377 protein-coding genes, 4 tRNA genes and 5 pseudogenes (1 of these 386 running past the window's edge) are annotated in these 461373 nt (G+C 69.9%); 160 read left to right on the top strand and 226 right to left on the bottom strand.

Annotated elements, in window-relative coordinates; genetic code table 11:
- Positions 1-1029, top strand: partial view of a hypothetical protein gene (locus KYK13_RS12915; RefSeq protein ID WP_223644509.1) — the 3' portion only. It extends 159 nt beyond the left edge of the window; the window shows 1029 of its 1188 coding nt (coding positions 160-1188); its start codon lies beyond the left edge, outside the window; the stop codon is at positions 1027-1029.
- A gap of 85 nt (positions 1030-1114) precedes the next feature.
- Here the strand turns inward: KYK13_RS12915 and KYK13_RS12910 are convergent, their stop codons facing one another.
- Positions 1115-1381 carry a hypothetical protein gene (locus KYK13_RS12910; protein WP_223644507.1) on the bottom strand — a complete coding sequence of 89 codons (267 nt, stop codon included), beginning with the start codon at positions 1379-1381 and terminating at the stop codon, positions 1115-1117.
- Positions 1382-1554: 173 nt separating this feature from the next.
- Positions 1555-4404 carry a fused MFS/spermidine synthase gene (locus KYK13_RS12905; protein WP_223644505.1) on the bottom strand — a complete coding sequence of 950 codons (2850 nt, stop codon included), beginning with the start codon at positions 4402-4404 and terminating at the stop codon, positions 1555-1557.
- Between the two features lie 160 nt (positions 4405-4564).
- On the opposite strand from KYK13_RS12905, the gene KYK13_RS12900 reads away from it, so the two are divergent.
- From KYK13_RS12900 to mrpC, 3 genes are all read left to right on the top strand, one after another.
- Positions 4565-5467, top strand: coding sequence for a sensor histidine kinase KdpD (locus tag KYK13_RS12900; protein WP_223644503.1), 903 nt, complete (start codon positions 4565-4567; stop codon positions 5465-5467).
- Between the two features lie 7 nt (positions 5468-5474).
- The gene (locus tag KYK13_RS12895) at positions 5475-6935 is read left to right on the top strand and encodes a sigma-54 dependent transcriptional regulator (protein ID WP_223644502.1); all 1461 of its coding nucleotides are present in this window, start codon (positions 5475-5477) and stop codon (positions 6933-6935) included.
- Between the two features lie 265 nt (positions 6936-7200).
- Positions 7201-7947: a Crp/Fnr family transcriptional regulator MrpC gene (gene mrpC / locus KYK13_RS12890; RefSeq protein WP_014395195.1), complete on the top strand. Its 747-nt coding sequence runs from the start codon at positions 7201-7203 to the stop codon at positions 7945-7947.
- Between the two features lie 95 nt (positions 7948-8042).
- On the opposite strand, the gene KYK13_RS12885 is transcribed toward mrpC, so the two are convergent.
- The gene (locus KYK13_RS12885; RefSeq protein ID WP_223644500.1) at positions 8043-8945 is read right to left on the bottom strand and encodes a hypothetical protein; all 903 of its coding nucleotides are present in this window, start codon (positions 8943-8945) and stop codon (positions 8043-8045) included.
- 225 nt (positions 8946-9170) lie between these two features.
- Here KYK13_RS12885 and KYK13_RS12880 point away from each other — a divergent pair, with 225 nt between their 5' ends.
- A complete protein-coding gene (locus KYK13_RS12880) occupies positions 9171-11009 on the top strand; it encodes a DNA mismatch repair protein MutS (protein WP_223644498.1) in 1839 nt (612 codons plus the stop codon).
- Positions 11010-11062: 53 nt separating this feature from the next.
- On the opposite strand, the gene KYK13_RS12875 is transcribed toward KYK13_RS12880, so the two are convergent.
- Both KYK13_RS12875 and KYK13_RS12870 read right to left on the bottom strand, forming a co-directional pair.
- Positions 11063-12235 (bottom strand): thiolase family protein, encoded by a 1173-nt coding sequence (locus tag KYK13_RS12875; RefSeq protein WP_223644496.1) that lies wholly within the window; start codon positions 12233-12235, stop codon positions 11063-11065.
- Positions 12236-12316: 81 nt separating this feature from the next.
- Positions 12317-14707, bottom strand: coding sequence for a 3-hydroxyacyl-CoA dehydrogenase/enoyl-CoA hydratase family protein (locus tag KYK13_RS12870; RefSeq protein WP_223644494.1), 2391 nt, complete (start codon positions 14705-14707; stop codon positions 12317-12319).
- Positions 14708-14835: 128 nt separating this feature from the next.
- Between KYK13_RS12870 and KYK13_RS12865 the strand changes: the two genes are divergently transcribed.
- The gene (locus KYK13_RS12865) at positions 14836-16590 is read left to right on the top strand and encodes a M1 family metallopeptidase (protein WP_223644492.1); all 1755 of its coding nucleotides are present in this window, start codon (positions 14836-14838) and stop codon (positions 16588-16590) included.
- A gap of 7 nt (positions 16591-16597) precedes the next feature.
- On the opposite strand, the gene KYK13_RS12860 is transcribed toward KYK13_RS12865, so the two are convergent.
- The 15 genes from KYK13_RS12860 to KYK13_RS12795 all read right to left on the bottom strand — a co-directional run bounded on the left by KYK13_RS12860 (position 16598) and on the right by KYK13_RS12795 (position 60373).
- The gene (locus KYK13_RS12860; RefSeq protein ID WP_223644490.1) at positions 16598-17476 is read right to left on the bottom strand and encodes a site-specific DNA-methyltransferase; all 879 of its coding nucleotides are present in this window, start codon (positions 17474-17476) and stop codon (positions 16598-16600) included.
- 230 nt (positions 17477-17706) lie between these two features.
- Positions 17707-17955 (bottom strand): 50S ribosomal protein L31, encoded by a 249-nt coding sequence (gene rpmE / locus KYK13_RS12855; protein ID WP_223644488.1) that lies wholly within the window; start codon positions 17953-17955, stop codon positions 17707-17709.
- A 187-nt stretch (positions 17956-18142) separates the two neighbouring features.
- Complete coding sequence (locus tag KYK13_RS12850) at positions 18143-18601, bottom strand: hypothetical protein (RefSeq protein WP_223644486.1); 459 nt, start codon at positions 18599-18601, stop codon at positions 18143-18145.
- Positions 18598-47853: a non-ribosomal peptide synthetase gene (locus tag KYK13_RS12845; RefSeq protein WP_223644484.1), complete on the bottom strand. Its 29256-nt coding sequence runs from the start codon at positions 47851-47853 to the stop codon at positions 18598-18600. The genes KYK13_RS12850 and KYK13_RS12845 overlap by 4 nt, the downstream gene beginning before the upstream one ends.
- A gap of 321 nt (positions 47854-48174) precedes the next feature.
- Positions 48175-49116, bottom strand: coding sequence for a 5'-nucleotidase (locus KYK13_RS12840; protein ID WP_223644482.1), 942 nt, complete (start codon positions 49114-49116; stop codon positions 48175-48177).
- 66 nt (positions 49117-49182) lie between these two features.
- On the bottom strand, positions 49183-49317 hold the full coding sequence (locus KYK13_RS38855; protein ID WP_255417389.1) for a hypothetical protein: 135 nt from the start codon (positions 49315-49317) through the stop codon (positions 49183-49185).
- Positions 49317-50192 carry a tetratricopeptide repeat protein gene (locus tag KYK13_RS12835; protein WP_223644481.1) on the bottom strand — a complete coding sequence of 292 codons (876 nt, stop codon included), beginning with the start codon at positions 50190-50192 and terminating at the stop codon, positions 49317-49319. The genes KYK13_RS38855 and KYK13_RS12835 overlap by 1 nt, the downstream gene beginning before the upstream one ends.
- Before the next feature lie 111 nt (positions 50193-50303).
- Positions 50304-51557 carry a protein-glutamate O-methyltransferase CheR gene (locus KYK13_RS12830; RefSeq protein WP_223644480.1) on the bottom strand — a complete coding sequence of 418 codons (1254 nt, stop codon included), beginning with the start codon at positions 51555-51557 and terminating at the stop codon, positions 50304-50306.
- Between the two features lie 9 nt (positions 51558-51566).
- Positions 51567-52625: a chemotaxis-specific protein-glutamate methyltransferase CheB gene (gene cheB / locus KYK13_RS12825; RefSeq protein ID WP_223644479.1), complete on the bottom strand. Its 1059-nt coding sequence runs from the start codon at positions 52623-52625 to the stop codon at positions 51567-51569.
- A gap of 80 nt (positions 52626-52705) precedes the next feature.
- Complete coding sequence (locus KYK13_RS12820) at positions 52706-55123, bottom strand: response regulator (RefSeq protein ID WP_223644476.1); 2418 nt, start codon at positions 55121-55123, stop codon at positions 52706-52708.
- Positions 55120-56946, bottom strand: coding sequence for a methyl-accepting chemotaxis protein (locus KYK13_RS12815; protein WP_223644474.1), 1827 nt, complete (start codon positions 56944-56946; stop codon positions 55120-55122). Before KYK13_RS12815 ends, KYK13_RS12820 begins: the two co-directional genes overlap by 4 nt.
- 1 nt (position 56947) lies before the next feature.
- Positions 56948-58792 (bottom strand): methyl-accepting chemotaxis protein, encoded by a 1845-nt coding sequence (locus KYK13_RS12810; RefSeq protein WP_223644472.1) that lies wholly within the window; start codon positions 58790-58792, stop codon positions 56948-56950.
- Complete coding sequence (locus tag KYK13_RS12805) at positions 58789-59157, bottom strand: protein CrdC (RefSeq protein ID WP_223644470.1); 369 nt, start codon at positions 59155-59157, stop codon at positions 58789-58791. The genes KYK13_RS12810 and KYK13_RS12805 overlap by 4 nt, the downstream gene beginning before the upstream one ends.
- Before the next feature lie 5 nt (positions 59158-59162).
- Entirely contained in the window at positions 59163-59600 is a 438-nt protein-coding gene (locus KYK13_RS12800; protein ID WP_223644468.1) for a chemotaxis protein CheW, read from the bottom strand.
- 23 nt (positions 59601-59623) lie between these two features.
- The gene (locus KYK13_RS12795; RefSeq protein WP_370645414.1) at positions 59624-60373 is read right to left on the bottom strand and encodes an OmpA family protein; all 750 of its coding nucleotides are present in this window, start codon (positions 60371-60373) and stop codon (positions 59624-59626) included.
- A gap of 177 nt (positions 60374-60550) precedes the next feature.
- Between KYK13_RS12795 and KYK13_RS12790 the strand changes: the two genes are divergently transcribed.
- Positions 60551-62014 (top strand): sigma-54 dependent transcriptional regulator, encoded by a 1464-nt coding sequence (locus tag KYK13_RS12790; protein ID WP_223644464.1) that lies wholly within the window; start codon positions 60551-60553, stop codon positions 62012-62014.
- Positions 62015-62165: 151 nt separating this feature from the next.
- Here the strand turns inward: KYK13_RS12790 and KYK13_RS12785 are convergent.
- From KYK13_RS12785 to KYK13_RS12770, 4 genes and pseudogenes are all read right to left on the bottom strand, one after another.
- A pseudogene (locus KYK13_RS12785) lies at positions 62166-62789 on the bottom strand (tyrosine-type recombinase/integrase); the annotation flags it as partial.
- 437 nt (positions 62790-63226) lie between these two features.
- The gene (locus KYK13_RS12780) at positions 63227-63427 is read right to left on the bottom strand and encodes an AlpA family transcriptional regulator (RefSeq protein ID WP_223644462.1); all 201 of its coding nucleotides are present in this window, start codon (positions 63425-63427) and stop codon (positions 63227-63229) included.
- A 527-nt stretch (positions 63428-63954) separates the two neighbouring features.
- Positions 63955-64755: a hypothetical protein gene (locus KYK13_RS12775; protein ID WP_223644460.1), complete on the bottom strand. Its 801-nt coding sequence runs from the start codon at positions 64753-64755 to the stop codon at positions 63955-63957.
- A 244-nt stretch (positions 64756-64999) separates the two neighbouring features.
- Positions 65000-65320, bottom strand: a complete 321-nt coding sequence (locus KYK13_RS12770) for a hypothetical protein (RefSeq protein ID WP_223644458.1) — start codon at positions 65318-65320, stop codon at positions 65000-65002.
- Between the two features lie 181 nt (positions 65321-65501).
- Between KYK13_RS12770 and KYK13_RS12765 the strand changes: the two genes are divergently transcribed.
- The 19 genes from KYK13_RS12765 to KYK13_RS12670 all read left to right on the top strand — a co-directional run bounded on the left by KYK13_RS12765 (position 65502) and on the right by KYK13_RS12670 (position 79620).
- Positions 65502-65798, top strand: a complete 297-nt coding sequence (locus KYK13_RS12765) for a hypothetical protein (protein WP_223644456.1) — start codon at positions 65502-65504, stop codon at positions 65796-65798.
- A 57-nt stretch (positions 65799-65855) separates the two neighbouring features.
- Entirely contained in the window at positions 65856-66116 is a 261-nt protein-coding gene (locus KYK13_RS12760; protein WP_223644454.1) for a hypothetical protein, read from the top strand.
- A complete protein-coding gene (locus KYK13_RS12755; protein ID WP_223643990.1) occupies positions 66109-66279 on the top strand; it encodes a hypothetical protein in 171 nt (56 codons plus the stop codon). The genes KYK13_RS12760 and KYK13_RS12755 overlap by 8 nt, the downstream gene beginning before the upstream one ends.
- Positions 66276-66632, top strand: coding sequence for a hypothetical protein (locus KYK13_RS12750; protein ID WP_223643989.1), 357 nt, complete (start codon positions 66276-66278; stop codon positions 66630-66632). The genes KYK13_RS12755 and KYK13_RS12750 overlap by 4 nt, the downstream gene beginning before the upstream one ends.
- Positions 66633-66902: 270 nt before the next feature.
- Positions 66903-67886 (top strand): phage recombination protein Bet, encoded by a 984-nt coding sequence (bet, locus tag KYK13_RS12745; protein ID WP_223644451.1) that lies wholly within the window; start codon positions 66903-66905, stop codon positions 67884-67886.
- 2 nt (positions 67887-67888) lie between these two features.
- Entirely contained in the window at positions 67889-68140 is a 252-nt protein-coding gene (locus KYK13_RS12740; RefSeq protein WP_223644449.1) for a hypothetical protein, read from the top strand.
- Between the two features lie 387 nt (positions 68141-68527).
- Positions 68528-70339 (top strand): amidohydrolase family protein, encoded by a 1812-nt coding sequence (locus KYK13_RS12735; protein WP_223644447.1) that lies wholly within the window; start codon positions 68528-68530, stop codon positions 70337-70339.
- A 127-nt stretch (positions 70340-70466) separates the two neighbouring features.
- Positions 70467-71144, top strand: coding sequence for a hypothetical protein (locus tag KYK13_RS12730; RefSeq protein ID WP_223644445.1), 678 nt, complete (start codon positions 70467-70469; stop codon positions 71142-71144).
- Positions 71145-71255: 111 nt separating this feature from the next.
- The gene (locus KYK13_RS12725) at positions 71256-71843 is read left to right on the top strand and encodes a hypothetical protein (RefSeq protein ID WP_223644443.1); all 588 of its coding nucleotides are present in this window, start codon (positions 71256-71258) and stop codon (positions 71841-71843) included.
- A gap of 108 nt (positions 71844-71951) precedes the next feature.
- Positions 71952-72353, top strand: coding sequence for a cell wall protein (locus KYK13_RS39310; protein WP_370645344.1), 402 nt, complete (start codon positions 71952-71954; stop codon positions 72351-72353).
- Positions 72350-74680 carry a hypothetical protein gene (locus KYK13_RS39060; RefSeq protein WP_304504107.1) on the top strand — a complete coding sequence of 777 codons (2331 nt, stop codon included), beginning with the start codon at positions 72350-72352 and terminating at the stop codon, positions 74678-74680. The genes KYK13_RS39310 and KYK13_RS39060 overlap by 4 nt, the downstream gene beginning before the upstream one ends.
- On the top strand, positions 74673-75098 hold the full coding sequence (locus KYK13_RS12705; RefSeq protein ID WP_223644441.1) for a hypothetical protein: 426 nt from the start codon (positions 74673-74675) through the stop codon (positions 75096-75098). The genes KYK13_RS39060 and KYK13_RS12705 overlap by 8 nt, the downstream gene beginning before the upstream one ends.
- A gap of 89 nt (positions 75099-75187) precedes the next feature.
- Positions 75188-75898, top strand: coding sequence for a hypothetical protein (locus KYK13_RS12700; RefSeq protein WP_223644439.1), 711 nt, complete (start codon positions 75188-75190; stop codon positions 75896-75898).
- 97 nt (positions 75899-75995) lie between these two features.
- Positions 75996-76325, top strand: coding sequence for a hypothetical protein (locus KYK13_RS12695; RefSeq protein WP_223644437.1), 330 nt, complete (start codon positions 75996-75998; stop codon positions 76323-76325).
- A gap of 381 nt (positions 76326-76706) precedes the next feature.
- Complete coding sequence (locus tag KYK13_RS12690) at positions 76707-76949, top strand: hypothetical protein (protein ID WP_223644436.1); 243 nt, start codon at positions 76707-76709, stop codon at positions 76947-76949.
- 318 nt (positions 76950-77267) lie between these two features.
- The gene (locus KYK13_RS12685; protein WP_223644434.1) at positions 77268-78095 is read left to right on the top strand and encodes a hypothetical protein; all 828 of its coding nucleotides are present in this window, start codon (positions 77268-77270) and stop codon (positions 78093-78095) included.
- On the top strand, positions 78086-78922 hold the full coding sequence (locus tag KYK13_RS12680) for a hypothetical protein (RefSeq protein ID WP_223644432.1): 837 nt from the start codon (positions 78086-78088) through the stop codon (positions 78920-78922). The genes KYK13_RS12685 and KYK13_RS12680 overlap by 10 nt, the downstream gene beginning before the upstream one ends.
- A 61-nt stretch (positions 78923-78983) precedes the next feature.
- Positions 78984-79181, top strand: coding sequence for a hypothetical protein (locus KYK13_RS12675; RefSeq protein WP_223644430.1), 198 nt, complete (start codon positions 78984-78986; stop codon positions 79179-79181).
- A 223-nt stretch (positions 79182-79404) separates the two neighbouring features.
- The gene (locus KYK13_RS12670) at positions 79405-79620 is read left to right on the top strand and encodes a hypothetical protein (RefSeq protein WP_223644428.1); all 216 of its coding nucleotides are present in this window, start codon (positions 79405-79407) and stop codon (positions 79618-79620) included.
- A 7-nt stretch (positions 79621-79627) separates the two neighbouring features.
- On the opposite strand, the gene KYK13_RS12665 is transcribed toward KYK13_RS12670, so the two are convergent.
- The 3 genes from KYK13_RS12665 to KYK13_RS38850 all read right to left on the bottom strand — a co-directional run bounded on the left by KYK13_RS12665 (position 79628) and on the right by KYK13_RS38850 (position 81245).
- Positions 79628-79990: a hypothetical protein gene (locus KYK13_RS12665; protein ID WP_223644426.1), complete on the bottom strand. Its 363-nt coding sequence runs from the start codon at positions 79988-79990 to the stop codon at positions 79628-79630.
- A 51-nt stretch (positions 79991-80041) separates the two neighbouring features.
- Positions 80042-80746 carry a DNA methyltransferase gene (locus tag KYK13_RS12660; protein ID WP_223644424.1) on the bottom strand — a complete coding sequence of 235 codons (705 nt, stop codon included), beginning with the start codon at positions 80744-80746 and terminating at the stop codon, positions 80042-80044.
- 370 nt (positions 80747-81116) lie between these two features.
- Complete coding sequence (locus KYK13_RS38850; protein WP_255654233.1) at positions 81117-81245, bottom strand: hypothetical protein; 129 nt, start codon at positions 81243-81245, stop codon at positions 81117-81119.
- Positions 81246-81363: 118 nt separating this feature from the next.
- Here KYK13_RS38850 and KYK13_RS12655 point away from each other — a divergent pair, with 118 nt between their 5' ends.
- From KYK13_RS12655 to KYK13_RS12630, 6 genes are all read left to right on the top strand, one after another.
- Positions 81364-81849 (top strand): hypothetical protein, encoded by a 486-nt coding sequence (locus KYK13_RS12655; RefSeq protein WP_223644422.1) that lies wholly within the window; start codon positions 81364-81366, stop codon positions 81847-81849.
- A 121-nt stretch (positions 81850-81970) separates the two neighbouring features.
- Positions 81971-83011, top strand: coding sequence for a hypothetical protein (locus KYK13_RS12650; protein WP_223644421.1), 1041 nt, complete (start codon positions 81971-81973; stop codon positions 83009-83011).
- A 2-nt stretch (positions 83012-83013) separates the two neighbouring features.
- Positions 83014-83424 (top strand): hypothetical protein, encoded by a 411-nt coding sequence (locus tag KYK13_RS12645; protein WP_223644419.1) that lies wholly within the window; start codon positions 83014-83016, stop codon positions 83422-83424.
- A gap of 91 nt (positions 83425-83515) precedes the next feature.
- Positions 83516-84157, top strand: a complete 642-nt coding sequence (locus KYK13_RS12640; RefSeq protein ID WP_223644417.1) for a hypothetical protein — start codon at positions 83516-83518, stop codon at positions 84155-84157.
- Between the two features lie 11 nt (positions 84158-84168).
- On the top strand, positions 84169-84636 hold the full coding sequence (locus KYK13_RS12635) for an SMI1/KNR4 family protein (RefSeq protein ID WP_370645343.1): 468 nt from the start codon (positions 84169-84171) through the stop codon (positions 84634-84636).
- Between the two features lie 660 nt (positions 84637-85296).
- Positions 85297-85878, top strand: coding sequence for a sce7726 family protein (locus tag KYK13_RS12630; RefSeq protein ID WP_223644413.1), 582 nt, complete (start codon positions 85297-85299; stop codon positions 85876-85878).
- Here the strand turns inward: KYK13_RS12630 and KYK13_RS12625 are convergent.
- From KYK13_RS12625 to KYK13_RS12600, 6 genes are all read right to left on the bottom strand, one after another.
- Positions 85784-86950, bottom strand: a complete 1167-nt coding sequence (locus tag KYK13_RS12625) for a beta family protein (protein WP_223644412.1) — start codon at positions 86948-86950, stop codon at positions 85784-85786. The genes KYK13_RS12630 and KYK13_RS12625 overlap by 95 nt on opposite strands.
- A 190-nt stretch (positions 86951-87140) precedes the next feature.
- Positions 87141-87320 (bottom strand): hypothetical protein, encoded by a 180-nt coding sequence (locus tag KYK13_RS12620; protein ID WP_223644410.1) that lies wholly within the window; start codon positions 87318-87320, stop codon positions 87141-87143.
- 35 nt (positions 87321-87355) lie between these two features.
- A complete protein-coding gene (locus tag KYK13_RS12615) occupies positions 87356-87880 on the bottom strand; it encodes a hypothetical protein (RefSeq protein WP_223644409.1) in 525 nt (174 codons plus the stop codon).
- Between the two features lie 77 nt (positions 87881-87957).
- Entirely contained in the window at positions 87958-88170 is a 213-nt protein-coding gene (locus tag KYK13_RS12610) for a hypothetical protein (protein ID WP_223644407.1), read from the bottom strand.
- 126 nt (positions 88171-88296) lie between these two features.
- Positions 88297-88785, bottom strand: coding sequence for an NlpC/P60 family protein (locus KYK13_RS12605; RefSeq protein WP_223644405.1), 489 nt, complete (start codon positions 88783-88785; stop codon positions 88297-88299).
- 106 nt (positions 88786-88891) lie between these two features.
- Positions 88892-89449, bottom strand: coding sequence for a hypothetical protein (locus tag KYK13_RS12600; protein WP_223644403.1), 558 nt, complete (start codon positions 89447-89449; stop codon positions 88892-88894).
- A gap of 84 nt (positions 89450-89533) precedes the next feature.
- On the opposite strand from KYK13_RS12600, the gene KYK13_RS12595 reads away from it, so the two are divergent.
- A complete protein-coding gene (locus KYK13_RS12595; protein WP_223644401.1) occupies positions 89534-90451 on the top strand; it encodes a hypothetical protein in 918 nt (305 codons plus the stop codon).
- 36 nt (positions 90452-90487) lie between these two features.
- Here the strand turns inward: KYK13_RS12595 and KYK13_RS12590 are convergent, their stop codons facing one another.
- The 8 genes from KYK13_RS12590 to KYK13_RS12555 form a co-directional block, all read right to left on the bottom strand.
- Positions 90488-91030: a hypothetical protein gene (locus KYK13_RS12590; RefSeq protein WP_223644399.1), complete on the bottom strand. Its 543-nt coding sequence runs from the start codon at positions 91028-91030 to the stop codon at positions 90488-90490.
- A gap of 9 nt (positions 91031-91039) precedes the next feature.
- Positions 91040-93169: a Hint domain-containing protein gene (locus KYK13_RS12585; RefSeq protein ID WP_223644397.1), complete on the bottom strand. Its 2130-nt coding sequence runs from the start codon at positions 93167-93169 to the stop codon at positions 91040-91042.
- A 10-nt stretch (positions 93170-93179) separates the two neighbouring features.
- Complete coding sequence (locus KYK13_RS12580; RefSeq protein WP_223644395.1) at positions 93180-95849, bottom strand: host specificity protein J; 2670 nt, start codon at positions 95847-95849, stop codon at positions 93180-93182.
- A 70-nt stretch (positions 95850-95919) separates the two neighbouring features.
- Positions 95920-96981, bottom strand: a complete 1062-nt coding sequence (locus KYK13_RS12575; RefSeq protein WP_223644394.1) for a hypothetical protein — start codon at positions 96979-96981, stop codon at positions 95920-95922.
- Positions 96975-97706 carry a C40 family peptidase gene (locus tag KYK13_RS12570; RefSeq protein ID WP_223644392.1) on the bottom strand — a complete coding sequence of 244 codons (732 nt, stop codon included), beginning with the start codon at positions 97704-97706 and terminating at the stop codon, positions 96975-96977. Before KYK13_RS12570 ends, KYK13_RS12575 begins: the two co-directional genes overlap by 7 nt.
- A 380-nt stretch (positions 97707-98086) precedes the next feature.
- On the bottom strand, positions 98087-100117 hold the full coding sequence (locus KYK13_RS12565; protein WP_223644390.1) for a hypothetical protein: 2031 nt from the start codon (positions 100115-100117) through the stop codon (positions 98087-98089).
- A gap of 245 nt (positions 100118-100362) precedes the next feature.
- Positions 100363-102003 (bottom strand): trypsin-like serine protease, encoded by a 1641-nt coding sequence (locus KYK13_RS12560; RefSeq protein ID WP_223644388.1) that lies wholly within the window; start codon positions 102001-102003, stop codon positions 100363-100365.
- A 164-nt stretch (positions 102004-102167) separates the two neighbouring features.
- On the bottom strand, positions 102168-102671 hold the full coding sequence (locus KYK13_RS12555) for a hypothetical protein (protein ID WP_223644386.1): 504 nt from the start codon (positions 102669-102671) through the stop codon (positions 102168-102170).
- A gap of 248 nt (positions 102672-102919) precedes the next feature.
- On the opposite strand from KYK13_RS12555, the gene KYK13_RS39305 reads away from it, so the two are divergent.
- The gene (locus KYK13_RS39305; protein WP_223644384.1) at positions 102920-103303 is read left to right on the top strand and encodes a helix-turn-helix domain-containing protein; all 384 of its coding nucleotides are present in this window, start codon (positions 102920-102922) and stop codon (positions 103301-103303) included.
- Positions 103304-103467: 164 nt separating this feature from the next.
- Complete coding sequence (locus tag KYK13_RS39300) at positions 103468-103965, top strand: transposase (RefSeq protein WP_370645342.1); 498 nt, start codon at positions 103468-103470, stop codon at positions 103963-103965.
- A 2-nt stretch (positions 103966-103967) separates the two neighbouring features.
- Here the strand turns inward: KYK13_RS39300 and KYK13_RS12540 are convergent, their stop codons facing one another.
- Together KYK13_RS12540 and KYK13_RS12535 are read right to left on the bottom strand one after the other, a co-directional pair.
- Positions 103968-104663 carry a phage minor tail protein L gene (locus KYK13_RS12540; RefSeq protein WP_223644382.1) on the bottom strand — a complete coding sequence of 232 codons (696 nt, stop codon included), beginning with the start codon at positions 104661-104663 and terminating at the stop codon, positions 103968-103970.
- On the bottom strand, positions 104660-105247 hold the full coding sequence (locus KYK13_RS12535) for a phage tail protein (protein ID WP_223644380.1): 588 nt from the start codon (positions 105245-105247) through the stop codon (positions 104660-104662). The genes KYK13_RS12540 and KYK13_RS12535 overlap by 4 nt, the downstream gene beginning before the upstream one ends.
- Positions 105248-105644: 397 nt before the next feature.
- On the opposite strand from KYK13_RS12535, the gene KYK13_RS12530 reads away from it, so the two are divergent.
- Both KYK13_RS12530 and KYK13_RS12525 read left to right on the top strand, forming a co-directional pair.
- On the top strand, positions 105645-106088 hold the full coding sequence (locus KYK13_RS12530; RefSeq protein WP_223644378.1) for a hypothetical protein: 444 nt from the start codon (positions 105645-105647) through the stop codon (positions 106086-106088).
- Positions 106085-106597, top strand: coding sequence for a hypothetical protein (locus KYK13_RS12525; protein WP_223644377.1), 513 nt, complete (start codon positions 106085-106087; stop codon positions 106595-106597). The genes KYK13_RS12530 and KYK13_RS12525 overlap by 4 nt, the downstream gene beginning before the upstream one ends.
- A gap of 82 nt (positions 106598-106679) precedes the next feature.
- Here the strand turns inward: KYK13_RS12525 and KYK13_RS12520 are convergent, their stop codons facing one another.
- Positions 106680-110402, bottom strand: a complete 3723-nt coding sequence (locus tag KYK13_RS12520) for a phage tail tape measure protein (RefSeq protein ID WP_223644375.1) — start codon at positions 110400-110402, stop codon at positions 106680-106682.
- Between the two features lie 107 nt (positions 110403-110509).
- Here KYK13_RS12520 and KYK13_RS12515 point away from each other — a divergent pair, with 107 nt between their 5' ends.
- Complete coding sequence (locus tag KYK13_RS12515) at positions 110510-111088, top strand: hypothetical protein (protein ID WP_223644373.1); 579 nt, start codon at positions 110510-110512, stop codon at positions 111086-111088.
- Positions 111089-111117: 29 nt separating this feature from the next.
- Here KYK13_RS12515 and KYK13_RS12510 read toward each other — a convergent pair whose 3' ends face one another.
- The 17 genes from KYK13_RS12510 to KYK13_RS12430 form a co-directional block, all read right to left on the bottom strand.
- Positions 111118-111393 carry a hypothetical protein gene (locus tag KYK13_RS12510; protein ID WP_223644372.1) on the bottom strand — a complete coding sequence of 92 codons (276 nt, stop codon included), beginning with the start codon at positions 111391-111393 and terminating at the stop codon, positions 111118-111120.
- Between the two features lie 26 nt (positions 111394-111419).
- Entirely contained in the window at positions 111420-111872 is a 453-nt protein-coding gene (locus tag KYK13_RS12505; RefSeq protein ID WP_223644370.1) for a hypothetical protein, read from the bottom strand.
- 43 nt (positions 111873-111915) lie between these two features.
- Positions 111916-113064 (bottom strand): phage tail tube protein, encoded by a 1149-nt coding sequence (locus KYK13_RS12500; RefSeq protein WP_223644368.1) that lies wholly within the window; start codon positions 113062-113064, stop codon positions 111916-111918.
- A 30-nt stretch (positions 113065-113094) separates the two neighbouring features.
- Positions 113095-113514 carry a phage tail terminator-like protein gene (locus KYK13_RS12495; protein WP_223644366.1) on the bottom strand — a complete coding sequence of 140 codons (420 nt, stop codon included), beginning with the start codon at positions 113512-113514 and terminating at the stop codon, positions 113095-113097.
- Positions 113511-113930, bottom strand: coding sequence for an HK97 gp10 family phage protein (locus tag KYK13_RS12490; RefSeq protein ID WP_223644364.1), 420 nt, complete (start codon positions 113928-113930; stop codon positions 113511-113513). Before KYK13_RS12490 ends, KYK13_RS12495 begins: the two co-directional genes overlap by 4 nt.
- Positions 113927-114313 (bottom strand): hypothetical protein, encoded by a 387-nt coding sequence (locus tag KYK13_RS12485; RefSeq protein ID WP_223644362.1) that lies wholly within the window; start codon positions 114311-114313, stop codon positions 113927-113929. The genes KYK13_RS12490 and KYK13_RS12485 overlap by 4 nt, the downstream gene beginning before the upstream one ends.
- Complete coding sequence (locus tag KYK13_RS12480; RefSeq protein ID WP_223644360.1) at positions 114310-114801, bottom strand: DnaT-like ssDNA-binding protein; 492 nt, start codon at positions 114799-114801, stop codon at positions 114310-114312. The genes KYK13_RS12485 and KYK13_RS12480 overlap by 4 nt, the downstream gene beginning before the upstream one ends.
- Before the next feature lie 21 nt (positions 114802-114822).
- The gene (locus KYK13_RS12475; RefSeq protein WP_223644358.1) at positions 114823-115266 is read right to left on the bottom strand and encodes a hypothetical protein; all 444 of its coding nucleotides are present in this window, start codon (positions 115264-115266) and stop codon (positions 114823-114825) included.
- Positions 115267-115388: 122 nt separating this feature from the next.
- On the bottom strand, positions 115389-116306 hold the full coding sequence (locus tag KYK13_RS12470) for a major capsid protein (protein ID WP_223644356.1): 918 nt from the start codon (positions 116304-116306) through the stop codon (positions 115389-115391).
- 168 nt (positions 116307-116474) lie between these two features.
- Complete coding sequence (locus KYK13_RS12465) at positions 116475-117227, bottom strand: hypothetical protein (protein ID WP_223644354.1); 753 nt, start codon at positions 117225-117227, stop codon at positions 116475-116477.
- Positions 117228-117257: 30 nt separating this feature from the next.
- Positions 117258-118457 (bottom strand): minor capsid protein, encoded by a 1200-nt coding sequence (locus KYK13_RS12460; RefSeq protein WP_223644351.1) that lies wholly within the window; start codon positions 118455-118457, stop codon positions 117258-117260.
- A complete protein-coding gene (locus tag KYK13_RS12455) occupies positions 118454-119920 on the bottom strand; it encodes a DUF4055 domain-containing protein (protein ID WP_223644349.1) in 1467 nt (488 codons plus the stop codon). The genes KYK13_RS12460 and KYK13_RS12455 overlap by 4 nt, the downstream gene beginning before the upstream one ends.
- On the bottom strand, positions 119917-120384 hold the full coding sequence (locus tag KYK13_RS12450) for a Mov34/MPN/PAD-1 family protein (RefSeq protein WP_223644347.1): 468 nt from the start codon (positions 120382-120384) through the stop codon (positions 119917-119919). Before KYK13_RS12450 ends, KYK13_RS12455 begins: the two co-directional genes overlap by 4 nt.
- Complete coding sequence (locus KYK13_RS12445) at positions 120381-121880, bottom strand: DUF2829 domain-containing protein (protein WP_223644345.1); 1500 nt, start codon at positions 121878-121880, stop codon at positions 120381-120383. The genes KYK13_RS12450 and KYK13_RS12445 overlap by 4 nt, the downstream gene beginning before the upstream one ends.
- 65 nt (positions 121881-121945) lie before the next feature.
- Positions 121946-123505 (bottom strand): hypothetical protein, encoded by a 1560-nt coding sequence (locus KYK13_RS12440; protein WP_223644343.1) that lies wholly within the window; start codon positions 123503-123505, stop codon positions 121946-121948.
- Entirely contained in the window at positions 123502-124071 is a 570-nt protein-coding gene (locus tag KYK13_RS12435; RefSeq protein ID WP_223644341.1) for a terminase small subunit, read from the bottom strand. The genes KYK13_RS12440 and KYK13_RS12435 overlap by 4 nt, the downstream gene beginning before the upstream one ends.
- A 334-nt stretch (positions 124072-124405) precedes the next feature.
- On the bottom strand, positions 124406-124783 hold the full coding sequence (locus tag KYK13_RS12430) for a hypothetical protein (RefSeq protein ID WP_223644338.1): 378 nt from the start codon (positions 124781-124783) through the stop codon (positions 124406-124408).
- A gap of 150 nt (positions 124784-124933) precedes the next feature.
- Here KYK13_RS12430 and KYK13_RS12425 point away from each other — a divergent pair, with 150 nt between their 5' ends.
- Positions 124934-125554, top strand: coding sequence for a hypothetical protein (locus KYK13_RS12425; RefSeq protein WP_223644336.1), 621 nt, complete (start codon positions 124934-124936; stop codon positions 125552-125554).
- Between the two features lie 392 nt (positions 125555-125946).
- Positions 125947-126465: a hypothetical protein gene (locus tag KYK13_RS12420; RefSeq protein ID WP_223644334.1), complete on the top strand. Its 519-nt coding sequence runs from the start codon at positions 125947-125949 to the stop codon at positions 126463-126465.
- A 2-nt stretch (positions 126466-126467) separates the two neighbouring features.
- Here KYK13_RS12420 and KYK13_RS12415 read toward each other — a convergent pair whose 3' ends face one another.
- From KYK13_RS12415 to KYK13_RS12405, 3 genes are all read right to left on the bottom strand, one after another.
- Positions 126468-126815, bottom strand: coding sequence for a hypothetical protein (locus KYK13_RS12415; protein WP_223644332.1), 348 nt, complete (start codon positions 126813-126815; stop codon positions 126468-126470).
- A gap of 1410 nt (positions 126816-128225) precedes the next feature.
- On the bottom strand, positions 128226-128444 hold the full coding sequence (locus KYK13_RS12410; protein ID WP_223644330.1) for a hypothetical protein: 219 nt from the start codon (positions 128442-128444) through the stop codon (positions 128226-128228).
- The gene (locus KYK13_RS12405; RefSeq protein ID WP_223644329.1) at positions 128441-128593 is read right to left on the bottom strand and encodes a hypothetical protein; all 153 of its coding nucleotides are present in this window, start codon (positions 128591-128593) and stop codon (positions 128441-128443) included. The genes KYK13_RS12410 and KYK13_RS12405 overlap by 4 nt, the downstream gene beginning before the upstream one ends.
- Positions 128594-128939: 346 nt before the next feature.
- Here KYK13_RS12405 and KYK13_RS12400 point away from each other — a divergent pair, with 346 nt between their 5' ends.
- Entirely contained in the window at positions 128940-129362 is a 423-nt protein-coding gene (locus KYK13_RS12400) for a hypothetical protein (protein ID WP_223644327.1), read from the top strand.
- Positions 129363-129618: 256 nt separating this feature from the next.
- On the opposite strand, the gene KYK13_RS12395 is transcribed toward KYK13_RS12400, so the two are convergent.
- From KYK13_RS12395 to KYK13_RS12350, 10 genes are all read right to left on the bottom strand, one after another.
- Positions 129619-129816 carry a hypothetical protein gene (locus tag KYK13_RS12395; protein WP_223644325.1) on the bottom strand — a complete coding sequence of 66 codons (198 nt, stop codon included), beginning with the start codon at positions 129814-129816 and terminating at the stop codon, positions 129619-129621.
- Positions 129813-130343, bottom strand: a complete 531-nt coding sequence (locus KYK13_RS12390; RefSeq protein ID WP_223644323.1) for a hypothetical protein — start codon at positions 130341-130343, stop codon at positions 129813-129815. The genes KYK13_RS12395 and KYK13_RS12390 overlap by 4 nt, the downstream gene beginning before the upstream one ends.
- A 208-nt stretch (positions 130344-130551) precedes the next feature.
- Entirely contained in the window at positions 130552-130971 is a 420-nt protein-coding gene (locus tag KYK13_RS12385; protein ID WP_223644321.1) for a hypothetical protein, read from the bottom strand.
- Positions 130972-131012: 41 nt separating this feature from the next.
- The gene (locus KYK13_RS12380) at positions 131013-131492 is read right to left on the bottom strand and encodes a hypothetical protein (protein WP_223644319.1); all 480 of its coding nucleotides are present in this window, start codon (positions 131490-131492) and stop codon (positions 131013-131015) included.
- Positions 131489-132802, bottom strand: a complete 1314-nt coding sequence (locus KYK13_RS12375; protein WP_223644317.1) for a hypothetical protein — start codon at positions 132800-132802, stop codon at positions 131489-131491. The genes KYK13_RS12380 and KYK13_RS12375 overlap by 4 nt, the downstream gene beginning before the upstream one ends.
- Positions 132799-133044, bottom strand: coding sequence for a hypothetical protein (locus KYK13_RS12370; RefSeq protein WP_223644315.1), 246 nt, complete (start codon positions 133042-133044; stop codon positions 132799-132801). The genes KYK13_RS12375 and KYK13_RS12370 overlap by 4 nt, the downstream gene beginning before the upstream one ends.
- On the bottom strand, positions 133041-133700 hold the full coding sequence (locus KYK13_RS12365) for a hypothetical protein (protein ID WP_223644313.1): 660 nt from the start codon (positions 133698-133700) through the stop codon (positions 133041-133043). Before KYK13_RS12365 ends, KYK13_RS12370 begins: the two co-directional genes overlap by 4 nt.
- On the bottom strand, positions 133697-134542 hold the full coding sequence (locus tag KYK13_RS12360) for a phosphoadenosine phosphosulfate reductase family protein (RefSeq protein WP_223644311.1): 846 nt from the start codon (positions 134540-134542) through the stop codon (positions 133697-133699). Before KYK13_RS12360 ends, KYK13_RS12365 begins: the two co-directional genes overlap by 4 nt.
- Positions 134539-136263, bottom strand: coding sequence for a DEAD/DEAH box helicase (locus tag KYK13_RS12355; RefSeq protein WP_223644309.1), 1725 nt, complete (start codon positions 136261-136263; stop codon positions 134539-134541). The genes KYK13_RS12360 and KYK13_RS12355 overlap by 4 nt, the downstream gene beginning before the upstream one ends.
- On the bottom strand, positions 136260-136643 hold the full coding sequence (locus KYK13_RS12350) for a hypothetical protein (RefSeq protein WP_223644307.1): 384 nt from the start codon (positions 136641-136643) through the stop codon (positions 136260-136262). The genes KYK13_RS12355 and KYK13_RS12350 overlap by 4 nt, the downstream gene beginning before the upstream one ends.
- Before the next feature lie 107 nt (positions 136644-136750).
- On the opposite strand from KYK13_RS12350, the gene KYK13_RS12345 reads away from it, so the two are divergent.
- Positions 136751-138022, top strand: a complete 1272-nt coding sequence (locus KYK13_RS12345) for a hypothetical protein (protein ID WP_223644305.1) — start codon at positions 136751-136753, stop codon at positions 138020-138022.
- A 140-nt stretch (positions 138023-138162) separates the two neighbouring features.
- Here the strand turns inward: KYK13_RS12345 and KYK13_RS12340 are convergent, their stop codons facing one another.
- The 6 genes from KYK13_RS12340 to KYK13_RS12315 are packed head-to-tail and all read right to left on the bottom strand — an operon-like array spanning position 138163 to position 141252.
- Positions 138163-138669, bottom strand: coding sequence for a DUF1643 domain-containing protein (locus KYK13_RS12340; RefSeq protein ID WP_223644303.1), 507 nt, complete (start codon positions 138667-138669; stop codon positions 138163-138165).
- Positions 138666-139334: a hypothetical protein gene (locus KYK13_RS12335; protein ID WP_223644301.1), complete on the bottom strand. Its 669-nt coding sequence runs from the start codon at positions 139332-139334 to the stop codon at positions 138666-138668. The genes KYK13_RS12340 and KYK13_RS12335 overlap by 4 nt, the downstream gene beginning before the upstream one ends.
- Positions 139327-140421, bottom strand: coding sequence for a DUF5131 family protein (locus KYK13_RS12330; protein ID WP_223644299.1), 1095 nt, complete (start codon positions 140419-140421; stop codon positions 139327-139329). The genes KYK13_RS12335 and KYK13_RS12330 overlap by 8 nt, the downstream gene beginning before the upstream one ends.
- Entirely contained in the window at positions 140414-140605 is a 192-nt protein-coding gene (locus KYK13_RS12325; protein WP_223644296.1) for a hypothetical protein, read from the bottom strand. Before KYK13_RS12325 ends, KYK13_RS12330 begins: the two co-directional genes overlap by 8 nt.
- Complete coding sequence (locus KYK13_RS12320; protein ID WP_223644295.1) at positions 140598-140954, bottom strand: hypothetical protein; 357 nt, start codon at positions 140952-140954, stop codon at positions 140598-140600. Before KYK13_RS12320 ends, KYK13_RS12325 begins: the two co-directional genes overlap by 8 nt.
- A complete protein-coding gene (locus tag KYK13_RS12315; protein WP_223644293.1) occupies positions 140947-141252 on the bottom strand; it encodes a LexA family transcriptional regulator in 306 nt (101 codons plus the stop codon). The genes KYK13_RS12320 and KYK13_RS12315 overlap by 8 nt, the downstream gene beginning before the upstream one ends.
- A gap of 48 nt (positions 141253-141300) precedes the next feature.
- Here KYK13_RS12315 and KYK13_RS12310 point away from each other — a divergent pair, with 48 nt between their 5' ends.
- Positions 141301-141474 (top strand): hypothetical protein, encoded by a 174-nt coding sequence (locus tag KYK13_RS12310; RefSeq protein ID WP_223644291.1) that lies wholly within the window; start codon positions 141301-141303, stop codon positions 141472-141474.
- A gap of 13 nt (positions 141475-141487) precedes the next feature.
- On the opposite strand, the gene KYK13_RS12305 is transcribed toward KYK13_RS12310, so the two are convergent.
- The 3 genes from KYK13_RS12305 to KYK13_RS12295 form a co-directional block, all read right to left on the bottom strand.
- Positions 141488-142201 (bottom strand): PP2C family serine/threonine-protein phosphatase, encoded by a 714-nt coding sequence (locus tag KYK13_RS12305; RefSeq protein ID WP_223644289.1) that lies wholly within the window; start codon positions 142199-142201, stop codon positions 141488-141490.
- On the bottom strand, positions 142198-142446 hold the full coding sequence (locus KYK13_RS12300) for a hypothetical protein (RefSeq protein WP_223644287.1): 249 nt from the start codon (positions 142444-142446) through the stop codon (positions 142198-142200). The genes KYK13_RS12305 and KYK13_RS12300 overlap by 4 nt, the downstream gene beginning before the upstream one ends.
- A 409-nt stretch (positions 142447-142855) precedes the next feature.
- Positions 142856-144193 (bottom strand): hypothetical protein, encoded by a 1338-nt coding sequence (locus KYK13_RS12295; RefSeq protein WP_223644285.1) that lies wholly within the window; start codon positions 144191-144193, stop codon positions 142856-142858.
- Between the two features lie 231 nt (positions 144194-144424).
- On the opposite strand from KYK13_RS12295, the gene KYK13_RS12290 reads away from it, so the two are divergent.
- From KYK13_RS12290 to KYK13_RS12280, 3 genes are all read left to right on the top strand, one after another.
- Positions 144425-144997: a hypothetical protein gene (locus tag KYK13_RS12290; RefSeq protein ID WP_223644283.1), complete on the top strand. Its 573-nt coding sequence runs from the start codon at positions 144425-144427 to the stop codon at positions 144995-144997.
- The gene (locus KYK13_RS12285; protein ID WP_223644280.1) at positions 144984-145367 is read left to right on the top strand and encodes a GIY-YIG nuclease family protein; all 384 of its coding nucleotides are present in this window, start codon (positions 144984-144986) and stop codon (positions 145365-145367) included. The genes KYK13_RS12290 and KYK13_RS12285 overlap by 14 nt, the downstream gene beginning before the upstream one ends.
- A 124-nt stretch (positions 145368-145491) precedes the next feature.
- Positions 145492-147009 (top strand): Hsp70 family protein, encoded by a 1518-nt coding sequence (locus KYK13_RS12280; RefSeq protein WP_223644278.1) that lies wholly within the window; start codon positions 145492-145494, stop codon positions 147007-147009.
- Positions 147010-147016: 7 nt separating this feature from the next.
- Here the strand turns inward: KYK13_RS12280 and KYK13_RS12275 are convergent, their stop codons facing one another.
- Positions 147017-149746, bottom strand: coding sequence for a PAS domain-containing hybrid sensor histidine kinase/response regulator (locus tag KYK13_RS12275; RefSeq protein ID WP_223644276.1), 2730 nt, complete (start codon positions 149744-149746; stop codon positions 147017-147019).
- A gap of 583 nt (positions 149747-150329) precedes the next feature.
- Between KYK13_RS12275 and KYK13_RS12270 the strand changes: the two genes are divergently transcribed.
- Positions 150330-150722, top strand: coding sequence for a two-component system response regulator (locus KYK13_RS12270; RefSeq protein WP_223644275.1), 393 nt, complete (start codon positions 150330-150332; stop codon positions 150720-150722).
- Positions 150723-150734: 12 nt separating this feature from the next.
- On the opposite strand, the gene KYK13_RS12265 is transcribed toward KYK13_RS12270, so the two are convergent.
- From KYK13_RS12265 to KYK13_RS12235, 7 genes are all read right to left on the bottom strand, one after another.
- Positions 150735-151409, bottom strand: a complete 675-nt coding sequence (locus KYK13_RS12265) for an SOS response-associated peptidase (protein WP_223644273.1) — start codon at positions 151407-151409, stop codon at positions 150735-150737.
- 80 nt (positions 151410-151489) lie between these two features.
- On the bottom strand, positions 151490-152944 hold the full coding sequence (dgt, locus tag KYK13_RS12260) for a dGTP triphosphohydrolase (protein ID WP_223644271.1): 1455 nt from the start codon (positions 152942-152944) through the stop codon (positions 151490-151492).
- Positions 152945-153083: 139 nt separating this feature from the next.
- Entirely contained in the window at positions 153084-153755 is a 672-nt protein-coding gene (locus KYK13_RS12255; protein ID WP_223644269.1) for a DUF2378 family protein, read from the bottom strand.
- Between the two features lie 66 nt (positions 153756-153821).
- Positions 153822-155264, bottom strand: a complete 1443-nt coding sequence (locus KYK13_RS12250) for a sensor histidine kinase (RefSeq protein ID WP_223644267.1) — start codon at positions 155262-155264, stop codon at positions 153822-153824.
- Between the two features lie 354 nt (positions 155265-155618).
- Entirely contained in the window at positions 155619-157259 is a 1641-nt protein-coding gene (locus KYK13_RS12245) for a GMC family oxidoreductase (protein WP_223646595.1), read from the bottom strand.
- A gap of 95 nt (positions 157260-157354) precedes the next feature.
- Positions 157355-157876: a hypothetical protein gene (locus KYK13_RS12240; protein ID WP_223644265.1), complete on the bottom strand. Its 522-nt coding sequence runs from the start codon at positions 157874-157876 to the stop codon at positions 157355-157357.
- A gap of 92 nt (positions 157877-157968) precedes the next feature.
- Positions 157969-158169 carry a hypothetical protein gene (locus tag KYK13_RS12235; protein WP_223644262.1) on the bottom strand — a complete coding sequence of 67 codons (201 nt, stop codon included), beginning with the start codon at positions 158167-158169 and terminating at the stop codon, positions 157969-157971.
- A gap of 59 nt (positions 158170-158228) precedes the next feature.
- On the opposite strand from KYK13_RS12235, the pseudogene KYK13_RS39295 reads away from it, so the two are divergent.
- Positions 158229-158804, top strand: a pseudogene (locus tag KYK13_RS39295) (alpha-glucosidase); the annotation flags it as partial.
- A 69-nt stretch (positions 158805-158873) separates the two neighbouring features.
- On the opposite strand, the pseudogene KYK13_RS12225 reads toward KYK13_RS39295, so the two are convergent.
- Positions 158874-159155 (bottom strand): annotated as a pseudogene (locus KYK13_RS12225) (pyridoxal-phosphate dependent enzyme); the annotation flags it as partial.
- A gap of 92 nt (positions 159156-159247) precedes the next feature.
- A complete protein-coding gene (xth, locus tag KYK13_RS12220) occupies positions 159248-160018 on the bottom strand; it encodes an exodeoxyribonuclease III (RefSeq protein WP_223644260.1) in 771 nt (256 codons plus the stop codon).
- A gap of 204 nt (positions 160019-160222) precedes the next feature.
- Here xth and KYK13_RS12215 point away from each other — a divergent pair, with 204 nt between their 5' ends.
- The 5 genes from KYK13_RS12215 (at position 160223) to KYK13_RS12195 (ending at position 168631) form a co-directional block, all read left to right on the top strand.
- Positions 160223-161284, top strand: coding sequence for a lipopolysaccharide assembly protein LapB (locus KYK13_RS12215; RefSeq protein WP_223644258.1), 1062 nt, complete (start codon positions 160223-160225; stop codon positions 161282-161284).
- 127 nt (positions 161285-161411) lie between these two features.
- The gene (locus tag KYK13_RS12210) at positions 161412-164024 is read left to right on the top strand and encodes a penicillin-binding protein 1A (protein ID WP_223644256.1); all 2613 of its coding nucleotides are present in this window, start codon (positions 161412-161414) and stop codon (positions 164022-164024) included.
- Positions 164021-165373, top strand: coding sequence for a VCBS repeat-containing protein (locus tag KYK13_RS12205; protein ID WP_223644254.1), 1353 nt, complete (start codon positions 164021-164023; stop codon positions 165371-165373). The genes KYK13_RS12210 and KYK13_RS12205 overlap by 4 nt, the downstream gene beginning before the upstream one ends.
- A 185-nt stretch (positions 165374-165558) precedes the next feature.
- Positions 165559-166926: an ABC transporter substrate-binding protein gene (locus tag KYK13_RS12200; protein ID WP_370645413.1), complete on the top strand. Its 1368-nt coding sequence runs from the start codon at positions 165559-165561 to the stop codon at positions 166924-166926.
- A 55-nt stretch (positions 166927-166981) separates the two neighbouring features.
- A complete protein-coding gene (locus KYK13_RS12195; protein WP_223644250.1) occupies positions 166982-168631 on the top strand; it encodes an ATP-binding protein in 1650 nt (549 codons plus the stop codon).
- A 91-nt stretch (positions 168632-168722) separates the two neighbouring features.
- Here the strand turns inward: KYK13_RS12195 and KYK13_RS12190 are convergent, their stop codons facing one another.
- Complete coding sequence (locus KYK13_RS12190; RefSeq protein WP_223644248.1) at positions 168723-170819, bottom strand: MXAN_5187 family protein; 2097 nt, start codon at positions 170817-170819, stop codon at positions 168723-168725.
- 156 nt (positions 170820-170975) lie between these two features.
- Positions 170976-171335 carry a ribosome hibernation-promoting factor, HPF/YfiA family gene (gene hpf, locus KYK13_RS12185; protein ID WP_223644246.1) on the bottom strand — a complete coding sequence of 120 codons (360 nt, stop codon included), beginning with the start codon at positions 171333-171335 and terminating at the stop codon, positions 170976-170978.
- A 159-nt stretch (positions 171336-171494) separates the two neighbouring features.
- Here hpf and KYK13_RS12180 point away from each other — a divergent pair, with 159 nt between their 5' ends.
- The gene (locus KYK13_RS12180; protein ID WP_223644244.1) at positions 171495-171857 is read left to right on the top strand and encodes a response regulator; all 363 of its coding nucleotides are present in this window, start codon (positions 171495-171497) and stop codon (positions 171855-171857) included.
- 76 nt (positions 171858-171933) lie between these two features.
- Positions 171934-172395: a DUF2007 domain-containing protein gene (locus KYK13_RS12175; RefSeq protein ID WP_223644242.1), complete on the top strand. Its 462-nt coding sequence runs from the start codon at positions 171934-171936 to the stop codon at positions 172393-172395.
- A 10-nt stretch (positions 172396-172405) separates the two neighbouring features.
- On the opposite strand, the gene KYK13_RS12170 is transcribed toward KYK13_RS12175, so the two are convergent.
- Both KYK13_RS12170 and KYK13_RS12165 read right to left on the bottom strand, forming a co-directional pair.
- Positions 172406-173371, bottom strand: a complete 966-nt coding sequence (locus KYK13_RS12170) for an N-acetylmuramoyl-L-alanine amidase-like domain-containing protein (protein ID WP_223644240.1) — start codon at positions 173369-173371, stop codon at positions 172406-172408.
- Positions 173368-174351, bottom strand: coding sequence for a HEAT repeat domain-containing protein (locus KYK13_RS12165; RefSeq protein ID WP_223644238.1), 984 nt, complete (start codon positions 174349-174351; stop codon positions 173368-173370). Before KYK13_RS12165 ends, KYK13_RS12170 begins: the two co-directional genes overlap by 4 nt.
- 156 nt (positions 174352-174507) lie before the next feature.
- Here KYK13_RS12165 and KYK13_RS12160 point away from each other — a divergent pair, with 156 nt between their 5' ends.
- Both KYK13_RS12160 and KYK13_RS12155 read left to right on the top strand, forming a co-directional pair.
- Complete coding sequence (locus KYK13_RS12160; protein WP_043321207.1) at positions 174508-174825, top strand: DUF4398 domain-containing protein; 318 nt, start codon at positions 174508-174510, stop codon at positions 174823-174825.
- 17 nt (positions 174826-174842) lie between these two features.
- On the top strand, positions 174843-176270 hold the full coding sequence (locus tag KYK13_RS12155; RefSeq protein WP_223644236.1) for an OmpA family protein: 1428 nt from the start codon (positions 174843-174845) through the stop codon (positions 176268-176270).
- A 206-nt stretch (positions 176271-176476) separates the two neighbouring features.
- Here the strand turns inward: KYK13_RS12155 and truD are convergent, their stop codons facing one another.
- From truD to KYK13_RS12140, 3 genes are read right to left on the bottom strand one after another with little or no spacing between them, the layout of a single operon-like run.
- Complete coding sequence (gene truD / locus KYK13_RS12150; RefSeq protein ID WP_223644234.1) at positions 176477-177499, bottom strand: tRNA pseudouridine(13) synthase TruD; 1023 nt, start codon at positions 177497-177499, stop codon at positions 176477-176479.
- On the bottom strand, positions 177496-178815 hold the full coding sequence (locus KYK13_RS12145) for a DUF4388 domain-containing protein (RefSeq protein ID WP_223644232.1): 1320 nt from the start codon (positions 178813-178815) through the stop codon (positions 177496-177498). Before KYK13_RS12145 ends, truD begins: the two co-directional genes overlap by 4 nt.
- A 7-nt stretch (positions 178816-178822) precedes the next feature.
- A complete protein-coding gene (locus tag KYK13_RS12140) occupies positions 178823-179785 on the bottom strand; it encodes a thioredoxin domain-containing protein (protein WP_223644230.1) in 963 nt (320 codons plus the stop codon).
- A 145-nt stretch (positions 179786-179930) separates the two neighbouring features.
- On the opposite strand from KYK13_RS12140, the gene KYK13_RS12135 reads away from it, so the two are divergent.
- Together KYK13_RS12135 and KYK13_RS12130 are read left to right on the top strand one after the other, a co-directional pair.
- Complete coding sequence (locus tag KYK13_RS12135; RefSeq protein ID WP_255654352.1) at positions 179931-180950, top strand: asparaginase; 1020 nt, start codon at positions 179931-179933, stop codon at positions 180948-180950.
- Positions 180951-181021: 71 nt separating this feature from the next.
- Positions 181022-181933, top strand: coding sequence for a GGDEF domain-containing protein (locus KYK13_RS12130; protein WP_014395138.1), 912 nt, complete (start codon positions 181022-181024; stop codon positions 181931-181933).
- Between the two features lie 69 nt (positions 181934-182002).
- Here the strand turns inward: KYK13_RS12130 and KYK13_RS12125 are convergent, their stop codons facing one another.
- Positions 182003-183595: a HEAT repeat domain-containing protein gene (locus KYK13_RS12125; protein WP_223644228.1), complete on the bottom strand. Its 1593-nt coding sequence runs from the start codon at positions 183593-183595 to the stop codon at positions 182003-182005.
- 136 nt (positions 183596-183731) lie between these two features.
- On the opposite strand from KYK13_RS12125, the gene rpsU reads away from it, so the two are divergent.
- The 6 genes from rpsU to KYK13_RS12095 all read left to right on the top strand — a co-directional run bounded on the left by rpsU (position 183732) and on the right by KYK13_RS12095 (position 189462).
- Positions 183732-183926: a 30S ribosomal protein S21 gene (gene rpsU / locus KYK13_RS12120; RefSeq protein ID WP_014395136.1), complete on the top strand. Its 195-nt coding sequence runs from the start codon at positions 183732-183734 to the stop codon at positions 183924-183926.
- Between the two features lie 114 nt (positions 183927-184040).
- Entirely contained in the window at positions 184041-184499 is a 459-nt protein-coding gene (locus tag KYK13_RS12115) for a GatB/YqeY domain-containing protein (protein ID WP_223644227.1), read from the top strand.
- 339 nt (positions 184500-184838) lie between these two features.
- Entirely contained in the window at positions 184839-186680 is a 1842-nt protein-coding gene (gene dnaG, locus KYK13_RS12110; protein WP_223644226.1) for a DNA primase, read from the top strand.
- Between the two features lie 90 nt (positions 186681-186770).
- Positions 186771-188891: an RNA polymerase sigma factor RpoD gene (rpoD, locus tag KYK13_RS12105; protein WP_223644225.1), complete on the top strand. Its 2121-nt coding sequence runs from the start codon at positions 186771-186773 to the stop codon at positions 188889-188891.
- A gap of 92 nt (positions 188892-188983) precedes the next feature.
- On the top strand, positions 188984-189316 hold the full coding sequence (locus KYK13_RS12100; protein ID WP_223644224.1) for an MGMT family protein: 333 nt from the start codon (positions 188984-188986) through the stop codon (positions 189314-189316).
- Between the two features lie 73 nt (positions 189317-189389).
- Positions 189390-189462 (top strand) — tRNA-Ile (locus tag KYK13_RS12095).
- A 36-nt stretch (positions 189463-189498) separates the two neighbouring features.
- On the opposite strand, the gene KYK13_RS12090 is transcribed toward KYK13_RS12095, so the two are convergent.
- Positions 189499-190569, bottom strand: coding sequence for a hypothetical protein (locus KYK13_RS12090; RefSeq protein ID WP_223644223.1), 1071 nt, complete (start codon positions 190567-190569; stop codon positions 189499-189501).
- Positions 190570-190699: 130 nt separating this feature from the next.
- The gene (locus tag KYK13_RS12085; RefSeq protein ID WP_223644222.1) at positions 190700-191407 is read right to left on the bottom strand and encodes a hypothetical protein; all 708 of its coding nucleotides are present in this window, start codon (positions 191405-191407) and stop codon (positions 190700-190702) included.
- Between the two features lie 395 nt (positions 191408-191802).
- On the opposite strand from KYK13_RS12085, the gene KYK13_RS12080 reads away from it, so the two are divergent.
- From KYK13_RS12080 to KYK13_RS39055, 7 genes are all read left to right on the top strand, one after another.
- Positions 191803-192240, top strand: coding sequence for a hypothetical protein (locus KYK13_RS12080; protein ID WP_223644221.1), 438 nt, complete (start codon positions 191803-191805; stop codon positions 192238-192240).
- Between the two features lie 155 nt (positions 192241-192395).
- The gene (locus KYK13_RS12075; protein WP_223644220.1) at positions 192396-196475 is read left to right on the top strand and encodes a DUF3857 domain-containing protein; all 4080 of its coding nucleotides are present in this window, start codon (positions 192396-192398) and stop codon (positions 196473-196475) included.
- Positions 196476-196596: 121 nt separating this feature from the next.
- Positions 196597-198201: a serine hydrolase gene (locus KYK13_RS12070; RefSeq protein ID WP_223644219.1), complete on the top strand. Its 1605-nt coding sequence runs from the start codon at positions 196597-196599 to the stop codon at positions 198199-198201.
- A gap of 96 nt (positions 198202-198297) precedes the next feature.
- On the top strand, positions 198298-200406 hold the full coding sequence (locus tag KYK13_RS12065) for a hypothetical protein (protein WP_223644218.1): 2109 nt from the start codon (positions 198298-198300) through the stop codon (positions 200404-200406).
- A gap of 10 nt (positions 200407-200416) precedes the next feature.
- Positions 200417-201622 (top strand): methyltransferase, encoded by a 1206-nt coding sequence (locus tag KYK13_RS12060; protein WP_223644217.1) that lies wholly within the window; start codon positions 200417-200419, stop codon positions 201620-201622.
- A 394-nt stretch (positions 201623-202016) separates the two neighbouring features.
- Positions 202017-203144, top strand: coding sequence for a CotH kinase family protein (locus KYK13_RS12055; RefSeq protein ID WP_223644216.1), 1128 nt, complete (start codon positions 202017-202019; stop codon positions 203142-203144).
- 133 nt (positions 203145-203277) lie between these two features.
- Positions 203278-204159, top strand: coding sequence for a hypothetical protein (locus KYK13_RS39055; protein ID WP_304504106.1), 882 nt, complete (start codon positions 203278-203280; stop codon positions 204157-204159).
- 363 nt (positions 204160-204522) lie between these two features.
- Here the strand turns inward: KYK13_RS39055 and KYK13_RS12045 are convergent, their stop codons facing one another.
- Together KYK13_RS12045 and KYK13_RS12040 are read right to left on the bottom strand one after the other, a co-directional pair.
- Complete coding sequence (locus tag KYK13_RS12045) at positions 204523-204858, bottom strand: hypothetical protein (protein ID WP_223644215.1); 336 nt, start codon at positions 204856-204858, stop codon at positions 204523-204525.
- A gap of 169 nt (positions 204859-205027) precedes the next feature.
- Positions 205028-205360: a J domain-containing protein gene (locus KYK13_RS12040; protein WP_223644214.1), complete on the bottom strand. Its 333-nt coding sequence runs from the start codon at positions 205358-205360 to the stop codon at positions 205028-205030.
- Positions 205361-205606: 246 nt separating this feature from the next.
- On the opposite strand from KYK13_RS12040, the gene KYK13_RS12035 reads away from it, so the two are divergent.
- Positions 205607-207184 carry a hypothetical protein gene (locus KYK13_RS12035; RefSeq protein WP_223644213.1) on the top strand — a complete coding sequence of 526 codons (1578 nt, stop codon included), beginning with the start codon at positions 205607-205609 and terminating at the stop codon, positions 207182-207184.
- Positions 207185-207248: 64 nt separating this feature from the next.
- Here KYK13_RS12035 and KYK13_RS12030 read toward each other — a convergent pair whose 3' ends face one another.
- The 6 genes from KYK13_RS12030 to KYK13_RS12005 form a co-directional block, all read right to left on the bottom strand.
- Positions 207249-207794 carry an ester cyclase gene (locus KYK13_RS12030; protein ID WP_223644212.1) on the bottom strand — a complete coding sequence of 182 codons (546 nt, stop codon included), beginning with the start codon at positions 207792-207794 and terminating at the stop codon, positions 207249-207251.
- A gap of 59 nt (positions 207795-207853) precedes the next feature.
- Complete coding sequence (locus tag KYK13_RS12025; protein ID WP_223644211.1) at positions 207854-208786, bottom strand: Xaa-Pro aminopeptidase; 933 nt, start codon at positions 208784-208786, stop codon at positions 207854-207856.
- A gap of 103 nt (positions 208787-208889) precedes the next feature.
- The gene (locus KYK13_RS12020; RefSeq protein WP_223644210.1) at positions 208890-209675 is read right to left on the bottom strand and encodes a LytTR family DNA-binding domain-containing protein; all 786 of its coding nucleotides are present in this window, start codon (positions 209673-209675) and stop codon (positions 208890-208892) included.
- Positions 209672-210724 carry a sensor histidine kinase gene (locus KYK13_RS12015; protein WP_223644209.1) on the bottom strand — a complete coding sequence of 351 codons (1053 nt, stop codon included), beginning with the start codon at positions 210722-210724 and terminating at the stop codon, positions 209672-209674. The genes KYK13_RS12020 and KYK13_RS12015 overlap by 4 nt, the downstream gene beginning before the upstream one ends.
- A gap of 84 nt (positions 210725-210808) precedes the next feature.
- The gene (locus tag KYK13_RS12010) at positions 210809-212239 is read right to left on the bottom strand and encodes an aldehyde dehydrogenase family protein (protein ID WP_223646593.1); all 1431 of its coding nucleotides are present in this window, start codon (positions 212237-212239) and stop codon (positions 210809-210811) included.
- A gap of 33 nt (positions 212240-212272) precedes the next feature.
- Positions 212273-213904 carry an acetolactate synthase large subunit gene (locus KYK13_RS12005; RefSeq protein WP_223644208.1) on the bottom strand — a complete coding sequence of 544 codons (1632 nt, stop codon included), beginning with the start codon at positions 213902-213904 and terminating at the stop codon, positions 212273-212275.
- Between the two features lie 101 nt (positions 213905-214005).
- On the opposite strand from KYK13_RS12005, the gene KYK13_RS12000 reads away from it, so the two are divergent.
- Complete coding sequence (locus KYK13_RS12000; protein WP_223644207.1) at positions 214006-214890, top strand: LysR substrate-binding domain-containing protein; 885 nt, start codon at positions 214006-214008, stop codon at positions 214888-214890.
- 3 nt (positions 214891-214893) lie between these two features.
- On the opposite strand, the gene KYK13_RS11995 is transcribed toward KYK13_RS12000, so the two are convergent.
- On the bottom strand, positions 214894-215304 hold the full coding sequence (locus KYK13_RS11995; RefSeq protein WP_223644206.1) for an MAPEG family protein: 411 nt from the start codon (positions 215302-215304) through the stop codon (positions 214894-214896).
- 128 nt (positions 215305-215432) lie between these two features.
- Here KYK13_RS11995 and KYK13_RS11990 point away from each other — a divergent pair, with 128 nt between their 5' ends.
- Positions 215433-216026 (top strand): biotin transporter BioY, encoded by a 594-nt coding sequence (locus tag KYK13_RS11990; RefSeq protein WP_223644205.1) that lies wholly within the window; start codon positions 215433-215435, stop codon positions 216024-216026.
- Positions 216027-216310: 284 nt separating this feature from the next.
- Complete coding sequence (locus KYK13_RS11985) at positions 216311-218665, top strand: DNRLRE domain-containing protein (protein ID WP_223644204.1); 2355 nt, start codon at positions 216311-216313, stop codon at positions 218663-218665.
- Here the strand turns inward: KYK13_RS11985 and KYK13_RS11980 are convergent.
- Together KYK13_RS11980 and KYK13_RS39290 are read right to left on the bottom strand one after the other, a co-directional pair.
- Complete coding sequence (locus KYK13_RS11980; protein WP_223644203.1) at positions 218655-219128, bottom strand: hypothetical protein; 474 nt, start codon at positions 219126-219128, stop codon at positions 218655-218657. The genes KYK13_RS11985 and KYK13_RS11980 overlap by 11 nt on opposite strands.
- A gap of 126 nt (positions 219129-219254) precedes the next feature.
- Positions 219255-219560, bottom strand: coding sequence for a hypothetical protein (locus KYK13_RS39290; RefSeq protein ID WP_370645412.1), 306 nt, complete (start codon positions 219558-219560; stop codon positions 219255-219257).
- A 329-nt stretch (positions 219561-219889) separates the two neighbouring features.
- Between KYK13_RS39290 and KYK13_RS11975 the strand changes: the two genes are divergently transcribed.
- On the top strand, positions 219890-221383 hold the full coding sequence (locus tag KYK13_RS11975; RefSeq protein ID WP_223644202.1) for a hypothetical protein: 1494 nt from the start codon (positions 219890-219892) through the stop codon (positions 221381-221383).
- 400 nt (positions 221384-221783) lie between these two features.
- Here the strand turns inward: KYK13_RS11975 and KYK13_RS11970 are convergent, their stop codons facing one another.
- The 4 genes from KYK13_RS11970 to KYK13_RS11955 all read right to left on the bottom strand — a co-directional run bounded on the left by KYK13_RS11970 (position 221784) and on the right by KYK13_RS11955 (position 226281).
- On the bottom strand, positions 221784-222746 hold the full coding sequence (locus KYK13_RS11970) for a hypothetical protein (RefSeq protein WP_223644201.1): 963 nt from the start codon (positions 222744-222746) through the stop codon (positions 221784-221786).
- A gap of 316 nt (positions 222747-223062) precedes the next feature.
- Positions 223063-223968: a GNAT family N-acetyltransferase gene (locus KYK13_RS11965; protein WP_223644200.1), complete on the bottom strand. Its 906-nt coding sequence runs from the start codon at positions 223966-223968 to the stop codon at positions 223063-223065.
- A gap of 152 nt (positions 223969-224120) precedes the next feature.
- Positions 224121-225167, bottom strand: a complete 1047-nt coding sequence (locus tag KYK13_RS11960; RefSeq protein ID WP_223644199.1) for an acyltransferase — start codon at positions 225165-225167, stop codon at positions 224121-224123.
- Between the two features lie 163 nt (positions 225168-225330).
- Complete coding sequence (locus KYK13_RS11955; protein WP_223644198.1) at positions 225331-226281, bottom strand: GNAT family N-acetyltransferase; 951 nt, start codon at positions 226279-226281, stop codon at positions 225331-225333.
- 291 nt (positions 226282-226572) lie between these two features.
- Between KYK13_RS11955 and KYK13_RS11950 the strand changes: the two genes are divergently transcribed.
- A complete protein-coding gene (locus KYK13_RS11950; protein ID WP_223644197.1) occupies positions 226573-228021 on the top strand; it encodes a M20 family peptidase in 1449 nt (482 codons plus the stop codon).
- 6 nt (positions 228022-228027) lie between these two features.
- Here the strand turns inward: KYK13_RS11950 and KYK13_RS11945 are convergent, their stop codons facing one another.
- The 5 genes from KYK13_RS11945 to KYK13_RS11925 form a co-directional block, all read right to left on the bottom strand.
- The gene (locus tag KYK13_RS11945; RefSeq protein WP_223644196.1) at positions 228028-228657 is read right to left on the bottom strand and encodes an HAD hydrolase-like protein; all 630 of its coding nucleotides are present in this window, start codon (positions 228655-228657) and stop codon (positions 228028-228030) included.
- 22 nt (positions 228658-228679) lie between these two features.
- On the bottom strand, positions 228680-229252 hold the full coding sequence (locus KYK13_RS11940) for a tRNA-uridine aminocarboxypropyltransferase (protein ID WP_223644195.1): 573 nt from the start codon (positions 229250-229252) through the stop codon (positions 228680-228682).
- Between the two features lie 7 nt (positions 229253-229259).
- Positions 229260-229979, bottom strand: a complete 720-nt coding sequence (locus KYK13_RS11935; protein WP_223644194.1) for a hypothetical protein — start codon at positions 229977-229979, stop codon at positions 229260-229262.
- 20 nt (positions 229980-229999) lie between these two features.
- Positions 230000-230212, bottom strand: coding sequence for a hypothetical protein (locus KYK13_RS11930; protein WP_223644193.1), 213 nt, complete (start codon positions 230210-230212; stop codon positions 230000-230002).
- Positions 230213-230442: 230 nt separating this feature from the next.
- A complete protein-coding gene (locus KYK13_RS11925; RefSeq protein ID WP_223644192.1) occupies positions 230443-230832 on the bottom strand; it encodes a helix-turn-helix domain-containing protein in 390 nt (129 codons plus the stop codon).
- A 90-nt stretch (positions 230833-230922) separates the two neighbouring features.
- On the opposite strand from KYK13_RS11925, the gene KYK13_RS11920 reads away from it, so the two are divergent.
- Positions 230923-231360 (top strand): DoxX family protein, encoded by a 438-nt coding sequence (locus KYK13_RS11920; protein ID WP_223644191.1) that lies wholly within the window; start codon positions 230923-230925, stop codon positions 231358-231360.
- Here KYK13_RS11920 and KYK13_RS11915 read toward each other — a convergent pair.
- The 3 genes from KYK13_RS11915 to KYK13_RS11905 all read right to left on the bottom strand — a co-directional run bounded on the left by KYK13_RS11915 (position 231341) and on the right by KYK13_RS11905 (position 232990).
- On the bottom strand, positions 231341-232156 hold the full coding sequence (locus KYK13_RS11915; RefSeq protein ID WP_223644190.1) for a metallophosphoesterase: 816 nt from the start codon (positions 232154-232156) through the stop codon (positions 231341-231343). The two genes, KYK13_RS11920 and KYK13_RS11915, sit on opposite strands and share 20 nt — an antisense overlap.
- A gap of 70 nt (positions 232157-232226) precedes the next feature.
- Positions 232227-232592, bottom strand: coding sequence for a cupin domain-containing protein (locus KYK13_RS11910; RefSeq protein WP_223644189.1), 366 nt, complete (start codon positions 232590-232592; stop codon positions 232227-232229).
- A 197-nt stretch (positions 232593-232789) separates the two neighbouring features.
- Positions 232790-232990 (bottom strand): cold-shock protein, encoded by a 201-nt coding sequence (locus tag KYK13_RS11905; protein WP_223644188.1) that lies wholly within the window; start codon positions 232988-232990, stop codon positions 232790-232792.
- A 354-nt stretch (positions 232991-233344) separates the two neighbouring features.
- Between KYK13_RS11905 and KYK13_RS11900 the strand changes: the two genes are divergently transcribed.
- From KYK13_RS11900 to KYK13_RS11885, 4 genes are read left to right on the top strand one after another with little or no spacing between them, the layout of a single operon-like run.
- On the top strand, positions 233345-233878 hold the full coding sequence (locus KYK13_RS11900) for a periplasmic heavy metal sensor (RefSeq protein WP_223644187.1): 534 nt from the start codon (positions 233345-233347) through the stop codon (positions 233876-233878).
- Between the two features lie 30 nt (positions 233879-233908).
- Positions 233909-234121 carry a hypothetical protein gene (locus KYK13_RS11895; RefSeq protein WP_223644186.1) on the top strand — a complete coding sequence of 71 codons (213 nt, stop codon included), beginning with the start codon at positions 233909-233911 and terminating at the stop codon, positions 234119-234121.
- A 15-nt stretch (positions 234122-234136) separates the two neighbouring features.
- Positions 234137-234817 (top strand): response regulator transcription factor, encoded by a 681-nt coding sequence (locus KYK13_RS11890; protein WP_223644185.1) that lies wholly within the window; start codon positions 234137-234139, stop codon positions 234815-234817.
- Entirely contained in the window at positions 234817-236208 is a 1392-nt protein-coding gene (locus KYK13_RS11885; RefSeq protein WP_223644184.1) for an ATP-binding protein, read from the top strand. The genes KYK13_RS11890 and KYK13_RS11885 overlap by 1 nt, the downstream gene beginning before the upstream one ends.
- A gap of 39 nt (positions 236209-236247) precedes the next feature.
- Here KYK13_RS11885 and KYK13_RS11880 read toward each other — a convergent pair whose 3' ends face one another.
- From KYK13_RS11880 to KYK13_RS11860, 5 genes are all read right to left on the bottom strand, one after another.
- The gene (locus KYK13_RS11880; RefSeq protein ID WP_223644183.1) at positions 236248-237072 is read right to left on the bottom strand and encodes a carboxypeptidase regulatory-like domain-containing protein; all 825 of its coding nucleotides are present in this window, start codon (positions 237070-237072) and stop codon (positions 236248-236250) included.
- A gap of 92 nt (positions 237073-237164) precedes the next feature.
- Positions 237165-238028: an ABC transporter permease gene (locus tag KYK13_RS11875; RefSeq protein ID WP_223644182.1), complete on the bottom strand. Its 864-nt coding sequence runs from the start codon at positions 238026-238028 to the stop codon at positions 237165-237167.
- Complete coding sequence (locus KYK13_RS11870; RefSeq protein WP_223644181.1) at positions 238025-239014, bottom strand: ABC transporter ATP-binding protein; 990 nt, start codon at positions 239012-239014, stop codon at positions 238025-238027. Before KYK13_RS11870 ends, KYK13_RS11875 begins: the two co-directional genes overlap by 4 nt.
- A gap of 39 nt (positions 239015-239053) precedes the next feature.
- Positions 239054-239938 carry a heme o synthase gene (gene cyoE / locus KYK13_RS11865; protein ID WP_223644180.1) on the bottom strand — a complete coding sequence of 295 codons (885 nt, stop codon included), beginning with the start codon at positions 239936-239938 and terminating at the stop codon, positions 239054-239056.
- A 209-nt stretch (positions 239939-240147) separates the two neighbouring features.
- Positions 240148-242514, bottom strand: a complete 2367-nt coding sequence (locus tag KYK13_RS11860) for a tetratricopeptide repeat protein (RefSeq protein WP_223644179.1) — start codon at positions 242512-242514, stop codon at positions 240148-240150.
- A 202-nt stretch (positions 242515-242716) separates the two neighbouring features.
- Between KYK13_RS11860 and KYK13_RS11855 the strand changes: the two genes are divergently transcribed.
- The 4 genes from KYK13_RS11855 (at position 242717) to KYK13_RS11840 (ending at position 248259) form a co-directional block, all read left to right on the top strand.
- A tRNA-Ala gene (locus KYK13_RS11855) sits at positions 242717-242792 on the top strand.
- A gap of 96 nt (positions 242793-242888) precedes the next feature.
- Positions 242889-243503 carry a DUF2760 domain-containing protein gene (locus tag KYK13_RS11850; RefSeq protein ID WP_223644178.1) on the top strand — a complete coding sequence of 205 codons (615 nt, stop codon included), beginning with the start codon at positions 242889-242891 and terminating at the stop codon, positions 243501-243503.
- Positions 243504-243590: 87 nt separating this feature from the next.
- Positions 243591-245453 carry an Hsp70 family protein gene (locus KYK13_RS11845; RefSeq protein WP_223644177.1) on the top strand — a complete coding sequence of 621 codons (1863 nt, stop codon included), beginning with the start codon at positions 243591-243593 and terminating at the stop codon, positions 245451-245453.
- Positions 245454-245478: 25 nt separating this feature from the next.
- Complete coding sequence (locus tag KYK13_RS11840; protein WP_223644176.1) at positions 245479-248259, top strand: Hsp70 family protein; 2781 nt, start codon at positions 245479-245481, stop codon at positions 248257-248259.
- Positions 248260-248394: 135 nt separating this feature from the next.
- Here the strand turns inward: KYK13_RS11840 and KYK13_RS11835 are convergent, their stop codons facing one another.
- The 3 genes from KYK13_RS11835 to KYK13_RS11825 form a co-directional block, all read right to left on the bottom strand.
- Positions 248395-248826: a hypothetical protein gene (locus tag KYK13_RS11835; protein ID WP_223644175.1), complete on the bottom strand. Its 432-nt coding sequence runs from the start codon at positions 248824-248826 to the stop codon at positions 248395-248397.
- A gap of 234 nt (positions 248827-249060) precedes the next feature.
- Complete coding sequence (locus tag KYK13_RS11830; protein WP_223644174.1) at positions 249061-250857, bottom strand: bifunctional UDP-sugar hydrolase/5'-nucleotidase; 1797 nt, start codon at positions 250855-250857, stop codon at positions 249061-249063.
- A gap of 66 nt (positions 250858-250923) precedes the next feature.
- Entirely contained in the window at positions 250924-252186 is a 1263-nt protein-coding gene (locus tag KYK13_RS11825) for a myxosortase-dependent phytase-like phosphatase (RefSeq protein ID WP_223644173.1), read from the bottom strand.
- Between the two features lie 139 nt (positions 252187-252325).
- Here KYK13_RS11825 and gmd point away from each other — a divergent pair, with 139 nt between their 5' ends.
- Both gmd and KYK13_RS11815 read left to right on the top strand, forming a co-directional pair.
- A complete protein-coding gene (gmd, locus tag KYK13_RS11820) occupies positions 252326-253297 on the top strand; it encodes a GDP-mannose 4,6-dehydratase (protein WP_223644172.1) in 972 nt (323 codons plus the stop codon).
- Between the two features lies 1 nt (position 253298).
- The gene (locus KYK13_RS11815) at positions 253299-254225 is read left to right on the top strand and encodes a GDP-mannose 4,6-dehydratase (protein WP_223644171.1); all 927 of its coding nucleotides are present in this window, start codon (positions 253299-253301) and stop codon (positions 254223-254225) included.
- Between the two features lie 20 nt (positions 254226-254245).
- Here KYK13_RS11815 and KYK13_RS11810 read toward each other — a convergent pair whose 3' ends face one another.
- Positions 254246-254980 (bottom strand): hypothetical protein, encoded by a 735-nt coding sequence (locus tag KYK13_RS11810; protein WP_223644170.1) that lies wholly within the window; start codon positions 254978-254980, stop codon positions 254246-254248.
- A 95-nt stretch (positions 254981-255075) separates the two neighbouring features.
- On the opposite strand from KYK13_RS11810, the gene KYK13_RS11805 reads away from it, so the two are divergent.
- Positions 255076-255582 carry an NADAR family protein gene (locus KYK13_RS11805; protein WP_223644169.1) on the top strand — a complete coding sequence of 169 codons (507 nt, stop codon included), beginning with the start codon at positions 255076-255078 and terminating at the stop codon, positions 255580-255582.
- Here KYK13_RS11805 and KYK13_RS11800 read toward each other — a convergent pair.
- Both KYK13_RS11800 and KYK13_RS11795 read right to left on the bottom strand, forming a co-directional pair.
- Positions 255579-256136 carry a NigD-like C-terminal domain-containing protein gene (locus KYK13_RS11800; RefSeq protein ID WP_223644168.1) on the bottom strand — a complete coding sequence of 186 codons (558 nt, stop codon included), beginning with the start codon at positions 256134-256136 and terminating at the stop codon, positions 255579-255581. The genes KYK13_RS11805 and KYK13_RS11800 overlap by 4 nt on opposite strands.
- Before the next feature lie 36 nt (positions 256137-256172).
- Positions 256173-257282, bottom strand: a complete 1110-nt coding sequence (locus KYK13_RS11795) for a glycosyltransferase family 1 protein (RefSeq protein WP_223644167.1) — start codon at positions 257280-257282, stop codon at positions 256173-256175.
- A gap of 30 nt (positions 257283-257312) precedes the next feature.
- Between KYK13_RS11795 and KYK13_RS11790 the strand changes: the two genes are divergently transcribed.
- Positions 257313-259550: a glycosyltransferase family 4 protein gene (locus KYK13_RS11790; protein ID WP_223644166.1), complete on the top strand. Its 2238-nt coding sequence runs from the start codon at positions 257313-257315 to the stop codon at positions 259548-259550.
- On the top strand, positions 259547-260386 hold the full coding sequence (locus KYK13_RS11785; RefSeq protein WP_223644165.1) for a hypothetical protein: 840 nt from the start codon (positions 259547-259549) through the stop codon (positions 260384-260386). Before KYK13_RS11790 ends, KYK13_RS11785 begins: the two co-directional genes overlap by 4 nt.
- Positions 260387-260459: 73 nt before the next feature.
- Here the strand turns inward: KYK13_RS11785 and KYK13_RS11780 are convergent, their stop codons facing one another.
- Together KYK13_RS11780 and KYK13_RS11775 are read right to left on the bottom strand one after the other, a co-directional pair.
- On the bottom strand, positions 260460-262364 hold the full coding sequence (locus KYK13_RS11780; RefSeq protein ID WP_223644164.1) for a hypothetical protein: 1905 nt from the start codon (positions 262362-262364) through the stop codon (positions 260460-260462).
- A gap of 17 nt (positions 262365-262381) precedes the next feature.
- Positions 262382-263317: a class I SAM-dependent methyltransferase gene (locus tag KYK13_RS11775; protein WP_223644163.1), complete on the bottom strand. Its 936-nt coding sequence runs from the start codon at positions 263315-263317 to the stop codon at positions 262382-262384.
- Positions 263318-263503: 186 nt separating this feature from the next.
- Between KYK13_RS11775 and KYK13_RS11770 the strand changes: the two genes are divergently transcribed.
- Entirely contained in the window at positions 263504-267277 is a 3774-nt protein-coding gene (locus tag KYK13_RS11770; RefSeq protein WP_223644162.1) for an FAD-dependent oxidoreductase, read from the top strand.
- On the opposite strand, the gene KYK13_RS11765 is transcribed toward KYK13_RS11770, so the two are convergent.
- Positions 267278-267958 (bottom strand): hypothetical protein, encoded by a 681-nt coding sequence (locus tag KYK13_RS11765; protein WP_223644161.1) that lies wholly within the window; start codon positions 267956-267958, stop codon positions 267278-267280.
- Positions 267959-268144: 186 nt separating this feature from the next.
- Between KYK13_RS11765 and KYK13_RS11760 the strand changes: the two genes are divergently transcribed.
- Entirely contained in the window at positions 268145-268687 is a 543-nt protein-coding gene (locus KYK13_RS11760; RefSeq protein ID WP_223644160.1) for a histidine phosphatase family protein, read from the top strand.
- A gap of 17 nt (positions 268688-268704) precedes the next feature.
- Entirely contained in the window at positions 268705-269037 is a 333-nt protein-coding gene (cyaY, locus tag KYK13_RS11755) for an iron donor protein CyaY (protein WP_223644159.1), read from the top strand.
- A gap of 90 nt (positions 269038-269127) precedes the next feature.
- Here cyaY and frr read toward each other — a convergent pair whose 3' ends face one another.
- From frr to secA, 5 genes are all read right to left on the bottom strand, one after another.
- Positions 269128-269682, bottom strand: a complete 555-nt coding sequence (frr, locus tag KYK13_RS11750; protein ID WP_223644158.1) for a ribosome recycling factor — start codon at positions 269680-269682, stop codon at positions 269128-269130.
- 54 nt (positions 269683-269736) lie between these two features.
- On the bottom strand, positions 269737-270480 hold the full coding sequence (gene pyrH, locus KYK13_RS11745) for a UMP kinase (protein WP_223644157.1): 744 nt from the start codon (positions 270478-270480) through the stop codon (positions 269737-269739).
- A 201-nt stretch (positions 270481-270681) separates the two neighbouring features.
- Positions 270682-271335, bottom strand: coding sequence for a translation elongation factor Ts (gene tsf, locus KYK13_RS11740; protein ID WP_223644156.1), 654 nt, complete (start codon positions 271333-271335; stop codon positions 270682-270684).
- 178 nt (positions 271336-271513) lie between these two features.
- Positions 271514-272449 carry a 30S ribosomal protein S2 gene (rpsB, locus tag KYK13_RS11735; RefSeq protein WP_370645411.1) on the bottom strand — a complete coding sequence of 312 codons (936 nt, stop codon included), beginning with the start codon at positions 272447-272449 and terminating at the stop codon, positions 271514-271516.
- A 376-nt stretch (positions 272450-272825) separates the two neighbouring features.
- On the bottom strand, positions 272826-275648 hold the full coding sequence (gene secA / locus KYK13_RS11730; protein WP_223644154.1) for a preprotein translocase subunit SecA: 2823 nt from the start codon (positions 275646-275648) through the stop codon (positions 272826-272828).
- Between the two features lie 437 nt (positions 275649-276085).
- On the opposite strand from secA, the gene rlmM reads away from it, so the two are divergent.
- The gene (gene rlmM / locus KYK13_RS11725; RefSeq protein ID WP_223644153.1) at positions 276086-277111 is read left to right on the top strand and encodes a 23S rRNA (cytidine(2498)-2'-O)-methyltransferase RlmM; all 1026 of its coding nucleotides are present in this window, start codon (positions 276086-276088) and stop codon (positions 277109-277111) included.
- A 75-nt stretch (positions 277112-277186) separates the two neighbouring features.
- Positions 277187-277891 carry a GGDEF domain-containing protein gene (locus KYK13_RS11720; RefSeq protein ID WP_223644152.1) on the top strand — a complete coding sequence of 235 codons (705 nt, stop codon included), beginning with the start codon at positions 277187-277189 and terminating at the stop codon, positions 277889-277891.
- A 34-nt stretch (positions 277892-277925) separates the two neighbouring features.
- On the opposite strand, the gene KYK13_RS11715 is transcribed toward KYK13_RS11720, so the two are convergent.
- The 4 genes from KYK13_RS11715 to KYK13_RS11700 all read right to left on the bottom strand — a co-directional run bounded on the left by KYK13_RS11715 (position 277926) and on the right by KYK13_RS11700 (position 285132).
- A complete protein-coding gene (locus tag KYK13_RS11715; protein ID WP_223644151.1) occupies positions 277926-278843 on the bottom strand; it encodes a M23 family metallopeptidase in 918 nt (305 codons plus the stop codon).
- A 225-nt stretch (positions 278844-279068) separates the two neighbouring features.
- Positions 279069-279869 (bottom strand): Stp1/IreP family PP2C-type Ser/Thr phosphatase, encoded by an 801-nt coding sequence (locus KYK13_RS11710; RefSeq protein WP_223644150.1) that lies wholly within the window; start codon positions 279867-279869, stop codon positions 279069-279071.
- A 107-nt stretch (positions 279870-279976) separates the two neighbouring features.
- A complete protein-coding gene (recN, locus tag KYK13_RS11705) occupies positions 279977-281713 on the bottom strand; it encodes a DNA repair protein RecN (RefSeq protein ID WP_223644149.1) in 1737 nt (578 codons plus the stop codon).
- A gap of 158 nt (positions 281714-281871) precedes the next feature.
- Positions 281872-285132 carry an SNF2-related protein gene (locus tag KYK13_RS11700; RefSeq protein ID WP_370645339.1) on the bottom strand — a complete coding sequence of 1087 codons (3261 nt, stop codon included), beginning with the start codon at positions 285130-285132 and terminating at the stop codon, positions 281872-281874.
- A 305-nt stretch (positions 285133-285437) separates the two neighbouring features.
- Between KYK13_RS11700 and KYK13_RS11695 the strand changes: the two genes are divergently transcribed.
- From KYK13_RS11695 to KYK13_RS11675, 5 genes are all read left to right on the top strand, one after another.
- The gene (locus KYK13_RS11695) at positions 285438-285974 is read left to right on the top strand and encodes an adenine phosphoribosyltransferase (RefSeq protein ID WP_223644148.1); all 537 of its coding nucleotides are present in this window, start codon (positions 285438-285440) and stop codon (positions 285972-285974) included.
- Positions 285975-286071: 97 nt separating this feature from the next.
- Positions 286072-286689: a TetR/AcrR family transcriptional regulator gene (locus KYK13_RS11690; RefSeq protein WP_223644147.1), complete on the top strand. Its 618-nt coding sequence runs from the start codon at positions 286072-286074 to the stop codon at positions 286687-286689.
- A complete protein-coding gene (gene coaD, locus KYK13_RS11685) occupies positions 286689-287186 on the top strand; it encodes a pantetheine-phosphate adenylyltransferase (protein WP_223644146.1) in 498 nt (165 codons plus the stop codon). The genes KYK13_RS11690 and coaD overlap by 1 nt, the downstream gene beginning before the upstream one ends.
- The gene (locus KYK13_RS11680) at positions 287183-287929 is read left to right on the top strand and encodes an MBL fold metallo-hydrolase (protein WP_223644145.1); all 747 of its coding nucleotides are present in this window, start codon (positions 287183-287185) and stop codon (positions 287927-287929) included. The genes coaD and KYK13_RS11680 overlap by 4 nt, the downstream gene beginning before the upstream one ends.
- A gap of 166 nt (positions 287930-288095) precedes the next feature.
- Positions 288096-289688: a bifunctional UDP-sugar hydrolase/5'-nucleotidase gene (locus KYK13_RS11675; RefSeq protein ID WP_223644144.1), complete on the top strand. Its 1593-nt coding sequence runs from the start codon at positions 288096-288098 to the stop codon at positions 289686-289688.
- An 8-nt stretch (positions 289689-289696) separates the two neighbouring features.
- Here the strand turns inward: KYK13_RS11675 and KYK13_RS11670 are convergent, their stop codons facing one another.
- The 3 genes from KYK13_RS11670 to KYK13_RS11660 are packed head-to-tail and all read right to left on the bottom strand — an operon-like array spanning position 289697 to position 293245.
- Positions 289697-290476 (bottom strand): YdcF family protein, encoded by a 780-nt coding sequence (locus KYK13_RS11670; RefSeq protein WP_223644143.1) that lies wholly within the window; start codon positions 290474-290476, stop codon positions 289697-289699.
- Between the two features lie 15 nt (positions 290477-290491).
- Positions 290492-292339 carry a serine/threonine-protein kinase gene (locus KYK13_RS11665; protein WP_223644142.1) on the bottom strand — a complete coding sequence of 616 codons (1848 nt, stop codon included), beginning with the start codon at positions 292337-292339 and terminating at the stop codon, positions 290492-290494.
- A gap of 60 nt (positions 292340-292399) precedes the next feature.
- Positions 292400-293245 (bottom strand): NAD(+)/NADH kinase, encoded by an 846-nt coding sequence (locus KYK13_RS11660; protein WP_223644141.1) that lies wholly within the window; start codon positions 293243-293245, stop codon positions 292400-292402.
- Between the two features lie 121 nt (positions 293246-293366).
- Between KYK13_RS11660 and KYK13_RS11655 the strand changes: the two genes are divergently transcribed.
- Positions 293367-294704: a replication-associated recombination protein A gene (locus KYK13_RS11655; protein WP_223644140.1), complete on the top strand. Its 1338-nt coding sequence runs from the start codon at positions 293367-293369 to the stop codon at positions 294702-294704.
- A 22-nt stretch (positions 294705-294726) separates the two neighbouring features.
- Here KYK13_RS11655 and KYK13_RS11650 read toward each other — a convergent pair whose 3' ends face one another.
- From KYK13_RS11650 to KYK13_RS11640, 3 genes are all read right to left on the bottom strand, one after another.
- Positions 294727-296202, bottom strand: a complete 1476-nt coding sequence (locus KYK13_RS11650; RefSeq protein WP_223644139.1) for a sigma-54 dependent transcriptional regulator — start codon at positions 296200-296202, stop codon at positions 294727-294729.
- Positions 296199-297779: an ATP-binding protein gene (locus tag KYK13_RS11645; protein ID WP_223644138.1), complete on the bottom strand. Its 1581-nt coding sequence runs from the start codon at positions 297777-297779 to the stop codon at positions 296199-296201. The genes KYK13_RS11650 and KYK13_RS11645 overlap by 4 nt, the downstream gene beginning before the upstream one ends.
- Before the next feature lie 167 nt (positions 297780-297946).
- Positions 297947-298897 (bottom strand): diguanylate cyclase, encoded by a 951-nt coding sequence (locus KYK13_RS11640; RefSeq protein ID WP_223644137.1) that lies wholly within the window; start codon positions 298895-298897, stop codon positions 297947-297949.
- A 127-nt stretch (positions 298898-299024) separates the two neighbouring features.
- On the opposite strand from KYK13_RS11640, the gene KYK13_RS11635 reads away from it, so the two are divergent.
- Both KYK13_RS11635 and KYK13_RS11630 read left to right on the top strand, forming a co-directional pair.
- On the top strand, positions 299025-299822 hold the full coding sequence (locus KYK13_RS11635) for a glycosyltransferase family 2 protein (protein ID WP_223644136.1): 798 nt from the start codon (positions 299025-299027) through the stop codon (positions 299820-299822).
- A 6-nt stretch (positions 299823-299828) separates the two neighbouring features.
- Positions 299829-300680, top strand: coding sequence for a ChbG/HpnK family deacetylase (locus KYK13_RS11630; protein ID WP_223644135.1), 852 nt, complete (start codon positions 299829-299831; stop codon positions 300678-300680).
- Here the strand turns inward: KYK13_RS11630 and KYK13_RS11625 are convergent.
- From KYK13_RS11625 to hemE, 5 genes are all read right to left on the bottom strand, one after another.
- Positions 300659-301318: a class I SAM-dependent methyltransferase gene (locus tag KYK13_RS11625; RefSeq protein ID WP_223644134.1), complete on the bottom strand. Its 660-nt coding sequence runs from the start codon at positions 301316-301318 to the stop codon at positions 300659-300661. The two genes, KYK13_RS11630 and KYK13_RS11625, sit on opposite strands and share 22 nt — an antisense overlap.
- Positions 301315-302454 carry a mannosyltransferase family protein gene (locus KYK13_RS11620; RefSeq protein WP_223644133.1) on the bottom strand — a complete coding sequence of 380 codons (1140 nt, stop codon included), beginning with the start codon at positions 302452-302454 and terminating at the stop codon, positions 301315-301317. Before KYK13_RS11620 ends, KYK13_RS11625 begins: the two co-directional genes overlap by 4 nt.
- A 95-nt stretch (positions 302455-302549) precedes the next feature.
- Positions 302550-304787 carry a fatty acid oxidation complex subunit alpha FadJ gene (gene fadJ, locus KYK13_RS11615; protein ID WP_223644132.1) on the bottom strand — a complete coding sequence of 746 codons (2238 nt, stop codon included), beginning with the start codon at positions 304785-304787 and terminating at the stop codon, positions 302550-302552.
- On the bottom strand, positions 304787-306088 hold the full coding sequence (fadI, locus tag KYK13_RS11610; RefSeq protein WP_223644131.1) for an acetyl-CoA C-acyltransferase FadI: 1302 nt from the start codon (positions 306086-306088) through the stop codon (positions 304787-304789). The genes fadJ and fadI overlap by 1 nt, the downstream gene beginning before the upstream one ends.
- A gap of 117 nt (positions 306089-306205) precedes the next feature.
- The gene (hemE, locus tag KYK13_RS11605) at positions 306206-307249 is read right to left on the bottom strand and encodes a uroporphyrinogen decarboxylase (RefSeq protein ID WP_223644130.1); all 1044 of its coding nucleotides are present in this window, start codon (positions 307247-307249) and stop codon (positions 306206-306208) included.
- Positions 307250-307559: 310 nt separating this feature from the next.
- Here hemE and KYK13_RS11600 point away from each other — a divergent pair, with 310 nt between their 5' ends.
- On the top strand, positions 307560-307907 hold the full coding sequence (locus KYK13_RS11600; protein ID WP_223644129.1) for a hypothetical protein: 348 nt from the start codon (positions 307560-307562) through the stop codon (positions 307905-307907).
- Between the two features lie 4 nt (positions 307908-307911).
- On the opposite strand, the gene KYK13_RS11595 is transcribed toward KYK13_RS11600, so the two are convergent.
- From KYK13_RS11595 to KYK13_RS11580, 4 genes are read right to left on the bottom strand one after another with little or no spacing between them, the layout of a single operon-like run.
- A complete protein-coding gene (locus tag KYK13_RS11595; RefSeq protein ID WP_223644128.1) occupies positions 307912-308550 on the bottom strand; it encodes a carboxypeptidase-like regulatory domain-containing protein in 639 nt (212 codons plus the stop codon).
- Positions 308550-310235, bottom strand: a complete 1686-nt coding sequence (locus KYK13_RS11590; protein WP_223644127.1) for a caspase family protein — start codon at positions 310233-310235, stop codon at positions 308550-308552. The genes KYK13_RS11595 and KYK13_RS11590 overlap by 1 nt, the downstream gene beginning before the upstream one ends.
- Positions 310222-311019 carry a hypothetical protein gene (locus tag KYK13_RS11585; RefSeq protein WP_223644126.1) on the bottom strand — a complete coding sequence of 266 codons (798 nt, stop codon included), beginning with the start codon at positions 311017-311019 and terminating at the stop codon, positions 310222-310224. The genes KYK13_RS11590 and KYK13_RS11585 overlap by 14 nt, the downstream gene beginning before the upstream one ends.
- 3 nt (positions 311020-311022) lie before the next feature.
- A complete protein-coding gene (locus KYK13_RS11580) occupies positions 311023-311694 on the bottom strand; it encodes an RNA polymerase sigma factor (protein ID WP_223644125.1) in 672 nt (223 codons plus the stop codon).
- A gap of 231 nt (positions 311695-311925) precedes the next feature.
- Between KYK13_RS11580 and KYK13_RS11575 the strand changes: the two genes are divergently transcribed.
- A complete protein-coding gene (locus tag KYK13_RS11575) occupies positions 311926-312696 on the top strand; it encodes a hypothetical protein (RefSeq protein ID WP_223644124.1) in 771 nt (256 codons plus the stop codon).
- 27 nt (positions 312697-312723) lie between these two features.
- Here the strand turns inward: KYK13_RS11575 and uvrA are convergent, their stop codons facing one another.
- The 3 genes from uvrA to KYK13_RS11560 form a co-directional block, all read right to left on the bottom strand.
- Positions 312724-315270 carry an excinuclease ABC subunit UvrA gene (uvrA, locus tag KYK13_RS11570; RefSeq protein ID WP_223644123.1) on the bottom strand — a complete coding sequence of 849 codons (2547 nt, stop codon included), beginning with the start codon at positions 315268-315270 and terminating at the stop codon, positions 312724-312726.
- A 119-nt stretch (positions 315271-315389) separates the two neighbouring features.
- A complete protein-coding gene (locus KYK13_RS11565) occupies positions 315390-315575 on the bottom strand; it encodes a hypothetical protein (protein ID WP_223644122.1) in 186 nt (61 codons plus the stop codon).
- 63 nt (positions 315576-315638) lie between these two features.
- The gene (locus KYK13_RS11560; RefSeq protein WP_223644121.1) at positions 315639-316067 is read right to left on the bottom strand and encodes a YciI family protein; all 429 of its coding nucleotides are present in this window, start codon (positions 316065-316067) and stop codon (positions 315639-315641) included.
- A 214-nt stretch (positions 316068-316281) separates the two neighbouring features.
- Between KYK13_RS11560 and KYK13_RS11555 the strand changes: the two genes are divergently transcribed.
- The 6 genes from KYK13_RS11555 to KYK13_RS11530 all read left to right on the top strand — a co-directional run bounded on the left by KYK13_RS11555 (position 316282) and on the right by KYK13_RS11530 (position 328499).
- Positions 316282-316803: a hypothetical protein gene (locus KYK13_RS11555; protein WP_223644120.1), complete on the top strand. Its 522-nt coding sequence runs from the start codon at positions 316282-316284 to the stop codon at positions 316801-316803.
- 102 nt (positions 316804-316905) lie between these two features.
- Positions 316906-318354 carry an SDR family oxidoreductase gene (locus tag KYK13_RS11550; protein WP_223644119.1) on the top strand — a complete coding sequence of 483 codons (1449 nt, stop codon included), beginning with the start codon at positions 316906-316908 and terminating at the stop codon, positions 318352-318354.
- A 26-nt stretch (positions 318355-318380) separates the two neighbouring features.
- Positions 318381-325142, top strand: a complete 6762-nt coding sequence (locus tag KYK13_RS11545) for a type I polyketide synthase (RefSeq protein ID WP_223644118.1) — start codon at positions 318381-318383, stop codon at positions 325140-325142.
- 27 nt (positions 325143-325169) lie between these two features.
- Positions 325170-326243: a fatty acid desaturase gene (locus KYK13_RS11540; RefSeq protein WP_223644117.1), complete on the top strand. Its 1074-nt coding sequence runs from the start codon at positions 325170-325172 to the stop codon at positions 326241-326243.
- A gap of 132 nt (positions 326244-326375) precedes the next feature.
- A complete protein-coding gene (locus KYK13_RS11535) occupies positions 326376-327737 on the top strand; it encodes an FAD-binding oxidoreductase (protein ID WP_223644116.1) in 1362 nt (453 codons plus the stop codon).
- A gap of 189 nt (positions 327738-327926) precedes the next feature.
- Positions 327927-328499: a hypothetical protein gene (locus KYK13_RS11530; RefSeq protein ID WP_223644115.1), complete on the top strand. Its 573-nt coding sequence runs from the start codon at positions 327927-327929 to the stop codon at positions 328497-328499.
- A 164-nt stretch (positions 328500-328663) separates the two neighbouring features.
- Here the strand turns inward: KYK13_RS11530 and KYK13_RS11525 are convergent, their stop codons facing one another.
- A complete protein-coding gene (locus KYK13_RS11525) occupies positions 328664-329683 on the bottom strand; it encodes a hypothetical protein (protein ID WP_223644114.1) in 1020 nt (339 codons plus the stop codon).
- Between the two features lie 322 nt (positions 329684-330005).
- Between KYK13_RS11525 and KYK13_RS11520 the strand changes: the two genes are divergently transcribed.
- From KYK13_RS11520 to KYK13_RS39285, 13 genes and pseudogenes are all read left to right on the top strand, one after another.
- Positions 330006-331217 carry an acetyl-CoA C-acetyltransferase gene (locus KYK13_RS11520; protein ID WP_223644113.1) on the top strand — a complete coding sequence of 404 codons (1212 nt, stop codon included), beginning with the start codon at positions 330006-330008 and terminating at the stop codon, positions 331215-331217.
- 40 nt (positions 331218-331257) lie between these two features.
- Complete coding sequence (locus tag KYK13_RS11515; RefSeq protein ID WP_223644112.1) at positions 331258-333435, top strand: 3-hydroxyacyl-CoA dehydrogenase NAD-binding domain-containing protein; 2178 nt, start codon at positions 331258-331260, stop codon at positions 333433-333435.
- A gap of 359 nt (positions 333436-333794) precedes the next feature.
- Complete coding sequence (locus KYK13_RS11510) at positions 333795-335702, top strand: DUF4091 domain-containing protein (RefSeq protein WP_223644111.1); 1908 nt, start codon at positions 333795-333797, stop codon at positions 335700-335702.
- Positions 335703-335711: 9 nt separating this feature from the next.
- On the top strand, positions 335712-335972 hold the full coding sequence (locus KYK13_RS11505; RefSeq protein ID WP_223644110.1) for a hypothetical protein: 261 nt from the start codon (positions 335712-335714) through the stop codon (positions 335970-335972).
- Between the two features lie 5 nt (positions 335973-335977).
- Positions 335978-336754, top strand: coding sequence for a hypothetical protein (locus KYK13_RS11500; RefSeq protein ID WP_223644109.1), 777 nt, complete (start codon positions 335978-335980; stop codon positions 336752-336754).
- Between the two features lie 99 nt (positions 336755-336853).
- Positions 336854-340537: a hypothetical protein gene (locus tag KYK13_RS11495; protein WP_223644108.1), complete on the top strand. Its 3684-nt coding sequence runs from the start codon at positions 336854-336856 to the stop codon at positions 340535-340537.
- Positions 340534-341073 (top strand): DUF1318 domain-containing protein, encoded by a 540-nt coding sequence (locus KYK13_RS11490; protein WP_223644107.1) that lies wholly within the window; start codon positions 340534-340536, stop codon positions 341071-341073. Before KYK13_RS11495 ends, KYK13_RS11490 begins: the two co-directional genes overlap by 4 nt.
- On the top strand, positions 341067-344546 hold the full coding sequence (locus tag KYK13_RS11485; protein WP_223644106.1) for a hypothetical protein: 3480 nt from the start codon (positions 341067-341069) through the stop codon (positions 344544-344546). Before KYK13_RS11490 ends, KYK13_RS11485 begins: the two co-directional genes overlap by 7 nt.
- Positions 344547-344749: 203 nt before the next feature.
- Positions 344750-345244, top strand: coding sequence for a Spy/CpxP family protein refolding chaperone (locus tag KYK13_RS11480; protein ID WP_223644105.1), 495 nt, complete (start codon positions 344750-344752; stop codon positions 345242-345244).
- A gap of 114 nt (positions 345245-345358) precedes the next feature.
- A complete protein-coding gene (locus KYK13_RS38845) occupies positions 345359-345490 on the top strand; it encodes a hypothetical protein (protein WP_255654232.1) in 132 nt (43 codons plus the stop codon).
- 135 nt (positions 345491-345625) lie between these two features.
- Positions 345626-345697 (top strand) — tRNA-Val (locus KYK13_RS11475).
- Between the two features lie 12 nt (positions 345698-345709).
- Positions 345710-345786 (top strand) — tRNA-Asp (locus KYK13_RS11470).
- A gap of 181 nt (positions 345787-345967) precedes the next feature.
- Positions 345968-346201, top strand: a pseudogene (locus tag KYK13_RS39285) (TRIC cation channel family protein); the annotation flags it as partial.
- Here KYK13_RS39285 and KYK13_RS38840 read toward each other — a convergent pair.
- Positions 346102-346578, bottom strand: a complete 477-nt coding sequence (locus tag KYK13_RS38840; protein WP_370645410.1) for a M20/M25/M40 family metallo-hydrolase — start codon at positions 346576-346578, stop codon at positions 346102-346104. The pseudogene KYK13_RS39285 and the gene KYK13_RS38840 sit on opposite strands and share 100 nt — an antisense overlap.
- Positions 346579-346917: 339 nt before the next feature.
- Between KYK13_RS38840 and KYK13_RS11455 the strand changes: the two genes are divergently transcribed.
- The 3 genes from KYK13_RS11455 (at position 346918) to KYK13_RS11445 (ending at position 351186) form a co-directional block, all read left to right on the top strand.
- Positions 346918-347376, top strand: coding sequence for an Ig-like domain-containing protein (locus KYK13_RS11455; protein ID WP_223644104.1), 459 nt, complete (start codon positions 346918-346920; stop codon positions 347374-347376).
- 66 nt (positions 347377-347442) lie between these two features.
- Entirely contained in the window at positions 347443-349791 is a 2349-nt protein-coding gene (locus KYK13_RS11450) for a hypothetical protein (protein ID WP_223644103.1), read from the top strand.
- A 6-nt stretch (positions 349792-349797) separates the two neighbouring features.
- Positions 349798-351186 (top strand): lipopolysaccharide assembly protein LapB, encoded by a 1389-nt coding sequence (locus KYK13_RS11445; protein ID WP_223644102.1) that lies wholly within the window; start codon positions 349798-349800, stop codon positions 351184-351186.
- Positions 351187-351775: 589 nt separating this feature from the next.
- Here the strand turns inward: KYK13_RS11445 and KYK13_RS11440 are convergent.
- The 7 genes and pseudogenes from KYK13_RS11440 to KYK13_RS11410 form a co-directional block, all read right to left on the bottom strand.
- Positions 351776-352330: pseudogene (locus KYK13_RS11440) on the bottom strand (transposase); the annotation flags it as partial.
- A 118-nt stretch (positions 352331-352448) separates the two neighbouring features.
- A complete protein-coding gene (locus KYK13_RS11435) occupies positions 352449-353969 on the bottom strand; it encodes an IS66 family transposase (RefSeq protein ID WP_223644097.1) in 1521 nt (506 codons plus the stop codon).
- Positions 353970-354015: 46 nt separating this feature from the next.
- Entirely contained in the window at positions 354016-354381 is a 366-nt protein-coding gene (gene tnpB, locus KYK13_RS11430; RefSeq protein WP_223644096.1) for an IS66 family insertion sequence element accessory protein TnpB, read from the bottom strand.
- A 4-nt stretch (positions 354382-354385) separates the two neighbouring features.
- Positions 354386-354700: an IS66 family insertion sequence element accessory protein TnpB gene (locus KYK13_RS11425; protein ID WP_223644095.1), complete on the bottom strand. Its 315-nt coding sequence runs from the start codon at positions 354698-354700 to the stop codon at positions 354386-354388.
- 174 nt (positions 354701-354874) lie between these two features.
- Positions 354875-355657, bottom strand: a complete 783-nt coding sequence (gene istB, locus KYK13_RS11420; protein WP_223634900.1) for an IS21-like element helper ATPase IstB — start codon at positions 355655-355657, stop codon at positions 354875-354877.
- Between the two features lie 55 nt (positions 355658-355712).
- Entirely contained in the window at positions 355713-357305 is a 1593-nt protein-coding gene (gene istA, locus KYK13_RS11415; protein WP_223644101.1) for an IS21 family transposase, read from the bottom strand.
- A gap of 95 nt (positions 357306-357400) precedes the next feature.
- Entirely contained in the window at positions 357401-357679 is a 279-nt protein-coding gene (locus KYK13_RS11410; RefSeq protein WP_223646587.1) for a M20/M25/M40 family metallo-hydrolase, read from the bottom strand.
- Between the two features lie 348 nt (positions 357680-358027).
- Here KYK13_RS11410 and KYK13_RS11405 point away from each other — a divergent pair, with 348 nt between their 5' ends.
- The 3 genes from KYK13_RS11405 to KYK13_RS11395 all read left to right on the top strand — a co-directional run bounded on the left by KYK13_RS11405 (position 358028) and on the right by KYK13_RS11395 (position 362482).
- Positions 358028-358552 carry an Ig-like domain-containing protein gene (locus KYK13_RS11405; RefSeq protein WP_223644100.1) on the top strand — a complete coding sequence of 175 codons (525 nt, stop codon included), beginning with the start codon at positions 358028-358030 and terminating at the stop codon, positions 358550-358552.
- A 201-nt stretch (positions 358553-358753) separates the two neighbouring features.
- Positions 358754-361087, top strand: a complete 2334-nt coding sequence (locus tag KYK13_RS11400; RefSeq protein WP_223644099.1) for a hypothetical protein — start codon at positions 358754-358756, stop codon at positions 361085-361087.
- A gap of 6 nt (positions 361088-361093) precedes the next feature.
- Complete coding sequence (locus tag KYK13_RS11395) at positions 361094-362482, top strand: lipopolysaccharide assembly protein LapB (RefSeq protein ID WP_223644098.1); 1389 nt, start codon at positions 361094-361096, stop codon at positions 362480-362482.
- Between the two features lie 588 nt (positions 362483-363070).
- Here the strand turns inward: KYK13_RS11395 and KYK13_RS11390 are convergent.
- The 7 genes from KYK13_RS11390 to KYK13_RS11360 form a co-directional block, all read right to left on the bottom strand.
- Positions 363071-364591, bottom strand: a complete 1521-nt coding sequence (locus tag KYK13_RS11390; protein ID WP_223644097.1) for an IS66 family transposase — start codon at positions 364589-364591, stop codon at positions 363071-363073.
- A 46-nt stretch (positions 364592-364637) separates the two neighbouring features.
- The gene (gene tnpB / locus KYK13_RS11385; RefSeq protein WP_223644096.1) at positions 364638-365003 is read right to left on the bottom strand and encodes an IS66 family insertion sequence element accessory protein TnpB; all 366 of its coding nucleotides are present in this window, start codon (positions 365001-365003) and stop codon (positions 364638-364640) included.
- 4 nt (positions 365004-365007) lie between these two features.
- Positions 365008-365322 carry an IS66 family insertion sequence element accessory protein TnpB gene (locus KYK13_RS11380; RefSeq protein WP_223644095.1) on the bottom strand — a complete coding sequence of 105 codons (315 nt, stop codon included), beginning with the start codon at positions 365320-365322 and terminating at the stop codon, positions 365008-365010.
- A gap of 41 nt (positions 365323-365363) precedes the next feature.
- The gene (locus KYK13_RS39280; RefSeq protein ID WP_370645336.1) at positions 365364-365714 is read right to left on the bottom strand and encodes a hypothetical protein; all 351 of its coding nucleotides are present in this window, start codon (positions 365712-365714) and stop codon (positions 365364-365366) included.
- Between the two features lie 201 nt (positions 365715-365915).
- On the bottom strand, positions 365916-366062 hold the full coding sequence (locus KYK13_RS11370) for a hypothetical protein (protein WP_223644094.1): 147 nt from the start codon (positions 366060-366062) through the stop codon (positions 365916-365918).
- 194 nt (positions 366063-366256) lie between these two features.
- Positions 366257-366883 carry a hypothetical protein gene (locus KYK13_RS11365; protein WP_223644093.1) on the bottom strand — a complete coding sequence of 209 codons (627 nt, stop codon included), beginning with the start codon at positions 366881-366883 and terminating at the stop codon, positions 366257-366259.
- A 14-nt stretch (positions 366884-366897) separates the two neighbouring features.
- Positions 366898-368568 (bottom strand): hypothetical protein, encoded by a 1671-nt coding sequence (locus KYK13_RS11360; RefSeq protein WP_223644092.1) that lies wholly within the window; start codon positions 368566-368568, stop codon positions 366898-366900.
- A 434-nt stretch (positions 368569-369002) separates the two neighbouring features.
- Between KYK13_RS11360 and KYK13_RS11355 the strand changes: the two genes are divergently transcribed.
- Positions 369003-370358 (top strand): amidohydrolase family protein, encoded by a 1356-nt coding sequence (locus tag KYK13_RS11355; RefSeq protein ID WP_223644091.1) that lies wholly within the window; start codon positions 369003-369005, stop codon positions 370356-370358.
- Here the strand turns inward: KYK13_RS11355 and KYK13_RS11350 are convergent.
- Positions 370355-371782, bottom strand: a complete 1428-nt coding sequence (locus KYK13_RS11350; RefSeq protein WP_223644090.1) for a sigma-54 dependent transcriptional regulator — start codon at positions 371780-371782, stop codon at positions 370355-370357. The two genes, KYK13_RS11355 and KYK13_RS11350, sit on opposite strands and share 4 nt — an antisense overlap.
- Positions 371772-373268 carry a HAMP domain-containing sensor histidine kinase gene (locus KYK13_RS11345; RefSeq protein ID WP_223644089.1) on the bottom strand — a complete coding sequence of 499 codons (1497 nt, stop codon included), beginning with the start codon at positions 373266-373268 and terminating at the stop codon, positions 371772-371774. The genes KYK13_RS11350 and KYK13_RS11345 overlap by 11 nt, the downstream gene beginning before the upstream one ends.
- A gap of 143 nt (positions 373269-373411) precedes the next feature.
- Between KYK13_RS11345 and KYK13_RS11340 the strand changes: the two genes are divergently transcribed.
- Complete coding sequence (locus tag KYK13_RS11340) at positions 373412-375205, top strand: SulP family inorganic anion transporter (protein WP_370645335.1); 1794 nt, start codon at positions 373412-373414, stop codon at positions 375203-375205.
- Between the two features lie 31 nt (positions 375206-375236).
- Here KYK13_RS11340 and KYK13_RS11335 read toward each other — a convergent pair whose 3' ends face one another.
- Together KYK13_RS11335 and KYK13_RS11330 are read right to left on the bottom strand one after the other, a co-directional pair.
- Positions 375237-377522 carry a carboxypeptidase-like regulatory domain-containing protein gene (locus tag KYK13_RS11335; protein WP_223644087.1) on the bottom strand — a complete coding sequence of 762 codons (2286 nt, stop codon included), beginning with the start codon at positions 377520-377522 and terminating at the stop codon, positions 375237-375239.
- Positions 377523-377567: 45 nt separating this feature from the next.
- On the bottom strand, positions 377568-379046 hold the full coding sequence (locus KYK13_RS11330; RefSeq protein WP_223644086.1) for a hypothetical protein: 1479 nt from the start codon (positions 379044-379046) through the stop codon (positions 377568-377570).
- A 116-nt stretch (positions 379047-379162) separates the two neighbouring features.
- On the opposite strand from KYK13_RS11330, the gene KYK13_RS11325 reads away from it, so the two are divergent.
- Positions 379163-379771 (top strand): hypothetical protein, encoded by a 609-nt coding sequence (locus KYK13_RS11325; RefSeq protein WP_223644085.1) that lies wholly within the window; start codon positions 379163-379165, stop codon positions 379769-379771.
- A gap of 22 nt (positions 379772-379793) precedes the next feature.
- Here the strand turns inward: KYK13_RS11325 and KYK13_RS11320 are convergent, their stop codons facing one another.
- Complete coding sequence (locus tag KYK13_RS11320) at positions 379794-381452, bottom strand: amidase (protein ID WP_223644084.1); 1659 nt, start codon at positions 381450-381452, stop codon at positions 379794-379796.
- A gap of 171 nt (positions 381453-381623) precedes the next feature.
- On the opposite strand from KYK13_RS11320, the gene KYK13_RS11315 reads away from it, so the two are divergent.
- The 3 genes from KYK13_RS11315 to KYK13_RS11305 all read left to right on the top strand — a co-directional run bounded on the left by KYK13_RS11315 (position 381624) and on the right by KYK13_RS11305 (position 386553).
- A complete protein-coding gene (locus KYK13_RS11315; RefSeq protein ID WP_223644083.1) occupies positions 381624-381983 on the top strand; it encodes a GatB/YqeY domain-containing protein in 360 nt (119 codons plus the stop codon).
- 568 nt (positions 381984-382551) lie between these two features.
- Positions 382552-385950, top strand: a complete 3399-nt coding sequence (locus KYK13_RS11310; protein WP_223644082.1) for an FG-GAP-like repeat-containing protein — start codon at positions 382552-382554, stop codon at positions 385948-385950.
- A gap of 210 nt (positions 385951-386160) precedes the next feature.
- Positions 386161-386553, top strand: coding sequence for a RidA family protein (locus KYK13_RS11305; RefSeq protein ID WP_223644081.1), 393 nt, complete (start codon positions 386161-386163; stop codon positions 386551-386553).
- 23 nt (positions 386554-386576) lie between these two features.
- On the opposite strand, the gene KYK13_RS11300 is transcribed toward KYK13_RS11305, so the two are convergent.
- From KYK13_RS11300 to KYK13_RS11285, 4 genes are all read right to left on the bottom strand, one after another.
- On the bottom strand, positions 386577-386789 hold the full coding sequence (locus KYK13_RS11300) for a hypothetical protein (RefSeq protein WP_223644080.1): 213 nt from the start codon (positions 386787-386789) through the stop codon (positions 386577-386579).
- A 246-nt stretch (positions 386790-387035) separates the two neighbouring features.
- Positions 387036-387236 carry a hypothetical protein gene (locus KYK13_RS11295; RefSeq protein ID WP_223644079.1) on the bottom strand — a complete coding sequence of 67 codons (201 nt, stop codon included), beginning with the start codon at positions 387234-387236 and terminating at the stop codon, positions 387036-387038.
- Positions 387237-387365: 129 nt separating this feature from the next.
- Positions 387366-389423, bottom strand: coding sequence for a M6 family metalloprotease domain-containing protein (locus KYK13_RS11290; protein WP_223644078.1), 2058 nt, complete (start codon positions 389421-389423; stop codon positions 387366-387368).
- A 90-nt stretch (positions 389424-389513) separates the two neighbouring features.
- Positions 389514-389774 carry a hypothetical protein gene (locus tag KYK13_RS11285; RefSeq protein WP_223644077.1) on the bottom strand — a complete coding sequence of 87 codons (261 nt, stop codon included), beginning with the start codon at positions 389772-389774 and terminating at the stop codon, positions 389514-389516.
- A 345-nt stretch (positions 389775-390119) separates the two neighbouring features.
- On the opposite strand from KYK13_RS11285, the gene KYK13_RS11280 reads away from it, so the two are divergent.
- Positions 390120-390788: a DUF4476 domain-containing protein gene (locus KYK13_RS11280; RefSeq protein ID WP_223644076.1), complete on the top strand. Its 669-nt coding sequence runs from the start codon at positions 390120-390122 to the stop codon at positions 390786-390788.
- 63 nt (positions 390789-390851) lie between these two features.
- Here KYK13_RS11280 and KYK13_RS11275 read toward each other — a convergent pair whose 3' ends face one another.
- The 4 genes from KYK13_RS11275 to KYK13_RS11260 form a co-directional block, all read right to left on the bottom strand.
- Positions 390852-392165 carry a Dyp-type peroxidase gene (locus KYK13_RS11275; protein WP_223644075.1) on the bottom strand — a complete coding sequence of 438 codons (1314 nt, stop codon included), beginning with the start codon at positions 392163-392165 and terminating at the stop codon, positions 390852-390854.
- Between the two features lies 1 nt (position 392166).
- Positions 392167-393183 carry a hypothetical protein gene (locus tag KYK13_RS11270; protein ID WP_223644074.1) on the bottom strand — a complete coding sequence of 339 codons (1017 nt, stop codon included), beginning with the start codon at positions 393181-393183 and terminating at the stop codon, positions 392167-392169.
- 23 nt (positions 393184-393206) lie between these two features.
- The gene (locus tag KYK13_RS11265) at positions 393207-393740 is read right to left on the bottom strand and encodes a hypothetical protein (protein WP_223644073.1); all 534 of its coding nucleotides are present in this window, start codon (positions 393738-393740) and stop codon (positions 393207-393209) included.
- A 337-nt stretch (positions 393741-394077) separates the two neighbouring features.
- Positions 394078-394488 (bottom strand): hypothetical protein, encoded by a 411-nt coding sequence (locus tag KYK13_RS11260; protein WP_223644072.1) that lies wholly within the window; start codon positions 394486-394488, stop codon positions 394078-394080.
- 429 nt (positions 394489-394917) lie between these two features.
- On the opposite strand from KYK13_RS11260, the gene KYK13_RS11255 reads away from it, so the two are divergent.
- The 3 genes from KYK13_RS11255 to KYK13_RS11245 are packed head-to-tail and all read left to right on the top strand — an operon-like array spanning position 394918 to position 397655.
- Positions 394918-396474 carry a glycosyltransferase family 39 protein gene (locus KYK13_RS11255; protein ID WP_223644071.1) on the top strand — a complete coding sequence of 519 codons (1557 nt, stop codon included), beginning with the start codon at positions 394918-394920 and terminating at the stop codon, positions 396472-396474.
- 51 nt (positions 396475-396525) lie between these two features.
- On the top strand, positions 396526-397014 hold the full coding sequence (locus KYK13_RS11250; RefSeq protein WP_223644070.1) for an 8-oxo-dGTP diphosphatase: 489 nt from the start codon (positions 396526-396528) through the stop codon (positions 397012-397014).
- Positions 396897-397655 (top strand): DUF2780 domain-containing protein, encoded by a 759-nt coding sequence (locus tag KYK13_RS11245; RefSeq protein ID WP_223644069.1) that lies wholly within the window; start codon positions 396897-396899, stop codon positions 397653-397655. The genes KYK13_RS11250 and KYK13_RS11245 overlap by 118 nt, the downstream gene beginning before the upstream one ends.
- 27 nt (positions 397656-397682) lie before the next feature.
- On the opposite strand, the gene KYK13_RS11240 is transcribed toward KYK13_RS11245, so the two are convergent.
- The gene (locus KYK13_RS11240) at positions 397683-398828 is read right to left on the bottom strand and encodes an acyl-CoA dehydrogenase family protein (protein ID WP_223644068.1); all 1146 of its coding nucleotides are present in this window, start codon (positions 398826-398828) and stop codon (positions 397683-397685) included.
- Positions 398829-398958: 130 nt separating this feature from the next.
- On the bottom strand, positions 398959-399813 hold the full coding sequence (locus KYK13_RS11235) for a hypothetical protein (protein ID WP_223644067.1): 855 nt from the start codon (positions 399811-399813) through the stop codon (positions 398959-398961).
- Positions 399814-400144: 331 nt separating this feature from the next.
- Between KYK13_RS11235 and KYK13_RS11230 the strand changes: the two genes are divergently transcribed.
- Complete coding sequence (locus tag KYK13_RS11230) at positions 400145-402280, top strand: ATP-binding domain-containing protein (RefSeq protein ID WP_223644066.1); 2136 nt, start codon at positions 400145-400147, stop codon at positions 402278-402280.
- A gap of 4 nt (positions 402281-402284) precedes the next feature.
- Here KYK13_RS11230 and KYK13_RS11225 read toward each other — a convergent pair whose 3' ends face one another.
- Positions 402285-402959, bottom strand: a complete 675-nt coding sequence (locus KYK13_RS11225; protein WP_223644065.1) for a hypothetical protein — start codon at positions 402957-402959, stop codon at positions 402285-402287.
- 299 nt (positions 402960-403258) lie between these two features.
- Between KYK13_RS11225 and KYK13_RS11220 the strand changes: the two genes are divergently transcribed.
- Positions 403259-404545 (top strand): pectin acetylesterase-family hydrolase, encoded by a 1287-nt coding sequence (locus KYK13_RS11220; protein WP_304504104.1) that lies wholly within the window; start codon positions 403259-403261, stop codon positions 404543-404545.
- A gap of 86 nt (positions 404546-404631) precedes the next feature.
- Here KYK13_RS11220 and KYK13_RS11215 read toward each other — a convergent pair whose 3' ends face one another.
- The 4 genes from KYK13_RS11215 to KYK13_RS11200 all read right to left on the bottom strand — a co-directional run bounded on the left by KYK13_RS11215 (position 404632) and on the right by KYK13_RS11200 (position 409412).
- Positions 404632-406014, bottom strand: coding sequence for a DUF1552 domain-containing protein (locus KYK13_RS11215; RefSeq protein ID WP_223644063.1), 1383 nt, complete (start codon positions 406012-406014; stop codon positions 404632-404634).
- Positions 406015-406026: 12 nt separating this feature from the next.
- On the bottom strand, positions 406027-407649 hold the full coding sequence (locus KYK13_RS11210; protein ID WP_223644062.1) for a DUF1592 domain-containing protein: 1623 nt from the start codon (positions 407647-407649) through the stop codon (positions 406027-406029).
- A gap of 199 nt (positions 407650-407848) precedes the next feature.
- Positions 407849-408259, bottom strand: a complete 411-nt coding sequence (locus KYK13_RS11205; RefSeq protein WP_223644061.1) for an SET domain-containing protein-lysine N-methyltransferase — start codon at positions 408257-408259, stop codon at positions 407849-407851.
- Between the two features lie 115 nt (positions 408260-408374).
- Positions 408375-409412, bottom strand: coding sequence for a lysylphosphatidylglycerol synthase transmembrane domain-containing protein (locus KYK13_RS11200; RefSeq protein WP_223644060.1), 1038 nt, complete (start codon positions 409410-409412; stop codon positions 408375-408377).
- 216 nt (positions 409413-409628) lie between these two features.
- On the opposite strand from KYK13_RS11200, the gene KYK13_RS11195 reads away from it, so the two are divergent.
- Together KYK13_RS11195 and KYK13_RS11190 are read left to right on the top strand one after the other, a co-directional pair.
- The gene (locus tag KYK13_RS11195) at positions 409629-409997 is read left to right on the top strand and encodes a Spx/MgsR family RNA polymerase-binding regulatory protein (protein ID WP_223644059.1); all 369 of its coding nucleotides are present in this window, start codon (positions 409629-409631) and stop codon (positions 409995-409997) included.
- 108 nt (positions 409998-410105) lie between these two features.
- Positions 410106-410963 carry a general secretion pathway protein GspE gene (locus tag KYK13_RS11190; RefSeq protein WP_223644058.1) on the top strand — a complete coding sequence of 286 codons (858 nt, stop codon included), beginning with the start codon at positions 410106-410108 and terminating at the stop codon, positions 410961-410963.
- A 15-nt stretch (positions 410964-410978) separates the two neighbouring features.
- Here KYK13_RS11190 and KYK13_RS11185 read toward each other — a convergent pair whose 3' ends face one another.
- Together KYK13_RS11185 and KYK13_RS11180 are read right to left on the bottom strand one after the other, a co-directional pair.
- Positions 410979-411836 (bottom strand): DUF459 domain-containing protein, encoded by an 858-nt coding sequence (locus KYK13_RS11185; RefSeq protein WP_223644057.1) that lies wholly within the window; start codon positions 411834-411836, stop codon positions 410979-410981.
- Between the two features lie 102 nt (positions 411837-411938).
- Complete coding sequence (locus tag KYK13_RS11180) at positions 411939-412739, bottom strand: alpha/beta fold hydrolase (RefSeq protein ID WP_223644056.1); 801 nt, start codon at positions 412737-412739, stop codon at positions 411939-411941.
- A gap of 250 nt (positions 412740-412989) precedes the next feature.
- Between KYK13_RS11180 and KYK13_RS11175 the strand changes: the two genes are divergently transcribed.
- Positions 412990-413349 carry a hypothetical protein gene (locus tag KYK13_RS11175; protein WP_223644055.1) on the top strand — a complete coding sequence of 120 codons (360 nt, stop codon included), beginning with the start codon at positions 412990-412992 and terminating at the stop codon, positions 413347-413349.
- A gap of 19 nt (positions 413350-413368) precedes the next feature.
- On the opposite strand, the gene KYK13_RS11170 is transcribed toward KYK13_RS11175, so the two are convergent.
- A complete protein-coding gene (locus KYK13_RS11170; protein WP_223644054.1) occupies positions 413369-417247 on the bottom strand; it encodes an AAA family ATPase in 3879 nt (1292 codons plus the stop codon).
- A gap of 280 nt (positions 417248-417527) precedes the next feature.
- Complete coding sequence (locus tag KYK13_RS11165; protein ID WP_223644053.1) at positions 417528-418673, bottom strand: hypothetical protein; 1146 nt, start codon at positions 418671-418673, stop codon at positions 417528-417530.
- A gap of 509 nt (positions 418674-419182) precedes the next feature.
- On the opposite strand from KYK13_RS11165, the gene KYK13_RS11160 reads away from it, so the two are divergent.
- On the top strand, positions 419183-421210 hold the full coding sequence (locus KYK13_RS11160; protein WP_223644052.1) for a YgiQ family radical SAM protein: 2028 nt from the start codon (positions 419183-419185) through the stop codon (positions 421208-421210).
- A gap of 88 nt (positions 421211-421298) precedes the next feature.
- A complete protein-coding gene (locus KYK13_RS11155; RefSeq protein WP_223644051.1) occupies positions 421299-421799 on the top strand; it encodes a hypothetical protein in 501 nt (166 codons plus the stop codon).
- A gap of 50 nt (positions 421800-421849) precedes the next feature.
- Here the strand turns inward: KYK13_RS11155 and KYK13_RS11150 are convergent, their stop codons facing one another.
- On the bottom strand, positions 421850-424864 hold the full coding sequence (locus tag KYK13_RS11150; RefSeq protein WP_223644050.1) for an ATP-binding protein: 3015 nt from the start codon (positions 424862-424864) through the stop codon (positions 421850-421852).
- A gap of 295 nt (positions 424865-425159) precedes the next feature.
- Here KYK13_RS11150 and KYK13_RS11145 point away from each other — a divergent pair, with 295 nt between their 5' ends.
- The 6 genes from KYK13_RS11145 to KYK13_RS11120 all read left to right on the top strand — a co-directional run bounded on the left by KYK13_RS11145 (position 425160) and on the right by KYK13_RS11120 (position 434974).
- Positions 425160-426143 (top strand): ChaN family lipoprotein, encoded by a 984-nt coding sequence (locus tag KYK13_RS11145; RefSeq protein ID WP_223644049.1) that lies wholly within the window; start codon positions 425160-425162, stop codon positions 426141-426143.
- Positions 426144-426305: 162 nt separating this feature from the next.
- Positions 426306-426689 (top strand): hypothetical protein, encoded by a 384-nt coding sequence (locus KYK13_RS11140; protein WP_223644048.1) that lies wholly within the window; start codon positions 426306-426308, stop codon positions 426687-426689.
- 19 nt (positions 426690-426708) lie between these two features.
- On the top strand, positions 426709-427248 hold the full coding sequence (locus KYK13_RS39050) for a hypothetical protein (RefSeq protein WP_304504103.1): 540 nt from the start codon (positions 426709-426711) through the stop codon (positions 427246-427248).
- A 230-nt stretch (positions 427249-427478) separates the two neighbouring features.
- Positions 427479-428660 carry a hypothetical protein gene (locus tag KYK13_RS11130; RefSeq protein ID WP_223644047.1) on the top strand — a complete coding sequence of 394 codons (1182 nt, stop codon included), beginning with the start codon at positions 427479-427481 and terminating at the stop codon, positions 428658-428660.
- 94 nt (positions 428661-428754) lie between these two features.
- A complete protein-coding gene (locus KYK13_RS11125) occupies positions 428755-433812 on the top strand; it encodes a hypothetical protein (RefSeq protein ID WP_223644046.1) in 5058 nt (1685 codons plus the stop codon).
- A gap of 64 nt (positions 433813-433876) precedes the next feature.
- Positions 433877-434974 carry an ADYC domain-containing protein gene (locus KYK13_RS11120; RefSeq protein ID WP_223644045.1) on the top strand — a complete coding sequence of 366 codons (1098 nt, stop codon included), beginning with the start codon at positions 433877-433879 and terminating at the stop codon, positions 434972-434974.
- 1 nt (position 434975) lies between these two features.
- On the opposite strand, the gene KYK13_RS11115 is transcribed toward KYK13_RS11120, so the two are convergent.
- Entirely contained in the window at positions 434976-435920 is a 945-nt protein-coding gene (locus KYK13_RS11115) for a sigma-70 family RNA polymerase sigma factor (protein ID WP_223644044.1), read from the bottom strand.
- 118 nt (positions 435921-436038) lie between these two features.
- Here KYK13_RS11115 and KYK13_RS11110 point away from each other — a divergent pair, with 118 nt between their 5' ends.
- Positions 436039-439971, top strand: coding sequence for a bifunctional serine/threonine-protein kinase/formylglycine-generating enzyme family protein (locus KYK13_RS11110; protein ID WP_223644043.1), 3933 nt, complete (start codon positions 436039-436041; stop codon positions 439969-439971).
- Positions 439972-439977: 6 nt separating this feature from the next.
- On the opposite strand, the gene KYK13_RS11105 is transcribed toward KYK13_RS11110, so the two are convergent.
- The gene (locus tag KYK13_RS11105; RefSeq protein ID WP_223644042.1) at positions 439978-440496 is read right to left on the bottom strand and encodes a GNAT family N-acetyltransferase; all 519 of its coding nucleotides are present in this window, start codon (positions 440494-440496) and stop codon (positions 439978-439980) included.
- A 266-nt stretch (positions 440497-440762) separates the two neighbouring features.
- On the opposite strand from KYK13_RS11105, the gene KYK13_RS11100 reads away from it, so the two are divergent.
- The gene (locus KYK13_RS11100; RefSeq protein ID WP_223644041.1) at positions 440763-441059 is read left to right on the top strand and encodes a hypothetical protein; all 297 of its coding nucleotides are present in this window, start codon (positions 440763-440765) and stop codon (positions 441057-441059) included.
- A gap of 6 nt (positions 441060-441065) precedes the next feature.
- Here KYK13_RS11100 and KYK13_RS11095 read toward each other — a convergent pair whose 3' ends face one another.
- Positions 441066-442061: an alpha/beta fold hydrolase gene (locus KYK13_RS11095; protein WP_223644040.1), complete on the bottom strand. Its 996-nt coding sequence runs from the start codon at positions 442059-442061 to the stop codon at positions 441066-441068.
- Between the two features lie 72 nt (positions 442062-442133).
- On the opposite strand from KYK13_RS11095, the gene KYK13_RS11090 reads away from it, so the two are divergent.
- Positions 442134-443021 (top strand): AraC family transcriptional regulator, encoded by an 888-nt coding sequence (locus tag KYK13_RS11090; RefSeq protein ID WP_223644039.1) that lies wholly within the window; start codon positions 442134-442136, stop codon positions 443019-443021.
- Here KYK13_RS11090 and KYK13_RS11085 read toward each other — a convergent pair.
- The 3 genes from KYK13_RS11085 to KYK13_RS11075 all read right to left on the bottom strand — a co-directional run bounded on the left by KYK13_RS11085 (position 443006) and on the right by KYK13_RS11075 (position 447020).
- Positions 443006-444514, bottom strand: coding sequence for a putative metal-binding motif-containing protein (locus tag KYK13_RS11085; protein WP_223644038.1), 1509 nt, complete (start codon positions 444512-444514; stop codon positions 443006-443008). The two genes, KYK13_RS11090 and KYK13_RS11085, sit on opposite strands and share 16 nt — an antisense overlap.
- An 11-nt stretch (positions 444515-444525) precedes the next feature.
- Complete coding sequence (locus tag KYK13_RS11080; RefSeq protein WP_223644037.1) at positions 444526-446004, bottom strand: putative metal-binding motif-containing protein; 1479 nt, start codon at positions 446002-446004, stop codon at positions 444526-444528.
- Positions 446005-446099: 95 nt separating this feature from the next.
- Positions 446100-447020, bottom strand: coding sequence for an RluA family pseudouridine synthase (locus tag KYK13_RS11075; RefSeq protein ID WP_223644036.1), 921 nt, complete (start codon positions 447018-447020; stop codon positions 446100-446102).
- Between the two features lie 100 nt (positions 447021-447120).
- Here KYK13_RS11075 and KYK13_RS11070 point away from each other — a divergent pair, with 100 nt between their 5' ends.
- Positions 447121-448356, top strand: coding sequence for an MFS transporter (locus KYK13_RS11070; protein ID WP_223644035.1), 1236 nt, complete (start codon positions 447121-447123; stop codon positions 448354-448356).
- Positions 448357-448369: 13 nt separating this feature from the next.
- Here the strand turns inward: KYK13_RS11070 and KYK13_RS11065 are convergent, their stop codons facing one another.
- From KYK13_RS11065 to KYK13_RS11020, 10 genes are all read right to left on the bottom strand, one after another.
- Complete coding sequence (locus KYK13_RS11065) at positions 448370-449437, bottom strand: M20/M25/M40 family metallo-hydrolase (RefSeq protein WP_223644034.1); 1068 nt, start codon at positions 449435-449437, stop codon at positions 448370-448372.
- Positions 449424-450293: a [LysW]-aminoadipate kinase gene (locus KYK13_RS11060; protein WP_223644033.1), complete on the bottom strand. Its 870-nt coding sequence runs from the start codon at positions 450291-450293 to the stop codon at positions 449424-449426. Before KYK13_RS11060 ends, KYK13_RS11065 begins: the two co-directional genes overlap by 14 nt.
- A complete protein-coding gene (locus tag KYK13_RS11055) occupies positions 450290-451066 on the bottom strand; it encodes an SDR family oxidoreductase (protein WP_223644032.1) in 777 nt (258 codons plus the stop codon). The genes KYK13_RS11060 and KYK13_RS11055 overlap by 4 nt, the downstream gene beginning before the upstream one ends.
- Before the next feature lie 1668 nt (positions 451067-452734).
- Positions 452735-453730, bottom strand: coding sequence for a sulfotransferase (locus KYK13_RS11050; protein WP_223644031.1), 996 nt, complete (start codon positions 453728-453730; stop codon positions 452735-452737).
- Positions 453730-454599 carry a family 3 encapsulin nanocompartment shell protein gene (locus tag KYK13_RS11045; RefSeq protein WP_223644030.1) on the bottom strand — a complete coding sequence of 290 codons (870 nt, stop codon included), beginning with the start codon at positions 454597-454599 and terminating at the stop codon, positions 453730-453732. Before KYK13_RS11045 ends, KYK13_RS11050 begins: the two co-directional genes overlap by 1 nt.
- 45 nt (positions 454600-454644) lie before the next feature.
- The gene (gene argC / locus KYK13_RS11040) at positions 454645-455688 is read right to left on the bottom strand and encodes an N-acetyl-gamma-glutamyl-phosphate reductase (RefSeq protein WP_223644029.1); all 1044 of its coding nucleotides are present in this window, start codon (positions 455686-455688) and stop codon (positions 454645-454647) included.
- Positions 455685-456530: a RimK family alpha-L-glutamate ligase gene (locus KYK13_RS11035; RefSeq protein ID WP_223644028.1), complete on the bottom strand. Its 846-nt coding sequence runs from the start codon at positions 456528-456530 to the stop codon at positions 455685-455687. Before KYK13_RS11035 ends, argC begins: the two co-directional genes overlap by 4 nt.
- Before the next feature lie 9 nt (positions 456531-456539).
- Positions 456540-456743, bottom strand: coding sequence for a lysine biosynthesis protein LysW (gene lysW, locus KYK13_RS11030; RefSeq protein ID WP_223644027.1), 204 nt, complete (start codon positions 456741-456743; stop codon positions 456540-456542).
- Between the two features lies 1 nt (position 456744).
- Positions 456745-457782 (bottom strand): transketolase family protein, encoded by a 1038-nt coding sequence (locus tag KYK13_RS11025; RefSeq protein ID WP_223644026.1) that lies wholly within the window; start codon positions 457780-457782, stop codon positions 456745-456747.
- The gene (locus KYK13_RS11020; protein WP_223644025.1) at positions 457782-458726 is read right to left on the bottom strand and encodes a thiamine pyrophosphate-dependent enzyme; all 945 of its coding nucleotides are present in this window, start codon (positions 458724-458726) and stop codon (positions 457782-457784) included. The genes KYK13_RS11025 and KYK13_RS11020 overlap by 1 nt, the downstream gene beginning before the upstream one ends.
- 279 nt (positions 458727-459005) lie before the next feature.
- Between KYK13_RS11020 and KYK13_RS11015 the strand changes: the two genes are divergently transcribed.
- Positions 459006-460592: an AMP-binding protein gene (locus tag KYK13_RS11015; RefSeq protein WP_223644024.1), complete on the top strand. Its 1587-nt coding sequence runs from the start codon at positions 459006-459008 to the stop codon at positions 460590-460592.
- A 240-nt stretch (positions 460593-460832) separates the two neighbouring features.
- Here KYK13_RS11015 and KYK13_RS11010 read toward each other — a convergent pair whose 3' ends face one another.
- Together KYK13_RS11010 and KYK13_RS11005 are read right to left on the bottom strand one after the other, a co-directional pair.
- On the bottom strand, positions 460833-461108 hold the full coding sequence (locus tag KYK13_RS11010) for a hypothetical protein (RefSeq protein WP_223644023.1): 276 nt from the start codon (positions 461106-461108) through the stop codon (positions 460833-460835).
- Positions 461109-461119: 11 nt separating this feature from the next.
- Positions 461120-461260 carry a hypothetical protein gene (locus KYK13_RS11005; RefSeq protein ID WP_223644022.1) on the bottom strand — a complete coding sequence of 47 codons (141 nt, stop codon included), beginning with the start codon at positions 461258-461260 and terminating at the stop codon, positions 461120-461122.
- Between the last annotated feature and the right edge of the window lie 113 nt (positions 461261-461373).

The raw sequence follows: 461373 nt of genomic DNA, 5'->3' as shown, positions 1-461373 counted from the left end.
AGCGCGTTCCTCGCCCCGGCCTCTGAGAACACCGCCCACAAACTCCTGGGCTGGACGGCCCAGAACATCCTGGGCAACTCCACGCACGTCATCCTCACGTTCCTGCTCTTCGGCGTGCACCGCGACGTGCTCACCGCCACCCCCAGGCAGCCTCACACCATCCTCGCCGGTGTGCTGGCCATGCTCGGCGTGGGCGCGGCGCTGTTCTTCACCTTCTACGCCAACCGCTCCATCCACACCTTCGCCGTCGCCGTCATCTTCAACGTCTTCGGCATGCACCACACCCTGTCGCAGCACCGGGGCCTGTGGTCCCTGCACGGCCTTCGCGGCGGACAGGAAGGCCTCGCGCCGCCCTCCGCTCTGGAACGCAAGCTCCAGCAGCTCTACGTCCCGCTGCTGCTCACCGTCCTCCTCATCCGCATCTTCTTCGTCGCCGAGTCCGCCGCTCCCGGCGCCCCCGCCTATCTCGACGTGGGCCAGGGCACCGTCCTGCCGTGGCAGACACTGCCCCTGCTCATCGCCGTCTGGCTGGGCTACTTCCTCCTGCTCTTCCGCGCGGTGCTCCGCTCTGGCATCGCCAGCGGCCCCAAGGTGCTCTATCTCTTGGGGATGGCCACCGCGACGGGCCTCGCGCTCGTGGCGCCGTCCTGGGGCTACGTGATGCTCCCGGGCATGCACGGGTTGGAGTACTACCTCCTCAGCGCCCGCATGCTGGAGCCTCGCGAGGGCGACCGTCCCCGGCTGAGCCAGAAGCTCATCTGGCCCGCCATGGTCGCGTCCATGGTTCCGCTGTTCGCCCTGGGCGTGGTGCATGGATTCCTGCTGGATGGCCCCATGCGCGGCTCGCTGGGCATCGGCGGCGGCGCGCAGGCACATCCCTTGCTCCGTGCACTGACTTCGCTGGGTTTCGCGTGCGTGCTCGCGCACTACTTCGCGGACGCCTTCATCTTCCGCTTCCGCATCCCCTCCATCCGGCAGGTGATGCTGCGCCGCCTGGGCTTCACTTCCGCCGCTCGCCCGGCCCCCTGAGCCGCGGGAGTCACACACCCCGCAAAGAAAAATGGCAGGCCCTTCCAGGTGGAGGGACCTGCCATTTCCACACAACTGGGGTGGCTCAGTTGTAGGTGTTGTTCTGGCCGAAGTTCTTCATCGTCTTCTTCTTCAGCTCGTCGCCGGCCTGCTGACCGTCGTTCTTCACGTTGTCCTCACCGGCCAGCGCCGCGGCGGAGGCGCCGAACAGCTTGCGGATGTTGTCACCGAACAGGGTGATCACGCCGATGGCGGCGATCGCGATGAGGGCCACGATGATGATGTACTCGGTCATGCCCTGACCACGGTTCTTGCGGAACTGCTTCTTGGGTGCCTTCGCGATCGCGTTCATGGAAAACTCCGGGGGTCGTTGCAGCGGTGGAGAGACACACCCTGCGGGAAGTCAGGGTCGATACAGACGGTACAACGGGCGGGCAAGCGCCTCCATCCGTCATCGGGAGGATGGGGGGTTGGATCAAGGAATATCGCGGGTCTGGAACCTCTCAAGGCATCATCCCCCTGTTTTCAGGGCCCGCCTGGCGCCGCGGTCGGCGTTTTGGGCGTGGATCCACAGGCGTCCGGTTCCAGGGCCTCGCAGAAGGCCTTGAACGCATTCTGGAGCTTCGTGTCCTGGCTGTGACGTGCCGTCACCTCCCGCCCCACCGCCAGCGCGCCCTCCGCGGTCAGCGGTGTCCATACCGTGCGCGAGGACCACAGCCGGGCCGTCACCAGCTTCAGGTACTCCGTCACCAACTCAGGTGAACGCCCGCCCCGCGCCACCTCCGGTTCCAGAAGCGACGCCGCCAAGCTCAGGTCCCCCTGCGCCAGCACGGCCCGCCCCAGCGCGAGTGCCGAGGCGGGGTCCTCTGGCGCCAGCGAACGCCACAGCGTCGCCACCCCCCGGACCATCGGATCCTTCTCCGAGTGGTAGCGCTGCACGTTGCGGTATAGCCCCGCGACCTGCTCGGCAGTGGGCGGATGATCGCGCAGGTACTCGTGTAGCAACAGCCTCGGCCCGCTGTCCGGCGACCGGCGCTCGTCCTTCACGCGCACGTCCAGGTTCGCGAGGAAGAAGGCCACCGGCGACGCGTACTCCAGCAGGTTGTGGTCATCCGTGTTGATGGGCCCCTCGCCCGCGAAGTCCTTCTGGCCCGCCTCGGTGTGCACCTGCTTGGACAGCAGACCGAACAGGTCGTGGATGTCCACCCGGGCCAGATCCGCCTTCACGTCCGGCCGAGCCATGCGCGCGGCCACCATCGCCGCGTCGAACGACAGCGGCTTGCGGCTTGCCACCAGCACCAGATCCTCGGGCCCCAGCCACGTCGTGGCGTGCGGGAAGGTGTCCTGCAGTGTGCGGATCACCAGCCGCACCAGCTCGCGGTTGCTCTCGTAGGTGTGGATCCACTGCACCATCACGCCGTCGTCCGTCAGGTGCTTGTCCACCAACTGGAAGAAGTCGCGCGTGAAGAGGCCGGACACGCCCGTCACCCAGGGGTTGGACGGCACGCTGACAATGAGGTCGTAGCGGATGGGCGCCAACGCCATGAACGTCTTCGCGTCGTCGATGTGCACATGCGTGCGCGGATCATCCACCGCGTTGCGGTTGTCCGCCTTGAACAGGCGCGCCGCCTCGATGACCGCCGGGGAGATCTCCACCATGTCCAGGCGCTCCACCGGGTGCGCCAGCAGGCTGCCCGCGGTGATGGCCGCGCCGGCACCGATGACCAGCACGTTCTTCGGGTCGCGCGGGTGCAACAGCATGCCCAGGTGGGCCGCCATCACCTGCGTCTCGATGTCCCCCCCGTTCGACGCGTCCGTCTTGCCGTTGATCTTCATGAAGCGGAGGTTCTCGCTCGGCAGGTCGCCCACCATCACCGTCGCGAAGGTGTCGTCCGCGTAGAAGTGGGGGACGATGGACTTCTCCGTGTTCTCCACAAGCTTCGCGTAGCTCTCCGGCGGCTTCTTGTAGGCGCGCATCGCCGCGATGCTGGACAGCCGCTGCGGCCAGCCCTGCAGGCTGCCCAGCACCACCACCGCCAGCACCGCCGCCCCCCCCACCGGCGCGAACACCCGCCATGCGGGGACCTCACTCGCGCCCTCCCCTTCCTTCGGCGTGGACAGCGCGTGGAACGCCAGGCCCGCAGCCACCAGGTTCGCCACCGCCCCCGCGATGAAGTTGCCCTGCATGCCCCAGAAGGGCATCAGCACCAGCCCGCCCAGCACGGAGCCGGACAGCGTGCCCGCCGTGTTCCACAGGTAGACGCCGCCCAACTCGCGCCCCACCTCGGATACCTTCGCCGTGGCCACGCGCGCCGCCGCCGGGAACGCCGCGCCCATGATGAAGGTGGGCACCAGCAGCACCGCGCAGCAGAAGGCGAAGGTGATGCCCTGGAAGATGGGCCACGTCTCCACCGCGCGCGTGAGCATCCACTCGGACCAGCGGAACAGGTGCGGCAGCCGCACGTACAGGGGCAGCGCCACGCAGAGGCTCACCACCAGCCCCACCTGCGTCCAGCCATACAGCTTCAGCGAGTCCCCGCCCTCCTTGCGCGTCATCAGCCAGAAGCTGCCCAGACCGATGCCCAGGATGAACGCCGTCAGGATCAGCGTGAAGGCATACGTGGACGCCCCCAGCACGATGGACAGCAGGCGGATCCACGTCACCTGGTACAGCATGGACGTGAAGCCGGACAGCATCACGCCGATGAGCGCCGCCCGCACCGCCCGCCGGGGATAGGCCACGTCCTCCGCCGCTGGCGCCGCCCCCACCACCACCGCCGGTGGATGCTGCCGGGCCAGCGCCAGCGCCGCCAGTGCGAGGAACACATTCAGCCCGGCGGCGATCTGCGCGGACGCGGACAGGCCCACCAGCGGCACCAGCCGCGTGCCCGCCACATACACGCCCACCGCCGCCCCCAGGCTGTTGATGGCATACAGCCGCGCCAGCTCCTTGCGCACCCCCGCGAGGCTCGCCGCGAAGTGGCGCACCAACGCCGGCAGCGTGCCGCCCATGAGCAGCGTGGGCACCACCAGCGACAGCGACGACACGAGCAGGCGCGGGGCCACCCGCAGGCCCTCCGGCACGTGCGGCGCCAGGGCCAGCCACAGGTGCTCCAGCGCGCCCAGGACGTAGGGGAACGCCAGCGCGTACAACCCCACGCCCAGTTCCAGCACGCCGTAGAGCGCCAACGGACTCTTCACCCGGTCCGCTGTCCGCCCGAAGACAAACGCCCCCAGCGCCAGGCCCCCCATGAACGTAGCCAGCACGACGGCGTGCGCCTGACCGCTGTTGCCCAGCACGTTCCCCAGGTATTTGGACCAGACCAGCTCGTAGACGAGCGCGGTCGCCCCGGACAGGAACAGAAGGGCGGCCACAAGGTTCTTCGGAGGACGTGGAGTGAGGGTCATAGGGACAGCACTCGACGTTAGCCGGTATGTTTCAGGTCCACCAATGAACGCCCATCTCCTGCAAGCCGCTCAGCTCGCCTGGTCCCCCCACCTGCGTGTGACACGCGCGGAAGGTGATTGCGCCCCGGTGCTGCGCCGCGATGCCAAGGCGCTCGTGGGCATGTCCCTGCACACCGCGCTGGGGATTCCGCAGGAGCGCGCGCGGGAGCTGGATGCCCGCGCACGCGAGGATCGCCGCGCGGTGGAGTTCGTCACCCTCCCGCCACATGGCTCCACCGGCAACCCGCCCCCCACGCACCTGCGGCTCGTGCTGGGCATGGACGGGGAAGAGGCCTCCGCGGGCGTGCTCGACCTGGGCGCCGTGCTGGAGGGCGCCCCGCCGGTGCAGATCTCCAAGCTGTCCTCGTCACTGAGCCACGAAATCCGCAACCCGCTGTCGTCGGTGAAGATGGCCGTGCAGACGCTGGCCCGGAACACCGGCCTCTCGGACCGGGACAAGCGGCGGCTCACCATCGCCAACCGCGAAATCCGGACCATGGAGCGCATGCTGTGGCTCCTGTCCGAGTACGGCCGCGAGAGCGCCGCGAACCTGGACGCCCACCCCCTGCGCTCGGTCGTCCAGGAGGCGACCGCCATGGTGGCCCCGGAACTGGCCGAGCGCCGCATCGAGGTGGATGTGAAGGAAGAGGCGGACCTGCCCCGCGTGCGGGTGGATCCCAACCGGTTGAGACCCGTGCTCGCTCAAGTCCTGCTCAACGTGGCCATGGGCCTGCCAGAGGAGGGCCGCGTCCAGGTGACGCTGCGCCAGGCGGCCCCCGGCCACGTCAGCCTCATCCTGGATGATCCCGCCGCGGCCCTGCCCCCGGAGGAGCGGGGCACGCTGTTCGACCCCTTCGGCTCGCGCCTGGCGCGGGGCGCGGGGCTGTCCCTGGCCGCCCTGCGGCGGGTGATGACGGGCGTGGGGGGCGACGTGGCGGCCCAGGGGAGCGCCGAACCGGGGATGGTGTTCACGCTGACGTTCGCCGCCTGAGGACCCCATGGAGACCCTCCTCATCGTCGACGATGACGTGTCGCTGCTCGAAACCCTCACGATGCACTTCGAGGAGATCGAGCAGGACGGGCAGCCGCGCTACCAGGTCGTCACGGCCACCAGCGCCGCCGCGGGCCTCAAGGCCGCCCAGGAGAACATGCCCAGCGTCGTCATCCTGGACATGATGCTCCCGGACCGCACCGGCCTGGAGATCATCGAGGAGATGAAGGGGCTGTGCGGCGACGCGCGCATCATCCTCGTCACCGCCTACCACGACATGGAGACGACCATCCGGGCCATGAAGGCCGGTGCGTTCGACTACATCCACAAGCCCTTCCCGGATCCCGCCGCCCTGGACCTGGTCGTGGAGCGCGCGCTGGAGTACCGCCAGCTGTCGCGCCGCGCGGACGAGGTCCACCGCGAGAACGCCGTCGTCCGCCTGGGCGACATCGTGGGCACCAGCCCCTCCATGCAGCAGCTGGTGAAGGAGATTGGCAAGGTGACGGGCAGCACCGCGACGGTGCTGATCAACGGCGAGAGCGGCACCGGCAAGGAGCTCATCGCCCGCGTCATCCACAACTACTCCTACGACGAGCCCCGGCCCTTCATCGGCATCAACTGCTCCGCCATCGTGGACACGCTCCTGGAGAGCGAGCTGTTCGGCCACGAGAAGGGCGCCTTCACCGGCGCCGTGTCCGGCAAGCCCGGCAAGTTCGAGCTGGCCGAGGACGGCACCGTGTTCCTGGATGAGATTGGCGACATGTCGCTGATGCTCCAGGCGAAGCTCCTGCGCGTGCTGCAGGAGCGCGAGTTCGAGCGCGTGGGCGGCGTCAAGCGCGTGAAGCTGCGAGCGCGCGTCATCGCCGCCACCCACCGCAACCTCGCGGACGAGGTGGCGCAAGGGCGCTTCCGCGAGGACCTCTACCAGCGCCTCAAGGTCATCACCCTCGTCATCCCGCCTCTGCGGGAACGGCGCGAGGACATCTCCCTGCTGGTGAAGCACCTCCTGGAGCGCATCAACGAGAAGGTGCACAAGCGCGTCACCCGCGTGCCCCACGAGGTGATGGAGCGCCTCACCCTGCTGCCCTGGCGCGGCAACGTGCGCGAGTTGGAGAACGTCCTCACCCGCGCCGTCGTGCTCGCCCCCGGCGACGTGCTGCGCGGCGACGACCTGCCCCCGCTGGAGGCGAACCCCTCAGGGCCCCTGGACGCCCCGCGCGTCCCGGGCGCCGCGAACTCCATGTTCGCCGCCCCAGCGGTAGACGATGTGAGCCTCATCCCCACCCTGGAAGAGGCCGAACGGCAGCTCATTGCCCGGGCCATGGCCGTCACCAAGGGCCACAAGGGGCGCACGTGTCAGATCCTGGGCATCAGCCGTCCGACCCTTGAACGAAAGCTTCAAAAGTTCGGTCTCACACAGGGGCATGGTCCACAGGTTCACCCTTATCCGGTGAAGGATGCTTCCTGACAGTGTCCCAGCCCCGACAAACCGGTGTGGCTGTTGAACGTTTCGTTCAAACTGATCAGACTGTTTGAACGTTCTGTTTCAGGTTTTGGACACAGTTCGGGGTGTGGAATGAAGGTGTAGCGCTAAGTACCCGTCATTCCTCGAACTGTTCCCCCGGGAATACTTCAAGTGCCCGTGGCACGCCTCTTGGAAAGGGCAAGGTCCGTCCGCAGCAGCAGCAGCGACCGACCTTCCCCATCCCTTTCTGTCTTTCCAGGAGACTCCCATGCACGGCTTCAACCGCCCCCTCGGCCCCATCGGTTCCAACGTCGTGGCGCCCCTGCAGGCGACGTCGTCCGGGATGATGGTGACCGCGAACAAGCTGGTCCCCGGCCAGGAGGCCATCGACTTCAAGGGGTACTTCAAGGTCGAGTCCTTCCCGCACAACTCGACCATCTACCGCCCCGGTGACACGTCGGACCGCGTGTACCTGCTGAAGTCCGGCCGCGTGCGCCTGATGCGCATTGGGAAGAACAGCACCCGCTCGGTGGTGTCCATCCTCCGCCCGGGCGACCTGTTCGGCGAGCTGTTCCGCCCCGAGGGCACGCCCATCGAGGAGATGGCCGTGGCGGCGGGCGAGGCCGAGGTGTGGAGCATCGAGGGCCGCGACTTCCGCGCGCAGCTGGAGGCCCGTCCGGCCCTGGCGGTGGACGTGGTGCGCGCCTACGCGGACCGCGTGCGCTCGCTGCGCAAGCGCGTCCTGGGCCTGACCTTCAAGGAGGTGCCGGCGCGGCTGGCGGACACCCTGCTCACGCTGGTGGAGGCGCACGGCGAGCGCTGCCCGCACGGCGGTGAGACGGACCTGCGCGGCATCACCCAGCAGGACCTGGCGGACCTGGTGGGCGCCTCGCGCTCCTTCGTGTCCACGCTCATCAACGAGATGAAGCGCGAGGGCGTGCTCGGCAACGTCGGCCGCATCCTCTGCGTGCGCGACCAGAAGGCCCTGCGCAAGCTGGCCTCCAAGGAGAAGTAGTCGCCCACGTCCCTCTTGAAGGGACCGTGACGTCCAACGGGCCTGTCCGCGAGAGCATCCGCGGCCGGGCCCGTGGTGTCTTCAGGGCCTGGCGTTCAGAACACGAAGCCCAGGCCGAACTCGGGGGCGAAGCCGAGGGCCAGCCCCAGCGGCGCCACCTCGGAGTCCAGGCGGAGGTAGCGCACGCCGCCGCGCAGCATGAGCCCGCCCAGGTGCAGGGCGAGCCCCGCGCGCGCGTCCACCTGCTGGTAGGGGCCGGGCGTCATCTGCAGGCGCCCCTCCACATCCAGGGGGCCCAGGAGGCACGCATCCACGGACACGCCCAGGCTGGGGGCCACGTAGAGGCGCCCGGGCGCGTCCAGGGTGGTGACGCCTGCTTCCAGGCGCAGGCGGACCTCCTCCCGGACGAGGGGGGAGTACGTCGCGTGCATCTCCGCCAGGGTGCGGGTGTCGGGGGACGCCGGGACGTCTCTCTTCCCCACCAGCCGCGACATCCGCAGGTCCATGCCAAAGCTCCGGGCGTCCCAGCCGAGGTCGAAGTCCAGGCCCGTGCCGCCCTCGATGGGGGACACCAGCAGGCCCAGGCGGACGGAGAGCGGCACGGCGTGCCGGAGTGAGTTGCGTTCGGGCGGCGCGTCCGCGGCGTTGATGTCGTGGCCATGGTGGGTGCCCATGCTGCCGATGGCCTCACCCATTCCCCGGAACATCAGCTCGAAGAGCGCGCCCAGGATGACAGCCGCGACATCGTCGGAGGCGCTCGAGTTGAATTCGAAGTCGTCGTCCGTGGAGGACACGGTCGTCGTCTTGGACGAACGGTTCTTGTTCTCGTCGTCCTTCTTCGAATCGCCGTTCCGGTCCGAGCCGATGGCGGTCGCCTCGTGGACGGGCTTCGATGTTTCGCGGGAGTCCGAGCGCTTGCCGAAGCGCGCGTCGGCGGGGGGCGCGGCGAGCAGGCCCAACACGAGCCCTCCGCCCAGCACGACCTTGGGTAACGACATGGGGTGAAGCCCCCTCGGTGAGACACGGCCGGCCCGACCGTCCCTCACGGGCCGCATTCAAATCGCGGGGGCCCACGGAAAGTCAATCGCGAGCCCTCGCGACGCCGGATGACGGGTGCCTCGCAATGTCCGTCCCCCGGTTGTCGTCGACAGGCACCTGACGCGTGACGGGGTGCGTTGGGTGCTTGCCCTCGGGCGGGGGGCCGCACAGCATGCGCGGCCATCTTGCCCGTCCCGACCGAGTCCCAGAGCCCCCATCGCACGTACACCGACCGCCGCGCCGCCGCCCAGGCGGACCTGGCGGAGCTGGACCGCGTCAGCGCGAGGTACGCCAACCTGCGCACCGTGGCCTTCGTGGCGGCGCTGGTGGTGGCCGCGCTGACGTTGATGGGGCGGCTGCCCAAGCCCTGGTGGTGGGCCGCGGCGGGGGCGCTCGCGGTGTATGGCCTCCTGGCGGTGCTGCACCACCAGGTGTTCCTCAAGGAGCAGCGCGCGCGCCTCTTCGTCCTCCTCAATGAGCGCGGCCTGGCGCGGCTGGAGGGCGGCTGGCACTCCTTCACGGACACGGGTGAGCGGTTCCTCTCCCCCAACCACCTCTACGCCACGGACCTGGATGTCTTTGGCCAGGGCAGCCTCTTCCAGCTCATCAACGAGACTGCGACGCGCGCGGGCGAGGAGCGGCTGGCGGCCTGGCTGTCCGCGCCCGCGACGGCGGAGACGGTGGTGACCCGGCAAGGCGCCGCGCGCGAACTGGCCCCGCAGGTGGGCTTCCGCCAGGAGCTCTGCGTGGACGCCCGTGTGGTGGCGAAGGACAAGGCGGACCCTGCCCTCTTCATCCAGTGGGCGGAGGCCGGCCCCTCCCTGGACGCCATCCGCTGGTCGCGCCCCCTGGCCATCCTGCTGCCGCTGGTGACGCTCACGCTCTTCATCCTGGGCACTGTCGGCGTGATTCCCGAAAGCTTCGTCTGGGTGGGGTTGCTCGCGCAGCTGGGCATCGCGATGGCCACGCGGCGCACGCTGCGCCAGATGGACGAAGCCGTGGAGCGCGGTGAGCGCGGCTTCGTGCGCTACGCGTCCCTCTTCGAGCGCGTGGAGAAGCAGACCTTCCAGCATCCTCGCCTGAAGGAGATTCAGTCCGGCCTGCAGGCGAAGGGCGGGCCTCCTGTATCCGTGCTGTTCCAGCGCTTCAGCCGGCTGTACTCGCTCATCGAGTTCAAGCGGCACCAGTTCCACCCCCTGGTGCACTGGCTCACGCTCTGGGACATCCACGCCCTCTTCGCGCTGGAGAACTGGCGCGCCGCGCACGGCCGCGACGTGCGCCAGTGGTTCGAAGGCCTGGCGGAGCTGGAGGCCCTCTGCTGCCTGGGAGGCCTGGCCCATGACCGGCCCGCCTTCACGTGGCCCGAGCTGCAGCCCGAGGGCCCGAGCGTGATGGCCACGGCGCTGGGACATCCGCTGCTGGACGCGCCCGTGCCCAACGACGTGTCGCTGCCCGGCCCGCGTCACGCGCTCCTCATCACCGGCTCCAACATGAGCGGCAAGACGACGCTGATGCGCGCCCTGGGCGCGAACGTGGTGCTGGCGCTGGCGGGCGCGCCGGTGTCCGCGGCGTCGTTCCGCCTGTCCCCGGTGCAGGTGCTCACCAGCATGCGCGTGAAGGACTCGCTGGAGCGCGGCGTGTCGTACTTCCACGCGGAGGTGCTGCGGCTGAAGTTGGTGCTGGACGCGGCGGCGGCCGCGAAGGGCCAGGCCCTCTTCCTCCTGGACGAAATCCTGCTGGGCACCAACACCCGCGAGCGCCAGATTGCGTCGCGTGAGGTGCTGCGGCTGCTGCTCGCCTCCGGCGCGTGCGGCGCGGTGACGACGCATGACTTGTCGCTGGCGGTGCTCGCGGACGAGCCGGGCTCGCGCGTGGTGAACGTCCACTTCCGCGACCACCTGGAGGACGGGAAGATGGTGTTCGACTACCGGCTCCGGCAGGGGGTGGTGGACACCACCAACGCGCTGCGGGTCCTGCGCCTGGCGGGCGTCCCGGTGAACGACCCGGACGCCCCGGCCTCCTGACAGTCCCCCAACGCGCCCCCTTCATCCAACAGGGGGCGCGAGCGGGAAGCGGATTACTTCGCCAGCTCCACCAGCGCCGCGGCACCCATGCCGCCGCCGATGCACATGCTCACCACGCCGTAGCGGCCGTCCCGGCGCTTCAGCTCGCGCAGGATGGTGGCCACCATGCGCGCGCCGGACACGCCCAGCGGGTGCCCCAGGGCGATGGCGCCGCCGTTCGGGTTCACCTTGTCCTGGGGGATGCCCAGCTCACGGATGCAGTGCAGCGCCTGCGCCGCGAAGGCCTCGTTGATCTCGAAGACGCTGATGTCTTCGATCTTCAGCTTGTTGCGCTCCAGCAGCTTGCGGATGGCGGGCACCGGGCCCACGCCCATGATTTCGGGCGGCACGCCGGCGACCACGTAGTCCACGAAGTAGCCCAGCGGCTTGACGTTGAGCTCCTTCGCCTTCTCCTCGCTCATCACCACCGCGGCCGCCGCGCCGTCCGTCAGCGGCGACGCGTTGCCCGCCGTCACCACGCCCTTGGCGTTGAAGGCCGGGCGCAGCTTGGCCAGGCCGTCCACCGTCGTCTCCGGGCGCAGGATGGTGTCCACCGTGACGGTCACCTGCTTCTGGGTGCCGTCCTCGTCGTACATCGTGGTGGTGACCGGGAAGATCTCCTCCTTGAACTTCCCCTGCTCGCGGGCGGTGGCCGCGCGGCGCTGGGACTCGGCGGCGAACTTGTCCGCGTCCTCACGGGTGACGTTGTAGCGGGAGGCGATGTTCTCCGCCGTCGCGCCCATGGAGGTGTAGACCTCCGGCAGCTTCTGCATGATCTCCGGGTTGGCGGAGACCTTGTTGCCGCCCATGGGCACCATGGTCATGGACTCGGTGCCACCGGCCACGGCCACCTGGAGCATGCCGGACTTGATGCCCTGCGCCGCCTGCGCCACGGACTGCACGCCGGAGGAGCAGAAGCGGTTGATGGTCAGCCCCGGAACGGTGTCCGGCAGGCCGGCCAGCAGGCTCGCGTTGCGGGCCACGTTCATGCCCTGCTCCGCCTCCGGCATGGCACAGCCCATGATGACGTCCTCCACGTCCGCCGGCTTCAAGCCAGGGACCTGGGCGACCGCCTCCTTGATGGCAAGGGCCGCGAGCGTATCCGGCCGCGTGTCCTTGAACTCTCCCTTGTGGGCGCGGGTGAAGGGGGTGCGCACCGCGCTGGCAATCACGACTCGACCGGACATTTTAGATGTCTCCCTGCCCGGACAGCGTCCGGGCGTGCTTCGGAATTCGCGTCTGGAAAACCATTGGGTAAACGCCTCGCGCTAGTTGCGCAGCGGCTTGCCCTTCTCGAGCATGAACATCATGCGGTCCTGGGTCTTCTCCTCGCCGATGAGGCTCAGGAACGCCTCCATCTCCAGCTCCAGCAGCTTCTCCTCGGTCACCAGCACGGAGGGGCTGGTGTCACCGCCGGACAGCACGCGCGCCAGCTTCTGGGCGATCTTCCGGTCGTGGGCGCTGATCTGATTGTTGAGCTGCATGTCGTACAGCATCATGTCGATGGTGGCCGCGCCGTTGGGGCCCGGCAGCCGGAAGCGCGTGGGACGCGGCGGGCGGAAGCCGCCGTTCGCCAGGCCCAGCACGCGCGACTTCGCGTCCGACAGGAGGAAGTCGCGGTTGCCCGTGATGCCGTCCTGCAGGGACAGGAAGCCCATCTCGCGGGCCTCCTCCGCGCTCGTCGCCACCTTGGCCATGCCGATGGCGAGGAACACCTTCTTGAGGAAGGGCAGCGCGTCGAAGTCCTTGTCCGCCGCGTAGGCGCCGAACACGTTGCGCAGCAGCATCATGGTGCCGCCGCCGCCCGGGATGAGGCCCACGCCCACTTCCACGAGGCCCATGTACAGCTCCGCGCTGGCCTGCACCGCGTTGCCCCCCATGGTGACCTCCGCGCCGCCGCCCAGCGTGAGGTTGAAGGGCGCCGTCACCACGGGCACGGGGCTGTAGCGCATGCGCTGGTTGGCCGCCTGGAACGCGGACGCCATCTTGCGGATGGAGTCGAAGTCCTCGCTCTTGGCCGCCATCAGCATGGCCATGATGTTCGCGCCGGCGGAGAAGTTGGAGCCGTCGTTGCCAATCACGAGGCCCTTGAAGTTCTTCTCCGTCTCATCCAGCGCGGTGTTCATCATCGCGATGATTTCATCGTCGATGGAGTTCATCTTGGAGTGGAACTCCAGGAGCGTGACGCCGTCTCCCATGTCCCACAGCGACGCGCTGTCGTTGCCGGTGATCTTCTTGTTGCCGCGCTTCAGGTACTCCACGCGGAAGGTGCGCGCGTTCTCCTGCACCGGCTTCACGGACTTGGACGGGATGTCCCAGTAGGTGTCGCGGCCATCCTGCACGCCGTAGAAGGACGTGCGGCCCTTGGCCAGCATCTCCTCCACCCAGGCGGCGGGCTTGAGGCCCAGCGCCTTCATGCGCTCCACGCCCTTCTGGACACCGTAGGCGTCCCAGACCTCGAAGGGCCCCAGGTCCCAGCCGAAGCCCCAGCGCACGCCGCGGTCCACGTTGACCAGGTCGTCGGCGATCTCCGGGATGCGGCGGCTGGAGTACGCCAGCACGTCCAGGGTGACGCGCTCGGCGAACTTGCCGGCCTTGTCGTCCGCGTTCATCACGGACGCCACGCGCTCCTTGACGTTCTCGATCTCCTTCGCGGCGCCCAGCGAGTCGAAGCGCACCTTCGCCTGCGGCCGGTACTCCAGCGTCTTCAGGTCCAGCGCGAGGATGTCCTTGCCACCGGAGGAGCGGTCCTTCTTGTAGAAGCCGCCGCCGCTCTTGTCGCCCAGCATCTTCTTCTCCACCATCTTCTGGAGGAAGTCCGGGGCGGCGAAGACGCTGCGCTCCTCGTCGTGGGTCAGCGTGTCGTAACAGTTCTTCGCCACGTGGGTGAACGTGTCCAGGCCCACGATGTCCGCGGTGCGGAACACGGCGGACTTGGGACGGCCCATGGCCGGGCCAAAGATCTTGTCCACCTCTTCGATGGTCATCTCCGACTTCTGCATCTCGGAGATGGTCCGCATCATCCCGTACACGCCGATGCGGTTCGCGATGAAGTTGGTGGTGTCCTTGCCGTAGACGATGCCCTTGCCCAGGACCTCCTCACCGAACTTGTGGACGGTCTTCACGACCTCCGGGTTCGTCTCCTGGCCGGCGACCAGCTCCAGCAGCTTCATGTAGCGCACGGGGTTGAAGAAGTGCGTGACGAGGAAGTTCTTCTTGAACTCCGCGCCCCGCCCTTCCGTCATGCCCACGATGGAGAGGCCGGAGGTGTTGGAGGAGATGATCGCGTCCTTGCGGGCGTGCTTCTCCACCTTGGCGAACAGGGCCTGCTTGACGGCCAGGTCCTCCTTCACCACCTCGATGATCCAATCGCACTCGGCCAGCCGCTGGAGGTCGTCCTCCAGGTTGCCCACCTCGATGAAGCCGAGCACCTGCTCGGACACGATGGGGCTGGGCTTCGCCTTGCGCAGGTTGGCGATGGCGCCCTGCGCGAACTTGTTGCGGAACGCCTTGGAAGCGGTGTCCTCGCCCGGTGCAGCCTGGGGCGGAACGATGTCCAGCAGCAGGGCGCGCACGCCGGAGTTGGCCAGATGCGCGGCAATGCCGCTGCCCATCACGCCAGCGCCAAGCACCGCCACTTTTCGGATCCGGGTCGTCATCGGAAATCGGCTCCCTTGAATGGAAGTAGGGGACTGCACAAATGTAGGCGATTGACCCGGAAGTCAACCGGCATTGCCGTCGGGTGTGCTCGCCAGGAGGTCGGCTCCCCGACTACAAGTCGGCCCCCATGGCTCGCCTCGACCCGCACTCGTACAACGACAGCACGCAGCCTGAGACCGAAACGCTGGACTGGAAGGCCCGCGTCGATTTCCGGACGCGGCGCCTGCACGCGGAGGCCACGCTGACGCTCAAGGAGGCGTCAGCGGGCCCCCTTGACCTGGACACCCGCGACCTGGACATCCGCGGCGTGGTGGATGCCCAGGGTCGCCCCTTGCCCTACATCCTCTCGCCGCCCGAGCCCATCCTCGGCAGCCGGCTGCGCATCGAGCTTCCGGCGGGCGTGAAGCAGCTCACGGTGCGCTACCGGACGTCACCGGAGGCGAGCGCGCTGCAGTGGCTGACGCCGTCCCAGACGGCGGGCGGGCAGCAGCCGTTCCTGTTCAGCCAGTGCCAGGCCATCCACGCGCGCAGCGTGGTGCCGCTGCAGGACACGCCTCGGATCCGGATCCGCTACCGCGCGTCCCTCCGCGTTCCCAAGCAGCTGAAGTCCGTGATGGCGGCGTCCTTCGTGGGGCGTGAAGAGCACGGCGTGGAGGCGGAGGAGCACTACGAGATGCCGCAGCCGGTGCCCCCGTACCTGCTGGCGTTCGCGGTGGGCAGCCTCACGTCCAAGGAGCTGGGGCCGCGCTCGCGCGTGTGGGCGGAGCCGGAGGCGCTGGAGGACGCGGCGGACGAGTTCGCGGGCGTGGACGACATGCTCAAGGCCGCGGAGTCGCTCTTCGGGCCGTACGACTGGGAGCGCTTCGACCTGTTGCTGATGCCGCCGTCGTTCCCCTATGGCGGCATGGAGAACCCGCGCCTGACGTTCCTCACGCCCACGCTCATCGCGGGGGACAAGAGCCTGGTGAACGTGGTGGCGCATGAGCTGGCGCACTCGTGGACGGGCAACCTGGTGACGAACGCGTCCGCGGAGCACTTCTGGCTGAACGAGGGCTTCACCGTCTTCGCGGAGCGCCGCATCCTGGAGGCGCTGGCGGGGCAGGAGGTCGCGGCGCTGCACGCGGCCCTGGGGCGCCGCTCGCTGGACGAGGCGATGCACCACTTCCGCGCGCACCCGCAGCTCACCGCGCTGCGCACGCACCTGACGGGCGTGGACCCGGACGAGGCCTTCTCCCAGATTCCCTACGAGAAGGGCTACCTGCTGCTGCGGGCGCTGGAGGACGCGGTGGGCCGGCCCGCCTTCGACGGCTTCCTGCGCCGCTACCTGGCGAAGTACCGCTTCCAGGCGCTCACCACGGAGGAGTTCGTCCGCTTCACGGAAGCGGAGCTGCCCGGCGCGCTGGAGAAGGTGGACGCGGACGGGTACCTGAACCGGCCCGGCGTGCCGGACAGCGCGCCGAGGCCCTCGTCCGCGCGGCTGGAGGCGCTGGGGAAGCTGCGCGGGAAGGTGCCCTCGCAGGCGGACACGAGGGACTGGACGCCCACCGAGTGGCAGCTGTTCCTGGAGTCCATTCCGACGGACACGTCCCAGGACGTCTTCCGCGAGCTGGACGCGAAGTACTCGCTCACCGCGAGCCGCAACTCGGAGGTGCTGGTGGCGTGGCTGGTGGCGGCGCTGCGCGCGGGCTACGACGCGCCGCTGCACCGGGCCGAGGAGTTCCTCGGCGAGGTGGGGCGCATGAAGTACCTGAAGCCGCTCTACAGCGTGCTCGCCTCGTCGCGCGAACACCGCAAGGTGGCGCGCGCGGCGTTCGAGCGGAACGGGGCGAGGTACCACCCCATCGCGCGGCAGGGAGTCGAGCTCATCCTCAGCCGCGCTTGAGGCGGGGCTACTTGAGGGCCGCGTCCAGGCGCTTCTTGGACAGGGCCAGGTACTCCGGGTTCATGTCGATGCCCACGTAGCGGTGGCCGTGCTTCAGGGCGGCCACGCCGGTGGTGCCGCTGCCGTTGAAGGGGTCCAGGATGAGCGAGTTCTCCGGGCAGCTCGCCTCCAGGATGCGCTCCAGCAGCGCCACCGGCTTCTGCGTGGGGTGGCTGCCGAAGGCCTTCTCCTCGCCGCGCGGGGCGGTCTGCGTCCACATGCGGCCGGCGCCGTCGGCGGTGAGCTCCTCGTCACCGTTGCGCGGCAGGTTCCACACGTCGCGCATCTGCTTGCCGCCGTTCTCCGCCTTCATGCGCTGGTAGTTGAAGACGTGCTTCAGCTTGCCGCCGGAGGACGGCGAGGCCCAGATGAGCAGCTCCGTGGAGTGCGTGAAGTAGCGGCACGCCAGGTTGGGGCTCGCGTTGGGCTTGTACCAGGTGACGGTGTTGAGCAGCTTGTAGCCCAGCTTCTGCATGGCGAAGCCGGCGTTGAAGATGACGTGCTGGGTGCCGCTCACCCAGAGCGTGCCCGTGGGGCGCAGGAGGCGCTGGCAGGCGGCGAGCCACTTCGTGGTGAAGGCGTGGTCCTCCTCCACCCCGCGCGAGACATCCCACTGGCCCTTCGCCACGGAGACGCGCTTGCCGCCCTTGCAGGTGGTGCCGCCGTTGGACAGGAAGTACGGCGGGTCCGCGAAGATGAGGTCGAAGGACTGCTCGGGCAGCTGGGCCATCAGCTCCAGGCTGTCGCCCTGCAGCAGCGTGTAGGCCTCCCCGCGCTTCGCGAAGACGCTGTCGTTCTGGGAGCGTCGAACAACCTTCAGGGCAGGGGCAGCAGCTTCCGCGAACATCACGCCTCCGTCTTTGGGACAGACGTCTCTGGGACGCGGCGGACTGTGCAGTCAGTTGGCTGCTACGTCGAATTTCTGGCCTGTAATTGGCTGTAGCACCGAAAACGCGCGCGGAAACTTGACGCGCGCGGAGGCTTGAAACACCGCGAGCAGGGCGGGAGCGCCTCTGTCTTTCGAGGCCCTCCACGACCCTGCTCGTGGGGTGCTGCGGATGCTGTAGAGCCGAAGGACTACGCCTTCTCGGGCTCGGCGGCCTTCGCGCCCTTCTTGGCGGCCGGCGCGGTGTTCGCGTACTTCTTCTTGAAGCGGTCGATGCGGCCGGCCGTGTCCAGCAGCTTGTACTTGCCGGTGAAGAACGGGTGGCAGTTCGAGCAGACTTCAACGCTGAACGAGCCGCGGGTGGACTTGGTCTCGACGACGTTGCCGCACGCGCAGGTGATGCGGGAGGGCGGGTAGACCGGGTGCAGTTCGGGCTTCATGGCTTCTCTCCAGTGCGCCTTGCCCCCACCCAGGATGGGAGGGAGGTCCAGCGTTGTAGTGGGTCGGGGCTTATAGCGACCGCTCCGACCTTTCTCAAGGATGCGCGTCCACCCTGGGGGTTTCTCCTCGGGGACCCCTCCCCGGGGCCGGCTGGCGGCCAGCCGGGGGGCCGGGGGCCCGGTGAGGCTAGGTGGGGCTCGGGGTGGTGGCGGGTGGGAGGGTCTTCGCCTCGGGGGCGGCCCGCCACAGGCGCTTCGCGGTCAGCGCCATGAACACGCCCATGGAGCCGTTGAGGTACAGCCAGGCGACATAGAGCTGCTGCTTCGCGGTCCAGAACCACACCATCAGCGCCAGGTTGAGGACGTAGACGAGCGCCACCACGCCCAGCGCGGAGAGGATGCCCGCGCGCCGCTTGAAGATGAGCAGGACGATGGTGAGCGGGTTGAGCACCGTGAAGAGCTCGTTCACGACGACGAACGGCATGGGCAGCGGGTTGTCCGGATCGTTCGCGAAGAGGCCGTACTTCGTCGCGACGAGGATGTGGACCAGGGAGCCCACGGAGAAGCACACGAACCAGATGGCCAGGATGATGCGGTTGGGCCAGGGTGAGCCGCCGCTGGATGTCTCGGATGTTTCAACGGTCATGACTTGTCCTCCAGGGCCTCGCGCAACAGCGTGGCCACGTGCCGCACGTACGGCTCCTGCATGAGTTGATGGTGTCCCCCAGGGACGTCCCTCACGTCCAGTCCCCCCCGGACGAAGGGCTCCCAGCCGCGGTGGCGCGGCACCCCGGGCGAGGGGGGCGCCTCCGTGGCGGCGAGCAGCAGGGCCGGGCCGTCGTAGGGGCTGGGGAGGTAGCGGTCCATGGCGCGCAGGTTGGCCTGGTAGACGCGGAACAGGGCGCGCAATTGCTCGCGGCCCGTTGCTTCCTCCAGGAGGCCGGCCTCGGTGCCCACGGAGAGGAGCGTCGCGAGCATGGCGTCGTCGTCCATCCGCTCCAGGGCCTCGTCGGGCACGGGCAGGGCCAGGGAGAAGGCCTGGGCCACCGTCTGGGCGAAGGCGACGCGCACGCTGGCGTCAGGATCCTTCTTCGGCCCGTCACCGGGAGGCGTCCCCACGCCGGGGACGTAGGCGTCCACGAGCCCGAGCAGCCCCACGGCCTGGCCCTGCGCGCGCAGCTGGCGGGCCATCTCGAAGGCGATGACGCCGCCGAGCGACCAGCCGGCGAGGAGGTAGGGCCCTTCCGGCTGCTCCTCGCGGATGGCGGACAGGTACAGGGCGGCCATCTCCTCCACGGTCTCCACGACGGCATGGCCGGCCTGGAGGCCGCGAGCCTGGAGGCCGAAGACGGGCTGATGGGGCCCCAGAAGCCGTGCCAGCTCCGGGTACGCGAGCACGTTGCCGCCACCCGGGTGGACGAGGAACAAGGGCCGGCGGCCCGCGTCGCCCTTCTCCAACGGGACGAGCGGCGACCACGTGTCCGCCTCCGCGCGCAGCAGCTTCGCCAGGTCCTCCACGGTGGGGTGCTGGAAGAGCGCGGCCAGGGGGACGTTGTGGCCCAGCTGTTCACGCAGCGCGGCCACCAGGCGGACCGCGAGCAGTGAGTGGCCCCCCAGCGCGAAGAAGCTGGTGCGCACTCCGACGGGGTGAACGCCCAGGACCTCTTCCCACACCTTCGCGAGCTGGGACTCGAGCGCGTCACGGGGCGCGAGGAAGTCCTCGGCCTGGGACGTGGAAACGTCCAGGTCCGGCAGGGCCTTGCGATCCACCTTGCCGTTGGCCGTGAGCGGCAGCGCGTCCAGCATGCCCATCGCCGAAGGCACCATGTACTCGGGCAGGTGCTTGCGGAGTTCACCCTCCACGGCCTTCGGGTCGACGGGCTGGCCCGGCTTCACGACGATGTACGCGACCAGCCGCTTGTCTCCGCCCACGTCCCGCACCACCACCGTCGCTTCCGCCACGCCCTCCTGCTTCAGCAGCGCCGCTTCGATTTCTCCCAGCTCGATTCGGAACCCTCTCACCTTCACCTGGAAGTCCGTGCGGCCCAGGAACTCCAGCGTGCCGTCCTCCTTCCAGCGCGCCTTGTCTCCCGTGCGGTACAGCCGTGCGCCCGGCTTCGGGCTGAAGGCGTTGGGGATGAACCGCTCCCCCGTCAGGTCCGCCCGGTTCAGGTAGCCCCACGCGAGGCCCTCTCCCCCCACGTAGAGCTCTCCCGGCACCCCCACGCCCACCACGTCGCCGTGCGCGTCCAGCACGTAGGCCGTCGAGTTCCCCAGCGGCCTGCCAATGGGCACCGACGACGTGAGCGCTGTGTCACGCGTCAGTGTGTGCGTGGCGGAGAACGTGGTGTTCTCCGTCGGGCCGTAGCCGTTCACCAGCACCGCCCCTTCGGGCAGGTGCTTGAGGTGTTCACGCACGCGCTGCGCCGGCAGCACGTCGCCACCCGCGAGCACCTGCGACACGCCCGCCAGGGCTTCCACCTGATGCAGCGCCATCTGCTCGTACAGCGCCGCCGTCAGCCACAGGGCGCTGATGCGCTCCTGCTTCAGCAGCGTGCCCAACTCCTCCAGCGTCAGTGCGTGCGGCGGCGCCAGCACCAGCTTCGCCCCGTGCAGCAGCGCGCCCCACAACTCCAGCGTCGACGCGTCGAAGGCCACGGGGGCCAGCTGCAGCCACACCTCCTCGGGCCCGAAGCGCATGAAGTCATTGCCCACCACCAACCGCGTGATTCCCCGGTGCGGGATGCACACGCCCTTCGGGCGGCCCGTGCTGCCGGACGTGAACATCACGTACGCCAGGTCTTCCGCGCTGACTTCCACATGCGGCGCTGTCGCCGGCTGACCGGTGACTTCGTTCCAGACCGTGTCCAGCAGCAGCGGCGTGCCCGCGCTCGCAGGCAGCTTCTGCACCAGCGAGTGCTGCGTCAGCGTCACCGCGACGCCCGCATCCTCCAGCATCAGCGCGATGCGCTCCGCCGGGTAGTTGCGGTCCACCGGTACGTACGCGCCTCCGGCCTTGAGGATGGCCAGCAGCCCCACCACCATCTCGAACGAGCGCTCCACATACACGCCCACTCGCGTGCCGCGCTTCACGCCCAGCCCGCGCAAGTGGTGCGCCAGCTGGTTCGACTTTGCCTCCAGCTCGCCGTACGTCAGGGTGCCCTCCCCTGCCCCGAGCTTCAGCGCCACCGCGCCCGGCGTCTTCCGGGCCTGCTCCGAGAAGCGTGCGTGCACCGGCAGCTCGCGGGCGTACTGCGTGGCCGTCTGGTTCCGGGCCTCCAGGACCTGCCGACGCTCGGTCCCGTCGAGCATGGGGAGGCGTGTCACCTGCGATTCAGGCTGTTCCAGCGCGCCCTCCAACAACACGCGCAGGTGCTCCACCATCCGGCGCGCTGTCGCGGCTTCGAACAGGTCAGTGCTGTACTCCAGGGTTCCGCTCAGGCCCTCCGGGGTCTCCACGAAGAAGATGCTCAGGTCGAACTTCGACGTGCGGCCCTCGAGTTCCACGGGCTTGAGCGTCATGCCGGGCAGCCGGGCTTCACCAACGGGCACGTTCTGGAGTGCGAGCAGTGTCTGGAACAGCGGCGTGTGACTGCGGCTGCGCTCGGGCTGGAGCGCTTCGACCAGCTTCTCGAAGGGCACGTCCTGGTGCTCCTGCGCCTCCAGGACCGTCTCGCGCACCTGCTGGAGCAGGCCCCGGAAGCTGGGGGCTCCGGCCAGGTTCGTCCGCAGCACCAGCGTGTTGACGAAGAAGCCGATGAGGCCCTCCACCTCCGCGCGCGTGCGGCCCGCGATGGGTGACCCGACGCTGATGTCATCCTGGCCGCTGTAGCGCGACAGCAGCACCTGCCACCCGGCGAGCAGCACCATGTACAGCGAGGCGCCTTCGCGCTGCGCGAGCCCCCGCAGGCCCTGGGTCAGCGCTTGCGGCCAGAGGAAGCCGTGGTTCGCGCCCGCGTTCCCGCGCACGGCCGGGCGCGGACGATCCGTGGGCAGCTCCAACACCGGCGGCGCGCCGGCGAGCTTCTGCCTCCAGTAGTCCACCTCCCGCTGGAGCGTCGCGCCCTGCAACCAGCCGCGCTGCCACGCCGCGTAGTCCGCGTACTGCACCGGCAGCTCCCGCAGCGGCGAGGGCTGTCCCTGCACGAACGCCGCGTAGAGCGCACCGACCTCCCGGACCAACACCCCGAGCGACCAGCCGTCCGACACGATGTGGTGCATCGTGATGACGAGCACATGCTCGCGGGCATCGAGCTTCAGCAGGCGCGCGCGGAGGAGCGGACCCTGTGCCAGCTCGAAGGGCTTCGAGACCTCCTGCTCCACGCGCTTCCGGAGCATGTCGGGGTGCGACGTCAGGTCATCCACCGTCAGCGAGAAGGCGCTGTCCGCCCTTGCCCGCTGCTCCGGCTCGGGGTTGCCCACGACGAACGTCGTCCGCAGGGCTTCGTGACGGCGCATGACCTCACGCAGGGCCCGCTCCAGGGCCACCACGTCCAGGTCGCCCTCCAGCCGCACCGCCACGGGTACGTTGTAGAGCGCCGAGCCCGGCTCCAGCTGATCAATGAACCACAGCCGCTGCTGCGCGAACGACAACGGCAGCGGTGCGTCCCTCGACACGGGCACCAGAGCCGGGGCCTTCGCGCGCCCGGCCTTCTCCAGCCGACGCGCGAGGGATTCCACCGTGGGCGCTTCGAACAACGCGCGCAGAGGTAGCTCCGCGCCTGTCTCAGCACGCACGCGCGACACTACCTGCGTGGCCAGGAGTGAGTGACCGCCCAGCGCGAAGAAGTCGTCCTTCACGCCCACCTGAGGCACTCGCAGCACCTCCGCCCAGATGGCCGCCAGCTTCGCTTCCACTTCCGTGCGGGGGGCCACGTACTGGTGGGTGGATGCGGAGGCTTCCGGCTCCGGCAGGGCCTTGCGGTCCACCTTGCCGTTGGAGTTGAGCGGTAGGGCCTCCAGCACCACCACCGCTCCGGGCACCATGTACTCCGGCAACCGCTGCCGCAGGCTCGCCTTCAGCGTCTCCGCGTCCAGCGTCGCTCCTGCCTTCGGTGCCACGTACGCGACGAGCCGCTTCTCCGCGCCCTCCCCCTTCGCCACCACCACCGCTTCCTTCACCGTCTCCTGCTGGCGCAGCGCGGACTCCACTTCGCCCAGCTCGATGCGGAAGCCTCGCACCTTCACCTGGAAGTCCACCCGCCCCAGGTACTCCAGCACTCCGTCCGCCCGGTACCTCACCCGGTCTCCCGTGCGGTACATGCGGCTGCCCTCGGGGCCGTACACCTCCGGAAGGAACTTCTCCGCCGTCAGCTCTGGCCTCAGCAGGTACCCGCGCGCCTGGCCTTCTCCCGCCAGGAACAACTCACCCGCTACTCCCACCGGCACCGGCTGTAGGTACTTGTCCAGCACGTACGCTCGGGTGTTGGTGAGAGGCCGGCCGATGTTCGGCACCTCCTCGCGCCCCACCAGCGACCATGTCGAGTACGTCGTGTCCTCCGACGGGCCGTACAGGTTGTAGAGCTTGCGCACCGTGGGGATGCCGTAGACCTGCTTCGCCAGCGTCTCTGGCAGCGCTTCACCTGCGAGGTTGATGACTTGCACGGACGGCGGCACCGCGTTCAGCCGCACCAGTTGCGCCATCGCCGACGGCACCGTGTTGATGAGCGTGACGTCCGCCTCCGGCTTCTCCTCCGCAAGGTGCAGCGCGTTGCGTACCACCACCACGCTGCCTCCCCTCACCAGCGGCGCGAAGAGCTCGAACACCGAGAGGTCGAAGTTGAGGCTCGTCGCCGCGAGCACCGCCTTCGTCTCCTCCTCCGTGAATGTCTCCGTCGCCCACGCAAGGAAGGCCGCCGCGTTCCGGTGCGTCACCGCCACGCCCTTCGGACGGCCCGTGCTTCCAGACGTGTAGATGAGATACGCCACGTTCTCTGGACGCAGCTCCGCTTCCGGCACCTCCGTCGGCTCCGTGGCCAGCGTCGCGTCCGTGTCCAGGCAGACCGCTCGAGCTGCGAACGTGGGCAGCGACTCCAGCAGGTGCGAATGCGCCACCAGCGCGGGGCCCTGCGCGTCCTCCAGCAGCCAGCCCAAACGCTCCTTCGGGTAGCTCGGATCCAGTGGCACGTACGCACCACCTGCTTTCAGGATGCCCAGCGTCCCCACCACCACGTCCGCCGTGCGCTCCACGCACAGGCCCACTCGTGACTCCGGGCCGACCCCCAGCTTGCGCAGCCGATGCGCCAGCTGGTTCGCCCTCGCCTCCACCTCCCGGTACGTCAGCCGCTGCTTTCCGCTCACCACCGCCACAGCGTCGGGCGTGCGCTTCGCTTGCGCTTCGACGAGCCGGGGAATCGTCGCGTCGCGGTCGTACTCCGCCTGCTGCTGGTTCCACGTCACCAACACCTGCTGACGCTCCGAGGGCGTGAGCAGGGACAGTCGGCCTACCGCTGCTTCCGGCTTCGCCACCACGCCTTCCAACAGCATGCGCAGGTGCTCCACCATCCGGCGCACCGTCGCGGCCTCGAACAGGTCGGTGCTGTACTCCACTGCGCCCGCCAGGCCCTGCGGCGTCTCCGTGAAGAAGAGGCTCACGTCGAACTTCGACGTGCGGCCCTCCAGGCTCATCGGCTTGAGCACCAGACCGGGGAGCTTGGACTCCTCGATCGGCACGTTCTGGAGCGACATCAACGTCTGGAACAACGGCGTGTGGCTCAGGCTGCGCTCGGGCTGCAGCGCTTCCACCAGCTTCTCGAACGGCACGTCCTGATGCTCATACGCCCCCAGCACCGTTCCCCTCACGCGTGAGAGCAGCGCACGGAAGGACTCCCCTCCGTCCACCTGGGTGCGCAGCACCAGCGTATTGACGAAGAAGCCGATGAGTCCTTCCACCTCCGCGCGCGTGCGGCCCGCGATGGGCGAACCCACACTGATATCCTCCTGCCCGGAGTAGCGCGACAGCAACACCTGCCACCCGGCCAGCAACACCATGAACAGCGACGCGCCCTCCCTCTGGGCCAGCGCGCTCAGTCTCTGAGACAGCTCCACCGGCAGCGTGAAGCCCAGCGTCGTGCCGGCGTTGGTGCGCACCGCCGGACGCGGACGGTCCGTGGGCAGCTCCAGCACCGGTGGCGCTCCCACCAACGACTGCTTCCAGTAGTCCACCTCCCGCTGGAGCGTCTCGTCCCGCAGCCAGTCGCGCTGCCAGGCCGCGTAGTCCGCGTACTGCACCGGCAGCGGCGGCAGCGTCCACGGCAGCCCCTTCGCCAGCGCGGTGTACAGCATGCCCAGCTCGCGGAGCAGGACTCCCACGGACCAGCCGTCGGACACGGCGTGATGCATCGTGATCACGAGCACGTGGTCGCGCGCGGCCAGACGCAACAACCGCGCGCGCAGGAGCGGCCCCCGCATCAGGTCGAAGGGCTTCCCAATCTCCTCCAACACCCGGCGACGGGCCTCCTCCTCCCGCGTGGACTCGGGACCCGTCAGGTCCACGGTGATCAACGGCACGTCCACGGACGCGTGGATGCGCTGGACGGGTTGGCCGGCCTCCTCCTCGAACGTCGTGCGCAGGGCTTCGTGCCGCTGCACCACCTGCCTCAGGGCCTGCTCCAACGCCGCGGCATCCAGCTCGCCCTCCAGGCGCGCCACGGTGGGCACGTTGTAGAGCGGGCTGCCCGGCTCCAGCTGGTCGATGAACCAGAGCCGCTGCTGCGCGAAGGACAGCGGCAGCGAAGCCGGACGCACCCCGGCGCTCAGCATGGGCACGCCCGAACGTTCGAGCCGAGCGATCCGCTGCGCCAGCGACTCCACCGTGGGCGCCTCGAACAACAGACGCAACGGCATCTCCACGCCCAACGACGTGCGGATGCGTGACACCACCTGCGTCGCCAGCAGCGAGTGGCCCCCCAGCGCGAAGAAGTGGTCCTTCACGCCCACGCGCTCCAGGCGCAGCACCTCCGCCCAGATGGCCGCGAGCTTCGCCTCCGTCACGGTGCGTGGGGCCACGTAGACGTCGCCCAAGCGGGCGGCCTCCGGCTCCGGCAGCGCCTTGCGGTCCACCTTGCCATTCGCGTTGAGCGGCAGGCCGTCCAGCACCATCAGCGCCGAGGGGATCATGTACTCCGGCATCCCCTGACGCAGACCCGCGCGCAGCGTGTCCATGTCCAGCGCGTGGCCCGCCTTCGCCACCACGTAGCCCACGAGGCGCTTGTCCGTACCGTCTCCCCACACCCGCACCACGGCCTCGCTCACGCCCGGCTGGCGCGCCAGCGCGGTCTCGACCTCGCCCAGCTCGATGCGGAAGCCGCGCACCTTCACCTGGAAGTCCACCCGGCCGACGAAGTCCAGCTTGCCGTCCGCGCGCCAGCGCACCACGTCGCCCGTGCGGTAGAGGCGGGCCCCCTCTTCACCGGAGAAGGCGTCCGGAATGAAGCGCTCGGCGGTGAGCCCTGGACGTCCCGCGTACCCTCGCGCGACGCCCACACCACCGATGTGCAGCTCACCACGCACGCCCACGGGCACCGGCTGCCCATGCGGGTCGAGGACGTAGACGCGCACGTTCGCCAGCGGCTTGCCGATGGACGGCACGTTTCCATCCGGCACGACCTCGCCCAGTGTGGCGATGACGGTGGCTTCGGTGGGACCATACGTATTGAGCAGGCGCCGTCCCGGAGCCCACCGCGCGACGACGTCCGCGGGAAGGGCATCTCCGCCGGAGATGACGGTGCGCACCTGGGGCAGCCCTTCGGAGGACGTCGCAGCCAGCGCGGCGGGGGTGAGGCTGACGACGCTCAGCTCCTGGTCTCGCAGCAGCACAGGCAGCGGCGCGCCCGGCATCAACTTGTCCAGCGGCGCGAGCACCAACGTGGCGCCGTTGCAGAGCGTGGTGAAGATCTCCTCCACCGACAGGTCGAAGCTAAGGCTGGCGAACTGCAATACGCGGCTGCCCGGACCGATGCCGTACGCCGCCGCTTCGTGGGTGACCAGGTTGGCCACCCCGCGGTGCTCCACCGCCGTGCCCTTGGGAGTCCCCGTGCTGCCGGACGTGTAGAGCAGGTACGCCATGTTCGCGGGCGTCACGCCCGTCACGGGCGCATCCGTCGGCTCCTTCGTCAGCGACTCGCGCTCCGTATCCAGGCAGAGCGCGCGGACATGCAGCGCCTCCGGGAAACGTTTCACCAGGGGCTGCTGGGTGACGAGCACCTGCGCCGCGCTGTCCTCCAGCATGAAGGCCAGGCGCTCGCGCGGCAGGAGCGGATCCACGGGCACCCAGGCACCACCGGCCTTCAGGATGCCGAGGAGACCGATGACGATGTCGAGGGAACGGTCGACACTGAGGGCGACGCGGACCTCCGGGCCCACGCCACGTCGGAGCAGGGCATGGGCGAGCTGATTGGCTCGTGCATCCAGCTGCGCGTACGTGAGCTGCGTCCCCTCGAAGACAGCCGCCACGGCGTCTGGCGCGCGACGGACCTGCGCCTCGAAGAGCGAGTGCATGCACGCCTCGGGGAACGGCGCCCGCGTGGCGTTCCACGTCCCCAGCATTTCGCGGCGCTCGGCGGCGGTCAGCAGGGGCAGGCGGGACACGTGCGTTTCCGGTCGCTCCACCGCGCCTTCGAGGAGCGTGAGCCAATGCGTGACCATCCGCTGGACGGTGCCCGCATCGAACAGCTCCGTGCTGTACTCCAGGAGCCCCGTGAACCCGCGAGGCCCCTCCATGAGCGTCACGCTCAGGTCGAACTTCGCGATGGGGCTCTCGACGTCCACCGGCTTGAGGGCCAGGTCCGGCAGCCGCAGCTCGCTCACCGGCATGTTCTGGAGGGAGAGCATCGTCTGGAAGAGCGGCGTGTGGCTTCGGCTGCGCTCGGGCTGGAGGGCCTCCACCAGCTTCTCGAACGGGACCTCCTGGTGCTCGTACGCATCCAGCACCGTCGCGCGCACCTGGTCGAGCAGCTCGCGGAAGGACAGGTGACCCTCCACGTTCGCGCGAAGCACCAGCGTGTTGACGAAGAAGCCGATGAGGCCTTCCAGCTCCGTACGCGTGCGGCCTGCGATGGGCGAGCCCACGCTGATGTCCTGCTGGCCGCTGTAGCGCGCCATCAGCACCTGCCACCCGGCGAGCAGCACCATGTACAGCGAGGCGCCTTCGCGCTGCGCCAGGGCCTTGAGCGCGTCGATCAGCGACCGGGACAGGGAGAAGGGGTACGTCGCGCCCGCGATGCCACGCTCGGGCGGGCGCGGGCGGTCGGTGGGCAGCTCCAGCACGGGCGGCGCGCCGGCGAGCTTCCGCTTCCAGTAGTCCACCTGCCGCGCCAGGACGTCGCCCTGGAGCCGGCTCCGCTGCCAGGAGGCGTAGCGCGTGTACTGCACGGGCAGCGGGGGCAACGGCGACGGCTGCCCCGAGGAGAACGCCGCGTACAGCGCGCCCACCTCGCGGATCAACACGCCCAGCGACCAGCCGTCCGACACGATGTGGTGCAGGGTCACCACCAGGACGTGCTCGCGATCCCCGAGCGTGAACAACCGCGCGCGGATCAACGGCCCGCGGCCCAGGTCGAAGGGACGCAGCGTCTCCTCCTCCATCTGCCTGCGGGCCTCCGCCTCGCGGCGGGCTTCGTCGACGGTCCGCAGATCCACCCGTCCCAGTTCCAGCGGCAGGCTGGGATGGATGACCTGGATGGGCTGCCCACCGCGCTCCTCGAAGGTGGTCCGCAGGGAGTCGTGCCGGAGCAAGACCTCGTGCAGCGCCCGCTCCAGGGCCCCCACGTCCAGCGTCCCCTCCAGCCGCACCGCGGCGGGCAGGTTGTAGAGCGCCGTGCCCGGCTCCAGCTGATCAATGAACCAGAGTCGCTGCTGCGCGAACGACAGGGGCGCCAGCGTGCCCACGTCGCCCATCGCGGAATCCTGAGAGCGGTTCGCCGTCTCCAGCCGTCGGGCCAGGGCCTCGAGGGTAGGAGCCTCGAACAGTGCGCGCAGCGGTAGCTCCGCGCCTGTCTCAGCACGCACGCGCGACACTACCTGCGTGGCCAGGAGTGAGTGACCGCCCAGCGCGAAGAAGTCGTCCTTCACGCCCACCCGAGGCACTCGCAGCACCTCCGCCCAGATGGCCGCCAGCTTCGCTTCCACTTCCGTGCGCGGGGCCACGTAATGGTGGGTGGATGCGGGGGCTTCCGGCTCCGGCAGGGCCTTGCGGTCCACCTTGCCGTTGGAGTTGAGCGGCAGGGCCTCCAGTACCACCACCGCTCCGGGCACCATGTACTCCGGCAACCGCTGCCGCAGGCTCGCCTTCAGCGTCTCCGCGTCCAGCGTCGCTCCTGCCTTCGGTGCCACGTACGCGACGAGGCGCTTCTCCGCGCCCTCCCCCTTCGCCACCACCACCGCTTCCTTCACCGTCTCCTGCTGGCGCAGCGCGGACTCCACTTCGCCCAGCTCGATGCGGAAGCCTCGCACCTTCACCTGGAAGTCCACCCGCCCCAGGTACTCCAGCACTCCGTCCGCCCGGTACCTCACCCGGTCTCCCGTGCGGTACATGCGGCTGCCCTCGGGGCCGTACACCTCCGGAAGGAACTTCTCCGCCGTCAGCTCCGGCCTCAGCAGGTACCCGCGCGCCTGGCCTTCTCCCGCTAGGAAGAGTTCTCCCGCCACGCCTACCGGCACCGGCTGCAGGTACTTGTCCAGCACGTAAGCTCGGGTGTTGGTGAGAGGCCGGCCGATGTTCGGCACCTCCTCGCGCCCCACCAGCGACCACGTCGAGTACGTCGTGTCCTCCGACGGGCCGTACAGGTTGTAGAGCTTGCGCACCGTGGGGATGCCGTAGACCTGCTTCGCCAGCGTCTCTGGCAGCGCTTCACCTGCGAGGTTGATGACTTGCACGGACGGCGGCACCGCGTTCAGCCGCACCAGTTGCGCCATTGCCGATGGCACCGTGTTGATGAGTGTGACGTCCGCCTCCGGCTTCTCCTCCGCAAGGTGCAGCGCGTTGCGTACCACCACCACGCTGCCTCCCCTCACCAGCGGCGCGAAGAGCTCGAACACTGAGAGGTCGAAGTTGAGCGAGGTCGCGGCCACTACGGCCTTCATCTCCTCCTCCGTGAACGTCTCCGTCGCCCACGCAAGGAAGGCCGCCGCGTTCCGGTGCGTCACCGCCACGCCCTTCGGACGGCCCGTACTTCCAGACGTGTAGATGAGGTACGCCACGTTCTCTGGACGCAGCTCCGCTTCCGGCACCTCCTTCGGCTCCGTGGCCAGCGTCGCGTCCGTGTCCAGGCACACGGCCTGCGCACTGAAGGCGGGGAGCGACTCCAGCAGGTGTGAATGCGCCACCAGCGCGGGGCCTTGCGCGTCCTCCAGCAGCCAGCCCAGCCGCTCCTTCGGATAGCTCGGGTCCAACGGCACGTAGGCGCCGCCCGCCTTGAGGATTCCCAGCGTCCCCACCACCACGTCCGCTGTGCGCTCCACGCACAGGCCTACTCGGGACTCCGGACCCACTCCCAGCTTGCGCAGCCGGTGCGCCAGCTGGTTCGCCCTCGCTTCGACCTCCCGGTACGTCAGTCGCTGCTTGCCACTCACCACCGCCACAGCGTCGGGAGTGCGCTTCGCTTGCACTTCGAAGAGGCGAGGAATTGTCGCGTCGCGGTCGTACTCCGCCTGCTGCTGATTCCACGTCACCAGCACCTGCTGACGCTCCGCCTCCGTCAACAATGGCAACCGCCCCACCGCGACTTCCGGATCCGCCACCACGCCTTCGAGCAGCACACGCAGGTGCTCTACCATCCGGCGCACCGTCGCGGCCTCGAACAGGTCGGTGCTGTATTCGACGCCTCCGCTCAAGCCTTGCGGCGTCTCCGTGAGGAAGAGGCTCACGTCGAACTTCGACGTGCGGCCCTCGAACTCCACGGGCTTGAGCGTCAATCCCGGCAGCCGCGTTTCGCTCGCAGGCAGGTTCTGGAGTGCCAGGAACGCCTGGAACAGCGGCGAATGACTCAGGCTGCGCTCGGGTTGCAGCGCTTCCACCAGCTTCTCGAACGGCACGTCCTGGTGCTCATACGCGCCCAGCACCGTGCCTCGCACCTGCGAGAGCAACGCGCGGAAGGACAGGTCTCCCTCCACCTGCGTCCGCAGTACCAACGTGTTGACGAAGAGGCCGATGAGTCCTTCCACTTCCGTGCGCGTACGGCCCGCGATGGGCGAACCCACACTGATATCCTCCTGCCCGGAGTAGCGCGACAGCAACACCTGCCACCCGGCCAGCAACACCATGAACAGCGACGCGCCCTCCCTCTGGGCCAGCGCGCTCAGTCTCTGAGACAGCTCCACCGGCAGCGTGAAGCCCAACGTCGTGCCGGCGTTGGTACGCACCGCCGGACGCGGACGGTCCGTGGGCAGCTCCAGCACCGGTGGCGCTCCCACCAACGACTGCTTCCAGTAGTCCACCTCCCGCTGAAGCGTCGCGCCCTGCAACCAGCCGCGCTGCCAGGCTGCGAAGTCGCCGTACTGCACGGGCAACTCCGGCAGCGGCGACGGACGGCCTTGCACAAAGGCGGCGTACAGTGCGCTCACCTCGTTCACGAACACGCCCAACGACCAGCCGTCCGACACGATGTGGTGCATCGTGACGACCAGAACGTGCTCCGAATCCCCCAGCTTCAACAGGAGCGCCCGGAGCATCGGCCCACGCGACAGGTCGAACGGCGTGAGCATCTCCTGCTCGATCCGCTGACGCGCCTGCGCCTCTGACACCTCCACCCGCTCCAGGTGCAGTGTCATGTCCTCGTGGATGGCCTGGAGGGGCTGCCCGCCCTGGACCGAGAAGGTGGTCCGCAGCGTTTCATGGCGCCGCACCACTTCGTGCAGCGCTCGCTCCAGGACGTCCTGGCGCAGCGCGCCCTCCAGACGCACCGCCACGGGCATGTTGTAGAGCGCCGTGCCCGGCTCCAACTGATCGATGAACCACAGCCGCTGCTGCGCGAACGACAGGGGCCGGGCGGCACTTCCCTGTATCCGCCCCAAGTCCGCCATGCTCGAGGACGCAGTCGTCTCCAACTGACGGGCGAGCGATTCCACCGTGCGCGATTCAAACAGCGCGCGCAGTGGCAGCTCCGCGCCTGTCTCCGCGCGCACGCGCGACACCACCTGCGTGGCCAGGAGTGAGTGGCCGCCCAGCGCGAAGAAGTCGTCCTTCACGCCCACCTGGGGCACTCGCAGCACCTCCGCCCAGATGGCCGCCAGCTTCTTTTCGGCCTCCGTGCGCGGGGCCACGTACTGGTGGGTGGATGCGGGGGCTTCCGGCTCCGGCAGGGCCTTGCGGTCCACCTTGCCGTTGGAGTTGAGCGGCAGGGCCTCCAGCACCACCACCGCTCCGGGCACCATGTACTCCGGCAACCGCTGCCGCAGAGTTGTCTTCAGCGCCTCCGCGTCCAGCGTCACTCCTGCCTTCGGTGCCACGTACGCGACGAGCCGCTTCTCCGCGCCCTCCCCCTTCGCCACCACCACCGCTTCCTTCACCGTCTCCTGCTGGCGCAGGGCCGCTTCCACTTCGCCCAGCTCGATGCGGAAGCCCCGCACCTTCACCTGGAAGTCCACCCGCCCCAGGTACTCCAGCACTCCGTCCGCCCGGTACCTCACCCGGTCTCCCGTGCGGTACATGCGGCTGCCCTCGGGGCCGTACACCTCCGGAAGGAACTTCTCCGCCGTCAGCTCCGGCCTCAGCAGGTACCCGCGCGCCTGGCCTTCTCCCGCTAGGAAGAGTTCTCCCGCCACGCCTACCGGCACCGGCTGCAGGTACTTGTCCAGCACATACGCTCGGGTGTTGGTGAGAGGCCGGCCGATGTTCGGCACCTCCTCGCGCCCCACCAGCGACCATGTCGAGTACGTCGTGTCCTCCGACGGGCCGTACAGGTTGTAGAGCTTCTTCACCGTCGGCACCGCGTACACGGCCTTCGCCAACGTCTCTGGCAGCGCTTCACCTGCGAGATTCACCACGCGCACGGACGGCGGCACCGCGTTCAGCCGCACCAGTTGCGCCATTGCCGATGGCACCGTGTTGATGAGTGTGACGTCCGCCTCCGGCCTCTCCTCCGCAAGGTGCAGCGCGTTGCGCACCACCACCACGCTGCCTCCCCTCACCAGCGGCGCGAAGAGCTCGAACACCGAGAGGTCGAAGTTCAGGCTCGTCGCCGCGAGCACCGCCTTCGTCTCCTCCTCCGTGAACGTCTCCGTTGCCCACGCAAGGAAGGCCGCCGCGTTCCGGTGCGTCACCGCCACGCCCTTCGGACGGCCCGTGCTTCCAGACGTGTAGATGAGGTACGCCACGTTCTCTGGGCGCACTTCCGACGTCACCGGGCAGCAGGTCTCCTCTGCCCACTCCTCTTCACGGTCCAGGCAGACCGCTTGAGCCGTGAACGTAGGCAGCGACTCCAGCAGGTGCGAATGCGCCACCAGCGCGGGGCCCTGCGCGTCCTCCAGCAGCCAGCCCAGGCGCTCCTTCGGGTAGCTCGGATCCAACGGCACGTAGGCGCCGCCTGCCTTGAGGATGCCCAGCGTCCCCACCACCACGTCCGCCGTGCGCTCCACGCACAGGCCCACTCGTGACTCCGGGCCCACTCCCAGCTTGCGCAGCCGGTGCGCCAGCTGGTTCGCCCTCGCCTCCACCTCCCGGTACGTCAGCCGCTGCTTTCCGCTCACCACCGCCACGGCATCCGGCGTGCGCCTTACCTGTGCTTCGAAGAGCCGGGGAATCGTCGCGTCGCGGTCGTACTCCGCCTGCTGCTGGTTCCACGTCACCAGCACCTGGTGGCGCTCCGCCTCCGTCAGCAGGGGCAGTTGGCCCACGGCCGTTTCCGGCTTCGCCACCACGCCTTCGAGCAGCACGCGCAGGTGCTCCACCATCCGGCGCACCGTCGCGGCTTCGAACAGCTCGGTGCTGTACTCCACCGCGCCGCTCAAGCCTTGCGGCGTCTCCACGAAGAAGAGGCTCAGGTCGAACTTCGACGTGCGGCCCTCGAACGCCACGGGCTTGAGCGTCAGTCCTGGCAGTCGCGTTTCGCTCACAGGCAGGTTCTGGAGTGCCAGGAACACCTGGAACAACGGCGTGTGACGCCGGTCACGCTCGGGCTGCAGCGCTTCGACCAGCTTCTCGAACGGCACCTGCTGGTGATCCTGTGCCTCCAGGACCGTCTCGCGGACCTGCTTCAGGAGCGCTCCGAAGGAGGCACCGCCCGACACCTGCGTCCGCAACACCAGCGTGTTGACGAAGAAGCCGATGAGCCTCTCCACCTCCGCGCGCGTACGGCCCGCGATGGGCGAGCCCACGCTGATGTCGTCCTGTCCCGAGTACCTCGAAAGCAGGACCTGCCAGCCCGCCATCAGCACCATGTACAGCGACGCGCCCTCGCGCTTCCCCAGATCTCGGAGCGACTGGGCCAGGTGCTGGGGCCAGAGGAAGTTCAGCGTCGTGCCCGCACTGCCACGCACCGGCGGACGAGGATGATCCGTGGGCAGCTCGAGCACCGGCGGCGCGCCCGCAAGCTTCCGCTTCCAGTAGCCCACCTCTCGCTGGAGCGTCGCGCCCTGCAACCAGTCTCGCTGCCAGGCCGCGAAGTCGCCGTACTGCACGGGCAACTCCGGCAACGGCGACGGACGGCCTTGCGCGAAGGCAGCGTACAGTTCGCTCACCTCGTTCACGAACACGCCCAACGACCAGCCGTCCGACACGATGTGGTGCATCGTGACGACCAGAACGTGCTCCGAATCCCCCAGCTTCAACAGGAGCGCCCGGAGCAGTGGTCCACGCGACAGGTCGAATGGCGTGAGCATTTCCTGCTCGATCCGCTGACGCGCCTGCGCCTCTGACACCTCCACCCGCTCCAGGTGCAGTGCCACGTCCGCGTGGATGACCAGGAGGGGTTGACCCTCCTGGGCCGCGAAGGTCGTCCTCAGCGTTTCGTGGCGCCGCACCACTTCGTACAGCGCTCGCTCCAGGATGTCCTGGCGCAGCGCGCCCTCCAGACGCACCGCCACGGGCATGTTGTAGAGCGCCGTGCCCGGCTCCAGTTGCTCAAGGAACCACAGCCGCTGCTGCGCGAACGACAGGGGCCGCTCGGAACTCCCCTGCTTCCGGTCCAACGCCGTCATGTTCGAGGACGCGGTCCTCTCCAATTGGAGAGCGAGCAACTCCACCGTGCGCGATTCAAACAGCGCGCGCAGCGGCAGCTCCGCGCCCATCTCCGAGCGCACCCTCGACACCACCTGCGTGGCCAGGAGTGAGTGACCGCCCAGCGCGAAGAAGTCGTCCTTCACGCCTACCTGGGGCACTCGCAGCACCTCCGCCCAGATGGCCGCCAGCTTCTTTTCGGCCTCCGTGCGCGGCGCTTCGTAGGTGCTTCCCGCCGTCAGCGCTTCCGGCTCCGGCAGGGCCTTGCGGTCCACCTTGCCGTTGGAGTTGAGCGGCAGGGCCTCCAGTACCACCACCGCTCCGGGCACCATGTACTCCGGCAACCGCTGCCGCAGGCTCGCCTTCAGCGTCTCCGCGTCCAGCGTCGCTCCTGCCTTCGGTGCCACGTACGCGACGAGCCGCTTCTCCGCGCCCTCCCCCTTCGCCACCACCACCGCTTCCTTCACCGTCTCCTGCTGGCGCAGCGCGGACTCCACTTCGCCCAGCTCGATGCGGAAGCCCCGCACCTTCACCTGGAAGTCCACCCGCCCCAGGTACTCCAGCACTCCGTCCGCCCGGTACCTCACCCGGTCTCCCGTGCGGTACATGCGGCTGCCTTCGGGGCCGTACACCTCCGGAAGGAACTTCTCCGCCGTCAGCTCCGGCCTCAGCAGGTACCCGCGCGCCTGGCCTTCTCCCGCCAGGAACAACTCACCCGCCACGCCCACCGGCACCGGCTGCAGGTACTTGTCCAGCACGTACGCGCGGGTGTTGGTGAGGGGACGGCCGATGTTCGGCACCTCCTCGCGCCCCACCAGCGACCACGTCGAGTACGTCGTGTCCTCTGACGGGCCGTACAGGTTGTAGAGCTTGCGCACCGTGGGGATGCCGTAGACCTGCTTCGCCAGCGTCTCCGGAAGCGCTTCACCTGCGAGGTTGATGACTTGCACGGACGGCGGCACCGCGTTCAGCCGCACCAGTTGCGCCATTGCCGACGGCACCGTGTTGATGAGCGTGACGTCCGCCCCCGGCTTCTCCTCCGCAAGGTGCAGCGCGTTGCGTACCACCACCACGCTGCCTCCCCTCACCAGCGGCGCGAAGAGCTCGAACACTGAGAGGTCGAAGTTGAGCGAGGTCGCGGCCACTACGGCCTTCATCTCCTCCTCCGTGAACGTCTCCGTCGCCCACGCAAGGAAGGCCGCCGCGTTCCGGTGCGTCACCGCCACGCCCTTCGGACGGCCCGTGCTCCCAGACGTGTAGATGAGATACGCCACGTTCTCTGGACGCACTTCCGACGTCACCGGGCAGCAGGTCTCCTCTGCCCACTCCTCTTCGCGGTCCAGGCACACGGCCTGCGCACTGAAGGCGGGCAGCGCCTCCAGCAGGTGCGAATGCGCCACCAGCGCGGGGCCCTGCGCGTCCTCCAGCAGCCAGCCCAGCCGCTCCTTCGGGTAGCTCGGATCCAACGGCACGTAGGCGCCGCCTGCCTTGAGGATTCCCAGCGTCCCCACCACCACGTCCGCCGTGCGCTCCACGCACAGGCCTACTCGGGACTCCGGGCCCACTCCCAGCTTGCGCAGCCGATGCGCCAACTGGTTCGCCCTCGCCTCCACCTCCCGGTACGTCAGCCGCTGCTTTCCGCTCACCACCGCCACGGCATTGGGCGTGCGCCTTACCTGCGCTTCGAAGAGCTGAGGAATCGTCGCGTCGCGGTCGTACTCCGCCTGCTGCTGGTTCCACGTCACCAGCACCTGCTGCTGTTCGGCGGGCGTCAGCAGGGGCAGTTGGCCCACGGCCGTTTCCGGCTTCGCCACCACGCCTTCGAGCAGCACGCGCAGGTGTTCCGCCATCCGGCGCACCGTCGCGGCTTCGAACAACTCGGTGCTGTACTCCACCGCGCTGCTCAGGCCTTGCGGCGTCTCCGTGAAGTAGACGCTTACATCGAACTTCGACGTACGAAGATCCAACTCCAGCGGCTTCATCGTCAGCCCGGGCAGCCGTGCTTCACCTTCGGGCGTGTTCTGCAACGCCAGCATCGTCTGGAACAGCGGCGTGTGGCTCAGGCTGCGCTCGGGCTGGAGTGCCTCCACCAGCTTCTCGAATGGCACGTCCTGGTGCTCGTAGGCCTCCAGCACCGTGCCTCGCACCTGCTTCAGCAGCTCTCGGAAGGACGCCTCCCCATCCACCCGGGCGCGCAGCACCAACGTGTTCACGAAGAAGCCGATCAGCCCTTCCAGGTCCGCGCGCGTACGGCCCGCGATGGGCGAACCCACGCTGATGTCCGTCTGCCCCGAGTAGCGCGACAGCAACACCTGCCACCCGGCCAGCAGGACCATGTACAGCGATGCGCCCTCATCCCGAGCCAAAGCCTTCAACTGCTGCTCCAGCGACGACGGCAGCAGGAAGGAATGCACCGCTCCGGCGTTGCCTCGCACCGCCGGGCGCGGACGATCCGTGGGCAGCTCCAGCACCGGCGGCGCTCCGGCCAGCTTGCCTCTCCAGAACTCCACTTCCTTCTGGAGTGTCTCCCCCTGCAACCAGCCACGCTGCCACGCCGCGTAGCCCGCGTACTGCAGCGTCAACTCCGGCAGCGGCGACGGATGACCTTGCGTGAAGGCTGCATACAGCGTCCCCACTTCACGGATCAGCACCCCCAGCGACCAGCCGTCCGACACGATGTGATGCATCGTGATGAGGAGCACGTGGTCGGTGCTTCCCAACCGCAACAAGCTCGCCCGGATGAGCGGCCCCTTGTTCAGGTCGAAGGGCTCCTCCAGCTCCGCAGCCAGCCTGCGCCGGACCTCTTGCTCCCGCTGCTCGCTGTCGAGCGTTCCCAGGTCGATCCGCGCCATCGGGAGGCGTGCATCGGCGTGAATGCGCTGCACGGGCTGCCCTTCGAGCAGTTCGAACGTCGTGCGCAGGGACTCGTGGCGACGGACGACTTCGCCCAGGGCCCATTCCACGGCGCCCTCGTCCAGTTCGCCTTCCAGGCGCACCGCGACGGGGACGTTGTAGAGCGGGCTCCCCGGCTCCAACTGGTCGATGAACCACAGGCGCTGCTGCGCGAACGACAGCGGCGCGGGCCCCGTGCTCGCGCTGACACCCAATGCCGCGGGCAACGGACGCACGGCCGTCCCCAACCGCTCGGCCAGGACTTCCAGAACCGGCGCCTCGAAGAGGACTCGCAACGCGAGCTCCACTCCCAGCTCCGAGCGGATCCGCGACACCACCTGCGTCGCCAGCAACGAGTGCCCGCCCAGCGCGAAGAAGTGGTCCTTCACGCCCACCCTCGGCACCCGCAGGACCTCCGCCCAGATGGCCGCGAGCTTCCGCTCCACCTCTGTGCGGGGCGCTTCGTACTCGTGTTCCGAACGGGCCGTATCAAGCTCCGGCAGGGCCTTGCGATCCACCTTGCCGTTGGCCGTGAGCGGCAGCGCGTCCAGCATGCCCATCGCCGAAGGCACCATGTACTCGGGCAGGTGCTTGCGGAGTTCACCCTCCACGGCCTTCGGGTCGACGGGCTGGCCCGGCTTCACGACGATGTACGCGACCAGCCGCTTGTCTCCGCCCACGTCCCGCACCACCACCGTCGCTTCCGCCACGCCCTCCTGCTTCAGCAGCGCCGCTTCGATTTCTCCCAGCTCGATTCGGAACCCTCTCACCTTCACCTGGAAGTCCGTGCGGCCCAGGAACTCCAGCGTGCCGTCCTCCTTCCAGCGCGCCTTGTCTCCCGTGCGGTACAGCCGTGCGCCCGGCTTCGGGCTGAAGGCGTTGGGGATGAACCGCTCCGCCGTCAGGTCCGCCCGGTTCAGGTAGCCCCACGCGAGGCCCTCTCCCCCCACGTAGAGCTCTCCCGGCACCCCCACGCCCACCACGTCGCCGTGCGCGTCCAGCACGTAGGCCGTCGAGTTCCCCAGCGGCCTGCCAATGGGCACCGACGACGTGAGCGCTGTGTCACGCGTCAGTGTGTGCGTGGCGGAGAACGTGGTGTTCTCCGTCGGGCCGTAGCCGTTCACCAGCACCGCCCCTTCGGGCAGGTGCTTGAGGTGTTCACGCACGCGCTGCGCCGGCAGCACGTCGCCACCCGCGAGCACCTGCGACACGCCCGCCAGGGCTTCCACCTGATGCAGCGCCATCTGCTCGTACAGCGCCGCCGTCAGCCACAGGGCGCTGATGCGCTCCTGCTTCAGCAGCGCGCCCAACTCCTCCAGCGTCAGTGCGTGCGGCGGCGCCAGCACCAGCTTCGCCCCGTGCAGCAGTGCGCCCCACAACTCCAGCGTCGACGCGTCGAAGGCCACGGGGGCCAGCTGCAGCCACACCTCCTCGGGCCCGAAGCGCATGAAGTCATTGCCCACCACCAACCGCGTGATTCCCCGGTGCGGGATGCACACGCCCTTCGGGCGGCCCGTGCTGCCCGACGTGAACATCACGTACGCCAGGTCTTCCGCGCTGACTTCCACCTGCGGCGCTGTCGCCGGATGACTGGCGACTTCGTTCCAGGCCGTGTCCAGCAGCAGCGGCGCGCCCGCGCTCGCAGGCAGCTTCTGCACCAATGCCTGCTGCGTCAGCGTCACCGCGACGCCCGCATCCTCCAGCATCAGCGCGATGCGCTCCGCCGGGTAGTTGCGGTCCACCGGTACGTACGCGCCTCCGGCCTTGAGGATGGCCAGCAGCCCCACCACCATCTCGAACGAGCGCTCCACATACACGCCCACTCGCGTGCCGCGCTTCACGCCCAGCCCGCGCAAGTGGTGCGCCAGCTGGTTCGACTTTGCCTCCAGCTCGCCGTACGTCAGGGTGCCCTCCCCTGCCCCGAGCTTCAGCGCCACCGCGCCCGGCGTCTTCCGGGCCTGCTCCGAGAAGCGTGCGTGCACCGGCAGCTCGCGGGCGTACTGCGTGGCCGTCTGGTTCCACGTCAGCAGCAACTGCTCGCGCTCCGCGGGCGTGAGCATCGGCAACTGCCCCACGGCCGTCTCAGGCTCCGACACCACGCCTTCGAACAGCACGCGCAGGTGTTCCGCTATCCGGCGCACCGTCGCGGCTTCGAACAACTCGGTGCTGTACTCCACCGCGCCGCTCAGGCCTTGCGGCGTCTCCGTGAAGAAGAGGCTCACGTCGAACTTCGACGTGCGGATCTCCAACTCCAGCGGCTTCATCGTCAGCCCGGGCAGCCGTGCTTCACCCTCGGGCATGTTTTGCAATGCCAACAACGTCTGGAAGAGCGGGGTGTGGCTCAAGCTGCGCTCGGGCTGGAGTGCCTCCACCAGCTTCTCGAACGGCACGTCCTGGTGCTCATAGGCCTCCAGCACCGTGCCTCGCACCTGCTTCAGCAGCTCTCGGAAGGACACCTCCCCATCCACCCGGGCGCGCAGCACCAACGTGTTCACGAAGAAGCCGATCAGCCCTTCCAGCTCCGCGCGCGTGCGGCCCGCGATGGGCGAACCCACGCTGATGTCCGTCTGCCCCGAGTAGCGCGACAGCAACACCTGCCACCCGGCCAGCAGGACCATGTACAGCGACGCGCCCTCCCGCTGCGCCAGCGCACGCAGACGCTGTTCCAGCGATGACGGCAGGAGGAAGGAATGCACCGCTCCGGCGTTGCCTCGCACCGCCGGGCGCGGACGGTCCGTCGGCAGCTCCAGCACCGGCGGCGCTCCGGCCAGCTTGCCTCTCCAGAACTCCACTTCCTTCTGGAGCGTCTCCCCCTGCAACCAGCCGCGCTGCCACGCCGCGTAGCCTGCATACTGCAATGTCAACTCCGGCAGCGGCGACGGTCGGCCTTGCGTGAAGGCCGCGTACAGCGCCCCCACTTCACGGATCAGCACCCCCAGCGACCAGCCGTCCGACACGATGTGATGCATCGTGATGAGGAGCACGTGGTCGGTGCTTCCCAACCGCAACAAGCTCGCCCGGATGAGCGGCCCCTTGTTCAGGTCGAAGGGCTCCTCCAGCTCCGCAGCCAGCCTGCGCCGGACCTCCTGCTCCTGCTCCGCTCGAGCGAGCCCCTCCAGGTCCACGTCCGCCAATGGCAGACGTGCATGCGGGTGGATGCGCTGCACCGGCTGCCCTTCGAGCAGCTCGAACGTCGTGCGCAGGGATTCGTGGCGCCGGACGATTTCGTTCAGCGCCCGCACCAACGCGCCCCTCTGCAAGGTGCCTTGCAACCGGACCGCGACGGGGACGTTGTAGAGCGGGCTCCCCGGCTCCAACTGGTCGATGAACCACAGGCGCTGCTGCGCGAACGACAGCGGCGGTGCTTCGTCCTTCGCGACGGGCTCCAGCGCCTCGGACGCCGGACGCCTGGCCGTCCCCAATCGCTCGGCCAGGGCTTCCAGAACCGGCGCCTCGAAGAGGACTCGCAGCGAGAGTTCCACTCCCAGCTCCGAGCGGATCCGCGACACCACCTGCGTCGCCAGCAGCGAATGCCCACCGAGGGAGAAGAAGTGGTCCTTCACGCCCACCCTCGGCACCCGCAGGACCTCCGCCCAGATGGCCGCCAGCTTCCGTTCCGCTTCCGTGCGAGGAGGCTCGTAAGCCGTGTCCGCCTCGTGCGCGTCCAGCGCCGTGAGGGCCTTGCGATCCACCTTGCCGTTGGCCGTGAGCGGCAGCGCGTCCAGCACGCCCATTGCCGAAGGCACCATGTACTCGGGCAGCCGCTGGCGCAGGTCCATCTCCACGGCCTTCGGATCCAGGTTCTGGCCCGGCTTCGCCACCAGCCACGCGACGAGCCTCTTGTCTCCACCTACGTCCCGCACCACCACCGTCGCTTCCGCCACGCCCTCCTGCTTCAGCAGCGCCGCTTCGATTTCTCCCAGCTCGATTCGGAACCCTCTCACCTTCACCTGGAAGTCCGTGCGGCCCAGGAACTCCAGCGTGCCATCCTCCTTCCAGCGCGCCTTGTCTCCCGTGCGGTACAGCCGTGCGCCCGGCTTCGGGCTGAAGGCGTTGGGGATGAACCGCTCCGCCGTCAGGTCCGCCCGGTTCAGGTAGCCCCACGCGAGGCCCTCTCCCCCCACGTAGAGCTCTCCCGGCACCCCCATGCCGGCTACTTCTCCGCGCGCGTCCAGCACGTAGGCCGTCGAGTTCCCCAACGGCCTGCCGATGGGCACCGATGACGTGAGCGCTGTGTCACGCGTCAGCGTGTACGTGGTGGAGAACGTGGTGTTCTCCGTCGGGCCGTAGCCGTTCACCAGCACCGCTCCTTCGCGCAGGTGCTTGAGGTGCTCACGCACGCGCTGCGCCGGCAGCACGTCGCCACCCGCGAGCACCTGCGACACGCCCGCCAGGGCCTCCACGTGGTGCAACGCCATCTGCTCGTACAACGCCGCCGTCAGCCACAAGGTGCTGATGCGCTCGTTCCGCAGGAGTGCTCCCAACTCCTCCAACGTCAGCGCGTGCGGCGGCGCCAGCACCAGCTTCGCTCCGTGCAGCAGTGCGCCCCACAACTCCAGCGTCGACGCGTCGAAGGCCACGGGGGCCAACTGCAGCCACACCTCCTCCGGCCCGAAGCGCATGAAGTCGTTGCCCACCACCAACCGCGTGATGCCCCGGTGCGGGACGCTCACGCCCTTCGGGCGGCCCGTGCTGCCCGACGTGAACATCACGTACGCCAGGTCCTCCCCGCTGACCTCCACATGCGGGGCCGTCTCCGGCTGGTGGACCACCTCACGCCAGGCCGCGTCCAGCAGCAGCGGCGCACCCGCGTTCGCAGGCAGCTTCTGCACCAATGCCTGCTGCGTCAGCGTCACCGCGACGCCCGCCTCCTCCAGCATCAGCGCGATGCGCTCCGCCGGGTAGTTGCGGTCCATCGGCACGTACGCGCCGCCAGCCTTCAGAATGGCCAGCAGCCCCACCACCATCTCGAACGAGCGCTCCACATACACGCCCACCCGCGTGCCGCGCGTCACGCCCAGCCCTCGCAGGTGGTGCGCGAGCTGGTTCGACTTCACCTCCAGCTCGCTGTACGTCAGGGCCCGCCCGTCTTGCGCCTGCAGCGCCACCGCGCCCGGCGTCTTCCGAGCCTGCTCCGAGTAGAGCGAATGGACCGGGATGACGACCGGGGCCCCCGCCACCGTGCGGTTGCCTCCGTCGAGGATCCGCTGCCGCTCCCCAGCGTCCACCATCGACAGCCGGGACACCTCGGTCTCCGGACGCGACAGCGCCGCATCCAGGAGGGCTCGCAGGTGCTCCACCATCTGGCGCACCGTCGTGGCGTCGAACAGCTCGGTGCTGTATTCGACCGAGCCCCTCAGCCCTTCGCCCTCCTCCACGAAGAAAAGGCTCACGTCGAACTTCGACGTGCGGCTCTCCATCATCACCGGCTTGAGCGACATGCCCGGAAGTCCCAGGTCGCCCTGCGGCACGTTCTGGAGCGCCAGCAACGTCTGGAAGAGCGGCGTGTGGCTCAGGCTGCGGTCCGGCTGGAGCGCCTCCACCAGCTTCTCGAATGGCACGTCCTGGTGCTCATAGGCCTCCAGCACCGTGCCTCGCACCTGCTTCAGCAGCTCTCGGAAGGACGCCTCCCCATCTACCCGGGCGCGCAGCACCAGCGTGTTCACGAAGAAGCCGATGAGCCCCTCCAGCTCCGCGCGCGTACGGCCCGCGATGGGCGAACCCACGCTGATGTCCGTCTGCCCCGAATAGCGCGACAGCAGCACCTGCCACCCGGCCAGCAGAACCATGTAGAGCGACGCGCCCTCCCGCTGCGCCAGCGCTCGCAGGCGCCGCGTCATCTCGGGGGACCACTGGAAGAAGTGCATCGCGCCCGCGTTGCCACGCACCGCTGGACGCGGCCGGTCCGTGGGGAGCTCCAGGGCGGCAGGCGCCCCTTCGAGGCGGCCCTTCCAGAAGGCCACCTCACGGTCGAGCGCCTCTCCCTGAAGCCAGCCGCGCTGCCAGGCCGCATAGTCCGCGTACTGGAGCGGCAGCCGCGGCAGAGAGGACGGCTGCCCTTGCACGAACGCCGCGTACAAAGCGCCGATCTCCCGCACGAGCACGCCCAGCGACCAGCCATCCGAGATGGCGTGGTGCATCGTGAGCGCGAGCAGGTGGTCCTCCGCGCCCAGCCGCACCAGTTGCGCGCGAACCAGCGGCCCACGCGCCAGGTCGAAGGGCCTCAGCCCCTGCGCCGTCACCCGGCGGCGGGCCTCGTCCTCCCGTTCGCCCACGCCGAGCCCGCGCAGGTCCTCCACCTCCAGCGGCATCGCCGAGGGCGGATGCACCACCTGCACCGGCGTGCCCTCATGCGCCGCGAACGTCGTGCGGAGCGCTTCGTGGCGGCACACCAGCTCATCCAGCGCCCGCTGGAGCACCGCGACGTCCAATGCGCCTTCCAGGCGGACCGCCAGCGGGACGTTGTAGAGCGGGCTCCCCGGCTCCAGCTGGTCGATGAACCACAGGCGCTGCTGCGCGAACGACAATGGCAGGGGCTGCTCGCGCGACACGGGCACCAGCGGCGGGGCGACGGAGCGCGTGGCTCGCTCCAACCGGAGCGCCAGGGCCTCCAGGGTGGCGGACTCGAACAGCTCCCGCAGCGGCAGCTCCACGCCGAATCCGGCGCGGATCCGCGAGGCCACCTGCGTGGCCAGCAGCGAGTGACCGCCCAATTCGAAGAAGTTGTCCGTCACGCCCACCCGGGGCACGCGCAGCACCTGCGCCCAGATGGCCGCCAGCTTCGCTTCGGTCTCCGTGCGGGGCGCGACGAAGACCTTCTCCGAGCGCGGGGCCTCCGGCTCCGGCAGCGCCTTGCGATCCACCTTGCCATTGGCGCTGAGGGGCAGCGCGTCCAGCGCCATCAGGACGGCGGGCACCATGTACTCGGGCAGCCGCTGCCGCAGGTGCGCCTTGAGCTCCGCCGCGTCGAGCGTCCGCCCCGGCTTCGGAACCGCGTACCCCACCAACTGCTTGTCCGCGTCCTGGCCGCGCGCCACCACCGTGGCCTCGGCCACGTCCGGATGCTGGAGGAGACCCGCTTCGATTTCGCCCAGCTCGATGCGGAAGCCTCGCACCTTCACCTGGAAGTCCGTGCGGCCCAGGAACTCCAGCGTGCCGTCCTCCTTCCAGCGCGCCTTGTCTCCCGTGCGGTACAGCCGCGCACCGGGCTCCGTGCTGAAGGCGTTGGGGACGAAGCGCTCCGCCGTCAGGTCCGCCCGGTGCAGGTAGCCCCACGCGAGGCCCTCGCCTCCCACGAACAGCTCCCCTGGGACGCCCACGCCCGCCATGTCGCCATGCGCGTCCAGCACATACGCCGTCGAGTTCCCGATCGGCTTGCCGATGGGCACCGGCGCGTCGAGGGCCGTCCGCGCCGTCATCGCGTGCGTCGTGGAGAAGGTGGTGTTCTCCGTGGGGCCGTAGGCGTTCACCAGCACCGCACCCTCTGGCAGACGCGCCAGGTGCTCCCTCGCGCGCTGGGCCGGCATCACGTCACCGCCCGTCAGCACCTGCGACACCCCGGCCAACGCCTCCGCCTGATGCAACGCCATCTGGTCGTACAGCGCCGTGGTCAGCCACAACGTGCTGACGCGCTCCCGCTTCACCAGCGCGCCCAGCTCCTCCAGCGTCAGCGCTTGCGGCGGCGCCAGCACCAGCTTCGCCCCGTGCAACAGCGCGCCCCACAGCTCCAGCGTCGACGCGTCGAAGGCCACCGGCCCCGTCTGCGACCAGACCGCGTCCGCTTCGAAGCGCATGAAGGCGTTGCCCACCACCAACCGGGTGATGCCCCGGTGCGGAACGCACACGCCCTTCGGGCGGCCCGTGCTGCCCGACGTGAAGATGACGTACGCGAGGTCCTCGCCCTCCACCGTCACGTCCGGGGCACTCTCCGGTTCCCGGCGGATGGCGTCCCACGCCGTGTCCACGCAGAGCGGCGTCCCCGCTCCGGCCGGAAGCTTCTCCACCAGCGACCGCTGCGTCAGCGTCACGCCCACGCCCGCATCCCCCAGCAGCAGCGCGATGCGCTCCGCCGGGTAGTTGCGGTCCACGGGCACGTACGCACCACCGGCCTTCAGGATGGCCAGCAGCCCCACCACCATCTCCCACGAGCGCTCCACGTACACGCCCACCCGCGTGCCGCGCTTCACGCCCAGCCCGCGCAGGTGGTGCGCCAGCTGGTTCGCCTTCGCCTCCAGCTCGCCGTACGTCAGCGTCTGGCCATCCGCGCCCTGCACCAGCGCCACCCGGTCCGGTGCCTTGCGCGCCTGCTCCGAGAAGAGCGCGTGCACCGGCCGCTCCCGCGGATACGCCGCCTGCGTCCGGTTCCAGTCCACGGACAGCAATCGCCGCTCGGCGGCCTTCACCATGGACAACCGGGCCACGGGCAGCGCCGGGTGGGCCACGGCGGACTCCAGCAGGCCGCGCAGGTGCTCCACCATCCGCGCGACCGTGGCGGCGTGGAACAGGTCGGTGTCGTACTCCACGTAGCCGCTCAGGCTCCCATCCGCCTCCGTGAGCTGGAGGAGCAGGTCGAACTTGGCCGTCCGCGTGTCCACCTCCATCGCGTCCAGCTTCAGGCCCTGCACGGCGACCGGGCCGCGCGGCGCGTTCTGCAACGCGAACATCGCCTGGAAGAACGGCGTGCGCCCCGAGTCGCGCTCCGGCTGGAGCGCCTCCACCAGCCGCTCGAAGGGCAGGTCCTGGTGGTCCGTCGCGCCCACCATCGTCTCGCGCAGCTGGCGCACCAGCCCCTGGAAGGACAGCTCCGGCGTGAAGCGCGCGCGCAGCACCAGCGTGTTGACGAACATGCCGATGAGGCCTTCAAGCTCCGAGCGGGTCCGGCCCGCCATGGGCGAGCCCACGCACACGTCGTCCTGCCCGGAGTAGCGCGACAAGAGCGACTGCCACCCCGCCAGCAGCACCATGAACAGCGTCGCGCCTTCGTGCTGCGCCAGCGCCCGGAGCGCGTCCGTCAGCTCTCGCGGCCACTGGATGGGCGCCCGAGCGCCCCGAAATCCGCGCGTCGCGGGCCGGGGCTTGTCCGTGGTCAGCTCCAGCGCGGGCGGCGCGCCCGACAACTGCTCGCGCCAGTACGACAGCTGCCGCTCCAGCGCCGCGCCCTGCAACAGCTCCCGCTGCCAGGCCGCGTAGTCCGCGTACTGCACGGCCAGCTCGGGCAGCGGCGACGGCTGGCCTTGCAGGAAGCTGGCGTAGAGCACCGCCACCTCGCGCACCAGCACCCCCAATGACCACCCGTCCGACACGATGTGGTGCATCACCACCAGCATCAGGTGATCCGCCTCCCCCAGCCGCACGAGCAGCGCGCGCATCAACGGGCCCGTGGCCAGGTCGAAGGGACGCAGCGCCCCTTCGCGCACCCGCCGCCAGGCCTCCGCCTCCCGCGCGTCCGCCGCGAGCGCGCTCACGTCCGTCCGCTCCAGCTCCAGCACGGGCGCGTCCGCGAAGCGCTGCACCGGCCCGTCCTCGCCGCCCTGGAAGGTCGTACGCAGTGATTCGTGCCGCCGCACCACCTCGCGCAGCGAGCGCTCCAGCACGGCCACGTCCAGCGCGCCCTCCAGCCGCACCGCGACCGGGACGTTGTAGAGCGGGCTGCCTGGCGCCAGCTGATCCATGAACCACAGCCGCTGCTGGGCGGAGGACAGCGCCGCGGGCCGGGATGGGTCCCTGCGCGGGAACGCCGCGCGCGCGGGGACGTTGCCCGCCGCCTGCTTCTGGGCGGCCATCTTCTTCAGCAGCTCCGCGCGCTTCTCCGGCGACAGGTTCGCGATCCGCTTCGACACATCACTGCTGCTCATTGAATTGACTCCGCACCTTGGACGCGACACGGCCCAGAGGGGCGCCCGGAACGCTGGACGCAGGTGCCTCGGGTCGATGCCGGTCGATGTCGATCACGCGCGGCCTGCCGCTCGTCGTGCGAGCAGCGTGGGGGGAGGCCATGAAAACTCGCGAATCACATTATTCGGTCGAACACCGACCTGCCATGCGTTCCACGAAGCAGGGCCTGCCAGCCCCCCAGAGGGGCTGGAACGGGCGTGACACATGCCGCGACAGGCGGATGAAACCGGTGTTTCATCCCCCATCCCAGGATGGATGGGGTTGGCTCCGGGCCAGGAAGCTCAGTGACCCGCGGAGCCGGGCGGCTCGACGCGCTCCACCTGCTTCTGGACGGCGGCATCCGACGCCACGTCCGCCCCCAGCTGCAGGTACGTCAGCAGGTACGTGCGCCCCGTCGCCGGGCCCTGGGCCGCCGCCGTGCGGGCCAGCGCGTCGCGCCGGGACTCGAAGGAGGCCAGCGTCTCCTGGAGCGAGCGGCGCGCGTCCTCGCCCTGCTCCGCCTTCAGGCGCTCCTTCACGCGCTCGATGTTCGCCTCCACCATGCGCTGGCTCTCCCGCGCGCGGTTCGCCTCGGACAGGTCGGTGAAGGGGCCATCGCCCTCCACGGACAGCTCCAGCTTCGCCACCTGGCGGCCCCGCTCCCCGGGCGGCACCAGCGTGGACACGCCCTGGCGCTGCGCCATGCCCACGCCCCGGCTGTCGTGCGACTGCACCACGAAGTCCACGCCCTCGGCGCCCTGGGCCAGCTTCACGGCCTCCACGTAGGGCACCGCCGCGAGCAGCACCACCAGCTGCACCTGCTCCTTCTGGCGCAGGCGCTTGACCTCCGCGCCCACCGCCGGCGCCACCGGCAGGCCCCGCACGCCCGCGGGCAGGAAGGCCGCGCCGCCCGCCGGAGCCTGGGGGTCCGCCGACGCCGGGGACACGCCGACGATGCCTACTTTCAGCCCGCCCACCGTCGTCACCACCGACGCGGGGAAGAGCGCCTGCCCCTTCGCGTCCACGAGGTTCGCGGACACGAGCTTCAGCTTCGCGCCCTTCGTCTTCTTCTTCAGGAAGTCCACGCCGAGCACGAGGTCGCGCTGGCCCACGGCCATGGCCGTGTAGCCCTGCGCGTCCAGCTGCTCCAGGAGGAGCTCCGCGCGAGGCTTCGCCGACGCATCCTGGCCATCCGCCAGGGTCTTGAAGAGCGCGTTGCCAGCGTCCAGCGCGAGCACCGGCACGCCCCTGGCGCGCTCCTGCGTCAGGACCGTCTTTCGTCTGGCCAGACCGCCAGACGGGTTGTGGCGTCAACCACAGGGAGCGACTTCGCCCCCGTTGTCTCCGGTGAAGAGCAGCACGAGCTTCTTCGGCGCGGCCCCCGCCACGAGCGGCAGGAGCAACAGCAGCGCCAGGGCGGCGAGCTTCGGGGCGCGGAGGCGCATCACTTCTTCGCCTTCTTCGGCGCGGGAGCGGGGGCCGGCGCGGGCTTCTTCTCCAGCTCCGCCAGCTTCGTCTTCGCCGTCCTGGCCGCGTCCGACTTGGGGTAGCTCTTCACCAGCTCCTCCAGCGCCAGCTTCGACTCCTCCTTCATCTTCAACTTCTGGAAGCAGTCGGAGGAGCGCAGGTACGCGTCCGGCGCGGAGGGCGTCTTCGTGTAGTCCTGCACCACCTTGCCGTACTCGAAGAGGGCCTCGCGGCACTTGGACTCGGTGAAGTACGTCTCGCCGAGGCCGAAGTGGGCCTCGCCCACGAGCGCGTCCTTGGGCCACTTCTTCACGAACTCGCTGTAGAGCTGGCGCGCGACCAGCGCGTCGCCGGCCTTCGCCTTGTCCTGCGCGAGCGCGAAGAAGTCCTTCGCGGTCGTGGGGCGCTGGAGCTCCTCGGCCTTCTTCCTGGCCTCGGCCTCCTTCACCGCCTCCGTGCCCTGGAGCGCCAGCAGCCGCTGGTTGGTCTCCTCCGTGCTCTTGCCGAGCGCGGCCTCCAGCTCACCAATCTTGTAGAGGTAGGTCTCCACCTGGCCGCGCAGCTGCGCCAGGTCCTCCACCGTCTTCTGGAACTGCACGCCGATGTCCGCGTCCTTGCGGCGCGCCGCGGTGTCCAGGCTCTGCAGGGCCTGGGTCACCTGGGCGATCTTCTCATCGAGCTTCGGCTGGGTGACGGCGAGCTGGTCGCGCGCCTCCTTCAGCTCCGCGGCCATCTTCGCGTTGTCCGCGCCCAGCCGGTCCACCTTGGCTTCCAGGGCACGACCACGGTCGGCGGGGTAGAAACAGCCGGGAACGGCGGCGGTCAACAGGGCGAAGAGGACGAGCCTGCGCATGGGCCGAGCATCCTAGGTCCAAAGCGCCCCGCGCGCCGCTTCTGTTTCCATCGCCCGCGACCACCTCCAGGGCGGCAGGTGGACCGGGCGAGCAGGCCACCCCTGCCCTGCTCAAGGCCCCCCTTCCGCCTCCAGCCGCTCCACGGCCCGGGCGCAGGCCACCCGGAGCCGGGGCAGGTTGAGGAAGAAGGGCACCGGCCGCGCCCGCCCGGACTCCACCGCCCGCAGGGCCCTGCGGTACGCCTCCAGCGCCGCGCCGGGCTGGCCGCACTGCTCCAGCAGGAGCCCCAGCAGGTAGCGGGCGGCGACGTGGTCCGGATCCAGCTCCAGACACCGGCGCAGGTCGCGCTCGGACCGCTCGTCCGGGACGCCCTTGGAGGCCCCGTCGAGCACGCACGAGAAGAGCCAGTCCGCCTGCGCCATCGCGGCCTCGTCCGCAGGCGCGGGCGGGTCCGGCACCGGCGCCGGTGCGCCCGGCTTCGGCGCGGCGGGCCCGGGCCGGGTGATGGTCGGGAACCGGCCGGAGTTGCGCTTCGGCCGGGGCGCGCTCGCGGGCGCGGCGTCCTCGCGGACGTAGAAGAAGGCGTGCTCGCTGGCCAGGAGCCGCAGCTCCGGGGGCACCTGGAGCAGGGGCTCCGCGGCGGACAGCACCAGCACCCCGCCGGGCGCGAGCCGCTCGCTCAGGCTCCGCACCGTGCGCTGGAAGGCGTCCGGCGTGAAGTAGATGAGGACGTTGCGGCAGAAGATGATGTCGAACCCGTTGCCCCCGGCGGCCTCCGGGTACGGGGACTCCATCAGGTTGTGGCGCCGGAAGTCGGCCTGCGCGCGCAGCGACTCCACCAGCGCGTGACGCCGGCCCTTCGGCTCGAAGAAGCGCGTGCGAAGCGCCTCCGGCACGCGCAGGAGCGCCTCCGCCGTGAAGCTCAGCTCCCGAGCCCGGGTGAGCACCGGGTCGGAGATGTCCGTGCCCAGCACGCGGCTGGCGGGATCCGCTCCCTCCTGCGCCATCAGGAGGAGCAGCGTGGCGACCTCCTCGCCCGACGCGCAGCCCGCGCTCCACACGCGCAGGGGCTGCTTCGAGCGCTGCACCCGGGGCGACAGCACGTGCTCCCGGAAGGCGGACAGCTGCACCTCGTCCCGGAACACCTCCGACGTGTGCACCGCCACCGCGTCCACCATCCGCGCCAGGTCCGCGGCGCCCGCCGGGGTGCCCAGGTGCGCCAGCAGCTGCGCCGCGCTCCGTCCGTTCCCCAGCGCCTCCAGCCGCGCGTCCAGCCGCCGCCGCTGGGCGGCGCTCAGCGCCATGCCCGTGTGCGCCTGGAGCCAGGCGTGGACGGGGGTCCAGCGCTCGGGGGAGGACGTCATCGCGCGCGATCAGCGGCTGGCGGCCAGGGACTCTCCGCGCGCCAGCCGCGCCAGGGTGGCCGCGACGTCATCGCCGTGGATGAGGTGGTCCACCGCCCTGCGCTCCACCGCCGCGCCCGGCATGCCGAACACCACGCAGGACTCCTCGTTCTGCGCCAGCGCCAGCCCACCGCCCTGCTTGATGGCCAGGAGCCCGTCCGCCCCGTCCGCGCCCATCCCGGTGAGCACCACGCCCACCGCGCGCCGGCCGTAGGCCTTGGCCACGCTCTCCAACAGCACGGTGCCGCTGGGCATGTGCCCGTCGCGCTCCACGCCGGCCTTGAGCGCCACGCGGCCCCGCACGGGCACCATCATGTGCTGCTCCGGCGGCGCCACCAGCACCAGCCCCGGCTGGAGCGTGTCCCCGTCCACCGCCAGGCGCACCTTCAGCTTGCTCGCGTTGGCGAGCCAGCTGGCCAGCGACTCCGAGAAGGCGGCGTTGATGTGCTGGACGATGACGATGGGCGCCGGGAAGTCCGCCGGCAGCTCCGACAGCATCCGGTAGAGCACCTGCGGGCCGCCCGTGCTGGCCGCCACCGCGACGATGCCCATGGAGGCCGCGGGCAGCGCCGGGACGGGCGTGTGCGGCATCCCCGGCGCGCCGCGCTTCTGGCCCCGCACGTGGCGGATGACGCGCACGGAGGAGATGAGCTTCACCTCCTTGGTGAGGTTCCACGCGTCCGGCCCCGCGTCGATGGCGGGCTTGATCTGCAACGCCAGCGCGCCCAGCTCCAGCGCGCGGTAGGTCAGCGCGGGGGCCTGCGAGCGCGGGTCGCCCGTCAGCACCAGGATGGGCGTGGGGCACTCGGCCATGATGTGCTCCACGGCCGTGAGCCCGTCCATGACGGGCATGTCCACGTCCATGGTGATGACGTGGGGGCGCAACTCCTTCGTGAGGGCGACGGCCTCCTGGCCGTTCGCGGCGGTGCCGATGACCTGGATGTCCGGGTCGTCGCTCAACGCCGCGCTGATGAGCTGGCGGCAGATGACCGAGTCATCGACCACCAGCACCGTCACTTTCTTACCCATGTCCGTTCAATACCCCGGTCGCGCCGCGGGAGTATAGCAATGCGAATGGCGCCCGGGGCTTCCGCGAGCCTCCGGGGGCTTCAGCCCAGGAGCCGCCCCACGACGTCCACGAGGTCCTGCCGGACGAGGTCGCCCTTGGTGATGTAGCCGTCCGCTCCGGCCGCCAGCCCACGCGCCCGGTCCGCCTCCCCTCCCCGGGTGGTGAGGATGACGACGGGCAGGCGGCTTCGGGCCGGATCCGCCTTCAGGTGCCGGGTGAGCTCCACGCCGTCCATCTCCGGCATCTCCAGGTCGGTGACGACCAGCTCCACCGGGGGGCCCTCCCGCGCCAGCTGCTCCAGCGCGGCGGGCCCGTCCGCCGCCCGCAGGGTGTCGTACCCCACGGCCTCCAGCAGGTTGGCCACCAGCTCTCGGGTGAGGGGCGAGTCATCCACCACGAGGATGCGGCGGCGGCGCGGCGCGGGCGCGCGCGCGGGGGGGCGGGCGAGCCGCAGGGGCGCGGTGCCGTGCACGCCCGCCGCCAGCGCGGCAGCGGACAGCACCATGGCCAGCCGTCCGTCCGCGAGCGACGTGGCCCCGGTGAGGTGTGTGTAGCGCGCGAGGATGCCCTTCAGCGGGAGGATCGCCTGGACGCGCTCCTTCAGCACCCGATCCACCGCCAGTGCGGCCTCCATGCCCTGGCCCTTCACCACCAGCACCAGCTCCCCTTCACGGGCGGGGCGCTCGGCGTTGATGCCGAGGAGCGACGCCAGCGAGGCGAAGGGCAGCACGCGCCCCTCCACGCGGAGGGTGGGACGGCCGGCGACCTCGCCGATGTCGGAGGCGTCCACCTTCAGGGCGCGGGAGACGTGGACGGCGCTCAGGGCGAGCGTCTCGTCGAGGACCTGGACGAAGAGCAGGGGCGCCACGGTGAGGGACACCGGGACGCGCAGGGTGAAGATGGTGCCCCAGCCGGGCGCGGACTCCACGCCCACGTCGCCGCCCAGGGCCTGGAGGGACGTACGCACCGCATCCAGCCCCACGCCGCGACCTGACAGGTCGGTGACCACGTCGCGCGAGGTGAAGCCGGGCAGGAAGACGAGGTCGCGCGCGGCGGCGTCGGACAGGGCGTGGGCGGCGGGCTCATCCAGGATGCCCCGGCGCACGGCCACGCGCCGCAGGAGCGACGGGTCCATGCCCGCGCCGTCGTCCTCCACGCGCAGGATGATGCGGCTGCCCTCGCGGGCGGCGCGCAGGGTGAGACAGCCCCGGGGGTGCTTGCCGGACGCGACGCGGTCCACGCGCGACTCCAGGCCGTGGTCCAGGGCGTTGCGGACCAGGTGCATGAGCGGCTCGCGCAGGGCCTCCACGACGGAGCGGTCCGCGCGGGTGTCCTCGCCGTCCACGACGAGCTCCACCTCCTTGCCCAATTCCCGCGCCAGGTCGCGGACCATGCGGGGATAGGGCTCGAAGAGGACGGAGAGGGGCAGCATGCGCAGGCCCTGGATCTCCTCCGACACCTGATCCAGGTCGCGCAGCTCCGCGTTGGCCAGCAGCTTGGCCTCGCGGTGCAGGGTGGCGGCCAGCTCCTTGGCGCGGCCCAGGCGCTCCGCGAGCGCGATGCCGGCGGGGCCCAAGTCCTCCGCCGCGCGGGCCAGCTCGCTCAATTCGCGCACGAGCTCCAGGCGGCGCGCGTTGGCCAGCTCGCGGCGGCGGGCCACCTGGCCCAGGTTGGTGACCGCGCTGGTGAGCATGTCCAGGCTGGCCACGCCGATGCGCACGGCCGTGTCCATGCGAACGTCGCCGGTGCGCACCGTGCCGGCCCCGGGCTTCTGCGCGGAGCCGGGACGCGAGCGCGCGCTGTCGACCATCCGCGCGCCCGGCAGGGGGCCCGGGAACGCCGCGGGGTTCGCGGCCGACTCCGAGCGAAGGGCCGCCGCGATGAACTGCGACGCGGCGGCTGCCGGGGATGCACCTCCCGCCTGGGCATCCGTGCGCGCCGGTGCCGTTCCCCAGTGCGCGGGGACCACCACGGCGGCGGAAGGCTCCCGGCGGTCCGCCACGATGAGGGGCGAGGTCCCGTCCCCCTTCGCGGGCCGGTGGCCCTCCTCCAGACGGGGGGCACCCGCCGGACGGGTGGACTCCGCGATGACGCGCTGCTGGAGCGTCGCCACCAGCGTCTCCACCGCCAGCATCGGCTCGCCGGCCTGCAGCGCGCCCGACAGCGTGAGCACCGTGTCCGCCGTGGCGAGCAGCGCGTCGGTGGACTCCGACGACAGGCGGTAGCGCTGCGGCTCCGCGGAGCGGACCAGCTCCTCCATCTCGTGGGCGAGCGTGTTGATGTCGTTGAAGCCCATCATCCGGGCCTCGCCCTTGAGCCCGTGCAGCTCGCGCAGCACCCGCTGCCCCGCCTCCAGGTTGCCCCCGGACTCCAGCTCCATCAGGGAGCGGTTGATGCGCTCCAGACGGACCGTGACCAGGTCGCGGAACTGCTTGAGGAGCCGTTCGCTGGGGTTCACCCGCCGCCCCCCCTTCGCAGGGTCGCCTGGTGGATCTGGAAGCGCTCCACCACCCCGCGCAGGTCCTGCGCCAGGCCCAGCAGGTCCCCGTTCGCCGCGCCCACCTGCTTCGTCGCGTTGAGGTTCTGCTGGGTGATGCGCAGGATGTCCGCCATCGTCTCCGCGAGCTGATCCGTGCCCGCCTGCTGCTGCTGCGTGGACCGGGAGATGATGCGCACCGAGTCCGACGTCTGCCCCGCCAGGCGGACGATCTGGCTGAGGGACTGGGACACCTGCTCCGCGAGCCCCGTCCCCGTCTCCACCGCGCGCACCCCGCCACCCGTCACCCTCACCGCCGCGGCGGAGGCCTCGCGCACCTCCTCGATGAGCCCCTCAATCTCCTTGGTGGACTCCAGCACGTTCTCCGCCAGCCGGCGCATCTCCGCCGCCACCAGCGAGAAGCCCCGCCCCACCTCGCCCGCCTTGGTGCCCTCCAGCTCCGCGTTGAGCGCCAGCAGGTCGGACTTGTCCGCGACGCCGTTGATGAACTCGACGATCTTGCCGATCTGCTGCACCCGCTTGTCGAGCCGCCCCACCGCCGCGCCAATGGCCTGGTTGTCCTGCCGCATGCGCGCCATGGCCCCCAGGAAGGACTCCGCGCTGCGCTGTCCGCCCTGGGCCGCCGCCAGCGTGCGCTGGGCGATCTCCGCCACCGAGCTCGCGTTCTCGGCGATCTGCTTCGCGGACCGGGCCAGCTCCTCCGTGGTGGCGCTCGTCTCGTCCAGACTGCTGGCCTGCTCGGCGGCGCCCGCCTCGTAGCGTCCGGAGGTGCTGAGGATCTCCTCCGTGGTGGCGGAGATCTGCGAGCCCGCGCGCTGCAACTCCGCGAGCACGTCCGCCAGGTGCGTGCGCATCGTGGTGAAGGCCGCGGACACCGCCCACACCTCGTCCTCCGCGGGCACGAGCCGGTGGCTGGCCAGGTCGCCCGCGGCGATGCGGCGCGCCTCGCCGGACAGCTCCCGCATGGGGCGCCCCAGCAGCGTTCCGCCCAGGTACGCCGTGGCCAGCGCCAGGCTGAACACCCCCGCGAACAGGAGCGCGCTGGACGTCAACGCATCCAGCCGCAGCGCGTCCACCAGCACGCCCTGCGCGTCCGGACTGCCCGCCTCCAGCAGCTGATGGAAGAGCCGGTCCGACAGCGCCGTGACGACCTGCGCGCACATCACCGCGGGGGTGACCACGCAGATGGCGGTGAAGGCCACCAGCCGCGCGCGGATGCGTGCGCGCCGGGGCAGCGCGGCGATGACCTGCGCGTGCGTCAGCCCCTGCCCCGCCAACCACAGCACGCCGCGCCGGGCCCTCAACGTGACGAGCCCGTACACGAGCAGCGACGTGAGCGGGCCGAACAGCGCGCCCAGCCCGGCGGCCCGCAGGGTGACGTCCCCCGGCAGCTCCATCACCGACCAGAGCGCCAGCGCCACCACGCCCGTGGTCAATCCCCACAGGCCCAGCGAGCGGAAGAACGCCTCACCCGGCGCGCGCACCACCTCGCCCACCGCCTTCGCCAGGTGCTCGGGCGTGGGTGGCAGCGCTCCACGCTCCAGGGCCCGCAGGCGGGGGAAGCGGCGCAGGGACACGCCCACGCCCAGGAGCATGTGCAGCGCGCTCAGGCCCACCACCAGGACGACGAGCGCGCCCAGCCGCCGGATCAACGGTTCACCCACCACGAGCGACGCGAAGTGCAGCCCCAGCGTGGAGCCCACCAGGTTCGCCAGCGGAATGGGGACCATCAGCTGCCGGCTGAAGGCGGCCCGCCGGGGCGCCTGGCGCGAAGCGGGGGCCATGTCACGCACCTCCCGTCGCGGCGGGCGAGCCGGGCGCCGGAGGGGGCTCACTTCCGGGCGCAGGCTCGACGTGGAAGCGCTGCACCACGTCCTGCAGGTCCGCCGCCAGGGCGGACAGGTCCGCGTTGGCCGCCACCATCTGCTTGGTGGCCGCGGCGTTCTGCTCGGTGACGCGCAGGATGTCCCCCATGGCCGCCGCGAGCTGATCCGTGCCCGTCTGCTGCTGGAGCGTGGCCAGCGAGATGCTGCGCACCGCGTGCGACGTCTGCCGCGCCAGCTCCAGGATGAGCCCCAGGCTGTCGTCCACCTGCGCCGCCAGCAGCGTGCCCAGCTCCGTCGTCTTCAGGCCCGCTTCCGTGGCCATCACCGCGCCGTTCGTCGCGTCGCGGATCTCCCCGATGAGGCCTTCAATCTCCTTCGTGGAGCGGATGACGTTCTCCGCCAGCCTCCGCATCTCCGCCGCCACCAGCGAGAAGCCCCGCCCCACCTCGCCCGCCTTGGTGCCCTCCAGCTCCGCGTTGAGCGCCAGCAGGTCGGACTTGTCGGCGATCTCGTTGATGAACTCGACGACCTTGCCGATCTGCTGCACGCGCTTGTTGAGGCGCACCACCGCGTCCGCGATGGCCTCGTTGTCCTCCTTCATGCGCTGCATGGCGCCCAGGAAGGCGGTGGCGCCGCGCTGGCCGGACTGCGCCGCGCCGAAGGTCGTCTCCGCGATGGCGGACACGGACTCCGCGTTGTCGGCGATCTGCTGCGCGGACCGGGCCAGCTCCTCCGTGGTGGCGCTGGTGGCGTTGAGCGCCCCGGCCTGCTCGTCCGCGCCCGCCTCCTGCTCCGTGCTGGTGGCCACCAGCTGCTCGGTGGTGGACGCGATCTGCAGGCCCGCGCGCCGCAGCTGCGACAGGGCCTGCACCAGCTGCACCTGCATCTGGGTGAAGGCCGCGGAGGTGGCCCACACCTCGTCCTCCGCGTGGATGACGCGCGGGGGCCGCACCTCGCCGCGAGCGATGCGCGTCGCGTCCTCGGTGATGGCGCGCAGGGGCTCCGACAGCGCCGTGCCCCCGAGCGCCGCGGTGCCCAGGATGAGCAGCGTGACGACCCCGGCGATGAGGCCCAGGGGCGGCCCGCCTCCTTCGCGCGCCCGCGCCATCACCGCCGCCCGCTCCGAGGGCGTGGTGGCCTGGGCCCAGGCGTCCACCACCGCCACCGTGCGCGTGAAGGCCACGTCCAGGATGAAGAGGGAGGGGCTCAGCACCGCGATGGCGGTGAACATCACCAGCCGGCGGCGGATGTGCATGCGCAGGGGCGGCAGCGCGGCCAGCACCTCCAGCGGCGCCAGCCCCAGCGACACCAGCCGGTCCAGCGTGGCCCGCGCGCGGCGCACCACCATCAGGTACACGAGCATCGCGCTCAGCGGGCCAATGGACAGCCCCAGCGCGGTCAGCCGCAGGGACTCCGTCCACGGCACGTGCGCCAGGGAGGGAAAGGACAGCGCCACCAGCAGCGTGCCGCCCAGCCAGCCCTGCATCACGAACCAGAAGCTGCGGCCAGGGATGGCCGCCACCTCCTGGACCGCCACCAGCAGGTGCTGCGGCGTGGCGGGCAGGCGGCCCTCCCCCAGCGCGAAGAGCGTGCGCAGGGCGCGTGAGTCGCGCGCGTACCCCACGCCGATGAACAGCGCGAGCGCGCACAGCATCAGCCCCGACAGCGGCGTGCGCCCCGTCTCCGGAATCGTGTGGGACAGGTGGACATGCAGGAACGCGACCGCCACGCCCAGACAGCTTCCGGGAATGCGAGGCCGCGTCGTCCAGCGCCCGAGGGCGCGCAGCTCCGGCGGCGGCGTCATGCGCCCTCCCCGTCCAGGCCGCGCAGGTAGCGCTGGAAGGCCTCCAGGCGCAGGAGCGGCCAGAGCACGCCTCGCGTGAGGACGAAGCCGCGCAGGCTGCCACCAGAGGACCCCGCCACCACCGGCGACGGCGGCAGCAGGGACAGCACCTCCGAGTCGATCTCCAGCCCGTCCACGCCCACCGTCCCGCCGGCGGCCGTCACGAGCACGCGCTGGGCGTCGCCGGTGCCGTGGAAGGCCCGGTGGGCGGACACGGTGCCCGCGTCCGGCGCGGCGATGGAGGCCACCTCGCCCGCCTCGAAGGCGATGCGGTGCGGCCCCACGTGGCACAGGAGCGTGCCCTCGACCCGGCCCGCGGGAGGCATGGGGCTCAGCCGCCCTGGCTCAGGTGGTCGAAGAGGCCCTCTGGGTCAATCACGGCCACGTCGCGCGAGCCGCTCTTCACGGGGCCGCGCAGATGGACATGCACGCCCGAGGGGCCCAGGGGCTCCAGCGGCCCCATCAGCGCGGACACGCCAGCCACGTTGCTGGCCGTGAGGGCGAGGGTGCCGCGGGAAAGCCGGACGAGCACAGCGCGCCGGGACCCGGCGGAAACCCCGCCCACCAGCAGGCTCATGTCCACGACGGGGATGACTTCACCCCGGTGCGCGAACACCCCCAGAAGGTGGGGCGGGGAACCCGGTACCCGCGTCAGCTCGGGGAAGGTGACGACCTCCGCCGCCGCTTCCGCGGGTACCGCGTACCAACTGCTTCCACACGCGAAGACGAGGTAGGACTGACGCGTCGTTTCCGACTCTAGGGCGGCCATGCGCGCCAGAGCCTACCCCAGAACTAGCGCTGGAACTCCACGCGGCGGTTCTCCGCCCAGGCTTCCTCGGTGGAGGCGTTGTTGACCGGGCGGGTCTCACCATAGCCCACCGTGGTCAGCCGGTTGGACGGCACGCCCAGGTCGACCAGGTAGCGCTTCACGGCCGCGGCGCGGCGGTTGGACAGCTGGAGGTTGTACTCCTCCGTGCCGCGCTCGTCCGCGTGGCCGCCCAGGGTGATCTTGCCCTGGCTGGACTTGATGCAGGCGGCCAGGTCGCTCAGGCGCGACTGGGCGCTGGAGTCCAGCGTGGACTCGTTGAAGCCGAAGCGCACCGGCGAGTAGTCGCAGCGCGAGGAGGCGTCAGACGTCACGCAGCGGCCGGCCTGGCACTCCTGGCCCTCACCGCAGTCGGTGTTGGTGGAGCAGGTGTTCTGGGGAGCCTGGCAGCGGCCGGCCTGGCACTTGCCACCGTGGCACGCGGAGTCGTCCTTGCACTGGGCCTCGGCGCACTTGCCGGCCTCGCAGATGCGGCCGGCGCCACAGGCCGTGTCCGTCGTGCACTCAGGGGGCTTCGGGGCGCACTTGTTCGCCTGGCAGGTGAAGCCTTCGCGGCAGTTCGCGTCCGTCGCGCACTCCTGGCACTGGCCCTGGACGCAGACCTCGCCCTTCTCCTGGCACTGCTCGTCGTTGTTGCACTTGGGGTAGGTGGGCGGGCACCCGGTCATCACGGCCACGGCGAGGGCCAACCCGGCCCAAAGCGAAATCCGACGCATCATTCCTCCGACAGCAACCACGGGAAAAGAGAGGGCCCACAGGGGATGGACCCAGGCCGTCGCGTGTAGTCGGACCCACCGGGAAGAGTCAAAAGATTTGTCTTTTCATCAGCCCTTCGGGCAGCACGAGACCCTTGATGCCCCGATTATTTCCGTGAGAGTGTGAGCGGTTTGCCCATGCCCGCTGCGGTCCTGATCGTTGATGACGAAAAGAACATCCTCCTCACCCTGAGCCAGTCGTTGCAGCTGGCTGGCTACCGCACCGAGCTGGCCAGCAGCGGCCAGGTGGCGCTGGACGTGGTGAGCGCACGGCCAGTGGACGCGGTGTTGATGGACGTGAAGATGCCGGACATGGACGGCCTCACGGTGCTGGCGCGTCTTACGGAGCTCAAGCCGGACCTGCCCGTCATCATGATGTCGGGCCACGGCACGATTGACACCGCGGTGAAGGCCACGCAGCTGGGCGCGCGAGACTTCCTGGAGAAGCCGCTGGCGCGGGACCGGCTGCTGGTGGCCTTGCGGAACGCGCTGAAACACCAGGCGGCGATGGAGGAGTTGCAGGAGCTGCGCGCGCAGCTGGGCCGCTTCGACATGGTGGGCGGCGGTCCCGCGATGCAGCGCATCTTCTCCCTCATCCAGCGCGCGGCGCCCAGCGAGGGGCGCGTGTTGATCACCGGTGAGAACGGCACCGGCAAGGAGCTCATCGCGCGGGCGCTGCACCAGAACTCCAAGCGCAAGGGCGGCCCGTTCGTGAAGCTCAACTGCGCCGCCGTGCCGCACGACCTGATTGAGAGCGAGCTGTTCGGCCACGAGAAGGGCGCCTTCACGGGCGCGGTGAGCGTGCGGCGCGGCAAGTTCGAACTGGCGCACGAGGGCACGCTCTTCCTGGACGAGATTGGCGACATGCCGGCCGCCATGCAGTCGAAGCTCTTGCGCGTGCTGCAGGAAGGCGAGCTGGAGCGCGTGGGCGGCGCGGAGACGCTCAAGGTGGACGTGCGCGTCATCGCCGCGACGAACAAGAACCTGGAGAAGGAGATCGCCGCGGGGCGCTTCCGCGAGGACCTCTACTACCGGATCAACGTCGTGCAGATCCACTCCCCGCCGCTGCGCGAGCGCCGCGAGGACCTGCCGGACCTCATCGACACCTTCCTGCGAGAGGCGTGCGCGAAGAACGGGCGGCGGCCGCTGGCATTGTCGCCGGACGCGCTCGCGGTGATGAGCGCGTATGACTATCCGGGCAACGTGCGCGAGCTGCGCAACCTGGTGGAGCGGCTGGCCATCCTGTGCGAGGGCCCGGTCGTCTCGCGCACGGACGCGCTGGAGCTGTTGCCCCGGGGCCGTCCCCTGCCCCCGATGCCCGAGCCCACCGCGGGCGGAGATGTGCCTGCATCACCGCCCACGGTGGTGACGGCGCCTCCCGCCGCCGAGCCCGCCACCGCGAACACCGGCGGTTGGAAGCCGCGCGTGGATCAGACCTTCCGCGAGCAGGTGGAGGACGCGGAGCGGGAGATCATCCAGCGGGTGCTCGCCCACACGCATGACAACGTGACGGAGGCCGCGCGGATCCTCGACCTGGAGCGCGGGCACTTCTACAAGAAGATGAAGGCCCTGGGCCTGCGCCGCGGACAGTCTGACTCGTAAGTGCCTGCATTTGCTGCTCCTTTTTAGAGGTACTGCCGTCGCGGACCGCCCCATGGTCGGTCCGTGTGCTCGCCGTGTGCTCGTCCGCCATCCCTGAAACCACCCGGAACCGGCCGACCTGCCGCGCCAGGTGCGCCACGTCGTCCGCCAAGTAGATGGCGGCCGTCACCTGGGGGGACGCGTGCCCCAACAGGCGCTGGGTGGCGACGAGGTCCCCGGTGGCCTGGTGGACGAAGCTGCCGAACTGCTTCCGGAGGCCGTGGAAGGTGAAGCCCGCCGGCAGCGTCACGCCAGCCCGGCTGGCGATGGAGCGCAGAAGCTTCGTCACGTGCCAGCTCGTGTGGCGCATGCCGCCTTTCCGCGGTGCCGGGAAGACGAGCCCATCCCCTCCCCCGACGCGGTGCCTGTAGGCGTCCAGCTCTGGGCGGAGCTGCGGGTGGATGGGCACGAGCCGCTCCTTCGAGCCCTTCGTCGTGCTCCGGGACCAGCTGCGCCGGACGTGGATGACGCCGTGCTCCCCGGCGTCCCAGTCGATGTCCGACCACTTCAGCGCGGCCAGCTCACCGCGGCGGAGGCCCGTCAGCAGGGCCACGACCAGGAGGATGCGCCACGGCCCGGCCGCACCGAGCAACGTCGCAATCTGCTCCGGCTGCAGCACCGTCACGGCACGCCGTTCCAGAGTTGGGCGGTCCACCGCGTTCCAGGGGTTCTCCGCGATGAGCCCCAGTTTCCGACGCGCGTACTCGAAGACGAGCCGCGAGCGGATGTGGAGCATCCGGGTGGTCGCCGGGGCTTGGCCCGCGTCACGGGACTTCTGGAGGAGCGCCTCGCAATCCGCCGGCGTGACGCGGTTGACGAGCTTCTTTCCGAAGTGAGGAGCGATCCACAAGCGGATCTGGCTCCGCATGGGCCCGAGGCTGGACTGGTGCTGGTTTGCCGCTTCGTAGCGCCGCAGGAGCTCATCGCACGGGATGGGCGTCACCATGCGCTTCTCGACGCCCGCCTTCACCCGCTCCGCGAAGATGGCCTTCTCGTGGACGAGGCGCTCGGCCTCCGCCTGCATGCGCGCGGTGCTCCGCTCGCGCACCATCCGCCCGCTCTCGTCGCGGTAGCGCAGCCACCACGTCCCGTAGGTTGGTGCCTCGCGACGGAGCCGCTTGCCTGCCTCAATGAGCGCCTGTCCGGCGCTGTTCGGGCGGAAGTACGTGCTCGTCACGGCTGTCCCTCCGACGACTGCCGGTCCACCCACGCACGTACCTTGACGGGGTCGAAGCGGTAGTTGCGCGTTCCCAGCTTCACGAACGGGAATCCCGTGTTGGAGCGCACCTGCTTCCACACCCAGGCGGAAGACACCTTCAGGTAGGCCGCCACATCATCCGCTGTCCAAAAGCCGCTCGCGGGGACTGCGGCCATCTGCTGGGAGGAATCCTCCCTTGAGCTGCCGGCACTTCCGCTGTCGTCACAGTTGACCATGGTGTCCCCCGTCACGACTGAACAATCTATCAGGTTTGATACATGCCAACGACCGCACGGGTAGGCCACCTCCAGGCCTGACGTGCGCTAGAGCAACCTGCGCGCCAACGCGCTTCGGCCGCACATCCGCCCAACCCGCACGCAACGTCCGTCCGCACGCAGAGACGTCCGTCCTGCCCGCGTACGATGCGGCGACACGATGAAGCGGCAGAGGCTGTCTGATCTGCGAATGACCCACGGCGACCCCAAAACAGGCCCCGCTGGTGCTTGGTGGTCACCAGCGGGAACCCGCGGACACACCTGCAGCACCACGACGTGGTTGCAGGGCCCTATCGCCGACCAGACCATCACGTCCAACCGGCGAATTCTGTGGCGAAGCTTTGGGATGCCCACTGCCACCAAGTCAGTGGGTACTTCGAAACGACTGCATCAATCGTTACTGCGGGTACGACTGAAAAGCAAGCCGGCTACTTCGAAATCGAGCGCGAAGCGCCGTCGTCCGGCTCCGACTTCACCGGCGCATAGCAGCCGCCCTTGTATTCGTAGAGGTCATCAGGACAGGGCGGAGCGTCTTCGACATCCGCCTTCACCCAGCACCCCCCGTTGATCTCTTTCTGGCTCCCGCGGCACGGCGGCCGACGCTGCACCTTGAAGGGCCGGGACGGCATGTCGCGAGCGATGAAGGGCGACACCTCGCTGACGAGGAGCACAGGAGCTTCGATCTCTTCCACCGCAGCCTGCCCAACGCCGGTCGTCAGGACGACTGACTCAGGCTCGTGGCGCTCCGCAACAACCGTTCGCGGAAGCTCAGCGAGCGGCACTTGCTGGCGCTGCGGCCAAATGAGGTTGCCGAGGAACGCGGCAACGAGGATGCCGAGCGCGGCATCCTTCCAGCGCTGGGCGACGAGTTCCTTCCCTCGGTTCGCCTGGCGCCGAACAAGGCCGCGCCACCGCTGCCGGCGCGTCAGCGGCGGCGCCAGCAGATGCTCGCGCAGCTCCGGCGCCTTCATCGCGCGGTCCAAGATTTTCGGGAGGTCATCACCCACAGCGGCCAGTTCCTCGTGCACTTTGGCCGGAGCTGCCGCACGCGGCAGGCGCACCTGAAGGGCACGGAACGGGGGAGCATCGGAGGACGTCCAGGTGACTTCCAGTGAAGCACTGGGGAACTGCTCCAGTACCTCCTCGGGCGTTGTCTCGAGGAGCATCGACTCCTCGAGCTCGGGCCGCACGACAAGCGCGGGCTGCCCCGTCCGCACGTCGCGCGCCAAGTAAATGTCACCCTGCGCCGTCCGGCGATCCACGCACCGGCTCAGGTGGTACTGCCCCACACGGCCGGTCTGCCGGCCCTCGTTGGCGCGCGGCTCTCCCGGACTCCCACCACCGCCTCCGCGCGCCCGCTGAGACGTACCACCGCTCCGGCTATTCACACCGCTGCCCATCGCGCACTCCTGCTCGTCCGCCTGGAGAGGACTCCTGCAACCTCAATCTACGGCGCTTTCCTGACTCTCCGAGCTACTTCCGGGGCTTCGCGGAAGGCTCTTCCGTTCTGACGCTTGCCAGGAGAGGCCGGACGAGCTCCGCCACGATGAGCCCCTCGGTGACGCCCTGCACACGCGCGCGCTTCTCCACTTCGGCCCAGTCCTCAATGCCCAAGGAGGTGGCCAAGTCGCGAACGATCCGAAGGCTCTTCTCGATGACATCCGTTTGGCGCATCCCGGTGGCCACCACTCCATCGACGTACTCGGAGATGTCGTCATCAGGCTTGAATGTGATGACCCTCTTCTTTGCGCCGGTCCGCTCCGGCTTCTTCGTCGCAGGTTTCGTCGGAATCACGTTGCGCCTCTTCTGGTGAGTCTCCGCCATTGCTCCCACGGTCGCTCCTTACCCGCTTAGTGCGCGGTATCACAGGGTCAAGCCCAGCCCGCCAAAGTATTGCCACGTCAAGCGACGTATTCAATCGATTGACTGGGTATTACCAAGTCGCTATGTTGCGTCTCGTTGAGGCGGACGGACGTTGCCCCTCGGGGGAATGGTCGCGGAGCGGGAGTTCGGTGGTCGCCACCGGAGACGCCTGCAGGAGCAGCACCGCAACACGGACATGAGCGAGTGGGGGCAGACGATGCGAGCAACGGATGCGGCGAAGGCCCGGGAGGGCCAGTGGTTCCGGCGGAAGGACGACGGGCCGGCAGTGGATGACCGGCAGATCCGCGAGGTGAAGGCGACGCGGCAGCAGGGCAAGCCGCTCGTCACCTTCACGGACACCAAGGGCGAACTGCACCGGCACACAGACGTGCTGGAAGTGCGCCGGTAGTACCCCCGGGCGGGCGCCACCACGGCGCCCGCCCACCCCATCCACCACGAGGACGAAATGGCCAACGACATGGCGACGGGAGAGGTGCGCCCGCAGACGGACGCGGCGGCGTTGCTGGAAGAGGTGGCGGAGCTGGAGGCACGCGCGGCGCGCAAGGAGAAGCAGGCCGGGGCGGCCTGGTGCTCCGCGGAGGGCGCCATCTACCTCGAGCGTGACGCGGCCGACTTCCGCGAGCGGGCCGCCGTGAAGCGCGCCAAGGCGCAGCAGCTGTGCAACCCGGGGCACGCGGTGCCCCAGAAGGAGGAGTGCCATGCCTGAGAAGAAGACGAAGACGCCGCGCGAGGTGCTGCGCGCCTACTTCGACGAGCAGGAGGTTGAGCGGGAGGTGTTGCGGGCGTGGAAGGAGCTGGACACCACCATCGAGGGCGTGACGCTCCGCATGGCGGACGACCTGGCCCGGCTGAAGGGCGGCGCGAAGTGAAGCCCCTGCACCAGCTGGCCGAGGCGCTCGTCGTCCTCGCCCGCGAGGGGTGGACGAGCGACACCTGTGACGTGGCGGACCTCCAGCGGCAGGTGCGCGAGATGGAAGCGCTGCAGGCTCAGGTGCAGGAGAAGCTGCGCGCGGCTCAGGACGCCATGGACGCGTGCACGCCGGACGGCACCCTGCCCGTCTTCGAGCGGTGGCTCCGCCTCCAGCGGCGGCAGGTGGACGCGGGCCTGTCGCTCGGCCGCATCGCGGAGGCGGAGGCGCTGCTCCGCGCGGAAGTGGAGCGGCAGCTGTGGCTCGCGCTGCACCGGCGCGCGGGCGCGGAAGTGCTCCGGGCCGCCGCATAGGCGCGTCAGACTCAAGAGGTAAGAAGCTGGCATTCAACCTGAGAGGTTGCATTGCCGGAAGCACGCCGCGCCCCTTGCCCCGCCTACGCAGAGCACCCGGACAGATGCTGGGTGCTGTGCGAGCGGGAGTACGGACACGAGGGACGGCACCGCTGTCGGGACATGGAGTGGGACTGCCTCACCCCGGAAGACGAGGTGGAGGCCGAGTTGAGGGAACTGCTGCGCCAGGCCGAGCAGGCCGCAGGCGAGCGCTACGAGTAGGAGTGGACGATGGCTGACGAGAGCGCGCCGGTGTCGGACAGGGGCTGGAGCCAGGACCGAGTGGACCTGGTGAAGCGGACCATCTGCCCCCGGGGCATCAGTGAAGACGAGTTCCTGCTCTTCATGGAGCAGTGCAAGCGCAGCGGGCTGGACCCGCTCCTCAAGGAGGCCTTCTGTGTGGCGCGGCGCCTCAATATCGGCAACCGCGAGCGGCCCAACTGGGTGACGAAGCACGAGTTCCAGCCGTCCGAGGCCGGCATGCTCGCCCGCGCGGAGCGCTTCCCGGACTACGAGGGCATCCAGGCTGCGGAGGTGTACGGGGAGGACCCCATCAGCATCGACTACGGCTCCGGCACCGTCGAGCACCGGGTCAATCCCGCCCAGCGTAAGGGGGCGCTCGTGGGTGCCTGGGCACGGGTGCAGCGCCGCGGGAAGGTGGCCGTCGTCGTCTGGGTGGACTTCGCCGGCGTCGTCCAGCAGACGCCCCTCTGGGGGAAGATGCCGGGGACGATGGTGCGCAAGTGCGCTCGCGTCGCGGCGCTGCGCACGGCGTACCCCGAAGCCTTCGGCGGACTGTACGTCCGAGAGGAGATGCCGGAGGAGGAGGACGACGATACCGCGCCGCAGTCGCGTGAGCGCGCCCTGCCCTCGAAGTCCGCATCGACGGAGGCGGCCGAGGTCGCTCAGGCCAGTATGGCGCAGGCCCCTCGGGCCGAGGTGGTGGAGCATCACGGCCAGCGCCGGGTCTCAGCCCCTGCTTCGGCGCGCACGGCGCGGCAGGTCGGCGGGCCCGAGGACGAGTCCACCGCTATCGTCGCGGAGGCGGAGCAGGCGGCGACGGAGTCCGAACTGAAAGCGCTCGGTGCTCGCGCGCGGAGGCTGCCTGACGGACCGTTGAGGGCGAGCGCAGCGGAGGCACTGAAGGCGGCGGGGAAGCGCCTGGGCCTGCCCGGCAAGCCGCAGCCCGCGCCCGAGCCGGGGTCGGGTGGCTGACGGTGCGTCGCTGCCGCACGCGCAAGCCCTCCACGGAAACCCTCCGGCACCGAGCCAACCGCGCCGAGTACTTCGCGGAGTTGCGGGCGCTCCGAAGCGAGGGCGCGGAAAGCGCTCCGCTGGCGACGCGACAGCTTGCGCCGCAGGTGGAGTGCTGCGCGAAGGCGACCTTCCGGGACTGCGCGTGTGGTGGCGCGCGCGTCTGCCCGGAGCACGGCGGTCCGGTGTGCTTCGGGAAGTTCAGCCACGACTGACGTTTCGCAGCACCGCGCGTTCCGAAGCCGCCTCACACGGCCCGGGTCGATCTCTCAACGCGCGGGGTTGCAACCCGGTGGCATTGGGCCACCGGGCCTTGTCGGTGGAGTGGCCAGCGCCTCACCTGGCTGGACGGAGCGCTCCACCTCACCCCGCGCGGCATAGGGCCGCGCGGGGCCTCTCACGGCGCTGATGTTGAGCGCTGCCCGGCGGGGGCGGTCCCACTCCCGCTCCCGCCGGGACCTTCCGTCCGCCGCAGCACCTGCAGCACCTGCAGCACCTGCCGATGACGGGGCGTGGGCCCCAACTGGATGTCTCAGCGCTCCCGGTTCGACTCCGGCACCGGCACTCCGTCCAGCCGTACCCCCAATCCCCATGGAGTCTGTATGTCTTTAAGGCGTTTCCTCGCCGCGGCACTCGTGTGCCTCACGGCACCCCCGGCGCTCGCCGGCAGCGACACACCGCCGGAGTCCGCCAGCGGCATCCCGCGCGGCTACGCGGACCACGTCATCCACAACGCCAACATCTACACCGGCCAGGACGGGGACGCGTTGGGCCGCTGGGCCACCGCCATCGCCTGGCGCGGCGAGGACATCCTCTGGGTGGGCCGTGGCAGCACCTGGCAGTCCTTCGTCGGGCCGCGCACCGTCGTGGAGGACGGCCACGGTGCCACATACACGGCCGGCATCGTGGACGCGCACGAGCACAAGGTGCCGCCCTTCGACTCGTTCCCGGATGCAGCGCACGGCCGTCCCTTCGGCGACCTTTGCCCCGTCCTCGCCTTCGCGCCGGACGGCACGCCCTACCCCAACTTCGACCCGACGTTCGACGAGGTGGTGGGTGCGCTCCGGGGCTGCAACGGCGAGGCCTCCCGGCGCCGCAGCGTCATCCTCTTCGGCGGGAAGTTCTACGCCACCTCGAAGGGCCACAACCTCCTCCAGGAGCTGTCCGCCGCGTCGCCGAACAAGGTGGCGGTGGGCTTCGACGCCACCGAGGGCCACGGCTTGTGGGGCAACCGGCTGGCGTTCGCCGCGGCCGGCATCCTCAACCCGTCGACGGACCCCAACGGCATCGGCGTGGTGGACCCGTGGAGCGGCTTCTACGGCCGCGTCTACAACCCGTACACGGGCTTGATGGAGCTCGACGGCTGGGCGCAGGAGCTGGCCCAGGTGCCCTTCTTCGCGGCGCTCGTCAGCGACCTCTCCGACGCGCAGCTCGCGGCGGTGTACCAGGCCGGCCTGGACGTGGCGCTCTCCCAGGGCGTCACCTCGGTGACGGACATCTTCTTCGCGGGTGGGCCGCAGAAGGCCGCTGCGGTGCGCGCCCTCGTCAACCACCCGGTGGACCTGACGGTGGCGTGCCTCCCGCTGGCGCCGGGCGACGTCTGCCCGAACAGCCTGCGCAGCCGAAGCGGCGTGCTCCTCCAGAAGTACTTCGCATCGGGCGCCATCAAGTCCTGCCGTGGCTGGAGCAAGCAGCCGTACATCACGCCTGACCTCCAGTGCCCGTCCGTGTCCACGCCCACGTGGTACGGCGGCCCCAACCTGAGCAACTTCGACCTGGAATGGGCCATCTTGTCGGCTGGCTACGACACCCAGGAGTACACCACCTGCACGATGATCCACACCTTCGGCGCCGCGTCGGTGGAACAGGTGGTGACGGCGGCCGAGAAGGTGGAGCGCCTGTATGGGACGGGGCAGCGACTGCCGCGTCGCTGCGTCACCCTCGAACACGCGGACATGGCCAACAGCTCGCTGCGCTTCCGTGTCGCGCTGCTCGGGTACGCCATCATCCAGAACCCGCCGCACCTGGCGCTGCGTGGCGACATCAACTCGCACTACCAGCCCTCGGAGGCTGCGGACGCGCTGCGCTTCGACAGCCTTCGGAAGGAGAGTCTGCGGTTCGCGTTCGGCGGTGACGAGTTCGGGCCCAACAGCACCCCGCCCAACGTGCAAATCGCCGCGCTGATGGACTCCGTCCCCGCCTATGAGCGGATGACGGCGGAGGACGCCTTCGTCCGGTACACCCGCGAGTCAGCCATCGCCCGGCATGAAAAGGCGGGACTGCTCGGCATGGGCTACCCGGCCACGCTCGTGCGGTGGGACCGCAACCTCCTCAGCGGCCAGGCGGAGGACATGCGCGCCGCGAAGCCCGTGCAGGTCATCGTCCGCGGCCGGCTGGCCTTCACCGCGCAGTAGCCCAACACCGCAGCGCCTGACGTCGCGGGCCGCGCAGTGACTGCGGCCCGCTGCCTCTCTGCGCACGCCGGTGAGTTCTCCCGGCGTGTCCCTCTCTCATCCACCCTCCACTCAGTTGAGGCATTCCATGAATGTCATGTTGAAGCTCGTGGTGTTGCTTTCGTTGTTGCTGTCCACCCTTGTCTACGCCGCCCCTGCGCCGCTGCCCGCGGACTTCGGTTCGGCCGCGCACGTCGCCGAAGTCGCGAAGTTCCTCCCCCAGCACGCGAGAGTCTTCATCGACAATTGCCGAGCCATGACGCAGCTGGCCCTGACGAAGGTTGGTGCGAAGTTCGGCTGGAGAGCACCCAATCAGGTGCCGTCGATGACGCTGGAGTGCATGGCCTATCAAGTCCAGCTGGGCTACCTCCTGAAGCAGGCGTCCAAGGAGAGCGTCCCCCCAAGCCTGATTGCCTGGGTGCAATTCCAGGCGCGCCGCGCGTGCGGCGACGATGATGGCAAGGGCGGAGACCCAACGAACGGGAAGGCGGTGTTGTTGGAGGCCGCGAAGGTCCTCCCAGGCCTTCCCCTTGGGCCCGCCAATAACCCGAACCGTGGGTACCAGCCGGAACACAGCAAGCCCGTTCCGCAGAAGGAAGCTCCGCGCGGGCATCGTGGGCCGCTGCCGGAGAAAGAGCGCCAGACGATTGCCTCCATCAAACCGAACGAAGCGTGGACGGCGGCCCAGTCCGCCGCCGTCGCCTTCGCCGTCTTCTGGGCGGTGGCCAGTGAGATGTCCGACGTCCTGACACTCGGCCTGCCGTAGCGCCTGCTCTTCCCTGAATCCTCCGGGCGGTGCAGTGCGGGCCGCCCGCGCCCCTTCCTTGCACGCCGGTGAGTCCCTCGGCGCGCGCCCCATCAATTCGACAGGTACCCCATGAAGAAGACGCTGAAGTCGCTGCTCGTCGCCCTGCTGTGCTGGTCGCTGCCCGCGTTCGCCAGCCCGTACCCGCCCCTCACTCCCACCACCGAGATTCCCGGGCTGCCGCAACTCACCGCCCGCATCACCTACAACAACGCCCGGAGCGTGCTGAACAACCTGGTTCGGGCCTTCGGACAACGCGTCGGACTGAAGCCCGGCCAGTCCCTCACCGAGGCGGACGTGGAGTGCGCCATGGCCAAGCTGGCCGCGGGCTTCATCCAGAGCCTGGTGCTCGACCCACTACCGGAGATGTCGGCGGACGACGTGAAGGGGGCGCGCGATGCGCTGGCCCACTACCGCGCGAGGGAAGAGCAGTGGTGCCGTCCGCCGCCGGGCGGTCCGAACAAGGGCGCGGAGCTCGTGAAGCTCTTCATTATTCGGAACACCGAGGGCACCTCTCAGGCGCGAGCCCTGACCGAGACGTACTCCTCGCGTGCAGCTCAACTGAAGGCCCCCAACATCACCGCGGGTGACGTCGCCCTGGCGGTGGCCGTCGCGATTGCCATCCTCGCGAAGGAAGCGGTGCCGCTGCCCATCCCGTAGCGCAGCACCGTTGAGTCGCACCGCGGGCAGCACGACACGCGCTGCCCGCCTCTTCTCCGCGCGCCGCCACGGTGGCGCGCTCAACCCCAACAACGAAACGAGACGGACGTGACGAAGACGAAGAGCAGTGGCGGCCTGCTGGAGCTGGCGGACCGGCTGGAGGACGTCGCGCGGATGCTGCGTGACACCGTGGCGAAGCTGGGCGGAGTGGTGACGCCCCCGCTTCCGACGAAGGTGGCCCCTGCGAGCGCGGCCAGGGCGACGAAGTTCGGCAAGGCGAAGGTGGTCAAGGCCGGCGGCGCGCGCGTGTGTGCCATCAAGGGCTGCGGCAAGCCCAGCCGGACGAAGGGCTACTGCGCCGCGCACTACCAGAAGCTCCGCATGCTGAAGAAGACGAACCGCCTTCCGGCTGCGTGGGCGGACAACGCCGCCCCCAACAGCGTCGAGGACGTCCATCTGGCGCGCGGGCGCGCCGCCTCGAAGGCGCTGGCGGAGGCGACCACCCGATGAAGACAGCGGACGTCAGCGGCATGCCGAAGGAGCTGGAGGAGGTCCGTCGCATCGCCCTAGGCGAGTTTCCCGCCGATGAGGCTCAGGTCCGGGCCGCGCTGGCGCAGGCATGGGCCTGGCTCGCGCCGCTGACGTCCGCCCTGCCGTCGGCTGAGCCGTCTTCGGGCATGCCGACGTACACGACCGAGGATGTCAGGCTGGCTTATCGCAAGCTGACCCTGGCGATTAACGGGACGAAGGACATACGGGCGCCCGACTGGCAGATGTCGCTGTCGCTGATGCTGACCGCCGCGCTGGAAGGGGCGAAGGCGCCGGGGCTGGAGCAGGCACTGAAGGACGCGCACCGAGCGCTTACGAACGCCAAGGTCTCGACGCACGACACACCGGGCAATCCGAGGTCCGAACTGTCGCTCACGGGCCGCATCCTCCGCCTGGAAGCGCGGTGTGCTGCGTCCGAAGGCCGGGAGGTGGAGCTGACGCGCGAGGTGTCTACCCTCCAAGCGAGGGTGGAGGAGTTGGAGGACCACGGCCGTGATCAGCTCCAGCGGATTGAAGAGCTGGTGTCCGAGCGCGACGCCCTCCGCGCGCAGGTGGAGGCGGTGCGCGAGATGGTGAAGCGTGGGTTGAAGGAGCAGGAGGCTGGAGCCGAGCGGCTGGGCAGGACCAACCTCTACATGGCGGGCACGAAGGACGCGCTGGAGTCCGTGCTCGCCGCCCTCTCCGCCCCGCCCGCCGAGACGACGCTTGTGCTGTGCCCGAAGTGCGAACAGCGCCATCCGGGCCCGACGAATCCGTGTGTCCTGTGCGAGGCCCAGGCGGCCTACAGTGCGGAGCAGTCAACGAAGGCGGACGCGGAGATGGCTGCGGACGCCGAGACGACGCCCGAAGACGTCACGTGGCTGGAGCCCTTCTGCGCGTGTGGCCGTCGTCTATCGCAGTGCGATGGAAGTCGGCGTGGATGCAAGACGCCACGCGTGAGCGCCACCCCGCCCGCCGAGACGACGCCCGCGCCAGAGCGCCAGGAGGGCGCGCCTGCGCAGCCGCACCGGATGCTCTCCGCGCTCGACGTCCGCCCTGCGGTGCCGCCGGTGCTGGAGCAACTGCCGGAGGCCGACCCCTACGTGTCCCGGGTGACGGAGTTCCACGAGGCGATGGGACTCCCGGTGCGCCACGGTCCGGACGTCGGCACCGTCGAGGAGCGCGTGCTCGCTGGGAAGCTCATCCTCGAGGAAGCGTTCGAGTTCCTCCGCGGAGCCGGGGTGCGCGTGCTGCTGGACGCCCTGGTGCTGGACGTGGCCGACGTCGTCATCGAAGAAGACACAGACGGCCCCGGACCGGACCTGGTCCAGATGCTCCACGAGCTCGCCGACCTGCAGTACGTGGTGAGCGGGCGCGCGGTACAGTTCGGCCTGCCGGTGTTCGCCGCCATCGACGAGGAGATTCACCCGGCGAACCTCCGGAAGCGCGGGCCGGACGGAAAGGTGCTCCGCCGCGCCGACGGCAAGGTCATCAAGCCCGAGGGCTGGGTTTCGGCGAACGTGGCTCGCGTCCTCCGGCGCGCGCAGGAGGGCCGCCCCAGCCTGCCCGAGCGCATCGACTCCAGCCTCGCGAAGCTGGGCCACGAGCTGACACCCACCGGGCGTCTCGTGGCCTCCGAGGTGGACGCGATGCTGCACCCCTCCGGCCGCTGCACCTGCGCGGGCGAGGGCCAGTGCGAGTGGTGCCGGGCCCGGTGTGACGCGTGCGGCAGCCCCTACGTGCCGGAGAGCGTCCGCCGTGCCGTGGTGCGCGTGTGGAGTGCGCTCCGCGTCACCACGCCTGAGCAGGGCGCGGCCGTGGCCGTCCTCCGCGCCGTCTACCCGGAGTTGCCGGTGCCAGACGGTGACGAAGGGCACGAGGCGGTGAAGCTGCTCACCAACCGGCAGGCAGCCCGCGTCCAGGGCGCGCTGGGGATGCGCAAGCCGCCGGACGCCCTCGGCTACCAGGACGTCGTGCTCATGGCCCAGGCCTGCAAGGCGGCGCTCGCGGACGTGCTGGACCGGCACGACCTGCCGGAGCCCGCCCACCAGCGCGTCGCCCTCGTACACAACAACCTCGTGGACGTGTGGCAGGGCGTGGCCGGCCTACAGGACCTGGCCGGGTCGGCGATGGCGAGGGCGGTCCTGGACGCCGCGCGCCTCGGGGCGACGGACATGCGCGAGCGGGCGGCCCGTGAGGCGCAAGCGTCTGGAGACATCGCCGACCTCGCCGAAACCAATGGCTACCGCGAGTTGGAGGGCTTGCTCCGCGACCTCCCGCTGCCCGGGGAGGAGGTGCCCCGTGGGTGATCACTTCCAGCCCCAGCCGCCCCCGGCGGCCAACGACAAGCCCGCCGTCTGGGACCTCGTGGTGCAGGACTTGGAGCGCGACGAGGCGCCCCTCAGCACGTTGAAGGCTCCATTCCCGTGGTCCACGCGGGACCTCATGGCGCTCGTGCGTGCCGACGCGAGGGCGCGGGATGCGCAGGGACGCAAGCGGTACGGCGTGCCCCTCCAGGCGGGCAACGGCCGCGATGCGCCGGTGGACGCCTACCAGGAGGCGCTCGACCTCGCCGTCTACCTCCGGCAGGCGCTGGAGGAACACGCGAGCCGCTTCGTACCGGATGCCGAACTGTACGTCCGGGAGCACCTGAGCGGGCTCTACAACATCGCGCTCCACTCGGTTTGGCGCCTGCGCTGGCTGCTCTTCAGCCGCGACGGCCGGTAGCCGCCCCACCACCTCACCCCTTTCACCACCTGCCGGCCCGGGCGCCGGACGGCAGGGCTCTACCCGCGCGCCCGCTCCCCGAGGTCCCCGTGTTGAACCACTCCGCCATCCTGCTGTCCCTCGTCCTGTCCACCACCGCCCTCGCCCAGGAGGAAGCATCCGCCGGCGGTGCCGCCTTCCCGGTGTGGAGCTCGCTCACCGCCACCGCCACCGCGCAGGGCGTCCTCAACCCGGCCGCACCCGGGGGCAACCCGCGCCCCCTGGCCCTGGGCGTCGGGTACAGCCGCTGGAGCGAGCGCGGCGCCCTCCACGTCCTCGCGCACCTGGCGCCCAGCGTCGCGGCGGACGGACAGGACGCGGCCGGCGGGCTGCTGCTGCGTCCCGGTGGACGCCTGGGCGTGAGCGCGGCCGCGCGCCTCCACCGGCTGGGCGAGCGCGGCGCGCTGCCGCTGACGGTGGGCGGCTACCTCGCGGCGGGCGCGTCCCTCGACTCCGCATCCGGCGCCTCCTGGACGTCGCTGCGCGCGGACGCGGGCGTGGCCGCGCACTGGTGGCAGGTGCACACGCCCACGCAGCTGGTGCTGGGGACGCTGGAGGCCGGGCCCGTGCTGCGCCGCCGCACCGGGGACGCCAGCGGCACCTGGCTGGGCCTGTCCCTGGGCGCCTCCGTCACGGTGCAGCGGGTGACGGCGGGCCTGACGCTGACGCACGTGCCCGCCGGAGGCACGTCGGTGCCGGGCCTGACGGGCACCCACGTCACCGCGGGCGTCGCGCTGCAGGCGGACCTGCTGCCGCTGTAGCGGGACCGAGATAAGGACTCCCTATTCCCTTGACGGCACGGGGAATAGGGAATATCTATTCCATTGTTCGTGGCATGGAGCCGCCCAGGAGACACGCATGACCGCCATCGTCCTCGACTCGACCAACAGCCAGCAGTACGTGGAGTCCCGCGTCGCGGCCTTGGGCCGTGCCGACCTCGAAGTTTCCGTGGGGCGCGGCAGCCACGGCCTTGAGGTGCGCTTCGGCCCCCGCCGTAGCGTCCGTGGCCTGTCCTACAGCCCCACCGTGGAGCAGGTGGACGCACTCATGGCCGAGCTGGCGGCCGTGCCCGTCTACGTGGAGCCCAAGCCCGCTCCTGCCCGCTCCTCGCGCGGGGACTACTCCAAGGCTCGTCGGTACGACCGCCTCTTCAACGAGGGTGGTGAGGGCTACAACCCGTACCGCTGACCATGGCGCCGCGGACACAAGCCGCTGGCGGCCTGACGGACGCGGCCCCACGCGCTGGGGCCACGTGGTCATGCTGTGAGGGGAGGACGTATGCGCGTGAGAAGCGAGTTGGACGGTAGGGAGTGGGATCCAAAGGGTCAACCACTGTGGTGGGTGCCAGAGGGGTGGTTGCCGCGGACTGGGCGTGTCCACCCGGAGACAGTGAGGGCTATCCACGCACGCGTGGCACCTGCGCCGGGCCAGCAGGCGTGGGCCCGCGTGCCGGGGCCTCACACCCATCCCCTCGCCAACGACGAGTGGATGTGCGAGCCGGTGACTCTCCTGGACGATGGAAAGGGCGTGGACGCCTCACGTGACCCTCACCGGTACGCAACGCCTCAGATGCTGCGAATCGCGGCGCTGCCCACCGATTTGGAACGCCAATGGGCCTTGGACGCACTGAGTGAGAAGAATATGGGGGAATGGCTGGATGTGAGTGGAGGCGTCGGAAACATCCTCTCGTGGCGGCGCGACCCGACCGTCTATTGCACCGAGCGACGCGAGAACGACGCCGAGATTGAGGAGGCGGAGAGCGTCCACTTTCGCGTCAGGCCGCGCCCCTCGTCGCCGGACGAGAAGAAGTAGTGGCACGTCACCACGACAAATCGCTGACGCCCCCGGCGCAGCGCCGCGCGCCCAAGGGCAGCGTCGTGGCGAAGCTGCCCGTCCCACTGGGCAAGGAGGAGGCCGAGGACGTAGGCCTCCTCCTTGCGCACCTGGTGGCCCACCCTCAGCCCAACCCCATGCACGAAGCCACCTCCGCGGGTGCCATCCGCTGGGGCGTCAGCGTGGCCGTGGAGTCCCTGGGCCTGCGGCCGCCGCGTCCACGGCTAACGTCTCCCCCGGACGGGGGATTGCCCCCGCCCGCCCCCTCAGCACCTACTGCGGACGGAGGAGTGCCCCATGCGGATGAGGCTGACGCACGAGGTGGAGCAGGAGGACGACGGCGAGCGGGCACTGAAGGTGGAGGTGTCCGTCCACCAGCGCCGGGGCGGCGTCGCCGAGCTCCAGCCCGCGGGCGCTGAGTGGCACGTGCGGTGGCTGCGGGAGGAGGCGGACCTCAACCGCCAGGGCAACGGCACGGCCACGGTGCAGGTGGCGGCGCCCGGCCTGTACCGCGTGCGCAGCGTCGCGAGCGCTCGGCGGGCCCGGAACGCCTACGTCGAGGTGACGGAGGTGGACGGGGCCCTCCGCGCCACCGTCCTCGGCGTAGACGAGGAGGAGCCGCGCACGGTGGGTGCCACACTCCAGGCCCTGGAGGCCCGCCTGGGCATCACCGAGGCCCGGGCCGCGCGAGCCGCGGAGGCGTCGCGGCGCGGCGAGGCACTGGCGGACGCGCTGGAGGCCGGCAGCGTCCGCGTCTCCGTACCCCTCGTGGCGCTCACGCTGGAGGGACTGGACGTGCCACCCCTCCAGGCCGCCAGCGACAAGCAGCTGGCATACGCGCGGGTGGTACGCGCCCGGGCCGTCCACGACTTCCTGGGCCGCTTGCTGGAGCGCGCGGGCAAGCTGCCGCGCGCCACCGTCGAGGAGCAGCTGCCGCTGGTGGCTGGCTGGCTGCACGGGCACCTGCGTGCGCACTCCACCAGCCGCTACTGGCTGGACGAGACGGTCCGCGCGGACCCGGAATTGGGCGTGCTGGGCGAGGCCTACCGCAAGCACCGCGCGGCCAAAGCCCCGTTAGCTGAGGACACCTCGCTGCACATGGATTTGGAGTGGACATGCGACTGACGATGATTTCGGACCTCCTCGCCAAGGTGGCACCCCACCTGGACAGGGTGCCCTCTCGCCCCGCGGATGACCTCCAGTCGGTCGCCGCCGAGCTGGCGGCCAGCACCTGGAGCCGGAGGATGGTGGAGGACGCGCCCATCCTCATCGACGTCGCGATGCTGGGACTGCTGGGACGGCGCCAGCTCGCCGTGCACCAGCTGCGTGGCGCGGCGGCCCGCCATGCCTCATTGACGGACCTGCACTCCCTCCCCGACGCGCCCCCGGCGCTGCTGCGCCAGCCCTGGCTGCTCGAGGCACGGCACCCGGACGAGGGGGACCGGCTCTTCGGCGACACGTTCGCGTTGGCCGGGTACTCGCTGGACGGCACCTCGTACCTGCTGGGACTGCTGGGCAACGGGGCTGCCGCCTTCGCGCCCTGGCGGCCTCGATGGACGGGAGAGGACCTGGACGAGGGCACCCACCAGGAGCGCTCTCCCCTCATCGACGAGGGCCACGCGTTCGGGCATGCCGCTTGGGCGCGGGAGGCCGCGCGCTACGCGGTCGTCTTCGGGCTGCTGGCGGAGGCGGAGGGCACGCCCCTTCGCATCGGGGAGGGCCGCCAGCGTGACGCCCGCGCGGGCCTGCCGGTGCGCAACGTCTACCTGGACGGCGCCGTGGCGCCCCCGCTGGAGTCCCTACCTGGGGCAGGCCCTGCCGAGCGCGACGCGGTGGCGCGCCAGGTGCGCGGGCATCTCAAGCGCCAGCGCCACGGGCCCGGCATGTCCCTCACCCGGTGGATCTACGTCTCGCAGTACGCCGCTTGGCGCTGGGTGCGGCCGGAGTCGTAGGCGCGGCCCTTGTCGTTGCGGCCCCGCGTGCGCATGGCCACCTTCCGCGGCGGAGGTGGCCATGCCCCTGTCCCGGATGCCCGTCGTACGGCAGTACCTGACCGCGGCCGCAGCGAGCCTGCACGCAGAGGCGATGGAGTCCGGCGGGCAGCTCCCGGCCAACGCGGAGCGCGTGGCCCACCTGGTGGATGACGCGCTCCGGGAGGCCAACCGCGAGGCGCCCGTGGACGTGCGTGAGCCGCCACCGGAGGACTGGTAGGAGCACCTCAGTCATCCAGGTGAGGCGGGGGCGTTTCGCCGTGGTCGTCACATGCCCAGGCTTGGCGGCAGTCGCACGCAACCGCCTCCGCGCGTCCGCAGCACGGTGCGCTCGCACGGACGTGAGTACGCGGGCACGGACGGTGACGTGCGGCCAGGTGATGTCGGTTCGGGCGCACGCAGTCTCCTCGCGGGCGGCACGTCTCCTGCTCTCTGCCCCCGCCATGACGATAGCGGAGCGGGAGGCGCTGGCGCAGCGCCTGGGGGAGGCTGAGAAGGAGTTGCAGCGAGCGCAGTGGGAATCGGACGGCAGTCCACGGGCGCGGATGCGGCTGGCCCGGGCGCGAATGGAGTACCGCGCGGCCGAGCACCTGACCATGCAGGTGCTCGGCGCGCGCCAGGCGCTGGACCTGGTGGAGCAGCTCGCGGCCTATCCGTGACGGGGGCTCACCGCTTCCGGGGCTCCAGCACCAACCACTCACTGCGGCATGCGTCGCACGTCATGCGGTAGCCGTCCGGGAACACGGTGAGGGTCCGGCTCGTCCCGTATCCCGGGAGGCAGCGTCCGCAGCCTTCGCCGTGCCGTCGGACGGTGAGGGCGTGCTCGTGCGGCGGGAGGCGGAGCAACTTGAACCAGTCCACCACCCAGTCCGCGGTGGCGTGGACCTGGAGGCTCAGGTCCGGCTCCACCAGGTCGTGCTTGAGCGCGAGCCAGTAGAGGCGCAGCGAGCGGACGTGCGCGGTCATGCCCCGCGCCTCGAACTCGTGCCCGAGCTTCTCAACTTGCTGGAGCAGCTCCTCCTTCGTCACGTCCCCAGCCTGCCACGTCGGCAGGAGGCACGTCCCGCCACACCTGGTGCGTCACGCCGCGTGCGCCAAGGCGGTCCCGGCCTCCAGTCGGCGGGCGGCGGCCTCGCAGTAGCGCTCCTCGAGTTCCACGCCCACGGCACGCAGCCCGAGCTGCTGCGCGGCCAGTAGTGTCGCGCCGCTGCCGGCGAACGGGTCCAGGACGAGGCCGCCCTTGGGGCACGCGCGCTCGAGCAGGTAGGCCAGCAGGTTGACCGGCTTCTCCGTGGGGTGCGTGCGAGCCTTCGCGGGCACCGGCGGGTAGCCAGAGAGGACCGCCCCGTGCCGCTTCCCGAACAGGGCACGCCGCGACGGTCCGGTGCCGTGCAGCACGACCTCGTAGTCCGGCGCGAAGCTGGCGGCGCAGTCGCCCATGCCGCCCCGCGCCTTCCACCACATCAACGCGCCCTTGATCTTCAGGTGCGCTGAGGCGGCGTCGAAGAAGTCGGGCCAGCTCTCCCAGTGGCAGAAGACGAACGCGTGCAGGTCCGGCTTCAGCGCGGGTCCAGCCGCAGTGAGTGCCTGGCGGAAGACGCGCATGCCCTGACGTGAGCCGTCGGCGCGGATGGCCGCGCCGCTCCTCCCCTTTGCCTCGTAGGCCATCCCGTAGGGCGGGTCGGTGAGCAGCACGTCCACGGATCCGGACTGGAGTCCGGGCAGGGCGTCGCGGCAGTCGGCGTGGAACAGGGTGATGGTGTCGGTCTGGAAGTAGGGCTTCACTCTGGGGCCTCGTGAGGACGTAGCGCGGGGGTCGCACCACGCGCGCGCGTTGTGCACGAGAGATGCCGGACGGCTCCGCGCAGCGTTTAGAGCTCTCGGCATGCGTCCTGCTCTCCGCGGACGCTCTCGCGCCGAATGACCTCGTTCGGACGCACTCCCCTGGACACATCGTGAGCCCGCGTCTCCCCTCCTCCCTGCCTCAACTCGTGCTCGTACTCCTGATTTCCCTGGCGGCTCTTCGCTGCGGCCCATCCGAGGACGTGGACGAGGGTCCGCCGTCATCACCGCCTGCGGCGCACGACGGCGGCAGCGTCAACGGCGGGAGCCCGGCGGACGGAGGGAGCACCTCGAGGGATGGCGGTGCCCCACCTCAGGACGGCGGCGCCACCTGCCGCTCAAACTGCACCGGCCGGTCCTGCGGCCCCGACGGCTGTGGCGGCAGCTGCGGGACGTGCGGAAGCAACGCCACGTGCAGCGCCGCCGGGGCGTGCGTCTGCATCCCCCAGTGCAACGGCAAGATGTGCGGACCGGACGGCTGCGGTGGCGTCTGCGGCACCTGCCCGGCGAACGCAACGTGCAGCGCTGCGGGCAACTCTTGCGCGTGCGCGCCGGGCTACGTGCCCAACCAGGCGCACGACGGCTGCGTCCGCGTCGGCGGTGCCTGCGAGGGCGTCAGCCAGTACGGCTACTGCTCCGGGGACACCTGGGTGCGGTGCGATGCGCAGGAGGGCATCGTCACCATGGAGTGCGGCCCGGGCCGGTGTAAGCGGCTCGACGCCGCCGGCAACGGGGCCTGCACGTGCGGCAGCATCGACTCCAACGGAGTCTGCGCCACGGCCTCTGGCGCCAGCGCTGCGACGCCCCGTGTTCACTTCACCTGTGCCACGAGCGCCGGGGTCCTCATCGCCAACAACTGCACCGCGGCGACAGGCTCTTCCGCGGGCTTCTGCTCAACCTTCGTCACATCGTTCGGCAACCAGACGACGTGCTTCTGCGGCACGTGCTCCGTGCCCGGGCGCAACAACCAGTGCGGCTCGCTGTGCAGCAACCCCGCGCAGTGCCAGTACTCGGCGTCCGGCAACTTCCACACCTGCGGCTTCTGACGCCCGCCCGTTCGTGGACGGCCGTCCCTGCCGCGAGATGGGACTGTAGGGCGGCCTCAGAGGGAAGACGGAGGGCACAGGCGCTGCACTGCTCCTGGGGGACACGCAGCACGGAGCCAGCATGGACCCCATCTCACGCAGCCGCACCACCCTCCTCCCCACCACCTACCGCGAGCCCGCGGAGCAGCCCCAGCGCACCGCGCCGAAGCCCCAGGTGCTGGAGAGAGCCGTCAACACCGTCGACGTCTTCACCCCGCACACGCCCAGCCAGAAGGCGCTCGTCGACCAAGCCCGCCGCGCGGCTACGCCCAAGGCCATCACCATCCGCCCGCCCACCGAAGGCCTGGCGAAGGCGACGGAGGGCGAGCCGCGAGTCGCCGCCAAGGGCATCGGGAGCGCCATCGGCGGCGCTCTGAAGGACTTCGGCGGGCGCGTGGTGGACGGCATCGCGGGCATCGGCAAGGGCATCTACGACAGCGTCAAGGGCACCCTGAAGAACACCTGGGAGATGGCGGAGACGTTCGGAAAGGGCATCGGCAACATCTTCACGGGCCGCTTCAAAGAGGGCTTCGCGCAGCTCGGGCTCAGCGTGCTGAAGGCCATCCAGACGCCGACGGACGGGCTCCTGCGCCTGGGCGGGAGCATCCTCAGCGCCATCCAGACGATGCTCTTCATCGAACCTGCGAGCCGCAAGCTGACGGGCGACGAACTGAAGGCGCTGCATGACGTGTACGGGGACTCCATCGACTACACGCGCATCGAAATCAAGGAGGGCAACGGGGGCTTGCTGACGGTGGGCGGGCGCCCTTTTACGCACGGCGACACCATCTACATCCCCCCGGGCTCGCTGCCCCTGCAGCCGGAAGTGCTCGTGCACGAGGCGGCCCACGTGTGGCAACACCAGCACGGAGGCAACGACTACATGAGCGAGGCGCTGGTGGCGCAGTTCTTCGGCGACGGCTACAACTTCGGCAAGGCGCTCCGGGAAGGCAAATCGTGGGAGCAAATGAACCCTGAGCAGCAGGCGGAGCTCATCGAGCAGGCCTTCGCCCAGGGCTGCTTTGAAGATCCTCCGGCGCCGTTCAAGGTCGACGGCAAGGACTTCACCAAGCAGTTCGAGGCTGCGAAGGAGTCCCTCCGCGCCGGCAAAGGAGCACCGTGACCATGCGCCTCCACCGAGTCCTGCCGCTCGCGCTCGTCTTCCTCCAGGTGGCGTTCCTCGCCGCCTGCCAGCCCCCCTTGGACGTGACGCTCGCGTCGAAGAGCGAGCACCTGCCAAACCCTGCCTTCCTGGTCGATGAGCCTTCCCAGGATGGCGGCCCTCCGCGGTACGACGTCATCCGCGTAGTGACCGAAGAGGGGAAAACGGTGTGGCACGTGCGCGCGCTCTCGTTTGGAGGGACGCGCGGACGCCGCATCGTCTACGGAGAGGCGCCGGACGGCTTCGAGACGGTGGAGCCCGCCCAACCGCTGCAATCGGGACGGCTCTACAGCATCGGCGTCACGGGCGAGGGATCAGGCGCGTTTCGCTTCGTCACGGGGCCGGACGGCAGTGTGCGGCCAGAGAAGGAGTAGCGCCCAGGTCGTCCCGCGCATCCTACCCAACAGGACGCGCGCCTCCGTGCTGACTTAACTCGCCGTTTTGGCCGTGCTGTCATGGATTACCATGACTGCCGGTTTCCCCCTCCGCTGTGTCGCGAGCGCAACCACGCTCCTCGCCCTCGTCGGGTGCGGCTCGGCGACTGTCGGCGGGGGTGGCAGTCCGGCGCGCGCGACGTGGGTCGGGGGCATCGTCAGGACGCCGGACGGCGGGCAGGTCCGGACGACCATCTACTACGGCCCCTGGCAGTGCAGCGCCGCGTTCCTGTCTCGCTGCGAGTCGAAGTGCGCGGCGCAGGGCTACCCGCTCATGGGCTGCATGTGGCTCGCCGACATCAAGGGCGACTGGCAGGGCCGCTTCCTGCTCATGCCTGCGGAGGCAGGCGGCCGCCTCGCGATCACCCACTGCTGCTGCGACTACCCCAAGGTGACGGACCTGCAGCGGCGTCGGGATACCTGGAAGAATTCGCGGACCTCGTTCCGCGACGAGTGGGCCCGCGAGTTCGGCGGTTGGCCCACGACGAACGGCGCGAATTGGCAGGGGCACCACATCTTCGACCTGGGCCACGGCGGTGCGCCGCTGGCCCGGGACAATGTCATCCCGGTGCCTGACGACGTGCACGGTGTTTTCAACCGCGAGTACCCGGCCTGCTACGCGCCAGGTGGCCAGTGGCTGAAGCCGGGTCCCGACCGGCCCTACGCGGACTGACGGCCATGACCATGGACCCACTTCTCGCCGAAGTCTCCCGGCTCCACTTCCCCAACCCGCCCGCGACGCCCGCGCAGCTCGCCGCTTTCGAAGCGCGCGTGGGCTGGGAGCTGGACAAAGACCTGCGCGCCTTCTACCTGCACTGCGACGGGTGCACGCTCTTCAAGCCCCAGGCTGATGCGCTCTACCGCGTCTTGCCGCTCGCGGAGATCCGCCGCGCACGCCAGGCCATCCGAGCCAGCGACGAGGACCGCGACGGGGCGCCGTCCGTCTTCACACTGGTGGACATGCAGGACTCCGACTACGTCGTCCTCGACGCCATCCAGCGTGAGGCGGGCCGCTACCTCCTGTTCGACGCCTTCCACGAGACGTTCCCGGAGATGGAGCGCATCGCCTCCAGCTTCGCGGAGTTTTTGGAGCGAGCACTGCGCAGCGGCAACCGAGTGTTCTGGTTGAACAGCGAGCCGCCAAATCGCTGAGCAACCCCGGAGGTGGCTCGGTGAGCAGCACGCACACGGATCCGGATTGGATCCCGGGCAGAGCGCCGCAGCAGTCGGAGTGGAACAGAGCGATGGTGTCGGCCTGGAAGCAGGGCGTCACCCAGGAGCCTCGGGGGGACGTGGCGTGGGGGTGCACCACACGCACGCGTGGTGCACGGGGATGCCGATACTCCAACGCTCCCGAGGTGGACCCTACCCAGTAGGGCAAACCCCAAGCCTGGGACTTAACTTGTCGCGAGGACAGCGCTATCACTTTCTGCTGTGCTGCCCCTGCGCCACCTGCTCTCCTGGAGCTCATCCACCACCACAGCAGGCAGCGACTCAGCCATCAGTGGTACCGGTGGAAAGAGCTCAGCTGCAGGTGAGCTCGTCCTGTTCGTCACCGTGCCGAACGCCTCCAATAGGATGGCTGCACGACTACTTACCGAGCGGCCTGATTTGCATCTGCGTGGACGCAACTTTCTGTGCCCGCCGTCGAGAATGAACCGGGATTGTAGGTGTTGAGGCCTGCGAAAGAACCCGCGGCTCCCGGCGACCCTTCAATGAGGGGAAGTTGGAAGATTAGCTGCAGAAGCTGGAGTCCTCGTTACCTGGACCGACAGAGGTTGACGGTCTACCTGAAGCTGAGAGCGACGGGCCATGCGTGACATCGACGTTCGCCACGCCCTCTGGGAGCAGCTGCGCGCCGAGCATGCCGGCGACGATGACACGCGGCTGCTCGACGAGTTCGGCTTGGAACATGGCGACGTCCGCGTCGACGTTGTGGTGATCAACGGCGAGATTCACGGCTACGAACTCAAGAGCGAGCGCGACACCCTGGCACGGCTACCTCGTCAGGTGACCGCCTACAGCGCCGCACTTGACCGCGCGACGCTAGTCGTCGCGGAAGGCCACCTAGCCAAAGCCTCAGCTCTTGTACCGGATTGGTGGGGATTGAGCATCGCGCACTCGGTCGAAGGAAGTGCGGTACGTGTCGAGGCGCACAGGATCGCGGCCCGAAATCCGGAGCAGCAGATGCTTTCGGTTGCCCGGCTGCTCTGGCGACCTGAGGCGCTCAAGCTACTTGAGCAGGCAGGAGCCGCGCGAGGCGTGCGTAGCAAGCCCCGCGCGTTCCTCTACGAGCGCCTCACGGAATGCCTTGCGCCTGACCAGCTACGGGACCAGGTACGACTGGCACTGAAAGCGCGGTCTGGCTGGCGATCTGCCGCACCACGAACGTGAGATGATGGTTGGTGCCCATCTCGCGCCAAGTCGTCAGATTGCCCGGACCGGTCAGTTGCTGCGCGCAGCGGTCGATGTGGTTGTCACCATGACTGAACGCGGGACCGCAGAAAGCGGTGTGCGATCTGACGGCCTGACAGAGCTGGTGTGGAGGCATTCCCACTCCTGTTCTGAGGACGAGGCCTTTGATAACAAGCCACTCGTTACTGATAGTGTATCGGATATTCTGAGAAGGCCTCATTACCCGAGGATCGACTTCTGGAGAATCATGGAACGTGATCCCATAGTCGCTGAATGTCGGGACACGAGTTTTCATCGCGAGCAGATGCTGCACGATTCCCGTCCATAGGACCCACTCGCTTCGTGGAGTAGTCATGAGCTGTCCACTCATGAGTCCCGCGAGAGTCTTTGGAAACCCTGACCCGGCAAGTGAAAGAGTCCGCCACGACGCCAAGTGAGGCAGCCCCGCGATCCACTGCGGGAGCCCCATCGTGAGCCCCATCACAGCAGTTTCCGGGACCTCCTCAAGATCGAGGAGCAAATCGATCTGCGTGACCGGGATGCCCAGGAGTTGAGGTATCGACGTCAACGAAGCATACAGAGTCGGAGACCTGATCTGGTCAATCCCGACACGCACCATCACGCCCAGATTATCCTTTGCAACGGCACTCTTCACCGCCGCCAAAGTAGTGGCATCGGGACTCAAAGCCACAACAGGAATCGCGAGCAATCCCTTGTTTCGCGCGGCGTCGAAGAAGAAAGAGTACGGATCCCTCGCCTGGGCGTCGCCGACCAGCGGGGTCGTCAATGCGGCAGTGCTAACATCAACGTAAAGCGGGCGCTGTCCACCCCAGCTTTTGAAAATGTTATCTACGACTGTGGCGACGTGCACCGACTCTGGCTTCCTCGGCACATCATTGTCCCAGTCCCAATCCACCGCCGGGACTTCAATCACCGGCGTGAGAAGCGCGAGATCGTTGGGAAATAGGTTCTTGAGAGCATCAAACTCTCCCTTCTTACCCTTCAAAATCGGAACGTAGTGACTGCTTCCAAAAGCCTGAGATACCGGCATGTACCCCCCACCGAGGTTGGATGACGGCCAGGGTTCTGCCACACCTAACGTCAAATTCAAACAGCGTCAGCGTGAACCCAGGAGGGTAGCTAGCAACACCATATATTAATCGAAATTCTGCTCTCGGCTGCCTGTCGGACTATACACGATCAGCGGCCCTCCCTAAGTATCTAGGGAGGGCCGCTGTGCATCACCAGCCGAACGTCCACCGCACACCGGCACCAGCCACCCGCTGATGCTGGTTGGCCTCCGCGAAGGCGAAGACGCCCAGGTTCTCCCGGAGCCGCGCCCCGCCCTCCAGGCGCGCGTAGGCGCCAGAGAGGGAGGAGACGCCGGCCTGGGCCTCCAGGTAGCCGGTCCGCACCGGCACGTCGCTCAGCACCCGCGACAGCCCCGCGGCGACAGCTATCCGCGGGGCGTCGAAGGGACCGCGCGGGACTGGGACGCCTCCTGCAGCGCGGCCGTGCTGCCGATGGCACCGAGCGCGACGGAGAGTGCCTGCTCCTGCACCTTCTCCTCCGCCTTCTGCTCGCCGTGCAGCGCGGAGAACTGGAGCTTCACCAGCGACTGCTCGCCAGGCTTGAGCGGACGCCAGCCGTTGGACCGCATCCACTCGTCCACGACCTGGAGGCCGCGCGCCGCCTTGTCCACGAGGTTCTCCGCCGGGTCCTCGGCGGCGATGTCCTCCACGACATGAAAGGCGTGGTAGGCGGCGAGGGCGATGCGCCGCTTGCGCCGCTCCGTGAGCCAGGTGCCGCCGGCGAAGAGGCCGACGGCGCTCGTCACGGCGCCGAGCGCGATGCCGATGGCCGTGGGCGTGAACAGCGCGTCCAGGATGCTGGAGCTGGTGCCGGTGGAAGCCTGGGCGAGGGCCGCCGGCGCGGTGAGGAGGGCCGTGAGGCACGCGGCCAGGGTGAGACGCTTCTTCATGGTGTTGCTCCTTCGAGGGGTGTGGGGCTCCCAGGAAGCGCCCCGGGCAGGCGCCGGCACGAGGCCGGAGGACGGCGTCAGGCGCGCGGCGGCCAGTTCCACTTCGCGGGCTCAGGGGCGCCCTCCGGGGCCTGCTCCACGTTGTCCGTGGTGTAGGGCTGCTGGTTGGGCGGCTTCACCAGCAAGGCGAGGGAGCCGTCCGGGTTGACGGCGAGGACGTCGGCGGCGCAAGGCGTATCCCCGTGCTGGAAGTGGACGACGCGGCCAATGCTGGGCTTCTGGGTGGACATGCAGGTGCTCCTGGTGGTGCTGCGGGTAGGACTGCGAGAGGGCGGGTCAGCGGCGCGGCAGCCAGCGCGGGTGGTCGCACTGGCCCAGGCGCCTGCCGCACAGGCGGCATCGAGGAGGCGAGCCCATCAGGAGACGAAGGGCAGCCGGCGGAAGCCCAGGACGTCGCTCCGGTAGGCAATGCGCGGGTACGTCTTCACGCGGGCACCAGCGGCCCGGGCGTCGGCCAGGGTGAGCGTCTTGCTTCCGCCCCCGGACGCGCCCACCACCACGCCCGCGCCCACGTACACCATGACGTGGTCCGGGTCAGGCCGTGTCACCGGGCGCCCGTCCGCCGTCGTAGTGCCGGCGCGGCCGTACAGCACGATGTCGCCCGGCAGCAGCTGCGCCTCGCTCGCCACCGGCGCGCAGACGTCCCAGAGGCGGTCCGTGTTGTGGGTGGCACGCCAGTCCGGGCCGCCCACCTCGTGGAGGCACCAGGTGACGAGGCCGGAGCAATCGAAGAGGCGCGGCTCTACACCGGGGGCTCGGAAGCCTTTGGCGCCCCAGCGGTAGGGGGAGTGCAACTGCTCCAATGCCAGGGAGAGGAACGCGGCGCGCTGAGAAGTGGTCGTCATGAAGACTCCGAAGGCGCGCGGGGTGAGCTGGTGCCAGCGGCGCGCCACGCGGCCAGGACCAGGAAGGCGCACGCGGCGAGCACGTGCGCGGCGAAGAGGGCGAGACTCACCGGCGCCTCGTCGAGGAGGCGGGCTCGGGCGCGTCCTGCACCTTCTGGTGCGGCACGGGCACCTGGGCCTGGATGAACCAGCGGCCGCAGTCGCGCAGGCCTGCGAGGCCCAGCAGGCCAACGACGACGCCCACCACCCACAGCGCCCCAGCCTGACGGGAGTTCCGGTGCTCCTGCGCGTCCTGGCGCTCACGGATCGCAGGGATGGCTTCCACCGCAACCCCGTGGGCGGCCGAGGACTTCTCCAGCGCCTCCACCTTCGCCGCCAGCCCTGGCACCGCGCCGACGGCCGGCGCGTGCTCCGTCACGCGTCGATCCACCTCCATGATGCGGTCCTCCAGGCGGCGCACCTGCTCGGCAGTAGCCATCCGCTCACCGACGCCGCGTACCTCCGTCTGGACGCCCTCCATTAGACGGTGAAGGTCCACCGCCATCCGCTCGGCGGCCTTCAGCGCGGTACCCGCGCGCTCGTTCGTCGCCTCCTGCTGGGCGGCGAGCCGGGCGAGGTCCTCACGGACGGTGTTGTCGGGGGTACGACGGGGAGCGGGGGACATACCGCCGCATGGTCAACGGTCGCGTGGACAGCGTCCGCCGCAGTCAAACTTGAGCCCTCTCTCCTCCGGGCTATCCTACACAAAATGACCGCTACTCCAGAAAAGCCCAATGAAAGTCCAGTCAAAGACGCAGCTCCGCCCCTTCCTCCCGTAGTCACTCTAAATCCAACGGAAAGCCCAGACTGGCACTGGCGCACGACTTCGAACGCACTTTCTGGAATCATCAGTCTTGCGCTGTCAGTCGTGCCGCTTGGAGCGCTTGTGGGCGAACTAACAACAACCTTCAACACCGGGATAGTTCACCCTCACTTAATCTTCTACTCTATTGGCTCAATCATTCCGCTCTCAGTCACCTACTCCAACAGACGCGACATTGTAAAACTCATAACAAGACAAGGCGACGCAACAGCATCAATCATCACCAACCCACCATTCTCAAAAACACACTACAACCCATCAACAGGCGCTCAAGAATCAGCCTCTAAACAAATTTCAGCACGCAATGCCCTGGCATCCCAAGCAGCACTATTGCGACGGTCTGGCGAACAGCTGTGGCGCAGAGCGGAATCGGCCTTCTTCTTGGCCTGCGGCTTCCTTGGACTTTCGCTTGTCGGACCGCTTGCGGCACTCAAAGAAGTCATGTCGCGTGGCGACTGGCACTATTTGGCCATGGCACTGCCAATATCCGCAGTCCCATTTTCAATTGGCATTACATTTTTGCGACACGAAATAAAGATCAGAAGCCTACATCAGGCAGGCGCAAGCGAGGCCGAAAGGCTGGACCGGCTGCGACTAGCCCTCGACTGCGCCGCAGCCGCCGACGACGCGACATTCAGCAACACACTCACGTCAATCATCAATCGTCTTATAGACCATCAAGAAAACGCCACCCCACAGGCCCCAGTCACATCCGAATCAGATGGCGACCCCATATCGAGAATCATCGCATCGGCTCTTGAGCTCTCAAAAGAATCAATTACCCCCAAAAACACAAAACAATAAAACCTCAAACTCAAGAACCGCCCATCGCGTTCATCTTCAGTCAGCAGCAGAGATCGCCCGCTCCTTCCCGACGGCGAGCAACCAGTCCCGGAAGGCGGACCAAGAGTCCTCAGCGATGAGCCCACGCGCGAAGGCGTTCGCCTGCCACTCGCGGACGAGCCCCTCACCGCGCTGGAGCAGCCAGGGCCGCCCCCGGGCGGTCCGCTGCTCCAGCATGTACTTCTCAAACTCGGCCACCGTCTCCTCAAGGGTGGCCAGCGGGTTGTAGACGAGCCAGTCGTAGCCCTTGTCCTTCGCGTAGAAGCGCTCGTCCTGGGCCGCCATCTCCACGGTGGAGTACTTCCCCCAGTCGTCGCTGCTGCCCGGGGCCGCGCCGGAGGACTCCAGTTGCAGCAGCTCCTGCTCGAGCGCCGTCTTCTTCACCAGCGTCGCGGAGTTCACCTCGGCGGCCGCGCGCGACAAGGCGGCCGACGCGTCGAGCTGTCCCTTGATGCGGGCGATCTCCAGCCGCAGGTCCCGCTTCCGGGCCTCGGCGGCATTGATGGCGTAGACGTCGCTCTGCGTGAGGGTGGGCTGCATGGCTGACTCCTAGATGGGCTGCTTGATGTTGTGGCTGAGGAGGCCTGCGGACTCGTAGGTGCGGGCCCCGTGGACGGTGAGCTTCACGACGGCGCCCTCCCCTTCCGGCACCACGCGGCGCACGAGCCCCGGGCGCAGGCCCTCCAGCAGCTCGCCGGGACGGAGTGCGCGCAGCTCCGTCCAGCCCGCGAAGCGCCGGTAGAGGAGGTGGTTCGGCGTCGCCACCAGGACGCGGCCGTCCGTGAGCTCCACGCACCAGCGCGCGGCGCGGTGGCTGGAGGCGGCCACCACCTCGAAGACACCCACCCTGCGCGTCTCCTCGTGCTGAGTGAGGACGCGCATGCCAGGGCGAAGCGACGCCGCGGGCACCTCCTGCCCGTCCTCCAGCGTGATGAGCGTCTCGGGCGCGACGCAGGTGCCGCCCGTTCCGCCAGAGCCGCCACCACCGCCTCCCGAGGGAGCTCCAGAGAAGGGAGAAGCGATGGACTTCGCGAAGTTGATGCCCAACCCGGCGTTGTAGACGGGCGTGAACCACATGGAGGCGCTCACGCCGTAGACGCCGTGCATTTCGCAGAAGAGCGCGACGTACTCCCCCAGGTTCTGCCCGTTGAGTCCGGAGAGGGCCGCCGGGTACTGGAAGGTGTGGCTGACGGCGATGCGGTTGAGCGCGTTGCCGTCCACCGCCGAGGCGTACTTCCGGTCCGGCAGGGGGATGTAGCGCGTGCCTCGGTACGTGGCGTTGAAGCTGCTGTAGTAGTCCACTTTGAGGTAGCGGAGCGCGTCCAGGTTGTCGTCGATGCTGGAGGGCTGCACGAAGAAGTGGTGCTCCAGCCAAGAGTGGACGATGGGCGTCGTGTACCGGAAGTAGTCAGTGCACTGGACGTCCAGCCTGTCGATGAGCGGCGCTCCGCCGCGCACGCCTGTGTTGTTGCTGCCTCGGTAGTGGACGCGCCCCGCGGCTGACGTCCCGTCCAGCGCCTGGTTCGCCCGGAAGAAGGGCGTGTCCAAGAGGTAGCTGCCAATCTGGACGTTGCCGCCCGCCGCCTTGAAGGCGGTGCCCACGTTGTCCAGCTTCGCCCCGGCGACGGGCACCCCGTTGCCATCCTCCGCGTAGTTGGACGTCTGGAGGGTGTTGGCCACCAGCAAGTCAAACGTCACCATCTTCCGCATGCTGACGGCGTCCAGGTACACAGCCTTGCCCGCGTCCGCGCTCGCGGCGTTGAGCTCGAAGTACAGCTGCACGCCAGTGCACCCGGCCGGACACGTCCCCTTGAGTTTCACGCGCTGGTAGCTCGCGGTGAGCGTCACCGGGGTGGTGGTGAGCTGGCTTTCGTAGCCGCCATTCGCCCCCTCCCAGAGAAGGAAGAGCGTCGCGTTGGGCTGGGTGAGCGCGGCCGAGGATTTCAACCATGCCTCGGCGAAGAACTGGTCCCCGGCGGTGCACTTGATGCGGCCGCCGGGCGCGGTGCTGCGGAAACCACCAATGAAGTTGAGGCCCACGAAGCCGCCGCCCGCCGGCACCGTCAGCTTGCGGCACCGGCGCCCCTCCTTCGCATTGGCCGGCTCGTCCACCAGCCCGTCCCCTTCGGGGGACTTCCCTTGTGCGTCCACCTCCGAGTACCCGTTGGGCACCAGGTTGTCCGTGGGCGGTAGCAGCAGGTGCTGGAAGCTGATGGCCGCTGCGGCCACTGCGGCGCTGGTGACGGAGCTGGCTGACATGTGCCGGGCGGAGACGCTGCCCGTGGGGACGTTGGAGAGGTCCGCGACGGCCATCGTGATGGTGTCCGGATCCGCCACCACGCCACCGCCGAGGACGCGCCAGCTGCTCTGGTTGCCGTTGGTGTAGAGGGCCTGGACGGCGCACTGCACCTGCGTCGGCTGCGTCAGCTTCAGCGGCGCCACCCACCGCCTCTCGGAGGGGCCGAACTTCCGCGGCTCCAGCAGGTAGCTGTCCGTGTTGTTGGGGTCGCTGCCCTCGTAGACGACTACCTGGAAGCCCGCGAGGAGGTGCGCGGGAAGCAGTTCCTCGTGCGTCCAGCGGATGTCCAGGTAGCGCGTCTTGATGAGCTGCGGAGAGCGGACGCCATTCACCTCGCGGTCGTAGATGCCGGCCGCTTCTTCCTGCTCGCGCGAGCGCATGCGCTCACGTTTACGGAGGTGGCGTGGACGAAATCCCCAGGGTGAGGGTGGCCGGCACCGTGGGCGCGGACACCACGAGGACGCTCGCCGCGCTCGTGCTGGGGTTGCCCGAGGTGTCGATGGCCTTCAGATGCACCAGGTGGTTGACGCCCGGCGCAGGGAGGGCCCACTCGTGCGTGGTGGCGCGCACCTTGCCGATGGGACTCCCTGTCTCCCAACTGCTGCCGTAGCGCAGCTCGTAGGTGTCCCTGTCCAAGTCTGGCACCTCCGCCCAGCGCAGCGTCGCGGTGTTGCCGTTGAGAGTGTAGGAGAGGCCCGTCACGTTAGAAGGTGGGGCCGCCTTGCCCTGCACAGTGTAGCTGGCCGAGGCGTAGGTGGTGACGAGGCCGTTGAGGACGGCGGCCACCTGCACGGTGTACGCGCCCGGCAGGCAGTCCAGAAGCTCCCAGTAGTGCGTCTGCACCGGCGTCTCCGACGTCCAGTTGCCGCCCTCGCGCTGCCAGCGCACCCGGTACTCGGTGGCGGTGGCCACCTGCGTCCACCGGGCCGTCACCATGACTTTCACGCCGCCATTCGTCGTCTTGTACAGCGACTCGCCCACCGCCAGGCCCGCGGGCGGCGCGGACGAGGGCAGCACGGACGTGGGAAGCGGCTGAAGCTTCACCCCGTACTCCACCTCCGCGTACTTCCCCGGCTCATGGCGCAGCGCGGTGATTTCGTAGAGGTGCGGCTCCACCTCCGCCACGTTGAGGATGCGCCAGAGGGTGGGCGTCAAGTCGGACGCGGCCAGCACCCAGACGGCCTGGGGCTGGGGGGCGGACGAGAAGGGCGTCTCCACGGTGAGGGCGCGGTATGGCGCCGGCGCGAGCGCAGCCAGCGGACGCTCCTCCACGGTGCCGTCCGGCAGCACCGCTGAGAGGGCGTATGTCTTCCCGGACTCAAGGGTGACGTCCGCATCGAGCTCCACCTGGCTGGCGGTGGCGGCCACCACGCGGCCGCCCCACCGGCGCCCGGCGCGGTAGGGGTCCTGAATCTTCACCACCGCGCCGGGGTTGCGCATGGCCCCCTCGAAGCCGGTGCGGAACGTCACCGTCTCCGTCTCCAGTCTCTCCGTGAGGAGGAGCCACCGGCCCACGCGCTGCGCCTGGCCCGGCGAGGTGCAGCCGAGCGCCACCACCTCGGTGGGGTTGTAGCCGTAGGTGGCGAGGCCCTCCTCGTCGGTGACGTACTCCTGCGCCGTCTTGAAGTGGTTGTCCGGGTCATTCCACGTGACGAGCGCCACGGTGTGCCGGGCGCGCTTACCGCTGGACGCGTACGTGAAGAGGCCGTCCACCACGTTGGCCGGCGTGAAGAGGTACTCGGCGTCCCGCGGCGCGTCCTGGGCCACGAAGACGGCGCCGGAGGCCCAGTACGTCATTCCCCGGAAGACGGACGCGAGGTTGTTGATGACCTTGTACGCGTCCTCCTGCGTCTGGAGGTAGAGGTTGCAGCGGAAGCGCGGCTCCGTCGGCGCCTGCGTGACGAAGCCCCGCCCCGGCGCCTCGGACTCCAGCACCAGGGGCTTGCCCCGCGCGACGGTGATGTTGCTGTCGGAGACGGACTCCACCGTGGCACGGCCGTTGTTTGCCGCGTTCGCGAAGCCGGAAAACACCACCTCGTCGCCAGGCTGCAGGCCAAGGGCGAGGAGCCCGCCCGAGCTGCGGAAGTACCGGCGCAGCGTGTCCTCCACGCCGAGAGAGAGGTTGGAGGCAGCGAGGGCGGCGCGCTTCGGGGTGCCGGACGGGACGTACTCGTCGCAGTACTTCGCCACCGTGTAGAGACCCCATTTGTCTACCGCGGCCTCGTTGAGGTAGCGGCCCAGGCCGTAGCGCTTCGTGGTGAGCAAGTCGTAGAAGCACCAGGCCGGGTTGTCGGTCCAGGCCACCTTCCACGTGCCGTCCCAGGTGCCTTCGTACGTCCGGGCCGCGGGGTCGTAGTTGCTGGGCACGCGCACCCGCAGCCCGCGAATCCGGTAGCTGCGCGTGGGGATGGTGCTGAACTGGCTGGCCGCCACCTGCAACGCACACAGCGCGGTGTTGGGGAAGCTGAGCTTCTCGTCCAGCAGCGTCGCGTAGGACTTCCAGATGACCTTGTTCTGCGTCGTCACGCTGCTGGCGTCCGCAGTGACGCGCGTGACGCGGATGTCCCATGGCGGCGAGCCCGTCAGCTCCACGCGGAAGGTGCGCTCATAGGGGCTGGTGCACTTCCCGCGGAAGAGCTCGGCGTCCTGGAAGGATTGCACCACGTACCCGCCGCCATTGCTCTGCACGGCGATGGAAACCAGAACGCTGGTGGGTTTCAAGTCGCCTGTCATCGGATCCTGGTAGGTCAGTTGGGGCACCTGGAGGGTGATGCGCACGGCATCCACCTCCGGATCCGTCACCGTGCGCACCACCGGCGTGGCGTGCTTCACCTCCACGCCCACGGAGTGCTCGGACTCAGCTGAGGGGAAGCCGGGGATGTACTCCTGGGACTGAGTGCCCTTCACATCGTAGAGAGTGACGCCCGTGAAGTTGTTGGTTCCGTCGGGATTCTGGATGGCGACGCCGTCCAGGTAGACGGACTTCAGCCCGTCCACGAGGCCTTCAATCTCCCCCTCGCACAGCAAGTCCAGCACGCGCGCCTTGGAGCTGGACTTCAACGTGTTGGGGGACTCAACGGGGGTGCGCTGAGCGCCGCCCTCCCCTTTTCCTCCGCTGCTTCCGCCCATGTCAGTCCACCACCGTCGGGTCCGCCTTCTTCACGTTGTGCGAGAGGATGCCGCTGGACACGTAGGTGTGCGCGCCCGCCACGGTGAGGCGCACCACGGGGCCATGCTCGCCGCGCGTCACCTGGCGCACCACGCCCGGCCACGTGCCCAGCAGCCGCGTGCCGGCCGCGAGGTGGCGCAGTTCCACCCAGGCGTCCTCCGTCCGCACACGGTGGTTGCCGGTGGCCTCCAGCCGTCGGCCGTCCTCCAACTCCAGCAGCCAGCGCACGCCCGCGGAGCGCTCCGCGGCGACGACGGGGAAGACGCCCCACGCCAGCGTCTCCTCGTCCTGGGTACGCACCACCATGCCCACCTCGACTTCGCTCGCGGGCACCTCGCGCCCGTCCGCCAGGAGGATGGGCACCCACGGCGCGGGGCAGGTGCCGCCGCCGGGCGCGGCCCCGCCAGGGCCCGTCTGCCCGCTGCCACCCTCGCCGCCGAAGCCGCCACCACCGCCCCACTCGGTGACGAAGCCGGCGGAGACGACGCAGCTGCCCACCTCCATCTCCCCGTAGCAGATGGGTACTGGGTGGCCCTGGGCGAGCGTGTTGACGGGGCCGTTGAAGACGTAGCTGGGCTTGTTGGCGTCCTTCTCGTCCGGCCCGGTGGCGGTGGGCGGGGCGAAGAGGAGCTGCGAGACGCCCCCCACCACCAGGGAGATGCCCGCGGTGATGAGGGGCATGCCCGCGCCGTACCCGTAGACGGTGAGGACGGCGCCGGCGGCGATGAGCACCGCGCCGGCCACCACCTGGAACCAGCCGGACTTCGCCCCGGCCAGCGCGGGCATGAGGGTGAGGACGCGCGCGCCGGTAGGCATGCCCAGGTCGCCCTCCCCCACGTCCCGCTTGCCCGCGAAGACGTGGTAGCCGGGCTCGCTGTTCTCCGCGAGGTAGCGGCGGAAGCCGTCGCAGACGGCCGAGAGGGCCCGCACAGCCTCCGCGGGCGAGGGCACGGAGAGGTCCAGCCTCCAGACGCGCCCGAAGCGCTTCCCCAGGGGCCCGCCCAGGACGATGGTCGTCAGCATCGGGACGCGTGCCTCACGACACGCTGGGTGATGCGGGCCCAAAAGCCGGAGTACGTCTCCCGGCCGGACAGGCGCCCCATGACGTGGTGCAGGAGGACGTCCCCGCCCAGGTACACGCCCGCGTGGTTGGGCACCGGGGCACGCAGCTGCATGAGGAGGACATCGTGCTCGCGCGGGGGCTGCCCCGTCACATCCACGAAGCCCGCGCGGCCGAAGCCCTCCAGGTAGAGATTGCCGCCCTTCGCCCACCAGTCGTCCGGGCGCTCGAAGTCGGGCAGCGTTAGGACCAGGCGCTCCCGGTAGTAGTCCTGGATGAGGGAGTAGCAGTCGAGGACGCCGTGGCTGAACGTGCGGCCCACCAGCGGCGGCCGGTAGCCGTCGGGGTAGCAGAGGCGCCAGTGCCCCACCGGCACGTTGAGGATGAGCCAGGGCAGGCCCCAGCGCTCCATCATCACCCGGTCCGCCTCGCTGGGCTCCGGCGCGGCGTTGGGGTGGGAGTGCACCACCGCCACCACCTCGCCCTCCCCTTCCGCGCGGGCGTAGTCCTCCGGGGAGAGGACGAAGTGCGCCTGGCCGGCGGCGAGGTTCCGGCAGGGGCGGTACCGCTGGGCGCCGTCCACCAGCACCACGAGGCCGCAGGACTCGCGAGGGTAGTCCGCCTGGGCGTGGGCAAGCGCGGCGCACAGGACGTCATTGGCCAGCGTCAGCCGGCAGGGGTCGCTCATGCAGGCATGGTGCGGGACCGCGTGGACAGGATCCGCCCAATGCACTCAGCGAGGCATTGCGCCGGGCATAGGCGACGTAGAAGGCCACCTTGCCGTCCGCGAGACTTCTGCGAAACAGTAGCCATCGCGCCGGGGCCCACCATCCGCTTCACCATTTGCGTCTTGAATCCATCCGTGTACGGCACTACGTCCTGTCGGCTCTCGCCCCAAGGAGTGGGCATCCCTGCCGCTCAGCCGAGGCGACAACTTCCCTGACGCAGGGGACTACTCGCTACCTGCGTGCACCCTCCATACGAATTGCCGGGGAGCCGAAAGCGGATCAGGCCCAGTTCCAAAAGCGGAACTTGGCATCCGAGTGAGGACGCCAGGGACCGGCCCGCTCAGAAGAGGTGAACGAGTGGGATGTAGTAGCCGATCTGGATGCCGATGGAGCCGCTGCTGACGTCGGTCTGGAGCTGGGGGGCGTAGCGGGCGTCGAACGCCAGGACGAAGCCGTGGTACTGGAGACCGATTTGTCCGCCCAGCATGAGTGACGTGAAGGGACTGGGCGCGAATTCCGCCTTCTTGTCCTTCGGATCTTCCTCTTTAGAATCCTCCGCATCCGGGATCTTGCGCACGGTCGTGATGTATTGGCCAACGTCCACGAAGTTCAGGGCACCGAAGACGCCGAGTTCTTCCGTAAGCAAGTAGTGGCCGGTCAGGCCAATCGGGAAGGACGCCTGGAGGCCATACTTCGGGTAGATACGGTCTCCGTAGACATTCCGCAGGCCCAGGATGCCCGGAGTCACCCCTAGCGAGCCGGAAAACTCCTTGACGCGGAGCACTCGCTCAGCAGCAACGTCGGCGAGCGCATTGACGGCTTGGGCTCGCCGCTCTCGCCTCTCCACCGGAGAGAGAATTCGGTCCGGAGGGTTGCTGTAGCTGGCGGCGTAGGATGAGAGCGCGCCTGCTGCCCGCAGCCCCCGGGAGAGATCGGCCTCGTTCTGGTTGACCAACTCCATAGCCAACACCGCGGCGAACGCAAGCACCGCCGTAGGAGGATCCTGGTTGAGCACACCCACGGTCAGCGACCGGAGGCTGCTCACCTTCGCGCGTAGTTGCACGCACCGGAGTGTGCTCGTGCCAGCACCACAGTCCGCTTGGAGCAACAGATCAAAGACATCGAAGGCGAGGAGGGCCGCACGCTGAATTGCCTGGCGCGCGTCCTCGCCCTTGCGCGGAGCCATCACCTCCACGCCCTGTTCAACCAGAGAGATAATCTTGCCCTCCAGGTGCTGGTACTCAGGCATTTGGGAGAGTGCCTTGACCTGCTCCGTCGAGTAGCCCGAGAACGGCGTGAAGAAGCGCGAGGGGTCGTGCGTGATGTTACGAATGGCGTTCGTGTCGCAGCGACCGTTCGCGTGGCACCATGCGATGGCACCAGCGGCCACGACCAGTCCCACCTTCGCGGCATCACCCTGACTCAGCTGAGTCAGTCCAGTGTTGGCCGTCAGCTTCGTGTCCCCGTCCAGAAGTGTCTTTTTGAGCCGCTCCAGAATCTGCTGCACGAGCAACTGCGCGTCCGAGAGGTTCGGTGCCTCGAGCTGAGAGGAGACTAAGACGGTCGCGAGCCCTGCGAGGATGAGCGCGTAGGCTTTCGTGATGTTGCCTGCATCCAGGAAGGACACGCACTCGGGCTTCAATCGCGCGGTGGGCTCGAAGCAGGCCGCGTACCGATGACGCAGCATGCCGGCCGTGAACTGGCCCAGGTCCACGAGCATCGCGCGGCGCAGCACGTTCCCCACGTTGTCGAGATCCTGGAGTGTCAGCCGATGAATGGCCGAGCAGGTCTGCGAAAACACCGGATGCAACGCAGGCTGCGCGGCGAAGCCCGAAATGCTGGGGATGAGCTGGTCGAGATGCTCGTCCACCCATCCTCCGCAGAGCTGGTAGCTGATGCGCTCCTTAGCGACCTCCAGCGCCTGGGCCTCGACGCGCATCACGGCAACGTCGGCCACGGCCTGGAGCATGTCGTTCAGCAGCGGCTGAGCCTCCTGGGCGAGACTCCGCTGCCCACTGGAGATGGGCGTATACACCTCTCCCTGCTGGCCGAACCCCTCGACCAGTTTCTCGATGGAAGGCATGTTCGAGCATCGGAAGGTGATAGGGACGCGCTCCCACTCTGGGGACGTAAGAATCTGATCCGGGCTCCCTCCATCCGTTGGGGGAAATTGACCTCCCTTGGAAATTCGCTTGTAGGCAAATGCGTAACGCGCAACATCATTACCGCAGGCCATGCTTGCCTCGAAGTCTGCGGGGAAGGAGAACACGCTCCAGGCAAGATTGGCGTAGGGGTCCGTGGGGTGCTGCTGGGGAAGCGCCGAGAACGACACCTGCCATTCCCCCGCCTCCAGAATGACCTTCTTGGACAAAGGCGCTGCCTCAGCGGGATCCCATACCACCTCCACATGCGCGCTCTCAGTGCTCTCCTTGACCTTTACGCGATCAAAGCTGCACCGAGTCCGTGTCGGTGGAGTCGTCATGGGAGTGACCATGAAAACCTTGGTGCTCCCGACGCTGAGAAGCCCCCTCCCCAGTGGAATAGGGGCAATGGGCTCGGCGGCCGAAGCCACAGCGTGAAGCAGCCCCAAACACAGTACAATGTACACCCAGCGATTCATTCCGAATCCCCTCCCTGCACGGCATGACGCTTGTGGATGTCTTTGAGCAGAGGATCTAGCCAGGGTGCGATTTGATCGATTCGCGTGTAGATTCCGCCCTGACCACACGCCACCGTTGCACGGCTCGTGGTTCGAGAGGTCACCCCGAGGAGACGACGCTGCGGGAGCCAGGCTCGCGTCACCGGATCTACGCAAGCGGGGATGGGAGGTACGAGCTCGAAGAGCCCCCCCCCGCTATCCCCCTGGCAGGTATCCCTTCCCGGGCTGCCAGGGACGAACATCTCCAAGGACGGGTCACATCCGGTCTCCAGTGCAATTTCCCGGTCACACCCCCAGCCTCTTCCGTCTAGCGCCAGCGCATGCTTGAAGCCGAAGCCCAGCTCGCCTTGTGGAGTTGATGTCCCGAAGCCCACGTGGGAGAGCGCACTCGTTGGGGGGGAGACGTCCCCTGAATGGCGCCGTGGCGGCGAGAGAACCTTCAATGGCGCCTCCAGTTCCAACACCGCAACGTCCGCTCCGAGCTCACTGGGAACGTGCACCCGGACGGCCCGCCGCAACTCCGCGACTGCATGGATGGACTCGCCGGAGAGCACCGTATCGGCGGGCAGGCAGTGGCGAGCTGTGAGCACGGCATGCGGGGATATGACCACCCCCGAGCACCAATAGCGCCCCCTCATGCCGACCGCGACGACCTCGGGGAAACCAGCCGGCGCTGATTCGCAGCTCGGGCATGGCAGTTCATCAACATCGCCGTCACAGTCATTATCTATGCCGTCGCAGATTTCGGGGTCGCAACAGGTGCTGGAGAGATCGCAGGTTTCCTTCAATAGCTTGACGAACTTCGCAGCCAGTTCATTCACACTGTCAGAACTGCCTGCGGAGAAGCTGCTGATCTCGGCGCGCAGTTTCTCTGGGGCCATGTCATTCAGCGGAAGGAGGTTGACGCCTCCATCGCAACCCTTGGGCACGGACGCAGGAGGAGGAAGGCTTGATAGTTCCGCCCCGGTCGCAACTGATTTCAGGAAGTCGAGATCAGACCCAGGACGCAGTTTGCTTCCGGCATCCTGGGCACGCGCGGGATCGATGACGAAGATGTGGCTGAACTGGTGGCGCGCTTCCAGCCAAGCATTCCGCATGTCCGTCACAAGTTCACCGTGGGGGGCACAGTCGAGCTTTGATTTGGCTTGGAGGCCAACCAATACGCCGTATTCGGGAATACCATCCGTTGCCAGAATGAGGATGCTGATGCCCGTCGGTGCATCTGCAGGCCGAGGATGCTGAGATGCCCAACGAATCGCCTCCGCCAGGGGAGTGTTGTCCCTATTGAGTTTGTTCCTGTTTCCAGCATCGGCGGTTGCGGCGCTCACTCGGGCAAGAAAGGACTCCCGCTCATCCTCGGTCTTCTCATTGAAATGAGCGAAGACTTTATCCGTGGTGCAGTCTGTGCCCCCGTCACAGGCAGGGAACCACTCCAATCGCTGCGTGGGGGCCCTCCCATCAGGCCTGCGCGCGACCGTGGGGCGGGGTGCATAGAACCCTCGGGCCACATAGAAAATCTCACATTTGAGGTCGCCCCACTGTGGGCTCGAAAGAGCGCGTTTGATTGCCGCGAAGGTATGTTCAGCAGCCGGATCCATGCTCCTGGAACGATCAAAAGCCAGGACCAGCGAGACGTTCCCTCGAACGTTGCAGTCCTTCTGTGTCCCACTGGCATGTGCCCCTCCCGACAAAGCCAGGAGCAGGCTCACAAGGCACCCCGCCAAGAGGCCACGCCCTCGCCAGGCTGACGACATGAATATGGTCACGGCTTCGACTCCGCCCCCTTCTTCTGCTCCTCCACAATTGGATTCTGGCACTCGATGTACAAGTCCAGCAGGTATGCGTCGACTGCGCATTCCGAAGATCCGGCCTTCTCCCCCCAGCAGAGGGCCCCATTGGCTGTGCTCGCGCCCTTAGGGAGCGAGTCGACGTGAGCTTCGACCATTAACCATGCGCCTGCTTCGACCTTGATTGCATGGGCATCCTCCCCCTGCTCGTTCGGCGCAGTGCAGCTATTGCTCGGATTCATGGGATCACACGTCAGCTTCACAGGCCCGAAGCCGCGCACGAACCCCTCGTCCGTCACCGCGAACCGGATGGGCTGATCGCCGCATCTCAAGAGCAGCGAGTGCGGTTTGTCGCCGGCAACGTCGGGGCGTTCTCTCAATCGGAACCGCCAAGGGCTGCATCCAGCCGCGACGATCGACGTGGTCAGGATGTACAGCAAGAGCGAGAAAGCCCGATTCGAAACGGAGCGGGTCACCATGATGAATCAGTATCAGGCTCCCGCGACTCCCAATGCCAGCGATTGGTGAAGACAATCGCCTGGGTAGAGGCCGACCCTCCAGTGCATGGTACAAGACCAGGAAACGTGCTCCACTAGTCCTTTGATCGGGTGGAGATTAACGGGCGAACTGTCGCTGTTGCTCCGGGTATGAGGAGGCACACGAGAAGCCAAGGGTTGAAGCTGAAGGCGGCGGACAGCGCAGCGCTGAAGGCGCTGACGCACCGAGGATGCGAGTCAGTGCGGTGTTGTGGCGAGCCCGGGTGCTGCAACTGCTAGCGGCGGGCTGGCCGGTTGTGGGAGTGACCGAGGCAGTGGGCGTCACTGAAACCACGGTGCGCACCGTCCGAAGACGCTACCGGGAGGAGGGGCTCAGCGCAGCGCTTCATGAGAAGCCGCGGCCTGCGGCGTCGCGGCGCCTCACGGAGAAGCAGGCCAGCGAGGTGGTCGCCATGGTGTGTGCACCGCCGCCTGCGGGGCGCGCCCGCTGGACGGTCCGCCTCATTACGCGGGAAGCAATACGCCGGGGCCTGGTTCCGGAGGTTAGGCGGGAAACCGTGCGCGAACTCCTCCTGCGTCATGACTTGAAGCCGTGGCGGGAAAAAGTGTGGTGAGTGCCAAAGCTGGACGCCCAATACGCCCAGCAAATGGAAGACGTGCTGGAACTGTACCAGCGGCCCGTGTGCCCCACTGAACCCGTCAGTTGCTTCGATGAGCGACCCGTGCAGTTGCTGGAGTGGGTACGCCCAGCATCGCCCGCCTGCCCTGGGCGTGAGGCATGTCGGGACTACGCCTACTTCCGCTGTGGCACGGCGAATCTCTTCTGCGTGGTGGAGCCCAAGGCAGGGTGGCATTTCGTGAAGGCCACACCCAACAGAAAGAGTCCGGCGTTTGCCGAAGCCCTCCAGGACATCGCCAAGCAGTACCGGAGGCGAACACCATCCACCTGGTTCTGGACAACCTCAGTACCCACAGCCGCCATGCGTTGGAGGTGCGGTACGGGGTATGTGCAGGGCGTCGGCTCTGGCGTCGATTCACTCCATACTACACGCCCGTCCACGGCAGTCGGCTCAATCAGGCGGAGGTGGAGATTTCCGTGCTCTCCCGTCAGTGTTTGGGAAGGCGGCGTATCCCCACGCTCGACAAGCTTCGCTGCGAAACGCAGGCATGGCAGAAGTGGGCCAACCGCCACCAGCTCCGGATTCGCTGGCGATTCACTGTGCCGAAGGCCCGAGCGAAATTCCATTACCACCACACTGACTTCACCCGGTCATAGGATTAGCGGATGAGTCCGACCGCAGGGAATCCGCCGTACGGAAGGACGTTCTTCTCCCCAAAGCGCAGCTTGCAGCTCGCCAGGCGCTTCCCGCACCGATCCTCGGTGGCGCTGAACGTGGGCGTGTCATTCCGCTTCGCCACCGGAGGGCCGGCGTAGCCGCAGCCCTCGCCGCGGTACTCCCAGGGGCACATCTGCGTGATGATGCGCAGCGGGATGCGGACACCGTCCAGGTCACACTTCGCGGCCAGGCTGAACTCGATGACGTGTTTGTTCTCCACCGTCTTCTGGTCCACCACGAACTCGTCATCCGGGAAGGCGTCCAGCGGCGAGGCGGTGGGGTTGACGCCCCCGGGGAAGTTCACCGCGTCCAGGTAGCGGACGAAGGTGCGCTTCCGCAGGACACGCGCCCCCAGCAGATCGTTCAGGTCCCGCGCCATGGCGCCGATGGTGCCGGCGACATTGGCGAGCGTCAGAGTGGGCCGGGGCAGCCGCCCCATGCCGGACTTGTCGAATCCCTTGACCTGGATGGCCCAGGGCTCATAGGCCATGCCCTGCCAGACGACGGGCCCGCGGAGCCCGTTGGTGCCCGCGTGGAAATGGCTGACGCCCCCGCCAGGCAGGTTGGTGGCGTCCAGGACGAAGAGCTCCACAAGGGCCCCCGCGTCTAGCCTCTGGATGTCGCTGGCGATGCTCACCCTGCCTCCTCCTGGAACGTCGCGGTGAAGTCGTAGGCGTTGAAGCCCTTCGCGGTGCGGTGCCACTCCTCGCACACGACATGCGCCACCAGTTCACCCGCGCCGGCGAACGTGAGCGCGGCCCCGGCGGCCGGCGCTGCGGCAAAGGTGACGAGGCCCGAACCGGACAGTTCGTAGTCCGTCCCCTCCACCTGGGTGATGCCCGCGACATAAACGGTGGGCGGTGCCGTCCAGTCCCCGGCAGGCACCAGCAGCTCCGGCACATCCGCGGAGAGCGGACGCTGGAGGAGCCACTGCGTCCGGCCCCCATCCCCCACCCCGAAGGGCTGCGCGGTGACGGCCCAGGCCGTGTCCAGGGTGACGAACTCGAAGGCCTCGACACCAGCACGGGCACGCAGGAAGGCCTCCAGGCCGTCCGCGTCCACCTTCGAGAGGCTGGAGAATTGGAGGGCCCACCGCCGCAGGACGGGGTTGAGCCCGTCCCCGGATCGCTGCGTGTAGCCCTCGCCGAATTGCGCCTTGCGCACCCGGGGCACCGAGTCTGCCTGGGCCCCGTAGTCCGGGGTGTAGGGGAAGCGCTGCATGCCCTACCGCCTCCCGCCGAGTGTCAGCCTGCTCATGCAGGCCATCTTCGGCGGGAGCGTGGACGACGGCCCCGGTGAGGCGTCCGCCCATCAATGCCATGGCAAGGCACGTCGACATCACCGTCTGGGTCGGCGGCAGCTACCTGTGGCTGCAGGAAGGCGCTCCATGCCAGAAGCAGGCCGGAGAGTGGAGGGGCGGCCGCTACATCTCCATGATTCGAGTCGAACGGGCGGAGTTCTTGCCCGGAAGTTCGGCTCCTCTGTCCCCCACTGGGCGTTGTGCGAATCGCTTGTCTGTGAACAGACACCGCACCGCGCAGCCCCTGCCGCGGTGCGATGACGAGCGCGCACGCTTCCCACCAGCCCTGCGGTTGGCGCCGCAGATGAGGGGGAGCCCATGTCGAACCTGCGCGCGTTGCTGGTGTGCCTGCTGGCCAGTCTCTGGGGCGGGTGTGGAGCGGCCGTCATCCCGGCCACCGAGTGCAATCAGTCGGATAGCACGGTCTCCTGTTGCCTCAAGCGACACCCGGGCGCTCACGAGGCCTGTGGTGCCGACGCGCCTGCGGAGCGGATGCTCGGCGCGCGCGGGACGCGCATCGACAGCAAGACGCTGTGGCAGAAGGGAAGGGTCCGCCTCGATGTGGAGAACCCAGCGCCCGGCGTGCGCCCCGGGCAGCTCCACTTCCAGGATGCGCAGACAGGGGCGAAGTACCTGTACAACCCCGCGACGCGCAGCTTCACCAACGCGCCCCGCTGGGTGAACGAGCTGCTGACGACGGACGCCAAGTTTGCCTCGTCCGTCCAGAAGGGGCTGTACTACCTGGGTGAGGTGGCTCCGTGAGGTTGAACCTACTGATGCAGGCGTACCTGCGGAACGCCCAGGTCCAGGCGGTGCAGGCGCGCCCGCTCACCCCGAGGATGCAGACGCTGCTTGATGAGGGTGTCGTGGGCAGGCATGGCCTCTGGGTGTGGCGGCGGCAGGCGCTGGAGGTCGCCCCGGCCATCCAGCCCCACTTCCCGGACGCCACCGGCTACGAGTGCTTCACGAACAAGGTGCACGTCTCCGACTTCGTGGGCGCCTTCGATGAGGAGCCCTGGGAGCGCCGGCTGCCGCTCAAGGAGCAGGTCGGCTACGGACTCCGGCTCGCGCTGGAGCTGCAGCGCGTGCTGCCAGCGGAGGAGCGTTTCACCACCATCCTCGGGTGCAGCAATGCCTGCACGCTGCGCTTCCACCTCTCCCGGCCTGGCGAACGATGGCTGGGGGAGAACCTGGAGGACTACCCGCGTGACGCCCTCCTGGAGCTCGGCAACCGGGACGACCTGAGCGGGTGGGCTGCTCACCCATTTTGACGGGTAGGGCTGCCGCCTCCACCGCGCACCACCTGCTCGGGTGAAACCTACTCCGGGCGCCACATCCCGAGGTGCACCTCCCCTACCTTCCCCGGACGAAGGTGTACGTCATGCCGCCAGGGGCCATCTCCTCGCGCATCACCTTCCGGACGGCGTCAGCGAGCCTGCGTCCGAGGCGCTCCGCCTCCGCGCGTCCTCCCTCCCCTGACGCGCTCACCTGGGAGGAGCCGTCCGCGTAGACGGTGACGGCAATGGGAATCTGCACGTCCCCTCCCCCCAGCGCCTCGTTGGGGACGATGCGGCCGGAACTGGAGGGGATGAAGAGCTCCGGCCCGAGTTCGCCCACCAGGTGCGCCTGCTGCGCACGGACGGGGCCTCCGGCTGCGTGCGCACCGCCCAGCATGAAGTCGTAGGTGCCGCTCATGTCGGCGCCGCCGACCATCGTGGGCATCCCTCCACGGCTGCCGGACGAAACGCTCCCACTGAGGGCGTCCATGCCCAGGTTGACGAGGGCCATGAAGGCCTTCTGCGCCGCCAGCCGCGCCAGGTCCTTCAGGATGCCGTCCACCAGGGAGGAGAACTCCAGCCGGCCCGTGGTGACGAAGTTCGCGAAGGCGTCCGACATGTGCTGCGTGGCCGTGCCGACGATTTCCTTCGTGTAGCTGAAGCCGCCGTTGATTTGGTCCTGAAGGCGCTCCATCTCCTTGCGGTACTGCTCCACGGTGATGCGCTGGTCATCGAAGAGGCGCTGCACCATCTCCATGCGCTTCCGGAGCGCATCCATCGGGTCGAGCTGCGCCTGGAGTTGGTCCATCTCCTTCTTCAGCGCCGCCTCGGCCTTCCCATCCGGCGTCCACAACTCGCGCGCCTTCGTGAGCTGCGTGTTGTAGTCCTTCAGCGTCAACCGCCCCGCATCCAATTCCTCCCGAAGAAGCTTCTGGGCCTGGGCGTACTTCGTCGCATCCTGGTTGCCCAACTCCCGGCCGAGCTCCTGCAGCACCCGCTTCCGCTCCTCCTCCGCCTTCTTCAGCTTCTCCGTCTCCTCCTTCTGCTTCCGAATAGCCTCCAACTGGGCGATGGCCGCGTCCGCCCGCGCGATCATCTTCGGGTCCTTCAGCGAGCGGTACTCGTCGGAGAGCTCCTTTGCCTCGTCCTTCGTCTTGCCGAGGGTACGTGCTTCCTCCTCCAGGTTCATGAGCCACTGCTCTTGGCGCTTGAGCAGCTTCTCGCGCGCCTTCTCCTCCTGCGCGGCCTCTTTGAGGGACTCCTTCGTGTTCGCGGCTCTCGCGTCGGCGCCGGCAGCGTTCGCCTTCGCCTCTTCCAATCGAGCCTCTTTCAGCCGCTGGAGTCCCTTCTCAATGTCCGCGACGCGCTGCTGTTGCGCGGCAAGGTCCTTCTCAAGCGGGACGAGCTTCTCCTCAATCTGCGGTGCGAACCTGGGGTCCTTACGAGCACGGGTGAAGTCTTTGATGTCGGCGAGCCCCCATCGGTAGTTCACCGTCATGATCAGGTTCTGCTTCTTCTTCACCTCCTCAGCCAGACGCGCCACTTCGGCCCTGGCATTGGCGAGGTCCTCACGCGTCAGCTTCTCGTAGACGGCCGACAGCTTCGCGACGCTGTCCACCTCGTCGGTGAGCAGGTCTTGATACCTCCCACCGAGCGTGGCCATTTCCGCCTTCGCGATGTTGAGCGCGGTTGCTGCCCGGGTCTGGTCCTGGAGAGCCCGGGTTTCCTTCAGCAACTCAATGACGATTTGACTTCCTCGGCTCGCGTTCGAGCCTGATTCCTGTGCGAATTGGCGCGTCTTCTCACGAGCCTCGTCAGCGGCGCGACCGAGTTCATGGAAGGCCGCGACGGCGAGCGTGAGCGCGCCCGTGACGATGCCAATCGGCCCCCCCATGAAATCCAGCGCCGCCTTCCCGGCGCGCGCTGCCACGGAAGCACCCTCAATGGCCGCAGCCTCCTTCACCTTCGCGAGGGCCAGTTCGGTGGAAGCCAGGGTTGCCTTCTTCGTCGCGGACATCAGGCCGCCCTCAACCGCCGCGGAGGCCTGCAGGGCCGCGTACTTCTTCTCCAGCATGGCTTGCGCCGAGCGCAGGGCGGCGATACGGCTCTCGTCGGCGGAGCGTGTGTACTTCGCTTCGGCAAGCGCAGCGTTCGTCGCGGATTCACGCGCCTGGTTGAGCGCCGTGACCTTCGACATCAGGCCCTTCACCCACTCCTGCGCCCACGCCGCACCACGCATGGCGGCCACTACAACGAGCGCTTCCCCGAAGAACTTCACCGCAGTGGTTGCTGTGTCGAAGTTCTCGGTCAGTCCCCGGATGGCCGGCTCTGCCGCTGAGAGGATGTCGCCACCTACCTCGCCCTGGAGCTCCGCGAAGCGGGCCCGGAGCTGATCCAGGGCAAACTGCGGTGTCGAGGCCATCTTCTGAAAAGCCGCCTCGGTACGCCCGGCGGAATCTTCCATGTGCTTCAGCGACGCCGCGAAGTCAGCGGACGCGGTGCCGGTGAGCGTCATCGCGGGCAGCAGAGCCTCCACGCCACCGAAGAGCATGGCCATCTCCTCGGTGCTGCCTTCCGTCTTCTCATTCACGTCCTGGAGGAAACCGGCGAGTCCTTTGGCCTTCAGTGCGGTGATTGAGAACTCCAGGCCGAGCGCATCCGCGAGCTTCGCCGCGTCGTGGGACGGCTTCGCGACAGCGGCGATGATGGCCCGCAGGCCCTCCATGGATGTAGACGTCTGGATGTTGTTCTTCGTGAGAGCGCCCGTGGCCGCGAGCAACTCCGCGAGGCTGACGCCCGTCTGGGAGGCAATGGGGGCCACTCGGCCGATGAATCGCGCCAACTCCTCAATGCTCGTCTTCCCGTCCGCCGCAGAGACGAACATCATGTCCGCAGCCTGGGTGACGTTGCGCAGCTGGCTCCCGTAGCTGGCCATGACGCCCGTCAGGCCGTCCGCTGCCGTCCTCACGTCCGTCACGCCGCCGATGGCCAGCTTGTTGGACACGGTGAGCAGCTCCGTAGCCTTCGCTGCGTCGCTCGCACCCGCGCTGAGGATTTCGTAGAGGGCCCCGGCCTGGTCCGTAGGTGTACGACCGAACTGGTTGCCAAGCTCCTTCACCTTCGCGGTGAGGGAGTCCATCATCCCGAGTTGATCCTGCTCGAGCACTGTGGACACCTGGGCCATGGCCGTCGAGAAGCGAAGCGCCTCTTCCGTGGCGCTCTTGATGGCCGCTCCGGCCGCCGCGACGCCGAGAAACTGGCCCACCAGGCTCTTCATCCCGTCCGCGAACTTGCTCACCGGGGGCTCGGCCTTCGCGGCCTCCTCCTTCACCTTGCGGAGCGCGTCCGCCGCCCCCTCCTTCTGCTTCCCCATCTCGTCGAAGCGCTTGTTGAGGGATTCCACGTGCCCGAGGAAGCGCGACAGCGCGGACGTGTCCGCCAGCGCCGCCTGAAGCTTCCCAGCTGCGCCTCCGAGGGACATAAACTGGGCCTCTAGGGCCCCCGTCGCCGTCGCCGTCGCTGTAAAGGCCGCTTGAATCTTCGCGGCGGACTGCTCCAGCACGGAGAGGTGCGAGGTGGCGGCCCGAATGTCGGCCAGCGCCTTCGTCGTGCTGCCCAGGCTCCGCGTCGCCTGGGCGAATGCCTTGCTGAGGGCCTCGGTCGCCGACTCCAAGCCCGTTGTCTTCCGCTCCGTCTTCTCGGCAGCCGCTTCCACGCCGCCCAGCGTCGTGACGGCCTCCTTCGCGTCGGACGTGTCGATGCGGATGCTCAGCTCAGCCAGGTCGAAGCCGCCGGACATGATGATCCTTGATTGCTGCAGGTGAAGTTGGGAATGACAGGGTCAACCGGCACCCTGGCGGACATGCCCAGTGGCGACGAGCAGCAGCTTGTGGTCGGCTTCAGGCCATGCGCGCACATCTCGTCCTCATGGGCCTGCTGTCCCTCTCCGCATGCAACCGGCGGGAGAAGGAGATGGAGCAGGCACGGATCGCCAGCGTCCAACGCGAGAATGAGAAGCACGGAGGCGACGACCTGAACTGGGAAGCGACAGGAGAACGGCACACTACGTTTCTTCTGGTGCGGAACTACGGCACAAAGGACCCAGCTCAGCTCCGCGAGGCGATGCTGAAGGGGCTCCCGGGCCTTGATGCGGGCAAGGAGGAGATGGAGCGAGACGGGTTCACCCACATAGGCCTTCGAGACCGGGACACTGGCATCGTGATGACCAGGCCTGTCTCCGAGCTTCGAGGCATGGCTGCCGCAATCGTCGATTTGCAGGCTGGACCCGAACAGGACGCGCCTGCGCACGAGCTGCCCTCGTGGGCAGCAAAGGCTCCTGACATGCACAAGGACGCGAAGCAGATGCGATGTGCAGAGAAGGGAACGCACGCCTGCTGCTCTTACGTCAGCAAAGAATGTGTGTTCGTCCTGTGTCGTAGCGACGACTTCAGGCAATGGAAGGAAGAGGGTGACCGCTGCAATTGATTGCACCTTCGCCCTCCCGTCCAGCGTCGCTACTTCTTCGAGACTTCGACTAGGAACGCTTCATCCAGCCGGCGGAGCATCTGCACCTCGAAGGGCGTGGGCCGGTAGCCGGAGAGGCGCACCCAGGCCTCGATGTCCGGGAATGAAATGGGGTTGAGAGTGAAGGCGCCGGCGCCTCGGGCGTTGGACATCTCCGCGAACCACCCCCACACGTGGGCAAGGGCGTCGGGCAGCGGAGGCGCGTCGAGCAACTCCGGCGGAGGCTTCCCGGTGGCGCGCTCCACCTGCTCCAGGTGGGCACGCACGGAGACACCCTCGGCGTCGGTGCGACTCAGGCGAAATTCGTGGCGGGCGAAGTCGAGGAGGCGCTCGCCCTCTCCTCGAAAAAACTCGCGCGGTCCGAGATGGCCTCGTCCACCTGGCGACGCAGCCACGGGTGGGCGGTGAAGAGGCGCCGGGCGTTGTCCGGGGTGAGGGGCACTTCCTTCGCGCCCTCCAGGACGCCCGTCCAGGAGACGGTGCAGGCCACCAGCAATTCCAGCGCGTCGGCCTCCATGTCCCGCGGCGACTCCTGCCGGGCGCGTCGGCCGGCGCGCGGCGCACTGGCGGTGGCCTTCTCGATGATGGCGCGCGTGGCGTCGCGGTAGCGCGGCGAGTCCGCGCTGGCCACCTCCACACGCATGCCCGTGGGTAGGCCGGTGATGGGGTGGAGGATGTCCACGGTGAGGGTGTCGTGGCGGATGAGGCTGGAGAGGTCGAAGCCGGAGGCGGGGGCGGTGCTCATGAGGTGCTCCTGGTGAGGGGGAAAGGGCTGCGCAGGCCGCGGGCTACGCGTTGCTGCGCTGGTAGAGGATGGAGGCGCCGGACACCGGGTCCAGCAGCGCCGTGAAGGGCATGGACACCTGGACGGGCCCTTCCTTCGGGTTGTCGAGCTCGCCGCCCGTGTACTTGAGGCGGGGAATCCGGAGGGTGTGGAAGTCCGTCCCGTTCACGTCCAGCAGCACCACCTCCAGGGAGGACTCGGCCTCGTCGAGGAACTTCGCGAGCAGCTCCTGCCCCATGAAGTACGCCGAGAGGGTGCCGGACACGCCAAAGCCCCCCTCGTGAATCTCCGTGGCGGAGCGCTGGCCGATGACGCCCTTGGTGGAGCGCCCGTTGGTGATGTCCAGGTCCAGGGAGGTAACGTTGGCCACCAGCTGGCCGCCCTCGCGCAGGCTGCCGGTGAAGGCGTCGAAGGGGCTGTTGGTGCCCGGGGGCGTGACGGTGGCCGCGTGGGACGCCGTGGCCATCTGCATGTCCTTGCCCAACAGCGTGAAGGTGCCGGTGATGATCTCCTCCGGCTTGATGGAGAGCTTCAGGCTGTCCACCGCGCAGCCGCGGTAGAGGGCGTACTGGTTGATGTCGGTGAAGGCGCGCTCGAAGGAGAACGTCTTCAGGACGGTGCCGGACTTCAGCCGGCGGCCCACCAGTTCCACGGAGCGACCGGCGGCGGCCACGTCGTCCTCCAGCTCCAGGTCCACGGTGAGGGCCAGGGCGGTGACGGCCTCGACGCGCGCGCGGCCGTTGTTGCCGGCCTCCGCGAAGCCGGACACCAGCACCTGGTCCCCGGGCAGGAAGCCGTCCGCGAGGAAGCTGCCGGCGGTGCGCACGAAGGTGCCCGTGGCCGCGTCCGCGGCGAGGGAGACGCTGCCGGTGGTGACCGTGGCCCAGGTACCGCTGAGGGCGGCCTCCAAGAGGTCGTCGAAGGTGGCGAGGGAGAGCTCGAAGCCGATGTCCCCGCCGACACTCACCATGCCGTGGCGCAAGTCGGAGAGGTGCCTGTCGGCCCGAATCTCGTTGGACTGGTAGTTGGCCTTCGAGAGGTTGAGGCCCGTGTTGGTGAAGCGCAGCGCCTTGTAGGTGGTGCTGGCCGCGACGCCGAAGCTGGCCTCGGGGGTGAAGCGCAGCGCGGTGCGCTGGCCGGAAGCGGAAGGCATGGGTTTCTCCTGTCGCGCTAGGCGACGGTGCTATGCGTGGACGAGCCAGAAGACGGAAACGGGACGCATCCACCAGGGCTCCTCGCGGAGGCCCGGCCCGGCGGAGGCGGACTGAATGCGGACAACGGTGGCGCCCGCCTGCAGCGAGGTGCCGCGCGCGAAGCCGTCGCACACGGCCTGGGCGGCGGCATTGGCGGCCCCGGCGCCCGCGCCCAGCAGGAAGAAGAGGGACACCTGGAAGACGCCCGGGTGGCGCGTCTGGGCGTCCTGGCCCAGCCCGGCGGCAGCCGTGCGCGCGGGCAGGTGGTCCACCCGCGCCCAGGGCGTGCCCTCCTTCGGCGCGAAGAGGACGTTGGGGAAGGCGATGTTGTCCGCCCCCACCACGGGCTCCAGCACCTCCGCGGCTCGCGCCTCCAGCGCCCGGGGGATGTCCAGGAGGACGGTGCTCACTTCGCCGCCTCCTCGAGGATTTCATTCACGTTGGCGAGGGTGACGCGCACCATGCCCTTTGGGGCCTGGTCGCTCCAGCCGAACTCCAGCCGGCGGCCGTAGGGCAGGTTGTTGGTGACATAGAGGGTGTCGCCCAGCTTCACCCTCTCCAGCTTCGGCCCCTCGCGTGAGACGGTGCCGCTGCCGTCCTTGTCCTCCGCCTCCACGGTGCCGGAGGGTCGCTCAGCGATGCCCAGCTGCCAGTTGCCGCGGAAGCGCCCGGTGTCCACCGGGGAGGCGGTGACGACGTTGGCCAGAATGCCCAGCGCCGTCTTGCGCACCACCTCGTTGGCTTTCGCCTCGGTGGCCTTTGCGAAGGCCTGCACCTGTTTCGAGAAGCGGGCACCCTTGCGGATGCGCCTGTCCACCTTCGTCATGCGGACACCCGGAGAGTGAAGAGGATGGGGGTACCGCCCAGTTGCGTCGGAGGGTCCGCCCGCAGCACGCGCCAGGTGCGGCCCTCCAGCGGACCCACGGTGTCGCCCGGCGCCGGCACCACCGGTAGGCCGCCGGCCGCGACGAGGAGTTTCCGCCGGTCCGCGCGGGCGGTGCCGCCGTCGGCGAAACTGTCCCCTTCCCTGTCCTGGCTGCTGTCCGCCTGCACCAGCACCTGGACGGGGTACGTCGCGGTGGACGCCACCACCTTCGCCGTGGCCACGTCGTAGGCGCCTGGCCCAGCCCGCGTGAGGGTGGCCTGCTGGCCGAAGCGCTTCACCAGCGCCAGCGCCTTCGCGGCGAGCCTGTCGGCCTGGGCGCTCATCCGCGCACCGTGGTGTGGACGCGGATGCCGCTGGCGCTTCCCTGGACGAGGGGCGCCAACAGCGCCAGCACCTGGGAGGGGATGGGCCGGTGCGTCTCCTTCGACGTCTTCAGCGGGCCCACCGTCACGCCCTCGTCCACCACGGGCCCGAGGCCGGCTGTCCAGTCCTCGCCCAGCAGCCGGAAGGCGAACTCCGCCACTGCGGACTTCACCCGCCGGGGGACGGTGTCGGCCGCCAGCGGGCACCCGTCCAGCACCACGCCCCGGCGCGGCCAGGCCAGGGACTGCTCCGCGCCGGCGCGCGCGCCCACCCACTCGCAGCGGGAGTCCAGGACGGACGTGGCCCACTTCAGGTGCCGCTCCTTCGCCGCCACGTCAGCGGCGCCCCAGGCGTCGTTGTGGCCGCGCGCCGCGTGGTAGGCGTCCGCCTCCGCGACGTCGCAGTAGGAGTCGGCGAGCGGGCCGCCAGGGGTGGTGTCGAGCGCCATGGGCAGGTCCTCGCGCGCGGGCTACTTCGCCGCCTTGCCGGCCTTAGGCGCCTTCTCCTGTGCGTCGGTGGCGGGCGCCTCGGGGGCCGCCGCGGTGCCGGTGGCCTTCAGCGCCTCCGCCCGCGCCAGCCGGGCCGCCAGCTCCTCGCGCTCACGACGCGAAGCCTCCAGTTCGGCCTGGAGGTCCTCCATCGCCTCGCGGGCGCGCGCCACCTCCTTCGCGCTGGACGTCTCGCCCGCGGAGCCGCCCTTGCGCTGGTGCTCCTCCCACTTCGCCTGGGCAGCCTCGAAGTCCCGCGAGTCGCGCGGGTACGCCGAGTGGTACGTCGCCAGGATGTCCAGCGCGGACTGCGCTTCCGCCGGCACCCGCGCCACGCCGCCCACGAATTCGAAGCCCGCGAGGACGCACGACGTCCCCGCCCGCGGGCCCACCAGTTCCACTTCCACGAAACGATTCGCAGCCACGAAGTACTCCTAGGGAAGGCGGCCAGCGAGCGCCGGCCGAGAGGTTGAGAGGTGCAGCGCGGGGGCACACTGGCCCGGGAGGACGCGCGCGGCGTCCCCTCCCAGCCCTGTGCCCGCCACTGCTAGTTGGTGATGCCCTTCGCTACAGCGAGCGCGAGGTCGCTGTAGCAGGCCAGCCCGCAGTAGAACTTCACGCGGGTGATGGACTCGTCCTTCGTCTCGGACTCGCCGATGCTCTTCACCTGGATGCCCATGGCCTTCTTGGCGTGCAGGCCGGAGATGCCCACGCGCCGGGTGCCGTCATCCAGGCAGCCCGCGATGATGCTGGTGGACGTCGTGCTGCTGCCCTGCGTCTGATTGATGGGCATCCAGTCGTTGCGGAAGATGGGGACGTTCTCGTACTCCAGCACCTCCTCGCCGCTCGGCAGCTTCAGCGTCTCGACGATACCGGCGCCACCCTGGCCGCGCAGCAGCGCCTTCAACGAGCGGATGGTGCGCGCGTGCATCATCAGGAAGTCCACCTTCCCGTCCTTCGCCTTCACCGCGTCCAGCAGTTCGTCCAGCAAATCGAAGGAGACCGGCGCGCCGTTGGCGCCCGCCGTCAGCGTCTGGCCGGCGCTGACGAGGCCGAGCAGGCCCACGAACTCGTCGTTGGCCCCCGTCCCGTTGATGAGGAGGCTGGAGTACTTCCGGCCCACCGCCTTCGCCTTGCCGGCCACCTGCACGGCGAGCTGGTCCGTCGTGTCCGAGTGCGTGGCCTCGATGAAGTTGTCCACCTCGGCGTCGCCGACGATGCGCTTCAGGGGGCTCGTCACCTGGGTGAAGGTGGTGGCCGCCTTCGCGGAGATGGTGCCGCCGACGCCGAGCATCTGCACGTCGCCCAGGACGTTCTCCCGGTTGTAGACGGCTGCGGGGCCCTCGACGGGCTCGAAGGGGAGGACTTCGAAGAAGCGGTCCACCGTGACGATGTTCTCGATGATGCCGGAGACCAGGTCGTTGTTCGACAGCTTGGCCGCCTCGGAAAGGATGACGGAAGGCATGGAAAGGCTTTCTTCCTCGTGTGAGAGGGAAAAGAAGACGGGTGGGCGGACGCGCTACGGCGAGGGCTGGGGAAAGCCCTGTGGACGCGTCTGGTTTGGAAAGAGAGTGGCTGCGTCCGGGCATCCCGCCCGGTTTGCTTCAGGCCGCATCCCGCACACCTGAAACGGTTACTTCAACTCCGCCAACCCCTTCGCGATCCGCTGCGTCGAGGTGAGCTTCTCACCGCCGGGCATCCCGCCCGTTTTGCCCCCCGGCGGCGTCCCGCTGCCGGAGGAGCCCGAACCGTCGAAGGCCCGGGCGAAGTCGGCATTCTTCTTGAGCTCCGCGACGAAGTCCTTCGGCGTCACGTAGCCACCCGTCTTGTGCTCGCGAGGCTCACCCTTCGCGTCCACGATGACAGGCAGAAAATCGCCGTCTTCCTCAATCACTTTCACATAACGCTCGACGTAAGGCAACAGCAACGCCGTGCTTCCCTTCGCGTCGGCGATGGCGGCGAGCGACTCCGCGCGCGCGACGCGCTGGTGGTACGTGGTGCGCATGCGCTCGATGGTGGAGTCCTTCTCGGTGAGCAACTTCGCGTGCCCGGACTCCAGCTCCGCACGCTGCTTCTCCCACGCGGCCGCGCCCTCCTTCCCCTTCTGCGCCTCGGCGAGCTGCGCGCGCAGCTCGCCCATCTGCTTCTCCACCTCGTCCGGCGTCTTCCCCAGCTTCTGGTAGCCAGCCACCTGGGCCCGCAGTTCCTTCACCGCGTCGCGCTCCTTCTTCAGCGCGGTGCTGAGGCTGGTGGTGTCCGTGCGCTTCACCAGGTCCGCGTCGAGGGTGTACTTCGCGCCCTCCCCCTCCCCCTTCGCGTACAGCCCGCGGAACTTCTCCGGTACGATGTCCAGCGTCTCCAACTCGTGCTGCCACTCGAAATCCACGTGTCTGCCTTTCTCGGCCCACCGGGCCGACTACAGCTGTGCCTTCTTGAAAGCGGCGGCCTCGGCGGTGCGCAGCTCATCCAGGGTGAGCGTCTTGCCGCTGGCGTCCGTGAAACTGCCGAGGCTGAGCCCCCCATCGCGGAAGAGGCGGCCGCGCGCGGGGCCCAGCACCTCGTCCTGGAAGTTGCTGGACTGACGGCGCAGCCAGTCCTCGTAGGACAGGGACTTGGGCGCGGAGCCGATGTTCTCCCGGGCCCAGCGCTCGCGGATCCGCCGCACGGACGCGCCGCGCTCCTTCTCCGTCATGTCGTTCCAGGCCTCGCCAGCCTTCGCCTTCGCCTCGGCTCGGAAGTCGATTTCCCGGCTGCGCCTGTCGCGGGTGTCCCGGACGGTGGGCCTGTCGCCCACGAGGCGCACGCCGTCGATGACGGGGATGGTGGTGCTGCGGCAGCGCCAGTGGGCAGGCGGGCGCGGGCCTCCGCGCACCGGGAAGGTGTGGCCGTCACGGGAGGCGCACAGCAGCGTGGTGCGCCCGTCCAGCGTGGACACCCAGCGCACCTCGCGCACCAGGTCCTCGTTGGCCCGGTACACCTCCTCGCGGGCCTGGGTGGCCACGTGGTTGAGGGCAGTGCGCGCCACGGCCTCCGCGCCGCGGCGGCTGTCCTCCAGTGCCCCGTCCCCGCTGACGAGGTCCCGGACGATTTGCTGCGTCGTCCGCCCCTCCACCACACCTGCCTGGATGGTGCGCTCAATGCGCGCCAGGTCCGCCGGCTCCATGCCGGCCACCCACGTCTCGAAGAGCGCGCCGTTGAACGGGCGCGAGAAGACGGCCGCCTCCAGCACCTCCGCCGTGGGCGCGGCGATGGAGACGTCCACGATGAGCGTCTCCTCCAGCAGGGCTACCTGCCACCGCGCCTCGTACGCCGCGAAGGAGGCGGACTCCTCCGTCAGCGTGCTGGCGATGGCGGCGTAGGCCCCGGCCCGGAGGATGCGCACCTCGGACAGCAGCGCCGCAATGCGCTCCGTCGTCTCGTGTCCGGCGTCGTACCCGCCCGCGTCCTCGATGGCCTGGAGGCGCGCGGCGAGCTGCTCCGTGAGGCGCTCCTCCGTGTCGTTGAGGAGGGCGACCACGCGCCGGGCGACGCCCGCCTTGTAGCGCTCCAACTGGACGGCATGCGCGACGGAGCGCTCCAGCAGCTCCTCGTTGGCGGTGGGGTCGGCGGTGCTCACCGCTCACCTCCGGCGCCCTGCCCCGGCGGCGCCTGGGCACCGGCCGCCGGCGCCGTGCGGAGGCTGCTAAGCGCGGGGCCCTCGCTCGCCAGGCGCTCCCCGTCCGTCTCCACGTTGAAGTCGGCCATGAGGACACCGCGGCGCTTCAGCTCCGACAGGAAGGCCTCGCGGGAAATCTCCCGGGCAGCGCGCGCCTTGAAGAGGACGTCCAGTCCCTGGGCGTCACCCTCGGAGATACCGAAGTCGGTGTTCACCTCCACCTTCAGGCTCGCGTCGTCCACCTCCAAGGCCAACCACCGGGCCGCGAAGTAGAAGGCCAACTCCAGCGCGTCCCCGAAGGACTCCGCCATGGCCTGCAGCTCGGAGTGGGCCTGGGCGGTGTTGATGGACTTCTCAGTGGCCGTGGTGGAGCCCGACTTCCGGACGAGGAGCTCCACGCCCAACATGGCCATCTCGTCCTTCAAGTCCTCCAGGTCCTGCCGCCCGGCAGCGATGGCCGCGCCGGTGTGCTCCACGTAATAGAACTTCCCCTGCGGGCTGCTGGTGGTGAGGAGCGCATGCGGCCCCACTGGCACCTTCCCCGCGCCCTTGCCGCCCTCCCCGCCCCCGTCCGGCTCCAGCCCCGAGGCCGCCAGCATGGGGAAGCGCGCCACGGTGAGGACGTTCCGCTGATCGCTCGCGGACTGCCAGTGCTCCACGTTCTTGTCCGCCAGGTCCATGAGAGGCGGCTTCGCGGCACACAGCGCGGTGCGCTCCCCGGCGTACCAAGTAACGAGGGGCACGAAGCCCAGCGTGTTGGGGCCGCTTGCCGCCACCTCCCACTCGCTGGTGCCACTGCGCTCGTAGATGGCCCAGTTGTCGCGCTCGAGGACGCGCACCCGCTCCACCTGCACCTCTTCGAAGCCGTCCCGGCGCGTCTCACTCTCGCGGATGCGCACGTGGGTGAGTACCTCCACCCCATTCACCGTCTCGGCGTATGCGGCGATGAGGGACTCGGCGGAGACGTGGACGAAGTACGGGCGGAGGCCGGCGCGCTGCTCGTCTTCCAGCGTCTTCACCGTCTCCGGGTCCACCGCCGGGAAGTCCACGAGGATGTGGGCGAGTCCCTTGCCGAGGCCGTCCCGGAAGACGCCGCGGGCCCAGGCGGTGATGTCGCTCCCCTGCCTGTCCACGTCATCCACCAGGACGCGCAGCGGCTCCGGGGCGGCCTCGCCCAGGCGCACGGGCTTCGAGAAGGGCTTCGCGGCCAGGTTGCGCACCGTCTTGCCGAAGACGTTGAGGAGGACGGCGCGCTGGAGGCGCTCCTTGTACGCCGCGTCCTCCTCCGCGTGGTACTGCGGCAGGTACGTGCGCCCGGCGGCGCGCATGGTGCTGGTGCCGCCCAGGAGGGCCAGGACGAGTGCCCACGCGGGCTGCATGGCCCGGTAGGCACTGCTGGGGGTGCTGACGTCGGCGGCGCTCATTCGGCGGGCTCCATGCGGCGGATGGCCGCCTCGCCGCGCACTGCGGTGAAGAGCCCTACCTGCAGGCGCTCACGCATGCTGGGATTGCCGGCCACCACCATCTCCAACACCCAGCCGCGCTTGTCGCTCAGCGCGGACCGCGCGGCCTCCTCGTCCGTGCCGGAGAGAATCGGACTCCCTCCAGGATGGGTGTGCCAGTCGCCGATCCAGTGCAGGCGCGGACGCACCCGGGCCAGGAGGCGATTGTCCCGGCCCCGGTCCGCCTCGAAGCCGAAGCGGTTGCGCACGGCCTTCCGCCCGGGTCCGGTGACGGCGAGCACGCAGGCTTCGCCGTCCACTACGGCGCCCAGTAGCAGGCCGCCTGTCTCCAGCGGGGCGCGCACCCGCGCCAGGCGCAGGGCCTTGGCCAGGACGCCGGGCGCCAGGCGCACGCGGTAGCCGTCGGAGACGTACGCCGTGCTCACTCGACCACCTCCCAGTCGGTGGCGAGGAGGTAGTCCTGAGTCACCATGCCAAGAGTGGCACCACCCGCCATGAGGATCTGCTCCCCGTCGCTGGTGTCGAGGTAGATGAAGCGCGGGAGAATCATGGACGGCTTCCGCACCTTCTTCCCCGCGCGCATCTGCGCCAACGCCCACCCGAAGTTGTGGATGGGCTCGGTGGGCGTCTCGGACGCGGGCTTCGACTTCATCGCCCGGACATCCCGGGCCCAGTCCTTGAGGGCCTCGCCCCGGGCCGTGTACTTCGCGCGGTTCTCCTCGAAGCCCGTCGTCTTCGAACACCAATCCTGGGTGGCTGCGTGCTGCTCAGTCTCCACCGCCACTTCCTCCAGCACGGCGTCACGCTCGCGCACCAGGAGCTGCCGGATGCGCTCCACGAGCGGCACGTCGGCCGTGTCGTCGCTGGTCCGGGAGGGCACGCCCTGCTCGGACACGGAGCGGAGGCGCTGGTGGACGCTCTTCACGGCCGCGCCCTCCAGTGCCGACTGTGACTTCAGGGCGCGGATGTCTCGTGCGGCCTTGTGGCGCTCCGGGTCTGTGGTGCCGTGGATTCCGCACAGCGCCGCAAGCGCCGCCTCCTCCAGCGCTGCGTCGCGCTCACGCGCAAGCAACTGCCGCACGCGCTCGACGAGCGGCACGTCCGCGCCGTTGGCATCCGTCGAGGGCACGCCCATCTCGCCCAGGTAGCGGTACGCGGCCTCCCACTCGTCGGCGGTGCTGCCCGGGGAGTTGCGCAGCCGGCGCTCCACCTCGGCCAGCACCGCCTCCAGCGCCAGGGGCCGGGTCTCCCGCTCCGCGCCAGGGTTGGCGGCATCTCCCGGGTAGAGGACAGACGACAGGTGTCCAGCGACTTCGGCACGAGTGCTGTCGCGGACCTGCTGCTCAACAGCATCACGGTCCTCGCTCAACACGTAGCGTCCTGCGTTCTCGCGAAGGCGCGCCACCTCGGCCATCAACTCCTGGAGACTCAGGTCCGGCTTGGATGATCCGGGGTAGAGGATGTCCGTCAGCTGCTGGGCCAGGGCGCCGACTTCGGCCCTCAGCTTCCTGGCATCGGCCACGCGTGTCGCCACCTCGCCAATGAGGCCATCCGGCGTTGAGTGCCAGGGGCTCCTCCCCGGAAAGAGAATGGCCTCGAAGCGGGCGGCAACGGCCGCGTGCACTCGGCGTTCCTCCGCGCTCGAGACGGGCGGGCCCTTCTTCTGCTGGGCAAAGCCCTCGGCTAGCGCATCCTTGATGCTCTGGACCCGCTCCTCGCTCTTGCGGGCCTGAATGGCGTCCGGCCACAACGGTTCCGTGGCGGTCGAGCAGAATCGGCGGATGACGCCCAGCGCCTGGTGGCGCGTCCCCGCGGGGTGCCCCGTCAGTGCGGCGTCCACAGCCCGCACGACGCTCTCCACCAGCGCGTCGTGCCCCGACTGCGCCGGGGCCGAGACGTACTCTGCACATTTCGTAGTCACGTGCGGCTCCATCCGCGCACCAGCGCGGCATTCAACGGGTTCTTCAGCGGGCGGGCGGCAGGCCATCACCGGTAGCTCCTCACCTGGAAAGTGGCCGTGCCCTCGCCGAGCATCAGCTCCGTGAGGGCCCACACCGCCGCGTCCATGCGGTTGGGGCTCCACTTCGACTCCCCGGGCACCCACGTCATCTGCTCGTCCTCCAAGGCAGCGAGGCGCCCCACGTGGTGCACCATCCCGCGCTCATAGAGGGCCGCCACCGGCTCCGCGCGCTTCGCCTTGCCGCGCGAGGCCGTCACCACCTTCACGGCGACGTGCTTCTTCGTCTCGCGGGCCTTCGCGCGGAGGTTCGTCTCCACCATGTCGCCGCCGAAGTTCTTCTCGCCGACGATGGCGTCCGCGCTCTCCTTCTCGTAGACGGCCAACGCCTTCGCCGCCCAGGCCTCGGCGGAGTACTTCCCGCTGGCGTCCAGCCAGACGTAGGCGTGGCCGTTGCTGGCCTTGCCCGCGCAGACGATGCCCACCTCGTCGTTGGCGGGTCCGTCGCCGCCGGCAGGGTCGACCGCCACCACCACGCGCACCATGGGCAGCGGGTTGCCCTCGGCGTCCTTCGGCTTCTCCGGGACATGGGCGCGCTCCAGCGTCTCCTGAGTCCACAGCGCGCCCAGCGCAGCGGCCTTGAAGGCCTCCTCCACCGTCGCCGGGTACTCGCGGCGGAAGTCGTGGATGCCCTTCTCGTAGACGGAAATCTTCGCCCGGCGCCAGGCGAGCTGCGCGTCGTCCAGCTCGAAGCCGTGCGCCTCGCGGCAGAGGGCGGCATACCGCTCCTCTTCGCTGGTGCGCTCGAAGCCCGGCGGCACCTCGCGCCGGTACTCCTCCTGCCAGAACCACGGCACGAAGATGAGCTCGAAGTCGTTCTCCCCCTTCTGCGCTGCCATGCACAGGTGGTGGAAGAGGCCCTGGGGCCCGTCGCTGGTGCTTTCCAGGATGACTTCGGTGCCTGGCGCCGTCGGCACGCCCTCCATGACGCCGCGCATATGCGTTGCGGCGTTCGGCCAGAAGGCCACCTCGCTGCCGTGGAAGTACTGGATGGTGGAGGAGCGGCCCGTCCCCTTCGCGCCCGCGGTGCCCACCTTGTAGCCGGAGGACAGCTTGTCGAAGAGGAGCTCCTTCGCGTTGGAGGCGCTCGTCGAGGGCTTCACCAGGGTCGGAACGTGGTCGTGGTACCGCTTCGCCATGTCGAAGAGATTCACCGTCGCCGCGTCCTCGTGCGTGAGGATGTAGGCGCGCACGCCCTTCAGGTGGCTCACCTTCCAGTAGAAGCGGGCCTCCACGTACGTACTGCACCCCTGCTGCCGCCCCTTCAGGACGATGGCGCGCACGTAGCCCCGGCGCTTCAGCTGCGCCTCCAGACGCTCGTGGATGTACAGCTGCGCGCGGTTCAGCTTCAGCGACGGCAGCTCGCCGCCCGTCACCTCCTTCGGGCGGATGCGCAAGCACCGCGAGGCGTAGTGCGGGAAGTCGTCCTTCAGCCGCTGGCGAATGGCCTTCTCTCGGGCGGAGAGGGGCGCCGGGGCCGCGCCCTGGTGGGACGGCTCGGCCGCGTGGCGGCGGGCACGGGCGCTCATTCCAGCTCCCCCAGCGCGTCCTCGTGGCTGAACTGGACGGTGGTCTCCACCTTGTCGACGAAGAGGCGCAGGTGCTTGCCCAGCAGTTCCAGCGACTTCGGCTTGTCCCAGAGCTTCACCTTGGCCACGGTGCCGATGGCCTCGCCGTCCACGGTGAGCTGCTCCACCTCGATGGAGGAGATGGCCCGACGCAGGTGGGCCGGCATCTCCTTCAGCGGCAGCAGGGCGCCCGTCTCGCTGAAGGCGTCGCCGATGTCCGTCCGGGCGATGAGGAGCAGCTCGCGCAGGACGTCGTCCGCCTTCACCTCGACGCGATCAGCACGAGCCTTCTGGGCCGCGGCCACGGCTTCCAACACCTTGACATTCCTCAACATCCGGCTGCCCTGCGACTCGGCGGTGCGCTCCGAGTAGCCGGCGGCCCGAGCGGCCCGGGTGGCGTTGAGGTCGAGGAGGTACTCCTGGACGAAGCGCTCCTGCTTCGCCGTCAGCGCCTGCGCGCGCGACTCATCCGCCGGGGCCTTCCGGCTGCGGCGCGTGCTGGGCTTGCGAGGGGGCGTGCTTCCCACGCCGCCGAGTCTCCGGTGTCGCGTGGACAACGTCCGGCGCGGGCGCGGGACGCCGCCCCTTCTTCGTGGGCACCGGCGACTTTCCCGCCGGACCATCCCCTGGAGAAGCCGTGTCCGACTATCCGCGCTACTGCCCCGCCTGCCGCACCCACAACCGCCCCTCTGCGCGCCACTGGTGCGCAGGCCTGGAGGAGCTACGCCAACGCATCGAGCGTCTCGAGTCCTGCAAGCACACCCGCGCAATGCCCAACCCAGGTCGTAAGGACTGGAGGTGCCCCGACTGCGACTACGGCGGCCCGCGTCCCAAGGGGGCCAGCGAACGCGGCTGACGACCTCAGCCCTGGCTGTCCGCGTCGTCGCCCCAGAGCGCGAGCTGGCCCTCTGGCTCCGTCCTCTTCCGCGGTGCGCGGGGGGCCGCCTCTACCTGGGCTGCCGGTGGCGGCTCCTTCTGTGCGTAGGCCTGGGCCGCCTTCCGGAGCCGGTCCTGGGCGCGGGAGAAGTCCTCCTCGTCCCCGTCGTCCGCCTCCGCGTAGGCCAGCGCCGCGGCCGTCAGCCGCTCCCAGGGCGTGGCGTAGGGCTCGCGCAGCGGCTCCGACATGGACTGCCCGCGCCGCTGCCGCATGAGGTGCCCGTAGCAGCGCCGGTGCCGCGGCGCCCGGGGCCGGGTGCAGTCGCCTTCGGAGCACTGGTCTGGAGAGCGGCAGGAGGCCATGGACGCTCCTACTGTGCCTCACGCCCGGGCGGCGCGCACGAGATGCGCCACGTCCGGGCGTGAGCGAGCGCCGCAGGAGGGCGTGGACGCGACTGGTCCCCTTTCACTCCCCACGCTCCACGCCTAAGACGACTCCGACAAGGAGTCGAAATGGGCTGGAACGAATTAGCAGCACTCGGGAACATTCTCGGGGGTATTGGGGGACTGGCAGCAGTCGCGCTCGCGGCGTGGGCGGCCTCAAGCACCATCCCAAATACCATCCGGGGATTCCGGGAAACGAAGCGCGAGGAGAAGCGAGCGGACATCGCACAGCAAGTCTGGGTCGCTGCTTTCCACGTTGTCCGAGGAATCGAGGCCGTACGTCACCCCTTCACAATGGGCGACGGCCCGGGGGAGTCTGATCCCCTTGAGCCCAGCAACCGCGACGCAGCCGAGGACTTCCTCAGCGCGACGCGCGAGCCTATGGAGAACCTTCGCACGGCAATGAACGAATTGGTGAAGGCCTGGCCACTCGCAGTCATTCACCTTCCGGTTGGCGTGGTAGAGGCACTTGGAGACCTGTGGGACGTCAATGCCGACTTTCACAGTCGGTACTCTCGATATCTCCGCAGCCTCAAGCGCCGCAGCAGTCATACGATCCAAGCTTCTGCGACGTGGGAACCTGGCACGAGCCTCGCCTTCCACGACATGGAGCTCACCAGCAACCTCGAGAGCATCGAGCGACGGCTACAGGCTCAACTCATGCCGATCGCCCGACACCTTCCACTGTAACAAGTACCGACATCACGCCCCCTCCGGGGCCTTGTCCTCCCCAGGCGCACGTCCCCGCGCCTCATCGTCATCGCCTCTGCGGGCTTCTCGATGATGCGGGCGGAGTACACGTCCGCGCGCCACATAGCCTCCCAGTACGTCGGCGCCCGGCGCTGCACCACCGGCACCACGGCCGTGCGCGAGTCGTGCCCGGCGACGCCCAGTCCAGTGGCCAGGTTCTGCGTGGCGTCCGCCCGGGCGACGGCGGCGCGGCTGGAGAATGGGGCGCTGGAGGGGCGAGGCTTACCCATGCCTCGCGGCTAGCGACGCTCCTCCCGTCTTGTCACCTGCATCCCGGAGGGGCAATGGTACGCCACGGCTACGCAATTTCTTGCAAGCCACTGCGAAAGACCATGGACGCAACAAACCCTCAACCGGGAACTGAAGGCACGGCCCTCACTTCAACAGCCACGCCTTCGCTGACACCAGCCGCCCACGAGCAGAAGCAATCGGAGGCAAAGGCCGCCAACAACGACGTCAGCATGGCTGACGTGATCCACCTCATCACCACGGTAGCCCAGGCAGTCATGCCGCTCGCGACGACAGCGATTGAGGCAAGGGCAAAGTTCATGGCGGCGCAGCCGGACCTCAACACGCTCCAGGAAAAGAACGCCCACGAGCGAGCACTCGACAACCAGAGACGCTCCTGGGAGTTCTATGCCACCCGCGACAAGATGGTTGGGCGGCTGATGCTCACCTGGACCATTGCTCTGGTGTTCCTCATCGCTGGTGGAGTCTTCGCCATTCAGCAGAAGGTCATCGATCAGCAATCGGCCCTTACTCTCGGGCTCTTCGTCGCAGGATCCATGGGGTGGGCAGGCTCGAAAGTCACCGGCCGCGCCCCGCCTCCGCCTGGTTCTGGCGGTCCCTGACGTCACCCCAGCCCCACGAGACTCGCGAGCGAGTAACTGTAGAGGGCTTCGGAGGTGCCGGACTGCCAACGCAGGAGGATTTGCAACTGCTGGTCCACCGCGTCCATGCCCTCGCCCTTCGGGGCGGAGGCGTGGGCGGCGATGTACCTGTCTCGCCAGGGGGCGTGAAGCGGCAGGAAGACGGTGCCCCCCCTCCACGTGCCACGCGGTGGCGGCGGCGCGGGCCTCCTGGTTGACGGCGACGGGCACCAGACCGGCACCTTGGGCGCCAACAAGTTGGGATTCTTCTCTCGGATGGCGAGGGCGCGCGTCCGCTTCACCTCGCGCTGCTCCTTCGTCAGGCACGGCATGGAGTCCTCCCCTGGCCGCGCGAAATGTCCCCGGCGGCGGGTATGGGTAGTGTCCCCAGCGGTGCTTTCCCTGGCGCTCCTGGAACTCGCGGGCCCGGCCGTTGGCGCGGCCGGCCCGCTTCTCGTTCTAACAGGCGCAATCCGGCCCCTTGCGACACGTCTTGCGGCGGGCGTCCAATGCCCTCCTACGGCTTGGGCGTAGGGGTGCCCTGCTTACGGCAGGCGCGACAATGGGACTGGGGGCGCACGGTGCCGTTGCGGCGCCGAGCCGTGCCGAAGTCAGGCTGCACCCGGCCAGTCTTGCCGCACCTGGGGCACGTCGCCTTGACCTTGGTCCAGTCAACCACCTCGCCTACGGCGGGGCGTACCCTCTGCATGACACTGCGAGGGCGGGAGCCTCGCGCCCCAACGGTGGCACGGGAGCCCAGCGCCATGTCCAGGGTCAGAGTGAGGAGCTCGAGGTACGACAGCTGTCCAAGGCGGGCCAGCAGCTCAGCCTTGAGCTGATCCTCGGAGAGTTCCGATCCCGACCCAGCCCCACCTTCCCCGCTGCGGCGTCTGTTCATTCCGGGATCTCCGCTCCCATGGACATTCTCCCCAGAGCGTCTATCACCCTGGGTGGTTCACTGTCGAAACTGGCGTCCGTGCCACCCGGAGCCCCGCTCTATCCCGGAGGGCCGTTCGCTAGCCACCGCCCGCGCGGCAGCTTCACTCCGGCGCAGGCAGCAAGCTTTTTCAGTCCTGCGTAGGTGAGCCTGGGGAAGCGCTCCAGGACGGCGCTGTGGTGCCCCCCCTCGCTGAGGAGATCCAGTGCCTGGGCCCGCTGCCGGCGCCGGATCTGCGCGGGCGGCAGTTCCTCTGTCCGGCCCGGACCGAGTTCCCGCGGATCCGACTCCGCATCCTCTGGCATCGGTGGTTTACGGCAGCAGGCCATGCCCTCTCACCGTGCCAAGCTCGTACCCAACGCACAGAAGCATCGCCTTCTCCGGCTGGCGGCTTTTGCTATGACTCGGCCCCTCTATCCCTCTGGGGACAACAACTGTCAGGAACAACAATGACGCCTAAGTGCCCGAAGTGCGCCCGCGAAATCCACAGCCTCTCGATCTCTTATACGGGTCCGAATCTGGCCATGATTTCGTGCCCTCATTGCTATGTGCTGATCACGGTGGTCCCCAGGTCAGCAGTCGGTCAGTAAATCCTTTCGCATGCACCCCGTCCCCCTGAACCTCCGGCACGGACGGACTCCCACGGCACCCAGGCCCACCAGTGCCCAGGGACGAAGACGCAGGCCCAGCGACTGCCGTCCTCACCCTGGCGGTAACCGCGCGGCAGATCCACGCCGGACGGACACTCTGGCACCGGGCACAGCAGGTGGACATGCTCGGCGGCGCGGAGAGCAGGAGCAGGACCTCACAGCCCCAACTCCCTCCGCCAGCCGGGCACGAATAGGTCCATCTCGTAGATGCTGAACCCACCACGCGACGCGAGCACATCCAACGACTGGCTGGTGCCGAAGCGCCGGGAGTACTCGGCGTAGGCTCGCTCGGCCAGGCTCCACGGGATGGTCCTGGGCCCCCGATTGTCGAGGTCCTTCTGAGTCACGAGGAAGGGGAAACGGCGCTCGCTCATGGCGCGCCTGCCTTCGGGTTGCGCGCTTCGCGGCGGCGCCTCTCCCAGAGGTCGAAGAGGGCCGACACCATGTCCCTCCACAGCCCGAGACGCTTGAGGCTCCACTCGATGGCCAGCGAGGCGATGGCCATGCACAGTGCGACCGTCATGCAGACGCCCGCCGCGACAACCAGCCAAGCCACGCCGCTTAGCAACGGTGCGGGCAGCATCACGAGCCCTTCCGCCGCTTCGCCCGACGAGGCACGCGCCGCGCCTTCGGGGATGGCTCCGGCGGCGCGGAACGTTCTGATACCCACGAGGCAAGGGCATGCCCTGCCGCACTGCCAAGCGCCGCCAGGACGCCCCGAGCGGCCTCCATGGCCAACGTCTTCACCCACGGCTTCATCAAGCCCTCCTGCGCTATGGGTAGCGCGAAGGGCCCACAAGCCAGTGCGTTCATCGGCCACCGGCTGGCCAATCTCTTGGACAGCCGTCTCACCATGCTACGTTTCCCCAATGGGCGAAAATTCTATTGAGCGTTTCAGGGTTTCGGACCTCTACCGGAACTCGCTAAGAGCACTGCAACTCCAAGCGGCCAATCTTGGCGAGTTGATTTCCGAGGACGAATTCTCCGCATACATCGCGGGGAATGGTCCGGAGGCATCCGTCCCTGCCGATGACGGCGGGAAAGTGCACAACCCCCTACGCCCCAAGAGCTACCATCTCGCGCGCGTGAAATACTTCTGCAACCAGTACAAGGCTGGCACGCCTGTCGAACCGATTGATGTCACATACTGGCCCTCGCTGGGGTGGATTGTCAGCGACGGAAATCACCGCCTGCTCGGCGCGCACTTCGCCAAGCTGGCGGTGATTGATGCCATCGTTTCGCCAGAGGCATTGCATCGACTTCGTGCGGACGCTGAAAACACTGGCTATTGATCCTCCCGCACCCGGCGGAGGCGACTGCGCATCATATGGAGCGTGTTGCGACGAACGCCGGTCTCCGCATGTACGGCGTCCACGGTGGCGCCGCGGCGTAGCAATGCGCGGGCGAGTGCAGCCAGACGCCGAGCCTCCCGAGCGTCCTCGCACCCGCGCCCGCGCAGGGGCACGCCGTCTTCCGCCTTCCTGCGCTTTCGGGGCGCGGGCGCCTCCAGCGGCAGCAGGAGCTGCTCCGGCTCGCGGCAGGCCATGGCTACCCGCCCTCCGTCTTCGCACCCTGCCGCGGCTCCAGCATCGGCAAGTCCTTGTAGACGTGCCCGTCGCGGATGAGTTCGATGGAACTCTTGCGGCACCCGTAGAGCCGGGCCAGGTGCGCCACGCTGTACCCGGCGGCGAGGGCGGCGCGGATGCGACCCACCTCCTCGCGCAGGTCCCCACGGCGGCACGTCATGGCTTCTTCCCTCCCGGGTAGCTGGCCGACGTGGCGAGGGCCGCGAGCCCGCGCAGCGGACGGGACGGGGCCTTCTTCGCGGCGTTGGGCTTCCGCTCCCTGGGCGCGCGGGGAACGGCAGCCGCAGGCGGCACCGGAGGCGGAGGCAGGGCCAGCGCGTCCTGGGCGCGGACTGCCGCAGCGAGTGGATCATCTCCCCAGGAGAGCTCCACCAGGACGGACGGTGCCCCCAGGGCCTGGGCGTACACCCAGCGCACCAGAGGGGAGGCGTCGTCCAGGCGCAGCTGCCGCGCCACTTCGTCGCGGATGCTCTTCATCGCGATGGGGAGGTTGTCCCCACTGTCGAGCGTCCTCGGGGACACGCGCGTCAGGCGCACCACCAGGAGCGCGGGGCCGCTCCAGCCCGGCCACAGCAGGTGAGTGGCGTCGCGCTGCCCCTTCGCGCGCTTGTGGCGCTGCATGTGGTGCTCGCGCCGGTTGGATGTGTTGACCGTCTCCACCGGCACCTCGAACTTGATGCAACTCATGGGCGCACACCTCCCTCGCGAATCCGCTCGTGCAGGCCGCAGGTACAGGCGAGCCGCCCGTGGGTGCGCGGCAGGCGGCACCCGCGCTGGTGGGCGCCGTACCTGTCCAGAGCCTCAGCGAGGCGGCGGACGCGCTCGGAGAGCTCCTCTACCCGCGCCCTCTCGTGGGCCAGCGCCTTGTCCAGGTCGGGGTGCTTCCGGCAGGACGTCACGACGTCACCTCGCGGATGAGGTGCCCGGCCTTGTCCAGGATGAGCGCCCGCCCTGGCCACCCCTCGGCGCGGCACAGGCTCACCATGTGCTTCGTCCCGCGCCCCAGCCCCGGGTCCGTGTGCGCGGCGACCCAGCCCACGCGCTGGCCCTGGGCCGAGAGTGCGCGCAGGGCGTCCCGCATCACCTCGTTGCGCTGCGGGCCCGCGCGGCTGCCGTCCCGCTTCCAGTCCGCGGGGAAGCGCTCCACGTCCTCCACTCGGAACCAGGGCCACTCCAGGCAGGCGGCCACCTCCCATAGCCGATCCGCGCCGAAGGCCTCGGGCTCGTCCGTCTTCCGCGCGTCCCCGGCACCGTGGATGAGCCGCGTCCCGGGGTGCGCGGCGAAGCGCCGCATGTGCGCGCGCAGCGCAGGCAAGTGGTTCAGTGTCAGCCCACTGCTTCCGCATGCCAGGAGAATCACCGCATCACCTCCAGGGTGACTCGAATACGCCACAGCCCCGACGCGCCCTGCTTGCGAGCCATGAGCGGCGCGAGCACCAGCGCTTTCCACGCGTCGGACGACAGCCAACCGCCTGCGTCCCCGGCGTTGACGTCGTAGACGTGAAGGCACGCGCCCGCGCGATTCTGGCCCACCCAGTGCGTGTGGCGGTACTGGGCGCGCTCCGGCGCGGTGTCCCAGGTGCCGCGGAACTGGACGAACGCCAGGCCCAGCAGGTCGCCCGTCGGGAAACCCTGGTGCACCTGGAAGCGCCGTGAATGCGCCGTCAGCGCAGCCTGCATCACCGTGGGCGTCGTCCACGGTTTCGGGAAGTACGTCCGCAGCCCCATGACGGGAACGCCAAGCACCGCCGCGAGCGCGCCCGGGCCGCAGTTGGCGCCCCACGAGGCGTGCGCGGCGAGGAGATCCGGCGGGGTGAAGAGAGACGGGCAGCTCATGGACTCGCCTCCAGGGCGGCAGGGATTGCTCCACGCGCCCGGGACGCTACCCAGCCCGAGACGCTGTCCGTCGTGAGACGCGGCACGTCCGCCTCCAGCCGCGCCGCGCAGGCCCGGCACAGCGGGTGCCCCCACACCACCAGGGAGGACGCCATCCCGCACCCGGTGGCACAGGGGGCACTCGGCTCCTCTCCGCGGCCGACGCTCAGCTGCGCGCGGCGACGGGCCTCCGCCGGGGACAGCTGCGCGCCGCCCGCCTCGGCCCCGCCCTGCCCCGGGACGTGCCGGCGCCACACCTCGGCGCCGATGAAGGCCCGGGCGGCGCACACCGGCTGGCGAGACTGCCCCCAGGTGTCCTCCAGCCACGCGAGCCAGGCCGAGCGCAGGCGCCCCTCGTCGCCTCCGACGGCAGCCAGCGCGTCCGCGTACCACGTGGCCCAGCCCGGCGGGGGCGCTTCGGGGATGGCGCGGCTGAAGCGCCGGCAGCGCTCCTCCTGAGTCCACGCGAAGAACACCTTGTCCGGGCTCGGCGCGTCGTCCTCCATCCACTTCGGCGGTGCCTTGCGGACGACGGGGGCCACCGGGACAGGGGCTGCCGGGGACGTGTCCCCTCCGGCTCGGGACAGGGGGACAGGGGACATGTCCCCGGGGACAAGGGGACAGGGGACAGGGGACACGTCGCGCGCGCTTTCAGCAGCAGCTCGCTTCTTCTCTCTCTGCTTCTGCTTCTTCAACCTCTCGTACTCTCTCCGCTTTTCGTCTTTCGACGCTGTTGCTGCTGTTTCCCCCCTACCCCCCTTCATGTCCCCTGTTGTCCCCGGGGACATGTCCCCCCTGTCCCCGGGGACAGGGGGGACAACCATGGGGATAGCGGGACGGGACACGCTGGGGACGGGCGCGGGGACAGCGAGGGACGGGGCCAGCAACGCGATGGCGCGCGCGAGCCCTTCGGCGCGGCCCTCGCTGCGTGCCAGGTCCTCGCGCAGCTGCGCCACCTGGGCGCGCAGGGCGTCCAGCTCGTCGTGCAGCGCCTCCGGATCGAAAGTGTGTGCGCAGCACGCGCCCGCGGGCTCGCGGCGGTAGGTGGGCGCCTCGGGCGCTTCCTGGGCGGTCGCGGCCTCCTCCGGCCAACGCGCCTCGGGCGGCAGCTCGCCGGGAATCAACTGGTCCGCCTCCTCTTCGCTGACGAGCTGGCCGGACAGCAGGCGCACCATGCCCGGGGGCACCGGCTCGCCCTCGGCGATTTCCGGGGGCGGCGGCGGGACGGGCCGACGACGCGGGCGAGCGGGAGGCGTGGGGCAGATGCTCATGGTGTCGTGTCCAGGGTGAGCGGAGGGCAGCAGGCGGGAGGGACAGGCCGGTCCATGCAGTCGGCCAGCGCCGCGATGCCGTGCCGGCAGGTGGGCCAGGGGCCCGGGTGGGAAGCGCGCACGGCCTCCGAGGCCACGCGCGGCGCGTGAGGCGACGGCCTGCCGTCGTCGGTGATGGCGTCGCCCAGGCGGGTGGCGCCGCAGTGCTCGCAGCGCACGGCGGGGAGGCGGCAGCGGCTCAAGGCGATACCCCCGTGGCGCAGGTGTGCGGCGGGCAGCCAGGCGCTGTGCAGCGCCAGGCCCGGCACGTCGGGCACTTCGTCATCGCCCTCCGGCAGGCACACTTCCGGAGGACACGGTCGCGGAGGCTGGCGGGCTCACGGCCTCCGGAGCGCGCGGCAAGGTCCTCGTAGGCGGCCCAGCGCGCCGTGTCCGCATGGACGACGACGCCGAAGGCGAGGCGCACGCGGGCGAGCACCTGCGCGGGCACCTCCCACAGCACGTCCGCGGGGCCGGGGTCGCAGGCCACCGGATTCGGCAGTGCCACCACGTCCTCCAGCCACAGCCCGGCAGGCCCCACGTACCAGCGCGACTGCCGGTCGGCGTCCGGGTAGAGCGACACCGCCGAGATGCGGCCCACCGCCACCATCGCGCAGGTGGGCAGCTCATTCGTCGGCGGTGCGCTGACACCGGGTCCCGGGTCGGAGGCCATCCAGCCCTTGAGCCCCGGCACGTACTCCGCCGCGCACACCGCGACGTAGGCGCCCAGCACGTCCGCTGGCGGCGTCCGGTGCACGTTGAGCACCGGCGCGTTGCGGACCTGAATGCTCCACGCCCACGGCTGCGGCGCGGTGACCCCGAAGATGGGGACGCGCATGGTGGCGTCGCAGCGGCTCATGCCGCCTCCAGGCACACGCAGTCGCCGAGGTCCGTGGGGTCGTCAGGGAGCTGCTCGTTGAAGAGGTCGTTACTGAAGAAGCGTCCCTGGTATTGGGCTTGGTGCAGCAACGCTGCATAGGTAGGCGTGTCCACACGGAAGCTGGCGCCCAGGTCCCGCTCTCGGGCAATCCACCACTCCGCAAGGTCGGGGCGGTCCTCCATGATGCGGAGCCGCTTAGACTGCCCCTTGAGGAAGCACAGGTCGCAGTTGCCCTCCCAGGACCGGAGCTGGAGATCGTGGGGCTGCTTCTTCCACCAAAGGATGACGTCGTCCTTGCGGATGCCGGCATCGAAAAGCGGATAGGCGAGGTCCCAGCGCTCCTTCCCCTCCGTCGCGCGACCGTTCGCGACGCGCCCGGGCTCGTCCGCACGGAGGCCCACCACGTTGGTCCAGTGCTCGTAGCCCTGGGCCAGCATGAACGTCTTCATCACCCGCACCTTCAGCTCTGTGGTGCAGAACCGCATGATGGGGTTCGGAGGGAAGCCCCGTTCCCGGAGAAGTGCAGCGAAGGGCTCACCCTGACGCGAGGCCGTGGCGTACGTCACCTCGGTGAACGACGGCACGTCGCCCTGTCCATGGTGCCGCTCCAGCCAGCGCACTGGTACACCCCAGCGCGTCTGGCACTCGTGGACGAAATCCAGGGTCTCCGGCCGCTCCTTCCCCGTGTTGGCGAAGAGGACGTGCACATCCGGCTGGAGCCCCTCGTCGAGGATCCGCCGGAGCATGTACGCGCTCGTCCGCCCACCGCTGAAGCTGATGACGGCAGGGCCTTCGATGCGAAAGGGACTCGCGGACGTCATGCCGCCCTCCGGTTCTTCAGGAAGGCCTCGGCCAGCTTCCGGACGCGGCCCTCGTCCGTCTCCAGCCGCTCCATGAGGCTGGCCTGCGGATCGCGAATGCCCTCCATCTGGTTGCGCTTGATGCCGAGGACGTCCGCCACCACCGGGTCCGAGCCGGAGTCGGACACCAGGAAGTAGGCCATGACGGGGTCCGTCTGGCCGTCGCGGTGGACGCGGCCGCACGCCTGCTCGTGCACGCCGGGGCTCCAGTCCAGTTCGCCGAACACCACCGTGCGGCAGCAGTGCTGGAGGCCGTCGAGTCCCGCGCCCGCGCGCAGCGACATGATGAGGATGGGCGTCTGCCCGTCCTTGAAGCGCTTCGCCTGCTCCTCCTTCTGCGCGGGGCTCTCCTGGCCGGTGAAGATGGCCGGGGAGTACTCCGCGAGCCGCTCCCGCCAGATGCTGTACACCTCGTGGTGCCAGCCGTAGAGCAGCACGCGCTCGCCGTTCTCCACCAGCATGCGGACGAACTCCGCGACGAAGGGCGCCTTCGCGATGCCGGTGGCCTGCCGTAGCCGCCAGGACAGCTCCCCGGACGCGTGGAGTCGCTCCTCCGGCTTCACCCCACCCTGGGCGAGGATGATGCGGGCAAGCTCCGCGGCCTTGTCCTGCACCTCGTCGAGCACCCGCGTGTCCGACTCGACGGTATGCACGTCGCGCGCGAGGGACGGCAGCTCCCGCCCGACGTCCTGCCGTGTGCGGCGCAGCATGAGTCCCGCGTCGCGCAGGTACGTGCCGAAGGCGCGCGGGTCCTTGAAGTTGAGCTTGTCGTCCACGCCGGTGCACCACTCCCGGCTGAACTCCTCACGCGTGCCCAGGACGCCGGGCTTGATGGCGTCGAGGACGTGAAACATCTCCCCGCCGTAGTTGTAGATGGGGGTGGCGGACAGGCCGATGACGAAGGGCGTGCGCTCCGCCAGGTAGTGGGCGGCCCGGTACTTGTCCGACTCCGGCCCGCGCCGCAGCTCCTGGCACTCGTCGAAGACGATGGAGCGCACGCCCGCGTTGGCCAGCGTGTCCGCCCAGCCGGACAGCTTATGGTAGTTGAGGACGAGGACGTCCGGCCACGGCAGCTTCCTCCCGCCGCGCCCCCGGGTGACGTCCTCCGGCGTCGCGCGCTTCGCCACGTGCACGCGCAGGCGCGGCAGGAAGCGCGCCAGCTCGCGCTGCCACTGCCGGGGCAGGTGCGTCAGCGTCACCACCACGGCCGGCAGCGTGCGCGCGTCCGTGAAGCCCGTCAGCGCGGAGGCCGTCTTCCCCAGGCCGACGTCGTCCGCGAGCAACAGCCGCTGCAGTCGCAGCCACATGTCCGCTGCCTTCCGCTGGTACTCCCGGGGCGGGACATTCATCGCGAAGTCGGGCGCCTGGTACTCGGCCGCCAGCAGCTCCGCCACCTGCGCCTCGCGCCGTGCGTGCTCGCGCGCGCCGTGCCGGAGGAAGTCCTTCGCCTCCTTCCCCACCACCTCCATGGGGTAGCGCTCGAGGAACCACTCCAGCTCGCGCGCCGTCTCCGCAGTGGCCGCCAGGAGGACTTCTCCGACGTCCCCCTTGTTGATGCGGTCGAAGACGCGCTTCAGGCGCAGCGCCACATGGGGCTCCGCCTGCACCACCCACGCAGGCCGCGCACCGCCGCGGCTGCCCAGCTTCCGCGCCTCCAGGCGCACCGTCCCGAACGTCTTCACAGCAGGCCTCCCTTCAACACGGCGACGCGCACGGGCTTGCCCTGCATGAGGGCCGGCAAGCTGTCGTGGCGACTGCGGGTGGTGACGAGCAGGAGGGCGTGAACGTCCTCCCGCTCCGCGTAGCGCAGAAGCTGGCGGGTGACCTCGGACAGGCCCCCGTCCACCTTCACTTCGAGGCCGACGTGGGCCTCCGTCAGCAGGAAGTCGATGCGGCCCGCCTCCCCCAGCCGCACTTCACGCTGGAAGGCAATGCCCGCCTCCGTCAGCACCTGGGCGAGCGCCTCCTGCAGGAGGGCCTCCCCGGCGCAGCGGAAGCGGTGGCGGGTGACAAGGGCGCGAACCTGCTCCAGCGCCGTCATGGCGGGCGTGGGCGTGCTCATGCTGCACCTCGACCTGCGCCGGGGGTGCCTGCGACCCATACCGACGCGAGGCTCGGATTGAGGTCGACAGCACGTCCGTGTGGGTAGGGCTGGAGTACGGTCTCCGGGTGGCCCTTCAAGACCTCACATCGCGGGACGCAGTCCTGGCAGCCATCGCCGAGTTTCGGGAGATCGGCCGAGAAGCCTTCCTCCAGAAGTACGGATACGGAGAAGCCCGGAGCTACTTCCTCTCGTTTGAGGGAGAGCTCTTCGATTCCAAGGCCATCGTCGGTGCGGCCTATGGTTTCCAACACGGAAAGCCGCTGGCAAACACCGCCTTCAGCGGCGGCGACGCCACGGTCCGCGCCAAGCTTCGCTCGCTCGCTTTCAACGTCGTGTCGCTGAAGGACGCCAGCGCTCCCGCGAAGCGTCCCCTGCCAAGCTTGGAGCCAGGTCGCATCTATTCCTGGGACGAGCTCGGGAAGCTCTTCGCCTGCGAGCCGAACTACTTCAGCTCCGTCGGCGGCATGGCCTCGCGCCCCGAGATGCAGGCGCTGCTGCTCATCACCCACATCGGAGGGGCGAAGTCCTTCGACTATGAGGACTACCGGGAGGGCAACGAGCTCATCTACACGGGCCGAGGGAAGACGGGCGACCAGCGCATGGATGGGCAGAACAAGCTGCTCGCCACCAACCGCTATACGAACTTCGTGTTTGAAGGTGCCGCCACGCGTCTCCTGCGCTTCCTGGGCATCGCGCGCAGCACGCAGCACTGGTGGTCGACCGGCACAGACAGCAACGGAACCCAGCGCCGCATCATCCGCTTTCGGCTGACCTTTAGCGAGCGCGCCGGCGTCGGCGCCACCACCGCGGCACCAACTGCTGCCAGTCGGCGGGCGCGTATGGCACCGACGCTCATGGAGCGCCCCTTCGATGAGACGCGGCTCCCAGCGGCACCCGTCCTGGGTGGCGAACGGCGGTCGCCCGAGGAAACGCTCGCGCTGCAGGAGAAGGCCGTGCAAGGCCACTTCGACCTTGTTGCCGCGCTCAACCGCGCTCTCCTCTCCAGAGGCTGGCGAGACGTCAGGGAGATACCCAAGTCGGTGGACCTTTGGGGAAGGCGCCCTGGCGATGGTAGGCGTGTCATCTTCGAGGTGAAGACGCTGGGTCAGGGAAGCGAGGTTGACCTGACGCGCGCCGCGCTCTCGCAGCTGCTGGAGTACCGCCACTTCCGCGGCAAACCTGATGACCTCCTTTGCCTCGTCATGAATGCGCCAGTGTCCGATGCGCGAGAACGCTTCCTTCGCGCACAAGGCGTGGCCGTTCTCACGTACGACGGCACCAGCTTCGAGCCCGCGGGTCCGCTCGCGCTGGAGATGGTCGGCACGCTCGTCGAGTAGCGGTAGCGCCCAGGAAGCAGCCGCGACAAGCGCCGCAGAGAGGGAGACGACACCAAGGAGGAGGCTGCCCAAGCGCGGTTCCGCGTGGGCGAGGACGTAACCAGCGCAGGTGCCGGTCAGGACGACAATACGCGTGGGGCTCACGACAGCGCCTCCCGGTAGATCTGCGGCCGCAGGTGGCCGGCCAGGTACAGCGGATGCCGCGGCTCGCCAGCGCCTGTGAGCGCGAGCGCGTGCACCGAGTGGTACCGGAGCAGCAGCGCCAGCACCGCGGGCGCACGCTGGGGCACCATGCGGTGGGCGCCCCACGCCCCGACGACGAGGGTGGCATCACGCGCAGCGGCTTCGAGGGCCGCATCGTTGAGCGGGCCCACCGCGTCCTTCGCCGGCATCAGGTCCGCCGGGTCGGTGGCCCGCAGGGCGAAGAGGTTGCAAAGCGTGAGCGCGCCGTAGCCCCACGACTGCGCGAAGGCCACGCAGCGGCGCAGCGTCGGATCGTCCTGCTGCCCATCGGCGACGGAGGGGTTCAGCATCACTAAGAGGACGCGCGGCGCGCCCTCCTGCGCGGACCAGCGGCGCCAGAGGCGGTACCGGTACAGGCCGCACTCGCTCAGCTCAGCGCCGGCATCCAGGTAGCGGGGCGTCATCGCGCGCCCTCCACCCGCCGCGTCTCCACGCGCCACACCCAGTCGTTGCACTCCCACGCATCCGTCCCGCCGGGCAGCGTCACGAAGTAGGTGGCGAAGGCGTCCCGCGCGCTGTTGTGGATGGGCTCCCCGGTGAGGACGTCCAGCCACCGCCCCCACCTCAACGGGCCGTGGTAGCGCTGCATCCCCTCCGCCCGCGCGTCCGCCTCGGTGATGTCGTGTAGGCGCTCGACACGCACGGACACCACCTCGTCCGTCAACCGGCTCGCCCAGCGCGGCATGTGGATGGAGGGCGTCCAGCGCCGCGGCTCGTAGTCCGACGCCAAGTAGAAGCGCTCGGCGAGGTTCGTGCGCCACGCGGCGGCACGGTCGGCCATCCACACAACGCGCTGGCCGTCGCCCTCCAGGTCCTCCAGCGCCCACGTCTCCCGCACCCAGAGCCGGTCCCCGGGCTGGCCGAAGGGACAGACAAACTGCGGGCCGATGTCGGGGAGCAGCCACCCACCGCGACGACGCGCCGACTCAGGGACACCGACCCAGTCGGGCTTACGTCCGTAGACGGTGTCCGGACCGAGAGACTTCACCAGCCGCCGCGTGACCGTCTTCCGGTCAGCGAGCCGTGCCCGGACCATCGGCTGGCTGTAGAGGATGGGCCGCTCAACCACGGACCACCTCCGGCATCTCGTCCCAAGTCCGGCCGTCGAGGACGCGGCCAGCGGCCGTCTTCCCGAGTTCGAAGAGCGTGTGGACCTCACCGCCTACGGGCAGTGGCTCCGTGGGAAAGGTCACCTCCGGCACGAGGCAGCGGCGCGTGCTGTCGTCCGGCATGCCCTCGGGCACAGGTTCGTAGAGCGCGTCCGTCTCCTGCTCCGTCATCGCGCAGCAGGGTTTCCACGCGCCCCACTGCTTGAAGAAGAAGCACACGCCCGCGCTCACGCACTGGTCGCGCAGGCGTCGCGCCCAGACGGGATGCATGGGTCGCGCGCCCGGGCCGGACTCACCGCCAACGACGACCCAGTCCAGGCCCCGGGTTCCACCGACTGCCGGCAGCACGTGGTGATGGACCGGCCCGTTCCAGCCGCCGGTCTGCATTCGCCACTGCATGAATCGCGACAGGTCCACCAGCCCGAGCAGCGGCTCGCAGGACAGCCACCGCACCGCCGCGGGCGTGCGCAGCAGCTCCGGAATGCGCTCGTCCGCGCGCTGCTGATCCTCCACCGACACGCCCAGCCACACGTTGGGCAGCGGCCAGCGCAACTCGTCCGGATCCAGCTTGAGCCCGCGCCGCGTCGCCTCCATGGAAGCGATGGACAGCACCTGGCCCTTGAAGTCCTCGCTGCCCACGGCGCGCGCCATGACGTCCGCGCGCTTCGTCAGCACCTGGAAGGTGTGCCGCCGCGCGAGCGCCATCACCGCGAACACCTTCGCGATGTCCTTCGCCTGGAGCGACTCGTGGAAGAGGTCGCTCATGCTGTTGACGAAGATGCGCCGGGGCTTTCGCCAGCGGAGCGGCTCGAGCAGTTTCTCCGCGTCGAGCACCACCTTGCCCGTCCAGCGCGGGCCCGCCGGGGTGCTCTTCACGAGCCCCTCGTAGGCCTGCCCCGGCCCGGACAGCCGGATGGCCATGCGCTCCGCGTAGCAGCCGCCCTTGCGCGCACCGGGAGTTCCCCCACCGCAGCCCGGGGAGACGCGGGAGCAGCCGCGCGTCGGGTTCCAGACGACGTCCGTCCACTCGATGGCCGTCTCAGCCATGGTGCTTCGCCTCCTCGCGCTGCGTGGAAAGGCCGCCCGGCAGCACACGCAGCACGGGCCGGCCGGTGGTGGGTGTGGGCGTGGTGGGCGCCGCGTCGCGGTCCACCATGTCGAGGAGTGCGGTGACGCCCCGAAGCACGGCGAGGGCGGCGAGGATGCCGGCCGCGGTGAGCAGGTCACGCATGGCGCACCTCGGGCCCCCCTGCGAACGAGGCCAGCAGCGCGGCCTTCGCGCGCGCATGGAATGGCCGCTCCCGCTTCTTCGCCGTCCGCCACAGCCGCTCGCAGGCAGGATGCCGGCAGGTGGCCACCGGGCGCTCCTTCACCTCGCCGAGCTGCAGGTGGCGCGGGCGCAGCGCCCAGCACACCGCGCACCGGGCCTTGAGTCCGCCGTACCCCGCGTCCTCCGGGGACGGGGGCGTCTCGCGGTACAGCCGCAGGCGCAGCAGGCCGGACTCGCGCTCCGGGCACGTGCGCATCAACTCGCGCACCTGCTCGCGGCGCTCCTCGGGCGTGGGCAGCGGGCTACCCATGGAGCACCTCCGGATGGGCGGAGAGGTACGCCTGGGCCACGGCCTTGCCGGACGGGGTGAGTCGCAGCGAGCGCGCCACCTTCGCCTCGCGCGTCAGGAGCCGGAGCTGCTCCAGGCGGCCGAAGTAGTCGTGCGCGGCGTTGGTAGAGGTCCAGCCGAAGCGCTCGCACAGCTCACGCGCCGTGGGCGCGCGCTCGTGGGCCTCCTTGTAGGCGTGAACGTACGCGAGCACCTCCTGCTGGCGCTGCGTGGGGGCGCCCCCGGAGGGACCATTCTCGGGGTGGGGACGGCAGCTCATCGCGTGGGCCTCCGGGTGACGGCGGTGGCGCACGAGTTGGAAGTCAGGGTGGCAGCCTCCCGCTCGCGCTCGCGGCGCACCCGCTCCAAGTCGTCGGCCTTCACCCAGGCCTTCCGCGCGTCCGCGTCCCAGACGCTGACGACGACGCCGGTGGTGTCGCTGATGGAGACGCGATGCCCTGTGCCACTGCGCAGGGCCACCCGGATGACGGCGGCGGAGTGAGTACGAGGCGCGCTCACGCGGCACCTCGCTTCGTCTCCGGGGCTTCCCCGGGCACCCGCACCACCAGGGCGGTGCAGTTATCGCGGCTGCCGGCGGCGAGCGCGGACTCCACCAGCGCCCGGGCGGCCACCTGGGCGTCGGCGCCATCCGTCAGCACGGCAGCGAGCTGCTCCGGCGTCAGCATCTCGTGCACGCCGTCCGTGGACAGCAGCCACACGTCCCCGGGCCGCACGTCCGTCTCCAGCACGTCCGGCGTGTAGTCGACGCCGCGGAAGCTGCCGAGGCACCGCGTCAGAACATGCCGGCTGTCGCGGTGGTCCTCGGTGAGTTGCTCGAGCTTCTCCGCGCGCAGCCGGTAGACGCGGCTGTCGCCCACGTGCGCCACTGCAGCGCGCCCGCCCGCCAACACCAGCAGGGCCAGCGTGGTGAGCCCTGAGTGCCCACTGGCGCGCTGCTCATGGCGAACGTCACGGTGGGCCTGTGCGACGGCGGACTCCAGGCCGCGCTTGAGCGAGCCACCGACAACCGCCACCTGCTCCAGGTACGCGTGCCCCAGCACCGTCCGGACTGCGGCCTGGGCCGCCTTGTCGCTACCCTCGTAGCTACCCAAACCGTCCGCCACGGCGGCGACGAGCCCGGCCGGGCCCTGGGTGTGGGCCACGGCGTCCTGCTGGTAGTCCCGGCGCCCCTGCTCGGAGCTCGAGCCCACGTCGTAGGTGCGGCTCATCGGCCACCGCCCTTCTTGTCGCGCCGGGCCTTGGCGTCCGTCTTCGTGGACGGGAGGCTCGCAGCCGAGACGGGCTTCGCCATGCGGCAGAAGGCGTCGCAGAAGGCCTCGTAGGCGTAGTGCCCCTTCCCCGTGGAGGCTCCAGAGACGACCCAGCCGCCACCAGGGGCGCGCTTGAAGCTCAGCGTGAATTCGTCGGGGATGCGGGGCTGTTCGTGACTCGCCGCTTTGCGGTTGGACGTCATGACACACGTCTCCTGTTCGCGCGGAAGGCGCGTTGACTTCGAAGTGAGGGAAAAAGCCCGCTGGTCGGCCGGGCGCGGTGCGCTACGAGCCGGCGACCTGGGTGAGGAGCGTCACCGCAGCCTCAAGCGCGTGCTCAAGACATGCCTGAGATGCAGTGCAGGCACGGCATCCCGGCGCAGCCGGAACACCAGCGCGGAACGCGGCGACACGAGTCCGTGTGTCTGCCGCGTGCTCACTTGCCATCACGAGCGGGTGCGAAGGACCAACAGCATCAACACCGCCGTCGCGCGAAGTCCTCGCAATCACAGAGGAATCAACACGGTTCAACAGCGTGATGGGACCCGGCTTTCTATAAAAAAATGAAGGCCCTGGGCCTGCGCCGCGGACAGTCCGAGACATAGGCACGCGTCACTCTTGAGGCGGAGGCGCGGGGCGCCGCGTCCAGCCTTGGAGGAGCCGCTCGGCGGCGTCCCGATAGCGCCACTCCGCCCGGGCGAGCATCACCTGCTCCCCGCGCTTGATCCGGATCGCCACCCAGAGCGGCAGGCCGGGGACGAAGTGCGCATCCCCCGCGGCCCAGGTCAGCCCTCCCGTGGCTTTCGCCACGCGCGAGATACAGGCGTCGAACTCCTCCGCGGGCAGCCAGCGCAGCGTCTCCAACAGCCGGTCCGGCTCGAACCCCCTCAGTGACGTGGGCTTGCCGGTGATGGCCTGGAGCACCTGCGGGCCGCTCCCGTCGGGGATGAACGCCAGCGTCCGGGGACGCAGGACGCAGGTCCCGTCGACATCCCCCACCTTCGCCGGGAGGAGGGCAACGTCCTCCAGCTGTACGCCGGTCCGCGAAGCAGCGCCGAGCAGGGGTGGCTGCCGGTGCAGCTCCAGCATGACCATCAAGCCCAGGGCATCCTGGACGCTGCGGGCGCGCAGCCGGCGGTCCCCCGTCACCACCAGGTCGAACTGGTCCCGGTCCAAACGGACGCCGTTGGCCGCGATCGAGTCCAGACGCACGGCCTGTGCCTCGCCCACCAGGGGCGTCCAGAGCAGCCGCTCGCTGGTGATCCGCAGCCGGCCGGAGCGCAGCAGGGGCCACAGCAGGAGCCCTCCAATGAAGAGCCCCAGGAATACCCCTCCCAGGGTCTGCACCTCGGGAACACGTGAGACCATGAGGAGGACGCAGAGCAGGATCCCCAACGGCACGATCAGCAGATAGCGGGAGGGCACGTTCATACCGGCCACGCCCGGGCCTGGCTGCACCGCGCGCTCACGGGTGTGCTCGGGCTCGAAGACCACCACCTCGCCCTCCTTCAGCGCCTTGCTGACAGGCTGGCCCAGCAATACCACCAACCGCCTCAGCGCCTCATCGAAGGACACGTCCGGAGGCGCGACCGTCAACGTGTCCAGCCGTTGCCGCGCGAGCCGGGTGATGCGCTCGATCTGCGAGGAGAGCGTGCGGGCCTGCCGCAGGACGGGCATGTCCTCGGACCACGCCTCCACCTCGGCGCGGCGGCGCACCCGCGCCAGCGCTTCACGCACCACCGGAGCCCCAGCCACGAGCGCGGACACCCGATCCAACTGCGCCAGCAACCGGCGCTTCCAGCCCCGGGCCGACAGCACGGCCTCCAGCTCCGCGTACGGGCGCTGCGCCCCGGAGATGATCTCCGCACCGCCCTCCAGGATGCGCTCGGCATCCAGTTCGGCTGCGGCAAGGTCATTCGCGGAGGGAGCTGTTCGTACGCGTTCGGGCATCAGGCCGGAGCATACCCGGGCACACCGCCGCAGGGCGCTCTCCTGGTTGCATGCCTTCAGCCGCGTTGACGGCCGCGCGAGCGGTCTGGTCTATTCGCGTCCACGGGTGCCGAGGGGCGCCCGCCACCCGGAAAGACGACGTCACCCTCGCCTCACCCGCTGTCGCCAGACTCCCGATGAAGTCCTTCCACGGTCCCCCAACGGGTGAGGGCCTGCACCGGAGGATTCGTCATGGGAACCGGCAGCCCCCTCCCCGTCACGCTTCATGAATACAAGGTCCGCGCGTCCCTGCTGCTCAAGGACCTGGACTCGCCCGACACCGCCCGCGCCACGCGCGCCGCGGAGCGGATGCGCGCCCTGCCCTTCTTCGCGGCCCTGCCCCTGGGGGAGGTGCTCGCGCGAAGGGACGGCATCCAGCGCAAGCACGGCCTCGCCGTGGTCGCGCGGGAAGCGGGCCACGCCACCTGGACGGACCTGAAGCAGGCCCTGGAGGCCCACGTGGGGCAGTTGGACACGCGCGCCTTCTTCCAGAAGGTCCACAGCGTGTTCCTCAACCGGTGGTTCTCCACCTACGAAGCAGCCGCCCGCTCATTGGAGTCGCAGGGCGGCTTCCTCTTCCCCTTCCGCACGCAGTGCTTCGTCTGCGAGGCCGACTTCCTCCAGGCGCTGGGCATTGATGCGACGGATCCGGACTGGGAACGGATGGGCCGCGACTGGGTGCGCCCCCGCGACGCCGCCGCGAAGGAGCGGCTGGAGAAGCAGCTCATCGCGCTGGGCTACGGAGGCCGCCATGACATCGGGTGACGACTCGCGCGCGGCCCGCGCGGAGCGCAAGCGCGCGTACAAGGAAGCGGAGGTGCCCATGGGCATCTACGCCATCCGCTGCCACGCCAACGGCAAGCTGTTCGTGGGCCACGCGCTCAACCTGACCGCGATGTTCAACCGCATCCGGTTCGAGTTCGCCCAGCGCATGCACCGCATCCCCGCCTTGCAGGCGGACTGGGAGCGCTACGGCGAGGCGGCCTTCTCCTTCGAGGTGCTCGACAAGCTCAAGCCCCGCGAGGAGCCCGGCGGCCCTCCGCCCGCGGAGGAGCTGAAGGTGCTGGAGGAGATGTGGCTGGAGCGCCTGAAGCCCTTCGGCGACGCCGGCTACAACACGCCGCCCGGGACCTGACACCGTGGGTTCAACCGACCTCCGCGCACAGGCGAATGGCACCGCGGAGGTGCTCCCTTGAGCACATCTCCACCGCCGTGCCGGGTGCCCCGGCGCGGCGGGACGTGCGAGGATGGGGGCCTTCATGAGCACGAGCGCCGCCCCCATCCTCGGCATTGACTTCGGGACCACCAACACCGCGGCGGCCTTCTTCGACCGGGCGAACAAGCTTCGCGTGGTGCCCATCGCGGAGAAGAGCCTCACCCTGCCGTCCATCGCGTGGTTCCACGCGGGCGACAAGGCCATCGTCGGCCCGGCGGCGCGCCGGCAGATCATCGACGACCCGCGCCACACCGTCTTCGGCGCCAAGCGCTTCCTGGGCCGCCGCTTCCAGTCCGAGTACGTGGCCCGCCACCGCGGCCGCTTCGCCTTCGAGCTGGTGGAGGGCCCGGACGGCTACACCGCCGTGGAGGTGTACGGGAAGGTGACGCCGCTCATCGACGTGGCGCACTTCATCCTCAAGCACCTCAACACGCTGGCCACGCACGCGGCTGGGGCGAAGTTCGAGGAGTGCGTGCTCACCGTGCCCGCGCACGCCACCATCCGCCAGCGCGAGGCCATCCGCCGGGCCGCGGAGAAGGCGGGCCTGCGTGTGCGCGCCATCGTCAACGAGCCCACCGCCGCTGCGCTCTACTACGCCAACCTGCGCAACCCCGAGCAGACGGTGATGGTGTTCGACCTGGGCGGCGGCACCTTCGACGTCACCCTCATGTCGGTGCAGAACCGCGTGGTGAAGGTGCTGGCCACCGGCGGCGACGCGTTCCTGGGCGGCGCCAACTTCGACGAGGCCATCGTGGAGGCGCTGGTGGATGACTTCCGCAAGGACCAGGGCATCGACCTGCGCGACAACAAGGTCGTCATGCAGCGCCTGGTGTTCGCCGCCGAGTCCGCGAAGATGGCGCTCTCCAGCGCGCCCTCCGTCCCCATCCGCATCCCCTGCATCACCCAGAAGGACGGCGCCTTCGTGGACTTCAACGTCACGCTCACCCGCGAGCGGATGGAGGCCATGGTGTTCCAGCTCATCGAGCGCACCGCCGCCGCGTGCGACGACGTGCTGGAGAAGGCCGGCCTGAAGCCGGACGCCATCGACGAGCTGGTGCTGGTGGGCGGCCAGACGCGCATGCCCGCCATCCGCAAGCGCCTGGCCCACTTCAAGAAGCTGTCATCGGACAAGGAAGTGCACCCGGAGCTGGGCGTGGCCGTGGGCGCGGCCATCCTCGGGCGCAACCTGGCGCGCGGCATCAGCGGCCTGTCGGACGTGGTGCCCATGCCCATTGGCGCCATGGTGCCCGGCGGCGGCCAGCACGAGGTGCTCCCCGCCAACACGCCCGTGCCCGGCACGCGCAGCGTGGACCTGGACCTGCCGCCCTGGCCGGGCCCCGTGCCGGTGGCGCTCTTCGAGGCCTTGGACCGCACCACCGTGGAGCGCGAGCTCCTGGGCACCGTGCGCATCGAGCCCGACTGGCGCATGGCCCACCCGGGCCCCACCACGCTGGAGCTGCGCATGGGGCCGGACTTCGCCCTCACCGCGAGCCTCGTCGCGAAGGACGGGCAGCGTCAGCCGCTCACCATCACCGACCCGGGCGCGCCCCAGCGGGCCTGAAGGAGCGTCAGCCCGCGGCCCGGGAGACCACGGTGCCCTTGAGCTGCTCGAGGAGCCGGCGGCTCTCGTCCAGCGCCTCCTGGCAGTGGGCGATGAGCCCCTCCAGCCCCTCCAGCACGCGGGCGTCCGCGCGCTGCTCGATGTCCCAGCACAGCGACTCCAGCATGGCCGCCCCGAAGTAGGCCGCGTTGGACTTGAGCGTGTGCGCGGCCCGCGCCAGGTTCTCCAGCTCGCCGCGCGCGAGCGCGCCCCGCGCGTCGTCCATCAGCCGGGGCATGCTCTCCAGCGCGGTGTCCACCAGTTCCGGGAGCATGCGCTCCACCTGGCCGTCCAGGGACTGCCACAGCCGCTCCAGCGCGCCCGCCTCCAGCCCGCGGATGCGCGGGGCGCCCATGCGGGGCGCCTCCGGGGCGCGGGCGATGGGGGCGGCCCCGGGCTCGCGCGGCAGGCGCTCCCAGGCGCGGCGCAGCGCGGCGATCAGCTCCTCCACGCGGATGGGCTTGCTGAGGAAGTCGTCCATGCCCGCTTCCAGGCACTCGCGCCGGTCCGCCGTCATGGCGTTGGCCGTCATGGCGATGACCCAGGGCTGCTCGCCGACGGGGATGTCCTTGCGCAGCTGGCGCGTCGTCTCCAGGCCGTCCAGCTCCGGCATCTGGACGTCCATGAGCACGACGTCGTAGCGGTTGCGCCCGAGGAGGTCCAACCCCTCGCGGCCGTTGTTCGCCGTGTCCGACGGGTAGCCCAGCCGCTCCAGCACCAGCAGCGCCAGCTTCTGGTTGGTGGGGTTGTCCTCCACCAGCAGGATGCGCAGCGGCATCTGTTCGCCGGGGCGCGAGTTGAACACGGAGCGCTCGCGCGTGGCGGGCGCGGGCGCGACAGGCAGGGGCCGGGCGGAGATGAGGTCCTGGGCCAGGCACGTCATCAGCGCGTCGTGCAGCTGCGACGCCTTCACCGGCCGGGGCAGCACCGCCGTGAAGAGGCCCGGAGGCTGCGCGTCGCGCTGGTCGTAGGACGTGAGCAGCAGCAGCGGCAGCTCGCGCGCGTCGCGCTGCTGGCGGATGTGCGCCGCCAGCGTGGGGCCGTCCATCAGCGGCATGCGGTGGTCCAGGATGGCCAGGTCGAAGCGCGCCCCGGACTCCAGCCTGGACAGCGCCTCCTGGCCGGAGCCCACCTCCACGAGGGCCATGCCCCACGCGGCCAGCTGGCGGCCCAGCAGCTTGCGGTTGATGGCGTTGTCGTCCACCACCAGCACGCGCCGGCCGTGCAGCTTCAGCGCGTCCGGACGCAGGACCTCCGCGCTGCGCGGGGCCTCGCGCGCCTGGAAGGTGAAGTGGAACGTGGCGCCCCTGCCCGGGACGCCTTCGCTCTCCATCCAGAGGCGCCCGCCCATGGCCTCCACCAGCCGCTTGCTGATGGCCAGGCCCAGCCCCGTGCCGCCGTAGCGGCGCGACACGGATTCATCCAGCTGGTTGAAGGGCTGGAAGAGGCCGGCGCGCGCGGACTCGGTGATGCCCAGGCCGGTGTCCTGCACCGCGAAGTGCAGTTCGAAGAGGCCGCCCGGCGCGAGCGGCTGGCGCGGCGTGTCCACGGAGATTGACACCCCGCCGCGCTCGGTGAACTTCACCGCGTTGCCCACCAGGTTGAGCAGCACCTGCCTCAGGCGCGCGCCGTCGCCCACCACGCTGACGGGCGTCTCGTCCGTGACGTGGTAGCCCAGGTCCAGGGACTTCTCGCTCGCGCGCATGGCGAGCAGGTCCAGCACGGACTCCACGCACTGGCGCAGGTTGAAGGGCTGCTGCTCCAGTTCGACCCGGCCGGCTTCGATCTTGGAGAAGTCCAGCATGTCGTTGAGCAGCCCCAACAGCGCGTCCCCGCTCTGGCGGATGGTGGACGCGAAGTCGCGCTGCTCGGGCGTGAGCGCCGTGTCCATGAGCAGCCCCGCCATGCCGATGATGGCGTTCATCGGCGTGCGGATTTCGTGGCTCATGGTGGCCAGGAACAGGCTCTTGGCCTGGTTGGCGTCCTCGGCGGCCTGGCGCGCCCGCTGGAGGTCGGTGACGTCGTGGTAGATGGCGATGAAGCCCATGGACTGCCCGGCCACCGTCACCGGCAGCGCGCGCAGCTCCACGTCCACCACCGTGCCGTCCTTGCGCACGCGCTTCGTCACCACGTGCACGCGGTCCTTGCGCAGCACCTCGCGCGACGTCTCCTCGGCCTCCGGACGGATGGTGTCCGCGTTGGCCACGAGCTTGAGGATGTTGCGCCCCAGCGCCTCCTGCGGCGTGTAGCCGAAGAGCCGCTCCGCGGCGGGGTTCCAGCTGAGCACCTCGAAGTTGCGGCTGATGGTGACGATGGCCACCGGGCTGTGGCGCACCACCGCCTCGAAGAACTCCTTCTGCTGCCGGAGGATGGACTCGGCCGCCTGGGCCGCGTCCACGCCCCTCAAGAGCAGCAGCCAGCCGCCGTCCTGCGGCACCGCCTGCACCCGCACCGTGCGCACCGGCCCCTGCGGGACCTCCGTCTCCGGGGAGGTGTCCCCCGGCGAGGAGACCTGGGGGGATGTCCAGCCCGGCAGCACGCGGTCCACGGGCTGTCCCACCATCAGGTCGCGCGGCCCCAGCAGCGCCTCCGCGGCGCGGTTCACGGCCACGACCCGCAGGGTCGGGTCCAGGACGAGCACGCCGTCTCGCGTGTGCTCGAACAAGGCCGGATACGCGCTGGGTGGCAGTTCGGGCAAACGTCCCCCTCCGTTCAAGAACTGTAGGTCAGTCGAGGCGCCAGTTCCATGTCATCCACGGAAAACCGTGGAGGTGGGCGGGCGCAAGGCCTTTTCCGGTGCTCCCGGGACGGCGATTCAGGGGGTTGGAATGCCTGCCTGGCCACGGACGGGGGCGGGCTGTTTCGGTTTGTTTTCATACAGCGGAGGGAGCGCGCCCAGGGTGCTGGCGAGGATGCCCCGGGCGATGCGTGAGCGAAGCCAGGTTCCGGGGGTGGAAGGGATCCATGCCACGGAGGAGGCCCATCGGGACATGCCAGATGCAGGGCACGGCGAGCCCCGTGACGGAGGCCACGGCGATGCGCCGGCGCCGGACCGGCACGGCCCTGTCGGAGGACGTCATGGCCGCGAATCCTAGGGCCTTTTCCGGGACGGCCCAGGAACTGTCTGGAGCCGCCGCGCCACTGTTTCCGGGCGGGCGGCCGGGCGGGCCCCTCCCCTCCTGGCCATGGCAGGGACCGCCGGCCCGGAATCAACAGCGGGCCCTGGGCAGTGCGCCGCTCGGGCGTCCTAGCTTTCCGTTGACCCCACGGAAGAGAGAGCCGTGCCCGACGCGACCCCGCCGCTGATTCTCATCATCGATGACGAGCCGGAGCTGGAAGTGATGGCCCGGTACCTGGAGCTCGAAGGCTACTCCGTGCTGACGGCGACCAACGGTGAGGAGGGGTTGATAGCCCTGGCCTCGTGCCGCAAGCCCTGCATCGTGCTGCTGGATTTGATGATGCCGGTGATGGATGGCTACGGCTTCCTGCGGCGGATGCACGACGACGCGACACTGTGCGGGTTGCCCGTCTTCGTGCTCACCGCCAGCTTCCCGACGGAGCGGATGGCCGGCGTCGTGGGAACCCTGCACAAGCCCCTGCACATGGAGCTCTTGAAGGAGGCGGTCGCGCCCTACTGCCCGCCGCCGGAAGAGGAGGACTCCGCGGCGGGCTGAGAGTCCCTCGAGTCAGGCCGCGATGCGGGCCACGCACTCGGGCCCGTCGTTGGCGGGCGAGTTCACCCCGCGCGCCACTTCGTAGACGTCCAGCGGTGCTTCCGCCGCGGGGACGAGCAGCGGCAGCAGGACGGACGCCTCCTGGGGCTCCGGGCGCAGCCACACGGACTGGCCTTCCGGGGACAGGATGACGGGCATCCGGTCGTGGATGGGCGCCATCAGCGCGTTGGGGCCCGTGGTGATGATGGTGCAGGTGCGCAGCACCTCGCCGGTGTCTGGCGCCGTCCACTCCTCCCACAGGCCCGCCAGCGCCAGCGGCCTTCCCTCGCGGTGGTGGAAGAAGTACGGCGTCTTGGGCTTCGTGGACTGCTTCCACTCATACCAGCCATCCACCACCACCAGGCACCGCCTGCGCTTCAGCGCCGCACGGAAGCTGGGCTTCTCCGCCACCGTCTCCGCGCGCGCGTTGATCATCTTGTTGCCGATGGACGCGTCCTTCGCCCATGACGGGATGAGCCCCCAGCGGAACACGTCCAGGAGCCGCGCGCCGTCGTTGGGCACCACGGGCAGGAGCTGCGTGGGACAGAGGTTGAAACGCTCGCGCTCCAGCGTCGCGCGCGCGCCCGCGAGCTCCAGCTCGGCGACGAGCTGCGCGGGAGAGGTCCGGACGGTGACTCGGCCACACATGGGCCACGAGCGTAGCGCCCGGCGGCCGGGACCGCACGTTCCGGGCGCCCGGCCGGTGGGGGAGCGGACGCGGGCGCGGACTACGTGGGCAGCTGGATGCCGGACAGCCGCTGGTACAGCTCCACCGCGCGGCTGTCCGACAGGCCGGTGATGTAGTCCGTCACGCACAACAGCCGCTGGTACGGCGTGAGCCGCTGGATGACCTCGTCGCGCCGGGGCGGGCGCGGCGCTTCTTCGTCCGCCGCCGCGAACTCCGGGCGTTGGAAGCACTCCAGCGGCAAAAGCTGCCGCAGCTTCCGCTCCTCCGCGTTGGGAGACTCCGCCACCACGGACAGGGCGAACATGTCCAGCAGGCCGCCCAGCGTCTTGAAGCCCGCGCTCTCAATCTGGAGCACGCGCTCGCTCCAGTAGCCGTGCTCGCGGGTGAAGTCGGTGATCTCCTCCAGCTGCGCGCGCACGTCCGGCTGGAGCTCCGTGAGCGGCTTCTCCACGCGGCCCGCCTCCAGGTCGTGCGCGTGCGCCACGAAGGCCTCCACGCACCTGGGGATGAGCTTGCCAATGGCCCTCGCCCGCGCCTGGGCCATGCGCGTCTCCAGGTGCCGGGGCGGCTTGCGGACCACCGGCTCCGGAAGGACGGACTCCAACAGCTGGCACGCGCGCTCCATGGGCACGAGCCCCAGCTTCGCGGAGTCCTCCAGGTCGATGACCGCGTAGCAGATGTCGTCCGCGGCCTCGACGAGGAAGGCCAGCGGGTGGCGGCTGAACACGCCGGGCTCGCGCTCGCGCAGGCCCGTGGCGCGCCAGGCCTCCAGCGCCAGGTCCACGTCGTCCTGGAAGTAGCCGAACTTCTTCTCCGACACGACGCCCTTCGCCTTCGGCCGCGAGCCGGGCAGCACCGACGGGCGCGGGTACTTGCTCATGGCCCCCAGCGTCGCGGCCGTGTAGCGCAGCCCGCCCCGGCGCTCGCGCGACTGGAGCCGGTTGAGGATGCGGAAGCCCTGCGCGTTGCCCTCGAAGTCGCGCAGGTCGCGCCACTCGGACTCCGTCGTGAACGGGCTCTTGCTCCCCGCTCCCGGCGGGGAGAGCCGCTGGCCCACCCAGTGCTGGATGGCCGCCTCGCCCGAGTGGCCGAACGGCGGGTTGCCGATGTCGTGCGCCAGGCACGCCGCCGCCACGATGGTGCCCAGGTGCGACGGGTCCAGCTCCACGCCCTGCGCCTTCAATCCCAGCCCGGCCTGATGGCCCAGCGAGCGGCCCACGCAGGACGCCTCGATGCTGTGCGTGAGGCGCGTGCGCGTGTAGTCGCTCGTCGACAGCGGGAAGACCTGCGTCTTGTCATGCAGGCAGCGGAACTCGCTGGAGAAGACGATGCGGTCGTAGTCGCGTGAGTAGTCGTTGCGCTCGTCGAGCTGCCGGTGCGCGGCCTCCGCCCCGGACGCGTCCGCCTGCGCGGAGCGCGGCCCCGACCCGACGCGGGTGTCCGACAGGAGCCTGCGCCAGCGCTCCGTGCGTTCCTGACTGTCATCGCGGCTCACGCGCAAGAAACTCCTCCCGGTGCGGTGGAGAGCCCCACCATCGTGCGCCCCCACACCGCGCGCGCAAGTTCCCACGCCCTCCGGGACTGAAGCGCATGCCACGGGGGACCGGGCCCCAACTCCCGGTCCCCCGCGCGCCCTACTGGAACACCCGCCAGCGGGCCTCCTTGGGTGTTTCCGTGGGCAGCACGACGGGCACCTCCCAGGTGATGTGGTACTCGGTGTCCAGCAGGCCCAGCTTGCGTCCCTGGACCTGCGGGTTGCGTGTCCCCACCATGGTGAGCACCTCGCGCAGCACCCCCTCGTGATACGCCGGCGGCATGAAGTCGCGCCTCATGACGAACAGCGCTTCCCCCTCTCCCTTCCAGTCGACGGTGCGCTCCCCGTAGCTCACCGCCATCTGGTAGCCGGAGGGCAGGTTCGACACCAGCTTGCGTGGGTCCCCCGCGGACAGGAGCAGGAAGGTGCGCCCCACCGCGGACTCCAGGAAGCTGCGCGTGGCCTGCATCCCCATCTGGCGCAGCGCTTCGTCGCCCCCGCCCCAGCGGGGGGCCAGCATCCGCGTCGCCACCTGCGCCAGCTTGAGGAAGCTGGCCACCGGGTAGTTGAAGAAGCCCACGTAGCGGCGATCCTCGGTGGCGGCCCGGCACGCGGCCACCGCCTCCTCGCCCGCGCCGACGCGCACCGTCTCCAGCACCCCCAGGAAGAACATGCCCCGGGCGGTGTCCAGATCCGTCGCCGCCATCCGACGCACCGCCCAGTCCGCCTCCACCGCGCCCGCCTCCGGGTACGGCTTCGCCTGTTCCTGCATGCCTGCCTCCGTTTTTCACGTGGGCCCACGCCCCACACGTGTGTCGCCAACCTGCCGAAGTCCGCCTCAGGAAGGCACCGCGGCGCATGTCACCGGGGCGCTCCCGTCAGGAAAGACGACCGTGAAGCGCGAGCCGTGACCCAAATCGCTCTCCGCCTGGATGCGCGCCCCATGGCCCTGCACCAGGCGCTTCACGATGGCGAGCCCCAGCCCGGTGCCGCGCACCTTGGTGGTGAACATGGGCTCGAAGATGCGCTCCAGGAGCGGCGCGGGGATGCCCGGCCCATCGTCCGTCACGCGCAGGCTCCAGGCGCCGTCGCCCCGCGCGTCGGCGTGCACGCGGACGGTCCCGGAACGCTCCGCCGGAATGGCCTCCACCGCGTTCTGGATGAGGTTGACGAGCACCTGGCGGAACTGTTCACGGTCCAGGTGCGGCACCGGCAGCCCGTCCGCGACCAGGTTGTCCACGCGCACGCCGTCCCGGCGAGGCACCACGCTGATGGCCTCCTCCACCAGCGGCCGCAGCGGACAGGGCGTGCGGCGCGGAGGCCGCCCCTTCGCGTAGTCCAGCAGGTCGGAGATGATGACCGAGCACGCCTGCAGCTCCCGGTCGATGATGTCCAGGAAGCGCGGGATGCGTGGGTCGGAGGGCAGCGAGCCCGCCTTGCGCAGCCGGCGCAGGACGAACGCGTGCGCGGTGCGCGCGGCCGCCAGGGGGTTGCGCAGCTCGTGGCTGACGCTGGCGGTGAGCTGCCCCAGCGACGCGAGCCGCTCCATCCGCTCCGCCTGGTCACGCACGGCGTGCACCTCCCGCACGGCGGCATCCAGCTGTCCCGCGCGCAGCGCCAGCTCCGCTTCGATGGCGGCCTCCGCCAGGGCCTGGTGCCCGGCCCGCTCCCCCAGGTCGCGCAGTGCGTCCCGACAGGCGACGACGAGCACCAGGTCGATGGCGGCCACCCAGAAGGCGTGCTCCAGCAAGCGCCACCATTCCGGGTGCGGCTGCCCGTAGACGGACTCCGGCCACAGCGCGCCCCGCATGCAGTGGTCCACCCCCAGGGTCAGGCTGGCGGTGAGCAGCACCTTCGGATCCCGGTAGAACGACAGCACCGCCAGCGAGCCGAAGATGTGGAAGTGCGTCTCGATGCGGCCGCCCGTCAGGTGGATGAGCAGCGCGGACCAGAGCATCTGGCTCACCGCCACCACGTGCCGCGTCACCGCCGCCCCCGGGTGCAGCCGCGTGAGCATCACCGGGAAGACGCTCAGCGCCGCGCCCAGCAGCACCGCCGTCCGCACGTGCAGGTGCAGCGCCAGCACCCTGCCCTCCCACTCATGGGGAGACACGAACACCGCCACCAGCACCGCGGCCGCCCACTGCCCCAGCACCAGCCAGGTGAACAAGCCATCCACCCGCTTGCGCGATTCGCGCAGCTGCAATGCCAGCAGCGCCTCCGCCCGCCCTTCCAGGCCAGGCGAGACATACACCGGAGCATGACTGGAAAAGGCTGACATGGACGAAGCCATCTCTTCACCCGGCCAGGATGACGGCGGAAGCGACCAAACTGCAAAATTGTGAATACATGAAACAGCCTGAATCCGACCATGCTGCCTGAGGGCACCTGAGTGGCCGGGCTTGAACACTGCCGGTTCGCGTCCCGACAATGTCTGACATCCCCAGGGAGCGGCCTCCCGTGCATTCGCAGGCAACAATGACAAGCGGGCCATCCCCGCGTCCACCGAAGCCTCCGTCTCCGAGACCGGAGTACAAGGCTCGCGATGACGTCTGGCCAAAGGGCCCCGCCCACGGGTCTCAAGGGGGGACAGGGGGCATGCGCGCACATGCCTTCGTGCGCGGGCTTTTGTGTCTCAGGAGACCGCGGCGTGGGCGCGCGAGGAGGGCTCGAGCGTGGCGTCGGTGTCGCCGCGGGGCTGCTCACGGGCGGCGGGGATGAAGGTCATGGCGCGCTCGGCGAGCGCGGCGATGGTGAGTGAGGGATTGACGCCCGGGTTGGCGGAGATGGCTGAGCCATCCACCACATACAACCCTTCATAGCCATACAGGCGGTGTCTCGCGTCGATGGCGCCTGTCTCGGGCGAATCCCCCATGCACGCACCGCCCAGGATGTGCGCGGTGGTGGGGATGCCCATGAGCGTCTCGCTGACCATGGTCATGGGGTAGCCATCCAGCTTGTCGGACACGCGCTTCGCCAGGTCGAAGGACTCCGGCATGTTCGCGGTGGGCGCGGGGCCCGCCTGCAGGCCGGTGGTGAGGCCCGTGCGGAAGCCGGTGGTGAGCGCGCGGGCCCGGCGCATGCGCAGGTGGCCCTCCATGGTGCGCATGTACAGGAGGATCATCGTGCGGCGCGCGAAGTCCGGGACGAACCAGGCCTGGAGGAAGCGCAAGGGGCGGCGCGCGAGCAGCCCCACCAGCCGGGCCATGCGCGACCATGCGGTGGCGCCGGGGACGTGGGGCGCCATGAGCAGGCGGAAGAAGCCGGAGCCCGCGGGGTAGCGCACGGGCTCCAGGTGCGAGTGCTCGTCGGTGTGGAGGATGGACCCGATGGCGATGCCCCGGGACAGGTCGCGGTCCTTGTGCTTCCCGCCACTGATGATGCCGATGAGCGCCTCGGAGTTGGTGCGCACGCCATCGCCCACGCGCTCGGAGAGGTTCGGCAGGCCGTCCCGGGCGTCCTTGAGCTTGAGCAGGAGGTCCAGGGTGCCCAGGACGCCGCCCGCGAAGATGACGTGCTTCGCGGTGAAGCGGCGCGTCTTCTTGAAGAAGCCGGTGCCCTCCCGGGCCGTCACCTCATAGCCGCCCTCCGGCAGCGGACGCACCCACGTCACCTCCGTGTCCGCGTGGAGCGTGAGGCCGCGCTTCTCCGCGAAGTAGAGGTAGTTCTTGTCGAGCGTGTTCTTGGCGTTGTTGCGGCAGCCCAGCATGCAGCCGCCGCACGCGTTGCAGCCGGTGCGGTCCGGGCCCTCGCCGTTGAAGTAGGGGTCCTTCACGGTGACGCCGGGCTCACCGAAGTAGATGGCCACGGTGGTGGACTGGAAGTCGGGGCGCCCCAGGTCCTGTCCCACGTCCTTGAGCACCTGGTCGGGGTACGTGTTGAGCGGGTTGACGGTGGCGCCCAGCATGCGGCGCGCGGTGGCGTAGTGCGGCGCGAGCTCCCGCTTCCACGGCGCCAGGTGGCCCCAGGAGGCAGCGTCGAAGAAGTCGTCCTTCGGGATGGGCAGCGTGTTGGCGTAGACGAGCGAGCCGCCGCCCACGCCGACGCCGGACAGCACGGTGACGTGACGGAAGAAGGTCATCTTGAAGAGGCCGCGCCACCCGAGTTGCGGCATCCACAGCCAGCGCTTCAGGTTCCAGTTGGACTTGGGGAAGTCCTGTCCCCGCAGGCGCCGGCCCTTCTCCACCATCACCACGCGATAGCCCTTCTCGACGAGCCGCAACGCGCTGACGCTGCCGCCAAACCCCGAGCCGATGATGAGCCAGTCGCAGTCCATGACGTCCTCTCGCGTCTCCCGGGGTGCGTGCGCCTGCCGCCCTCGAGGAGGTCCGCACTCTATGCCACGAGCGCGGGCCGTCCTTACGGGAGCGCTCAGGAGCGGGATGACGCGGACGGGCGCTTCGTGGCCTGCCTCCTCGCCCGGCGTGCGGCGGGCGTGTTGGCGACGAACTGGCGGCCAGCCCGTGAGCCCTCGCGCTTGCGCCGCTCCGTGGCCTTCTTCTGGCCGGGGCTCAGGTGGGCCCAGGCCTCCTTTGGAAGATAGCGCGCGGTCGTCTTTCCATGCCGGGCGCGGGTGCCGCCGTCCTGGGTGCCCCACTCCTCCTGCGTCCAGGAGGTCAGGTGGCGCTGCGCACTGCCGCGAGCGCCCTGGTAGCCGCCGCCGGCCTTCTCGTACTCCTTGGCGAGGAGCTGGGCCTTGCGCGCGCTCCACTGCCCCGCGCGGCCGCCCTTGTCGCTCTTCAGGATGCGCTTCTTCAGGTGCTCGCGCAGGGCGGGGTTCGTATACCGGCCGCCGCTGGCCGAGGCGTGGCTCCTGCCCGCGGCTCGCTTCGAGGGCGCGGCGGAGGCGTGCTTGCGCCGGGGGGCGGTGTGGGTCTTCCGTCGGGTGGCCATCCAGGCTCCTTTGCTGGTGACAAAGGTACGGATGGCCGGAGGGGAATGGCTTTCGCGCCCCGCTGCCTGCCCACCCTTGGAGTGGGTGGAGGCTATGCCGGGTCGGGCTCGCGGGGCCGGAAGAGGGAGCACGCGCGCACGGGCTGGGGCGCGTACTTCTGGGGCAGGAGCGGACACATGATGAAGGTGGACGTCCGCGTCTGGACGTAGCGGGGCGGAGCGGCGCAGCGGTGGCAGAGGCTGTCCGGGAACGGCAGCGGATCCGGTGGAGGTGGCATGACAGTGGACAGCATCGCACGGGCCCCGAAGGAAAGGCGGGTGCGGGCCGCGCGCGCTCCCTAGATTGCGAGGAATGCACGTCGCTGACGCCCACGTCGAACCCGCCCGGCTGCGTCTGTCCGGCCGCCACGCCGTCCTGGAGGTGTCGTGTCCGCTGCCCGGAGTGCTGCGGCTGCGGCACGCGCCGGTGTCCTCGGAGGTCGGCTTCCTCCACCCCGAGCTGCCCGCCAAACAGTCCGGGTCCGTCATCGCCGAGGGGAGCCACGCGCTGACGGTGGAGCGCGACGGCGACCACGTGCGGGTGACGGCGGAGGGCGTGTCCCTGGAGGTGGACGCGGAGTCGGGGACGTGGCGCTTCCGGGACTCGCAGGGCCGGGAGCTGGCGCGCTGCGTGGACGTGTCCGGAGGGACGCAGGCCGCGTATCCGATGTTCCGGCACCGCGCGCGGCTGACGCTGCGGGCGCCCGAGGGCGAGCGCTACCTGGGGTTCGGCGAGAAGGTGGGGCCGCTGGACAAGCGGGGCATGCACTTCACGTTCTGGAACACGGACGTGGTGCCGCACCACCCGGACACGGATCCGCTCTACCAGTCCATTCCGTTCTTCGTGGGCCTGCGCGACGGCGTGGCGTGGGGGTTCTTCCTGGACGAGTCGTGGCGCTCGGATGAGCCCCTCCACCGTCTCCACGCGCGCGCCGTAGGCCCGCGTCTCCATCAGGAACAGCGACGCGATGTCCTTCGGCACGAAGACGTGCGCCTCCAGTCCGCCCCACGCCGCGTACGCCGCCAGCGCGCTGCCCGCGGATGGCAGACACACCGCCTTCGCGCCCAACACCTTCGCCATGGACACCGCGGCGGACAGGCCCCGCGCCTTGAAGGAGCCGGTCGGGTCGCCGCTCTCGTCCTTCACCAGGACGTGCCTCAACCCCAGCCGTGCCCCCAGCCGGGGCGTGGGCAACAGCGGCGTGAAGCCCTCCCCCAAGGGAACAACGGCGCCTGACACGCCGTGCACAGGTTCCACACCTGGCCCGGCGCGAACGGCTGGTCGCACGTCGTGCCTTCGAGTCGGAGGACGGACATGCCTTGCGACTCTACTCAGTCCTTCAACTCCAGCCACACGGGTGCGTGGTCCGACGGCTGCTGTCCCTTGCGCTCCTCGCGGTCCACGTCACACGCCGTCAGCCGCTCCACCAGCGGCGCCGTGAGGAACAGGTGGTCGATGCGCACGCCCTTGTTCTTGGGGAACATCAGCATCCGGTAGTCCCACCAGGAGAACTTCTGCACGTCCGGGTACAGCTTGCGGAACGCATCCGTCAGCCCGAACGCGCACACCTGCTGGAGCGCGTCCCGCTCGCGCAACGTGAAGAGCGTCTGCCCCTCCCACTGCGCCACGTCGTACACGTCGATGGGCTCCGGCGCGATGTTCCAGTCCCCGCCCATCACCAGCAGGTCGTCCGGCTTGTGGCGCGTGTCCAGGTAGTTGCGCAGCCGCCGGTACCACTCCAGCTTGTAGACATACGCGGGCGAGTCCACCTGCTGCCCGTTGGGCGCGTACGCGCTCACCACGCGGATGCCATTCACCGTCGCGGAGATGAAGCGCGCGTGCGTGTCATCCACCCCGTCCGACAGGCCGCGCACCACGTCCGTGGGCTCCGTCTTCGCCAGGATGGCCACGCCGTTGTACGTCTTCTGCCCGTGCACCGCGGCGAAGTAGCCCGCCTCATTCACCGCGTCGAAGGGGAAGTCCGCGTCGGTGCACTTGAGCTCCTGCAGGCACAGCACGTCTGGCTGGTTGCCCTTCAGCCAGTTGATCAACCGCTGCTGCCGGGCCCTCACCGAGTTCACGTTCCAGGTCGCGATTCGCATGCAGCACGGACCGTCGCACGCGGCCCGCGCCCCTGCCACGCTTTTCCCCTCGCGCCTGCGGCCCCAGGGACACACCCGCCGTCCTCGCCAGGGAGAGGGCGTTGGCACACCGGTCGCAATAGGAGGTCTCGGGCCGCCACTACCGGCCCCGGGACGCCGCTTCCGGCTCCCGCCGCTGTCCTGAGCAGCCCCGAGGGGAGTGCCATGAACCCGAAGACGCGCACCCGGTCCCGTCGCCCCGCCTCCTTCCGGCGCTTCACCGTGCCGCCCGCGCTTCGCAAGGCCCTCATCCCCGCCGCGCTCGCCGCCCTGGGGCTCGCCGCGTGGGAGGACGTCCCCCTGCCCCGCCTGCTCAGGCCCTGGTTCGTCCACGCCGTGGAGGCCCGCGCCGCCCGGTCCGCCCCTGTCGCCGCCGCGCCCACCCTGCCGCTGGAGGTCGCGGGCCACGAGACGATGACCGCCCCGCGCCTCATGGACGAGACCGCCCCGCTGGAGCCCGCCGCGGGCACTCCGGCCCCCGCCGACCCGCTGGCGCTGCCGCACACGCACGCCCGCCGGGTGGACCACGTGGCCCGCGCCCAGGGGCTGCGCGACCTGGGGGACCTCTCCGGTGCCATGACGGAGCTGCGCCGCGCGCTTCACGACGACCCGGGCGACACGGATGCCCTGGCGCAGCTCGCTCGCACGGCTCGGCTGGCGGGTGACACGAAGCTCGCCATCGACGCGTACGCCCGGCTGGGGCAGGCAGAGCCGCATGAGGCGGGGGCGCTGGTGCAGCAGGCCCGGCTCCTGGTGTCGGAGGGCCGCTTCGCGGATGCCGTCCGTGTGGGCGAGGAGGCGCTCCTGCGCGACCCGGAGGAGGCGGAGGTGTACCAGGTGCTCGGCCGCGCGCACCTGGGCGCCAACGAGCTGACGTCCGCCATCCTGCGCTTCCAGCAGGCCGTGCACCTGGCCCCCGAACACGGTCACGCGCTCAACAACCTGGGCTTCGCCTACCTGCGCGCCAACGACAACGCGCGCGCCGTGGAGGTCCTCACCCAGGCCGCCGCCCTCCTGCCGCACGTGGCCTACGTGCAGAACAACCTGGGCGTCGCCTGCGAGCGCCTGGGCCGGCTGGAGGAGGCCCGCGCCGCCTACGCCGCCGCCACCCGGCTGTCGCCCCGCTACGTGCAGGCCCGCGTCAACGCGGAGCGGGTGGGCCGCGTCGCCCGGGCCGACCCCGCCGCCCCGGTCGAGCCGGAGCAGCTCCCGCCCGTCACGCCGTAGGGCAGGCGGCCAGGAAACACCCCTCGGACCGGGGGGAACAGTCCGGGCGGTTCACCCGGCCCGTCCCCCGGTCTAACCTCCAGTCCTTCACCCCGCCTTCACGAGCGTCATGACTCCGGCCCGACCGATGCCTCCTCCCTCCGAGCCCCTCCCCCCGGCCCCGACCGGAGCCCCTCCGCCCCAGAAGGGCGGCTTCGGCGCCGCGGTGTGGCGTTGGACGAAGCGGCTCCTGGTGCTGGGCGTGGTGGGGCTGGTGCTCGTCATTGGCGTGTGCGTGGGCGCGTACGTCTACTTCAGCCGCGACCTGCCCTCCGTGGAGTCGCTGCGCCACTACCAGCCGCCGCAGGTGACGAAGGTGACGTGCGCGGACGGCTCCATCTGCGCGGAGTACGCGCTGGAGCGCCGCACGCTCATCCGCATCGAGGACCTGCCGCCGCACGTGCGCAACGCCTTCCTCGCCGCGGAGGACGCGGACTTCTACAAGCACGAGGGCCTGGACCCCTTCGGCATCCTGCGCGCGGGCGTGAAGAACCTCATCCCCGGCAGCCGCAAGTCCGGCGCGTCCACGCTCACGCAGCAGGTGGTGAAGAACATGCTGCTCACGCCGGAGCGCAGCCTCACCCGCAAGATCCGCGAGTGGATCCTCACCCCGCGCCTGGAGCAGGCGCTCACCAAGGATCAGATCCTCAGCCTCTACATCAACGGCGTGTACTTCGGGCAGCGCCGCTACGGCCTGGAGGAGGCCGCGCTCTTCTACTTCGGCAAGCACGCGAAGGACCTGTCCGTGGGCGAGGCCGCCGTGCTCGCGGGCACCGTGCAGCAACCCCACCGCATCAACCCGGTGACGAACATCACCCGCGCCAAGGCGCGCCAGCGCTACGTGCTGGAGCAGATGGCCGGCCAGGGCTTCGTGCCCCGCGCGGTGGTGGACGCGGAGAAGGAGAGGCCCATCGTGCTCGCGCCGCGCAAGGTGGTGAGCACGGGCGCGTACTACGCGGAGGAGATCCGCCGCACGCTGATTGAGCGCTACGGCGAGAAGATGGTGATGGAGGGCGGCCTGCGCGTGGACATCGCGCTCGTGCCCAAGCTCCAGGCCGCCGCCGAGCAGGCCGTGCGCGACGGCCTGGAGGCGCTGGACCGCCGCCAGGGCTACCGGGGCGCGCTTGGCAAGCTGGACGAGGCCCAGTGGAAGCGCTACCGCGAGCTCATCGTCCAGCGCATCGACGAGGCCGGCCGCCGGCAGAAGGACCAGGGTCATGTCGCGGACCTGGCGCCGCTCGCGCAGCCCGTCGCCGCGGCGCCGGCCAGGCCCCCCACCGCGCCGGAAGCCGAAGGCGCCGAGGAGGCTCGCCCCGCCGCCCTGGCCGCGGACACGGACGCGGAGGAGGAAGAGGCCCGGTCGCCGGAGCGCGAGCGCGTGGGCCAGGTCATCCTCAAGCCGATGGAGGAGGGGCTGCGCCTCACCGGCTACGTCCTGGAGGTGGACCCCAAGCGCAACGTGGCGCGCGTGGACCTGGTGGGCCGCACCGCGGAGGTGTCCTTCGACTCCGTCACCTGGGCGCGGCAGAAGGGCAAGAAGGCCCCCAAGGACATCACGGACGTGTTCACGCCCGGGGAGCTGGTGTTCGTGCGCGTGCTCAAGGCGCCCCCGGCCCCGGCCTTCGTGGAGGCCACGTTGGATCAGGTGCCCCTGGTGCAGGGCGGGCTCGTGGTCATCAACCCGGCCAACCGCAACGTGGTGGCCATGGTGGGCGGCTATGACGCGGAGCGCTCGTCGTTCAACCGCGCCACGCAGGCGAAGCGGCAGCCGGGGTCGTCCTTCAAGCCCTTCATCTACGGCGCGGCGCTCGCGAGCGGGCGCTTCACCCCGCTCTCCACCGTGAACGACGCGCCGGAGTCCATCCGCGACCCGTACACGGGCAAGACGTGGCGGCCCAAGAACTTCGACGGGCGCTTCGAGGGCCCCATGACGCTGCGCACGGCGCTGAGCAAGTCGAAGAACACCGTGTCCGTGCGCCTCATCGAGGCCGTCACGCCCGCGACCGCCATCGACTTCGCGCGCCGCGCGGGCATCCGCTCCCAGATGCCGGAGAACCTCACGCTCGCGCTGGGCACCGGAGAGGTGACGATGCTGGAGGCCGTGAACGCGTACGCCACGCTCCAGGCCAACGGCCGCTACGCGGAGCCGCTGACGCTGCTGCGCGTGCGCGACGCGAAGGGCACGGTGCTGGAGGAGCACCAGCCGGCCTTCGAGGAGACGCTGCCTCCGGCGGTGGCGTACCTCACCACGTCGCTGATGCGCAGCGTGGTGGAGGACGGCTCGGCGCGCGCGGTGCGGGAGCTGAACCGTCCGGCCGCGGGCAAGACGGGCACCACCAACGAGTCCAAGGACACGTGGTTCAACGGCTACACGATGGACTGGGTGGCCAGCGCGTGGGTGGGCTTCGACGACAACACGCCCCTGGGCAGCAGCGAGACGGGCGGCCGGGCCGCGCTGCCCATCTGGCTCAACTTCATGCGCGTGGCCGAAGAGGGCCTGCCCGCGCGCGACTTCGAGGTGCCCCCGGGGGTCACCCAGGTGCGCATCGACCCTGCCACGGGGCTGCTCGCGGGCAACGCGGTTCCGGGCCGGATGGAGCCCTACCTGGAGGGCACCCAGCCCACCGCCGAGGCCCCACCGCCCGGACAGGTGACGCCGGACAACTACTTCCTGGAGGAAGGTGGCAAAAGGGGGCTGTGAGTCGCTCGCTCCTGCCGCTGTTCCTCGCGCTCGTCGTCGCCCTGCCCGCCTTCGCGGAGTCGGACGAAGGCGCGCCCCTCGCGTCCGCCCGCCTGGCCCTGGCCGTGGCGGACGCCATTCGCGGCGCGCCCGCCGAAGCGCCCGTGGCCCTCTGCCTGTCCGGAAGTTCTCCGGAGCTGCGCCGGGCGTTCGGGACGCTGCTGGCCGCCCGGCTTTCGGCGATGAACCTGGGGCCGGTGGTGCTGGACGTCCCCCCCGAGCGCGCCGAATCCGCCGCCCGCGAACAGGGAGCGCGCACGCTGGCGCGGCTCACGCTGGACGTGGAGGGCGGCGAGCTGACGGCACGGGGCGACGTGCTGGGCACCTGGGTGAACTTCTGGTCCGGCCGCACGCCCACGCGTCCTCCGAAGCCCGCCGCCGCCGTGGCCGAGGGCGTGGAGGCGGATGCCACGGCGCTGGCGCTCGCCGCGGTGGGGGCGCCGTCGCCGGGAGCGCAAGGCCCCGGACCGCAGCAGCGGCGGCCGGTGCGACTGCTGGGCGCGGTGTTCGCGAAGCTGGAGACGCCGCTGGGCGCGCTGGCGGCGGGCGACCTGGACGGCGACGGCCGCGATGAAGTGGCCGCGCTCACCGAGCACGAGGTGGTGGTGTTCAGCGCGGACGGGCGCGTGCTCGCGCGGAAGGAGCTGGAGGGCACGGCGGCCGCGGCGACGACGCGTGAAGCCTTCGGAGCGCTGGCGGTGCTGACGGGGCCCCCGAGGCTGGCGGCCTGGAGCACGCGGTACGCGCGGGGTGAGGTGCTGGTGCTGGACAAGGCGAAGGGGACGCTGCGCCCGTCGGGGACGCTGGACGCCGCGCCGCTGGGGACCGCGGAGCGCGGGGCGTTCGTGCCGGGCCAGACGGTGTTCGCGCCCGAGGTGCGGCTGGCGGACGGGCGGAGCCTCACGGTGCCCGCGCCGTTCGGCACGGCGAGCTTCGCGACGCCGCGCATGTTGTTCGTTCACGCGGACGGCACGGCGTCGCTCTACGCGCGTCCGGCGTCCGCGCCCGTGAAGCTGTCCGGCCTGGGGGCTGGCAGCGCGCTGGGAGACCTGGACGGGGACGGTGTGCCGGAGCTGCTCACCACGTCGCCTCAGCTCCAGCCGTCTCCGGACGCGCTGCGGGTGCTGTCGTTGACGACGGACGCGCCGATGGCGCACGAGCCCCTGTGGCAGGGAGCCCTCCCTCCGGGGCGGGCGCTGTACGTGGTGACGGCGGACCTGGATGGCGACAAGCGCCGCGAGGTCATCGTGGGCTCGTGGAAGCCGGACGGCTCGAGCGAGCTGTTCCTCCTGCGCCAGGGTGCACCGTGAGGAAGGCACCCGAGAAACACGAGGCCGTGCGCTCCGAGGACCTCTCGACGCGTTCGTGGCGCCGCGGCACGGGCAACCCCGGGCTCACTCCTGGCGGACGTCGCGAGTCCCTGGCGACACGCGCCACGCGGCTCCCCGGCCCGCCGGCGCGGGCAGGCCGTTCCACCGACGTCATGCGGGACTCCGTGATGATCCGCTCCTCCCTGATGGGCCTCGTTCTGCTGTCCTCCGCGCCGGCGCTGGCGGCCAGCCGTCCGCGCTACGGTGGCGAGCTGCGGGTCGCGCACTCGGGGCCGCCTGAAATCGGAGAGCCCGCGCTCGCGGACACGCCCATGGAGGCCGCGCTGCTGGGCCTGCTGACCCGTCCTGTGTGCCGCGTGGATGCCAGCGGGCCGGTGCACCCGACACAGGCGCGCGACCTGTCGCGCCCCGTGCCGCAAGCCCTGCGCGTCACGATGCCCTCCGCGGCCAGCGCGACCGCCCTGGCACGCACGTGGACGCGGCTGTCGTCCACGGAGGCGCCGTCGCCGTACCGGGCGCTCTTGTATCCGCTGCGCGGCGAGGGCCGTCAGGTGACGTCCACGGGCGCCACGCTGGACCTGGCGCTGGCCTTCCCATGGCCCGACCTGGAGCGCTCGCTGTGCCACCCGGCCCTCGCGACGCCGCCGTCGCCCGCGTCGGGCCCGTTCAGCGCCGCGGGCCGGGGTGTGCTGGAAGCGCAAGCCACCTGGCCCGAAGGCCGTCCGTACCTGGACCGGCTGGCGCTCACCGCCACGGATGAGCGGGGCCTCGCGCGGCTGTGGTCCGCGCGGCAGGTGCAGGTGGAGCTGGGCATGCCGTCCGACACCGACACCGCCACGGGCGCAGCGCTGTACGCGACCTATCTGGCGTTCTCGCCACGCAAGGTGCCCGCGGACTTCCGCCAGGCGGTGGAGAGCGCCATCGACCGCGAGGACCTCACGCGGCTGTTCGTGAAGGGGCCGGCGGTGCCCATGGCGAACCTGCTGCCGCCCGCGCTGATGCCGCAGGTGTCCAGGCCCCGCCCCAGCGCTCCTCCAGCGGGCGCGAGCCGCAAGGTGACGCTCGTCTACGACGCCGCGCTGGCGGATCAACGCGCCGTGGCCGAGCGCATCCAGGTGAAGCTGCACGACCAGGGCTACACCGTCGCGCTGGAGCCCCAGTCGCGCGCCTCGCTGCGAAGCCGTCAGGCCAGGGGCGACTTCGAGCTGATGCTCAGCGCGTACCTGCTGCCGCCCATCCCCGGCCCCGCGCTGGCGGTGGTGCTGGAGGCAGGCGGACGCCGGGACCTGCTCGGCGTGGAGCTGCCGCCCATCGGAGCCCTGACGGACGCCACGGCCCGGGATGCGAGAAGCCGCGACCGGGCCCTGGCGCTCGCCCCGTCCGTGCCCCTCATCCCGCTGTACGCGCAAGGGCTCGCCGTGCGCGCGGCGCCGGAGGTGACGGGCCTGGCGCTGGATGCCCAGGGCCTGCCGGTGCTCGAAGGAGCGTGGCTGGCTCCCGTCGAAGCCTCCGGTGGTGGGGGCCGGCCATGAGCCCCGCCACGCCGAAGCCCGGCGCCCCGCGAGCCCCCAGGAAGGACCGGCCCGCATGCGCCTGAGGACCCGGCTCGCGCTCGCCTTCGCCCTGCTCGCGCTGGTGCCGCTGGCCATCGTCGTCCCCCTGACGGTGACGCGCCTGCGCGACACGCTGTCACGCGAGCTCGACGCGCGCATGACGGCCGCCACCGCCTCCGCGCAGGAGTCCCTCGAACGCTCCGCCGCCAACGCGCGCCGCGCGGTCGAGGAGCTGGTGGAGAGCCCCGCCATGGAGGACCTCGTGCGCGACGCGCGCACGGCCCCCTTGCGCGTCATCCAGGCCAACACCGCCGAAGGCCTGATGAAGAGCCGCGGCCTCACCGTGCTCACCCTCTTCGACCGCAACGGCACCGTGCTGTCCTCGGGCCACCTGCCCGCGCGCCGCGGCGACCCGGACCCCGCCCTCTTCGCCGTGACGAAGGAGAAGTCCCCCAGGCCCGTGCCCGTGCGCGTGGACGTGCGCGGCGACGCGGGCCTCCGCCAGGTCCCCGCCCTCGTCACCGCGCGGCCCGTGGACTACGGCGACGTGCGCCTGTGGGCCGTGGGCGGCGTGGTGCTGGACGACGGGCTCGCCCAGCACCTGGCCCGCCTCACCCAATCCGACGTGACGCTCCTGTCCGGCGACACCCAGGTCGCGCACGCGGGCAGCGCGGCCCCGCCCACCGTGGAGCAGGTGCTGCCCCTGGGCGACGCCGCCTCCGTGCGCCTCACCTTCAGCCGCGCCGCCGCGCGCGAGGCCGAAGAGGGCGTCATGCGCGCGTTCCTCCTGCTCGCCGGCCTGGGCCTGGGCTTCGCCGCGCTGCTGGGCCTCCTGGTGTCGCGCTGGATGACGCGGCCCGTGGAGGCCCTCACCTCCGGCGCCCGCCGCGTCGCGGAAGGCGCGCTCGACGTCCAGGTGACGTCCCGCGCCACCGGCGAGGTGGGCGAGCTGGTCCGGACGTTCAACCACATGACGTCCGAGCTGAAGAACACCACCGAGCGGCTCATGGCCACCGAGCGCATCGCCGCGTGGCAGGAGGTCGCCCGGCGGCTGGCGCATGAAATCAAGAACCCCCTCACCCCCATCCGCATGTCGCTGGAGACGCTGATGGCCGCGCACGAGGCGCGCCACCCCAGCTTCCCCACCCTCTTCAAGGACAGCGCGGGCGTGGTGCTGGAGGAGGTGGAGCGGCTGCGGCGCATCGTGGACGAGTTCAGCCGCTTCGCGCGCCTGCCCAAGCCCCAGCTCGCGCCGGTGGACCTGGGCGAGCTGGCCCAGGGCGTCCTGTCGCTGTACGCCGCGCCCCCCGAGGGCATCCGGTTCGAGCCCGCGCTCCAGGCGGGCGTGGTGGCCCGCGCGGACCGCGACCAGCTCACCCAGGTGCTCGTCAACCTGGTGAAGAACGCCGAGGAGGCCATGGCCGGCAAGGGCGGCGCGCTGCGCGTGCGAGTGAAGGGCACCGACGCGGACGCCATCGTCGAGGTGGAGGACGAGGGCCCCGGCATCCCCCTGGAGCACCGCGCCCGCGTCTTCGAGCCCTACTTCACCACCAAGGACGGAGGCACCGGCCTGGGGCTCGCCATCGCCGCGCGCATCCTCCAGGAGCACGGCGGCCGGCTGGAGGTGGGCGGAGAGCCGGGCCACGGCGCCCGCTTCAGCGTCGTCCTTCCCCGCGCGAGCTGACGGGACAACCCCTCAGCCCCACGCAAGAAGGCCCGGCACCTCGCGAAGAGGTCCCGGGCCTTCGGGCGTCGCACGGCGCGGCGCGCTTGCGTCAGTCCTTGACGGGCGTCGCCTTGAGGGCGGCCTTGCCCTCCTTCACGTAGACCTGGAAGCGCACCGTCTTGCACGCGTACTTCGTGACGAGCTGCTCCTTGTTCTTGCGCAGCTTCTGCACGAACTTGTCGTACGTCAGGCCGTCCGCCTGCTCACCGCAGCGCTCGCGCGTGGTGACGAACTCGCGGAAGACGTCCTGGAAGTGCTGCTCCTCCGACAGCGCCGCCGCCGCGGCGGAGTTGACGCCCGGCATGGGCAGCGGCACCGCCTGCGGCCCGTTGGAGCGCGGCGCCGGCATGGGGATGGCCTCCGACGTGGGCCGGGTGCTGGCCTGGAGCAGCTCGCGCGGAATCGCCGCCACGCGCGTCGTCTCCGGAGACTCCGGCTCGGAGGACTGCGCCGCCGCCAGCGCGAATGGATTGGCCGCCTGCTGGAGCGAGTACGCCGCCGTGGGCTGATCCTCGAAGGCGAACGCGCCATGGCGAGGCGCCGCCGGGGCGATGGGCTCGGCCGAGGGGGCCGGGTGGTCGAAGGGCATCGCGCCGCCCTGCGCGTACCCCGGAGGCGGCGCGAACGGCTCCGCGGCCGGCGGCGGATGGGCCGCGGGCGGAGACGGGAACGGGAAGGACTCCACCCCGGCGAACGGATCCGCGGCCGGCGGCGCCCCGAACGGCGACGGCGCGGCGGCCTGGGGCGGAGGCATGGCGAACGGATCCGCCAGCGGCGCGGCCTGGGGCGGGGGCATGGCGAACGGATCCGCGGCCGGAGCGCCCGGGAACGGGAACGCGTCCGCGCTCGCGAACGGATCCGCGGCCGGCGGCGGCGCCGAGGCGAACGGGTTGGACACCGGCTCCACGTGCGCGGCCGACGCGAACGGGTTGGACACCGGCTCCGCGTGCGCCGGGGGCGCGAACGGATCCGCGGCCACGGGCGCCACGGCGGCCGGAGCCGGCGGCGACGTGGTGCTCACGGGCTGGGGCGCGGGCTGCGCGGCGGGCGCGGACTGCTGCGCGGCCATCGCCGCGGACCAGCCCAGCGTGTCCGAACCGCCCGTCACGGCCTCCTCGCTGGAGTCCTTCCTGCCGCCGCCCATCAGCGCCATCCAGATGAGGCTCAGCACGAACAGGCCCGCGAGCCCGAGCAGCGCGGTGCTCTGGTACGCGGCCAGCGGGGCCAGCGTCGCCGCCGTGCCCGCGATGACCACGACTTCATACGGCGTGCCCGCCAGCGCCTGGCGCGAGCCCACGAACAGCGGCGCCTGGCCGCCCATCGCGTCGCCGTTGGTGAAGGCGGGCAGCTGCACCGGGCCCAGCGCCTGGAGCGAACCCGTCTCCAGCACCGCGTCCTTCGCGCCCGCGGTCAGCCGGGGCAGCGAGCCCTCCAGCCGCGCCTTCTCCGCGCCCGCGCCGCCCACCACCTTGTCACCCTGCACGAGCCCCACCGCGGCCGCGCCGGACGCATCCACCGCGCCCTGCAGCGCCGCGTCCGCGGCCAGGGGCGCGCCCACCACCAGCGTCACCGCCGGCGCGGGGGTCCCCTCACCGCTCCACGCGAGCGGCACGGACGCGAACACGTGCGGCGCCCCGAAGGCGTCCACCACGGACGTGCCCGCCTTGGCGAGCGCCGCGACGTCCAACGCGGCCGTGTCCGAGGAGGGCTCCGCGCCCGCGCGCGCATGGAAGCTCGCGTCGCCGGCCACCACCGCCACCACCGCGCCCTGGAGCTCCGGGGGCAGGCTGGCCTGCGCGGCCGTGCGCAGCGCGCCAAAACGTTCAGCAGTGAGCGGCAGCAGCCCCGCCGGCTCCTCCGCGTCCCGCGAACCGGAGCGGTCGCGCGAGGACTTCGCCACCGGCGCCGGGTGCAGCGCGCTCACGGCGGCGGCCAACTGGGGGCTGGCGGCGAGCTTCAGCGCCAGGGTTTGCACTTCCGCGCGGCGTGCCTCCACGCGACGCGCGACCTCGCCGGTGCCCGAGGAGGCCTGGAGTGACGCACCTTCCACCGCGCGCGCACGCTGCGGCGCCGACAACGTCGGGAGGTGAGCCAGGCCCAGTCCGAGGACCAGGAGCGCGAACAGCAGGAACTTGAGGCGGACCATCGCCGTCCTTTAGCCCAGGGGTGAGGGGTCCGCTTATAGCGTCCACCGTTCGACCCCAGCAAGGAACTGGCCCGAAGGAACCCGGGGGCCGGACGCCTGGCTGGCATCCGGAATTCCCGGGCCCTTCGGTCTGTCACCCCGTGATGCAGCCGGACGCTAGTAGGTCGACGCGTCCGCGTTCAGGTCGTACGGCAGACCGTTCGTCTTCGCCTCGCGGCGGCGCTCCACCGCGCGCTTGATGGCCTTCTCCAGACGGTCACGCGTCGCGTCGATGGCCTGGAACAGCGTCTCCGACGTCTCCGTCACGTGCACCGCTTCCAATCCCGCCAGGCGCACCGTGACGCGGCATTCCTTGTCCACGCCGCCCTTGGGCCCGTTGATGTCCACGAGCGCGATTTCGATTTCGGATGCCTCGTCCTCGGCGAAACGCTCGATATGGGCCACCAGGTGCGTGTCCACATACTGCTTCAGGTTGTCCGTCAGCCCCAGATGCACTCCCCGCAGCTGCACCTTCATGGATTCACCTCCGGGGACAAACATGAGCAGTCCCCCGCCCGCCCGTGAGGGGCCGCCGCAAGCCCTCCCGCTCGCCCTCCCCGGAAGCAGCCGACCGGACATCATCCCGCCCGGGACGCGTTGGACGAATCCCGCGGGGCGGTGGGTTGCCCTAGTCGCATGGATGGCGAACGAATCAAGGTCCTGCTGGTGGAGGACGACGGGGACAGCCGCGAGCTGCTGGCGGAGCTCCTCGAGGACGACTTCGAGGTCACCACCGCGTCGGATGGCGAGGCGGGACTGAGGGCGTTCGAGGACACGCACCCCGACGTCGTGGTGACGGATGAATCCCTGCCCGGAATGAACGGCACGGCGCTGGCGCAGCAGGTGAAGGAGCGAGAGCCCAACGCCCGCGTCGTCCTGGTCTCCGGCTATGCGCAGGTGGAGGGCGCGGACTACTGCGACGCCGTGTTGCGCAAGCCCATTGACGTGGAGCGCCTCAGCCGCATGGTGGGCGAGCTGGGGGACGCGGCACGGCACTGAGAATGTTTCGCGCGGGCGCCGCCTGCCATCCGCGCGAGCCGTTCCTAACATTCCAGCCATCGGCCAGGAGGGCCCCATGAGGTACTGCGCACGGTGTGGCTCGGAGTATCAGGACAGTGTCGTGGACTGCACGGATTGCCCCAACCACCCACCGCTCGTGTCCGCGGAGGAGATGCACGAGCGCGGGCTGCCCCTGCCCCACGAGTTGGATCAGCGCCGCTTCGTGCGGGCGGGCATCGCGGACGACCCCGTGACGGCGCAGATCTTCGCGGACGTGCTGGACGAGCACCTCATCCCGTTCATCGTGCGCCCCGGGCGCTCGGGCGTGGTGGACGAGCTGACCACGGGCAACCTGCTGCCCTGGTGGGAGCTGTTGGTGCCGGACACCCGGCAGGCCGACGCCGCGAGGATCCTGGAGGAGGAGAAGCTCCAGGAGCGCACCTACGCGGACGAGGCCAGCCGCGCGGCGGAGGAAGAGGAGCTCGAGGACGAGCGCTCGCGCCAAGCGGCGGTGGACAGCGCGCCCCCGGCCCTCTAGCCGCCCATCGTCAGGGCGCGCCGACGGTCGCGCTGCTGTCGGCGGTCGCGGGCGGCGGGCCGAGCGTTGCGGGCGGACGCCGGGCCTCGAAGAGGCTCACGCCCGTGACCTTCCATTTGTCGTAGCGCGCGTTGCGGGCGAGGAACGTCTCCAGGTCCTCGTCCACCACGCGGTTGTAGCCGCCCTTGGACGCGTGGCGCAGGTACGGGCGCTTCTTCTTCTGCACCAGGAAGCCCAGGTGGGTGATCCGCGTGGCCTTCAGGGGCAGGTCCTCGCGCATCACCACGAGGATGGTGCCGGACGCCACGCCGCGCGCGTGCTCGAGCACCTTGTCCAACGGAATCATGTCCAGCGTGTAGGTGCCCACGGGCTGGCGCTCGCGGGGCAGCTGCAGGGCCATGGACGACTTCGACTGCCAGGTGCGCGCGGTGAGCGTCTTGGTGACGGTGACGGTGTCCTCCTTCGCGTACTTGCGCGTCACGTCCACCAGGAGGCCCTTCTTGATGTTGTTGGGCAGCCACTGCGCTTCCATCAGGTGGTTGCGGTCCTCGTACGTGGGCGTGCTCGCGTAGCGGATCCGCTCCAACAGCGCCGGCACCTCCGGCTCGCCGTGCGCCATGCCCAGGGCCAGCGTCTCCTCCACGAAGGTGAGGCAGTCCACCGCGTCCAGGCGGAAGGTGGGGTCCGGGTCCACGCCCTGCCCCTCCCCCAGCGGCGACAGGACGTAGGGCGTGTTGAGGAACCTCTCGCTCATGCCCAGCAGCCGCTCGGCGAGCGGCGCATCGGCCCTGTCCGCGATGAGGGCCGCGCGCTGCTCGGGCGTGAGCCCGCTCCAGCCGTTCTCGCGCGCGGGCGGCGTCGCGGTGGCCGAGGACGGATGCGCGGGCGCGGCGAGGGACGCGGGCACCGCGGGCACGGCCGGCTTCGCGGGGGCCTGGGACAAGAGCGCGAGCGCGCAGACACCCCACGGGCTCACGGCGTCACCCCGGCCTTGCGCAGGATGGCCTTGCGGCGGTCATCCGCGAGCTGGAGCGTCTCCAGTTCCTTCTCGTAGGCGAGCTTCTCATCGCCCTTCGCGTTCCACGACGCGAGCACCAGCCAGTCCAGCGACGCGGCGTCGCCGCCCTGGTACAGCACGCGCGCGGCGGTGGCGGCCACGGTGCGGTCCGCGTCCTTCAGCAGCGGCGACAGCACGGGGCTGGCCTTCTTCGCCGGCACGCCCTCGAAGAGCACCAGCCCCTGGCGGCGCACGAACTTGTCGCTGTTGCCCAGGAGCTTCTGCGCGAAGGCGAAGCCCTCGGGCGCGCCCAGCCGGCACAGGCCCCGGGCCGCGGCGAAGCGCGTGCTCTCCGAACCGCTGTCCAGGTACGCCTTGAGCGCGGCCTTCTGCTTCGCGTCACCGCTCGAGCCCGCGGCCTCCAGCAGCGCCGCGCGGACCTCCAGGTCCTGTTCATCCTTCGCGGCGGCCATCAGCGGCTTGCCCACCTTGGGGTTTCGGGCCGCCCCCAGGGCCCTCGCGGCCTCGCGGCGCACGCCGCTGCTCTTGTCCTGGAGCAGCGGCAGCACGGCGGCGGTGTTGCGGCTGCCCAGCCGGGCCAGCCCCTGCGCCGCGTACATGCGGACGGTGCTGTCGTCATCCGACGCCAGCTTCACCAGCGTGGCCTCTCCCGTGCGCGCGCCCAGGGACGCCAGGAGCGCCACCAGGTTGCGGCGGATGCGCTCGTCGTAGGTGGTGCGCAGCATGGGGCCAATCTCCTCGGCCGCGTAGGCCTCCTCGCGCAGGAAGCGCAGGCGGGAGGTGGCGGGGGGCACGGCGGCGCCGTTGGCCACCTGGGCGAGGACGGTGTCCGCCTCCGCGCGGCCCTGGGCCTTCTTGGACGCGGCCCCCGGTCCGGCGAGGCCGGTCAGGGGCAACAGCAGCACGACGAGCAGGGCACGGACGGACGGTGGACGCACAAGGGCCGGATGGTCGCAAGCACGGCCCCTGTCGTCAAAGTCCACCCTCCTGCCCGGCCCCCTGCTCCACGCCCACCGCGCGATTCTTGACCCCCCCGGAGGCGATTGATACGACCGACGGCCAATCCCTCCGCTCTGTCGACCGAGGCCCCCGTGATGACGAAGCAGTCGCTCCTGTTGGCGTTCGCGGGCGTGCTGACCGCATGTGGCCCCGTGAAGTCCACGTCCAACATCCTCGACGCCGAGGTGCAGATCCAGGCCGCGCGCACCGCCGGGGCGGAGAAGGAAGCCCCCTACGAGTGGACGGCCGCCAACCTCTACCTGCAGAAGGCGCGGGAGGAGGTCGGCTACTCGGACTACCAGGCCGGCGTGGACTTCGCGGTGAAGGCCTCGCGCTTCGCCAACGAGGCGCGTGAGAAGGCCATGTCCGCGGCCAACAGCGGTGACTCCCAGGGCCGCCCCCAGAACCCGTGACGCCCGAGCGCTCTCCGATGAAGCGTCTGACCCAGTCCGCGCTTTTCACCCTGCTCTTCGCCTCCTTCGCCTGCGTCAGCGGCAACAAGATCCGCGCTGACACGGAGGTGCTCACCGCCGACGTGGAGCGCGCCCGCCGCGGCGGCGCCCTGCGCTGCGCGCCCGCGGAGCTGGCCACCGCGGAGGCCAACCTCGACTTCGCCCGCGGCGAGCTCAGCCAGGGCAACAGCACGCGCGCCGCCCAGCACGTGAGCGCCGCCGACGTCGCCATCAAGCGCGCCCTGGAGCTGTCCAGGAACTGCGGCCCGCGCCAGGTGCTGGTGCGCGACCGTCCGGAGGCGCCGCAGGCCCAGCCGGAGCAGCCGCGGCAGCCCGCCCAGCCCCAGCAGCAGGTGGTGGTCAGCATCGAGGAGACGGACAGCGACGGCGACGGCATCCTGGACAAGGACGACCCCTGCCCCGAGCAGGCCGAGGACGTGGACGGCTTCCAGGACCAGGACGGCTGCCCGGACCCCGACAACGACAACGACGGCGTGCTGGACGCGCAGGACAAGTGCCCGCTCATCCCCGGCGTGCCGGAGAACCACGGCTGCCCGCCGGAGGCCCCCAAGGACCGCGACGGCGACGGCGTGCTGGACAACGTGGACAAGTGCCCGGACCAGCCCGAGGACAAGGACGGCTTCCAGGACGACGATGGCTGCCCGGACCCGGACAACGACAACGACGGCATCCTGGACGGCACGGACAAGTGCCCCAACGAGCCCGGCCCGCTGCAGAACCTGGGCTGCCCCATCGTGGACAAGGACGGGGACGGCATCAACGACGACAAGGACAAGTGCCCGGACGAGCCGGAGGACAAGGACGGCTTCCAGGACGACGACGGCTGCCCGGACCTGGACAACGACAGCGACGGCGTGCCGGACGCGCAGGACAAGTGCCCGAATGAGTCCGGCCCGCAGGAGAACGGCGGCTGCCCGGATCCGGACCGCGACGGCGACGGCGTGGTGGACCGCCTGGACGCGTGCCCGGACGACCCGGGTGTGAAGGAGGAGCGCGGCTGCGCCAAGCAGTACAAGATGGTCATCGTCAAGAGGGACCGCATTGAGATCAAGAAGCAGATCCTCTTCGGCACCGGCTCCGCGAAGATCATCGGCAAGCAGAGCACCACCATCCTGGACGAGGTGGCGCAGGCGCTGAAGGACGCGCCGTGGATCCGCAAGATGCGCATCGAGGGCCACACCGACTCGATGGGCAACGACACGGCGAACCTGAAGCTGTCCCAGAAGCGCGCGGACGCGGTGATGGTGCAGCTGCTCAAGCGCGGCATCGACCCGGGCCGCATGGAGGCCGTGGGCTTCGGCGAGACCCGGCCCGTGGCGCCCAACACGACGAAGACGGGCCGCGCGCTCAACCGCCGCACGGAGTTCAACGTCGTCCGGCAGTGACGTGACGCCCCACCCCGCTCCGCTCAGAGCGGAGCGGGACCTGCGGTGACCCTCGCGCCTCCCCGGGCCTCACGCCCAGGGAGGCGCGGTCGTTTCCGGGCATGCAGGAGCGCCACGCCGCAGCCGCCCTCATGCGCTTTTCGCGGGGTCTCGTCGCTCGCGTGCGCACGGGCGCGGGGCACCCGCCCGGGCACACGCCGCGGGCTTCAGCCGTCCTTGAGCAGCTCGTGCAGCACTTCGGTGGCGTAGGCGCCGCGAGGCAGCTCGAAGGTGAGCCGCGCGTCCTCGCCATCCGCCGAGAGCTCCGCCGCGCCCAGCCGCACGCGGTACGGGCGGCGCGTGCCTTCCGTCTCGTCGCCGCCGCGCTGGAAGTCGCTCAGCGTGACGCCCGCTTCGGTCAGCAGCCGGGCCTCGGCCTCCGCCACCTCCCCCTTCGAAGCGGTCATCTTCGGGCCGAACATCGGGCCCGCCGGGCTCACCTCGAACGCGGCGACGCGCGGGCCGTCCACGTCCGGCGCCTCGCACACGAAGAGGCCGCCCGTCTCCTCCTTGCGCAGCACGTCGCCCAGGAGCGCCGTGGCGAAGGTGCCCGCGGTGAGCCGCGCGGCCAGCGCCTGGTTGAAGAGGCGCGACTGGAAGGCGGACAGGTACAGCTTGCGCTGGAAGCGGTCCGGCCGCTTCGGAAGCCGCTGCCCCAACAGCAGCATCCGGCCCAGGTCCGCGTTGTCGCCGGCCCGTCCGAACCGCTGCTCGCCAAAGTAGTTGGGCACGCCCTGCGCGCTCAGCAGGGCGAACGACTCGCGCGCCGCGCCCAGGTCCTTCACGCCGCGCAGCCGCAACGTGAAGCGGTTTCCCTTCAGGTGGCCGGTGCGCAGCTTGTTGCCGTGGCGCTTCGCCTCCAGCACGCGGACGCCGTCGAGCGCGAACTCCGGCAGGCGTCCTTCCGCGTTCGCGGGCACGGACAGCCACTGCCGCGTCACCGCCTGCCGGTCCTTCATCCCCGCGGAGCCGATGTCGTCCTCGCGCACGCCCAGCGCGGACGCCAGCGCGCGCACCACCTCGCGCGTGTCCCGGCCGCGCTTCTCCACCCAGAGGTACAGGTGCGTGCCCTCGCCGGAGGGCAGGTACGCGGGCAGCTCCTCCACCTCGAAGTCCTCGGGCGTGAGCTTGAACGCGCCGCCGCACCCGGGCACGCCCGCGGTCAGCCTCGGAAAGCCGGTGTCCGTCACGGCGCCTCGAGCGTGGCCAGGAGTTCCTTCACCCGGCGGGCCAGGTCCTCGTCCGCGCGCGACTCCAACAGCTCCCCCGCCTGGAAGAGCAGGAAGAACATCACGTCGCTCAGCGCCTGACGGAACGAGGCCAGCGGCTCGCTGCCCAGGTGGGCGCGGTGCTTGTCGAAGGCCTCCATCAAGCGCCCTTCCGGCAGGCTCCCGTCCGCCGCGAACGCCAGCCCCTCCAGCACCGGCGACGACGACAGCGCGTTGTTGGACAGCGCCGCGTTGGCCGCCGCGATGAACTCGCGGTCCATGCCGGAGCGGGCCACCTCGTCGCGGATCTCCCGGAAGATGAAGTTGAAGACGCGCGCCACCGGCCGGGCATCCACCGGGGGCGCCGCGCGCGCTGGCGGACGCACGCGCTGCGCGGGCGCCTTCTCCGGCGCCGCGGCCGAGGCGGGAGCCCCCACCGGCTTGTCCGTCAGCCCGGCGAAGCCGCCCTCGAGCAGGCGGAAGACGACCTTGGTGATGTCGAACTCGGACAGCCGCGCCGCGTGCCCCAGCTCCAGCACCGTGCGCCGCCCGTCCAGCATGGCCAGCACGCGGTCCTCGTCCTCCTCCAGCTTGCCGTCGGACGGACGCTTGCGCGCCACGTACAGGCGGCCGTGGGGGATGCGCTTGCGGAAGTGCGCCAGCTCGTCGATCTTCCGGATGCTGTCCATCAGCAGGCTCTGCGTGGACAGCTGGATGGAGTGCCCCGTCTTCTCGTCCAGCGGCTGGTCGATGAGGAAGAACGCCCCCTCGCGGCACAGCACGATGGCGTGGAAGATCTCACTCACCTGGTGCGTGACGCACTTGAAGAGGTCGTGCGCCTGCAGCACGCCCTTCTCCACCAGCGCCCGGCCCAGCTTCGACGCGGACTGCTCGCGCAGCACCGCCTCCACCTGCGCGCGATCCACGTAGCCCAGCCGCACCAGCACCTCGCCCAGCCGGTCCGCGGGCTCCTCGGAGGTGGCGCCGCGCACCTCGCCCTCGCGCAGCGTGAGCGAGCGCTCCCCGCCCGACGTGTGCACGCGAATGACGCCGCTCCAGCGCGACTGGCTGAGGAACGCGATGAGGTCCGACAGCGGGAAGCCCCCCGCGTCCCCCGCCAGCACGACGCGCGGCGTGGGGATGGAGCCCCCTTCCGGCGGCGTGCGGGAGAACACCAGCAGGTCGGGCCCGGTGGGCATCAGCGCGTACGTCCCCGAGCGTCCCGCGAGCGCGGGGATGCCGGTGCGGTCCTCGGGGACCAGCTGCGCGGCGCCATCGATGCGGAAGCGTTGGCTCATCGAAGGGTCAGTCGGCGGCCCACGCGTTGTTGTTCGCGCGCCACTCCACCTCGTCCTCCATGCTGTGCTCCAGCTGGGCTTCCTGGAAGCCCAGCTCGTAGGCACGTCCATTGAAGAACACGGACGGGGTGCTGTTGATGGCCGCCATGCGCCCCTGCGCGTGGAAGCCGTCAATCTCGTCCTTGTACTGATCCGTCTTCAACACCGCGGCCAGCTTGTCCCCGTTCAAACCCACCGACTTCGCCAGCGCGGGCAGCGCCTCCGGCTTGAGGTTCTCCTGCTGGCCGAAGAGGGCGTCGTGCATCTCCCAGAACTTGCCCTGGTCGCGCGCCCACAGCACCGCCTGCGCGGCGGGGACGGCGTTGGCGTGCATGGAGAGCGGGAACGGCAGGTAGCAGAAGCGCACCTCGCCGGGGTGCTTCTTCGCGAAGGCCTCCAGGATGGGCCGGGCCTTGCCGCAGTAGGGGCACTCGAAGTCGGAGAACTCCGCCACCGTCACGGGCGCGTTGGCGTTTCCCTGGCACATGCGCGGATCCACCTTGAGCTGCACGCGCGGCTCGCGGAAGGACGCATAGTACTTGGACAGCGCGACGATGACCTCGCTCGCGGGCCCGCCCTCGGCCACCAGCCGGGCAGACAGCTTCGCCATCCGCTTCGCGTGCTTGCAGGGCGTGTGCTGCTTGAGGCACGCGCCCAGCGAGTGGGGACAGCCGCAGTAGCAGAACTCGTCGCTGAACACCGTGGCCAGCTCGCGTTTGGCCGCGGGCGGCAGCGCGGAGAAGTCCATGCCCGGGATGCCCGTCAGCGCCTGCGCCGGATCCGCCGACGCCGCCTCCGTGGCGGGGCTCGCGGCCGGGATGGCGGCGGGGGCCGGGGCGGCGGCCGGCGCCGTCGTCGGGGCCTTGGCGGTGGCGGGAACTTCCGCGCTCTTGGTGCAGCCGGCGCCCATCAGGGTCGCCGCGGCCAGCACGGGAGCAACACGCTTCCATCGAGGGAGGAGCACGGCCCCGGGGTTTAGCCACGCGCGCCGGGCTTGTAAAGCAAGGCAGCCTTTGGCAGACGGCCCCTCGCCCATGCCCAGAGTCCTGATGCTTCACACGGGAGGCACGCTCGGAATGGCCGGTGGCCGGCCCTCCGCCCTGCGTCCCGCGGCCTTCTTCCAGACCCTCCGCAAGCGAGCCCCGGAGCTGTTCCAGCTGGCCGACATCGAGCTCGAGCTGTTCTCCAACCTGGACAGCTCGGAGATGCAGCCGGAGCTCTGGAGCCGGATGGCCGCCCACCTCCACCGCCGCCTGCCTGAATTCGACGGGGCGGTGGTGACCCACGGAACGGACACGCTCGCCTACACAGCCAGTGCGCTGTCGTTCATGTTGCGAAATCCGCCCTGCCCCGTGGTGCTGACGGGCTCGCAGCGGCCGTTGGGAGAGATCCGCTCGGACGCGAGGCTGAACCTCATCGACGCGGTGCTCTCCGCGCTCCAGGGGCCGCGCGAGGTGACCATCTGCTTCGACTCGCACCTGTACCGGGGCAACCGCACGCGCAAGGTGAAGGTGGCGGAGTACGACGCCTTCGAAAGCCCCAACTTCCCGGTGCTGGGCACGCTGGGCGTGGACGCCACCTTCGAGAAGGGCCTCCCGTCCCGGGGCCCCTTCCGGCTCCATGAGAAGCTGGATCCGCGCGTCTTCCTGCTGAAGGTGTACCCGGGGCTGGACCCCACCCTGCCGCTGCAGCTGCTGCCGCACGTGAAGGGGCTGGTGGTGGAGGCGTACGGGGCGGGCAACGTGCCCATCGCGCCGGAGCTGGGCCGCTCGCTCCTGCCGCTCTTCGTCCAGGCGCGGGAGCGGGGCGTCCCGGTGCTGGTGGTGAGCCAGGCCTACCGCAACGGGGTGGACCTCACGCTCTATGAGTCCGGGGCCAAGGTCCTGGCGGAGGGGGCCGTGGGGGGCGCGGACATGACCCCGTCGGCGGCGCTGGTGAAGCTGATGCAGGGGCTGGCGGAGCACCCCCGGGGTGGCGAGGCGCTCGCGCGCTTCCTCCGGACGCCCGTGGCCGGCGAGCTGTCCGTCGGGCGGCCGACAGTTCCTCCACCGGAGAAAAACAGGCGGCGACCGGCGCGGGTGGGGCGGGTCGTCTGACACCGGGTGCGTGAAAGGAGCGCGGGTGTGCTTGCCGCCGTGAAAAGGCGGCCCGTAAGATGGGAGGCGCGATGTCCGAGGAGAAAACTTCCGTCCATTCAATTTCGGACCTGCTGGGCAGCGCCCAGCAGCAGAGCGCCTATCTGATCGTCATCAGCGCCAAGTCCGCCGCCGGCATCGGGCGGATGTTCAAGCTGGACCGCTCGGAGGTGGTGCTGGGCCGCAGCTCGGAGGCCCAGTTCCAGGTCGAGGACGACGGCATCTCCCGCAAGCACGCGAAGGTGGTGGCCATTGGCGACGGCCGCTTCCAGCTCGTGGACCTGGGCAGCACCAACGGCACGTACCTCAACGGCCTGAAGGTGAGCGCGGCGCCGCTGTACGACGGCGACAAGATCCAGATCGGCTCCAACACGGTGCTGAAGTTCAGCATCCAGGACGCGCTGGAGGAGCAGTACCAGCGCAGCATCTACGAGTCCGCCACGCGCGACGGCCTCACCCGCGTCTACAACAAGAAGTACTTCATGGAGACGGTGCGCAAGGAGTTCGCGTACTGCCTGCGCCACCGCGTGCCGCTGTCGCTGGTGCTCTTCGACGTGGACCACTTCAAGCGCATCAACGACGTGTACGGCCACCCGGCCGGCGACTTCGTGCTGACGCGCATCGCGCAGCGGGTGGCGGACACGGTGCGCACCGAGGACCTGCTCGCGCGCTACGGCGGCGAGGAGTTCGCGCTGATGCTGCGCGAGTCCGCGGAGGACGCGGCCCTGGCGTGCGCGGAGCGCTGCCGCGTCGCGGTGGACCGCGCGGACTTCATCTTCAGCGGCACGCCCATCAAGGTGACCATCAGCCTGGGCGTGGCGACGCTGCTGGATTCGGACTTCTCCCAGCCGGAGGACCTCATCTCCGCCGCGGACAAGTACCTCTACCGGGCCAAGCACGCGGGCCGGAACCGCGTGGACGCCAAGGCCATCAGCGGCCCGTGAGCCCCCGCCGTGGGTCCTGGGGAGAAGCCCGCGCCCCAGGGGACTCCACGACCAGCGAACCGCCAGCGCTCAGCGGCCGAAGCCCAGCCGGCGCAGGCCCTCTTGCGACACGTGCTTCACATGCGTATCCGCGTCGTGCGCGGCCGCCTCGCTCAGCGCCGCCACCGCGTGCGGGCCGCCCAGCGTGGACAGCGTCCGAGCCACCGCGACGCGCACGTCCGCCACCGGGTCCCCGCGCAGGCACTCGGCCAGGACGCGCACGTGCGCGGCGCGGCCCACGAACTCCAGCGCCCGCGCCGCGGCCGCGCGCACCACCGGGTGCTCCGACGCCAGCAGGCCCGCGGCCTCGTCCCCTCGAGACGGCTGCCGGTAGGCGGCCAGCACCTCCAGCGCGGCCACCACCACCTCCGGCGCGCCGTCCTCCAGCGCCTGCTCCGCCAGCACCATCGCGTCGGCGCTCCGGGGCAGCGCTCCCAACGCCCGCACCGCGCCCGCGCGCACCGGCACCACGTTCGACGCGAGGAAGGGCGCCAGCCGCTTCGTGGGAGGCGGGCCCTCCGAACAGTCCCCCAGGAAGGCCACCGCCTCCCCCTGGACCTCCGGCGTGCGGGCATGGCGCCCCTCGGCCACGTCCCGCAGGAAGGCGAAGCACCCCTTCTCACGGGCCATGGCGCCCAGCCACGGCCGGGCGGACTCCGCGGACTCCGCGTCCTTCACGCCCTGGAGCGCGATGTCCCGCAGCGGCTTCCCGGCGGACTCCGCCAGCCCCCGCGCCGCCAGCTCGCGCACCCGACCGTCGGCATCCCCGAGCGCCCCCTCCAGCTCGCGCTTCGCCAGCGGGCCGTAGCGGCGCAGGGCCGCCACCGCCGTTCGCCGGCGCTGCGCATCGCCAGCCGACAGGTCCGGCCGCAGCGCATCCAGCTCCCGTGAGTACACGGCGAAGAGCCGGTTGATGGCCGCCTCGTCCGCGGGCTTCGCCTCATTGAGGAGCAGCCGGCCCACGGACGCACGCTGCCGCTCGGCGACGGCGGCGAGGAGCTCCGCCATCACCGCGTCGCCCGCCACGGGCCGGGACGCCACCGTATCCAGCACCACTCGCGTCGCGGACTGCCCCTGGAAGGTGGCCAGGTGCAGGAGCGCCGGAAGCCGCACGGACGGCTCCTGCGCATACATCTCCAGCGACAGCGCCTGGCGGACCGCGTCCCGCTTCGCCCACACCCGGGCGGCGGAGGCGGGGCCCCGGGCACCTGCCTCCCGCAGGAAGTCCGCCGTGGAGCGCCCGGCGTCCGCGGCGGCCCGGACGGCGGTGAGACAGGCCCCCAGGTCCGCGTCCGGCGGGGTGTCCATGATCCACTCCGCCAGGGCCCGCCGCTCCGTGAGCCCCCGGCTCCGGGCCCCCGCCCTCACCGCCGCCCAGCGCACCCGCCAGCTGGAATCCTGGAGCGCGGACGCCAGCGCCTGCTGGGCCTCCACCCCGCCCGTCCCCAGGGAGGCCACCCAGCTGTCCACCCGCCCCCCGGCGACGCACGCCCCGCAGGTGCGAGCGCGCAGGGAGGGGTCCTCGACATGGCGGCGGCACGAGGCCCAGCACTCGGAAGCGACCGTGCCGGCCCGGGACGGGCTGGCCGCCAGCAGGAGCACCAGGAGGAGGAGGCGATACACGCGCTGAAGATTCTAGCGCACAAAGGGGCCATCCTTTCCGTGCGGGTCTCCTTGCCTTTTGCGGCCCGCTGCGCCATACCCCCCGACCCTCTGAAGATTTCAGATTGCATCCAGCTAGGCGGAAGGAGGTGACTGCATGCCCGGTATTCGAGTGAAGGAAGGTGAGTCCATCGAAAGCGCCCTCAAGCGCTTCAAGAAGGCCACCGAGAAGGCCGGAATCCTCTCCGAGATCCGCAAGCGCGAGCACTACGAGAAGCCTTCCGTGAAGCGGAAGAAGAAGGCCCTCGCCGCCAAGAAGCGCGCTGTGAAGAAGGCCCGCAAGTCGTACTAAGCAGGCCCGCAGTGAGGAGCCGGGGCGCCTTCCGAAAGGCGTCAGGTGCCCTGGCTCCCGCCGTCCCATCCGCTGGCGCGGCGACCCTTTTCCCCGCCCGTGAGGAGTCCCGACATGACCACCCTGAAAGATCGCCTGACCGCCGACCTGAAGGAGGCGATGAAGGCCAAGGACGAGCTGACCCTGAGCGTGGTGCGCATGCTCAAGAGCGCCGTGAAGTACAAGGAGGTCGAGCCGGGCGCCAGCGAACTGGACGACGCGGGCATCCAGCAGGTCATCGCCACCCTCATCAAGCAGCGCCGCGACTCCGTCGAGCAGTTCAAGTCCGGCGGCCGCCCGGAGCTGGCGGAGAAGGAAGAGCAGGAGATCTCCGTCCTGCAGCGCTACCTGCCCAAGCAGCTCACCCCGGAAGAGCTCACCGCCGCCGTCCAGGCCTCCATCGCCGAGGTCGGCGCCAAGGGCCCCAAGGACATGGGCGCGGTCATGAAGAACGTGAACCCCAAGCTCCAGGGCAAGGCCGAAGGCAAGGCCATCTCCGAGGAAGTGAAGGCGCAGCTGGCCAGGCTGTCCTGAGGTCGCCGTGATTTCCAGGGAAGGGGCGCCGGGAACGTGTCCCAGGTGCCCTTCCCACCCCGGGCTCGAAGCGGATTTTTTGATCCCTCGCCCGCCGCCCATTAAGCGCTGATCCTCAAGGGCCCCCTCCGCCCGTCCCCCACCCCGGGAGGCGAGCGGGCAGCCCGGAGGAGTGCGCGCCGTGTCCCAGCCCCCGTCCGTTTCCGCGCCCCGCCCGCGTCCCCCGGCCCTACCCGCGTGGGAGGACGGTCCGGAGGGAGGCGGCCCGGGCTGCGTCAGACCGGGCTGTCAGGGTAGCGGGCGGAAGGCCGCGCTCATGCGGAAGGATGGAGGGGCGTCGTGATTCCGGAGCACAAGATCCAGGAGGTCCTCGACCGCGTGGACATCGTGTCGCTGGTGTCCCGGCACGTGGAGCTGAAGAAGGCCGGCCGTGAGTTCAAGGGCCGCTGCCCCTTCCACCAGGAGAAGACCCCGTCCTTCTACGTGGTGCCGGAGAAGCGCTTCTATTTCTGCCACGGCTGCCGGGCGAGCGGCGACGCCGTGTCCTTCATCCAGCGCTACCTGGGCAAGACGTTCCAGGACGCCGTGCGCGACCTGGCCCAGGAGGTGGGCATCGACCTGGAGGCCGCGCAGGACCCCGGCCTCAAGGAGCGCCAGCAGGTCAAGGAGGCCACGGACTTCGCCGCGGAGCACTTCCGCGCCCTGCTCTGGAACGAGGACGAAGGCCGCGCCGCGCGCGCCTACCTGGCCAGCCGGGGCGTCTCCGAGGAGGTGGCCCGGGGCTTCGGCCTGGGATGGGCGCCCGCGCAGTGGAGCCTGCTGGCGGACCGCTTCCAGAAGAACGGGATGCTGGAGTGGGGCCTGAAGGCGGGGCTCGTCACGAAGCGCAGCAGCGGGGATGGCTGCATCGACTTCTTCCGCAGCCGCCTGATGGTGCCCATCCGCGCGCCGGAGGGGCGGCCCATCGCCTTTGGCGGCCGGCTGGTCGCGGCGGAGGATGGCCCCAAGTACCTCAACTCCCGCGAGTCCCGGCTCTACAACAAGAGCGAGACGCTCTTCGGCATGGACCAGGCGCGCGACGACATCCACAAGCGCAAGACGGCCGTTCTGGTGGAGGGGTACTTCGACTGCATCGGCCTGCATCAGGTGGGCGTGCGCCACGCGGTGGCCCTGTGCTCCACCAACCTCACCGCCGGGCACCTCCAGGTGCTCAAGCGCGCGGAGGCCCGCGACCTGGTGCTGCTCCTGGACGGGGACTCCGCGGGCCTCGCCGCCGTGGAGCGCCTGGCCGGTCCCCTGCTCGCCGCGGGGGCCCCCACCCGGGTGGCGCTCCTGCCGCAGGGTGATGACCCGGACGTCTTCGCCCGCCGCGAGGGCCAGGACGGCGTGGAGCGCCTCCTGGAGAGCGCCCAGCCCCTCACCGCCTACCTCTTCGCCACCCTCCTCCCCACCGGCAAGCAGGCGAGCTTCGAGGAGAAGATGGCCGCGCTGGAACGACTCAAACCCGTCACTTCGCAGGTGCCCCCGGGTCTGACGCGTTCGGCGCTCATCAGCGCGCTGGCGGCGCACTTCGGCTGGATGCCGGCGCAGATCGAGTCGTCGCTCCAGTACAAGCCGCCCCCCACACCCAAGCCCGCCGCCACCGCGGCGTACCCCAACGCCGTCCCCGCCCAGGCCGTGCCTCGCCCGGTGCCCAAGCCCCAGGCGGAGCGCCCCCCGCCAGAGGCCGAAGCCCTCTATGTGGCCGCAATCCTTCGGGATTCCCGGCTGCTCGCCCGCGACACCTTCCGCGTGTGTGATGAGCTGTCCCACATGGGACTGCGGATGGTCCTGGCCCAGGCCACGTCCGGGCGGGGGCTGGAGGAGGCGCTCTTCGAGGCCTCGGAAGTCGTCAAGCGGACGCTCCTGGAGGCTGGCCGCCGGCTCTCTCCGGGGGGAATGGAACTGGAAACGGAGTTCATCCTCGCGTGCCGCGACATCATGAAGAAGCGCATTGACGAGCGGCTCGTTTATATAAAGCGAGCGACGGAACAGACGCAGGGGGCTTTTGATTTGACAGAGGAGACGCGGCTGCTCCTGTCCGAGCGCAAGGAGCTGCTGGCGCTCCGCAAGCGCGTCCTGGATGAGCTCTCCCCCGCTTCCTCGGCAACGGGAACAAAGGGACCAATGCAACCGGTTTGAGTTCGCGTTTGTAAGAAAGCTCGACTTTGCGGTAGATCGGCCGGCTCGCCCAGGCCAAAGCACCTGATTTTCTTAAGGAGAAGTACCCGAATGCCGACGCAGAAGCCCCCCAAGGCATCCGTGAAGCCCACCAAGAAGAAGGTGGACCCGGTGATCCGCAAGAAGAAGGCCCCGGACAGCCCTGCGGCGAAGGTCACGAAGGCAGCGGAGCCTGAGGAGAAGGAGCTGGCGGCGAAGGAAGCCGCCGCCGAGGCGACCGAGAAGATCAAGAAGAAGAAGGGCGTGGCCGCCATCGCGGACGACGTGGACCCCGAGGAGGCCGCGGAGGAAGCCGCCGCCGCCGTTCAGGTGGACCCGGACGCGGTGGAAGACGACGTGGAGGAGGATCCCGTCGCCGAGCGCAAGGAAGTCAAGGACCTGCTGGCCGCGGGCCGCGAGAAGGGCTTCCTCACCTATGACGAGGTGAACGACGCCCTCCCCGCCGACATCGTGTCGTCCGATCAGATCGACGACGTGATGAGCATGTTCGGCGACAACGACATTGAGATCGTGGACGCGCAGAAGGCCGCGCAGTCCAACGAGATCAAGCCCACCGTCGCCGTCGAGGAAGAGAAGGAAGACCAGGACGAGGACGAGAAGGACGAGGACGACGAGCCGGGCGGCAAGTCCAACGATCCCGTCCGCCTCTACCTGCGCAAGATGGGCAGCGTCAGCCTCCTCACCCGCGAGGGCGAGGTGGAGATCGCCAAGCGCATCGAAGAGGGCGAGAAGGAAGTCCTGCGCGCGCTGCTGGCCTGCCGCGTCGCGGTCGCGGACATCCTGGACATCAGCAACCGCCTGAAGACGGGCAAGCTGCGCGTGCGCGACGTCATCAAGGACGCGCCGGAAGAGGCCCAGTCGGAGAACGCGGAAGAGCCCGCCGAGGAGGCGGCCGAGGGCGAGGCCCCCGCGCAGCTGGCGCAGAGCGAGCTCAACAAGATCGAGCAGATCTCCAAGCAGATTGAACGCTTCCGCAAGTTCGCCAAGGACTGCGAGGTGCTGGAGGAGGAGCTCTCCGGCAAGAAGAAGCTGACGGAGGTCCGCAAGAAGGAGCTGAAGCAGGAGGTGAAGGACCTCAGGACCAAGATGATGGAGGTCCTGGAGGAGATGCGGCTGAACAAGAAGCAGGTGGACCGCATCGTCCTGAACCTCAAGGGCCTCATCGAGCGCGTGGAGAAGGCGGAAGAAGAGCTCGGGGACCTGGAGCGCCGCTACCAGGTCAACATGAAGGACCTGCGCCCGCAGCTCAAGGAGTCGCGCGAGAACCCGAACATCGCCAAGAAGCTCCAGAAGCAGCTCAACTTCACGCCGGAGCAGCTGGAGGTCCTGGACCGCGACGTGCGCACGGCGGTGCGGAAGATCAAGCGCGTGGAGGAGGAGGCCAACCTCCCGGTGGATCAGCTCCGCCGCAACTACGACGCCATCCGCCTGGGTGAGAAGCGGGCCGAGCGCGCCAAGAGCGAGCTGGTGGAGGCGAACCTGCGCCTCGTCGTCTCCATCGCGAAGAAGTACACGAACCGCGGCCTGCAGTTCCTGGACCTCATCCAGGAGGGCAACATCGGCCTGATGAAGGCGGTGGACAAGTTCGAGTACAAGCGCGGCTACAAGTTCTCGACGTACGCCACCTGGTGGATCCGCCAGGCCATCACCCGCGCCATCGCGGACCAGGCCCGCACCATCCGCATCCCGGTGCACATGATCGAGACCATCAACAAGCTCATCCGCACGAGCCGCTACCTCGTGCAGGAGATTGGCCGCGAGCCGACGCCGGAGGAGATCGCGGAGAAGATGGAGCTGCCGCTCGACAAGGTGCGCAAGGTCCTGAAGATCGCCAAGGAGCCCATCTCCCTGGAGACGCCCATTGGCGAGGAGGAGGACAGCCACCTGGGCGACTTCATCGAGGACAAGAGCCTCGTGTCGCCCGCGGACGCGGTCATCAACATGAACCTGGCCGAGCAGACCCGGAAGGTGCTGGCCACGCTCACGCCGCGCGAGGAGAAGGTCCTGCGCATGCGCTTCGGCATTGGCGAGAAGAGCGACCACACGCTGGAAGAGGTGGGCCAGGACTTCGAGGTGACGCGCGAGCGCATCCGCCAGATTGAAGCCAAGGCGCTGCGCAAGCTGCGCCACCCCAGCCGCTCCAAGCGCCTGCGCTCCTTCGTGGAGAGCTGACGCAAGGTCGTTGAGCGGATTGGATTCGAAGGCCTCCGTTCCTTGAGTGGACGGGGGCCTTCATCGTTTTGTTGTCCCCCTGGAGGTGTGCCGTGGCCGCGAAGAAGCCCGCCGGAAAGCCCCTGCCCTTCTCAGAGAACGTGATGAAGCAGGTGCGCTCCATTCCCCGGGGCGAGGTGCGCTCGTACGCGCAGGTGGCCATCTACGCAGGCAGGCCCGGCGCGGCGCGGGGCGTGGGGCGGGAGCTGAAGCACCTGCCGGGGCAGGCCACGCAGGTGCCCTGGTGGCGGGTCATCCGCTCGGACGGGACGCTGGCGCCACCGGTGGCGCACGAGCAGGCGAAGCGGCTGCGCGCGGAGGGCGTCACCGTGACGGAGAAGGGGCAGGTGTTCCGCGTCGCGGTGAAGCAGGACGGCAAGGCCTGACGCGCGGCGGTGCTTGCCAGGCGCGCGCGGGCGGAGAGATAGTCAGCCCGCGTCTGGCATCAGCGAGTGATGAGGGCCCTTAGCTCAGCGGTTAGAGCTGTCGGCTCATAACCGATTGGTCCCTGGTTCGAATCCAGGAGGGCCCACTCCCCTCACCTCCTGTCTGGCGCCTGCGAACGGGCTCACCGGGTCTTCTTCACGGAGCGCTTGCGGACACCTGTTCGCTTCTTGGCTTTACGGGGACGCTTGTTCGCGAACCGATTGATCAAGATGCCGCGGAGTTCCTCCTCGGGGAGCGTGCTTCCAATGGAATCAGGTCTGGGGCCGAACTTCCTGGGCCTGGACTTGAGCCAGTCTCGAACCGAGCGCATCTCCATGAATCTGACCGGAAGCGCGCGTCCGCCCATGATCCGTTGGAAGAACCAAGCCTCCATCTCATCGAAGGCCGGATTCGAGGTCAAGACCTGAGCGGCGAAGCGCCAGGTGAAGCCATAGCGCGGAAAGTAGATCCCCAGGTTCGAGATGGGGGGAACGCGTGGGTCGTCCCGCCGCATCGCTCGCGTGAGCAGGAAGTAGCCACGGAGTTGGCGCAAGTGCTCGAGTGTGACCCTGGCCTCTTGGGTTGTCTTGATTTCGAACAAGGTGCCATCCGCGATCAGGTCTGCGTCGGCTCCGCCCACGGCGCGGGAGTACCGGCCGAACGTGGGGTTCAGGAGCCCCCCCTGTGTCGTGAATTCGTCGAGCGGTGCGTGCTCAAGCATCCTGCGGACTTTGTCTACTTCACGTGGGTCCACACGCGCGAAATCCTCATTCCAGGTGTAGGAATTGAAGGGGGCACGGCAGACCAAATCAAGTGCGGAGACAGAAAGCGCGGCTTCGGCCATCGCCTGGAGGTCTTTCGCCCCGACTGTCGTGAGGCGACGATAGGCACGAATGACCCGCTCCGCATCCTGGAGGATTCGTGCGCCCAGTTCCCAAGGACTGGATGAGCCGGTCTGGGTAATGAGCTCCCCCGGAAGGGCTGCCAGCGAGCCGTAGGCGACCCATCTCTCTTCCAGGGCATGAGGACAGCGCCGCCCCAATTCAAAGCGCAAGGCATAGTCCACGGCGGTCCCCAGGAGTCCTGCCCGGTTCCGGTGCACAGAGCGCATGACCCGCACGTCAGCAGGAGGGCGAGGACGCACCACCGATTGGAGAAGAAGGTTGAGCCGACTTCGTACGGTCGACTGCTCAACGACGCGCTTGAGCGACATGAAGCCCTCCCCCGCTGGATGGGCAATCCGACAACGTCGAGCACACTGTGCCCGGGCACCTTGAACGTGGGCCATCACCCAATCAGGGGATGGCCCATCATCCAGAACATCGGAATCCGCGATGCCGGAGTCAGTTCAGCGGCGGTGGCCGACACTCCGTCGGCATGCCGGAGTGGGACACGGGATTTTCGAGGTCCCCGCCAAGCTCGGGGCGGTTGTTACGGCTCACCATGACGACAGGAGCACCCTCGTAACGAAGCGGCAGCTCGGGTCTGAAAATCTCCGTTTCATTCGCATACTGGGTATGCGGGACCCAGATCACAACCCGCCACAACGGGAAGGTCACCCCCGGGGGAAGGACCATTTTGTCGGGTCCATTCTGGGTCTCCGCCCGGAACTGCTTCCACAAGGCTGCAGTCTCAAGGCCATCCGCAGGATACAGATTGTGGTTCAGCATCGCGAAAGCTCCATCCGGAGGAGGACCGTAGCGCCAGGACGCATCCTCATGATTGACGTAGAAATTCGAGATGTTGAAATTAAAGGACTCCTGACTGGGCCCGTCATTGCGGATGGCGCAGATGACGTACACGAGCCATCGCCCCTGGTCACCATACGACCCCACCCCGAACCATTCATTCTTCTGAAAGTGACCCTGCACTGAAATGGGGTCCTTGAACCTGAAGGATTCGAAATTCATGACCTGGTCATACTCGATGGTGACAGCTTTGCTGACGTTGGGGCCCAGCGTCGCGCACCCAGGCAACATGAGCAGAAGCGAAACGCAGGCGCCGGCAAGCAGACAGCGGCGATTCATTCTCAACCATTCATTCAAGTTCATGCCCTCAGAATACGCACGAGCCCAAAATCCCTGACGGGCCTTCGCCCTTGCCACTGAGTGCACTCACGAAGCCATCCACGACACGGCCGTACATAATCCGAGGACCGGCTGCGACACCTATGCAAGACTTACACAGCAGCAAGAACTGCATAGTGCACACCCCGCCCAAATGCAAACATTGCACAACCCGGAGAGATGACCGGCGTCAACCTACAGCGAATGTCTCCGCCAAGGGCTCCTGGTTCACTGGCTTCGTGAAGTCCTCTCTGGATGGCCGCATCCATGAGCCCGGCGCCCTGAAACTCCTCGCCATCCCACCAGGTGCGCATAGGCGTCGTGCAACGGATGAAACACGCGGCGATCCGGTGGCCCTTCCACCAGGAGACATCCCCAACATGGCCCCACGTATCGCCGCCCTTCTCCCGTTCCTCGCCCTCTGCGCCTGCAGCTCCGCGAGCGGCAACTTCGTTGGCGAGTACGACAGCGTGGCGACGCCGATCCTCACCTCCAACGGTGAGACCACCCAGGGCAAGCCCATCCGGGGGACGCTGACCATTGTCGAGGGCAAGGGCGCGGACACGGTGATCATCAAGGACTCCGACTGCGACATCGGGGCGGCCGTGAAGAGTGACACGACGTGCCAGGTGGTCTCCAAGTATTGCCCGCCCAAGGAGGTCGGGGACTGTGAGGTCCCGATGAACGTCTCCGAGGAAACCGGCACCCTGAGCAGCGACAAGCTGGTCATCGAGCTCGCTGGGACGAACACCGCCGTGTGCCCGGATGGGTCGACGACCAACTCCTTCGCCCTGCGGATCGACGCGACGACGAAGTAGAATGCGGGGTTCAACGTCTGGATGGGTAACCCCAGACCTCGCACCCGCGCCTACTATTCCGGAAGACAATGAATTGCGCGGTTTGAGTTCCACACGGCGGCCTGGGGGGATGGGATGGACCGTGCAATGCCTGCTAGGCTGCGGTCCATCCTCACATGAATACCCTGCTCATCGCCGCGGCGACGGACCCCGACATGTCCATCGCCTCTCTCGTCTGGATCCTTCTCCTGATTTTCGGCCTCTTCAAGTGCCATGCGACACTTCAAGAAGGCTCCGCGAACCGCAAGGCGATCTTCGCGCTGGTGCTGGTGAATCTCGCGGCGCTGGTGAGCCTCGTCGTACAGCTGTTCAAGCCCCTGAGCGAATCGCCCCTGTCGGCCATTCTGGTGGGGCTGGTCACGTTCGTTCTCATGCTGCTGGGGCTGTTCCTCGCCGTCACCGGCCTCATCGAGCTCCGCGCTGACAAGGAACGGCGTCTGAAGGGGCGCGCGCACGCGTGGTGGGCCCTCGCGCTCTCGGGCCTCATCCTGACAGGAATGGTGTTTGGCTTTGTCAGGACCTTCTCACACCGGAACGAAATTCCGGAGTCCTACCGGGCGGAGAAGCCTGACGAAGGCTTCCGCGACGAGGAGATGAACTTCGCCTTCCAGCATCCAGGCAGGCCCTGGATGACGATGAACGCCCAACGGCTCAACAAGATCGCGAAGTTCGCCGTGGCCCGGGGTGGCACAAGCCAGATCTACTTCATCATCGTTCCGGAGGCGTTCCCGAATGGCGAGTTCCCCGGCGGCGAGGAAAGCACCGAGCTGCTCGCGGACATCGTGCTCAACAACCTCGAGAGCGGCTTGGGCGCCGTCGAAAAGCTGTCGCGTGAGCCCCATGCCGTCGGTGAGCTGAAGGGCATCCGCCTGCGCTCCCGCGCCACCCACGCGAAGATGCCGCTCAGCTATGTGCATTGGGTCTACACGCACGATTCGCACGCCTATCAGCTCATGGCATGGGCAAACACGAAGGACGAGAAGGAGCTCTTCGAGGAGGCGGACCGCCTGTTCTCGCGCTTCTCCCTGCTGAATCCCCAGAGCAAGGCCGCCCCCGCCGCGGCTGTGAGCCCCGTGACGGCACACTCCACGGAGTATGGGTACTCCGTCGAACTGGACGGGCAGCTCTGGACGCGGCCCAACAACCTCGCGACGGTGTTTCCCGAGGCGGACTTCGGCGCGGTGGGTGACAACGCCAACATGGCCGTCGTCCCCCTCTGGCTCTTCGGCGAGGAGCCCTCTCCGGACGCCCTGGCTCACGGCCTGATGAGCGTCCTCGACGTGGACTCCCGCGATGGCACGGTCCGCAATGCCCACGAGGTCACCGCGGGCCCGCTCTCGGGGCGGGCCTTCACCTACGAGGCCCCGAGCGAAGAGGGAGGCATCAATGAATACGAGCTGCGCGTGTTCCGGGACGGGGACATGGCGTACCTGCTCGTCGGATGGTGGGCCAAGAACCAGCCCTCGCTCGGCAGCCGGGTCCGCGCGGCGCTGGATGCCGTCAAGCTGAGCGCGCCCTCGGCGGCGCCCCGCTCCGCGGCGGCAGGCAAGGCCTCCGCGACCACCCACGCGAGGGTCTTTGATCAGATCGCGCGGTACTACAGCGACAAAGAGGACTTCGCCTCGGCCATCCCCTGGTTCAAGCGCGCCTTCGCACTGGAGCCCGGCGAGCCGATGCTGCTCATCAACGCCGTGGCCGCGTATGCCAGCGCGGAGCAGTATGCGGAGGGGCTCGCGCTCATCAACGCCCACGTGAAGCGGTTCCGGGGAGAGCTGCGGCTGGAGTCCTGGCGGGCCTACATGCTCGTGCGCAGCGGCCGCGAGGCCGAGGGGTTTCAGGCCTACACCTCGATCTTCCCCTCCCGCCTCACCAATGAGACGCACCTGAGCCGGTATCTCACGCTGCTCCAGGAGAAGGGCCGTGTCGAGCAGGCGCTCCAGGTCATCCAGCAATACCGGAAGCGCGCCGACTCGACGAGCGCCACGCTCATGCATGCGCGCATCCTGCGGCGCAAGGGCGCCTCCGCGCAGGCCGCGGCCCTGCTGCGTCAGCGCCAGAAGCGCGAGGGCTACGCCCCGGAGTTGGCCGAAGCGCTGGCGGACACGTGGCTGGAAGCCCGGCAGCCGAAGCTCGCCCTGGAGGTCGCCGACGAGATGGTGCGCAAGTCCGCGCAGTCCTCCACGGGCTACCAGGTCCGGGCCCGCGCGGAGTACGCGCTCAAGCGCTATGCGGACGCCAAGTCCTCGCTGGAGAAGGCGCTTGAGCTGGAGCCCACCTCCACGGACTCGCGCCAGTTCCTCGAGCACGTGTCCGGCATGCTGGGCCAGGGGGTGAACTCGGTCCTCAAGACGCCCATCGAGGAGGTCTCGCTGCCGCCGGACCTGCTCGCCCAGAAGGGCAGACCCTCCGAGGCGAAGGGCCACAATGGACAGTACCTCCTGCGGGCCACCGCCATCTCCTTCGTGAAGGGAAAGGAATTGCGCACCACCGACCTGCGCCGGGTCCAGGTGCACAACGCGGCGGGCGTTGAGCGCTTCAACACCTTCGAGTTCGAGCTCAACCCGCTGTCCGAGGAGATCTTCGTCAACCGGGTGGAGGTCCGGGATGAGCAGGGCCGCGTGGTGGCGAAAGGCAAGGTGGAGGACTGCTACGTCTCCGACCAGGCCTCCGCGCAGAAGGGAACCCAGCGCCGCACCCTGGTGGTGCCCGTGCCGGGCCTGAAGCCCGGGCACACCGTGGAGGTCGTGGTCACCCGGCGCGACATCACGCCGCCGAAGTCCATGCGCTTCCTCGAGCATGAGTTCTCCACGAGCCTCCCCGTGTCCCGCTCCGTGCTCCACGTCCGCGGCGACGTGGACGCGATGCAGTGGCGGGCCGCGCCCGGCATCAAGCCCCTCCAGGCGCCCGATGCCTTGACCTTCGTCGTCGAGCAGCCCGCCCTCTACCGCGAGGAGGGCCTGCAGCCCGACTACCAGGAGTATCTGCCCATGGCGTGGCTGGCGCCCGTCGGCACGACGTGGGAGGCCGAGGGCACCGACTACCTGAAGTCCATTGCCGCGCAGCTCGAGCCCGCGTCCAGCGTGAAGGCCCTCGCCGCCAAGGAGGGTGGGACGACCAAGGACGAGGCGACGCGTGCCGCCGCGCTGGCCCGCTGGGTCCAGAAGAGCCTGACCTACCGAGGCATCCTCTTTGGCGCCCGGGCCCGCATTCCGCACGCCGTGGACGAAATCCTCGGCAACCGCACCGGCGACTGCAAGGACCACTCCCTCCTGCTGCACCAGCTGCTCGGCGCCGCCGGGATTCCCTCGCAACTGGCGCTCGTGCGCGCGGGAGGCCCCATCGTGGCGGACACGCCCTCGTTGGACCAGTTCGACCACATGGTCGTCTACCTGCCGACGGTGGGTGGGGGCACCTTCGTGGACGTGACGAACAAGTCCGTCGCGCCCATGAGCAGCGGGGAGATGGGTTTGAGCGGCCGGGAGGCGTTGGTGCTGGATGCCACGAAGTCCCGGCTCGTGCGCATCCCCGAGTCCTCCCAGAGCCACGTCCGCGCCGAGCGCCACGTCCGCCTCCAGGGGACGACGCTGCACGTGAAGGAGCAGGTGACTCTGAAGGGAAGCCATGCCTCCGCCCTGCGCTACTACCTCTCCAGCGAGGAGCCGTCCGAGCGCGCCGAGCTGATGGCCACCCTGATGGGAGGCTCCCGGGCCGGCGTGAGCGTCACCAGCCTGGAGGCCCCGGACCTGGATGAGCCCGAGCGCCCGCTGATCTTGAAGGTCGAATACGTCGTGCGCGGCCGCTTCGCCTCCGCGGGCGTCGGTGTCGTGGGGCAACTGCCCTCGCCCTGGGAGCACAACTTCCTCAGCCTCCGGGACACGGAGCGGCGCGACTCTCCCGTGGAGGTGAGGACGCCGCTCGTCATCGAGAGCGTGACCCATTTCGAGGTGCCCTCGGGCCAGGACCTCACGGCGCAGGAGCTCGCGGATCGCTCCGGCACCACGGACTACGCGGAGTGGAAGCTGACGTCCCGGCTGGCCGATGGCGTGCTCACGCGAGACTTCCGCATCCAACGGGCGAAGGGCCGCTACGAGGCCTCCAGGTACACGGCGTACAAGGACGCCATGCAGGGCGCGCTGGGGGCCCTGGAAGAACGCGTGTCGCTGCGCGGGCCCGCGTCCGCGGCCGTCCAGGAGTAGTCCGACGCGCAGGGAGCAGGCCTGTTTGCAACAAGGCTCCCTGCGCCATCAGCACCCCATGGGGACAGGCAATCAGCGAGGATGGCCTCCGTATCTCCATCCACCTTGCCCTGGAGCCCTCATGCGACGTTCGCTGCTCGTCCTGCTGTGTTCCCTCATGGCAGCCTGTGCCCATGCGCCTGCGCTCGAGCAGACCAGTGCTCCCAGCAGCGCGTCCCTCCTGAAGCTGTGGGAGCCATCGCCGGAGGAGCGCCAGACGTTGCTCGTGGCGGAGCAGGCCATCGAGGGCAAGGACTTCGCGAAGGCGCTCGAGCTGTATGAAGGGCTGTGGGCCCACGGCTTCCGGGATCCGTATGTCGCTTTTGACGCCGCGGCCGCGGCAGCCCAGTTCGGGGACACGGCGAAGGGGCTCGCCTGGATGGAGCGCGGGGCCGACGCGGGCCTGGCGAACGTGGCCGGCATCCGCAGCGCCCCGGGCCTCTCCGCCCTGCGCACCCAGCCCTCCTTCGCGGCCATCGACGCGCGCATCCAGGAGAACGCCCGGCGCGTCCGCGTGGAGGGACACGTGGGCGAAGGCCTGCCCCGGAGCACGCCGGAAGCGGAGGGCCTGTCCCCGGAAGCGCTCGCCACCCTGCTCAAGGCCGCCGAGGAGACCGGCACCTCCGGGCTGGTCCTGCTGCGCCATGGGCGCCTCGTGGGTGAGTGGTATTTCGGTGGCGACACGCGGCGCATCGAGACCATGTCCGCGACCAAGGGCGTTGTCGCGCTGGCCATCGGCCTGCTCATCGACGACGGGAAGATCGCGTCCGCGGACGTGCCGGTCTCCACCTTCTTTCCGGAGTGGTCGCAAGGCCTCAAGGCCCGGGTGACGCTGCGCCACCTGCTCAATCACACGTCAGGGCTCGTGGCCAACCGCACCGCGAGGGACATCTACCAATCGCCGGACTTCGTGCGCTTCGCGCTGGAGGCGGAGGTCGCGGATCCGCCGGGCAGCCGCTTCTTCTACAACAACAAGGCCGTGAACCTGCTCGCGGGCGTGGTGGAGCGCGCCTCCGGAGAGAAGCTGGACGCGTACCTGCGCCGGCGTCTCTTCGCGCCGCTCGGCATCCGGGACGTGGAGTGGCAGAAGGACCCGGCTGGCAACCCGCTGGGCATGTCCGGGCTGCGCATCCACCCGCTCGACTTCGCCAAGCTGGGCCAGCTGCTCCTCCAGCGCGGCGAGTGGCGGGGACGGCGCATCCTGAGCGAGGCGTGGATCCGCGAATGCACTACCCCCTCGACGCCGGCCCTCAGCCCCACGTCGGGCCTGCTGTGGTGGGCGCTGTATGAGCAGACCACCCGGGTCATCGGCCCGGAGATGGTGGAGCGGGCCCGGAGCAACGGCTTGAGCGAGGAGATCGTCGCCCGCCTGCGCCCGTGGGTGAACCGGCCGGTGACAAGGGATGAGCTCATGACCGCCCTCGTCCCCGCGCTGGGCGGCATGGAGGCTCTAATGGCGTTCATGGAGAAGGCCGCGCCGCTCGAGGCATCGTCACAGGTGGCGGGCGCGCTCCAGGGCTATGCCGCGCTCGGGTCGCTGGGACAGTTCCTCGTGGTGATTCCAGGCACGGAGCTGGTGGCGGTGCGGATGGCGGAGCCGGACGGCCGCGTCCCTGAGAACCAGATAGCGTTCTCCACGTTCCCCGAGCACGTGGTGGCCCTCGTTCCCTCCCCCCCCGCGCCCTGAAGTCCCCGCGCCCCGCGTGCTGGGGGAGCAAGGCGGCATGGCGGCACCGGCCTCCCAGGCTTGACGCTCCTGGGACACACAGGCTTCGCTTGGCCCATGACGGTCCAGCTCAAGAACCTGGCGGGCACGAGCGAGCTCTCCCCCGAAACGGCCCGCAAGTGGCTCCGCGGCGGCGGGTACCCGGTTCCCGACTACATCGACGACACCTGCCTCGACCTCTTCCTGCTCACGCGTGACAAGACCTACGGCTTCATGCAGCAGCAGGGGTTCCTGTCCGACATCGACGGGTTCTACCAGGCGCGCAAGAGCCTCCGGATGGCCCGGAAGAACCTGGAGGGCTATGCGCAGCACCTGCGGAACCAGAGCGTGACGAATTCGCTGGTGCTCGAGGTGCTCGGGGTCAAGAAGGGCGGGAAGACCTCCCCGGAGACGCTGGAGGTCGGGCGGGGGTTGATCTCGGACCTTCTGGACGAGGAGCAGGCCTACATCCAGGAATGCATGGCGTCCCTGGATCAGCAGTGGCTCTGGCACCACGCAGGGCGCGTGGACAAAGGCCTGCTCTCCAACGGGGAGGTGAGCAGCATCCTCACGTCCTTCGCCCAGGAGACCCAGCTCCACAACGACAAGGTCAAGGAGGTTCAGGAGGCCCGGAAGAGGATCCAGGACGAGACGAAGAAGGCCAAGCAGAATGCCAAGAGCAAGAAGGACAAGGACGCCGAGGTCTACGTCCCGCCGCCACTGCCCGACCCATATGTCCCCCCGGCGGAGAAGGACCGGGCGAAGTACGCGTACTACGAGCCCATCCGCAACCGGCTGATGGGCCTGGGCTTCGTCGTTTCGCCCCCGGGCACCGCGCTGGGCGCGGTGTTCCCGCCCAAGGACTGGCGCAGGAACATCCCGGAGGTGGTGTTCAACCAGAAGGTGAAAGCCTTCACGGATGAGCTCGTGAGCCGCTATCACCTGGTGGGCGACGACGACACCTCCCTGACACGGCTGTTGCTCCCCAGGACGCAGGCCCTTCAGGGCCTGAAGGGGACGTTCTCCGGGGCCGTGGGCTGCCTTTGCGTCTCCTGGACCCGGCACCAGGTGAGCGGGGGGACCATGCACGTGCCCATCCTCGGCCTCTCCGGCGTGGTCCGCGAGGAGCCCGGTCCCTCCTACTTCCAGCTCTATTGCAGACACCTGGCCCTGCCGAACTGGCAGCCGGACACCCCCATCCCCCCGGCTCCCAACCAGCCCATGCAGGCCAGTCAAAAGCTCCGGGGGCTGCGCGAGCAGGTCGGAAAGGAATACACGAGGCTCAAGGGCGTCCTGTCGAAAAAGGACCTCGACCCCGACTCCGAGGATGGCAAGGCGGTGGCGGCCTACAGGACGCTCCAGGGCAAGCTGAAGAAGCGCGATGAGAAGGAAACGAAGGCCTACAACGACGGCAAGATCCAGAATGAGATCCAGCGGGAGCTGACCGTCAATTACGAGACCATGCTCGAGCGGACCAGCCTCGCGGCCTTCGGCTATCGCGCTCGGACGCGGATGAGGCTGCGCACGCCCTCGCGGCAAGCGTTGTTCAGCTACGTCTCCTTCCGGCAGGACAAGGAGAGCAAGCACATCAAGCTCGACACGGCCTCGGACGCCGGGCTGGGCGTGGACCTGTGGGTCAGCGGATGGCACTCCCTGAACTGCGCCGAACCCGCGGCGCTCATGACCGCGTCGTCGTACTTCGGTGAAGGCTGCGACGTGCTCATCTGCTTCCCCTACGAGGGGTTCAGCGACACGGGGCCAGGCCGGAATCGCCCGAAGGAGACGTGTGCCTGGTGCGCCTCCGTGGAGCTCGGCTTCCGAAGCCTCAGCAAGAACACGAACCAGCTGGCCCGGAGCGTCAGCACGGGAGAGTGGCTGACGCAGTTGACCTTCCCGCTCCAGGACGAGCCCCAGGAAGCCCTCCCCGTGAAGCAGGGCTTCGATGCCTTCGACGACGAGAACCCCATCATCCATGCGACGCGCAACACGCTCGCGGGAAACGGCGCCAGCCTGGTCAAGAACAGCGACCTGGATACGGATGCCTATGCTCCCGGAGTCGTGACGAAGATTGGCCGCCTGCGGTCCATGTACTACATGCTGGGCCTGACGGACCGGGAGGTCGTGGCGCTGGACCGGCCCCTGTATGTGCACGCGGGGTTCGGTGAGGTGTCGAAGTTCCTGAGGTGAAGGCGCTGGCATGGATTTCCAGGCGCGACTCGCGGCGCTCACGCACCAGCTCCGGCCCTGGGCTCCGCTCTGGTCCCGCTCCATCCTCCAGGGCTGGCCCGGGTCCGGCGCCGCCTATCCCGAGGACTGGCTGGCCTATGCCCGGTCGCTCGATGAAGCGGGGGAGCGGAGCCTGGACCAGGGGCTCCTCGTGGGAAGCCCGCCCGTGTCACTGGCCACGCTCCTGGATGCGCTCCAGGAGCTGACGGCGCTGCCCTGGCACGAAGGCCGTCACGCGCTGTCGGCCGCGGAGACGCAGGGGCTCAGCGCCAAGAAGACCCACGAGCTCGAACGGGTGCTCGCCCTGCTCGCTCCGCGAACGCGCCTCATCCACCAGGCGGTGGATATCGGCGGTGGCATGGGACACCTTGCGCGTCTCTGTGCGCGGACGTTCGGGTGGACCTTCCACAGCATTGATAGGGACGCCGCGTTGCAGGACAAGGGCCGGCGGTGGCTGACGAGACCGGGGGGAGACACCGTGGGCTTCATCCCGGCCTCCGTCGAGGACGGGGTCCAACCCCAAATCGATCCGCTCTTCCGCGGCCGGGACCGGGCGTCCATCGGTCTGCACACCTGCGGACCGCTCGCCCTCACGCAGATCCGCAAGAGCCAGGGGGCGGGCTTCGTCCTGAACATCGGCTGCTGCTACGACAAGCTGGAGGCGCCGCGGGACCTCCCTGTCTCCTGCTTTGGGCGCGCGCATCCCCTGCCCTTCACGCCACACGCGCTGGCGTTGACGACGCGGGGACGGCATCACAAGAGCGAGGTGGAGTTCGCGCGGATGAAGCAGGTGTATGCGTGGCGCTTCGCGTTCGATCTCCTGTCGCGGCGGCGCTTTCCCGAGCGCGGCTTCGTCAGGGCCGGTGACGCGCCCCGGGCGCTCTATGCCGGACGTTTCGCCCGCTACGCGCGCGACCGCCTGGAGCGCCTGGGGCTCGATCCCGGCATGACGGACGCCGAGCTGGATGCCTTCGAGGTGTCCGTTCGCGCCGAGACACGGGACCTCCTGCTCTGCCATCTGCTGAGGGACCGCTTCGCGCGGGCGTTGGAGGTCGTGCTCCTGCTCGATCGTGCCATCCTCCTGGAGGAGCTGGGCTTCCAGGTCGAACTGCTCCAGGTCTTCGAGCCGAGCCTCTCGCCGCGCAACCTCGCGCTCATCGCGTCGCGGAGCGCTTGAGCCCTGCTTCATTCGCTCGGAAGCAAGGGGTGAGCGCCCTGCCCTGAGGCGCGATGCCTCGCGAGCAGGGTGCCGCATGCAGGTCCCTCGACCTGCCTTCCAGGACGTCCTTGGCACCCACGAGGGGCCTGTCCACCTTCTCCCGGCAGTGTCACTCCACACGCATCGGGCACAAGCGCGGCCTGGGACTCCTGCTGCCTCTCCGAGGAGAAGGCTCCCGCGCGTCGCCGCGGCCCTGCTGGCGCTCGCTCTGGGAGTGGCCACGCCCGGCTGCCTGCCCACGAGTCCCGAGGGGCCCCCTCTTCCCGCTTGCACCGGGACGGGGGGCGCCGCTCCCGAGGCAACGACCGCGGAGCAGGATCCGCGCGCCTACGTCGAGGAGGATGGGCTGCCGGTGCTCCACCTCTACGTGGCCGACTCGCTGCCGGATGACGACGACTACCAGGCGGCGCGCGTCTTCTATCGCGGACGGTGCTACGCCGCCCGGGCCAGGTATCGCGGCGCGACGTCCAAGGACTTCCCCAAGCGCAGCTTCACGCTCGACTTCCGCGATGGGCAGGCCTTCGACGAGCCCCTGCTCACGGCTGGCCTCTCCGGCCGGCGCAAGGTGGTGTTGATCAGCCCCTTCAATGACAACTCATACCTTCGCACGAGGCTGAGCTTCACCTTGTGGAGCCTCATGTCTCCCGACCACCTCCAGGTGAAGACCTTCAGCGCGGTCGTCTATCTGAACGGGCGCTACCACGGGCTCTACACGGTGGCGGACCACGTCGACCGCCACACGCTCTCCGCGCAGGGGATGGATGTCCATGGAGAGCTCTTCAAGGCCGTGCACGCGGACGCCAACTTCGCCCGGTGGGATGAGTTCGGCGGGCCCAAGGCCTCCCTGCGTCAGGGCTATGAGAAGAAGGAGGGCGAGCCCGAGGAGGGGGACAGGGCCTACGCCAGCATCGAGCAGCTCACCGCCTTCGTGGCGGATGCCAGCGAGGAGCGCTTCCGTGCGGAGCGCGGCGCCTGGATGCAGGTGGCGGACTACGAGGACTGGTGGATCCTGGCGCACGTGGCGGCCCTGTCCGACTCCGTGACGAAGAACGCCTACCACTTCCGCGCGCGCGGGCCGGCGCAGCGCTGGCGATACATCCCCTGGGACCTGGATGCGAGCTTCGGGCAGAACTGGGACACCACGCGAGAGCTCCCGGACGTGATGTCCTCCTTCACGGATGAGAACCGGATGTTCGCGCGGATGCTGGAGGACCCCGTCATCCGCGAGCCCCTCCGTGAGCGCCTCCGCACGCTTATCCACGGCTCGCTCCGCCGGGACGTCGTTCAGGGGCTCATCGACACCTATGCCTCAGAAATCGACCGCGCGGCACGGACGGATGAGGCCCACTGGGGCGAGGCCTATCGCCACTTCCCGGGCTGGAACCAGCGCACGGACATCCTCGGATTCGAGGACGAGGTGAAGTACCTCCACGACTGGGTGGACGCCCATTGGGAACTCCTGGAAGAGGAGCTCCGCTGAAGGCCGCACATCCCCGCACGGAAAGTGCCCTTCATTTCGCTCACAGCCGCGCGAACGAGGCTCACGGAGGATCCGTGACGTGGGCAGAGGGAGACGCTCGCTTCCTGTCACAGAACCCGTGACAATCCGCGGCATGAACCTGCAACGCTCGATTCTCTCCTGGGTGGTTCTCTCCCTTGCTGTCTTCCCCATGCTCCCCGGCTGCGGCTCCGATGACGTTGATACACCGCCGGATGCCGGCTCCAGAACCGATGCGGGCACCACGCCCGACGCGGGCACGGAACCCGATGCCGGCAGCACGCCCGACGCGGGCACCGAAACCGACGCCGGCAGCTCGCCCGACGCGGGCACCGAAAACGACGCCGGCAGCACGCCCGACGCGGGCACCGAAACCGACGCGGGCACCACGACCGACGCGGGCACCGAAGCCGACGCTGGCACCACGACCGACGCGGGCACCGAAACGGACGCGGGCACTGGCACGGATGCGGGCACCCAGCCCGACCCCTTCACCACCTGCGAGGGTGCGTGCAAGGACACCACCATCACGCTCCAGATGGATGGGAACCAGGCCACGATGACCAACGCCTTCTTCGGCTACGAGGAGCCGTCGAATCCCGGGGAACCGTGGACGCTGTGGTTCGAGTTCAACAACGGCGCGCCGGGTGAGTGCCCGTCCGAGGATTCGGAGGTCCCGCCGCAGCTCGCCAACGTCTACTCCGTGAAGCTGCCAGAGGACGCGACGCCCCAGGAGGGCTCCCCGTCCAATGATGGGCCGGCGGCGGTGGTCATCGATTTCGACGGCACGCTGACGGAGGACTTCTTCGTCAGGAGCACAAGCCTCACCTTCACGCCGGTGGCGGCCTCGCTGTGCCCCTCGTGCATCAAGGCGGGCACCCCTCCCGCGTCGCACTTCGTGGCCTTCGACGTGAAGGGAGCCTTCGCGAACGGCACCATGACCGGCCACGCGTACGCCACCTACTGCCCGTCGCTCGACACCTTCCAGGACAACTGAAGCTCCAGATGCCCCCGCGCGGGTGCCGGCCCCCTTCACCGGCACCCGCGACGTGATTTCATCCTCCGGCGCGGGAACCTCCACCGACGCCGGCACGAAGCCTCCGCCGACGAGGGCCGGGCGCTCGCGTGTCCAATGGCGGCCTCCTCGTGGTGGGATCCACCGAGGTGAACCTCGGCCACGACGGGCGAGCCCCTGCTCGTGCGGACGAGAACATCGACGCATCCGGACTCTTCCCAGACGAGGATTCGCGACTGCTGCCGAAGAGCATGGGGCTGTAAGCCCGCGGGGCCGCGCGGTCTGAAGCCTGGCACCGCTCACGGGTGCCGGGCTTCCCGCTCCGGATGCAAGGCTTTGAACGGCCTAGCAGGTCTTGTTGTAGAGCGCGATGCAGTTGTTCCTCAGCTGCGCCCTGGTGCAGTGACCGTTGTCCTTGCAGACGGCGAGGTCCGTGCCCGGCCACTTACAGTACAGGAGCGTGACCCAGCAGTTGGCGTCCATCGCGGAGACCTCGGACGTCTCGCCCATCGACGCAAGCGGCTCATCCGACGACGTCAGCGGGTTGTGGTCGAGGATGATGCGCTGACCGGACTCGGTGGAGATCATCTCCGCGTTGTCGGACGGGTAGTCCTCCGCGCCCGTTCCACATCCCACCAGCGGAACCGCGGCCAGCATGAGCCCCAGGAGCAGCTTCTTCATGATTGGTCTCCCTTGGTCGATGACGCCCAAAAGCAGGCGCCACGTGGATGACTTCCATCCACAGCCATGGACTCTACAATCAATAACAAGCCTTTCAAAATGCATTTAGAGCAACTAGCTGGCAATTCAAGGATACTCAACAGGAGGCTTCTCCCGGACCCTTCCATGCTCAATGCATTCTCACCTTCACGCCCATGCGACCCCTGGGGATGTTCAGGTCGCACCTGGGAGCCGGAGCTGGCCGCGCCTCCATGGGCATCCGGGGTGCCTCGGTGGCGGAAGTGACGTCAACCACAGCACGGTTCCTGGCGTCGTAGCGCTGGCGCTTCGCCGCATCGCCCAGCTCGTCGTACGCGGCCTGGATCCGGAGGAAGTGCTCCGTGGATTCTGGCCGTGGATCGCTGTCCGGATGGTACCGCCGCACCTGGCGCAGGTAGGCACGCCGGATGTCGTGCGCATCCGCTGTCTTCGCCACGCCAAGCACCGCGTACAGGTCCGCCATGCACCGGAACCTGGAGACGGCGCTTGCCCAGGCAAACGTGCCCGGAGGCGCAAGCGTTCGTCCGCTTGTAGCGCTTCACGTCACAAACAGACGCATCCGTAACACTATTCGTCACAACAAAACCTCACACCCCGATACGGGGCGGGTCGCAAAATACCGTGTATTTACTTGTTTCCACACTTCTGCCTATTTCTTCATTGCCTTCTCAACACAGACAGGTGACTCATGTGGAAGCGAAGTGAAGTCATGCGGCGGACGCTGTTGACCCTGACCCTGCTGGCTGGTGGACACGCGCTGGCGCAGGACAAGGCGAGCAGCGGACGCGCGGTGCGCATCTCGGGCGGCACGTGGACGGCGCTGGACGCAGCGACCGAGGCGGGGTTCCTCACGCAGTATCAGTACGCGCAGGGCGTGTCCGTCCTACCGACGCCGGACGGCCTCTGGCGGGAGACGCTGCCCTCGGGCGCGCTGGACGGCGCGGACCTGCTGTTGGTGGACGCGGCGGACGACAGCGCACGGGCGCTGGATGAAGGCGTCCCCCTGGCGGACGTCCTGCGACAGGTGGTGGGTTCCGGAGGCGAAGTGCTGAACCCGGGGACGGCGGACGGTGACGAAGCCCTCAAGCCGCAGGGCGCGCGGCTCGCGCTGGTGCTGCCCGCCGGCACGCTGGCGAAGCTGTTCCCCGAGGGGGGAGCGGCGAAGGTGGAGCCCCTGCTCCAGCTTCAGCCCCAGCGCGTGCTGGACGTCCGCCCGGAGTCCCCCTGCGAGGGCAAGTGCGGCGAGTGGCTCGAGGCCACGCAGGTCGTCGCCACGCCCATCGAGAGCGGCGCCGAGCTGCCGCTGCCGGAGCAGGTGCTCGCGAACAAGCCCCCGGCCACCGCGCCCCAGCCGATCCTCAACCGGGGCGGCGTGTGGATCGCCCCGGTCGCGGAGGCGGAGGCGGGGACGCTCGTGCGCGCGGAGGCCGGCTCCGGCGCGGACCTCTATCAGTGGACCGTCACCCATGCGGACGGCCAGCGTTGGTCCCTGGGCGTCACCACCACGAGCGCGGTGGAGTTCGCCCTGCCCGCGGAGCTGGCCGAAAGGGATGCGCTCACGCTGAGCGCCCTCGCCTTCAGCTGGGATGGCTTCCGCCAGACCTGGGCAGCGAAGCAGCTGCTGATGGTCGGTGGTGTCGGTGGTGGTGGTGGCGGCGGCGGCGGTGGTGGTGGCCTCAACTATGTGGGTGTCATCCCGAATGGCACGACCTGCCCGAACCCGGGGGACCTGCTCACCTTCCACATGGACGACGAGGATAAGAAGAACGCCAACTCGCGCGCGGGCTGGATTGGCGGCATCACCAGCACCGACAACACCACCTGGCGCTTCTGCCGCGTGGATGCATCCAAGTTCAAGCCGCTGTCGAAGGCCAGCATCCGCCAGAACCACTACGCGGTGCTGGCGCTGGGCTCGTGCCCGCCGGGTTCGGAAATGTTCTCGCGCTACTTCGACAACGAGGACAAGAACAACGCCAACTGGGCCAGGGCCAACTGGGTCTGGGCGCCCAATACCTCGGACCGCAACACCGGGCTCACCTTCTGCGTGTTCCGCGGCGCCGGCAGCGCTGTCACGACGATGAGTGACATGCCCAACCTGGGCTTCAGCTACGGCGTCTTCGCCGCGCCGGACTTCAGCAAGCAGCTGGCGACGGGCTGGGTGTACACGGACGACGAGGACAGCAACAACCAGAACAGCTACAACGATCCGTTCGGCCAGCTCGCGGACGTGTCCCGCATCATCACCGTGGGCCCGAACACCACGGTGCGTCTGGCGAAGGTCCGCTAGCACGCAGGCGGGCGATAAGGCGCGTGGGCCGGGGGGCTCACGCGCCCCTTCGCGCGAGGCCGCGTCAGTCGTTGAAGACGGGCGGGGTCGTCTGGGTGAGGATGGGCACGGGCTTGTCGCCGGACATCGCCAGGAGGCCCTTGAGGCACCGCGCGGCGAGCAGCCAGTTCTTCGGGTTCTTCATGTCGAGCCCGCCGACGAGCTGTTTGAGGATGCTGAGGGTGTCGAAGTAGACGCGCTCGCACACCAGCGTCTCGAACGCGTCGAAGATGAAGTACGCCGACATTCGCACGCGGAACGTGTTGCCGGTCGCGGGGATCCGTCCGAGCGGTCCCAGGTGGGTGCCCATGAGCCAGAACTCCACGATGACGGCGTCATCGCTGTGCCGCAACGAGATGATCTCGTGGTGCTGATCCGGGAAGGCCACGCGGGTGTCGCGGTAGTAGTCGCGCACCGCGCTGTTGCCGTCATGGACCGTCAGGGTGGGGATGAGCTCGTAATGCGGATGGGGGAAGGTGGACAGGACGGCGTCCCAGTCCTGTCTCACCTCGTCGTGGAAGTGGGCCAATACCAGCTTCTGTCGTGCCTTGCGGACCTGCTCTGTAAGCAATGACGGCCTCCCTGGACCGCCGCAGCTTACGGGCTCGGCCCCTGCGGGTGTACCTGCCCTCAGCGCCAGAGGCAGCGCGTGTCCAGGTGGTAGAAGTCCGAAGGCACGAACGGGTCCCACGTCTGCCGCACGAAGTAGAGCTGGCTCAGGTCGCGGCTCAGCATGGGGTGGAACTCGTCCTTCTCCGTGTTCACCGCCGGCCCCAGGTTCGCGGCGGGCGTCCAGCGGCCCGCGACGTTGAAGCTCACGTACAGGTCCCCCAGCCCGTAGCCTCCGGGGCGGTTGAGCGAGGCGAAGACGAGGACCCGCTCATCCGGGGACACCCAGGGGTTGTATTCCCACGAGTCGGGGCTGTTCACCGCGGGGCCCAGGTTCTCCGGCGCGGTGTAGTGATTGCCCTGGCGCCGGACGCGGTACATCTCGAAGTCCGTATCGAACGTGCCGCTCGCGAAGTAGACGGTCCCGTCGCGCGTCACGCTGGGGAACAGCTCCTCCCGCGGTGAGTTCACGAGCGGCCCCAGGTGCTCGGGCGTTCCCCAGCCGTCGCGGACGCGGTGCACGACCCAGAGGTCGGTGTCCGGCCGCTCGGCGCCTCCGCGCACGGGGCGGGTGGAGGAGAAGAAGAGGGACTGCTCATCCGGAGAGAGGAACGGATCCGAGTCCCTGTACGTGCCCGAGAACGACACCACCTCACCGGGCCCCCAGTGGCCGTTCTTCCGATGGGCCACGTAGATGGCCTGGTACGGCGGCGTGTCCGAGTCGACGTGGTAGTACGCCGTCTTCCCATCCGCGGACAGCGCGAGCCGGTACTCCGAGCGCTCCTCCAGGGAGATCTCCCCGGGCGCGAAGAGGCTGCCTCCCGGCTCGCACCGGGGCCGCGCCCCGGAAGCGAACTCCGCCTCCAGACTCTGGGCCCCGGCCGCACCGGACACCGCCACAGCGGAGACGGCGAGGAAGGCATTCATCGACCACTGCATGGCGAAACGACGCATGTGCATCTCCTTTGTTGAAGGCACCGTCGCCCGGCGGCGGCGAAGGGGTCCAAGGAGATGTGACGAACCGTGGAGGGTCAGGGACGAACGGTGGAACGCCGCTTCACGTCGACAGCTCGAGCGCGCGCTGCACCTGCGCGCGGTAGCTGCGGCCCGAGGTCAGCCGGGTGCCATCCCGCAGGACGAACACGTATTCGCCGGGAGGGAGCGGCTCCACCTCCTCGATGCGATCCAGCCGCACGATGAACGAGCGGTGCGCGCGCAGGAAATGCCTGGGGTCGAGCTTCTCCTCCAGCGCCGCCATCGTCTCGCGCGTGAGGTGCGACTGCTTCCCCACGTGCACGGCGACGTAGTTCCCCTCCGCCGTCAGGTAGTCGATGTCCTCCACCGGGAGGAAGCGCATGCGCCACCCCACCCGGGCCACGAGCCGCGTCACGTAGCGCGCGGGCGTGGCGGAGGGACGGGCGACGAGCGACTCCAGGCGTTCGAGCAGCGCCGCATCCAAGGACGACGGCACGGTCCGCCGCCGGTCGCGTGCGCGCTCCAGGCTCGAGCGGAAGCGCTCGCGGTCGAAGGGCTTGAGCAGGTAGTCAAGCGCGTTGGCCTCGAAGGCCTGCACCGCGAAGTCCCGGTGCGCCGTCACGAAGATGACCGCGGGCGCGGGGCCGGGAGGGAGCGCCCGGAGGACGCCGAAGCCGTCCGGCCCGGGCATCTCCACGTCCAGCAGCACGAGGTCCGGACGCTCGGAGCCGATGGCCGCGATGGCCTCATGGCCGTTGCGGCACTCCCCCACGAGTTGCATGTCGGGGGCCTCCGCCAGCAGGTCCTTCAGGCGCTGACGGGCGAGCGGCTCGTCGTCGACGATGAGCACGCGCAGGGTGGCACTCATGGCGAGGGCTCCGTGCGGAAGGGAATGGCGAGCGCCACCGTGGTGCCGCCGCCCACCGCGTCCCGGAGCTCCAGCCGGTGGGCACCGCCATAGAGCTGCACCAGGCGCTCGCGGGTGATGCGCAGGCCCAGGCCGCCGCGCACGCCCTGGGAGAGGTCCGCCGGGCGCTCCTTGAGGCCGACGCCGTCGTCGCGGACCTCCAGGTGGAGCTCGGCCCCCTCGCGCCGAGCCACCAGCGTCACCGTCCCCGGCTCCGAGCCCGGCGCGATTCCGTGCTGGATGGCGTTCTCCACGAGCGGCTGGAGGACGAGGTGCGGGACATGGGCCGCGAGCGCGTCCCGCGCGATGTCGTGCTTCACCGTGAGCCGGTCCGCGAAGCGCACCCCCTGGATGTCCAGGTACGGCTGCAGCGAGCGCAGCTCCTCCTGGAGCGACACCTCCTCCGTGCCCGCGGCTTCGAGCGTGCCTCGGAGCAGGTCGCTCAGCCGCGCGATCATCCGCTCGCTGCCATTCGGGTCGCGATGCACGAGCGCGGAGATGGTGTTCAGCGTGTTGAAGAGGAAGTGGGGATGGAGCTGGGCCTTGAGCGCGTGCAGCTGCGCGCGGGCCAGCTGGGTGTCCCGCAGCCGCAGCTGGTCCGCGTAGTAGACGGCGTGGGCCACGCCGAGCACCGTCAGATAGACGAACGGGTTGGAGAGCAGCGCGTGTTCGAGCACGTCCAGGAAGGGGGGACGCTCCGCGTACCAGCCGACCCAGGGGTCCAGGGAGAAGATGAGCGCCGCGCGGATGAACGAGACCGCGAGCGCTCCGGCCACGTGGAGCGCGACCCGCGACGTCACGTGCCGCCGCTCCAGCGGGAAACGCAGCCCGAGCTCGAGGATGGCCATGGTGAGGGGCACCCAGAGGACGTCGGCCACCATCGACGTGAGCAGCGCATGGCCCCAGTCCATCCCGCCCACGGAGTGGGACTCGCTCGCGACCGCCAGACCGGCCAGCGTCCAATAGGCGGATGCGATCGCCCAGCCCTGCCAGGTTCCACGTCGTGCCATGGCGCTTCACTCTACGCCCGGCCGGGCCACACCGCCCCTTCGTCGTGACGCGGATGCGCCGGCCCTTCCGGGAAAGGTGGGGGGCTACTGACGGAGCACCAGCAGCCGCAGCTCCGTCATGTCCTCCATGGCGTACTTCACGCCCTCGCGGCCCAGCCCGGAGCCCTTCACGCCGCCGTAGGGCATGGTGTCCACCCGGAAGCTGGGCACGTCACCGACGACGACACCGCCCACCTCCAGCGCGTCCCAGGCCCGCATCGCCCGCGACAGGTCCTGCGTGAAGAGGCCCGCCTGCAAGCCATAACGGCTGTCATTCACCCGATGCAGTGCCTCGTCGAAGTCGCGGAACGGCTGGAGCAGAACGACCGGGCCGAAGGCCTCCTCCGCGCACAGCGATGCATCCTCCGGGACTCCTTCCAAGACAGTGGCCTCCAGCAGCGCGCCGCGCCGCCCTCCTCCCGTCAGCACCCGGGCGCCCCGCGCCACGGCCTGCTGAATCCAGCCCTCCAGCCGCCGCGCCGCGGGCTCGTCAATCATGGGCCCGAGCGTGGTGGCTTCATCCCGGGGATTGCCCGCGCGCAGGGCCTTCGCCCTCGCGACGATTCGCTCCTTCAGCGCTTCGTACAGCGACTCGTGCGCGAAGACGCGCTGCACGGAGATGCAGCTCTGGCCCGCCTGGAAGAAGGCTCCCTGCGCGATGCGGTCCGCGACGAAGTCCAGGCGCCCGGCCTGGTCCGCGTCCACCACGCACGCCGCGTTGCCGCCCAGCTCCAGCACCACCTTCTTGCGGCCGGCGCGGGCCTTCAAATCCCAGCCCACCTTCTCCGAACCGGTGAACGACAAGAGCTTCAACCGGTCGTCCTCGATGAAGGGCCTCACGTCCTCCAGGCGCGTGGGCAGCACGGAGAAGGCGCCTCCGGGCAGCGCCGTCTCCGCGAGGACCTCCGCCATGAGCAAGGCGCTCACGGGGGTGCGGTCCGACGGCTTGAGGACGAAGGGGCAACCCGCGGCGATGGCGGGCGCCACCTTGTGCGCCACCAGGTTGAGCGGGAAGTTGAACGGCGTGATGAACGAGCACGGCCCCACTGGCACGCGCTGCGTGAAGCCCCGGTAGCCCGCCGTGCGCGCGGACACCTCCAGGTTGAGGACCTCGCCGCCACCGCGCACCGCCTCCTCGGCCGCCGCCTTGAAGGTCTCGATGAGGCGCGTCACCTCCGCCCGCGCGTCGCGCAGGGGCTTGCCCGCCTCGAGGCAGAGGGCGAGCGCGAACTCCTCCGCCCGCTCCTGGAAGCGGCGCACGCAGTGCTCCAGCACCTGCTGCCGGGCGTAGGGCGCGAGCTTCCGCATCGGCTCCGCCGCTCGCACCGCCGCGGCGATGGCCTCCTCCACGGCGGCCGCGTCCGCGACAGCCACGTGCGTGACGACCTCTCCCGAATACTTGTCGGTGACGGCCATGTCCGCGTTGGGCTGCCTCGGGCGGTTGGCCAGATAGTAGGGATAGCGTTCAGCCAGCATGGGGTTCCTCGCTTTCATGTGTCTGTCCATGGCTCACGACGCCACCAGGGGTCCGGCACCGAGCGCCCGCGCGGTGTCCGCATAGTCGATGGGCAGGTCGATGACGTGCACGCCGCCCGACTCCAGGCAGCGCGTGAGCGTGGCGCCGAACTCGGTGGCGCTCGCCGGACGGTGGCCTCGTGCGCCGTAGGCCTCCGCGTAGCGGACGAAGTCCGGGTTGCCCAACGCCATTCCAAAGTCAGGCAGGCCCATCTCCTCCTGTTTCCAGCGGATCATCCCGTAGCCGTCGTCGCGCACCACGACCACGGTCAGGTCGAGCTTCAGGCGCACCGCCGTCTCCAGCTCCTGCGAGTTCATCATGAACCCGCCGTCACCGCAGACGGCCACCACCTTGCGGCGGGGGTGCACGAGCTTCGCCGCGATGGCGGACGGCAGACCCGCGCCCATCGTCGCGAGCGCGTTGTCGAGCAGCAGCGTGTTGGGCCGGCGGCAGCGGTAGTAGCGGGCGAACCACAGCTTGTACATGCCGTTGTCCAGGCACACGATGCCGTCGTCCGGCATGGCGCGGCGCACCTCCGCGACGAGCCGCGCGGGATAGATGGGGAAGCGGTCGTCCGCGGCGCCGCTGACGAACTGCGCGTCCAGCCCCGCCCGCGACTGCTCGAAGGGCGTGAAGTCCCAGTGCGAGCGCTGCCCCACGCCCTCCGCGATGCGCCATACGGCGTTCGCCAGGTCTCCCGTCACCTGCACCTGCGGGAAGTACACGGGGTCGACCTCCGCGGAGGAGAAGTTCAGGTGGATGACCGTGCGGCGGCCGTCGCGCATGACGAACGGGGGCTTTTCGATGACGTCATGGCCCACGTTGAGGATGCAGTCCGAGGCCTCGATGGCGCGGTGGACGAAGTCGCCGTCGGACAGCGCCGCGGTCCCCATCCACAGCGGGTGCGTTTCATCCACTACGCCCTTGCCCATCTGCGTGCTGAAGAAGGGCAGGCCCACGCGGTCCACGAAGGCGCGGAGCATCTCCGACGTCAGCTTGCGGTTGGCCCCCGCGCCAATCATCAGCAGCGGACGGCGGGCCGCGGCGAGCGTCTCCACCGCCTGGGCGATGGATGCCTCGTCCGCCACCGGCCGTCGCGGGGCGCCCGGCGACAGGGGCACGGCCTCCGTGGACTCGCGCGCCACGTCCTCGGGCAGCTCCAGGTGGGTGGCGCCCGGGCGCTCCTCTTCCGCGCGGCGGAAGGCCTCACGGACCGACGAGGGCACATGCTCCGCGGAGACGAGCGTGCGCGTGGACTTGGTGAGCGGCCGCATCATCCCGACGACGTCGACGATCTGGAAGTGTCCCTGCTTGCTCACCTTGATGGGCTTCTGGCCGGTGAGCATCACCATGGGCATGGCGCCGAGCTGCGCGTACGCGGCGGCGGTGACCAGGTTGGTGGCCCCCGGCCCCAGCGTCGCCAGACACACGCCCGCGCGTCCGGTGAGCCTGCCCTGCGTGGCGGCCATGAACCCGGCCGCCTGCTCGTGGCGCGTGACGACGAGGCGCATGCCCGCGGTGCGCATGGACTCGATGAGGTCCAGGTTCTCCTCGCCGGGCAATCCGTAGACACAGCGCACGCCCTCGGCTTCGAGCGACTTCACGAACAGATCCGATGCCTTCATGGGTGCCTCTCCTCCGGTGACGAGGAAGATGTACCCAGGGGCTTCGATGCGTACATTCGTCTGTTTTCATCGGCCCGATAGATGTCATCTATGATGCCCGCATGGAGCTGCGCCACCTCCGCTACTTCTCCGCCGTCGCCGACGCGCTGCACTTCGGGCGCGCCGCGCGGCGGCTGCACGTCTCCCAGCCCACGCTGTCGCATCAGATCCACCAGTTGGAGGAGGAGGTCGGCACGCCGCTCTTCGAGAGGGCACGCACGGGGGTGCGGCTCACGCAGGCGGGGGAGCTGTTCCGTACCTATGCCTCGCGCGCGCTGGAGGACGTGAACGCGGGGCTGTCCGCGGTGGGCGCGCTGCGGGGGCTCGCCACGGGGGCGCTGCGCGTGGGCTATCCCCCGAGCATGCGCGGCCTCGTGGTGCCGGCGCTGACGGCGGTGCTCCGCAGACACCCCGGGCTGGCGCTGAGCGCCCAGGAGGCCGTGGTCCGGAAGCTGGAGCGGCAACTGGCGGCGGGAAGGCTGGACGTGGGCCTGGGCTATGCCCCCGCGCGCCTGTCGGACCTGGACACGGAGCCCGTCTTCGACAGCCGGCTCGCGCTCGTCGTCGCTCGGGGCCATGCGCTGGCGGGCGCGGAGTCCGTGGGCGTGAAGCAGCTGGCGGAGGAACCGTTCGCGCTGCTGTCACGCGGCCTGCGGGTGCGCGCCCGCGTGGACGCGCACTTCGCGGCGATGCGGTTCGCGCCGCACGTCGCTTTGGAGTCGAACGCGGTGGCGACCGTGCTGGCCATCGTCCGCGCGGGACTCGCCGTCACGGTGCTTCCGGAGCCGCGGCTCGCGGACGCGGAGCGGCTGGTGGTGAAGCGGCTGTCCCCCGCGCCCCGCTCGGAGCTGGCCGCGCTCCTCTGGCGAAAGGGCGCCCCCCGCACGCCCGCGGCGGAGCTGTTCGCGGCGGAGGTCCGGGCCCGCGCGAAGGAGGACGCAGGCTGAAACTCAGCCCCAGGGCCGCAGCCAGAGCACCCACCCCGCCAATCCCAGTTGCACGGCCAGGGTCAGCACCGCGCCCGCCGCCTGAACGGGGCTTCCCCTGAGCATCCCGAAGGCATGCGCCATGCGTGCGACGAGCAGCGCACCGCCGAAGACATGGAGCGCCGTCGAGTTCCCACCGCTCAGCTCCGCCAACAGCAGCAGGAGGAGCGTCAGCGGAACCTGTTCAATGTTGTTTCCATGCGCGCGGATGGCGGCAATCAGGCCGGGGTTGCCTCCGTCGCCCCGGAACACCTGATGCTTCGTCCGGACCCGGCTGACGTTGGCGGAAAGCCCAATCGTGAGGAAGGCATTGAGCGCGGCGTAGAGCGACGTCACCGAGACCAGGGAGAGCGTGCCGAGCAGGGGATTCGTCAAAGCAGAAGCCTCCGACCACGAGAAGGCTGGGACGGTAGCCGTTTCACGAAGTCCGTGCGCGCGCCACGCGCTTCCCTCCGGACACCGGCAGCCTTGCACCGGCATACGTCCTCGCCGAGCATCGGCCCGTGGCTTCCCTCCCCCCGGCTTCGCCTCCTCGTGTCTTGTCGGATCACTTCGCGCGGACGCGCGCCCAGGAGGGTGCGCTCGTCCTGGGCGCGGCGCTGTTCACCGCGCTGCTCGCCCAGGTCGCCGTCTCCGTGCCCGGTTCGCCGGTGCCCATCACGGGCCAGACGCTCGCGGTCGTCCTGACGGCGGCGGCGCTCGGGCCGGGACGGGGCCTGGCCGCACAGGCCGCCTATCTCCTGCTGGGGGCGGTGGGCCTGCCCTTCTTCGCGAAGGGGGCAAGCGGCTGGGGAGCGCTCATCGGGCCCACGGGCGGATTCCTCGTGGGCTTCCTCCCCGCGGCGGTCCTCGTAGGACTCGCGGCCCGCCACGGGTACGACCGGCGGTGGTGGACGGCGGGCCCGCTCTTTCTCGCGGGCCAGCTCCTCATCCTGGCCATCGGCGTGTCCTGGCTGAAGGTGAAGACCGGGCTCGACTTCGCCACGAGCATCCAGAAGGGCTTTGTTCCCTTCATTCCCGGGGGCCTGCTCAAGGCCGCCATCGCGGGCCTGCTCATGCCCTTCGGCTGGACGCGGGTCCGGCCTCGCGCGACCTGACGCGGCGGACGGCGCAAGGACAGGTCAACCGCTGTCACCGGACGGCCCTGGCGAATCCTTGCAAGCCTGGCGGCCCATGACACCGGCGCCCGCTGGACATGCCCGCGAGCGTGCCGGTTCTGGCACGTTCCTCCCCGCCGCGAGCGCCGTCACGAGGCACGATGCCGCGTAAGCGCTGGAAGTCACGGCGGAACTGGCGCCTTCCGAGCCATGGCGCGGGCGTTGCTCAAGGGGTTCACGTCGCGCCGGAACGGACCGGCGCGCGTACCCTCGAGTGCCCTTTCATGCATCTCGTATCCTTGTGGAAGCAGTCCCTGCGCTCCCTGCTCATCGCACCGCTCGTGGTGGGGCTCGTCCCTGGCTGTGATGGCGCCCAGGCACCGCCGGAGCCGGCCCCATCGACGCAGGTCCGGGCCGCGCCCCTGCTCACGCCTCCCACGCCCAAGCAGATCATCCTGGAGCCCGAGGCGGACACGTACGTCCAGGCCGCCAACCCGAACACGAACTTCGGCACCGCCCAGAGCCTGTGGGTCGACTCGAGCAAGCAGGAGACCTACCTGCGCTTCAACCTGGGGGCCATTCCGGCCGGCTCGCACATCGCCTCGGTCATGCTGCAGGCCCTGTCCTTCAATGGCTCCTCCGCGGGCGGTGACGGCAGCGTCTATACGCAGCTGGTGCCGGACGACACGTGGAGCGAGACCGGCATGACCTGGAACAACCGCCCCGCGGTGACCGGCGACCGGCTGGGCTCCTGGTGGCTCTGGAACCCCAACACCACGCCCAAACCCTTGCAGGTGGGCGTCAACTTCAGCCCGAAGCTCACGCCCCCCGTGCAGCAGGCCTTGGACTCGGATGGGCTCATCTCCTTCCGGTTGATGTCACCGGGCTACCACACGGTGTATCGCTCACGTGAGCACGGCGTCGCCAGCGAGCGGCCCAAGCTCATCATCAACTACTTCGAGCCCGGGGATCCGCAGGTGACGACCGACCTCCAGGTCGTGGCCCTCTACCCGATGGCGGACGCGCAGGTCGTCGCGAGCAGCCCCACCACCAACTACGGCAAGTCGATGAGCCTGACCGTCGACCGGACGGCGGCGGAGACCTTCCTCCGCTTCGGCCTGGGCAGCGTCCCGGTCAACGCGCAGGTGGTCTCCGTCTCCCTGGTGGCCACGTCCAACGACGGCTACGCCTATGACGACGCGGACGGCAACGTCTACACGCGGCTCGTCTCGGACAACGCGTGGAGCGAGGCCGGCATCACCTGGAACAACAAGCCGGCCGCCTCCAGCGACGACCTGGGCTCCTGGCTGCTGTGGAACCGCAATGGGCAATACACGACACAGGTAGGCATCAACTCGAGCCCGAAGCTGGTGGCGCCCGTGCAGCAGGCGCTGGAGTCGGACGGGATGATCTCCCTGCGGCTGGATTCGCCAGGATACCGGACGCTGTATCACTCGCGCGAGTACACGAACACGGAGGCCCGCTGGCCCCAATTGCTGGTCTCCTACTTCATCCCGCCCCCCTGCCCCACGCCCGAGGTCTCCGCGCCCACGCAGGTGGTCCTGGAGCCGGAGGCGGACACGTACGTCGAGGCCGCCAACCCGAACACGAACTTCGGCGCCGCCCAGAGCCTGTGGGTCGACTCGGGCAAGCAGGAGACCTACCTGCGCTTCAACCTGGGCAGCATTCCCGCGGGCTCGCATATCGCCTCGGTCCGGCTGGAGGCCCTGTCCTTCAATGGCTCCTCGGCGGGCGGCGACGGCAGCGTCTATGCGCACCTGGTGCCGGACGACACCTGGAGCGAGACGGGCATGACGTGGAACACCCGGCCCCCGGTGAATGGGAGCGACCTGGGCTCCTGGTGGCTCTGGAACCCCAACACCACGCCCAAACCCTTGCAGCTGGGCGTCAACTACGACCCGAAGCTGAAGGCGCCCGTGCAGCAGGCGTTGGACTCGGATGGGCTCATCTCCTTCCGGCTGCGGTCGCCGGGCTATCACACGGTGTATCGCTCGCGTGAATACAGCGTCGCCAGTGAGCGGCCCCGGCTGGTCGTCAGCTACTTCGGGCCCGCGGATCCGCAGGTGACCTCGCACCTGGTGGCGGCGTCCTTCCTCCCGGTGGCGGACACGTCCGTGTGGTTCAGCAACCCGAACCTGAACGCGGGCACGTCCATCGCGCTGACCGTGGACCGGGCCGACGCGGAGAGCTTCCTGCGCTTCGACCTGTCGGCCCTTCCGCCCAACGTCCAGGTGGCCTCTGTCGTCCTGGCGACCACGTCCTCGGGTGGAGATTCCACCGCCGGCGCGGACACCCATGTCTACACGCGGTGGGTCCCCAACAATACCTGGAGCGAGACGGGCCTCACCTGGAACACCAAGCCGTCCGCGTTCAGCTGCGAGCTTGGCTCCTGGCAGTTCCCGAACCGGCCCGTGCCGTACACCACGCAGGCAGGCGTCAATGCGAGCCCGCTGCTGGTGCCCATCGTCCAGGAGGCGCTGTCCATGAATGGGCTGGTTTCCCTCCGGCTCGACTCTCCGGGAAGCCGCTCGGTGTATGACTCGCGCCAGTACCCGAACACCGCGGCCCGCCAGCCGCTGCTGATCGTCTACTACTCCCTCCCCACGCTCACGCCGTGACGTGAGGACCGCCGGCCGCCACGGCGTTGCAGCCCGCCAGGGTGCAGTCCGTCACATCTCCGAAGAAGCGCCCCTGCACGAGCTGCCAGCCGAAGGGCAAGGCCAGGTGGCCGCACAGCGAGGCCAGCCGCAGCGCGAGCGGCGTCACGCCCACGACGTACATCATCAGCACCCCGAACCAGAACGGGCCCGTGGGCTTGTGCATCCAGACGTGCGCGGCCCACCCGTGCCGGATGTCGCTCGGATAGAGCGGATCCTTGTAGATGTGCGGCGTGAAGAACGTGTCGTGCGTGCCGCGCGCGGCGGCCTGATGTATCGCCTCGTCCCAGTTGAAGATGGCGGGATGGCCCAGTTGCGGCGCGAGCTGCGCGAGCCCCCACACCACGAGCGCCACGGCCAGCAGGCCGTCGAGCCTCGTCCGGAAGGGGTCAGGGGACTGGGCACGCTGGACGGGGGCGCTCATGAGGAAGGGGCGGAGCCCACCACCCAGGTGGTGGGGCCGCAAGCAACCCCGCGTCTGACCGCTATGCGCGGAAGTGACGCGGCGGCCTCTCGCAAGCCGCATGGTGGTACCCCAGAGCGCCCAGCATCACCGAGGCCATGAGCGACGCATCGCCCACTTCCCATCGCGATGACCCACCTGGGCACGAACGAGCCCATCGCCGCGCTGAAGCCCTGCGTGTACGTCCTGAACGCGCCGCTGCGCAGGATGCGCCGGACCGGCACCCGCGGGGCGAGGCCCTCCGGCAGGGTGTGTCTCAGGCCGGCACGGGAAGGCATGGAGCATGGCCGCCGTCGCCAGGACGCCGAGCGTGACGAAGAGGGCCCGCCATCCCAGGTGCTGCGCTAGCAGGGCCCCGGCGATGGGGCCCTGCGCGGGAACGAAGGCCAGCATGCCGCTGAACAGGCTGTAGATGACGGCGCCTTCGGGCCGCTCCGCATAGACAGACATCCCGGACGGTGGAGGAACATCTGAAATTGGAAAGCTCATTTCCTCCAGCCTCCCTTCTGTCCCGGAGTTGACCCCTGACCTTCGGGGCCCATTAGCGAACTCCGACGCGCGTCCGACCATCCCAAGCTTCGGGCCGGGGAGGAGCGGACATGCGAGCAACGAGTGGATGTGCCCTGGTGTGGCTGGGATTGGCCGGGTGTGGGGTTCTCCCAGATATCCCAGATAAAGGAGTCGAAACTCGCGAGGTCACCGCGCAGGCATGTCCCGCCGGGGTGGCCTCGCGCGTCAAGGTCGTGGTTCCTCCAGGGTCTGGCTCCTCGGTCAACGGTCCCTACCCGGAGTCCCTGGTCGACGTGCAGGGGACGCTCTACTTCGCCACCACCCTCGTCGACCGCAGCGCGGTTTTGTGGCGCAGCAATGGCACCGAGGCCGGCACCGTCCCGGTGAAGTCGTTTCCACCCGCCGCCGTGGGCGACCCGCGGATGACCGGCCTGGTTCCCGTGGGAAACAAGGTCTTCTTCCGGCTCGAGGATCCCGGCACCGGGAGGGAGCTGTGGATCAGCGACGGCACCGGCGCGGGGACACACCTCGTCAAGGACGTGACGCCCGGTCCCGAAGGTACCCGGTTCGCGTTCACCGCCGCGCAGAGCGGGCAGCTGACCTTCATCCGGGAGTGGGCGTTCGCGCCCGGCAATCCCCAGGTCGAGGTGTGGCGCTCGAACGGAACCGCAGCGGGCACGGTGCAGGTGGCGAACTTCGGCACCCTCGGGAAGCTCCACTCCCCTTCGATGTTGGGCAACACCCTGCTCTTCTTCCTGGAGACGCCCGACACTGGCACCTCGCTGTGGCGCTTGGACGGGACCGAGGCGGGCCCCCTGCACCTGGGGACCTTCGGTCCCCTCGCGACCGACCGATACACGTCGTTCGAGGTGGGCAATGCCCGGCTCTTCTTCGTCAACACGCCCGGGCAGGGTACCGACCTGTGGCGCACCGATGGCACCCCGGCCGGCACCTCCTGGGTGAAGAAGCTGGATGCGCAGGCGGTTCCCATCACACAGACGGGCTTCGCCGGGAACCTGGGCCTGTTCCTTTTGATGGACGGCCCCAACACCGAGGTCTGGAAGACGGATGGCACGCCGGGAGGCACCGTCCGCCTGGAGACGTTCGGCAAGTTCGTCCAACTGCTCGGTGCGCTGAACACGTCTGTCTATCTGTATTCGATGGACCCCAGCACGAAGCGGCTGCGCATCGAAAGTGTCTCCCTCGCGGGAGGAGGCAAGACCTCCGTCACGACCCTCCCCAATCCCTATGCGGACCAGGAGGACGCGTACCCGGGTGTGCAGCGGATCGCGACCTCCGGCGGGAAGCTCTACTTCTCCGTGGCCATTGGCACCTCGGGCCCGGCGCCACGGGAGGTGTCGCTGTGGGCGTCGAATGGAACGGCGGCGGGGACCGTCCAGCTCTCCCACACGCTGAGCACGAGCGACGAATACGCCTCCCCGCTGTTCCCCACGGGCACGGGCCCCGTCATCTTCGTCGCCTCGAAGAGCGGCTCGGGCATCGAGCCCTGGTTCACCCAGGGGAGCGCGGCTACCACCGGACAGCTTGCGGAGATCCGCCCCGGAGTGGGCTCCTCCAACCCCGATGGTTTCACCCGCATCGGCAACCGCATCTACTTCCGCGCCGCCGACGACACGAACTCCTTCCAGCTGTGGTCCATGCCCGCCAGCTTCTCCTGCCCCGCGGGCCTGGCCGAAGCGAAGTAGCCCGCCGCGTGCCCGCGCCCCGGGAGAAGCCCCCAGGGCGCGGCGCCTCGCGCATCGCCCCCGACGCCCGGGACGCGCCGCGTGAGCGGAATCACCTGGTCGTCCCGGACACGGGCGGCGAGGAGCAGGCCGTCCGTGTCATGCAGCAGTCTGAGCCGGAGCGAAGAAACCACGGGGCCGCCCCAGGCTCGCACACCGTACACGCGGGCCGGGGGAGATGATGGACGGTCCCCTTTGCCTCCACCCAGGCCGTGCACCACGCGCCGTCATCCAACGCGCCGCTCTTCACGGGCACGATTGTCAGACATCCCCGTGCCGAGCACGCGCCCTGGGGCGGCGTCTGCAGCGACGCGGGCTGCTCGGGGCTCGTGCAAGCCGCGCGGGCCTTGCGAACGTTGGGTCACTTCAGCAGCCCGGTCCACCATCGCAAGGAGTACGCCCCAAACTCCCCGCCGAGAGACACGAACTGAACCAAGGTCCCATCGCGAGTCAGCCGCAGACTCGAGGACTGACACGGCGGCTCCACCGGTGGGAGCACCACCTCGCCACAGCGTTCTCCGCTTCGCGCGTGCACCACCATGAAGTTCTTGCAACCGTTTTCCGAATCGGAACGCACCAGTCCGTACCCCCTTCCTTGCCGTATTGGCGAGACGCTGAACCCGGGCTGCACGGCGAGCCACGGCGGGGCGAGCCGCAGCTCCTTGTGGAACGGCGTGAGGCGCCCCACCCAGGCACCTCCTGACCTCAGTCCGAGTTCACCGTTCAGCAGGGGCTCCATACGGAAGTACGACCCGCTCGGCATCTTCTCCACCACCACGAAGGGGGGGCCGACCGCGGTGCCCCCTGGCCGGAACCAGCGCGCGGACCACTGGCTGCCATTGTGCGTCTCGCTGGAGTCGAAGAGCACCAGCGCCGAGTCAACCTGGCTCGACGCCACGTCAGCCCATGGCGGGTAGGGACCGGCGCCACTCGCGATGAAGAGGGGGGCCGCGGACTGCTCCCCCTCCCTGTCCAAGGTGAGCACGTCGATTCGCCACCGTCCCTCGGAGGGCCGATAGGCGCGGAGAAGCAGCGACCCCTGGCCGCCTCGGGGAATCACATCCGTCACCCGGTCCAGGTCCACCGGCTTCGGAATCAAGGTGCCATTGGGGGTCATCACATGCAGGACCCTCGTCGGGTCGCTGTCCGAGCGCGGGCCCAGCAGGTGGAAACCTTGGTCCTGCGCAATCAGGCGCCACTGCCGGGGAAGGTCGTAAAAGGTCTTCACCAGCCCACCGCTCGGCCCAAGCAACTCCAGCCGATGGCTCTCCGTGACGGAGTTGGCGAACTCCAACAGCACATTGCCCTCTCCGTCGACTTCCATGCGCAAGCGCTCATCACTGTCAGCCGCACCGGTAGTCCCCGTGGGGGGCCCCATGGGGCCAGGAAGGAGCCCCTCGCAACCCGCCGGCGCTCCCTCCGCCTCCGCATCGGCCTCCATGGCTGGCGACAAGCCCCCCGGTGACTGCGCTTCCGCGTCCGCCACGCGACACGCCAGACACCATATCCCCGCCACCAACACCGCTCTCATGCCACGCATGCGCTAGCCTCTCATTCCCTGGCGGCAAAGAAAGTCACCCGCTGCGCACCGCTCCTGCACTCGGCCGTCCTCCGAAGGAGCCAGTGCGGCGCGCCGTCGCTCAGCCCTGGGGCGCGCGATACGCCGGGAAGAAGCCCGTGTCGCGGCCCGCGGAGAGCCGTGCATACACCGACGGTTCACAGATGAACTCGTGGGTGTAGAGATGGGAGCTCGCGTTCCCGAAGCTCCGCTTGAAGCGCTCCAGCCCGTCGCCCGGGCGCACGCCGCCGCCCAGATGCAACGGCAGCCCCAGCTGCTTGCTGAGCCCCAGCAGCGACTCGAACACGGTGTTCTTGGCGGGGGAACGCGGCAGGTACACATCCGCCGTCCCGCCCAGATAGTGATGCAGCACGCCGTCGCTGACGACCGCGACTCCCGACGAGGCGATGACGCCATCCGGCGCACGCGTCGTCGCGAGCCATGCCACCGGCGAGGAGAACAGGTCCTCGAAGTACGCGTCGGAGAAGAAGTACCGCGCGTGTGCCCTGTCGCGAACCATGGTCTGCCGGTAGACCTCCTTGAAGCCCTCGCGCTCCTCGCGCGAGGCCTCACGCGCCGGGCCGCAGGTGCTCACGAAGCCCAGCCGGGTGTTGCGGCGCATCTGCCGGCGGGCCTCCGCCTGGAACACCACAGGGCGCTGGGAGTCGATGAAGAACACCTCGTTGCGCTTCGTCGCGCCCGTGAAGCAGCGAGGGCCGGTGACGCGGTCGCGCACGAAGAGGCTGACGAGCCCGGTGTCCGTCCAGTCCACGGCGTCCCTCGACACCTCCCTCAACCCATCCAGCCGGCCGCCGGGAAATCCGTAGGGTGAGATGGCATCGTGATACGGCGTCCCTTCGATGGGCCTCACGATGAGCGGCACGCGCAGCGCGCGTCCCGCCGCGTCCTCGATGAGCAAGGTGTGTGTCGTGCCCTCGGCCCGCAGGTGGTGCGGGGAGCGGAAGTAGTCCTCCGACAAGGTGGACATTCCCCCGTCGGGCACCAGGACGGCGCGGCATTGCTTCAGGCCCGGAGATGAGATTCGCAACGCTTCGGAGGGGTTCAACATGGGGGCGCAGCCTTTCCATGAGCGATGCAGGACCCGCCGCGCCCCTGCTCCAGCGCGGAGTGCGGAGGCTCTCAAGCGAGGTGTGGCGGGAGCGCCGCCTGGGCCGCTGTCTTCCGCCGCCACTGACGGAAGACGCGCAGCGCGGGCTGCTCGACGCGATAGGTGATGAGGATGGCCAGCAGGAAGCCGGCCGTCATCGCGACCGCGATGGCCGCGTCGGGACGCCAGCCCGCGGCCTCGAGCCTCCGGATGATGACGTAACCGATGTTCTGGTGGACCAGGTAGAACGGGTAGGAGATGAACCCCATGAAGAGCAGCGGGCGCCACGTGAGCCAGCGCAGCCAGCCCCGTGACAACGCATAGGCAAGCGCCAGGACCCCGCCGAACACGGGGGCCGGCGCCTCGCTCCCCACCAGCACCTCGTGAGCGAAACTGACGCCCACGAGCACCAGCCCGGACGGGAGGGAGACCTCGCCGCGGCTGTGCTTGAGGGCCAGCATTCCCAGCGCGAAGTATTGCAGGTGCGGCCGGCTCGCGAGGCGCGCGAGGAACGTCATGCCCGCGGCCTGGGCCGCCAGCTCCGCCAGCGTCTGCGCCACGACGAGCACGATGAAGACGGAGATGACCCTGGGCAGCAGCCGCGCGGACGCGAGCACGAACATCAGCAGGTAGAAGGACAGCTCGATGGTCAGCGTCCAATACACGGTGTCGACATGCGGGATGCGCAGGAGCTCGTGAAACATGGTCAGGTTGACCAGGGCCGTCTGGAGGCTGAACTCGCGCTCCGGCAGTCCGAAGAGCGTCACCACCGTGAAGGTGAGCGCGACGGACGTCCAATAGGACGGATAGAGCCGGACCGCGCGGCTCCACATGAAGTCCCGGACCCGCTCGACGCGCTCCAGCGACATCAGGATGACGAAGCCGCTGATGGCGAAGAAGAGCTGCACCCCGTACTTGCCGAACCGCATCTCCCAGAGGGAACCGGAGTGCCCGTAGAGGTCGCTGTACTCAGCCGTGAAGTGATACAGCGCGACCGCCAGCGCGGCGATGCCTCGGAGCGCGTCCAATTCCACCAGGCGCGGGGGGCTGGCCTCCGGAGCGACAAGAATGCGGGTCATCCGGGTCTACCTTCCTGGACTTCTCCGGTCGACACCCCCGGAGCAAGTCGCACGGTAGGGATCCTCCCGGCCTTCTCACCATGCTCCCTTCAGTCGCGGGCACGTGTCGGGCTGTCGGCACGAACCCGCCCTCGCGTGGGAGGGAGCCTGTCCCGCGGTCTCCTCAATTGCCGGGCGCGCGGTAGACCGGGAAGAAGCCGTTGGCCGTACGGCCTTGCGACAACTCGGCATACACCGCCGGATCGCAGATGAGTTCATGGGTGTGGAGGTGGGAGCTCGCGTTCGAGAGGCTCCGCTTGAACTGCTCCAGGGTGTCACCCGGCTGGAGGCCTCCGCCCAGATTGAGCGGAACCCCCAGCTGTGTGCAGAGTTCCACCAGCGTTCCAAAGACATTCTTCGCTGGCGAGCGCATCAGGTGCGCATCCACCGTTCCCCCCAGGTAGTAGTGCAGCATGCCGTCGCTGCTGACGCACAGCGCGGCGGAGGCCACGGCTCCGTCGGGGGCATGCGCCGCCACCAGCCAGGCGCACGGCGCGGCAAACAACTCGTCGAAATACGCATCGGAGAAGAAGTAGCGGGGGCTCGCCCCTTCCCGAACCATGGTCTGCCGGTAGGCGGTCTGGAATCCCTCCCGCTCCTCGCGCGAGGCCGCGTGCGCCTCGCACGCGTGGCTCACGTAGCCCAGCCGGAGGTTGCGCCGGATGTGCCGGCAATGCATCGCGCGGAACTCGACGGGCATGCGCGGGTCGATGAAGAACACCTCGTTGCGCTCCGTTCCGTCCGCGAAGCACCGGGGCCCCATGACGCGGTCCCGCACGAAGATGCTGACGAGCTCCGTCCCCCGCCAGTCCACGGTCTCCTTTGGCACCTCCTGGAGGCCGGCCATCACACCGCCGGGAAATCCATAGGGTGAGATGGCGTCACGGTATGACGTCCCCTCGATGGACCGCACGATGAGCGGCACCCGCTGCGTGTTCCCCGCGCCGTCCTCGACGACCAGCGTATGCGTCACCCGTTCGGCTCGCAGGTGGTGCGCGGAACGAAAATAGTCCTCCGACAGCGCCAGCGTCCCCTCGTCCGGGACGAGCACGGCCCGCGTTCGCATCATCCCCATGGCTGCCCCCGCTCCGGCCCACATCCGTGGCGCCCCCCCAACCCACAAAGCCCTCCATGGTGCGAGGCGAATCCAGACGAAACGATGCCGGCCCGCCAGGATCGCCATGAACGTCTTTCATGAATGGCTTTGCGGCTGCAAAGTAGCCCGCCAGGCTCCGCCCTGGAGCCGCACTCCGGGACCAGCTGGATGGTGGATTCCTGGCGGCGCAGTGCCCGGGTCCGGCAGTGGGCGTGGCGCGTCACGCCAGCTGCTACGCTCGGCTGACTCCTCTCCGGGATTCCTCCACCGATGAAGCGCGTCCTCCTCGTCCTGCTGACACCCATCCTGCTGCTCGCGGGCGTCCTCGTGGCCCGCACGCTGCGCTTCGATTCACGGCAGGTGCCCGCCGAGCCCGCGGCCCCCTTCCCGGTGGATGCCACGGCGGCCTCGGAGCGCCTCGCCGAGGCGCTGCGACACAGAACCATCGCCGCCTCCGACGGCGTGAGCGCGGACGACGCGGCCTTTCAGGCGCTGCATGCCCGGTTCGTCACCTGGTTTCCCCGCGTGCACGCGCAGCTGGTGCACGAGACCGTGGGCGTGCATTCGCACCTCTACACCTGGAAGGGTTCCGAGTCCGGCCTGGCGCCCGTGCTGCTGATGGGGCACCTGGACGTGGTGCCCGCGGAGGCGGAGGCCACCTGGAGCCACCCGCCCTTCGGCGGCACCGTGGCGGATGGCTACGTGTACGGGCGCGGGGCGCTGGACGACAAGGGCAGCGTGCTGGCCATCCTCGAAGCCGTGGAGGGCCTGCTCGCCGAGGGCTACGCGCCCCGCCGCACGGTGATGCTCGCCTTCGGCGCGGACGAGGAGGTGGGCGGGCACGACGGCGCCGCTCGCGTGGCCGCGCTGCTGCGCGAGCGGGGCGTGCGCCTGGAGTCGGTGCTGGACGAGGGAGGCCCCATTGGCGTGGGGCTGGTGCCCGGCGTGGCCGCGCCCGTGGCCCTGGTGGGCGTGGCGGAGAAGGGCTCCGGGCGCGTGGAGCTGACGGTGCGGAGCACGGGCGGACACGCCTCCATGCCGCCCCCGCAGACGGCCGCGAACACCCTGGCCCAGGCGCTCGTGCGGCTGGAGGACAACCCCTTCCCTCCCGCGCTGCGAGGCGGGACGCGGGCGCTCTTCGAGTCCGTGGGGCCGGAGATGGGCTTCGGCATGCGCCTGCTCTTCGCCAACACCTGGCTCTTCGCCCCCCTCCTCGAGCGGCGGATGGCCGCGTCCCCCTCCACGAACGCCAGCATCCGCACCACCCTCGCGGCCACCATGCTCGAAGCGAGCCCCAAGCCCAACGTGCTGCCCGCGCAGGCGCGCGCGGTGCTCAACGTCCGCCTCCTGCCGGGCGACAGCCTGGAGGACGTGCGCGACCACGTGCGGAAGGTGGTGGAGGACGAGCGCGTGGAGATTGCCGTGGAGGGTGATGAGGCCTCGCCGGTGTCGCGCCTGGACACGGAGGGTTGGCGGCAATTGCAACGCACCATCCGGCAGGTGTTCCCGGACGTGCTGGTGGGGCCCTTCCTCACCGTGGCGGCCACCGACGCCCGCTACTTCCATCCGCTGAGCGACAGCGTCTACCGCTTCGTGCCGGTGCGGCTGAACCGGGAGGACCTCACGCGGATGCACGGCCGCGACGAGCGGCTCTCCGTGGAGGAGCACGCCGCCGCCATCCGCTTCTATGCGCAGTACCTGCGCAACACCACGCGCTGAGCGCGCCTACGCCGCGACGGCCTGCAGCAGCTCCTCGATGCGGGTGAGGACGACCGTGGGCGCGCGCGAGCGCAGCAGCGCCTCCGTCGCGTAGCCCCAGGTCACCGCGGCGGTGGCGATGCCCTCGGCCGCCGCGGCCTCGATGTCGCGCACCTCGTCTCCCACGGAGAGGGCCTCGTGGGCACGCACGCCCGCGGCCTTCAACACCTTGCGGAACTTCGCGCGCTTGCTGAAGAGGCCCGCGCCACAGGCGTAGTGGCGGATGCGCTCGGAGGCAACCGGCCCGAGCACCCGCCGGATGTTCGCTTCCGCGTTGGAGCTCACCACGGCCAGGGTGAGGCCCCGCGCCTGCAATTGCTCCAGCATCGCCTCCACGCCCGGGAAGAGCGGGATGCGGTGCGCGTCACGCGCCGCGAGCTTGCGCACGTGCGCGGCGATGAAGGGCAGCTTCCACATGGGCACGCCCAGCGTCGCGAGCAGGGCCCGGTGGTCCTGGCCGCGCAGCGACTCCAGCTCCTCCGCGCTGACGCCGCGGAAGCCGTAGCGCCGGGCCACCTCGTTGAAGATGCCGCGAAACCAGTCCGCGCTGTCCGCGAGCGTCCCGTCGAAGTCGAAGATGATCAGCCGGTAGGCCATGGGTGCTCTCACTTCGCGGGCCTCAGTTCAGCGTCCCGCAGTCGGCGATGCGCTGCACCCGGAGTGACGCGAGCCGCACCAGGGGGGCCGCCACCTCCGGCCCTTCCAGCAGGGCCACCGCGCGGGCGACGGCGTCCAGGGTGGACATCCCGGAGGGATGCGAGGGCTCGCGGAGCCGGAGCAGCCCGGGCTCCGGCGGAGGCAACACCAGCCGGGGGAGCGCCCGCAGCTCGGAGAGCCGCTGGGTCATCCTCCGCGCCTGCGACCAGTTCGCGTCCAGCACCACCACCTGCCTGGGTGGAGGCGCGTCCGGCCGCGCGGGGGCGCCATCCGGGAAGAGCAACCACGTCCCCGGCTCGGTGAGCGCCTCCATGTCGAAGGTCTCCGCCATGGAGCCGTGGATGAGCAGCTTCGAGTTCGCGAGGGCGTGCGCGGCCACGCCTCCGGTGTTGCTCCGCTTCGAGACCTCCATCACGTGCTGGAGGAAGACGAACCGGGTCCGGGTCTCCACCCGGGGAATCTCCGCGCACAGGCACAGGTGCTTCGCCAGGTTGCAGCGCGAACAGCGGGGGGGACGGGCAGCACGGGGAGGCATCCTCCCGTCATCCTGGGCCGGTCCCCGCGTGAAGAGAAGCACTCGTTGCCGGGGAGCCGGCCACCGGGCCCACGGCGGGTGGCACGGTGCCCGGGCCCTGCTTCTTCCTGCGCGCCAGCTCTCGCGCGCCCAGGAACCCCCTGACGAGCACCGCGAAGATGAGGGCGCGGACGATGAGCCAGATCACGATGGAGACCCCCGGTCCGTCCTTCGCCATCAGCTTCGTGTAGGCCGTGGAGAGGCTGTCGGCGGCGAAGAACAGGACGGCCACCAGCGCCGCCGCGCGAGAGCGCTTGAACATGAAGAAGCCCAGGACGGCCCCGCAGCCTCCCATCAGGAGGGTGACCAGGGAGACCGGAAGCTGCTTCTTCAGGTTGTTCGTGATGACGAACGAGACCATCGCGGCCCCCGTGGTGAGGGCCGCCATCGTGTAGAGCATGTACGTCGCGGAACGGGCCTGCTGCACGGGGTCCGTGGAGCTTTCAGGCAGCGGCACGCCGTTGCGCCTCACCCGCAGCTCCGTGGCGACGACGTGGACGAGCTGGACGTGCAGCACGCTCCCATCCGGCAGCGTGAACTCCACCCCCTGTTCCAGTTGGAGCGGGTCCGCCACCGAGCCCACCGGCTGGCCCTCCAATTCGATTTGGAGGTCCCGCCAGTCGTCGCGCCAGAACACCTTCAGGCTCCGGGGTCCCCCCTCCTCCAACGCCAGATTCATCACACCCATCGACGAACTCCTGCCCCAGCTCAGAGGAAGTGATTGTAGAGGCCCAGCCAGAGAAGAAAGAGCATCACCACGTGGAACCACCCCACGTTGCGAGCGATCACCGCCGGCTCGTGTCCGGACACGGGCGCCTGGCCCGCCTCGATGGCGTTGAGCTCCTTCTGCCCCAGCACCAGGCCGACGATGCCAGGAACGAAGCCGCAGAAGCCCACGGTGGCGAACACCAATGCGAGCACCGCCCGCCCGGAGGGCTTCTCGGCCCGGCTCAACACATGGCAGTCGGGACACAACCCGGTCTTCCCGGGCCCCTTGCGGCACAGGACACACTTGAAAGTCCCACACCGGGTGCAGGTTCCTTCCGCGAGCGTTTCAGGATGTCTGGGACAAAGAGCTGCGGGCGCTGCGTCCATCCCATGGCCATATCATTTTCACGGGACGCCACGGAACCCCACCCCGGGATGAAGGTTCACTTCGCCCGGTGGCTGCGTTCGAAGGCCTCGCGGGCGCGTTCCATCTCCGGGCGGTGCTTCTGCGCCCACATCGCCAGGGCGGACACGGGTTCGAGCAGCGTGCGTCCCAATCGGGTGAGCGCGTAGTCCACGCTCGGCGGCGTCGTCGGGTGCACGGTGCGCGTCAGGAGCCCGTCCCGCTCCAGGTTGCGCAGCGTGAGGGTCAGCATGCGCTGGGAGATGCCTTCGATGGCGCGCTTGAGGTCGCTGAAGCGCACAGGGCCCTCGCCCAGGTTGACGATGACCATCACGCTCCACTTGTCCCCGACGAGGCTGAGGATTTCGCGCGTGGCGACGCAGTCGTCGTCGTAGCGCCCGGTCATCTTTCCGTGCCCAGGTGACTTCAATGTGCCTCCTTGTCCAGCCTCCGCACGGTATGCCAGAGAGACATGGTCACAAACCGTAACCAAGCACACGGAAGTAACCATGGAGCCACGATGAATCCGCCCTCTCCTGCCGTCAGCGCCGGCGCGAAGTCCTCCAAGGGCCTTCACGTTGGGCTGTGGATCGTCCAGGCCCTGTTGGGCATCACCTTCGTCGGCTCAGGCCTGTGGAAGGCCTTCACGCCCCTGCCGGAGCTCGCCGCGATGATTCCCTGGGCGGGTCAGGTGCCTGCCGCGTTCCTGTATTTCATTGCGTTCGTCGACGTGGCGGGCGGGCTGGGCGTCGTCCTGCCCTCGCTGACGCGGATCAAGCCGGGGCTGACGGTCCTCGCCGCCCTGGGGTGCGCGCTGCTTCAACTGAGCGCCATCGTCTTCCATTTCTCTCGCGGCGAAGCGGCGAACACGCCTTTCAACTTCTTCCTCGTCGCGCTGTCGCTCTTCGTCTCCTGGGGACGCCGCGCTGGCGCTCCCATCAAGCCCCGGCACGCCTGAGGATCACCGCGTGCGCGTCCACGTTGAGGACCTGGGTCCCGCTCGCGAGCGTGACGAGGGGCACGTCCCAATGACAGTGGCCGCAGATGACGACGAGCTTGCTCCAGGGCTCCACGGCCTCGCGGATGACGGGGTTGCCGCGCAGCCCCTTCTCCGGAGCGTCCGGGCCTTCGTGGAGGACCAGCACCTCCGGCTCCTCGAGCAACACGGATTCCAGCCGTTCCAGTTGGGCGGACTGCTCGCGCCGGTTGAGCTTGTCCGGGCGCCCGATGATGTAGCTCACCCCGCCCACTGGAAGTCCGTCCGGAGTGACGACGCCGCCATCCAACAGCTCGCGTCCGGATTCGAGGAAGAAGCGCTCGCGTTCCTGGTCACGGCCGAAGGTGTCGTGATTTCCCGCCACGCCGACGACCCAGCGGAAGTTCCGGGTGAAGGCGCTCCAGACGCTCCGCACGTCACCAGACGCGCCGCGTTCGTCCGCGGTGTCGTTGGAGTAGAGGTCTCCCGCCAGGAGGATGCCGGTGCGGCTCGCGGGGGGCAGGTCTCCTGCCTCGCCCATCATCGCCAGTTCATCCGCCAGGACCTCTCCCAGGAGCGCCGCGGCGCAGTCCTGCGCGGCATGCGGTGCCATCCCCTGGAGGTCCGACAGCGCAATGAGCGCATCGAGTTCGTTCGGGAGGGTGTCCACCCAGCCGCTCAGCAAGGGGAGCCGCTCCGGGCGGCTGCCCCCGCGTGGCGCCGCGTTCAGGTACCACCACTCATGCAGGGGCTTCTCATCGACAGAGAGGATTCGCATGCGCCCCGGACGAGACCTGCCCGTGGGGCTGACATGGGCCGGGGCCTTGCGCCCCGGCCTCACCGACGCGTCAGGCCTTGGCACCCTTCGTGGCCTCGTGCTCGTCGCGGCCGTGCACGGAGGACACGGGGCTGGTCGCCTCCACGGCGGAGAACGTCTCCAGGACCTTGTATGTGTGGCGGGCCCCTCGCGGCACGAGCCAGGAATCGCCGGGGTTGAGCAGGATGATCTGCCCCTCCAGGTGCAGCTCCGCGCGCCCCTTGAGCACGAAGCCCACGGTCTCGTAGTCGCGGGTGCTGGCGGGCTTGGCCTCGGCGGGCGGCTCGTCCTCCCACAGCCGCATGGCCACACGGACGCCGGACGCGAGGTACTTCTGGCCCATCTCCCCCTTGGGGGAATGGCGGCTCTCGACCTTCTTCACACTGGTGTCGCCCATGTTCGCCTCTCCTTGGGGGCGGCGCGCGGCGCCGCGCTCCTCCTGCGGAGAAGGTAGGCAAGGCCCCCGGCCGTGGCGGACCGCGTCGAGGTGGCCGCTCGCCCGCCCTGCGTCCGGAAAGACGAAAGCCCAGCCTCCGCAAGGGAGACTGGGCTTCGGGGACTCACCTCAGGGGGCGAGTCGACGGTTCAGCTCGCTCAGGCGGCGCGGACGTTCTGCGCCTGCAGGCCCTTGGGGCCGCGGGTGACTTCGAACTCCACCTTCTGGCCCTCGGCCAGGGTGCGGAAGCCATCCATGTTGATGGCAGTGTGATGGCAGAAAACGTCCTCGCCATTGTCCTGCGCGATGAAGCCGAAGCCCTTCGCGTCGTTGAACCACTTCACGGTACCAGTTGCCATTGTGAGTCTCTTCTCTTTCTCTGCTCTGTGCGGGTAACCGGCTCTCGCCTGTCACCCATGCCGGAACGCACATCGCCCCGGCATGCCGGGCACTCTACCCACTTCCTGCGCGAACACCACCACCGAGGGCAGAATCCAGCAGGCAGCCGTCCTTCATCCGACACAGCGGACCCGGACGAGGCCCGGCGATGAAACTCCCATGCCCCGCCGGGCATTCCGGCCCCCCTCCCCGGCCCTTCACACTTCTTCACCGCCGCCGGGCGTGGGCTTCACACCCGCCCTCTACCTTCCGCTCCGTCAGCAACGACACGGGCCCGCCGGTGCGGTGCTCGCCTGCTTCCTGGAGCCAAGACCATGTTCGGATTCGTTTTCGGTACCGCCTGCCTCGCCGGTCTCTTCGCCACCCTGCGCCGGGGGCGCTACGGCTACCACCACCACGGCCGCGGGGGCCGCTGGGGCATGCGCCCCCGGCTGCGCTGGCTCTTCGAGCGGCTGGAGACGTCGCCCGGCCAGGAGAAGGTCATCGTGAAGGCCGTGGAGAACGTGCGCGAGGCCTTCGCCAAGGTGAAGGACCAGTGGGGCCCCAGCCGCACGTCGCTCGCGGGCTCGCTGCGCGGAGAGCACTTCGACGGGGCCATGCTGCGCGAGCTCTTCAGCCGCCACGACGTGGCGCTGGAGACGCTGCGCAACGCCGTGCAGGACGCCCTGTCCCAGATGCACGAGGCGCTGGAGCCCAACCAGCGCCGCGAGCTCGCGGACATCATCGAGCACGGCTGGGGCTACGGCTGGCGCGGCGAGGGCCGGGGCTGGCACGGCCGGCGCTGCGGCGGGTACGGCCGCTGGGGTGGTCACCCCCACAACGATGACCGCCCCTCGTCCTTCATCTGAAAACCCCTGCCCTCTTCCTGGAGACTTCCCATGAGACACCGTCTGCTCGTCGTCCTCCTCGCCGCGGGTGCCATCGGAGGCTATGCCTCCGGCTTCGCGAGCCTCGCCCGCCACCACCGCGGCCACTGCCAGCGGGGCGACTGGGGCCCCGCCTACAACAATGGGATGCCGCCGTACTGGGACTGGCACGCCCCCCGGCCGCAGGGCACCGCGGGCCCCTCCGACGCACCGGGAGCGCGTTAGGATTCACGTCCGCCCATGCCCACCCGCGTCCTGCTCATCGATGACGACACCCGGATGTACGAGTTGCTCGCGGAGTACCTCGGGCAGAACGGCATCACCGTCAGCCACGCGCCCGATGGAGGCCGCGGGCTGGCGGCGCTGGAGGCGAACACCTACGACGCCGTGCTCCTGGACGTGATGATGCCGGGCATGGACGGCCTGGAGGTGTGCAAGCGCATCCGGGCCAAGAGCCGCATCCCGGTGTTGATGCTCACCGCCAAAGGCGACGAGACGGACCGCGTGGTGGGCCTGGAGCTGGGCGCGGACGACTACCTGCCCAAGCCCTTCGGCCCGCGCGAGCTGCTCGCCCGCCTGCGCGCGGTGCTGCGGCGGGCGCAGCCGGCGGCGGTGGCGGACCGCGTTGAGTCCAGCGGCGTCTCCATCGACGTGTCCGGGCGCGAGGTGAAGGTGGAGGGGCGGGCCGTGGAGCTGACGGGCCTGGAGTTCGACCTGCTGCTCGCGCTGGTGCGGCGCGCGGGCCGGGTGATTCCGCGCGACGCTTTGCTGGGAGAGGCGGGCCGCAACGACACGGTGGTGAGCGAGCGCACGGTGGACGTGCACATCTCCCACCTGCGCCAGAAGCTGGGGGACGTGGGCGCGCGCCTCATCAAGACGGTGCGCGGCGTGGGCTACGTCTTCGCCAAGGAAGGCGCCTGATGGGCTGGGGGCACCACCACTGGCCTCCGCAAGGAGACCGCTGCGCGCCGGGGATGCGGCGCGGCTTCGGCCGCCACGCGCGGCGCCACCGGCGCATGTTCCACCTGGGCCGGCTGGGCTCCTACGTCCAGGAGCGGCTCAGGCGGCGGCTGTTCGTCATGTTCGGCATCACCATCCTGGTGACGGTGTTCGTGGTGTCGTGGGTGATGAACCTGACCGGCGGCAACAGCTGGCGGCAGGAGACGGAGCGCATCCGCACGTTCGTGGGGCACCGCTTCGCGGAGGTGTGGGACGCGCCCGCCGAGCGCGATGAGCTGATGCGGAGCATCTCCGACGACCTGGACGTGGACGTCGTGCTGACGGACCTGTCCGGCGCGGTGGTGGCACACGCAGGCAACCCGTGCACGAAGCCGGACGCGGCCCTCCCGGTGATGCGGCAGGACACGCAGCTGGGGACGCTGCAGGCGTGCTACCTGCAGACCCGCTCGCGGGGCCCCTGGCGCGCGGTGCTGCCGCTGGGCATCGCGGTGCTGGTGCTGTGGACGGCGGCGGGCGGCATCTCGTTCCGGCTGGCGCGGCCGGTGGACACGCTGGTGAAGGCCACGCAGGAGCTGGGCGAGGGCAGGCTGAGCGCGCGGGCGAGCCTGGATCGCCACCTCACCGGCGAGTTCGCGGTGCTCGCCGAGTCCTTCAACGACATGGCGGCGCGCATCGAGAAGCAGCTGGCGGATCAACGCGAGCTCCTGGCGGCGGTGTCCCATGAATTGCGCACGCCGCTGGCCCGGCTGCGGGTGCTGACGGAGCTCTTGCGCGACGGCGGCGGCAACCCGCGCACGTTGGACCAGGTGGACCGCGAGGTGGTGGAGCTGGACGCGCTGGTGGGCGAGCTGCTCGCCAGCTCCCGCCTGGACTTCGGGCAGCTGACGCCCAAGGCGCTGGAGGCGGGCGTGCTGGCGGCGCAGGCGCTGGAGCGCGTGGGGCTGTCCGCGACGCTGCTCCAGCCGGAGACGGACGACATGGCGCTGATGGCGGACGCGACGCTGCTGGGCCGGGCGCTGGTGAACCTGCTCGACAACGCGCGCAAGCACGGCGTGGGCGTGGAGGCGCTGCGCATCCAGGAGCAGGGGAACGAGCACCTGGCCTTCAGCGTGGAGGACCGGGGCCCGGGGCTCCTGCCTGGCGAGGAGACGCGCATCTTCCAGCCGTTCTACCGGAAGGACCGGGGCGGCGAGGCGCGCGAGGCCGGCTCGTTGGGACTGGGGCTCGCGCTGGTGCAGCGCATCGCCCGGGCCCACGGCGGCGAGGTCTTCGCGGCGAACCGGCCCGGCGGCGGCGCGCGCGTGGGCTTCACGGTGCGCAAGGCCGGGCCCCTGACGAACCCGCAGGGGTGAAAGGGGCCGCTCGCGAGCGCGGGCCCCTTCCCTTCCCGGCTACTGCTTCGCCTGCGCGTCCGTCGCGGCGAAGGTGAACGACGCCTCCGCGGGCGCGCCGTCCTTCACGGTGACCTCCGCGGTCTTCGTGCCCAGCGTCTCGTGCCACGCCTCCAGCGTGTACGTGCCCGCGGGCAGGCCCGTCAGCGTGAAGGTGCCGTCCGTGCCGGTGGTGGCGAAGTACGGGTTGGGGTTGCTCACCACGAAGGCCGTCATCCACGGGTGCACGTCGCACTTGAGGCGCAGCACCTCCGCGTCCGACGGCAGCGGCTTCTGCACCGGCGCGCCCGAGGGCGGCTGCGCCACGTTGAACACCGGCCGCGTGCCCACCACGCCGCGCACGTTGTGCAGCGTGCCGTCGCTGTTCTTGAACACCACCTGCTGCCCCGCCACCGCGCCCTGCACGCGCGGCACGTAGGTGCACTTGGACTGGTCCACCACCACCGGCGTGGACGGCGGCGGCGTGGGCGCGCCGGCGACCGGGCCCTTCACGCGCACCAGCACGTTCTGGAGCTTGCCGTCCTTCACCAGCACGGACTGCTCCTTCTCCGGGCGCCCGTCACACGCCGGGTCGGCGCTGGGCGCCAGGTCCCCCATCGCCGGAGGCGTGCCGGTGAAGGACACCGTGCCCTTCACCACGCCGTTGCCCGCGGGCGCCGGAGCCGCCGCCTCACCCGTCCCCGCTCCCACCGTGGGCGCCGGAGGCACGGCCTCGTGCGTGGGGGCCGCCGGAGGCGCGGCGGGCGCCTCCTCCTTCTTGCACGCGGGCAGGGCCAAAAGCCCCGCGACACCGACCATCGACAGGCCAAAAAGACGCAGCTTCATGAGGCGGTCTCCTCTGGAGTGTTCTTCCGTGATGCGGTGCCCGCCGTCGTAGTGGAAGGCACCAGGCAAGTCCATCCACACCCGGCGCGCGGCTACTCGCGGCGGCTCACGCTGAACGCGGCCAGCCCCACGAACACCGCCGCGAACGCGAGCAGCGCGGGCACCTCCCACCCCACCGCCGCCCCACCCCGCGAGCCCACCGCCAGCGACGCCTGCGCCCCGTACAGCGCGCGCCGCACGCCCTCCACGGAGAAGCGCATCGGGTTGAGCGTCATCACCCACGACAGCACCGGCCCCGCGCCCTTCACCGGGAACATGGCCCCGGAGAGCACCCACATGGGCAGCATCACCAGGCTCATCACCGCGTGGTAGCCCGCGCTCGACTTCACCCACCACGCCAGCGCCATGCCCATGCCGGTGAGCGCCAGCGCCGACAGCACCATCACCGCCGCGAGCAGCGGGTAGTCCACCGCCTTCACGTCCACGCCGGCCAGCGGCGCGAAGAGCAGGAACAGCGACGCCTGCATCAGCGCGATGGAGGAGGACCCCAGCGCCTTGCCCAGCACCACCGCCAGGCGCGAGCCCGGCCCCGCCAGCACTGCCTGGAGGAAGCCCTCCTTGCGGTCCTCGATGACGGTGATGGTCGCGAAGATGGCGCTGAAGAGCACCACCATGGTGACGACGCCCGGGAAGAAGAACTGCTGGTAGCCCAGCCCCTGCGCGCCCTCCACGCGGAAGGAACCCGCGAAGCCCGAGCCGATGACGAACCAGAACAGGATGGGCTGCGCCAGCGCGCCAATCACGCGGCTGGGCTGCCGGAAGAAGCGCACCACGTCGCGCGACAGCAGCACCCACACGGTGGCCCACTGCAGCGCGAGCGTCCCCGGCTCCCGGCGCTGTGCCGGGGCCACGGGCGCGTCCAGGGGAGAGGACGGAACGGGGATGTCAGCGCTCATCGGCGTTTCCTCGGCGCGGGCGTGGGCGAGGGAGCATCCGCCCCCAGGGCCTTCCCGGTGAGCTGGAGGAACACGTCCGCCAGCGTGGGCCGGCGCAGCGACACGGAGGCGAACCGTCCCGAGGGGAAGGCCTCCACCAGCCGCGGCACCAGCGCGTGTCCCTGCGAAGCCTCCACCTGGACCCGCCCCTCCACCACCTTCGCCATGAGCCCCAGCCGCTCCGTCACCTGCGCGGCCAGCGCCTCCGGCTCCGGGCCCTCCAGCGTCAGGATGTCGCCGCCCATGCGCGAGGCGAGCGCCCGGGGCGTGTCGCACGCCACCAGCTTCCCGGCGTCCAGCACCGCCAGCCGGTCACACCCTTCCGCTTCATCCGCCCGGTGCGTGGTGAGCAGCACGGTGACGCCCTGCGCGTCGCGCAGCCGCTTGAGGTGCGTCCAGAAGGTGCGGAAGGCCGCCTCGTCCAGGCCCTGCGTGGGCTCGTCCATCAACACCACGCGCGGCTGGTGCACCAGCGCCCGCGCCAGCTCCAGCCGCCGGCGCATGCCGCCCGACCAGGTGCCCACCTTCTCATCGCCCCGGTCCAACAGGCCGATGAGCGACAGCATCGTCTCCACGCGCGCCTTCGCGTCCGCGCCCGTGAGGCCGTACAGCCGCGCGCCCAGGAGCAGGTTCTCCCGGGCGGTGAGCAGGTCGTCCAGGCTGCTCTTCTGGAAGATGATCCCCATCTGACGCCGCAGCGCGGGGTCGCTCAGGGACAGCACCTTGCCGGCGAAGTGCACCTGCCCCGCGTCCGGCGCGAGCAGCCCCGCGAGCAACTGGAAGGTCGTGGACTTGCCGGCACCATTGGGCCCCAGCAGGCCCAGGATTTCGCCCGGCTGCACGGACAGCGACAGCCCGTCCACGGCGGTGCGCCCGCCGAAGCGGCGCGTGAGCCCCTCGATGCGAAGCAGCGGCGGGGGCAGGGTCGGAACGGTGGTGTCAGGCATGCGGAAGGCGGCCTCGCGCCCGGACGCCGCGCGAGGACGCTAGCCGCGGGGGATGCGGTCCAGCGCCATCACGGCGAACAGGCCGGTGAGATACACGAGCGAATACAGGAACGTCTGGCGCGCCCAGGGCTTTCCCAGGTGCTTGAAGAAGCCCCATGCCCCCAGGCCCAGGAAGCCGAGCCCCAGCACCACCGCCGCCGCCAGGTACCAGGTGCCGGCGATGTGCAGCTGGAACGGCAGGAGCGTCATGGGCACCAGCGCCACCAGGTAGAGCACCACCTGCGCGCGGCTGGACTCGTCCCCGCGCTCCAGCGGCACGGACTTGAGCCCGGCCGCCGCGTACTCGTCCTTGCGGAACAGCGCGATGGCGATGAAGTGCGGCATCTGCCAGAGGAACATGATGGCGAACAGCGCGAAGCCGCCCGCGTCCACCTGGTCCGTCACCGCCGTCCAGCCCATCAAGGGCGGCAGCGCGCCGGGGATGGCGCCCACCAGCATCGCCGCGGACGTGCGGGCCTTGAGCGGCGTGTAGGCCAGCACGTAGCTGAGCAGCGCGATGAGCCCCAGCACGCCGGTGAGCAGGTTGGCCCCCATCACCAGCGCGGGCAGCGACACCGCCGCCAGCGACAGGCCGAACCACAGCGCCGTGCTCGGGTCCATGCGCCCGGCGGGCAGCGGCCGGTTGCGCGTGCGCGCCATGAACTGGTCGCTGTGGCGCTCCCAGTAGCAGTTGAACGCGTTCGCCGCGCCCACCGTCCCCGCCGTCGCCAGCAGCGTCACCAGCGCCCGCATCGGCGTGAAGTGCCCCGGCGCCAGGAACATGCCCCCCGCCGCGGTGATGAGCACCAGCGATGACAGCCTCGGCTTGGTGAGGGAGATCAGGTCGGACGCGGTGGACGACAGGGACAGGGCACGCGCGCTCAAGCGGACTCCAGCAGGTGGCCCTGGACCGTGGTCGCTACCGGCCAGGGGGTGTGGGGTGGACCCTCCCATACCGTCCCCCGGAAGGGGTGGCAAGGCTGGGGCGCCCCGGCACATCAGCCTGCCTTGTCGCCCCCCGTCGAAAACGAAACGCCGCGAGGCCCGGGAAGCAGGCGTCGCGGCGTGTGGGAGACAGCGGCGGGCGGGAGGGGTCAGTTGCCCGCGAGCCGCTGCGCGTCGGCGAGGTACTCGCCCTTGGGCTCGCGCTTCACGTACTCCTGCGCCAGCGTCTTCACCTTGCCCGACTGCTTGGCGTCCTTGGAGAGCAGCGACGCGTAGAAGTAGTACACCGGCGAGTAGTTCTCATCCGCCTGCAGCGCGCGCTGGTAGGTCTCGTCCGCCTTCGCCGTGTCGCCCTTGCCCTGGTAGACGCGGCCCAGCTCCGTGAGTGCGTTGGCCACGCGGTCCGGCTGCCCGAAGAACTCCTGGCTGGCCTTCTCCAGCTGCTCCTTCGCCTTGTCCCACTCCGAGCGCTCCCGGTAGATGGCGCCCATGGCGAGCCGGGCCTCCGGGTTCTTCGACTTGGGGTCCTTCACCGCGCGCTGGTACTGCGCGAGCGCGTCCTCCAGCTTGTTCTGGCGGCGGTAGGCGTTGCCCAGCATCACCACCAGCTTGGGGCTGTCGCCCATCGTCTTGAGCGCGGTGACGAGCGCCTCGGAGGCCTCCTTCTCACCGCCCGGCTTGCCCATGAGGGCCTTGGCCAGCTCGACGTGGAACTGCGCGCGGCTGCCGTCCACGCGGATGGCCTTGCGGATCTCCTCCGCGGCCGCGTCGTAGTTGCCCTCCGCCAGCAGGCGGCGGCCCTTAATGAGGTTCAGCTCCGGGTTCTGCTTGTCGAGCGCGAAGCCGGTCTCCTCCGCCTTCATGACCTCCTGCTTCGCCTTGGCGGGATCCACCGGCACGCCCGTGGCCTCGGACAGCTTCTGCTGCACGTCCGGCTTGAGGTTGGGCATGGCCAGCGCCACGCGGGCGATGAGCAGCGAGCGCGCCAGCTGCGCGGTGGCGAGCTGACGGGGGCTCGGCGGCGGCTCCGCCTCCAGCAGCTTCTTGATGTCCCGGCTGGCCACCGCGTAGTTCGGCTCGTCCTGCTCCAGCATCAGCAGCGAGCGGCCCAGCAGCGACTCCGGGTGGTCCTTCTCGTAGCGCAGGGCGAAGTCGTAGTTCTTCCAGGCGGTGTTGTCCTGGCCCAGCCGGCGGTACACCGCGCCCAGGCCCGCGTAGACGCGCGGGTCATCCGGCGCCAGCGCCTGCGCGCGCTCCAGGCTGTCCCGCGCGCGCTCCAGGTCGCCCGCGTTCATCTGGATGAGGCCCAGCGTGAGGTACAGGAGCGAGGACGCCTTGTTCTGGTCGTTGAGGTCCTTGACCTGCGTCTCCAGCGACGCGAGCGCGCCCTTGCCATCACCGCTGTAGGTCTTGATCAACGCCTGCGCCGCGATGAGGTGGCTGGACAGCTCCTTGCCCTTCTGGGCCGCCGCCAGGTGCTCCTCGGCCTGCCGGCGCGCGTCGTCGCCGCCGCCGTGCTCACCCCAGCGGATGGCGAACGCGTAGGCCAGGTAGCCGTGGGCCGCGGTGGAGTCCGGGTCCACCTCCAGGGCCAGGTCCGCCGCCTCGCACGCCTTCTTGTAGCTGGCGAACGAGTCGTGCTTGAGCTGCTCGGTGGCGACGTCCAGGTTCTTCTTGAGCTCGCGGCCGCGCTTCTTGACCTGCGCCGAGTACCAACCGTATCCGCCCGCGAACAGCGGGATGAGGATGAGGAGGATCAACGACAGCATCTTGCTGCCGTTGCTCTTGGCCGCCTTGCGCTGGCGCGGCGAGGGCTCGTCGTCGTCGTCCTCGACCTCCTGCACCACCACCTGCGGACGGCGCTGGGCGGGGCGCGCGGCGGAGTCCTCGGCACGCGCCGTGCGCGCCGCCTGCTGGGACGGAGCGTTGATGCGGCCCACGGCCTGACCCGCGGACGGGGTGGCGGCAGGCGGGGCAACGGCGGCGGGCGGGGCCGCCACGGGGACGGTCGCCGCGGCGGGCGCTTCCGCGGCGGCCGGGGGCGGCGCGGCCACGGGGGCGAGCACCGGCGCGGGGGCGGCCGGGCGGGGGATCTCCACCTTGTACTGCTGGAGCAGCGTGACGGTCTCCGGATCACCCGGGTCCGCCTGGTAGGCCTTGAGCAGGTTGGCGCGGCCGGCGTCCGGCTCGCCGTTCTTCAGCTGGAGCACGCCCGCCATGCGCAGGGCTGCCTTGTCCTCCGGCTGGACCTGGAGCGCGCCCATCACCTCTTCGAGCGCCTTCTTGTCCTTGTTCTGCGCCGCGTAGACGCGCGCCAGAAGCAGGCGGGGGTCGGCTGCGTTCGGGTGCGCCTTGACGCCCTTCTTGCAGACGACCATTGCTTCCATGAAACGGCCAAGGTCGAGATACGCCTCCGCCAGGGGCTTGTACGCATCCGACGACGGGTCGGAAGCGAACGAATGCTCAAGCTTCGCGAGCTCGGTGGGGCTCAACGTCTTCGATGGGGAGGTGGACATGAACCAGAAGGGGCCCGGAATGGCCGGGAAGGATGCGATACCGGAAGGCGGTTTTTATGGCATCCACAGTGCGGCACGTCAATCGCAGGGTTGGTGCTGGAAACGAGCTGCTTGACAGCGGGGTGGGGCTCCGGTACTAGCCCACTCACTTCGCGGGACCCAACCCCCGCGAGGCGCGGCAGGCAGTCAGCAGTCCCCATATGGGGGTGTAGCTCAGTTGGGAGAGCGTCGCGTTCGCAATGCGAAGGTCGTCGGTTCGATCCCGTCCACCTCCACCATGAAGTACCGAAGGGCCTCACGGGAAACCGTGAGGCCCTTTGCATTTCGGGCCATTGGCGAATTGCAAAGGCTTCCGGCTTTGTTATCCGGGGCCGATGACCGACCCGTCCGCCTCCCTGTCGTTCTTCGCCCGCTTCTGGCTCGCCTGGCTCTGCTTCTGGCGCTGCCTCGTGTCCCGCGAATTCGCGCAGGCCGTGCTCCCGACGAGCCGCGCCTATGACGCCGGCCAGCTCAAGGAGCTTCCGTCAGGGGACCTGCAGGCCCTGCCGCCGGTGAGGACGCCCGCCGTCCAGGCCCCCGTCGCGCCCCCTCCCCCGCCGCCCGAGCGCGAGCACGCCAGCGCCCTGTCGCTGTTGGCCATGCTCCAGCGCGAAGGCCGCTTCCTGGACTTCGTGCAGGAGAACGTCGCGGCCTTCCCGGACGCGGACGTGGGCGCGGCGGCGCGCATCGTCCATGAGGGCTGCCGCAAGGTGGTGCACCAGTACCTCACGCTCCAGCCGGTGCTGCCGCAGGGCGAGGGCGACGCGGTGACGGTGCCCCCGGGCTTCGACGCGCAGCGCATCCGGCTGACCGGCAACGTCGCGGGCGAGCCTCCTTATGGCGGCACGCTCCGGCACCACGGCTGGGTGACCACGGAGGTGAAGTTCCCATCCGTCAGCCCCGCCATGGAGCCGCGCGTGCTGGCCCCGGCGGAGGTCGAGCTGGCCTGATGCCCGCCTGGTGAGCAGCCGGCGCATCCTCCGAAGTCCCCTTCCTTCGAGGAACCACAAGGCCCCTTCCCGGGGTTCCAGACCGATATGGCCCGATACGCAATCGGCATCGACCTGGGCACCACGCACTCCGCGGTGTCCTACTTCAACCTCGAGGACGGCAAGCCGCGCGGCCCCTCCCAGTCCATGCTGCCCGTGCCGCAGGTGACGGCGCCCGGCACCGTGGAGGCCCGTCCGCTCCTGCCCTCCTTCCTCTACATCCCCAGCGCGCAGGAGTTCCCGGAGGGCAGCCTCGCGCTGCCGTGGAACGCGGAGCCGGGCGTCATCGTGGGTGACTTCGCCCGCTCGCACGGGGCGAAGGTGCCCACGCGGCTGGTGTCGTCCGCGAAGAGCTGGCTGTCGCACCCGGGGGTGGACCGGCGCTCGGCGCTGCTGCCCTGGCAGGCGCCGCCGGAGGTGCAGCGCGTGTCGCCGCTGGATGCGTCCGCGCGCTACCTGCGCCACCTGAAGGAGGCGTGGGACCAGACCTTCGCGAGCGCCCGGGAGGAGTCCGGCAACGCGCTGGCCCAGCAGGAGGTCATCGTCACCGTCCCGGCGTCCTTCGACGCGGCGGCGCGCGACCTGACGCTGGAGGCCGCGAAGGCGGCGGGCATCGAGCACATCACCCTGCTCGAGGAGCCGCAGGCCGCGCTGTACGCGTGGCTGGAGGCGATGGGGGAGAACTTCCGCAAGCAGGTGCAGCCCGGGGAGGTCATCCTCGTGGTGGACGTGGGCGGCGGCACGTCCGACTTCTCCGTCATCACCGTGAAGGACCGCGAGGGCGACCTGGAGCTGCTGCGCGTGGCGGTGGGCGACCACATCCTGTTGGGCGGCGACAACATGGACCTCGCCCTGGCGCACACCCTCAACCAGCGGATGGCGGCCGAGGGGCGCAAGCTGGACGCGTGGCAGTTCAACGGCCTCACCTACGGCTGCCGTCACGCGAAGGAGACGCTGTACGCGGACGCCTCGCTGGAGAAGGTGCCCATCGCGATTCCGGGCCGCGGCTCGTCGCTCATCGGCGGCACGCTGCGCACGGAGCTGACGCGCGAGGAGCTGGACCGCGTCCTCACGGACGGCTTCTTCCCGGTGACGGAGGTGGCGGACCTGCCGCGCACCGCCCGGCGCACGGGCCTGGCGCAGATGGCGCTGCCGTACGCGCAGGACCCGGCGGTGACGAAGCACCTGGCGGCGTTCCTCACCCGGCAGGCCCAGGCGCTGGCGGCCAGCGCGGACTCGCCGGTGGACGTCACGGGAAAGGGCTTCCTGCACCCCACCGCGGTGCTCTTCAACGGCGGCGTCTTCAAGGCCGGGCCGCTGAAGGACCGGGTGATGGAGGTCCTCAACCAGTGGCTCGCCGCGGAAGGGGCGCCCCCAGCGAAGGAGCTGGAGGGCTCCGACCTGGACCTCGCGGTGGCGCGGGGCGCGGCGTACTACGGCTGGGTGCGCCAGGGCCACGGCCTGCGCATCCGCGGCGGCACGGCGCGCGCCTACTACGTGGGCGTGGAGACGGCGATGCCGGCGGTGCCGGGCATGGAGCCGCCCGTGAAGGCGCTGTGCGTTGCGCCCTTCGGCATGGAGGAAGGGACGCAGGCGGACGTGCCGCCCCAGGAGTTCGGGCTCGTCACCGGGGAACCCACCAGCTTCCGCTTCTTCGCGTCGTCCGTGCGGCGCGACGACAAGGTGGGCGAGATGCTCGAGGACGTGGAGTCGGAGCTGGCGTCGGGGGGGCTGGAGGAGGTGGCGCCCATCGAGACGACGCTGCCCGGGCAGGCCACGCCCTTTGGCGACCTGACGCCGGTGAACCTCCAGGCGGCGGTGACGGAGGTGGGCACGCTGGAGCTGCGGTGCCTGGAGAAGAACGGCGACGGGCGCTGGAAGCTGGAGCTCAACGTGCGCATGAAGGAGTAGAAGGGGCCCCGCACACCGGAGGCGTATGCGAATCGTCGGCATCGACCTGGGCACCACCCATTGCGCGGTGGCATCCGTGGATCCAACGAAGGGCTCGGGGGCTCCCGTCGAGGACTTCCCCCTGCCCCAGCTCGTCCGCCAGGGCGAGGTGGCTCCGCGCGCCCTCCTGCCGTCCACCGTCTACGTCCCCGCCGGCCACGAGCTGGCGCCGGAGGTGCTCCGCCTGCCCTGGGGCGACGACGGCGGCCCCTACGTGGTGGGCGAGCTGGCCCGCTGGCAGGGCGCGCGCGTGCCGGGCCGGCTGGTGGCCTCCGCGAAGAGCTGGCTGTGTCACCCCGGCGTGGACCGCTCCGCGCCCATCCTCCCGTGGGGCGCTCCCGCGGACGTGCGGAAGCTGTCCCCGGTGGACGCGTCCGCCCTGCTGCTCACGCACATGGCCCGGGCATGGGATTACGCCCACCCGGACGAGCCCCTGTCGAAGCAGGAGGTGGTCATCACCGTCCCCGCCTCGTTCGACGAGGCGGCGCGCGCCCTCACGGTGAGCGCGGCGCGCAAGGCGGGGCTGGAGAAGTTCACGCTGCTGGAGGAGCCGCAGGCGGCCTTCTACGACTACACGGCGCGCCACCGCGCCGACCTGGAGCAGACGCTGTCCCAGGTGCGGCTGGTGCTGGTGGTGGACGTGGGCGGCGGCACCACGGACTTCACGCTGGTGCACGCGGGCGTGTCGCCGGAAGGGCCCATGCTGCGGCGGCTGGCGGTGGGCGACCACCTGATGCTGGGCGGCGACAACATGGACGCGGCGCTCGCCCGGCGCATGGAGGAGAAGCTCACCCAGAACGGCCGCCGCCTGTCCGCGACGCAGTGGACGCAGGCCATCCAGGCCGCGCGCACCGCGAAGGAAGAGCTCCTGGGGCGCGCGCCGCCGGAGAAGTACGGCGTGTCGCTCATCGGCGAGGGCAGCCGGCTGTTGGGCGGCACGCTGTCCACGGAGCTGGGCCGCGACGAGGCGCAAGCGCTGGTGCTGGACGGCTTCTTCCCCCTGTCCGCGCCCGGGGAGCGGCCCCGGCGCTCGGCGCGCATGGCGCTCCAGGAGCTGGGCCTGCCGTACGTGCAGGACCCCGCCGTCACGCGGCACCTGGCGGCGTTCCTCGCGCAGCACGCGGCGGCGGGCTTCGCCGCGCTGGGCGAGGCGCCAGCGCATGAAGGCGCCCTGCCCCGCCCGGACGCCATCCTGCTCAACGGCGGCGTCTTCAACTCGCCGCAGATTTCGGCGCGCCTGGTGGAAGCGCTGTCCGCGTGGTGGCCGCAGGCGCCGCGCATCCCGCTGCTCAAGCACGAGTCGCTGGAGCTCGCGGTGGCCCGGGGCGCGGCGTACTACGGGCTGGTGCGGCGCGGGCACGGCCTGCGCATTGGCGGCGGAGCGGCGCGCGCGTACTACGTGGGCCTGCAGCGGGGCCCGGACAGCGCGGAGCAGCCCACGCTGTGCCTGATTCCCCGCGGCTTCGAGGAGGGCCAGAAGGTGGACCTGGGCGAGCGCCCCTTCACGCTCACCCTGGGCCGGCCGGTCCAGTTCGCGCTCTACTCCACGACAAGCGACCGCATCGACAAGCCCGGAGACCTGGTGCCGCTGGCGGAGGACCTGAAGCCGCTGCCGCCCATCCACACGCTGCTCAAGGGCGCGTCCGGCAAGGTCAGCGAGGTGCCGGTGCACCTGCAGGCGGCGCTCACGGAGATCGGCACGCTGGAGCTGTTCTGCGTGTCGGACATCGCGGACGAGCGCTGGCGCCTGGAGTTCGAGCTGCGCGGCACCGGCGGCTCGCACGAGCTGACCGTCACCGAGTCCATGCCCGCGCGCTTCGCCGAGGCGAAGGACAACGTGGAGCGCGTCTACGGCAACAAGCCGCTGCCCCTGGGCCCCAAGGACGTGAAGCAGCTGTCGCGCACGCTGGAGAAGGTGCTGGGCCCGCGTGAGACGTGGCGCGTGCCGGTGCTGCGCGAGCTGTGGAGCACGCTCTACGCGGGCGCGAGCAAGCGCCGCCGCTCGGATGACCACGAGCGCGTCTTCTACAGCCTCACCGGGTTCTGCCTGCGCCCCGGCTTCGGCTATCCGCTGGACGGCTGGCGCGCGGAGCAGACCTTCAGCCTCTTCGACGCGCTGGTGCAGCACCACACAGACAAGGCGGTGTGGACGGAGTTCTGGGTGATGTGGCGCCGCATCGCGGGCGGCCTCACCGAAGCGCAGCAGCAGAAGCTGTACGGCTACCTCCAGCCGCACCTGGCCCGGCGCGTGCCCCCGGACGCGCCCACGCAAGGCGGCAAGCTCAAGGGCATCCAACCGGAAGGCCTGGACGAGATGATCCGCACGGTCGCCTCGCTGGAGCACCTGGCGCCGGGCGACAAGGCGGAGGTGGGGCGGTGGATCGCCGCGCGCGTGAAGGCCGACTCCCGCTCCGGCGGCCCGTGGGCGTGGGCCCTGGGCCGGCTGGGCGCGCGCGTGCCGCTGTACGGCAGCAGCCACAAGGTCGTGGACGTGGAGACGGCGGAGGCGTGGCTGGAGCTGCTCCTGTCGCTGGACCTGCGCAAGGTGGACGGTGCCCCCTTCGCCGCCGCGCAGCTGGCGCGCCTCACCGGCGACCGCACACGCGATCTGGATCCGGCGCTGCGCGAGCGCACGGCCCAGGCGCTGGGGGCCGCGAAGGCCGCGGACACCTGGGTGCGGATGGTGCGTGAGGTGGTGGCCCTGGAGGCGGCGGACGAAGCCCGGGCGCTCGGCGACACGCTGCCGGCGGGTCTGCGGCTGTCCTGAGGCGAGGCTCGCGCACCCCGGCAGGGTGGATCATCCCCGCCCGGGCGCTTCGAGCAGGGGGCGTCGGATAGAGCCGTCACGTGCGGGGCGCGAACAGCGCGCACCCCCACGGGGCGGATCATCCCGGACGGTGGATCAGACCTGCGCGGTGGCCGTCACTTCGGCGGCGACGGCCGACGGGGCGTCGACCAGGGTCGGGGCCACGGGCGCGGCGTCGAGCGGCACGTTGGCGACGACCTGGAGCACGGGCTCCGCGGCGGCGACCGCGGGCACCTCGACGGTGGCGACCTGGGACTCGTCCTTCTTCGGCTTCTTCGTGCCCGCGCCCGAGCGGCAACCCCGGCACCACGGCTGGTTGCGGATGGCTCCGTCCGCCATCTTCCGCAGGCCGAACTGCGCCAGCGGCTTGAGCGTCTTGCACTTCAGGCACATCAGCGAGATCAACACCTCGTGGCCGTCGGCGTCGTAGACGGAGGACTTGCGCCGCTTGCGCGGCTGCCCCGGCTCGCGCGCCTCTTTCTTCTCGGGCGCCACCGGGACCATCATCGGGGTCACTTTGTAGAGCATCTCTTCTGTCCCTCCCACGCACGGGCTCCAACTTGCTCGCGCTGGCTGGAGGGCCGCGCCTGCAAGGGATCTCGCGTGCCCTAGAGTAGGGAGGTTTCCCTCCGTTGGAAACTGATCCCAGGCCGAAAATTCGGCCCTGGGCGCCTTTTGCTGATCTTCCGCTGGGTTGCGCCTTCGATCCAGCCCCAGCGGATCAGCGCGGAGGGAAAATTTCCAACCCCGGGCGCACTTTTTTCAGGGCTTCGCGTCCACGCAGGGCCCTTCCGCCTTGCGCAGGTGCACGCGCCCGAGCGCCGGCGGCTTCAGCGCGTTGCCGTGCGCGCGGCCGTAGGCGACGAGCACCTCGCGCAGGTCCTGTCCCTGCAACAGGTTGATACGCTCCCGTGGCAGCGTGGAGGTCAGCGGCCCCACCCCGTCGCCGCCGCGCAGGAGGAAGTCGGGCACCGCGACCCGGTACGTCCCCTTCGCCTTGAGCGGCTTGCCGCCCGGCAGCGTCACCCCCTGGAAACGCTCCGGGCCGGGACACGCGCCCAGCGTCACCTCCAGCCCGGACACCGCGAAGACGCCCTTGCGGCCACCGTAGGCCAGCGCGAGGAAGCGGCGCAGCTCGTCCGCGCTCAGGTCCAGCACCGCGAGCGTGTTGTCGAAGGGCAGGATTTCGTAGAGCTTGCCGAAGGTGAGCGGCCCCTGCGGCAGGTCCGAGCGGATGCCGCCCGCGTTCATCACCGCCGCGTCGGAGCGGGCCGACTCCCGCATCGCGTCCGCGATGACGTTGCCCAGCGCGCTCTCGCCCTCGTAGACCTGGGGCATGCGGGCCTGGGTCTCCACGCCCACCGGGCGGCGCTGCTCCGCGTCCACGCGCGCCTCCGCGGGGGCCACCAGCGCCTCCACGCGGGCGTCCGGCGTCACCGGCTGGCCCAGGAACGTGGCGGGCACCATCCGCACGTCCTTCGCGTCCTTGAGCCTCCGCGCGTCACACGTCTTCAGCGTCGCATCCACGGCGCCGCACACCGGGATGGCGGCCTGGATGCGCGTGCGCCCGGGCAGCACGCGGTGGGTCGTTGCATCCACGTAGAGGTCCACCACGCCGAACGAGCGCGCCAGGCCCGTCGTCTCGATGACCGGCACGTCGCCGAAGAAGTGCCCCATCACCTGGTGCGTGTGGCCCGCCACCACCGCGTCCACCGCGCCCTTCGGCAGCGCGTCCAGCACCGCGTAGATTTCGCCGTCGTCCCTCTCGCAACCGGACGTGTCGTGCGGGTTCGCCAGGTCCGTGCACTTACCGCCCGCGTGCGCGACGGCCACCACCACCTCCGCGCCCTGCTCTCGCAGCGACTTCGCGGCCTCCTTCGCGGCGTCGGCCAGGGACTCGAACTTCAGGCTCGCGACGTTCGCGGGGTTGGTCGTCTGCGGCGTCTGCAGCGTGGACAGGCCCAGGAGGCCCACCTTCACGCCCTTCACGGTGACGACGGTGGTGCCGTCGTTGCCCAGCCACGCCGGGTGCCGGCCGTCCTTCTCGCGCACGTTGGCGGACAGGAAGGGGAACTTCGCCTGCGCCACGCGGGCCTTGAGCGCGCCCAGCGGGTCCTCGTCCGGACGCCGGGCCACGGGCTCGGGGCCCACCGGCCCGTAGTCGAACTCGTGGTTGCCGATGGCCACCGCCGAGTAGCCCAGCAGGTTGTACACGTCGATGACGATGGCGCCCTCGACCAGGTTGGACGCCAGCGTCCCCTGGAACAGGTCGCCGCCGTCCACCAGCAGCACGCCGCCCGGGTTGTCCTCGCGAAGCCGCGCCACGTAGGACGCGAAGAGCGCCGCGCCCCCCTCCTCCACCTTCTGCCCGTCCGGCAGCGCGGCGCGGTGGGGCATCACCCAGCCGTGGAAGTCGTTGGTGCCCACCAGCGTGAGCCGCACGGGCTCGGCCGGGGCGGGCACGGAGGGCTGCGGGGAGGCGGGAGCGGGCGTCGGACCGCCCTTGCAGGCGGAGGCGAGCACCGCGAGCGCGAGGGCCGTGGAACGGAAGAAGCGCATGGGGCGCGCACTTCATCCCGCCCCCCCGCCGCTTTCAACCCGCTTCGCGTGTCGGCGCCCCCCGGTTCAGCCGCGGCGCCGGCGCCCCAGGAGCGACAGCGCCAACAGGCCGAGCGTCGCCATGGCCGGTACGGAAGCACTGGTGCAACCGCAGCTGCTGCCCTCGTCCGTCCCGTCACCGCCGCTCGCGTTGCCGTCGCCTGGCTGGATGATGACACCGCCACCGCCGTCCCGGACCGTGCCGCCGTCCTCGGTGCCGGCGTCCGCCTGCTGCGCGATGACGAGCGGCGGCGTGAACGCCCGGGCCACGTTGCCCCACGAGGTGAGCTTCACGTTGTCGCCCAACGTGCTGCTGCTGACGCCGTCATGCGCGGCGAAGAGCCCTTCCGGGAAGGCCTTGCCCAGCGCGCCCGAGTACGCCACCAGCCCCCGCGACTGCTGCACCGCGTCCGTGCCGCCGTCCTGCACCACCTGGAACGCGCCCACCCGGCCCAGCGTGCGCCGGTCGAAGACGACGAAGGTGTTCGCGTTCGGATCCGACGCGATGAGGTAGCCGTCCACCCCGGAGGCCTCGTACAGCGCCATGCGCCCCACGGACGTCAGGCCCCCATCCCCCAGCCCCACCACCTGCGTGCCATTGATGCCGGCGTCCGCGTTCGCGTCGTAGCGGAAGAGCCCCTGCCCCTGCTGCGCCACGTAGAGCGCGCGATACGCCGGGTCCACCACCAGCCCCAGCACGGTGCCAGCCGGGATGTCGCGCAGCCGGGTCGCCGTGACGCCGCCATCCGTGGGCGTCAGCGCGAACTGGCGCACGCCGCCGGCCGCCAATCCTCCAAAGGCCTGGATGGAGCCGTCCGCCAGGCGGGTCATCCGCACCGTCCCGTACGTCACGCCCACGTCCAGCGGGGCCACCGTGGGCGACAGGCGGGTGAGTCCGCCGCCATCCGCCGTGGCATCCATCACGTAGGGCACGAGCCCCGTGAGCGTGGGGTTGGCGCTGAGCACCAGCGACGCGGACGTGCCGCCCGCCAGCGGGAAGCCGCCGAGCACGTCCACGCTCGCGGAGGTGCCCTCGGTGCTGGCCTGCAGCTCTCCACCGTCCAGGGCATATGTGAAGAGGCCGTTGTTCTGGTCCGCCGTGATGAGCCGGCTCGCGCCCGGGTCGGTGGGGTTCACCCACAGCGCCAAGTCGTTCACCGTGCCGCCACCGGAGCGCGCCCCGGGCTGCGTCTGCACGGTGTAGGGCACCTCGAAGGGAGGAGGGTTTTGCGCGGTCGCCGCGGTGCTCACGAGCACGGCCGTCAACGCTGGGAGGGAGAGGTTGCGCATGGGCGGCTCCTGGGCAGGTCGCTCCCTACCTAGGCACGGGCCCGTTCCCGTTCAAGTTCCCTGAAACCCTGGAACGGTTGGCAGACGGCGAAAGCCTCGGGTACAACGAACAGCGTCTTCCAGCGAACAGACAAGGGCCATGGCCAAGCGCGCACTCATTACGGGCATCACGGGGCAGGACGGCAGCTATCTGGCGGAGCTGCTCCTCAAGAAGGGCTATGAGGTGCACGGCATGGTGCGCCGCTCCTCCGAGGAGAAGTTCGAGCGCATCGCGCACCTGCAGGGAAAGGTGACGCTGCACCAGGGCGACCTGCTGGATCAGTTCTCGCTGGCGGCCCTCTTGAACCTCACCCAGCCGGACGAGGTCTACAACCTGGCGGCGCAGTCCTTCGTGCCCACCAGCTGGAACCAGCCGGTGCTCACCGGTGAGTTCACCGCGCTGGGCGTGACGAAGATGCTGGAGGCCATCCGGCACACCCGCCCGCAGGTGCGCTTCTACCAGGCGTCCTCCAGCGAGATGTTCGGCAAGGTGCTGGAGGTCCCGCAGTCGGAGGACACGCCCTTCTACCCGCGCAGCCCGTACGGCGTGGCCAAGGCGTACGGCCACCACATCACGGTGAACTACCGCGAGTCCTTCAAGCTCTTCGCGGTGAGCGGCATCCTCTTCAACCACGAGTCGCCCCGCCGCGGCCTGGAGTTCGTCACGCGCAAGGTCACGTACAACGTGGCGCGCATCAAGATGGGCCTCCAGGAGACGCTGCCCATGGGCAACCTGGACGCCAAGCGCGACTGGGGCTTCGCGGGCGACTACGTGGACGCCATGTGGCGCATGCTCCAGCAGGACACGCCGGAGGACTTCGTCGTCGCCACCAACGAGACGCACACCGTGCGGGAGCTGGTGGAGATCGCCTTCGCGCGCGTGGGCCTGGACTGGCAGAAGCACGTGAAGATCGACCCCGCGTTCGTGCGCCCCGCGGAGGTGGACCTGCTCATCGGCAAGTACGACAAGGCCAAGGAGAAGCTCGGCTGGGAGCCCACGGTGCGCTTCAAGCAGCTCGTGGAGATGATGGTCGACGCCGACCTGGAGCGCGTGAAGGCGGGACAGCGGTAAGATGCGCGTCCTCGTCACGGGAGCGGATGGATTCGTTGGCCGGCATGCGTGCGCTGCCCTGAGGGCGGCCGGCGACGAGGTGGTGGAGGTGCATGGGCCCCGCGGCGAGGGCATCAGCAGCACCGCCCTGCATTTCGACATCGCCGACGAGGCGAAGGTCAAGGCGGCGGTCTCCGAGGTGAAGCCGGAGGCCGTGCTGCACCTGGCCGGCTTCAGCTCGGTGGCCAAGAGCCACCAGAACCCCGCGCGCGTCTTCGCGGTGAACACCATGGGCGTGGTGCACCTGCTCACCGCGCTGCGCGAGAGCGCCCCCAAGGCGCGCGTGCTGCTGGTGGGCTCCGGCGAGGTGTACGGCCCCGTCGCGGAGGGCACCCGCGCGGCGGAGTCCCACCCGCACGTGCCGCTCAGCCCCTACGCGGCGTCGAAGTCCGCGGGGGAGCTGGCGGGCGAGCAGTTCTTCCGCAGCTACGGCATGGAGGTCGTCCTCGCGCGGCCCTTCAACCACCTGGGCGCGGGGCAGGACCCCACCTTCGTGGTGCCGTCGTTCGCGGCGCAGATCCGCGCCATCGCGTTGGGCACGGTGGACCCGGTGCTGCGCACGGGCAACCTGGACGCCATCCGGGACTTCTCCCACGTGAAGGACGTGGTGGACGCGTACCGGCTGCTGCTCCTCAAGGGCGAGGCGGGCCAGGCCTACAACGTGGGCAGCGGCGAGGGCCGCACCATCCGCGGCCTGCTGGAGGAGATGCTCCAGCTGTCCGGCGTACAGGCGGGCATCGAGCTGGATCCCGCGCGGCTGCGCCCGTCCGACATCCCCAGCCTCGTGGCGGACACGACGAAGCTGCGCGCGCTGGGCTGGGCCCCCAAGCTCACCGTCGCGGACGCGCTGCGCGACGTGCTGGGCCCCAGGGTGGGCTCGCAGCACTGACGGCACCGCTTGCGCGCGCCTCAAGCGGGGCGCGCCAGCGACTGCCACGCCTCCAGGCGCCGGTCCAACGCGGTGAGGGCCCAGAGGTCCGCCGCGTTGCCCGGCGTCACGGCAGCCAGGTCCCGCTGGAGGTACTCGCGGGCCTGCACCTCGCCCCACTCGGACAGGATGCGCAGGGCCATCAGCGACGGCTTGCGCGCCACCAGCCGCAGGAGCACGTCCGTCACGCGCGGGCTCCGCTCCGCGTCCGCCAGCCGCATCACCGCTTCGCGACGGGCCTCCGGCGTGGAGTCTTCCGACTCCAGGGGCGCGGCCAGCTCCGCGAAGCGCGCCTCGTCCATGAGCGCCGCGGGGCGCCGGCTCTCCCAGTGCTCCACGGTGATGGTGGTGCGGCCCCGGGCCACGCACTCGCGGCGGATGCCGTCGTTCTTGAGCACGTCCAGCACCCGCTCCGGCGCGGGCGTGCCGCCCTCCACCGTGCGCAGCGCGCGCTGGGCCAGCATGGGGGACTGGCCCAGCAGGTGCGTGCGCAGCACCGTGGCCTCCACGTTCTTCTCCCCGCCCGGCGGCACCCGGTCCCACTTGAGGAACACCTCCGCCAGGCCGCGCTCGCGCACGTACCAGCGGTACTCCAGCCACACCGCCCCTCCCCGCTCCGCGAAGCGCGGATCCGAGGGCTCGTGCAGGCGCGGCGCGCCCTCCCGCGTGCCGGTGAAACAGCGGTCCAACAGCTTCTGGGCTTCGTGAAGTCGCATGGGGAGCGGGCGGCCATTGTAGGCCCCCGCGTCAGGTTCCTCCATCACCGCACGTTCGTGTCATCATTACACGAAGCTTTCAACGGAGACCTGGAATGGGCACGACGACGACGCCGAGGTTCACGTTCTTCTGGAGGGAGGACTCCGTCTTCTCGCAGTGGCACCCGTGCGTGTTCGTCGTGGAGGACGTGCGCTACACCTGCGCGGAGCAGTACATGATGGCGGGCAAGGCGCGCCTCTTTGGTGACGCGCGCGTGCTGGAGCAGCTGCTGCGCGCCGCCACGCCCAAGCAGCACAAGGCGCTGGGCCGCAAGGTGACGCCGTTCGACGCGGCCCTCTGGGAGCGTGAGCGCGAGCGCATCGTCTACGAGGGCAACCACGCGAAGTTCACCCAGCACCCGCACCTGTTGGAGGCGCTGCTCGCCACCCGGGGGACCCAGCTGGTGGAGGCCAGCCCGACGGATCGCATCTGGGGCGTGGGGCTGTCCGCGGAGGACCCTCGCATCCAGGACCCCGCCTCGTGGCGGGGGTTGAACCTGCTGGGCAAGGTGCTGACGCGCCTGCGCGAGGACCTCCTCGCGCAGGGGCGGGCACCGCTCTAGAACTTGAAGCGGGCGGACTGGTCCGGCGCGCCGTTGAAGTCCAGGTGGAGCGTGGCGTGGTCGCCGCGGCCCTTCTCGCTCCACTCCTGCTTCAGCGTGGACAGGTCGAACGCCAGCTCCTTGTAGACCAGGGCCTTGCAGCGGTCGTTGTTCGCGTCGTGCAGCACGGTGAGCTCCGCGCGCGGCTCGCCCTCCGCCGTCTGGGTGAAGCGCCCGTCCCAGGCGAGCCCGTAGCGGTGCTCCTTGCAGCCGCCGCCGTGGCGGACGTGGAGGGTCAGCACGCTGCCCTTCACGCTCTGCGATTCGATGGAGAGCGGGTCGCGGGGGGCGGGCGTCTCCGTCACCTCCAGGGGCATGACGATGGCGGGCTCCGGGTTCTCCGCCTCCGCCGCGGGGGACCGCGACGGCCGCCCGGGGGGCGTCACGGAGGTGGGCGGCGCCTCCTGCTCGGCCGTGGGGGCCGGCTCCTGGGCCTCGTCCTTGCGCGCGGCGTTCGACCCAGCGCACCCGAGCAGCATTCCGCAGACGATTCCACTCCACACGAGCTGTCGCATGTTCCTCCAGGGGCCCTTCCCGGGCCGGTTGAGTGCCTACCGGTGGCGCAGCGCCGCATCGTAGGCGGCCCGCGTCCCTTCCGCGGCGCGGGCCCAGGTGAACTTCGCGGCCTGGCGCTGGCCCGCCTCCGACAGGGCCCGGCGCTCCTCGGGCGAGCGCAGCAGCCGGTCGAGGACCGCGGCCAGCCCTTCCGCGTCGTCCGGGTCCACCGCGGGCGCGGCGTGGCCGCATACCTCCGGCAGCGAGCCCGCCGAGGACACCACCGTGGGCGTCCCCAGGCGCATGGCCTCCAGGGGCGGCAGGCCAAAGCCCTCGTAGCGCGAGGGGAAGACGAACAGCGCCGCGCGGCGCATCAGCGCGTAGAAGATGGCGGGGGTCTGGTAGCCCAGGGGCCGCACGTCCAGCCCCTCCGAGCGCAGCCGCGCGATGCGCGCCTCCACCTTCCCGGAGCCGTACCAGCTCTGGCCCGCGAGCACGAGCGTGAAGGGCCGGCCGCGCGCCTGGAGCCGCTCCTGCGCGTCCAGCACCAGGTCCACGTTCTTGCGCACGTCGAGCGAGCCCGCGTACAGCACGTAGTCCTTCGGCAGGTTCAGCGCGTGGAGGAAGTCCTCGCCGGCCGCGTCCAGCGCGGGCGCGTTCACGTGGTCCACGCCGTTGTGCACCACCACGGTGCGCGGCTCCACCTGGGGGAAGCGGCGCACCAGGTCCTGGCGCGTGCATTCGCTGATGCACACCAGCCGGTCCGCGAGCATCAGGCTGCGCGCGAGCCACAGCCGGAACTGCCACCGGTACGGCGTGGAGACGGCATGCGGCAAATCCAACGGCACCAGGTCGTGCACGGTGAGCACGTAGGCGGTGCCCGGCGTGCGCCGCAGCGGCAGGTTGAAGTTGCTGAGCGCGTGGTAGACGGGCGGCGGTGAGGCCTTGAGCAGCCTGGGCAGCGTGGCCAGCGTCCACGGCGTCCGCTTCTGAACGCCTCGCGGATGTTCTCCGGACTTGCGCGCGCCCATGCGGACCAGGCGGATGTCCTGGGCCTCGAGCGCCTCGGCGAGGCAGCGGGTGTACAGGCCGATGCCGGTGGTGGGTTCGTCCCACAGGGTGGCGTCGAAGGCGATGGGTCCGGGGGTCGACACGGGCCGCCTCATACCATGCCCGTGTGGTACACACGGCCCCCCATGGCGGTCCATCAGCTGATCCCAAGCTTCGGCCCCGGCGACGCCTCCGGTCAGGCCGCGCTGCACCTGCAACTCCTGCTGCGCCGCATGGGGCACGTGGGCGACATCTACGCGGAGGAGGTCGCCTCCGGGCTCCAGGGCCTCGCCCGCCACGTCTTCACGCTGAAGCCGAGGCCGGACGACCTGGTGCTGTACCACCACGGCATCGCGTCGCCGCTGAGCGGCCGGCTGATGCACATGGACTGCAAGCGCGGCGTGGTGTTCCACAACATCAGCCCCGCGCGCTTCTACCGGGACACGCCGCTGGAGCACGCGCTGGTGGCGGGCCGCGCGCAGGTGGCCGCGATGGCGCCCTTCCTGGACGTGTCCATCGGGGACTCGGACTTCAACGGCGAGGAGCTGAAGGTCGCGGGCCACCGCAACGTGCACACGGTGCAGCTGTTCATCGAAAAGGAGCGCTTCGCCGCGTCCGTGGCGGACACGAAGCAGCTCACGAAGCTCGCCGGGCCAGGGCCCACGCTGGTGTCGGTGAGCCGGGTGATGCCGCACAAGCGCTTCGAGGACCTGCTCGCGCTGCACCGGGAGCTCTTGCGCATCCGGCCCCAGGCGCGGCTGCTCATCGTCGGCGGCTACGAGCCGGGCAGCCGCTACTTCAAGCTGCTCCAGCGCGAGATGAAGGGCCTCACGGGAGTGCACTTCCTGGGGCGCCTGACGCATCCACAGCTGGTGGCCGTGTACCGCTCCGCGGATGTGTTCGTCTCCATGAGCGAGCATGAGGGCTTCAGCGTGCCCATCATCGAGGCCATGGCCGCCGAGGTCCCGGTGCTCGCGTACGCCGCGGCGGCGGTGCCGGAGACGCTGGGCGGGGCGGGCATCGCGTTCGACCAGAAGCGCTACGCGTTCCTCGCGGAGCTGGTGGTGGACCTGACCGAGGACCGCGACCTGCGCAAGGCGGTGCTCGACGGGCAGGCGCGCAGGCTCCAGCACTTCTCCCCCGCCGCCGCGCAGGTGGCGCTCACGCGCGCGCTGCAGGGCGTGGTGGCGCCGCCGCCCCGTCCGCGCAAGGCCCCGGCGAAGCGGCCGCGCGTGGCGCTGGTGGTGCAGCGCTACGGCGAGGTGACCGGCGGCGCGGAGAGCCACGCCGCGCAGGTGGCGGAGCGCCTGGCGCCGCACTGGGACATCACGGTGGTGACGACCTGCGCGAAGAACCACCAGACGTGGGAGAACGCGTTCCCGCCCGGCGAGGACCGGGTGGGCCGGGTGAAGGTGCTGCGCTTCCCGGTGACGCGCAGACGCAACATCCACGCGTTCAACGGCCTGTCGCGCAAGCTGTTCGGCCACGGCAACGAGCGGCTGCGCGAGGAGCAGTGGGTGGCCGAGCAGGGCCCGCTGAGCCCCGGGCTCCTGGAGCACCTGGCCACCACGCAGGACGCGTACGACGGCTACCTGTTCTTCACGTACCTCTACGCGCCCACGGCGTGGGGGGTCCCGCTGGTGGCGGACCGCGCGATGCTGGTGCCCACCGCGCACGACGAGCCGCCCATCCGCTTCGGCGTCTACGGCGACGTGTTCAACCGCCCCCGGGTGCTGATGTGCAACACGCCGGAGGAGGTGGAGATGATCGGGCGCTTCCACCCGGCCCATGCGCGGGCGCGCGTGGTGGGCGTGGGCGTGGACGCGCTGCCGGCGGTGCCGGACCGCTTCCGCGCGAAGTACGGCGTGCACGGCCGCTACCTGCTCTATGTGGGTCGGCTGGAGCCGGGCAAGGGCGTGCCGGAGCTCTTGAAGTTCCACCGCAAGCTGCGGGCTCGCTACCAGGACGCGCCGGAGCTGGTGCTCGCGGGCGAGGCGCACATGGACGTGAGCGGCGGCGGCGTGCGGCACGTGGGGCGCATTTCCGAACAGGACAAGCACGACGCGCTGGCGGGAGCGCTCGCGGTCGTGGTGCCATCGAAGTTCGAGAGCCTGTCGTTGCTGACGCTGGAGGCGTTCGCCCAGGGGACGCCGGTGCTGGTGAACGGAAAGTCGGACGTGCTGGTAGGTCAGGTGGAGCGCAGTGGCGCTGGCCGGGTGTACCGGGGGCTGGCGTCGTTCATCGAAGGGCTGCGCGAAGTGGGTGAAGCCCGGGACGCGATGGGCCAGCGGGCCCGCATCTACGCGCAGCGGCACACGTGGCCCCAGGTGGTCGCGATGTACCGGGAAGAGATGGCGCGCATCGTGGAGGAGACACACCGATGAAGCTGCTCGGACGGGACATTCCCACGGGGGCCCTGATGGCCCGCATCGAGGAGCGGCTGCGCATCCGCGGGCTGCCCACGTCGGAGGCCGCGGAGGTGCCGGAGGACGGCGTCGAGCCGCGCGTGGATCCGCTGACGTTCAACATGCACGCGCTGGAGGACAACGCGGACCCGACGCGGGCCCTGCCGCTGCACACGCACCGCGCCGGCATGGGGCAGGCGGTGCTCCTGGCCAAGTGGGCCTTCCGCAAGACGTGCCAGGTGTTGATCAACGAGACCCTGGGGCGGCAGCGCGTGTTCAACGGGCTGGTGCGGGACTCATACGCCCAGCTCTCCGCGGAGGTCCTCCGGCTGCGCCGGGAGGTGGACACGCTGAGGGCCCAGGCCGCGAAGGCGCCGCCGCCGGAAGCCCCCAGGCCGCCGAAGCCGCCCCCAGCCCTCAGCCACGGCCGGCCCGCGTCCCGGCCTCACGACGACGAGGACGAAGGCCCACCTCCCAGGGAGAGGCCCCTCCCGGCCATCCAATACGGCCGTCCGCCGAAGCCTCGGCGTGAGGCCCCGGTCCGTCCCCCGAAGCCGCCGTCAAGCGCCCTGCCCTCGCGAGCCGCCGAGACCGCACCCGCGGAGCAGGGCCGCCCGACAGCGCCTCCGCGCAGCGACCTCAACGCGTCCCCGAAGCCGGCGGCGCAGGACGAGCGCCGTCCCCCGGCGAAGCCCGCCCATCCCAAGAGCGCGCGGCCCGCGAAGGCCTCGCGTGAGCAGATGCCCCCGGCGGAGGGCCCTCCCTCCGCCCCACGCGGCTCGCGCTCGAAGCGCGGCGGGCCGAAGAAGGCCTGAGCGTTCGGGCCTGGCACCCGAGCCTGTCCGGCAGTCGGATAGGTTCGGGCGACGACGTCGGCCCCGGCTGCGCTCAGCGGTCCACGTCCGGGAAGCGGTACACGGTGACGTAGGGCTCCTGGTGCACCACCTCGCCCCCCAGCTCGTCCGTGATGAACGCGTGGCGGGTGGGGTGGAAGTAGTGCGTCACGTACCACTTGAAGTGGTGCTCCTTCAGGTAGCGCCGCATCGACTCGCGCTCCTCCGGCGTGACGGGGCCGAACGCGTTGCGCATCCCTTCCGCCGCGCGGATGACCCGCGAGTCCACCAACGCCGCTTCGCGCACCGGCAACCGGGACAGCCGGGCGTAGGACACCGGCTTGCCGTGGTAGAGCTGCTCCCACTGCCCCATCACGTTGTCCGTCAGCACCGCCGCCGGCATGGGCGCGTCGCGGATCTCATCGAACACCGGCGGCAGCGTGGGAATCCGGCTCATCGGCATCTGGAGGCCCCGGTACTCCACGTTGGGCACCAGGGCCACCGCGAGCGCCAACGCCACGCCCAACCGAGCGTCACGCCGGCCCGCCCACGCGCCCACGTGCGCCGCCGCGAACGCCGCCAGCACCGCCAGTGACAGGTAGGTGAGCAGCACGAAGCGCACCGGCATGCCCCCGCGGGAGAACAGCGGCACCACGTGCTTGAACACCACATAGGGCATGGGGATCTGCACCTTGAGCGGCGCGCCGAACGCCGTCAGCGGCTCCGACAGCGCCAGCCCGACCGCCAGCGCCAGGACCACCAGCACGTCCCGCTGCCACGCCCGCTCCCGCCACGCGGGCACCAGCGCCACCGCGGCCGTGACGCAGATGAGCAACACCACCGGCGACACCCGGTCCTCCAGGCCGATGTTGAGCACCGTGCCCATGGACAGCACCGCGAAGCCCAGCCCCAGCCCCAGCCACCGGCGCCCGTCCGGCACGCCGCGCCACAGCGCGAAGATGGCCAGCAGCGGCGTCAACCAGCCCAGGAAGTTGCCGCTCTCCTCCGCGTTGGTCGACATCTTCGCGCGCACGATGTTCAGCGAGAACTCACGCGCCGCCACGGGCAGCTCCGTCATCCACGCCGAGCGCGTGTCCGGGATGAAGAACGAATACAGGTCCGAGAAGTAGTCCGAGTCACCGTGGTGGATCTGCAGCGGCGCAGGGAACGCATGCAGCAGCAGCGGCACCATGGGCGGCAAGCACGCGAGCCCCGCGGCCACGCCCGCCACCGCCGCCCGGCGCACGAGCGGATCCTTCCACGTGTCCACGGACACCAGCGGCCCCCGTCTCCACCGCTCCGCCACCACCCACAGGAGCGAGAAGAGCGCGATGTAGACGAGGTAGTAGTAGTCACACAGCAACACGTACAACGCGCACAGCGCCAGCCCCACCAGCCACCTGCGCTTGCCCTCATCCAGCCAGCGGAAGAAGCAGAGCAGGTAGAGCGGCAGCCCCTCCAGCGCGATGAGGTTCAGGTGCGCCACCGCGTGGGCGAGGTGGTAGCGCGAGAAGTTGAACACGCACGCGCCCGCCATCGCCGCCGCCGCCGCGAGCCAGGGCCCGTGGCCCGCGCGCTCCAGCAGGTAGCGCAAGAGCAGCCACGACGTGTAGCCCGTCAGCACGAACGAGCCGAACAGCACCACGTTGTACGCCGTCTCCACCGACATGAACGGCAGCAGCACCACGCCCCACAGCGTCTTCGCCGGCGCCAGCGTGTGCCAGTACAGCTCCGCCCCCAGGGGCCAGTGGAGGAACGGCACGAAGAACGGGTTCTGCGGCTGCACCCAGAGGGCCTGCCGCATCCACCACAGGTGCCACATGTTCATGAAGACGTCTTCGCGCCCCCCCAGCACGGCCCCCTGCATCTGGGACACGAGCGGCCAGGTGTGGAACGCAGACAGCGCGAAGAACGCGAGCAGCACCAGCGGGTGCAGCACCCGCCGCATCAGGGGGGACATAGGCGCGGGAGGACGACTCAGAGGGGCCGCTCGGCGGCCATCAGCATGTTGTCGCCCAGGTTGAACGGGATGGACCAGTTGGACGGCACGCCCCGGCGCACCAGCTCCAGCACCGGCGCCGAGGGCGTGAAGCTCGCCCCCACCTTCCGCAGCAGGTAGTCCGCGGAGATGATGTGCGTGTACGTCCGGACGTCCGTGACGCGCAAGCCCACCTCCTCCAGCAGCATCGCCAGGGTGCGGCGGCCGAAATAGAAGAGGTGCATGTCCATCAGCCACGGCCACTGCCCGCCCATCAGCCGCGCCAGCAGGCTGCCCGCGTCGATGGTGGACAGGTAGATGCGGCCGCCGGGGCGCACCAGCTTGAACGCCGCCTTGAGCTCCTCGCGCGGATCCGCGAAGTGCTCCACCACGTCCCACAGCGTCACCACGTCGTACTGGTGCCCCTTCGCCGCCAGCTCGCGCAAGGGGATGCCGTGCACCGTGAAGCCCAGGCTCCGCGCGTTGCCGGCGGCCCAGCGCGACAGCTCCAATCCCTCCGGGCGGAAGCCCGCCTCGCGCGCCACGTCCAGGAAGTAGCCGCAGTAGGCCCCCACATCCAGCAGCGTGCGGCCCTGGGCCGCGCCCAGCTCGCGCAGCACGCGGCGGAAGGTGTGGTAGCGGTTGTCCTTCTCCGCGACGTAGAGCGGATCCTCCACGTCCTGATACGCCTGGAGCAGCGCGTCCGGGGACTGCAGGGGCCACTGGAACAGCATCCCGCAGTCCTCGCAGCCCCAGATGGGCGGGTGGCTCCGGTGGCCGAAGGACGTGCAGTTGTAGGCCGCCGCGCCCTGGGGCGAACTCCCACCGCGCGCCTGGTGGCGCAGCCGCAAGCGCCTGCTCTTGCACAGGTAGCAGGCGTCCGGCACGGGGGCCAGGCGGGGTTCGGAGGCTCGGCGGGCGGCGTTATCCATCATGGCGGCGCACCGTAGCCGCTGGAGCGCACCGCCTCAATACGTCGGCCGGAACCCATCTGGCCCATGGCGTCCATCGCACGGAGCGGCGTCCAAGCCCTAAGCTCCCTGCCCCCAAGCGACACGCCGCGACAACAGGCCCCCCCTCTGGACCGCCGCCCCGGGTCCACCTTCCGGAAGCCCCGTGACATGCGCGCCCTGAACGACTCCGCCCCCGCTCCCACGCTCCACCTGGGGCTCCCCGGGTTCACTTTTGAAGACCTGTATCGCCCCTCTGGACTTCGCCGGCTGACAGAGCGCTTCGACGCTCGGCTCCAGGCCGACGCACCCGGCCTGTTCCAGACGTTCGACACCTACCGTCAATCCGGCGGCGCCCACCTTTCGGGCCCGGCCGCATCCGACCTGCTCATCCAGGTGGCCCGGCATGTCTCGCGCTTCGTCGCCACGCTCTTCGGCATCACCCCGGAGTCCGAGCGACTGTCGCGCCACCTGCGCGCGGAGCTGCCCCTCTTCGACTTCAAGCGCGAGTTCGTCACACGCCGCGTCTTCAAGAAGGGCGCGCAGGACCGCCCGACGCTCGCGGAGTTCCCGTCGCTGGACGCGCGCATGCGCCTGCTCATGCGGTTGGGCTTCCCGGATGCGCTCGCGCACGGCGACCTGGAGCGAGGACTCGCGGAGTCCATCCTCACGCTGCTCGACCTGGAGCGGCTGTTCACCGGCAACCTGCCCCCCGGGCAACAAGAGCGCGCCCCTGCCCTGCGAGAGCGCTGGGCCACCCTGCGCACCGCGCTCACAGGCACGCGCGAGGGCCTGGAGGCGTTCGGCTCCAGCTTGGTGACCCGAGGCGATGACGCGGCGGAGCTCCAGTCCGTGCGCGCGCTGCTGTCGCTGGCGGACCGGTGGACGTACGCCCGCGCGCTGCATCCGGAGACCAGGGCCCTCTTCCACACCTGGCCCACGCTGCGGCTGCCCAAGCCCCTGGTGTTCGACCAGCTGGTGCAGTTGCAGCGCCCGGACGCCCGGATGGAGGAGATGACGGAGGGCCTGGAGCACCACCTGCGCCACCGCGACGGTTTCAAGCTCACCGACCGCCGGGGCACCTCGCGCGACGTGATGAACGAGGTGGACTACTGCGTCCTCTGCCACGAGCGGCAGAAGGACTCGTGCAGCAAGGGCTTCCCCGCGAAGGATCCGGTGGCGGAGGGGCACTCGTTCAAGAAGAACCCGCTGGGCATCCCGCTCACCGGCTGCCCCTTGGACGAGCGCATCTCCGAGGCACACGCGCTCAAGCGCGAGGGAGACGCCGTGGCCGCGCTGGCCATGGTGACGCTGGACAACCCCATGTGTCCGGGCACCGGCCACCGCATCTGCAACGACTGCATGAAGGCCTGCATCTTCCAGAAGCAGGAGCCGGTGAACATCCCACTGGCGGAGACCGCCACGCTCACCGACGTGCTGGACCTGCCGTGGGGCTTCGAGATCTACGGCCTGCTCACGCGCTGGAATCCGCTCAACGTCCGCCGCCCGTACGCCCTGCCCTACGTGGGCCGCAACGTGCTGGTGGTGGGCATGGGCCCCGCCGGCTACACGCTGGCGCACTACCTGCTCAACGAAGGCTTCGCCGTCACGGGCGTGGACGGGCTCAAGATCGAGCCGTTCCCGGACGCGCTCGTGGGCCGCAACGGCCACGCGCTCCAGCCCATCCGCGACTGGCGCGCCCTCACGCGAGAGCTGGACGAGCGCGTGCTGGAGGGCTTCGGCGGCGTGTCCGAGTACGGAATCACCGTGCGCTGGGACAAGAACTTCCTCACGCTCATCCACCTGACGCTCGCGCGCCGCGAGGGCCTGCGCATCTACGGTGGCATCCGCTTCGGCGGCACGCTGACCGTGGAGGACGCGTGGGCGTTGGGCTTCGACCACGTGGCCATCGCCGCGGGAGCGGGCCGCCCCACCCTCATCGGGATGAAGAACAACCTCATCCGGGGCATCCGCAAGGCGTCCGACTTCCTGATGGCGCTGCAGCTCACCGGCGCCTTCAAGCGCGATTCGCTGGCGAACCTCCAGGTGCAGCTGCCAGCCATCGTCATCGGCGGTGGGCTCACCGGCATCGACACCGCCACGGAGCTGATGGCGTACTACCCGGTGCAGGTGGAGAAGACGCTGGAGCGCCACGAGAAGCTGGTGGCGGACGGGAGTGAAGCCGCCCTCCTCGCGCGCCTGGACGCCGAGGAGCGCGCCACCTACCAGACCTTCCTGGAGCACGGCCGCGCCATCCGGGCAGAGCGCCAGAAGGCCCAGGAAGAAGGCCGAGCCCCGGACTTCATCCACCTGGTGCGCGCCTGGGGCGGCGTGAGCCTGGTGTACCGCCGGGGCCTCACGGAGTCCCCCGCCTACCGCCTCAACCACGAAGAGGTGTCCAAGGCTCTGGAGGAGGGCATCCGCTTCATCGAACGGATGAGCCCCACGGAGGCGCTGCCGGACGACACCGGCGCGGTGCGCGCCATCCGCTTCGAGCGCATGGTGACGGTGGACGGCAAGCTCAAGGGAAGCGGCCAGTTCTTCGAGCTGCCGGCGAAGACGGTCTGCGTGGCCGCGGGCACGTCCCCCAACGTCACATATGAGAAGGAATACCCGGGCACCTTCCGGCTCGACGAAGCGAACGAGTACTTCCAGGGCCACGAGCTGGTGGAGGACGGCGGCGGCTTCCAGCTCCAGCCCGTGGAGGCGAAGGAGGACCCCGAAGCGAAGGTGGGCTTCTTCACGTCCTACCAGCGCGACGGCCACTTCGTGTCCTTCTACGGCGACAACCACCCGACCTACGCGGGCAACGTGGTGAAGGCCATGGCCAGCGCGAAGGACGGCCACCCGGAGGTGGTGCGCCTGTTCGCGAAGGAGGTGGCCGCCCTGGACCTCCACGACACGGCAGCTCTGGAGGTGCGCGAGGCGAAGCGCGCCGCCCACTTCGCGAAGCTGGACGAGGCGCTCCTCGCCACGGTCGTCGGAGTGAACCGGCTCACGCCGACCATCGTGGAGGTGGTGGTGAAGGCGCCCTTCGCCGCCAGCCACTTCTCCCCCGGCCAGTTCTACCGGCTCCAGAACTTCGAGCGGAACGCGCCGCTCGTGGACGGCGTGCGCCTCACCATGGAGGGCCTGGCCCTCACGGGCGCGTGGGTGGACAAGGCGCAGGGGCTGATGGGCACCATCGTGCTGGAGATGGGCTCATCCTCGCGCCTGTGCGCGGCGCTCCGGCCCGGCGAGCCCGTCGTGCTGATGGGCCCCACGGGCGCGCCCACGGAGATTGGCCACCACGAGACGGTGGTGCTGGTGGGCGGCGGCCTGGGCAACGCGGTGCTCTTCTCCATCGCGCGCTCGCTCAAGGCGGCGGGCTGCCGCGTGGTGTACTTCGCGGGCTACCGGTTGAAGTCGGACGCGTTCAAGCAGGATGAGATTGAAGCCGGCACCGACCAGGTCATCTGGTCCGTGGACTCCGGGGACGTGCTGGACGTGCGCCGCCCGCAGGACGCGGCCTTCCGGGGCAACGTGGTGCAGGCCATGGTGGCGTACGCACGAGGGACGCTGGGCGTAACGCCCGTCATCTCCCTGAGCGAGGTGGACCGCATCATCGCCATCGGCTCGGACCGGATGATGCGCGCGGTGGCGGAGGCGCGGCACGGGGTGCTCCAGCCGTTCCTCAAGCCGGGCCACGAGGCCATCGGGTCCATCAACTCCCCCATGCAGTGCATGATGAAGGAGATCTGCGCCCAGTGCCTCCAGCGCCACGTGGACCCCGTCACCGGCAAGGAGACGTGGGTCTTCTCCTGTTACAACCAGGACCAGCGGCTGGACCACGTGGACTTCGTCAGCCTCAACCAGCGCCTGCGGGGCAACACGGTGCTGGAGAAGCAGGGCGACACCTTCCTCGCGCAGCTGCTCAAGAAGGCCCCGCACCTCAGGCGGGTGTAGCTACCGCCGCACGCCCGCGAAGGCCTTGAGCATGTCCTGATAGTTCTTCGTCAGGTCCGCCTCGCGCGCCAGCACCGCGTCCACGTTGGCGTCGCCGAACTCGCGGCGCGCCTCCGGGAGCTTCTGGAAGGACTCCACCTGCTGGCGCATGGACTCCACCTGCGGCGCCAGCTCCCGCTGCTGCTCCTCCGGCATGCGGGCCTGGAGCGCCTCCAGCTTCTTGAGCTCGTCCTCATACTGGAGCGTGCGGCCCATCTGCCGCTGGCTGATGACGGCGGTGACCACCTCCGCGATGCGGTTGACCTCCTCCGTGGACAGCCCCGCCGCCTGGCGCGCGTCGGCCTCCGCCTGCGCCTTGCGCTCGATGAGCTTCAGGCCGCTCTTCGCCTTCTCCAGCGCCTGGGGCGTGCCCGCGTCCATCAGCGGCCCCATGTCCTGCAGGCCTCGCATCAGCGACCCGTACACCTCCAGCATCTTGCGCTGATAGCCCACGTAGGCCTCCAGCTTGGCCTGGGTCAGGGTGTACTGACCGGAGGGGCCGTCCTCTCCACCCTCCCCGCCCTCCAGCCGGGCAACCGACTCCCTGGCGTCACCCGCCGCTTCCGGGCCCCCTTCCGTCGCGTCCTTGCGACACGCGGACAGGGCCAGGACGACGGCCAGACACCCCCACGACTTGCGCATGTCACCTCCCGTGAACGCCGATGGGTGGCCAGTGTATGCTCCGGCTGGCTCCCCGCGAACGGCGGTTCCCGAAACGCCCGTCACGGGCAGGCTGTTCCGGGCACTGAACATTCGCCTCATTACCTTTGACCAACCGGGCCACGGTCATGTACGAACCGCGGTCTTGTCGCGACCGGTGGAGGGACTTTGAGGATTTTCCTGGTAAGGCACGGCGATGCGGACGCGGAGATCCCCGAGGGTCTCGGCGACGAGGCGCGCGCGCTGACCGCGAAGGCCCGTACGAATGTCGCCGCGCATTTCGCGTCGCTGTCGGAGCGCATGGGGCCCATCAGCCTCATCCTCACCAGCCCGCTGGTGCGCACGGTGCAGACGGCGCAGATCCTCTCCAACTCCGTGAAGCATGAAGGCCTCCTGCGGGTGCACCGCTGCCTGCTGCCGGACATGCCGGTGGGCGCGGTGGAGCCCGTGCTCAAGGAGTACTCCGACGAGAACCTCGTCCTGGTGGGCCACCAGCCCTCCATGGGCGCGCTGGCGGCGCACCTGTTGGGGATGCAATCGTTCCCCAAGCCGGTGAACCCCGGCACGGTCATCGCCATGGAGTGGCCGGACACGCCCAGCACCACGGAGGACCAGGTGCCCGGCGAGAAGGGGGAGAACCCCCCGGCGCAGCACCTGAAGTTCCTGTTCTACGCCGCCCCCGGCCAGCAGGTCCTCGACGTCATCCAGTGACGTCCGGAAGCGCGGCCATGATGGATGAAGCCCGCTACCACTCCCTTGTGGCCGCCGCGTTCAAGCGCATCCTGGCGGCCGCGGACGCCTTCGACCCGGACGTGCTGGAAGCCGAAGCCACCGGGGACAAGGTGACGCTCACGGCCGCCTCCGGCGAGAAGTGCATCATCAACACCCAGCGCGCCGTCTGGCAGATCTGGGTCGCCGGCCAGGGCCAGGGCATCCACTTCAGCCACGACGACGCCACCCGCGCCTGGAAGGACGACAAGGGCAAGGGGCTGGAGCTGTTCGGCTTCGTGTCGGACGTGGTGAAGCACCTCACCGGCGAGCCGCTCGTCTACCCGTCCTGAGCGCCCGGCCGGGCCTTCACGGAAGATGCCTCCGGTGAAGCCTGAAGCAGGCCCGTGGCACCTGACCACGGGCCCGCGCGTGAGGACGGCTCAGACCGTCATCACTTCCTTCTCCTTCTTGGAGACCAGGTCGTCCACCTGCTTGATGCCGGCGTCCGTCGCCTTCTGGACCTCGTCCGTGCGGCGCTTGAGGTCGTCCTCGGTGATCTTCTTGTCCTTCAGCTGAGCCTTGAGGGCCTCGTTCGCGTCGCGGCGGATGTTGCGGATGGCGACCTTGTGCTCCTCGCCCTTCTCCTTCACCTGCTTCGCGATCTTCTTGCGCGTCTCCTCGGTGAGGGGCGGAAAGGGCAGGCGGATCATCTCGCCGTCGTTCATCGGGTTGACGTCGAGGTTCGCCTCGCGAAGGGCCTTCTCGATGTCCTTCAGCACGCCCTTGTCCCAGGGCTTGATGACGATGAGGCGGGGCTCCGGCGCGCTGATGCTGGCCACACCGTTGAGCGGCGTGGGCGTGCCGTACTGGTTCACCTTGATGCCGTCCAGGATGTTGGTGTTCGCGCGGCCGGTGCGCACCTTGGTGAGTTCCTTCTTGAGGTCCTCCACCGACTTGTCGATCCGGCTCTTCAGTTCCGCGGCGGCGTCAGCCATTGTGCGTCTCCTGTCAGAAGTGAGTGTGTCTCGGTCGTGCCCTGTCCGGGGGCTTCAGGCCCAGACCGTCTCGGATGCGCCGACAACGGTACCGAACTCGCCGTGGCCCGTGACAGCGCGCTGGATGTTCCCGCGCGTGCCCAGGTCGAACACGATGATGGGCAGCTTGTTGTCCATGCACAGCGAGATGGCCGTGGAGTCCATCACGTTGAGGTTCTGCTTGAGGACGTCCATGTACGTGAGCGTCCGGTAGCGCTTCGCGGTCGGGTCCTTCTTCGGGTCCGCGTTGTAGACGCCGTCCACCTTGGTGGCCTTGAGGATGACCTGCGCGTTGATTTCCATCGCGCGCAGCGACGCGGCCGTGTCGGTGGTGAAGTACGGGTTGCCCGTGCCCGCGGCGAAGATGACGACGCGGCCCTTCTCCAGGTGCCGCACGGCGCGCCGGCGGATGTAGGGCTCGGCGATCTGCTCCATCTTGATGGCGGACTGCACGCGCGTCTTCAGCCCCTGCTTCTCCAGCGCGTCCTGCAGCGCCATGGAGTTGATGCAGGTGGCGAGCATGCCCATGTAGTCCGCGCTCGCGCGGTCCATGCCTTCCGTCGCGCCCGCCACGCCGCGGAAGATGTTGCCGCCGCCAATGACGATGGCGATCTCCAGGCCGGTTCTGGAGAGCTCCGAGACCTCCTCCGCGATGCGCGTGAGGGTGGGCGGGTGGATGCCGTACTTCCCCTCGCCCATCAGGGCTTCGCCCGACAGTTTGAGGAGGATGCGCTTGTAGGGAGAGGTGGATTCGGACATACGCGTCCGCTTCTATCCCCCGCCCCGCGCCCAAGCAACGACGGAAGTCGTGACGCGCGCCGCACCGTCCGGTGCCGGGCGGACGGACGCGAGTGGAGCGGGTCCTGGAATACCAAGGGCCGCGCCCCCGGCGCCCTTCCCCTGTTGTGAGGAAGAACTCCGGGCACGCGACCCAGGGGGACCGCGGGACGGCGGGAGGCTCTACGCCTGGCCCAGCGTCTTGGCGACCTCGGCGGCCAGGTCGTCCTTCTTCTTCTCGATGCCCTCGCCCACCTCGTAGCGGACGAAGCGGCGCACGGAGACCTTCTCGCCAATCTTGGCGGCGCGCTCGTTGATCATCTCGCCGACCTTCTTCTTGTCGTCCTTCACCCAGAGCTGATCCACCAGGCAGACGCCCTCGTAGTACTTCTCCATCTTGCCCACGAGGATCTTCTCCAGCATCGCCTCGGGCTTGCCCTGCTGCTTGAGCAGCTCGCGCTGGATCTCCTTCTCCTTGTCCATCGCCTCGGAGGGGACCTCCTCGCGGCGGACGTACTTGGGGTTGGCCGCGGCGATCTGCATGGCCACTTCCTTCGCCAGGTCCTGGAAGTCCGGGTTGCGAGCGACGAAGTCCGTCTCGCAGTTGACCTCCACGATGACGCCGATGCGGCCGCCGTGAATGTAGGAGGTCACGACGCCTTCGGCGGCGACGCGGCCGGCCTTGCCCTCGGCCTTGGAGATGCCCTTCTTGCGCAGCCACTCGGCGGCCTTCTCGAAGTCGCCACCGGACTCGGCCAGCGCCTTCTTGCAGTCCATCATGCCGGCGTTGGTGCGCTCGCGGAGGTCCTTCACCATCTGGGCGGTGATTTCAGCCATGTCGTGTCTCTTTCTTCGTCTGCTCCGAGCCTGGCGGCGTGCGCCGGGGGCGGAGGCCTGAGTTCAAAGGGGGGAAAACCGCTGGAACGAAAAACGGAGACGGCCGGACAGCGGGCCTTGAAAGGTGCCGCCCGGCCGACTCCGGAAGCTGCGTGGGGAAGCGATGAGGACGGGCGGGTTACTCCGCCGCCGTGCCCTCGCCACCCTCGGTCGCCTGCTCGGTGGAGGAGGCCGCGCCGCCCTTCATCTCCACGACGGGGCCGCGGCGGTCACCGCCACGGTCACCACCGCCCCGGCGGTCGTCACGGCGGTCGCCGCGGTCGCCACGGCGCGGGCCCCGGCGGTCGTCACGGCGGTCACCGCGGTCGTCACGGCCCTCGCGCTCCTCCTGCTCGTCGCGCTCGGCGGCGCCGGACGCACGGTAGCGCGCCGCACCCTCGAGGCACGCGTCCGCGATCTTCGACGTGAAGAGCTTGATGGAGCGGATGGCGTCGTCGTTGCCCGGGATGACGAAGTCGATGCCGTCCGGATCGCAGTTGGTGTCCACCAGACCAATCACCGGGATGCCCAGGCGGGTGGCCTCGTGGATGGCGATGTGCTCCTTCTTCGGGTCGATGACGAACACGCAGCGGGGCAGCTTCGCCATGTTCTTCACGCCGCCGAGGTTCTTCTCCAGCTTCTCGCGCTCACGCTCGAGCTGGGCGACTTCCTTCTTGGGCAGCACCTCGAACGTGCCGTCCTCGGCCATCTTCTCCAGGGTCTTGAGGCGGTCGATGCCCTGCTTGATGGTCTTGAAGTTCGTCAGCGTGCCACCCAGCCAGCGGCTGGTGACGAAGAACTGACCGGCGCGGCCGGCCTCCTCGTGGATGACGTCCTGGGCCTGCTTCTTGGTGCCGACGAAGAGCACGGACCCGCCGCGCGCCGTGATGTCCGCCACGAAGCGAAAGGCCGCGCGGGCCATGGTCACGGTCTTCTGCAGGTCGATGATGTAGATGCCGTTGCGGGCGCCGAAGATGTAGGGCTTCATCTTCGGGTTCCAGCGCTTGGTCTGGTGGCCGAAGTGGACGCCCGCCTCGAGGAGCTGACGCATCGTGATGCCGCTGGCGGCGGCCATCGCCTGAGCCTGGGTCTGCGTATCCTGCTGGATATCCATGGTGCGTGTACCTTCCGGTTGTTCCGCCACGCGCGTTGAGACAGCTGCCAGTCCTGGCCCCTCCACCGTGGAGGGGCACCGGGGACCGGTGACACGCGTGTGAGTAGTGGGTGCTGCCGACTGCCTCGGGCGGTGAAGCCCGGCCCCTCTATAACGGGGCGCGGCGTCCTTAGCAGAACGCTCCAGAGGGGCGCAAGCTTCGGGACTCCCTCCGTGCGGCCCCTCGCGCCCCGGGGCCGCCCCCCTCCCCTCCAGGAAGGCGACCGGCGCGGCCCCGCTCCCCTGGGACAGGGAGGGCGACCGCGCCGGAGGGCGCTTCCATCAGGACTTCAGGGCCTTACGGGTTCGCCTCGTTGGCCCCGTGGCACTTCTTGTACTTGCGGCCGCTGCCGCAGGGGCAGGGGTCGTTGCGGCCCACGGCGCGGGGAGCGGCGGCGGCCTCGCGCTGGGCGACCGGGGTGGCGGTGGCCTCCTCGATCTTCCCCTCGGCGTCCGCGCGGCCCTCCACGGCCTTCTTCTGCTGCTGGGCGAGCTGCCGCTGGATGCGGGCGGTCTCCTCCGCTGCGTTGGAGGCGGAGCGGGCCTGCACGCGCATCATCTGGCTGACGAACTGCGTCTTGATGGCGTCCAGCATCTGCATGAAGCCCGTGTAGCCTTCCTTCTTGTACTCCTGCTTCGGGTCCTTCTGGCCGTAGCCGCGCAGGCCGATGCCCTGGCGCAGGTGGTCCATGGCCAGCAGGTGGTCCTTCCACAGCTGGTCGATGGTGGCCAGGTACCGGTACTGCAGGAAGCGCATGAAGTCTTCGCCGAACTCCTGCTCCCGGGCGGTGAAGACCTTCTCCGCCGCCGTGTAGATGAGCTCCTGGAGCTCGTCGCGGTTGCCGACGCCCTCGAAGGTCATCTCCAGGTTGAGCGACTCCTTCACGGAGTTGGACAGCGAGGCGATGTCCCAGGTGTCGGAGCTGCGCGTGGGGGCGTAGGTGTCCGTCATGGACACGACGACGTCCTCCACGGCGTCCAGCACCATCTCCCGGAAGTCCGCCCAGGAGATGACGCGCTCGGAGCGCGTCTTCACGCGCGTCTTGAGGTCCTCCTCGTACTCCACGAGGGGGATGCCCGCGCCCGACGCGAGCACCTGGCGGCGCAGCTTGTAGATGGTGCGCCGCTGCTGGTTCATCACGTCGTCGTACTCGAGCAGGTTCTTGCGGATGTCGAAGTTGTGGCCTTCGACCCGCTTCTGCGCGCTCTCGATGGCGCGCGAGAGCCACACGTGCTCGATGACCTCGCCCTCCTCCATGCCCAGGCGCTCCATGAGCATCTGGATGCGCTCGGACCCGAAGATGCGCATCAGGTCGTCTTCCAGGGACAGGAAGAAGCGGCTGGCGCCCGGGTCACCCTGGCGGCCGGCGCGGCCACGCAGCTGGTTGTCCACGCGGCGGGACTCGTGGCGCTCGGTGCCGATGATGAAGAGGCCGCCGGCGGCCATGACCTCTTCGCGCTCGCGCTTGGTGAGCGCCTCGTTGTTCGCCTTGGTCTCCGCGAAGCGCTTCTCGTAGTCCGCCAGCGCCGCCTGGTAGGCGGTGAGGTCCAGCGGCTGGCCGTCCACGGCCTCCGGCGGCTCCGGCGGCGGGCCCATCTGGGCCTTGGTCATGACCTCCGCGTTGCCGCCCAGGAGGATGTCCGTGCCGCGGCCGGCCATGTTGGTGGAGATGGTGACGGCGCCCTTGCGGCCCGCCTGCGCGACGATGTCCGCCTCGCGCTGGTGCGCCTTGGCGTTGAGGACGCTGTGGGCCACGCCGCGCTTCTTGAGGAAGTTGGACACCACCTCGCTCTTGGCGATGGACACCGTGCCCACGAGCACCGGCTGACCGGCCTTGTGCAGCTCTTCAATCTGGGCGGCGACGGCCTCGAACTTCTCGCGCTCCGTCTTGTAGACCACGTCCTGCTCGTCGCGGCGCTGCGGCGGACGGTTGGTCGGGATGACGCGCACGTCCAGGTTGTAGATCTTCGCGAACTCTTCGGCTTCCGTGTCCGCGGTGCCCGTCATGCCGGACAGCTTGGAGTACATGCGGAAGTAGTTCTGGAACGAGACCGTGGCGAGCGTCTGGTTCTCGTTTTCAATCTTCACGCCCTCCTTGGCCTCGATGGCCTGGTGGAGGCCGTCCGACCAGCGGCGGCCCTGCATGAGGCGGCCGGTGAACTCGTCGACGATCTGCACCTCGCCGTCCTTCACCACGTAGTCCTTGTCGCGCTTGTAGAGCGTGTGCGCGCGCAGGGCCTGCTCGACGTGGTGGAGGGTTTCAATCTCGCCGGGGTCGTAGAGGTTGCTGACGTTGAGGCGCTTCTGGAGCTTGTCGATGCCGTCGTCGGTGAGGGCCACCGAGCGGTGCTTCTCATCCAGGGTGTAGTCCTGGTCCGGCACGAGGCCCGGGATGACCTGGTCCACCCGGTAGTACTTGTCGGTGCTGTCCTCGGTGGGGCCGGAGATGATGAGCGGCGTGCGGGCCTCGTCGATGAGGATGGAGTCCACCTCGTCGACGATGGCGTAGTTGAGCTCGCGCTGGACGTAGTCCTGCAGACGGAACTTCATGTTGTCGCGCAGGTAGTCGAAGCCGAACTCGTTGTTCTGGCCGTACGTGATGTCCGAGCGGTACGCCTCCTGGCGCTGCTTGTCGGACAGCTCGTGGAGCACGCAGCCCGTCGTCATGCCCAGGAACTTGTAGACCTGGCCCATCCACTCGGCGTCGCGGCGGGCGAGGTAGTCGTTCACGGTGACGACGTGCACGCCGCGGCCGGACAGGGCGTTCAGGTAGGAGGGCAGCGTCGCGGTGAGCGTCTTGCCTTCACCGGTGCGCATCTCCGCGATGCAGCCCTCGTGCAGGAACATGCCGCCGATGAGCTGCACGTCATAGTGGCGCTGGCCGATGACCCGGCGCGCCGCCTCACGGGTGAGGGCGAAGGCCTCGAAGAGCAGCTCGTCGAGCGGCCGGCCGTTCGCGATCTCCTGCTTCATCCGGGCGGTTTCGCGCGCGAAGTCCTCGTTCTGGAGGGCTTTCATCTTGCCCTCCAGTTCGTTGATGCGGGCGACCTTCACGCGGGCTTTCTTGAGCTCGCGCTCATTCTTCGTCCCGATGAGCTTCTTTAGCGTCCATTCAATCATGTTGGCTCTCTCGCCGGAGGATCCTCGAAGGAGCGCGGCGAGTGAAGGGAATTCCCAGGAGATGTAAGGGAGAACCAGACGGAAACCACGCGCGCCCCCCGAAACTTCCTCTCGGCTGGCCGCCCGGCGCGCGGTGGCCCAGAGTAAAGCGGAACCGAGTCCACGCAATGTCCCCTAAGCAGAAACACCCTCCCCGCGCCGCGAAGACTTCATCCGGGCGCTCCTCCCCGGGCCCTCGTCGGCCAGGCACCTCCTCCCGGCCCGGCAAGGCCCCCCGCGCCGGTCCTCCCTCGGGCGGCAGGCCCGGCACCAGGCCCGGCCCCCGCGCCGGCGGCAAGCCCCCTTCCACCCCTCGTGCTGGTGGGCCCGGACGCGCAGCCCCGGCGCCCACCGCGTCGCCCCCGCCACGCATCCCACCTCGGGCGCGAGTACCCTCCATGCCCGCACAGACGCTGGCGGCCCAGCCGGGCCGGTGGCTGTGGACGTGCCGGGAGGGCTTCGAGCCGCACCTCTTCGAGGAGCTGACCTGGGCGGGCGCGGGCCCGCGCCTGTTGGGGCCGGCCCTGGTGGAGTCCGAGCGCCGGCCGGACGTGCCCCCCGCCTTTGGCCGGGCGGCGGAGAAGGTCATCGCCACGTGGGCGCCTCCGGGTGGGGCACAGGTGCCGGTGGAAGACATCCTGGGTGCGCTGTCGGAGCTGCCCTCGCGCGTGCCCTGGCTCCTTCGCGCCTACACGCCGGACAGCGCGAGGGGCAACACGCAGGCGGGCCGCGCGGAGGCGCTGGAGGCGGCGGTGCGGACCGCGCTCCCTTCGGGACGCACCCTGGAGGACGACCACCGCGCGAAGGAGGCGGGGGCCCTGCTGGTGGGCCTGTGCGTCGCGCCGGACGGGGTGCTGATGCTGACCGCGGTGAGCGCCCGCGAGGCCCTGTCGCTCGCTCCGGGCGGGCGGCGGCGGATGAAGCGCGCGGGCGAGTCCCCCTCTCGCGCGGCCATGAAGCTGGAGGAGGCGCTGGACGGGCTGGCGCACGAGCCCGGGCGCGGCGACGTCTGCGTGGACCTGGGTGCGGCGCCCGGCGGCTGGACGCAGCGGCTGGTGGCGCGCGGGGCGCGGGTGGTGGCGGTGGACCCCGCGAAGCTGATGCCGGAGCTGGCCAGGAACCCGCGCGTCCAGCACGTGCAGGAGAGCGCCTTCGCCTACGCCCCGGAGGAGCCCGCGGACTGGCTCTTCTGCGACATGGCGTGGCGGCCCCTGGAGGTGGCGCAGCTGTTGGCCAAGTGGGGCCGGCGCCGCTGGGCCCGCAACCTGGTGGCCAACATCAAGCTGCCCATGAAGGACAAGAACCCCCTGCTCCTGCGGGTGCGCCAGACGCTCGAGGAGGACGGGGGCTGGGAGGGCCTCACCGTCCGCCAGCTCTACCATGACCGGGACGAGGTGACGGTGACAGCGCACCGCATGCGCTGAAAGGAGCGGCCGAGGAGGGCGCCGAGCGCCGCTTTCCTGCGCCCGGGGCCGGTCCGCGCTACACACGCGGACACGATGCCCTACACAATCGACGACGCCACCGCCACCGCCCTCGTCGCCCTCCATCCCCGGGCCGCGCGCCCGGGGCACGCCCAGGAGGCGCCGCAAGCCGCCGCCCAGGAGCTCATCGCCGCCGAGCAGCGCCGGCGAGGCCAACCGGACGCCACCGGCGCCATGCACGTGCTGGCGCTCACCCAGGGCTCGCTCCTCAAGGAGGAGTTCGACCTGTCCACGCACGCGCACCACGACGGCTGGCGCGTGGGCGCGGTGATGGTGGACGTGAAGCAGATGATCCTCTTCAACGCGCGCTTCGGCTTCCCCGCCGGGGACGCGCTGCTCAAGGCCACCGTGGCGTCACTGGCCGCGCAGTACCCGGGCGCGCGCATCGTTCGCTTCCAGCCGGACGGCTTCGCGGCGCTGCTGTTGCCCACGTCCCAGCTCACCGTGCGCGAGGACAGCGCGGACGCGACGCGCGCGAAGCTGGCGGAGGACCTGCGCCCCGCGCTGCCTCCGGGCGCCTCCGACACCGACGTGCCGGGCTTCACCGTGGCGCTGCTGGAGCTGACGGTGCACCAGCCGTCACACTGGCAGGTGCTGGGGCCGCTCCTGTGGGCGGAGGTGGAGCGGGCCTACATCATGGAGCGGACCGGGCGGACGCACGGCCTGCAGCGGCGGCGCCTGCGCCTGGATGCGTTCCTCCCGGAGCCGGAAGGGACCTGAGCGCGCGGGCACCCCGGCGCCTCCCCTTCGGCGCCTACTCTTCGAGGATGAACTTGCGCGGGTTCTGCGGCACGCCGTTCACGCGCACTTCGTAGTGCAGGTGCGGGCCGGTGGAGCGGCCGGTGTTGCCCACGTTCGCGATGGGCGAGCCGCGCTTCACCCGGTCCCCGGCCTTCACCAGAATCTTGGACAGGTGGCCGTAGCGCGTCTTGATGCCGTAGCCGTGGTCGATGACGAGCACGTTGCCGTACCCGCCCTCCAGCCCCGCGAACACCACCGTGCCGTCCGACGGCGCGGTGACCTCCTTGCCGTGCGGCGCCGCGATGTCCAGGCCCGCGTGCGTCACGCGGTCCGCCGTGTACGGGTCCAGGCGCTGGCCGAAATCGCTGGTCACCCAGCCGCGCGCCGGCCACACCGACGGCGTGGAGGCGAGCAGCGACTTCTGGTCCTGGAAGTAGGCCTGCAGGTCCTGGAGGCTCAGCTCCTGACGGGTCGCCTCCGCGGAGAGCCGGTCCAGGCGGCTCAGCATCATCTTCGGCGTGTCCGTGGTGGTCAGCTGGGTGAACTGCGTGTCCGTGGCGGGCGCCGTGGTGCTGGTCTCCGGCTCCGTGGGGCCCATGGCCAGGTTGCGCTGCGGATCCGACAGCAGCGTCACCGCGCGCAGCTTCTGGTCGAAGCGCTCCACGCGGTCCAGCGTCGAACCGATGTGCTCGATGCGCTCGCGCACCGACTTCAGCTGCGTGCGCAGCGTGAGGTTCTCCTCACGCAGGATGCGGTTCTCCGCCGCGTCCGCCGCCACCTGGAGGTAGTGGATGCTCGCACCGACGCCGAGGCCCGCCACCAGCATCAGCCCCATGCCCACCTGCGTCAGCCAGGAGCGCTGGATGGTGTAGCGCTTCACCGGAGCGTCGTGGTCCGGGATGACCATCAGGGTGAAGGACTTTTTGGCCACGGACCACTCCTGGGGAAACTCTTTCGCAACGTGGGACTTCCGGCGCCAGAAGCTAAGTCGCTCCCCGCGCGCGCAACACCTCCCCCGCCCGCCGCCCCTCCCTCACCGTCACCCACTGGTGATTCTCAGTGGGTGGAAAGGTTTGGGCAGCTATCATCCGCATTTGAAGAGTGTCAAGGTCAACAGACTCCCGGGCACGCCCCATCGCGCCGCGGAGTCCGGGCCCTACCCACCCTGCATGCGCACCACGATGACGCTGATGTTGTCGTCGCCGCCGCGGTCGTTGGCCAGGTCGATGAGGTGCTTGGGCACTTCATCCAGGTTGGCGTGGCGCGCGACGGCGTCGTGGATTTCGCGGTCCTCGAGCATGTTCGCGAGGCCGTCCGAGCAGAGCAGGAACACGTCACCGGGCTCCGACACGAGCCCCATCACGTCCACCTGGACCTCCTCTTCGAAGCCCACGGAGCGGGTGATGATGTTCTTGTAGCGGGAGTGCTTGGCCTCTTCCGGGGTGATCATCCCCGCCTTGATCTGCTCGTTGACCAGCGAGTGGTCCTCGGAGATCTGCTGGATGAGGTCCCCGCGGATGAGGTACGCGCGACTGTCGCCCACGTGGGCGAAGAAGGCGTGCTCGTCGCGGACCACCAGGGAGATGACCGTCGTGCCCATGCCGGACAGGCGCGCGTCGTCCTGGGCGGTGAGGTAGATGGCCTGACAGGCCTTCTCCACCGCGCTCCGGAGCGCTTCCGGGATGGGTGACTCCTGGAGGTTGGGAACACTGATGAAGGGGTTGTCCCGCCCTTCACGCGCGCGCCGCAGCTCCTTGTCGATGGTCTCGACGGCGATGCGCGACGCGGTACCGCCACCCGCGTGCCCACCCATGCCGTCCGCCACGACGTAGAGCTGGAGCTCATCGTCAATGAGGAAGCTGTCCTCGTTGTGATTGCGCTTGCGCCCGACGTCCGTCAGGCCAGCGGAGATGACTTTATGGCGGGGGGCCGCGGTCTGCCCTGCGGTGCTGGACACGCGCCGGATGCTATGTGAGCCCATAAGTGGGGGCAAGGACGCGCACGAAAACTTGCGGTGCGTCATGCCCCTCCCCCTGGGTCACCCCTACCTTGTAGGCCGCCATTTCAGGCCGTCCGGCGCAGCCGGCCCCGGGGGCTATTGCCTTCCGGGCCGGATTCCCGCCGCGCGCGGGGCGTGGCCCGGTGGGCCGAGCGCACCAGCGCCTCCGCCGCGCCCAGCGCCTCGCGCGTCACCTCCACGCCCGACATCATGCGCGCCAGCTCCTGGGTGCGCTCGGCGCCGGCCGCGAGCGGCAGCACCTGGGAGACGGTGCGCTCGCCCTTCACGCTCTTCCTGATGAGCAGGTGCGCGTCCGCGTACGCCGCCACCTGCGGCAGGTGCGTGATGCACAGCACCTGACGGTGGGTGCTGACCTCGCGAATCATCCGTCCCACCACGTCCGCGATGGCGCCGCTGACGCCCGCGTCCGCTTCGTCCAGGATGTAGCAGCCGCAGGCGTCACTGTCCGCCAGTGCACGCTTGAGCGCGAGCAGCAGGCGGCTCGCCTCACCGCCCGAGGCCACCTTGGCCAGGGGCCGCGCCGGTTCTCCCGGGTTGGCGCTGAAGAAGAACTCCACCTCGTCCAGGCCGTCCGGGCGCAGCGTCTCCCCGGCGGTGACGCGCACCTCGAAGGCGGCCTTGCCCATGGCCAGCCCGCCCAGGCCGTCGCGCACCTGCTGGGAGAAGGCGCCCGCGGACGTCTTTCGCGCGCGGGACAGCGCCAGCGCCGCCTTTCGCGCCCGGTCCTCCACGCGCTTCCGCTCCTGGTTCAGCTCCTCCAGGATTTCGCGCCGGTTCTCCAGCGTGCCCAGCTCCGCCTCCAGCTCGCCGCGCTTCTTGAGGACGCCCTCCAGCGTGGTGCCGTGCTTGCGGCACAGCCGCTTGAGCGCGTCCAGCCGCTCCTCCACCTCGCCCAGCCGCCCCGGGTCGGACTCCAGCCCCTCCACATAGCGGTTGAGCAGGCGCGCGGCCTCCTCCAGTTCCGACAGCGCCGTGCTGAGCGACTGCGCCACCGGCTGGAGCGTCGCGTCGCACTTGACGCCCTCGTGCACGAGCCCCAGCGCGCGGCCGACCATCTCCAGCGCGGACGGCGCCTCGCCCGACACCAGCAGCTCCGCCTCCGCGCCCTGACGCTTGAGCTTCTGCGCGCTGCCCAGCCGCCGGCGCTCCGCGTCCAGCTTCACGTCCTCGCCGGCCTCCGGCTCCAGTCGCGTGATTTCGTCCAGTTGGAAGCGCAGGAACTCCGCGCGCTCGCGCACCTTGGCGTCGTCGCCGCCCAGCGCGTCCATGCGCGAGTCCACTTCGCGCAGGTTCGCCCACTCGCGGCCGTAGGCGGCCAGCGCTTCATCCAGGCCGCCGTACTTGTCCAGGAGCACCCGGTGCAGGCCCGGGTCGAAGAGGCTGACGTGCTCATGCTGGCCGGCGATGTCCACCGCGCCCCGCGTGAGCTTGCCCAGCACGCCCAGCGTCACGAGCGCGCCGTTGACGTAGACCTTGCCGCGCCCGGTGCGCCCGAGCACGCGGCGCACGAGCACCTCCTCCCCCAGGTCCGGGAGGCCCAGTTCCTCCAGGCGCGCGGCCAGCACCGGCGTCCGGGCGAACACGCCCTCCACCGCCGCGTCCTCGCAGCCCGCACGGATGACGTCCGCATCCGCCCTGCCCCCGAGCAGGAGGCCCAGCGCGTCCACCAGAATGGACTTGCCGGCCCCCGTCTCACCCGTGAGGACGGTGAGGCCCGCGCCGAACGCGACCTCCACCTCCTCAATCACCGCTACGTTCGAAATCCGAAGACCCAGCAGCACGCGCGCCCTCCGCGGTCCGTACGACGGCCCCAACACCTGAACACCCTAGCAGGTCTCGCTGACACTGCACAGGTGTTCGGGTCGTGTGGACGGAGGGGGGGCGAGTGGGAGGGCGTGGCCTGTTGGCGCCACAACCATCTCCCGCGCTCAAGGCGGCCTCAGATTTCGGTGAACAGCTCCTGGATGTCCTGTTCGGTGAGGTTTCTGCCCATGTCGTCCCCGTCCGCACCCAGCACGCCGGCGGCGAGGTCGCGCTTGCGGCGCTGGAGGCTGAGGATCTTCTCCTCCACCGTGCCGCGGGTAATCAGCTTGTAGCTGATGACCGCGCGCGTCTGGCCGATGCGGTGCGTCCGGTCCGTGGCCTGGTCCTCCACGGCGGGGTTCCACCACGGGTCGAAGTGGATGACGTAGTCCGCGGCGGTGAGGTTCAAGCCGGTGCCGCCCGCCTTGAGGCTGATGAAGAAGAGCGGCGGGCCGTCAGGGCGGTTGTACTCGTCCACCTTGCCCATGCGGTCCTTGGTGCGGCCGTCCAGGTAGAGGTAGCGCAGGCCGCGCTTCTCCGCCTCCTGCTTGAGCAGCTCCAGCATCTCCGTGAACTGGCTGAAGACGAGGGCGCGGTGGCCCTCGGACACCAGGTCGTCCACCAGTTGCATGAAGCGCTCCAGCTTCGCGCTGGACGGCAGGAGCGTGCCGGGCGGCATCTTGAGCAGGCGCGGATCGCAGCACACCTGACGCAGGCGCATCAGCGCGGCGAGGATGGACACGCGGCTGCGCTTGAAGCCCACCTTCTCGATGGACTCGTTCACCTTGCGGCGGCTCTCCTCCAGCACCTCGCGGTAGAGCGCGGCCTGGCCGGGCTCCATCTCGCACCACGCGACGCTCTCCGTCTTCGGCGGCAGGTCCTTGGCCACCTCCGTCTTGAGGCGGCGCATGATGAAGGGCTGGATGCGGCGGCGCAGGCGGTCCTTGGCGGACGCGTCGTTGGCCACCTGGATGGGCTGCTCGTAGCGGTCGCTGAAGCCCTCCGCGCTGCCCAGGAAGCCGGGCATGAGGAAGTCGAAGATGCTCCAGAGCTCCGACAGCCGGTTCTCCAGCGGCGTACCGGTGAGCGCCAGGCGCGTCTCGCTGGGCAGCGACTTGCACGCCTGCGCGGTGGCGCTGTCCGCGTTCTTGATGTTCTGCGCCTCGTCCAGGATGACGTAGCGGAAGCCCACCTGGGACAGCTGCTCCAGGTCGCGGCGCACCAGCGCGTACGACGTGAGCACCAGGTCCATGTCCTTCAGGTCCTCCGCGCGCTCGCGGCGGTCCTGGCCGTGCCACACCATGGCCTTGAGGCCCGGCGTGAAGCGCTCGGCTTCGCGCTCCCAGTTGGCGAGCACGCTCGTGGGCGCGACCACCAGCGACGGCTTGCGGCCCTCGTCGTTGGCCACCTTCTGCATGAGGCTCAGGGACTGGATGGTCTTTCCCAAGCCCATGTCGTCCGCGAGGATGCCGGACAGCCCGTGGCGCCGGAGGAACCAGAGCCAGGACAGGCCCGCCTCCTGATAGTGGCGCAGCGTGGCCTGCAGGCCTTCCGGCACGCCCACCTTCGGCACGCCGGAGGACTCGCGCAGGGAGAGCATGGCCTGGCGGGCCTTGGCCTCCACCTCGGTGAACTCGCCCAGGTCCGCGAGCAGGTCCAGCGCCACCGCCTGGTGCAGGGGCAGGCGCGTGCGCGTGCGGCCCGGCATGGCGCCGGCCTCCTCCAGCAGGTCCGCCACGCGCTTGATCTCCGCGACGTCCGCCTCCGCGAAGGAGCCGTCCTTGAGCGGCACGAACTTGCGGCCCGAGTCCAGCCACATGCGCACGGCGCCCAGGTCCACGGCCTGGTCGTCGGTGACGAACTCCGCGTCCAGGTCGAACCACTGCACGCCGCTCATGCCCACGCGGATGCGCGGCTTGAGCTTCGGGCGCAGCCGCACCTTGGGCGCCTGCACGCCGTAGCGCTCCCACTCGGCCGGGAGGCTGGCCAGGCCACGCGCCCAGAACTCCAGGGCCACGTCGCCGGTCGCGTCGAACGCCTGCGCGCCCGGGTCATAGCGAAGCCCCAGGTCGAGCAGCAGCTTGCCCGCGGCGCGCTCCACCTCGTCGCGGCGGCGGTACAGCTTGCGCGCGTCGTCGCCCACGCCGCTGGCGTAGCCCAGGTGCGTGGCCGTGGGGGACACCGCCACCGTCGTCTGGCCGTAGCGCGCGGCCAGCTGCACCTTCACGCGCTCGGCGGCGCCCTCCAGCGTGAGGACGAAGCGCGGCTCCACCGTCTCGTCGACCTCGATGTCGTCCGCCTTCAGCGACATGCGGAAGCGCGGCAGGTGCGCGGCGAAGAACGTCAGCACCCGGTCCAGTTGCCCGGACGGGAACGACATGGACGGCTCCAGGAGCCACTTGCGCAGCAGCCGCGGCGGGAAGTCCGGCTCCACCGCGTGGAGGTTCTGCGCCTGGATGACGTAGGTGCGGCGGCCCGCCAGCACGATGACGTCCTTGAGCGGGTAGCCCACGCCGTCCGGGAACAGCAACTCAATCTGCGCGGTGGCTCCGTCCGGACGCGACTCCAGGTGGATCTGCGGCCGCACGGGCTGGTCCATGTAGACGAGCGGCGTGCCCCGGTAGATGACCCGGCGCTGGCGCAAGAGCTCCAGCACCTCGCAGAGGTCCTCGTCGGACAGGACGATGCGCGAGTCGTAGCGGTGCTCGTGGCGCGACAGCACCATGAAGATGCGCTCGTCCGCGGGCGCGATGCGGCTGCCCGCCTGGAGCAGGCGCTTCACGTGCACGGGGCCCTTGGTCTGCGCGTCCTGACGGCGCACGTCCACGACCCAGTGGCGGTTGTTGACACCGCCCGGGCCGGAGCTCGCCGGGGTGAGCCGGTAGAGGAATTCGTAGTCGGGCAGCGACGACAGGCCCAGCCAGCTCTCCACCTTCGCGAGCGCGGGCAGGCTGACGCCATCCGGTCCCATCGCGGCGGGAGGAACCTCCTCCTCGTCGTCCGGGGGGGCGTCCTCCGGTTCGGGCGGCGGAGGCGGCGGCGCGGCCTTCTGCGGCGGGGGCGGCGGCCGGAAGCGGGCCGCGTAGATGAGCGCCACGGCGACCACGTGCTCGCAATGCGGGCCCTGGGTATTCCAGACCGGGCAGGTGCAGGAGGAAACAACTTTTCCCTCTCCCGGAATCAGGGCCACTTCGTAGCGCTCGCCGGACGGACCCGCGACCTGCGCGCGGATGCGTTCGGGTTCACGCGTGAGGCCGAAGACGCGGCGGCCTTCGGCCACCTCGCGGCCTTTCTTGAACGTGGCGGGCTGGACCTCGGCCTTGAGGGCGCGGAGCCAGAGTCCGTCCTGGGGGGAGAGAGGGTCTCGGGTGTCAGCGGTGGTTTGCACGGCTTGCAAGGCCCCAGACTCCTGGTCGGGGGGAACCGCCTCGCTTAACACAGTGAGGGGCTCCCTGCGCGCGGGAAAAAATTACGGCGTCCGCCAGCCGAGGCGGCCGGGCGGCGCGAAGCTGTGAGATCATCAACGTCCGCCATGCCCGGCTCTCGTCCCCCTCCGCCCACTTTCCGGCCGTTGCCCCAGGGACTTTCCGTCCGGGAGCCCGGCAGGCCGGCTGTCACCCGGGCCGGGTACCCTGGGTCCCAGGTCCACCTCCAGCGTCATCCACCGGGCTGAAAAACGCCGCCGCCCCTTCGGAGCCCCCCATGTCCCTCGACCCCACGCTCGTCTCCGACCTCCAGGCCGCCCTGCGAGATGTGCCGGACTTCCCCAAGCCCGGCATCGTCTTCAAGGACATCACCCCCATGCTGGCCAACCCGCGCCTCTACGGCCGGGTGGTCAACGCCATGGCCGCTCCCTTCCGGGGCCAGCACATCACCAAGGTGGTGGGCGTGGAGTCGCGCGGCTTCCTCCTGGGCGCGCCCATCGCGCTGGCGCTGGAGGCAGGCTTCGTCCCCGCCCGCAAGCCCGGCAAGCTCCCGCACAAGCGCATCGTGGAGCGCTATTCGCTGGAGTACGGCGCGGACGGCGTGGAGATGCATGAGGACGCCATCCTCAAGGACGAGCGCGTCCTGGTGGTGGATGACGTGCTCGCCACCGGCGGTACCGCCGACGCCACGGCGCGGCTCATCGGCCGGCTGGGCGGGCAGATTGTCGGCTTCAGCTTCCTCATCACGCTCGACTTCCTCGAGGGCGCGAAGCGGCTGGGGCCGGACAAGGTGACGTCCCTCCTCCGCTACTAAAAACCCATCACCCGGCGTCACCGGCCCCACGTCCGGTTGACGCCCGCGCGGGCCCTGTTTATAAGTTGGTCACACAACCTATAAACAAATCCGCGCCATGCCCCGACCGTCCAACACCGAAGCGCGCCGAGAACAGATTGTCGCCGGGCTGCTCAAGGCCATGGCCGAGCGCGGTTACGAGGGCGCGTCGGTGGCGGAGATCGCCCGTGCCGCGGGCCTGAGCGCGGGGCTGGTGCACTACCACTTCGAGGACAAGCAGGAGATCCTCCTGACCCTGGTGCGCTCGCTGGCGTCGCGCGCGCGGCAGCGCTTCAGCACGCGCGTGGCGAGGATTCCGGCGGACGACGCTCGCGGGCGGGTGGAGGCGTTCGTGGACGCGTTCCTCGCCACCGGGCCGGACGCGGACGTGGCAGCGGTGGCGGGCTGGGTCACCATCAGCGCGGAGGCCATCCGGCAGCCGGAGGTGCGCGTCGCCTACGAGGAGGTGGTGCGCGCGGACCTGGAGCAACTGGAGGCGCTGGTCGCGGCGGTGGTGGGCAGGCGCCGCGCGCGCCCGCTGGCCGCGGGGCTGTTCGCCGCCATCCAGGGCTACTTCGTCCTCTCCGCGAGCGCGCCCGGACTCGTGCCCGCGGGCTCCGCGGCGGGCACCGTGAAGCGCATGGTGGCGGGGCTGTTGGACGCGGCGACTTCTCCGTTGGACCGTGAGGTGTCGTGATGACCATCGCCCTCTACGCAGGCAGCTTCGACCCCGTGACGGCGGGACACCTGTCGGTGGTGAGACAGGCGGCGCGACTCTTCAGCCACGTCGTCGTGGTGGTCGCGGTCAACCCGAACAAGCGCACGCTGCTCACCGCGGATGAGCGCGTGGCGCTCGTCCGGGAGGCCGTGGCGAAGCACCCCAACGTCTCCGTCACCTTCACCGAGGGGCTCATCGTGGAGCTGGCGCGGGAGATTGGCGCGAGCGTCCTGCTGCGCGGCGTGCGCGGCGCCACCGATGCGCAGTTCGAGACGGAGCTGGCGCAGATGAACCGCGCGCTCGCGCCGGAGCTGTCCACCCTCTTCCTCCCCGCGGAGGCGCACCTCGCCGAGGTGTCCAGCAGCGCCCTCAAGGAGCGCCTCACCCGCGGCGAGGACGTGTCCGCCTATTGCCCGCCCGCCGTCGCCGCGAAGCTGCGCGAGCGGCTGGCCTCGTCCCTCCGGAGCCATCCATGAGCCTGTCGTTCACTCCCCTGGGCGTCGGTGACGCCTTCTCCGCGCTCTACTACTCGTCATGCCTGGCGGTGGAGGCGGAGGACCAGGTGCTGCTCCTCGACTGCCCGCACCCCATCCGCAAGATGATGCGCGAGGCATCCGAGTCCACCGGCATGCACCTGGACGTGGACCGCGTCAGCGCCGTGGCCCTCACGCACCTGCACGCGGACCACGCCTCCGGCCTGGAGGGCCTGGCGTACTTCTCCTTCTTCGTGCTGAAGCGGAAGATGGAGCTGCTCGCGCACCCGAGCGTCACGCGCCGCCTCTGGGAGGGACACCTCGCCGCCGGCATGGAGTGCCTCATCGAGCAGCACGGCGCGGGCCCCAATCCCAAGCACTTCGAGGACTACTTCACGCACACGCCGCTGCACCTGGAGCGCTCGGTGCGCCATGGCCCGTTCGAAATCGAGTGCCGCTTCACCTATCACCACGTGCCCACCACCGCGTTCCGCATCCGCGCCGGAGGCCGGTGCCTGGGCTACAGCGCGGACACCGCGTTCGATGAAGGCCTCATCTCCTGGCTGTCCGAGGCGGACCTGGTCATCCACGAGACGAACTACGGCGTGCACACGCCCTACGAGAAGCTGGCGGCCCTGCCGGAGGCCACCCGCGCGAAGATGCGCCTCATCCACTACCCGGACCTGTTCGACGTGAGCGGCAGCGTCATCGAGCCGCTGGTGCAGGGCCGGCGCTACACCGTCTGAGGGCGGAGCGCACGGCGGGCAGCAAGCCCTTCATCCTCCGGGAAGAGGGGCTTGGGCATTGCGCGTTGCGAAATGTTCGGTCCGCTCGCCTTCATGCGCCGAGTGCGCTAGGCCGAGACGGCTGGTGTTTCTCCCCCGTGCCCCTCCGCAAGAGAACGACTGTCCGATGATGAAGAAGACCGTGAGCACCTGGGCCGCGCTGCTGACGCTCGCGCTGGTGCTGGCCACCCGTTCCGCCGGGGCCGCCGAGCCGACGCCTCCCGCCGACACCGTCCGCCTCACGATCCTCCACCTCAACGACGTCTATCAATTCCAGCCCACGTCCCAGAACCGGGGCGGGCTGTCGCGCGTGGCCACGCTCCGGCAGCAGGCGCTGAAGGAGTCGCCGCACGTCCTCACGCTGCTGGCGGGTGACACGATTTCGCCTTCGGTGGAGTCCTCCGCGGAGGTGGCGGGCGAGGCGCTCAAGGGCAGGCAGATGATCGACGCGTGGAACGCGCTCGGCCTGGACTACTCCACGGTGGGCAACCACGAGTTCGACTTCGGGGACGACGTGCTGCGCGCGCGCATCCAGCAGTCGCGCTTCCCGTGGCTGGGCGCCAACGTGATGAGCGTGAAGTCGGGGCAGGTGTTCGAAGGGCTCAAGGCCTGGGACCTCCGCGACGTGGGCGGCGTGAAGGTGGGCATCTTCGGCGTGGTGCTGCCGGAGACGCAGACCTCTTCCAGGCCGGGCAAGGACACGCGCATCACGCCGTTCTGCGAGGCCGCGAAGCGCTCCGTGGATGAGCTGCGGGCCGCGGGCGCGCAGTTCGTGATGGGGCTCACGCACCTGGCGGTGGAGCAGGACCGGGAGCTGGCGAGGTGCGTGCGCGTGGACCTCATCATCGGCGGGCATGACCACGACCGCGTGCAGGAGACCGTCGCGGGTACGCCCATCTTCAAGCTGGACGAGGACGCCATCGACCTGGGCCGCGTCACGCTGGACCTGGACGCGAAGACGGGCGCGGTGAAGAAGCTCGCGTGGAAGGTGATTCCCATCACCGCGAAGACGCCGAACGACCCGGCGTTCGATGAGCGGATGAGGCCCTACGCGCCGCTCCTGGCCACGCTGGCGGAGCGCATCGGCCGCTCGCCGGTGGCGCTGGATGCGCGCAGCGCGCAGAACCGGGTGGCCGAGACGAACCTGGGCTCGTTCCTGGCGGATGCGTTCCGCGAGGCGACGGGCGCGGACGTGGCGCTCGTGAACGGGGGCGCCATCCGCGCGGACCGGGTGCTGCCCGCGGGCATCATGACCCGGCGCGAGCTGTACTCGCTCATGCCCTACCGCAACGAGCTGGTCACCCTGGAGGTCACGGGGGCGACGCTGCGCGCGGCGCTGGAGAACGGCGTCAGCCTGAACAGCCCGGATGGCAAGCCGCCCGGCCGCTTTCCGCAGGTGTCCGGCCTGCGCTTCACCTTCGACCTGCGCAAGGCGCCGGGCGCGCGGGTGACGAAGGTGGAGGTGAAGGGCAAGCCGCTGGATGACGCGGCGACGTACCGGCTGGCCACCTTCAGCTTCGTGGCGCAGGGCAATGACGGCTACGCGATGCTCAAGGACCTCCCCTTGCTGCCCCCCAGCAAGGAGCACCCGTCGCCGTGGGACGCGCTCAGCGACGCATTCCGCACCGGCAAGCCCGCCCCCCGCGCGAAGCCCCAGGGCCGCATCACGGTGCTGGGTGCGCCGCCGGGCGGCCCGCGCGCGCCTCCGAGGATGAAGTAGCGCGCGACCTACCGCCAGGGCGCGGTCCAGCCTCGCAGCCGGTAGACGAGCCGTCCCGCCAGCTCGCGCAGCATGTCCGTGCTCTGGGCGAGCGCCCCCGAGCGCGGCTGCCAGCTCATCTTCGCCGGCGGCAGCGTCGAGGAGCGGAAGTCCACCGCGAGCGTGTCCGCCTTCAGCCCCACCGCCGCGAAGCAGCCGGCCGCGCGGGGCAGGTGCGCGGCGCTGGTCACCAGGAGCAGCGACTTCCAGCCGTGCGCGCGCACCAGCGGCTCCGACTCCAGCGCGTTCTCGCGGGTGTTGCGGCTGCGGCCCTCCTTCACGATGCGCTCGGGCGCGATGCCCCAGTGCTCCAGCTGCGCGGCCAGCACGTTCGCCTCCACCACCGCCTCCGGCCTCGCATCCAGGTTGCCCGCGGTAATCAGCACCTGCCGTGCGCGGCCGTCGTGCAGCAGCTCGAAGGTGCGCATCATCCGCTCCGGCGCGGCGTTGTACTCCGGCTGCCCCGAGCGCTCCGTGGCCGCCGCGTCCAGCCCGCCGCCCAGCAGGATGACCGCGTCGTAGACGGTGTCCGGCCGGTACGTGCTCACCGCGTCCTGCTCCGTCACGCGCGTCAGCAGCGCCACCGTGGGCTCGATGGAGAACGCGTACAACACGCCCACCGCCGCCAGCTGGGACGCCACCGACAGGCGCTTCCACCGGCGCAGCACGATGCCACCCACCCCCAGGAGCAGCGCCCAGGTGAGCGGCGACAACAGCAGGTCCAACACCTTCGACAGGAAGAGGAACATCACCGTCCGCTTTGACTACCGGGCCGCCTTCGCCTGGAGATACCTACGCGCTTCCGCGGCCGCGAGGCCTTTCGGCCGCAGCTCCAGATAGCGCTGATATCCCTCACGGGCCATGGCGTCGCGGTCCGTCAGCACGCCCACCCGGCCCAGGCCCAGGTGGCACTCCGCCGCGGACTCCTTCAGCTCCAGGCACTTCCAGAACTTCTCCCCGGCCTGCATCGCGCTGCCCGCCGTGAGCAGCTCCTGCCCCAGCGTATAGGCCGCGCCCGCGTCGGGAGACCTCGCCATCCAATCCGCGGCCTCGCGCGATTCGCCCCGGGCCACCGTCACCGTGCTGCGCCTGCGCACCGGCGCTTCCGGCGGAGCCTCCTTGTCCTTCACCCGCGCGTCCACCACCGGGTCCGGCGGAGGGGCCGGAGGCGGCAGGCGCTCCAGCGTCACCTGCACGCGCTCCGGCACGGCGGCCTGCGACACGGTCGTCGTCCACGGCTGGTACCCCACGAAGCGCAGCTCCAGCTGGTGCGAGTCCTCGCCCGGCGCGACGTTCAGCACCGTCGGCGTCATCCCGACCTGCTTGCCGTCCCAGCGCACCTCCGCCCCCGCGGGCGCGGAGACCACCTGGAGCCTGCGCGAGCGGGGCTCCGACAGGTCGGGCATCACCGCCCGCCCCACAAAGAAGATCACCGCCGCCGTGATGACGGCCGCCCAGACCCAACCGGGCACCCCCGAGCCCAGGTCCGCCGCGGGACTGCCGCCCACCAGCGCCCCGGGCACGTGCTCCTCCGGGAACGCCTCGGCGTGCGCGCGGTGCACCGCGGACGCCCGCTCCGGCTCGTCCGCCTCCACCGGGCCGCCCTCCCCCGTCCACATCGTCACCTGACGCAGGAAGGACTCCGGGATGCGGGGCGGCTGGCCCGCGAGCTTCAGCTCCTCCTCGAACAGCCAGGCCATCAGGTGGCGCAGCGTGGACGCGGGGAACAGCGGTGCCCGGTACGCGAGCCACTCCGCCAGCGAACGCTGGAAGTCCTCCGCGCTGGTGAAGCGGTCCGTGCGCCGCAGCGCCAGCGCCCGGGACACCACCGCGCCCAGCGAGGGGTCCAGGTCCGGGACATACGCGTGAGGGGGAATCAGGTCCCCCGTCGCGATGCGCTCCATCACCGAGGCCTGATCTCCCTCCACGGGCCTGCGGCCGGTGAGCAGCTCGAAGAGCACCACGCCCGCCGTGTACACGTCCGAGCGCGCATCCAACGCCTCCGCCCGCGTCTGCTCCGGGGACAGGTAGAGGAACTTGCCGCGCACCACGCCCGCTTCCGTGTCCGGCCGCCCGGACAGCTGCGCCTTCGCGATGCCGAAGTCGGTGAGCTTCACCTCGCCCTCGTAGCTGACGAGGACGTTGTCCGGGGACACGTCGCGGTGCACCAGCCCCAACGGGCGGCCCTGCTCGTCGCGGCGCGTGTGCGCGTGGTGCAGGCCCTTGCAGACTTCAATCATCAGCTGCACGGCGAGCGGCGCCGGCAGGTGCGCCATCCCCTTCAGCTTCAGGCGCTTGAGAACCCTGGACAGGGGCTGCCCGTCCACCCACTCCATGGCCAGGAAGAACTCGCCATCCTGCTGCCCGAAGTCGAAGACCTGGACGATGTTGCCGTGGGACAGCCCCATGGAGATGCGCGCTTCGTTGAGGAACATCTGCACGAAGGCGGGGTCCTGCGCGTACGGGTCCCGCACGCGCTTGATGACCACGGGGCGGGACACGCCCTCCGCCACGGTGTAACGCGCGCGGTGCACCACGGCCATGCCGCCGGCGCCCAGGCGTTCCTGCAGCTCGTACTTGCCGAAACGCGTCGTGTGCCCGCCCGTCGTCACGGGCCGGAGGCTACTCCAGCGCCAACCCCGGCGGGGAGCCCTCCCCCCGGACGCGGGCGCTCAGCGCTCACCCCAGTGGAGCTTCTGCCGGAGGATGGTGAAGTAGGCCACGCGGGGGTTGCGCACCAGGGCCACGCGGTTGGGCGAGCGCACCACCTCGATGCAGTCCCCGCCCTGCAGCGAGTGGCCCGTCTGTCCATCCAGCGTGAGGTACGTGTCCGCCGTCTCGCTCTTCAGCGTGACGCGGATGGTGCGGTCCGCGGGCACCACGATGGCCCGCTGGGTCAGCGCGTGCGAACAGATGGGCGACAGGATGGTGCAGTCCACCGACGGGTGCACGATGGGCCCGCCCGCGGACAGCGAGTACGCCGTGGAGCCGGTGGGCGTGGCCAGGATGACGCCGTCCGACTTGTACGTGGTGATGGGCACCCCGTCGATGGACGTCTCGTGGTCCGCGATGCGCGCGAGCGCGCCCTTGTTGATGACCACGTCGTTGAGGATTTCATCCTCGATGAGGACCCGGCCCCCGCGCAGGAGCCGGCAGGAGAGCTTCATCCGCGAGTCCACGTGGAAGTTCCCCGCCAGCACGTCATCCAGCCGGCTGAAGAGCTCCTCCACGGGCACTTCCGTCATGAAGCCCAGGCTGCCCAGGTTGACGCCGATGATGGGCACGTTGCGCCCACCCAACAGGCGCGCCGCGTAGATGAGCGTGCCGTCACCGCCCAGCACCACCACCAGGTCCGCGCGCGCCGCCAGGTCGCGGTCCTCGATGCGGGGCCAGTTCAGCGCATGCGCCAGGGCGCGGTCGGCCAGCACCGTCAGGTTCGGGTGGCGCTGCCGGATTTCCGCCGCCAGGGCCACGGCCTGCGGGGTGTCTCGCTTCGCGATGATGACCAGGGTCTGCACGCCCCCCGGGTTCTAGTCCAGCCGGCCAACCGTCCTCCGCAGGAAAATGACGCACCTGCACGACGCCGGACATCACAAGGGAGCGCGACGGGGCCTTCAGGACGCTAGGTTTGGAGGCCCCATGGACCTCTTCGACCACGCCAGCCAGAAGGAACAGGCCATCCTGGCGCCGCTCGCCGAGCGCATGCGCCCCACCTCGCTCAGCGAGTACCTGGGCCAGGAGCACCTCACCGGCGAGGGCCGCTTCCTGCGCCGCGCCCTGGAGGCCGACCAGGTGCCCAGCCTCATCCTCTGGGGCCCGCCGGGCACCGGCAAGACGACGCTCGCCCAGCTCATCGCGCGCTCCACCGGCGCCGCCTTCGAGACCATGTCCGCCGTGCTCGCGGGCGTGAAGGACATCCGCGAGACGGTGGCCCGCGCGCAGGACCGCTGGAAGCTCCAGCGCCAGCGCACGCTGCTCTTCATCGACGAGATCCACCGCTTCAACAAGTCGCAGCAGGACGCGCTGCTGCCCCACGTGGAGAAGGGCACCGTCACCCTGATTGGCGCCACCACGGAGAACCCGTCCTTCGAGGTGAACGCCGCGCTCCTGTCGCGCTGCCGCGTCGTCACCCTGCGCGGGCTGGAGCAGGAGGAGCTCATCGCCGTCATGCGCCACGCCGTGGCGGACCCTCGGGGCCTTGACGGCAAGGTGGCCGTGGACGACGCGGCGCTGGAGTTCATCGCGGACGCGGCGGGCGGGGACGCGCGCAAGGCCCTCACCGCGCTGGAGGCCGCGGCGGCGTACGGCGGCAAGGTGGTGGACCGCAAGGTGGCGGAGGAGGCGCTCCAGCAGAAGATGCTGCTCTACGACAAGGGCGGCGAGGAGCACTACAACGTCGTCAGCGCGTTCATCAAATCCATGCGCGGCAGCGACGTGGACGCCGCGCTGTACTGGATGACGCGCATGCTGGAGGCGGGCGAGGATCCCGTCTTCATCTTCCGCCGCATGGTCATCTTCGCGTCGGAGGACGTGGGCAACGCGGACCCCCGCGCGCTCGGGGTGGCGGTGGACGCGCTGCGGGCCTTCCAGCTCATGGGCCTGCCGGAGGGCACCCTGCCCCTCACCCAGGCCGTCACGTACCTGGCGCTCGCGCCCAAGTCGAACGCCGTCATCGCCGCGTACGCCGCCGTGCGCGAGGCCGTGACGAAGGAGGGCGCGCTGCCGGTGCCCATGCACCTGCGCAACGCGCCCACGAAGCTGATGAAGTCGCTGGGGTACGGCGGCGGGTACAAGTACCCGCATAACTTCGAGGGCAACTACGTCCCGGAGGACTACCTGCCGGAGGCGCTGCGCGCTCGCTGCTTCTACACCCCGACGCGCAACGGCTTCGAGGCGGAGCTGTCCGAGCGCTACGAGGCCATCCAGCAGCAGCTCGCCGCGCGCCGCAGCGAGCGAGAGCCCGGGGAGGACGGCTGAACCGTCCTCCCGCCGGACCGCATCACGACACGGCTTCGAGGGCGGGCACGCCCGGGCCGCTGTCCGCCTCCGGGCCCTTGGGCGAGCGCGGCTTCATGCTGCGGCCGGCGACCTCGTACTGCTTGAGCAGGCGGCGGAAGTTGGAGCGGTCCACGCCGGCCGCGCGCGCCGCGCTGGACACGTTGTGGTTGTTCTTCTCCAGCAGCGCGGACAGGTAGCGGCGCTCGAAGGCGCGCATGGCCAGGCGCTTGGCCTGGGCGTACGGCAGGTGCGCCAGGCTGAACACCTCCACCGCCGAGTCCGCCTGCGGCGCGGCCTGGAAGCCGGGCGGCAGGTCCTCCACGTCAATGGCGTCGTTGGCCGTCAGCACCACCGCGCGCTCGATGACGTTCTCCAGCTCGCGCACGTTGCCCGTCCACCGGTTGCAGGTGAGCGCCTCCATGGCGCGCGGGCTGATGCCGGTGACCTTCTTGTCCGCCTTGGACGCGTAGACCTTGAGGAAGTGGTGCGCGAGCAGCGGCACGTCCTCCGGGCGGTCGCGCAGGGGCGGCAGGTCGATGGTGATGACGTTGAGGCGATAGAAGAGGTCCTCGCGGAACTTGCCCTGCTCCTTCGCGCGGGACAGGTCCACGTGCGTGGCGGCGATGACGCGCACGTCCACCTTCACGGGCTCGTTGGCGCCCACGCGCTTGACCTCCCCCTCCTGCAGGACGCGCAAGAGGCGCACCTGGGTGGCCGGGGGCACGTCGCCGATCTCGTCCAGGAAGATGGTGCCGCCGTCGGCCGCCTCGAAGAGGCCCTTCTTGTTGCCGGTGGCGCCGGTGAAGCTGCCCTTCACGTGGCCGAAGAGCTCACTCTCCAGGAGCGTCTCCGTCAGCGCGGAACAGTTGACGGCCACGAAGGGCTTGTCGCGGCGCGCGCTGCGGTAGTGGATGGCGCGGGCGACCAGCTCCTTGCCCGTGCCGCTCTCGCCCTGGATGAGCACCGTGGCGGTGGAGTGGCTGACCGTCTCCACCAGCTTGAACACGGCGCGCATCTGCGCGGACTGGCCGATGAGGTCCTCGAACTGGCTGCGCGCGGTGAGCGCCTCCTCCAGCGCGCGGGTGCGGTCCTTCAGCGCCTTGCGCTCGGCGGCCTTGGCCACCGTGAGGCTCACCTCGTCGATGTTCTCGAAGGGCTTGGTGAGGTAGTCGTACGCGCCCGCCTTCACCGCCTCCACCGCCGTCTCCACGGTGGCGAAGGCCGTCATCATGATGACCTCCACGTCCGGGCGGTCCGCCTTGATGGCGCGCAGCAGGTCCATGCCGGACAGGTGCGGCATCTTGATGTCGAGCACCACCACGTCGATGGACGGGTCCTTCGCCGCCGCGAGCCCCTCCACCGCGTCGTCGATGGCCACCACCGGGTGGCCTTCCCGCTGGAGGATCTGGGTGACGGCCTTGAGGACGACGGAGTCGTCATCCACAACGAGGACCTTGGCGCGCTTGACTTGGTTCACGGCAACCTCTCGAGCTGCAGGGGAATAGGCAGGTAGACGGTGAAGCGGGAGCCCTGGCCCACGTGGGTCTCCACATGGAACGTGCCCCCATGGTCCTGGACGATGCGATAGGCGATGGACAGCCCCAGGCCGGTGCCCTCACCGGGCGGCTTGGTGGTGAAGGACGGCTCGAAGATGCGCGGCAGGTGCCGCTCCTCGATGCCCGTCCCGGTGTCCGTCACCGCGAAGAAGGTCCGGTCGCCCTCGCGCCCCGTCTCCAGGGACAGGCTCCCCTCGGCGCCAGGCAGCGCCTGCAGGCCGTTCTGCAGCAGGTTGAGAACCACCTGCGCGAGCGTGCCGGGGTCGCCGTACACCTTGGGCAGCCCGTCCTTCAGGCCCAGCTTCATCTCCACCTTGGGCATGGACTTGAGCTGCGCGCGGAAGAGCACCGCGGCGTCCTCCACGCACTTGGACAAGTCAAAGAGGCGGCGGTCCTCCACGCGGCTGTGCCGGCTGAACTTCAGCAGGCTCTCCACGATGCGCTTGCAGCGCAGCGCGCTCTCCTCAATGAGCTTCAGCGACTCCAGGTCGCTCTCGCTGCGGCCCGCGTCGCGGGACATCAGCTGCGCGAAGGCGAGGATGCCGCCCAGCGGGTTGTTGATTTCGTGCGCCACGCCGCCCGCGAGCTGGCCCACCGCGGCCATCTTCTCCGTCTCGATGAGCCGGCGGGTCATCGCCTGCTCTTCCGTGACGTCGCGGTAGGTGCACACCGCGCGGTCGTCGCCGGCGAAGGGATAGGCCGCCACCACGTAGCTGCGCCCGCCCTGCTGGACCTCCCCGCGCGCGCCCTTGCCCGTCTCCATGGCGGAGGGCAAAGGGCAGCCCTGGCACGGCGTGTCCCGGCCGAAGAGGTACTGGTGGCACGGGACGTCGGAGGGCACCTCTTCGATGGAGCGGCGGGCCACCTGCGCGTAGGCAACGTTGGCCCGGCGCACCGCGAAGTCCCGCGCGCGCACCACCGCGAGCGGCGTCTCCATGCAGTCGAAGGACAGCTCCCACTCGCGCTTGGCCGTGGACAAGAGGCGAGTGCGCAGCGCGACGCGCTCCTCCAGGTCCGCGTTGAGGTGCTTGAGCTCCGCGTTCTGCTCCTGCGTGACGCGGTAGAGCCGGTCGTTCTCCGCGTGGAGCGCGTACTGCTCGAAGGCGCTCTTCACCGTGAGCACCAGGTGGCTGTCGTTCCACGGCTTGGAGATGAAGCGGAAGATTTCGGAGCGGTTGATGGCCTCTTCGATGGCCTGCTGATCCGCCTGCCCCGTCAGCATGATGCGCTGGGCGCGCGGCTCCTGGAGCTTCACCTGGTTGAGGAACTCCACGCCGTTCATCCCCGGCATGCGGAAGTCGGAGATGACGACCTCCGGGTGGAAGCGCTCCAGCGTGCGCAGCGCCGTTTCGGCGTCCGTCGCCGTTTCAATCTCCCACTCACCGCGCCGCAGCACCCGCCGGATGGACTTGAGGATGTTCTCCTCGTCATCGACGAGCAGCAGCCGGCCGCGGGGGACCGGGTCCTGCGCCTGCGCTTGAGCTCCCAGGGTTCCCATGGACTTTCCAGAGTCCGACATTTGCAATGGCCTTGCCAAACCGGAGATTTGGATAAACCCCGGCAATCACGCCCGTTTTCAGGGACATGACAAAAAGGGGCAAGGTCATTTTAGACCCACGAAACCCAACGGGGTCAAACCAGACCCCGGGTTTTTGACCCCTGGGGTCAGCCGGCCCGGGAGGGCGGCGCGGAGAAGAGGGGGGCGGGGGGGTGGAGGCAGATGCGGTCGCGGCCCTCGCGCTTGGCGCGGTAGAGGGCCTCGTCGGCGGTGAGCAGCAGTTGCTCCGGGGTGAGGATGGCGCGGTGGGGGAAGCTGGAGACGCCCAGGGACGCGGTGACGCGCAGGGCGCCCTCGGGTCCTGCGTGCAACTCGTTGATTTCCTTCCGGATCCGCTCCGCCACGGTGAGGGCGCCGGGCAGGTGGGTGCAGGGCAGGAGGATGGCGAACTCCTCGCCGCCGTAGCGCGCCACGAGGTCCGTCTCGCGCACGCTGTGCTGGAGGGAGGCCGCCACCTCTCTCAGGACGCGGTCCCCGGCGCCGTGGCCGTGCGCGTCGTTGATGTTCTTGAAGTGGTCCAGGTCCACCAGGATGAGCGACAGGCTCTCGTCGTAGCGCTGCGAGCGGCGGAACTCCTCGCGCAGCCGCTCCTGGAAGTAGCGGTGGTTGTGCACCTGGGTCAGCCCGTCCGTCACCGCCAGGCGTCGCAGCTCCTCCACCTGGGAGTGAAGCGAGACCCACCGCGAGTGCGTCTCCAGGCTCCGGTAGAGCCTCAACCGCAGCTCTTCCTCATCCCATGGGGTCAAAATCACCTCAGCCCCCCGGCGAAGCGCGGTGAGTCGCAGGGTGCGGTCCTCCTGGGGCGCGAGGACCACCACAGCAGGTCGGGGCGCGGGCTGCGGTGGGGTGAGGGATTCCAGGAGCGCCTGGGCCTGGACCTCCTCGAGGCCGCTGGCGCAGAGCAGGACCCCGTCTACCTCCTGGGTCAGGCCCAGCGCCTCCGGCCCGGAGCGCGCCACGCGCAGGGCAAAGTCCTCGGGGCCGAGCGTGCGCACCAGTTGCGGCAGCAGCGCCTGCGAATCATCCACGACCAGGAGCGTGTAGGGCTGGGCCTTCACCGTGTCCCCGTAAAATGATGACTACGCGGTACTATAAGGGTTTCCCGCGAGAAGGGCCATGGGGTTTGCCACCGGGGGGACCGTCTGCTAGCGAGCGCCCGTTTCCTTCCTGACGGAACGGAGCCTCATGACGACCGCGGTAAAGCCCCCGAGCATCAGCCTCTTCTTCCCCGCCTGGAACGAGGAGGACTACGTCGAGCGCGCCGTGAGCCGCGCCCTGGAAGTCCTGCCGAAGCTCACCGACGACTTCGAAATCATCGTCGTCAACGACGCCTCCACGGACCGCACGCAGGAGGTCTGCGACGCGTTGGCGGCGAAGGTGCCTCAGCTTCGGGTCATCACGCACCCGGTGAACCTGAAGCTGGGCGGGGCGATGCGGACGGGGCTGGCGGCGAGCACGAAGGACCTGGTGCTGTACTCGGACATCGACCTGCCGTGGGACATGCGGGAGCTGGAGCGGGCGCTGCACCTGATGGAGTACCTGGAGGCGGACATGATCTGCGCCTTCCGGTTCGACCGCACGAGCGAGGGCGCCAAGCGCATCGTGTACTCGTTCGTCTACAACCTGCTCATCCGGGCGCTGTTCGACATCCAGATCAAGGACGTGAACTTCAGCTTCAAGCTGATGCACCGGCGGGTGCTGGAGTCGATGGAGCTCAAGAGCCAGGGCTCGTTCATCGACGCGGAGCTGGTGGTGAAGGCCATCCGCAAGGGCTTCCGGGTGTTCCAGATGGGCGTGGACTACTTCCCGCGCACGCGCGGCGTCTCCACGCTGGCGTCGCCGTCCGTCATCCTGAAGATGATGAAGGAGCTGGTGTCGCTGTACCCGGAGACGCGCTCGCCGCCGCAGCCGGGCAAGCCGGTGCGCCTGCCGCCGTCGGTGCAGCCGTTGCGCTCGGTGCAGGGCCACGCGGGGCGCGGGTAGGACGGCATGGCGTCGCGCACGCGGCTCATCGTCAACGCGGACGACCTGGGGCTGCATCCTTCATTGGACGCGGGCATCCTCAAGGCGCACCGCGAGGGCATCGTGACCAGCGCGACGCTGCTGGCCATGGGGCCTTCGGCGGCGGAGGCCGTGGGCCGGGCGCAGGCGCAGGGGCTGGCGGTGGGCGTGCACCTGGCGCTGTCCACGCGGCTGCCGTGCGCGGCTCCCGCGGACTCCGTGCGGACGGTGGCGCCTGACGGGCGGCTGCGCGGCGACTGGGCGGAGTTCGCGAAGGCGTGGCTGACGGGGCGCGTGCGTCAGGACGAGTTGGAGCGGGAGCTGTCCGCGCAGCTCTCCCGCGCACGGGAGCTGGGCGCGCAGGTGGATCATCTGGACGGGCACCAGCACCTGCACCTGTTGCCGGGCGTGCGGTCGGTGGTGGAGGGCATCGCCGCGCGCGAGGGCCTGCCCCTGCGGTGGCCGGATGCGCTGCCTCGCGCGTCGTGGCTGCGGGCGCCGGGTCCCGCGTTGAAGACGACGGCGCTGGCGGTGCTCGCGCGCACGGCGCCCCGGGCGCGTCCGGGCGTGCGGCGGGTGAGCGCGGGCGGAGTGTTCGAGGCGGGCCGGCTGGATGAGCCCGCGCTGCTGGCGGTGCTGGACGCGCTGCCGGCGGGCGACTTCGAGCTGGGGTGTCATCCCGGTGAGGGAAGGCCGCACGTACCGGAGGATCCGGCGTGGACCTATGGCTGGGAGGCGGAGCTGGCGGCGCTCACCAGCCCCCGGGTGAAGGCGAAGCTCGTGGAGCGGGGCATCGTGCTCGCGAACTACGGCGAGCTTCAGCGGGCCTCGGCGTCGTAGAGCAGGTGCGGCGTGGTGTAGCCCTCGCCCAGGCCCACGACTTCACGCACCTCGAAGCCCGAGTCCCGGAGCAACCGGACGCCATCCACCCGCGGCTTGAGGACCATGCCGCCGCTGGCCCTGGTGCGCCCCAGCAGCGACACCATCACCCACTCCTGCGCGAGCGCCTTCGCGTGCTTCCAGGAGCGGTCTCCCTCCACCTCCTTCAACAGGAAGCGGCCTCCGGGCTTGAGCAGGCCGCGCACGGACTGGAGGAAGCCGGGCCATCTCTCCTCGGGCAGCAGGTACAGCACGTCGCAGACCACCACCGCGTCGAGCGTGTTCGGCTGCGTCTTCGCGAGCGCCTCCACGGAGCCCACGTCGAGCGTCACGTTGGGCAGTCCCGACAGGGCCTGCTTCGCCCAGCGCACCTTGCGCTCATCCAGGTCCACGCCCAGCACGCGGCGCTCCGGCATCGCGAGCGCCATCACCGCGGACAGGAGGCCGTGCCCACAGCCGATGTCCGCCACCGTCCCGGAGGGCAGGCGCGACGCCACCGCGAGCAGTGGGGCCGAAGACGCCCGCGCGTGGACGTGGAAGCGCTCGCTCGCGGGCAGGTGCGCGTAGAGCTTCAGCGCCTGGGACATGAGGCCGCTCACGACACGTACTCCGCGGCTCCGTACGCCGCCGCCAGCGCCAGCATCACGCACGCGCTCGTGGCGAGCACGCCCCACCTCAAGCGCGGCCGTTCCCGCAGCAGCAGCGCCAGCGTGAGGAACAGCGGGAAGGCGGCCAGGAGGTAGCGCCCCATGCCCATGAAGTCCTTGCTGGACATGGCCGGCAATCCCACGATGGCCAGCGCATACACGCCATAGCCCCACCCCAGCCGCTTCGCCGTGGGCCACACCAGCGCGAGGGCCCCCAGCGTGACGGCTGCGTGCCCCACCAGCCGCAAGCCGTCCGACAGCGACATGTCCCGGCTGAAGCCCTGGAACCAGCGCAGCTTCGCCCACGTGCGCCAGCCCGGCTTCTGGTCCCACCCCGGCGAGGACTGCACCTTCACGAACGCGAACGGCTCGCCGAACGCCTTCCACTGGTAGAGCACGTACAGCACGAAGCCCGCCGCAGCGAACACCGGCAACAGGTCCACCCAGCTCCACTTCAGGCCGCGCTCGTGCTTCCACTCCAGCCGCCGCGCGAGCAGCCCCACCACCAGCGCGGGTGCCACCGGCCGCGCCGCCGTGGCCACCGCCGCGAGCAACACCGCCCACCCCAGCCGACCCTGCTCCAGCAGCAGGAACGCCCCGATGATGAGCAGGAGGAACAGCGCGTCCGAATACATGGCCCCGTAGAGGAAGAACGCGAACGGATAGAACGCGAGCAGCAGCCCCGCGCTCCTGGCCGCCTCCTCATCCGCCCGCGTGCGCGCCCACAGCGTGAAGACGTACAGCGCGCCCAGGCCGCACACCATGGTGACGAGCACGCCCGCGAGGAACGTGTCCACGTGCACCAGGCCCAGGCCCCGCAGCACCAGCGGGTACAGCGGGAAGAACGCCACCGCGCTCTGCTGGCCGGGCGTGTAGCTGTAGCCCTCCGTCGCGATGCGCGCGTACCAGCCAGCGTCGAAGTGCGTCCAGCCCAGGAGGAGGGGAGCGCCCGGCCACGTCAGCCGCGCGGGGCTGTAGCCCTGCGGGAACGCAATCGCGGACGCCGTGACCAGCGCGGTGCACACCGCCAGGGCGGCGAGCCCGGCGGTCAGGACAACACGAGGAGCGGAACGGACCATGTGGGGCATGCCCCTTGGTCCAGAACCGCCCCTCGCGTCAAGTCAGGCCCGGAAGCGAGGAGAAAACCGTTTGAGGTCCCCTCACCCCCTGGTGCGTCACGCGCTCAGGACTCGTAGAAGCCCTTGCCGGCGCGCACCTTCTCCACCAGGAGCGGCGCGGGCGTGAAGCGCTCGCCGTACTTGTCCTGGTAGTGCTCCAGCTTGCGCAGCAGGTTGGCCGGGCCCAGGGCGTCCGCGTAGCGGAACGGGCCGCCCAGGAACGGCGGGAAGCCCAGGCCGAAGATGGCGCCCACGTCGCCGTCGCGGGGGCTGCGCAGGATGCCCTCGCCCAGGCAGCGGATGGCCTCGTTCACCATCTGGAGCGCGGCGCGCTCGGCCATCTCCGCGGGGTCCAGGGACTTGCGGTCCTTGCCGTGCGGCAGGAGCAGGTAGACCTGCGGGTCCACCTCCTTCTTCTTCCCGCCCTCGTACAGGTAGAAGCCCTTGTTCGTCTTGCGGCCCAGGCGGCCGTCGGACACCACGCCCTCCAGCGCCTTGGGCGCCGCCATGCGCTTGCCGAACGCGGCCTCCATGATGGGCCCCACCTTCTGGGCCACGTCGATGCCCACCTCGTCCAAGAGCGTGATGGGCCCCACCGGGAAGCCGAAGTCCACGAGCGCCTTGTCCAACTGGACGATGTCCGCGCCCTCCGCCAGCAGGTACGCCGCCTCGTTCATGTACGGCGCGAGGATGCGCGACGTGTAGAAGCCCGGCCCGTCGTTGACGACGATGACCGTCTTGCCCTGCTTCTTGCCCACGTCCACGCAGGTCGCCGTCACCCACTCGGCCGTGCCCGGGTGCGTGATGATCTCCAGCAGCGGCATCTTGTGGACCGGGCTGAAGTAATGCATGCCAATCACCTGCGAGGGGCGCTTGCTGCCCTTCGCCAGCTCGCCAATGGGCAGGCTGGAGGTGTTGGACGCGAAGATGGTGTTCTCGCCGGTGACGGCCTCCACCTCCGCGATGACCTTGTGCTTGAGCTTCAGGTCCTCGAACACGGCTTCAATCACCAGGTCCACCGACTTGAAGCCGCTGTAGTCCGTGCCCGCGGTGATGTTGGAGAGCTTCGCGTTGGCCTCGCGCTGCGTGAGCGAGCGGCGCTTCACGCGCTCATCCAGCACCGTCTGCACCTGCTTGAGCGCGCGGCCCGCGCCCGCGTCGTCCTTGTCCTTCACGCGCACGGGCACGCCCTGGAGCACGCCGGCCACGTAGGCGATGCCGCCGCCCATGAGGCCGCCGCCCAGCACGCCCACCTTCTTCACCTCGCGCGGCTTCAGGTTGGGGTTGGCGGTGCCGTTCTCCTTCTTCAGCGCCGTGGTGGCGAAGAAGATTTCCACCAGGCGCCGGGACACGTCCGTGAACACCAGCTCACCGAAGGCCCTGGCCTCCGCCTCCAGGCCCGCCTTGCGGCCGGACTCCAGGCCCACGCGGATGACCTGCAGCGCCTTCTCCTGCGCGGGGTACTTGCCGCGCGTCTTCTTGAGGAGCTGCTTCTTCGCCTGGTCGAACATCACCTTGCGGCCGAGCGGGTTGTCCTCCAGCGCCGCCTCCTTCCAGAGGTCCTTGCTGATGAGCCCCTGGAAGATGCCGGCCAGGCCCTTCTTCTTGCCGCCCTGGGCCACGGCCTTGAAGCCCTGGTGCGCGCGCTCGACCTTGAGCGTGCCCGCGGCCAGCTCCGCCGCGCGCTTGAGGGCGATGTCCTTGAGCATGGGCACGGGCACCACTTCATCCACGATGCCCAGCTTCTTCGCCTTGGACGGCTTGACGTTCTTGCCGGTGAGGATGAGGTCCAGCGCGGCCTCGGCGCCAATCAGCGCGGGCAGCCGCTGCGTGCCGCCGGCCCCGGGGATGAGGCCGAGCTGCGTCTCCGGCAGGCCCACCACGGACTTGGGGCTGTCCGTGACGATGCGGTAGTGGCACGCGAGCACCCACTCCAGGCCGCCGCCCAGGCACGCGCCGTGGATGGCCGCGACCACGGGCTTGGAGAAGGACTCCAGCCGGTCGAACTGCTCGTGCGCGCCGCGGCTGATGGCCTCCACCTCCGCGGGCGTCTTGAGCGTCTGGAGGAAGTCGATGTTCGCGCCGGCGACGAAGTTGTCCTTCTTGCCAGAGATGAACACCACCGCCCGCACCTCCGGGTCCCGCTCCGCCTGCAGGAGCAGGTCCGAGAACGCGGCGCCCACTTCCGGGGACAGCGTGTTCACCGGCGCGCCCGGCTGGTCCACGGTGATGACCGCGACGCCGTTCGCGACGTCGTAGCTCAAGCCCTGCTTCGCTTCGACTGACTCTTGCTTGGTCGCCATCACGCACGCTCCAGGATGACCGCGGCGCCCAGTCCGCCCGCGGCGCAGACGGTGCACATCACCGTGTTCTTGTTCCGACGCTTCAGTTCATTCAGGGCCTGCGTGATGATGCGAGCCCCGGTGGCACCGAACGGGTGCCCGATGGAGATGGAGCCGCCCGTCACGTTCAGCCGCGAGCGATCCACCTCCCCCACCGGCGCGTTGAAGCCCGCCTTCCTGGCGAACTCCTTGGACGCGAGCGCCTGGAGGTTGCTCGCCACCTGCGCGGCGAAGGCCTCGTGCATCTCCACCAGGTCGATGTCGGAGAGCTTCATCCCCGCGCGCTTGAGCGCCACGGGCGCCGCGTACGCCGGGCCCTGGAGCAGCTGGTCGCCCGGGTCCGTGGCCGCGAACGCGTGCGAGCGCAGGAAGCCCAGCGGCTCGTAGCCCAGCGCCTTCGCCTTCTCCTCGCTCATGAGGAGCAGCGCCGCGGCGCCGTCCGTCAGCGGGGACGCGTTGCCGGCGGTGACGCTGCCATAGCGGCGGTCGAACACGGGCTTCAGCTTGGAGAGCGCCTCCAGGCTGGTGTCCTCGCGCACGATGTTGTCCTTGGTGGCGATCTGCTCGTACTTCGGCGGGACGACGACGTGCATCACCTCGTCGTTGAAGAGGCCTTCCTTCCACGCCCGGGCCGCGTTCTGGTGCGAGTTGAACGCGATGAGGTCCTGCTCCTCGCGGGAGATGCCGTTCTCCTTGGCCATCTTCTCCGCGCTCTCGCCCATCGTCTCGCCGGTGGAGTACTCGGCGATGGCGGGGGGCACGGGGATGAGGTCCTTGGCCTTGAGCTTCTGGAAGGGCTTGAGCTTGTCCGGCAGGCTCTTGCCCTTGGACGACGCGGCCAGCGCGTGCGCCAGCGGGCGGCTGGTGAAGATGGGCGCGTCGGAGAGGGACTCGGTGCCGCCGGCGATGACGACGTCCGCGTCGCCCAGCGCGATGGCGTTGGCGCCCGCCACCATGGACTGGATGGACGTGGCGCAGGCGCGCGCCACGGTGAAGGCGTCAATGCGCTTGGGCAGGCCCGCCGCCAGCACCACTTCGCGCGCGATGGACGGCGCGGTCAGCGTGGGGATGACCTGCCCGAAGACGACCTGGTTGATTTCGTTGGGGTCCAGGTCGCTGCGCTGGACCAGCTCCTGGACCACCATGCGGCCCAGGTCCAGCGCCGTCAGGTTCGCGAAGACGGTGCCCGCCTTCGCGAACGGCGTCCGCAGCCCCCGGACGATGGCCACCCGCCGGTGGCCGTTGCGCTTCTCGCTTGCCATGTGTGCCTCACCCTCTGTGAAACGAGTGAGGCGCTTCTAACGGCGGGCAATGCACCGCGTCAATGTCGGATTGATTCTTGAGTCAACTGGCCGTCAGCTGGACGGGCGGGCGTCTGTTCAGTCGAGCGTGCCCTGGCGCAGGGCGGCGCCGTGCTTGTGGACGGCGTCCACGAGGAACTTCGCGGCGTCCGGGTCGGTGGGCGGGAGGATGCCATGGCCCAGGTTGAAGATGTGCCCGGTGGGGCCGGCGCGGCGGAGGATGTCCTTCACGCGACCGTCCAGCTCCTCGCGGGGCAGGAAGAGGTGGAGCGGATCCAGGTTGCCCTGGGTGGCGACGTCGGGGCCGAGGATGCGGCGGCCCTCATCCACGGGGCAGCGCCAGTCCAGGCCGATGACGTCCGCGCCGGTGCGCTTCAAGAGCGGCAGGTGCGGGGTCATGTTCACGCCGAAGAGGATGACGGGGACGCCGGTGGCCTTGAGCTCCGTCACCATGCGGGTGAGGTACGGGAGGCTGAAGCGTTCGAAGTCCCAGGGGGACAGCTCGCCGCCCCAGGAGTCGAAGATTTGAACAATCTTCGCGCCGGCCTCCACCTGCATCTTGAGGTACGGGATGAGGGTGTCGGTGAGCTTCTGGAAGAGGCGGTGGGCCACCTCGGGCTGCTCGAAGAGCAGGCGCTTGATCTGGATGTAGCTCTTGGAGCCGCCGCCCTCGACCATGTACGCGGCGAGGGTGAAGGGCGCGCCCGCGAAGCCAATGACGGGCACGGAGTCGTGGAGGGCCTTGCGCGTGCGGCGGATGGCCTCGGCGACGAAGCCGGTGCCTTCGACGGGGTCGGGGACGCCGAGCTTGTCGATGTCCGCGGGCGTGCGCAGCGGGTTGGGGAAGTGGGGGCCCTTGTCGCCCAGCTCCAGGTGGATGCCCATGGCCTCCACGGGGATGAGGATGTCGGAGAAGATGATGGCCGCGTCCACGCCCAGGCGGGTGATGGGCTGGACGGTGACTTCCGCGGCCAGGTCCGGGTTCTTGCAGAGGTCCAGGAACGCGATGTTGCCGCGGATGGCTCGGTACTCGGGCAGGTAGCGGCCCGCCTGACGCATCAGCCACACAGGGGTGGTGTCGGTGGGCTGGCGGCGCGCCGCGCGCAGGAGTCGGTCGTTCACGTCGTCACCTTTGTGGGGCGAGAGGGAGGCAGGGGCTTCACGGCCTGGGGTGTACCCTATCTCCATGACCCGGTTGAACCGCTACGTTCCGAGCCTGCTCGCGCTCGCATGCATGGCCTGCGCGGCGGGGCGGACGGCCGCTCCCGCCCGGCCACAGTGGCCGCTGCCTCAGGAGTTGGTCCGCTGGGAACCGGTTCCCGGCGTCAGCGTCATGGCACCGAGCCCCCCACCGGGAAGCTCCAAATCAACGACCGAGACCACCCGCGTCAACTGTGGGCCTTTGCGGGTCCATGACCCGACCCAGTGGCCCATGAGCCACCTCCGGTTCAACTGCTCGTGGGAGGAAATGAATTTCTCCAGACAGTTCCAACTGTATTGGTACCCAGGCGCCTTCGAGGCTGGGAAGTCGCCGGAAGAAAACCTCAGGCGACTCGAACAGGCTTACGTCCAGCCCTTCGAACGCGACGAATACAGGCGGTTGCCCTCCCCCTGGATGGGCTGGGAATGGCGCGGCGTGGGTGAGGGAGAACTGATCCGTGACCGTTGGATCGTCGTTGGAACCGGGCTCCTGTTCCTGCAAGCGATCTCCGCCGAAGAAGATCCGCACCCCGAGGCCGAAGCCTTCCTCGATGCGTTGCGGGTCACTGACGTGAAGTAACGATTCAGCCGCCGTCCCGGCCGCCGCCGTGGTCATCGCTGCCGCCGTCGTCGTCCCCTCCGCCCTTGTCGTCCGCAGGCAGCGTGATGGCCTGCACGCGCTCCTCGCCTTCACGGACGCAGACCTGCGTCTCCACGTCCTCCAGGTCGTCGGCCTTGACCTCCAGCGAGTAGCAGCCCGCGGGCAGCGGCCCCAGGCGCACCTCGCCGCGGCTCGTGTCCACCTTGGCGCGGTCTTCTCCCGTGCCTCGCAGCTCCACCTCGACGTCGGGCGGAATGGCGCCCTTCTCGTCCCGCACTCGCACGGTGAGGAAGGCCCCGGGCCTGGCCTGGATGTCACCCACGTCGGTGACCCTCGCGCCCCGCGCCACCACGGTCGTCCTCGCCGCCTGCGTGCGGGAGGCGACGACGTACAGTTCCAGCGACCTCGCCGGCACGCCGTCCAGTTCGAAGCGGCCGTCCGCGCCCACCGTCGCGCGCAGCTCCGAGTCGCCCATCACGTTGACGCGCGCCACGCCGGCCTCCGCGCCCAGCACGCGGCCCCGCACGGTGCCCGTGCGCAGGTCCCCGTTGTCGAAACCGCCACAGCCCACGAGCGCCAACACCAGCGCTCCCAGGGCCCTGCCACAATTCCTGGCTCGCATCAGAAGCGGTACCCTCCGGCCAGCATCAGGCCTCCAAAGCCCACCGTGCGCGTCTGTCCGTCCACCGGGACGTAGGCCCATAACGCCTGCGCGAGCGCCTCCACCATCCACACAGGGCTGAAGCGGAACGACAGCGCGGCCATCCATCCCGGCCAGACAGTGACGTACTGCTCGTTCCGGTCCAACAGCTCCAACTGGAAGGAGCGTTGCAGCCACAATCCGGCCACTCGCGGACCGGTGGACAGGCCCAGCCGGCCCCACTTCCACGTGGGTCCCACTGTCACGCCCACGAGCAGCGTGCGGTGCCGCACCGGGACGTCGCCGCCCGGATCCAATCGCAGTGACTGGCTCCCCTGCCCCGCCGCCACGTCCACCCAGAGGTCCAGCTTCCCGTCCAGGAGCACGCCCTCCCATCCCAGCCCTACTCCCGCCTGCGCCGACGCGGGCAGCACCTGCTCGCGGCTCTTCCCGTCCAGGAAGCCGAGCACCCCCCCGCCCAGCGTCACCGTGCGCCTGGGCCCGTCCGCCATGGGACGCAGCAAGGCCTCCAGCTCGCGCCGCTCGCCGGAGCGCAGCGCCACGGTGTCCTCCCACAACACCTGGCCTCCCTTGCGCAGCTCCAGCTTGCGCCGGCCCTCTGGCACCACCACGCCGCCGGGCAGCTCACCGGCCTCCTGTCCGTCCACCTTGAGGGTGAAGCCCTCCAGCCTGGCGCTGTAGGAGAAGACCTCTGGCTGCCCCGGCCGCTGCAACGAGCCGGAGAGCAGCACCGGATCCGCGCCCACTTCCAGAATCTGCGCGCTGGGGCGCTGGCGCCCTTCCGTATAGGCCCAGGTGTTACGGCGGGCCCAGTCATGGGCCTCGGTGGCGCTCACGGCGCCATCGCGGTTGCGGTCGCCGCGTCCGTCGAGCGCCTCGATGAGGAAGTGCGTGTAGATGTCGTTGGTCAGCGCGTCGTCCTCGCGCGCGGCCTCTCCCCAATCGCTGGCGGACAGCACCAGCGAGGCGCGGCTCGCCGCCTCCAACGGCTGAGGCAGGAAGGACGCCTTGGTGTGCGCGAGCTCGTCGCGGACCTCCGGGGGCAGCAGCGACTTGCCCGTGCCGCTGTGACAGGTGGCCAGGATCAGCACGCGCCGCCGCGAGCCCAGTCGCTCCAGCGACTGCTCCAGCGTGGCCATGTCCAGCCCCGTGCCGGCCACGTCCCGGTAGCGCGTGTCGGACGTCACCAGGTAGCGCTGGAGCTCGCCTCTCGCGTCGCGCGCCAGCGAGCCGTGCCCGGACACATACACGACCACCGTGTCCTGGGGACGCCACGGCCGCGCGCCCAGCGCCTGGAGCGCGGCGAGCACCGCGGTGCGCGTCGTCTGCTCGGACCGGGTGAGCACCGTCACGGAGCGGAAGCCCCCGCGCGCTGGATCCGCCAGCACGCGGCCCAGGTCCTCCGCGTCCTTCGCCGCGTAGCGCAGCCCGTTCCAGGCGGGGTCCGTGTACGCGGAGATGCCGACGAGCAGCGCGTGCCGCTCGCCCTCCTGCGCGGAGGCGAGCACGCCGTCGTCCAGGCGCACCCGCACCGCGCGGCCCTTCTCCCGTGGCTCCACGGAGCGGCACGCGCCGAGCGCCACCAGCGCCAGCACCATGGGGATGAACAGCAGGCGGGACACGCGCGGCTCCTCAGGGAGCAGCATGCCCTGACTCCACCCTCAAGCGAAGGCGGGCCTGGGCCGCTTCCGGAGGCACCCGCCCGCTGACGCGCGCCGCCTCCAGCGCCGCGGCGCCCTGGTCGTCATGCGGCCAGGCGACCAGCACCAGCGTCACCGCTCCGTGCTCGTCCTCCAGGGACACACCCGCCAGCTCCTCGCCGTCGCGCAGGTCGTGCGTGCCCGGCGTCAATACATGGCGGCCCAAAACCTGCGGCGGCACGCCCGGGGCTTCGCGCACCAACAGTGCGTCCGCGGACTCACTGGCGTGGTAGCGCAGGAGCACCACGGCCTCGGGCGGCAGCACCGCGTCCTCCGCGACCGCGCGCACCTCACCGTCGGGCAACTGCGCCGCGGCCGTGAGCTCCAGCGCCAGCGGCGCGGTGCCCTTGATGCGCTGAGAAGGTGGCTCCACGCTGCCCGGTCCTCCGGGCCCCGGGCGCACCACGAGGGCCAGGATGACGGCGGCGGCCGCCGCCCCCAGTCCTCCGGTCAGCCATGCGCGTCGCGGCGAGCCCATCTTCCGGCGCACGCGCGCCCAACCGACCGCGTCCTCCCGGATGGGGCGGCCCGAGGCTTCGACGAGCGCCTCATCCGTCATCGCGTCCAGCCCCGGGAACGCATCGGGCTCCGCGTCCTCGCGGGCGAGGAACGCCTCGCACGTCTCGCAGGGATGCGCGAGGTGCTCGGCGAAGTAGCGCACCGCTTCGGGCTCCCGCCGTTCGAGCTGCTTCGCGGACTCCACGTCCAGGTGTCTGTCGCTCGCGCCCATGATTCAGCCCACCTCCGCGGCCAGCAGCCGCGCCAGCAGCTCGCGCTTCACGCGGGCCCGGAAGCGCTCCAGCCGCATCGTCACCGCGCTCTTGCCCAGCCCTAGCTTGTCGGCGATCTCCCGCGCGCTCAGCTCGCCCTCCAGATAGAAGAGTCGGGCGGTCTCCTTCTCCGGGCCCTCGGGCAGCCCTTCGATGAGCTCGCGCACCACGGCCACGCGGCGCTCCAGCGTCAACGACGGCGGCAGCGCGGGCGCGGCGGTGTCCACCTCCCGCGCCAGGTCCTCCGCCACGCGGGCCCGGGCCTTCGCGCCTCGACTGAGCGCGTAGGCGTGATGCCTCGCGATGGTCAGCAGCCAGCCGCTGAACGCGCGCGGATGCTGGAGCCGGGGCAGCTCGCGGAAGGCGCGCACGAACGTCTCCTGCACGGCGTCCTCCACCTCCGCCGCCCCCAGGACACCCGATCCCTGGGCCACGCGGCGCACGGCCCCATGGAAGCGCTGGTAGAGCTGACCGCACGCGGCCTGCTCTCCCCGCGCCGCCCGGCGGATGCAGTCCGCCAGCTCCAGCTCCGTCATGGTGCCCTCCCCGTCCCCACGCGCTCCGCGCACGCGCGCGACGGCCGCGTGTGGGGGCAGCTCGCCCAGGGCGATGCCGGTCCAGGTGAGCGAATGCAAGCCATGACCCCTGTTCAGTACTCCGTGCGAGGGGAAGGAGTCACGGGGGGCTTTTCCGGCCACGCCCGTCCGGTCGAAGCCCCCGGGAAAAATCACGCTGGAAAATCGGCCCGTGGCCGTTTTGGGCGGCCGGACTCCTTTCCTTCAGCGGAAGGGCTGACGGGCGGGCATCGCACGGCCGGTGCGAGCCCAAGGGCCCGGCGTCCCCACCGGAACCAGGAGACACTCGTCATGCGTCGTTTCATCGGTCTGTTCGCGTCCCTCATGTGGCTGTCCGCGTGCGGCAACAGCACGTCCTCGGTGGGGTTGAGCACGCGGATGGGGAGCGCGGTCACGGGCTCGGCCCTGACGCGCACGGCCAGCCAGCGGCTGGGGCTCTCCAATGGCATCACCGTGGAGCGCGTGCGGCTGTCGGTCCGCGAGCTGGAGCTCAAGCGCGAGGGTCATCATGACGACCGCTCCGACGACGACTCCGACGCTGGGACGGACGCCGGAACCAGCGAGGACAAGGGCGAGCACAAGCAGCGCACGGGGTCGTTCCTCATCGACCTGTCCGGCACGGCGCTGGACGGCCAGGTGGTGCGCCTGCAGGACATCGCCGTGGATGTCGGGACCTACGACGAGATTGAATTCGACATCGGCAAGGTCGACCCCGCGAACGCCACGGGCGGTTTGAAGGAGCTGGCGGACCAGGGCGCGTCGCTGATCATCGACGGCCACATCGACGGCGAGCCCTTCCAGTTCGTCTCCAGCCTGCGCGTGGAGCAGGAGCGCAAGGTGAGCTTCGAGATCGTCGAGGGCGACGACCAGAACGTGACCTTCAACATCGACCCGAGCGGATGGTTCACCGACAAGGACGGCAAGCGGCTCGACCCGCGCGAGTCCAGCGCTCGGTCGCAACTGGAGAACAACATCCAGAAGTCCGTCGACGCCTTCGACGACCACGACCGCAACGGTGGCGAGGACTCCGACGACCACGACCGCAACGGCGGCAAGGACTGAGCACGTCCCCGCCGTCCCACCGCTCCGTCACCCGAGCGTTCGCGCCAGGTACGGAGCGGTGCGGCTCTCCTTCACCTTCGCCACCTGCTCAGGCGTGCCCTGCGCCACCACGCGGCCGCCGGCGTTGCCCGCCCCGGGCCCCACGTCGATGACGTGGTCGCTGGCGGCGATGACGCGCAGGTCGTGCTCCACGACGATGACCGTGTTGCCCGCATCCACCAGTCCGTCCAGCTGCGCCATCAGCTTGTCCACGTCCGCGGGGTGCAGGCCGGTGGTGGGCTCGTCCAGCACGTAGAGCGTGTCGCCGTGCTGCGTGCGCTGCAGCTCGGTGGCCAGCTTGATGCGCTGGGCCTCACCGCCGGACAGCTCCGTCGCGGGCTGCCCCAGCCGCAGGTAGCCCAGGCCCACGTCGCGCAGCACCCTGAGCGCGCGCTGGAGCGGCGGCTCGTCCTGGAAGAAGTCGAAGGCGCCGTCCACCGTCATCCCGAGCACGTCCGCGATGTTCTTCTCGCGGTAGCGCACCTCCAGCGTCTTCGCGTTGTAGCGGGTGCCGTGGCACGTGGGGCACGGCGCGTACACGCTGGGCAGGAAGAGCAGCTCCACGCTGACGAAGCCCTCGCCCTCGCACGTGTCGCAGCGGCCTCCCGCCGTGTTGAAGGAGAAGCGCCCCGCGCCGTACTTGCGCGACTTCGAAAGCGGCGTCGCCGCGAACAGCTTGCGCACGTGGTCGAACAGGCCCGTGTACGTGGCCAGGTTGGAGCGCGGCGTGCGGCCGATGGGCTTCTGATCCACCGTCACCAGGCGGCGGATGGCCTCCATTCCCTCATTTATATGGCCCTCACTCGCCATCACCGGCTCGCGGTCCAGCGGCTCGCCCTCCTCTTCTTCCGGCGCCAGCGACTGGCCCAGCCGCGCCGCCACCAGCTCCACCAGCGCCTGGCTCACGAGGCTGGACTTGCCGGAGCCGGACACGCCCGTCACCGTGGTGAAGACACCCAGCGGGAAGTCCACGTCCAGGCCGCGCAGGTTGTTGCGCTTCACGCCCTCCAGGCGCAGCCGCCCGGTGGGCTTGCGGGGCGTGCGGCGGCGCACGGCCTCCTCCTCGAAGAGGTAGCGCCGCGTGCGGGACGCCTCCACCTTCGCCAGCCCTTCGGGCACCCCGCTGTAGAGCACGCGTCCGCCGTGCTCACCGGCGGCCGGGCCCACGTCGACGATCCAATCCGCGTGACGGATGACGTCCACCTCGTGCTCCACCACGAACAGCGAGTTGCCCGCCTCCTTCAGCCGGTCCAGCGCGGTGAGCAGCGACTCCGTGTCCGCGGGGTGCAGGCCGGCGGACGGCTCATCCATCACGTACACGACGCCGAAGAGGTTGGACCGCACCTGCGTGGCCAGCCGCAGCCGCTGCAACTCACCCGGTGACAGCGTGGGCGTGCTGCGCTCCAGCGACAGGTAGCCCAGACCCAGGTCCGTCAGCACCTGGATGCGCGCGAGCAGGTCCCGGGTGATGCGCTGGGCGACGATGAGCTTCTCCGGGTGTTCGCGGGCCATGCCTTCCGCGTCCTTCCCCTTCCCTTCCGCCGTGGGCCGGATGAGCGCCGCGACCTGCTCCAGCGGCAGGCGGGACAGGTCCCCGATGTCGAGGCCCGCGAACTTCACGGACAGCGACTCGCGCTTCAGGCGCTTGCCCTCGCACAGCGAGCAGTCGCTGGCGACCATGTAGCGGGCGACGCGCTTCTTCATCATCGCGCTCTGGGTCGTCGCGAAGGTGGTCATCACGTAGCGCTTCGCTCCCGTGAAGGTGCCCATGTAGCTGGGCGGCTCCTTGCGGGCGATGGCGCGCTTCACCTCCGCGGACGTGAAGCCCGCGTAGACGGGGACGGTGGGCTGCTCGTCGGTGAAGAGGATCCACTGGCGGTCCTTCTTCGGCAGGTCGCGCCAGGGCTTGTCGATGTCGTACCCGAGCGTCACCAGGATGTCGCGCAGGTTCTGGCCGTGCCACGCGGGCGGCCACGCGGCGACGGCGCGCTCGCGGATGCTCAGGGAGTCATCCGGCACCATGGAGCGCTCGGTCACCTCGAACACGCGGCCGATGCCGTGGCACTTCGGGCACGCGCCCGCGGGCGTATTCGGTGAGAAGGCGTCCGAGTCCAGCCGCTCCACCTTCGGCGGGTAGGTGCCCGCGCGCGAGTAGAGCATGCGCAGGGAGTTCGACAGCGTCGTCACGCTGCCCACCGACGAGCGCGACGTCGGCGCGCCCCGGTGCTGCTGGAGCGCCACCGCTGGGGGCAGCCCTTCGATGGCGTCCACCTCCGGCACGCCCACCTGATCAATCAGCCGCCGGGCATACGGGGCCACGGATTCGAAGTAGCGCCGCTGCGCCTCCGCGTAGAGCGTCCCGAAGGCGAGCGACGACTTGCCGGAGCCCGACACGCCGGTGAAGACCACCAGCGCGTCGCGCGGGACGTCCACGTCCACGTGCTTCAGGTTGTGCTCACGTGCGCCCCGGACGCGGACGAAGCCGGAGGGGTCGGGAGTCTTGCGGGAGCGGGGGGCTTTCGAAGGAGGTGCCATGCGAGGGCGCAACCTGCCCACCCTCGCGGGCGGGGTCATCCACGAAGCACGCCTCCCCGTCGGAATCCCGATGTGCCCCGGCCCTCCACCGTCGGGAGGAGGACACGAGGCCCGGCAGCTCAGCCGCCGCCCGGCGTCGCCGGCCGCTCCAGTCCGAGCGCCGCCGGCAGCACGTACCGCCCGAAGTGCATCAGGGGGAGCCTCAAGCCCGCATCATTATAATGGCTGGCGGTGAAGGCCGCGGTGACGCCCAGCGAAGGTGCGACGAAGACGTACTGTCCCCCGTTGCCGAGCGAGAAGAACACCTCTAAGGGCGTGCCGTTGCTGACGAAGCGGGGGCTCCACCACAAGAGCCGTGCCAGCGCGACCTAACGGTTCTTCGCCGCCTGCTCGCGGATGCGCGCTTCCTGCTCGCGCAGCTCGGGCGTGAACTCGGCGCCGAAGTCGTCGTCTTCGTAGACCTGGCGCAGCTCCAGCTCCACGTTGCCGCCCCCGTCGAAGGAGGGCCAACGCTTGAGCCACTCCAGCGCCTCCTCGCGCGACTTCACCTGGATGAGGGAGAAGCCCGCGATGAGCTCCTTCGTCTCCGTGAAGGGCCCGTCGATGATGGTGGGCTTGCCGTTCGTGAACTTCACGCGCGCGCCCTTGCTGCTGGGGTGGAGGCCCTCCCCCTGGAGCATCACGCCCGCCTTCACCATCTCCTCGTTGTACGCGCCCATCGCGGCGAGCAGCTTCTCGTCCGGGAGGACGCCGGCCTCGGTGTCCTTGTCCGCCCTGCGGATGATCATGAAGCGCACGGTCGTATCTCCTGCCGCGCGCCCTGGGGCCGCGGGGTGTGTTCGTCGTCCTGCTTTCAGGGAGGCAACGAATGGGGCTGGGGGAAATCGACACGGCCATTTTATTTTCCCGCCGCGTCCTCCAAGCGCTCGCAATCACGGGGCTTTCCCTTTCCCGGCCGCGGGTGTGACAGTGCGGCCCATGCGCGCGGGTGTGACCTCCAACGAGGCGAGGATGCCGTTTCCGGCCAGCGGCCTCCTGCACCCCGGGATGCTCCTGGCCGTGGTCCTGCTCGTGCTGAACGACCACGTGTTCAAGGCGCGCTGGCCATCGTGGTGGACGGGGAAGCTCTCCGACGTCGCGGGGCTCGCGATGTTCCCGGTGCTCCTCCAGGCGTTGTGGGAAAAGGCCTTCCAGCGGCGCCAGCGGGACTTCCGGCCTTCGTTCGCGGTGCTCGTGGGGGCGGTCGTGCTGACGGGCCTGTGCTTCGCCGCGACGAAGATTTCACACGACGCCGGGAATGCGTGGCGCTGGGCGCTGGGCGGACTGCAGTGGCCCTTCTTCGCGCTGCGGGCCCTGCTCTCCGGCGCGCGCATTCCCGCGGTGCGGCCCACGGTGCACACGGTGGACATCACGGATCTGCTCACGCTGCCTTCGCTGTGCCTTGCCCTGTGGATGGGGCGGCGGCGTGCTCGCGCGGCACTCGAGCAGGGCGCGCGTATTCCCGCGCATGAGGACGCTTCGCGCCCTCTTTGATTGCTGCGGGTTGTGCGGGGAGTGCTTCACGTCGCTTCGCGGGACGTGTCAGACCCCCATTTACAGTCGGCCCCGTCTCGCATTGAACCGACAGGGGTCATCATGTCCGCGCGTTCGTCTCAATCCCATACATCCACGCCTTCGAGCATCCTGGAGCAGGTGCGGCAGTGCGCCGCGTCCGTCACCCGCTATCCGCTGGACATCCTGACGGAGCACGCGCAGTTGGAGGATGAGCTGGGCATCGACTCCGTGAAGCTCGCGGAGATCGCCGCGGTCATCGCCCGCGAATTCCAACTGCCGCCGGACCGGATGCCGCGCAACGGGAAGGCGCGCACGCTCGGCGCCATCGCGGGGGCGGTCGCGGAGGCACTGCACGCGGAGCCCGCGCCGGCGCTCCCCGTCGCTCCCGCGCCTGCTGTCACGGAAGTGAAGGTGGGCACCGGTGCTCCGGTCACGCAGGACCTGCTGCCGCGTGTGCGCGCCGTGTTCGCACGCGTGACGCGCTACCCGGAGGAGCTGCTCACGCCGCACGCGGACCTGGAGGACGAGTTGGGCATCGACTCCGTGAAGCAGGCGGAGGTGATGGCCGTGCTCACGAAGGAGCTGGGGCTGGGCGAAGCGCCGAAGCCTTCGCAGCGTCTGCGCACGATGGCCGCCATCGCTGACGCGGCCCGCGCGCTGCTGCCAGCTTCGCCGCCTGCCCCTGAAGTGAGGGCTCGTGCGCCCATCCACGTGGCGCCCGCACCGGTCGCGTCACGCACGGAGCTGCCGTTCGCGGGCAAGGTCGCGCTCATCACGGGTTCGGGCAAGGGCATCGGCCGCGTCATCGCGGCGCGACTGGCGCGCGCGGGGGCGACGGTGGTGGTCAACTCGTTCCACTCGCGCGAGGACGGTGAGAAGACGGCGCGGGACATCGTGGACGCGGGTGGCAAGGCGGTCCACCTGTGGGGCTCCGTCGCGCAGGAAGAGCACCTGGAGCGGATGTTCGCGGCGATCCGCGAGCAGTTGGGCGGGCTGGACCTGCTCGTGTGCAACGCGTCCAACGGGCTCATCGGTCCGTTCGACCGCATCGCCCCCCGCGACTGGGACAAGGCGTTCCGCACCTGCATCACCGGCACCTACGAGTGCGCGATGCGCGCGCGTCCGCTGATGGCCGCGCGCGGGGGCGGGAGCATCGTCACCATGTCCACGTCCATGTCCCAGCGGTACATGCACGACCTGGGCTGCCAGGGCGTGGTGAAGGCGGGCGTGGAGTCCCTCACGCGCTACCTGGCCGCGGAGCTGGCGCCGGAGGGCATCCGCACCAACTGCGTGTCCGCGGGGCCCGTGCACGGGGAGCTGCTGGGGATGTTCCCGGATGCCGCGGGGCGCGTCGCGCGCTGGGAGTCCGCGACGCCCGGCGGGCGGCTGTGCACCGCGGACGACGTGGCGGACGTGACCGAGCTGTTGCTGGGGCCCAAGACCCGGCGCGTGAATGGCGCCATCTGGGTGGTGGACGCCGGCCTCTCCGGGACCGTGGACGGCCTGCTGCCGGCCGCTCGCGCGTCCTGAACCCCTCGCCTCCAGGAGCCACCACCATGGACTTCTTCGCCGTCCCGTACGACATCCACTTCGACGACACGATGGCCTACGGGAGCCATCACTTCCTCACCAACTTCAAGTTCCAGTGCGCGGGCCGCGAGCACCTGCTCTTCAGTCCGCACGCCTTCGAGGCGCCCGACTTCCGGCGCGACTTCGACCAGGTGCTGCTGCTCACCTACGAGGGCTATTCGCGCAACCTCGCTCCGGCCGCGCTGGGAGACCGGCTGGTGGTGCTGACGTCACTGGAGGCGCGGGGCGAGGTGTCCTTGCGCTTCTGCTTCCGCACGTTGAAGAGCGACGGCACGCCGGTGGCGTGCGGCTATCAGACCGTGCTCTGCGCGGATCGCGAGGGAGCGCTGCGCGCCTTCCCGGAGTCCTTCCAGCGCAGCTTCGAATCGCTGGCGGCGATCCACGAGCCCGTGGGCCCGAAGAGTTTCCGGGACCTCGCGTTGCAGGGAGGCGCGGGCGTCCAGGTGCTGTTCCCGGAGACTGTGCGAGAGCTGGCGCGGACCCTGCTGGCGGACACCGCGCCACGCGGAGTCTCGCGCACCGTGCACCTGCCGGATCCGGTGCCCGTCGAGCCCGTGAAGGCAGCACCCGTCTCCGCGCCTGAGCTCAAGCTGCCCGCGGGCGCCACGGCGTTCCTGTTCGCCGGGCAGGGAACGTTCGAGCCTGCCCTCTTCCTCCAGCTGAAGGCGCTTCAGCCGGAGCTGCGTGGGGAGCTGGCAGCGGTCGCGGATGCCTGCCGTGCACAGGGCCTCAACGTGGATCCGCTGCTCGCGGCGGAGAGTGTCGCTCAGGTGCGCCAGGCGATGGACGCGGCGCCGCTGTTGGATCAGCTCGGCATCTTCCTCTCAGGGGTGTTGGGTGCGCGGTGGGTGGAGCGCCAGGGCACCCGGCCGGACGTGTTCGTGGGCCACAGCTTCGGGGAGATCGCGGCGATGACCGCGGCCGGAGCCATGGACCTGCGCGCGGGCGCGGAGGTGGTGTGCCGCCGCATCCGGGCGCTCCAGACGGTGCCGGAGGAGCTGGGCACGCTCGCGGCGGTCGCCCTGTCGGATCCGGAGACCGTCCGGGCCGTGGCGGACAGTGGGGCCCGGAACCTGGAGGTCGCGGGCCGCAACCACTCGAGGCAGACCGTGGTCGCGGGGCCGCGTGAGGAACTGGAGCGGCTGCGCGCGTTCCTGGAACGGCAGGGCAAGGGCTTCACCTTCATCTCCAGCCGCTACCCCTTCCATCACCCGAGCCTGACGCCCGCGGTCGCCGTGTTCCGCGAGAGCCTCGCGGACCTGAAGGTGCATCCAGCCCGGGGGCCCATCTATTCGCCCATCGAGCGGCGGGTGTACGGCGGGGGCCGGACGGAGCTGGCAGGGGCGCTCGCGTCCCACCTGGTGCGTCCCTTCGACTTCCCGGGCGCGGTGGAGACGCTGGTGGGCGCGGGCTGCACCCGGTTCGTGGATTGCGGCACCGGCGGGCGGCTGACACGCATCGTCCAGCGGATCCTCCCTGCGGAGACCTCCGTCGCACTGACGTCCGTGGACCGGGCATTGCCGTCGAAGAGCCCTGTTGCGCAGGACGCAGCGTCACGGGTCCCGGACATCGCGGTGGTGTCCCTGGGGTGCATGCTCCCGGGTGGCGCGAAGGATCCGGAGACGTACTGGCGGAACATCCAGCGGGGCGTCAGCGGCATCGTCGACACGGGTCTGAGCCATCCGGAGCAGGTCGTGGACTTCGTGGGCCCGGCGGTGACTCCGGACCGCACGTACACATTGCTCACCGGGCGGGTCCTGGACAGTGACCTCGTGCCGCCGCCGGGCATCGATCCGGTTCGCTTCCGGCGATATGGCCGCGAGCAGCAGTTGCTGGCGATCGCGCTCTCCCAGGCGATGGAATCCCTGCGGTCCACCGCACCGCATGCACCGGGACGCATCCAGTGTCTGCTCGGATCCACAGCGGACGGGTCGCCCGAGTACGACGACGCGCTGTGCCTGGAAGCCGGTGAAGCGCTCCTGCATGCGAGGGGAGACACAGCGCGGGAGTTCTCCGCGCTGATGCGCGAGGCCCTGGGCGTCAGGGCCACGTCCTCCGACCTGGCGCCGCACCCCACGCTCCAGGCGGTGGTGACGGACGTGGTGGGCCCGGCGGTGTCCACGGTGTTGCTGGACGCGGCGTGTGCATCGTCGCTCTACGCCATCGCGCTGGGAATGAGGGCGCTGGAGCGCGGTGACGCCGACCTGGTGCTCGCGGGAGGAGTGTTCTCGCCGGGGCCGGGAAACAGCTGCCTGTTCTCCCAGTTCAAGGGGCTCTCCGCCACGGGCAGCCGGCCGTTCGACGAGCGCGCGGATGGCGTCATCTTCGGCGAGGGCGCCGGCATCGTCGGCCTGATGCGCCTGGAGGACGCCGTCTCCGCGGGGCTGAAGGTGCACGCGGTCATCCGCGGCGCGGGACTCTCCAGCGACGGACGCAGCAGCTCCGCCAACGTGCCGCGAGCGGACGGACAGGTGGCCGCGATGGAGGCGTGCTACGCGGCGTCGGGGGTTGATCCCGCGTCCATCCAGTACATCGAAGCGCACGGGACGGCGACCCCGGCCGGCGACGCCACCGAACTGCAGTCGATTGGCCGCGTCTTCGGAGGCAAGCGGAAGGGGCTTCAGCTCGCCAGCGTGAAGGCGCTGATCGGCCATGTCGGCTGGGCCGCGGGAGCCGCTTCGGTCATCAAGGTGTGCAAGGCGCTGGAGCATCGGAGCTTCCCGCCGCAGTCCCACTTCGACCGTCCGGGTGCGGGGTTGCGAGCGCTCGGGCCTGACTTCGAGGTGAGCACGCGGGAGCAGCCGTGGCCGGAGAACGGAAGCCAGCCGCGCAGGGCAGCCACGAACGGCTTCGGCTTCGGCGGCACGAACGCGCACCTGGTGCTGGAGGAGTACCGCGGGGGCTCGCTCACGCCGCGCACCAGGGCCGTGCCTTCGACCGAGGGAGAGCTGGTGGTGGTGGCCGCGGAGGGAACGTTCCCGGAGGCGCGTTTCGACGCCAGGGGAATGCGGCTGCCCGCGTCCGTGCGGTTGTTGCCAGACATCACCGAGGACATGGACCTCACGCAGCACCTGGGTCTCATCGTCGCGAGCGACCTCGTGAAGAAGCTCGGGGCCTTTGACTCACTGCGGACGGGGACGGCCATCGTCCTGGGACTGGAGGGAAAGACGCGCAGGGGGGTGGAGGCCACGCAGCGCGTGCTGGCGGACTCGACGCGGCGCAGGCTGCGCGAGCACATCCAGCGCACGCCGGACTCCGCGCGGCTCCTGCCGTTGGTGGATCGCCTCCATGCCGCGGTGGGCGCGCTGCGGCCCACGGGGCCGTACACGCTCCAGGGAATGATGCCCAACGTCACGCCGGGGCGGGTGGCGGGGGTGCTCGACACCAAGGGTCCGAACTTCGTGGTGGACGCGGGGGCCGGCACGCTGGCCGCGTCACTGCGGGCTTCGACCGCCCTGCTGGAGAGCGGCTTCGAGCTGGTGCTCGTGGGCAGTGCTCACGTGCGTCGCCCCGGGGACGGCTCCACCGAGTCCATGCCTGAAGAGGGCATGACGATGCTGGCGGTGACCACGGCCGCGAAGGCGGAAGCGCACGGTTTGAAGCCGCTGTGCCGCCTGCGGATGACCGAAGAGACGGGCTCCGGGACCGGCATCACGTTACCGCCGCACTCGGCCAAGGAGGCCCAGGAGGTGCTCCGCGCGGTGCAGTCCGCAGCCGAGGGGCAGGCCTCCACCCTGCGCCTCCACCCGGATGCCGCGACCGGCGCACGGCTGGTGATTCAGCTGCGGCCTGGGCGCATTGACCAGCCCGAAGCCCCGAGAGAACGGTCGATGGTGGCAGGGTCGCCGTCCTCCGCTCGCCGCGACCTGGGGCCATCCGCCAGGTCAACGGACGTGACGTCTGTCCCCAGTGCCGAGAACCGAGAACCCCATGTCGCCCTCCCGCCAGCGGCAGGCGGCGAAAACCTGTCCGACAGTCGGACAGGTTTGAACAACCCCGGGCCAGCGGGGCTCCCGCTCCAGCCGAACCAGGGGAACTTGTCCGACAGTCGGACAGGTTTTGGGAACCGGGTCGGCCGGGCGGCGGACAGCATGGGCGTCCGTGGGGCTGGCGCTTCGTTTGCATCTGGAGCCGTTGCGACACCTCCTTGGCAGCCCGAAGCAGCTGCGGCCACCCCGCCCACCGATGCCGTGCAAGCGCGCGCGGGCGCGGCTCCCCCGGGAGAGGCACGTCCGCCGCCGACCGCCGCCTCGATTTCGGAGACCGTTGACGGCTTCGACCACTCGGCGCCCATCCGCTACCACGCGCCGGTGCTCGTTGAACGTCCGGCGGTGACGGCAGGTGCTTCGCGCCTGCGTGGCCGGCGCGTGCTGTTCATCGCGCAGGACGAGTCCGTGGCCCGTGAACTTGCGGCCCTGGCGCATGACGTCTGCGGTCCTGGGTTCCGCATCCTTCACGCGGGCGTCTCCGACATGGGAGCGCGGATCCACGGCATCGACCTCACCCGGGAGGAGACCGCGGAGGCTGGCTTTGAGGCACTCCACTTCGAGCCACAGGTCATCGTCGCGGTCTGCCGGATGTCCTCCGACGAGACCGAGTCCTCCGTCGTCGCGGACACGGCCCTGCATCACGGAGCGCTGGAGCTGCTCTTCCTGTCCGCTCGCCGCGCGTATGAGGGCCTGTCCGCCGGCACGGTGTCACTGGCGAGCCTTTGCATCGAGGGCGTCGGTCCGCGCAGGACGCTGCATCCCGTCACCGGCCTCTTCTCGGGCATGCTCAAATCCCTGGGCCGCGAGGTCCCGGCGCATGGCATCCGCGCCATCGCCACGGGACCGCTGCCGATCCGCACGGCGCTCGACCTTGTCGCGTCCGAACTGAGCACCCGCGACGACTCCGCGCCCGTCGAGGTCTGCTTCGATGGCTCCGTCCGCTGCGTCCGGGTGCTTCAACCCACGGATGTCCCGGCGCGGCCCGCCGTCACGCTCGACTCCCGTTCGGTGGTCCTGCTCACGGGCGGTGGGCGTGGTGTCACGGCCGTCCTCGCTGGAGCGCTGCTCAAGCGCTACGGCTGCAAGGTCATCCTCCTGGGACGGAGCGATCCGACAGATGCCCCCGAGCGTGTGCTCCACGCGCGCGACGAGGAACTGGGCGCCGTGGAGCGCGAGTTCTATGCCTCCGAGCTCGCGCGCGACAGCGCCGTGCGGATGCCCGCGCTGCGTGCGCGGTTTGAACGCCACCTGGCTGTGCGTGAGCTGCGGGCCACGCTCGACGGGCTCAAGCGGCTTCCCGGCCAGATGACCTACCGCGCCGCGGATGTCACCCGCCCCGAGGACGTGGACCGCGTGGTGGAGGAGCTGCTCCGTGAGCATGGACGGCTCGACCTGGTGGTCCACGGCGCGGGCACGCAGGTCTCCAAGAAGCTCAACCGCCGCCGGCTGACGGAGCTGCGAAGCACGCTCGACACCAAGCTGCTGGGGCTTCGCAACCTGCGCGAGTCCTGCGCACGCAGACTCCCGGCCCCCGTGCCCTTCCACGTCCTCACCTCCGCGTTCAGCTACATCGGCAATGACGGACAGGCGGACTACGGCGCGGCGAACGAGGCGCTGGACCGGCTCTGTGCGTGGGTCAGCGACGCCCGTCAGGACGTGCAGTGGTGCAGCGTGGGCTGGCTCGCCTGGGACGGCATCGGCATGACGCGAGGCTCGGAGTACCGCGTCCTCGGAGCCAGCCGACGGCTGCGGGGCATCCGCGCCGAGGAGGGCGAGGCGCTCTTCCTCCAGCTCGTGAATGGCCAGCCCGTCCAGCCCATCAACGTCCAGCTCACCGAAAGCGAGCGCGCCTTCTACGGCCTGGAGGTCCTCGCCCCGCCGCCGCCCACCCCGGAGCCGCCGCGTCCCACGCAGCGGGACCTCACGGTGGACGCGGCGAGCGTCCCATGCCTGGAGGACCACCTCGTCCGGGGCACGCCCACCCTCCCCGGCGCCTGGGCCCTGGACCTGATGTTCCAGGCCGCCCTGGACGACAAGCGCCCCGAGCTGCGCACCGTCACCATTGAAGACGTGCGCTTCTCCCGCTTCATCCGCGTGAAGCCCGGAGGGCAGCAGTCCCTGCGCGCCGAATGCACGCCGATTACCGACGCCCCAGGCCAGCACAGCGTACAGGTGAGGCTCACGGGCGACATCGTCCATGCCTCCGGCGTCGTGCTGGAGCGAGACCTCGTCTACGCCGAGGCCCGCTTCACGCTGACGGCGGAGCCTCCCAAGGCCTCGCCGCGACTGGAGGCCGCCCGCGCTTCGGGGCACGGCGTTCCCGTGCATGACCCGCACTGCACAGCGGGCTCCCCCATCGAGCTGCGCAGGATGTTCGACTGCCTGGAGGAGATCCGCCTCGAGCAGGACGCCCGCTTCGCGAGGCTCGGACTGCCGGAGACACCCCAGCAGGCGGGGCATGGCGTGCCAGCGCTCGTGCTGGACGCGGCCCTGCGCCTGAGCGCGATGCACGTGGAGGGCGTGTCCAATGTCGTGTTCGCCCCCGTGGGCGTCCAGCGCGCCACGTTCGACCGGGACCTCGTCGCTCATGACGCCAGGGCCCCGCGCCGCCTCACGCTGAAGGCGCTCGCCCCCCGGGTGGACGGAGCGCTGCTCCAGTGCGGCACCGTGGCGGCGCATGACGAAGCCGGCCGCCTGCGGATGCTCGTCGAAGGCGGAGTCGCCCGCCCCATGGCTTGAACCCTCTTTCCGTCCAAGGCAACCGCCATGACCGACACCTCTTCGTCCCTTCCCCTCTCCCCGGATGACACCAAGCGGCTCCGCTCGGAGCTGCGCCGCGTGCTGCCCCCGGAGGCCTTCGAACGACAACCCCTGCGCGGCATCGTCGCGCTCTGCCTCGTGCCGGTGGAGGCGGCGCTCCTCTGGGTGCTCGGCACGTGGACGCTGCCCCACTGGGCATGCCTCCTCATCGCCTTCGTGCTGGGCCAGCTCGTCACCGCCGTGGGGCTCGCCGCGCATGAGGCGCTACACCACTCGGTGTTCCACAGCCGGAGGTGGGAGAGCCTCTTGGGCTGGGCGGGCTTCGCCCCCTTCCTGGTGACGCCGGGCAACTGGCGGGCCTGGCACGTCCAGGCCCACCACAGCGCCGCCAACATCCTCGAGCGCGACCCGGACATCCTCCCTCGCAGGACGGACTGGCACACCCAGGGGTTCGCGAAGCTGTTCCATGCCATGTCCCCGGGCTCCGGGCACTGGCTGAGCTTCATCAGCTTCAGCGTCTTCTTCACCGCGCAGGGCCAGGCCTTCCTCTGGCATCACTGCCGGCTGCCCGCGTTCCAGCACGTGCACCTGCACCGCGTGCGGGAGCGCGTGCTCACGCTGCTCGTCACCGCGGGCTGGGTGGCGCTCGGATGGGTCCTGGGGCCCCGGGCCGCGTTCTACGGACTGGTGCTCCCGCTGCTCCTCGGGAACATCACGCTGATGATCTACATCGCCACCAACCACTGGATGCAGCCCGCGTCGGAGGAGACGGACAACCCCTTCGTGAACACCGCCAGCGTGGAGACCCACCCGCTGATGAACTGGCTTCACTTCAACTTCAGCTACCACCAGGAGCACCACATCTTCCCGGCGCAGAGCCCGAAGTATGCCCCGCTCCTGCGCAGGCACCTGCGCGAGCTGAGCCCCCGGGCGTCCATTGTCTATCCACACCTGCACGCCCTGCGCACGCTGTACCGGCGCCCGGCGCTCTACTCCGCGGATGGCCAGACGCTGATGGGCCGGGACGGCACTCCGGCGCTCAGCACCACGGAGCTGCGCCACCGCCTCGAGTCCGCTTGAGCCGTCAGGTGCGCGACACGGCCCCACGGACGGCTGTCCGTGGGGCAGGCGACCGACAGGGCCCCGCATCTCAAGCGGGGGGACTCCCGCATGCGTGAACCTTCCCCACCCTTCCGCCAACGGAGGAGAAGGATGCTCACGGAGTCGGTGACAGGTGGCCCTCGGGTGGTTGTCTCTCCACGGGCGGAGTCGCTTCACGAAGCGAAGGTGGAGGCCATTGCCCGGCAGCTGCGGCAGCGGAAGGGAAAGGGGCCCGCGTCCTTCAAGAAGAAGTCCCCGCCCCACAGCGTGCCCAAGCGCTTCGATGCGCGCCGGCGCGACGAGAAGGTGGACCTGGGGGACCTGGATCAGCTCCTCGACATCGACACCGTGGGGATGTCCTGCACGGCGGAGCCCGCCGTCACCTTCGACGAAGTGGTGCGCGCCACCCTGCCGCACGGGTTCATCCCGTACATCGTCCCCGAGCACAAGACCATCACGCTCGGGGGCGCCATCGCGGGGTGCTCCATCGAGTCCATGTCCTTCCGCCAGGGCGGCTTCCACGACACGTGTCTGGAGTACGAGGTCATCACCGCGAAGGGCGACGTGCTGCGCTGCTCACCGCGCGAGGATCCGCTCCTCTTCCAGATGATGCACGGCTCGTTCGGGACGCTGGGCATCCTGTCGAAGGTGAAGTTCAAGCTCGTCCGCTGCGCCCCCTACGTCCGGGTGACGAACGAGACGCACGCCTCCCTGGAGTCCTTCCAGCAGGCCATCTGGCACACCTTCCAGGACACGGGCGCGGACTACCTGGACGGGCAGATCTTCTCTCCCACGAAGCACGTGCTGTGCGTGGGCCACTTCGTGGACCGGGCGCCCTACGTGCACCGCTACGACTGGCTCACGGCCTATTGCGAGAGCATCCCGCGCCGGAGCGAGGACTACCTCACGACGTATGACTACCTCTTCCGCTACAACCGGGGCGTCACGCACGTCAAACCGAGGAACCTCCTCGCGCGCGCGCTGTTCGGCAAACTCATCCACTCCGACAGCGTGCTGAGGACGGCCAACCGCTTCACCCGGCTGCTGCCGGAGAAGGATCCGCCGGTCATCGTGGACGTGTTCATCCCCTTCTCGCGCGCGGCCGGGTTCATGGACTGGTACCACCGCGAGATGCGCCACTACCCCGTGTGGTGCGTGCCCTTCCGGCGGACGCGCGACTATGAGTGGCTGACGCCCCAGTGGTGGTCCGGAATGAAGGACCCGCTGTTCCTGGACCTCGCGGTGTACGGCATGAAGCAGCCGCCGGGCCGCAACGTCTACAAGGAGCTCGAGGACGAGCTCCAGCGCGTCAACGGCACCAAGACGCTCATCTCCTACAACTACTACGACGAGGAGACCTTCTGGAGCATCTGGAACAGGGAGACGTACCGGGCCGTGAAGCAGCGCACGGATCCGGACAACGTCTTCCGGGACCTGTACGTGAAGACGTGCAAGGCGGCGCTCGGCCTTTGATCGGCGCGGACCGGGAAGGTCGAAGCGCTCGTTCCATCCAGGAGGTCCTGTCGGAGGGGCCCGCGGGGCTCCTTCGACGTCTCCTCGTTCGTGGACATCCCGTCCTCCTTCCATCGTAGCTCGCGGGAGTCACGGAGCCGGGCTGCTCGCGCTGCTTCGCCGTCGAGGCTGTTATGATAGGTGGCACCCGTGCCATCTCTGAGAGATGCCTCGAGCCGGATCGTTCCCTATGTCGTCTCCTCGGCCTACCCGCGAGTCCCCGAGCTGTCCCGAGAACTGGGGCATGGCCTCTGGGTCGTGCTCGCGAAGGACCTGGATGGCATGGTCACCGGACTTCAGGCGGAGGACCTCCCGGACTTCGGCGTGGCGTCCACCGCCGATGCCTGGACGCAGGCCTACGAGCACCTGAATACGTATTTCCCTGAGCAGGTCACGGCGCGGCTGTACTCGGACGAGCCCGTCTTGCCCTTCATCACCCTCTCCGGAACCTGGCTGATTGCCACCTGCATCGTCCTGCCACGGCTTCACGCCTTTGCGAGCCGTGCGCTGCGGGACACGAAGCTGCTGGTGTCGATTCCCCATCGCGAGTCGCTCGTCATCTTCCCGGAGGGCGACGCGAAGGCGCGCGCGAAGATGCGCGCCCGGATCCGGGAGGTGGATGGCAGAGGCGCCAAGCCGCATACGTTCGAGCTCTTCAGCCTCTCCGCCGAGGGGGTGACGCCGTTTCACGAGCCCGCACGCGCGAAGGCCGCACCTGCCTGAGCTTCGGTCGCCGTGTCATGGGGACGTCGTGCCTCGTTGGCGCCCCTGCTGCCTCCCCCCTGCCCCCAGAGAACCGGGGCGCCCCGGCGGGGATGGCCGGGCGGCGCTGGAGTCCGAGACACGTTCCGGTCAGGGGCCGTTGGTCAGCACGGACCGGCCAGGCTTCAGCCGATCTCCGTGCGCAGGTTGAGCGGGCCGGCGGGGACGCCGACGTCGTGGAGCGCGGGGTCGTCCTTCTCCGTCTGCCAGGCATTGGCCTCCGTCACGGTCTTGCCGGTCGCCTCGTTGGTGATGGACATCTTGCCGTTGTGGCCCGCGGGGGCGATCTGGCTGGTGTCGAAGCCGCTCCAACCCGTGCCGGAGTTGGCGAACGTGGCCTCGCCCCACGTCTGACCGGAGTTCGCGCCGGGCTTCGCAGTGCCATCCTTCGACACGGCCCACGCCACGCTGCTGTTGCTGTCGAACGCCACCACCTGCGACTGGCCGGGCTGGAGCGTGAACGTCTTGGGCGTGCTCTTGTCAAAGTTCTGCCCGTCGTTCGGGTTGCCGTTCTCGCCCGTCTTGTTCCAGAGCGTGATGGTCTGCGGCTCGTTGGTCTTGTTGGTGAAGGTGTTCGTGTACTTGAACTGGCCCTTCTTGCCCTCGTCGATGAGCTGCATGTTGCTGTTGTAGGGCGAGCCGACGTTGTTCTTGGCCAGCCACGGCGCATTCGCGGGAGCGGGCTCGGTGGAGCCGGCGGACGGCGGGCCGAAGCCAGGGCCCGCGTCGCTGTTGTACGTGGGGTACGCCGGAGCGGCAGTGCTCGCCGTGGGCGCCGCGGCCTGGGCCGGGGAACCCGCCGCAGGAGCCGCCTGCTGCGCCGGAGCCGCGCCGCCCACGGAGGGCACGGCGTCCTGAGCCCCCTGGCCCAGGCTGGCAGGCGACTGCGCCCCCAGGAGCGACACCAACTGCGTCAGCTGGGCCACCACCTGCGACAGCTGCTTCTGGAAGTCCCCGGAGGCGCCGCTCAGCCGGCTCGGGCCCTGCTCGAAGGAGTCCGTCATGAACATCCGGCGCAGGTCGTTCCGGGGCTGCTGGGCCTGGGAACCCACCACGCCCTGAGCCGGAGCGGCGGCCGGCTTGAGCTCGGAGATGCTCGAGGAAGGCTTGGAGAAGGACGCGCGGTTCAGGGAGGAGATGGACATGCCGGGACCCAAGAGCACGGCACGTGCCAGCCCCCAGGGCGCTGCGTCCCCTCGGGAAATCAGTCACTTGGCCCCGGCGGGCCTGGCGCTCCGCGCCCTTGGCGCGGTGACGCCAATCACCAGCTGATGACCCGAGTCACCAGGCCCCGGCGGAGGCGGACTCGATGTGACAACGGGGGCCGTGGCGAAACACGGGGTGTCCGACCCGGCCTGCCGGGCGGCGCAGGTGCCTCCAGCGCCCTGGCGGGTCCGGGTATATGAAGGAGCGCATCACCCGGGCCCTGTACCCCCAGCCCCTCCCTTCTCACCAAGGAGGCTCCCCGTGAGCCAGGAAGCATTCATCTTCGACGCCGTCCGTACCCCTCGCGGCAAGGGCAAGAAGGGCGCCCTGCATGGCACCAAGCCGGTGTCGCTGCTCGTCGGCCTGGTGGACGCGCTCAAGCAGCGCCACCCGAACCTGGACCCGAAGCGCATCGACGACGTGGTGCTGGGCGTCGTGTCCCCGGTCGGTGATCAGGGCGCGGACATCGCGCGCACGGTGGTGCTGGCCGCGGGCCTGGCGGAGACCACCGGCGGCGTGCAGCTCAACCGCTTCTGCGCCTCCGGCCTGACGGCGGTGAACATGGCCGCGCAGCAGGTGCGCTCGGGCTGGGAGCAGCTGGTCATCGCGGGCGGCGTGGAGAGCATGTCCCGCGTCCCCATGGGCTCCGACGGCGGCGCGTGGGCCATGGACCCCGCCACCAACTACGACACCTACTTCGTGCCCCAGGGCATCTCCGCGGACCTCATCGCGACCCTGGAGGGCTTCACCCGCGAGGACGTGGACCGCTACGCCGTGCGCTCGCAGGAGCGCGCCGCCCACGCGTGGAAGAACGGCTACTTCCAGAAGTCCGTCGTCCCCGTGGTGGACCAGAACGGGCTCACCATCCTGGCCCACGATGAGTACATGCGCCCGGACTCCACCCTGGCCTCGCTGGGGCAGCTGAACCCGGCCTTCTCCACGATGGGCGAGCTGGGCGGCTTCGACGCGGTGGCGCTGCAGAAGTACCACGCGGTGGAGCGCATCCACCATGTGCACACGCCGGGCAACTCCTCCGGCATCGTGGACGGCGCGGCGCTCGTGCTGGTGGGCTCGGAGAAGGTGGGCAAGGCGCTGGGCCTCACGCCGCGCGCGCGCATCGCCGCCGTGGCCACGTCCGGCGCGGAGCCCACCATCATGCTCACCGGCCCGCTGCCGGCCACCCGCAAGCTGCTGGACCTCGCCGGGCTGTCGGTGAAGGACATCGACCTGTTCGAGCTGAACGAGGCCTTCGCGTCCGTGGTCCTCAAGTACCAGAAGGACCTGGACATCCCCGACGAGAAGCTCAACGTCAACGGCGGCGCCATCGCCATGGGGCACCCGCTGGGCGCCACCGGCGCGATGATTCTTGGCACCGTGGTGGACGAGCTGGAGCGGCGCAAGGCGCGCCGCGCGGTCGTCACCCTGTGCGTCGGCGGCGGCATGGGCGTGGCCACCCTCGTCGAGCGCGTCTGAAACCCTCCCTCCCCCTTCCAAACACCTTCGAGCGAAACCCATGAGCGAACAGAACACCCTGCGCTGGGAACAGGATGCGGACGGCATCGTCGTCTTGACGATGGATGACCCGAGCCAGTCCGCCAACACCATGAACGCCGCCTACGTGAAGTCCATGCGCGCGGCGGTGGACCGGCTGGTGAAGGAGAAGGCCCGCATCACCGGCGTCGTCATCACCTCCGCGAAGAAGACCTTCTTCGCGGGAGGAGACCTGAACGACCTGCGCCGCGTGAAGAAGGACGAGGCGAAGCAGGTCTTCGACCTCTGCCAGGAGATCAAGGAGCAGCTGCGCACGCTGGAGACGTTCGGCAAGCCCGTGGTCGCGGCCATCAACGGCGCGGCGCTGGGCGGCGGGCTGGAGATCGCCCTCGCCTGCCACCGCCGCATCATCGCGGACGTGAAGGGCGCGCAGGTGGGCCTGCCGGAGGTGACGCTGGGCCTGTTGCCCGGTGGCGGCGGCGTGGTGCGCACGGTGCGCATGCTGGGCATCACGGACGCGCTGATGAAGGTGCTGCTCCAGGGCCAGAAATACCGCCCGCAGGAGGCGAAGGAGCTGGGGCTGGTGCATGAGGTGGTGCCATCCGTGGACGCGCTCGTGCCCGCGGCGAAGGCGTGGGTGAAGGCGAACCCGAACGCGCAGCAGCCGTGGGACCAGAAGGGCTACAAGATTCCCGGCGGCACGCCGTCGAATCCGTCCTTCGCGGCGAACCTGCCCGCCTTCCCCGCCAACCTGCGCAAGCAGCTCAAGGGCGCGAACATGCCCGCGCCGCGCGCCATCATGGCCGCGGCGGTGGAGAGCACGCAGGTGGACGTGGACACGGCGTTCACCATCGAGTCGCGCTACTTCACGGAGCTGGTCGTCGGTCAGGTCGCGAAGAACATGATGCAGGCGTTCTTCTTCGACATGCAGCACATCAACTCCGGCGGCGGCCGCCCCAAGGGCTTCCCGCAGCACACCGCGAAGAAGGTGGGCGTGCTGGGCGCGGGCATGATGGGCGCGGGGATCGCCTATGTGTGCGCCAAGGCCGGCATCGACGTGGTGCTCAAGGACGTGAGCCTCGCGTCGGCGGAGAAGGGCAAGGGCTACTCCGTCAAGCTGGTGGAGAAGGCCGTCGCCAAGGGCTCCGTCACGAAGGAGAAGGGCGACGCGCTGCTCGCGCGCATCACCCCGGCGGAGGACCCGGCCGCGCTCGCGGGCTGCGACCTGGTCATCGAGGCCGTGTTCGAGGATGTGAAGCTCAAGCACCAGGTGTTCCAGGAGATCCAGGGCGTGGTGGCGCCGGACGCGGTGCTGGCGTCCAACACCTCCACCCTGCCCATCACGCTGCTCGCGGAGGGCGTGGCACGGCCGCCGGACTTCGTCGGCATGCACTTCTTCTCCCCCGTGGACAAGATGCCGCTGCTGGAGCTCATCGCCGGCAAGCAGACGAGCGACGCGACGCTGGCGAAGGCCATCGACATCGCGGTGCAGATTGGCAAGACGCCCATCGTCGTCAACGACAGCCGGGGTTTCTTCACCAGCCGTGTGATTGGCACCTTCCTCAACGAGGCCATCGCCATGGTGGGCGAGGGCATCGCGCCCGCGTCCATCGAGCAGGCGGGACTCCAGGCGGGCTACCCCGCCGCCCCGCTCCAGCTGGTGGACGAATTGACGCTGACGCTGCCCCGGAAGATCCGCCAGGAGACCCAGGCGGCCGTGGAGGCGTCAGGCCAGAAGTGGGTGGAGCACGGCAGCTACGCGGTGGTGGACGCGCTGATTGATCAGCACGGGCGCAAGGGCCGCTCCACGGGCGGCGGGTTCTATGACTACGCGGACGGCAAGCGCACGAACCTGTGGCCGGGGCTGGCGCAGCACTTCGCGAAGCCCGGGCACACCATCCCCTTCGAGGACATGAAGGAGCGGATGCTCTTCGCGGAGGCCATCGATACGGTGCGCTGCTTCGATGAAGGCGTGCTGCGCTCGACCGCGGACGCGAACGTGGGCTCCATCCTGGGCATCGGCTTCCCGCCGTGGACGGGCGGCGTGGTGCAGTACATCAACGGCTACGAGGGCCCCACCGGCACGGGCCCGCGCGGCTTCGTCCAGCGGGCGCGCCAGCTGGCGGAGCGCTACGGCAAGCACTTCCTGCCGCCCGCGTCGCTGGTGGAGAAGGCGGAGCGCGGAGAGCTGCTCACGTAGCGTGCCCCAGGCGGCGCTGAAGCAAGCACGGGCCGCGGGGATGTTCCCCGCGGCCCGTGTTGCCTTTCAATGGCGCAGGCCTGTCAGAGCAGTTTCGCCACACCAGCAGCGCGAGCAAGGGCAGGGCCCGTTTTAGGCATGGCGCATTCATGGTCCACGCCTCACGGCCCACCCAATCCCTGTCAGGAAAGCCCCAGCGGCGGCACGAGGCGCACTGCTCGACCAGACATGGAAGCAAGCCATCGGCGGTGCCTCATCACGATGCCCGGCGGCATCCGAGCCTGGGAGCGTTGGCGCGCCTGAAGGACGGGACAACCGGGAGGCTGGAGACACTCTGGCCCCATGCACACCCATTCCCCATGCGGTCCTTTCGTCCGTACGGCTACGCCTGGCTGTCCTTGCTCATCGCCTGGCCGGCGATGGCGGCCGGGCCCACCGCGTGGGGCGAAGGGATGATGGTGAAGGTCCGTCCCGACGACACCGTGCCCGGCAGTGCCACCGAAGTCCGGCTCACCGCCGCGCGCAACGAGTTCGTCTCATTCCAGGTGGTCCTGCACGGCGGCGACACGGGCCTGAAGGCCGTGCGCGCCCGCCTGCCCTCGCTGGACGGACCGGCGGCGCTGAAGGAGCCGGACGTGACGCTGTACCGGCAGGAGTACCTCGTCACGCGGGAGGCCACCGTGCCCGGGCAGCCGGTGGGGCGGTGGCCGGACGGGCTGGTACCGGACACGGATGAGATTGCCCATGAGATGCGCAAGGCCTTCCCCTTCGACGTGCCCGCGCATGAGGCCCGGGCCATCTGGGTGGACGTGCACGTGCCCGAAGGCGCCCCGCCCGGCGAGTACACGGGCCTGGTGACGGTGGAGGCGACAGGCGGCTTCCAGTGGCAGGTGACGGCGAGGCTGACGGTGGTGGACGCGGTGATGCCGGGCACGTCCTCGCTGGCCTCGGTGTTCCCGCTGTCGCAGTCGCAGGTGTGTCTGGCGCACCTGGGCCGGACGGCCTGCTCACCCGCGGAGTTGCAGACGCTGCTCGTGCGCTATCAGCAGATGGCGCTGGAGCACCGCATCACGCTGCCCAGGCTCATGTCACGCGGGTCCTGGCCTCCGACCTGGAGCATGTTCGACACGACGTGGGGCCCCAGCATGGATGGCACCGCCCCCACGCGGCTGTCCGGCGCGCGGATGACGAGCCTGGAGTTCGAAGGCCCCTTCACCGCCGACGCCGTGGCGAACTTCACCGCGCACATGCTGGAGCGCGGCTGGCTGGACCGGGCCCATGCACGGATTGGCGACGAGCCCCCCTTCGGGTCGTCCTTCGACGAGGTGCGCACCACGGGGGAGCTGGTGCGGCAGGCCGCGCCCGGCCTGCGCACGATGGTGACGACGAACGTCTTCCAGGCGAAGGCCTACGCCCTGGAGCCCCTGGTGGACATCCTGGTGCCGCTGGTGAACCACATGGACGGCACGCAAGCGCCCTTCATCGGCGACCAGAGCGGGACGTACGCGGACTTCCTTTCGCGCCCTGGAACGCAGTTGTGGACGTACCAGAGCTGCATGAGCCACGGCTGTGCTCCCGGGAGCCTCGTGCCGGAGAACCAGCCGGGGGCGGGCTGGCCGTCGTACATGGTGGACCGTCCGTCATCGAAGGCCCGCGCGATGGAGTGGCTGACCTTCCTCTTCGGCGGCGTGGGGGAGCTGTACTACGAGACCGCCGCCATGCTCCCCACGGCGTGGTCGGACCAGTACCACTACAACGGCAACGGGGACGGGACGCTGTTCTACCCGGGCAGGCCCGACGTCGTTGGAGGCCAGACGCACGTGCCGATCGCGTCGATGCGGCTCAAGCTCATCCGCCAGGGCATGCAGGACTACGAATGGCTCAAGGCGGTGAGTGACGCGGGAGACCCGGGCTTCGCGCGGCAGGTGGCGCGGGAGCTGCTCCCCACCGCATGGCAGGTGCCGGACGACGGCGCCGCGTTCGATGCGGCGCGGCTGCGGCTCATCCAGCGCTACCAGGAGCTGATCGAAGCCAACCCGTCCGCGCCCCGCATGAGCCAGAAGCCGGCCCCCGTACCGGTGGGGCCGCGGGATCCCGGCCACTCGGAGTCCCCGAGCACGCGAGGAACGACGGGCGGCTGCGGCGCGGCCCCTGGCGTCTTCGCGGCGGACGCCCTGCTGTGGGCGGGCTGGTTGCTGGGCAGGGCACGCCGGGCGCGGGGGCGGCGCCGCCCTGCACCGGATGCCCGCTCGGGGCACTCAAGCTAGACTCGGCGCATGCATCTTGTCCGTAGCATCGCCCTGCGCTCTCTTGCGCTGCCCCTGCTCGCCAGCTGCGCGACCCTCGACACGTCGACGCTCACGCCGTACTGCCGTGACCAGTACGATGCCTGTCTCGACAGCTGCCAACGATCCGCACCTCCCCGGTCGCGGCAGCCGCCGGACTCCGTGCAGGGCCATGCGGAGCGCCTGACGCCCGACACCCAGACTCCGGCCTGCACTGACTCCTGCAACCAGCAGGCGAAGCGCTGCGGCTGAAGCCCATGGCTCCCGAGCGCTACGAGACGCTGGACGGCTCCACGCCGGACGTCACCCCGCTGGCGGCGGAGGTCGGGCTCAAGCAGCCGCTGAGCGCCTTCACCCTCCTGGAAGGAGGCGACGTCTTCGAGTCACGTGCAGGCCGTCCTCCCGCCGAAGGCCCCACCCGAGCCCGCGCCTGGGTGAGCGCGAAGCTGGAGCTCAAGCCGTACGGCGCCCCGGCGGCCCAGGTGAAGCGGGTGCAGGACGAGGTGGTGAGGCAGCTCTCGGGGAACCTCCAGCTCATCGCCCGGATGGAGGCCGCGCGCCCCCTGACGGTGGAGCTGATTCCCCCAGGGCACACGCTGGTGAAGTACGGCTATCCACGGGCGGTGTCCCCCCAGGCCGCGGGCCTGTTCTGGGACCACCCGGACTGGCCCCGAGCCCGCATCGCGCTGAAACAGGACCGGCTGGAGTCGGAGCAGTACCTCGTCTTCCACGAGCTGGCGCACGCCATCCAGGGGCTGGCCTTCACGCAGAAGGAGAGCGAGCTCATCTACCGCACGATGCTCCGCACGTACCGCAGCCGCGCGGCGGTGGACGAGGTCTTCGCCATCTACAGCGAGCGCGAGTTCGTCACCGGAGTCTCCGAGCGCGATCTGCGCGCCCCCGGCGTGTACGGCATGGCCCGTCAGCGGTGGAACGAGGAGCACGTGTTCACCCGCTTCGTGCGCCACCTCTACTTCCCCTACAAGCCCCTGGCCGGTGGCACCGCGGGAATGAGTTCGTCCAGCTTCGGTTGAGGCGGTTTCCGGGCGCCCGGCACGCGAGGCATCCTCGGATTGAAGGCCGCTTCCGCCGCATGGTAGGAGGATGCGGGCCGGTCGCCTCGACGGAACATCATGGACTCCCCCGGTGCTGGACGGCCTCGTCGGCGGTTGACGCGAATCATCGCGGGCGCGTCCCTGCTCCTCCTCGCGACACTCGTCCTCCTGCTCGTGGCGGGGGTGACCGCGCTGCACCACCTCGACCACCCCTGGCTGAAGCCGCACGTCCTCTCCCAGGTGGAAGCGGCCACGCACGTGCGGCTGGATTACCAGACGGCGCGCATCGACGTGCTCTCGGGGCTGCGCCTGGAAGGCCTGGTGGTGCGAACCCCGCCGCCGTTCCAGGACGTCGCGCCCGACTTCCTGCGCGTCGGCACGTTGGACGTGGCGTGGTCGTTCGGAGCCCTGGTGAAGGGCCCGGTCCGGGTGGCAAGCGTGACGGTGCGCGACGCGGACATCGTCCTGGTGGCGGATGACCAGGACACCACGTCGCTCACGAACCTGACCGGCCCCCCAGAGCCCGAACCGGTGGATGAAGCCGCCCCCGGCACCTCGCGGCAGGTCGCGGATCTCTTCGCCGCACCCTTCCCCGTCAGCAGCATCGGGCTGTCGGACGTGTCCCTGACATACCTCCGCGTCCAGCGCGGCGCGGTGGTGGACCGCTGGTCCCTGCGCGGGCTGGACGCGGGAATCGAAGCGAAGCCCCAGGCCCCAGCCTGGAAGCTCCTCGTGGACCTGGGACAGGGCGGGAAGCCGCTGGCGCTGACGCTGAACCGCGAAGCCCCGACCGTGCCTGCCGCCGAGGCCCTGCTGGAGCTGGCGCTGTCCGTGGAAGCGACCCGGGACGCAGCCCGCGTGAAGGTGGACCTGGACGTCGCGCGGCAGTCCTTCGATTCGCGCTTCGCGCTCCGCTCGCTCCTGCACGGCGCGGTGACGGCGAAGTTCGACGCCGAGAAACAACGCACCACCGTGGAGCTGGACCGCACGCGGCTGGCCGACAGCGCGGAGGTGCGGGCCCAGGTCGTGCTGTCGGACACAGGGGAGGTCGCGCCCGTCCTGACGCGAGCCCTCGCGGACGTGGACCTGGGACGGCTGATGCAGTGGATCCCCGCGGACCTGCGCCCGTTCTCCCTGGAGCGAGGCAAGGCGCACCTGGAGGCCCAGGAGGTCACGCTCAGCGACATGCCCCAACTGGGAGCCCAGGGCCGGCTCGGGCTGGACGTCGACGTGGCGAAGCTCCTCTTCGTGCAGGAGGCGCTCAGGGTGGAGCTCGCCGAGGGGCGCATCTCCCTGAACGCGACTCCGGATGCGCCCCAGGGCCTGGCCGCGCGGCTCGCGTTCGCGCTCCAGGGGCTGGACGTCGGAGGCGCCACGCCGCTCCGCGTGCCGAAGGCGTCCGGCGAGCTGACGGGGCGTCAATTGCGGCCCGACCTCGCATCACCTCTCCGTGTCGCGGGAGACGCGGCCCTGTCCGCCAAGGTGGATGCGCTGGACGTGCGTGCGTCCGGATACCGCGCGATGGCCGAGCGCCTGGGCTTCCAACTCCAGGCGCCCCTGACCGCGAAGCCCCCATTCGCGATGAAGGCGGACCTGCCCGTGGAGACCCTCCGCGTCCTCTCTCCCGAGGGCCGCGAGGTCCTGAAGGGTCCCGCGCGCGTGCAGCTGAACGTGACGGACGCCTTCCCCACGATGGACGAGCCCCGCCTCAGCAAGGCCCGCGCACGGCTGGAGCTGGACGTGGGCACGCTGCACGGCTCACTGGACGCCACCAAGGGCACCGACGACGTGGCGTACACGCTCGACGTCCAGACGCCGGACCTCGTCGCCGCACGGCCCTTCATTCCGGATGATGTCGCCGCACGGCTCCCCTGGAAGCAGCTCGCCGTGACGCTGGCCTCCAAAGGCAGACTGACGGCGCTCTTCGCGCCCTCGCCGCGAGTGGATCACCAGACAGAGCTGCGCCTGCAGAAGCCGGGCTGGGACGACGTGTCGGCCGCGAGCGCCGCGCTGGTGCTGAAGTCCCAGGGAGACGAGTGGAAGCACCAGGGCGCCCTGGACCTGAAGTTCGAAGGGCTGCGCATCGGAGACACCGACGCGGGCGTTCAACACCAGACGCTGACGTTCGACGTCGACCGCCGCAAGCCTTCGCTGCGCCTGGGCCTCACCGGCCAGACAGGCCTGAAGGTCGCCGCCGAAGCGGCGCTGGCGTTCGACCGCAAGGCCCGCGCGCTCCGGGTGGATGTGAAGGGCGACTTCCCGCCCCTCGGTCCCCTGTCACCGCTCCTCGCGAAGGCGCAGGTGCCCCCAGAGGTGGACACCTCCAAGCTCGCGATGACCGGCGAGCTGCATGGCACCCTCACCGGCGTGCTCACCCACCTCGGCTCCGACGGGACCTTCCGACTGGCCCCCATGCCTCCGCGCGGCGCGAACTTCGAGGGCACGGCGCAGGTCGACCTGCGCGGCGTGCGCTGGAAGCATCCGGACCAGACCGTCAACGTCCCCGCGCTGCGCTGGCAGGCCGAGTCGCACGCCGACGGCTCCAACCGCACCGTCCACACGACCCTGGCGGTGGAGAAGCTCACGGTGGCCATGAGCGACCGCCGGCTGACCTTCGCGGAGCTGTCCAGCGACAGCACCGCCTCCTTCACCGACCAGTGGGAGAAGGGCGACATCGAGCTGAAGCAGTTGATCAAGTTCCGCTCGCTGGAGCAGAAGCCCGCGCTGCCCTACCCCGTCCAGGACGTGGAGGCGTCGTTCTCCGTCGTGCGAAACCCGACCGGCGTCATCCGCATCCCGGGCCTGCAACTGACCAACGGGGGCACCCGGACACAGCTGAAGGTCCAGGGGCGGCTCGACCTGAGCAATGATCAGCAGCGCATGGGGATGCGGGGTTCGCTGGAGCAGGACCTGGCCCACCTCGCGCGTCCCGGACAGCTGGAGAGCAGCGGCAAGGCCACGGTGAACTTCCGGGTGGCCTCCCCCGACCTGACCGTCTTCCGCACCCTCTCCAGCCTCAAGCTGGAGAACGTGAACGTGCGGATGCCCGAGTCCGGCATCATCGTGGAGGCGCTCAACGGCGACGTGCCGCTGACGGAGAACGTGGAGGTCTCCCCGGACGGGGTGCGGCTGCTCAACGACCTGACCGTCAATCCGTACTCGATGCTGCGCTTCGCGGATCAACACCCGCTGCTCACGCGCAGCGGGTTCCTCTCCGCGGACAACATCACCACGCCGTGGGTCACCATCGCGCCGCTGGCGGGCAACCTGGCCATCAACCAGAACGTGTTCTCCATGAGCCAGCTGGAGATGGGCATCCGCGGAGGACGCGTCACCGGCCAGTGCATGCTGGACTATCAGGGCAGGAACTCCACGCTGGAGGCCCACGTGCGCGCGACGGGCGTGAAGTCCTCGCGGGGCGAGCCCTTCGACGGCAACGCCGCCATGGTCATCTCCGCCAGGGACCGCAGCATCAACGGGCGCGCGGAGATCCTGCGCATCGGCAACCGGCACCTGCTGGACCTGCTCGACCTGGAGGATCCGCGCCACGCCGACCCCGCCACCAACCGCGTCCGCTACGCGCTGAGCCTGGGCTATCCGCAGCACGTGCGCGTGAGCTTCAAGCAGGGCTTCGGCAGCCTGCTCATCACGATGGGCGGCCTGGCCCGCTTCGTCAGCATCGATGAGATCCGAGGCATCCCCCTGGGCCCCATCGTCGACCGCATGCTCACTTCCATGACCCCTCCGGAGGCCCTGCCATGACACACCGTGGGTTGCTGCTCGTGGCCGCCCTCGCCGCTCCCGGGTGCATCCGCGCGCCGGAGATCGTCATGGTGGACCGCGCGACCGCGCTTGAGGAGCAGGCAGCGGGCTCGTACCAGGACGTAGAGCAGCGGCTCGCGCGCGCGGGCATGAACCCCACGCCGGTGCCGCTGACGCCCAATCAGCTGGAGGACCTGGGCATCCAGCCTCCGCCGCTGGTGGAGAACCTGGGAAAGACGCAGGCGGACCGCGTGGACGACCTGGTGCGGCGCCACTGCGTGGGCGAGGGCAAGGACGGGCTGCTGGTGCTCACCCGCCGCCAGTGCACAGCCGGCCGCGTGTCCGCGGATGACTCCGCCCTGGTGGAGCGGGTGAACCGGGCCCGGCGCCAGCTGTGGCAGTGGATGCGCACCGTGCGCCCCGGCGTGGCGGAGGAGACGCTGCGCCGCAACTGGCGCCAGGCGCACGCGGAGGGCATCGTCTGCGGCGGCTGGGTGGAGGCCGAGGACGGCACCTGGGGAGAGAAGAAGTGCTGAGCTTCCGAGGCCCCTGGGTGCTGGCCCTGGTCGTGCTCGTCGCGGGCGTCGCCCGGGCCCAGGACGACGAGAACGACGGAGGCATGGTCGTACCCGAGCGGCTCACCGTCGGCATGGGGGACCAGTTCCTGGGGCAGTTGGGGCCGGACGAGAACCAGCTGCTGTTCGTGTCCAACCGGGACATCGCGACGGAGATCTTCAGCCAGGACCTGGAGAAGGGCCGCGAGCGCCGCCTCTTCGACGAGGGCGCGGACGTGACGTGGCCGCGCATCAGCCCCAATGGCAGACAGCTGCTCTACATCTCCTTCCGCACCCAGGCCGGCGGCCAGCTGTGCGTACGGGACTTGCCGGAGGCGAAGGAGCGCCGCTGTCTGGAGGAGGAGACGAGCGCGCTCCAGGCGGAGTGGATCGACGACACGCACATCGCCCTGGTGAGCCGGGCGACCATCCAGGGGGACCTGCGGTTGTCGAAGGTCGCGCTGGGAGCGCGGTGGAGCGTGACGCCGATGCTCGAGCGCAACCTGACCAGCCCCACCTTCTCTCCGGACGGACGCTGGCTGGTGTACGTCCCCGTCCAGCGCTCCGTGCAGGAGGTGGGGCCGGGCTTCGCGGCGCGAGCGGCGCCGCACCTGGAGGCCGTCCGGATGGATGTCCCCGGCGCGGCCCCGGTCCCGCTGACGCTGGACATCCCGGGGAAGACCGGCCAGCCGGTGTTCGCGCGAGACGGGCGCTCGCTGTACGTGGTGCAGTTCTTCACCGACTCCAACGGGGACGGGGTGATTGACGCGAGCGACAGCGGGGTGCTGTTCCGCGTGCCCTTCCCCTCCGAGCGCGACGACGCGCCCGCGCAGGCCTCGGCCTCCAGTCCTGACCAGCTCACCAGCGAGGCGTGGAACTGCGAGTACCCCTCTCCCACCGCCGCGTCGCTCGTCACGACCTGTTCCCGGGGCCAATCGCTGGACGTGTACCGGCTGCCACTGGATGGCCAGGTGCCCAGCGCCTGGGACGTGCCCCGGCTCAATGAAGAGCTGAGCATGGTGGGCCGGCGCGCGGATCAGCTCATCCTCTATCGCCAGCGGATGCTGCTCGAGAAGCGGCCCAAGCTCCGCCGGCTGCTGTTGATGCGCCTGAGCCACCTGCACCTGGCCTACGGCGACTTCGACGCCGCGGACTACTACGCGCGTCACATGTCCACGGTGGAGGATCCTCCCACCGCCGGGCTGTCGGAACCGCTGCGGCTGCTCATCGCCCACCGGAAGGCCCTGAAGGAGCGGGACCGGGGCCGCATGGTGGACGAGCTGCAGGAGGCGGAGCGCCAACGCATGGCAACCCTGGATCCGGCCGCCGCGCCCAGCCCGCCCTCCGCCGTCTATCAACACGTCGTGCGCAGCGAGCTGGCGCAGTCATCCGGCGCCTTCACGCTCGCGCGGCAGGAGCTGGAAGCGGCCCAGCTGACGGACACCACGCCTCGCGCGGTGCTGGAGGCCTGGTACGAACAGGCGGACGCGCTCTACCGCGAGCTCGACGACCGGCAGGCGCTGGTCGACGCCGGGCGCCGGCTCTCCCAGAACAAGATCTTCAAGGAGGACGACCAGCTCGACTTCGCGCGCTCCGCCGTCCGCGCGCTGTACCGGGGGCGCGGCTACGCGGAGGCGGACGCCGCCATGGCGCAGGCGCTCGCGGCTGAAGCCCCGGGGACGCCGTATGCGTTCGCGCTGGAGCTGGGCCGCCGCGTCAATGCCTTGCATGAGGAGCGCCCGCCCCGCCCCGTCCGTGACGCCCTGGTCGCCTTCTACCAACAACAGACGAACCCGCTCCGCCGCCGCGTGGTGGTGCAGGACACCGCCGAGCGCGCGGCGAGCCTGGGCGCGGACGGAATCATGGAGGCCCTGGCGACGCTCTACGTCGACGACGCCCCGGCGGGCACCGAGGAGCGTCGCCGGGCGGAGCGGCTGTTCCGGCGCGCGCTGATGGGCCGCGCCTACCGCCGCATGGCGCGGCAGCGGTTGGACGAAGCGCGCGCGGACTTCGACCTCGTGACCCGGCGGACGGGCTCATTGGAGAGCGCCGTCGAGTCCATGAGCCTGCGCCTGCGCGCGGGCGTCGCCCCGGAGGTGATCATCCAGGAGGTCTCCACGGACGTCCCGGGCAAGGCGAAGTCGCTCGCGCACTTCGTGAAGGCCTACGTGACGACGCGCCGGCTGTCCAAGCTGGATGACGAAGCCCATGCCCAGGCGGTGAAGACGGGGCTCGCGGAGCTGCGCGCGGCCTGGCCGGAGCTCAAGAACCAGCGCGAGGCGCAGGCCCTCATGGGGGCCATCCACCACGAGGACTTCCTGCGCGGCAAGAACCCCGCGGCCGCCGAGCGCGCCAACCGCCACTACCTGGTCGCCCTGGACCTGGTGCGCAACAACGCGCGCTACCGGGCGATGCTCCTGGGCGCGCTGGGCTTGCTGCACACGCAGGTGGGCAACCACCACATCGCCCTGGGCTACCTCGACGAGCGGGACAAGCTGCCCTACACGGACAACGGCGCGGGACTGTCCGTGTCCCTGGCCCGAGCCCGGGCGCTCCTGCACGTCAACCGCGAGGCGGAGGCCGCGCAGGCGGCGGACAAGGCCCTGGCCGTGGTGGAGGCCACGCCGAAGATGGAACGGTTCCTCCCGTTGGTGATGGACCGGGCGGCGCTCTACAACCTGGCCGCGGGGCGGTTCGAGCGGGCCCTGGCGCTCTATGACCGCGCGCTGCCCGGCGTCGAAGCCGGCCCCCGCGACGCGGAGGGCCTGCGCAACCGGCTGGTGCTGAGGCTGGCCCGCTGCGCCGCGGCGCTGGGCGCGGACCAACCCCAGCGGGCGCTGGCGGACCTGGAGCAGGTGGACCGGGACCTGACGACGCCCGCCGTGCAGGCCACGCTGAAGCAGGCGCACGCCACGCCGAAGTTCGTCCAGCGCGCGTATCGCCTCATCGCCTCCGGGCTGCGCGCCAACGCGGAGACCCGGCTCGGGCACATGGACGCCGCCGCCCGCGCATTGGAGCAGCGGCGCGCGCTGTTCCTGGAGCAGTTCGACGAGCTGGACCGCGACGAGGACATCCGCGCGGTGACGCTGGCGGAGCTGCGGCTGGCGGAGAACGCCGTGGACCGCCGGAGCCCGGCACAGGCGGCGCAGTGGCTGGGCAAGGCGCTGGAGCACGCGGACTCGTTGATGGCGCGCACCCACGCCCCCGTCGATGCCGGCCAGTTGGACGTGCTCTGGTTCGCGGCGCAGCTGCAATCCGAGGACACGACGCGCATGCCCTTCGACGTCCCCCAGCGGATGAGCCAGGCGCGGCGCGCCCTCATCGAGCAGCGCGACCCGGCGTGGCGCTCCTATCTGGCCTGGTTCAACATCTACCTGGCGCTCGAGGGCAGCACCGAAAGCGCCGCCGGGGACATGCAAAGCCAGACGCAGGAAGCCCGCACCGCGGCCGAATGAACACATTCGGTAACGTGCGGGACATTTTCGCGGAACATGGCGGGAGCACCTTGCACCGTGTCAGCCCGGAAGCCCGGGCCTGAGCGGCACGGGACGCCGTGGGGGACCAACCCCTCCCATGGGTCCCACGCGGTGTCTTCGTGCCATCAGGCCCCAGGCTTCCGGGTGCGGTCATCACGCGCAAGCGGGAGGTACGCATCGCCATGAAGCGCCACCTGTTCATGCTGGGCCTGCTGTTCGCCGTTCCCTCCTTCGCCGGATCCACCACCCCCACGGCGTCCACGTCACAGGACGCACGCCGTCCGCCCCCCTTCGAGCGCAAGTCGCCCGTCCAGTTGCTCATCGACCACCGCCAGGACCTGGCCCTCACGGACGCCCAGGTGTCGAGCCTGCAGCAGATCCAAACCTCACTCGACGCGAAGAACGCGCCCGTGAAGCAGTCCCTGGAGGCCCTGCGTCCGCCTGCTCCGCCCGACCGCAACGCCCAGGGCACGCCCTCCGCCCAGGACCAGGCCAACCGCGAGCAGGCCCGCGGCCTCTTCGAACAGCTGCGCACCAACGGCATGGCGGCGTACCAGGAGGCCGAGCAGGTGTTGACGGACGCGCAGAAGACCCAGGCCCGCATGATCCTGGAGTCCGAGCATCGCTCCCACGGCCCGGGCCACGGCGGCCGGGGCGGTCCTCCCCGGGGCGGATGAGCCTCCACCGCCAGTCCGGCCCCCTGCTCGCCAGGACGGCCGGAAGTCCGGCGGCTTGGAATGTCGTTTCCAGAAAGTCACGAACTCCCCGTCAGGATGTCAGAGGGTCTCCGTATGGTGTCGGGCATGGAGGCGATGATGCAGACGATGTTGGTGTTCGTGCCGGTGGCCCTGCTGGTGGGCGCCGTGGTGATGATTCCCCGCTCCCGCCGCCGCGTGCGGCGGTGGAAGGTGCGGGCCGGGTAGGCGGATCCGCGCCCGCCAGATCCGCCCCCTTCCGAGGGAGCGGAGATGAACTCAGGGGCCTCGAAAACAGATGCTTGACGGGGGCGGATGGGGACGGTACAAGCCGCCTCACTGAGTCACGGCGGGGCCGCGCAGGGGCGGATAGCTCAGCGGTAGAGCGGCGCCCTTACAAGGCGATGGTCACAGGTTCAATCCCTGTTCCGCCCATAAGAGTTTTGTGGGGAGTTAGTTCAGTTGGTTAGAACGCCGGCCTGTCACGCCGGAGGCCACGGGTTCAAGTCCCGTACTCCTCGCCACTTCGTCCCCTGTAAACCCTCGGGTTTACAGGGGATTTTTTTTGCCCGTGCCCACCGTAGCATCACCGTAGCAATTCGGCATCGCGTCCTCCGGGTGTTGGAGCTTCAGCTTCGAGACTTCCGCGCATAGGGACGCCCGGCTAGGTTACCTGAGTTCGCGAGCGGCCCCAAGCATGAGGCCATGCGGACCCGGCCACAGAACGCTGAGTCGTTCTCGGCGCCACATCCGTGCCCCCCTCCAGCGTCATGCGGCCCCGGCCAGCGCCGGAGGAACTCACGCGGCCCATGGCAAACCCCCGGCATGAGCAGGGAACCCTACGCACTGCTCATCCCTGGTTTGACGGGGACCTTCGCCTTCGCCCTCAACGGAGCATTGACTGCGGTGCGCGCCGCGCGCCTCGACATCGTTGGCGTCATCACCCTCGGCATGATCACCGCGATGGGCGGCGGCCGGCGCGCTGATCGCCTTCGCGTTCGCTCACCTCCTTCGCCAGCTCTCCCTGTCTGGCGAGCCATCCTCCTGGCGAGCCCATCCTCGAGCATGCCGCGCGCTCCGTCTCCGGTCTCCTCGGCCGGCTGAAACAGCATGACAACCTGGCCGTTCCAGTGGTCGGTGCCGGCCGCGAGCAGGTGGGCCGCTCCGAGCAGACACGCGACGTGCATGTCGTGGCCACAGGCATGCGACACCGGAACCGCGTCGCCGTCGGCATTGGTCGTGGTGACGGTGCTGGCATAGGGCAGCCCGGTCGTCTCACGGACGGGCAGCGCATCCATGTCCGCCCGGAGCAGCACCGTGGGGCCGTCCCCATTGCGCAACACCCCGACGACGCCGGTGCCGCCGACTCCAGAGTGCACCTGAAAGCCCGACTGCTTGAGCCGCTCGGCCGCCTTCCGCGCTGTCGCGTTCTCGTGGTGGGAGACCTCCGGATGCTGATGCAGCTCGCGGTAGAAGTCCTCCTGCCACGTTCAGATGTCGCCCTGCCCCGCCATCACCCGTGATGCAGCCGACATGGTTCCTCCTGGTGAACTCCCGGGCTGTCGAGCACGCGGGCGTCGAGCCTCCGCCATCCGCTCCTTCCTGGCCGCTGCCTCAAGCCCCGCGTTCGCCTCCTCCGCACCTGCTTGAGGGAGTTGGGCTTTACCGCGCCGCAGGTGCAGGGCAACACGCCCCTGGCCTTCAGCCTGGTGGTGACGGACGCGGACGGCGCGACGGCCGGTCCGTTCGTCTACTCGGTCACGGTGACGAACGTGAACCAGGCGCCGGTCGCCAAGGCCCAGATCATCTCCGGTGTTCGCGGCGGTGAGCAGGTGAAGCTGGACGCCTCGACGTCCACGGATCCGGACAACGAGGCGCTGACAAACGCCTGGATGCAGGCGGGTGGCGCGGCGCCGACGCTGTCGGGCGCCAACTCCGCCGAAGCCAGCTTCACGCCGGCGAAGAAGAACACGGCGGCGACCTACACCTTCCCTGACATAACGAGGTGGTCCTCCACTTGGGAGGGCCGCCTCTTTCTTCTTTCCACCAAGCCCGGCCCTACGTCACGGAAACCTGGCACGGAACTGGCATCCCACCCCGGCGTACTATGTTAAACATAGGCCGGGGACGCCCGTCGCGTTCAGTTCCCTCATCACCAGATCCGAAAGCACTCACCAGACATGGCCCGCATTTCATCGCCCACTCTGCGGCAGATATCCGCAGTCTTCGCATTACTGGCACTCACAGCCTGCCGCCCATCGACTTCGGATGACGGCGCGCTCCAGCTCCAAAGCAAGACCTCTGCCCTGGGCAACACGCGCTTCGAGAACGTCAAGGTCTACGGTGGCACGGTGAGGTTCTCATCGGCCGCGACCAAGCGGACCTTCACCGAAGAAGGGGCAACCTACACCATTGAATGTACCCACCAGGGGGCGGGGATCGCGTATCTGACACAGGACGCCGGCTCTCTCTACTATTGGACGGGCCGGTTCCAGGGAACAGTTACGATCAAATGCATCCAGGAAAGAAACATCACCACTCAGCTCTGGGCGCGGACGACCGTGACGCTCCCTTCCCAAAAAATCAACACACTCGCATTATTGTTCATGACGCCAGAAGCGACTCCCTACGAGGGCCCAAACTTCCGGTTCCTCTACGGGCATGACATCAACACCAGCAGCGCCTTCATCACTACGCTCTCCGAGTCCTCGGTCGGCACACACACCTCGACCGCTTATGCATCGCCGCTGAGGTACCCAGGACTCGGAACCACGCCATGGCCCATTCCGGCGAGCGGACTGGACCTCAGCGTGAACGTCACGGAGGACCAGGCTGCCCCTTGTGGCGCACAGAGCCAGAAGATCCCCTACAACTTCTCGTTCCAGCTTTCGCCAATGGACCTCAACGAGGTCAAGCTCCTCATCGAGCCTCCCGACAACTACGCCGAATGGCGGCCTTCCGCTCCCTCGGTGGATGAAGCCGACGAGATGCTCGACGCCCCACCTCTCGATGGTGTTGCCGTCGCCTTCAGTTCTGGCCCGCCCCAGTCCCTGTCGCAGGATGCAAGCTCAGATATCATCAACTCACTCGAGGTGACAGCCAGACTCCTGGGACCCGAAGCTCTCCAGGCCAAGAACATTGTCTTCCGGCTCAAGTCCTCAACAGTCCCCGGGGTGTCGAGCAACTGGCCACTGGTCGGGGAGCAGTATAACGAACGCGACCTTGAGTTGCGCCCCACCCAGGAAACAGCGCTCGACATCACGGACGCGACATCAGGCGGCGAGACCCTCCAGGAAGGACGGACACCGGACAGCTTGTATGACTCCGCCACTGTGTATGTTGATTCATTCGACTGGGGCGCCTACGGCGAGATGACGGTGGATGCGACGCTGCCTGACGGACGTATCATCCATGGGGTGGTCACCTCCGCACCCAATGAAAGCGCATTGCGTATCCCCAAGCGCAAGAGCGACTCCTTCATCGCCGACAACTGGAAGCAGCAATATCAGGTCGAGAACCTGGAAGACACCGATGACAACGAGGACATTCCACTCGGCGACGGAAACAGAGGAGATGGCCTGACACTGTATGAGGAATACCGTGGCTTCCAGGAACAGGGCAAACACACCAGCGGGAATCCAAAAGCCAAGGATTACTTCCTCTTTGTGGACTCGTCGCTCAAGAACATAGCAAACCCAGGCATCGGACTGTTCGCCTCCACCACAAAGCTGGAAGTCCACCAACTGAAGCGCGGCGAGTTCCCTGCGTCACTGGGGCGGGGTGACTTCAACCTCGACCACCGCGTGATCAACTTCAACAGGGCGCCCGATGGCAGACATCTTGTCGATCAGCACCTTGTCGTCTTGACACGCCCCCCCAAGAAGGATGGCGACACGGAGTATGGCGACACCACGACTGGAGAGTCCAGGACATACCGGAAGAACGATTCAGCCAACGGCACGCCCAAGGACATTTCGGTCGTTGAGCTATCAAAAAAGACCCTCAAAAGCGGCGACCTGAATATCGAGACGGATGTCGCACACGAGCTTGGACACACCGTCAACATCTACCATCATGGCGACGCAGCGGTCTCCGAAGAATTTATCGTAAGGGCTTATGACGCATTCATCCAGGCGAAGGATGCAAAGGGGAAAGTGGAGCCGCTCCGAATCTCCGAACTCTATGATGCGGATACGTTCGTGGAACTAGTTCCATCACCGGATTATCGCCAGGCTGGAAGGTTCAACAAGGTCACTTTCTCCCCGACCTCGGGAAATCAATACAGTGGCTTCGAGGATTGCTACATGCGTTACACCGGGGCGACACTTGTCCGCGAGGGGACTGACACAGCAACCAGCGTCAAGCGACTCTGGATCCGGAACCGAGAACAACCCGGCAAGCAGCTCTGCTCGAGAAAAACAGGCGTAACCTTCAACGCGGGGCCGCGCTCGCGGCATGGGAGTGCCCTCCGAGGCGACTGCATCCATCAGATTCTCGTCAATGACCGCATTGCCGCTCCCCAAAGGTAAGGCACCATGATCACTCGAAAATCGACGTCACTGCTGCAGGTGCTCCTCTTTTGGTTCACACTTCAGGGATTCACTGCCCAAGCCCAGACAGTCATCGAACCTGAGCTGGGAATTGGCGTTTTCGGCGACCCCCCGAACGTCACCTTCAGAGGTTCGCCCCTCATCCTCCAGCTCTATTTTGGTTTGCCCGCAGGCAAGGTCGCGGCGGCAGGCAGCGCCACGATTCAGCCCGTCCAGATTTCCGTTCCCTCCGGAAAATGGACACGGCTCGTCAAGCTGTCCGTCAAGAACCAACAAGGAGTGCTCCAGTCCTGGCCCTTTCAAGTCTTGACGCCGGTCGGAGCAAGCATCCAGATTGCTCCTGGCAGTCCGAAAGAGTTGCTCGTGATTCTTCCCCCAGAAGCCACCTCGCTGCTGGCCACTGGGACCTACAAACTGAAGCTCCTTCTGGATTCCCGCACAGGCTCCACTCCTGGGAGCTGGAAGGGCTGGGCCATCGATGACACCACGCTGGAGATCCTGGACCCACCGCAGGCGCCCGATCCCGCCGAACAGTGCTCGCAGGCATTGATACTTGCCGCGTACCACGAGCAGAAGAACAACACCGCGCAAGCGGAGGCAGTCCTTGCGCAGGCGCCAGCCCTTGTGGCGTGCCTGGCGGCTCGCGCTGAACTCGCCACTCGAACCGGCAACAAGAAGCTTGCCATCGACCTCTACAAGCAGGCCATCACGCGGCAGAGCCAACTGAGACAGCCGTCCGACGAGCCAAGCACCATCCTTGAAAGTCAATGCCAGCTCGTGACGAACAGCCTTCCGGAGGCCGAACGCGATCCCTTGGCGACGTGTGGCTATAGAGAGTGCATTGCCGAGTCAGAGGAAGAGATCTGCCACAGGGTTTCGGCGCAGTGCGGCCCCCTCCAGGCCACGGATATCTGTGGAAACACGAGCAACATCGCATCATGCGGCACCTGTACAGCCCCACAGACCTGCGGTGGCTCCGGTGTCGCCAATCAGTGCGGTTGCGCGCCCGAAACCAACGCCCAGTTCTGCTCGCGGCAGGGAAAAAACTGCGGCTCGGTAACGGGGCAGGACAACTGCGGTCAGTCCCGGACGGTGACATCCTGTGGCACCTGCTCCGGCACGGACAGCTGCGGCGGAGCCGGGACCGCCAATGTCTGTGGCACCTGCCAACCCATTCCACAAGCGACAGCCTGCGCAAACCGTCAGTGTGGTTCCGTTTCAGACGGATGTGGAACAATGTACTCCTGCGGTACTTGCCAGCTCGGCAGCCAATGTTCGCCGACGTACGGAGTATGCGGGCTCCCATGTGGGCAGAACGGGGTCCTGGTATGCAATGATCTATTTTGTCGCTGTGACGACAGTAGCGGCACGTAGCTGCTGGTACAGCACGTCGTGAATCCGTGGGGGGCGGTCTTCGCATGAAAGATCTCCCCCCTTGTCTTGGGTTGGAATCTCCGAGACGCAACACACGCATCGAACTCACTCATGATTGACCGCGCCCTGCTCCGCCCCTCGTCACGACATACGCCCGGGGCGGTTCTCGTCCTGGTGTGCATCTCGGCCTGCCGCACTCCTCAACGGGCCCTTCCGCATCAGGAGGAGCAGTCCGCGGTCGTGATGGGTGAGCCCTCGGATTACGACACCTGGAGACCGACAGCCCCCCTCCTCGACCCGCAAAAGGAATTCGAGGACGTGCCTTCGCTGGACACATTCCTGGCACCCGAGGAATAGCCAAGGAGACCGCGAGAAGTCATGGCGGATCCATGTGCCAGGGCCGCTAGACTCCTGATTCATGGCACGCACGTTCCAGGTGGGAGACACCGTCACGCACGTCCGACAATGCGACCGGCTACGGCCGGTGTATGGCGCGAGCTCTTCGTAACCGTCCGGCCAGTGACGTGCCGGAAGGATTGAAGACGGACCACGACCGTGCTCAGCGGGCGCCGCGAGGAGCGTGAGTTGTTCAGGGACTGGGCTGGAGGGGCGAAGCGGGCGGGTCGGCGGCGCGTCGCCGCCTCCACTCGTGGGGTAGCAGCTCACCGATGCGCGCATTCGGGTGCGTCTGCACCCGCAGCAGGACATCCGCGAGGTACGCCTCGGGATTGACCTGGTTGGCCTCGCAGGTGGCGACGAGGGCGTAGAGGCCCGCGAGGTTCGCGCCCGCGGCCTCATGGCCGACGAAGAGGAAATTCTTCCGGCCCAGGGCGGCCTTGCGCAGCGCGGCCTCGCTTCGGTTGTTGTCCAAGGGCAGACGCGCGTCGGAAGAGAAGCGCGTCAGGGCGTCCCACTGCTTGAGCGCGTAGGAGAGGGCCTGGCCCATGGGGCCCCTGGGCAGGTGGCGTGGGGCCTGGGATTCCATCCACGCACGCAGCGCAGTGAGGACGGGGAGACTTTGCTGCTGGCGCAGCGCTTGGTGCGCGTCCGTGCGCACGACGCCCGCGTCGCGGGCCAGCGCCTCCACCCGGTAGAGGGCCAGAATGAAGTCCAGGGCCTCGCGGGCCTCGGGCGCGGTGGGCAGTGTCAAGGCTCGGCCAAGCAGGTCGCTGTTCGGTTGTAACCGTCCGGCCAGTGACGTGCCGGAAGGATTGAAGACGGACCACGACCGTGCTCAGCGGGCGCCGCGAGGAGCGAGTTGGTCAGGGACTGGGCTGGAGGGGTGACTCGGGCGGGTCAGCGGCGCGTCGCCGCTTCCACTCGTGAGGTAGCAACTCACCGATGCGCGCATTCGGGTGCGTCTGCACCCGCAGCAGGACATCCGCGAGGTACGCCTCGGGATTGACCTGGTTGGCCTCGCAGGTGGCGACGAGAGCGTAGAGGCCGGCGAGGTTCTGCCCTGCGGCCTCGTGGCCGACGAAGAGGAAATTCTTCCGGCCCAGGGCGGCCTTGCGCAGCGCCGCCTCGGAGCGGTTGTTGTCCAAGGGCAGACGCGCGTCGGAAGAGAAGCGCGTCAGGGCGTCCCACTGCTTCAGCGCGTAGGAGAGGGCCTGGCCCATGGGCCCCTTGGGCAGATGGCGCGAAGTCTGCGCTTCCATCCACGCACGCAGCGCCGAGAGGACGGGGAGGCTCTGCTGCTGGCGCAGCGCTTGGTGCGCGTCCGTGCGCACGACGCCCGCGTCGCGGGCCAGCGCCTCCACCCGGTAGAGGGCCAGAATGAAGTCCAAGGCCTCGCGGGCCTCGGGCGCGGTGGGGAGCGCCTCGAAGAAGCGGCGCCGCACATGCGCCCAACACCCGACGCGGACGCGCCCTTCGGGCAGCGTCACCGCGTTGTAGCCGGTATAGGCATCCACGACGAGGGCGCCCCGGGTGCCGCCCAGCACGTCCTTGGGCGTCGTGCTGGCCCGGCCGAGGCTGAAGCGGTAGCCCAGGAGCCACTGCCCTTCGGGCGTCTGGGTGAGGAAAGTCCAGAGGTAGCCCTGGCGTGTCTTCTTCACGTCCAGCACGCGCATGGGCGTCTCGTCGGCCCACACCACGTCCGCGGACGCAATGCACTGCAGGAGGTGCTGCGAAAGAGGCAGCAGCACCGAGGCGGCCTGGTGGAAGAGGTCCGTCAGGGTGCTGCGACTCATGGGCACGCCGCTTCTCTCCACCCGCTGGGCGAGTCGGTGCAGCGGCATGGCGTCCGCGCACTTCGACGTCACCACGTGGGAGAGGAAGCCCGGGCCGTACTCGCCCCTGTCCACCACCCGGGCCGGAGGCGGGGCGGTGACGACGCCCCGGCCGCACGCGCACGCCAGCACCTCCTGCACGTGCACCTGCTTCTCGAAGCGGGCGGGCACGTACTCGTACACCACCGAGGTTTTGCCCTTGCCCAGGGGCCTCAAGTCCTCGCTGCCGCACGCCGGGCAGTGGCGCTCCTCGGCCGGCACCGCGTGGCGAATCTCCCGCGCCGGGGCCCCCTCGGCCTTGCGGGCGGCTCTCTCTTGCCGCTTCTCTTTCGCGGCCTCGGCCTGGGCCGCCGTCGAATCCGCGTCCCCTCGCAACTCAGCCGCCACCGTCGGCAGCTTCTCCGCCCTCTTGCCGAAGACGTGGCGCTGCAGGGCCGCAAGCTGCCCCTTGAGGGCGTCCACCTCCCCGCCAATGCGGCTCACCTCGGCCTTGAGCTCCTCGGCTTCCTCACGCCAGGGGCAGAAGTGGTCCTGAGGGAGTTCGCGCGGCACCCAACCTCAACACGCCTGCGCCACGCCGCGTCCCGAGCCGGGCACGTCAGCTGCCCGTACGCCCGGGAGGTGCCCAGGCGGGCTGGCGCCTCACCTGGGCCACGTCGATGCCGTCCAGCAGCATCGCCAACTGCGTGGCGTCCAGCGTCACTGCCTGCGCGCCCGCGTCCACCGGCGGCAGCCGGAAGCGGCCCGTCTCCAGCCGCTTGTAGAGAAGCACGAAGCCGCCCCGGCTCCACGTCAGCACCTTGATGCGGTCGCCTCGCCTGGAGACGAAGGCGAAGAGGTGCCCCGAGTAGACGTCCTCGCCCCACGCCGTGCGCACCAGCGCCATGAGGCCGTCAATCGACTTGCGCATGTCCACCGGCTCCATCGCCAGCACCACGCGCACCGACGCAGGCAGGGCGAACATCGCTTCAGCGCCCCAACGCGGCGACGAGCCGGGCCACGTAACCGACGTCGGTGCCTACCGCGAATCGCACCCGCGCTCCGCTCGTGGCCACCACCTCCAGCAGGGACTCCGGCGCCGCGGGGGCGCTCGCCACTCGCACCGGCAACAGCCGCACGGCTTCCGCTCGCGATGGAGCGGACCGCCGATGCCGGTACACCCACGACTGCAACGTGCTCAGCCGCATGCCGTGCGCCAACGCGAACTCCCGCTGCGTCTGCCCGCTCGCCTCAAAGGCCTCCGCGATGCGCGCCCACTCCGGCTTCTCCACCTGCTTCGCCATGCCCAGCAGCGTCCGCCGCGCCCCGCTACCCCGGCAATCCCTCACGGCACGTCGTTGGCCGGACGGTTACGTTCGGTTCGGCCAACCAGGTCCGGACGTGAAGCGCCCAGGAATTGCGACGGAGTGGGCCGCGCGGGTTCGGCCAAACCGGTCCGGCAGGGGCTGCGCCAGGTGTCAGCGTGCGGCAGTCTCGACCTGGGCCGCGCGCGGAGCGCGGGTGCGCTTGGCGGGCGGAGGGTTACGGTAGCTGTCACCCTCGATGGTGAGGACATGGGAGTGGTGCAGCAACCGGTCCATGGCGGCGCTGGCCAGCAGTGCGTCACCAAACAGCGGCGGCCACTCCTCCAAGGCGCGATTGGAGGTGATGCAAGTGGCCGCGCGCTCGTAGCGACGGCGGACAATCTCGTACAAGTCGATGCCCTCCTCACCCGTAAGGGGCCGCAGTCCGAGGTCGTCGACGATGAGCAGGGCTGGCGTGGTGAAGCGCAGGAGGCGACGCTCGTAGCCGTTGTCGGCGCGTGAGGCTCGCAACTGCGTGAGCATGTCGTGGGCGCTCACGTAGAGGACGGCGTGGCCGGCGCGGCAAGCTCGCTGCCCCAGCGCCTGGGCGAGGTGACTCTTGCCGACGCCCGCCGGGCCCACCACCAGCACATTCTCTTGCCGCTCGACAAAGGCGCAGGTGCCCAGCTCCAGCACCTTGGTGCGAGGGACGGAGGTGTTGAAGGAGAAGTCGAAGTCCTCCAGGGTGCTGGGCCGCTCGAAGGCGGCACGGCGCATGCGCACGTCCAATTGCTTGCCGTCGCGGCGCTCCACCTCGTCGGCCAGGAGTCGGTAGAGGAATTCCGTCAGCGACAGGTTGGCGTCGGCCGCCTCGCGGCAGCGCACCTCGAGGGACTGCAGCAGCCCGGACAGGCGCAGCTTCTTCAGCACGGGGACGAGCTCGTCATAGGTACTCATGCGGCGGGACACTCCTTGAGCGGGGTGGGACTGCGGGGACAGCGAGGAGGGGGCGCTAACGCAGCAGCAGCGTGCGCACGTCGCGCGCGTAGCGGGGCGCCGGCGACGCAGCCGTGGCGGCGGGCGTGGCGAGGGCCAGGTGCCCGTCCTGGGGCAACGGCTGCAAGTCCAGGCCGCGGCGCAGGATGTCCTTGAGGCCCTGGTAGCGCAGGTTGCCGAAGTGCAGCGCCCGGCGGCACGCGGCCTCGGCCCGCTCGCGCGGGAAGCCCTCCAGGTGCACCACCATGGCCTGCACGCAGCGCAGCTGGCTGAGGACGTCATCGGCGTCGAAGACGGCGCGCACGTACGCCTCGGTGTGCGGGCCCAGCCGGGCCGCCCGTGTCTCCCAGTGGCCGCGGCTGCGGTGGCGCAGGGCCGCGCGCGCCTCGGGCAGGTGGGACTCCACGGTGCTGCGGTGGCCCTCGCCGCGCAGCGGGTGGGTGGCCACGCGCTCGTCCTGGGCGTACACGCGCACGTCGTAGGCCGTGACGCACAGCCAGACGCGCTGGCCGATGAGACGCCACGGCACTGAGTACAGCCGTCGGCCGTACATGACGTGGGCGTCGCGGTGCACGCGGGCCTCGTGCCACACCTCGGGCGCCCACGCGGCCGCCGGCAGCGCACGCAGCGCCTCGGCTTCGGCCTGCTGGAAGAGGAGGCGCGGCTGACGCCCCGTCGTGCCGTGCACGCGCACCGACGCCACGTCCCGCAGCCAGCGCTGCAGTGCGGCCTCGCACTCGCGCGCGTCCTCTCCGGCCCTCCCGGCGAAGAAGTTGCCTTTCACGTAGCGCACGCCCGCCTCCACCTTGCCTTTCTTCTCAGGGGCGCGAGGAGGGGCCGGGTCGACGATGAAGCCGTAGTGGCGCGCCAGCGCGCGGTAGCTGCGCTGCAGGGCCCGCTCCCCGTCCACCCCGAAAGCAGCGCGCACCACCGCCGCCTTGAGGTTGTCGGGCACCACGCACCGGGGCACCCCGCCAAAGTACGTGAAGGCGGCCTCGTGGCAGCGCAGCCACGTCTCCACACGCTGGTCGAAAACCACCGTGGCGAAGAGGTGGCGGCTATAGCCGAGCACCCTGACGAACACCCAGGCGCGACGCAGAGTCCCTGCGTCTGCGTCGTACAATCGGCCCACTTCACCGAAGTCCACCTGCGCGACTTCGCCTGGGGCCGTCTCCACGGGGATGGCGACGTCCTCTTCACTCACGCCCTGCGCCCGACGCACGCTGCCCACCAGGCGCTTGACGGCCGAGAGGCTGCCTGCCGGCACCCCCGCCTCCATCTGCAACCGGGTGAAGATGGCCTGTGGCTGCAGTCCCTTCGCCACCCACGCTTCCACCTGGGCGCGGTGTGCCTCCAGGCTGGACGTTTGCTGGGGCGCTGGCGGGGCCGCGGGCCGCCCCGCCAGCACTGCGGCCTTGAGCACCTCGAGCTCGGGCAGCACCTGCACGTCGCCCCGCAGCAGCCCCGCCGCTTCCAGCACGCGCCGATAGCTGCGCTCCACGTTCACGCCCATGCGCAGCACCCGGGCCACTTGCCGCGCGGGCGTGCCCAGGCGGTGCAACCGCACCAATTCCTGCAGCCAGTCCATCTCCACTCTCCGGTTACTCACGCCACTTCCCTTTCCAAGGGAAGCCAGCGTGGCCTGTCGGCGGGACGCCCGGGGGACCGGGTTGGCCGAACCGGTGCGGACCGGTTTGGCCGAACTCACCCCGACCGGGTTCGCCGAACTCCGGAGGACCTGTTACGCCGAGCTACGACACTCCGTCTCCGGTCTCCTCGGCCGGCCGGAACAGCGTGACGACCCGGCCGTTCCAGTGTTCGGTGCCCCGCCGCCAACAGGTGGGCCGCTCCGAGCAGACACGCGACGTGCATGTCGTGGCCACAGGCATGCGACACCGGAACCGCGTCGCCGTCGGCATTGGTCGTGGTGACGGTGCTGGCATAGGGCAGCCCGGTCGTCTCACGGACGGGCAGCGCATCCATGTCCGCCCGGAGCAGCACCGTGGGGCCGTCCCCATTGCGCAACACCCCGACGACGCCGGTGCCGCCGACTCCAGAGTGCACCTGAGAGCCCGCCTGCTTGAGCCGCTCGGCCACCTTCCGCGCTGTCGCGTTCTCGTGGTGGGAGAGCTCCGGATGCTGATGTAGCTCTCGGTAAAAATCCTCCTGCCACGTTCGGATGTCGCCCTGCCCCGCCATCACCCGTGATGCAGCCGACATGGTTCCTCCTGGTGAACTCCCGCGCTGTCGAGCACGCGGGCGCCGGGCCTCCGCCATCCGCTCTTTCCTGGCCGCTGCCTCAAGCCCCGCGCTCGCCACCTCCGCACCTGCTTGAGGGAGCTGGGCTTCACCGCGCCGCAGGTGCAGGGCAACACGGCCCTGGCTTTCAGACTGGTGGTGACGGACGCGGACGGCGCGACGGCCGGTCAGTTCGTCTACTCGGTCATGGTGACGAACGTGAACCAGGCGCCGGTCGCCAAGGCCCGGCTCATCTCCGGTGCTCGCGGCGGTGAGCAGGTGAAGCTGGACGCCTCGACGTCCACGGATCCGGACAACGAGGCGCTGACAAACGCCTGGGTGCAGACGGGTGGCGCGGCGACGACGCTGTCGGGCGCCAACTCCGCCGAAGCCAGCTTCACGCCAGCGAAGAAGACCACGGCGGAGACCCACACCTTCACCGTGACGGTGAAGGACGCGGCCGGTGCCACCAGCACCGCCGAGGTGAAGGTCACCGTCCCGAAGGTCGAGGAAGAGGGCGGCGGCTGCTCGTCCGCCGTTGGCTCTGTGGGCGGCATGGCTCCGCTAATGGCGCTCTTCGCGGCCATGGGCATGCTGCGCCGTCGCAAATCGGCGTAGTCGTCCTGACGTCCTGAAGTAACGAGGGGGGCCTCCACATGGGAGGGCCGCCCCTTTCCTCTTTCCAGCAAGCCCGGCCCTACGTCACGGAAACCTGGCACGGAACTGGCATCCCACCCCGGCGTACTATGTTAAACATAGGCCGGGGACGCCCGTCGCGTTCAGTTCCCTCATCACCAGATCCGAAAGCACTCACCAGACATGGCCCGCACTTCATCGCCCACTCTGCGGCAGATATCTGCAGTCTTCGCATTACTGGCAATCACAGCCTGCCGCCCATCGACTTCGAATGACGACGCGCTTCAGCTCCGAAGCAAGACCTCTGCCCTGGGCAACACGCGCTTCGAGAACGTCAAGGTCTACGGTGGCACGGTGAGGTTCTCATCGGCCGCAGCCAAACGGACCTTCACCGAAGGGGGGTCAACCTACACCATTGAATGTACCCACCAGGGGGCGGGGATCGCGTATCTGACACAGGACGCCGGCTCTCTCTACGCATGGACGGGCCGGTTCCAGGGAACAGTTACGATCAAATGCATCCAGGAAACAAACATCACCACTCAGCTCTGGCATCGGACGACCTGGACGCTCCCTTCCCAAAAAATCAACACACTCGCATTATTGTTCATGACGCCAGAAGCAACTGCCTACGAGGGCCCAAACTTCCGGTTCCTCTATGGGCATGACATCAACACCAGCAGTGCCTTCATCACCACGCTCTCCGAGTCCTCGGTCGAAACACACACCTCGACCGTTTATAAACCGGCGCTGAGGTACCCAGGACTCGGAACCACGCCATGGCCCATTCCGGCGAGCGGACTGGAACTCAGCGTGAACGTCACGGAGGACCAGGCTGCCCCTTGTGGCTCAGAGAGCCAGAAGATCCCCTACAACTTCTCGTTCCAGCTTTCGCCAATGGACCTCAACGAGGTCAAGCTCCTCATCGAGCCTCCCGACAACTACGCCGAATGGCGGCCTTCCGCTCCCTCGGTGGATGAAGCCGACGAGATGCTCGACGCCCCACCTCTCGATGGTGTTGCCGTCGCCTTCAGTTCTGGCCCGCCCCAGTCCCTGTCGCAGGATGCAAGCTCAGATATCATCAACTCACTCGAGGTGACAGCCAGACTCCTGGGACCCGAAGCTCTCCAGGCCAAGAACATTGTCTTCCGGCTCAAGTCCTCAACAGTCCCCGGGGTGTCGAGCAACTGGCCACTGGTCGGGGGGCAGTATAACGAACGCGACCTTGAGTTGCGCCCCACCCAGGAAACAGCGCTCGACATCACGGACGCGACATCAGGCGGCGAGACCCTCCAGGAAGGACGGACACCGGACAGCTTGTATGACTCCGCCACTGTGTATGTTGATTCATTCGACTGGGGCGCCTACGGCGAGATGACGGTGGATGCGACGCTGCCTGACGGACGTATCATCCATGGGGTGGTCACCTCCGCACCCAATGAAAGCGCATTGCGTATCCCCAAGCGCAAGAGCGACTCCTTCATCGCCGACAGCTGGAAGCAGCAATATCAGGTCGAGAACCTGGAAGACACCGATGACAACGAGGACATTCCACTCGGCGACGGAAACAGAGGAGATGGCCTGACACTGTATGAGGAATACCGTGGCTTCCAGGAAAAGGGCAAACACACCAGCGGGAATCCGAAAGCCAAGGATTACTTCCTCTCTGTGGACATGGCGCTCAAGGACATAGCAGACCCAGGCATCACACTGTTCGCCTCCACCACAAATCTGCGTGTCCACCAACTGGATGACGGCGAGTTCCCTCCGACAGAGGGGCGGGGTGACTTCAAGCTCGACCACCGCGTGATCAACTTCAACAGGGCGCCCGATGGCAGACATCTTGTCGATCAGCACCTTGTCGTCTTGAGACCCCCTTCCGATGAGGATGTCGACACCCCGACTGGGCAGTCCATGACATTCCGGAAGAACTCTTCAGCCAACGGCACGCCCAAGGACCATTCGGTCGTTGAGCTATCAAGAAAGACCCTCGACAGCGACACACTGGAGATCGCGTCGGTTGTCGCACACGAGCTTGGACACACCGTCAACATCTACCATCATGGCGACGCAGCGGTCTCCGAAGAATTTATCGTAAGGGCTTATGACGCATTCATCCAGGCGAAGGATGCAAAGGGGAAAGTGGAGCCGATCCGAATCACCGAACTCTATGATGCGGATACGTTCGTGGAACTAGTTCCATCACCGGATTATCGCCAGGCTGGAAGGTTCGACAAGGTCACTTTCTCCCCGACCTCGGGAAACCAATACAGTGGCTTCGAGGATTGCTACATGCGTTACACCGGGGCGACACTTGTTCGCGAGGGGACTGACACAGCAACCAGCGTCAAGCGACTCTGGATCCGGAACCGAGAACAACCCGGCAAGCAGCTCTGCTCGAGAAAAACAGGCGTAACCTTCAATGCGGGGGCGCGCTCGCGGCATGGAAGTGCCAGCCGAGGCGACTGCATGCATCAGATTCTCGTCAATGACCGCATTGCCGCTCCCCAAAGGTAAGGCACCATGAACACTCGAAAATCGACGTCACTGCTGCAGGTGCTCCTCTTTTGTTTCGCACTTCAGGGATTCACTGCCCAAGCCCAGACAGTCATCGAACCTGAGCTGGGAATTGGCGTTTTCGGCACCCCCCCGAACGTCACCTTTAGAGGTTCGCCCCTCATCCTCCAGCTCTATTTTGGTTTGCCCGCAGGCGAGGTCGTGGCGGCAGGCATCGCCACGGTTCAGCCCGTCCAGATTTCCGTTCCCTCCGGAAAATGGACACGGCTCGTCAAGTTGTCCGTCAAGAACCAACAAGGAGTGCTCCAGTCCTGGCCCTTTCAAGTCTTGACGCCGGTAGGAGCAAGCACCCAGATTGCTCCTGGCAGTCCGAAAAAGTTGCTCGTGATTCTTCCCCCAGAAGCCACCTCGCTGCTGGCCACTGGGACCTACAAACTGAAGCTCCTTCTGGATTCCCGCACAGGATCCACTCCTGGGAGCTGGAAGGGCTGGGCCATCGCTCAAACCAAGCTGGAGATCCTGGACCCACCGCAGGCGCCCGTTCCCGCCCAACAGTGCTCGCAGGCATTGATACTTGCCGCGTACCACGAGCAGAAGAACAACACCGCGCAAGCGGAGGCAGTCCTTGCGCAGGCGCCAGCCCTTGTGGCGTGCCTGGCGGCTCGCGCTGAACTCGCCACTCGAACCGGCAACAAGAAGCTTGCCATCGACCTCTACAAGCAGGCCATCACGCGGCAGAGCCAACTGAGACAGCCGTCCGACGAGCCAAGCACCCTCCTTGAAAGTCAATGCCAGCTCGTTACGAACAGCCTTCCGGAGGCCGAACGCGATCCCTTGGCGACGTGTGGCTATAGAGAGTGCATTGCCGAGTCAGAGGAAGAGATCTGCCACAGGGTTTCGGCGCAGTGCGGCCCCCTCCAGGCCACGGATATCTGTGGAAACACGAGCAACATCGCATCATGCGGCACCTGTACAGCCCCACAGACCTGCGGTGGCTCCGGTGTCGCCAATCAGTGCGGTTGCGCGCCCGAAACCAACGCCCAGTTCTGCTCGCGGCAGGGAAAAAACTGCGGCTCGGTAACAGGCCAGGACAACTGCGGTCAGTCCCGGACGGTGACATCCTGTGGCACCTGCTCCGGCACGGACAGCTGCGGCGGAGCCGGGACCGCCAATGTCTGTGGCACCTGCCAACCCATTCCACAAGCGACAGCCTGCGCAAACCGTCAGTGTGGTTCCGTTTCAGACGGATGTGGAACAATGTACTCCTGCGGTACTTGCCAGCTCGGCAGCCAATGTTCGCCGACGTACGGAGTATGCGGGCTCCCATGTGGGCAGAACGGGGTCCTGGTATGCAATGATCTATTTTGTCGCTGTGACGACAGTAGCGGCACGTAGCTGCTGGTACAGCACGTCGTGAATCCGTGGGGGGCGGTCTTCGCATGAAAGATCTCCCCCCCTTGTCTTGGGTTGGAATCTCCGAGACGCAACACACGCATCGAACTCACTCATGATTGACCGCGCCCTGCTCCGCCCCTCGTCACGACATACGCCCGGGGCGGTTCTCGTCCTGGTGTGCATCTCGGCATGCCGCACTCCTCAACGGGCCCTTCCGCATCAGGAGGAGCAGTCCGCGGTCGTGATGGGTGAGCCCTCGGATTACGACACCTGGAGACCGACAGCCCCCCTCCTCGACCCGCAAAAGGAATTCGAGGACGTGCCTTCGCTGGACACATTCCTGGCACCCGAGGAATAGCCAAGGAGACCGCGAGAAGTCATGGCGGATCCATGTGCCAGGGCCGCTAGACTCCTGATTCATGGCACGCACGTTCCAGGTGGGAGACACCGTCACGCACGTCCGACAATGCGACCGGCTACGGCCGGTGTATGGCGCGAGCTCTTCGTAACCGTCCGGCCAGTGACGTGCCGGAAGGATTGAAGACGGACCACGACCGTGCTCAGCGGGCGCCGCGAGGAGCGAGTTGGTCAGGGACTGGGCTGGAGGGGTGACTCGGGCGGGTCAGCGGCGCGTCGCCGCTTCCACTCGTGAGGTAGCAACTCACCGATGCGCGCATTCGGGTGCGTCTGCACCCGCAGCAGGACATCCGCGAGGTACGCCTCGGGATTGACCTGGTTGGCCTCGCAGGTGGCGACGAGAGCGTAGAGGCCGGCGAGGTTCTGCCCTGCGGCCTCGTGGCCGACGAAGAGGAAATTCTTCCGGCCCAGGGCGGCCTTGCGCAGCGCCGCCTCGGAGCGGTTGTTGTCCAAGGGCAGACGCGCGTCGGAAGAGAAGCGCGTCAGGGCGTCCCACTGCTTCAGCGCGTAGGAGAGGGCCTGGCCCATGGGCCCCTTGGGCAGATGGCGCGAAGTCTGCGCTTCCATCCACGCACGCAGCGCCGAGAGGACGGGGAGGCTCTGCTGCTGGCGCAGCGCTTGGTGCGCGTCCGTGCGCACGACGCCCGCGTCGCGGGCCAGCGCCTCCACCCGGTAGAGGGCCAGAATGAAGTCCAAGGCCTCGCGGGCCTCGGGCGCGGTGGGGAGCGCCTCGAAGAAGCGGCGCCGCACATGCGCCCAACACCCGACGCGGACGCGCCCTTCGGGCAGCGTCACCGCGTTGTAGCCGGTATAGGCATCCACGACGAGGGCGCCCCGGGTGCCGCCCAGCACGTCCTTGGGCGTCGTGCTGGCCCGGCCGAGGCTGAAGCGGTAGCCCAGGAGCCACTGCCCTTCGGGCGTCTGGGTGAGGAAAGTCCAGAGGTAGCCCTGGCGTGTCTTCTTCACGTCCAGCACGCGCATGGGCGTCTCGTCGGCCCACACCACGTCCGCGGACGCAATGCACTGCAGGAGGTGCTGCGAAAGAGGCAGCAGCACCGAGGCGGCCTGGTGGAAGAGGTCCGTCAGGGTGCTGCGACTCATGGGCACGCCGCTTCTCTCCACCCGCTGGGCGAGTCGGTGCAGCGGCATGGCGTCCGCGCACTTCGACGTCACCACGTGGGAGAGGAAGCCCGGGCCGTACTCGCCCCTGTCCACCACCCGGGCCGGAGGCGGGGCGGTGACGACGCCCCGGCCGCACGCGCACGCCAGCACCTCCTGCACGTGCACCTGCTTCTCGAAGCGGGCGGGCACGTACTCGTACACCACCGAGGTTTTGCCCTTGCCCAGGGGCCTCAAGTCCTCGCTGCCGCACGCCGGGCAGTGGCGCTCCTCGGCCGGCACCGCGTGGCGAATCTCCCGCGCCGGGGCCCCCTCGGCCTTGCGGGCGGCTCTCTCTTGCCGCTTCTCTTTCGCGGCCTCGGCCTGGGCCGCCGTCGAATCCGCGTCCCCTCGCAACTCAGCCGCCACCGTCGGCAGCTTCTCCGCCCTCTTGCCGAAGACGTGGCGCTGCAGGGCCGCAAGCTGCCCCTTGAGGGCGTCCACCTCCCCGCCAATGCGGCTCACCTCGGCCTTGAGCTCCTCGGCTTCCTCACGCCAGGGGCAGAAGTGGTCCTGAGGGAGTTCGCGCGGCACCCAACCTCAACACGCCTGCGCCACGCCGCGTCCCGAGCCGGGCACGTCAGCTGCCCGTACGCCCGGGAGGTGCCCAGGCGGGCTGGCGCCTCACCTGGGCCACGTCGATGCCGTCCAGCAGCATCGCCAACTGCGTGGCGTCCAGCGTCACTGCCTGCGCGCCCGCGTCCACCGGCGGCAGCCGGAAGCGGCCCGTCTCCAGCCGCTTGTAGAGAAGCACGAAGCCGCCCCGGCTCCACGTCAGCACCTTGATGCGGTCGCCTCGCCTGGAGACGAAGGCGAAGAGGTGCCCCGAGTAGACGTCCTCGCCCCACGCCGTGCGCACCAGCGCCATGAGGCCGTCAATCGACTTGCGCATGTCCACCGGCTCCATCGCCAGCACCACGCGCACCGACGCAGGCAGGGCGAACATCGCTTCAGCGCCCCAACGCGGCGACGAGCCGGGCCACGTAACCGACGTCGGTGCCTACCGCGAATCGCACCCGCGCTCCGCTCGTGGCCACCACCTCCAGCAGGGACTCCGGCGCCGCGGGGGCGCTCGCCACTCGCACCGGCAACAGCCGCACGGCTTCCGCTCGCGATGGAGCGGACCGCCGATGCCGGTACACCCACGACTGCAACGTGCTCAGCCGCATGCCGTGCGCCAACGCGAACTCCCGCTGCGTCTGCCCGCTCGCCTCAAAGGCCTCCGCGATGCGCGCCCACTCCGGCTTCTCCACCTGCTTCGCCATGCCCAGCAGCGTCCGCCGCGCCCCGCTACCCCGGCAATCCCTCACGGCACGTCGTTGGCCGGACGGTTACCGTGCGCCGCGGCCGGGTGCGGTTTTCCCGGCCGGTGCTGCCCGAGGACACCGTCACCTTCCAGGGCCGCGTCGTCGCCATCGCGGACGGGCAGCGCATCCATGCCCGCCCGGAGCAGCACCGTGGGGCCGTCTCCATTGCGCAACGCCCCGACGACGCCGGTGCCGCCGACTCCAGAGTGCACCTGAAAGCCCGCCTGCTTGAGCCGCTCGGCCACCTTCCGCGCTGTCGCGTTCTCGTGGTGGGAGACCTCCGGGTGCTGATGCAGTTCGAGATAGAAGTCCTCCTGCCACGTTCGGATGTCGCCCTGCCCCGCCATCACCTGTGGTGCAGCCGATATGGTTCCTCCTGGTGAACTCCCGGGCTGTCGAGCACGCGGGCGCCGGGCCTCCGCCATTCGGGCGATGGCGCGCTCCACGCCGACTGCCGCATCACCGCCCTCGCCGGGTTCATCACGTGGACGCTGCGCATCATGGGCATGGCCATCACGACCATCCGCACGGCCCGGCGGTCCGCGGCCCGGTCAAGGCGCCAGGTCCACTCCCGCCCGTGCGAGGTGGGCCATCGCCTCGACCTCTCCGGGCCGCCCCGGATTCCCCATGAGCGCGGCCACGAACGGCCCCTCCCACGCGTCCGCGTCGTCATCAATCAGGCCTTCGCTCAGGAACATCTGGAATACGTCCGGGCTCGGTCCGTGCGACCGCCTCGTCCGGCGTCGGCTCCGGGGGGACCGGCGGCATCGACTACGAACCGCACCTCTGCGATTCCGGGCCGTAACCGAGGTCAGGGCCCGGAATCGAAGCGCGAGAGGAAGCAGCGCGGGGCGGAGGCTTTCCCGCGCGGCGTAGCCGTGGGCCCCTTCCGCTACCGCGTGACGTCGACGGTGTAGACGCCTTCTCCGGACGTGGCGGTGCCCGTCACATGGGTGCTGCCCGGCGTGCGGCGGACCTGCCCCGTGCCGTCGTCCTCGATTTCACCCGTGAGGGCAAGGTCCAGGGTGACGCTGCCCTCCAGGTCCCCGGACATCTGGAAGGCCCCCTTGAGCGTCCCGGTGAACGTGCCGCCCGGGAGGTCGCGCAACTGGAGGGTGAGCTCCGGCTGCGCCGCCGTGTCCGTGCTCGACGCGTAGGTGATGTTCACCGGATCCTCGTCCCCACCCAGGACGGTCTCCCCGTCGGAGTACCCGGTCATGCCAATGCGCAGACGCATCCCCTTGTTGGCCGAGCTGCCCTGATCCACCTGCCCGGTGACGAGCAGTGTCCCAGAGGCGGCGCCCGTCGTGGACTGGGGCGGGATGTTCGCGTTGGCCGCGGCGTTGAAGCCGACGAACCCCAGTTGCAGGGCCTTGCTCACGGACGGGTCGAGTCCGAGGTACGCGCGGCGGGCCTGCTCGTCGGAGCTGATGGCGTCATCCCCGCAAGCCGTGAGGCCCAGGGACAGGAAGAGGGAACACGCGACAACGGTCACGGCACGCGAAAAGGAGGTGAGCATGAGGGGGTCTCCGGTCATCCGATGGGGCTGTTGCACGTGCAGGGCGTCGTGCCGGTGCAGGCTTCCCCGGCGGACGTCTCGCAGTTGAGCCGCGGGCAGCAGGGGCTGGTGGGCGAGCACGCCTGACCACCGGCGGAGCAGGTCGAACCCGTCACGCAGGTGCCGGCGACGCTCCCACCCGGGATGTTGCAGCCGAGCCCGACGCAGCAGTCCGCGGGCGAGGTGCAGGCCTGCCCCTGCGGCTGACAGGCGCTGGGAGCGGAGCAGGTGCCGTTGTTGCAGATGCCGGAGCAGCAGGCGGCACCCGAGCTACAGGCCTTCCCGTTCGCGGCGCACAGGCCCGCGTCCGTCCCCCCACCCATGCCACCGTCCGTGCCACCGTCCGTGCCGCCACCGCCCGGCACGCCGTCGGGACGGCAGGCGTAGGCGATTTCGGAGACGATGGAGCAGGTGGTGCCAGCACAGCACTTGGGGGCCTGCGGGTCGCAGGGCGTGCCCACGGGATCGCACGTCACCTTCTGGCAGGTCAGGCCGCCATCCGCGCCGGGCAGACAGCGCGCGCCGCCACAGCACTGGTCGGAGAACTGGCACTGCTGGTCCTGCGGGATGCAGCACGGCTCCTTGCCGGTGTAGCCCGTGGGACAGCCCGCCGGGCAGGTGTTGTTGGGGCAACCGCCGAAGCAGCGCGGCACGCCGACGGAGTCCACCTTGCACACGGCCTTCTGGCCGTCGCAGCAGGCCTGGCGGGCGTTCACGTCGATGATGCCGCCATCCGGCAGCTGGCCGCTGCCGCAGACGTTGCCCACCGGGTTGCAGCCATTCGGCTTGTCACAGCGGCTCTCGCGGCAGTCCACCGCGTTGGACAGCTTCTCCCCCCCACAGCACACGCCATTGTTGGTGCAGTAGTCGCCCGTGGGACGGCAGCCGCCCACCGGCTGGCACACGGTGGTCCCATAGCCCAGGTCCACGCACGTGCGCGAACAGCAGTTGCTGGAGCCCGAGCACGGGTTGCCGTCCTGGAGGCAGCCCCCCGCGCCGCCACCGCTGACCGCCACGCAGCGGCCCGGGGTGCCCGTGCTCTCCTGCGAGCACACACCGCCGCAGCAGTCCGTGCCCTTCATGCACAGGTCGTTATTGGCCTGGCACGAGTACGCCGGCCTGCAGAGCCCTCCCTGGCAGTTGCTGGAGCAGCAGTCCTTCGCGCTGGTGCATGCCTGGCCCGGCACCTTGCAGCTGCTGGTGCTGTCGGCAGGCAGCGCCGCGCACCTGCCGTCCGCGCCGCAGAGCTTCGTGCAGCACGCCTCCGCACTGGCGCACGTGCTGCCCACGTCCAGGCACTGCAGCGTGGAGCACTTGCCGTCCAGACAGCTGTTCGTGCAGCACTCGATGCCATTGGCGCAGGCGTCGCCCGCGGGGGAGCACTGGGCATTGGGGGCCGGACAGACGCCCGTGTCCGAGCAGAGGCCCGTACAGCACTGGGCGCCCGAGTCCCGGCTGCACGCCGTGCCCTCACCGAGACACTGCGAGCCGGGCCCCGCGTCGGGCAGGGGCTGCCCCGCGTCCGTTCCGGCATCCACCGTGGCCGGCGGGTGGTCCGGCGGCTTGCCAATGTCTCCACTGCTACAAGCGACGACACCGAGGGCGACACCCAGGGCCCCCAGCAACAGCCAGCGGTTTGCCTTCATCCCCAGGAGACCCTGCCCCCTGACGACCGGCCACGCGGGAAGACGCAGGCCCATCAGCGGCTCACCCATCGTTCAAGACGCCAGGTCCACTCCCGCCCATGCAAGATAGGCCACCGCCTCGACTTCTCCTGGCCGGCCCGGAGTGCCCGTGAGCGCGGCCATGAACGGCCCCTCCCACGCATCCGCGTCATCAATCGGGCCTGCCCTGGAGCCCTGGGCGTGTCCATGCGCGGGGCCGTGGCCCGGGCCTCTCGCGCCAGTCGCTCGGAGTGCGCGACCGAGGCCTTGAGTTCGTGGACCTGCGCCTTCAACCGCTGCAACGCAGCGGTGTCGCGCGCACCGGGCTCCAGCTCCTCCTGGATTGGCGATGCCGACATCAGGTCAATGTGGATCTATCGTCACAGGCACACGTCAGCGCCTCCAGGAGCCACGCCTTGCCCTCCCGTTCCCGACGCCTGTTGACGACTGCCATTGGCACGTTCCTCCTGTGCTGCGTTTCCGTATCGTCATGGGGCCAGACGTCCTCCTCCGCGGAGCCCACGCGCATCGCCCTGCGCGCCGCCAGGCTCTTTGACGGGAAGAGCGAGCGGGCCCTCCCGGACGCGGTCGTGCTCATCGAAGGCTCACGCATCCAGGCCGTGGGCACCGGCCTCGCCATCCCCTCGGGCACACGGGTCATCGACCTGGGGGACGTCACCCTGCTGCCCGGGCTGATTGACGCGCACTCGCACCTGCTGCTGGACCTGGGCCCGTTGAACGGAGACGGCAGCCTCATCCCCCCGGTCGCCCAGAGCAGCACCGCCGAGCGCGCGCTCCTGGGCGCGAAGCTGGGCCGCGAGATGCTCGAGGCGGGTGTCACCACCGTGCGCGATGTCGGCAACTCGGGGGTCAACGGCGACGTGGCGCTGCGCAACGCCATCCAGCGGGGCTGGGTGCAGGGCCCGCGAATCTCCGCCTGCACCCGCGCGCTCGCGCCCCAGGGCGGGCAGTTTCCCACGCTCCAACCTCCGGCGCAGTCCCTCATCGAGCAGGAGTACGTCACCATCTCCGGTGTGGAGGAGGCCCGGCGCGCCGTGCGGCAAGCGCTCATGGACGGCGCGGACTGCATCAAGGTCATCGTCGACAACGGGCACAACCTCCTCTCATTGGCGGAGCTGAAAGTCATCGTCGAGGAGGCCCACCGCATGAAGCGCCCGGTGGCGACGCACACCACCACCGACGAAAGCATCCGCATCGCGGTCCAGGCGGGCGTCGACTCCGTCGAGCATGGGTACTCGCTCCCCGATGACGTGCTCGCGCCCATGGCCCGCGGCCGCATCTTCCTGGTACCGACGGATGGCCCGATGGACGCGTGTGACCTCTTCGATGCCGAGGGCGGCGATGCGGAGCGCCAGCGCCAGACGAAGGAGCGCTGCAGGAGGTCCATTGCCAGGGCCCAGGAGCGCCTCCGCCGTGCCGTGGCCGCGGGTGTTCGGATCGCCGCCGGCTCGGACATGTACATCGTGCTGCCAGGATTGACGCGAGGTCAGGCCAGCGTGAAGTGGATCCTCGCCTATGCCGAGGCGGGTCTCAAACCCGCGGACATCCTGCGCGCCGCGACAGTGAACGCGGCGGAGCTGCTGCGCATGCAGGACCAGATTGGCTCGCTCGCGCCGAACAAGCTCGCGGACCTGCTCGCGGTGGAGGGGGATCCGCTGAAAGACATCCGGGCGCTGAACCAGGTCCGGTTCGTGATGAAGAACGGGCAGGTGGTCCTGGACGCCCGCGCGCACAGCACGGGCCAGCCCTAGGCTGTTCCCTTGAAGTCAGCGGCGGACAGGCCATGCCGCTTGAGCAGGTCGTAGAAGTCGCTCCGGTTGCGCCCGGCCATTCGCGCCGCGGCGCTGACACTGCCGCCGCTGCGGCGCATGGCCTCCGCGAGGTAGGCGCGCTCGAAGGCATCACGGGCCTCGCGCAGCGAGGGCAGGGCCTCTGTCCCGCCAGGAACGCCTGGCAGCTGCGCGCTCCCGGTGGGGGGCCGCTCCAGCGCCTGCCCCAGGCGAGGCACATGCCGCGGCTGAAGCTCGTCCGTGCCGGCCAGCAGCACCGCGGCCTCCATCTCGTGGATGAGCTCCCGGACGTTGCCGGGCCAGCCATAGCGCTGCAACAGCTCCACCGTCGCGGGCGCGAGGCGCGGCGGACGCAGGCCATAGCGGTTCGCCGTGCGCTCCAGGAAGAGCTGCGCGAGCAGGGGGATGTCCTCGAGCCGCTCACGCAAGGGCGGCAGCTCGATGGGCACCACGTGCAGCCGGAAGTAGAGGTCCTGACGGAAGCGCTTCGCGGCCACCTCTTCCGCGAGGTCCCGATTGGTGGCGGCGACCACCCGCACGTCCACGGCCTCCTCCACGTCCGCGCCCACGCGCGTGAGCCGCTGCTCCTGCAGCACGCGCAAGAGCTTCACCTGCACGGACGGGGACGCCTCGCCAATCTCATCCAGGAACAGCGTGCCGCCGTTGGCGGCGCCAAACAGGCCTTCGCGCTCGCGCACGGCCCCGGAGAACGCGCCCTTCACGTGGCCGAACAGCTCGCTCTCCAGCAGCTCGGGCGGGAGGGCGCCGCAGTTGACGGCGACGAAGCGCCCCGTGCTGCGCCGCGAGAGCACGTGGAGCATCCGCGCCGCCAGCTCCTTGCCGGTGCCGCTCTCCCCCGTGAGCAGGACGGTGGCGTCGGTGGGGGCAATGCGGGCAATCACCTCGCGCACGCGCGAGATGGCCTCACTGATGCCCAGGAGCAGGGGTTCGCCGTCCTCCCCCATGCGCCTCCGCAGCTCGGCCACCTCCCGGCGCAGACGCGAGCGCTCGAGCGCGTGCGTGAGCTTCTGCATGAGCTCGTGGTCGTGAAACGGCTTGGTGAGAAAGCCATAGGCTCCCTCCTGCATGGCCTGCACCGCGGTTTCGATGGAGCCGTGCGCGGTGAGCATGATGACGGACAGCTCGGGAGCACGCTGCCGCGCGGCCCGAAGCACGTCCATGCCATCCATGTCCTCCAGGCGCAGGTCGAGCACCATGGCGTCCACGCGCTCCTGCGCGAGCCTGCGCAGGGCGGCCTTGCCCTCGCCCTCCACGGTCACGCGGTAGCCGCGTGAAGTCATCCGCATGGACATGAGCTCCGCGAGCTGGAGGTCATCATCCACCAGGAGCACATGGGGCTGCAGGACGGTGGGCTCAGGCGTCAAGGCGGCCTCCAGGGGTCGCGGGGTCTTCCAGGGGAATCCAGAAGGTGAAGGTGGCTCCAGGCCCGGGAGTGTCCGCGAGCGACAGCTCCCCTCCGTGCGCGGTGATCATCTCGCGCGCGATGGCGAGGCCCAGCCCCGTGCTGCGGCGCCCGCCGACCTCGAGGCTCGCGAAGGGCCGGAAGATCCACTCGCGCGCGTGCGCGGGCACGCCGGGGCCCTGGTCCGTGACGGACAGCTGGACCGCGGACACGGGGCCTGGGGCGCCAGGGCGCTTGCGGCTCACCAGCTCACACGCGATGCGCACGGTCTTGCCCGCGCTGGAGACAGCGATGGCGTTGCTCACCAGGTTGGACAGGGCGCGCTCGACCAGGGCGGTGTCCATGGGCGCGCGCACGGGCTTCGCGGCCGCGTCGTACACCAGCTGGACCTTGCGCTCATCCGCTTCGAAGGCGAGGTCCTGAAGGACGTTCTGGACAATCTGCTCCACCGAGGCGCCGGCGTTGCGCTGCAGCGGCTGGCCGGACTGCACGCGCGACAAATCCAACACGGAGGTCACCATGCGGATCTCGCGCTCGCACGCGGCCTGCGCGAGCTTCACCACGCGGGCCTGCTGCGGCGTCAGGGGGCCCGTGCTGCCATCGCCCAGGAGCGAGAGGGCCTCGCGCACGCGGGCCAACGGCGTGCGCAGGTCGTGGGACACCGAGGCCACGAACGCGCTCTTGAGCTGATCCAACTCCGCCAGGCGCCCACGCATGCGGTCCAGGTCCAGCGAGAGCGCGCGCAGCTCCTCGGGCCCGCGCAATGGCGGCAGCGGGCTGAAGTCACCCTGGCCAATGCGGCGCGCGTGCGTGGAGAGCAGCGCCACCGAGTTCGACACCGCGCGCGCCTGCCCGAAGGCGAGCGCTCCCGCGGCGAGGATGCCCAGGAGGCCAAAGAGCCCACCGGAGCGCAGCGCCGCCGAGCCGATGGCGCGTGCGTGGTCCTCCTTCGTCTGGATGGCCAGGCGCATGTCCCGCGTGCGCTCGGACCACACCGTGGTGAGGACCTCATCCAGTTGCAGCCGCCGCTCCCTCAGGGGAAACGACAGCATCGACTCACAGGTGCCGGCCTGCTCCAGTTGCAGGGCGTACTGCACATAGTCCTGGGCGCTCGCGCGGAAGCCCGCATCGAGCTGCTCCGCGCCGGCGCCGAGCGCGGTCTGGAGATCCTGGCGCGCGCTGGCGACAGCGCGGTGCACGGTGGGCGCGCTGCTGTCACGCTGTTCGCAGGCCACCACTCCGCGCCGCACCGCCAGCTCGAGCGCCCAGGCCGCGACGTACACACGCTGTTCTCGCTCGAAGGAGGCGAGCTCCTGCTGGCCCACGCTAGCCACCAGGTCGTGGGTGCGCATGAGGCCCACGGCCATCTGTGAGAACGCCGCCACCAGCAGTGCGGTGACCACCGCGTAGGACAACAGGAGCCGTGCGCGCAGTCGAAGCACCAACATGGCGCGCAATCTAACCCGCGCCTGCGCGCGCGGCCCGTCACTTCACACGGCCGTCTGTCGGCCCCAACAGTGTCGGTCCGAGCCGACAGGGGCGCTGGAGGGATGGACCGACAGCGGGGGCGAGTTTCCCTCTGAAACAACGCATGGCACGGCGCCTGAAAGACGCCGGCGTCATGCATTCGACGACCGCTCTCTCCAAGCGACCTTTCTCGACCCGGCGTGCGGGCGAGCTCCTCCAAAGCTGGCGCGAGATGGTGCAGCCCAGCAGCCTGCCAGCCGACGCGGCCGCCGGCCTCAGCGTGGCGTGCGTGGCACTTCCCCTCAATGTCGCGCTCGCCACCGCGGCGGGGCTGCCCGCGAGCGTGGGGCTCGTCTCCGGCGTGGTGGCGGGCATCATCGGCGGGCTGCTCAGTGGCAGTCGCTATCAGGTCACGGGCCCCGAGGCGGCGCTGCTGCCGCTGGCCGCGGCCATCGTGGCGGCGCATGGGGCCGCGGGCCTCGCCATCGCGACGGTGCTCGCGGGTGCCATGCAGGTGGCGCTGGGGCTCGTGCGCGCCGGGCGGTTCGCGCGGCTCATCCCCCGGCCGGTGGTGATGGGCTTCACGGTGGGCATTGGCCTCCTGCTGCTCAACACGCAGCTGCCGAGGCTGTTCGCGGTGGAGGACACGCACGCGAACGCCGTGGCGCTCGTGCTGCGGCGCACCTGGGGCGAACACGTGGGCTGGCTCGGGGTCGCGGCCGGAGCGCTCACGGCGCTGGCCATGGTGGCCCTGCCCCGGGTGCACAAGCGCATCCCCGCGGTGCTCGTGGGGCTGACGATCGGCACCGTGCTCATGGTCTCGCTCGGCGCGGGCTACGACGCGGTGGGCGCCCTGCCGCGCTCGCTGCCCATGCCGACGCTGCCGTCCTTCGAGGGCGTGCACCTCGCGGGACTCCTGCCGGCGGCCTTCGGTCTCGCGCTGCTGGCGTCGCTCGGCTCGCTGCTCGCGACGAGCTCGCTCGATGCGCTCACGGGTGCGCGCACGCACAGTGACCTGGACCAGGACCTGATCGCGCAGGGGCTGGCCAACATCGCGGCCGGAGTGTTCGGCGGCTTCCCGGTGATGGGCGCCATCGTGCGCGCCAGCGCGTCCATCCAAGCGGGCGCGCGCACCCGCGCCGCCTCTGTCCTGCATGCCCTGTGGCTCTTCGTGGCCATGGCGCTGCTCGCGCCGCTGGTGGCGCGCATCCCCATTGCCGCACTCACCGCCATCCTGCTCGTCGTGGGAGTGCGTCTGCTCAACCTGGAGGGCCTTGTTGCCATGTGGAATCAGTCCAAGTCGACGTTGGGCGTGGTGCTCGTCACCGCGCTGGGCATTGCGGTGTTCAACGTGTTCGCCGGCATCGGGGCGGGGCTCGCGCTGGCGAGCATCCTCTACGTGCGGCGCCATGGCGCCCTGCGGCTGGAGGTGCAGCGGGTGACGGATGCATCGCGGCTGCAGCCGGGCCTGCACGTGCCCCCCGCGGAAGCGCCCCACACCCCCGAGGCGCTGGACCTCATGGTCGCGCGCGTGGACGGGCCCATCCTGTTCATCAACCACCTCAAGCTCTACGACCTCGTCGACGGCCCGCCCTGGGCGAAGCTCGTGGTCATCGACCTGTCGCGGGTGCCGCTCGTGGACGCCGCCGGTGTGGCGACGCTCCAGTACCTGGCGGAGTTCCTCGCCGTGCGAGGCTCGCACCTGGCGCTGGTGAAGGTGCCGCCCCATCTGGAGACCGTGCTCGAACCACTCACGCAGCACCTGCTCGAGAAGCGGATGCACGGCTCGCTCGAGGGTGCGCTCCTGGGGGCAGGCCTGATGCGGCCCGCGCCCCTGGAGGAGCCTGTCATCCACCCCGCGCACGCGTACGGCGCCGTGCACGGCGGCGGGCTCACGCTCGAGGGGCAGGCTCGATAGCGCGCGGCGGCCCCACGTTCCTCGACGGAGCTCAGCGCGGGAACACGGTGCCGTGGCCGTCGTCGTAGGGGTCTTCTGCTTCGAGCAGGTGCTCCCCCGCGCGCGTCAGCTCCACCGGCAGTCGGATGACGGCGTCCCCGTCGCCTCCCTGCCGCTGGACGAAGACCGTGTAGTGCCCCAGGGGTAGCGCGCTGATCACGAACTCGCCCTGGCCGAAGAAGAAGCTCTCTACAAAGCCGAGGCTCTCGGAGGGCCACATGCCGGGCGAGGGGTTCGCGCGGAGGCCGGCGCGCACGAGGCCGTCCAGCTCCTGCGCACTCCGCGGCATGGGGATGTCACCGGGAAGGGCGAAGGCGGTCATGGATTCGTGCGGATTGGGAAGCCTCACGCGCAGCGAGGCGGGCCCCTGTCGCATCGCGAAGTCCAGTGACGCGCCTGCCCCCGAGGACGCGCGGATCCGCTGGGGCGAGAAGACGAACACGGGCGGCCGGGGGCGGCGTCCCTCCTGCTCGACGCCCAGCGCATGCACGAAGCATTCGCGTCCGGAGGGGACCTTCAGGATGTAGCGCCCCTCCCTATCGGTGATGGCGTCCGCGAAGAAGCCACCCTCACACAACGCGTCCAGGCGCACCCCCTCCAGGGGCACGCGCTCGCCATCCGTCACGGCCCCTGACAGGGGCACCCAGGGGTCCAGCCGAAGGTCCGTCCCGGTCTCGCCCGGCTTCAGCTCACGCAACGCAGTACCCCGTGAGGCCGCGTCCACGCGCAGGAGCTGGGGCCGCCCGGCGACGTGCCCAAGCTGGAAGCATCCCTGGTCGTCCGTCTTCGCCTCCAGCGTCGGTTGCAGGCTCTGGGTGCGGGTGGGAACCCCGATGCGGGAGGGCTCCAACAGCATCACCTCCAGCCCCGCGCCCACGGACGTTCCTTCGGCGGTGATGATGCAGCCGCGCACGACCCGGCCCACGTCGAAGGTGATGTCGGGAAGCGTCTGGACCTCATCCGGCTGTCCCTCCATGCGCAGGAGGGTGGATGCGAAACCCTCTGCTTCGAGGAGCCACTGCTGGGGCTCGGCGCCGAAGGTGCGCCATCGAAAGCGCCCGTGGGGAGCCTCCACCGGGCGGCCTTCCACCCGGAGATGCTCCATGGGTCGTCCGCTCGGCCCCAGGACCCGGCCCTCCACGAGCCCCCAGTCCGTTCGGAACACCACGGCCTCTTGCGCAGCCCCCGGACGTGGAGGGGGTGACGCCCACCGCCAGGTCACCTCGGGATCATTCAGCTCAAGATGGTCGACAGGCACCAGGAGTTCTGGAAGCACGAAGGATCCGTCCGCGCCGGTGGTCGTCTCGCAGTGCTCGCCCAGGCCCACCGTGTCCTCGCCCCCTCCAGGGAACAGGGCCCTCACCGTACGCCCATCCAGCGCCCTCCCCGTCGGATCCACGGCACGCCCTCTCAAGGCTCCCTGACCGTGAAGGCCCTCGAAGCTCACGGTGAACTCCGTGAGTCCACCGGGCTGCACCTCGACCTCCTCGGTGCGACTCCAGGAACAGTCGGGCGCGGCCTCGTGATAGCCGGTGACGAGGTAGCGCCCTGCGGGCAGCCTCGGGAAGAGCTTCGCGTCGGCGGTCTTCTCTGGAAACAGCACGAAATCAGGAGACCGCACCACGGGCGTGATTCCGGAGGGGCCCCCGGGCTTGAGCCGGCCTTGTGGATCCACGACCCGCACCTTCAAGGCGCCGAATGTCCCCAGCACCACCGTGAGCTCGGCCCGAGGCGCCGTGAACGCCATGCGGTAGGGGCTCCAGCCCTCCTTGTACATCTGGAGCACGACTGGCCCTGGCGCCACGCGTGTGAACGCGAAGTGCCCCTGCGCGTCGCTCGCCGCGTCCGCCCAGGGCGCGTCCGGATCCTCCGGGAAGAGCCGCAGCTCCACGCCCTCCACGGGCCGTCCTTGCGCATCCACCACGCGGCCGGAGAAGGGGGCCTCGCGAACGAGGGTCATGTCGAGCTGTTGGCTCGCCCCCGGCGCAAGCCTCACCTCCGCCTCCGGATACGCCACGAACCCCGGCGCCTCGGTCCGCACGTAGTACCACCCGGGCCGAGGGTGCAGCCTCGCGGTCCCTCGCGCGTCGGTGGAGTCGATTCGCGGACTCACGAGGCTCAGGTTCGCCCGCAGGAGCTTCAGCCGGGCGCCGGGCACGGGCCTGCCCTCCGCGTCCTTCACCCGCACCGTCAGCGTCGCATCCGCGTCACGCACGCCGCGAGAGGGCCCCGCGCACGCGAGCCCCACGACCCCGAGCAACACCCAGCTGAATCGCATGCGCCGTGATGCTACCAGCCGCGTACGTGGGAACGAAAACCCGGCTCAGGGCCGCGCCGCGCGCTCCTTCAGGTAGCGCAGGAACATCTCCGGCTGCAGCCAGACCGTCATCCGGCCGCCCTGGGGCGGAAAGAAGAACGGCCCCGTGTCCACCCATTCCCCGCCCAACCGCAGCCGGATACCAAGGTGGTAGACCGGTTGCTTGGAAGAAAGCGTGAGGGGCAGGACGCCCCGCTGGACCACGACCTCGTCGTTGGCGCCGTTGGGAAAGGAGACGAGCTCCGCCTCCACTCCCACGGGGGTCTCGACGCGAACGACGGTCCCGCTCCCGGAGCCAGGCTCGCGGCGGGTCTGGAAGCCGTCCCGACTGTGGAGGAGCGCGTACCAGTCCTCCCGCCAGCCGTCATCCGGCGTGAGTCCGCCCGTCATCCAGAACAAGCGCCACACCGGCCTGACCCGGTTCCAATACTGCTGTGCATCCGCGGCGTCCCAGCCGCCCCCTTGGCGAAGACTGTTGATGAGGTCCCCCGACAGTTCTTCGGAAATCCCCGGGTTGTCATCCGCCGCCGCCACGGTCCGTGCGGAGACAAGCCACTCCCTGATTCCATCCTCGATGCGGTACAGCTCTGGGTCGTTCTCACGAGCCTCCCGCCAGGTTGCATTGAACCTCCCTGCCACCAGGGACGCGCGGTGGGAGAGTGAGACCTTCGACTGCCGCGATGCCATGGACGTGTTCTCGAAGAAGTCCGAGTCCGCGTAACGCGTTTCCAGTTCGACCGTTCCCGGATCATTCCGCATCCGTTCGAGCGCCGCCTGACTCGGACGAAGCCCCAGCGCCCCCGCGAGCACGATTCCCTGGAGACGGACGGTGGCGGAGGGCGAGTCCAGGAGCCGCTCGACACCGGGCAGCGCCAATCCGCCGAGCGTTCCCAGTTTGTCTCTCAGCTCCCGGAGCCTCCGTCCCTCGATGCGCAGCCGTGGGTCGTGGTGGGGTTCGTTGCCGCAGAGGCTCACCGGGAGTTCCTGGAGGAGCTCGCGTGGAGCGGGCTCCGTCTGCCAGAAAGCCACGAGCCCCAGGCCTCGGGCCACGGCCTTCGCGCTCAGCGCGCTCAGCTCCGGATGGTCGCCGAGCATGTCTGGGTGGAACCTGCGCTTCGTGAGGACTTGGATGAACTCGAGCAGTGCCGACCGTGCCTCGTCATCGCGGGCACGGGTGGCCAACGCCTCGAGCCTGGGCAGTAGCGATGCGCCCTGGGGGAGCAGCCGCACCTGCGCCTCGGCGCGCTGGGCGCGGTCTCCCGAGATGAGCCAGCCGAGCAGCTCCTCGTCGCGCTGAGCGCCGGTGTCGGGCCGTAGCTGTTCCGGATCCAGCCAGGACCAGGTAGGCCCGGAAAGCCTCTCCGCCACAGGCGGTGGCCGCGCCGCGTAGACCCCCGTCGCGCCTCGTGAGGGGATGCCAGTGGCACACGCCACGGTGGAAAGGGCCATCATGTAGACCCATACCCGTGGCGCACCGTGCCTCATCGAGCGTTCACCTCCACGCTGCGATTCCAATACCAGACAGGGCAGCAAGGCAATGAGGCCGCGCGGTCGACGGTGCGGCTCGACTTCGAAGGAGACCCCAAGGTGCAATGGCGCGCATGACCAGAGTGTTTCTCTACAATCCCTTCAAGAGCGACTGCATCGAAGACCTCATCGACAGGTGGATCCAGGCAGAGAAGGCACGGGGTTGGACCAAGGAGCTGGTGCGGGTGCGGCACGGCCCCGACAAGCCGCTCGGCGACCTGAAGGCCGGCGACACGCTCTACATCATTGGCCATGGCGACGTGACGCCGAACCGCATGGTCGACCGGGGTCCCACCGAAGATGGCACCCGGGAAATCCTCCAGCCGCACGAGCTGGCCGCGCGGGTGCTCGCGGACGGGCTGACCGACAAGGCGATCACCATCAAGATCTACAGTTGTCTGGCCGCCCGAGGTGTCCTGGACAGCTTCGCCATGAACGCCGCGGTCCAGATCAAGCTCAAATGCGGAAGCATGGGCGGGATGTCGTGCAAGTTCGACATCTACGGCTACGACGAGATTGTCTCCATCCTGGTCTTGAATCCCCAGACGGGGGAGTACGGCAAGTTCGTCGGTGAGTTGAAGCAGGACGTCACCGGCGTGAACGAAGACACCATCGAACTCACCACCGTGAAGGCGAGTTCCTCCAGAAGGCTGCTCGTCAAGAAGGGCTTCGGTCTCATGTAGCGACCGAAGCCACTGCCCTCCGCTACGCGCCGCGCAGGTCCACGCTCGGGAGGAATGCGGGCTTGCGCCGCGCGTGCGAGGCCTGCTCGTAGGCATGGGCGAGCTTGAGCAACACGGGCTCGCTCCAGGCTCGGCCGATGAAGGACACCCCCACCGGCAGCCCGTGCACGTCGCCCGCGGGTACCGTGATGGTGGGGTAGCCGGACACGGCGGCGGGCGTGGAGCTGCTGCCCAGCCAATGGTCGCCCAGCACCAGGTCGATGGGGCCCGCGGGTGCCTGGGTCGGCGCCACGAGCGCATCCAACTGGTGCTTGTTCATCACCGCGTCCAGGCCCTCGGCGCGCGAATACCGGCGGCACGCCGCGAGCGCCTTCTTGTAGGCGGCGTCAGTGAGCGGGCCCTTCTTCTGCGCCTGGAGCAGCAGCTCCTGCCCGAAGTAGGGCATCTCACGCTCGCGGTTCTTCTCGTTGAAGGCGATGAGGTCCGCGAGCGTCCGCACGGGGGCGCCCTCGCCGAGCTCCGCAAGGTACGCCTCCAGGCCCGCCTTGAACTCATACAGCATCACTTCCAACTCGGGCTCGTCGAGCTTCGCCACGTTGGGCAACACCACCGGATCCACCAGCACGGCCCCTTGCGCCTTCATCACTTCGAGCGCGCGCTCCACGACCGCGTCCGTGGCCGGGTGGTAGCCGAAGAACCGCTCGCGCGGCACACCGATGCGCGCACCTTTGAGCCCCTGGGGGTCGAGGAACTTCGTGTAGTCCGGGTGGGCGCGGCCCTTGCTCGCGGCGGTGGCTGCGTCGCGGGGGTCCTCGCCAGCGAGCACGCTCAGCAGCGCCGCGGCGTCCGCCACGGTGCGCGTCATGGGGCCCGCGGTGTCCTGGGTCGAGGAGATGGGGATGATGCCCGCGCGGCTGACGAGCCCCACCGTGGGCTTCAAGCCCACCAGTGAGCACGCGGCCGAAGGCGAGACGATGGATCCGTCCGTCTCGGTGCCCACCGACACGGCGCAGAAGCTGGCCGCGGTGGCCGCGCCCGAGCCGGAACTCGAGCCCGAAGGGGTCCGGTCAAGCGCGTAGGGATTGCGGCACAGGCCACCACGTCCGCTCCAACCGCTGGTCGAGTGCGTGGAGCGGAAGTTGGCCCACTCACTGAGGTTCGTCTTGCCCAGGAGGACGGCGCCGGCGGCGCGCAGCCGCTCCACGATGAAGGCGTCACGCGCGGGGACGGCGCCCACCAGCGCGAGCGAGCCCGCCGTGGTCTGCATCTTGTCCGCCGTGGCGATGTTGTCCTTGATGAGCACGGGGATGCCGTGCAGCGGCCCGCGCGCGCCCTTCCCCTTGCGCTCGGCATCCAGAGAGTCGGCCAGCGTGAGCGCGTCGGGGTTGAGTTCGATGACCGAGCACAGCGGCAGGTCCCCGGTGCGATCGAGCTCCCGGATGCGCGCGAGGTAGGACTCCGTCAGTCCGCGCGCGGTGTACTTGCCGGACTCCAGGCCCGCGCGCAGCTCCGCGACCGTCGCCTCCTCGAGCGCGAAGGACCCGGGTGCGGCGGCGGCCGGCGCGGCAGCGCGCGCATCGCGGGCAGCCAGAACACCGGTCACAGCCGCCGCGGCCCCGAGCAGCGTGCGGCGGGAGAGGCCCGTCGGGTTCGCATCGGAAGCAGCCGTCTTCTTCGTCATGGAGCAAGCACCCGTTCGTGGAGGGGCTCCAAGTGGACCCGATTCCTCCACCAGGAGGAAGAGCCGTGGCGAGCGTGTTCAGCAACTGAGCCGCTCGGTGCGGCGGGCTCGTTCCTCCCTAGGTCGTCCCCAAGGTACAGCGTATGACCCCATTTCCAAACCTGGAGGCGCATGAAGACCGTCGCTGAATGGAAGGCCACGCTGCGTGCCGCGCTGAAAGAGGCACTGCGCACTCGAAACGCCCCCGCCTCCGCGGTGCTTCGGGAAACGCTCGCCGCCATCGACAATGCCGAGGCACCCGACATCCGCGTCGCGCCTGAACCTGCCGCCGGTGGCCGCATCGCTGGCAGCACGGCGGGACTCGGCAGTGGCGAGGTGCCTCGACTGCTCTTGGCTCCGGAGACGGTGGATGCGCTCATCCAGCGTGAAATCCAGGAGCGTCGCGACGCGGCCGCGCTCTACCTCCAACTCGGCAAGCGCGAAGAAGCCCGCGTGCTACAGACGCAAGTGGAGGTGCTCCTGGCACTTTGAGCGCGCCCAACTCGGCAGTGCCCGGGCCCAGGCAGGTGGCCCCGTCAGCGGAACGGGGCTCGAACTCCAGCCCTGGATTGCAATACGTCTCCGCCAGGTCCAGGTCGCCACTGTGCAATGCCTGGACGCACCGTGGATTGTAATCCAACGTGTATACACATGTGACCGGCTCGTGAGCGCAGCCCGCGAGGAGCAGCCCCGCGGCACAGGCGACGACCGCAGGCATCGAGTCCATGCACGGCTCCTTTCCGAGCCCACGAACACGCGCGCCATCTTGCACGAACGCTTCGACGTCATGTCAGACAGGAGGAGTACCTTCTTTGACTCCTGGTAGCTCCTGACCGGAGAAGCGGCGCGAATGCGAAATGTTTTGTTGTTCCTGACGACGACCCTGATCGGGGTCGGCTCGTTCGGGTGTGGAGCCGAGCCATCCTCCGCTGTGACAGTCCAGCAGCAACCCCTTGCGGCCCCCTCGGGCGTCACCTCGGTACCGGGCATCCGGGAGATGACCGTCTCCTGGGGCTATACGCCGGACAGCAGCGGCAGCCCTCTCGCCTCTTTTGAAGTCTTGGCCACCCCTGGAGGCGCCAAGGTCATCACGGGCCCGACGGCCCGGAGCACCGTGGTGACGGGGCTTGCGAACGGGACGACCTACAAGTTCACCGTCACGCCCATCCTCGCGGATGGCACCCGCCAGACTTCTGGCGCATCCGCCTCCGTGCGGACCTTCGATGTCCCCTCCAGTCCCAGTTGGAGCACGTACAAGCCGGGCGACCAGCAGGTGGAGTTGAACTGGTACGCCCCTTCGAATGGAGGGCTCCCCATCCAGGGTTACACCATCACCGCTTCCCCGGGAGGGCAGACGTATGCCACCTCGGGGACGTCCTTCGTCGTCACCGGGCTCACCAATGGGCAGCCGTACACGTTCACGGTGCTGGCCACCAACGCGGTGGGCAATTCACAGCCTTCCTATTCAACGAGCCCCCTGAGGCCCGCGGCCCTTCCGAGCGCGCCCCAGAACGTGACGGCGACGGCGGGCATCCGTTCCGCGACGGTGCGGTGGACGGCCCCCGTGAGCAATGGCGGTGGCGCCATCTCCGGGTATCTCGTCACCACGCAGCCGGGCGGCGTTACCCAGTTCGCAGGTGCCTCCACGACCTCCACGACGATCTCAGGCCTTGCCAATGGCGGGACCTATACCTTCAGCGTGGCCGCCCAGAACTCGACGGGGACGGGGACCGCGGCGACGTCCAGCGCGGTCACGACCCCTTCCCTGCCCTCCGCGCCCATCAACCTCACGGGCGTCTTCCACCAGGGCAATGTTGAATTGGATTGGCGTCCGCCTGCTTCCGATGGCGGCGCTCCCGTGACCTACTACAAGCTGACGTCCACGCCCGCGGGCGCGGAACGCACGGTGCCCGCCAACCTCCTGGTCGCCTCCATCTCCGGGCTCGCGCTGGAGACGCCGTATACCTTCACCGTGAGCGCGCTGAGCGGCGTGGGTGAAGGCCCGTCGGTCTCGTTTGGCCCCCTCCTCACGCGCCCGCAACCCCGGGCTCCCACGGATGTCCGCGTCACCTCCACCGTGCAGGGCGCCGTCGTGCTCTGGAACCCGGCGACAGCACCCGCGGGGGACCCCGTCACGGAATACCAGGTCACCGCGTCGCCCGGTGGGGGCTCCGTCACCGTCCCGGCGGGCACGCACATCGCGACCGTTCCAGGCCTGGTGCCCGGCAATACCTATCGTTTTCAGGTGAAGGCTCTCAATTCCGCGGGACAAGGCCGGCCGTCCGCCCCCGCGCTCCACCGCCACGTCCCCCCGCTCGCCTGCGAGGCCCCCACCTTCGCGCCCGCCTCCGGACACTTCTTCAACGACGTGAGCAGCTTCGTGGGGGCCGGTGACTTCACGGGGGATGGGCTCGCGGACGCGGTCGTGGGCAATGGCTCCCGCCTCGTCGTGCTCGCCAGCGGGCCCCGACGCTCCCTGACGCGGCTTGCGCCGTCTGTCTCCGCGGGCTCGATCTTCCGGGAGCTGCCGCCCGCCGTGGCGGACTTCGACGGGGATGGGAAGTTGGACGTCGCGGCCATCCTGAAAGAAGACAGCACGACCGCGGGAGGCTTTGTCGTCTTCCCGGGTACGGGCACGGGGACCTTCCAGACGCCCATTGCCACGCGGCTGACCGTGAACGTCGGGTTCGACTGCCTTTTGACCGGAGACTTCACCTCCGATGGGAAGCTGGATGTGCTCGCGCACACCACCGACAAGCGGATCCTCCTCTACCGTGGCGCGGGCAATGGGAGCTTCTCCGCGCCCTCGGCGGTCGCCACTTCGGCGCCCTCCTGCCCGGCCGTCGCGGACTTCAATGGCGACGGGTTCCTGGACTACGCCCGGGTCGACTACGCCAACAACCGGGTCGTCCAGGCCAACGGCACCGGGACCGGCTCCTTCAAGGTCCCCGTGTATGCCCCCTGCTCCTATTGCTACGGAGACCTGGCGGTCGGTGACTTCGACCACGATGGCAAGCGGGACGACCTGGCCATCGTGTCGCCGGACACGGTGCGCATCTACAGCTCCCCCGCGGGCACGCTGGCCCTGCTGACGCAGTACTCCATTCCCGCGCCCACGGGGGGCGTCTATTCCTACCCCGTGGCCGTCGACCTGGATGCGGACGGCCTGGACGACCTCTTCTGGACGAACAGCGCGGGAGGACGGCTGAACCTGCTCAGGGGCAGCACGTCCACCCCGCCCTTCGCGCCCCTCGTGACCTATGGCTTCAGTGGCGAGGGCGCCGCTCCCGCCGTGGGCGATTTCGACGGGGATGGCCGGAAGGATGTCGTCCTCGCGGACAGCTACCCGGACGTCCGGCTTTTCTGGGGAGGCTCCCTGACGCCTGAAAGCCTGCGGCTGGAAGGCAAGCCCGCGGGGCTCGCCAGCGCGGACTTCAACGGCGACGGGGCCGCGGATCTGGCCGTGGGCGTCCATGAGAAGAATGCCATTGCCTTGTCACTGTCTGGCAATGGTGCGCGCGGGGCCGCGCTGCTGGCGCCGGTCTTCGTGCCGCCCACGGGGAGCACCGCCACCGGCGGCGTGCAGGACATCATCGCGGGGGACCTGGATGAGGATGGCCAGGAGGACCTGGCGGCGATCACCACGGTGTCGGGCACCACGGCGGCCCCCCAACTGGTCGTCTTCAAGCGCACGGCGGGCGGGGACTTCAGCCCGGCCGAGCGCTATGGCGAGGGAGCGGATCCGCAGGAACTGATCAAGGTGGACCTCAATGAGGACGGCCGGTTCGACCTCGTGACTCTGCGCTCGTTCTCATACAGCCAGCTTCAGCTGGGCGTCTGGCTCAACGTGGGCGGTGGGCGCTTCGCTCCGCGCGTGGATTTCAACGTCGCCGCCGCGGGCCCGTCTTCGAGGCTCCTCGCCGCGGACCTGGACCGGGATGGACACATGGACCTCGCGGTGATGCGCCAGGGAACGCCCAGCATCACGGCGGGCCTGGTCCATGTGCTCTGGGGCCGGGGCGACGGCACGCTCACCGGCCCCACGACGTTCACCGGAGAGGTGAACCTCTGGGCCATGGGCCGCGCGGACCTGGAGGGCCAGGGGCGCGTCGGCCTCACGCTGGAGCAGCGCGCGCTGGGGTTCCTCACCTTCGATGCCGCCCGCCAGCCCAGCCTGACGCCGCTGACCCCGCTGGGGGCACGGGGAGGCATCCGCGTCCTCACCGATGACTTCAACGGCGACGGCCAGGTGGACCTCTTCTCGTTCAGCAACCACGAGGCCGCCATCGTGCTCCAGCAGCCCGCCGGAGCCTACGCGGCCGGTCCCAGGACGGCATGGGGAAGGGCCGTCCAGGACGCGTTGAGCGCGGACTGGAACGGGGACGGCCTGCCGGACCTGGCGCTCGCGGATGACGACGCCCAGAGCGCGACCCTGGTGATGAACGTCTGTCTGCCCTGACCGGGCGAGCATGGACGGATGCATCCGCGGCCCGGTCCCGGCTCAGCCCGGAGCCGGGCCGCCCTTCTCCTGCACCTCATGCATGGCCAGGCAGGGGCCTGATGGGCCCGTCCGTTCCATGCACGCGGATCCGCCGTCCGATCCGACTCTGGCGGCTGGACCCAAGGACTGGCAATCGCTAGACCTGCGCCCATCCAAGGAGAAAAGCCCATGACGTCAGCGAAGCATCAGCCCATCGTCGCGCCTGGACTGCCCAAGCCCGTGGGCCCGTATTCTCCCGGCATGCAGTTGGACCGGCTGCTCTTCATCTCCGGACAGGCGGCCAAGGACCCCGCCACCGGTGTGCAGGCCGAAGGAATCGAAGCGCAGACGGAGCAGGTGCTGCGCAACCTGGAGCGCATCCTCGTGGCCGGCGGCTCCAGCCTCCAGCACGTCCTGCGCTGCGGCGTCTTCCTGGTGGACATGCAGGAGTTCCCCCGGATGAACGCCGTCTACGAGCGCGTCTTCGCCGGTCACCGGCCCGCGCGCACCACCGTGCAGGTGTCCGCGCTTCCAGACGCGGGCCTGCGCGTGGAGATTGACTGCATCGCCTACGTGCCTTGACTCGCCAGGCACGCCCGCCCCGGCTACTTCAGGTTGCCAATCACCTGCAGGGCGGTGTCGCCCTTCAGCATGTTGGAGACGTAGGCGACGGTCTCCTGCTGCTTCTGGAGCATGAGCTGGGCACGGGCGCGGACGAGGTCATCGCCCTTGAGCCCCTGGAGCAGCTTCTGCTCCTCCGGGTTCAGGCGCTGGCTGGCGTTCATCGCGTCCAGCGGTGCCGAATTCGGAATGTTCAAGCCCATGCGATCCACCCATCGCGAGCCGCCCGGGACGGGACCCCAGGCGACGAAGTGCGTGTGGGAGATTATCGTGAAGTCCGGAAGAAGTTGCCACCTCCCCGAAAATATCGGGAGACCGGTCCCCGCCTCCTTCGTGCCCACGACGGCGGGCAGGGCGCGGATGTCGAACAGCCAACGCCGCACCTTCACGCGGGAGACGGCGGCCAGCGCACCATCTCCGGAGCCACCTGGAAGTGGGCCGCCTCAGTAGCAGTAGCACTCCGTGCGATTGCAATAGCCATAGCTGTAGTTCAGCTCGATGCACTGGGCGATGCAGGCGGAGCGCTCATACCGCGCGGGCGCCTCCGGCACCGGAGCGAGCGCCTGCGTGGCGCTGAATGACAACGCGGTCCCCGCGACGACGGCAAGCAGGGACTGTCCCGTCCTCTTCACAAAGCCAGACATGAAACCCTCCCGGAATGGTTGGCGTAGGGCGGCGACCGCGAACACTGCCACGGCACCTCGCCCCACCGTGAGCCCCGGGGAGACGCGCGCGGCCCGCGTCGGGACATGCAACGCGGGCCGCCGCTTGTGTCACCGCGTACTCGAGGAATTGCCAACCACGTTCACCGTGGCCGTGGCGCTGGCCGCGATGCCGAAGTCATCCTGGTTGATGACCAGGTCCACGGTGTGGGTGCCACGCGCGCCGGGAGGCACGGTCTTGGTCATCGTGAAGGTGTAGGCCCCGCCGGGAGGCAGGTTGACGCCCCAGTCGGACAGGGACGTGTCCCAGCCGTCCGGCAGGGTGGACCAGAAGTCGTACCAGACCCAATTGCACGAGGCGGAGTCGTTGTTGGTGACGCTCACCGTCCACGTGACGTCCGCGCCCGGGGCCGCCGTCACGGTCGCCGGTGAGAGCGTCAGCGTGGGCGGCGTCGCGATGCAACGCTCGACGACCTCCACCGTGGCCGTGCCCTGCACGCTCTGACTACCCCTCGTGACGGTGACGCCCGCAGTGTAGGGCCCGAGCGGCGTGCTGTAGGGCACGTACGTCTGGAGGCCCAGGGTGTCGGAGGCGGAAGCGGCAATCGTGCGTTGCGCGGGCAGCGGGTCGGAGCCCCAGCCCGGGGGGACGATAGCGGAGAGCTGGAAGGTGCTGGGACCGCAGCCGACCGAGTCCCGGTTGATCACCTCCAGCGCGAACTCCGGCCGCGCCCCGGGCCAGAAGGGCGGCTCCGGCGGCGTCACCCGCACCTCGGGCGCGGCCCGCACACAGGCCGTCGTGCGGTACTGGATGCTCACCGTCAGCCCCGCGGCCGTCGCCGCCTCCACCGTGAGGGAGAGGTTGCTGTACGGGTCGTTCCACGTCGTGCCCGGCAACAGGGCCGGGTCGCTCCAGGAGGACGTCCCCGGCGTGAAGTCGAGCAGGTGGGTGCCATCCCGCGTTTCCGCGTCCGCCAGATGGATGAGCGCGCCGCCGAACACCTGGGATGCCAACGTCGACTCATAGAGCCCCACGGGCCGGCGGTACTCCACCCAAAGCCAGTCATTGGCGCCAGTGCCCCGGCGCACCTTGAGCGCCTTGAGCCCACCGGACGCCACCACCGGCGCGAGCGTGAAGGTGCCGCCCGTGCCATCCACCTGGGCCACCGCGGACGGAGCCAGCCAGCCGATGCGCGCCTTGTGCGGCGCCGCGTAGTGGCCCAGGTTCCAGGAGCCCATCGTCGAGAAGAGGTCCCCGTACTCGTCGATGACGCCCAGGGTGCCCGGCATGCCCAGTGGCTCCGTGCCGAAGTCGCGCGAGCTCGCGTGGTTCAACGAGAGGTTGTGCCCCGCCTCGTGCGTCACCAGCTTCACGGCGGTGTCGTGGGTCGTCATCCAGTCCGCGACGAGCCAGGCCAGGGAGGCCGTCACGGTGCCATCCGCCGTCGCGACCTGTCCGCAGGACAGGGTGGCCTGCCCCGCGTAGGAGCAGCCCTGCGCGGGGTTGGGATGGACGATGAAGATGCGGTCGTACTGCCGGAAGTCCACGTCCGCGTCCGCCGCCCGGATGGCCGCGTCGCGCATGGCGTCCGTCTCCGAGCAGGAATAGGCGCGGTCCAGCGTGTACCAGCCCACCACCTCGCCCGTGGTCGTGGTGCGGCCTTCGGACACCTCGCTCCAGTAGTTCGCCAGCGAGCGCTGCGTGCTGGAGAAGAACGCATCACGAACCCCCTGCGCGGTGGCGGCGGGCTGGGGCATTCCCGGGAAGGCCGCGAGGATGACGAGGCTGCGCTGCACGCCGGTGACGCCACAAGTGCCAGAGGTGGCCTGCACGGCCGCGGCCTGACGGTCCACCTCCACGGTCCGCGCCATGAAGCGCTGCGCCCCCTGGGTTCCACGCAGCGTCACCCGCTGACCGCTGAGCAACCCCTCCGGCGCTCCACCGGTGAAGGTCAGCGGCAGATGCCGCCCCCCGGCGACGAGGAAGTACTCCTCGCGTGACGCCTTGAACGACGGCGCGTCCACGACCCGGACTTCGAGCTCCCCCTGGAGCACCTGTTCCCGGGTGGCCTCCTCCGGCCCGGACGCCGTGGGCGCCTCTGGACTGGAAACCTGCGGGTTACAGGCCGCGAGCCATACGGCCGCGGCGATGATGCGCATGCGGGACATTTCCCCTCCGGCGAACGGTGGCCGGCGCGGGAGTGCGCCTGGGCGACCGCCGCGCGCCTTGTGCCCCCGGCCGCACGCATGTGCAATTCATCATTCGAGGGTGTCACGAGGATTTTGAAGAGGCTTCCGCGGGAGGCTCACGCCGTCACGGCTTCGGCGCGGGCGTCTGGGCCGGGGGGTGCGCAGGTCCGCGCACACCACGGTGTCGCCGAAGCGCTCCACGTTGGCGTCCGCGGAGTAGGGCTCGTTGTCACCCCAGATGTACACGCCGTGGCCCGCGGCGAAGAACTCCTTGATGACCTTCACGTGCTCGGGCGTCAGGTGCTGCGTCGAGTCGGAGATGACCCACAACTGAAGTGGAGGACAGGGCAAAGGCAACGCAGCAGCGCAGCGGGCGGAGGGCACGCACGGAGGACCTCGAAGGGGAAGGACGTGGCCCCGTTCCACGCACGGCCCCGCGAGAAGTCCGCTCGCCCCACCGGAGGAAGGCGCGTGCATGCCCTTCCGGATCCACTTCCGCCACGGTGGTGGCGGGCGGGGTGGACTTCCATTTTTCTCAAACCATGAGTCGGACCCGAAAAACCGCGCGATACACATCCCGTGAATAAATTCCCGGAGGGTCCGTGGAGAGAGCACGGCGGCGACAACGCCTGACGTTGCACCCGCACCGAACCCGCTTCCCACGCAGGAATCACCATGAACCGCATCGTCCGCGCCGTGCTCGTTTCGTCCCTGTTCGCTTCCTCCGCCAGCTTCGCGCAGGACGCGGAGTTCAACATGCAGGTGGACGTCAACGATGCCGACATGCCCTCCGCGCGCATCAAGATGAAGACCACCACGACCGAGAACGGCGAGGAGACGACCACCGTGAAGGTGCGCGGCGGCGGCGCCCGGATGGACGTGCGCGTGACGGGCGGCACGATGGAGACGGAGTCCCGGAGCGAGACGCGGGAGACCCGCATGGAGCCCCGGATGCATCATCCCCGGGAGGAGACGCCGGTGGCCGCCCAGCCTGTGTACCGCGACCGCGACTGTGGCACGCGTGGGGACGAGGGCTGCCTGATGCGGCGGGATGGACAGTACCCGATGGACGCGTCCACCTGGAGCGGCTTCTACCAGTCGCTCAAGAGCGAGCGTAACGAGATCGTCCGCCAGGAGAAGGCGGAGAAGATGCTCAAGCGCGTCTACCTGACCGCGATGCAGTTCGGCATGGTGCTGGACCTGTTCAACAATGAGATCACCCGCCTGGAGGTGGCGAAGGAGGCCGCGCCCCACGTGGTGGATCCGCAGCACGCGCTGGGCTTCTCCTCCAAGTGGAAGAACTCCATCAGCGGCAGCGAGTACACGGACATCATCACCCAGTAGTTCCAAGCGACTTCATTTGAATGAGCTGGGCTCGGAATCGAAAGGTTCCGGGCCCTGTCGCTTTCAGGTCCGCAGGTCCGCCAGCCACCGCAGGGCGCGAAGGCCGGGCATGAAGCCATACTCGCCTCCGCGGGTGACCACGAACCTGGACAGACCTTTCAGAGACCGGGGGATGGGCCGCCTCGGGTAGGAGAACGACCCGGCTCGCTCGTTGGCACCCACGACGGGATCCTTCGCCTCACCCAAGCCCAGGAACTCACCGCCGTTGATCCACTCCGATTGCACGAACTCGAACTGCCGTCCGAGGTGCGAGCCGATGAAGGCGAACATCAGGCCCCGGTCGGCGCCGTCATCCTCGAGGACGCCTTCGGGGAGCTCGGACCCGTAGGCGGTTCCGCGCCGGATCATCCGATGGAGCCTGACCACGCCCGCGACGGATGCGTCACGGGGGTTCGTGCGCCGGACGTGTGAACCGGGAGGTGTCTTGTACCCGGTCGGGTCGTCCGCGTAGTGGAAGTCATTGTTGCGCCGGGGGTCGGCGCCCAGGGCTGCATCGTCATGGTACGGGCACCGCGCCAGGGGCGCGCCGCTGCGCCACCGCCCCATCATCTTCGCGGCCACAAGCTCCTCGTCCTCGGGACTCCTCGCGCTGTCCTTCAGGTACTGCCGGAACGCGGCCACCCGCTGATGGAGCTTGCGGAAGACGATGTATGTCCCATTGCGTCCCAGGACGTCGGGCTGGGGCATGGGTGGCAGGGTGCCTGTCTCATCGGGGTAGCCCAGGACGAACTCACCGGCCTTGAGCGGCACCTCGTGGGGGTTGCTTCCGGGAATGCCGCTCCCCTCGACGGCCGGATGGCTGATGCCATCCTTGAAGCCAAACGGCTCCCGCTCCGTGCTGAGCACGTGGCAGTCCTGACGCCAGATGGCCTGGACGCCCTCCAACTCGCGCAGGGCCCCATTCGCCCGCTCCAGCGCGGCGTCGAGCCGGGCCCGGTCCGGGGAGAGCGCCGTCAGCACGACATGGACGTCCGGGGTTCCCAGCGGGGATTCCCAGTGCTCGGGGCTGCTCTCCCCTTCGTCCCCCAGCGCCCTCGCGCGGGCCGCCATCCCCTGCCGGAACTCCCACGCGAAGCTGTCCAGGGACGCCTGCGGCACGCCCAAGGCTTGAAGCCCGGGATATGTGAGCGAGACGCTGACCCAGCATTCGGCGGCCGGGCGCTCGGGATGCGCGGACGAGGACACCACCGAGCAGAGCCGGCCCATCAGCTCCCGCCCTGCCCTCCGGTCATCGATGCGGAGGAGGATGTAGGTCGCGAAGTACGGCGTGGGCCGGGGCCGAAGGACTCCGCTCTGGATGTCGTCCAGTTCGAGCATGTCAGCGGTCGGTGGCCAGGTTCTTCCAGAAACGCTCGAGGCTCTCGTCCGCCCCGAACAGGGTGCTGAAGATGGTGGAGTCCGCCACCAGCACGTCGCCGGCCCGGCCATCGCCCGGAGGCATCCACAGCAGGGCGTTGAACTCGGTGTTGCCCGCGTTGGTGAAGGGGTGGGGCCGGGACAAATCAATGGGCTGCTTCGCCAGGACGCGGACCGCACGTGCGTCGTCCGTGGTGACGGCGTAGTGAGGCAGGTGCATGTGGAAGTTGAAGTTCTGGACCCCGCGGAGCCAGCCGCGGGTGTCCAGGTCCTCGCGCACCGTCAGGGGGACGCTCCGGTTCGTTCCGGCGACGACGGCGGGGCGGAGGCCCCAGCGATTCTCGACCGGGATTCCCAGCCCCTTCATCAACGAGCGCGCATAACCGCCAAAGCGCTGCTGACGAGGCACCAGCGCGTCACCATGGTGGGCGTGTTCGAGGGCGCGCTCCTGCATGTCTGGCGAGTGCCCCACGTCATGGTGGGGGCCAATCACCAGACAGGTGCCTTCGCGCGCGAGGAACGCGCGGACCGCTTCAATCTCCTCCGGCGCGGCCACCTGCTCGGTGACGTTGTGGTCCAGGCTGAAGACGAGCAGCGTGTCCGCGTCCGCGAGGACCCGCTCGTCGAGCGGCAGGGTGAAGCCCGCCTGGTCGACCCGCTGGAACATGGGGACCGCGTATCCGGTGACCTCCTCGATGACCTCCTGGAAGCGCACCCAGGCCCAGAAGAAGAGCTCCAGCGAGCCGGAGATGCCCTGCTGGAACCGCCGGGGGTCCGCCCACTGCGGGGACTCATAGGCGGGCCAGAGCACCCGGCGGACCTCGGTCATCGTCGAGAACCGATTGTCCATTTCGGCGGGCTCCCGATTGGCTTCTCCGGGGTAGCTCCAGGACGTGTAGACGCTGACGCGCCGATGCCCCTTCGCATACGGCCTGGGGGCATGGTTCTGGTTGTACGTCCGTGCGGGCGTCTGGCTCATGGCAGGCCCTTCTCGCTGCGGTCCTACTGCATCTGCTCGAGCATCTCGGAGAACGCGGCCTTGAGCTTCAGGGCCTTCTTGATCTCATCGCTCGAGAAGTACGGGTACTCGCCGTACTCGAGGAAGCTGTTGCACTGGTGGTCCCGGAGGAACTGGATGAACGCACGCGTGTTCGTCTTCCAGTCCATGGGGAAGCCCTCGAGGTTCTCGAAGGCCGTGTTGATTCCGGACCGCGTGAAGATGACGACCGCGTCCTCGGTGTACTTGTCGAAGTCTGTGTCGAAGATGCCCTGATACATGAACCGGGTGTCGTTATCGAAGAGCACCCAGCGCAGGTAGTGGAGCTTGAGCGGCGCGAGGAGGTGGGGCTCCTTCTTGAGGGACTCGGCCAATCGCTGCCCGTAGCCGCGCATGGTATCGGCGCGCCCCGGCTTGACGTTGGCGACGATGGTGAAGCCGTAACATGCGGGGGTCTTCGGAAAGATGGGGCCGTACTTCCCCTTTTCGAGGTGCTCGGTCGACTTGGGGATGGCCATGGCCTGGGGGGTGAGTTCCATCGCGAAGCTCCTCGCTGCTCATGGCTCAAGGTCGCGACGGGGGCTGGCGCATGCAAGTTCCTGGGCCTTCCACCGGCCAGACTGCATTTCGAGCGCTCCCGCGCGAACCCGCCGCCGTCGAGGGCGCACAAGGGCTCCACCCTCCGGCCCACGACCACTCGCTCGGAGCCTGGGCCGCGCACGACCTCATCACACGAGGGAGGCAGCACTGGGCTTGCGGCCAGGTGTCAGATTCCCTGGTGAGACATGCCTCAAGACGAAGCTTCCTCACCGGGAGGCACACCGGTGGCGCGCACAGCGGCGCCCTCGATGGACGCCGCGGCGCAGCCCTCGAAACTCAGAGCTTGGACTCGAGCAGCGACTGGATGGCCTTGGTGCGTTCCGTCACTTCATCCACGTTGGTGTGGGGATTGTTATCCAGCAGCAGGGTGCCGTTTTCGAAGGAGGCAATCCGCGACGCATTGCCGGTGTCCGCGCGGTTCTGGATTTCGATCTTCTTGAGGGAGCTCTTGAGCGCCTCCTTGCCCATGTCGTCGATGGTGATGCCCTTGAGCGCCTCGATGAGCGGCACGAAGTACACCTTGGGCCAGCACTCGTCATAGAGATGGGATTCGCCCTCCAGGGTCAGCGTGTCCCAGGCAACCGTCACGGGCACTTCGAAGCCGGCTGCCTCGTCGATGTCCTTCTTGAACTGCGGAAAGCGCTTGGTCTCGAACTCCTTGGCTGCTCGACGCTCGGCAAGTCCCATGATGGCTCCTGGAGAGGGAAAGGGCGCCGGACGCTAGCGTAAGGACTTTGGCGGCGGCCAGCACTCCGCGTCGTAGCGCCTCCTGACGCATTGCGTGACCCGGGCCGGTCATCGCGTTGCATGAGCGCAACGCCCCGCCTGGCACGCGGGTGCCACGAGTCTCACCCGTGCGAAGACACCTCGCGTTCGCTCTCCCGCGGCATCCTGGACTCCTGAAACAACCTCGGCGCCGCGCGCCCGCGCAGGATGCGCGGCGGGCTTCACCTCCGGGGCCGGCCCGACAGGCGCTGGAGTGACGCATGTTTCACTCGCGCTGCATCGCGATGGACTCGCGTCGCGCCCTGCCTTTCGTGCACCCCTGCCCTCGTGAGGCTCGCGCGAATGTCGGCTGCTGCGTAGCATGCTCGCGCCTTGGACGGATTGACGTGGATGACGGCGAATGGCAGGGCCCGGCGCTGGTGGCCCTGGCTCCTGATGGCGATGGGCGTGGGCGCCTGGGGACTGCGGGCCCTGCCGTTCTTCCACCGCGCCGGAGCGCTCGGCTACATCGTGAACTACGACGAGGGCGTCTACGCCGCGGCGTCCGCGCTGCTGTGGAAGGGCGTGCTGCCCTACCGCGACTACCTCTTCGTGCATCCGCCGGGCGCGCTGCTCCTGGGGGCTCCGGCCGCGGCGGTGGGCGCGTTCGGTGACCCGGCCACGGGCTTCGCGCTGGCACGTTGGCTCGCCACCGCGATGGGCGCCGTGAGCACCATGCTCGTGGGCCGGCTGGCGATGCGGGCCTGGGGACCCGCCGCGGGCGTGGTGGCCGCGCTGGTCTACGCGGTGCACCCGGAGGTCGTCACCATGGAGCGCGGTCCGTTCCTGGATCCGCTGCTCAACCTGTGCGGTCTGGGGCTCGCGAACATCTGGCTCCTGCCTTCGGGCCGCGCTCCCCTGCCCCGCCGCGCGGGCCTCGCTGGCGTGATGGCGGGCCTCATGACGTCGGTGAAGGTGTTGGGCGGAATCTGGGGCGCGGCGGCGCTCGTGGCCCGGGCGCCGGACCTCCGCTGGAGCCTGACTCGGAGATTCGTGCTGACCGCGTCGCTCACGGCGCTGGCGCTCGTGGGGCCGCTGGCCCTGATGGCCCCGCGCGCCTTCGTGCGCGACGCGCTGTGGTTCCAGTCCGCCCGCCCCGAGGACGGCATCACGTCGCGCTGGGAGCGGCTCCTGGAGATGACCCATGAGCGGCGCCGGTATGCCCTGCTGCTCGCGGCGGTGGGGCTGTGCGTCGCGCTGTTCCGGGCCGCCCGCCGGAGCACCCGCGCGGAGGCCGCGCCCGAGCGCTTCGCCGCCACCGCGTACCTGCTCACCGTGGCCGCGTACCTCGCCGCGCACAGCTACTGGTCCAACTACAACGCGCTGCTCGCGGGGCCGGAGGCGCTGCTCGCCGGACTGGGCGCGGCGGCGCTCGTGGGCTTCGCCTCGGCCCGGGCACGGCCGGTGGGCGTGGGCGCCTTCGGGATGGTGCTGCTGGCGCCGCTGCACTCCCTTCAGGAAACGCTTCGCGGCTCGGAGATCCGTCCTCCGGAGCAGGTCCTCCAGGCGCGCTACGTGCGCGAACAGGTGCCACCGGACGCGTCGCTGTGCGGCTTCGAGCCGGCCTGGGGGCTCATGGCCGGAAGACTTCCGCCGGCGCTCCCGGGACACGCCGTGCCCGTGGACCCCTACGCGCTCATGCTCCAGGACGCGCTCGCGTCGGGAGAACGCTTCCCGGACGCGGCGGCGGCCTTCGCCAGCGAGGGCTCCCAGAAGCGGATGCTCGCGCTCCTGGGGCGGTGTGACTTCGTGCTGCTGGGCGCGCGCGGCCACCGGCAGCTGTCCTCCGACAGCCGCCTCTGGTTCGAAGCGAACTACACGCGCGCCGTGTCTCCGGACGCTCCCGCCGCCGAGCTGTGGCGCCGCCACGAGCCGCCCTCCGACCTCCTGACCGGCGCGTCTCGCTGAGCGGCTCCGCGCCGCTTGACGCCCCGCCGGAATCAGGAGACGAACCGGCGCATGCCCTACACCCCCATCGTCGCCACGCTGGGCTACGTGATGTCCCCGGACGGCCAGCAGGTGCTGCTCATCCACCGGAACGCGCGCCCGGACGACGCCCACTACGGCAAGTACAACGGCCTGGGCGGCAAGATGGACCGCGACGAGGACATCGCCGCGTGCATGCGCCGGGAGATCCGCGAGGAGGCCGGCATCGAGTGCACGCGCATGGTCCTGCGCGGCACCCTGTCCTGGCCCGGCTTCGGCAAGCACGGCGAGGACTGGCTGGGCTTCATCTTCCGCATCGACGCCTTCGAGGGCACGCCCCTGGACAGGAACCCCGAGGGCTCGCTGTCCTGGGTCCCCGTGTCCTCCATCCTGTCCCTGTCGCTGTGGGACGGAGACCGGCACTTCCTGCCGCTCGTGTTCGACGCGGACCCGCGCCCCTTCCATGGCGTGATGCCCTACGAGGGCGGTCGCGCGGTGAGCTGGTCCTTCACCCGGCTGTAGGACTGCCCGCCGGGCGTCCTCCGACCAACGCTCACGCCGGTTTTCCAGCCAGCTCCCCGGCCAGGACCGCTACAACCGCCGCCTCTCACCTGGCCCCACGTGAAGGAGCGCGGCACATGGACCTCATCGGACAGCTCTCGCAGCAGCTTGGAGTGGATGGAACGCAGGCACAGGGACTCGCGGGTTCACTCCTGAAGCTGGTGCAGGGCACGGTGCAGGAGAAGGTGGGCCCGGACGCGGCCCGGCAGATGGGGCAGGCCATCCCGGAGATGCAGGGCTGGCAGCAGCAGGCGGCACAGGCCCCGGCGGGCGACGGCGGCGGCCTCATGGGCGCCCTGGGCGGCATGCTCGGAGGCGCGGGCGGCGGTGGCGGCCTCATGGGTGCCCTGGGCGGCGCGGCGGCCCACGCGGGCGAGGTGGCGGGCATGGTGGCCATCCTCCAGCGCTTCAACCTGGACGCGGGCAAGGCGACCCTGGTGGCGCCCCTGCTGCTCGACTTCCTCAAGTCCCGCCTGGATCCGGGGCTGGTCGGGAAGATCCTCGCCGTGGTGCCCCTGCTCGCGGGCGGCTCCGGCGGCGCAGCCAGCCCCCAGGGCGGCGGCGGACTGGGCGGAATGCTCGGCGGCCTCCTGGGGAAGTAGCGCCCGGCCGAGGAAGGCCGCTGGAGGCTACAGCGCCATCGTCCCCGCGATGATCTCCTTCATCACCTCGGAGGTGCCGCCTCCAATGGTGAGCATGCGCACGTCGCGCCACGCCCGCGCGACGTGCGACTCCTCCACGTAGCCCATGCCCCCATGGAATTGCTGGCAGTCATAGGCCACGCGCTGGGCCAGCTCCGTGGTGAGCAGCTTGGCCATGGCAATCTCCTTCACCGGCTTCTGCTTGCGTTTGCGATTGAAGAGCTGCACCGCCTGATAGGTGAGCTGCCGCGCCGCCTCCACCCGGGTGGCATGGTCCACGAAGGTGTGGCGCCACACCTGGAAGTCCAGGAGCCGCTTTCCAAACGCCTGACGTTCGCGGCCGTAGCGGAGGGTTTCCCGTAGCAGGTCGTCCATCACCGCCACCGTGTAGAGCGCCGTCACCAGGCGCTCCGCGTGGAAGCTGTTCATGATGTGGAAGAAGCCGTCGTTCTCCCGGCCCAGCACGTAGCGGGCGGGGATGCGGCAGTCCTCGAAGTAGAGGATGGCCATGTCCGACGAGCGGTGCCCCACCTTCTGGAGCTTCTTCGACACGGAGAAGCCCTTCACGTCCGTGGGCAGCGTCACCAGCGAGATGCCCGGCGCGCCCGCCCCGCCCGTGCGAACCGCCAGCACCAGGAAGTCCGCGCGGGCGCCGTTGGAGATCCACGTCTTCGCGCCCTGGATGACGTAGTCATCGCCGTCCCTGCTCGCGGTGGTGCGCAGGCGCGCCAGGTCCGAGCCCGCGTCCGGTTCGCTCATCGCCAGCGCCGCGATGCGCTCCCCGGCGAGCGCGGGGGCGAGGAACTCGCGCTTCTGCTCGTCGGTGCCCAGCTCGTTGATGACCGGCGTGGCCATCTGCCCCTGCACCAGGAGCGACATCGCCACGCCCCCGTTGCGCGCCCGCGCCAGCTCCTCCGCGAAGGCGGCCACGTACCAGTAGTCCAGCCCGCTGCCGCCATGGGCCGGATCATGGCTGATGCCGAAGAAGCCCAGCTCGCCGCAGCGGCGGAAGACGTCGCGAGGAAACTCGCCGGCCTGGTCCCACTCCAGCGCGTGCGGGGCCAGTTCCCTCTCGACGAACTGACGCACGGTGCGGCGGAACGCCTCGTGCTCCGGGGTGAAGCGCTCATCCATGGCACCGGATGCTGGCAGGGCCCGCCCCGCGCTTTCAAGCCGCACGGCCTTCCGCGTGCGCGGCTGAACGTGAAGGACAGCGGCTGGCCGGCCCGGTGCAGCGAGAGCACCGGAGCGCCACCACGCGGTGCTACATGGGCACGAACGCCAGCCGGATGCCCACGGTGAACAGCGCGTGGAAGCCGTCATCCACGGGCGAGAGCGACTGATCCCTGCTGCCCACGCCGGTGATGTCCAGCGTCTGGTGACCGGTGCGCACCGTGTACTGGCCCACCGACGCGCTGATGATGGGCCCCAGCGCCAGGGCCCGCGTCACGCGGATGTCGCCGCCCAGCGTGACCCGCGCGATCGTGATGCCCCGGTCCGTGACGTGCGTGTCCACGTGCGTGGGGAGCGACACACCCGGCGCGACCTGCACCTGCGTGTCTCCCTCCACGTGGCTCTTGAGGACCTCCAGGCCCAGGCCCAGACCAATCCACGGATCGAAGCCCAGGTCCGGCCGGAGGTGGTAGCGGAGCTCCGGCCCGACGCGCCACTGGAAGGTATGGCAGCTGAAGCCCTCCGGGCACGACAGCGCGTTCCGCTTGTTCAGCACCGGCTCCCAGCTTCCCCACGCGCCCAGGTAGAAGCGCGGCGTCACCCGGAAGCCCAGCTCCGCGATGATGGGGAAGGAGATCTTCGCGGACTGGGTGATCTTCAGGTCCTCCAACCCGCCCGTCGGGCTCTGGCCGTTCGTGTAGACGTAGCCCAGGCCGAAGCCCACGTTGCCGCTCACCGCGAACTGCGGCCCGATGCGGCCCTGGTGGTGGTGCTTCCCCGCGGGCTCCGCCATCTCCTCCGAGTTCATCGTGGTGGTGGTGGTCGTCGTCGTGGACGTCTCCGTCTCCGTCTGGGGCTCCGGCTCCTGGGCCCCCGCCGACGTGACGATTCCCAGCGCGGCGGCGAGCGACAGCGTCCAGCGGAACGGCGCGTTCATCAAGGTCATCCGGTACTTCCTCCGTGTTCGGGATGGATGCGCAAGGAAGCAAGCCGCGCGTGCCGTTAGAAGCCACCCGCATCCGGCGTGCGCCGCATTCGACAGACAACCCAAGGCATCGCCCAGTCGCGGACATCCACACCACCCCATGGGGAGGCAACCTGGCACGGTGGATGGGAGGCCCGGCCGCGGGAGGAGGGAAACGGGGACGCCGGGTGGGCACCTCGGCCGCGATCCCCAATCTAGCAAGATGGCCCGGAAATCCAACGGGTTGACCCGGCGTGGGCCAGCGTTCACCTTGCACGCGCCCAGGGTGCCCACGGGCGGAAAGGAAGACGTCATGGTCGGCCAGGAGCAGGAGCTGTCGCCCGAGGCGCTCGCGCTCATCGCCGAGGAGGAGGCCCTGCTGTCACGCGTGCAGCAGGCGCTGGCGGAGGCGCGCCGGCAGGCCGCGGAGCGCACGCTGGACACCCAGGGCCTGCTGGCGCAGCTGCAGGTGCTGCGCGACGACGCCACCACGGCGCACGCCGCGGACCTGCCGCACGTCTTCACCCAGATGAACGAGGTGCGCTCCATGCTGGAGCGGCAGGAGACCGTGCCGCTGCCGGATTCGAACGCGCCCTACTTCGCGCACCTGCGCCTGTCCGGGCCCACCGGCGCGCGCGACTACCTGCTCGGCCGCACCAGCTTCGCCAACCTGGGCGCCGGGGTGCGCGTCATCGACTGGCGCTTCGCCCCCGTGGCCCGCGTCTTCTACAACTACGAGGAGGGCGACGCGTTCGAGGAGTACTTCGGCGAGCGGCTCTCCGAGGGCGAGGTGGAGGCGCGCCGGCTGGTCATCATCGAGAAGGGCGTCCTCACCCGCATCAGCACCGGCCCGCACCTGCTCCAGCGCGATGCCCAGGGCCGCTGGCACGCGCGCGGGCGCGACGCGGCCTCCGTGCTCGGGGGCGGCAGCGGCACCGCCGCGCGTCCGGGCGTCCTGGGCGTGGGCCGGGGCACCACGCACGTCGAGGACGCCTTCGGGGTGACGGCGCTCCTGGACGCGGAGCAGTACGCCGCCGTCAGCACCGGCCCGGAGCAGCCGCTCCTGGTGCTGGGCAGCGCGGGCAGCGGCAAGACGACGGTGGCGCTGCACCGGCTGGCCAAGGTCGTCTTCGACGACGCGAAGACGTACCCGCAGGCGCGCGTCCAGGTCGTCGTGCCGGAGGCGGGCCTGGCCCGGCTCACGCGCCGGCTGCTCGCGCCGCTGGGCCTGGGCAAGGTGTCCGTGCAGACGCTGGAGGCCTGGTCGCTGGCCACCGCGCGCTCCGCCTTCAGCGTGCCGGGCATCAAGCTGTCCCCGGACACGCCCGCGCTCGTCTCGCGCTTCAAGCGCCACCCCGCCCTGCGCCGGGCGCTGGCGGACCGCGTGCCCGTCTTCAAGGGCAAGCCCCTGCCCCCCACGCTGGACCGGCTGCGCATCAAGCTGGCGGACGCGTACCTCGACCGCGCCTTCCTGGAGGCCGTGGTGGCGGACGCGAAGGGGGAGCTGCCCCTCACCGTGGTGGAGGAGGTGCTGGAGCACACGAAGCAGCAGACCGCCACGCCGCTGTCGCGCCAGTACAAGGGCTTCGACGAGGACCGCCTCGTCACCGTGGACGGGCGCGCCATTGAAGAGGACACCCCGGACGCGCTCGCGGGCACCGTGGACGCGGACGACCTGCCCGCCCTGATGTTCCTCAAGGCGCAGCGGGGCGCGCTGGGCGCGGAACGGCTGGCCCACGTGGTGCTGGACGAGGCGGAGGACTTCTCCCTCTTCGAGCTCTTCGTCGTCAGCCAGCTGCTCGCCCACGGCCGCAGCTGCACGCTCGCGGGCGACGAGGTGCAACAGACGACGGCGGGCTTCGCCGGCTGGGACGCGGCCCTGGGCGAGCTGGGCATCCGCGACGCCGCCACCTGCCGGCTCCAGGTGTCCTACCGCTGCCCGCGCCCGGTGGTGGAGCTGGCGCAGCACGTGCTGGGCTCACAGTCCCCCGCCAACGCCGCCCGGGCCGGCCGCGAGGGCGCGCCCGTGGGCTTCCACCACTTCCCGGACGAGGCCCAGGCCTGGCTCTTCCTGGGAGACGCCCTGCGAGACCTGGTGCTGCGCGAGCCGCACGCTTCCGTGGGCGTCATCGCCAGCAGCCGCGAGGCCGCCCAGTCCTTCCACCGCGTCATCCGGGAGATGCCCTGGGCGCGGCTGGTGCTGGAGGGCGACTTCTCCTTCGAGCCCGGCGTGGACGTGACGGACGTGGACAACGTGAAGGGCCTGGAGTTCGACTACGTCCTCCTCCCGGACGTCACCGCACGCGCCTACCCCGCGGACGACGAGGCCCGCCGCCGGCTGCACGTCGCCGTCACGCGCGCCTCCCACCAGCTGTGGGTGGCCTCCTCCGCCGTGCGCTCCCCGCTCATCCGCAGCTTCCCCGGCGCGGGCGACCCCGTGCAGGGCTGATGGCTCAGGGCTGGCGTGCGCCGCCGGCCCGCCACTCCTTCTGCCGCTGGGCGTGGGCCTCGCGGCGGGCGAGCGCCTCCGACTCCTGGCGCGGAATCTCCGCCAGGCGCGTGCGGTGCATGTTCACGCTCAGCTCCAACAGGCCCCGGTGCTCCTCCGGCAGCTTGTCGCCGTAGTCCTGCAGCACCGTGGTGGCGAAGGTGATGGCGTCCTCGGACACCTGGCGGCGGTGCTCGTAGTACTGGTGCACCTCCTCCTCCGTGGCCTCGTTGGACAGCACCTTGCCGTAGAGCGCGTTCCACTTCGCCTTCACGCCCTCGCGGCGGGCCAGCTCCTCGGGGTCCTTCGTGGGCACGTCCGTGTCCCAGTACAGGTTGCCCGGCAGCTTCGCGCGCAGCGCCTCCAGGTCCACCGGGTAGGGGCGGGCCTCCTCTTCCTCCGGCGCCGCCCGCACCTGGGCCGTCGCCGCGCCCACCAGGTCCAGCCCGCCATCCTTCGCGCGGGGCACCGCCGGCGTGGACGCGAACACGGGCGGCGGCGCGGGGGCCTGCGCCACGGGCGCGGGCGGCGGCGCGGTGTCCTCCGGCGTCTGCCCACCCAAGACAAGCCACGCCCCCACCGCCAGGACCAGGACTCCCGCCGTGCCCAGGGGCAGCTGCCATCGCGCGCGTGTGCTCATGCCAAAGCCATACCGCGCGCCCCGCGCCCACCGCAACCCGCGTCAGCCCATGCCGGCAACGCACCGCGCAATTGATACATTTAAAACATGTCCTTGCGCGTCAATTCCCAGTTCCTGACTGACGCACGGCGACAATCCCCATCCCCTCGGATGGAATGCTGCACTCCACGCGGAATTCGAATTTTTCACCGCAAGCGAAGTTTCCCTGCTTCCGGCTGATAAACAAGAACGTATCATCCGCGACCGCAACCCCACTCACTCCCCCTCTTGGAGGAAGCCGCATGAGAAGTCTTCTCTGGATGAGCCTTCTGGCCCTCTCCGCCCCCGTGGGCGCCGCGCATGCCGAAGTGCTGGTGGAAGGCATCGTCGACGTGCTGGTGGACGGCGGCAACAACTACGACTGGCAGAAGGTGACGCTGCCCGGCACGAAGTGTGGCAACGGCTCGCAGTACAAGTTCTTCGTGCACCGCACGAACTCGCCCAACCTGCTCTTCATGATGGAGGGCGGTGGCGCGTGCTGGGACTACGATTCCTGTAGCGGCCGCCTGGGCATCCTGGGCGCGGCGAACCCCAACGGCATCGCCGACGACTACATGAAGCAGTTCACGGCGAAGTACGTGTCCCCCATCGTCAACGGGGCGGACCCGGGCCTGCCCTTCCGCTCCCGCAAGGACCTGGTGACGAAGGATTGGAACATCGTCTACATGCCGTACTGCACGGGCGACGTGCACATCGGCAACAACGCCAAGACGTACGTGGACACCACCGGCGGCCAGGCGCCGCTCACCTGGTACCACAACGGCTACACCAACACGCTGGCCGCGGCGAACTACGCCAAGCAGAACTTCCCCAACGTGCAGAAGCTGCTGGTGACGGGCTACAGCGCGGGCGGCACGTCCACCTCCGCCGGCTACTACTTCATCCGCAAGGCCATCAACCCGGCCAAGGGGTACATGATCAACGACTCCGGCCCCATCTTCATGGCGCCGAACGCGAACTCCCTGTCGCGCCCGCTGCACGACAAGATCCGCTCGTCGTGGAACCTGGACTCGGTGTTCAGCCAGCTGCCGGCCAGCTTCAGCATCAACGACATGGGCAGCATCAACCGCATGGTGGCCACGGAGTTCCCGAATGATCAGCTCGCGTACACGGGCTACACCATGGACTACAACTACTCGCGCTATTCGTATGAGCGCTTCAAGACGCCCAACGACGAGGCGTCCATCCACGCGTACTGGAAGCAGGACCAGGACGCGTTCGTGAACGAGCTGAACAAGTACAACAACTTCAGCTATTTCATCCCGCACCAGCGCGACATCAACGCCAGCCACTGCAGCACCATCATCACCTTCGTGGGCGCGCACGCCTGCCAGAAGATGGAGAAGAAGTACTGGTACGAGTACATCGACAGCCCGTGGCAGTCCTGGGCCTGCCACAGCGAGATGATCCCCATGGACGTCTTCCTGACGCGCTTCATCAACAACAACCAGCGCGTCCGCGTCTATGAGCCGGCCAACAACTACAACAAGGAAGACGCCGGCATGAGCATCCTCGCGCCCCTCATCAACGGCGCGCTCGGCGGGTAGGCCCCACCGTCCGTCCCTGAAATGAAAACGGGAGCGGGTCCACGAAGGGCCCGCTCCCGTTGTCTTTGGGAGGCCTTGAGGCCAGCTCAGGTGAGGCCGGGCAGCGTGCCCGTGTAGTCCGGGTGGCCGAAGCGGTCCACGTTCACCCCGAAGGCCTGGGCAATGGAGGTGAGCAGCTTGTTGTGCTCCACGGCGCCCGGCAGCGGGTTGCCCGGGCCCTTCCACGTGCCCAGCGGATCCTTGCCGGGGCGCAGGGACAGCATGCGGCCCATGCGGAACTTCCCGCCCGCGCCGCCCGCCAGCACCGTGGGGATGGACACGTTCATGTGGCCGGCGGCGTCACCCAGCTCGTTCCCCCACAGGATGAGGGTGTTGTCGAGCACCGTGCCGCTGCCCTCCGGGATGGACTTGAGCGCGTCCATCAGCCGCGCCACCTGCTCGGTGTACCAGCGCTGCACCTGCACCATGCGCAGGCGGATCTGCGTGCGCTGGGGCTCGCTCTGGACGTCCGTGCGGTGAGCGATGTCGTTGTGGATGTCCTCGTCGATGCCAATCCACGGCATGGACGGCCCGGGGATGGTCATGGTCACCACGCGCGTCAAATCACACGCGAACGCGCGGGCGATGAGGTCCATGTGCAGCTCGGTGAGCCCGGGCATGTTGTTGATGTCGCCCAGGTCGCTCAGCGCGTCGGAGGGCTCCTGCGGCTTGGAGCAGCCGAGCGCGCCCGTGTGGGTGAGCCGCCGCTCGATGTCGCGCAGCGCCGCCAGGTGCGTGTCCAGCTTGGTGCCTTCCGCCGCGGCCAGGCGCGACTTCAGCCGGGTGGCGTCCTTGATGAGGTAGTCCAGGAGGCTCTTGCGCTTGGACAGGATGGCCTGCGCCTCCGCCGCGGAGCCGCCCATGCCGCCAAAGAGGCGCTTGTAGACGTTGGCGGGGTTCAGCTCGAACGGCACGCGCGAGCCGTTCTCCGTGAAGGAGATGCTGTTGTAGACGTGCTGGGCGCCGAACTGCTCGTAGGCGTGCAGCTGCAGCGAGCGGAACTGGGTGGAGCCCCCCACCGCGTTGCCAATCACCTGGTCCAGGGACGGGCCGTTGGGCAGCTCGTCGCCGCTGGAGACCTCCACCTGGCTGCCGGTGAGGAAGGTGACGGGGCCGCCCTCGTGGCCGGTGCGGCCGTGCTCGTAGAGGACGCGGTAGTCCAGGCCGTCCAGCACCAGCAGCTTGTCGCGGTGGCGCTGGAGCGGCTGGAGGACGGAGTTCTCGAAGTCGATGTTGAAGTTCGTGTCACTGCCCTTGGGCGTCCAGTACTCCGGCAGCAAGCCGTGGGGCGTGAACAGCGCGATGAAGCGCAGGGGCGCGGCGTCCGCCGCTTCGGCCACGGAGCTGGTGAGCAGGTGCGCGAAGGGCGCCGCCATGGCCGTGCCGGACAGGAGCTTCAGGATGCTGCGTCGGGAGAAGTCGCGGGACATGGAAGTCAGGGCTCAACGGGTGGGCAGACGCCGCTGGGTGAAGGAGGTCGAGCGCACCAGACTGACCAGCGCTTCGGTGATTTTCAGGTGGTCCGTGCGGTAGGCGCCCGTGCGCATGGCGTTGAGCAGCTCCGCGTCCGAGGCGTGCTCGTCGCGCCCCAGGGCATAGCGCACGAGCTGGAGCGGCACGCAGTGGGCCAGCTCCTCGCTCCGGGTCAGGAAGTTGGCCAGCTGCGCGCCGCCCGTGAAGCTGCCCAGGTTGGTGGTGCCGTCCGCGGCCATCACCGCGCCGCTGGCGTCCACCTTCTTGCCGTTCTCCTCCGTGCGGTACTGGCCCAGCCCGTCGAAGTCCTCCATGCCGAAGCCCATGGGGTCGATGATCTTGTGGCAGCCGGAGCAGTTCGGGTTGTTGGTGTGCGCCGCGAAGCGCTCGCGGGTGGTGGCGTCGTCGGACAGGGCCGGGGGAATGGTGGACACGTTGGCCGGCGGCGCCGGCACCGTGCGGCACAACATGCGCGTGAGCACGAACTTGCCGCGCTTGATGGGCGAGGACGAGTCGAAGTGGGCGTACGTGGACATCACGCCCGCCTGCGTGAGGATGCCCTGGCGCTCCGGCGGAAGCGCCACGCGGCCCATCCCCGTGTCGTCGTTCACGTTGGTGCGCTCGAGGCCGCCGTAGAAGTTCGCCAGCGTCTCATCCACGAACGAGTACTTCGCGCCCACCAGCTCCTCCACGGAGCCCGAGTGCTCCTTCACGATGAAGTCGATGAAGGCATCGCGCTCGCGGACCATGGAGTCGCGGAAGTCCACGCTGTAGTCCGGGTACACGAGGTTGTTCTTGTTCACCTTGGCCAGGCCGCCCAGCCCCAGCCACTCGATGAAGAACTGGCGCAGCTTCGCCTGCGCCGCGTCCGTCTTGAGCAGGCGGCGCGCCTGGGCCTCACGCTCGTCCGGCGAGGACAGCGTGCCGGCCCTGGCGGAGGCGAGCAGCGCGGCGTCCGGCGGTCCACCGGTCACCATGTAGGAAAGCTCGGAGGCGACCTCGTAGGGCGTCAGCTCCACGACCTGGCCCTTGCGCGCGTTCTCCGGCCCCAGCTCCGTGCGGTACAGGAACGACGCGGAGGAGAAGAGCGCCTGGAGCACCAGCTCCGCGCCGGACTCCATGGTCCCGTTCTTCTTGCCCTCGTTGAAGAGGGCCAGCAGGTCCGTCTCCTCCTCGGCCGTCACCGGCCGGCGGAAGGCGCGCTCACCCACGCGCTGGATGAAGGCGCGCGCGCAATCGTCCTGCGTCTTGCCCTTGGGGCATGCGTAGAGGTCACTGAGCTGTGACTTGCCCTGCTCCGCGAGCGCCACCGCGGCGGTGTCGATTTGATCCGCCAGCAGCGACGTCACCTGGAGCCGCTCGTGCGTGGAGAAGCCGAGGATGGTGTCCTCGGCGGCGAAGCCCTGGGCGATGTCGACCTCCGTGCCCAGCACCGCGGAGGCGGACTTGTTGTACTCGTCGCGAGTCAGCCGGCGAACCCGCGCGGGTGCCGCCGCGCTTTCAGGCGCCGCGTCCTGCCCACCGATGTTGCCGGTGCAGGCGGAGGCGGACAGCACGAGAGCGGAGGACAGGTAGAAACGACGCAATGGCATGATGTCTGGCATTCCTCGCACCCGCGCAGCCTGACAGACGACCGGCGCACAGGCAGGCTGCATTGTACCGGTTGCTCCCCACGCTGACAGTGGGGATTTCGTTTCCGAGCGCTTCCTCGCTTGCCCGAGGAAGAAGACGCGCTCACGGGGCAGGAAGTGCGAACGCACCGGTCAACTGCGCACACGGTGCAAAGGCGACTCAGGGAGGAACTTCCTCACCCCGCGCCTTCCACCAGTTCTCTCCGTAACTGATGCAGATCTGCTCACCCGGGTGGATGTCCCGCAGTGCGTGATAGCGGAACACATCGCGGTCCTCGGCGCGGCTGTAGGACGCGTTGGGGTCGCTTGCGTGGTTGTAGATCATTCCATAGCCCATCACGAGGGCGACCCAGTCCCCCTTGCGCGGCTCTTCATGGCGGTGCCAGCGGATCTCGAAGACGTAGTCGTCGAGCGGCTCGCCCCGGCACTGGCGCTGCGGCACCTTGAGGTAATGGCATTCCTCGATGAGCTCGCCCGCGGCGATGAAGACGTCCGTGAAGACGCCCATGCCCCACTCGCACGGGCGCACCTTCACGCCGGGGTGGAGGAAGAGCGCCGGGCCCAGGTTCATGAGTGCTTCGCTTTCGCTTCCGGTGTCGTCCACGCTGGAGCGAACCATCGCGCAAGAGGGGCGCCCGCGGGAAGCGCCGCAAGGGGCTGGGGCGTTTCCTCGACTTCCCGTGAAGTCAGTCTGCCTGCCCACCGGCCTGAAGTCCGCGTCCGAAGGCGTGGCGCAGGAGGTACAGGCCGGGAATGAGGGGCAGCCACAGGGTGAAGCCGCGCAGGAGCATGGTGCCCGCGAGCGCCGCCTCCACCGGGACGCCGAAGAGGTTGAGCATGCCCACGGACGTGGCCTCGTAGGTGCCCACGCCGCCGGGGATGATGGACACCGTCTCCGCCATGGAGGCCACCATGAAGCTGACGAACACGGTGCTCAGGGGCACCTCCTGCCCCATGGCGCGGAGCATGGCGCCCAGCGTGGCCGCGTCCAGCACGTACACCCCCAGTTGCAGGATGACGCCGCGCACGATCAGGCCGGGGTTTCGCAGCATGCCGGGCGGCACCTCCGCGATGGCCTTGAGCATCGAGCCCAGCGACGGGATGCGCCGGGCGAAGCGGCCCGGCTTCCAATCGCGGTGCCCGGTGACCCAGAGGATGGCCATGGGGATGAGCACCGCCAGCACGCCGAAGCCGGTGACGAGGATCTGGATCCAGTTGCTCAGCTCGGACCGGCGCCAGAGGAAGAAGAGGCTGGCGCCCACGCCCAGCGCCTGCGCGATGTAGAAGCACAGCACGGTGAGCAGCACCGCGCCCGCGGCGACGCCGGGGTTCGCGCCCTCGCGGCGCAGCCCGCGTCCCACGAGCAGCGACCCGCCCACGCCACCGGTGGGAATCACCTGGTCGAACGCGAGCTTCATCAGCGACAGCCGGGCGAGAGACCAGAGCGGCGCCTTCAGCCTCGCCCGGTGCAGGACGATCCACCAGATGCCCGCCACGCACAGGTACGTGCCCGCCTGGAACGCGACCGCCACCAGCAGCCACGCGGGCCGGGCCTTCTGCAAGAGGTCCAGGAACTGCTTCTCCTCCGCGTGCCGCGAGAGGATGAAAGCCAGGAGCGCGATGAGCATCAGCGCCCCTGGAATCCACCAGCCCCGCCGGCGCTTCGCTGGCAACTCCAGCGGCTCCTCCGCGGCGGGAATGGGTTCGGCGCGTGTGCCCTCCATGCGTCTCCTTCCGAAGAATGGGATGGCCTCTGAAAGAATGCGCTTCCCGGCCCCGCGGGGCAGGCTCCGGGGCACGGCGGCCTGCCTGCCCTCCGTGCGGGGAGGCAGGGGCTCCGCGCCCCGGCGGCTTCCAGGCATCCTCTTCAACGGGTGTAGTCTCCGGGGATGCGGTTCATGGACTCTCTTCCCGGAAGCGCTCTGGTAGAAGCCCCGCGCATGTCCGATGACATCCTCGTGCTGACGTACTCCGGATGTGACACCTGCAAGAAGGCGCTGAAGTGGCTGGAGGCGCGAGGCGTCTCCTATAGGACGCGCCCCATCGTGGACCAGCCCCCTTCCGTGGCGGAGCTGCGCCAGTGGATTCCCCGAAGCGGCGTGTCCGTGCGCAAGTGGCTCAACACCAGCGGCCAGAGCTACCGCGGGCTCGGCAAGGAGAAGGTCGACGCGGCCTCCGACGCGGAGCTCGCGGAGTGGCTGGCGAAGGACGGGAAGCTGGTGAAGCGGCCCGTGCTCGTCTCCAAGGAGGCCGTCACCGTGGGCTTCAAGCCAGAGGCCTACGCGGCGCTGTTCCCGGCGCGCCCGTAACGGACGGCCCGCACCGGCCCCCTTTTCACGCGGCTTGAGGGCGGGCGGGCGTGCGAGCCCTCGGCTGACCGTCGTCGCCAGCGGACCGGGTCGCCACGTTGAGTGGGCATGGAGATCGGATCCAGACGCCCATTGGGGGAGATCCTCCTGGAGCTGGGGGTGGTCGACAAAGGCCAGCTCCGCTTGGGACTGGTGCACCATCACGAGGTCCACGTCCCCCTGGGCCGCGCCCTGGTGAGCGAGGGCGTGTGCACGGAGGCGGACGTGCTGCGCGGCTTGGCCATCCAGTTCGACGTGGAGGCCGTGGACCTGGACCGGCATCCGCTCGACCGCTCCCTGACGAACCTGGTGCCCTCGCGCATCGCCCGGCAGTACGGCGTCGTGCCGCTCCGGCTGGAGACGCGCGAGGACAAGGAGGTGCTCCACCTCGCCGTGCCCGCGCCCCTGTCACTGGACGCGGTGGATGACGTGCGGGCCGTGTCCGGCAAGGCGCGCGTGGAGCCTCACCTGGCCTCCGACAGCGCCCTGTCGCGCGCGCTCAGCGCCCTCTATGGCATCAGGGAGACGGCCGGGGCCGCGCCGGAGCCGCGCCGCCCCGCCGTGCCCAGCCCGCCGCTGATGCTCTACGGCTGGCCCCCCGTCACCGCGGTGCTCATCTCCCGCACGCTGGCGCGCAACGGCATCCCTTCGCGCGTGGCCACGCCGCTGGAGGTGCTGCACACGAAGGAGAGCGACGTGGTGCTCGCCCCCCTCCAGGCCATGGAGGGGCTGCTCGCGGGCGAGGTCCGCATCGAGGGCGCGCTCATCGTCCACGGGGCGTCGGACGACGAGGGCTTCGACCGGGCGCGCAAGCTGGACGCGCGGGGCTTCCTGGCCAACCCGCGCGACGAGGAGCTGCTCCTGCGCGCCGTGCGCAGGCTCCGTCCCCACGGGGGCAGCGAGGACTCCTGGCCGCGCCACTCCTGACCCGGGGTGGGAGGCTTAGGGGACCAGGGCCTGCATCGCCGGCTTCACCGGCGCGGCGGCGGGACGCGCGGTGTGCTGCTCCTCGGGCTCCGGGGCCTCCAGGCCCAGCACGCCCAGCACCTCCGGATACACCTTGTTCGCGAAGTAGCGCCCGCCGGCCACGGTGAAGTGCACGCCGTCCGTCATGCGCAGGCGCATGGGCTTGCGGAAGCCCTCCACGCGGGCCTGCTTCAGCGCCCTGCCGCGCGCGTCGGTGAAGAAGGGCCGCGTCTCCAGGTGCACGGCGTCCTCGCGCCCGGAGATGACCTCGCGCTGCAGGTCGCGGATCAGCGTGAGCTTCTGCTCGAAGCGCTGGCGGCCCGTGGCGGGCAGCTCCAGCCAGACAATCTTGCGGCCCGGCGCGGAGATGGCGGTGACGAAGTCCGTGATCCGCTGGCGGTACTCGCCCTGCCAGTCCGGCTTGCCCCACTGCACGGTGGCGTGCCCCTGCCGCGTGTGCAGGGCCTGCCCGTCATTGCCGCCGATGATGACCACCACCACGTCCGGCTGGTGCTCCTTCACCTCCTGCTGACCGACCTCCAGCCAGTCGAAGAAGTCCGGGCGCGCCAGGCCCGTGGACGACTTCGCGCGGCGCTCGCAGCGGATGAGCGGGTGCGCGGCGAGCTGGTTCTGGAGGTACTCCCCGAAGCCCGTGGCGATGAGGCTGTCCCCCAAGAGCAGCACGGTGCGGCGCGGCGCGGGCGGCGTGGCCCGGGCCGGCGCGGCGGGCTGCACGGGCGAAGCGGCCAGTGCGGGGGCGGTTTCCGGAGCGGCCTGGGCCGCGGTGGACAGGAACGACAGGAAGAGGAGCGCGCGAAGAGGACGGGTCGACATCGGCGGGGGCGAAACTACTTTGCGCCTCCGCGTCCGTACACCCCCCCACTGGGAGGGCGGATCCGTCGAACCGTGCGCGCGCTGTCAAGGCCGCGTGCGGCGTCAGGCCGCGGACCCCGCCTCCGACTCCAGGGCCGCCGCGAGCCCCGCGAGCCCCGCGAGCCCCGCGGGCGCGAGCGCCTGGAGCCACGGCGTGAGCAGCCGCGCGCACTCCTCCGGGTGCGAGAAATAGGGCACGTGTCCCGCGCCGCGCAGCAGATGCCGGGGCGTGCCCTCCGGCAGCGACGCGGCCAGCCGCTCCAGCGAGGACGGCGGCACCAGCACGTCGCGGTCCCCCTGGATGCACAGGCACGACACGTTCAGCGGACGCAGGTCCGGCGGCGGCGGCTCCGCGTGGATGGAGAACGCGCGCCGCAGCGTCGTCAGCCGCTCCAGGGTCGTCGTGGGCACCACGTCCGCCACCTGGTGCGAGGCCACCGGCCGCCACGCCGCCAGCGACGCCGCGATGCGTCCAGGACGGCCCACCACCGCGATGGGGCCCATCATCGCGATGATCCGCCCACGCGGCCCCACCTGCGCGGTGCGCGTGAAGGAGCCCAGGAACGCGACGCCGCGCGTCGCACCGCCCGCGGCCAGGTGCGCCGCCACCATGCCGCCAAAGGAGCTGGCCACCACCGCGTCCACCTTGCCGGTGACGCGCAGCACCTGCTCCGCCAGCGCCCTCGCGCCGCAGGCCGCGTGCCTGCCTTCCGGGTACTCGACGAGCACGGGACGCGCGACCTCCGTCAGCCGCAGCGCGAGTTCGCGGAAGCCCGATCCACGAGCGCCCAGTCCCGGCAACAACAGGACACGGGGCCCTTCGTCACTTCCGCCCATCTCCGTCAGCTCCACCGTGTGGCGCATGTCCCCTGCTTTCCTCGAAGCGCGCGGAGAACAACGTGGATGCCCTGGGTCTGCCCGGTCCCACCGGGTGGCCTGCACGACCCACGGACAAGAGCTGACGCCCCCGGTGGCTCGCCTGCCAGGACGGAGAGTGATACATGATTCATCCCACCATCCTTTTCCAGCGTCACGCTGCATGGTGTCCGGTGGCCAAGGTTTTTCGCGTCCGGCGTTCTGACAGCGACAGGGCGAAGGGTTAAGAATGGTCACCGTGAATCTGCATGCCTTCGGGGAGTTCGTTCGCAAGCATCGTCCGGCCCTGGAGCTTCGGGCCGCGAGGCTTTGCGCTGGCAGCTCCGTCGATGCCACGGAGCTCGTGGGCGAGACGCTGGAGCGCGCCCTGTCCGTCTTCGAGCGGCTCCAGGACCAGGACACCGCCGAGGTGTCGCAGTGGCTGGAGGGCGCCATGAGCCGCTGCTTCGCGCGGATGGGCGGACAGCTGCCGGACGCGCGCGCCGCGGCGCCGGATCTTCAGCAGACGTTCGACCTGCTGCGCGCGCGCTTCCGCGAGGTGTACGGGCAGCCGGCGTTCGGCAAGAGCGCGGGCGTCACCGGCGGCTGGAGGATGTAACAAGCCCGCGGCGCCTGTTTCAGGGCGCCGGGCGGTGGCCGGACAGCGTCTCCACGTACGACGCGGCCACCCGCAGGAAACGGCCCCCACGCACGCCGGTGAGGTACTGGCGCTTCATCGCGCGGGTGGACCCCACGTAGAACATGGCGCGGCGGATGCGTTCGTTCTCACGCGCGTTGCGCTGGCGGGCCCCCGCCATCCACGCCTCGATGGAGTCCAGGGCCTCCAATCCCGCGAAGAAGACGACGGGGCACTCGTGGCCCTTGCAGGAGAACACCGTGGTGGCGCGCACGTGGTCCACGCCGCTCACGCGGAAGTCCGTCACGTCCCGTCCGCCCTTGCCGCCGTAGGCCTCCGCGGGCACGCCCGCCTTGCGCAGGGCGTCCGTGAACGACGCGGGCATCACCGGCGCCACCACCAGGATGTCGCCGGGGTGGACGCCCTCCTCGCTCACGAGCCTGGCAATCTCCCTGGCCACCCAGCGCGCCTCGCTGGTGCCGGAGGCGAAGTCCTTCACCTGCGGCAGCACGCCGCCGCGCTCGGTGGACTGCACGCGGTAGAGCCCCTCCAGCGTCTCCTCCGGCAGCCACAGGAGCCGCTCGCGGGCCAGCTCCCCGGCCTTCATGTACTCGCGCATGCCGGGGTCGGTGACGCGGTGGTGCCGCAGCGGGTCCAGCACGACGTTGAAGGCCACGTCGAGGATGTCGCGCGTGGCGCGGAACGTCTCCTTGAGCACGCGGGTGCGGCCGCGGAAGGACAGCCCTTCGGGGAGCTGCTCCTTCAAGCTGTCGATGGGCACCTGGCCGTAGACGTTCTGCGAGTCGTCCATGAACAGCTGGAAGCAGCGGGACTCGCGGCCGTCCTCGCCCACGATGGGGCGCACCAGGGCGTGCAGGGAGGCCAGGCCCCTGGCGTCCATGTCCTGCGCCTCGTCCACGAAGACGGCGTCGAAGGTGTGGGGCTCCAGGCGCCTGAGCGCGCCCACGTGCTTCACCGTCACCTGGGCCTTGAGCGGACGCACCCGCTCCGGTCCGGCGCGAACGGTGAGCGCCTCCACGAGCAGCTTGTCCACGAGCGGCGCGAGCGAGCGGTTGTAGAAGGACACCAGCACCCGGGCGCGCGGGTTCTCCAGGAGGTAGCGCGCGGCCCAGTGCGCCAGCACGTACGTCTTGCCGCTGCCGGCCACGCCGCGCACCAGGTGGTGCCCGTCGTCGAAGCGGCGCTCGAAGAGGGAGACCTGCTCCTGGGTGAAGAGCGGCCCCGTGTCCTTGCCGCCCGCGATTTCACCGCCCAGCCCCATGGGCACGAGCGGCGGCGGGGGCGGAGGCGGGGGACGCGGCGTGGCGGCGAGCAGCTCCAGCTTCGGCGGCGTGCCCGCGTGGACGCGCACGCGCGGCAGCAGCGACAGGAAGCGCGCGGGCACGGGTGACGCGCGGGCCTCCGCGCGCGAGGCGAGCACCAGCAGGTATTCCTTCGCGCGGCTGGCGGCGACGTTGAGGATGGGCACCAGCGTGTGCGGCGGGAAGGGCCGGCCTCCGGCCACCGTGTCCACCATCACCACGTCGTACTGGGTGCCCTGCTGGCGGTGGATGGTGGAGGCGCTGAACATGTCGTGGCGCAAGCCCGCCGCGTTGCCCAGCTTGCGCAGGAGCGCCGCCTGCGCGCGGTAGGGCGTCACGCACAGCACGGTGAGGCCCAGGCGCACGGCCTGGCGGGCCAGCGTCACGGCGAGCTCCGCGGACAGCTCGCGCTGGTAGCCGGAGCCCGTCTCGCCTCGGCCGTGGGTGAGGCGGCGGGTGTCGCGGCTCAAGCCATCCAGCACCAGCCACATGGCGCGGGACGGGAAGGCGGGCACGGGCGGAGGCTTCTGGGCCCGGTCCTTCACGAGGTCGCCGTCCTCCAGCGCGCCGCCGTAGCAGAAGTGGCTCACCACCCTGGCGATGTCCGGGTGCATGCGGTGCTGGGTGCGCAGCAGCAGCACGTCCGGGCGCTGCGCGTCCTTCACCGCGTCTTCCAGGTGGGACAGGGCGCTGGCGCGCAGCCACGTCTGGGTGCCCTTCCCCGCCCCTTCCGCCGCGCGGCTCACGGGGCCGATCTGCTTGGGGTCTCCCGCGAGCGTCACCTGCTTCGCCAGCGGGGCCAGCAGCGCCGTCGCCGCGCGCGTCACCATGCCGGCTTCGTCCACGACGAGCCGCTGGAAGGTCTCCTCGCCCTCCAACTCCGACACGAGCCGCAGGGCGCGGTGCACGGTGAGCACCATGAGGGGGCTTTCGCCCTTCTCCGCCTCCTTCAGCGTGGGGTCCTTCACGCGGCCGCGCAGCGTGCGCAGCTCCGCCTGCATGCGGGCGAGCTCCGGCGCCGCGCCGCCGCGGGCGCGCTCCAGGGAGAGTTCGCGCTCACGCTCCTGGATGGTGTTGAGCAGCTTGCTCGCCTTGGTCTCCTCCAGCGCCACGGTGGGCAGCTTGTGGAGGGCCTCGCTGGCGCCGGTGCCGCCCCGGAAGATGCTGCGGGCCAGGGGGCGCAGCGGGATGGGCTCGCGCTCCAGCAGGGCGCTGACGCGCATCACCAGCTCGTCCGCGGCGCGGTTGGTGGGGGCCACCGCGAGGATGCGCTCGTGGGGGTAGGCGCGAAGGGCGCGGGCGATGAGGTCCGCGACGGCGGTGGTCTTTCCCGTGCCGGGGGGGCCCCAGATGCTGCCCCACGGCTGGCGCCACAGCCGGTCCACGGGGATGAGCTCCGCGTCCCGGGGGGACGGCGGGGCCGGGAGGAGCTCTCCCTTCGCGCGCGCCAGGGCGTTGTCGAGCGCGGAGAGGCGATCCTCGTAGGCGGTCGCGGCCGCGCACAGGGCCTCCGCGAAGTCGTAGGGCCGGTAGCACCAGCGCTCGCAGGAGAGGACGCGGCGGTCCAGGTCCTCGCCGGAGTCCGAGGAGGCGAAGACGCGGCCGGATTCGAAGTCCAGGTGGACGATGTTCCCGGCGAACACCAGCTCCTCGCCGAGGAAGCCCAGCAGCGAGCCGCCGGACCAGTCCGGATCCGCGGCGGGAACGGGCACGAGCCCCAGTACGCCGGGCCCGGCCAGCCCCACCTCGCGGGCCTCCTGGAGGCGCTGTGCGCGGTACTGGCTGCGCTCGGCCAGCAGCGCGTCGCGGAGGTCTTCGGGAAGGTAGGCCGGAGCGACCCACTGCTCCCGGCGACGCCCGGAGGACACGGCGGCCTGCATTGCCTGGCGTTCCGCGGGGGTGGCGTCGCCGGAGGCGGACACGTCGCGAGTGGGCGCTTCTTCGCGCGGGCGGGTGTCGGCCGCGTCGTCCACGCGGACGAGCTCCGGCGCGGGCGGCTTCGGCGCTCGCGGAGCAACATTCGCGTCGAAGGGGGCTGCGTCCTGCGTTCCCAGTGCCTCGTTGCCCGGCGCACGGCTGGCGATGGACTTCGCCGTGGCGGGGCCCGCGCCGCCGTGGGTGGGCGCACCGGGCGTCTCCTCCGTGGCAATGGGCCGCGCAGCGACAGTGCCCGCATCGGCCGGGCGCGGAGCATCGGCATCCCCTGCCGCCGAGCCATCCGCGACCGGCTTCGTTTCGACGGCGTCAACCTCCGCCTTGCGCTCGCGCGACGGCGCGGATGCATCAGCCGTGTCGGTGGACTCGTCACCTCGCGCGGCGGGACGCGCGGGCACCACGCGGTTCACGCGGTGCGAGGCCGGCATGGAGGCCAGCGCCGCCGAATCCAGCTCGCGGAAGGTCAGCGTCCTCCCCTTCGCGGACGCCCTGCCCTTCACGTCCGGCGGCTTCGGCTCAAGCTCGGCGTCCTCCTCTGGCGGCCAGGGCTGCCGGACGCGCAGCACGGGGGCGGCGTGTCCCGCCTGGACGTCCGTGTCGTACTCCACGCGGAGCACGGGCATGAGGTCATCCGGAGCACGCTCGTCCCGCGGCGCCTCCCCCTGACCTGACTCCTCGTCCGTCCTGCGCATCATACGGGGTGCTCGCGGCCGCCCTTCCCCGCCTCGGGAAGGGGCGCTGCCGGGAGCCGGCCAAGCTAGGGGAGGCGTCGATCTGCGTCAACGCGCGCGCGGGCCCCTTGCACGCCTGCACCACCGGTGAAGCCTCCCTCACGCACGACGGCCCGGGCCGCGCACCCTCGCGGACCCGGGCCGTCATCACCGCGGGCAAGCCCCTCGCGGACTACAGCAGCGAGCAGAGCAGCCCGCTGCCCGTGCCCGGCGGGCAGCCCGTGCCCTGGCAGTACGCGGGCCCGACGCCGATGGAGATGAGGCCCTGGAGGCTGGGGACCTTCACCTTGCAGGTGCCGGTGGTCTTGTTGCCGGACGGGTCCTTCACCTCGTAGACCATCGTGTAGACGCGGCCGTTGCCAATCAGGCTGGACTCCGCGCGCAGCTGCGCGGACTTGCGGTCCGCGGCCAGCTTGATGTCGTTGCACTTGAAGAGGTTCAGGCTGAGCAGCGCGTCCTCCGTCTCATCCGACTCCACGCGGATGATGGTGGCGGCCTGCTGCAGGTCCATCGTCCCGCCGCAGTTGTCCGTCGCCGGCTGCGCGCAGTCCGCCAGCGTCACCGTCTTGTAGTCCGCGAACGGCGAGCGCGGCAGCACCAGGTTCTTGCTCGCCCCAGCCACCGGCCCCGTCTGGTCCACCACCGTCACCGTCGCCGAGCACGAAGCCGAGTCCATGCCGTCCGACACCGTGAGCGTCACCGGCGTCGCGCCCACCGTGTAGGCGCCCGCCGGGCTCTGCTGGCGGCTCAGCGCCTGCGGGGAGAGGTCCGGATCATACGAACCGTTGTCGATGGACGCCTGCGCCGAACAGGTCGCGTCCGCCACCACCGTCACGTCCCTGCACGCCGCCACCGGCGCCTGGTTCACCACACAGCCGCCGCCCTCCGCCAGCGTCACCACCGCCGTGTTGTTCGTCTCGTCGTCCTCCGGGAAGGCGTCGAAGGCGTCCGCGACCACGTACAGCTGCCGCGTGCCCTCGGGCACCGTCACCACCTTGGAGAACGGGTAGCGCTCCTGGCCCACCAGCCAGGGCACGTCGATGGTGTCCAGCAGCGTGCCCCCTTCCGCCGGGTTCCCCGCGTAGATGCCCGCGATGGACGGGTCGATGCCCGTGGGCGCTGCGTTGCGGATGGCGCCCGTCACCGTCAGCACGTCGCCGTCACACGTCACGCCCACCTCCGCCACCGCCAGGTCGATGCCCGTGTGCAACGCGGCCCGGGCCTCGCCCACGGCCGCGCCCTCCTCCAAGGTTTCGGTACCACACCCCCCCAGCACCAGCAGGGAGGCAAACAGGGACAGCGGACGGCGCAAGGACATGACTCTCTCCAATGAGCGGGGCAGTGCCGAGATGTGGGGAGCGGGCCTGACGCCACCCAATGGCAGCCAGGCCCGTTGTCATTCTTTGCCACAGACATACTTTTCTAGCAATACGGGCAAAGCAGCACCCAGGTCCAGGTGCACCGGGCACCCATTCGGATCACAAATGACCCGGGCATCTGCCTTTGCGAGGAGCCGAGAAAAGGCAGTCCCACCCGCGACCGCACCGACTGTGAATTCCTCTACAACAGCGAGCAGGGCAGCCCGCTGCCCGTGGTCGCCGGGCGCCTTCACGTTGCAGGTGCCCGTGGCAATCACACACACGGCGCACGCGCGTTGACAGCGACTGCGTCCGAAAGCTTTTGGACACACGGACAATGCGGCCCTGTCGTCTTCTGGCGGCCCCTCCAGCTGCCTGGACACCCGGGAGGCAGGCGGCGGTCGCAGTGGACAGCGCCTGCCCGGATGGGGTTGGTTGGGCCTTCCCCACTGTCGAGGGGACCAAGCCCATGGCCTCCATCACTCCGCGTCACGCCTACCCGTTCCTCCCCGTCACCCGCGCCGACATGCAGGCCCGGGGGTGGGAGCAGTGCGACATCATCATCGTGAGCGGCGACGCCTACGTGGACCACCCGGCCTTCGGGCCGGTGCTCATCGCGCGCTTCCTGGAGGGGCGGGGCTTCAAGGTGGGGATCATCCCCCAGCCGGACTGGCACTCGGCCGAGCCCTTCAAGGCGCTGGGCAAGCCCCGGCTCTTCTTCGGGGTGGCGGCGGGCAACCTGGACTCGATGCTCAACCGGCTGACGGCCCAGAAGAAGAACCGCTCGGAGGACCAGTACAGCCCGGGCGGGCGCACCAGCTGCCGGCCGGACCGGGCCTCCATCGTCTACGCGCAGCGCTGCCGCGAGGCGTACCCGGACGCGCCCATCGTCCTGGGCGGCATCGAGGCCAGCCTGCGGCGCATCGCGCACTTCGACTACTGGAGCGAGAAGGTGCGCCGCTCCATCCTCTTCGACGCCAAGGCGGACCTCCTGGTGTTCGGCATGGGCGAGCGCCCCATCTGGGAGATCGCCGACCGGCTCAACCGGGGCGAGCGCATCGAGGACCTGAAGGACATCCGGGGCACCGCGCACCTCATCAACGACGCGGCGATGAAGGCCCTGGAGGCGGACCCTGCGAAGCGCGCGGCGGACCGCAAGGTGGTGGTGCTGCCGTCGTATGAAGAGGTGGTCGCGGACACACGCGCCTTCGCGGTGATGAGCCGGGACTTCCAGTTGGAGACCAACCCCGGCAATGCGCGCGCCATCGCGCAGCGCCACGGCAACCGCGCCATCTACATGAACCCGCCCGCCCGGCCGCTGGAGGATGGCGCCGGGAACGCCCCCGGGGACACGGCCACGGTGGCGATGGACGAGCTGTATGACTTGAAGTTCAACCGCGTGCCGCACCCCATGTACACGGAGCCCATCCCCGCGTACGAGACGGTGAAGCACTCGGTGGTGCTGATGCGCGGGTGCTTTGGCGGCTGCACCTTCTGCTCCATCACGGAGCACGAGGGGCGCGTCATCCAGAGCCGCTCCGCCCAGAGCGTGATGCGCGAGGTGCGCGAGCTGCGGCGCATGGGGGACTTCCGGGGGACGATTACCGACCTGGGGGGCCCCACGGCGAACATGTACAAGCTCAAGTGCAAGAGCCCGGACATCGAGAGCCGCTGCCGCAAGCTGTCGTGCGTGCACCCGGGCGTGTGCGAGAACCTCCAGACGGACCACGGGCCGCTCATCTCCCTGATGAAGGAGGTGCGCGAGGAGCCGGGCATCAAGCACGTCTTCATCGCCAGCGGCGTGCGGTACGACCTGGCGGAGCTCTCGCCGGAGTACGTGAAGGAGCTGGCGGCACACCACGTGGGCGGCCAGCTGTCCGTGGCGCCGGAGCACGTGTCGCCGCGCGTGCTGGAGAAGATGAAGAAGCCCGGCATCGAGAGCTTCGAGCGCTTCCAGCACATGTTCGCGTGCGCCAGCGAGGACGCGGGCAAGGAGCAATACGACATCGCCTACTTCATCAGCGGCCACCCCGGCTCCACGCTGGAGGACATGGTGATGCTGGCGCAGTGGCTCAAGGAGAAGGGCAAGCGGCCCCGCCAGGTGCAGGACTTCATCCCCACGCCCATGTCGGTGGCCACGGCCATGTATTACACGGGCCTGGACCCCATGAAGATGGAGCCCGTGTACACGGCGAAGGGCCTGCGCGAGAAGCGGCTGCAGAAGGCGCTGTTGCTCTACTGGAACCCGGAGCACTGGCCGCTGGCGCGCGAGGCGCTGAAGCTGGCCGGGCGCGCGGACCTCATCGGACGGGGGCCCAAGGCGCTGGTGCCGCCGGAGTCCCCCGCGGAGGCCGCGCGCCTGCGCCGGGCCGCGGAGAACGCGGAGCCCGCCGAGAAGGGCCTGGCGACGAACGCATGGCCCCGCCCGGTGCAGCCGCGCGCGCAGCCGGGCCGGAGCGGGAGCCGCACGCCGCGTCCGGGGCCTCGCGGGCGGTAGGGGCGCCCGGCTTTCGTTCCGGGGGGAGGCTCGGGTATAGGTGCGCCGCCTTTTCTTCAAGCGGCCACACCGCCGGAGCCACACAGCCATGCCCAGGACTTCCCAGGAGCAGTCGCAGGAGCGTCACGCGTTCCTGCTCGACCTCTTCCGCAACCAGCCCGACCTGAGCCGCCAGGACGCCCTGGAGGCCTTCAAGGACCGCTTCGGCGCGACCATCAACCTGCGCACGTTCAACGAGCTGCGCGACCAGGCGAAGAAGGAGCTGGCCTCGCAGCCCGCCGCTCCGGCCGCCGCCCCCAAGGAGGAGCAGGACGTGGACGTTCAGGACGAGCGCGCCGAGGTGACGGCGGAGGACGCGGGGACGCTGCTGAAGGCCGCGGCGGCCCCGGAGCTGCACGCGGGTGCGGCGCCGGCGAAGAAGCCGAAGGCGAAGGGCCCGGGCGCGCGCAATGTGTTCGTGGACGCGCCGGCGGATCAGCTCCAGTTCCTGGAGCGCGTGATTGGACAGCTCCAGGAGGCCGGTGCCGCCAACGTGCGCATCGACCACGCCACGGACCGGTGGATGGTGCTGGTGGTGGACTCCAAGTAGCCGTCAAAGCCAGACAGACAATGTCTGACACCCGGGGCCCGCATTCCCATTCAGGAGCGCGGGCCGTCCAGCGGCAGTGACACCGTGAAGGTGGCGCCGCCTCCTGGCGTCTCCAATACGTCGACGCCGCCGCCGTGGGCCTCCACCACCTGGCGGGCGATCCACAGGCCCAGGCCCAGCCCTCCGAAGTTGCGCACGGGCACGGCACGCTCGAAGCGCCTCCAGATGCGCTCGCGGTCCTCGGGACGCACGCCGATGCCGTGGTCCACCACCGTCAGGCGCGCGTTCGGGCCCACCTGCTCCACGTGCACCTCCACCGGCTTGCCCGGCCCGTACTTCTGCGCGTTGGACAGCAGCCCCTGCACCACCTGCTCCAGGCGTCCCCGGTCGAAGCGGCCCCACACCGGGCCGGCGATGCGCAACGTCACCTCGCAGCCCTCCCGGGCCAGCTCCTCGCGTGACTGGGCCACCTCCTCCGACACCAGCGCGGCGAGGTCCACGTCCTCCACGTCCAGGTGCACCGGCCCCGAGGACAACAGGGGCACGTCGAGCAGCGTCTCCACCATCGTGGCCAGCCGGTGCACCTGCCGCCGCGTGTGCAGGAGCCGCTCGGCCAGGCGGGCGCGCTCCTCCGGCCCCAGGCTCCGCTCGATGAGGTCCAACTGAAGGCGGAAGGACGCCATCGGCGTCTTCAGCTCGTGGCTCACCACCGTCAGGAATTCGTCCCGCGCGCGGACCGCCTCCTGCAACACCGCCTCGCGCGCGGACAGCTCCGCCACCTCGCGGCGCACCCGCGCCATCTCCAGTTGCGTGCGCACCCGCGCCGCCAGCTCGCGCGCGGAGAAGGGCTTGACCAGGTAGTCATCCGCGCCCGCCTCCAGCCCCTCCACCGAGGCCTCCTCGCCCGCGCGCGCCGACAGCAGGACGAAGGGGATGGCCCGCAGGCGGGGGTCCGCGCGCAGCTCGCGCAGCAGGCCGAAGCCGCCCAGGCGCGGCATCATCACGTCGCTCAACACCAGGTCGGGCGGGCGCGCGCGGATGGCCTGGAGCGCCGCGAAGCCATCCTCCGCCGTCTCCACCGTCAGCGACGCGTCCAACAGCCCCGTGATGTACGTGCGCAGGTCCGCGTTGTCGTCCACCACCAGCACCCTCGCGGCCATGGGGGGCAGCAGCGGGATGGACTTCGTGCCTTCCGGGAGCGCGGGCGCGGGCTCCGCGCCAAGCCATCCGCGGATCTCCTCGACGTAGGAGGACGCGCTCCTCGCGATGGAGCGCGCGGGCACCGAGCCCTCGGCGACGAGCTGCTCCCGGGGCAGGTGGCCGCTGCCCAGGGGCACCGCGACGCAGAAGGTCGTGCCCTGCCCCAGCGCGCTCTTCACGCCCACGGTGCCGCCGTGCAGCCTCGTCAGCTCCTGCACCAGGCTCAACCCGATGCCGCTGCCCTCGTGGCTGCGCGAGCGGGCGTTCTCCACGCGGTGGAAGCGCTCGAAGATGTGCGGCAGCTCCGCCTCCGGGATGCCGCTGCCGGTGTCCCGGACCGTCAGCAGCGCCTGCCCCTCCTCGGTGTGCAGCCGGACGTGGACGCCCCCCTCGAAGGTGAACTTCATCGCGTTGGAGAGCAGGTTGAAGACGATCTTCTCCCACATCTCGCGGTCCACCCAGACAGGCTCCGGCAGGGGCGCCGCGTCGAGCGTGAGGGTGAGCTGGGCGCGCTTCGCGATGGACTCGAAGTGGCTCACCAGCTCCGCGGTGTAGGCGGACAGGTCCGTGGGCTGGAACGCCGCGCGCACGCGCCCGGCCTCCGTGCGGGTGAAGTCGAGCAGGGTGTTGACCAGCTTGAGCAGCCGGCTGGCGTTGCGCTGGACCAGGGACAGCCGCTCGGCCTGGCGCGGCCCCAGCGGCTCCCCCGTGTCCGACAGCGCGTCCTCCACCGGCCCGAGCATCAGCGTCAGGGGCGTGCGGAATTCGTGGCTCACGTTGCTGAAGAAGGCCGTCTTGGCCCGGTCCAGCGCCGCCAGCTGCTCCACCCGCGCGCGGGCCTCCTGCTGCGCCCGGGCGCTGGAGACCGCCGTGGCCAGCGCCCCCGCCACCAGCTCCAGGAAGCCCCGGTACTCGCCCTCCAGCCTCAGCACGGGGCTCAGCCCCACCACCAGGAAGCCCAGGTCGCGGTCTCCTTCCGCGTGCGGCAGCGGCAGCACCAGCGCGGGCCGGGGCGGCTCCGCGGCGTCCGGCGCTCCGAGCCAACCGTTGAGGTCCTCCACCCGCAGGGCCTGGCGCGCGCGGGCCGCCTCGGCCAGGGGGCTCCCGCCCTGCTCGGCGCGCAGGCCCAGGTGCGCGGGCACCGCCGCGCTCCGGGCGCCCATGCCGGTGGAGCCCGCGAGCGAGGCCCGCGCCCCATCCGCGTCCGTGACATAGAGCCAGGTGAAGGGCAGGTCCGCGGGGTTCTCCGCGAGGGCGCCCAGGGCGGCCCGGCACGCCTCCTCCACGGAGCCCGCCCCGCTCGTGCGCTCGGAGAGCAGGTGCAGCGTGCGCAGGCGCCGCTGCCCGAGCACCTGCCCCGTCGTCTCCAGGGCGGGCGTGTAGAAGCCCACCACCGTGCCGGTGTCGTCCAGCACCGGGGCGTAGGACCAGGTGAAGTAGGCCTCCTCGGCGGAGCCGCCCCGCTGGATGGGCAGCGACTGGCTCTCCGCCCAGTTGGCCCGCCGGGTGCGCTCCAGCTCCTCGAACAGGGGCCCCAGCTGGGGCCACAGCTCCGGGAAGACGTCGCGCAGCGGCCCCAGCGCGTGATGCGGGTGCTTGGCCCCCATGATGGGGATGCCCGCGTCGTTGTAGAGCTGCACGCGCTCCGGCCCCCAGTAGATGAACATCGGGAAGCGCGTCGTGAGGCACATGCTCACCAGCGTGCGCAGGATGGGCGGCCACGACGTGATGGGGCCCAGCGGCGTCCCGGACCAGTCCCGCTCCAGGATGAGCCGCCCCATCTCGCTGCCCTCGCGCAGCGTGGTGAGCCACCCGGCCAGGGACGGGGCGGCCCCGATGTTCCCTGGCGTGTTCTGAGCGTTCATCGGGTGGATCAGGGAGGGCTTGAAGGGTGCGGGACGCGTGGATGAGGCGGTTTGAGGTGGACGTATCGACCAGCTCCCCCCACTTCAACGCCGAAGTCCTCCCGGCGGGGCCGTTCCGTCGCCCAGCGAGCAGGACTTCACGCCCTGGGAAATTCGGGCCAGCCCGTCACCTTGCCAGGGGAGCAGCCGGGCGGACAGCCCCTGTTCGCGCCCAACAAAGGCAGACATTGTCCGGGAGTGCGGACCCGGGCCTTTTCCCACGGAAAACCCGGCGCGGGAGGGGTGAGATGGCGGGATGACACGAATCCCTTTCGTCCTCGTCCTCGCGCTGGCCACCGGTTGCGCCAGCAGGCAGCAGCAGCCCTCCCCGCCTCCCGAGAGGGAGTGGACCACGACGCTGTACCGGGACCACCCGCTGGTGGGGCGCATCTGGGACGTGGCCGCGGGCCGCTTCGTCAGCGAGAGCGCCCTGCGCGCGGCGGTGGTGCCCGCGCACTTCGTGCTCCTGGGTGAACGGCATGACCATCCGGATCATCACCGGCTCCAGGCGGAGCTGGTGCGCGCGAAGACGGCGTCTGGACAGCGCCCGGCGCTCGCCTTCGAAATGCTGGACGTCACGCAGCAGCCCGCCGTGGACGCGGCGCTGAAGGCGCATCCGGAGGACGCGGAGAACCTGGCGAAGGCGGTGGACTGGGCGAACAGCGGCTGGCCCGCCTTCAGCCTCTACGAGCCTGTGTTCGCCGCGGGCCTCCAGGCACACCTGCCCATCGTCGCCGCCAACCTGCCCCGCGCGCGGGTGCGGGAGCTGGTGATGAAGGGACCCGAAGCACTCCCCGCCGCACTGCGCTCACGCCTGGGCCTGGAGGCCCCCGTGCCGGAAGCGGAGGCGAAGGCCGTGCGCGAGGAGCTGGACCGCTCGCACTGCGGACAGCTCCCGCAGGAGATGCTGGAGCCCATGGCGCTGGCCCAGCGGGCGCGCGACGCGATGATGGCGGACCGGCTGCTGGAGACCGTGACGGCGGACGGCGCGGTGCTCATCACCGGCAATGGCCATATCCGCGAGGACCGAGGCGTCCCCGCGCACCTGGAGCGCCGCGCGAAGGACGTCCCGGTGCTGAGCGTTGCGCTGCTGGAGGTGTCGCCGGAAGCGCTGAAGCCGCAGGACTACGCGGCCGTCGCGGGCGCCTCCACCCTGCCCTACGACTACGTCTGGTTCACGCCGGCGATGCCAGAGGACGATCCGTGCAAGGGATTAAGAGAACGAAAAACCCAGCAATAAGTCGCAAACATCTTGCTTTCTCACGACATGAAGTGACCGCATCCTGCGACAGGGAGTGTCAGACCCCGGTGCTATGTGAAATGGCGGCACCGGGTGGTGAGCGATGCCTCAGCCTCATCCGATTCGTTTCACATTCGTGCCCATCGAGACTGGAGACATTCCATGTGGAAGAAAGCATCCGCCGTTGCAGGTCTGGCCGCGCTCACCTTGAGCAGCACCGCGTGGGCCGGAGGCCAAGGCACATTCCCCGTCGTCATCAACACGACGAACAACACCCTCGAGGGGAGCTTCGGGAGCGCCCGCCACAGCTCGGATCCCCTTCAATCCCTCGACGTCGGCTTCATGGTCGGCAACGGGTACTACTACGCCTTTATCTTTGCTTTTGACGCCACCGGGACGATGGGGGCCTGCACGACCACGAACCGGGACATGATCGAGATCCTCAAGGCCGCTTCGCCGGACTCCTATATCAAGGTGTATCACGACGGCAGGGGCACCTGTCTCGACGTCGAGATGCGGAAAGCCTCCTACCTGGAACCCAAGTAGGCCCCTGGGAGGACGGACCATGACGATGGCATCCAGGGGTTTGTTCCTGGCGGCGCTCGTGGCGTCCGCTGGCGCCGGCTTCGGCATGGCCCGTTGGACCGAGCCCGCGGGGGTCTCCACGGATGAGGAGCTTGCTCGACGGCTGGATGGAGTGGAGCGGGAGCTGCGCGCAATGAGACAAGCCATGGAGGGCCCCTCCCGCCCGGCGCCGGTCGCCGTGGCGGGGCTGGACGTTCGGGCGCTCCAGGAGGACCTGCGCCGGGTCGTCCGGGAGGAGTTCCAGACCGCGACGGCCGAGGCCCGGGCGGAGTCCCCGCCGGACAGGCCAGAGCCCGCGCTCCCCATCCCCTCGGGCAACCTCGAGGCCTACGCGAAGGCCCGCCGCGTCCTGGAGGACGGCATCGCCTCAAGGCAGTGGGGCGACCAGGAGCGCGGTGAGTTCAGGGCCCTGCGCGAGAAGCTGACCCCATCGCAGCTTCGTGACCTGCTCATGAAACTGGCGGTTGCCATCAACCATCAGCAACTGCGCATCACCACCACCAGCGGCTCCCCCTTCTGAAGAGACCCGAAGGGCCGCGCGACTCTGGATTCTCAAGACTCATGTCTTGAGACTCACGCATCCCGGATCCATCCCGTATGCAATGGATGCGGCGGCAACAACAGTCACACTGCAATGTTGAATTGATTTGCCAATTCAAGACAAGTTCGCGTAATCAACAGCTCATCCGGAATTCCCGGAACGGCTGTCTCCCCCCCTGACAGCCTCAACCACCATCCAAGAGAATCACAATGACGACTCGAAGCCTCGGGTTTCGTGCGTGGCGTTGGAGTGCCGTGCTCTCCCTGCTGGCGCTGACGGGCTGTGCCGTGGAGCCCCAGCAGGAGACCGCCGCGCAGGAAGAGCAGGCGAAGGCATTGCAACAGCAGGCGCAATCCCTCACCCCACCTGCTGGGTGTACCGAAATCACCATGAACGCCCTGTCGAACGGCGTGCAGCTGACGCCGGTGATGTACGGCGCCCAGCCGACCTACCAGGGCACGTTCAACGGCCTGGGGGACCCGGCGCTGGCGGACTCGGCGTACATCCGGCTGGACGTGAACACGGCGCCGGGACTGCATGACCTGGCGGCGGGCGGCGCCAACCTCTTCAACTGCGAGCAGTGCGTCTACGGCTACCAGGACGAGGGCGCCGCGAGCCAGAAGATGTTCGTGGCGGACTCCGGTTCGCTGCTGCTGGCGTTGAAGGTGTCGCCGCAGCAGTCGGTGGGCGTGCTCTTCAACGTGACGCTGCGCGAGTCGGTGAACGCGCCGCCGCTCAACGCGCCCTACCGTGGCAGCGCGGTGGTGCCGGGCGGCGAGTGCAAGTGGATCCGCTACGCGACCTGGAGCACGGTGCGGCCCAACGGCTGCGATCCGCGCCAGGGCTCGTGGACGGCGAACGTGCCGGGTCACACCTGCGTGCCGGACAACTACCTGGCGGATGACGGCACGCTGGAGAAGTCGCAGGGCACCAAGACGCAGGGCGCGCTGTGCACCTCCACGCCCGGGGCGGACGCCCAGCACGCGGCGACGACGGACTGCGCGGAGGGCTTCGCGTGCACGGACCTGCTGACGGATGACCGGCAGTGCCTGAAGACGTGCGACCCGATGGCCGCCGTCCCCGGCTGCCCCACGGGGACGATCTGCGGCGTGTACGGCCTGTGCATCGAGCAGTCCGTGCTGGAGCCCATTGGCTTCGACTTCGACCCCGCCCAGATTGGGGAGCCGTGCACCAAGAGCTTCGCCGAGTTCTGCGGCTCGGAGGGGGCGCGTGGCGCCTGCGTCACCATCGGCGGCCAGTCCATCTGCCGGCCCTACAAGCGCGCCCGGTCGGAGTGCGGCCCGGGCGAGGAGCTGGGCTACATCGGGTATCCGCTGTCCGGCGGCGGCCATGACCGCACCACCGGCTGGTGCTACCCGGACGGTCTGTAGTCAGCCGCAGGGAGCCCGGCCGTGGAGGTCCACGGCCGGGCTCCTGAAGTGACAGTGTCTCCAGGGACGGCACTCCGGGTGCGGGCGGCCCGTTATGCTGACGCGCATGCTCTGCCCTGCCTGTACGCAGCCCCGCGCGACGGACTCCGGGCCGCTGTGCCCGGAGTGCGGCGCCGCCCTCGTGCCCGCCGCCGGGCGGCACCTGGATGAATTCGTGCTGGCGAGGATGCGACAGAACATCGAGCGCTGGCGCTTCGCTGGGTTGCTGGATCCGGACACGGCGGACCGGCTGGAGGCGTCGCTCGTGCCCCCCGTCGAAACGGTCGCGACTGTCGCGGAGGTGCCCGCGGCGCTGGCCATGGCGGTCTCCATGGCACCCGAGCCGGAGCCCGCCCCAGAGCTCGACTCCGCGGCCCGGGTCGAAGCGTGGGCGGACGGTGTGGCCCACTCGCTGCGGCGCGCGGGCGGGTGGCGTCCGGGGTGGCTGGCCTCGCTCGCGCACTCGCTGGATGAGACGGCCCGGGCGGAGCGGGACCAGGCGGCCCGGCGGCGGGTGGCGGTGCGGGAAGACGGGGAGTCCTCCAGCGAGGAGGACCTGGGCTCCGCACTGGGGTCGGGGCAGGCGCTGTTCGGCCGGGGACACCTGGATTCGCTGGGGGGCAGCGGCCTGGAGGTGGTCATCGCGCTGGACGAGGGCGACCCTCCTCCCCGCCTCCACGAGTACATCTGGTGGTTCCTCGGCGCGGTGCTGGTGCTGGGCGGCTCGCTCATGGGCGTGCGCGAGGCGTGGCGGGCGCTGGGGGGGGTGCCCCGGCAGCTCATCGTCACGGGCGCGCTGCTGGGCTACCACGCGGCCTTCATTGGACTGGGCGCGTTCCTGTTCAAGCGCTCGCGGCCGGTGGGGCGCGTGCTCGCGGGCATCGGGCTTGGGTTGCTGCCGGTGGTGTTCGTCGCGCTGTCGGCCCTGGTGGCGCTGACGCCCGCGGTGGGTGTGCCCACGGCGTTGGGGGTCGCCGCCGTCGCGCTCCTTCCGCTGCGGGCCGCTGGACGGCTGTGGCCCGGGACTTCCGCGGCGACCTTCGCGGTGGCGCTGTTCCCCTCGCTCCTCGCCGGGCTCCCGTTGATGGGCTGGGACGAGGCGCCGTGGCTGCGTGCGCTGTGCGCGTTCGCGGGCGTGGTGGCGCTGGGGGCTTCGGTGTGGCGGGCGCGGACTTCGTTCGTCGGCGTGGGCGCCGCGCTCCATGGCGCGCTCTGGCTCGCGGTCTTCTGCGTGGCGAGCAGTCCGTCCGGATTCGATGCGCTGGCCCCGGGGAGCCCGCTGTTCGCGGGGCTCGTGTTGTGGGCGGTGGCGCTTGGCGCGGTGGTGGCTGCGGGCGCGTCGTCGGAGGCTGTCCGCGCGGCCATGCCTCGCGCGGCTCCGGTGTTCGAGACGCTGGCGCACGCGGTGGTGGCCAGCGGCGCGGTCGCGGGGGCGCTGGGCGCGTTCTCGGTCTACCCGGGCGAGGACGCATGGGTGGATGTGGCGTCCGTGTGCGCGCCAGTGCTGGCCACGCTCGTCTTCTTCCTGCTGGAGCTCCGGCGGCGGGCCCTGGTGCATCCGGCGGTCATGGCGGCGCTGCTGGCCGGAGCGCTGGTCGCGCACGTGCAGGCACCCGACGTGCCGGCGTGGTGGTGCTTCGGCGTCGCGGCGGTGGCGTCCGGACTGCTGTTGCTGGCGCGCGTGACGCCTTCCGCCGTCCTGCGCGGCCGGCTGCTCGCCTGGGGTGTCGTCGTCTCGCTGGCGACGATGCCTGCGTTCTCCGTGCTGGCGTGGTTCCTGGGAACGGATGCGCCCTGGCCCCGTGCGGCCGCAGGTGCGGTCATCGCGCTCGCGGCCCACCTCGCGGGGCGGTGGCGGTGGCGGGGCCTCCACTCCCTGGGCGGCGTCGCACTGCTGTTCGGGGCGCTGGCGGCCGTGGACGGGACGCCATGGCTCGCATCCAGCGCGGCGCGCCTGGGCGTTTTCGCGCTCGCGGCGGTGCTCTACGGAGTGGGCGGGCTGGCGCAGTCCGCGTGGGCGGAGCGCCAGGGGCTGCGTGACGCGTTCCTCCCCCTGGAGGACCTGTCGCTGGGCATCGCGGTGTTCGGCGTGGCGCGGGCCCTGGGGGTCGTGCCCGTGTTGCCAGACGTGCTCGCGGGAGTTTCGGCATCCCTTGCGACGGTGCTCGCCTGCGGGCCCATGGCGCTGCTGACGGCGCTGCTGCTGCTCCGCGTCCGGCGAGAGGGCAGCCGGTTCGTCAGCTTCCTCGCGGCCACGGGGCTCGCGCTCACGGTGTCGCAGGCGGCGGGCACGGTCTCCGACTTCGCCTCCGCGCGGGCCGCCCTCGTGGCGTCGGGCCTGGGCTTCGGGTTCGCGCTCGTCGCGATGCTTCGCGGTCAGGGCTTCGACAAGGTGAAGGGCCGGAAGCTGCTGGACGTCGTTCCGCTGCCCTTCGGCGCAGGGGGGCGTGCGCTCTTCACGGATGGCTTCGCGGGCGCGGCGCTCGTGCAGGCTGCGTTCACGGTCATCACGCTTCTCCCATGGCTCGCCCTGCCCGACAGCGCCGAGCGCCCGGTGGCGCTGCTCGCGGGGGTGCTGCTCACGGCGGGCGCGCTCCTGGCCTTCGTGTCGCGCGGCTTCGTGTCATTCCAACTGCGAGGCTCGGTGGTGACGCTCGCCCTGGCTGGCGGGTTCATCGCGCTCACCGCGGTCGTCAATCGCGCGGGCCGGCCGCTTCCGCCCGACGTGTCGGCGTGGCGGGTGCCGCTCGTCGGCATCGCGCTCTGGTTCCTGGCGCTGGGCTTGCGGCGCGTGGGCCCGTGGGTGGGCCAGCGGCTGGAGAGGCCACGGCACGGAGCGCTGTATCACCTGGTGCCGCACCTGGGCGTGGCCGTGCTGGCCCTGCTGCTCCTGCGCTCCGCTGTCGTCGTGGGCCTGCCGTATCCCTCTCGCGCGCTGGGCCTGGTGCCGCCGCTGCTCGTGCTGGGGCCCGCGCTGCTGACGGTCCTGCTCGCGGCTTCGTTCCGCTCGCGGCTCCTCGCGCACGGGGGGCTTCTGCTGGGGCTCCCCGGCGCCGCGCTCTGGGCCGCGCAACAATCGCTGCTCGGGGGGCCCCTCATGGCCCTGGCGCCTCCCGACGGGCAGTGGATCCGAGCCTCGGCGGCGCACCTCATCAGCCCTTCGCTGGGATGGCTCCATCCGCCGGCCTGGATGCCGCCGGACAGCACCCGGTTCCTGCTGTGGCTGCACGCATTCGCGGGGATCGCCGCCGCCGGGCTCGTCTCCGCGGTGCTCGCGGTCGCGGTGTCCCAGGTGGCCGTGGGGCGCGCGTCCTTCCGGCGGCTGTTGCCCCTGGGCACCGATGACCGCCCGGGTCCCTTCCTCCAGGCCCTGAGCCGGCAGAGCCTCACGGCCGTGGTGCTCGTGGCGGCGGCGGCCTTCTTCCAGCCCGGCGTGCTCGCGGCGGAGCTCACCCTCGCCACCGGCGCCGTGCTGTTCGTCAGCGGTGCGCGGGCGCGCGGGCGCGGCGTGGTGGGCCTGGGGCTCCTGCTGCTCGTCCATGCCCTGGCCCACCGGATGCCGCACCTGGCGGGTTGGCCGGGCCCCACGCTGGCGCTGCTGGGGCTCGCGGTGGTGGTCATCGCCCCCGGGCTCGCGAAGCGGCGGGGCCACGACGCAGGCCCGACGCGGCTGCGTGCCCACCTGTCCGTGCTGCCGTACTTCATCGCGGCGACGGTGTACGCGCTGGCCGTCGAAGGCCACACGTCATCGACGATGGCCGTTCCCGCCCTGGGCTGGGCCGTGCTCGACGGGCTCGCGGGGGAGTGGATGATGTCCTTCGCCTTCCCCCTGACGCTGGGATTGCTCGCGGCGGCGCTGCTCGTCGCGGCCTTCCAGTGGCGTGGGGCGCTGGCCGGGTTCATCGCGGGGCTCGGGACGATGGTCGCCGGCGGCGCTGTCATGGCCACGGGACTGGCGGTCCTCGCGCAGGCCCTGCAATCAGGGGAACCCACGTACCTGCACCTCATCACCCGGTCCGGGGCCGCGTTGGCGCTGGCCGCCTCGGGGAGCGCGCTGGCGCTCCACATCGCCCGCCGCGCCACGGCCCGCCGCCGGAGCGATGTCGCCGGGGGCATGGGCTGGGGCCGCGACCTGTGGCTGGTGGCGAGCGCGCTGCTGCTCGCGGCCGTCGCCCTGGGGGGCCGGGCCTCGGAGGAGGTGCTGCCCGTGGCGCTGGCGGCCATCGTGCTGGCCGTGGGCATGGCCCTGCATGCCGCGTGGCGCGAGCACACGGGCCGCCATGTCTACTTCGTGCAGGTCGCGGTGGTGGGCGTCTACGCGCTGGTGCGCGGGCTGTACGCGCAGGGCCTCCGCCCGGAGCACGACGCCCTCTTCGCGCTGTCGCTGGGCTTCGCCCTCGTTGGCGTGACGGTGCTGGCGCGCAGGGCCGGTGTGCGCCCCGTGGAGCAGGCGACGCGGCGGTTCGCGGCGCTGCTGCCCGTCGCGGTGGCGCTGATCCTCCCCGGCGACGCGACGGGCAATGCCGCCCTGTTCGCGGCGGGCTCCGGCCTGCTGTACGCGGCGCTGGGCGCGGTGGAGCGCAGCCGCATGTTCGGCGCGTTCTCCGCGGCGGCCTGCAACCTGGCGCTGCTGCTCGCCGCGCTCGCCTTCGGCCTGGAGGGGCTGGAGGTGTACCTGGCGCCGCTCGGGCTGCTCCTCCTGATGATGGGCCAGCTCTTCACGGAGAGCCTCCCGCACGCGGCTCGCAACGCGGTGCGCGTCCTGGGCGGCCTGCTGCTGTACGTGCCCGCGGCGGCGAAGCTGGCGGCGCGGATGGGCGAGTCCCCGGATGGGGCGTATGCGATTGTCTTTGGCGCCGTCTGCCTTCTGGGCGTGGCGGTGGGCATGGCCTTGCGGATCCGCGCCTACCTCGCGCTGGGGACGCTGTTCCTCCTGCTGGACGTGGTGGCCAACCTGCTCGACGCGGGCTTGCGGGACCACCGCGTCGGCTTCGCGGTGATGACGCTCACGGGCCTCACCATCGTCACCGGGCGCGTGATGGCGACGCTCAAACGCCAGGAGTGGGACCTGCTGCTGCGGCGCGTGCGAGTCCAGCTGCGGGGCTGGGATTGAGCGGACCGGCCCCGGGAGGACGGATTCCGTGCATCGATTTCCGGCACGGGGTCTCATCCGAGGCGTGAACGCGTCCTTCCGAACCCTGCCGGTGTGCCTGTGTCTGCTCCTGTCCGTGCGAGCGCAGGCGGCGCCCCCCGTCGCCCCGAAGCCCGGGCCCGTCCGGTCCGTGAGCGCCCCGTCCGACGCCGAGCGCTACGCGCGCCGCTGCCAGTCCCAGACAACCCAGCGCATCGCCCGGCCCCAGGGCACGATGCTGTGGGGCACCAAGCGCAGCTGGGACCCGGAGAAGCCGACGGACGAGCGCACCAGCGTGCTCGTGTCCGTGTCGCTGGACGCGCCCCGGCAGGCGGAGGACGGGGTGAAGGGCCTGCGCTTCGACCACGGCCGCTTGTGGGCCGTCCCGCCACCGGAGGCAGGCGCGACGGCCAGCGACGTGGTGGGCACCGTGCTCCAGGGCACCGCCAGCGACGGCAAGCCCGTGGAGGTGGCCATCTGCGGCGCGGAGCCCGCGGCGGATGACGCCAGCCGCGTCTTCTATCGCATCGAGGCCTGGAACCCGGTGGCGCGCGAGTGGGAGAACCCCTGCGTCGCGCTGGACCGCTCCCCCGCCCCGCGGGCGCTCGCGGTGGGCGGCGTGTGGGACGCGAGCGGCGCCCATCTGGACGCGCCGGACCGGGTCACCCTCGCGTGTGAGAACGGCGCCATCTCCAAGTGCATCTCCTGGGGCTACGCGCCCTGGGCCTCCCGCGATGGACAGTCGCTGGCGGGCCTCCACCAGGCGTGCACCCGGCTGGCGCGCGCGGACTACTGCGGCAACGGCCGCAGCCACACGCGCCAGGACACCACCATCGACATCTACGACCGGCTGGGCGTGCTGGAGCGAGCCACGGAGGCGTCCCGGGAGTGGGACCCGGCGAAGGGCTCCTTCGAGGCGGCCTGGGCCCCGGACGGCGCCACCTGCCTGTCCCGCACCCGCGACGGGCGCGCGCTGGAGCTCATCCTCCAGGAGTGCCCCGGCCGGTTCCAGGCGGACGCAGGCGACGCGCGCGAGGACGGCGAGGTCTGCACGGTGCGCCGCGGCGACGTGAAGCCCGGGGCCGCGCTCTTGCGAAACCTGTCCTATGGCCCCCCGAAGGCGGAGCCCGCGCGGGTGCAGTAGGTCAGCCCTCCAGCGGGGGCTCGCGCTTCTCGCCGAGCAGCTGGCTCAAGGTCAGGTCCAGCTGGCTGTCCACGAAGGCGATGAAGCTCTGGAAGTCCTCCGTGGAGAGGCCCAGCTGTTCCTGCAGGCGGCGCCGGGTCTCCGTGTAGACCTGCTGCTGCACCCGCTTCAGCCAGCGGGAGATGGTGGACTGGTTGACGCGGAAGAGCGGCGCCATCTCATACGTGGAGAGCCGGTCCGCGAAGTGGAGGCGAAGCAGGTGACGATCCTCGGCCGACAGCGCGGCGGCGGCCTCACGCACGGCCTGGCGGAAGGCCGCGTGGTGGCGGCGCTTCATCACGTCCAGCTCTGGATCCAACCCCTGCGCGGGCAGCGCCTTGAACAGCTCCTCCGCGTCGTCCTCCGAGGAGGGCTTCTCCTGTCCCCGCAGCTTGTGGGCGATGCGGCTGGCGATGACCACCACCCAGCTCAAGAGGCCGCCGCGCCCCGTGTAGTCCGCGATGGCGGGCACCTGGCCGGCGTTGGCGACCAGGAGCTTCACGCCCACCCGCTGACGGACCTCGTCGATGGTCGCGTCGGGCTGGCGGAGGCTTCGCAGCCGCTCCGGCAGCCGGGCCAGGTAGTGGCGCTCCAGGGCCTCGTGCGCGGCGGAGTGGCCCTGGAGGCAGGCGCACGCCAGGTACAGCTCCGGAAGGGACAGGCCGGAGACGAGCGGCGCGATGGGCGCGGTGGGGCTCGCGGGCGGGAGCCGCTCCGCGACGTGGCTCACGAAGCACTCAGCGGAGAGCGTGACGCCGGGCCAGCGGGCCTGCGCGTCCTCCCAGGCGCGCGTCAGCAGGGCGTCGAGCGCGCTGAGTTCCTCCGGCGAGGGGGCCACGAAGCGCGTCTTCGTGTGCGAGAGGAAGGTCGCGGCCAGTGCGGGCACCTGGGACATGTGCAAGGCCATAGCATGGCACACTCCGGACCGCCCTCCACGCGCGGCGGGCGCCCGGTGCGGGACACCGTGCCCGCGTGTGTCATTGAACGCCGCGCGGCGCGTGGCCTAGCGTGAAGGGCCGGACTCCGTGAGCGCCCCCCCTTCCAACTGTCTGACCGACGAAATCCTGGTCGAGCTGCTCGAGGACCGGCTGACGGACGAGGCGCTGGCACGGGTGCACCGCCATGCCGCGGGCTGCAACGAGTGCCGGGGTCTGCTGGCCACGCTGACGCCCGGCATCCAGCGCTCGGCGGTGGAGGACCCGGAGCCTCCCGATGCGCGGGAGACGGACCGCCTGCCGCCGCCGGAGACGGAGCCCTGGACGCCGCCGCCGTCGTTCTCCTCGTTCCGCCTGGAGCGCCCGCTGGGCCGGGGCGGCATGGGCATCGTGTACCTGGCGCACGACACGTCACTGGACCGGCGCGTCGCGGTGAAGTTCATGGCGGCGGCGCAGTCGGATGAGCGCTTGCGCGACCTGTTCACGACCGAGGCCCGGGCGCTCGCGAGGTTGCAGCACGCGAACATCGTCAGTGTGTTCAGCGTGGGCGCGGTGGATGGCCATCAGTTCATCGTCTCCGAGTACGTCATCGGAGAGACGCTCGCGGAGCTTCCCCTGCCGGTGCCGTGGCGCCGGGTGCTGTCCCTGGGCGTGGGGCTGGCGCGCGGGCTCGCGGCGGCGCACCGCCAGGGAGTCCTGCATCGCGACCTGAAGCCCTCCAACGCGATCGTCACGCGCGAGGGCGAGGTGAAGCTGCTCGACTTCGGCCTCGCCGAGCGCTTCGAGGTGGGCGCGGAGCTGGCGTCCGGCTCACCGCTGCTCGTGGGCACCCTGCCCTACCTGGCGCCGGAGCTGCTCGCGGGAGGACCGGCGACCGCGCGCAGCGACCTGTACGCGCTGGGCCTCATCCTCCACGAGCTGTGCACGGGCCAGGTGCCCCGCCGCACGTCGCGCAGGCCCGACGACACCACGCCCCACCGCGCCCCGCTGGGCCCGGAGGTGGACCCCGACTTCGCCGCCATCATCCTGCGCTGTCTCGCGGTGGATCCGCGGGAGCGCTTCGCCTCGGCGGAGGCGCTGTGTGAGCCGCTGGAGCTGTTGGATCGCTCCATCGCGCCCGTGCCCTTGACCGCAGGCAATCCCTACCGGGGCCTGGCGCCGTTCGCGGCCGAGCACCGGGCCCTCTTCTTCGGACGCGAGGGCGACATCCGCGCGGTGCTGGAGCGCCTGCGCACGCGGCCGCTGGTCCTCGTCGCCGGAGACTCCGGGACGGGCAAGTCGTCGCTGTGCCGCGCGGGCGTGCTGCCCCGGGTGGCGGCCGGCGACCTGGGCGACGGACAGGCGCCGCACGTCATCACGCTGTGGCCCGGACATCGCCCGCTGGAGGCCCTGGCCGCCGCGCTCGCGCCGGTGCTGGGGCGCAAGGAGTCCGAGCTCGTCACCGCCCTCACGGACACGCCCGAGTGGCTGGGGCAGGCGCTGCGGGAGAAGCATGGCCGGGGACGCGGGCTGCTGCTCCTCATCGACCAGATGGAGGAGCTGCTCACCCTCTCCGACCCCGCCCAGGCCGCGCACGTCGCCCGGGTGCTGGGAGAGCTGGCCCTGCCGTCACCGGGGGTGCACGTGCTGCTGGCCGTGCGCGGCGACTTCCTCACGCGCCTGTGCGCGCTGCCGGGGCTGGGCGAGGAGGCGGAGCGAGCGCTCTACATCCTCCGGCCGCTGTCTCCCGAGGGCGTGCGCGAGGCCATCATCGGCCCGGCCCGGGCGCGGGGCGTCGCCTTCGAATCACCGGAGCTGGTGCAGGCGCTCGTCGCCTCCACGGCGCATGGCGTGGGCAGCCTCCCGCTCCTCCAGTTCGCGCTCGCGGAGCTGTGGGAGCGCCGCGACGCGGCCCGGGGACGCATCACGCGCGCGGCGCTGGACGCGATGGGCGGCGTGGCCGGAGCGCTGTCCCGGCATGCGGATGGCGTGCTCGCGCGCATGAGCCCGGCGGAGTACGCGGCGGCGCGGCGGCTGCTGCTCCAGCTGGTGACGGCGGAGGGCACGCGCATCGAGCGCGGCGCGGAGGAGCTCGCGGACGCTTCGGATGGCACCTCGCTCGCGGCGCTGCGCATGCTCGTCGAGGGCCGGCTGCTGCACACGCGCGCGGTGAACGGGCTGCCGCGCTGGGGGATTGCGCACGAGTCGCTCATCGCGAGCTGGGGCACGCTGCGCGACTGGCTGGACGACGACATCGGGCACCGCCTGCTGCGCAAGCGCGTGGAGGTGGCCAGCGCGGAGTGGGACCGGCTGCGTCGCGCCCATGAAGCGCTCTGGGGTCAGCGCCAGCTGGACGAGGTGCGGCTGCTGGACCCCGCCACGCTGGGCACCCGGGAGCAGGCCTTCCTGAGCGCGTCCCACCGCGCCGTGCGCCGCGCGCGCTGGGGGCGGGGGCTCACCGCGCTCGTGCTCGCGCTCGCCGTGCTCGCGTCCTATGGCGGCCTGAAGCTCCAGGCGTACCTGGAGGACTCGCGCATCATCGCCGCGGAGCTGGGCACCGCGAAGGAGGCGCTGGCTTCGGGGCGCACGCTGGCCGCGAGGGCGCTCGCGAGCCGGGAGGAGTCCCTGGCCATGTTCGACGGCCGGGCCCCCTCCTCGCTGGGCCCGGAGACCGCGACGGACGCCACGGGCCTGCGCAGCGCCGCGGAGAAGCGCTGGACGGAGACGCTCGCCCTGCGCGACCAGGCGGAAGCCGCCTTCACCCGCGCCAGCCGGAGCCTGGAGCGCGGCCTGGACCGCGACCGCCACCATCCCGAAACGCGCCAGCTCATCGCGAAGGTCCTGTCCGAGCGCATCCTGCTCGCGGAAGCCTTCCACCAGCGCCACGAGCGCGACGCATGGCTCCAGCGGCTGGAGCAGGAGGTGGACGCCGCCAAGGAGGGCGAGGCCTCGCTGCGGCGCTTCCGAGAACCCGCGGAGCTGACATTCGAGAGCACGCCACCGGGCGCCCACGTCTCCATCGCGCGCATCGTCCGGAGCGACGGCCCGTTCCAAAGCGATGCCCTGCCGGACACGAGGACGTCTCGCTTCGTCCTCCCGGAGGGCTCCTACCTGCTCCACGTCACGCAGCCGGGACGCGTGTCCGTGGACATCCCGGTGTTCCTCACGCACGGCGCCCGTGAGGCGTTGCGGCTCACGCTCCCCACGCAGGTGCCCGAGGGGTACGTCTACATCCCGCCGGGCTGCTTCCTCCTGGGCAGCGCGGAGCCGGAGGTGGTGCGGCGGTTCACCTTCAGCCCGCCCATGCATCGCTACTGCCTGACCGGCGGCTACCTGGTGGGCCGCGACGAGGTGACGTTCGGCGACTGGCTGACCTACCTGAACGACCTGTCGCCGGACGCGCCCGCGAGGCGGATCCTCGAACAGCCGCACTTCGGCGACGGGGGCACCATCACGCTGCGGTGGCGTCAGGGCACGGGCTGGCTCTTCACCTTCCACCGCACCCGCGAGGAGTTCCGCACCGCGAAGGAAGGCGAGCCCCTGCTCTACGCGGAGCGCACGCGGCACGCGAGCGTCGACTGGAAGCGGCTGCCGCTGTCCGGCGTCTCCGCCGAGGACCTGGAGGGCTACTTCTACTGGCTCCACCGGACGAAGCGGCTGCCGGGAGCGCGCCTGTGCGGCCAGCATGAATGGGAGTACGCGGCCCGGGGCGCGGACGGCCGCCGCTATCCGCACGGCGACCAGCTCCAGCCGGACGACGCCAACATCGACGCGACGTATGACCGGCGGCCGCTGGCCTTCGGGCCGGACGCGGTGGGGACACATCCCGCGTCGGTGAGCCCCTTCGGCCTGCGGGACATGGCGGGCAACGCCTACGAGCTCACGCGCTCCGCGACGCCGGAGTTCGGCAGCGTCGTGCTGCGCGGAGGCTCCTGGTACTACGACTCCTTCGTCGCGGCGAGCGCCGACCTCTCTCCCGGCGACGCGACCGCGCGAGATGTCCGCAGCGGCGTGCGCGTCTGCGCTTCGTTCGACCCGCGCTGAGCGCGCTCAGGTGGGCACGTACACGCGGTTCAGGATGCCGTCCTCGGTGATGTGCCGGTCCAGGCGCATCCCGAGCCGCTCCGCCACGTGGATGGACGCGGTGTTCTCCGGGTGGATGATGGCCACCAACGGAACGTGCGGCAGGTGCCGGGCCGCCAGCGCCAGGGCGACGCGGGACACCTCCGTGGCATACCCGGAGCCCCAGGTCTCGGGCGCGAGGCGATAGGCCAGGTTGAGGACGCGCTGCCCCTCCAGCTCCTTGTGGCGCAGGCCGCACAGGCCCACGACGACGCCGGGTGCACTCAGGCGCTCCACCAGCCAGTAGCCCACGCCCTCGCGCTCCCAGTCCTCCAGCCAGAGCCCCAGGATCCGCCGCGCGTCGTCCAGCGTCTGCATGAAGCCGCGGCGGCTGAACCGGTTCGTCGTCGGATCCGAATGGAGGGCGAAGACCGCGTCCAGGTCGCTTTCGCGAACCGCGCGGAGCAGCAGCCGGTCGGTGGTCATGCGTTCGAAGTGCTGGCGCATGCCGGGCAGCTTACGTGAGCCCGTCCCGGTCAATGCCCTCCAGGATGCGGCGCTTTGCTCCGGGTGTCGTCGGCGTGGATGAGAGCCACTCCAGGGTTCACTCACCGTGCTCCTTCAGGATGCCGGCCCGCACGGGCTCCCCGAGCGTCACCCGCGGGATGCCCGTGCCGTCGACCGCATGCCAGGCATGCGGCCACGCACGAACGCCCGCCTCCCCCTGCCATCCCACGTGGGCGACCCCACCTTGGGGCAGGAGGTGATGCGATATGGCGGATCGGATTCTGGAGCAGCAGCACGAACACGAGCGTGAGCAGGAGCGCGAGCGGCTGCGCGCCCAGGAAGAAAAGGACCTGGAGGTGGAGTCGCATCGCGGCGCCCGACCGCTGGAGGGCTTCGCGGGAGGTCACACCACGTGGACCGGTGATCAGGACGACCAGGCCGCCGCCCGCGTGCACGCCGGTGACGCCGAGGCCTCCTGGGAGGCCAGTGAGCGGCAGGCCCGGTTGGAGCCGCCGGAACCCGAGTCCCGGGACGAAGACGACTCCGGCCTCCGCCGCGAATAGCCGCACTCAGCGCGAGGCTACGCCCCAGAGCCGCCGGGCCTCTTCGGCGATGAGGTCGGGGTACTCCTCGGGGAAGAAGAGCTTCGCGCCCTCCACGCGCCGGACTCCCCGGGAGTTGCCCAGCGTGCGGTCCAGGTAGTCCGCGCTGGAGGGAGAGAAGATGGTATCGGCCATGCCCCAGACGATGCGGGCCGGCACGCGGCAGCGCTTGAGCGCGGGCTCGATGCCCGCGAGCGCGTTCTTCTCCAGGCCCAGCGTGTACGCGTGCACCCAGGCCTTCCCCCGCGGGGAGCGGACCAGCGGCGCGAAGTAATACTCGATGGCCTCGTCGGTGGGCTGGGAGGGATGGCTGTAGGTCATTCCCCCGATGCCCACTTCCGAACGGGCCAGGGGCTTGTCCGCGAGCCACGGCGTGAGCCACGCGTCCACGTAGGTGCCGTCGCGCGCCATGTCGATGACGGGGAGGACGGCCGGCGGCGGGCACTCGCTCTCCACGTCACAGTTGGTCAGGAGCAGGGTCCGGACGCGCTCCGGGTGGCGCGTGACGAGGAGCTGCGCGACGGCGCCTCCGCTGTCGTTCGCGACGACGTCGACGGACGGGAGGGAGAGGCCCTCCAGCAGCGCCACGAGCATCTCCACCTGCGACGCGGGCGACACGTCCTGTCCGTCCGCGACCTCCGTGTAGCCCAGGCCCATGAAGTCGGGGGCGACGCAGCGGCGGTCAGGGGACAGCCGCTCCAGGGCGCCGCGCCACTGGAAGCTGTTGAGCGGGAAGCCGTGGAGGAAGAGGGCCGCGGGGCCGGAGCCACGCTCGACGTAGGCGATTCTTCCGAAGCGGGTCTTCAGGAAGCGCCGCTCCGCGGTGAAGGTGCGGGCATCCAGCGTCCCCGCGTTGGATTCCCGAGTGGAACGGGACAGACATCCCGGGAGGGCTCCCGCGGCGGCCATCCCGGCCGCCAGCCCGAGGAGCTCCCTGCGACGCAGCATCCATGAGTTGTGCATGGGGCGGGCTTGTAGCGGCGCGGTGCGCGTGCGGACTTGGCGGAAATTGCGCGCGCCCCCTAGGCTGGCCGCATGAGCCGTGGACCGTCGCCGCAGCGGAAGCTGGCACACGCCGGGCTGGTGCGCGTGTTCGACTACCAGTGCCCCGCGTCGAAGGGGGCGAAGGTGGAGCCGGAGCAGTTCACCGACACCTCCATCACCGTGGTGCGTTCAGGGGTCTTCGGCTTCCGGAGCGACCACGGAGCGCGGCTGCTCACGGCGGGCAGCGCGATGCTCGCCAATCCGGGCCAGCAGTACGAAATCTCCCACGAGCACGCGGGAGGAGACCGCTGCGTCATCTTCCGCATGGACGAAGCCACGCTCGAAAGGCTGGTGGGGCCTCCGCCGCGTGGGGAACCTCGGCGGTACTTCGCGCGGCCCGTGCTGCCCCCGGTGCCTCGCATCGAAGCGCTCCGCCGGCTCGCGGAGCAGTGCCTCGCATCGCAGGGACCGCTGATGGAGTTGGAGGCGCTGGGGCTCGCGCTCGCGAAGGAGGTGGGCGCGCAGTTGGGGCGGGCCCCCAAGCGAGAGGAGTCCTCAGTTGCCCCAAGCCGTCTTGCGCGCGACGGAGTGCACGCGGCGCTGGCCGCCATCGAGCGGGGCTCCACGGAGGAGCTGTCGTTGGGCGACCTGGCGCGCGCGGCTGGCATGAGCCCGTATCACTTCCTCCGGGTGTTCAAGCGGGAGACGGGGCTGACGCCGCACCAGTTCCTCATGCGGACGCGGGTGCTCCACGCGCTGGCGCTGCTGCGGGACACACAGCGGCCGGTGACAGAAATTGCGTTCGACGTGGGCTTCGGGGACCTGTCGAACTTCATCAACACCTTCCGCAGGGAGCTGGGCTGCTCCCCGCGGGCCTTCCGCACGGCGACGCCCGGCGACTGGGCCGCCGGGCACCTCTTGGGTCAGGGCGCGCAGTAGCGCACGGACCGGAGCGTGCAGGTGAGGGGGTTGGCCGTGGCGTTCATCAGGAGCGCCCCCATCCACTGGCCCGGCAGCTCATGCATCAACACCCATTGCGCGTGCCGGTGAAGGGGCATGGGTGTGGGACCGGGCGTCCAATCCGTCACGGTGCCGGAGGGGCTCATGCCCCAGAACCGTCCCTCGTAATCAAAGAACGTGTCCTGCCCCGGCACGGGCGCATAGCGCACGGAGATCCACGCGACCTGGAGCCCACGCGACGTCATCGTCGCTCCGAGCCATGCGCTCTGCCCTGGCGTCGTGGGCGTCAGCGGTTCCGGGACGCCATTCTCGAACAGGGCTCGGACCTGCTCGAACCGTGGATTCGTGCCGTCAGCAGTGCGCAAGAGCAGTATGGGCTCTCCCGAGGGACTTCCCGGCGTAGGGGGTGACAACACCAGCATGGGGTTGGCCCCAAACCCGACCGCGAAGGTGCGCTCCTCGCCCAACTGCGAGAGGTCTGCGTCATAGCGCCTCAAGCGCAGGCGCTCGTCCGCGACCAAGCCCGGGCCTTCCGTGGTCAGCACGACGAAGCCTCCATCGTCCAGGCCGAGGACCCTCTGACCGTAGAGGGAATATCGCTCCTGCTTCGCCTGGAGCAGGCTCCGGGGCTCGGCGAGGACCTGACCGTTCGCGCCGACGATCATCCCGAGGACCTCGCGGGCATCGCCGGTAGCGAGCGAGGAGGAACCCCAGATGACCAGGCCATGGCTCCCATCCGGGGAGAAGTCCAGGCGGGCCGGTGCGAACCTCGCGGGTTGCTCGAAGAGGAGGATGCCCGGGGGCTCCATGAGCGGAGTTCCCTGCTCGTCGAGCGGCAGGAAGCGTCCCTGGGTGGAGGAGTTCGAGGTCGGGCTCTCCGCCGCGAAGAAGAGCGCGGGCCCGCGTGACGTGCGGACCAGTTGGGCCGACATGGCCGGTTCGCTCCCTGTCACGACCGGCACCACCGTCGTGCCGACCAGGGACAGGGCCGAGTCCAGACGGAGGATCTGGATTTGATTGGAACGGTCGGAGACGACGACCAGGAAGCCGTCCTTCACCGGAAGGCTGTCCACCATGGACGAATAGGGAGCCCACGCCATGGGAGCGACGTCCGCCCAGGTCGCTGGGTCCGTCACCCCATCGCAGTCGTTGTCCAAGCCATCGCAGCTCTGCTCTGTCTCTTCGTACTTCGCGCCATAGGAGCGCGCGGTACACACGGGCTCATAGGCACCGTCCACCATCGCGCGCTTCGCTCCCGCGCACACGCCCTGGGTCTTCTCGCAGGGCGCGCCTTCCGCCACGCCGCTGTCCGGACTGCCCGCGTCGTCCGGGATGCCCGCGTCGTCTGTGGCGCCGGCATCCACCACCGTGCCGGCATCCGGTACGGGCTCCGAGGGGCTCGTAGAGGAACCGCAGCCCGCCAGCAGCAGGGCCATCACCAACAATGAAACTCCGCTCAGCCTGGCTTGCATGTCCCATCTCCTCACTGTGCGCAGTAGCGCACGGACTGAAGCGTGTAGGCCTGGGGCTTCTCGGTGGCGGTCATCAGGAGCGCCCCCATCCAGTGTCCGGGGAGCTCATGCATCAACACCCACTGCGAATAGCGGTGCAGGGGCATGGGCTGGGGGCCCGGGCTCTGGTCCTTCGCGGTGCCGTTGGGCCCCCGGGTCCAGAACCGGCCCTCCCAGTTGAAGAGCGTGTCGTCCGCCCCTTGGGGGGTCACGTTGCGCTCGGAGAGCCATGCCATCTGGAGGCCCCTGGAGGTCATCGTGGCTCCGAACCACGGCACCTCGCCCTCCGTCGTGGACACGAGCGTTTCCGGAACGGGACTCTTGAAAACGGACTGCAGTTGCTTGAGCGGTGAAGGCCGGACCGACGTCTCGCGATAGAGCAGTGACGGCTCGTCGCCCACCAACATGGCCGTGGGCGAATTCCCCACGTCGAGCACTCGCGACTCGGTCGCCGATGACAACCTGCCGTCGTAGCGCCACAGCTGGATGCGCGACGGCTGGCCGATGCCATGGTCTTCCACCACCATCACCAAGAACCCACCATCCTCGAGCCCCACCGCGGTCGGAGTGGAGAGAGTGACCTGCTCCTCCTTCGTCAGGAACACGATCCAGGGACCGCTCACCCCGCGTCCATCCAGGTCCACGACCAGCCCCAGCGCCTCCTTGGCATTGCTCGTGGAGCTCCAGAACACCCCGAGCTGCTGTCCATCCCTGCTCGCGGCCACCCGCGCGGCGACCGTGACATGGTAGTGCTCGAAGATGACGGTTCCCCCCGCGGGGCCCATGGGGTTGCCCTGTTCATCCAGCTGAACGAGGAGCAATCGCGAGCCGCCGTCCGAGGTCACGTACCGCCCGACATAGACCAGCGCCGGTCCACGCGCGGTCCGCACCAGGCTGACCGAGGTGATTGGATCGAGGCCGGGCGCGACGGGTACCTGAAGGACGGCCTGTAACCTCAGGGACTCATCGAGACGACGCACCTGGATCGTGTCCGAACCCGCGACGGTTGCCACCAGGAAGCCCCCCGGCACGGGCAGGCTGTCCACGATGCCTCTGTGCGGCGGCGTTCCCAAGGAATCCACCTCCGCCCAGGTGGCCGGATCCGTCAACCCGTCGCAGTCGTTGTCCAGACCGTCGCAGCGCGTCTCTGTCGCCTCGTAGTCCGCGCCGTAGGAGCGCGCGGTGCACACGGGCTCGTAAGCGCCGTCCACCATGGCCCGTTTGGCTCCAGCACAAACGCCCTGGGTCTTCTCACAGGGCAGAGCCTCCGCCACGCCGCTGTCGGGCGTGCCCGCGTCACCCGTGACGCCCGCATCGCCCGGATTGCCCGCATCCACCTGCGTGCCCGCATCCCGCTCAGGGCCCGCCGGGCTCGTGGAGGAACCGCAGCCCACGAGCAACAGCGCCGCCACCAGCGACACTCCGCCCCACCACTTCATCCGCGCTTGCATGTTCCCCTCTCGACGCCCGGCACCGCTCACGGAGCGGCACGGGGCGCATCACCTGACATCCCGTCAGGTCCCCAGGTTCCCAAAACCTATCACGCTCACCCCCGCAGGACCGTGAGCCCCCGCTGGAAGTCCTCAGGCAGCGGCGACTCCACCTGGATGATCCGGCCCGTCGTGGAGGACGGCACCTCCAGCCGCCATGCATGCAGGGCATGGCGCCCCACCGCGAGCGCCGCCGGGTGCTTGCGCGCCTCTTCCGTGCCGTAGAGCGAATCTCCCAGCACCGGGAACCCGGCCTCCGACAGCTGCACGCGGATCTGATGCGTGCGCCCCGTGTCCAGGTCGATGTCCAGCAGCGCTCCATCCCGGAACCGCTCGCGCACCGTGAACGTCAGTGCCGCGCGCCTGGCGGAGGGCACGCGGGTCGTGAAGCGGCGAGGGTCCTTCGGGTCCCTCGCGTACGGCCCCTCCAGCCGCCCGGTGTCCGGGGGATGGCCCAGCACCAGCGTCTGGTAGCGCTTGTCCACGCGCTTCTCCTGGAACGCCTTCAGGAGCGCCGCCACCGCGTCATCCGTCCGGGCCAGGGCGAGGCATCCGCTCGTCTCGCGATCCAGCCGGTGCACCACGCCCGGCTGGGCCACGCCCTCCACGTCGAACGGCGGGCAGCGCGCCGCGAGCAGCCCCACCACCGACGCCGCCCTTCCTTCCGGCTCCACCACCAGCCCCGGCGGCTTGGCCACGATGACGAGCGCCGCGTCGTCATACAGCACCGGCAGCTCCGGGCCTTCCCGCGACGCATGCGGCGACGGCCGTGGCTCCGGCGCCTCCAGCGTGAGCTCCTCGCCGCCCCACAGCTTGCGTGTGGCCTGCGCCTTCTTGCCCCGGATGCGCACCCCGCCCGCGTCCAGCAGCGCCCGGGCCCGCTCCGGCGTGAGGCCCGGGACGTGCTTCGTCAGGAACCGGTCGAGCCGCTCGCCGGCAATCTCCCGGGGAACCACGAGAACCTTGTGCCGAGTCATGGCTTTCCCCGTCTCCCAAAGGCAGGCAGGGAGTCAACCACCGTGTAGGCGTGCGCCCACCGAGCACGCGTCAGGGGAGCGCTGTAGAAAGAGGCTCTCCGTGGCCACCTCCCTGTTTTCCCGCTCGGTCGCCGTGCGGGCCCTGTCCCACCGCGATTTCACCCTTCTCTGGCTGGGCACGCTCGTGTCCAACATCGGCACGTGGATGGAGTCCGTCGCCCTGGGCGTCTACGTCACGCAGGTGACGGGCCAGGCCGCGTGGACGGGCGGCGTCGCGGCGCTGACGCACCTGCCCTCGCTGGTGCTCGCGCCTTTGGGCGGCGCGCTCGCGGACCGCTTCGACCGGCGCACCTTCATGGCCGTGTGCATCTGCGTGCAGGCGCTGCTGGCCGCGCTCCTCACGGTGCTGGCCGGCACGGGGAACCTGTCGGTGCCATGGGTGGCGGCCCTCTCGCTGCTCAACGGCGCCTTCGCCACGCTGGTCATCCCCTGCGCCACCGCGCTCACGGTGGCCGTGGTGCCCGCGGAGGACCTGCACAACGCGCTCAGCCTGGACTCGGCGCAGTTCAACCTGGGCCGCATCATCGGTCCCATGCTGGCCGCCATCGTCCTCACGAAGGTGGGCATCTCCGGGGCGCTCTTCGTCAACACGCTGTCGTTCCTCGCCGTGCTGCTGGCGCTCGCGGGGATGCGCGGGGCGAAGAATGCCGTGCCGCCGAAGAGAGAGGCGCTGTGGGAGGGCATCCTGCGCGGCGTGCGTCTGGCGTGGACGGATCCGGGCATCGCGCTCGCGCTGGGCTCCGGGGCGCTGGTGGGGCTGCTCATCTCCCCCTTCGTGGGCCTGGTGCCGGTGTTCGCCCTGAAGGTGCTGGGAGGGGACGCGACCACCACGTCCATGCTGCTCACCGCGCAGGGGACGGGCGCGGTCATCGCGGCGTTCGGCTCCGCGCCCCTCGCCGCCCGGATGGGGCGGCGGGCCTTCCTGGAGGCAGCGCTGCTGCTCGTGGGGCTGTGCTCCGCGGCCTACTGGCTGTCCCCCACGCTGCCGGTGGCGCTGGTGACGCTGTTCATCCTGGGCGCCGTGTACCTCGTCGCCTTCACCGGCCTGAAGACGGTGTGCCAGGCGCGCACGCCGCCGGAGCTGCAGGCGCGCGTAAGCAGCCTGTTCCTCCTGCTGGTGAACGCGGGCTACATCCTGGGCGTCTGGGGACAAGGCGCGCTGTCGGACCACGTGGGCGTGCGGCCCATCACCGCCGGAAGCGCCCTGCTCTTCTTCGGTATCGTGGTGGGGATGCGGACCTTGCGTTCGCGGGGCCTGGCCGCGCTGGGCACCTGAGCGTCCGCCCCCATCAACGGGGCTTCGAGGGCAGGAGCGCCAGCACGCGCGCGAGCACCGCGACGCCCTCCTCGTACTCCGGCAGGTCGATGTGCTCGTCCGGCGTGTGGTCCAGGGCCGCGTCGCCGGGGCCATAGGCCACCGTGGGCACGCTCCACGCGGAGGCCACGGTGTTCCAGTCGGACGTGCCCGTCTTCAGGCGCAGCGTGGGCTTCACGCCGCGCTCGCGGATGGCCTGCTTGAAGACGCGGGAGAGCGCGTCGTTGCCGTTCGTGGACACGGCGTCCTTCTTCGCCACGGTGCGCACCGTCACGGTGGGCACCGTGGCCAGCGCCGCGAGCAGTGCGTCGGTGTCCGTGGACGGGCCTGTCCGGATGCTCACCGCGGCCGTGGCCCACTCTTCCGTCTCCGTGGCGCCAGTGTGGAAGGCGTTGAGGGAGGGCAGGTTCTGCTCGAAGAGGGACGGCCGTTCGCGGTTCCAGTCGTCACACAGGCGCTTGAGTGCGTTCCACGCGTCGACGACGTGCTCGGCGGCGGCGCGGTAGTCACGGCTCGCGGTGTGGCGGCGGCTGGCGCGGTGCTCCAGGTCCAGGCGCAAGAGCCCCTTGTAGCCGAGCGTCACCGCATGAGCGCCGCTGGGCTCCCCGTTGATGACGAAGTCCGGGGCGTACTGGTCGCGCACGTGCAGGGCGCCGCGCGTGATGGCGACCTCCTCCTCCACGCAACCCAGCAGGAGGAACTGCTTGCCGGCGCGCTCGGCGTCGTCCAACAGCTCCACGGCTTCGATGAACGCGCAAAGCGGGCCCTTCGCGTCCACCGCGCCGCGGCCGTAGAGCTTCTGTCCCTCCAGCCGCACGGGAACCACGCCCGGCACGGTGTCGATGTGCCCGAGGAACGCGATGACGGTGTCCCCGTCCCCGTAGCGGGCGACGGCGTTGCCCACGGCGTCGGTGTGCGCCCGCCAGCCGCGCGTCCCCAGCCGCTCCACCAGCGCGCCGGCGAAGGTGGCCTCCTGGTGGCTGGGGCTGTACTGCTCCACCATCCACCGCAACAAGTCGACGCCAGGTTCACGCGTCCGCATTCGCTCCGCCTCGTTCGCGAAGGGTGAACTTCGTGCCGCCCGCCTCCTCCAGCGCGGAGAACACCGGACGCTCCACGCGAGACGCGCTCACGTATGCGGCGGGGACGCCGCCCGCCAGCGCCCGGCGCACGGCCTCCAGCTTGTAGCGCATGCGTCCACCCGCGAGCGGCATGCACCCCTCCACATCGTCGCTCGAGCGCACCAGCGTGGTGGGGTCCTTCGGATCCGCGAGCAGCCCCGGCACGTTGGAGAGGATGACCAGGGCCTTCGCACCGAGCGCCGCCGCGATGGACGACGCCACATGGTCCGCATCCACGTTCACGAGCACGCCGTCCTCCGTCACCGCGGGAGGACACACGACGGGCACATACCCACCGTCCATCAACGCGCCCAGGAGCGCCGAGTTCACCGAGGAGACCTCGCCGGCCAGGTGCTCGCGGTCGATGCGCATCCGTCCGCCGGAGTCCTGGAGCTTGAGGGGAGGCCGCCTGCGAGCGGTGAGCACGCGTCCGTCGGCGCCGCACAGGCCCAGGGCGGTGACGCCCTTCGCGAGCAGCGCCAACACCACGGCCTTGTTGACCTCCCCCACCCACGCCATGGTGAGCGCGCGCAGTGTCGGTGCGTAGGTGAGGCGTACGACGTTGCCGTTCGCGGTGGTCGCCTCCGGGCGCTCCAGGCCCAGCGAGCCCAGGAGCCGCTCACCGGCCTCCGAGCCGCCGTTGACGACGACGACGCGGTCGCCCTGGCGGACAAGCTCCACGACGTCCGAGCAGACGTTCTCCAGGTCCACGCCCGCGGCGCCGCCAATCTTGACGATGACGGGGCGGCGTGACGACGGGGCGACATTCGCCTTCATCCGATGACGCTCGCGCCACCGTCAACGAGTTGAACGGTACCGGTGATGAAGGACGCGCGTTCGCTGGCGAGGAACACCGCCGCGGCGGCGAACTCCTCCGGGCGCCCTACGCGCTTGAGCGGGATGTGCGCGCCCATGGCGCGAAGGCCCGCCTCCACGTCGCCCGAGCCGCTGGCGGTACGCTCCACGGGAGGCGTGCGCATGTAGCCCGGCGCGAGCACGTTGACGGTGATGCCGGCGTCACCCAGCTCCTGCACCAGCGCGGCGGAGAAGCCGACGATGCCCATCCGAGCGAAGCCAGACAGCGCGAACCGGGCCACCGGCCGATGCACCGTCTCCGAGGTGATGAACAGCAATCGCCCCCACCCGGCCTTCTTCAGGTGCGGCAGCGCCGCGAGCGCCAACGAAATGGGGGGCAAGAGCACCGCGTCCGCAGCGCTCCGGTACGCCTCCACGCCGAAGGTGGAGGCGGGCCCTGGCGGGGGTCCACCGCTGTTGGTGACGACGACGTGCAGCGAGCCCCACCTGGCCACGACGTCCTCCACCCACCGGCGCACGTCCGCGTCGTCCATCACGTCCACGCGAGTCGCCAGCACGCGGCCGCCCCGGGCCACGGCCTTGAGCCGAGCCTCCGCCTGAGCCAGCCGGTCCATCTCCCGAGCGCCGATGGCGACATGCGCGCCCTCCTTCGCCAGTTCCTCGGCGACAGCAAGTCCCAGTCCGCTGGAGCCACCAGCGACGAGCGCGACCTTGTTGGCGAGTCCCAGTTCCATCCGCGTTCCTCCAGAAACGGGCGAACGGCCACGCCCGAGCGAACACACCGCAAGTCACCGAACCACGCCTTCACGGGCCGAGTCCCCCCGTCCGGCCCGCCATTCCCAATCAAGCCCGATGCCGACAGCTGACTCTTCGCGGCACGCCACAGAGCAGGCCCACCGACCCCGGTCATTGCTCGGCATCCCAACCACGCCGGTTCGGTCCGACCCCACAAGTCCTTCACGCCGCCCTTCCCCCCCGGGCGCGGTCCCCAAAAACCTGTCCGACTGTCCGACAGGTTCCTGTTGCCCGAGCGGTCCAGCAGCCCCCCGGCCACGGCTCTCCAAAACCTGTCCGACAGGAGCCGAGGCGTGAGTGGCACGGCAGCCCCAGCCCGGTTCTCCGAACGTGTCCGACGGTCCGACAGGTCCCTGCGGACTGGTGGGACCAGCAGTGCGCCAACCGCGTCTCGTCCAGATGTTTCCGACGGGCCGGCAGTTCCTTGCGGCTGGATGGGCATAGCAGAGCCCCAGCCGCGCCCCTTTGAACCTGTCTGACAGGTTTCCGCGGCCTGAATGGCATGGCAGTCCCGATCTGCGGCTCGCCCACACGAGTCCGACAGTCTGACTCGTTTCGCCACCACAGGTGCAGCGGCGGCGCGCCAGCCGCGACTCGCCAAGCGTGCCCGATGGTCCCAACGGCTCGGATGAAACGTCAGCCCGGTGTACCGAATCGGTCCGACAGTCGGACAGGTTCCCGCTGCCCGGATGAACCGGGGGAGTTCCCAATCACGGAGCTCCGGACCTGTTCGACTGTCCGACCAGATTCCAAGGCTCGAATGGACCAGCGGCCGCCACAGCCATGAGGCTCCCGACCTGTCCGACTGCCTGACCTGTTTCCGCGGCCCGAATCGGCCAGAGGACTCCAAGCAGAGCCTCTTCGAGCCTGTCCGACTGTCCGACAAGTTTCCGCGGCCCGGCTGGACTGGCAAGGCCACCAGCCACAGGCCTCCTACCCCGTCCGACTGTCGGACAGGCTCTCGCGGTCCACGTGACCCGGCGGCCTCCAAGCCCTGACTCAGCAAACCTGTCCGACTGTCCGACAGGTCTCCCCAGTTCGGATGGACCGATGGGGCCCCCAGCCACGGGGCTCCAAACCTGTCCAACTGTCCGACAGGATTTCGCGGTCCGACCGAACCAGCGGCCTCGCAGCCGTGACGCATTAAACCCGTCCGACTGTCCGACAGGTTTCCGCATCTCGGGTGGACCGGCGGCACTCGCAATCCCGGCACTTCAAAACCTGTCCGACGGTCCGACAGGTTTTCCCGGCCCAGATGCGCCAGTGGCACATCCAACCCCGGCACTTCAAAACCTGTCCGACTGTCCGACAGCCTTCTGCATCTCGGGTGGGCCGGTGGCACACCCAACCCCGGTGCTTCAAACCCGGTCCGACTGCCCGACAGGTTTTCCTGGCCCGGATGGACCGGCGGCTCTCCCAACGCCAGCGCCTCAAGACCTGTCCGACTGTCCGACAGGTTTTCGCGGTCCGGGCGGCAGAGCGGCCCCAGGCCCCGGTGATTCAGAACCTGTCCGACAGTCGGACAGGTTTTTGTAGCCCGCCGCCGCCGGGGGCCCCGCCGGTTTCTTGCCTTCTCATCCGTGAGGACAGGGCTCATGTCCGCAGGCTCAGGAGCGGGGCTCCGCGCCCGCTGCGTCCGGCGCGGTCCCTCCGACGGGAGCCCGCCTCGCGCCGCTGAAGTACCCGTACTTCGCCATCAGGGGCCACGCGAGCGCCACCGTGAGCGCCTTCGCTCCAGAGGCCAGCTCCCCCTTCCACGCGTCGTCCTCGCCGCGCAGGAGCGTGGGCCCGCTGCGGAAACGGTCCGGGTTGCCGGTGACGGTGTGGTTCTTGCCCAGCACCACCGTGCGCCCCTTCACCGGGTTCTGTGCACGCGGCACGCCCACCAGGTCCAACACCATGTCCACGGCATGGTCCGGCGCGGCAATGAAGTCCTCGTAGCGGAGGAAGAGCGACTGGGCAGGAAACCTCCGCGTCACCTCCTCCGATGCGGCGTTGAATCCCAGCCAGTACGCCGTGCTGCGCGCGGCGGACATGGGGACGACGTACTGCTTCGTCTTTGTCCACGAGTGCGTCACCGCGCGCGGGTCTCGCACCAGGTGCAGATAAAGCGGCCGGATGCCCTCCACGCGCGGCAGCAGCGCTGCCTCGGAGGGGAACTTCCCACTGTCCACCAGCACCGTGCTCCCCGTGGCCCGCGCGATGGTCCGGTACGTGCGCGCGAGGAAGTCCGCGTGCGCCTGGAGCGCCTGCGAATCCCCCGCCTCGTCCAGCACCCGCAGCGTGTGCCGCGTGCGCACGGCGGCCTGCTGACGGCGCACCACCGCCTCCGCGTGCGCTCGCGGCGTCAGGCCCGCCGGTACGTCGGAGCTCAACACCGTGTTCCAGATGCCGCACTCCAACAACTGCTGCCCGCAGCCGCACAGGGTGTTCGAGCCGTTCCCGTAAGCGTTCTTCCACAGGAAGCTCAGCTCCCCCACGTGGAAGAAGCCCGGCACCTCGTTGAGGACGTTGCCCAGGATGGTGCTGCCGCTGCGGCACCAGCCCGTGATGTAGAGGACCGTGAGCGACGCGCCCTCGCCCTTCGCGCTCGCCGTGGCCATCAGGTCAGGGACGCCACGAAGAAGTGGGTGGGCAGGTGCACCGCGAGCGTCGTGTAGACCTCGCCGTACGCGGCCAGGCCCTCGCGCGGGAAGATGCCTGGCGGTGGCTCCGCGAACCGGATGACCGAGCGCTGGCTGTCATACAGCGTCGCCGCGGCGGTGAAGTCCCCCACGATGATGGTGCCCGGGTTCACCATGCGCGTACGGCACAGGCGGATGCCCATGGCCGCCAGGTCCGACAAGAGCGACTGCTGGCCCACCAGGTGCTCGTAGAAGTCCAGCGAGTTGATGACGATGCCATCCGCGGACCCGCCCATCTGCTCCACCTGCGCGCAGGCATTGAGCAGCGAGGCCACCGCGTTCTTCTTCGCCGGCAGCCGCACGATGCCCGGCGTGTGCATGAGCCCCCGCACGCCGTCCCCACCCTTGCCGATGCACAGCGCCTGGTTCTCCGCCGTGTTCAGCCGCACCAGCAGCCGGAAGTCGATGAACTGCGCCAGCGAGTGGGCATCCTCCAGCAGGTTGCGAGGCACTTGAATCCACGCGCGCGTGGGTTTGAGCGCCTGCGTGTCCTGGTGGAACTCGAAGCCCGCTTCCGGGCGCAGCTCCAGGTCCTGCACCGGCCCGGTGGGCTTCGTCTGGGGGTGCGTCTCGTACCAGAAGGGCACCGGGTCGCGCTCCGCCCTGGCCGTCTTGAACATGCCGCGCACCGCGATGCGCGGACGGCGCTTGAAGCCGGGGAACGCGTCCACGATGGACGTGTCGTAGTCCACGTGCGCCTGCGTGCCGTGCTTCTGGACCGCGGCCGCGAACGCCGCGCCCGGGGACAGCGACGCGTCCGCCTTCGATTTCGTGCTCAGGATGCTCATGGCGTGAGGCTCCTCGGAGTCAAGATGCGCGAGTCAGACTGCGGTCTAGAGCGGATGCAGCCCCCGGAAGCCCAGCCCTTCCGTCTCCGGGCGGCCCAGCATCAGGTTCAGCGCATGCACCGCCGTACCAGCGGCGCCCTTCACCAGGTTGTCGATGGCCGCGTTCACCACGATGCGGCCCCGCTCCCCGTCCACGTCCACCGACAGGTCACAGTGGTTCGTGCCCAGGAGCGGCCCGGGCTCCGGGAACGGCGACAGCGACGCACTGGGCCGCAAGAGCCGCACGAAGGGCTTCTCGCGGTAGCGCGTGGCGATGGCGCGCACCACCTCCGCCTCCTCCACGGGCCGCGCCGCGAAGGCGTGCACCGTCGCCAGGATGCCGCGCACGCCCGGCACCGCCGTGGCGCTGAAGTGGATGGTGGGCTGCTGGCCGGTGACGCGAGCCACCACGCCCTCCAGTTCCCCCGTGTGCCGGTGGCCCACCGGCTTGTAGCAGCGCAGCGCGTTCGCGCGCTCCGGATGATGCGACGAGCGGTCCGGCGTGGAGCCGCCCCCAGACGAGCCCGTCTTCGCGTCCACCACCAGCACGTCCGGGCGCGCGAGCCCCGCATGCAGCAGCGGCAGTAGCGCCAAGAGCCCCGCGTGCGCCATGCAGCCGGGAATCGCCACGTGGCGCGCGTTCGTCAGCGCATCACCCATCCACTCGGGCAGCCCGTAGACGAACGCGGGCACGTCGTCCGGGCGCGGGTGCTTGCCGTACCAGCGCGCGTGCCCCGCGGCGTCCAGGCGGAAGTCCGCGCTCAGGTCCACCACCCGCTCCGCCAGCCGGGACACCTTCGGCCAGCGCTGGATCAACTCCCCCTGCGGCAGGCAGCTCACCAGTACGTCGCAGGGCTCGAGCGCCTCGTGCGGCGTGTAGCGCAGCATCCCCACCCCGCGCAGGTGCGGGTGCGGAAAGTCCAGGCGCTTGCCGGCGAACTGGCCGGACGTGGCCTGCACCACCTCCACCGCGGGGTGCGCGAGCAGCAGGCGCAGCACCTCGCCACCGGTGTAGCCCGCGGCCCCCAGCACCGCCACGCGCACGCTCATCTCCGGGCTCCGGACACGATGTAGTCCGCGATGAGGTCCGGCAGCGGGACGCCCGTCTCCTCGATGCTGCGCGCGAACTCCACGCAGTGGTTGATTTCGTTGACGTAGATGTCGCCGCCGCGCGTCTCCAGCAGGTCCACCGCCACCATGTCCCCCCCCACCGCTTCGGCCGCGGCCTCCGCCAGCTTCGCGTGCGCCACCGGCACCTCGTAGCGCTCCGGCACGGCGCCTCGCGCGGTGTTGGTGACCCAATGCTCGGAGCGCCGCCTCAGTCCGCCCACCGCCCGGCCGATGACGTAGACGCGCAGGTCATAGCCCGGCTTGTCCACGTACTCCTGCACCAGCGCCACGTGGTCCTGCGCGCCGCCAGTTCCGAAGCGCGTGGACAGCACCCCTTCCGCCGCGGTGCGCGAATCCAGCCGGGCCACCATCCGGCCCCAACTGCCCAGCACGGGCTTCGTCACCACCGGGTAGCCCTTCTTCTCAATCGCCTCCAGGCACGCGTCCTCGTCGAAGGCCACGAACGCCCACGGCATGGGCACGCCCCTCGCGGCCAGCGCGGCGCTGGTGAGCGCCTTGTCTCCACACAGGGAGATGGTCCGCGCGCTGTTGAGCACGCGCAGCCCCTTCATCTCCAGGAACGTGGCCAGGTAGCGCGCACGGGTGAAGGACATGCTGCGCATCAACACGGTGTCGGCCTCGGTGAGGCGCTGCCGGTCCATGGACAGCACCATCCCGGAGTCCTGCACCAGGTTGACGGCGCAGTCGCGCCTGCGCAGCGCCTCGAGGAGGAGCTTCTCCTCGGTGCGCACGCGCGTATAGACGAGGTCGACCTTGCGCATGGCGCGGGTCTACTCCCCCCAGTCTTCCTCGACCTCGGGAGCCTCCTCGAGCCGCAGCGGGTTGATGCCCACCACCTCCAGCTCGGCGGAACAGCCGTCACACGAGAGGACCTCGCCCACCATCCGGTTGCCGCCCGGCACCGGCTGCGCGCACAGCGGGCACTGCTCCGGCGGCACGGACTGCGTCATCGGGTTCGGGTTCTGGACCTGCATGTCAGTCCCTCCTCGTTGTGGATTCCACGGCAAACACCGGGGTTCTTGGGAGCACTTCCAGGACGCGCTCGGCCACCTGCCCGCCCTCCAACCCGTGCCCCTTGAGCAGCGCCTCGTGCGAACCGGCGCGCGAGTCGTACCGGTCCTGCAAGCCCACGCGCAGCACGCGCCGCTGGAGGTCCAGCGTGCACACCGTCTCGCTCACCGCGCTGCCCAGTCCGCCCAGCACGTTGTGCTCCTCCACCGTCACCAGGAGGCGCGTGCGTGAAGCCGTCTCGCGCACCGCCTCCTCGTCCAGCGGCTTGAGCGTGTGCATGTTGAGCACGCGCGCGGCGACGCCCTGCGCCTCCAGCAGCTTCGCGGCGTCCAGCGCCACGGACACGCCCACCTCGCCGTGCGCGAGCAACCCCACGTCGTCGCCCTCGCGCAGGAGCGCCGCGCGGCCCAGCTCGAACGGCGGGCGCGGCACGTCCAGCCGGGTGACGCGGTTGCGACCCAGCCGCAGGTACACCGGCCCGTCGTGCTGGAGCATCGCGCGCGTGGCGAGCACCGTCTCCAGACCGTCCGCGGGCGACACCACGGTGAGGTTGGGCATGGCGCGCAGCACGGCCAGGTCTTCAATCGCGTGGTGCGTGGGACCGAAGAAGGCGCCCGCCACGCCGCCGTAGTCGCACACCAGCTTCACGTTGGCGCGCGCATAGGCCAGGTTCAGCCGCACCTGCTCGCACGCGCGCATCACGCCGAACGCCGCGAAGCTGTGCGCGATGACCGTGTGCCCGCCGTGCGCGAGGCCACACGCCATGTCCAGCATGGTGGCCTCGCAGATGCCCAGGTTGAAGTAGCGCTGGGGGTGGCGCGCTTCGAATGGATCGCTCCCGCCGCCCAGGTCCGCCTCCAGGAAGACGACGCGCGCGTCCTCCTCCGCGAACCGCGCGGCCGCGTGCCGGAACACCAGACGGTTGGACAGGTCCGGGTGCGCGGCGAGCCACGCCTCCGGCGACCGGGCCAGGTCCAGCGCCGGGGCAAGTGACGCGCTCATCAGGCGTCCTCCCCCAGCGACGCGAGCGCCCGGCGCAGGTGCTCCTGCGAGAACACCGCGTAGTGCGGCCCCTTGCCCTTGAGCATCGGGACGCCCGCGCCCTTGCGCGTCCTGGCGACGATGGCGCGCGGACGGCCCCCCGCGACAGGCGCCTCCAGCGCTGCGACGAGCGCGGGCAGGTCGTGCCCGTCCACCTCCAGCGACTGGAAGCCGAACGCGTCCAGCCGCTGCACCAGCGCCTCCTGGGAGAGGATGGCTTCGGTGGGCCCGTCGTTCTGTCCGCCATTGCGGTCGATGATCAGCGTCAGGCCCGTGAGCTTGCGGTGTGAGGCCACCTGGAGCGCCTCCCAGTTGGAGCCCTCGCCCATCTCCCCGTCGCCGCAGACGACGAAGGTGCGGTTGGGCTCACCGCGCAGCACGTGCGACAGCGTCAGCCCCACGCCCAGCCCCAGGCCGTGGCCCAGGCTTCCGGTGGCGAACTCCACGCCCGGCACCGCCGCGTTCACGTGCCCGGTGAAGACGCTGCCGTCCGCGTTGTACTCGCGCACCAGCGTCTCCACGTCCACGAAGCCGAACTCCGCCAGCGCCGCGTAGAGCCCCGCCGCCGCGTGCCCCTTGGACAGGATGAGGTGGTCGCGCCCGGGTGCCTTCGGCGCGCGCGGATCCACGCGCATCACCCGGCCCAGCAGGGCCACCAGGATCTCCACCATCGACAGCGAGCCCCCCAGGTGACAGCCGGACGGCGTCGCCGCCAGCCGCACGATGGTCCGCCGGATCCGCGTCGCCCGGCCCGGCAGGAGCGCCAGCCCCGCGTCCGACGCGGCGCCCGCAACCCCGTCCCCGGAGCGGGCAGGCGTCACCGGCCCGCCAGAGCCCGCGGGTTCAGCTGGCGTCCGCGCGTCGCGCGACAGCCCGGGGGTCGTTGAGTTCGCCGAGAAGGTCATGCCCGTAGCGTCGCTGACACAGCCCCGGAATCCGGCTGTTGTGAGACACCCTAGGAAAACGCATCATGCGCCGTCAACGCGGATTTTCTTAAGATATAGATGTACGAGAAAAAACCGTCTTACCCGGCAATCTCGCGGTGTTACACGCGCGGCGCGCCCGGCATTCCCTGGCTTCGCTCACTCGGAGGAGACCTTCGCATGGGGCAGCGTTTCCATAACGCAGCGGCAGTGGAGAAGGGTTCGGAGTACCGGCGAAAGGGTTGGTGGCGAGACACCACGGTGGTTGACGATCTGCGTCGCTGCGTCGAGGCGCACCCGGACAAGACCGCGATCATCGCCGCACGGTATTTTTCCAAGGACATCACGCGGCTGACGTACGCGGAGCTCGCGCGGTACATGGATCGCTTCGCGCTGGGGCTGCGCGAACTGGGCGTGGGGCGCGAGGACATCGTCGCGGTGCAGCTGCCCAACGGGTGGCACTTCACGGCGCTGGCGCTGGCGTGCGCGCGGCTGGGGGCGGTCATCGCGCCCATTCCGCCGGACTACCGGCGGCGCGAGGTGGAGTTCATCCTCGGTCGCACGGAGGCGTCCGTGTACGTGGGGCCCACGTCGTGGACGGGTCACTCACACCGGGACATGGCGCGCGACATCGCGGCGGTGCTGCCGTCGCTGCGCCACCGGGTCCTGCTCGGCGCCAACACCGACCTCCAGGCGGGCGAGCGGGACTTCGAGCGCCACTTCATCGAGCGCGAGTGGGAGAAGGAGGCGTCACTGGAGGGCGTGGCCCCGGCGGCCGCGGACGACGTCTGCAACATCCTCTACACGTCCGGCACCACGGGTGAGCCCAAGGGTGTGGTGCATTCACACAACACGAACTACGGCATCACGCGCGCGCTCTGCGACACGCTGGGCATCGACGGAACGGACGTGGTGGCGCTGCCGTCGCTGCTGACGGCGTCCACGGGGTTCACGTACTCGTACCTGATGCCCATCCTGCTGGGGGCCACGGCCATCTACATGGACGTGGGCGACCCGGAGCTGACGCTCAAGCTCTTCGAGGAGCACGGCGTCACGTTCACCTACGGCATCCCCACGTACCTGATGAACCTCATCGCGGTGCAGCGCAAGCGCCAGCGCGACACCTCTTCGTTGCGGCAGCTGGCCACGGGCTCCATCCCGGTGCCGCCGCACCTCATCGCGGCGGTGCGCGAGGTGTTCGGCGTGCGGCTGCATACGCTGTGGGGCATGACGGAGAACGGCGCGGTCACCATCACCCGGCATGAAGACGCACCGGACTGGCCCAGCCAGAGCGACGGGCGCGCGGTGGCGTGGATGGAGACGAAGATCGTCCCCGCGCTCGCGGAGGACGGCACGCCGTATCCGGATGGGACCGGAAGGCTGCTCGTGCGCGGCGCCAGCCAGTGCCTCACCTACTTCAAGCGCGACGACGTGTACGCCGCGGCGGTGGACGCGGAGGGCTGGTTCGACACGGGCGACCTGGCGCGCGACGACGGGCGGGGCGGCATCCGCATCGTGGGGCGGCTGAAGGACGTCATCTTCCGGTACGGGTACAAGATCCCCGTGGTGGAGGTGGAGTCCACGCTCTACTCGCACCCGAAGGTGAAGGAGGTCGCCATCGTCGCGCACTCGGACGACAAGATTGGCGGCGAGCGGGTGTGCGCCGTCGTCGTGGTGCGCGAGGGCGAGGCCCCGCCCACGCTCAACGAGCTGCGCGACCACCTCAAGCAGCAGGGCATGTCCAACCAGTACTGGCCGGACCGGTTGGAGCTCATCGACGAGATGCCCAAGACGGCCACCGGCAAGGTGCGCAAGTACCTGCTGCGCGAGCGATTGAAGTCCGCGTGAGCGGGCGGGAGGAACGGCCGTGAACCCGAGCCCCGAAGAAGCCCCGAGCCGCACGGACACGGAAGCGAAGCTCGCGGCGTGGTGGAGGTGCGCGCGCTCGCCGGGCACCTGTCACCGCCGAAGGACGCACCGCCGGTGGCCACTCCCGCACAGGCACAGGAGCCGGGCGCGCGGCGGCGGGACGACCTGCGGCGCATGGCCCCGCGGCGAGGCCGGCCCGGCTCCAATTGAGCCGGCCGCTCAGCAGAGTTGGAGGAAGGGGAACCAGATTCCCCGCCAGGTGACGACGCCGATGTTGGGACGGATGTGATTCACTTCGAGCGTGGTCACATCCACGTCCTCGATAACACGCGTGAAGGGCGGCAGTGGCGTGTCCTGGAAGAGCTGCTCCTGGAGCAGCCTCCGGGCATCCTCCAAGCTATAGGCCGTCACGCCGCAGCCATGGCTCAGGCCCTGCGAACGCACGAAGGCGTCGTCGGGGAAGTGGATCCAGTAGCGATGGAGCAGCGAAGACATGCGAGCCTCGTTCAGGGCATGAAGGCCGCGAGCTTCGCGCCCAATCCCACGGCGTTCTCCCGCAGGAGCATCGACAGGTGATTGCCGGGCACGGACTCCACCCGGACCACCGCTCCCGAGTCCAACCATTCCAGCCCCGCGTGCTTCGCCATGGATTCAATGACGGTCGCCGCGCGGAAGAACTCGGTGGCCGCTCCGGCCGCGTTCGCGTCGTCCCTGGCTCCCGAGCCTGCCAGGGAAGCCCGGAACCGGGGGGGTACGAAGC

This window comes from Corallococcus sp. EGB (assembly GCF_019968905.1).
Lineage (GTDB): Bacteria > Myxococcota > Myxococcia > Myxococcales > Myxococcaceae > Corallococcus.
Note: the sequence above shows the minus strand (reverse complement) of the source record. Positions and strands in the feature narration are given on the sequence as shown.

Excerpts from the sequence above, each read along its gene's own strand:
- KYK13_RS11200 (WP_223644060.1), bottom strand. The coding sequence starts at position 409,412 with ATGGAGGGCACACGCGCCGAACCCATTCCCGCCGCGGAGGAGCCGCTG.
- cheB (WP_223644479.1), bottom strand. The coding sequence starts at position 52,625 with ATGGGTAAGAAAGTGACGGTGCTGGTGGTCGATGACTCGGTCATCTGC.
- KYK13_RS12255 (WP_223644269.1), bottom strand. The coding sequence starts at position 153,755 with ATGCAGGAACAGGCGAAGCCGTACCCGGAGGCGGGCGCGGTGGAGGCG.
- lysW (WP_223644027.1), bottom strand. The coding sequence starts at position 456,743 with ATGCAGGTCCAGAACCCGAACCCGATGACGCAGTCCGTGCCGCCGGAG.
- KYK13_RS11130 (WP_223644047.1), top strand. The coding sequence starts at position 427,479 with ATGACGACTCGAAGCCTCGGGTTTCGTGCGTGGCGTTGGAGTGCCGTG.
- KYK13_RS12560 (WP_223644388.1), bottom strand. The coding sequence starts at position 102,003 with ATGGATCCGGCTGCTGAACATACCTTCGCGGCAATCAAACGCGCTCTT.
- KYK13_RS11365 (WP_223644093.1), bottom strand. The coding sequence starts at position 366,883 with ATGCTCACCTCCTTTTCGCGTGCCGTGACCGTTGTCGCGTGTTCCCTC.
- KYK13_RS11840 (WP_223644176.1), top strand. The coding sequence starts at position 245,479 with ATGCGAATCGTCGGCATCGACCTGGGCACCACCCATTGCGCGGTGGCA.
- KYK13_RS12440 (WP_223644343.1), bottom strand. The coding sequence starts at position 123,505 with ATGAGCGCCCGTGCCCGCCGCCACGCGGCCGAGCCGTCCCACCAGGGC.
- KYK13_RS12425 (WP_223644336.1), top strand. The coding sequence starts at position 124,934 with ATGGGCTGGAACGAATTAGCAGCACTCGGGAACATTCTCGGGGGTATT.
- KYK13_RS11345 (WP_223644089.1), bottom strand. The coding sequence starts at position 373,268 with ATGTTGGTGCTTCGACTGCGCGCACGGCTCCTGTTGTCCTACGCGGTG.
- fadI (WP_223644131.1), bottom strand. The coding sequence starts at position 306,088 with ATGGCAAGCGAGAAGCGCAACGGCCACCGGCGGGTGGCCATCGTCCGG.
- KYK13_RS12755 (WP_223643990.1), top strand. The coding sequence starts at position 66,109 with ATGCCTGAGAAGAAGACGAAGACGCCGCGCGAGGTGCTGCGCGCCTAC.
- KYK13_RS11795 (WP_223644167.1), bottom strand. The coding sequence starts at position 257,282 with ATGAGGCGGCCCGTGTCGACCCCCGGACCCATCGCCTTCGACGCCACC.
- KYK13_RS11360 (WP_223644092.1), bottom strand. The coding sequence starts at position 368,568 with ATGAAGGCAAACCGCTGGCTGTTGCTGGGGGCCCTGGGTGTCGCCCTC.
- KYK13_RS12010 (WP_223646593.1), bottom strand. The coding sequence starts at position 212,239 with ATGCTGGCTGAACGCTATCCCTACTATCTGGCCAACCGCCCGAGGCAG.
- KYK13_RS12390 (WP_223644323.1), bottom strand. The coding sequence starts at position 130,343 with ATGAGTTGCATCAAGTTCGAGGTGCCGGTGGAGACGGTCAACACATCC.
- KYK13_RS11805 (WP_223644169.1), top strand. The coding sequence starts at position 255,076 with ATGGGCACGACGACGACGCCGAGGTTCACGTTCTTCTGGAGGGAGGAC.
- KYK13_RS11780 (WP_223644164.1), bottom strand. The coding sequence starts at position 262,364 with ATGTCCCCCCTGATGCGGCGGGTGCTGCACCCGCTGGTGCTGCTCGCG.
- KYK13_RS11250 (WP_223644070.1), top strand. The coding sequence starts at position 396,526 with ATGCCCTACACCCCCATCGTCGCCACGCTGGGCTACGTGATGTCCCCG.
- gmd (WP_223644172.1), top strand. The coding sequence starts at position 252,326 with ATGGCCAAGCGCGCACTCATTACGGGCATCACGGGGCAGGACGGCAGC.
- KYK13_RS11850 (WP_223644178.1), top strand. The coding sequence starts at position 242,889 with ATGACCGACCCGTCCGCCTCCCTGTCGTTCTTCGCCCGCTTCTGGCTC.
- KYK13_RS11690 (WP_223644147.1), top strand. The coding sequence starts at position 286,072 with ATGCCCCGACCGTCCAACACCGAAGCGCGCCGAGAACAGATTGTCGCC.
- tnpB (WP_223644096.1), bottom strand. The coding sequence starts at position 354,381 with ATGTTCGCCCTGCCTGCGTCGGTGCGCGTGGTGCTGGCGATGGAGCCG.
- KYK13_RS12250 (WP_223644267.1), bottom strand. The coding sequence starts at position 155,264 with ATGTCAGCCTTTTCCAGTCATGCTCCGGTGTATGTCTCGCCTGGCCTG.
- KYK13_RS11155 (WP_223644051.1), top strand. The coding sequence starts at position 421,299 with ATGCCCAGGACTTCCCAGGAGCAGTCGCAGGAGCGTCACGCGTTCCTG.
- KYK13_RS11445 (WP_223644102.1), top strand. The coding sequence starts at position 349,798 with ATGATCACTCGAAAATCGACGTCACTGCTGCAGGTGCTCCTCTTTTGG.
- KYK13_RS11340 (WP_370645335.1), top strand. The coding sequence starts at position 373,412 with ATGGCACGGCGCCTGAAAGACGCCGGCGTCATGCATTCGACGACCGCT.
- KYK13_RS12490 (WP_223644364.1), bottom strand. The coding sequence starts at position 113,930 with ATGACGAAGGTGGACAGGCGCATCCGCAAGGGTGCCCGCTTCTCGAAA.
- KYK13_RS11885 (WP_223644184.1), top strand. The coding sequence starts at position 234,817 with ATGGGCTGGGGGCACCACCACTGGCCTCCGCAAGGAGACCGCTGCGCG.
- KYK13_RS11295 (WP_223644079.1), bottom strand. The coding sequence starts at position 387,236 with ATGTCTGGCTTTGTGAAGAGGACGGGACAGTCCCTGCTTGCCGTCGTC.
- KYK13_RS12085 (WP_223644222.1), bottom strand. The coding sequence starts at position 191,407 with ATGAACTTGAATGAATGGTTGAGAATGAATCGCCGCTGTCTGCTTGCC.
- KYK13_RS11635 (WP_223644136.1), top strand. The coding sequence starts at position 299,025 with ATGACGACCGCGGTAAAGCCCCCGAGCATCAGCCTCTTCTTCCCCGCC.
- KYK13_RS12410 (WP_223644330.1), bottom strand. The coding sequence starts at position 128,444 with ATGAGCGAGCGCCGTTTCCCCTTCCTCGTGACTCAGAAGGACCTCGAC.
- KYK13_RS11280 (WP_223644076.1), top strand. The coding sequence starts at position 390,120 with ATGAACCGCATCGTCCGCGCCGTGCTCGTTTCGTCCCTGTTCGCTTCC.
- KYK13_RS11060 (WP_223644033.1), bottom strand. The coding sequence starts at position 450,293 with ATGAAGGCGAATGTCGCCCCGTCGTCACGCCGCCCCGTCATCGTCAAG.
- KYK13_RS11680 (WP_223644145.1), top strand. The coding sequence starts at position 287,183 with ATGAGCCTGTCGTTCACTCCCCTGGGCGTCGGTGACGCCTTCTCCGCG.
- KYK13_RS11765 (WP_223644161.1), bottom strand. The coding sequence starts at position 267,958 with ATGCGCAAGTCGTGGGGGTGTCTGGCCGTCGTCCTGGCCCTGTCCGCG.
- KYK13_RS11620 (WP_223644133.1), bottom strand. The coding sequence starts at position 302,454 with ATGCCCCACATGGTCCGTTCCGCTCCTCGTGTTGTCCTGACCGCCGGG.
- KYK13_RS12610 (WP_223644407.1), bottom strand. The coding sequence starts at position 88,170 with ATGTCCACCCAGAAGCCCAGCATTGGCCGCGTCGTCCACTTCCAGCAC.
- KYK13_RS12760 (WP_223644454.1), top strand. The coding sequence starts at position 65,856 with ATGGCCAACGACATGGCGACGGGAGAGGTGCGCCCGCAGACGGACGCG.
- KYK13_RS11575 (WP_223644124.1), top strand. The coding sequence starts at position 311,926 with ATGCGTCGTTTCATCGGTCTGTTCGCGTCCCTCATGTGGCTGTCCGCG.
- KYK13_RS12500 (WP_223644368.1), bottom strand. The coding sequence starts at position 113,064 with ATGCCTTCCGCTTCCGGCCAGCGCACCGCGCTGCGCTTCACCCCCGAG.
- KYK13_RS11880 (WP_223644183.1), bottom strand. The coding sequence starts at position 237,072 with ATGAAGCTGCGTCTTTTTGGCCTGTCGATGGTCGGTGTCGCGGGGCTT.
- KYK13_RS11965 (WP_223644200.1), bottom strand. The coding sequence starts at position 223,968 with ATGTCCACCTTGTCGGAGGACTACTTCCGCTCCCCGCACCACCTGCGG.
- KYK13_RS12695 (WP_223644437.1), top strand. The coding sequence starts at position 75,996 with ATGACCGCCATCGTCCTCGACTCGACCAACAGCCAGCAGTACGTGGAG.
- KYK13_RS11145 (WP_223644049.1), top strand. The coding sequence starts at position 425,160 with ATGACACGAATCCCTTTCGTCCTCGTCCTCGCGCTGGCCACCGGTTGC.
- rpsB (WP_370645411.1), bottom strand. The coding sequence starts at position 272,449 with ATGGCCGCCGCCAGCGGCATCACGATGCGTCAGCTCCTCGAGGCGGGC.
- KYK13_RS11325 (WP_223644085.1), top strand. The coding sequence starts at position 379,163 with ATGACCAGAGTGTTTCTCTACAATCCCTTCAAGAGCGACTGCATCGAA.
- KYK13_RS11540 (WP_223644117.1), top strand. The coding sequence starts at position 325,170 with ATGACCGACACCTCTTCGTCCCTTCCCCTCTCCCCGGATGACACCAAG.
- KYK13_RS11905 (WP_223644188.1), bottom strand. The coding sequence starts at position 232,990 with ATGGCAACTGGTACCGTGAAGTGGTTCAACGACGCGAAGGGCTTCGGC.
- KYK13_RS11810 (WP_223644170.1), bottom strand. The coding sequence starts at position 254,980 with ATGCGACTTCACGAAGCCCAGAAGCTGTTGGACCGCTGTTTCACCGGC.
- KYK13_RS11205 (WP_223644061.1), bottom strand. The coding sequence starts at position 408,259 with ATGAACCTGGGCCCGGCGCTCTTCCTCCACCCCGGCGTGAAGGTGCGC.
- KYK13_RS12195 (WP_223644250.1), top strand. The coding sequence starts at position 166,982 with ATGCGCCTGAGGACCCGGCTCGCGCTCGCCTTCGCCCTGCTCGCGCTG.
- KYK13_RS38850 (WP_255654233.1), bottom strand. The coding sequence starts at position 81,245 with ATGCAGACGCACGCCCCGGCGGCGCTGCACGTGGCGTTGCTTCCGCAC.
- KYK13_RS11515 (WP_223644112.1), top strand. The coding sequence starts at position 331,258 with ATGAGCGAACAGAACACCCTGCGCTGGGAACAGGATGCGGACGGCATC.
- KYK13_RS12800 (WP_223644468.1), bottom strand. The coding sequence starts at position 59,600 with ATGGCCGCCCTAGAGTCGGAAACGACGCGTCAGTCCTACCTCGTCTTC.
- KYK13_RS11980 (WP_223644203.1), bottom strand. The coding sequence starts at position 219,128 with ATGAGCGCCCCCGTCCAGCGTGCCCAGTCCCCTGACCCCTTCCGGACG.
- KYK13_RS12630 (WP_223644413.1), top strand. The coding sequence starts at position 85,297 with ATGCGTGACATCGACGTTCGCCACGCCCTCTGGGAGCAGCTGCGCGCC.
- KYK13_RS39050 (WP_304504103.1), top strand. The coding sequence starts at position 426,709 with ATGACGATGGCATCCAGGGGTTTGTTCCTGGCGGCGCTCGTGGCGTCC.
- KYK13_RS11920 (WP_223644191.1), top strand. The coding sequence starts at position 230,923 with ATGAATCCGCCCTCTCCTGCCGTCAGCGCCGGCGCGAAGTCCTCCAAG.
- KYK13_RS12470 (WP_223644356.1), bottom strand. The coding sequence starts at position 116,306 with ATGCCTTCCGTCATCCTTTCCGAGGCGGCCAAGCTGTCGAACAACGAC.
- KYK13_RS11595 (WP_223644128.1), bottom strand. The coding sequence starts at position 308,550 with ATGCGAGCCAGGAATTGTGGCAGGGCCCTGGGAGCGCTGGTGTTGGCG.
- KYK13_RS12615 (WP_223644409.1), bottom strand. The coding sequence starts at position 87,880 with ATGAAGAAGCGTCTCACCCTGGCCGCGTGCCTCACGGCCCTCCTCACC.
- KYK13_RS11320 (WP_223644084.1), bottom strand. The coding sequence starts at position 381,452 with ATGACGAAGAAGACGGCTGCTTCCGATGCGAACCCGACGGGCCTCTCC.
- KYK13_RS12115 (WP_223644227.1), top strand. The coding sequence starts at position 184,041 with ATGACCACCCTGAAAGATCGCCTGACCGCCGACCTGAAGGAGGCGATG.
- KYK13_RS11160 (WP_223644052.1), top strand. The coding sequence starts at position 419,183 with ATGGCCTCCATCACTCCGCGTCACGCCTACCCGTTCCTCCCCGTCACC.
- KYK13_RS12600 (WP_223644403.1), bottom strand. The coding sequence starts at position 89,449 with ATGTCCCCCGCTCCCCGTCGTACCCCCGACAACACCGTCCGTGAGGAC.
- KYK13_RS11180 (WP_223644056.1), bottom strand. The coding sequence starts at position 412,739 with ATGCGCCACACGGTGGAGCTGACGGAGATGGGCGGAAGTGACGAAGGG.
- KYK13_RS11260 (WP_223644072.1), bottom strand. The coding sequence starts at position 394,488 with ATGGGACTTGCCGAGCGTCGAGCAGCCAAGGAGTTCGAGACCAAGCGC.
- KYK13_RS11675 (WP_223644144.1), top strand. The coding sequence starts at position 288,096 with ATGATGAAGAAGACCGTGAGCACCTGGGCCGCGCTGCTGACGCTCGCG.
- KYK13_RS11450 (WP_223644103.1), top strand. The coding sequence starts at position 347,443 with ATGGCCCGCATTTCATCGCCCACTCTGCGGCAGATATCCGCAGTCTTC.
- KYK13_RS11970 (WP_223644201.1), bottom strand. The coding sequence starts at position 222,746 with ATGGAAGTCGACGGAGAGGGCAATGTGCTGTTGGAGTTCGCCAACTCC.
- KYK13_RS11960 (WP_223644199.1), bottom strand. The coding sequence starts at position 225,167 with ATGACCCGCATTCTTGTCGCTCCGGAGGCCAGCCCCCCGCGCCTGGTG.
- KYK13_RS11075 (WP_223644036.1), bottom strand. The coding sequence starts at position 447,020 with ATGACTCGGCACAAGGTTCTCGTGGTTCCCCGGGAGATTGCCGGCGAG.
- KYK13_RS12480 (WP_223644360.1), bottom strand. The coding sequence starts at position 114,801 with ATGGCGCTCGACACCACCCCTGGCGGCCCGCTCGCCGACTCCTACTGC.
- KYK13_RS11985 (WP_223644204.1), top strand. The coding sequence starts at position 216,311 with ATGCATCTCGTATCCTTGTGGAAGCAGTCCCTGCGCTCCCTGCTCATC.
- KYK13_RS39060 (WP_304504107.1), top strand. The coding sequence starts at position 72,350 with ATGAAGACAGCGGACGTCAGCGGCATGCCGAAGGAGCTGGAGGAGGTC.
- KYK13_RS11480 (WP_223644105.1), top strand. The coding sequence starts at position 344,750 with ATGAAGCGCCACCTGTTCATGCTGGGCCTGCTGTTCGCCGTTCCCTCC.
- KYK13_RS11550 (WP_223644119.1), top strand. The coding sequence starts at position 316,906 with ATGTCCGCGCGTTCGTCTCAATCCCATACATCCACGCCTTCGAGCATC.
- xth (WP_223644260.1), bottom strand. The coding sequence starts at position 160,018 with ATGCGAATCGCGACCTGGAACGTGAACTCGGTGAGGGCCCGGCAGCAG.
- KYK13_RS11835 (WP_223644175.1), bottom strand. The coding sequence starts at position 248,826 with ATGCTCTACAAAGTGACCCCGATGATGGTCCCGGTGGCGCCCGAGAAG.
- KYK13_RS11050 (WP_223644031.1), bottom strand. The coding sequence starts at position 453,730 with ATGGCCACGGCGAGCGCGAAGGGCGAGGGCGCGTCGCTCACGGTCCTC.
- KYK13_RS12415 (WP_223644332.1), bottom strand. The coding sequence starts at position 126,815 with ATGCCGTGCCTGACGAAGGAGCAGCGCGAGGTGAAGCGGACGCGCGCC.
- KYK13_RS11585 (WP_223644126.1), bottom strand. The coding sequence starts at position 311,019 with ATGGGCGCGAGCGACAGACACCTGGACGTGGAGTCCGCGAAGCAGCTC.
- KYK13_RS12605 (WP_223644405.1), bottom strand. The coding sequence starts at position 88,785 with ATGACGACCACTTCTCAGCGCGCCGCGTTCCTCTCCCTGGCATTGGAG.
- KYK13_RS12790 (WP_223644464.1), top strand. The coding sequence starts at position 60,551 with ATGCCCGCTGCGGTCCTGATCGTTGATGACGAAAAGAACATCCTCCTC.
- KYK13_RS11785 (WP_223644165.1), top strand. The coding sequence starts at position 259,547 with ATGAAGCTGCTCGGACGGGACATTCCCACGGGGGCCCTGATGGCCCGC.
- KYK13_RS11330 (WP_223644086.1), bottom strand. The coding sequence starts at position 379,046 with ATGAGGCACGGTGCGCCACGGGTATGGGTCTACATGATGGCCCTTTCC.
- KYK13_RS12040 (WP_223644214.1), bottom strand. The coding sequence starts at position 205,360 with ATGGCGGACCTGTACGCGGTGCTTGGCGTGGCGAAGACAGCGGATGCG.
- KYK13_RS11170 (WP_223644054.1), bottom strand. The coding sequence starts at position 417,247 with ATGCCCGTGCTCCGCGTGGAGTACGACACGGACGTCCAGGCGGGACAC.
- hpf (WP_223644246.1), bottom strand. The coding sequence starts at position 171,335 with ATGAAGGTGCAGCTGCGGGGAGTGCATCTGGGGCTGACGGACAACCTG.
- KYK13_RS11165 (WP_223644053.1), bottom strand. The coding sequence starts at position 418,673 with ATGTCCTTGCGCCGTCCGCTGTCCCTGTTTGCCTCCCTGCTGGTGCTG.
- coaD (WP_223644146.1), top strand. The coding sequence starts at position 286,689 with ATGACCATCGCCCTCTACGCAGGCAGCTTCGACCCCGTGACGGCGGGA.
- KYK13_RS12155 (WP_223644236.1), top strand. The coding sequence starts at position 174,843 with ATGAAGCGTCTGACCCAGTCCGCGCTTTTCACCCTGCTCTTCGCCTCC.
- KYK13_RS12650 (WP_223644421.1), top strand. The coding sequence starts at position 81,971 with ATGGACCCCATCTCACGCAGCCGCACCACCCTCCTCCCCACCACCTAC.
- KYK13_RS11895 (WP_223644186.1), top strand. The coding sequence starts at position 233,909 with ATGAGACACCGTCTGCTCGTCGTCCTCCTCGCCGCGGGTGCCATCGGA.
- KYK13_RS11305 (WP_223644081.1), top strand. The coding sequence starts at position 386,161 with ATGACGTCAGCGAAGCATCAGCCCATCGTCGCGCCTGGACTGCCCAAG.
- KYK13_RS11845 (WP_223644177.1), top strand. The coding sequence starts at position 243,591 with ATGGCCCGATACGCAATCGGCATCGACCTGGGCACCACGCACTCCGCG.
- rpmE (WP_223644488.1), bottom strand. The coding sequence starts at position 17,955 with ATGAAGCCCGAACTGCACCCGGTCTACCCGCCCTCCCGCATCACCTGC.
- KYK13_RS11140 (WP_223644048.1), top strand. The coding sequence starts at position 426,306 with ATGTGGAAGAAAGCATCCGCCGTTGCAGGTCTGGCCGCGCTCACCTTG.
- KYK13_RS11185 (WP_223644057.1), bottom strand. The coding sequence starts at position 411,836 with ATGTCGACCCGTCCTCTTCGCGCGCTCCTCTTCCTGTCGTTCCTGTCC.
- KYK13_RS12675 (WP_223644430.1), top strand. The coding sequence starts at position 78,984 with ATGCCCCTGTCCCGGATGCCCGTCGTACGGCAGTACCTGACCGCGGCC.
- tnpB (WP_223644096.1), bottom strand. The coding sequence starts at position 365,003 with ATGTTCGCCCTGCCTGCGTCGGTGCGCGTGGTGCTGGCGATGGAGCCG.
- KYK13_RS12640 (WP_223644417.1), top strand. The coding sequence starts at position 83,516 with ATGACTGCCGGTTTCCCCCTCCGCTGTGTCGCGAGCGCAACCACGCTC.
- KYK13_RS11815 (WP_223644171.1), top strand. The coding sequence starts at position 253,299 with ATGCGCGTCCTCGTCACGGGAGCGGATGGATTCGTTGGCCGGCATGCG.
- KYK13_RS12180 (WP_223644244.1), top strand. The coding sequence starts at position 171,495 with ATGGATGGCGAACGAATCAAGGTCCTGCTGGTGGAGGACGACGGGGAC.
- KYK13_RS11275 (WP_223644075.1), bottom strand. The coding sequence starts at position 392,165 with ATGCTCGAACTGGACGACATCCAGAGCGGAGTCCTTCGGCCCCGGCCC.
- KYK13_RS11055 (WP_223644032.1), bottom strand. The coding sequence starts at position 451,066 with ATGGAACTGGGACTCGCCAACAAGGTCGCGCTCGTCGCTGGTGGCTCC.
- KYK13_RS11010 (WP_223644023.1), bottom strand. The coding sequence starts at position 461,108 with ATGTCTTCGCTGCTCCATCGCTACTGGATCCACTTCCCCGACGACGCC.
- KYK13_RS11910 (WP_223644189.1), bottom strand. The coding sequence starts at position 232,592 with ATGGGCGACACCAGTGTGAAGAAGGTCGAGAGCCGCCATTCCCCCAAG.
- KYK13_RS11290 (WP_223644078.1), bottom strand. The coding sequence starts at position 389,423 with ATGTCCCGCATGCGCATCATCGCCGCGGCCGTATGGCTCGCGGCCTGT.
- argC (WP_223644029.1), bottom strand. The coding sequence starts at position 455,688 with ATGAGCGTGCGCGTGGCGGTGCTGGGGGCCGCGGGCTACACCGGTGGC.
- secA (WP_223644154.1), bottom strand. The coding sequence starts at position 275,648 with ATGATTGAATGGACGCTAAAGAAGCTCATCGGGACGAAGAATGAGCGC.
- KYK13_RS12535 (WP_223644380.1), bottom strand. The coding sequence starts at position 105,247 with ATGCAGCGCTTCCCCTACACCCCGGACTACGGGGCCCAGGCAGACTCG.
- KYK13_RS12555 (WP_223644386.1), bottom strand. The coding sequence starts at position 102,671 with ATGGTGACCCGCTCCGTTTCGAATCGGGCTTTCTCGCTCTTGCTGTAC.
- KYK13_RS11630 (WP_223644135.1), top strand. The coding sequence starts at position 299,829 with ATGGCGTCGCGCACGCGGCTCATCGTCAACGCGGACGACCTGGGGCTG.
- KYK13_RS11230 (WP_223644066.1), top strand. The coding sequence starts at position 400,145 with ATGGTCGGCCAGGAGCAGGAGCTGTCGCCCGAGGCGCTCGCGCTCATC.
- KYK13_RS12325 (WP_223644296.1), bottom strand. The coding sequence starts at position 140,605 with ATGCGTGACCTGCTCACCGCGGCCGGCATCCTCGCCGCCCTCGCCGTG.
- KYK13_RS11915 (WP_223644190.1), bottom strand. The coding sequence starts at position 232,156 with ATGCGAATCCTCTCTGTCGATGAGAAGCCCCTGCATGAGTGGTGGTAC.
- KYK13_RS11045 (WP_223644030.1), bottom strand. The coding sequence starts at position 454,599 with ATGAGCATCCTGAGCACGAAATCGAAGGCGGACGCGTCGCTGTCCCCG.
- KYK13_RS11935 (WP_223644194.1), bottom strand. The coding sequence starts at position 229,979 with ATGGGTGTGATGAATCTGGCGTTGGAGGAGGGGGGACCCCGGAGCCTG.
- KYK13_RS38845 (WP_255654232.1), top strand. The coding sequence starts at position 345,359 with ATGGTGTCGGGCATGGAGGCGATGATGCAGACGATGTTGGTGTTCGTG.
- KYK13_RS12730 (WP_223644445.1), top strand. The coding sequence starts at position 70,467 with ATGAATGTCATGTTGAAGCTCGTGGTGTTGCTTTCGTTGTTGCTGTCC.
- KYK13_RS12860 (WP_223644490.1), bottom strand. The coding sequence starts at position 17,476 with ATGTTCGCGGAAGCTGCTGCCCCTGCCCTGAAGGTTGTTCGACGCTCC.
- KYK13_RS12575 (WP_223644394.1), bottom strand. The coding sequence starts at position 96,981 with ATGCTGACGACCATCGTCCTGGGCGGGCCCCTGGGGAAGCGCTTCGGG.
- KYK13_RS11225 (WP_223644065.1), bottom strand. The coding sequence starts at position 402,959 with ATGAGCACACGCGCGCGATGGCAGCTGCCCCTGGGCACGGCGGGAGTC.
- KYK13_RS11510 (WP_223644111.1), top strand. The coding sequence starts at position 333,795 with ATGCGGTCCTTTCGTCCGTACGGCTACGCCTGGCTGTCCTTGCTCATC.
- KYK13_RS11875 (WP_223644182.1), bottom strand. The coding sequence starts at position 238,028 with ATGAGCGCTGACATCCCCGTTCCGTCCTCTCCCCTGGACGCGCCCGTG.
- KYK13_RS11080 (WP_223644037.1), bottom strand. The coding sequence starts at position 446,004 with ATGCAAGCGCGGATGAAGTGGTGGGGCGGAGTGTCGCTGGTGGCGGCG.
- KYK13_RS11105 (WP_223644042.1), bottom strand. The coding sequence starts at position 440,496 with ATGCGCCAGCACTTCGAACGCATGACCACCGACCGGCTGCTGCTCCGC.
- KYK13_RS11265 (WP_223644073.1), bottom strand. The coding sequence starts at position 393,740 with ATGGAACTCACCCCCCAGGCCATGGCCATCCCCAAGTCGACCGAGCAC.
- KYK13_RS11645 (WP_223644138.1), bottom strand. The coding sequence starts at position 297,779 with ATGGGAACCCTGGGAGCTCAAGCGCAGGCGCAGGACCCGGTCCCCCGC.
- KYK13_RS11400 (WP_223644099.1), top strand. The coding sequence starts at position 358,754 with ATGGCCCGCACTTCATCGCCCACTCTGCGGCAGATATCTGCAGTCTTC.
- KYK13_RS11590 (WP_223644127.1), bottom strand. The coding sequence starts at position 310,235 with ATGCTGCTCCCTGAGGAGCCGCGCGTGTCCCGCCTGCTGTTCATCCCC.
- KYK13_RS11005 (WP_223644022.1), bottom strand. The coding sequence starts at position 461,260 with ATGGCGAAGCACGCGGGGCTGGAATGGTTGGACTCGGGAGCGGTGGTC.
- KYK13_RS39300 (WP_370645342.1), top strand. The coding sequence starts at position 103,468 with ATGTCGGGACTACGCCTACTTCCGCTGTGGCACGGCGAATCTCTTCTG.
- istB (WP_223634900.1), bottom strand. The coding sequence starts at position 355,657 with ATGAGTACCTATGACGAGCTCGTCCCCGTGCTGAAGAAGCTGCGCCTG.
- KYK13_RS12065 (WP_223644218.1), top strand. The coding sequence starts at position 198,298 with ATGACGGTCCAGCTCAAGAACCTGGCGGGCACGAGCGAGCTCTCCCCC.
- KYK13_RS11950 (WP_223644197.1), top strand. The coding sequence starts at position 226,573 with ATGAAGCGCGTCCTCCTCGTCCTGCTGACACCCATCCTGCTGCTCGCG.
- KYK13_RS11505 (WP_223644110.1), top strand. The coding sequence starts at position 335,712 with ATGCATCTTGTCCGTAGCATCGCCCTGCGCTCTCTTGCGCTGCCCCTG.
- frr (WP_223644158.1), bottom strand. The coding sequence starts at position 269,682 with ATGGCTGACGCCGCCGCGGAACTGAAGAGCCGGATCGACAAGTCGGTG.
- KYK13_RS12875 (WP_223644496.1), bottom strand. The coding sequence starts at position 12,235 with ATGTCCGGTCGAGTCGTGATTGCCAGCGCGGTGCGCACCCCCTTCACC.
- KYK13_RS12670 (WP_223644428.1), top strand. The coding sequence starts at position 79,405 with ATGACGATAGCGGAGCGGGAGGCGCTGGCGCAGCGCCTGGGGGAGGCT.
- KYK13_RS12895 (WP_223644502.1), top strand. The coding sequence starts at position 5,475 with ATGGAGACCCTCCTCATCGTCGACGATGACGTGTCGCTGCTCGAAACC.
- KYK13_RS12320 (WP_223644295.1), bottom strand. The coding sequence starts at position 140,954 with ATGGGTAGCCCGCTGCCCACGCCCGAGGAGCGCCGCGAGCAGGTGCGC.
- rpsU (WP_014395136.1), top strand. The coding sequence starts at position 183,732 with ATGCCCGGTATTCGAGTGAAGGAAGGTGAGTCCATCGAAAGCGCCCTC.
- KYK13_RS12870 (WP_223644494.1), bottom strand. The coding sequence starts at position 14,707 with ATGACGACCCGGATCCGAAAAGTGGCGGTGCTTGGCGCTGGCGTGATG.
- KYK13_RS12530 (WP_223644378.1), top strand. The coding sequence starts at position 105,645 with ATGTCGAACCTGCGCGCGTTGCTGGTGTGCCTGCTGGCCAGTCTCTGG.
- KYK13_RS11210 (WP_223644062.1), bottom strand. The coding sequence starts at position 407,649 with ATGCCATTGCGTCGTTTCTACCTGTCCTCCGCTCTCGTGCTGTCCGCC.
- KYK13_RS11190 (WP_223644058.1), top strand. The coding sequence starts at position 410,106 with ATGGAGATCGGATCCAGACGCCCATTGGGGGAGATCCTCCTGGAGCTG.
- KYK13_RS11195 (WP_223644059.1), top strand. The coding sequence starts at position 409,629 with ATGTCCGATGACATCCTCGTGCTGACGTACTCCGGATGTGACACCTGC.
- KYK13_RS12175 (WP_223644242.1), top strand. The coding sequence starts at position 171,934 with ATGAGGTACTGCGCACGGTGTGGCTCGGAGTATCAGGACAGTGTCGTG.
- KYK13_RS12400 (WP_223644327.1), top strand. The coding sequence starts at position 128,940 with ATGGGCGAAAATTCTATTGAGCGTTTCAGGGTTTCGGACCTCTACCGG.
- KYK13_RS11600 (WP_223644129.1), top strand. The coding sequence starts at position 307,560 with ATGAGCCACCTCCGGTTCAACTGCTCGTGGGAGGAAATGAATTTCTCC.
- KYK13_RS11425 (WP_223644095.1), bottom strand. The coding sequence starts at position 354,700 with ATGGCGAAGCAGGTGGAGAAGCCGGAGTGGGCGCGCATCGCGGAGGCC.
- KYK13_RS12735 (WP_223644447.1), top strand. The coding sequence starts at position 68,528 with ATGTCTTTAAGGCGTTTCCTCGCCGCGGCACTCGTGTGCCTCACGGCA.
- rpoD (WP_223644225.1), top strand. The coding sequence starts at position 186,771 with ATGCCGACGCAGAAGCCCCCCAAGGCATCCGTGAAGCCCACCAAGAAG.
- KYK13_RS38855 (WP_255417389.1), bottom strand. The coding sequence starts at position 49,317 with ATGCGCCTCCGCGCCCCGAAGCTCGCCGCCCTGGCGCTGCTGTTGCTC.
- KYK13_RS12485 (WP_223644362.1), bottom strand. The coding sequence starts at position 114,313 with ATGAGCGCCCAGGCCGACAGGCTCGCCGCGAAGGCGCTGGCGCTGGTG.
- KYK13_RS12570 (WP_223644392.1), bottom strand. The coding sequence starts at position 97,706 with ATGAGCGACCCCTGCCGGCTGACGCTGGCCAATGACGTCCTGTGCGCC.
- KYK13_RS12060 (WP_223644217.1), top strand. The coding sequence starts at position 200,417 with ATGGATTTCCAGGCGCGACTCGCGGCGCTCACGCACCAGCTCCGGCCC.
- tsf (WP_223644156.1), bottom strand. The coding sequence starts at position 271,335 with ATGGCTGAAATCACCGCCCAGATGGTGAAGGACCTCCGCGAGCGCACC.
- KYK13_RS39305 (WP_223644384.1), top strand. The coding sequence starts at position 102,920 with ATGCGAGTCAGTGCGGTGTTGTGGCGAGCCCGGGTGCTGCAACTGCTA.
- KYK13_RS11940 (WP_223644195.1), bottom strand. The coding sequence starts at position 229,252 with ATGCCTCCCCGTGCTGCCCGTCCCCCCCGCTGTTCGCGCTGCAACCTG.
- KYK13_RS11125 (WP_223644046.1), top strand. The coding sequence starts at position 428,755 with ATGCTGACGCGCATGCTCTGCCCTGCCTGTACGCAGCCCCGCGCGACG.
- KYK13_RS12080 (WP_223644221.1), top strand. The coding sequence starts at position 191,803 with ATGGCCCCACGTATCGCCGCCCTTCTCCCGTTCCTCGCCCTCTGCGCC.
- KYK13_RS11065 (WP_223644034.1), bottom strand. The coding sequence starts at position 449,437 with ATGCGGACGCGTGAACCTGGCGTCGACTTGTTGCGGTGGATGGTGGAG.
- mrpC (WP_014395195.1), top strand. The coding sequence starts at position 7,201 with ATGCACGGCTTCAACCGCCCCCTCGGCCCCATCGGTTCCAACGTCGTG.
- KYK13_RS11555 (WP_223644120.1), top strand. The coding sequence starts at position 316,282 with ATGCCGTTTCCGGCCAGCGGCCTCCTGCACCCCGGGATGCTCCTGGCC.
- KYK13_RS12330 (WP_223644299.1), bottom strand. The coding sequence starts at position 140,421 with ATGGCTGAGACGGCCATCGAGTGGACGGACGTCGTCTGGAACCCGACG.
- KYK13_RS12295 (WP_223644285.1), bottom strand. The coding sequence starts at position 144,193 with ATGCCCGAACGCGTACGAACAGCTCCCTCCGCGAATGACCTTGCCGCA.
- KYK13_RS12590 (WP_223644399.1), bottom strand. The coding sequence starts at position 91,030 with ATGCAGCCCACCCTCACGCAGAGCGACGTCTACGCCATCAATGCCGCC.
- KYK13_RS12405 (WP_223644329.1), bottom strand. The coding sequence starts at position 128,593 with ATGACGGTCGCACTGTGCATGGCCATCGCCTCGCTGGCCATCGAGTGG.
- KYK13_RS12375 (WP_223644317.1), bottom strand. The coding sequence starts at position 132,802 with ATGAGCATCTGCCCCACGCCTCCCGCTCGCCCGCGTCGTCGGCCCGTC.
- KYK13_RS12830 (WP_223644480.1), bottom strand. The coding sequence starts at position 51,557 with ATGACGTCCTCCCCCGAGCGCTGGACCCCCGTCCACGCCTGGCTCCAG.
- cyaY (WP_223644159.1), top strand. The coding sequence starts at position 268,705 with ATGATGGATGAAGCCCGCTACCACTCCCTTGTGGCCGCCGCGTTCAAG.
- KYK13_RS12810 (WP_223644472.1), bottom strand. The coding sequence starts at position 58,792 with ATGACGCCGCCGCCGGAGCTGCGCGCCCTCGGGCGCTGGACGACGCGG.
- KYK13_RS11395 (WP_223644098.1), top strand. The coding sequence starts at position 361,094 with ATGAACACTCGAAAATCGACGTCACTGCTGCAGGTGCTCCTCTTTTGT.
- KYK13_RS12160 (WP_043321207.1), top strand. The coding sequence starts at position 174,508 with ATGACGAAGCAGTCGCTCCTGTTGGCGTTCGCGGGCGTGCTGACCGCA.
- KYK13_RS11495 (WP_223644108.1), top strand. The coding sequence starts at position 336,854 with ATGGACTCCCCCGGTGCTGGACGGCCTCGTCGGCGGTTGACGCGAATC.
- KYK13_RS39290 (WP_370645412.1), bottom strand. The coding sequence starts at position 219,560 with ATGCTGGCCTTCGTTCCCGCGCAGGGCCCCATCGCCGGGGCCCTGCTA.
- KYK13_RS12305 (WP_223644289.1), bottom strand. The coding sequence starts at position 142,201 with ATGAGCCGCACCTACGACGTGGGCTCGAGCTCCGAGCAGGGGCGCCGG.
- KYK13_RS11670 (WP_223644143.1), bottom strand. The coding sequence starts at position 290,476 with ATGTTCCTCTTCCTGTCGAAGGTGTTGGACCTGCTGTTGTCGCCGCTC.
- KYK13_RS12585 (WP_223644397.1), bottom strand. The coding sequence starts at position 93,169 with ATGCGCTCGCGCGAGCAGGAAGAAGCGGCCGGCATCTACGACCGCGAG.
- fadJ (WP_223644132.1), bottom strand. The coding sequence starts at position 304,787 with ATGGCGACCAAGCAAGAGTCAGTCGAAGCGAAGCAGGGCTTGAGCTAC.
- KYK13_RS12395 (WP_223644325.1), bottom strand. The coding sequence starts at position 129,816 with ATGACGTGCCGCCGTGGGGACCTGCGCGAGGAGGTGGGTCGCATCCGC.
- KYK13_RS11215 (WP_223644063.1), bottom strand. The coding sequence starts at position 406,014 with ATGTCCCGCGACTTCTCCCGACGCAGCATCCTGAAGCTCCTGTCCGGC.
- KYK13_RS11535 (WP_223644116.1), top strand. The coding sequence starts at position 326,376 with ATGCTCACGGAGTCGGTGACAGGTGGCCCTCGGGTGGTTGTCTCTCCA.
- KYK13_RS12075 (WP_223644220.1), top strand. The coding sequence starts at position 192,396 with ATGAATACCCTGCTCATCGCCGCGGCGACGGACCCCGACATGTCCATC.
- KYK13_RS11955 (WP_223644198.1), bottom strand. The coding sequence starts at position 226,281 with ATGGGGATGATGCGAACGCGGGCCGTGCTCGTCCCGGACGAGGGGACG.
- KYK13_RS12835 (WP_223644481.1), bottom strand. The coding sequence starts at position 50,192 with ATGCGCAGGCTCGTCCTCTTCGCCCTGTTGACCGCCGCCGTTCCCGGC.
- KYK13_RS12595 (WP_223644401.1), top strand. The coding sequence starts at position 89,534 with ATGACCGCTACTCCAGAAAAGCCCAATGAAAGTCCAGTCAAAGACGCA.
- KYK13_RS12885 (WP_223644500.1), bottom strand. The coding sequence starts at position 8,945 with ATGTCGTTACCCAAGGTCGTGCTGGGCGGAGGGCTCGTGTTGGGCCTG.
- KYK13_RS11315 (WP_223644083.1), top strand. The coding sequence starts at position 381,624 with ATGAAGACCGTCGCTGAATGGAAGGCCACGCTGCGTGCCGCGCTGAAA.
- KYK13_RS12520 (WP_223644375.1), bottom strand. The coding sequence starts at position 110,402 with ATGTCCGGCGGCTTCGACCTGGCTGAGCTGAGCATCCGCATCGACACG.
- KYK13_RS11720 (WP_223644152.1), top strand. The coding sequence starts at position 277,187 with ATGCCCTACACAATCGACGACGCCACCGCCACCGCCCTCGTCGCCCTC.
- KYK13_RS11025 (WP_223644026.1), bottom strand. The coding sequence starts at position 457,782 with ATGAGCGCGTCACTTGCCCCGGCGCTGGACCTGGCCCGGTCGCCGGAG.
- KYK13_RS11830 (WP_223644174.1), bottom strand. The coding sequence starts at position 250,857 with ATGCGCTTCTTCCGTTCCACGGCCCTCGCGCTCGCGGTGCTCGCCTCC.
- KYK13_RS12265 (WP_223644273.1), bottom strand. The coding sequence starts at position 151,409 with ATGTGTGGCCGAGTCACCGTCCGGACCTCTCCCGCGCAGCTCGTCGCC.
- KYK13_RS12645 (WP_223644419.1), top strand. The coding sequence starts at position 83,014 with ATGCGCCTCCACCGAGTCCTGCCGCTCGCGCTCGTCTTCCTCCAGGTG.
- KYK13_RS12035 (WP_223644213.1), top strand. The coding sequence starts at position 205,607 with ATGCGGCGGACGCTGTTGACCCTGACCCTGCTGGCTGGTGGACACGCG.
- KYK13_RS11035 (WP_223644028.1), bottom strand. The coding sequence starts at position 456,530 with ATGCGCAAGGTCGACCTCGTCTATACGCGCGTGCGCACCGAGGAGAAG.
- KYK13_RS12145 (WP_223644232.1), bottom strand. The coding sequence starts at position 178,815 with ATGAGCCAACGCTTCCGCATCGATGGCGCCGCGCAGCTGGTCCCCGAG.
- bet (WP_223644451.1), top strand. The coding sequence starts at position 66,903 with ATGGCTGACGAGAGCGCGCCGGTGTCGGACAGGGGCTGGAGCCAGGAC.
- KYK13_RS11770 (WP_223644162.1), top strand. The coding sequence starts at position 263,504 with ATGCGCGCCCTGAACGACTCCGCCCCCGCTCCCACGCTCCACCTGGGG.
- KYK13_RS12515 (WP_223644373.1), top strand. The coding sequence starts at position 110,510 with ATGCGCGCACATCTCGTCCTCATGGGCCTGCTGTCCCTCTCCGCATGC.
- KYK13_RS39055 (WP_304504106.1), top strand. The coding sequence starts at position 203,278 with ATGAACCTGCAACGCTCGATTCTCTCCTGGGTGGTTCTCTCCCTTGCT.
- KYK13_RS12130 (WP_014395138.1), top strand. The coding sequence starts at position 181,022 with ATGTCCGAGGAGAAAACTTCCGTCCATTCAATTTCGGACCTGCTGGGC.
- KYK13_RS11655 (WP_223644140.1), top strand. The coding sequence starts at position 293,367 with ATGGACCTCTTCGACCACGCCAGCCAGAAGGAACAGGCCATCCTGGCG.
- KYK13_RS11775 (WP_223644163.1), bottom strand. The coding sequence starts at position 263,317 with ATGATGGATAACGCCGCCCGCCGAGCCTCCGAACCCCGCCTGGCCCCC.
- KYK13_RS12240 (WP_223644265.1), bottom strand. The coding sequence starts at position 157,876 with ATGGCCACCCGACGGAAGACCCACACCGCCCCCCGGCGCAAGCACGCC.
- KYK13_RS12245 (WP_223646595.1), bottom strand. The coding sequence starts at position 157,259 with ATGGACTGCGACTGGCTCATCATCGGCTCGGGGTTTGGCGGCAGCGTC.
- KYK13_RS12795 (WP_370645414.1), bottom strand. The coding sequence starts at position 60,373 with ATGCGTCGGATTTCGCTTTGGGCCGGGTTGGCCCTCGCCGTGGCCGTG.
- KYK13_RS11115 (WP_223644044.1), bottom strand. The coding sequence starts at position 435,920 with ATGGCCTTGCACATGTCCCAGGTGCCCGCACTGGCCGCGACCTTCCTC.
- KYK13_RS11240 (WP_223644068.1), bottom strand. The coding sequence starts at position 398,828 with ATGGATGAGCGCTTCACCCCGGAGCACGAGGCGTTCCGCCGCACCGTG.
- KYK13_RS12235 (WP_223644262.1), bottom strand. The coding sequence starts at position 158,169 with ATGCTGTCCACTGTCATGCCACCTCCACCGGATCCGCTGCCGTTCCCG.
- KYK13_RS12690 (WP_223644436.1), top strand. The coding sequence starts at position 76,707 with ATGCTGCGAATCGCGGCGCTGCCCACCGATTTGGAACGCCAATGGGCC.
- KYK13_RS12625 (WP_223644412.1), bottom strand. The coding sequence starts at position 86,950 with ATGCCGGTATCTCAGGCTTTTGGAAGCAGTCACTACGTTCCGATTTTG.
- uvrA (WP_223644123.1), bottom strand. The coding sequence starts at position 315,270 with ATGGCACCTCCTTCGAAAGCCCCCCGCTCCCGCAAGACTCCCGACCCC.
- KYK13_RS12290 (WP_223644283.1), top strand. The coding sequence starts at position 144,425 with ATGGGAACCGGCAGCCCCCTCCCCGTCACGCTTCATGAATACAAGGTC.
- KYK13_RS12315 (WP_223644293.1), bottom strand. The coding sequence starts at position 141,252 with ATGAGCTGCCGTCCCCACCCCGAGAATGGTCCCTCCGGGGGCGCCCCC.
- KYK13_RS12455 (WP_223644349.1), bottom strand. The coding sequence starts at position 119,920 with ATGAGCGCCGCCGACGTCAGCACCCCCAGCAGTGCCTACCGGGCCATG.
- KYK13_RS11490 (WP_223644107.1), top strand. The coding sequence starts at position 340,534 with ATGACACACCGTGGGTTGCTGCTCGTGGCCGCCCTCGCCGCTCCCGGG.
- KYK13_RS11335 (WP_223644087.1), bottom strand. The coding sequence starts at position 377,522 with ATGCGATTCAGCTGGGTGTTGCTCGGGGTCGTGGGGCTCGCGTGCGCG.
- KYK13_RS12280 (WP_223644278.1), top strand. The coding sequence starts at position 145,492 with ATGAGCACGAGCGCCGCCCCCATCCTCGGCATTGACTTCGGGACCACC.
- KYK13_RS12430 (WP_223644338.1), bottom strand. The coding sequence starts at position 124,783 with ATGGCCTCCTGCCGCTCTCCAGACCAGTGCTCCGAAGGCGACTGCACC.
- KYK13_RS12680 (WP_223644432.1), top strand. The coding sequence starts at position 78,086 with ATGCGACTGACGATGATTTCGGACCTCCTCGCCAAGGTGGCACCCCAC.
- KYK13_RS12910 (WP_223644507.1), bottom strand. The coding sequence starts at position 1,381 with ATGAACGCGATCGCGAAGGCACCCAAGAAGCAGTTCCGCAAGAACCGT.
- KYK13_RS12045 (WP_223644215.1), bottom strand. The coding sequence starts at position 204,858 with ATGAAGAAGCTGCTCCTGGGGCTCATGCTGGCCGCGGTTCCGCTGGTG.
- KYK13_RS12215 (WP_223644258.1), top strand. The coding sequence starts at position 160,223 with ATGAACCCGAAGACGCGCACCCGGTCCCGTCGCCCCGCCTCCTTCCGG.
- KYK13_RS11825 (WP_223644173.1), bottom strand. The coding sequence starts at position 252,186 with ATGCGCAACCTCTCCCTCCCAGCGTTGACGGCCGTGCTCGTGAGCACC.
- KYK13_RS12135 (WP_255654352.1), top strand. The coding sequence starts at position 179,931 with ATGGCCGGTGGCCGGCCCTCCGCCCTGCGTCCCGCGGCCTTCTTCCAG.
- KYK13_RS12685 (WP_223644434.1), top strand. The coding sequence starts at position 77,268 with ATGCGGATGAGGCTGACGCACGAGGTGGAGCAGGAGGACGACGGCGAG.
- KYK13_RS11255 (WP_223644071.1), top strand. The coding sequence starts at position 394,918 with ATGACGGCGAATGGCAGGGCCCGGCGCTGGTGGCCCTGGCTCCTGATG.
- KYK13_RS11945 (WP_223644196.1), bottom strand. The coding sequence starts at position 228,657 with ATGGCCTACCGGCTGATCATCTTCGACTTCGACGGGACGCTCGCGGAC.
- KYK13_RS12350 (WP_223644307.1), bottom strand. The coding sequence starts at position 136,643 with ATGAGCACGCCCACGCCCGCCATGACGGCGCTGGAGCAGGTTCGCGCC.
- KYK13_RS12000 (WP_223644207.1), top strand. The coding sequence starts at position 214,006 with ATGGAGCTGCGCCACCTCCGCTACTTCTCCGCCGTCGCCGACGCGCTG.
- KYK13_RS12190 (WP_223644248.1), bottom strand. The coding sequence starts at position 170,819 with ATGGTCCGCCTCAAGTTCCTGCTGTTCGCGCTCCTGGTCCTCGGACTG.
- KYK13_RS11100 (WP_223644041.1), top strand. The coding sequence starts at position 440,763 with ATGGCGGATCGGATTCTGGAGCAGCAGCACGAACACGAGCGTGAGCAG.
- KYK13_RS12505 (WP_223644370.1), bottom strand. The coding sequence starts at position 111,872 with ATGAGCACCGCCCCCGCCTCCGGCTTCGACCTCTCCAGCCTCATCCGC.
- KYK13_RS12365 (WP_223644313.1), bottom strand. The coding sequence starts at position 133,700 with ATGAGCCGCTGCGACGCCACCATGCGCGTCCCCATCTTCGGGGTCACC.
- KYK13_RS11020 (WP_223644025.1), bottom strand. The coding sequence starts at position 458,726 with ATGACCTTCTCGGCGAACTCAACGACCCCCGGGCTGTCGCGCGACGCG.
- KYK13_RS11085 (WP_223644038.1), bottom strand. The coding sequence starts at position 444,514 with ATGCAAGCCAGGCTGAGCGGAGTTTCATTGTTGGTGATGGCCCTGCTG.
- KYK13_RS11235 (WP_223644067.1), bottom strand. The coding sequence starts at position 399,813 with ATGACCTTGATGAACGCGCCGTTCCGCTGGACGCTGTCGCTCGCCGCC.
- KYK13_RS11500 (WP_223644109.1), top strand. The coding sequence starts at position 335,978 with ATGGCTCCCGAGCGCTACGAGACGCTGGACGGCTCCACGCCGGACGTC.
- KYK13_RS12360 (WP_223644311.1), bottom strand. The coding sequence starts at position 134,542 with ATGACGTCCGCGAGTCCCTTTCGCATCGAAGGCCCTGCCGTCATCAGC.
- KYK13_RS12005 (WP_223644208.1), bottom strand. The coding sequence starts at position 213,904 with ATGAAGGCATCGGATCTGTTCGTGAAGTCGCTCGAAGCCGAGGGCGTG.
- KYK13_RS11695 (WP_223644148.1), top strand. The coding sequence starts at position 285,438 with ATGTCCCTCGACCCCACGCTCGTCTCCGACCTCCAGGCCGCCCTGCGA.
- KYK13_RS12635 (WP_370645343.1), top strand. The coding sequence starts at position 84,169 with ATGGACCCACTTCTCGCCGAAGTCTCCCGGCTCCACTTCCCCAACCCG.
- KYK13_RS12020 (WP_223644210.1), bottom strand. The coding sequence starts at position 209,675 with ATGAGTGCCACCCTGCGCGTGCTCATCGTCGACGACGAGCCGCTCGCC.
- KYK13_RS12865 (WP_223644492.1), top strand. The coding sequence starts at position 14,836 with ATGGCTCGCCTCGACCCGCACTCGTACAACGACAGCACGCAGCCTGAG.
- KYK13_RS12850 (WP_223644486.1), bottom strand. The coding sequence starts at position 18,601 with ATGACCGTTGAAACATCCGAGACATCCAGCGGCGGCTCACCCTGGCCC.
- KYK13_RS11380 (WP_223644095.1), bottom strand. The coding sequence starts at position 365,322 with ATGGCGAAGCAGGTGGAGAAGCCGGAGTGGGCGCGCATCGCGGAGGCC.
- KYK13_RS12805 (WP_223644470.1), bottom strand. The coding sequence starts at position 59,157 with ATGCCTCCCGCGGGCCGGGTCGAGGGCACGCTCCTGTGCCACGTGGGG.
- KYK13_RS11870 (WP_223644181.1), bottom strand. The coding sequence starts at position 239,014 with ATGCCTGACACCACCGTTCCGACCCTGCCCCCGCCGCTGCTTCGCATC.
- KYK13_RS12725 (WP_223644443.1), top strand. The coding sequence starts at position 71,256 with ATGAAGAAGACGCTGAAGTCGCTGCTCGTCGCCCTGCTGTGCTGGTCG.
- KYK13_RS12090 (WP_223644223.1), bottom strand. The coding sequence starts at position 190,569 with ATGTCGCTCAAGCGCGTCGTTGAGCAGTCGACCGTACGAAGTCGGCTC.
- KYK13_RS12015 (WP_223644209.1), bottom strand. The coding sequence starts at position 210,724 with ATGGCACGACGTGGAACCTGGCAGGGCTGGGCGATCGCATCCGCCTAT.
- pyrH (WP_223644157.1), bottom strand. The coding sequence starts at position 270,480 with ATGTCCGAATCCACCTCTCCCTACAAGCGCATCCTCCTCAAACTGTCG.
- KYK13_RS11890 (WP_223644185.1), top strand. The coding sequence starts at position 234,137 with ATGCCCACCCGCGTCCTGCTCATCGATGACGACACCCGGATGTACGAG.
- KYK13_RS11220 (WP_304504104.1), top strand. The coding sequence starts at position 403,259 with ATGAGCCTTCTGGCCCTCTCCGCCCCCGTGGGCGCCGCGCATGCCGAA.
- KYK13_RS12210 (WP_223644256.1), top strand. The coding sequence starts at position 161,412 with ATGCCTCCTCCCTCCGAGCCCCTCCCCCCGGCCCCGACCGGAGCCCCT.
- KYK13_RS12815 (WP_223644474.1), bottom strand. The coding sequence starts at position 56,946 with ATGGCCCCCGCTTCGCGCCAGGCGCCCCGGCGGGCCGCCTTCAGCCGG.
- KYK13_RS12300 (WP_223644287.1), bottom strand. The coding sequence starts at position 142,446 with ATGACGTCCAACCGCAAAGCGGCGAGTCACGAACAGCCCCGCATCCCC.
- KYK13_RS12845 (WP_223644484.1), bottom strand. The coding sequence starts at position 47,853 with ATGAGCAGCAGTGATGTGTCGAAGCGGATCGCGAACCTGTCGCCGGAG.
- KYK13_RS12025 (WP_223644211.1), bottom strand. The coding sequence starts at position 208,786 with ATGCGTCGTTTCGCCATGCAGTGGTCGATGAATGCCTTCCTCGCCGTC.
- KYK13_RS12340 (WP_223644303.1), bottom strand. The coding sequence starts at position 138,669 with ATGACGCCCCGCTACCTGGATGCCGGCGCTGAGCTGAGCGAGTGCGGC.
- KYK13_RS11090 (WP_223644039.1), top strand. The coding sequence starts at position 442,134 with ATGAGCCGTGGACCGTCGCCGCAGCGGAAGCTGGCACACGCCGGGCTG.
- rlmM (WP_223644153.1), top strand. The coding sequence starts at position 276,086 with ATGCCCGCACAGACGCTGGCGGCCCAGCCGGGCCGGTGGCTGTGGACG.
- KYK13_RS11545 (WP_223644118.1), top strand. The coding sequence starts at position 318,381 with ATGGACTTCTTCGCCGTCCCGTACGACATCCACTTCGACGACACGATG.
- KYK13_RS12285 (WP_223644280.1), top strand. The coding sequence starts at position 144,984 with ATGACATCGGGTGACGACTCGCGCGCGGCCCGCGCGGAGCGCAAGCGC.
- KYK13_RS11270 (WP_223644074.1), bottom strand. The coding sequence starts at position 393,183 with ATGAGCCAGACGCCCGCACGGACGTACAACCAGAACCATGCCCCCAGG.
- KYK13_RS11370 (WP_223644094.1), bottom strand. The coding sequence starts at position 366,062 with ATGTTCCTGAGCGAAGGCCTGATTGATGACGACGCGGACGCGTGGGAG.
- KYK13_RS11150 (WP_223644050.1), bottom strand. The coding sequence starts at position 424,864 with ATGAACGCTCAGAACACGCCAGGGAACATCGGGGCCGCCCCGTCCCTG.
- KYK13_RS11900 (WP_223644187.1), top strand. The coding sequence starts at position 233,345 with ATGTTCGGATTCGTTTTCGGTACCGCCTGCCTCGCCGGTCTCTTCGCC.
- KYK13_RS12380 (WP_223644319.1), bottom strand. The coding sequence starts at position 131,492 with ATGAGCTGCCCGTCTCTCTTCACCCCGCCGGATCTCCTCGCCGCGCAC.
- KYK13_RS11095 (WP_223644040.1), bottom strand. The coding sequence starts at position 442,061 with ATGCACAACTCATGGATGCTGCGTCGCAGGGAGCTCCTCGGGCTGGCG.
- KYK13_RS12780 (WP_223644462.1), bottom strand. The coding sequence starts at position 63,427 with ATGGCCGCAGTCCCCGCGAGCGGCTTTTGGACAGCGGATGATGTGGCG.
- KYK13_RS11525 (WP_223644114.1), bottom strand. The coding sequence starts at position 329,683 with ATGTCCATCTCCTCCCTGAACCGCGCGTCCTTCTCCAAGCCTTCCTCG.
- KYK13_RS12420 (WP_223644334.1), top strand. The coding sequence starts at position 125,947 with ATGGACGCAACAAACCCTCAACCGGGAACTGAAGGCACGGCCCTCACT.
- KYK13_RS11800 (WP_223644168.1), bottom strand. The coding sequence starts at position 256,136 with ATGCGACAGCTCGTGTGGAGTGGAATCGTCTGCGGAATGCTGCTCGGG.
- KYK13_RS11790 (WP_223644166.1), top strand. The coding sequence starts at position 257,313 with ATGGCGGTCCATCAGCTGATCCCAAGCTTCGGCCCCGGCGACGCCTCC.
- KYK13_RS11410 (WP_223646587.1), bottom strand. The coding sequence starts at position 357,679 with ATGGATGCGCTGCCCGTCCGTGAGACGACCGGGCTGCCCTATGCCAGC.
- KYK13_RS12070 (WP_223644219.1), top strand. The coding sequence starts at position 196,597 with ATGCGACGTTCGCTGCTCGTCCTGCTGTGTTCCCTCATGGCAGCCTGT.
- KYK13_RS11860 (WP_223644179.1), bottom strand. The coding sequence starts at position 242,514 with ATGTCCACCTCCCCATCGAAGACGTTGAGCCCCACCGAGCTCGCGAAG.